Here is a 439,368-nt window from a genome sequence, read left to right as displayed (position 1 = left end):
TCACATTCCGAACCCGGAAGCTAAGCCCTCCAGCGCCGATGGTACTGCACTCGTGAGGGTGTGGGAGAGTAGGACACCGCCGGACAATCTTTCAGGAATGGCCACCCCTATCAGGGTGGCCATTCCTGCATTCCCCCCAAGAAGAACCCCACCCCTTGTCCCGCGCCCCCGGCCCCATTCGGCGCCGGTGATCATGAAGTTACTGCCAGGACACGCCGGTGACAGTGGCAACAACTTCATGATCAACACGCCGGGGAGGGGCGCCGGGGCACGTGGAGGGGTCGGCGGGGCTTCGGTGGGTGGCTACTGGACTTAGGGTCGGTCTGTGGGGGACGTGCTGATTCTTCTCGTCTTTGGCTGTTGCGTGGCTGTCGTGCTGGCCGGGCTGTGGTGGCTGGGCGTACGCGGTCGCCGCCGCGGTGTCGGTGGCGAGGTCATGGGGCCGTTCGAGGAGATGTGGCATCCGGCGGCGACGCGCTACCGCGCGGAGATCCGCGTACAGGAGCAGCGTTTGACGCCGAGGTCGGCTGCCGACGACACCGACGGGCGGGCTCAGGAGGGCTTGGGGCCGCAGACGTAGCGCGGCTCGGCGTCGTAGCGCCAGGTGAACTTCTCCCGCTTGACCACCACGCCGTCCTTCTTGATGACCCGGAAGGCGTCCTGGGTGAAGCCGTTGATGCCGTTGCTGGGAATGCACTTCGGGCCGGGCTCGAGGTGGATGAGCTTCGGCGTGGTGGTGTTGCGGCGCGGGCCGTACTCCGTCTTGACGCTGTCGTAGATCTTCGTGCTCCAGATGGAGACGGTCACCGAGCTCGACGTGTACGACGTGTCGATGAGCAGGCCGTACTCGGTGTTGTTGCGGAACTTGAAGTCCAGGTTCGGCCAGAAGATTGTCGACTCGATGACGGCCGGGTACCTGTCGAACCAGTACGAGTGGGGTTTGTGCTCCACGTCCTGGAGGCCGGCGTAGTAGGTGGCGTTGAAGAGGGTGGTCGTGAACTGCGACGTGCCACCCCCGACGCCGGGCACCAGCTTGCCGTCCAGGATGACCGGCGCGTCCTGGTAGCCCTGGGCGTAACCCCGCTCGCCGGTGTGCCCGTTGAGGGAGAACGTCTTGCCGGGTAGCACGACCGTGCCGTCCACCTTCTTGGCGATGGTGGCGATGTTCTGGCTGCGCGGCGACGACATTCCGCCGGTGAAGCGCGTGGTGAAGGTGGACACCCGTTCCTTGATGCCCAGAGCGGCCAGCTTCTCCGTGGTCACCTCCGGCGGCGTCTCCCTCAGCTCTCCGGTCACCTCGCGTCCGTCGGGCTTCGGTAGCACCGCCAACAGGTCGCGGCTCAGTGTGGCGGTGTCGAGCTGCTGCCCGGCGCGCCCGTCCACGACCGTGGGACGGCCGCCGGCGATGGTCATCGTGGCGTCCTTCGGCGGCACCTCGATCGCGTTCAGCTTGTCGCCGAGGGCCGTCCGCAGTCGCTTGACGTCCACCGCCGGAGTGAGCTTGCCGGTCTTGTCGGCGGTGAAGCGGAGGCTCTTCGCGATGACCGCCGGTGGCACCTGCACCGAGCCCCGGTCGGTGCGCAGGGTGACCGGTGCGGAGACGGCCGGCTTGGCCAGTTCGGCGACCAGCCGGTCCACCTCCTCGGCGGTGGTCGCCGGCTGGCTCTCCACCAGTGGCACGGTGACCGGCGTGCCGGCGAGCCAGCCGGCCCGGACGGCGTCGACCGAGCGCTGCGGGTCGAAGGCGAGACCGGGCTTGGGGCGTACGACCTTGGGTGTGGTCCCCTGGTAGGAGATGGCCGGCATCGTCATCGGACGGACCTGGTCGCCGAGCGCCGTGCGCAGGGCCGCGTCCAGGCGGGGCGCGTCGACGGTGACGACCGGTTCGACGGTACGGGAGCCGACCAGCCGACTGACCGGGTGCGCTTGGGCCTCGGCCGCTGCCGCAACCGTGGCCGCCACATCGACCGCCAGTCCCACGTCGGCCGGATTGATCTCGGCGGTGCGCTCCCCGACCGTGATCCGCAGGGGCGCGGCGAGGGCTGCGGCCCGCCGCTCCAGCTCTGCCCGCAACTCCCGGTCGGCCGCGCTGCGGCTCCGACCGCCCAGCTCGGTGCCGAGCACGCTGGTGCCCCGGGGCACGTCACCGGCGTACGCCCAGGCGCCGGCACCCGCGACGGCGGCGAGGACGCCGCCGGTGATGCCCGCGCCGAGCAGCATCCGTACGCGGCGTGGACGGCGGCCGCTGTTGTCCGGCTCGCCCGTGGCGGTGGCCGTCGCCGGTGTGACAACGTCCGGCTCGTCGTCCGGCCAGGTGACTGCCGTGACCTGCACGGTCGGCCGGTCGTCGACGGGTGGACGATTGTCGCCGTACAGCGTCACTGCAACCTCGATCGCCAGGTGCCGCGGGAGGTCCCCCCTCCCGGAGGACACCACGGTAACCAATGGCCGGCCGTCCGCGCGGGCTGTGCCCGTTCGGTGCTGCCACCGCGTGTCGCCCGGCGTGTCGCGGGGGCGTGGGGTCGGTGCCCGCGCCGGGGGACGGGCGTGGCACGGTGGCGGGGTGGACGCTGCGGAGCGGGTGTTGGCGTACGGCGGGGGTTGGTTGGACCGGGCGGGCGCGTTACGCACCGACCCGGCTCGGCTGGACGCGTTGCTCGACGACCTGGCGACGGTGGTGCTGCCGCTGTGGCGGGACCGTTGTCTCGTCGACGGAGACGGTCCGGTCCGGCTGACGGCCGACCGCGCGTCACTCGTCCGGTCGGCTGCCGCGGAGACCGTGTTCCTGGGGCTCGACGGGGACGTCGCGGTGTTCGCCGTGGACCTCTCCGGTCTCGGTGAGGCCGCCGCCGTCGAGATGGCGGGGGCGGCGCGGGCCGTCGACGTACGGGCGCTGGTCGGGCGACTCGACCCGGCGGGCGCGGCGACCCAGGCGTACGCGCGGGGGTTGCTGCACTGGCACCGGCAGCAGCGTCACTGCGGCACGTGCGGCGCGGTGGCCGTCGCCGGTGGTGGCGGCCACGTGCGGACCTGTTCCGGCGCGGAGTGCGGTCGGTTGCTGTTCCCCCGCATCGAACCGGCGATCATCGTGCTGGTCGAGGCGCCCGGCTCGGCCGGCCGTTGCCTGCTCGCCCGGCACGCGGGGGCGGCCGAGGACTCCTACTCGACGTTGGCGGGCTTCGTGGAGGTGGGTGAGAGCCTGGAGGACGCGGTCCGCCGGGAGATGGCCGAGGAGGCCGGGATCACCGTCACCGACGTGACCTACCAGGGGTCGCAGGCGTGGCCGTTCCCCGCCGGGCTGATGGTGGGCTTCCGGGCCACGGCGACGTCCGACGAGGTACGCGTGGACGGCGTGGAGTTGCTCCAAGCGCGCTGGTTCACCCGGGAGGAGCTACGGGAGCGGGTCGCGGCAGGTCGCCGGCTCGGCCGGGTGGACTCGATCGACCACCGGCTGCTGACGGACTGGCTCGCCGAGGCGCGCTGACCTTGCGGGCTCAGCCGTACGGATGAGTTCGGGGTCGTCTTCAGCGGCTTTTCAGCCCGGCGTTACGTAAATGTAACAATGCTGTGCAGCAACTACCGCTGGTGAAGATTCTGGAGTCATCCGCCCCAATTTCGATGGTTTGTCGCGGGAGCGGGTCGGCGTAGACCTGACTGACGGTGACGGTCAGAAATCTTGACGCCGAGCGCGGGTTACCGGCCAGTAGCAGCGCCCTTGTGAGGTACGTCGCTTCGCGAGAGCATCCAATCCGCACACTGCGCGATCCGCCGACCCATCCCCCGGAGCGGGACGCAGCGGCCACGTGCTTTCCCGTAGTCCCGAGTCGCGACTGCGATCGGTGACCCCCGGTTCGAGGAGGACCCGTGAAGGATTCGGAAACCCGTCAGGCGCAGGGTGGCACCCGCTGGCGTCGCTTCGCCGCCATGATGGTTCCCGCTGCGGTCGCCGTCGGCGGCATCGTCTTCGGTATGGCCAACGGCGCCATCGCCGCCAACATCACCGTCGCCGGCAAGCCGTTCAAGATCTCCGCCTCCGAGCTCGACGGGAAGGGCTTCAAGCAGTACGGCGGCATCGTGACCACCAAGGACGGCAAGATCGTCCCGGTGGCCATGTCGGAGATCGGCGAGGCCCACCTGACCAAGCTGTGCCAGTCGGTCGACGCCTCCATTCCTGGCCTGCCCAAGATCGTGCTGACCATCAACGCCGGCGACGCCCCCGGCAAGGAGGCCGTGGCCAAGAACCTGCTGATCGCGATGGAGTCGCTCGAGGGTGACGCCGAGTTCACCGACATCAACATCGGTAAGGACGCCAGTGACCTCGGCCCGGCTCCGGCCGGCTCGTTCGGCCAGGACGCCACGCACGTGAACATCAAGGACCTTGAGCAGGTTGCCCGCTATACCACCGCCGGCACCTTCACGCTGACCGGACTCAAGTTGAAGGTCAACGTCGGCGCTGAGGCCAAGGAATGCTTCTGAGCTGACGCCGCCGAGGCTCGCGAGGGGCGCCCCTCGCGAGCCTCGGTCCTGCCCACCCCTTTCACCCCAGGAGGACGTACGTGTCGACCGCCACTCATCGCGCGCAGCCCGGCCGTGTCGGTCAGGCCTGGCGCGGTTTCCGCCGCTGGCGGCGGTCCCGGCCATTCTGGGGCGGCCTCTTCACCATCCTGGCCGGAGTGGAGATCCTCGGCACCACCAAGGTCAGCCTGGCCGGGCTGACCCTGCAGATGGGCCCGACCGGCTTCCTGTCCTGGTTGATCCCCACCATCCTGGTCACCTGCGGCCTCCTGATGTGGCTCAGCCCCGCGCAGCGGATCTTCTATGCCATCGTCGGCGCGGTGACCGCGGTCTACTCGCTGATCGGAGTCAACCTCGGCGGGTTCTTCATCGGCATGCTGCTGGGCATGGTCGGTAGCGCGCTCGGCTTCGCCTGGGTGCCGGTGAAGAAGTCCGCGGCGGTGCCCCCGGCCGCCGAGGAGCCGGACGACGAGCGGGCCGAGGACGGCGCCACCGCCGACGAAGCGCCGCTCGTCGACGAGCTGCTGCCGGAGCGCGAGCGGGAGGACGAGGTCACCGGGCCGCTCACCGACATCCTCCCGCAGCCGCGTGCCGTGTTGCGCGAACCAGCACCGGCTGAGCGGGCGAGCGCGGGCGACACCACGGAGATGCCGCCCTTCGCCGCCGAGCCGGAGGCGTCCCAGACCAGGTCGACGGTGGCCCGCGACCCGAAGACGTACGTGGTGACGCTGCTCCTGATGAGCCTCGCCAGCGCGGGTCTGACGACGGTCGACTGGGCGTCGCCGGTGCGAGCGGCGGCGCCCTCCTGCCCAACCCCGACCTCGTCGGTCCGGCCCAGCACCCCCGCCACCTCTCCGGCCAGCCCGAGCCCGAGTGCGAGCCCCACCGCCACGTCGGATAAGTCGGACGGAAATCTGCTGACCGACATCGTCGACGGCATCGGTGACCTGTTCACCGGCGGCGACGACGACGAGGCGGAACCGACAGGTGGATCGGCCGAGCCCACCGGCAGCGCCGCGCGAGCCGGCGCGTCGGCCACTCCGAGCGCCACTCCCACCGTCAGCGTCAGCGCCACACCCAGCCCGACCCGGACGGCGACCCCCACCCGCGCCCCCGACGATTCGTGTGCCAGCCCGAAGCCGACCAAGCCCGCGCCCGTCGAGCCCGGCAAGCCGCTGCCCAAGCTGGCCGCGGACCCGGACATGCCCAAGGTCTCGGCCACCCCCGCGAAACTGACCGGGTCCAAGGTGGAGATGACGAACCTGCGGTTTCGCGGAGTCGAGCCGTTGCGCACCGCCAACGGCGAGATGCGGGCGCTGAAGTTCACCATGAGCAAGGCGGTGACAAGCGACTTCGCGTTGCTGGTCGCGGGGCCTTCGGGCGGCTCGCTGTTGAGCGAGACCGACCAACTGACGATCGACGGTGACGTGACCTTCTACGCGACCCGGTTCGTCGGCCGGTTCCTGGGCATCAAGGTCACCCTGACTCCGGACCTGCCCTTCCCCGACGGCATCCCGGTCACCTCGCCGCTGCCGCTCACGTTCACCGACCCGCAGATCGACCTGGCCTTCATCTCCTGCGACACGTTGACCGGCCGACCCACCCTCAAGCAGACGTTGCAGTGACCGCAGCGTGGGGCGGCGTCCGGACCGGACGCCGCCCCACGAGCTGAACACCGGTCAGAGTCGGGCCAGCGCCTTGCGCAGCGGGTCGAGGCCCAGCGCGCCCAGGTCCAACGCCTGCCGGTGGAACTCCCGCAGGTCGAAGTCGGCGCCCTTACGAGCCATCGCGTCCTCGCGTGCCTGCAACCAGATCCGCTCACCCACCTTGTACGACGGCGCCTGGCCCGGCCAACCCAGGTAGCGGTTCAGCTCGAAGCGCAGGTTCTCGTCCGGCACCCGGCAGTGCGCCCGCATGAACTCCCAACCCAGCTCGGGCGTCCACCGCTCGCCCGGGTGGAAGCCGAACGGGTTGTCCTTCGGGATCTCCAGCTCCAGGTGCATGCCGATGTCGACGATCACCCGTGCGGCGCGCATCGCCTGACCGTCGAGCATGCCCAGCTTGTCGCCCGGGTCCTGGAGGTAACCCAGCTCGTCCATCAGCCGCTCCGAGTACAGCGCCCAGCCCTCGCCGTGCCCGGAGACCCAGCAGAGCAGCCGCTGCCAGCGGTTGAGCAGGTCGGCCCGGACGGCCGTCTGGGCCACCTGAAGGTGGTGCCCCGGCACGCCCTCGTGGTAGACCGTCGTCACCTCGCGCCAGGTGGAGAAGTCGGTGATGCCCTGCGGCACCGCCCACCACATCCGACCAGGCCGCGAGAAGTCCTCGCTCGGCCCGGTGTAGTAGATGGCCCCGTCGCTGGTGGGCGCGAGGCAGCACTCGATCCGGCGGACCTGCTCCGGGATGTCGAAGTGGGTGCCGTGCAACTCGGCGATGGCCTTGTCGGCGAGCGCCTGCATCCAGTCGCGGAACGCCTCCTTGCCCTGGATCGTGCGCGCCGGGTCGGCGTCGAGCCGCGCCACCGCCTCGTCGACCGTCGCACCCGAACCGGCGATGCGCCCGGCGACGACCCGCATCTCCGCCTCCAGGCGGGCCAGCTCCGCGAAACCCCAGGCGTACGTCTCGTCGAGGTCGATCTTCGCGCCGAGGAAGTACTGCGAGGCGAGTTCGTAGCGCTCCCGGCCGGCGGCCTGCTTGTCGCGCCCGTGCGGGGCCAGCTCGGCCCGCAGGAACTGACCGAACTCGGCGGTGGCCGCGGTGGCCGCCGCCGCGCCCCTGCGCAGCTCGGCGCCGAGGGTGCCGTCCGCGCCCAGCCGCTCGACCAGACCGTGGAAGAAGTTGTCCCCGGTCGGGTCGGTCCAGATGTCGCACTGCTTGGCCACCTCGACGAGCTGCACCTTCGAGCTGACCTGCCCGTCGGCGAGCGCCTCACGCAGCGTGGTCTTGTAGCCCTCCAGCGCGCCGGCGAGGCCGTTGAGCCGGGTGGCGATGTTGGCCTGCTCGTCGGCCGTCGCAGTCGGCATCAGGTCGAACACCATGCGGATCTCGTGCAGCCCGCTGGTGATCACGCTGACCTCGCTGGTCGTCTCGCAGGCCTCGTAGCGGGCCAGGTCCAGACCGAGCCGTTCCTGCATGGCCTCCTTGGCGGTGCGCTCCGCCTCGGTGTCCGGCTCGGCCGTCTCCAGCTCGGTGAGCGTCTCGCGGGTCAGGTCGGCGCGCGCCCGGTATCCGTCCGGTGAGAGGTCGTCGAGCTTGTTGTCATGGCCGGCGATGCCGACGTAGGTCGCGCCGGTCGGGCTCAACGGCGCCCACTTGTCCACGTAGCGGTTGGCGATTTCATCAATTCGTCCCACGCTGCGACACTACGTGACCGCCCGGTCAGGATGTCGATGTCAATTGTCGTGTCCAAGCAGCGGAAAAGCGGACGACTCTGTCGCACCCCTCCGGCAGAGTGTCAGGGGTGACAACCGATATCGCTCCTGACAGGGTCCCGCTGCGGGCCTGGTTACCGGGCTTCTTCGCCCTCGCCGCCATCTGGGGCTCCAGCTTCCTGTTCATCAAGGTCGGCGTGGCCGAGCTGCACCCCGTGCAGCTGACCCTCTACCGCGTCGGCGCCGGCGCGCTGACCCTGTTGGTCGTCCTTGCGGTGCTGCGCGACCGGCTGCCCCGTGAGCCCCGGGTGTGGGCGCACCTGGCCGTCGTCGCCGCGTTCGGCGTGGCCGTGCCGTTCACCCTCTTCGGTTACGGCGAGCAACGGGTCGAGTCGATGCTCGCCGGCATCTGGAACGCGACGACGCCGTTGATCGTGCTGCCGCTCGCGGTGCTGGTGTTCCGGACCGAGCGGTTGACCGTACGCCGGGCGATCGGCCTCGGGCTGGGCTTCGTCGGCGTACTCGTCGTGCTCGGGGTCTGGGAGGGCATCGGAGGGGCGCACTTCGTCGGGCAGGTGATGTGCTTCGGGGCGGCCGCCTGCTACGGCGTCGCCATCCCGTACCAGAAGCGGTTCATCGCCGGCAGCACGCACTCCGGGCTGTCCCTGTCCACGGCGCAGCTGCTGCTCGCCACCGTGCAGCTCGCCATCGTCACCCCGTTCGTCGCGGGCGCGCCGCCGCTGCCCACCGAGCTGTCGGCGAAGGTCGTGGCGAGCGTCCTGGCCCTCGGCGCGCTCGGCACCGGGCTCGCCTTCGTCATCAACATGCGCAACATCCGGTTGGCCGGCGCGAGCACGGCGTCCACCGTCACGTACCTGATTCCGATCTTCGCGGTGCTGATCGGCGCCGTGGTGCTGGACGAGCGGCTCAACTGGCACCAGCCGGTCGGTGCGCTCATCGTGCTGCTGGGCGTCGCGGTCGCGCAGGGCGTGTTCGGCCGTCGGACGCCCCGACCGGTCGTCGGCGTGAGCGCGCCCGCCGCGCCGGCCGTCGAGCCCGCCGCGCCGGCCGTCGAGCCCGCCGCGCCGGCCGTCGAGCCCGCCGCGCCCGCCGTCGAGCCCGCCCGCCGCTGACCCGCCGCCATGCCTCGACCAGTCCGGACCGCCGGTCAGGCTCGGTTGCGGGTCCACTCCACGAGCTGCTCGGCCGACCAGGTGTTGACCACCCGGTCGGCCGGGACGCCGCAGCGCGCGGCCCGCTCGCAGCCGAACCGCTGCCAGTCGAGCTGGCCGGGCGCGTGCGCGTCCGTGTCGATCGCGAAGCGGCAGCCCGCCTCCAGGGCGCGTCGGATCAGTCGCTTCGGCGGGTCCTGCCGCTCCGGCCGGGAGTTGATCTCGACTGCGGTGTCGTGTTCCGCGCAGGCGGCGAAGACGGCGTCCGCGTCGAAGTCGCTCTCCGCGCGGGTCCGGGCCCGGTGCCCCTTGTCACCCGGGCCGGTCACCCCGGCCGGCCGGGACGACACCATCCGGCCGGTGACGTGACCGAGGATGTCCAGGTGCGGGTTGGCAACGGCCCGCACCATGCGCCGGGTCATCTTCGACCGCTCGTCCTTCAGGCCGCTGTGCACCGAGCCGACCACCACGTCGAGTCGGGCCAGCAACTCCTCGTCCTGGTCGAGCGACCCGTCGGCGAGGATGTCCACCTCGATGCCGGTGAGGATCCGGAAACCCTCCGGCAGCGCCGCGTTGACCTGCGCCACGTGGTCGAGCTGACGGCGCAGCCGCGCCGCGGTCAGCCCCCGGGCCACGGTCAGCCGCGGCGAGTGGTCGGTCAACACCAGGTACTCGTGACCCAACTCGACGGCGGCCAGCGCCATCTCCTCGATGGGCGAGCCGCCGTCGGACCAGTCCGAGTGGGTGTGGCAGTCGCCCCGCAGGGCGGCGCGCAGCGCCGCGGCCTCGGCATCGAGGTCGCTGCCCTCGGTCGCCACCAGCCGGCGCAGATAGACCGGTTCCTCACCGGCCAGGGACTCCGCCACGCAGCGAGCCGTCACGTCGCCGACACCGGCCAGCTCGGTGAGGGTGCCGTTGCCGGCCCGTTCGGCTACCTCGGCCGCCGGCAGGCCAGCCAGCGCCGTGGCCGCCGAACGGAACGCCCGCACCCGGTAGGTGGCCTCGTTCGCCCGCTCCAACAGGAACGCGATCCGGCGCAGGTCGGCGATGGGGTCCCGGGCGGCCATGTCAGGGAGCCTTCGGGCAGCCGTGTTGGCGCTGCCACGCGGTCACCTCGGCGGCCGGTTCCCGGTTGCCGTCGCGCCGCCACGAGTCCAGGTAGCGCGCCGGCCAGATCACGCCGCGCCGGATCCACCACCCGTCCTTACCGGCGCACGGCGGCGAGATCCCGAAGTGCACGTGACAGACGTTGTTGGCGTTGCCGGTCCGGCCCACCTTGCCGAGTTGCTGGCCGGCACGCACCCGGACCCCCGCCTCGACGCCGGACGAGACGACGCTCAGGTGCGAGCCGTAGTAACGCACCCCGTCGTCACCGAGCAGCGACACCGACAGGCCGCCGTTGTCCGGGCCCTGCGGCCCGCTCTTGGAGTACCTGTCGACGCGACTCACCTCCAGCACCTTGCCGTCGGTCACCGCCACGAACGGCTGACCGCAGTTCGCGAACACGTCCGTCGCAGGGTACGCCCCGTGCGTCGGGTGGTAGTCCACGTTGTCGGCGCGTACCGGAAAGACATGCCGGACCCCGGCGCGGGGCGCGCTCGGCGACGGCGTGGCCGACGACGGCGTCGGGCTGGCCGGGGCGTTCGTGGTCGGCGCGACCGGCGGGGCCGCCGGCTGCTCCCCGGTCGCCCAGACCGCCGACGGCGACGGCGCGGCGACGCCGTCCGGCGGCACCCCGGGCCGGGTGGTCGCGCAACCGGCGGCGAGCATCGGGGCGAGCAGCAACAGGATCGGGTACGCCGGACGCACGCGGCGACCGATCGTCGGCGAGGGCATTCGGCCATCCTGACAGACCGGTACCGTGGGGACGAGCGACGCGCGTGAGGGAGGGCAGCCGGTGAGCATCGCCCGAGAAGGCCCCATCCCGGACCCGGCCGCCGCGCGCCCGGCGTCGCGTACCCCGTCGGGGCTCTTCCCGGCCGGGCCACCGACCAGACCGACCTACCGCGAACCGCACCCGGTGACCGGCGCTGGGGTCGCCTCCGGCGGCGGTGCGGCGGCTGCCTGGCTGCTGCTGTTCGGGCTCCTCGGCACCGACGTGGTCGGTTACGCGTGGTGGACGGTGGTGGCCGGCCTGCTCGCCTGGGCCACCGCGCTGGTGCTGGTGCGGTACGGCGACCGTGGAGTGGCCACCGGAGTGGCCATCGTGACCGCCGGCGGCTGGAGCATCGCCGCCGCCGTGGTGGCCGTGCGCTGGGCGACGAGCGGTGACTGGCCGCTGTGGTGAGCGAGGCCGGACCGACCCGGATCAGGGCGTGGGCGACTGCGTCGCGTGCCCGGTTGGCTGCGGAGCGAACGCCGTCTTGACGTGGCCGCCGAGACTCGGCACTCTCGGCACTATGGCCTGGACCACCCCGCGGCAGGACCCGGATCGCAACCGCCGCCGCCTCCAGTTGCTCGCCGAGTTGGCGGGCGCACGGGCGGTACGCCAGCGCAGCCGGCCGCAGCGAGAGCGCACCGAGCGTCTACGCCAACTCATCGCCACCCGCCGTCGGGTAGCTGGCTGATCGGACTTTGTCAGGTTTGGCCGGCGTCTCGGGGCGTTGACCGGTCGCCTGCCGACCCGACCGGCTAACGTGCACCCTTGACGAGTCGGCGCTGTGCCGAGGGCTTTTGGGGGAACCGTGTCGTACTTCGCTGCGGCCGTGGTGCGTGATGACAGTGGCTGGACCGCGACCGAGGTCAACCTTCGGGGTGCCACGGACATCGACGAGGTCGCCGACCGGCTGCGCGACGTCGACCAGGAAGCCGACGTGTCGCTGCTCTTTGTCGAGGCCGACGACGCGTACCTGGTGATCCTGCGTCTCGACGAGGGCGAGGACCTGCGGGTCTTCGGATCGGACTCGGCGTACGCCGAGGAGTCCCGGCTGGGTCAACTGCTGGTCGGTGACCTGAAGACGTCGGTGACCGGGCTCGACGGCGACGACGAGCCGCGCCCCGCCGCCAGCGGCGACGAGGAGAGCGAGCAGCCCGCCGTCGACCCGGAGGCCGATCCGGTGGGCGACGCCGACCTGCTCGCCAACCTGGGCATCTCCGCGCAGAAGCTGCTGACGCTCTGCGGCACCGAGGGGATGCTGCCGGCGGACGTCACCGCCGAGATCTGCGAGGTGCTCGGCTGCGCCGACGAGGTCGAGGAGTTGCGTGAGGTCTGAGCCGGCCGACGCCACCGACCCGTCGTTGGAGATGATCCGGCCGGGCCAGCCGACGCCCGGCGCGGTGGGCCGAGCCGGGCCGGGCGCGCACGAGGGCCTGGCCGACCCCGGTGAGATCGGGCGACGGCAGCGGCACGAGCGGTGGATGCGCCGAGCCCTGGAGGTCGCCGTCACCGACCCGGCGATCCCCAGCGGTGGCGTCGACGACATACCCGTGGGCGCGGTGCTCTACGGCCCGGACGGCGGCGAGCTGGCGATCGGGCGCAACGAGCGGGAACTGACCGGCGACCCCACCGCCCACGCCGAGGTGCTGGCCCTGCGCCGGGGGGCCGAACGGACCGGCGAGTGGCGGCTGGACGGCTGCACGCTGGTGGTGACGTTGGAGCCGTGCACCATGTGCGCGGGCGCGCTGGTGCTCGCCCGGGTCTCCACGGTCGTCTTCGGCGCGTGGGAACCCAAGACCGGTGCGGCCGGCTCGCTCTGGGACGTGCTGCGCGACCGCCGGCTCAACCACCGTCCCGAGGTGTACGGCGGTGTGCTGGAAGCCGAGACCGCCGCCGTGCTGCGCGCCTTCTTCCGCTGAGGCCCCGCGCTCTCGCTGGCCCCGCGCGGGGGAGGCGGGTGGTCAGGTTGCGGGCAGGGTGACCGTGACGACCAGGCCGCCACCCGGGCGGGGGTGCGCCTCGGCGGTGCCGCCGTGGGCCCGGGCAACCGCACGGACGATCGACAAGCCCAGTCCGAAACCACGCGTACCGGCCACCCGCTCGCGCGACAGCCGGCGAAACGGCTGGAACATCGTCTCGACGTCGTAGCCGGCGATCAGCGGGCCGGTGTTGGTTACCGTCAGGGTGGGTCGTCCGTCCACCAGGGCGGTGCGCACCTCGACCCATCCGTCGGCGGCCAGGTTGTGCCGTAGCGCGTTCTCCACCAGGTTGAATGTCAGCCGTTCCAACAGCACCGGGTCGCCATTGGTCGGGGCCGGGGCGAGCGACCGGTGTACGGGCAGGTCGGGCGCCTGCCTGCCGGCCTGGTCGATCACGTGCGCGCAGACCTCCGCCAGGTCGACCGCCGTCCGCTCGGTCAGCTCGTTCTCCGAGTCGGCGAGGGTCAGCAGCCCGTCGATGAGCCGTTCGTGCCGCTCGTTGACCGCCAGCAGCGACTCGCCCAACCTGCGCGTCTCCTCCGGCGCGTCCGGCCGCGTCACGGCCAACTCCACCAGCGCGCGGTTCAGCGCCAACGGCGTCCGCAGCTCGTGCGAGGCGTTCGCCACGAACCGGCGCTGCCCGTCGAAGGAACGGTCCAACCGTTCCAGCATCTCGTCGAACGTGTCGGCGAGTTCGCGTACCTCGTCGCGGGGACCGGCGAGCGCGATCCGCTCGTGCAGCCCGCGACCGGCGGTGTCCGCCCCGGCGATCCGCCGCGCGGTGTCGGTGACCTGCTGCAACGGCTGCAACGCCCGCCCGGCGAGCAGCCAGCCGAACGCGATGGCCACCGCCGACACCACGATCAGCGCGATGCCGCCCTGGGTGAGCAGCGACTCCAACGCGTTGCGCCTCGCCTCGCTCTGCGCCTCCTCGACGAGGGCGCGCAGCGTCTCGATGTTCTGCCCGTTGCCCGGCTTGGGTGGCGTCGCGGTGGTCTTCGGCAGGTCGCTCAGTTTCACCCCGAACGGCTGGGGCGTCCGTTGGTCCACCAGCACGTACGTGACGGCGAGCAGGACCACGCCGGCCAGCAGGAAGAGCCCACCGTAGATCAGGGTGAGGCGACCGCGGATGGTGAGCCGCTTCATCGGATGCGGTACCCCGCTCCCGGCACCGTCTCGATCACCGGTGGGTCGCCGAGCTTACGGCGCAGCTTCACCATGGTGACCCGGACCACGTTGGTGAACGGGTCGATGTGCTCGTCCCAGGCGCGTTCCAGCAGCTCCTCGGCGGAGACCACGGCGCCGTCGGCGCGTAGCAACTCGGCGAGCACCGCGAACTCCTTGCGGGACAGCGCCACGTGCCGGTCGTCGCGGCGTACCTCGTGGCGGGCCGGGTCGAGCTGGATCCCGGCGCGGCGCAACGTCGGCGGTGCGGCCGGGCGGGCGCGACGGGTCAACGCGTGCACCCGCGCCGACAACTCCACCAGGGCGAACGGCTTGGTGAGGTAGTCGTCCGCGCCGATCGCCAGGCCCGCCACGCGCTCGCGTACCGCCGCGGCGGCGGTCAGCATCAACACCCGGGTCTCCCCGCCCGCGTCCACGATCGCCCGGCACACGTCGTCGCCGTGCACCACCGGCAGGTCCCGGTCCAGGACCACCACGGCGTACTCGTTGACGCCGAGCCGTTCCAGCGCGGCGTCCCCGTCGTACGCCACGTCGACCGCGAACGACTCACGGCGCAGCCACTCGGCGATGGCGTCCGCCAGCAGGTTCTCGTCCTCGACCACCAGCACTCTCACCCGTCCATGGTCCCCGTTGGCGGGTAACGGCGGCGTAACCGTGCACGGTTACGCCCCGGATACGTCCGCTGCCGTGAACTGGGCGGCAACGTCCGGCGATCCGCGCCGGAGGAGGAAACGGAGGCGGACACCATGCGGCGACAGATACTCGCGATCCCCGCCCTGCTCGTGCTGGCACTGGCCGGGTGCGGCCCAGCCGACGACGGCGGTGGAGTCGCGACCGCCGGCGGGGCGAAGGACGGCGTGACGGCGAGCGCCACCCCGGCGGACGACTCGGAACGGCAGCTCGCGTTCGCCCGGTGCATGCGGGAGAACGGGGTGGAGATGCCCGACCCGGAGGCGGGCGGGCGGCCGGCGTTCCGGTTCGGCGAGAACGTCGACCCGCAGAAGGTGCAGTCCGCCATGGAGAAGTGCCGCGACAAACTGCCCAACGGCGGGCAGGGTCCCCAGCTCAACCCGGAGCAGGCCGAGCAGATGCGCACCATGGCCAAGTGCATGCGGGAGAACGGCGTGCCGAACTTCCCGGACCCGGACGCCGACGGACGGATCCAGATCACCAAGGGCGACAGCGGGCTCGACCTCGGTGACCCGGCGCAGCGCGCCGCCATGGAGAAGTGCCGGCAGTACGCGCCGCAGTTCGGCGGTGGCCGGTGACCGGCACCACCCGACGCGTACCGCTGCGGGCTGCCCTCGTCGGTGGCGTCGTGCTGCTGGTCGCGGCCGTGGGCGTGATCGCCGCGGTCGGCTTCGGCGGCCGGAGCGGCGGCGACGCCGCCCAGGCCGGCGCTTCGGCGGCCACCGCCGCCATCACCCGGCAGACCCTCGCCGACTCCCAGACGGCCGACGGCGAGCTGGGGTACGGCACGACGCGTACCGCCACGGCGAGGCTGAGCGGCACGCTCACCGGACTGCCGGCGACGGGGTCGACGGTACGGCGGGGCAAGGCGCTCTACCTGGTCGACAACGCGGAGGTGGTGCTCCTGTACGGCGGACTGCCCGCGTACCGGACGCTCGCCCCCGGGGTGGAGGGCCCCGACGTCGCGCAGTTCGAGCGGAACCTCGTGGCGCTCGGCTACGACGGATTCACGGTCGATGACGAGTACACCGGGGCGACCGCCGACGCGGTCCGCGAGTGGCAGGACGACCTCGGCCTGGCCGAGACGGGCCGGGTCGAGCCCGCGCGCGTCGTGTACGCCGACGGGGAGGTGCGGGTGGAGAGCCACCAGCTCGACGTCGGCGCGGTCACCCAGCCCGGTCAGGCGGTGCTCACCTACACCGGCACCAGCCGGGTGGTCACCGTCGAGTTGGACGTGGACGACCAGCGGCTGGCCAAGCGCGACGCGAAGGTCGCGGTCAAGCTGCCGGACGGCCGGGCGGTGAACGGCACGATCAGCACGGTCGAGACGGTCATCCAGACCGGTTCCGCCGGCGCCAACGGCCAGGCGGCGGAGGCGGAGACGAAGATCGAGGTGACCGTAACGGTGACCGATCCGAAGGCCCTCGCCGGCTTCGACCAGGCCAGCGTCGACGTCACCTTCACCGCCTCGGAACGCGCGGACGTGCTCACTGTGCCGGTGGCGGCGCTGCTGGCCCTCGCCGAGGGCGGCTACGGCGTCGAGGTCGTCGACGGCGGCGCCCGCCGGATCGTGGCGGTGACCACGGGCCTGTTCGCCGACGGGCGGGTGGAGGTCACCGGCGAGGGAATCGCCGAGGGGACGACGGTGGTGGTGCCGGCGTGACGGGCGACGTGATCGTGCTGGACCGGGTCAGCAAGCGGTATTCCGGCGGCGTCGTCGCGTTGGACGACGTGTCGTTGCGGATCGGCTACGGCGAGCTGGTGGCCATCGTCGGCCCGTCCGGGTCGGGCAAGTCGACGATGCTGCACCTCATCGGCACCCTCGACCGGCCCTCGTCGGGCAGCGTCCTCATCGACGGGTACGACGCGGCGAAGCTCACCGACCGGGAGCTGTCGGCGCTGCGGGCCACCCGCATCGGCTTCGTGTTCCAGCAGTTCCACCTGGCCCCCGGCGTTCCGGTGGTGGACAACGTGGCCGACGGGTTGCTCTACTCCGGCGTACCCCTGCGGAGGCGGCGCGACCGCGCGGAGGCCGCGCTGGTCCGGGTCGGCCTGGGCCACCGGCTGGGGCACCGGCCGCACGAACTCTCCGGCGGGGAGCGGCAGCGGGTGGCCGTGGCCCGGGCGGTGGTGGGTGAGCCGGCCGTGCTGCTCGCCGACGAGCCGACCGGGAACCTCGACTCGACGTCCGGCGCCGGAGTGCTGGAACTGCTGCACGAGCTGCACCGGGCCGGCACCACCGTCGTGGTGATCACCCATGATCGGGAGATCGCCGACAGCCTGCCCCGACAGGTACGGATGCGGGACGGCGCGGTGCGGCACGATCCGGTCCTCGCGACGGGCGGGGTCGGCTGATGGCGGTGCTCACCCCGGCCCGGATGGGCCCCGGGGACGTCCTGCGCGTCGGTGGCGTGGGCCTGCGGACCCGACCCCTGCGGGCGTTCCTGTCCGCGCTGGGCATCGCGATCGGCATCGCCGCGATGATCGCGGTCGTCGGCATCTCCTCGTCGTCCCGGGCCGAGTTGGACCGGGCGCTCGACGCGCTCGGCACCAACCTGCTCACCGTGGAACCGGGCAACACCCTGTTCGGCGCGGACGCCCAGCTCCCCGAGGAGTCGGTGTCCATGATCGGCCGAATCGGTCCGGTGACCGAGGTGTCCGCGACCGGGCAGGTGTCCGACGCCAAGGTCTACCGCTCGGACCGGATTCCGGCCGCCGAGACGGGCGGGATCGCCACCCGGGCGGCCCGCCTGGACCTGCTCGGCACCGTCGGGGCCGAGGTGACCAGCGGAACGTGGCTCAACGAGGCCACCGCCCGCTACCCGGCGGTGGTCCTCGGCGCGACCGCCGCCGATCGGCTGGGGGTCGGCGAGGCGGATCCGCAGGTACAGGTGTGGCTGGGCGGGCGGTGGTTCAGCGTGGTCGGTGTCCTCGCTCCCGTGCCGCTCGCCCCGGAGCTGGACACGTCGGCGTTGGTCGGCTGGTCGGCGGCGACCGACTATCTGGGCTTCGACGGGCATCCGAGCACCGTCTACACCCGGGCCGAGGAGTCACAGGTCGAGGCCGTCCGGTCGGTGCTCGGCGCGACCGCCAACCCGGAGGCGCCCAACGAGGTGGAGGTGTCCCGCCCGTCCGACGCGCTGGCCGCCGCCGAGGCGACCGACGCCGCCTTCACCGGGCTGCTGCTCGGGCTGGGCGCGGTCGCCCTGCTCGTCGGTGGCGTCGGCGTCGCCAACACCATGGTCATCTCGGTGCTGGAACGCCGGGCCGAGATCGGCCTACGCCGGTCGCTCGGGGCCACCCGAGGTCAGGTACGCACCCAGTTCCTCGCCGAATCGCTGCTGCTCTCGGCGCTCGGCGGGGTCGGCGGGGTGCTGCTGGGAATCCTGGTCACCACCGGATACGCGCTGTCCCAGGACTGGCCGACCGTGGTGCCGGCGTGGGCGATGCTCGGCGGGGTGGGCGCGACCCTGGTCATCGGCGGCTTCGCCGGCCTCTACCCGGCGGTCCGCGCCGCCCGGCTCGCCCCGACGGAGGCGCTCACCGCTGTCTGAGCGGCGTGGCGTGGCCTGCCGTGCCGTGGCGTGGCCCGGCGTGGCGTGGCCTGGCCCGGCGTGGGCGAAAGAGCGTGATGACTGTGAGGCATCAAGATGCCTGTGAGTCATCACGCTCTCCGCGGTGCGCCGTCCCCGGAAGGTCAGGCGATGATCGTGTCGAGCGCGATCTCGACCATCTGGCTGAAGGTCTGCTCCCGCTCCTCCGACGTGGTCTTCTCGCCGGTCTTGATGTGGTCGCTGACGGTCAGCACGGTCAGCGCCCGAGCCTTGAACCGGGCCGCGATCGTGTAGAGCGCCGCCGACTCCATCTCCACCGCCAGCACGCCGTAGTCGGCGAGCGTGTCGTAGAGGTCCGGCCGGTCGGTGTAGAAGGCGTCCGCCGCCAGGATCGGTCCGACGTGCATCGCGATGCCGCGCCGCTCGGCCACCTCGACCGAGGTACGCAGCAGCCCGAAGTCGGCCACCGGGGCGTAGTCGATCAGACCGTCGAAGCGCATCCGGTTCATGTTCGAGTCGGTGGACGACCCGATCGCCGCCACCACGTCACGCAGTTGCAGGTCGGTGCTGAGAGCGCCGCAGGAGCCGACCCGGATCAGCGTCTTCACGCCGTACTCGTTGATCAGCTCGTGGGCGTAGATGGAGGCGGACGGCATGCCCATGCCGGAGCCCTGGACGGAGACGTCGACGCCGTTCCAGCGGCCGGTGAAGCCCAGCATGCCCCGGACCGTCGAGTAGCAGGTCGCGCCCTCGAGGTAGGTCTCCGCGATCCACTTGGCCCGCAGGGGGTCACCTGGCATCAGGACCCGCTCGGCGATCTCGCCCGGCTTCGCGCCGATGTGCGTACTCATGGCAAAGATCCTGCCAGGCCGGCTCGGGCGATACCGGTTCGGCGTCCGAACCCGCGGTCCTGTACCCTCGTCGGCGGTGGCGTGTCCGAGTGGCCTAAGGAGCACGCCTCGAAAGCGTGTGAGGGTTTACGCCCTCCGCGGGTTCAAATCCCGCCGCCACCGCTCGTGCGTAGCAGCGCGCCGGGGACCGTACGGTCCCCGGCGCGCTGCTTGTTCTCCGCCGTCAAGGTCTGCGTGAGACTTTGCAGAAGAGACGAAATTTCTACTGGTTGCGATCATCACATTAACTGTGGTAACTCTATGAGCTTCCGGTGTCCAGGCGGTTCCGCACACTTGAATTCCATCGACTCGGCCGTTTCGGGGAGTGGCGATGAAGAGGCTTCTGAGGTTCTTGGACGCGGCATTCATCACGCTTCAGGCGATATTCGCGCTGACTGCGGTGGTCGTCACCGAGGTCCTCAATCAACGAAATCTGCATCTCACATTCATTGAAGCACTCCTGGCGATGATCGTCATTGACTTCTTCATTCTCTTCAGCAGTCGCTGGAAAGTGCTGACCAGGAGTACCGAGGAAATTGCGAGGACGCTCGCCCATCGGGGAATAGGTGTCGAGTTCGTCGAACGCCACACCTTCGACTGGAGAACCGCTGTGGCGTCGGCGCGTCACGACGTCTTCATCAGTGGTACCACGTTGACCGGCTTCGTGGCCGCGAAGGATCTGTTCGCCGGGCTCAACAGACGTGTGCAGGTGCGCTTCCTGGTGCTCAACGTGGGCGACCTCGACGTCCTCGAGGGGTTTCGGCGGATGAGGTACTCGGACTCCGAGCGCCACAGTCAGCAGCGGTACCTGAATCAGGCGAACCTCTTCAAGGATCTCTACATCCGTTTGCGGGGCAGCGGAAATATTCAGTTCGCCGTGTCGGACCGCATCATGCCCATGGCCTTCATCGCGATCGACGTGAACCGGCTGTCGGAGAATTCCCTCATTCGCGTCCAGCACTACCTGCACGAGAACGAGGCCGACCAGGCGACGGTTTCCTACGTGGTGCGACCCGGCAATCCCACCTATACCCTGTACGCGTCGCAGATCAAGATCCTCTGGGATGCGGCTCTCAAGCAGAACACCTACCTCGACGCGCCATGACAGCGGCTACTTTTCGGCGATCCAGACCGTCCAGGTGTCGCGTTCGACCGCCGGCCAACGAGGAATCCGCTCGACGACGTAGTCGGCTAGTTGACGGATACGCCGGTCGTTGAGCGCGTGGAGCAGGGACCGGCCGCGCCGCAGGACGATCTCCTCGTACAACTCGCCCGGTTCGCGGAACACTTTGCGCAGCTCACAGACTTTGCTGCTGTTGACAAGCCGGAATCCTGCCTCCAGGAGAGCGGCCGTGACATCCGGCTCTCGTCGCCGGCGTTCGATCTCGGTTGCCCTCAGCCGTTCGTCGAAGGCGAGGTAGTAGCCACGGATGTGCTCCGCCGAAGGCGGTAGGAGGACGTCGTCCACCGTGCGGTCCTGGACCCAGAGCAGGCCGGCGGGTTTCAGGATGCGGCGGGCCTCCCGGAAATTGCGGTGCAACGTCGTGAAGTGGTGGATGAGAGCTCTCTCGACGACTCCGTCGAAGACGTCGTCCTCCGCGCCCACGGCCTCCGCGTCGGTCAGCAGAAATGACACGCGGTCGACTCCCTGGCAGTAGCTCCGGGCCGACTCCAATGACAGGTGCGACGAGTCCATCCCGACGACCAGCTGCGGTGCCATGCCCGCGATCGCCTTGGTGTAGATGCCACCGCCGCATCCCAGGTCGGCGACCAACCGACCCTCCGGGCGCATGAGTCGCGCGAAGAGCGTCGACCAGGCGGGGTCCGCGGACCGCCCGACGTAGGTGTCCCGATTGTGAGGATCGTGGAAGTCGATGTACTTGCTCATTTGATCATCGCCTGATCCAGGCTCGCAGCATCAGTCTCCCCGCGCCCTCGGACGCGTCGACGAAGGCATGACGCCCGTGCAGGTAACGCCGGTTGTCGCTGATCACGATCTGCCCCCGGAGCAGCCGCCCCTCGATGTGTAGAGCCTCGCTGGCCATCACGGCGTCGAGGAGATCCATGGCCCTCGTCTCGGCCGGAGTCAGCGGCCGCACCCCCGGCATCGCATGCCCGGACTCGATGTAGTCCCGCAGATATGTTAAGTGGTGCGCGCGGTCGTCGGCCCCCGAGCGCTCGACGACCCGCCGTGCGATCGTGGCACCGGGTGCGTCCTTGCGCCGCTGGTCGAAGTGGAACTGGTTACCCAGGACGTCGAGGATGTCCGGCATCTGTGCCGACGCCAGCCGCAGGATCTCCTGCGAGTCTATGAAGACGAGTTCACCGCCGGCCGCCGCCTGACGCAGGCAGAGAAGGGCGATGAGATCCGGCACCTCGCCGGGAACGGGTACGCCGTCGGTATGGAAGCTTCCGCCGTCCCGGCTGTCGGAGTAGCGGAGCGTGCGATCCGACAGGTCGTTCCCCCGGTACGTCACCTCTCTCAGCAACTGTGCCGAGGGGCCGACGCTTTGTGGGATCAACGTCCCGAGCGCCTCGCAGATCAGGGGGAAGACGACCCGCAACTGCGGGCCGGGGAGATCGTCGAGCCCGGACAACACCGCGATGCCGCGCGTGGCGAGCACCTCACCGATGCCGCAGGCGTCAACCATCCGGCTCACCTGCCGGCGCCATGTCCCGCGCGGCTGTCGCTCCAGGCGCGCCACGTCGGCGGGATCCATGAACACCTGGTACGGGGTGAAATCCACGACTCATACCTCCTCGGAGTCCTACCGGAACCGATGGGACGTCGTCCTCGTCCGCACGAACGGCGGCCGGGGCCGAGCAGGTGGGCCGACGCCTGCGGGGCGCGTCAGCATCTCGACCAGCACCGGGCCGGTCGCGTTCAGCAGTCGGCCCAGCGCGGTGAGGACATCAGGCGTGGTCGGGCCGCGGAACACTCCCGTGGGCCAGCCGAGGTCGTGCCCGAGGGCCGAGAAGCTGAAGCGGGATCCGAGCGTGTCGCCGCCACCGACCGACTCGTGGCTGCCGTTGTTGACGATCACGTGCCGGTAGTTCGGGACGGTGAGCGCGGTGGGCAGGAGCACCGCTCCCAGATGCATCAGGGCCGAGCCGTCGCCGTCGACGCAGATGACCGGCACGTCCGGGCGGGCCACCGCCAGACCCTGAGCGACGGAGCACGCGTGACCCATGGCTCCGACGCAGTACACGAACTCGTGGAACCGGCCGGGATGGTCCGTGCGGTACTCGTGCACGAGTCTGCTGTTGAAGCCGGTTGAGCCGACGACGATGCTTCCGGACGGGGCAGTGTCCAGGACCAGTCGTACGGCGTCGCGACTGGTCCAGTCCTCCAGTGCACGGCCTCCCGTCGCCGGAGGTGTGGGCGGACGCGCGGCGCCGGCCTCGACCAGGACCGCGGTCACCGTGTTGCTGGCAACCGCCTGCTGGTGGGCCAGGCCCAGCGTGGAGACGACGTCCGACAGGTCGGACGCGCAGGTGGTGCGGAACGGGATGTCCGCCGCGCGGAGCAGGCTCGTCGTGGCGCGGCCCACCGCCTCATGTTGAGGCTCGTCGCCGGCCCAGCCCCGCATTCCGATGAGGAGGACCAGGGGGACGGACTGGACGGAGGCGTGCGTCAGCGAGGTGAGGGGATTCAAGGCGTTCAGCAGTCCCGAGTTCTGCATGCAGACCAGCGCGCATCTGCCGCTGCCGAGCGCCCAGCCGGCGGCCAGCGCCACGGCGGAGCCCTCGTTGGTGCACACGGACGCGTCCTCGCCCGGCTGCTGCCAGATCGGACCCAGGAACGTCAGAGAGGAGTCCGGCACACCGACGACCAGGCCGAAGGTCTCTCTGATTCGTTTGGCTGCGCCTGCCGCCTCCACGCTCACCCGTCCCTTATCGAGTCAGCTTCCGTGCGTTCGGAATGAACTCCTCGTGGCGTCGGATGAATGGCCGTTCCTCGACCTCGCCTATCCATACGCCCTCGAGATTCTTGTACCCGCTGTCCGAGCCGCCGAGAACGCGGACCACCGCGCTCATGAAACCGCCGTGGGTCACGGCTACGAGCGGCGTCGCCGAACCGTCGTGGGTGACTGAGTCGCGCCATTCCAGGAAGCGGCGGAAGACGGATTCGTCATGTTCGTATCCGTCCGGCTTCCGGCCCGCTGCCCGCCAACCCGGCCACTTCTGGTCGACGTCCTCCGGCAGCATGCCTTCCCAGGCCCCCCAGCTTCGTTCGATCAGCCGTTCGTCGACCCGGCACGGGATGTCCTGCGATTCCGCGATCGCCTCGGCGGTCAGGCGGGCCCGTTGCAGCGGGCTGGTCCATACCTGCGAGAACGGGGGGAGGGAGGCGAGCGCCTGGTGAGCCTGGTCGATGCCGGCCCGGGTCAGACGGGTGTCGCTGAGTCCCTGCATCCGGCCCGTGAGATTCCACTCCGTCTCACCGTGGCGCAGGAGGAGAAGCTCCATCTCAATTCCACCCTGATTCCGACTGCAACTTCAGGACCTCCTCCATCGAGGCGAGCGCCAGATCCGCCGGTTGACGTCCGCCCGCTCCGAGGATGGACTGGTACGTGTCGTCCATGGCTCTGACCGCGGCACGCAGCCCCTGATTGGCGTAGATGGCCAGGGCGAAGCCGGCGCGTTGCATCTCCTCGAAGCCTGTCTGGCGGATGGAGGTGGCCAGCACCCCGAGGGGTGCCCTCCCGCGCCAGCCGTCGGCGAACGCCTCCAGCGCGTGCATGTCACTGGATCGGTGCTGGATGATGATCGCGTCGGCGCCGGCCTCGACGTAGGCGTTCGCTCGTTCGAGTGCGTGGTCCACGGAGAACCCCTGGGAGAGCGCTTCGGTGCGAGCCACCACCAGGCAGTCATCAGCGGTCCGGGATCCGGCGGCGGCCGTGATCTTCGAACAGAAGCGATGGACATCATCGAGCTGGTGTTCACCATCCAGGAACGTGTTCCTCTTGGGGAAGGCCTGATCCTCGAGGCATATCGCATCGATGCCCCGGTCCACCGCCTCTCGGGCCAGCCGCCGTACGTTGATCACGTCTCCGTAGCCGGTGTCGCAGTCCACGATGACCGGGTGGGAGGTGGAGCGCTTGATGCGCCAGGCGGCATCCAGCATCTCGTTCAGAGTGATGACACCCTCGTCGACGAGGCCAAGTGAATTCGTGACGCCGAAGCTGCTCACCCAGATGGCGTCGAAACCCCGGTGCTCGGCCAGCCGGGCTGAGAGGGCGTCGTGGGCGCCGGCGACCACCGCGATTCTGTCCCCTGTCAGCAGGTCGGAAAGACGTCTTGCGGGCCTCTCTCGACGTACCGTCACGCTGCGGCTCCTCCGACTAGGGATCCTTGGGCAGGTTGGCACCTCTTCCCGTGATACTGCCGACGATCTCAGTGCTTGTCGAGCGGGCCCGGAAGCGGCTCCGTCGGTATTAGAGGATGATGCCAATCGATGCGTCGGCCGACCTGTCAGTATCGGCAGGTCAGCCCCTCCATTGAATCCCCCAGGCCTCAACGGGGTCGGGGCGAAGAGGTTGCTGGTGCGGCCGCCACCGCTCGGGAAACACGAGAACGCCCGGTGCGACCCCCTGCGGATCGACCGGGCGTTCTCCCGTCAGAGCTGCGTTTCGCCGCCGTCGACGAACAGCTCGCTGCCGGTCATGAAGCTGCTCTGGTCGGAGGCGAGGAAGAGCACCGCGTTGGCGATCTCGTCCGGGTGGGCCAGGCGGCCCATGGGCACGGTGGACGCGATCGTCTTGAGCAGGGCGGGCGACTCCCCGGGGCTGGGAGCCAGGCCCGCGAGTCCGGGAGTCTCGGTGGAGCCGGGCACGAGTGTGTTGACCCGGATCTTCCGGTCCATCAGCTCGGCGGCCCAGGAGCGGCCGAACGAGCGGATGGCGGCCTTGGACGCGGCGTAGACGCTGAACGCCGGAATGCCGCTGACCGCCGACGTCGAGCCGGTCAGCACGACCGAGGCGCCCTCGTTGAGCAGGGGCAGGGCCTTCTGGACGGTGAAGATGGTGCCGTAGACGTTGGTGTCGAAGGTGGTGGCGACGTGCTCGACCGTGATCGAGTCGAGCGGCCGGAACTCGCCGCCGCCGGCGTTGGCGAACAGCACGTCGAGCCCCGCGCCGCGCTCCTCGATGGCCCGCATCACCCGGTCCAGGTCGTCGAGGTTGCCGACGTCGCTGACGATGCCCGTCGCGTTGACGCCGATGCTGCTCACCGCCTCGTCCAGCGGGCCCTTGCGCCGGCCCGTGACGAAGACGTACGCGCCTTCGGCGGCGAAGCGGCGGGCGGCGGCCAGGCCGATGCCGGTGGTGCCCCCGGTGACGAGGGCGGTCTTGCCGTCGAGCTGTCCCACGATCGGTCTCCTTCGAAAATTGTGTACCGAGCGGTACTGATCCGACCGTAGCAACCCCTGGGCCGTGCGACAAATTTCTGTACCGATCGGTTTCATCGCGGCTAGGATGGGTGCCGGAGGTGATGGACCGTGCCGGTACGAGGGCGTCCTCGGGGCTTCGACGTCGACGAGGCGTTGGAGCGCGCGCTTGAGGTGTTCTGGCGTCAGGGGTACGAAGGCGCCTCGATGACCGACCTCACCGCGGCCATGGGCATCAACAAGCCCAGCCTCTATGCCGCCTTCGGCGGCAAGGAGGAGCTGTTCCGCAAGGCCGTGGCCCGCTACGCCGAACAGGACATGGGGTACGCGCGGCACGCAATCACCCAGGCCACCACGTACGAGGTCGTCGCCACTCTCCTGCGCGAGAACGTGCTCGCCGTCACCCGACCCGACCGCCCGGCCGGCTGCCTGTCGATCCAGGGCGGCACCGCCTGTTCCAGCGAGAACGGGGGCGTCGCGGAATTCCTCGCCGCCAGCCGTCTGGCCGGTGAGCGGGCCCTCGCCGACCGGTTCGCCCGTGCCGTCTCCGAGGGTGACCTGCCGACCGACGCCGACCCGGCCGCGCTGGCCCGATTCGTCATGAGCGTCACCGAGGGGCAGGCGATCCACGCCGCCGCCGGGGTCCCTCGCGACGAGCTGCGGCAGACGGCGGAGATCGCGCTCGCCGGGTTCGCCGCCGTGTCCGGGGCGCGCCGCCCCGCGACTGCGGACAACCCGGCCTGAGCGCTCACGCTCGAACGAGCGCCGCCACCCCGTCGAGGAGCCGTTGCAGCCCGAACTCGAAGAGGCTGTCGGCGCTGAGGTCGATTGCCGACCGGGAGAGCCGGGCCAGGTGCGGGAACTCGCCAGCCGCGAGTAGCCGGCCCAACGCGTCGGCCTGGGCCACCATCCATTCGTCATCGGTCAGGCCGGTGTCCTGTTCCGCCTCGGCCCCCTGCTGGAGGTTCACCGCCGTCCCCCGCACGTGGTTGGCGAGGGCGACCACCAGGTGCAGCCGGGTGTGCCGGTCCAGCCCGCATCCGGCGAGGGCGCGCAGGGCGCATTCCGTGTGCGCGACGGCGTGCGGGGCCATCAGCGGACGGGTCAACGAGACGACCTGGGCCAGCCAGGGGTGTCGACAGTAGATCGACCACTGCAGCCGGCAGAGCAGCTCCAGTTGGGCCCGCCACCCGGGCGGGAGCGTGCCGGGCAGCCGATACGCGGCGAAGGCGGCGTCCGCCATCAGCAGCAGCAGGTGCTCCTTGCCGTGGACCTGCCGGTACAGCGACATGGTCGGCACGTCCAGCTCGGTCGCGATGCGCCGCATGCTGAGCCCGGCCAGCCCTTCGGCGTCGGCGATGCCGATGGCCGTACGCACCACCTGGTCGCGGGTCACCCCGTGCAGGGGTCCGCGCCGCACCTCGGCCCGTCCGCCCCGACCGGGCGTCGCGGGCTCCGAGCCGGCGACCACCATGCCCACGCCGGGCACCGCCCGGATCAGGTTCTCCTGCCGGAGCGCGGTGAGGGCGCGGCTCGCGGTCGCCATCGCGACGCCCCGTTCCCGGACGAGCTGGCGGGTGGACGGCACCCGATCGCCGGGGCCCAGCTCACCGGACGCGATGCGCCGCCGTAGCTCCGCGACGATGCGCAGGTACGGGGGTGTGGACTCGTCGATCTCCGGCACGGTCGCCCTTCCGCCGGCCGAAGCCTAGCGCACTAGAGCACCCGAACCCGTCCGTCAACATTTCCAGCCGGCCGCTCGTGGGCGCACTAGAGCTACCTGGTCGACCCGTCGCCGAATCGACATGCTCGCCGCAGACGGCCGGTACGCCGTACCGGGTTCGATGATCGGAGACTGTGATGACCAGCATCCCGTACCGTCGGTGGGTCGTCGCGATGGGCGCGACCGCGCTCCTCGCGACGGCAACGACGGCGGTCGGCCCGGCCGCCGAGGCTGCCGATCGCCAGGGCGCGGCCGTGGTGCGGACCGACCAGGGCGCCCTCCGGGGGACCGTCGCGCCGGACCACCTGACGTTCGAGGGCATCCCGTACGCGCGTCCGCCGCTGGGCGCGCTGCGCTGGGCCCCACCGCGACCCGGGCCACAGTGGACGGGCGTACGCGACGCGACCCGGCCCGGCCCCGCCTGCGCTCAACTGAAGGGGCTGCCGATGGACGACCCGTCGGCGTCCGAGGACTGCCTCTACCTCAACGTCACCACGCCCCGCACCCCCGCCCGGACGCCGCGACCGGTGCTGGTGTGGCTGCACGGCGGCGACTTCCGCTTCGGCCAGGGTGACGCCTACGGCGGGGAGCGGCTGGCCGCCGACGGCGACGTCATCGTCGTCACGGTGAACTACCGGCTCGGTGCGCTCGGCTTCCTGGCGCATCCGGCGCTGGCCGGGCCGGACGGGTCCACCGGCAACTACGGGTTGCAGGACCAGCAGGCGGCGCTGCGCTGGGTGCGCCGCAACGCGACGGCCTTCGGCGGGGACCCGGGCAGCGTCACCCTGGCCGGCCAGTCGGCCGGCGCGACAAGTGTCTGCGCCCACCTCGCCGCGCCCGGCTCCGCGGGCCTGTTCCACCGCGCGATCATGCAGAGCAATTCGTGCGCCAACCCCGTTCAGACCCGGGCGGAGGCGGTCGAGGCGGCGCGGGAGTTGGCCGGGCGGGTGGGTTGCACCGACCCCGGTGTGCTCGCCGCCTGCCTTCGGGGGCGGGACGCCGCAACGCTCGTCGACGCGGTCGGCTACCCGGGCGCGGGCGTCGACCTGGGCCCGGTGGTCGACGGCCGTACCCTGCCGGTGGATCCGGCGGACGCGCTGGTCAGCGGTCGGTTGCACCCGGTGCCGGTGTTGACCGGGACGAACCGCGACGAGTCCACGCTCCAGGTGTGGGGGATGGAACGCAGCGGGATGAACTGCCCCCAGCCGCCCGCCCCGGGGCAGCCGCCCGAGTCGTGCCCGCTCACCGACGACCAGTACCGCGAGCAGGTACGCGCCATGTTCGGCGACCGGGCGCAGGAGGTGCTGGCCCGCTATCCGAGCGACGACACGCGCTCCGCCAGCGAGGCGTTGGGGGCCGTGTGGACCGACCAGGCGTACGCGGAGCCGATCTACTCGGCCGCGCTGGCGTTCGCCCGGACCGTGCCGACGTACCTATACGAGTTCGCCGACGAGGATGCGCCGTTCTTCGCCGAAGGGCCGACGCCGACCTTCCCGACCGGCGCGTACCACTGCGCCGAACTGCCGTACCTGTTCGACGTCGACTACGCCGAGGCCTTCACGCCCACCCAGCGGCGGCTCTCCGGCGAGATGGTCCGCGCCTGGAGCAACTTCGCCCGGACGGGTCGGCCCGGGTGGCCCCGACTGCGCGACCGTTCCGGGTACGTGCGGGTGCTGGCCGGTGGCGGCGGGTCGGGCACGACGGACTTCACGGCAGAGCACTCGTACGACTTCTGGCGGTCGTTGCGCGGCTGACATCTGAGCCGGCGGTCGTTCCGAACGTGGACCGGCCGCCCGCCGTGCCGAGGCGGGTCAGCAGGGGCCGGCGCCCTCGTCGAAGAGGCGGCGCGCCCACTCGGCGTACCCGGCGATGGTTTTTCGGACCGTGCGCCCGTCGTGCAGGAACAGGTACGCGCGGTCGCCGCTGCGGGCGAGCAGCCCGTCGAGCCGGTGTGTCCCCTGTGGAGCGGGCAGCCGGGTGACCGACGGGTAGCGGTCCCAGACCTCCTCGACCGGTGAGCCGGCCGTGATGCCCTCCGGTGTCCGCATCGGGTCGCCGACCCACAGCAGCACCAGTTTGTCCTCGACGAAGACGGGACTGGCCGTGTCGTGGCCGGCGAGGACCGGTCCGCAGGCGTCCAGGTCGGTACGCAGGACGCCCCGGCGGGTCAGCTCGGCCTCGGTGTCACCGAACTCGATGTCGCGCAGGCCGTTCAGGTCGATGATCTCGACTACGCCGGCGGGCCGGTTCGCGGGCATCGGCCCAGCGGACGGCGCACCGCTGCCCGCGATCGAGGCGGCAGTCAGCAGCATGGCAATAAACGTGAATTGTCGCAATTTCATGGAATCCCCCAGTCCCCAACGGGGCTGGGCCGTTCAGGTTGCTGCCCGCCGACGGATTACTGGTTTTCCCACTGTTCGATCAGATCGTCCCAGTGGTCGGCGCTGAGTCGACGCCGCCCGTGCGCCAGCCACCCGGCGGTGTTGCGTTCCAGATGCAACCCCAGCTCGGCGAACGGATCGATCCATGCCCCACGCTCGACGCCGAGTCGGACGAGTGCCGCATTGATCGGCCACTCCTCCCGTGGGGCTTCCAGCACGTCGTCGAAGCGCGGGCCCCAGGACAGCGCCCCGCCGAGCCACACCACGGCCGACTGGCGGCCGACGCCGCCGCCGAACTCCGCCTCCAGGTACGCCACCGGCCCCGAACGTGACCACACGGCCAGCAACTCGACCAGCGGCGGCGACAACACGAGGTCGAACGGCTGCTCGGCGCTGCGGTCGTCCGCCACGTAGTCCGGTAGCGATCCGGTCAGCTCGGCCACCAACTGCGGGGTGACCGGCAGCAGCGCGAAATCCTGACGCAGCTCACCGAGGACGGCGTGGTCCAGCTCGGCGGTGTGCTCGCGGAGCAGGTCCGCGTCCGCGACCACCGCGCTGAGCTGGTACGCCATCACACCCCCGCCGTCGTCCACAACCTGTGGATAGAACATGTGTACGACGGTCGTCCTCGCCGCCGTCCGTGCCTGGCACGGTACGCGGCGCTGCGGAACCGGGCGGCCCGGCGGGTGCGTGGTCGGGGACTCAGGCGCGGTCGCCGAGATCGACCAGGAACGCGCGCCAGGCCGTCGGCGTGAAGGCGAGCGCCGGACCGGTCGGGTCCTTGGAATCCCGCACGCCGACCACGCCGGGCAGGTTGTCGGCGACTTCGACACAATTGCCGCCGTTGCCGCTGCTGCGGGTGCTCTTGCGCCACCGCGCGCCATTCAACTCCATGATTCCGCCACTTCCGTCATCAGCTCGACCGACTGTGAGTGCGACAGCGCCTCGCCGCGCACGTTCTCCCATGCCGCCATCATGGCCGCGATGTCGTCGGGGTCGCTAGCCACTTGTCCCTGAAGCTGGTTGTCCAGGTAGCCGGCGACCCGATGATCGTGGCTGTGCGCGATCACGAACGGCCCGTTCAGTCCGGCGTACGCGCCGACCGAGGCCGGCACGACGTGCACCCGGATGTGCGGCTCGGCGCAGGCCGCGACGAGGGCCAGCATCTGCTCGCGCATGGTCGACCGGCCGCCCACCGGCCGGCGCAGGATCGCCTCGTCGATGACCGCCGTGAGCTGCGGCGGGTCGTCCCGCTTGAGCACACCCTGCCGGTTGAGTCGAACGGCGAGGTGCCGCTCGACCTCGCTCCGGGGGATCAGGCCCGCGCCGGCGAGGACCGCGCGGGCGTACGCCTCGGTCTGCAGCAGCCCCGGCAGGACCGTCGATTCGTATGACCGCAGGGACACCGCCTCGCGCTCGATTTCCTGCCAGGGACGGAACCAAATGGGGTCACGACGTCTCGCAGTGTCCGGCCAGATGTCCGACACGTTCTTGTGGAGGGCTTCCGCTGCCGCCAGGCGGTGCCGAGGATGCGGGATGCGCCCCTCGGTCAACCAGCGCGCGACGGTCTTCGGGTCGACGCCGACGTTCTCGGCGAGGGATTCGGTGGTGTGCCCGGTGTCGTTCAGTGCTACCCGCAACGCGTCGTTCACGGCCCCTCCATCGGATGTCTCGAATATCTGAGAACCATATAGCTACGCCCTGTAGGTGCCCGGTGACGCGCCGCACTGTGGTCCACAGAAGACGGCGTGGCCGGTGGAGGCGCAGCAGCCCGGCGGTCGGCGTCAGTCCCGGGGTCGCCCCGACGCGGAGGCGGGGTGACCCCTTCCACCAGGGAAGGAGGTCCACCCATGCCGCGCCGTCGCCACCGGAACCACCTGCCGACCCGACCCACCTGGCGATGCCAGGCCTGCGGTATCGCCTGGCCCTGCTCAGCGGCGAAGCTCCGGCTACTCGGCGAGTACCGGGGCGATCGGGTCGCGCTGACGATCTACCTCGCGACACTGCTGAGCGAGGCCAGCGAACACCTCCGGGACGTCGATCCGGCCCGGCTCACCGACCGCTTCCTGGCCTGGACCCGCGCCCGAGGGTGAGCGTTCTGGGCTGCACTGCGGGTCTGGGACTGTGCGGGAGCTGACCGGCCGAGTGCGGCGGCGTCAGGGTCGCCAAATGGCGATGCTCACGTCGCGCCGGCGCTCGGCGAAGAAGCCGTCCCGCGCCGCCGTCGTCAACAGCTCGCGCAGGTCCGCCTCGAAGGCGGGCAGCCGATCGCCGAACAGGTGCGGCGTCGAACTGGACAGTGAGAACACCGCCGACGTCAGCTCGTCCACCGACCGCTGCACGACCATCCCCTGCTCGACGGTCAGTCGGGTGGGGCCGGAGAAGCCGGCGGCGAGCATGATCTCCGCCTCGCCACTGGGGGTGCCGGTGGGCAGCGAGCCCTGTCCGGCCCGGCGGACCGGCCCCAGGTAGCGCGCGACCAGTTCGTTGATCCGCGGCCAGGGCGGACGGGGGTACGGCAGTGGGTCGTCGTCGGCCATGCCCTGGTGGGTGGTGGCGCCGACGTGAACCCAGGCCCCGTCGGGCGCGAGCATGTCGCGGACCCGGCGGGCCACCAGCGGCCGATCCATCCAGTGGTACGACTGGGCGAACGTGGCGACCCGGAACGTACCCAGGTCGGCGGGCAGTTCCTCGGCCCGCAGGTGTCGCCATTCGACGTTGGTCACCTCGGCCTCGCTGGCCAGGCGTCGCGCCTCGGTGAGCATGTCCCGGTCGGCGTCCACCCCGACCGCCGCCTCGAACAGGGGCGCGAGCAGCAGCGTCAACGAACCGGGACCGCAGCCCACGTCCAGGAGCCGGCCGGTGCCGTCCAGGTCGAGCGCCGTGCCGATGGCCTCGGCGACTTCGGGCGGGTACGGCCACCGGCCGATGCTGTAGTGCCGGGCGCTGCCGGCGTACAACGTCTCGTCCCACTGCCAGGTCGAGTCAGCCATGGCATCGATGAGACCACAACGACAACGCCCGGCCGACCTGTTATCGGTCTGCCGGGCGTCGATCATGCTCCGCGAGCGGAGGATACGAGATTCGAACTCGTGAGGGTGTAAACCCAACACGCTTTCCAAGCGTGCGCCCTAGGCCTCTAGGCGAATCCTCCGCGAGCCAGGATACAGGCCGCCGTCGACCGGGACACCCCACCACCCCCCGAAGATCGACGAGCCGTCGGGTAGGGTTGGCGTCACCTCCCGTGCGGCGGTATCTCGTGAACCTCCCCAGGGCCGGAAGGCAGCAAGGATAAGCGAGCTCTGCCGGGTGCACGGGAGGCCTTTTCGTTCCCGGGGCCTTGATCCACACCGACGTGCATGATGTCGGGCTGTCAGAGGCGCGCGGACACCCCGGTTTCCAAGAAGCCGAGTCGATCAAGCGCGACGGTCCAGGCGACCCGGCGGGGTGGGTGGTCACCCGCGCCCGACCGGCGCAGAATGGCTCGGTCGAGAGGAGGCGGGACGAGTGACGCTGGCGCTGTACCGCAAGTACCGGCCACGTACCTTCGCCGAGGTCATCGGGCAGGAGCACGTCACCGAGCCGTTGTCGCAGGCGCTGCGTAGCGGCCGGCTCAACCACGCCTACCTCTTCTCCGGCCCGCGCGGCTGCGGCAAGACCACCAGCGCCCGGATCATGGCCCGCTCGCTCAACTGTGAGCAGGGCCCCACCCCCGAACCGTGCGGCAAGTGTGCGTCCTGCCGCTCGCTGGCCGCCGACGGCACCGGCTCCATCGACGTGATCGAGATCGACGCGGCCAGCCACGGTGGTGTCGACGACGCCCGCGAGCTGCGCGAACGCGCCTTCTTCGCGCCGGCCAGCAGCCGCTTCAAGATCTACATCATCGACGAGGCGCACATGGTCTCGACCCAGGGCTTCAACGCCCTGCTCAAGCTGGTCGAGGAGCCCCCGGAGTACGTCAAGTTCATCTTCGCCACCACCGAGCCGGAGAAGGTCCTCGGCACGATCCGGTCGCGCACCCACCACTACCCGTTCCGGCTGTTCCCGCCGAAGGTGGTCCGCCCGTACCTGGAGCAGCTCACCCAGGCCGAGGGCGTCACCGTCGAGCCGGCGGTCTTCCCGCTCGTGGTGCGCGCCGGTGGCGGCAGCATGCGGGACAGCCTCTCCGTGCTCGACCAGCTCATCGCCGGCGCCGGCCCGGAGGGCGTCAGCTACGCCCGGGCCGTCTCCCTGCTCGGGGTCACCGACTCCGCGCTGATCGACGAGATGTGCGACGCGCTGGCCGCCGGTGACGGTGCCGCCGCCTACGCCACCGTCGACCGGGTCGCCGAGGCCGGGCACGACATGCGCCGGTTCGCCTCCGACCTGCTGGAACGGCTCCGCGACCTGATCGTGATCCAGCAGGTGCCGGACGCCGCAGCGAAGGGTCTGATCGACGGCCCGGGCGACCAGATCGAGCGGATGGCCGCCCAGGCTTCGCAACTCGGCTCGGCCACGCTCTCCCGCTGCGCCGACATCGTGCATGACGGCCTGGTCGAGATGCGCGGCACCACCGCACCCCGCCTACTGCTTGAGTTGATCTGCGCCCGGATGCTGCTGCCCGGCGTGGACGACTCCACCGGCGGCCTGCTCCAGCGCCTCGAACGGATGGAACGCCGCCTCACCCTGGGTGGCGCCGACCCCGCCGGGTCCGCGCCGGCCACCACCCCAGGGGTACGCCCACAGCACGCCCCTCCGGTCCCGGCTGCCGCAGCCCCCACACCCGCCGCCGCCCCGACGTCCGCCCCGCCGTGGGATGTCGACCCGACGGCGTCCCCGGCTCCGCGAACCGCAGCTGCCTCGGCTTCCACCGCCCCGACCGCCGCCGGCTCGGCCGCCCCGACCGCTACCGCCGCCGGCTCGGCCGCCGGAATCGCTGGCTCGGCAGATGCCACCTCGGCGGCCGGTGGCGCTGCTGGCAGGCCGGATGCCGCCTCGGGTGCCGGTGGCGCTGCTGGCTCGGCCGATGTCGCCTCGGGCAGCCGAGGTGTGCACGCGCCCTCGGGAGCGGACTCCCCGATTCCGGTGTCGCCCGGCGCGTCGGCCGCCGCCCCGACGGCCGCGCCCGTGTCGCCCGCCGGACCGGGCACCGGCTCGACCCCGCGTCGCGCGGTACCGCCGTCGGCTGTACTGCCCGACCCGGCGACGCCCGCTCCGCCCCGCCCCGGTACGCCGGCCCCGCCACTGGACGCGGTAGCGGTGCGGCGGGTCTGGCCCGACGTGGTCGGCAAGGTCAACCGGACCAACAAGCGGATCGCCGCCCTGATGCGCGACGCGGTGGTCCGCGAACTCGACGGCGACATGCTGGTCCTGACCGTGAAGTCCTCCGTGCTGGCCAAGATGATGGCCGACCACGCGGCGGTGCTCACCGACGCGCTCTACGAGGAGTTGGGCGGGCGCTGGCAGATCCGCTGCGAGGTGGCCGGCGAGCGGGGTGCCGCGTCGCTGTCCGGCCCGCGTCCCCAGGCGGCCGCGCCGACCCGACCCGCCACACCGAACGCGGCCGCCGCCAGTCCGACGAGCGCGCCGCCCGTCGAGCCCGGCCAGAGCGCCGCGCCGACTGTGGCTGCCCTTTCCGGCCCGTCGAGTGCGCCGCCTGCGGCATCCCGTCCGAGTGCGGTGCCCGCTGCGGCTGCCGCTTCGGGCCCGACGAGCACCCCACCGGCCGTGCCGACCTCGACCGCCGCCGGCCTGGAGGACGACTGGCCGGAGGCAGCGCTCCCCGGCGGCGGAGCGCCGGCCGCCGAGGCGGCCGATGACGAGGCCTGGCCGGAGGCTGCCCGCCCCGGCGGCGCGTCAGCCGAAGGCACCGCACGCTCCGACGCCACGTCGGGCGACCCCGCATCGACCGGCACGAACGGTGCAAGGACGAACGGCAGTATCGCCAACGGCGGCGGACCCGGTGTTGCGGGTGGCCCAGGCGCGCTGGCCGGTGGCGGTAAGCCGGGCGGGCGGGACAACCCGACACCGGCGACCCGGCAGCCGGCGTCAGCCGGTGGCGCACCGGTGAGCAGCGCCATCGCCGCGGCTCGCGCGGCGGCGGCGGGGCGCGGTGCGCGTACCCCATCGGCGAGCCGGCCCACCGCGGACGCGGAATGGGCGGGCGAACCTCCCTACGACCCGGACTACGACGGACCGTTGCGCGGCGGACGGCCGGGCGGCGCGGCCCCGGCGGCGAAACCCACCTACGAGGGGTTCGACCCGGGCGACGAGCCGTTGGACGAGGTCATCGACGAGAAGACGGCCCGGGAGTCGAGCGAGGAGCAGGCGGTACGGCTGCTGCGGGAGACCTTCGGCGCTGAGAAGATCGACGAGGTGGATGCTCGGTAGCGGGCGCTTCGCCCAGCAGGACGCCGAGGCAGCAGGCCCACAGCGGGAAGGGCAGTACGGCGACGCGTTCCATGCCGCCCACCCCGATGCCGGTGCCCTGCTGGGCGACGAACAGGACGGTCCCGATCAACGCGGTGAGCCCGGCGGCGAGGGAGAGTCGTCGCCATCGGCCGAGCACCGTGGAGTCGGGCGCGAAACCGGCGAGCAGGAGGCCGACGTTGCCCACACCCATGATCAGGAACGCGCCCAGCACGTGTCGGTTCTCGTCGACGTCGGCCGGATAGCGCGCGGCGAGGGCGTACCCACCGGCGGCCAGCAGCAGGAGGATCTGCGCCGAGCGCACCACCGTGCCCCGGCCGAACAGTCGCCAGGTCAGCAGCAGTCCGGTGGCGAGCAGTACGGCGGTGGCCAGCATCGCCGCGTTCATCAGTGGATGCCAGGGCGAGCAGACCAGACGGGGACGGGTGGTGTCCCAGATCCCGCAGTGCACGTTGCCGAGGTCGCTGATGTTGTGGGTGGCCCAACTGTAGGTCGGCTCGCGCCACCGCAGGCCGGTGATCAGACTGGCCACGAGGAAGATCGGCGCGGCCACCGCCCAGCAGAGCGCGGCGACGCGGCCACTGCGGTTGAGATTCATACGTCGAGCAGACCAGTACGGCGGGTAGCGGCGCACTACCGGCAGACGGCCGGTTCGGGGTAGTGGTAGCCGTACCTGTGCTGTCAGGATGTGCGCCGTGAAGATCACCTCTGCCGGAGAGGGGGCGGCCGATACCGGCAGTCGTCGCGTCAAGTCCGCGGTGGCTACCGTCGTCGGTCTGTTCGTCCTGGTTCAGGCATGGACCGTGCCATGGGTCTCCGTGCGTCCGGGTCTGACCACGCTTGACCAACTGATCGGTAGTCCGCCCTCGACCGAGGTGCGGACCTTCGCGCTGACCGAGCTACCCGGCTACTGGCAACCGCTGTGCGTCGGATGGGTGGCCCTGCTGGCGCTGCCGGTGGTGGCCTGGGTGCGCCCGCCGTGGCGGTTCGGTCTGCGGCTGGCGGCCATGCTGCTCGGCATGGTGCTGGGAATCGGCACCCTCCTGCCCGCCACGGCAGCCATCGACGTCAGCGGCTTCCCATTGGAGGACCGCCCCAGCACGACCCTCCTCGGTGGCGTGTGGCTCGGCCTGGTGGGGGTGGTGCTGCTCGTGCGCGCCGTCACCACGCTGCCGGAGCTGCCGGCCCCCGCCGCGGTTCCGGCAGTGGACGCCGCGAGTCCGGCTGCGGACGCCACGCTTGACGACGAACGGGCCGCGACGATCCCGCCGGCGGTGCCGGAGTCGACACCCTTCGTCTGGCAGGGATCACGCCCGAACGTCCGAACGATGGCCCCGTGGTGGCGGCGTCCGGCACCGATCGTCGGGGTGGTGGCGGTTCTCGGTGTGGCCGGCCTCCTGGTCACCGTCACCTGGCACGCGATCGGATCGGCGCAGGAGCAGCAGCTCGATGCGCTCGACACCCTGGTGGTGGCGGCACCGGTCGGCTCGACGACCGTCGCGCCCGCCGCGGGCGACGACCAGGTCGACCTGGGCCGGGTGCTGCCGCTCTCCCGGGAGCGGACCTTCCTGCTCGCCGAGCAGGCGGACGCCGACGTCGTCCACGTGGCCGGATCGGCCTGGACACAACCGGACGGCACCTCGATCTCGATCACCCTGCTCGAGTTCAACTCGACCGAGTCGGCCAACCAGTTCCGGCGTTCCTATGCCGACCTCCAGCAGGTCACTCCCGGGGAGTTGGCCGAGTTGGCCAGCGTCCCGGGGTCGACGGTCTTCATCGGTGCCGAACGGCCCGGCGTGTGGGCGGTCGCCGGGCGCGACCAGCTCATCGTGATCGCCAGCGCGGCGGGCGGCTCGGCGGGGTCGGTGCCGATCGTCGAGTCGCTGGTCCGCGCGCAGCTCGATCGGTTCTGACCAGCCACCGCGTACCCGCCGGGTGGGGCACGCGATGTCGCTGATACCGGGTCGGTCCGCCGAGCCGGGTGGTGAGGTCGGCGGCTCGATCTCCCCAGCCCGGCTCATCGCCGACGACCGGATCTGCCAGCCGTGGCGCTCCCGGCGTGGGCGGACGCACCGGGCACGGCGACGTCGGTCCCAGCGGCTAGGCTGGTCGGCGGCCGAGCAGACGAGTGCGAGAAGGAGCCATCCGTGCGCCCAGGTGGACAGCCGAACATGCAGCAGATGCTGAAGCAGGCGCAGAAGATGCAGCAGCAGATCGCCGTCGCTCAGGCCGAGCTGGCCGAGGCCGAGCTGACCGGCACGGCCGGCGGCGGGCTGGTCACCGCGACCGTGTCCGGTGCCGGCGAGCTGAAGGCCGTCAAGATCGACCCTAAGGCCGTCGACCCGGACGATGTGGAGACGCTGGAAGACCTGGTGGTGGCGGCCGTGCACAACGCCGCCGAGGCGGCGCGTGAGCTGACCGAGCGCAAGATGGGCCCGGTCACCGGCGGCATGGGCGGCCTCGGCCTGCCCGGTTTCTGAGCCGGCAGATGTACGAAGGCGCCATCCAGGATCTGATCGACGAGCTGGGGCGACTGCCGGGCGTGGGCCCGAAGAGCGCCCAGCGGATCGCGTTCCACGTCCTCTCGGCCGATCCCGCCGACGTGAACCGGCTGGCCGGCGCGCTGCGCAAGGTCAAGGAGCTGGTGCGCTTCTGCACGACCTGTTACAACGTGGCCGAGTCCGAGCAGTGCCGGATCTGCCGCGACCCGCGCCGCACCGACGAGGTGCTGTGCGTGGTGGAGGAGCCGAAGGACGTGGTGGCCATCGAGCGGACCGGTGAGTTCCGGGGCCGCTACCACGTGCTGGGTGGAGCGATCAATCCGCTGGAAGGGATCGGCCCGGACAATCTGCGCATCCGGGAGCTGTTGACCCGGTTGAGCGGCGGCGCGGTGCGGGAGCTGATCCTCGCCACCGACCCCAACACCGAGGGCGAGGCGACCGCCACCTACCTGGCGCTGATGGTGAAGCCGATGGGGATCGCGGTGACCCGGCTGGCCAGCGGTCTGCCGGTCGGCGGCGACCTCGAGTACGCCGACGAGATCACCCTGGGTCGTGCCTTCGAGGGTCGCCGGGCTGTCTGACCCCCACAGATCGTCACCGGTGGGCTACAACTGACTGGGTCCGCGCGATGAGCGCGGGCCCATCGGCGTACCTGGGGAGGTGGCGTGTGGCGACGCGGCGTTCGGAAAAGCGGTCCTGGGCTCCGGCGGTGCTGACGGCCGTGCTGGCGTTGGCCTTCGCCGGCGTCCTTGTGACGATCGAGGTGGGGAGCCGGAGACTCGCGGCGAAGAGTCGCGCGAGTGAGGCCGCGGCCGACGCCACCGTGATCCGGAACGCCCGGTCGTTCGGCGACGCCGTGGTCGCCACCGACGACCCGACGCCAACCGACGAACGCCTGGCGGTGGTCGCGGAGAGCACCCAGGTCGAGGTGCGGGAAGTCCGCCGGGCACCTGACCTGGTGGTGACCGTGTACGGTTCCGCCCCCTACGGCACGATGTTCGGCAGGGTCAGCGTCGACGCGTGCCACCGTGTGACGTTCCACGACCTGGGCGCGGCCCGGGCCGGTGCGGACGTCGAGCGGTTGGAGGTCTGCCCACCGCCCGTTTCCTGATCGACCGCTCCGGATGCCGTCTGTGGCCCGCGTCATCCGGTGGCCGACGGTGGCCTCGTCGCGTCCCAGAGCAACGCGGTCGATGTGTCGCTCGATGCGTTCGTCCTGCCGATGACTGTTAGACGTCTGCGCAAGGTGTCGGGTTGGTAGCGATTGCCTGACGGCCGTTCCGCTTCCGGTGTTACATGTCATAGCCTCCCGCACACGGACCGAGCCACAGCTCGGCGTGGTCATGCGCATGACAGAGGTGAGAGATGCAGGCGAGAAGGCTTAAAACGGCCATGGCCATCGCGGCCGTTGCCGCTCTGGCGGTCGGCGCGGCCGGCTGCGCGGAGAGCGAGCGCGACGGCGACAGTGGCGAGGCCAAGACTGGCGGCACCTTCATCTTCGCGGGTGCCGGTGACCCGAAGAACTTCGATCCGATCTTCAACGACGACGGCGAGTCGTTCCGGCCGGTCCGGCAGATGTTCGACACCCTGGTGAGCCACAAGCCGGGCACGGCTGAGCTGACCGGTGGCCTGGCCGAGAGCTGGGAGCACGACCCGACGGGCAAGGTCTGGACCTTCAAGCTGCGGCAGGGCGTGAAGTTCCACGACGGCACCCCCTTCAACGCGGCGGCGGTCTGCTACAACTTCGACCGCTGGTACAACATGCAGGGCGCCGCGGCCCAGGCGAACATGATCTATTACATGGACGTCTTCGGCGGCTTCGCCAAGAACGAGGCCGAGGGCGCCGGCGAGTCGATCTACGACAAGTGCGAGGCCAAGGACGACGGAACCGCCGTCCTCTCGCTCAAGAAGTACAAGGGTGCCTTCCCGGGCGCCTTCGCGCTGACCTCGCTTTCGATCGCGAGCCCCGAGGCGCTGAAGAAGTACGACGCCAACACGGTGAAGCAGAACGGCGACTCGTTCGAGTACAGCGCCTTCGCCAACGAGCACCCGGTCGGTACCGGCCCGTTCACCTTCGGTGGCTGGGACAAGACCAAGGGCGAGATCACGCTCAACCGGAACCCGGACTACTTCGGTGACAAGGCCAAGGTCGACAAGATGATCATCAAGATCATCAAGGACGAGAACACCCGCAAGCAGGAGCTGCGTGCCGGTACCGTCCAGGGCATCGACTTCCCGGCCCCGGCCGACACCAAGGCGCTCGGCGACGAGGGCTTCCAGGTCATCGCCCGCCCTGCGTTCAACATCCTCTACCTGGGCATCAACCAGAAGAACCCGAAGCTCAAGGACCTGCGGGTGCGGCAGGCGATCGCCTACGCGCTCAACCGCCAGCAGCTCGCGCAGACCAAGGGCCCGACCGGCGCCAAGGTCGCCGACGAGTTCATGCCGGACACCGTGCTCGGCTACGCCCCGGACGTGCAGAAGTACGAGTACAACCCGGACAAGGCCAAGCAGCTCCTCAAGGAGGCCGGCGCCGAGGGTCTGACGCTGAACTTCTACTACCCGCCGGACGTCTCCCGGCCGTACATGCCGAACCCGCAGGAGATCTTCACGATCCTCGCCAACGACCTCCAGGCCGTGGGGATCAAGGTCAACGGCGTTCCTCGCCCGTGGAACGGCGGCTTCAAGGACGACGTGCAGACGTTCGGCAAGCAGGACCTGCACATCCTCGGCTGGACCGGTGACTACAACGACCCGGGCAACTTCGTCGGCACCTTCTTCGGCCGGGGCAAGGCCGAGTTCGGCGACCAGGGCATGACCGAGATGTTCGACGCCATCGCCAAGGCCGACGGCACCGTCGACGACGCCGGCAAGAAGGCCGCCTGGGAGCAGGTCAACCGGGACATCGCGGCCAAGTGGCTGCCGGCCGTGCCGGTCTGGCACGCGCCGCCGGCGATCGTCGTCACCAAGGACGTCGAGGGCCTGAAGGCCAGCCCGCTGACCGACGAGCGGTTCAACACCGTCAGCGTCAAGAAGTGACGTCAATCGGCTGATGCCGTAGGCGGAATCGGCCCGGGTTGGGGGTTTCCCCCGCCCGGGCCGATTCCGCGACCATCGAGAGTCTGGTGTGTGAGAGATGTTGCGAGTCATAGTCCGCCGCCTGCTACAGCTGGTGGTGACGCTGATAGCCCTGTCGGCGCTGATCTTCGTCTGGTTGCGGAACCTGCCCGGCGGCCCGGTCGACGCGCTGCTCGGTGAACGGGCGACCCCCGAGACCAGGGCTCTGCTGACCAAGGCGCTCGGTTACGACCAGCCGATCCTCGTGCAGTACGGCAAGTTCATGCAGCGGATCCTCACCGGTGACCTCGGCAACTCGATCCGTACCGGTGACCCGGTCACCGAGGTCATCGGCCGGGCCTTCCCGGCCACCGTGGAGCTCGCCCTCACGGCGATGCTCATCGCGGTCGGGCTGGGCGTCCCACTGGGTTATCTCGCCGCCCGCTGGCGCGGCCGGATCCTCGACCACCTGACGGTGGTGGGCACGCTGCTCGGCGTCTCGATCCCGATCTTCTTCCTGGGCTATCTGCTCAAGGACGTCTTCACCCAGAACATCCACTGGTTCCCGCCGTCCGGCCGGGTCAGCATCGGGTTGGACAACACCAACATCACCGGCTTCTTCGTCCTGGACAGCCTGCTCACCCGGGAGTTCGACGCCACCGCCGACGCGCTCTGGCACCTGATCCTCCCGGCGTTCACGCTCGCCACGATCCCGCTGGCGGTCATCGTCCGGATGACCCGGGCCAGCGTGCTGGACGTGCTCAACGAGGACTACGTACGCACGGCGGAAGCCAAGGGCCTGCGGAACCGCACCGTCCGTGGCCGGCACATCCTGCGAAACGCGCTCCTGCCGGTGGTCACCACCATCGGTCTCCAGACCGGCGCGCTGCTGTCCGGCGCGGTCCTCACCGAGAAGGTCTACAACTGGGGTGGTCTCGGCACGCTGATCACCGACTCGATCACCGGCAGCCGCGACTACCCGATCCTCCAGGCGCTGATCCTGCTGTCCGCGCTGGTCTTCGTGGTGGTCAATCTCCTGGTGGACCTCTCCTACGCCTTCATCGACCCCAGGGTGCGTGTGCGATGACCGAACCAAACACGCAGGCCGGCATCCCTGCTCCCCGTAGCGACAAGGAGCAGGCGTCCGACGCGGGCCGCACCCGTCTCAGTGACCGCAAGAAGGCCCGCCTCGACGAACTGGCCCAGTCCACCGCCGCCCCCGGCGGCGTGAGCCTGCTCCGCGACGCGTTTCGTCGGCTGCGCCGCAACCCGGCCGCCATCGTGGGCGCCACCATCATCGCGCTCTTCGTGTTGGTGGCGATCTTCGCGCCGTTGATCGCCCCGCACGACCCGGTGCAGCGCTTCGACGAGCTGACTGACGTCCTTACGCCCAACAACATCGCCGGGCCCATGGACGGCTTCCCCCTCGGTTCGGACGAGCTGGGCCGGGACCTGCTGTCCCGCCTGGTCTACGGCAGCCGGCAGACCCTCTTCGTCGGCGTCCTCGCCACCCTCATCGGGCTCGCCATCGGCGTGCTGTTCGGTGCGATCGCCGGCGCCGTCGGCGGTTGGGTGGACAACATCCTCATGCGGATCACCGACGTGATGCTGGCCCTGCCCGCCCTGCTGCTGGCGATCACCCTGGTCGCCCTGGCCAGCAAGTCGAGCCAGTGGACGGTCATCATGGCGGTGGCCATCGTCAACGTGCCGATCTTCGCCCGGCTGCTGCGCGGCTCGATGCTCGCCCAGCGGGAGAGCGACCACGTGCTGGCCGCGCGGGCGTTGGGCGTCAAGCAGCGCAGCATCGTGCTGCGGCACATGCTGCCCAACGCCATGACCGCGGTGATCGTGCAGGCGACGCTGACGCTCTCCGTCGCGATCATCGAGGCCGCGTCGCTTTCGTTCCTCGGCCTCGGCGACCCCGATCGGGACCGGGCCGAGTGGGGCGCGATGCTCGGCGACGCCGGTGTGCGCTACTTCGAGGTACGCCCGGAACTGGCCTACTACCCGGCGTTGGCGATCATCGTGGTCGCGCTCGGCTTCACCCTGTTCGGTGAGGCGATGCGCGAGGCCATCGACCCGAAGAACCGGCGGTGATCGCGGTGTGCCCGATCAGCAAGGACCACAGCAGTAAGGAAGTGACCCGATGAGCCTGCTCGACGTGCGTGACCTGAGCGTCGTGTTCCAGCGGCGCGGCGAGCGACCCTTCAACGCCGTCGACAAGGTCAGCTTCACGGTGGAGCCGGGGCAGACCGTCGGCCTGGTCGGCGAGTCCGGCTGCGGCAAGAGCGTGACCAGCCTCGCCATCATGGGTCTGCTGCCCAAGCGCGGCAACAGGGTCAGTGGAGAGGTGCTGTTCGACGGCGCGGACCTGCTGAAGCTGCGACCGGGCGACATGCGTGACCGGCGCGGCCGGGACATCGGCATGATCTTCCAGGACCCGCTGTCGTCGCTGAACCCGGTCATCCCGATCGGTGTGCAGGTGGCCGAGGTGCTGGAACGCCACCAGGGCCGGGACCGTAAGCAGGCGCTGCGGGAGGCACGGGACCTGCTCGACGCGGTCGGCATCCCCGACCCGCAGCGGCGGCTCAGCGAGTACCCGCACCAGATCTCCGGCGGCATGCGCCAGCGCGCCCTGATCGCCATCGCGTTGGCCTGCAAGCCCCGGTTGCTGATCGCCGACGAGCCCACCACCGCGCTCGACGTGACCATCCAGGCGCAGATCCTCACGCTGCTCAAGCAGTTGGTGGACGAGAGCGGCACCGCGCTGATCATGATCACGCACGACCTGGGCGTGGTGGCCGGGCTCTGCGACACGGTCAACGTGCTCTACGGGGGCAAGGTGATCGAGCGGGCGCGGCGGCACGAGCTGTTCGCGCACGCCCGGCACCCGTACACCCACGGGCTGCTCAACTCGGTGCCGCGGCTGGACTCCCCGCGCGGCGAGCGACTGCACGCGATCCGCGGGTCGGTCGCCGACAACATCCCGTGGACCGAGGGGTGTGCGTTCGCGCCGCGCTGCGACCACGTCGTGGACGCGTGCCTGGAAGGGCCCCCGCCGCTCGAACCCACCGCCACCGGCGGCGACCTGCGCTGCAACAACCCCGTCTCTGAGGAGGTGGCGGTCCGATGACCGACGAGACCCCTGCGCTGATCGAGCTGCGCGATGTCAAGGTCCACTTCCCGATCAAGAGCGGCCTGCTCTTCGACCGGACCGTCGGGTACGTCTACGCGGTCGACGGCGTGTCGCTGAGCATCCGCAAGGGCCAGACGTACGGGCTGGTGGGCGAGTCCGGCTGCGGCAAGTCGACCCTCGGCCGTGGCCTGCTGCGGCTCGTCGAGCCCACCGACGGCGAGATCGTGTTCGACGGCACCGACGTACGCGCCCTCGAGGGCGAGGCCATGCGGCGGGCCCGTCGCCGCATGCAGATGATCTTCCAGGACCCGCTGTCCAGCCTCGACCCCCGGCAGTCGGTGGAGTCGCTGCTGGTGGAGGGCCTGAAGGCGCACGGGTTGGCCGGCGACAAGGCCGAGACGAACCGGCGACTGCGCGAGACGCTGGAGGCGGTGGGCCTGCCCGCGTCCGCCCTCAGCAAGTACCCGCACGAGTTCTCCGGCGGTCAGCGCCAGCGCATCGGCATCGCTCGGGCCCTGGTGCTCAACCCGGACCTGATCGTCGCCGACGAGCCGGTCTCCGCACTCGACGTGTCGATCCAGGCGCAGGTGCTCAACCTGCTCGAGGATCTGCAGAACGAGCGCGGCCTGACGTACCTGATCATCGCGCACGACCTGGCGGTGGTCCGGCACATCGCCGACACCGTGGGCGTCATGTACCTCGGCGGTCTGGTCGAGGAGGCGTCCAGCGACGACCTGTACCGCGAGCCGATGCACCCTTACACCCGGGCGCTGATGTCCGCGGTGCCGGTGCCCGACCCGGTCGTCGAGGACCGCCGCGAGCGCATCCTGCTCGCCGGTGACCTGCCCTCGCCCAGCAACCCGCCGGCGGGCTGCCGGTTCCACACCCGGTGCCCGTGGGCGCAGCCGACCCGCTGCGCGAGCGAGCGACCGGAGCTGCGGGACGTGGTCGGCGGGCACCGGGTGGCCTGCCACTTCGCCGAGGACATCGCCGCCGGTCGGATCCGCCCGCACGAGGTCGAGGTGGAGTTGGTCCGCCCGACCGACGGCACCGGCCCGGTCGACCCGCCCGGCGAGCTGATCCCCACCCCGTGACGCGGTCAGGGGCCGTCCGTGACGGACGGCCCCTGACCGGCGTACGGGCTGTCAGCCCTCGGGGCGGTTCAGCAGGGCAACCGCCACGGCGTGCACCGCGTCCAGCCCTGCCGGATCGGGCAGCGCGACCAGCCCGCCGGTCACCACGTACCACTCGTCCGCGTCCTTGTACTGCACCCGCAGCGTGACCTTGCCGTCCGCGTACTCGGTGCGCAGGGTCAGCTCCCCGGTGACGACGCCGACCTCGTCGGTCATCACCCCACCCGGGCCGGGCACGATGTCGGCGGTCCGGCTCTGCGGGGCACTGGCGCCGGTCGAGTCCGCGACCATGCCGGCCCCCGGCACCGCGGCCGGGGTGTCGCCGGTGCCGTCCGCGGTCATCCCGGCCGCGGACGGGGCCGTGTCCGCGGTCGCCTTGGCCTCTGTCGCAGGTTCCTCGCTCATCAGCAGCCCTCCAGCATGTCGGTCAGCGCGGATTTCTCGGCACTGGTCACCGTCAGCTTCCAGTAGTGCTTCACCGTCACCCAGTCCTTGGCGTACTGGCACCAGTACGACCGGTTCGCCGGCTTCCACTGGGACGGATCCTGGTCACCCTTTGCCCGATTGGAGGACGCGGAAACCGCGATGAGCTGCGGACGTGTGGTGTCGTTGGCGAAGTCGCCACGCTTGGCGTTGTCCCACTCGTCGGCGCCGGAGCGCCACGCGTTGGCCAACGGCACCGTGTGGTCGATGTCCACCTGGGAGGGATCGGTCGCGCTGCGGCCGTCGTACACGCTCTCCCAGCGACCCCCGACCACGTTGCAGCCGGAGAGTTTCACGTCCTTGCCGTCGCGTTGCAGGATCGAGTCCCGCACGTCGCAGTTCTTGCCGGTGTCCCGCCAGTGTGGGAAGCGCTCCCGGCTGTAGCCCTTCATCGAGCCAGCGGTGGCGACGGTCAACTGGCCCAACTGTTCGACGGCGTTACCGCCGCCACCCGGCGTCGGCGTGGTCTCCGCCTCCTCGGGTGGGACGCAGCCGGCCATGACGAGCGCCAGCGCCGCGACGAGCGCGGCCATCGACGCACGCGGTCCTGATCTGGTACGCACAGACGACACCTCTCCAGCTTGCGGGCTCCCGGCGCTTGCGCACAGTACCCGGGGACGGTTTCGGCGTTTCGTGGCGTCTCCCACAATGTGCAAGCAAGATTGGTGGGATGACCTCCTCCGTACCGTCGCCCGCACTGCGGATGGGCACCGCCGCCGGCCGGGGAACCCTGCTCGCCGCGGTGCTCGCCTCCGGCATGGTCTTCCTGGACACCACGGTCGTCAACGTGGCGTTGCCGAAACTCGGCCAGGACCTCGGGGCCAACGTCGCCGATCTTCAGTGGACCATCAACGGGTATCTGTTGACGCTCGCGGCGTTCGTGCTGCTCGGCGGGTCGCTCGGGGACCGCTTCGGTCGGCGGCGGGTGTTCCTCATTGGCGTGTTCTGGTTCACCGCCGCGTCGGTGCTGTGCGGGCTCGCCCAGGGCACCGGCACCCTCATCGCGGCCCGGATCGTGCAGGGCGCGGGCGGAGCGCTCCTCACGCCCGGTTCGCTCTCGGTGCTCCAGGCCAGCTTCCACCCCGACGACCGGGGTCGGGCGATCGGCGCGTGGGCCGGACTGTCCGGAGTGTCCACGGCGTTGGGGCCGTTCATCGGCGGCTGGCTGATCGACACCCTCTCGTGGCGGTGGATCTTCTTCCTCAACCTGCCGATCGCCGTCCTGGTCGTGCTGGCCGCGCTGCGTTGGGTGCCGGAGAGTCGCGACGAGAACGCCTCCCGCACCCACGGGCCGGGCCGTACGCGCCGCCGCTTCGACGTGGCCGGGGCGGTGCTCGGCGCACTGGCGCTCGCCGGCGTCACGTACGCCCTGATCGACGCGCCCGCTCGCGGCTTCGCCTCGGCGCCGGTGGTGATCGCCGCGCTGGTCGGTGTGGTGGCCGCGGTGACCTTCGTGCTGCTGGAACGGCGGCGCGGGGACACCGCGATGCTGCCCACCGGGCTGTTCAGCAGCCGGCTCTTCGCCGTCCTGAACGTCTTCACCGTGGTGGTCTACGCCGCGCTCGGCGGGTTCACCTTCTTCTTCGCCGTCTACCTGCAGAACGTCGTCGAGTGGTCGGCGTTCCGGACCGGGATCGCGCTGCTGCCGATGACGGTGCTGCTGCTCGTCGGCTCGGCCCGGGCCGGTGCGATGTCGGCCCGGATCGGTCCCCGGCTGCCACTGGCCGTGGGCCCGGTGATCGCCGCCATCGGCCTGCTGCTGCTGCGCGGCGTCGGCCCAGGCGCGTCCTACTGGACCGACGTGCTGCCCGGGGTGCTGCTCTTCGGCCTCGGACTGACCCTGGTGGTGGCGCCGCTGACCGCGTCGGTGCTCGCGGCCGTGCAGGATCGGTTCTCCGGGGTTGCGAGCGGCTTCAACAACGCCGCGTCCCGGGCCGGTGGTCTGCTCGCCGTGGCCGCGCTGCCGCTGCTGGTGGGCCTGTCCGGTGGCGGCTACGAGCAGAAGGCCGAGCTGACCGACGCGTTCCGGGCGGCGCTGGCCTGGTGCGCGGGGCTACTGCTGGCCGGCGCGGTGCTGGCCCTCGTGCTGGTGCACCGGCCACCCCGGGAGGCCCCGCCGTCGCAGCCCTGCCACTCGATGCCCGCCGCCACGCCCCCGCGATGAGCAACGCCCCGATGTAAGGAAGGGCCCCTTGTTAGCGCCTAGGCGCTAACAAGGGGCCCTTCCTTACATCTCAGCGGCGGGCGCGGTTGACGGCGCTGGTGACCGCCTTGATCGAGGCCGTCACGATGTTGGCATCGGTGCCGACACCCCAGACCGTCCGACCGTCCACCTCGCACTCCACGTACGCGGCGGCCTGCGCGTCACCGCCGGAGGACAGCGCGTGCTCGTGGTAGTCGAGCACCCGGACGCCCACGCCGACCGCCTGGAGCGCGTTGACGTACGCGTCGATGGGGCCGTTGCCGATCGCGGTGAGCGACCGCCGCTCGCCACCGACACCGACCTGGGCCTCGATCTCGACCTTGCCGTCGGCGGTGCCGATCGTGTAGCCGGTGAACCGGACCGCCGGATCCGGCTGGTGGTCGAGCAGGTAGTGCGTCGCGAAGATCTCCCACATGGCGGCCGGGTCGACCTCGCCGCCGTCGTGGTCGGTGACCTGCTGCACGACGCCGGAGAACTCGATCTGGAGCCGGCGCGGCAGGTCGAGCTGGTGCTCGCTCTTCATGATGTACGCGACGCCGCCCTTGCCGGACTGCGAGTTGACCCGGATGACCGCCTCGTAGGTGCGGCCCAGGTCCTTCGGGTCGATGGGCAGGTACGGGACCGCCCAGGTGTGCTCGTCGACCGGTACACCGGCGGCCTTCGCGTCGGCGGCCAGGGCCTCGAAGCCCTTCTTGATGGCGTCCTGGTGGGAGCCGGAGAACGCCGTGTAGACCAGGTCACCCGCGTACGGGTGGCGCTCGTGCACCGGCAGTTGGTTGCAGTACTCGACCGCCCGGCGGATCTCGTCGATGTGCGAGAAGTCGATCATCGGGTCGATGCCCTGGGAGAAGAGGTTGAGCCCCAGCGTCACCAGGTCCACGTTGCCGGTGCGCTCGCCGTTGCCGAACAGGCAGCCCTCGATGCGGTCCGCGCCCGCCAGCAGGCCCAGCTCGGCGGCGGCCACACCGGTGCCCCGGTCGTTGTGCGGGTGCAGGCTCAGCACGACGCTGTCGCGGCGCGGCAGGTGCCGGTGCATCCACTCGATCGAGTCCGCGTACACGTTCGGGGTGGCCATCTCGACGGTGGCCGGCAGGTTGATGATCAGCGGGCGGTCGGGCGTCGGGTCGATCACGTCGATGACCTTGCTGCAGACCTCCAGCGCGTACTCCAGCTCGGTGCCCGTGTACGACTCCGGCGAGTACTCGTAGAAGATCTCGGTGTCCGGGGTGTGGATCTCCGCGTACTTCTGGCAGAGCCGCGCGCCAGTGGTGGCGATGTCGGCGATGCCGTCGCGGTCCAGACCGAAGACCACCCGCCGCTGGAGCGTCGAGGTCGAGTTGTAGAAGTGCACGATGGCCCGCTTCGCGCCGCGCAGCGACTCGAAGGTCCGTTCGATCAGGTGCTCCCGGCACTGCGTGAGCACCTGGATGGTGACGTCGTCCGGGATCATGTCCTGCTCGATGAGCTGCCGGACGAAGTCGAAGTCGGTCTGGCTGGCCGACGGGAAGCCGACCTCGATCTCCTTGTAGCCCATCTGCACCAGCAGCTGGAACATCCGCCGCTTGCGCTCGGGCGACATCGGGTCGATCAGCGCCTGGTTGCCGTCGCGCAGGTCCACCGCGCACCAGCGCGGCGCGGCGTCGACGGTGCGGGTGGGCCAGCTGCGGTCCGGCAGGTCGACCCGGAACTGCTCCCGGTACGGCTGGTAGCGGTGGTACGGCATCCGGCTGGGGCGTTGCCGGGCGATCGGATCGGTCTCGGCGTCGGTGACAGGTTGAGCCATCTCGGAGTGCTCCCTGGGAACATGTGGCGTCAGCAGATCGGAAGGTGTCGGCGGATTGCCGGGCGGCGGTGCGCGGCGGTGCCGAGAGGAAACTCAGATGTGCTGGACGGCGCGATGCGACTCCGCGACGAGGTGCCGGCCGGTCAGGCCTCGTCGCGGCGGCTAAGAAGAAGAAGCGCCCGCCACATGACCAGGTCACCCTACGTGATGGAACGGGGGGTGCAAAGGCTGGTCCGGACTATGGGATCGATGTCATGGTCGGCTCCGGGGCCTGGGAACCCAGCCTGGGCGTCCGTTCGGTCCAGGTCACGGCGGGCACGATCGCCACTGCGAGCAGCACGAAGATCGCTGCCGTCGGTAACCAACCCCACCCGCCGGTGCTGACCGCGAGCGCGGTCAACCCGGCCGGGGCGATCAGGTACTGCACCTGCTCGCCGAGCCGCAGCGCCCCCACGTACGCGCCGCGTTGGTCGGTTGGCGGCAGGGTGGCGGTGAACCCCCAGGCGCCCGCCGACTGGATCAGCTCGGCCAGGATCAGCAGGATCGCGGCGGCCACCAGCACCACGACGGTGAGCAGCCCCCGGGTGATCCCGGAGATCGGCAGGACCAGGCAGGAGACGGCGATCAGCAGACCCCCACGACGGGAGGCCCGCGCCGCGCCGCCAGCGGTGTCGGCGCCCCGGCTGACGCGTACCTGGAGCAGCACGATCAGGAGCGTGTTGAGCAGAACCAGGGCGGCGATCACCGTCTTCGGGGCGTCGGTGTGGGTGAGGATCCAGAGCGGCAGCACGGTCAGATAGAGCACCCCGTGCGCGGTGAGCAGCCCGGACAGCAGGGACACCGCCATGAACGGCCGGTCCCGCAGCACCGCCAGCCGACCCATCGGCTCGGTCGGGCGGGCCACCGGCGGCAGCTTGGGCAGTCGCCGCACGAACAGGGCCGTGACCAGGAAGACCGCCGAGATGAACCAGACCATCCCCCGGTACGCCTCGATCGTGTCCACCGCCAGCACCAGGCCGCTGATCACCGCGCCCAGCCCGAAACCCACGTTCAACGACGACCGCTGGTACGCCATCGCGGTGACCCGTTCGGCCGGCGGGAGCGCGTTGATTGAGTAGACCTGGCGGGCCACGCCGGTCGACGCGTCCACCATTGCCAGCGCCACCACCACGGCGAGAAAGCTCGCGAAGCCGCCCACGAACGGGTACGACGCGAAGAGCGCCGCGTCCAGCACCAGCCCGACCACCCAGACCCGCTGTGGCCCGAACCGGTCGGTGAGCCCGCCCAGCGGCACCGTGCCGAGTAGCGACACCCCCGCCGAGATGGACAGGCCCAGGCCGACCTGGGCGGCGCTGAGCCCCAGCGCGCGGGTGAAGAAGACGGCGCTGCCGGCGTGGAACAGGCCGCTGCCGACGGCGTAGACCATGGCCTGCACGGCCAGCGCCCGGGTCAACCCGGCCGGCGGTACGACGTTCACGACGGCGGTACGAATGCTCTCTCTGGCCCCCATGGGCGGGAAGTGAACCGGGTGCCCACAACGGCGGTCGAGCCTTTTAGGCTGAACCGAATCCTGCTCCCGGGGGAGGGCGTGTGTCCGAGCTGCGGTTCAGTCTGGCCGACGTGGCGGGCGTGCGGCTCGCCGTGTCGCCGGCCAACGAGACGGTCATGAGCATGTGGGCGCTGGCCAGCCCGGTCCGCTACGCGGTGCACCTGCCCTGGATCGACCGTGCTCGGGTGACCCTGCGTCGTCCCGAGGTCGCCGCCCGGGTCCGACCCCTGACGGAGCTGACCTGGCGTGGTTGCCCGTTGCCCGACTTCATCACCCCGGCCGCCCGGCCGAACGTGGAGGTGGCCGACCAGCTCGACCAGATCGCCGCGACGCCGCCGGCCGTGGTCGTCCAGGACCTGCTGTCGACCATCGGGCGACGACCGCTGAGCTCGTTCGGGCAGGCGCTGCTCGCCGACCCCCGCGGGCTGTTGCCGCAGCTCGTCGACGCGATGCGGGTCTGGTACGACGAGGCGATCGCCCCGGACTGGTCGCGGATGCGGGCGCTGCTCGACGCCGACGTGGCGTACCGCGCCGCCCAGCTCGCCGAGAGCGGCGCCGGTCGGTTCTTCGAGCAGCTCCACCCGAGCCTGCGCTGGCTCGGCGACCGGGTGGTCAGCGACGACCCGTTCGAGCGGGACTTCGACCTGCGGGACCGGGGGTTGGCGCTGAACCCGACGGTGTTCTCCGAGCGGCGGGTGCTGTGGAACCTGCTGGAGGACTCGCTGCCGGCGGCCGCGTACCCGGTCCGGGCGGTCGGGACGCTCTGGGAGACGGCCGCGCCGCCGCCCGGCGACCCGTTGGCCCGGGTGGTCGGCTCCGGCCGGGCCGCGCTGCTGTACCTGCTCGACACCGCGTCCACCACCACCGACCTGGCCCGACGTACCGGGATGTCCGCCGGGAACGTCTCGGCGCACCTGACCGCGCTGCACGCCGCCGGCCTGGTCGACCGCGCTCGACAGGGTCGGCACGTCCTCTACCGCAACACCGACGCGGCTGCGGTGCTGCTCCGCGCCAGTCGGGGCGGCTGACGTCAGGGTCGGCCCGCCTCGGCTCGGCCGCCCTCCGGGAACAGCGCTAGGCGAGCAACAGATCGACGACCGGGCGGCGGTGCCGCAGGCCGGTCTCGCTGGCGCGCAGCTCCGCCGGCAGGGCGAACGGGTCGCCGAGTCGCCCGACGGCGGCGACCACCAGCGGTCGGATGCCGCCGGGCAGGTCGAGTTCGGTGGCGAGGCCGGCCCGGTCGAACCGGGTGAGCTGGCGTACGTGCAGGCCCAGGGCGGTGGCCTGCAGAGTCAGGTGGGCGATCGCCTGACCGAGGTCGTACGCGGCCCGCTCGGTGTCGCCGCCGGTGTGCGCGCCGACGACCAGGGTCGCGGCGTGCCGGGCCCAGCACTGGTCGCCGTCCGGGAGGTTGATCAGGATGCGCTTGAAGTTGTCGTCGTCCCGGTGCCCGAGGGCGAACCGCCAGGGCTGCCCGTTGTCCGTCGACGGTGCCCACCGCGCGGCCTCCAGCAGCGATGCCGCCTCCTGCGGCGTCAGGGCGGCGCTCGGGTCGAAGGCCCTGGGGCTCCAGCGGAAGGCGAGGAGAGGGGTCAGGTCAGCCATGCCGGCAATCGTCCCGTATGGGCGTTTAGCGGCGGAAAGTGGGCTGCGGAGATGTGGGCAAGAGCACCCGTAACGGTACGAAGATCAGGACGTTCCCGCGCTCGGGCTGACTGACGGATCGGGAGTCGGCGGGGCCGCGGTGTCCAACGGTTCCGCGTCGACGACCGGCCCCGCCAACTGCACGGTGGCGGGTGCCGCGCCCGGCGGGGCGGCCAGTCGCAGCGTTCCGGCATCGGTCCGGGCACCGGTCGGCGTGCCGTCCGGGTCGTAGCAGTAGATGCCGACGTCCAGCGGCGCGTTCAGCGAGGCCGAGGTGGAGTCGACCGAGTAGCAGGCACCGGTCATGCCGTTCGGCGTGGTGGCAGCGGCCACCGCGAGCGGCGCGCGTCGGTCCGTCAACACGTCCAACCAGTCGGTGAGCGGATGCTGGATCCGGGGATCCAACCGGCGTGGGATGGCGTCGTCGCGGTCGCCGAGGCGTACGCAGCGCGCCGGCTCCGGGTGGCCCGTCGAGGGCAGGGCGCACTGGAACAGCCCGTCGGAGGTGGCGGCGAGCGAGACGTCGGCGGTGCCGCCGAGCGCCCCACCCGGCACGTCGACCCGCCAACTGCCGTCGTTCGCGCTGGTGAACACGATGGTGCGGTCGGGCTGACCACTCCGGCTGAACACGTACCGCGCCACCAGGTGGCGATCCTGGGCGGCGGCGGCCAGGGCGGCCAACTCGTCACGGGTGCCCTCCACCTGGACCGGGCCGGGATCGGCCGGCGGCGGAGGCGGGGGCTGGGCGCTGTCGCAGGCGACCAGGGCTACCGGCAGAGCGAGCACGAGCGGTCCGAGCACGCGGCCGGCCGGGCGGAGGAGGACGGGCACCGGCCCATTCTGGTGGGTGCGGGGCACCTGCGGGCAACGGCGCACAGTGGCCGCGTCCCGGCGTGTCGGAGCAGTTTGTCCGCGTACCCCTGGCCTCTCGCGGACCTGGCCAAGCGCGTCGGCCGGACGGCCGCGCGGGCCGGATGGTGGGATCACCCGACCCGCCGCCGTGACCCGCCGGATACGCTCAGGGGGTCTGACACGCGCCGCCGGCCCCGGTTCCGGCGGCGTCGGCACGCTCAGGGTCGCTGGGAGGGAGTGCACCGTCGTGGCACTCGTGGTGCAGAAGTACGGCGGGTCCTCCGTCGCCAACGCCGAGCGGATCAAGCGGGTGGCGGAGCGCATCGTCGCCGCCCGCAAGGCCGGCGACGACGTCGTGGTGGTGGTCTCCGCGATGGGGGACACCACCGACGAGCTGCTCGACCTGGCCAACCAGGTCAGCCCGCTGCCGCCGGGCCGCGAGCTGGACATGCTGCTCACCGCCGGGGAGCGGATCTCCATGGCCCTGCTGGCCATGGCCATCCACAACCTGGGGTACGAGGCCCGCTCGTTCACCGGCTCGCAGGCCGGCGTGATCACCACCTCGGTGCACGGCCGCGCCCGGATCATCGACGTCACGCCGGGGCGGCTCAAGGGCGCGCTCGACGAGGGCTCGGTGGTCATCGTGGCCGGCTTCCAGGGCGTCTCGCAGGACACCAAGGACGTCACCACGCTGGGCCGGGGCGGTTCGGACACCACCGCCGTGGCGCTCGCCGCCGCCCTGCACGCCGACGTCTGCGAGATCTACACCGACGTGGACGGCGTCTTCACCGCCGACCCGCGGATCGTGCCCAACGCCCGGCACATCCGGGACATCACCTACGAGGAGATGTTGGAGCTGGCCGCGTGCGGCGCGAAGGTGCTGCACCTGCGTAGCGTGGAATACGCCCGCCGGGCGGGGTTGCCGATCCACGTCCGTTCGTCATACTCGACCAACACCGGCACGATGGTCACCGGATCGATGGAGGACCTTTCCGTGGAGCAGGCACTGATCACCGGGGTCGCGCACGACCGCAGCGAGGCCAAGATCACGATCGTCGGCGTACCCGACGAGCCGGGTGCCGCCGCGCGGATCTTCGACACCGTCGCCGACGCCGAGATCAACATCGACATGATCGTGCAGAACGTCTCCACCGAGGGCACCGGCCGTACGGACATCTCGTTCACCCTGCCCAAGGCCGACGGCCCGACCGCGATGGCAGCGCTCAGCAAGATCCAGGAGCCGGTCAAGTTCAAGGGCCTGCTCTACGACGACCACGTCGGCAAGGTCTCGCTGATCGGCGCCGGCATGCGCTCGCACCCCGGCGTGGCCGCCGGTTTCTTCGCCGCGCTCGGCGCCGCCGGGGTCAACATCGAGATGATCTCCACTTCCGAGATCCGGGTCTCCGTGGTCTGCCGGGACACCGACCTCGACGCCGCCGTCCGCGCCATCCACGACCAGTTCGAGCTGGGTGGCGACACCGAAGCCGTGGTCTACGCCGGGACGGGTAGGTAGCGCCGATGACGGCGCTGCCCACCCTCGCCGTGGTCGGAGCGACAGGTGCCGTCGGCACCGTGATGTGCGAGCTGCTCACCGGGCGTCGCAACGTCTGGGGCGAGATCCGACTCCTCGCCTCCGAGCGGTCGGTCGGCAAGCGGGTGCGCTGCCGGGGCGAGGAGATGGTCGTCCAGGCGCTGACCCCGGAGGCGTTCGACGGGGTCCACGTGGCGATGTTCGACGTGCCCGACGAGGTCTCCGCCGAATGGGCCCCGATCGCGGTCGAGCGAGGCGCGATCGCGGTGGACAACTCCGGCGCGTTCCGGATGGACCGGGACGTCCCGCTGGTCGTCCCGGAGATCAACCCCGAACAGGTCCGCAACCGGCCCCGGGGCATCATCGCCAACGCCAACTGCACCACCCTCGCGATGATCATCGCGATCGCGCCGCTGCACCGCGAGTACGGCCTGCGGGAGCTGGTGCTCGCCTCCTACCAGGCGGTCTCCGGGGCCGGCCAGGCCGGTGTGGACATCCTGCACGACCAGCTCGCCAAGGTCGCCGGCGATCGGGCGCTCGGCTCACGCACCGGCGACGTCCGCCAGGCGGTCGGCGACGACCTCGGCCCGTTCCCGGCGCCGCTGGCGCTCAACGTGGTGCCCTGGACGGGCTCGTCGGCCGACGGCGGCTGGTCCTCGGAGGAGATGAAGATCCGCAACGAGTCGCGGAAGATCCTCGGCCTGCCCGATCTCAAGGTCAGCTCCACCTGCGTCCGGGTGCCGGTGGTCACCGCCCACTCGGTGGCCGTACACGCCGTCTTCGCCACCGAGGTCGACGCCGAGGGTGCCCGCGAGGCGCTGCGCAACGCGCCCGGCGTGATCGTGGTCGACGACCCCGCAGCGGGTGAGTTCCCGATGCCGATCGACGCGGTCGGCACCGACCCGAGCTGGGTCGGCCGGATCCGCCGTGCCCTGGACGACCCCCGCGCCCTCGACTTCTTCGTCACCGGCGACAACCTCCGCAAGGGCGCAGCCCTCAACACCGCCCAGATAGCCGAACTCCTAGCCAAAGAACTCCGCACCCCCTAACCCCCGCGCTCCGCGCTGCCCCGGCCCCGCGCTCCCCGCCGCGCCGGCCCCGGCCCCGCGCTCCCCGCCGCGTCGATCTTGCACTTTCTGTCGCCGCATAAGGCGTGAAGGTGACAGAACGGCAACCGAAAGTGCAAGATCGACGCACTCCAGCGGGGCCTGGGGGTGGGGGTTGGGGGTTAGGCCGCCGCTAGGTGGACTCCGTCTCGGCCTTGGCGTTTTACCGCGTAGAGGGCCTGGTCGGCTCTTTTCAGGGTGCGGTCGGGGGTTTCGCCGGGGCGGGGGAGCGCGACGCCCACACTGATCGTGCGGCCGGTACGGCGGGCCGCCTCGGCCAACCGCTCGGCGATCCGGACCGCCTCCTCCGGGCGACTCACCTCGATCACCGCGACGAACTCGTCACCGCCGATCCGGTACAGCTCGTCACCGTGCCGCAGCGCGCCCTCCAGCGCCCGCGCCAACCCGACCAGCACCTGGTCGCCGGCCTGGTGCCCGTACGTGTCGTTGACCGTCTTGAAGCCGTCCACGTCGATCGCCAGCAGGGCCGTACGCCCCGGGGTGGCCGCCGCGATCCGTTGCCCGAACGGGCCGGTGTGCCGCAGCCCGGTGAGCGGGTCGGAGCTGGCCTGCTCACGCAGTCGGACGAGCGTACGCAGACGGTCCAGGCTGGTCCAGGCCTGCCCGGCGAGCAGCTCCATGAGGCTGACCGTGGTGGGGTCCGGGTGCAGGGCGCGGCCGTCGGCGACCAGCAGCACTCCGTCGGCGTCCGCCGGCCCGACCGGCACGGCGACAAGCGTGCGTACCCCCGCCCGGGTCAGCGGTCGATAGTCCTCGGTCGGGGGATGCCCGGCCTCGCCCAGCGTGTATCCGGCGCCGTAGCGGTGTGCCCGTTCGACGATCCGGTCCAGGGCGGCCGGGCCCGCGCCGGCCAGCTCGGCGCGGATCCGGGTCTCCAGGTCACCCGGGGTCGCCGGGGACGGGCCGAGCTGACCGCCGATCACCAGCACCGCGGTGGAGAGGGTGGACACCTCCCGGGCGGCCTCGGTCGCCGCGCTGATCACGGCCGCCTCGGTGGGGGCGGCGGACAGGGCCGCGGCGTGCCGGAGCAGCTTCTCGCTGCGGCTCTCGGACGGCGGGCCGCCCAGCGCGGCGATCCGCGCGCCGAGCCGGGCCGCCAGCCGCTGCGCGGTCTCCCGCCAGGGCCGCAGGTCGACCGGGTCACTCCACTGCAGGTCCAGTACGCCGATCACCCGGCCGCCCGGGTCGCGTACCGGAACGCACAGCTCGGTCGTGACGTCGGGGCGTACCGGTAGGTAGTCCGGGTCGACGGTGACGTCCGGGACCGCGGCGGCGGTGCCGGTGGCGTACACCCGGCCGACGATCCCGGTGCGCGCCGGTACGGTCGCGAAGACCTGCCACGCGCCGGTCGCCGCCACGCACCGCAGCCGGTCGTGGGCCTCGAGCAGCACCGAGATGGTGGCCGGGGTGTGGTGGGACAGTGCGCTGACCGTCCACCGACAGGCTTCCGGCGCGCTGGACGCCATCGACAGGCGGACGCTGACGTCACGGATGACTCGCTGATGATCCACTCGCACGTCGTTCCAGGTAGGGGAGGGGCTGGAGCAAGCGTACTCACGTTTTCCGGAAGGGCTTCCGGCTTCGTACACATGTGCTATCCACAGGCTGTGGACGGGCCTGTGGGTAAAGGTGCCGGGCGATAGCGTGGGAGTCCCGACGTCCTGGAGGCGAGCCGATGCTCATCGCGCACATCAGCGACCCGCACCTGACCACCGGTCTGCTCGCCGCCGAGCCCGCCGCCGGGCTGCACCGGGCGCTCGGCCGCGTGCTCGCCCTGAACCCGCGACCGGACTGCGTGGTCATCACCGGCGACCTGGCCGACCACGGCCGACCCGACGAGTACGCGGCGCTGCGCGAGTTGATCGGGCGGTTCCCACTGCCGATCTACCTGACCACCGGCAACCACGACGACCGCGAGTCGCTGCTCGACGCGTTCGGCGGCACGCCCTGGCTCGGGAACGGGTTCTCCGCGTACTACCACGTCGACCACGAGGCGGCGACCATCGTGGTGCTCGACTCGCTCGTCCCCGGCAGCGACGCCGGCCAGCTCGGCGAGGAGCAGCTCGGCTGGCTCGACGGGGTTCTCGCGGGCCGTCCGGAGGTGCCCGCCATCCTCTGCCTGCACCACCCGCCGGTCGCGGTCGGCATCCCCGCGGCCGACGCCATCCGGCTCGCCGACGGGCCCGCGCTGGCCGAGGTGATCGGCCGGCACCGGCACGTCGTGCGGGTCGCCGCCGGGCACCTGCACCGCACGGTCACCACCGGGTACGCGGGCACCGTGCTCACCGTGGCGCCCAGCACCTGGAAGCAGAGCACCCTCACCATGGCCACGGACGAGGTGATCGGCTGGGTCGCCGAGCCGAGCGCCTTCCTGCTGCACCGGATCGAGCCGGACGGCTGCGTGACGCACACCGTCCAGGTCAGCCACTCGGCCGGGCAGACCTGCGGCTTCTGAGGTCGCCGCCATGCCCGTCTGGTACGTCGCGTACGGGTCGAACATGCACGCCGCCAGGCTGGCCTGGTACATCGGCGGCGGCTGTCCACCCGGCGGCCGACGGACGTACCCGGGTTGCCGCGACACCCGTCCTCCGAGCCGGTCGGCGCCGGTCTGGATGCCCGGCGGGATCTACTTCGCCGGTGAGTCCGGCGCGTGGACCGGCGGCATGGCGTTCTACGACCCGCGGCTGCCGGGCGAGGCTGCCGCGCGGGCCTACCTGGTGACCATCGACCAGTTCACCGACATCGCCGCGCAGGAGATGTACCGCCCGCCGGGCGACACCGCCGACCTGCTCCCGGCGACCGGCGCGGCCATCGACGCGGCCGTCGCCCACGGCCAGGCGACGCTCGGTCCGGGGCGCTACGAAACCCTCGTCTGCCCCGGTCGGCGTGCCGGCATCCCGATGCTCACCTTCACCGCGCCCGAACCGGCGTCCGCCGTGCCGCACCGGCCACCGGCACCCGCCTACCTGCGGATGATCGCCCAAGGGCTGCACGAGTCACACGGTTGGCCGGCTGAGCGGATCGTCGACTACCTGGCGCGGCGACCCGGGGTCGTCGACGGCTGGCGGCCCGAGGCGGTCGCCACAGTGGTCGCCGAAGCGCTCACCGCGGTCGGCTGATCCCGTCCCCTCTGGACCTTCGACCGACGTTGTTCCGCCACCGGTCATCGATTGTTCGACACGTGGGCCTGGTCCGACGATGGGCATTTCCGCAGCTCTCACGCTCAGCCCGACGCGTCGGTCGCGATCCGTCGCTCGACTCGACCGGCCGGCGTCCGGATGAGAGGCTGTCCGGGCGGGAGGCGATTCCCAACCGTGACCGACCCTCTCCGACGGTGTCGGTCGGCGGCCCGGTCGACCCACCGGCCGGGTACCGCACGCGTCGATTCTCACGAGGAGTTCCATGTCCGTACCCGGGATGCGTCGGGCCGCTGTCGGCCTGACCGCGCTCGCGGTGGCAGCGCTCGGCGCGGTCGCCACCACCCCCGAGCAGGCCGACGCGCGACCGAAGCCGGTCGACGTCACCCTGCTGGCCCTCAACGACTTCCACGGCAACCTCGAACCCCCGAGCGGCTCCAGCGGCACCATCGCCGGACAGACCGCGGGCGGCGTCGAATACCTCGCGACCCACCTGGCCGACCTGCGCGCCGCCGCGAAGAAGAAGAACACCATCACCGTCGCCGCCGGCGACCTGATCGGCGCGTCGCCGCTGCTCTCCGCCGCGTTCCACGACGAGCCGACCATCGAGGCGCTGAGCATGGCCGGTCTGGACTACGCCAGCGTCGGCAACCACGAGTTCGACGAGGGCGCCGCCGAGCTGCTGCGTATCCAGAACGGTGGCTGCCACCCGGTGGACGGCTGCGCCGACGGCACGCCGTACCGGGGTGCCGGCTTCACGTACCTCTCCGCCAACGCCTTCAAGACCGCCACCGGCAAGCCGCTCATGGCGCCGTACGCGATCCACAAGGTGCAGGGCGTCAAGGTCGGCTTCATCGGGATGACCCTGGAGGGCACCCCGCAGATCGTCAGCCAGCAGGGCGTCGCCGGCCTCACCTTCGCCGACGAGGCGGAGACCGCCAACCGGTACGCCCGTGAGCTGCGCCGTAAGGGCGTTCAGACCATCGTCGTGCTCCTGCACGAGGGGGGCGCCCAGGCGGCGACCGGTGGCATCAACGACTGCGTCGGCATGACCGGGCCCATCGTGGACATCGCCAACCGGATGGATCCGTCGATCGACGTGGTGGTCAGCGGTCACACCCACCAGGCGTACAACTGCAACATCAACGGCAAGCTGGTCACCAGCGCCAGCTCCTTCGGCCGCCTCGTCACCGACATCGACCTCAAGATCGACCGGCGCAGCGGTGACGTGATCTCCGCCGCCGCGAACAACGTGGTCGTCACCCGGGACGTCGCCAAGGACCCGAAGCAGACCGCCCTGATCGACCGCTACAAGACCGTGCTCGGCCCGGTCGCGGACCGCCAGGTCGGCGAGACCACCGAAGCCATCACCAAGACCCAGGAAACCCTCTTCGGTACGACCCTGGGCGAATCCCCGCTGGGTAACCTGGTCGCCGACGCGCAGCTCGCCGCCACCGACGACGAACAGAACGCGGTGGCCGCCTTCATGAACCCCGGTGGTGTCCGGGCCGACCTCAACGCCGGGCCGGTCACCTACGAGGAGGCGTTCACGGTGCAGCCGTTCGCCAACAACCTGGTGACCCTCGACCTGACCGGGGCGCAGCTCTACTGCGTACTGGAGCAGCAGTTCGTCACCGGTCGGACGCTGTACCCGTCGTCGACCGTCGGCTACGTGGTCGACCCGGCCGGCGCCACCGGCACCGCGGCCGACCCGTGCGCCGGCACCCGTGTGGTCCGGGGCAGCCTCACCATCGGCGGCACCGCCGTCGACCCGGCCGCCACCTACCGGGTGACGGTGAACAACTTCCTGGCCGGCGGCGGCGACGGCTTCAGCGCCCTCACCGGCGGCACCAACCAGGTCACCGGCCTGATTGACCTGGACGCGCTGGTGGCGTACCTGACCGCGCAGTCGCCGGTCTCCGCCCCGGCGCTCGACCGAATCCGCACCACCGCCGAGGTCCCCGCCGCCTGACGGCCGACCCCGCGACATCGGGCCCCGGAGCGGACGCTCCGGGGCCCGACCCGTCCCCGGCGGCCCCGCGCTGCCTGTGCGGCCCCGCGCTGCCTGTGCCGCAAGATCACGCTCGATCATGGAGGTAGTGGCCTGCGAGTGCCGGGATGCCACTACATCCAGGATCGAGCACGATCAAGCGCGGAGTGCGACCAAGATCCGCGCACTATCGGGGATGTTGCCGTCTCCGACGCGGCGGAGGCAGCAGCATCGGTGAAGCTGCGGGGGCGGCCGAAGGGGTCTCACCGGGCGCGGGGACTCCGGGTTGCTCGCCGGGTCGGGGGGTGCTTGCGGAGGCGAGCGGCGCGGCCCGCCGGGCGAGGAGGCCCGGGGCGCCCACGGGTGCGGGTCAGGCGGAGGCGGGTGCCGGGATGGGCGTGGGCGGAACGATCGTCACGCGGCCGTCCTGCTCGACGGTGAGCAGCCGGCGTAGCGAGAGCGCGATGAGTGAAGCGGCCAGGCAGCCGCCGACGACGACCGCCACCCAGACCATGCCGTTCGCCGCGCCGATGAGCGGGCCGGCGGTCACCGGACCGATCACCCCGCTGATGCCGAAGATCATCGAACTCATGGCGTTGTACCTGCCGCGCAGTTCGTCAGTTGCCAGGGCGTTGGTGAGCGCCGGCATCACCGGCGACAGCAGCGTCTCGCCGAAACCGAAGATCGCCGAACAGGCCACCACGCACAGGGCGGCCACCAGGGCGTTGCCGGTGCTGACGACGCCGGCGACACCGAGGACCAGCCAGGCGGCGGCGAACACCGCCCCGACCACGGCGAGCGCGCCGGTGCGGCTGCGGCCCTCGATCCGGCGGATGACCAGCAGTTGGGCGAGCACGATCGTCACCGTGTTGCCCGCGAGCGCCCAGGCGACGACGCGGGGGTTCACCTCGGCGACCCGTATGGCGTACGCGGCGAATCCGACCTCGACCTGGGCGTACCCGCAGGTGGTGAGGACCAGGCCGAAGATCACGAGCCGGCGGAACGGGCGGTCCCGCAGCACCGTCAGGTAGCCCCCGCTCGACGGCCCGGCGTCGGTCGAGCGTTGACCGAGTCGGTGGCCGACGCCCGGCAGGGTCAGCAGGATCAGGGCCGGCATCAGATAGCTGACCGCGTCCAGCAGATAGATCGTCTGGAAGGTGTCGGGTCGCGCCGTGTCGACGATCGCCCCGGAGGTCATCCCGCCGATGCCGATGCCGAGGTTGAGCAGCGCGAAGTTCAGCCCGAAGACGCGTTGCCGTTCGCCGTCGTCGGTGAGCGACGCGAGGATCGTGTTCCCGCCGGACCAGATCGCCGAGCTGCCGATGGCGATCACCGTCATCACGAGCAGCGCCGAGCCGGTCGAGTGGACCAGCGCCAGCGAACCGGTGCCGATCGCCTCGATCACCAGGCACGGCACCACCACCCGGCGCGCCCCGATCCGGTCGATCAGCGTCCCGCCCAGCGGTGACAGCGCCAGGGTGACGACGCCGTACCAGCCGATCACCAGTCCGGCGCGGGTGTCGGTGAGCCCCCGCACGTCGGTCAGGTAGATGAACAGGAACGGCAGGGTCAGGCCACGCCCGATCGCCGACAGCAGGGTGCCGAGGAGCATACGGCGGGCTTCTGGACGGCGAGGCAGGGCGCGGCGCAACATGTCCGGCATTCTGTTCGGTGGGTGTGACGCACGCGAACCGTTTTGGACCAACGTCGCGCTGCCCCGGCGCGGCGTGACCAATGCCACGACGTCCGCCGGTGTCGGCCCGGTCTGCGATGCTGGCCCGATGACCGGCACCTGGCGACACCTGCCCGCGTCCGCCCGCGCCATCGCGGTGACCGCCACGGCAGCCGTCGCCGCCGCCCAGGCCCGCGACGACCAGGCGTACGACGAGACGGTGGACGACCTGGCGGCCGACGAGCGGTCCGGGCTGGTGCTTGGCACGGTGGTCCGGCTCCTGCTGGAGGAGAGCCACCCGGACGGCTTGGACGGCGACGACATCCGCCAGGTTCTGGCACGCTGCGTGCAGGACGCGGCGCGCTGGCGTTCGGATGTGGACCCGCACGTGGTGCTCGTACTGTTGGCTGGCGCGTTGGGGGTGTACGACCCCGAGGGCGACGACTCGCCTCCCGGCGCGTCCGCCCTGGCGCGGCATGCTCCGCTGCTCGTGGCCGATCTGTTGGCGGTGACGGGTGCGCCGCTGGCCGACTACCTGGCCGCCGCGTTCAGCGAGATCGAGCGCACCGAGCGACACGACTGACGGTGTCCGTCTCCCGACTCGGGGTGCTGTCGGTCACGGTGCTGGCCGTACGCTCCGGCCGTCTGACGACCACAGTTTCCGTCAGGGGTGGGCGTGCGACCTCGACAGAACCGATCTCCGATCTCGTGGCGGGCGGCCAGCCCAACGGTCCGGTTGCTCGCGCTCGTGTCCTGGGCTGTCGGCGTGGTGGTGCTGGCCGCGGGATGGCTCGGGGATCGGGAGGGCTTCTGGTCCGACCGGCCGTTCCTGACGAACGTCGCCTCGTCGCTGGCGACCGCCGCACTCGGGTTGCCGATCGCGCTGGTCGTGATCCAACAGTTGGTCGCCGGTGAGGAGTCGTACCGGCAGGAGTGGTTGGCCAGCGAGGAGCTGATCGAGGCCGTACGGGAGGCCCGTGAGTACGCCGAGGCGCTCACCGCCACCGCACCGGCGGCGGGCCCTGCCGTGCAGGGCATGCACGACGTCAATCTCCAACACGTGATCCTCGGGGCTCAGATGCTGCCGCTCGTGCCCGATCACGCGACGGCGCTGGCCGGGCAGTTGCAACTGCTCGCCGCCACGTGGCCGCTCTACTCGGTGGTCCTCGGGCACCTGCCGGCAACCGTGTCCGGCCTGCGGGACGCCTGGGCGACGGCCGGGACCGCCCTGACCGCTCTGCCGGCCGCGCGGAGGCCAGGGCTGGCCGACCAGATGTTGACCGAGACACACGAACTGGTCGATCGGACGGCCGCCGCCTTCGACCAACTCACATTGGGCGACCTCGACATGGCCTTCCTGCACCGCCTTGTCCGGGAACTGGCGCGGGACCGGCCGATTCAGAAGTCCCGGGTGCTGCGGGACGTGCAAAAGCTCGCCCAACTCGGTCCGCCATTGGCGTCCGCGCAGTCGGCGGCAGCGGAACTGGCCGAACGACTGCGGGGTATCGAGGCGTTGATACGTCGATAGTCGCGGCCTGACGACATACGCAGAGGGCACATCCGATGGATCGGATGTGCCCTCTTACCTCTGGTCGGGGTGGCCGGATTCGAACCGACGACCTCTTCGTCCCGAACGAAGCGCGCTACCAAGCTGCGCCACACCCCGAGGCGTGCCGACAAATAGTAGCCCACCCGCTCCGACGGTCAAACTCGGTACCCCCGCCGCCCCAGCCCGGTCTCAGGGTGATCGACACGCCTTCTTTGAAAGCGCGGTGTCCGGTCCGGGCGGATGGGCCGGTTTGCGGGAAGTCGAGTCGATCAAGCCTAGCGGGGGATCAGGGTCAGGATGCTCGCCTCCGGTGGGCAGGCGAAGCGGACCGGGGCCGTCGGGTGGGTGCCGAGGCCGGCGGAGACGTGCAGCCACGAGTCCGAGCCCGGCCATCGGTGCAGACCGCGCGCCATCGAGCGGGGCAGGCCGCAGTTGGTGACCAGCGCCCCGTACCCCGGGACGCAGACCTGCCCGCCGTGGGTGTGCCCGGCCAACAGGAGGCCGAAGCCGTCGGCGGCCATCTGGTCGAGCACCCGCGGCTCGGGGGAGTGCGTCACGGCGATGGACAGGTCGGCGGAGGACGCCACCCGACCCGACACGGCCGGGTAGTCGTCCCGGTCGATGTGCGGGTCATCGACGCCGACGAGGTCCAGCTCGCGACCGCCGGCCTTGAGGCTCGTCCGGGCGTTGTTCAGGTCTGCCCAGCCGGCGCCGGTGAAGACCTGGCGTAGCTCCTCGTAGGGCAGCTCGACGCCCTCGGTGTACTCCCGCTCGGGCAGGAAGTAGCTGAAGGGGTTCTTCAGCACCGGGCCGGTGTAGTCGTTGGAGCCGAACACGAACGCTCCCGGATAGTCCAGCAGCGGTTGTAGCGCCCGCAGCACGCCCGGCACCGCCCCGGGGTGCGCCATGTTGTCGCCGGTCACCACCACCAGGTCGGGGTCCAGGGCGGCCAGCGACGCCACCCAGCGCTGTTTGCGGGCCTGGTTGGGCATCATGTGCAGATCCGACAGGTGCAGCACGCGCAGCGGCTCCGCGTCGGCCGGGAGCATCGGCACGTCGTACCGCCGCAGGGTGAACAGGTTGCGCTCGACGAGCGACGCGTACGCGAGGGTGGTCGCTCCAACCGCTGCGGTTCCGGCGGCGAGGCGGAATAGTGTGCGCTTTCGCATGGCGTTCAGGGTAGTTTGACCGTCCATGAGCACGCTGAAGGACCGCCTCACCGCCGACATGCGTTCCGCGCTCAAGGCGCGCGACGAGCTGACGACCTCCACGCTGCGGATGGCCCTGGCCGCCGTCGGCACCGCCGAGGTGGCCGGCAAGGCCAAGCGCGAGCTCACCGACGACGAGGTGCTCGCGGTGTTGACCAAGGAGGCCAAGAAGCGCCGGGAGGCGGCCACCGCCTTCGCCGACGCGGGCCGCACCGAGCAGGCCGCCAAGGAGACCGCCGAGGGCGAGGTGCTGGACCGCTACCTGCCCAAGCAGCTCTCGGATGCCGAGCTGACCGACCTGGTCGCGGGGGCGCTCGCCGCGGGCGGCTTCACCGGGAAGGCCCAGATGGGCCCGGCCATGAAGGCGGCCCAGGCCGCGGTGGCCGGCCAGGCCGAGGGGGGTCGGGTGGCCGCCGAGGTACGGCGACAGCTCGGCCTCTGATCCGCCACGCGGCTCCGGTTCGACCCAACGAAACGGGCGGGCACCCCCGAGAGAGAGTGCCCGCCCGTTCGCAGGTGTCGCCGGGCCTCAGCCGCCCGGACGGTTACCGGGGCGGCCGGGCGGGTTGCCGGGCTGCCCGGGCTTGTTGCTGTCCGGCGGAGTGCCGCCGGCGCCGGTGCTGATCTGGATGGTGACCACGCCGCCCTTGATGGTGCGCCCGTCCGGGCTGGTGCCGGCGGCGGTGCCCGCCGGGCAGGACGACGCCACCTTCGTTTCGGACACGACCGGCTCGAAGCCGGCGCCCTTGATCCGAGACTTCGCGGTGTCGACCGGCTGGCACTTCACGTCGGGGATGCTGCGCTGGTCACCCTCGGAGATCTTCTGGCCCGGGGGTTCGAAGTTGATGCGCGGCTTGCCCTTCATGGCGTCCCGCAGCGTCTCGTACACCGGCGGGTTGATGCCGTCCTTCTCGGAGTGCTTCATCTTGACGTTCGTCTGCGGCCAGTCCGGGTCGGCCATGATGCCGGCCACCGCGTACTGCTTGGTCATCGCGACCAGCGCGGCGGTCTTCTCCGAGTCGGTGGTGCCGGACTTGCCGGCCACCGGCGCATCGACGATGCCCTTCACCGCGGCGGCCGTACGGCTGCTGCCGCACTTGCTGGTCTTGGAGTTGTCGCCGACCGGGCAGCGGGCGGCGTCGACGGCGGCGCGGGCCACCTCGGTGCTGAACCGCTTCTCACAGCGCGGGTTGGCGATGTCCAGCTTCTTGCCCTCCGGGTCGCGGATCTCCTGCACCGGGATCGGCTCGCAGTACTTGCCGTCCGCCGCGAGGGTCGCGTACGCGTTGGCCAGGTCCAGCGGCGTGGTGGAGGAGACGCCCAGGGTGAAGGCGCCCCACTGGTGGGCCGCGTCCTTGGTGGCGGCGAACTTGGCGTCGTTGCTGGCCCGGAACTGGATGCCGGCCCGCTTGGCGACGTCGACCACGTTCTCCGCGCCGACCTGCTGCTGCAGCGGCACGAAGTACGTGTTGACCGACTGGGCGAACGCGGTCCACATGTTCTGCACGCCACCGGCCTTCTTGCCGGAGTTGGTCGGGCAGTAGAAGTGGGTGCCGGGGCAGGCCGCTTCGCTGCTGCTGTCGATGATGTATTCCGACTTGAACTGCTGCGGCGCGTTCATCGAGTAGCTCAGCGGGACGCCCTTCTCCAGGGCCGCCACGATCGTGAAGATCTTGAACGTCGAGCCGGCCTGGTAGCCGGCGATGCCGTCACCGCCGGTGAGCAGCGGGTTGACCGTCGCCGGGTAGTTGCCCTTGATGCCCCGCTTGCTCTTTGCCGGATCGCTGGAGATCTTGTTCTTCGGGTGCTTCGGGTCGTCCAGCTTGAACTGCCGGTTGACCGCGAGCGCCCGCACCCGGCCGGTGCCCGGCTCGACCACGGCGACCATGGCGGCTTCCTTGCTGTTCTCGCTCTTGGACTTGCGGACCGCCTTGTCCGCGCCCTTCTGCGCCTGCACGTCGATCGACGTCACGACGGTGTAGCCGCCGCTCTTGAGCCGGCGCTCACGGTCGTACGGCGTCGAGCCGAACGTCGGCTGCTGCATCCACCAGCGGTAGAAGTAGTCGCAGAAGAAGCCCCAGCTGTTGACGTTGGTGGCGACGCAGCCGTTCGGGGTGCGCTTGTCCTGCACCTTCAGCTTGACCGCCTTGGCGGCGTCGGCCTCCTGCTGGGTGATGGCCTTGGTGTCGACCATGTTCTGGATGACGTAGTTACGACGGTCCAGCGCCAGCGGGTAACCGCTCTTGGTGGTCGGGTCGTTCGTCGTCGGGGCCTTGACCATGCCGGCCAGCAGCGCCGCTTCCTCGATCTTCAGCTTGCTCGGCGGCTTGCCGAAGTAGACCTGGCTGGCCGCGTAGATGCCGTACGCGCCATTGCCGAACGAGGCGAGGTTGAGGTAGCGGGTCAGGATCTCGTCCTTGGAGAACTCCTTGTCGACCTGCAGGGCGAGGCGCATCTCGCGGAGCTTGCGGGCGCTGGTGTCCTCGGTCGCCGCGACCACGTCGGCCGGGTGGGTGGCCGAGTAGGCGATCGCCAGCCGGACGTACTGCATGGTCAGCGTCGAGGCGCCCTGGCGGCCGGCGCTCTCGTTCTGGTTGTTGACGAACGCGCGGGCGACACCGTTGATGTCGACGCCGTTGTGCTTGTAGAAGTCGTGGTCCTCGGCCGCGATGATGGCCTTGATCATGTACGGCGAGATGTCGGCGTGCTTCACGTCGCGGCGGTTCTCGTCGTACATCGTCGCAAGCGGTGTCTTGCCGTCCGAGGCCAACAGATAGCTGATCTGTGGCGCGCGGGCCACCGTCAGCTCCGTTGGCAGGTTGCCGAATGTCTCGGCGCCGGCCTTCGCGGCCAGTCCGGACATCGCCACCGCGGGGAAGGCCGCCGCAGCGACCACCACGCCGGCCAACAGGCCGCAGATGGCCAGCGATGCGGCGTTGGTCAGCACATTGTGGTCACGTTTCCGCATCCAGGTCACCTCGGCATGGTACGCGAGTAGGGAACGAGGGGCGCCTGGGCGTCTTTCCCCATTTCCTGCGCGCGCTGCCCTCGTTGTGCTAAACGCATGACCCCCGGTACGAGGTTGCGTGTGATCGGCGTGAGTCTCCTCCGTTTGGTGAAGGCGGCGCAGCGTTTTCGTGGACCTCGGCGGGGTAACCGGCGGTCGAGAGCCCGGGAAGCCGGGAGTGTCCGGAATGATGGATTTCGCCGACAACGTTGCGTAATCAGTCGACTACAGAGCATGATGATGGCGGCGACAGCGCCACATGTCGTCCGCGCCGCCTTGGGGAAGGTGAGCCGGGCGATCGGGGGGAAATTGCCGGCTGCCGTGCAACGAGGTCGGTAGGTACTGCAAGGGGGGACGAGTACACATGGGCATGATCACTGACTGGCCGTCGCTGGCGGCGTGTCAGAACGGGGACCCGGACGCGTTGTTCGTACAGGGCGCCGAACAGAACGTGGCCAAGCGGATCTGCCGAAGCTGCCCAGTTCGGTACGAGTGCCTGGCCGACGCGCTGGACAACCGGATCGAGTTCGGTGTGTGGGGCGGTATGACCGAACGGGAACGCCGAGCGTTGCTGCGTCGTCACCCGCAGGTGACGAGCTGGCGCAAGATGTTCGAGGCAGCGATGAAGAAGAACAGCAAGGACCAGGCCGGCAAGGACAAGATCCTGGTCACCGCGGCAACCTGACGCCGCTCACGACCGGCTGATCGCCGCGCCGATCGTCCGTAGCCCGTCGACGTCGTGCACGTCGGCGGGCTGCGCCGTCACCGACACCGCCGGCACCGCCGGGAACGCCTCGGTGAACCGCGCGGCGACCTGCTGCTCGCGTACCGCCTGACGCGCCAGCGCCGCGTGCGCCCGCAGCACGTCGGCGGTGCCCTCGTGTCCACCCAGCTCCGCCAGCCGCTCCGCGGCGGCGCGACTCCGCTCGGCGTCCAGCTTCGGAACCACCGGGCGGTGCACCCGGTTGAGCACCAGGCCGGCGAGCGGCATCTTCTCCTCGCGCAGGCGGCCCGCGAAGTAGGCGGCCTCCCGGACCGCGTCCGGCTCCGGCGTCGCGACCAGCAGGAAGGCCGTCTCCCCCGCTTGGAGGATCCGGTACGTCTGCTCGGCCCGCTGCCGGAAGCCCCCGAACATCGAGTCGAGTGCGGCCACGAAGCCGGACAGGTCGGTGAGCAGCTGCGCGCCGAGGACCTTCTGCACCACCTTCGAGAACATCCCGAACGACGCCGTGACCAGGCTGAACATGCTCCGCCCGCCGCTGCGCGCCGGTGCCAGCAGCAGGCGCAGCATCCGACCGTCGAGGAAGCGGGAGAGTCGGGCCGGCGCGTCCAGGAAGTCCAGCGCCGAGCGGGACGGCGGGGTGTCCACCACGATCAGGTCCCACTCGCCGCGCGCGTGCAACTGGCCCAGCTTCTCCATCGCCATGTATTCCTGGGTGCCGGCGAACGTCGAGCTCATGGCCTGGTAGAACGGGTTCGCGAAGATCTCCGCGGCCTTCGTCGGGTCGGTGTGCGCAAGGACCACGTCGTCGAAGGTGCGCTTCATGTCCAGCATCATGGCGTGCAACTCACCGCCGCTGGCCTCGACGTCGATGCCCTTGACCTGCCGGGGCGTGTTGTCCAGCTCGGTCAGGCCCAGCGACTGGGCGAGCCGGCGGGCCGGGTCGATGGTGAGCACCACCGTGCGGCGGCCGTGCTGCTCGGCGGCCCGCAGCGCCAGCGCGGCGGCCGTGGTCGTCTTTCCCACCCCGCCGGCACCGCAGCACACGACGATCCGCACGCCCGGGTCGGCGAGGATCTGGTCGACGTCCAGCTGCGGCGCCGCGTCTTCGGAAGGCACCAATCGAGCGTATCGGGCCGCGTCGGTCCATGCGCCCGTGCTGCGCTCAGGTGTGAGTCAATCGGCGTGGACGAGGGCCTGGGCCAGGGTCGCCAGGCCCGTCCGGTCCACCCCGTCCGGCAGCAACGGCAGCTCGACCATCGGCAGCCCCAGCTCCACCAGGTCGGCGCGGAGGGAATCCTCCAGTTCGCGCCGGATGAGCTGGTCCCGTGCCTCGTCGTGCAATCCGGCCACGATGTCCTGATCAGCCGGCAGTCCAGCGGCGACCAGACCCCGCCGCAGGTCCGCCGCGGTGACCGCCGGTCCGGCCGGCAACGAGGGCCGGGCGCCGTTGACGATCACCTTCCCGATGCCGAAGCCGAGGGAGGTCAGGTCGGCGATGGCGTCGACCGTCTCCTGCACCGGCATCTCCTCCAGGAGCGTGACCACGTGCACGGCCGTCATCGGGGAGCGCAGCAGGGCGGAGACCCCCTCGCTCTGGGTCTTGATCGGGCCGACCTTGGCGAGCCGGGCCGTCTCGGCCGTCACGTTGAGGAAACGACCGATCCGACCGGTGGGCGGGGCGTCCAGCACCACGGCGTCGTACGCGCGCCGCTGCCCCGAGGTACGGGTGGTGGCCTCCTTCACCTTGCCGGTGAGCAGCACGTCCCGCAGGCCCGGGGCGATGGTGGTGGCGAAGTCGATGGCCCCCAGCTTGCGCAGCGCCCGCCCCGCCGCGCCCAGCTTGTAGAACATGTCGAGGTATTCGAGCAGGGCCTCCTCGGCGTCCACCGCGAGCGCGCGCACCTCACCGCCGTCCGGCGCGTCGGCGAGGTGTCGCTCCTCGTACGGCATCGGGTCGAGGCCGAAGAGTTGGGCGATGCCCTGTCGGCCCTCGACCTCCACCAGCAGGGTGCGCCGGCCACCGGCGGCCAGCGCCAGGGCCAGCGCCGCCGCCACGCTGGTCTTGCCGGTGCCGCCCTTGCCGGTCACGACGTGGAGGCGGGCCGACCATCCGCTACCGGCCGGGTCGGACGGCCGCTCAGGTGCACGCACCTGTCGAGCCTATCCAGGGCGACGGGTCACGCGACCTCGCAGACCCACCAACCCGTCTTCTGCACCACCGTGAAGCGCAGGTCCTGGTCGGCAACCTTCTCGTCGGCCGTGGTCATGGTGACCCGGGTGGAGACGGTGGCCCGGTCGCCGGTCTGGTTGTCGACCTTCGGGGTGGTCCACTTGAATCGGGGGTTCTGGTACGTGGCGGCGTACTTCTCCACCTCGGCCACCTTGGCGGCGATCTTCTTGTCGTCGCGCGAGGCGGCGCAGACGTGCTCGGCGGCCTTGCCGGCGTCCCGATCCTTGTAGACGGCGGTGAGGAACTCGTCGACGGCGACCGCCGGCTCCTTCGCGCCCTCGCCGGACTCGGCGTTGCGCAGGGTCAGGAACGTCACGACGCCACCACCGACGCAGAGCACCATGATCACGGCCAGCGCGATGACGGCGATCAGCAGACCGCGCTTCTTCTTCGGCTCGGCGGTGCCGGCGTACGGCGGGTAGCCGGGCGGGGGCGGCGGAATCGCGCCCGGGGAGACGGGCAGCGCCGACGTGTCGGCCGGGCCCCCGTTCTGCGGGACGCCACCGGGCGGGGCGGGCGCGGCCGACGCTCCGGGCTGCGCGGGAAACGCCCCTGCCCCGAGCTGACCGGAAGAGACGGGCTGGCCGGAGACGGGCTGACCGGAGACGGGCTGACCGGAGACGGGCTGGCCGGGGAGGGCGAGCTGCCCGCCGGGGGCGGATGGGCCGGACCCGGCGCTCTGAGCGGGGAACGCCGGCGGGCTGGCCCCGGCGGGCTGGCCGGGCTGGGCCGACGGGCCGGGCTGGGCCGGGATGACGGGCTGGGCCGGTGTGGTCGGCGAGCCGGACTCACCGGTGGAGGTCGTCGGGTCGGACTGTCCGGGGCTGGTCGCCGCGTCGGGCTGGCCGGTGGGGTCCGGGTGGGCCGGCGGAAGAGCGCGCGGGCCGGCCTGGTCGCCGCTGGGCGGTTGGGTCATCTCGTTCCCCCGGGGGTGCGGCGCCCGGCTGCCACCCCGGGCGCCGAGCGAGATCGAGCGGGCGGCCGGGCGCTGCGCGACCGTCCGACCGAGAGGGTAGCGGCCGACCGCCGGTTCGGTGTCGCCCCTACCGCGCCGTACGTCACTTCTCGAGCCGGAGAAGCGGATGGTGACATCCGACGCAGTCGGGATTCCTGCGCCCAGTCTGTCACATATGTGACTCTGGGTGACTGATCGTGCGCGTCCTGTTGGCGAGACCGCCCCCGTGGACCTACCTTCGTCCCGGTGCGGGGGACCGGAACGGTTGGTTGAGCCCGACCGGAAGCGTGATCCGAGAGGTACGACCGGAGGCAGTTCATGCGCGACGCGGACAACATCCCTCGCACCCAGTTCCCGACGAACGATCGGCAACGGCGGCTCGGGTCCACGGGTGAGGTGGCCGGCGGGCTGGTCGGCAACCTGCCCATCAACGAGCGGTCGTACCGCCGGGTTTCGGAGCCGCCGGAGATCGCCCGAGCGTCGAACCGACCGGTCGAGCGGTCGCGGGACGACGACGAGCCGGGTTTCGTCATCCATCTGCCGATCCGGGTGCCCGATCTGGCGGCGGCGACACTGCTGGCCGGGCGGGTCGCGGTGTCGCTGGGCTTCCTGCCGGAACTGGACGCGGGCGAGACGACCGTGTCCAACGCGGACGACCAGAACAACCGGCACCGGGTCTTCTGCGACCTGTTGCTGCCCGACCGCTCGCGTTGCCCGCAGGGGTACGGGCACGAGGGGCCCTGTGGAGAGCTGCCGGCCACGCCGGAGCAACGTCCCGCGCCCCGCCCGGCCAGCGGACCGTAGGCTGTGCCTCGACGAAGTCCGCACCACGAGGGAGCCCTCCAGCGATGCAGAAGTGGGAATACTCCACGGTCCCTCTGCTGGTCCACGCGACCAAGCAGATCCTCGACAACTGGGGTGAGGACGGGTGGGAACTCGTCGCCGTGGTCCCCGGCCCGAACCCGGACCAGCTCGTGGCGTACCTGAAGCGGCCCAAGGCGTGAGCGCCGGGACTCCGGCGCGGCGACGCTCCGCGATCGCGAACGACGAGGTGACGCGATGAGCAACGGCCCCCACGCGAAGCTCGCCGAGTTGGGCCTCGAGCTGCCCGACGTGGTGCCGCCGGTGGCCAGCTACGTGCCGGCCGTGCAGTCCGGGCAGCACGTGTACGTCTCGGGCCAGCTGCCCATCGCCGAGGGCAAGCTCCTGGCGACCGGCAAGGTCGGCGCGGGGATCTCCGCCGAGCAGGCCAAGGATCTGGCCCAGCGGTGCGCGCTCAACGCGCTGGCGGCGGTCGACTCGCTGGTCGGCCTGGAGAACGTGGTCAAGGTGGTCAAGGTGACCGGTTTCGTGGCCTCGGCCCCCGGGTTCATCGGCCAGCCCGCCGTGATCAACGGTGCCTCCGACCTGTTCGGCACCGTTTTCGGCGAGGCCGGCCGGCACGCGAGAAGCGCGGTAGGCGTGGCCGAGCTCCCCCTGGACGCCCCGGTGGAGATCGAACTGATCGTCGAGGTCGCCTGACCCCACCGCGATCTTGCACTTCCTGTCCCGACGAATGCCGTGAACAGGCATGAAGTAGCAGCAGGAAGTGCAAGATCGCGGGGAGTGTCGGGCGGGGTCGTACGATCGCAGCCATGAGCGGGCACGTGACGGGGGCCGTGGCGGCATTGGCTGGCGAGCTGCCGGCGTGGGTTTCGCTGCTGCGCGCGCCGAACCCGGGGCCGATGACCCTCGACGGGACCAACACCTGGGTGCTGCGCGCGCCCGACGCCGACCACGCCATCGTGGTCGACCCCGGGCCGGCCGACGAGGGGCACCTGAAGCGGATCGCGGAGCACGGCCCGATCGGCCTGATCCTCATCACCCACGGCCACCCCGACCACACCGAGGGCGCCGCCCGCCTGCGCGAGCTGGTCGGTGCGCCGGTCCTCGCCGCCGACCCGGCGCACACCATCGGCGGTACCTCACTGAGCGCCGAGACCACGCTCGACGACACCCTCGGCATCCACCTGCTGAACACTCCCGGACACACCGCCGACTCGGTCTGCTTCCTCATCGAGTGCGGCGACGAGCGGGTGGTGCTCACCGGTGACACCATCCTGGGCCGGGGTACCACCGTGGTGGCCCACCCGGACGGGAACCTCGGCGACTACCTGGGCAGCCTCGAGCTGCTGTCCGCGTACACCGGGATCGCGGCGCTGCCGGGCCACGGCCCGGCGCTGGCCGACTGCGCCGCCGCCGCCGAGTTCTACCTCGCCCACCGGCGGGCCCGGCTCGACCAGGTCCGGTCGGCGGTCAACGCCGGCGCCCGGACGCCCGCCGACGTGGTGGCGGCGGTCTACGCGGACGTGGACCGCTCGCTCTGGTGGGCGGCGGAATGGTCGGTCCGTGCCCAGCTCGAATATCTGGGCGTCGACAGCGGGGAATCCGCGCCGGGGGTCAGTGGGTTGGAGCACACGTGACCTGCCCGGTGTGCGGAACTGTCGCCGTCCCCGGCGCACGGTTCTGCCACAACTGCGGCGCCGCGCTACCGGCGGCCGCCACGTTGCCGGCGGCCGAGCGCCGGGTCGTCACCGTTCTCTTCGGTGACCTCTCCGAATTCACCTCCTGGTCGGAGGACCTCGACCCGGAACGCGTCGGCGCGGTCACCGACCGCGTGCTCGCCGCCCTGGCCGGTGCCGTCAAGACCTTCGGCGGGCACGTCGACAAGCTGACCGGCGACGGGATCATGGCGGTCTTCGGGGCCCCGGTGGCGCACGAGGACGACGCCGAGCGGGCCGTCCGGGCCGCCCTGTCGATGCAGCGGGCGGTGCGCCGGGTGCTCGACGACGAGCGGGGCGGCGGCGCGCCGCTCGGTCTGCGGGTCGGCCTGAACACGGGCGACGTCATCGCGGGTATCCAGGCCGCCATCGAGTACACGGTCATCGGCGACACGGTGAACACCGCCGCCCGGCTGGCCGACGCCGCTGCCGTCGGCGCGGTCTACGCCGGCGGGCGCACCGCCGCCGCCACCCGGCACGTCGCCTCCTGGCGGGCGCTGCGCCCGCTGCGGCTCAAGGGCAAGCGGGAACCGGTCGAGGCGTACGAGCTGCTGGGCCTGTTGGACGCGCCGGGCACCCGCTCGGGTCTCGGCGACGAGGCGCCCTACGTGGGCCGGGAGACCGAGATCGGGCGGGTCGCCGGCCGACTCGCCGAGGTGATCGACCAGGGTGACCCGCGGGTGCTGCTGATGACCGCCGAGGCGGGCATCGGCAAGTCCCGGTTCGCCGCCGAGGTGGAGCGCCTCGCGGCCGGGTACGACGTGGGCGCCGGCCGGTACGCGGCGCACACCGGCGCGCGGGTGCTGTCGGTACGCTGCGCCGCCTTCGGCGAGCGGCGTCGGCTCGCGCCCCTGGCCGACCTGGTCCGTGCCGCCGTCGGTCTCCCCAGCGACGCCGCCACCGCGCTGACCCGGCCGGCCGTGGAGGAGCGGCTACGCCGACTCGGCCAGCGTCTCGCCCGCTCGGGTGAGACGGCTCCGATCGCCAACGACCAACTGCTCGCCCTGCTCGGCTACGCCGAACTGCCCGCGCACTCCGGCACCGACAACGGCGAGTGGGGCGCCGCGGGTGCGGCGGCCGCCGACGCCGAGGCGGTGCCGAACGCCGTGGCCGACCTGCTCAGCGGGCTCGCCTCGGAAGCGCCGCTGGTGATCGTGGTGGACGACCTGCACGACGCGACCGCCGAGACCATCAGCGCCCTCGGGTCGACCCTCTCCCGACTCACCGGCCCGGTGCTCGTCCTGCTGCTCGGCCGCCCCGAACTGGTCCGTACCGCCGGTGCGTTGACCCGTGTCGCGGACGCCGAGGTGCACTCCCTGCCGCCGCTGCGGGGCGCCGACGCGGCCCGCCTGCTGACCAGCTATCTCGGCGGCGGGAAGTTGCCGCCGGCCGACGCCGACCGGCTGCTCGCCACCGCCCAGGGCAACCCGTTCTACCTGGCCGAGTTGGTCACCCTGCTGATCGAGCGCGGTGCGCTGACCACCGCCGCCGGCACGCGGGACCAGGACTCGTCCGGCTGGCGGTTGGTGCCCGGCTCGCTGGGCAGCCGGCTGCTCTCGCGGGACCTCGCGGCCGTCCTCGCCGCCCGGATCGACGCGCTGCCTCCGGACGCCCGTTCCGTGCTGCGCGACGCCGCCGTCGTCGGCGACACCGTGGCGACGGGCGCGCTGGAAGCGCTCCGCGAGCAGCGCCGGGACGGGAGGCCGTCGGCGGTGGTCGCCGTCGAGTTCGACCGCGCCGTCGAGGAGCTGCTGCAACGCCGCATGCTGCACCGCACCCGCTCCGGGTACGCGTTCGCCACCCCGCTCATGCGGGAGGCCGCGTACGCCGGGGTGAGCAAGGCGGAGTTGGCCGAGCGGCACGCCGCGTTGGCCCGCTGGGCCGCGCCGGCCGAGGGTGTCACCGCGGGCGGCTTCTCGGAGGAGGCCCGCGACGACTTCGTCGCCGCACACGTGCAGCGGGCGGCCACGCTCGCCGACGCGGTGAAACTGCGACCGGACGCGCCGGCCCGCGCCGTGGTCCCGCTCGGGATCGCCGCACTCGGCCGGGCCGCCCGCCGCTCACTGTCCGCCGGGGAGCCCGCCCTCGCCGTCGAGTACGCCGAACGCGCCAGCGAACTGGCTCGCGACGGGGTGCCGGCGACCGACCGGGTGGTGCACGCCCGCGCGCTGCTGCAGATCGGTCGGGTGGTGGACGCGCTCGCCTTCGCCGAGAAGATCGCCGCGAACGCGGGGGACGACGCCACCCGGGCCAGCGCCCTGCTGCTCGCCGGGCAGGCCCAGCAGACCCTCGGTGAGCAGGGCCGGGCGGAGGCCGCCTGGCAGGAGGCGTTGCAGGTGGCCACCGCCGAAGGGCTGCCCACGCTGCGCGCGTCCGCCATGCGCCGGCTCGGCATGGGCGACTTCGTGGCCGGTCGGCTGAGCCAGGCGAGCAGCCGGCTGGCCGCCGCGTACCAGGTCAGCCTCGCCGCGCAGGATCGGCGCGGGCAGGCCTGGTCGCTGCAGAACCTGGCGTGGGTGACCACCACCCGGGGTGACTTCGCCGGCACCGACGCCGTGCTCGGTCGGGCCGCACGGCTCTTCGCCGAGCTGAAGGACCCGTACGGTCGGGCGTGGCTGCGGGGCACCACCGCGTTCGCCCGGCTGCTCGCCGGTCGGCTGCGGGAGGCGTGCCGCCTGGCGCAGGTCTTCCTGCCCTTCGGCGAGCGGGTGGGCGAGGCGTGGGCGGTGGGTACGCTGCGCGCGGTCGCGGCGTACGCCACCGCGGAGCTGGGCGACCTGGCCGAGGCGGACCGGGAGGCCCGCCGCGCGTACCGCGAGTTCGCGGCCGCCTCCGATGACTGGGGGCGCGGGTTCGCGCTGGTGGTCCGGGCCGTCGTGGCGCGTGGGCTGGGCGAGCCGGAACACGCGGCCGACCTGCTCACCGACGCCCTGGTGTACGCCGAGCAGACCTCCCACCCGCTGCTCACCGGAATGGCCGGCACGCTGCGCGGCTCCGTGGCGCTGGACATGGGCGACCACGAGACCGCAGAGCAGGCCGCACGGGCGGTGTTGACGGCCGTCGAGCCGCACAACCCGCAGGCGCCGGCGCAGGTCGCGCCCCGGGTGCTGCTGGCCACCGCCCGACTGGCGGCCGGCGATCCGGCGACTGCGGTCGGGCTGCTCGCCCCCGTGGCGACGGCCGCCGCCACCACGCCCTCCCTGCTCCTGTCCCGCCGCCAGACCATGGCCCGGTACGCGTCGGCGCTGCTCGCCCACGGTCAGCGGGAGCAGGCGCTGGACTGGGCCCGACGGGCGGTCGCCGCACCCGCCGAGGACGTACGCAGTCAGGTGATCGCGGCGAGCGTGCTCGCCGAGGCGTTGGCGGCCTGCGGCCACCCGGAGGAGGCCCGGTCCTGCGCCGACGAGGCGGTCCGCCTGGCGTACGCGACGGAACAGCGCAGCGAACGACGGGCCGCCAAAGCCCTCCAGGAACGCCTGACCCCCACGAATCCCCCGCCCGCTGATCATGAAGTTGTTGCCACCGACGCCGGCGTGTCGACGCAATAACGTCATGATCGTCGCCTGCGGGTGGGTGGGGGTTCGGTGGGTTTTGGCGGTTCTGGGGATGTGGTTGTCCCGGGGAGCGGCTAGCGTGTCACCACCGCGCGGTGCTCCACAGTGGTGACCGTCGCCGTGCCTGGGGGAGGCCCACCATGAAGCTGCCGCGTTCCGTCGCCGGCTGGACCATCGCGGTCTTCGGCGTCCTGGCGCTCGTGATGGGCGGCGTCGGTCTGCTCTGGCCGGAGGCGCAGTTGCGCATGCTCGGGTTCGAGGTGCCGGCGACGCGTTCCGCCGGCGACTACACCGGCACCTTCCTGCTGGCGTCCTCGATGGCGGCGTTCAACATGGGCGTCTACTACCTGCTCGCGACGGTCACCGAGTGGCGGTCGTTCTACCGGTTCACGGTGGTGTTCCGGTTGGTCACCTTCACCGTGTTCACCATCGCCGTGCTGGCCGACATCGCTCCCGACAGGTTCTTCGGCGTGGCCGCGTGGGAAGGGCTCGGTGCGGTGGCGACCGCGGTCGGCCTGCGGATGGACGCTCGCCGGGGCACGCCGCCCGCCTCTGCCGCTTCAGCGCCGGCCGCTTCGGCGGACGCGGTGCGCTGAGCCACCGGCAGGGTTGGGTATTTTCGAGCGGTGACCGACACCCCGACCGGCGGCCTGCCGGTGCCGATCGTGCCCGGTCTGACTGATTTGCGGGTCTTTGCCCGAGGTGGTTACGCCACCGTCTACCAGGCCACCCAGATCTCCGTCGACCGCGAGGTCGCCGTCAAGGTCGAAAATCGCACGCTGGACAGCGAACGCGACCAGGCCCGCTTCCTGCGCGAGGCGCGGGCGGCCGGACGGATGTCGTCGCACCCGCACGTCGTGGACCTCTTCGACGTCGGCGTGACCGTCGACCAGCACCCGTACCTGATCATGGAACTCTGCGACGGGTCGTACGCCGAGCGGATGCGCAACTCGCCGCTCGGGCCGGTGGAGGCCCGCGACCTCGGCATCAAGATCGCCGACGCGTTGGCCCATTCGCACGGCGCCGGGGTGCTGCACCGGGACGTCAAGCCCGCGAACATCCTCTACTCACACTTCAACTCGGCGGTGCTTGCCGACTTCGGGCTGGCCGTACTGGCCGAGGCCCGGGACGCCTCGGTCACCCTGGAGGTGCTCACCCCGGCGTACGCGCCACCGGAGATGTTCAGCCACAGCCCGCCATCGCCGGCCGTCGACGTGTACGCGCTCTGCGCCACCCTCTACGCGGTGATGCACGGCCGACCGCCGCGGTGGCAGTCCGAGCGCAACCCCAGTCTGGTGACCGTGCTGGAGATGTTCAACCAGCCGATCCCCGCCCTGCCCGGCGTGCCGGACGAGCTGATCGACGTGCTGCGGCTCGGCATGGCCAACGATCCGGGCGAGCGGCCGTCCGCGCTCGAACTGCACGACCTGCTCACCACCCTGCCGTTCGGCGGGCCGGCCGCCCCGGTGAGTGGCGCCCCCCTCAGCGGCGGCGCCTCGATCGGCGGTGGCTCGCCCCGATCCGGCCTGTACGGCACGGGCCAGCCCGGTCCCCGTCCACCGGTCGAGGACACCCGCCCCGGCGTGCCCGGCGGGCGGCGCTGGCGGCGACGCTGGTTCCTCGGCGGCGCCGGCGTGCTGGCGCTCGCCGCCTCCGCCACCACCGGCGCCTGGGTGGCCAGCAGTGACGGGCCGCCCAGCCCGTCCCCCTCGGTGACCCGGGTCGCGGCCCCGGCAACCGGGCCGCTGCCCGGTTGCGCCGGCGTGCCGACCGCACTGCCCAGTGGCGCCCGCTGTCTGCCCGAACTGGAGTGCTTCGGCCCGGTGCGCATCCGCGGCGAACGTGCGGAGGCGGCCCGGGTCCCCTGCGACGGCCGGCACACCTGGGAGGCGTACGCCGAGGGCATCCTGCCGGTGCCGCTGGTGGGCGCGGACCACGACGAGGTGGTCGCCGCCGAGCAGGTACGACAGGTGTGCAGCGCCACGACGTTCCGGCTGACCACCGAGATCACCGAGCCGGCCGGCTGGCACCTGGAGGTGTTGCCGCCCGTCGACGGCAACGTCGACCGGGTCTACCGCTGCCTGGCCGGCCGGGGCGTCGACGCGCTCACCGCCCCCACTCTCACCGGTCGCTGAACCCGCCGCGCGTCCGTCCCCGGTCACGCACCGCACGCAACGCGTCCCGGCTGTCCAGCGCGTCGAGGGTGTCCGCGTCGATGCCGTACGGCATCAGGTCCGGTGGGGCGGTGGGGTTCGGCTGCTCCGCCGGCTCCGGTTCGTCACGCTGGCGGGCGGCCGACACGGCGACGGTGGCGACCGTCGCCAGCAGCACGCACAACAGCGCGAGAACGACCCCGACAAGGTCCTGCCGGCGCAGGACGACCAGCAGGATCAGCAGCGCGAGGGCACCCGGGGCCGCGACCGCCGCCACCATCCGCGCATCGATCCTGGAGAGTCGATTCACCCTTCCAGCATGTCGTGGCCCGGCTCGCTGTCAACCGCAGAGGCGATCCGCCACGCCGAGCGGCGTCGATCAAACGGTTGGGTCGACCTGACCGATCGGATCGCGTACGCAGTGGACTCGCCTCGCTACTCTCGGTGTTCCGCAGGCTGCTCCGTCAGCGAGGTCGCCCATGAACGTACGCCCACCCCGGTCCCGGCTCCGCTCGGTCGCGACGACGCTGGCGGTCGCTTTGACCCTCACCCTGGCCGCTGCGGCCGGATGCGACAGCCGCAAGGAGCCGGATCTGCCGTCGGTCCAGCAGAAACTGCGGGAGTCGCACACCTTCGGTCAGTCGACGCTGCGCATCGGCGTCGCCACCAAGGAGCCGCTGATGGGCGACCTGCGTAACGGCCAGCACGTCGGCTTCGACGTCGAGATCGGCAAGTACATCGCGGCCTCGCTGGGCTACCAGGGCGAGCAGCGGCTGGAGTTCGTGTCGGTGGCCACCGAGAACCGCATCCCGGCGCTGCAGGGCGGCACGGTGGATCTTGTGGTGTCCAGCTTCTCGATGACCGAGGAGCGCGAGAAGCTGGTCAGCTTCGCCGGCCCGTACTTCGTCACCACCCAGGAGGTGATGGTGCCGGTCCGGCTCAAGGACAAGATCCGCACCATTGAGGACCTGCGTGACCCGGCCTACAAGGTCTGCACCAGCGGGGGGTCCACCACGGAGGCCGAGCTGGAGAAGCACCAGGTCAGAACGTTCGTGGTGAAGGACGTGGGGGACTGCGTCGACGGTATCCGGCGCGGCCGGTACGACGCGGTCAGCTCTGACGAGACGATCCTCGCCGGCTTCCTGTCCATCTACCCGAGGGAGTTCGAGGTCGTCGACATGCCGTTCGGCACCAGCGAACTGCTGGGCATCGGCGTGCCGATCGGCGACCCCGCGCTGCGTGACCTCGTCGCGTACTTCCTGCAGAAGAGCTACCAGATGGGCCGCAACGGGGAGGCGAGCCCCTGGCAGATCGCGTACAACAGCACCCTCGGGCCGTGGTTGCACGTCGAGAAGCGTCAGCCGCAGCCGCTGAACGTGCCGAAACTGGTGGACTTCGACGACAAGTCGCCCTCGTCGTGAGCACGACGCCGACCGCCACCGACGGCCCGGTTCCACCGCCCCGTGCGGCGGTGCCGGTCGAGCCGACGGCCCAGATCGAGCCCGTGCGCGTGCCCTGGGACCCGTCGGAACGGCGGGCGCGGGCCAGCCAGTCGTTCTGGACCGCGGTCGTGGGCGTGCCGGCGATCTTCTCGGTGCTCCGGCTCGGCGTGGAGGCGGGCGGCGAGCTACAGACCACCCTGTTGCTGGTCGCCAACGTCGGGACGGTCAACCTGCTCGCGGGTTTCCTCACCACCGCGGCCCGACTGCTCTCCACCGGGCTGGTCGCCGTCTTCGCGCTCGGCGCGGTGCTGGCCGTGAGCGTGGAGCGCCTGCCACCCGGCACCCGACGTCGTCCACTCTTCGCCCGCTGGGCGGACCTCACCCCGGCCTGGTTCGTGCTGGCCAGCTTTCTGCTCGCCCTGCTCACCTGGCCGCTGCTCTACCTGCCGCTGCTGCTGCCCGCGTTCGCGGCCGCGTTCCAGCTCCGGCCGGAGCGGTTGCACGAATGGGTCGTACCCCGGTTCCTGGCGATCATCGCGCTGTTCGCCGGGTACGGGTGGCTGATGGTGCCCACCCTGCGCGCCGCCGGCGCGGAGGGTGACCTGCTGGTGCTGGCGCTGCTGACGGTCCCGCCGGTGCTGGCGCTGTTCATCGCCGGGCCGCTGCCCGGCGTGGTCATCCGTCCGCTGGCGTCGGTGACCGAGGTGGCGGTGCTGGCCATGCTGCTCTGGGCCGCGCTGCCGGTGATCAGCACACCGGTCCTACCGCTCACCGTCACCACGGTGGGCGCCGAGAACGGCCCGACCGAGGACGTACGAGGGCACGTGGTGACCACCGACGATGTCAACATGGTGATCCTGCAGGAGCGGGGTGGGGTCCGGTACGTGCCCGTCGGCCTCGTCCGGGCGCAGGTGCTCTGCCCGAGCGAGGAGGAGTTGCCCCGGCACCGGCTGCGCATCCACGACTTCCACGTCGAGGACTCGCTGCTGGAAGGGCTGGGCCGCCGCGTCCGCCCGGTGTACCGCATCGACGCCGCCTGCCGCGCCCCCGGGCCGCCCGCCGCGCCTCAGTAGGACTTCTCCTGACCCAGGACGTGCTGGGCGACGAAGTTGAGGATCATCTCCCGGCTGACCGGGGCTATCCGACCCGCCCGCACCGCGCCCAACAGCGTCGCCACCCCGTACTCGGTGGTCATGCCGGCCCCGCCGAGGGCCTGCACGGCGGTGTCCACGGCGAGCGCGGCGGCCTCGCCGGCCGCGTACTTGGCCATGTTGCCGGCCACCCCGGCCTCCAGGTCACGGCCGGCGTCGTACAGCGTGGCCGCCTTCTGGATCATCAGGCGGGCCAGCTCCACCTGCACGGCCGCGTGCGCCAGCGGATGCGACACCCCCTGGTGCGAGCCGATGCTCCGGCCACCCCAGACCTTGCGGGTGGCGGTGTACTCGCTGGCGCGCTCGATGGCGTACCGGCCGGTGCCGGCACCCATCGCCGCCACCGTGATCCGCTCGGGGTTGAGCCCGCTGAACAGGGCCGGCAACCCGGCGTCGAGGGACTCGCCGACCAGCGCGTCGGCGGGCACCCGCACGTCGTCCAGGTAGAGCAGGAACTGGTTCTCCGGGGACACGATCTCCATGTCCAGCTTGGACCGGGTCAGCCCGGCCGCGTCGGTCGGCACGATGAAGAGCGCGGGCTTGAGCTTCCCGGTGGCGGAGTCCTCCGTCCTCGCGACGACGAGCACGTGACCCGCCTCGTCGACGCCGGAGATGTAGCACTTGCGGCCGTTGAGCACCCAGTCGTCGCCGTCGCGGCGGGCCACCGTGCCGAGGCGGTGGAAGTTGGATCCGGCCTCCGGCTCGGTGATCGCGAAGACGATCTTCGCTGAGCCGTCGGCGAGACCGGGCAGGTGCCGTTTGCGCTGTTCCTCGGTGCCATGTCGGGCGATCACGGTGGCCGCGATGGCGGGGGACACCACCAACAGCAGCAGCGGGCAGCCGGCCGCCGCCAACTCCTCGCAGACGATTGCCAGTTCGGTGATGCCGCCGCCCCCACCGCCGTACTCGGTGGGGATGTTGACCCCCAGGTAGCCGAGCCGCCCCGCCTCGGCCCACAGCTCGGTGGTGTGCTCACCGGCCTTCGCCTTCTCGACGAAGTAGCCGTGCCCGTACCGGCGGCCGAGCGCCCGTACCGCGTCGCGCAACTGGTCCTGTTCGGAAGTGAGGTCGAAGTTCATCAGTGGTCCTTTCCGATAACGGCCAGCACGTCGCCCGTCCGTACCTGACCACCGGCGGACACCGGCAGTTCGGCGACCACGCCGTCGGTCGGGGCGAGCACGGGATGTTCCAGCTTCATCGCTTCGAGGGTGAGCAGAAGGTCGCCGGCCGCGACACGCTGGCCGACCTCGACGTGCACCCGGGTCACCGCGCCGGGCAGTGGCGCGAGCAGCGACCCGGCGGCCAGCTCCGCGGTCGGCAGGGGCAGACGCGGCAGCTCGGCCAGGCTCGCCGCCCCGTCCGGACCGTCCACGAAGATCTCCGACCCCACCCGGTGTACGCGGTACGACCGCCGCACCCCGTCGACGTCGAGGACCACGCGGTCCGGGTTGGCCTCGATCAGCTCGACCACCTGCCGCTCGGCGCTCCCGTCAGGGGCGCCGGGTTGGCCGGCGGCGCGGCGTCCGTCGGGGTTGTCCGGGTCGGCGTGCTGCGCGACGGACCAATCGACCAGGCCGCCGGTGCGGTCGAGCCGGTAGTGGACCTCGATCTCGCCGTCCGGACCGGTGAAGCGGGTGACCTGTCCGACGGCCGGCACGTTGCGCCAGCCGGAGGGGAGGCCGGCGAGCACCGGTGCGGTCGATCGGCGGTGTGCGGCGCCGGCCAACGCGGCGGCGAGCGCGGTGACCGGGAGCTGGTCGGCGGGGAGCAGCGGCGCGAAGACCTCCGGGTGCCGGTCCAGAAAGCCGGTGTCGATCTCGCCGGCCGCGAACTCCGGGCTGCGCAGCACCCGGACCAGCAGATCCCGGTTGGTGGCGACGCCGTGAATCTCGGCCCGCGCCAGCGCGCCCGCGAGCGCGCGGATGGCCTCGGACCGGGTCGGGGCCACGGCGATCACCTTGGCCAGCAGCGAGTCGTAGTGCACGCTTACCACCGAGCCGGCCACCACCCCGGAGTCGAGTCGCAGGCCCGCCCGCTGGATCGAGCCGAACTCGCGGTCCACGCCCGGCACCTGGAAGCGGTGCAGGGTGCCGGTGGCGGGCCGCCAACCCTGCGCCGGCTCCTCGGCGCAGAGCCGCACCTCGATCGCGTGGCCACGGGTGTCGGGATCGTGGTGCTGCGCCGGCAGCGGCTCACCCTCGGCCACCAGCACCTGCATCCGGACCAGGTCCAGCCCGTCCGCAGTGGTCAGTTCGGTGACCGGATGCTCCACCTGGAGTCGGGTGTTCATCTCGAGGAAGTAGACCGCCCCGTCGGGCGTCAGCAGGAACTCGACAGTGCCCGCGCCCACGTAGTCGACAGCTCGTCCGGCGGCCTCGGCGGCCTCGTGCAGACGCTCCCGCACCTCGGCTGGCACCAGACCGGGCGCCTCTTCGATGATCTTCTGGTGCCGGCGCTGGATCGAGCACTCCCGGACGCCGAGCACGTGCACGGTCCCGTGGGTGTCGCCGAGGATCTGCACCTCGACGTGCCGGCCGCGCTCGACGTACCGCTCGATGAAGACCGTGCCGTCACCGAACGCCGAAGCCGCCTCGCGCCGCGCGGAGGCGACGGCCTCGGCGAGCTCGGCCGCGTCCCGGACGATCCGCATGCCCCGGCCACCGCCACCGGCGGACGCCTTAACCAGCACCGGGAAGCCGGTGGCCTGGTCGGCGTCGGTCCAGCTCGGCAGCATCGGCACGCCCGCCTCGGCGAGCAGCGCCTTCGCCGCCAGCTTGTCACCCATCGCGGCGATGACCTTGGCCGGCGGACCGACCCAGGTCAGACCCGCGTCGGTCACCGCCGCCGCGAACTCGGCGTTCTCGGCGAGGAACCCGTAACCCGGGTGGACGGCGTCCGCGCCGCTGCGCCGCGCCGCGTCCAGGAGGAGATCCACCCGCAGGTACGTCTCGGCCGGCGTGGCGCCCGGCAGCCGGACCGCCTGATCGGCCTCGGCGACGAAGGGCGCGTCGGCGTCCGCGTCCGAGTGCACGGCGACGGTCTGCACGCCCATCGCCCGGCAGGTGGCGAAGACCCGGCGGGCGATCTCGCCCCGGTTGGCCACGAGCAGTCTGGTGATCATTGGCGACTCCCTCTACATCCGGAAGACGCCGAAGCCGTCGGCGCCCCTGACCGGTCCGTTGTGGATCGCCGATAGACAGAGGCCGAGGACGGTACGCGTGTCCCGAGGGTCGATCACCCCGTCGTCGTAGAGCCGGCCGGAGAGGAACAGCGCGCCCGACTGCGACTCGATCTGCTGCTCGACCATCATCCGCATCGCCGCGTCGGACTCCTCGTCGTAGTCACGCCCACGGGCGGCGGCCGCCTGCCGGGCCACGATCGACAGCACGCCGGCGAGCTGTGCCGGACCCATCACCGCCGACTTGGCATTCGGCCAGGTGAACAGGAACCTCGGCTCGTACGCCCGACCGCACATGCCGTAGTTGCCGGCCCCGTACGAGGCCCCGAGGTTCACCGTGAGGTGCGGCACCGTCGAGTTGGACACGGCATTGATCATCAATGCGCCGTGCTTGATGATCCCGCGCTGCTCGTACTCGGTGCCGACCATGTAGCCGGTGGTGTTCTGCAGGAAGATCAACGGGGTGTCGGAGGCGTTGGCGAGCTGGATGAACTGGGCCGCCTTCTGCGCCTCCGCGCTGAACAGCACCCCCCGCGCGTTGGCCAGCACGCCAACCGGATAACCGTGCAGCTCGCCCCAGCCGGTGACCAGCGAGTCCCCGTACGCCGGCTTGAACTCGTCGAAGTCACTGCCGTCCAGGATGCGGGCCAGCACCTCACGCGGGTCGAACGGCACCTTCAGATCGGAGCTGACGATGCCCAGCAGCTCCTCCGGGTCGTACTTCGGCGGCCGGGGCACCGCCGTCCGCGGCGCGGGACCCCGCTTGCGCCAGTTCAGTCGGCGTACGCACTGACGGGCCAGGCGGATGCCGTCGCGCTCGTCCTCGGCCAGGTAGTCGGCCAACCCGGACGTGCCGGCGTGCATCGCCGCGCCGCCCAGCGACTCGTCGTCGGTGACCTCTCCGGTCGCCATCTTCACCAGCGGCGGCCCGGCCAGGTAGACCTGTGACCGGTCCCGAATCATGATCACGTGATCCGACATCCCCGGCACGTACGCGCCGCCGGCCGTCGCGTTGCCGAAGACCACGCTGACCGTGGGGATGCCCGCCGCCGAGAGGCGGGTCAGGTCACGGAACACCCGACCGCCGGGGATGAAGATCTCCGCCTGCGTGGGCAGGTCCGCCCCGGCCGACTCGACCAGGTTGACCATGGGCAGCCGGTTGGCCAGGGCGATCTCGCCGGCCCGCCGGGTCTTCGCCAGGGACCATGGATTGACCGCGCCGCCGCGTACCGTCGGATCGTTGGCGACGATCAGGCACTCCACGCCCTCGACGACACCGATGCCGGTGACCACGCTGGCCCCCACCGGGAAGTCCGTGCCGTACGCGGCGACCGGTGACAGCTCGAGGAACGGGCTGTCGGCGTCGACCAGCAACTCGATCCGCTCCCGGGGCAGCAGCTTGCCGCGTGCGTGGTGCCGCGACACGTACTTCGCACCGCCGCCCGCGCGTGCCTGGTCGAGCGCGGCGTCCAACTCGGCCAGTCGCTCCAGCAACGCCGCCCGGTTGGCCGCGTACGTCGGTGCGGACGGCTCGACCGTGCTGTCCAGGGTGGTCATAGGCCCATGCCCTTCGCGATGATCTCGTTCATGATCTCGGTGGTGCCGCCGCCGATGCCGAGGATCCGCGCGTCGCGGTAGTGCCGTTCCACCTCGGCGTCGCGCAGGTAGCCGAAGCCACCGTGCAGTTGCAGGGCCTGGTCGACGACGTGGTCGCAGGCGGCCACGGCCACGTTCTTCGCCATCGCCACCTCGGTCACCACCGGCTCGCCCGCAGCTACCCGGGCGGCCACCTCGTGCACGTACGACCGGGCTGCCTCGGCCCGCGTGTGCATCTCGACCAGCCGGTGCCGCACCACCTGCCGGCCGACCAGCGGACGCCCGAAGGTCTGCCGGTCCCGGCACCAGCGCACCGCCAGCTCCACACAGCGTTGCGCGGTCGCGTACGCCTGCGTGGCCAGCGAGAGCCGCTCGGCCGCGAAGTGTTGCATGATCGCCAGGAAGCCGGTGTTCTCCGCGCCGATCCGGTTGGTCACCGGCACCCGTACGTCCACGAACGACAGCTCGGCGGTGTCCGAGCAGTGCCAACCCAACTTCTCCAACCGGCGTCCCACGGTGAACCCGGGCGAACCCTTGTCGATCACGAGCAGGGTCAGGTTGCCGCTTCCCGGGAAATCCGTGCACACCGCCGTGGTTACGAAGTCGGCCCGGTGACCGCTGGTGATGTAGGTCTTCGACCCGTTCACCACGTAGTGGTCGCCGTCGCGGCGAGCGGTCGTGCGGATGCCGGCCACGTCCGAACCGCCGTCCGGCTCGGTGATGGCCAGGGCACCGATCGTCGTACCGGCCAGGGTGGGTCGGACGTACCGTTCGATCAGGCCGTCGTCACCCGGGGACGGGACGCCGGTGAGTCGACCGCCGAGCGATCCGCCGGTGCGGGCACCGGCGGCCGCGACCATGTGCGGCAGCGCGATGCCGTGCGTGAACAGGGCCGCGACCAGGCCGGACGACCCGCCGGAACGGATCAGCTCCTCGGTCACGATGATGGAGTCGAGCAGGTCGCCGCCGCTGCCGCCGACCGACTCGGGAAAGCCGATGCCGAGTAGGCCCAGCTTCGCGGCCGTGGCGTGCAGGGCCCGGGGGACCTCGCCGGCCCGTTCCCAGTCGTCCAGGTGCGGCAGCACCTCCCGGGTCACGAACGCCCGGGTCAACTCGCGGAGCTGTCGACGCTCCGGGGTGTCCACGATGCTCATCGGGCGACCTCCGCCGGCAGGTCGACGATCCGCGCGCGGAGCAACTCACCGAGCGCCTTGGCCTGCGGGTCGAATCGGGTGGACGCGGCCACCCCGGCCCCGAGCAGGCCCTCGATCACGAAGTTCACCGCCCGCAGGTTCGGCAGCTCGTAGCGCCGGACGGTGAGTGCCGCCGTCTCCGGCAGCAGCTCGGCCAGCCGCTCGACGGTCAACCAGGCGCGCAGCCACGCGTACCCGGCGTCGGAGCGCGCCCAGACGCCGAGGTTGGCGTCCCCGCCCTTGTCGCCCGAGCGCGCGCCGACCAGCTCACCGAGCGCTCCGCGCCGGGTCGGGCCGGTGACCGCCGCGTCGCCACCCGACGCGGCCTCGTCCGGGGCGATCGGGGCCGTGCGGGCCGGCGGGGCGATCGACACCCGCTCGCCGCCGGGCAGGACCGCCACCTGCGCGACCTCGTCCTGCGGCACGGTGTCGGCGGTGAAGACGCCGTACGGGGTGGCGTCGCCCGGCAGGGTGGTCAGCGTGCAACCCGGGTACGAGGCCAGTGCCAGCTCCACGGCGGCGGCCGAGAAGACCCGCCCGGCCCGCGTCCGGTCACTGTCGCGCAGGTGTACGTGCAGCAGGGCGCTGGCCGCCTCGGTGTCGGCGGCGTCGGGGTGGTCGGTGCGGGCGAGGGTGAACTCCAGCCCGGCGCTGCCGACCGCCTCGGCGATCTGCCCCCGTACCAGGGCCGCCTTCGCCTCGATGTCGAGGCCGCACAGGACGAACGTCATCGAGTTCCGGAAGCCGCCGAGGTTGTTGACGCCCACCTTGAGCGTGGGCGGCGGCGGGGTACCCCGTACGCCGGTGACGCGCACCCGGTCCGGTCCGTCGGGGTGCAGGGTCACCGTGTCCAGCCGGGTGACCACGTCCGGCCCCAGGTACGCCGGCCCGCCGACCTCGTACAACAGTTGGGCGGTGACGGTCTCCACGGTGACCGCGCCACCGGTGCCCGGATGCTTGGTGAGCACAGCGGAACCGTCGGGGCGCACCTCGGCGATCGGGAAGCCGGGCCGGTGCCCGCCGTCGGGCAGCTCGGTGAAGAAGCTGAAGTTGCCGCCGGTGACCTGTGCGCCGCATTCGAGGAGGTGCCCCGCGACGGTGGCCCCGGCCAGCTCGTCGAGATCGTCGCGACTCCACCCGTACCGCGCGATGGCCGGGCCCACCACCAGCGACGCGTCGGTGACCCGACCCGTCACGACCACGTCGGCCCCGGCGTCGAGGCAGGCGGCGATCCCGAACGCGCCCAGGTACGCGTTCGCGGTGAGCGCGTCGGCCCGTTGGAGGGCGTCGCCCTCGACGTACCCGACCCGCACCGCCAGGCCCAGGCGGCCGGCGAGCGCCTCGATGGCGGCGGCCAGTCCGGCCGGGTTCAACCCGCCCGCGTTGGTCACGACCCGCACCCCCCGGTCGAGGGCCGTGCCGAGGCACGTCTCCGCCTGGCGCAGGAACGTCTTCGCGTAGCCGAGGTCGGGGTCGCGGAGCCGGTCCCGACCGAGGATCAGCATGGTCAACTCGGCCAGGTAGTCGCCGGTCAGCACGTCCAGCTCGCCGCCGTCGAGCATCTCCCGCCAGGCGGTGAACCGGTCACCGTAGAAGCCGGAGGCGTTGCCGATACGGATCACGGGCGTACCCCGTCTCCGCTGGCTGGCGTCCGGCCGTCGCCCGGCGGTCCGGCGAAGGCCTGGGCCACGTCGAGCCATTCGTCGGCGACCGGGCCGGTGGGCCGTAGGGCGAGATCCGCCCGGTGCCGGCGCTGGGTGACCAGGAGACAGAAGTCCCGGGCCGGACCGCTCACCCGGTCGGCGGCGTCCGCCGGCCCCCAGACCCAGGTGTCGCCGCCGGGCGCGGCCAGCTCGACCCGGACCGGCGACGCTGGTACGGCACGGCCGTGGGCGGTGAACCCGTGCCCGAGGGTACGCACACCGAGGTGCGCCACGTGGCGGAGGCGGTCGGTGGCCGGCCGGACGACACCGAGGGCGTCGGCCACGTCCTCACCGTGCGCCCACGTCTCCATGATCCGCGCGGTCGCCATCGAGGTGGCCGACATCCGGGTGCCGTACCAGGGCAGTTTGTCGCCGGCCGGAACGGCGGCCAGTGCGTCGACGAGCGCGGCCCGGCCGGCCCGCCAGCGGGCCAGCAGGTCGGCGGGGGGTGCCAGGAACTCGTCGACCCCGGCGTCCACCAGCCGGGTCACGTCCGGCGCTCCGGTCACCGTCGCGTAGAACGCCTCGGCGTCGGTGGCGGCCAGCAGCGCCACGTGGTCGGTCCAGGCCAGGTGGGCGATCTGGTGCGAGATGGTCCAGCCTGCCGCCGGGGTCGGGCGGGCCCAGCCGGCCACGGACAGCGGCGCGACCAGCGCGTCCAGGTCGGCGCACTCGTCGGTCAGATCCGTGAGCAGGTCACTGAGGTCGACCATGGTGCCTCCGGTCGGTGCGGGCCCCGATGGCCGGGGTCAGGGCGTGAGCAGGGTGGCGAGCTGACGTTTCCAGGTGACGAGCAGGGCGGTACGACGCGCCGAGTCGTCGCTGAGCAGGTTGGCCACTCCGAGCCCGCGCATCAGGTCGAGGGTGGCCTGCACCGCCTCGCGGACGCCAGGTCGGCGCTCGTCGACCCCGAGCAGCGCGACGGTGAGCCGGTGCATCTCCCGGCCGACCGTCGCCTCCAGCGGCACGAGGGCGTCGCGAAGCTCGCGGTCGGTGCGGGCCGCCACCCACAGTTCGAGCGCGGCGACGAAGAGCGGCCCGGTGAAGGCCACCCCGAGCAGATCGATCACCCGGTCCAGTCGCTGCGGGCCGGCCGGCAACGCCTCGGCCTCGGTGCGCAGCTCGTCGGCGCGGCGTTCGGCCAGGTGCGCCACGGCGGCCGTGACCAGCGCGGCCTTCGTGGGGTAGTGGTGCAACTGGGCACCCCGCGAGACGCCGGCCCGGGCGGCCACGACGGTGGTCGTGGTGCCGGACCAGCCGTGCTCGATGAGGCAGTCGACTGTGGCCTCCAGCAGGCGGGCCCGGGTGGCGCGACTGCGCTCCTGCTGGGGAACACGTGTCGATGCGGGAGGCATGCGAACAGCCTGTGGCCTGGGAAACAAACAGTCAAGACTGACTTTTTGTGGCGCCAGGCGACGAGCGGTGGCCCGGGGCGGCTCCCACCGGGTGTCTGCGGGCTCTGTCGGGCGGCTCTCACCTGGTGTTCTTGCGGTCTGTCGAGTGGCCCCACCGCTCTCCTTGGGCCCTGTCGGGCGGCTCTCACCTGGTGTTCTCGCGGTCTGTCGGGCGGCCCCACCGCTCTCCTTGGGCCCTGTCGAGCTGCCCCAGGAATGGGGCAGGCGGGTCGCGTCGCCTCCCGAATCGCCTGCCCCAGATTCGGGGCAGCTCGACAGGGCCCAACCACCTACTCCGCGGTCCTGCTCGCCACCGATCACCCGGCCGTGCCGGGGCGAGGGCTGGCTGGTCGAACGTGTACGCGTCGGGCGGATCCGTGCGGTTCAGCGGCCGTCGCGGGGGCCGAAGACGGCGAGCGCGTCGGCGTCGCTGTGGCGGGAGCGCAGGTACTCGTCGGCCCACGCGGCGGCGTCCGGATAGCCCGACTCCGTCGTCACCCGGGCGCAGGCCGCGTCCACGTCGAACGCGGTACGGCGGAGCTGGACGCCCGGCCCGAGCAGGGCCCACCACGCGCCCGCGCCCCCGTACGGCATGCCGACGCTGCCCGCGTTGACGACCAGCCGTCGGTCGACCAGCCGGGTGAAGGGCATGTGGGTGTGACCGCAGACGACCGTGGAGACCTCGGCCGGCAGACCGGCGAACACCTCCGCCCAGCGCGCCATCCGGGAGTCGACGAGCACCATCTCCTCGTCGTCGCGGGGCGTCGCGTGGCAGAACAGCGTCGGGCCCAGGCCGTCGACCTCCAGCGTCACGGTCGCGGGCAGCGCGGCCAGCCGGGCTACCTGATCGTCCCGAAGCTGGCCGGCGGCCCAGTTCGACACCTCTATCGAGGCGGGGCGGCCCGCACGCGCCTCGACCAGCTCACGTTCGCAGTTGCCGCCCACCCAGCAGGCCCGGTCACCGAGCCCGGCGAGCACGTCCAGCACCTCGACCGGCTGCGGACCGGCCGCGATGTCGCCGGTCAGCACGATGAGGTCGGCGGCGGCGACGTCCGGCTCGGCCAGCACCGCCTCCAGCGCGGGCAGCACACCATGGATGTCGGAGAGCACGGCGACCCGGTTCAGCATGGCCCCACACTTCACCCCGCCAGCCGTCCCGACCCAGCGATTCTGCGCCGGGCAGACAAACGGGCAGACAGATACGTCCCCGCCTTGCCGTCGGGGACGGAAGGCGGGGACGTACCGATGTCTCAGACGCGGGCGCGGCGGGCCAGACGCTCCGGGTCCAGGATGATGATGCTCTTGCCGTCCAGCCGCAGCCAGCCGCGCGAGGCGAAGTCGGCCAGCGCCTTGTTGACCGTCTCCCGGGAGGCGCCGACGAGCTGGGCGATCTCCTCCTGGGTGAGGTCGTGGGTCACGCGCAGGACGCCGCCGTCGCGGGTGCCGAAGCGGCCGGCCATCTGGAGCAGGTTCTTCGCCACCCGGCCCGGCACGTCCGTAAAGATCAGGTCGGCGAGCGAGTCGTTGGTCCGGCGCAGCCGCCGGGCGAGCACCCGGAGCAGCTGCTCGGCGATCTCCGGGCGGTTGTTGAGCCACGGCCGCAGCGCCTGCTTGCGCAGCCGTACCAGCCGGGTGTCGGTCACCGCGGTGGCGGTCGCCGTACGCGGACCCGGGTCGAAGAGCGACAGCTCGCCGACCATGTCCGACGGGCCCATCACCGCGATCAGGTTCTGCCGGCCGTCCGCCGCCCGGCGGCCGACCTTGATCTTCCCGGACAGCAGGATGTAGAGGCTGTCACCGGGCTCGCCCTCATTGAAGACGATCTCGCCCTTGCGGACCTCGATCGTCTCCATCTCCTTGGCGAGCGCCTCGGCAGCTTCCGGGTCGACACCCTGGAAGATCCCGCTGCGGGCCAGTACCTCGTCCATTGCGCACCTCCGGTTGCGCGTGCCGTCCGTCGGCCGGGGCCGCCGTCCGCTGATCCCCTCGCGCGCCGCCAAGTCTAGGCGCACGTGAGCACGAATCAGAGGTCGCCCCTGGAATCTTGATCGGTGGGCGTAACCTGCCCGACGTGCTGAGGGACCCGATTCTGACCAGCCGCGTCGAGGGCGGGCGAAACGTACCGCTGCTCGTCTGGCGGGCCGACGGGCCCCTGCGGGCGGTCAGCAGCGGCCCGCTGGGTGGTGGCGTCGGCATCCGGCGGTGGGTGCTGAACGCGACCGTGCCCATGTCGTACGACCGGGAAGACCCCGCCGCCCACCTGGCCGCACTCGCCGCGGACCTGGCCCTGGACGGGCCCGGGGTGGGTCTGCTGACCGGCGTCGACGTGACCGAGGTGGTGACCCGGACGGACACCGGGGTGCGGGCGTGGGCGACCGTCGGGCTCGGCACACCGGTGCCCGCCGCCGCGCCGGCCACGGGAGCGCTCAGCCAGCGGGTGGGCACGGTCAACATCGTGGTGTACGTGCCGGCCCGGCTCGCCGACTCGGCGCTGGTCAACGCCGTCGCCACCGCCACCGAGGCGAAGACCCAGGCGATCGGGGAGCTGGGACTGCCCGGGACGGGTACCCCCACCGACGCGGTCACCGTGCTCTGCCCGGTGGACGGGCCGGAGGCCGCGTACGGGGGGCCACGTTCGATGTGGGGCGCCCCGTTGGCCCGAGCCGTCCACGCCGCCGTGCGCGCGGGCGGCGAACGGCCGGTCGTGCCCTGGTCAGACCGGCTGACCGGCTGAACTTCCGACCGATCGGCCCTCGTCGGCGCGTTCCGAGGTCGGTAGGGTCGCGGGCGATGTACGCTACCGCCCCTTTCGCGTCCCGCCCGTTCCGCCGCGTCACCGCCGGCCTCGCGGCGCTGCTGGCCGCCCTGCTCGTCGCCGGCTGCGCCGACAGCGGGGACGCCCCGGTGTGGCAGCCCGGCGCCGGTGGCGGTGGCACGGGCGCGCCGCTGAACACGGCCGGCCCGAAGGCCAGCGGCGGCGCGACGGCCGCCAACGGGGGCGGCGTCATCTCGCTCTCCGCGACCGGCGACATCATCATGGGCAACGCGCCCGGTCGGCTGCCCGCCGCCGGTGGCAAGGGATTCTTCGACTCGGTCACCGGGGCGCTCAAGGCCGACCTGGTCATGGGCAACCTGGAGGAGCCGCTGACGGTGGACACCGGCACCGGCAAGTGCGGGGCCAACTCCACCCGCTGCTTCCAGTTCCGTGCGCCGCCCGAGTACGCGGCGCACCTGCGTGACGCCGGGTTCCGGGTGCTCAACCAGGCCAACAACCACGGTTACGACTACGGGCCGAAGGGCTACCAGAACACGCAGCAGGCGCTGGAGAAGTACGACCTGGAGCACACCGGCGCGCCGGACGAGATCACCGTGGTCGACGTCAAGGGCGTCAAGGTCGCCGTGGCCGGCTTCTCCTCGTACGTCTGGTCCAACAGCCTGGTCGACATCGCCAAGGCCAAGACGGTGGTCGCGAAGGCGGCCACCCTCGCCGATCTGGTCGTGGTGCAGGTGCACATGGGTGGCGAGGGAGCGGACAAGACCCGGGTCAAGCCGGGCACCGAGCTGTTCCTGGGCGAGAACCGGGGCGATCCGGTCAAATTCTCCCACGCCATGATCGACGCGGGCGCGGACCTGATCGTCGGGCACGGGCCGCACGTGCTGCGGGGCATGGAGTTCTACCAGGGGCGGCTGATCGCGTACAGCCTGGGCAACTTCGCCGGCGGCGGCAACTCGCTGAGCAACGCCGGCCGGCTGGGCTGGGGCGGTGTGCTGAAGGTGTCGCTCAAACCCGACGGGAGCTGGAGCGGCGGCTCGTTCACCTCTACGTACATGAACTCGGCCGGCAAGCCGACGATGGACCCGGACGACCGGGGCCTGGGGCTCGTCACCGAGCTGAGCCGAACCGACTTCCCCAGGAGCGGGGCCCGGCTCGACGGGCAGGGCAGGATCACCGCGCCGACCGGCGGTTGACCCGGGAGGAACGTCCGGGGCGCGACGTAGGCTGACCGTCGTGACCAGTAGCCCTCCCGGCGCCAGCGAGACCGACCTCGGGCGCACCCGCCGCGCCCGCAAGATCGGCCGGGTGCTGACCGAGACGCACCCCGACGCGCACTGCGAGCTGGACCACTCCAACGCGCTGGAGCTGTCCGTCGCCACCATCCTGTCCGCCCAGTGCACCGACAAGAAGGTCAACGAGGTCACCCCGAAGCTCTTCGCCCGCTACCCGGACGCCGCCGCGTACGCCGGCGCCGACCGGGGCGAGATGGAGGAGCTGATCCGGCCCACCGGGTTCTACCGCAACAAGACGGACTCGCTGCTCAAACTCGGGCAGGCCCTCGTCGACAGGTACGACGGCCAGGTTCCCGGCCGGCTCGCCGACCTGGTGACGCTCCCCGGGATCGGCCGCAAGACCGCCAACGTCATCCTCGGCAACGCCTTCGACGTGCCCGGTATCACCGTCGACACGCACTTCCAGCGGCTGGTGCACCGGTGGCGACTGACCACCGAGACCGACCCGGTCAAGATCGAGCACGCGATCGGCGCGCTGTACCCCAAGCGCGACTGGACGATGCTGTCGCACCGGATCATCTTCCACGGGCGGCGGGTCTGCCACGCCCGCAAACCGGCCTGCGGGGCGTGCACGCTCGCGAAGCTCTGCCCCTCGTACGGCACCGGCCCGACCGAGCCGGCCGCCGCCGCCAAGCTGCTCAAGGGCCCCCGGGCGCGTGACCTGGCCGTGGCGGCCGGGGTCGACCCGGATCTGGTGCCGCCGCAGGCGGTCGCCGCGGAGGTGCCGTGAACCGCCTGCTCACGGGTGCGGCCACCCGGCGGCTCGCCCTGCTCGCCGTGCCGCTCGCGCTGTTCGTCGGCGGTTGCACCGCCAGCCCGGCCGACGACCCCGCACCCAAGTCGGCCGCCGCCGCCGAACGACCGTCGCCCTTCCGGGACTGCGGCACGTTGAATGCGGCACCGACACCCAGCCCCGGGGCTGTCTCCACCCCGCCGGCCGCGACCACTGCGGCTGTGGACGGGCAGGAGTTGCCGGCGCTGACCCTGGCCTGCTTCACCGGCGGCGCGCCGGTCGCGCTGCGGGACGTGGCCGGGCCAGCCGTGATCAACGTGTGGGCCTCCTGGTGCGGGCCGTGCCGCAAGGAACTGCCGGCCTTTCAGCGGCTCAGCGAGCGGACCGCCGGTCGGCTCCAGGTCGTCGGGGTCAACACCCGCGACAGCCGGAGCGGCGCCCAGTCCATCGGCGAGGACTTCGGCGTACGGTTTCCGATCCTCGTCGACCAGGGTGACGCGCTGCAACGGGAACTGAGGCGCAACGCCTTCCCGCTGACCCTCTTCGTCGACGCGGGGGGTCGGATCCGGCACATCGACGCCACCGGAGCCCTCGACGACGCCTCGCTCACCACGCTGGTACGCCAGCACCTGGGCGTGGCGGCGTGACCCGTCGACCGCCCGGCTGGATCGACCCGCTGCTGAGTCGACTGGGCACGGCCCGCGTCGAGGACTTCACCCGCCTCACCACCCCCGCCGAGGGTGGCCGGGAGAGCGCCGTGCTGGTGCTGCTCGGTGAGCAGCCCGACACCGGACCGGACGTGCTGATCCTGCAACGGGCCGCGACCCTGCGTAACCATGCCGGCCAGCCAGCCTTTCCCGGCGGGGCGGCCGACCCGGAGGACGCGGACGCCCGCGCCACCGCGCTTCGCGAGGCCAACGAGGAGGTCGGGCTCGACCCGGCCAGCGTGACCGTGCTGGCCGAGCTGCCGAAGCTGTGGATTCCGGTCAGCGACTTCGTGGTCACCCCGGTGCTGGCCTGGTGGCACGACCCGCATCCGGTGCACCCCCGGGAGCCCGCCGAGGTGGCCCACGTGGCACGACTGCCGATCCGCGAACTGGTCGACCCGGCCAACCGGCTGCGGGTCCGCCATCCCAGCGGCTGGGTGGGGCCGGCGTTCTCGTCGCGCGGCATGCTCGTCTGGGGCTTCACCGCCGGGGTGTTGGCGGCCCTGCTCGAAATGGGCGGCTGGGCCCGCCCGTGGTCGCCCGGCCGGCTCGTCGACCTGCCGCCCACGGGCGCCACTCCCGCGCCGTCGGCCGGCACCGACGAGGTCGACGAGACCGCCCTGCGCTGACCACCCGGTCACCTTCCGCAAGCGATGGTCATCAGGTGGGCGCGGTGCCCGTACGCTGGACCCCGTGTCCGTCGTGGATCTCGTCCTGCTGCTGCTCATGCTCGTGTTCGCGATCAGCGGATACCGTCAGGGTTTTGTCATCGGCATCACCTCGCTGTCCGGCTTCTTCCTGGGTCTCCTGCTCGGCCTGCAACTCGGGCCGCTGTTCGCCCGGCAGTTCGTCGACGCCGGCACCCGGGTGCTGATCTCACTGGTGGCGATCTTCGGATTGGCGGTGATCGGGCAGGCGCTCGCCGGCTGGCTCGGCTCGCACCTGCGCAAGACGATCACCAGCGACGTGGGTCGGCGCATCGACGACGTCGGTGGGGCCTTCGTCTCGCTGTTCGCGGTGCTCCTGCTGGCCTGGCTGGTCGCTGTACCGCTCGGATCGTCGTCGGTGCCCTGGCTCGCCGCCTCGGTACGCAACAGCGCGCTGATCAGCGTGGTGAACGGGATCCTGCCGGAGGAGGCACACCGGCTCTCGACCGCGTTGGAGGACACCGTCGACACCGACGGTTTCCCGGACGTCTTCGGTGGCCTCGCGCCCACCCGGGCCCGGCAGGTCGAGCCGCCCGACCCGGCGCTCGCGGGCTCCCAGGTGGTGGTCAACGGTCAGCGTTCGGTGGTCAAGGTGCTCGGCTCCGCGCCGAGCTGCTCGCGTCGGATCGAGGGCTCCGGCTTCGTGTACGCCGACGACCGGGTCATGACCAACGCGCACGTGGTCGCCGGCACCCGTTCGGTGGCCGTGGAGCTGGGCGGCGAGCGGTACGACGGCCAGGTGGTGGTGTACGACCCCAACCGGGACCTGGCCGTGCTGTTGGTGCCGGGGCTTCCCGGCCCGTCGCTGCGGTTCGCCGCCGGCAACGCGGGCAGCGGCTCGGACGCCATCGTGCTCGGCTTCCCGCTCGACGGGCCGTACAACGCGCAGTCCGCCCGGGTCCGTGACGTCGACCGGATCAAGGGCCCGGACATCTACTCCTCCGGGGACGTCACCCGGGAGATCTACACGATTCGGGCCCTGGTGCGCAGCGGCAACTCGGGCGGCCCGCTGCTGTCGGCCAACGGCCTGGTGCTCGGTGTCATCTTCGCGGCGGCGGCCGACGACCCCAACACCGGTTTCGCAGTGACCGCCGCCGAGGCCCGCCCGGTGGCGTTGGCCGGTGCCGAGCGCAACCGGGCCGTCGCCACCGGCGAGTGCACCTGAGCGCCGTACCGGATCAGGTGCGGGCCGGCTCGGCGAGCGGCAGCTTCGCGCGTCCCCAGCGCAGTCCCCGGTCCAGGATCGCCCGCGCCATGATCGCGACGCAGGCGCCGCCGTTGAGGAAGGACGCCGTCACGTCGCTCGGGTGGTGCATCCCCCGGTACATGCGGGTCAGCGCCACGCCCACCGGCACCATCAGCAGCAGCGTCCACCAGGCGACCTTCGCGCCGGTGCTGCGCGCCCGCAGGGCCATCAGCACCGCGATGCCGACGTAGAGGGCGACCGCCGCCGAGGTGTGCCCGGAGGGGAAGCTCGACGTGGGCGGTGAGGTGTCCATGTGCTCCACCGCGGGCCGCTGCCGGTCGATCACCATCGTGGTCAGCAGGAACACCAGTGCCTGGGCGGTCACGGCCGCGCACAGGAACAGCGGCTCCCGCCAGCGCTTCAGCCAGAGCCGCAGCGCCAGCGCCGCCAGCACGGTGACCACGACGATCATCTGAGTGCTGGCGAGGGTGCTGAACACCAGCGAGACGTCGTTCCAGCCGCCGGTGCGGTCACCGGCGAACTCCCGGTTGACCGCGTCCTCGACGGTGAACGGCCAGGTTCGGTTCAAGACACGGGTGACCAGCACCCCGAGCAGCACCATGACGCCGAACAGGAGGGACACCGGCAGCAGCACCCGCCGGACGATCTGGACCACGGTGTCGGACATGAGCCGGCCAATACCCGGTCGGCGTCCTCGTCACGCCTCAGGTCGCGTCGGGCTGCCGCTCGACCTCCGGCGCGACGCCGTCACGGGTCGGCCGCACCGGCCGGAGGCCCGTGTGCGCCCGCCAACTGGTGAACGCTGCGGTGGTCGCCGCGACCACCGCCACGCCGAGCAGGCAACCGCCGAGCACGTCGCTGGCGAAGTGCACGCCGAGCACCACCCTGCTCAGCCCGGTCACCAGCGTGACCAGCAACGCGGCGACCCAGAGCGCGACCTGCGCGGCCCCGCGCCGGACGTACGGCAGGAACACCAGCAGCAGCACGCCGGCGGCCAGGGTGGCGTTCAGCGCGTGCCCGGAGGGGAACGAGTAGCCGGCGGCCCGCGCCACCGGGTCGAGCAGTTCGGGCCGGTCCCGGCCGACGAGCAGCTTGAGCAGCGGGCCCATCAGTCCGCCGACGACCATGGTGGTGGTCGCCCAGAGGGCCAACCGGCGGGCCTGTCGGCGCACCAGCCAGATCACCACCAGCAGTACGACGACCCGCAGCGGCATCGGCGCGAACACCTCGCTCCACACCCGCATCAGCACGACCCAGGCCGGATGGTCCACCGCGTGCTCGTGCAGCGCGTCGGTGACCGTCGAGTCCAGCCGGTGCAGCGGCGCCCACGCTCCGAGCACCAGCAGCGCGAGCAGGGCGAACGGCACCAGCACCAGGAACGCCGCCGTCGCCGCCAGGGTCAGCCGCAGCCCCAGCGAGTGGTCCGGGTCGAGGCGACGCCGCCCCCAGGACGGGCGTCGGTCGGTGGCGAGGGTACGGGTGGCGGGCGTACTCATGCGGTCGGTTCTACCCCACCCGCCGGGCAATCAGGCCTGCCCGGTGCGTCGTTCAGCGAGCGCGCTGGCGGAACCGGCGCACCATCAGCGCCGCGCCGGTGACCAGAGCGGCGAAGAGCACGGCGCCGGTCCACAGTCGCTCCGGCGCGGATTCGGCCGGCACGCCCGCCGGTCGTGCCGTCCACCCCGTCTGCTGCCGGGGAGCGGTGAAGCCGAGCGGGTCGCTGCCGGCGCCGCTCACCGGGTCGTCGTCGCCCGAACCGGGCGCCGGCCCGAAGCCGACCACGCCGGGCGAGGTCTGATCGTCCAGCGGGTTGGCGGCGACGGGCGGGACATCCGCGGTCAGCGCGGCCACCGGGTCGACCACCCCGTACCCGAACCGGTCGTCCCGGCCGGTCGGGCCGATGTCCCGGGCGGTGACCACGAGCCGGTTGACCACCTGGCCGGCGGGCATGTCCGGGTAGCGGGACCGGACCAGCGCGGCGGTGGCGGCCACCAGCGGCGCGGCGAAGCTGGTGCCCTGCACCCGCCAGTACCCGTCGGTCGGACGGGCGCCGACCAGGCCGGTGGCCGGAGCGGTGAGCACCGTCGCCCGACCGGTGATCGACCCGGACCACAGGTTGTCGCTGTTGCGCTCCAACCCGGCGACCGCGATGACGCCCGGCTCGCGAGACGGATACCAGGGCTTGGAGTCGGTCGACGTGGCCAGGTTGCCGGTGCACGCCACCACCACCACGTCGCGGACGAACGCGTAGTCCAGAGCCGCGGCCAGGGCCGGGCTGTCGCCACTGCCGCCCAGCGACAAGTTGATCACCCGGGCGCCGTGGTCGACCGCCCACCGGACGCCCTTGGCGACGATCAGCGCGTCGTCGTACTTGTTGCGTTCGTCCAGCACGCGTACCGGCAGGATCCGGGCATCCGGTGCCAGGCCGACCACGCCCCGCTTGTCGTCGTTGCGCCCGGCGATCAGACCGGCGACCGTGGTGCCGTGGCCCACCGGATCGGGACCGGCTCCGCCGGCCGGTCCGACCAGGTCGAGCCCGGGCAGCACCTGACCGGCCAGGTCGGGATGGTTCGCGTCCACGCCGGAGTCGACCACGGCGACGGTCACGCCCCGACCGGTCGAGGTGCGCCAGGCCGTGTCGGCCCGCAGCTCGTCGAGCTGCCACTGCTCGTCACGAACCTGGTCGGTGCGCGAGACGCTGTCACCGGGGGCGAACGCGGCCGACGCGCCGGCGAGCTGCCCGCCGCTGCTCGGCGCGGCGACGGGTGCGGCGCTCGGAACCGCGACAGCGGCCAGCGCCGCCATGCCGAGCAGCGCCCGGCCGGCCCGCCGGGCCACCGCCGGAGCGCTGTGCCGAACCCCAGTCACATCCACTGCCATTCATCCCGACGGAACCATGACGATCGGAGATTACCGGTTTCCCCACGCGTCACGGGGGGAACCGCGGAGACAGGTCACGGTGGCGGCAAATGTGCGAGCTGAACGAGGCGTACGCCCTCTCGCCGGGTGACCAACCGACCACGGCCCGCTGGCAGCGGCCCGGGTCGTACCGGCCCGACGAGCGCGCCCTCCTCCGGACTGCCCGCCATCACCAGTCCGGCGGTGGAGAGTTCCCGCAGCCGCTGCACGATCGGCTCGTACTGGGCCCGACCCGCGCCGCCGGAACGGCGGGCCAGCACCAGGTGCAGGCCGACGTCGCGGGCGTGCGGCAGATGCTCCTCCAGCGCCCGCAACGGGTTCGCCGGCCCGGTCGCCACCAGGTCGTAGTCGTCGACCAGCACGAACAGTTCCGGCCCCGACCACCACGAGCGATCGCGCAACTGCTGCGGCGTGACCTCCGGCCCCGGCGCCCGCCGCTGCAGGTAACCGGCGGCCGACTCGACCAGGTCCGCGGTGTGCGCGGCCGCGGTGCCGTAGCCGATGAGGTGCGGTGTCTCGATCGCGCCGAGCAGGCTGCGCCGGTAGTCCACCAGGATGACCCGGGCCTCCTCCGGCGTGAACCGGGTGGTGATCGACGTGGCGAGCGCCCGCAGGAACGACGACTTGCCGCACTCGGCGTCCCCGAAGACCACGAAGTGCGGCTCGGCCGCGAAGTCGAGGTGCACCGGCCGGAGGTCGGCCTCGGCGACACCGATCGGCAGCCGCAGCCCGGTGGTGGCGGTGAGATCCAGATCGGCGTACGGCAGCACCGGCGGGAGGAGTCGGACCGGAGGCGCCACCGGCCCGGGCCAGCTGTCGGTGATCCGCTCGACGAGCTCGGCGGTGCCCCCGCTCGGCCCCGCCAGTCGCGGGAGCGCGGTCAGGAAGTGCAGGCTCTGGGCCGTCACCCCCCGGCCGGGACGCTCCGGCACGTTCGCCGCGGCCCGCCGGGCGACCAGGGAGTCGGCCGGGTCGCCGAGGCGTAACTCCAGCCGGGAGCCGAACAGGTCCCGGATCGCCGGGCGGAAGTCCAGCCAGCGCAGGGCCGTGGCGACCACGTGCAGCCCGTACGACAGACCACGGGTCGCCAGGTCGGTGACCAGCGGCTCCAGGTCGTCGTACTCGCTGCGCAGCGTGCTCCATCCGTCCACCACCAGGAAGACGTCGCCGTACGGGTCGGCATCCGGCTGATCGGTCGTCGCCGTCGCGGCCCGACGTCGCCGGTACGTGGCCATCGACTCCACGCCCAACTCGGCGAAGCGGCGCTCCCGGTCGGCCAGGAGTGTGGTCAGCTCGCCGACGGTGCGTCGTACGGCGGTCGGGTCGGCGCGACCGGTCACCCCGCCCACGTGCGGCAGGTCGCGTAGCGCCGCGAGGCCGCCACCGCCGAAGTCGAGGCAGTAGACCTGCGCCTCGGCCGGGGTGTGGGTGAGCGCCAACGCGCAGATCAGCGTCCGCAGCGCCGTGGACTTGCCGCTCTGCGGAGCGCCGACCACCGCCACGTGCCCGGCCGCACCGTCCAGGGCCAGCCAGAGCAGGTCCCGGCGCTGCTCCAACGGCCGGTCCACGACGGCCACCGGCACGCCCAGCGCTCCGTGCAGCTCGGGGTTTGCCACGGTGAGCCCGCGGGCCGGGTCCACCTCGACCGTGCCGACCAACTCGTCCAGGGGCGGCGGATCACCGAGCGGCGCGAGCCACACCTGGTGCGCGGGCGGGCCCTGCCCGACGAGCCGGTCGACCAGCAGGTCGAGCAGGGTTTCCCGGCCGGGCTCGTCCTCGGCCACCATGGGCAGGGCCGGTGTCGTCGGCGCGGGCAGCGGTACGGCGTGGGTGGTGAACGTGAGCAGGCGGGCTTCGTCGTCGGCCGGGACGCCGGCCGTGGCGGCCCGGCGGCGCACGGCGCCCGAGACGTACGCGGCCTTGAACCGGGCCAACGGATCGGTACCGGCGCGCAGGTAGCCGTGGCCCGGCGAGCGGGGCAGCTCGTGGGCGTCCGGCACGCCGAGCACCGTGCGGGACTCCAGCGCGGAGAAGGTGCGCAACCCGATCCGGTACGACAGGTGCGTGTCCAACCCGCGCAACCGGCCCTCCTCCAGGCGCTGGCTGGCGAGCAGCAGGTGCACGCCGAGCGACCGACCCAGCCGACCGATCTGCACGAACAGGTCGATGAAGTCGGGCTTGGCGGAGAGCAGTTCGGAGAACTCGTCGCAGATCAGCAGCAGCGACGGCAGTGGGGCGAGCGGGCTGCCGGCGGCTCGCGCCCGCTCGTAGTCGCGCACGCTGGCGAAGTTGCCGGCCCGGCGCAGCAGCTCCTGCCGGCGGACCAGCTCGCCGTTGATCGCGTCGACCATCCGGTCCACCAGGGGCAACGCGTCGGCCAGGTTGGTGATCACGGCGGCGGTGTGCGGCAGCCGGTCGAACGGCGCGAAGGTCGCCCCGCCCTTGAAGTCGACCAGGACGAAGTTGAGCTGCTCGGAGCTGTGCGTCGCGGCCAGCCCCAGCACGAGGGTGCGGAGCAGCTCGGACTTGCCCGACCCGGTGGCCCCGATGAGTAGACCGTGCGGGCCCATCCCGTCCTGGGCGGACTCCTTGAGGTCCAGTTCGATGGCGCCACCGTCGACGCCCACCCCGATCGGCACCCGCAGCCGGTCCCGGGGCGCGCGCGGCGTCCAACCCTGCTCGGCGGTGAAGCTCTCCGGGTCGCCGAGGCCGAGCAGCTCCGGCAGGCCCAACTCGATCTCCAGTGGGGCGTCCGGGCCGCGGGCCGTGCCGGCCAGCCGCAGTGGCGCGAGCCGTCGGGCGACGGCCTCGGCGTCGGCGAGGTCGAGGTGGTCGGCGCTGCCCACCTCGGCGTGCCCCTCGACCGACCACGAGTGCAGCCGCCGGCCGCGCAGCTCGAGCAGCAGCGCGTACCGGTCGAGCAGGCGCGGCGGTGGCGTCTCCAGGTCGAGCACGGTGACCGCGTCGATGCCACCGTCGCCGGTCAGGTCGGTGGCGCCGGTCAGGTCACCGCCGTCGAGGACCACCACCACGTGCGGGCCGTCGGTGGCCGGACCGGCCGGGCTGAACCGGGAGCGGCTGGCCACCACGTCGGCGAGCAGCCGCTCCAGCTCCGCGCCCGACGAGGTCACCAGCCGGGCGGGTCCGAGCGCGTCCGTGCGTCCGGGGTGGTGCGCGTGTGGAAGCCACTTCACCCACTCCCAGGCGGCACGGCGTTCGGGGCCGGCGCAGACCGCGATCAGCAGCTCGTCGGGCGCGTGGAAGACGGCCAGCTGGATCAGCACGGCCCGGGTCAGGGCCTGCGCCGCCGGGTCGCCGGTGGGCGTGGGTGGCCCGCCGGTGGTCGGGCCGCTGCCGGCGGCGCTGCGCACGTGCACCCGGGCGAAGCTGCGCAGGGACAGCGCCACCGGCAGCTCCGGCACCACCGAGTACGCGTCCAGGAAGCGGCGCAGCGCGCCGGCCGTCATCGGCTCCAGCTCCTCGAGCGGCCGGGTGACCGGCGGCACCAGCGGGGTGGCCAGCGTCTGCGGCCCGACGGCGACGCGAACCACGGCGAAGTCCGGGTCGCCGGGGCGGCGTTCCCAGACCCGGCGGCTGTCCACGGTCGACCACAGTCGGCCCGGGTCGGGGTGGCGGTAGTACAGACCCGCGCGCTGCTGTCCGGCGGTCTGCCGGACCCGACGGCGCAGCGTCGCCAGGTGGCGCAGGTACTCGCGGCGAGCCGCCATCATCTCGGACTTCTTCGGGGTGCCCGAGGCGCTGCCCCAGGTGGTCACCAGCATCGCGAGCGAGGAGAGCCCGAACATGCCGCCCACGACGTACGAGTACGCGCCGCCGCCCCGCCCGAACATCATCGCCATCGCCACCGTGCCGCCGAGCATGGGCAGCACCATCAGTGCCTGCTGCCACCGGCCGCCGGCCACCGCCGGGATCTCCGGCGGCGCGTCGACGGGCAGCTCGCCGACGGGGATCTCCGGCGCTGGCCGACGCGGTGGGCGCTTGATGACGACGGTGGACACTCGGCCTCCTGACTGCGCTGGGTAACCCGAGCCTGGCTCATGGTAGGTAAAGTCCTGTCGTCCCCGCAGCCTCCGATGCCGTTCGATATGGAGACCGGTCGATGACAACCGGACTGGCCCGCGTCACCATCAGCGCCCCCCAGCGGCGGGTGGACGTCGCCCTGCCGGAGCAGGTCCCCCTGGCCGAGCTGCTGCCCGACGTGCTCCGGCACGCCGGCGAGGGACTGGCCGACGACGGGGAACGGCACGGCGGCTGGGTGCTGCGCCGCACCGACGGGGCGCTGCTGGCGACCGCGCAGGCGCTGCTGCCGCAGGGCGTCCGCGACGGCGAGGTGCTGCACCTGGTGCCGGCCCGCGCCCACTGGCCCGAGCTGGAGTACGACGACGTCGTGGAGGCGATCGCCGACGGCGCCCGGCGACGTGGCGGAGCCTGGTCACCCGCCGCCACCCGGGTCGCCGGTCTGGCCGGCGCCGCCGTACCGCTCGCCGTCGGGCTGCTCGCCCTGCTCGCCAGCGGCCCGACGTCGAGCAGCGGCTGGGTCGCGGCGGCGGCGGTGGCGCTGCTGCTCACCGTGGCCGGTACGGTCGCCAGCCGTGCCAACGGCGACGGCGCGGCCGGCGCGACGCTCGGCGGGTACGCGCTTCCGTACGCCTTCGTAGCCGGTGCCCTCGCGGTCGGCTCGGGTGACCCGGTCGGCCCACTCGTACCGGTGCGCTGGGTCGGCGCGGCCGAACTGCTGGCCGGCTCGGTGGCGCTGCTGCTCGTGGCGCTGGTCGGGCTGCTCGGGGTGGCGAGCCGACAGCGGATCTTCGTGGCCGGCGTCACGGTCGGCCTGCTCGGTGCCGCCGCGGCGCTCGGCGCGCTGCCGCTGACCCCCGCCGGCACGGCGGCGGTGCTGCTCAGCGCACTGGTCTTCGCCATCGGGGCGATCCCGCTGCTGGCCATCCGGCTCGGCAAGCTGCCACTGCCGCCGATCACCCTGCCGGCCACCCCGTCCGCGGCCGAGCCGGAGCGGCCCGGGGACCTACCGGACCGGGGTCGGGTGCAGGCGGCGGTCACCCGCACCGAGGAGATGCTCACCGGGATGCTGCTCGGGCACGCGGTGCTGGCGGTCGGGGCCGCTGTCGTACTCGGGGTGGCTGGTGGGACGGCCGGCCCGGCGCTGGTGGCGGTGGTCTCGGCCGTGCTGCTGCTGCGCTCGCGGCTGTTCGTGGCGCTGCGGCACCGGGTGCCGACGGTGCTCGCCGGGCTCGTCGGCTACGCGGTGCTGGGCGCGGTGCTGGTCGACCGGGCCGACGACACCGGCCGCCTGGCGCTGGTCCTCGGCGGGGCGGCGCTGGGCCTGGTGACCGTGGCCGCCGGCACCGGGTACGCCCGGCGACCGGTCTCGCCGTACCTCGGGCGGGTCGCGGACCTCACCGACACGGCCCTGGTGGTCGCCGTGGTGCCGGTCGCCTGCGCGGTGCTCGACCTGTACGACAAGGCCCGGGGACTGCTCGGGTGAGCAGCTCCCGGGCCCGGCCGGTCGTCGTACGTCAGTGGGTGGACTCGCCGCGCGCCTCGGCGTCGCGCGCCCGCTGGTAGGAGGCGCGGATCTCGGCCTCGGCCTCGGTGCGGCCGACCCAGGTCGCGCCCTCGACCGACTTGCCGGGCTCCAGGTCCTTGTACACCTCGAAGAAGTGCTGGATCTCCAGGCGGTCGAACTCGCCCAGGTGGTGGATGTCGCGCAGGTGCTCCTGACGAGGGTCCTCGTAGGGGACGCAGAGGACCTTGTCGTCGCCGCCCTTCTCGTCGGTCATCCGGAACATGCCGATGGTCCGGCAGCGGATGAGGCAGCCCGGGAAGGTCGGCTCGGGGACCAGCACGAGCGCGTCCAGCGGGTCGCCGTCCTCGCCCAGCGTGTCCTCGATGAAGCCGTAGTCGGCCGGGTACTGGGTGGACGTGAACAGGGTGCGGTCCAGCCGGATCCGGCCGGTCTTGTGGTCCACCTCGTACTTGTTGCGGTGACCTTTCGGGATCTCAACCGTCACGTCGAAATCCATCTGCACGCTCCCTCGTCTGCCCACGCTGGCTAACGGAACCACTGGCGGCCCTCCGGACAGGTGAATGCCCACCCGCCGACTCCGGCCGCCGCATAGTCTTCGGACCGAAGTAGTGTCACCCAAGCCGATTTTCGTTGGGGGAGGAGGGGGTCGTGGGGAGGGAAGATTCACACTACCGTCCGGACGAGGGCGTCAGAGGCGGTACCGGACGATCCGGCTCCGGTGGCGCGACCGGAAGGGTCCCGTGCCGGACGCGCACTTCCCCCGAGTCCCCGAGGAGTCGGTTCCCGAGCGGCCACCGCCGCTGCCGTGGCGTCCGTCCGGCTCGGCCCCGGCGGGACCGAACAACGGTCGCTTCCCGGTCCTCGGCCCGGACCGCCCCGCGAGCGGCGCGCACCCCCCGGGTCGCGCGTCGGTCCGACCCGCCCCGAGCGGCCCCACCTGGGGCGGCCCGATGCCCGGCGAGCGTTCGGCCGGCGGCGATCCGTACGGCGTACCGCCGCTGGGTCCGCCGATCTCCGCGCTGCCCTCGACGGCCGACGTCGAACCGCCGGTGACGCCGCCGACCACGCCGCGCCGTCGCGGGCGACTGGTGACCGTGCTGGCCGTCGTGGTGCTGCTGGTGCTGGCCGGTGTGGGTGTCGTGGTGACCCGTCCCGGCCCGGTCGCGGGCTGGCTGGGCGACGACGGGGCGTCCGCGCCGACCGCCGCCGGCGCCAGCGCCGAACCGGACCCGTCGGACGTGTTGAACGGACCCGACCCGAACGCGCCGCTGCCCAGCGCCGACGCGGTACGGGCCGTGCTCGACCCGTTGGTCGACGTACCCGCCCTGGGTGACCGGGTGAACGTCTCGGTGGCCGACGTGACCACCGGTCAGACGCTGTACGGCAAGGGCGCGGACGACGGCACGGTGCCCGCCTCCGTCACCAAACTTGCGACGGCGGTGACCGTGCTGGCCGCCCGCGGCCCCGGATTCCGCATCCCGACCCGGGCGGTGGCCGGCACCAAGCCGGGCGAGGTGGTGATCGTCGGCGGCGGTGACCCCACGCTCGCGGTGAACAAGAAGGGCTACTACCCCGGCGCGGCACGCCTGGACGACCTGGCCGCGCAGGTGCGTACCGCCCTCGGCGGCACCGCCCCGACCAGCGTCACCGTCGACGGCACGGTCTACTCCGGCCCGCTGTACGGCCCCGGCTGGGACGACGACATCCCGACCGGCGGGTACGGCGGCGCGGTGACCGCGCTGATGACCGACGGGGCACGCAAGGACCCGGGCGCCGAGCCCGGCGGCGCCGAGCGGGTCCCCGAGCCCGACCTGGCCGCCGGCCGGTCGTTCGCCCGGCTGCTCGGTGTACCGACCAGCGCCGTCAAGCGGGGTACGGCCCCGGCTCTGGCGACCGCCGCCGGTGGCACCCCGCCGGCCGGTACGGAGCTGGGTGTGGTGCAGTCCCCACCGCTGATCCGGTTGGTCGACATCATGATCAGCGAGAGTGACAACCTGCTGGCCGAGGCGCTGGCCCGCCAGGTGGCCCTGGCACGAAACCAGAAGGCGTCCTTCGACGGCGGCGCTGCCGCGATGGACGCCGAGGTGGCGGAGCTGGGCCTGCCCGCCGAGGAGATCACCCTCTCCGACGGCAGTGGGCTGTCGCGTCGCAACCGGATCAGCCCGTCGCTGCTCACCGACCTGATCCGACTGGCCGCGAGTCCGGATCATCCGGAACTGGCCGGCGTCTTCGGAGGCCTGCCGGTGGGCGGCTGGTCCGGCACGCTGGGCGAGCGCTACCGGGGTGCCCCGGGGACCGCCGCCGGCGCCGGTGCCGTACGCGCGAAGACCGGCACCCTGACCGGGGTACACGCCATCGCGGGCCTGGTCACCACCGCCGACGGCCGACTGCTCACCTTCGCGGTGCTCACCGACAAGGTGCCCGGCGGGACGGACACCGCCCAACCGGCGCTGGACCGCATCGCCTCCGCACTGGCCGGCTGCGGCTGCCGCTGACCGTCCGCACGGGCGGGCTCCGGCTGCCGCTGACCAGCTCCGGGGCCCGGCCCGGGTCGGCACGCGGGGCCGCGACCGGCGTCGATCGCCGACGCGAGCCCGGCCCGGGGCGTCGCGACGCGGGTACGGTGGGTTCATGGCGCAGTTCGTGGACTGGGATCTGGCCGCCGCCACCGCGGGGGCGTTGAGCAAGTCGGGCCCCCGGGTGTCGTACACCGAGGCCACCGACGTGGTCGGCGACCTGCGTCGGCTGACCGACGAGGCCGCCGGGCACGTGGCCGACTACACCGGCCTGCGGGCGCAGGTGGCGCACCCGCCGGTGCGGGTGGTCGACCGGCGGGACTGGGCGGCCACCAACATCGCCGGGCTGCGTGAGGTGATCACCCCACTGGTCAGCCGGCTGTCCGGCGACAAGCAGCCCGGCGCGCTCACCGAGGCGATCGGGTCGCGGCTGACCGGGGTGCAGGCCGGCACCGTCCTGGCCTACCTGTCCGGCCGGGTCCTCGGCCAGTACGAGGTCTTCTCCGCCGACCCGGGGCAGTTGCTTCTGGTGGCGCCGAACATTGTCGAGGTGGAGCGCAAGCTCGAAGCCGACTCCCGGGACTTCCGGCTGTGGGTCTGCCTGCACGAGGTCACCCACCGCACCCAGTTCACCGCCGTGCCCTGGATGCGGGCCTACTTCCTCGGCGAGGTCCAGGCGTTCGTGGACGCGTCGTCCAGCGGCGGCGAACATCTCGTCGAGCGGCTGCGGCGCGGTGTCGCGACGCTGTCCGAGGCGGTCCGCGACCCGGAGAGCCGGACGAGCGTGCTGGACATCGTGCAGACCCCGGCGCAGCGGGCCGTCCTCGACCGCCTCACCGCGCTGATGACCCTGTTGGAGGGGCACGCCGAGTTCGTGATGGATGGCGTCGGCCCGCAGGTGATCCCGAGCGTGGAGCGGATCCGGGCCTCGTTCAACCGTCGCCGCGAGGCGGGCAACCCGTTGGAGAAGGCGATCCGTCGGCTGCTCGGGGTGGACGTCAAGATGCGCCAGTACGCCGAGGGTCGCAAGTTCGTGCACGGCGTGGTCGAGCGCGTCGGCATGGACGGCTTCAACCAGATCTTCAACTCACCGCTCACCCTGCCCCGGCTGTCGGAGCTGGGCGACCCGGACGCCTGGGTGGCACGCGTGCACGGCCCGGCCGGCACCGTTCCGTCCGCCGGCTGACCGTCCGCCGGTGGCCGCGCTCGCCCCGCCGGTGGCCGCGATCCGGGTGGCGGTCCGTCGCGCGCTGACCCACCTGCCGTCCGGCGGGCCGGTGCTGGTCGCCTGCTCCGGTGGGGCCGACTCGCTGGCCCTGGCGGCGGCGGCCGTGTTCGTGGCGCCCCGGCTGGGTCTTCCCGCCGGCCTGGTGACCGTGGACCACGGACTGCAGGACGGTTCGGCACGGCGCGCGGAGGCGGTGGCCGCCTGGGCCCGAGAGGCCGGGTTCGCGCCGGTCGTGGCGGTGCGGGTGGACGTGGCCGGCCGTCCGGGCGGGCCGGAGGCGGCGGCCCGCCAGGCCCGCTACGAGGCGTTGGCCGAGGCCGCGCGGCAGCACGAGGCGGTCGCGGTGCTCACCGGCCACACGCGCGACGACCAGGCGGAGACGGTGCTGCTCGCGCTCGCCCGGGGGGCCGGCCCGCGCGGGCTGGCCGGGATGCCCGATCGGCGGGAGCTGGCCGGGGTTCCGCTGCTGCGTCCGCTGCTCGAGATCGGCCGGGAGCAGACCCGCGCCGCCTGTGCCGTCCTCGGGCTCAGCCCCTGGCAGGACCCGCACAACACCGACCCCTCGTACGCCCGCTCCCGGGTGCGGGCCGACGTGCTGCCGGCGTTGGTACGGGCGCTCGGGCCGGGTGTGGTGGCCAACCTGGCGCGCACCGCCCGGCTGGTGGCGGCGGACAACACCGCCCTCGACGAGATCGCGGCGAGGGCGCTGCTGACATCCCGGCATCCCGCCGGTGGGCTTGCGGTGCCGGAGCTGGCCGGCCTCACCGCCGCCGTACGCGGTCGGGTGCTGCACGCCTGGGCCCTCGAGTTGGGCGCGGTCGGGGGCGCCCTGTCGCACCGGCACGTCGGGGCGCTGGACGCCCTGGTCACCGACTGGCACGGTCAGGGTCCGACCGACCTGCCCGGGGGTGTTCGCGTACTTCGTCGGGGCGACCGACTGGCGGTCCTCAGCTCGGGCTGAGGGCCGCCGCGCCGTCGCTCCGGTCCCGGAAGGTCGTCCGGTAGCTGTGCGGGGTGGCGCCGACCCGGCGGCTGAAGTGGTGGCGCAGCGCGGCGGCGTCACCGAAACCGGCCTGGTCGGCGACGGCCTCCACGCTCAGCGGCGTCTCCTCGAGCAGTCGTCGGGCGAGTAGCACCCGCTGGTTGGTGAGCCAGTCGTGCGGGGTGGTGCCGGTCTCGGCCCGGAACCGCCGGGCGAACGTCCGGGGGGCCATGCCGGCGCGGGCGGCCAGCTCCTCCACCGTGATCGTCCGGTCCAGGTGCCCCATCAGCCACTCCAGCACCGGTTCCAGGGTGGGCGCCTCGGGGGCCTTCGGGATGGGCGCCTCGACGTACTGCGACTGGCCGCCGTCGCGGTGCGGCGGGACCACCATCCGCCGGGCCAGCCGGGTCGCGGTGGCCGAGCCGTGCACCTGGCGGACGAGGTGCAGGCAGGCGTCGATACCGGCCGCGGTGCCGGCGCTGGTGAGCAGCCGACCGTCCTGGACGTACAGGGAGTTGCACCGCACCCGGGCGCGGGGATGCCGGCGTTGCAGCTCGTCCACGTACCGCCAGTGGGTGGTGCACTCCCGGTCGTCGAGCAGTCCGGCCTCGCCGAGCAGGAAGGCCCCGGAGCAGACGCTGATGAGGTGGGCCCCGCGCGCGTCGGCGCGGCGCAACGCGTCGAGCACACAGTCGGGTACGACGGTGCCCTGACCGTGCGCCGGAACGGCCACCAGGTCGGCCTCCTCAAGCGGGGCCAGGTCGGCGTTCGGCGTGAGGTGAAAGCCCGCCGAGGTGCGTACGGCAACCCCGTCGGGACTGCACACGTCGAAGCGGTACGCGGGGAAGCCGTCGGCCGTCCGGTCGGTGCCGAAGACCTCCGCGAGCACCCCGAGCTCGAAGGGAGCGACCTGGTCCAGGGCGAGGACGGCGACGGATCGGAGCATGTGACGAGGGTAACCCGAGAGATGGCAGTAAATCGATGCCCAATGGCATCTCTGCCACTGTCCGGGCGGTGCGCGTCGGCGCAGACTGGTCTCAGTCCGGTGCGCACCGGCGGCGAAACCGACAGCAATCATGCGAAAGTGAGCGCCGCCATGGAGTTCCTGTTCTTCCTCCTGTTCCTCGTCCTGCTCGTCGCCGCCTCGGCGGCGAACCTCACCGTGGACAGCCACGACTCGGCCGACTGGAAGCCCAGCGAGGACGGCCGCCGCTGGCGGTCCCGTACCAGCTGATGCCTTTTAGCACCCTTCGCGGTAAAAATCCTGGGCGGGACCGTGCCGAAAGGTGCGGCCCCGCCGACGGAGGCCATCCGACGTACGGCAGGCTAGGAGTCATGGCTGACGGCTCCTGGTACGACGCCGACATCGACCACGTGATCATCTCCGAGGCGCAGATCCGCGAGAAGACAGCGGAACTGGCCAAGCAGGTCTCCGCCGACTACGCCCACGTGGGCGACGGACTGCTGCTGGTCTGCGTGCTCAAGGGCGCGGTGATGTTCATGGCGGACTTCGCCCGGGCGCTGGGCCGAAGCGGCCCCCCGGCCGAACTCGACTTCATGGCCATCTCCTCCTACGGCCAGGGCACGACCTCCTCCGGGGTGGTCCGCATCCTCAAGGACCTCGACCGCGACATCGCCGGCCGGCACGTCGTGGTCGTCGAGGACATCGTCGACTCCGGGCTGACGCTCTCCTGGCTGCTGCGCTACCTGGAGTCGCGCTCGGCGGCGAGCGTCGAGGTGGTCGCGCTCTTCCGTAAGCCGGACGCGGTCAAGGTGCCGGTGCCGGTGAAGTACGTCGGCTTCGACATCCCCACCGAGTTCGTGGTCGGCTACGGCCTCGACTTCGGCGAGCGCTACCGGGAACTGCCCTACGTCGGGGTGCTCAAGCCCGAGGTCTACGCCCGCTCCTGAACCCGGTCGCCGGCCCGCCGCCGACCCGGGTGAAGGCGATTCGTATCGGCGTTCATCAAGCAGACGTTCAGCGGGCTCTCAGCTCTTGCGGTTACGGTGGACCCCGGTGGCGTGGAGGTAACTCCGCGTCCGGCCCCTCGACCGCGTGACCGAACGTTCGGGTGGCCGGGCCGGACTCCCCGCCACGCCGGTTACCACCCGGACCCGATTCGATGGTGCACGACCGCGGGGCTCACCAGCTCGCTCCTCGCGTACACCGCTGTGATTGTGTACGACTGCGGGGCTCGCAAGCTCACTCCTCGCGTACACGGTGTACCGTCGAATGACCGCGGCGCGGCAGTTTCGGTGCCTCGGGGTCGAGCCGGCCCGCACGGCGGCTCCGGCCGCCGCTCACCGCGGCGACACCATCAGACGGTCAGGACGTCGATCAGGAGGATGCGGGCGCTCCGGCGCTCGACAACAGTATGGAACGTACGCGTTTCTTCCGCCGACCGGTGGTCTGGATCATCCTGGTCATCCTCGGCGCCGTTGTGCTCAGTCAGCTGTTCACCGCTGGTCCCAGCTACCACCGCGTGGACACTTCCGTTGCGCTCGACCAGCTCCACACCGCACAGATCAACAAGGTCATCTTTCAGGACAAGGAGCAGACGCTCCAGCTCGACCTGAAGAACAAGACCAAGTTCGGTGAGACCACCACTGACCGGATCGAAGCCCAGTTCCCGTACCAGGTGGGCGACGAGGTCTGGAACGAGGTGCTCGCGGCCAAGGCGGCCAACCGGGTGACCGGCCCGGCCGACGCCAAGGTCTCCTCGGACAGCATCTGGGTGAGCCTGCTGGTCAACCTGCTGCCGATCGCGCTGCTCGTGCTCCTGCTGCTGTTCTTCATGTCGCAGATGCAGGGCGGCGGCTCCCGGGTGCTCAACTTCGGCAAGTCCAAGGCGAAGATGATCACCAAGGACACCCCCAAGACGACCTTCGCGGACGTCGCGGGTGCCGAGGAGGCCGTCGAAGAGCTGTACGAGATCAAGGACTTCCTGCAGAACCCGGCCAAGTACCAGGCCCTGGGCGCCAAGATCCCGAAGGGCGTGCTGCTGTTCGGCCCGCCCGGAACGGGTAAGACGCTGCTGGCCCGCGCGGTCGCCGGCGAGGCCGGGGTGCCCTTCTACTCGATCTCCGGCTCCGACTTCGTGGAGATGTTCGTCGGCGTCGGCGCCAGCCGGGTCCGTGACCTGTTCGAGCAGGCCAAGACGAACGCCCCGGCGATCGTCTTCGTCGACGAGATCGACGCCGTCGGCCGGCACCGTGGCGCCGGCATGGGCGGCGGCCACGACGAGCGGGAGCAGACGCTCAACCAACTGCTCGTCGAGATGGACGGCTTCGACACCAAGGGCGGGGTCATCCTGATCGCGGCCACCAACCGGCCGGACATCCTCGACCCGGCGCTGCTGCGCCCGGGCCGGTTCGACCGGCAGATCCCGGTGGACGCCCCCGACATGGAGGGCCGTAAGGCCATCCTGCGGGTGCACGCCAAGGGCAAGCCGTTCACGCCGGACGTCGACCTCGACGCGGTGGCCCGTCGCACGCCGGGCTTCAGCGGCGCCGACCTGGCCAATGTGATCAACGAGTCGGCCCTGCTCACCGCTCGCAAGGAGCAGCGCGCGATCTCCAACGACTCGCTCGAAGAGTCGATCGACCGGGTCGTCGCCGGTCCGCAGCGGCGGACCCGGGTGATGAGCGACCAGGAAAAGAAGATCACCGCGTACCACGAGGGTGGCCACGCGCTGGTCGCCTGGGCGCTGCCGCACGCCGCGCCGGTGCACAAGGTGACGATCCTGTCCCGTGGCCGCTCGCTGGGCCACACCCTGGTGCTGCCGACCGAGGACAAGTACACCCAGACCCGCGCCGAAATGATCGACACCCTGGCGTACGCGCTGGGCGGCCGGGCCGCCGAGGAACTGGTCTTCCACGAGCCGACCACCGGTGCCGGAAACGACATCGAGAAGGCCACCCAGCTGGCCCGCGCGATGATCACCCAGTACGGCATGAGCTCCAAGCTCGGCGCGATCAAGTACGGCACCAGCGGGGACGAGCCGTTCCTCGGCCGCAACATGGGCCACGAGCGGGACTACTCGGACTCGGTGGCCGCCGAGATCGACGGCGAGATGCGGGCCCTGATCGAGCTCGCGCACGACGAGGCGTGGGAGATCCTGGTCGAGTACCGGGACGTCCTGGACAACATCGTGCTCGAGCTGATGGAGAAGGAGACCCTCTCCACGGCCGACATGGCGCGGATCTGCTCCCGGGTGGTCAAGCGCCCGCCGCTCGCCCCGTACAACGGGTTCGGCAAGCGCCAGCCGTCCACCGAGCCGCCCGTGCTCACCCCCGCGGAGAAGGACAAGCTCAAGGCGCAGGCCGAGGCCGACGGCGCGCAGGCGTCCGTCGGCGGCGGATCGCCGTCCAGCAACAACTCGGACGGTACGCACTGAGCAACGACCCGACGGCCAGCTCCCCCCACGGGGAGCTGGCCGTGTCCGCGACCGAACCCGACGGGGACGACGAGCTGGACTACGTCGCCGCCCGGTTGATCAGCGGCAAGCTGACCGGTCGTCCCGTCGAGGACGCGGTCGACCTCGGCCGGATCGAGAGAGCCGTCCGCGAGATCCTGATCGCGGTCGGCGAGGACCCGGACCGGGACGGCCTCCAACAGACCCCGGCCCGGGTCGCCCGCGCGTACGCCGAACTCTTCGCTGGCCTGCGCGTCGACCCGGCGCAGGTGCTCAGCACCACCTTCGAGGCCAACCACGAAGAGCTGGTGATCGTCCGCGACATCGACGTGATGAGCCTCTGCGAGCACCACCTGCTGCCGTTCCGGGGTAGCGCGCACATCGGCTACATCCCCGGCCCGGACGGGCGGATCACCGGCCTGTCCAAGCTGGCCCGCCTCGTCGAGGTGTTCGCCCGCCGACCCCAGGTGCAGGAGCGGCTCACCTCGCAGGTGGCCGACCTGCTGATGAGCAGGCTGGCCCCGCGCGGCGTCGTCGTCGTGCTGGAATGCGAGCACATGTGCATGGCGATGCGCGGCATCCAGAAGTCCGGCGCCAAGACCATCACGTCGGCGGTGCGCGGCATCCTGCAGACGGACTCGAAGTCGCGGGCCGAGGCGATGGCCCTGATCCTTCCCCGTTGACCCACCCGCGCGACCGCCGGCTGGGTAGCCGGTGGGTCAGCCGGCCAGCAGAGCCAGCAGCAGGCCGGTCGTGACCAGGACCGCCGGCACCAGGCAGACCAGCACGCCGAAGCGCACCGTGCGGTCCACCTGGTCGTCGGGGGCGGCACGGAACACCCGGCCGACACACACCCAGCCGACGACGAAGGCGGCCGCCGGCATCGGCAGCCCGCCGACCAGGGCCAGCACGCTGGCCGGGCCCGACCCGGTCGTCGCGTACACGATGATCTGGATCAGCGGCACCAGCAGCGCCAGCGGCCCGTACACCAGGAGGTTTCGGGCCCGCGCGGGCCAGGAGGTCGGTCGGAGGCCGCGGCGCGCGGCCAACGCCGCGTCCGCCGCCTCGGCCCGACCCCGTGCGGTCCGCAGCGCCGCCAGGACGGCGGCCGGGCCGCCGGCCATCGACCGGGCGGCCTCCGTCAGCTCCGGTGGCGACGGCACCAGCGAGATCGCCGGTACGCCCCGCTCCCGCAACCGCTCCTGCTGGGTCGCCAACCCGGCGCGCACCACCGTCAGCTCCTCCCGGGCGGCTTCCGCCGAGCGGGCCTGCTCACCGGCGGCGGTCGCCGCGCCGCGCCGGACCGCATCGAGCTGACGGGCCGCCGCCAGGTACTCGGCCCAGGCGTCGACAGGCGCCGTGCCAGCGTCCGGACCGGCGGTCCGCTGCGGACCCGGACCGGTCGCCGTCGCCCTCACCTCGGCACCCTCCCTACGCATCGCCGGCTCAACCCGCATCGCCCGCGCGCCCCGTCTCGTCCGGTAGCCCTGCCTCGTCTGGTCGCCCCGTCTCGTCCGGTCTCCTCGTTTCGTCCGGTCTCCTCGTCTCCTCCGCGAACGGCACCAGGATCGTGCCCCGCTCGTCGGGACCATCCCACAGCGCCGCCCGGTCCGGACGCGCCCGCCACTGGACCGGCCTGCCGAACACGGCGGCGAGCTGCGCGGCCGGCACGTCCAGCGCCACGACGGCGGCCAGTTTGTCGACCTCGCCGTCCGGCTCCAGCAGCGCGGCGAACGGCGGCACCGCCCGCCACCAACCCAGCAGGTGCCGGCCCGCCGGTGGCCCGTCCCGCAGCAGCGCCCGCAACCGATCCGCCGGCAGATCCCGGGGACCGGGCCGATCCAACCCGAAGACCACCAGGTACGTCGGCAGCTCGTCGTCGGCGTCCGCCAACAGCGTTGGCAGGTCCACCAGTCGGGCCGGATGACGGGCGGCCAGCTCGGCCGTCAACGCCTCCGCCAGCGGGCGAGCCCCCTGGTCGGGTGCGGCCACCACGAACCGGGCGGTGCCCGCCGCATGGTGGCTCGCGGTGCTCCGGGCCGCCGTCGCCAGCAGGCCACCCGCCGCCGCGCCCGAGCCCAGCACCGCGAGGTTACGTCCAGGAGCAGGCCCCATCGGTACGGCGACCGTCGTGCGGGCCACGTCCACCGCACGGCCCAGCAAGGCCGCCGGGCCACCTGCCTGCCCCGCCAGGGCCGCCCGGTGACGCGGATCGTTGCCTAGCAGCGGACGGGCGTACCCGGCGAACACCACGGGCGGCACCGCCTCCGACGGTCGGGCCGCCCACAGCTCGTGTCGCAGCCGTTCGACCACCGCCGGATCGTCGAGCGGATCGGGGTGGCGGATCAGCCGCTCGTGACCACGGATCGCGCCACGTGGGCCGCCCAACCCTCCGGCGGTGTTCACCACCGCGCTGCCCACCGGCAGACCGGCGGCCGAATCGTTTGTCGGCTCCAACACCGGGCCGCCACCCGGCAACGCCACCCGTACCGGAAACTGCCCGAGCGCCGAATCCCGGTGCCCGGCGTCCGAGCGGGCACTCAACCCCAGCTCACCCGCGCCGGCCAGCACCAGGTGCACGCCGTACGCCCGACCGGACCGGGCCAACGCGTCCACCTGCGCGGCCAGCTCGGTGGCCAGCCGATCCCGCTCGGCGAAGAGCAACGGCACATTGTCCACCACACAGACGATGCGAGGCAGCGGGCGGTGCTGGCGCAGCTCCGCGAAGCGCTGCCCGCCGGCCCGCTCCGCCGCCTCCGCGCGGCGCCGCACCTCGGCCGTCAGCTGGTCGAACAGGTCCCGGACGTACTCCCGGTCGGCAGCCATGGCCGCCGCCCGCACGTGCGGAACCCAGGAGCGGTCCCGCTCGGTCTGCAGAAACTCCACGAACGACTCGCCGTCGCCCAGGTCGGCCAGGTAGAGCGTCAGATCGTCCGGACCGTACCGGGCGACCAGCCCCAGCAGGGCGGTGGTCAGGAACGCGGCACGACCCGCGTCGGACCGGCCACTCACCAACCAGTGCGGCGTCAGCTCCGTGAAGCCCAGCGGCACCGGCCGACCGCCCGCGTCACCCACCATCGTGGTGAGGCTGTCCGAGGCATCCGCCGTCCACCGGCTGTCACCCGTCTCCGGCAACAGATCCGCCAACGCCAACCGGGAGCCCGCCTCCACCTGGGCGGCGAGCCGCCGACAGACCGCGTCGGCGAGATCCGCCGGTGGGTCCGTCTCCACGAAGACCGGTGAGTTCATCCCACCCGGCGCCTCGGCCCCGGGGCTGGCGAACGATGCGCCCGGCGGGTCGCCGAGCAGCGCGTACGCGTTGCGCAACACCAGCGAGGTGGCCCGGGGCAACGGATCCCGGGACGCGTACGGGCCGGGCGGCGGCCACCCCGCCACCACCAGGTGCAGCCCCGCCGCCGGCCCCTGCTCGGCCAGCGTCTCGATCCGCGCCAGATCGGTCGGGCCGGTCAACTCCGGGAGCGCGGCGACCACCAGCAGCAGCGTACGGTCGTGACGACGCCGTCCGCTCGCCCCCGGCGTCACCCACTGCTCCGCCTCCGTCAACACCGCGCGCAGACCCGCCACGTCCACCGCCGGCGGGGGTAGCAGCCCGGCGTCGGCCAGCGCGCCGAACGGCGTCAGCACGGCACCCGTGGCGTCCACCGCGCGTACCAGCAGCGCGCCCGCGGGCGCGGCGCCCAGCAGCCGCAGCACCACGGCCCGCAGCAGGCCCGCCACCCGAGGCTCCCGCCCGTCGGCATCCACGCTCAGATGGCCCGTACCGACCAGCGGCACCAGAGCGGGAAACCGGGCGTCGTCCAAGGGCGCCGCCGTGCCGACCCGTACGAACGGTGGTGGGCCGTCACCCGCCGGAGAGCCCACGTCGAGTGAATCCAGAGCGGCTCCCGACCAGCCCGGGGCCAGCCGCGCGGCAACCAGCTGAAGCCGCTCGGCCAACTCGTACTGGCGGCGCTGATCAGCAGGGGCCGGGCGTACCTCGTCGAGGATCCCGGCGGCGGCGGTGACGACAGCGGCAGCCCGGCGGTGCAGCGCCGCGGCGCGGTTCGTGCGTGCCTTCGGACCGGCCACCGTGTCCACCCCCTCACCCGAGGTCGGCAACCCCTCCCCGAGCAGTGACGGTATCCCAGCCAGAGCCGCACCTCCGGGAGGTACCGCGGCGGTGCGCCGGTGTTGTCGCGGATGTCACCGGTGGGGAGTGGTCCGTCACGATCCGCTGGATCTGAGGCATTGGCTCCGCGCCGTCCAGCCGTTAACGTCAGGAGGTGGAATCAGTGCAGCCCCCCGCCGGTTCCCAGGTCTCCCGCGTACCGGCCCAGCGGACTCCGTCCGAACAGCTGCCGCCGGCCCCGCCAACGCCGGCACCACAGCCACGACGCCGCCGGCTGCGCACCGTGCTCATCGTTGTCGGTGGTGTGCTCGCGCTGCTCCTGCTCGGTGGGGTGGCGACAGGTTTCGTGCTCTACAACCGCGCCGCCGCCCCGGACCGCAGCGCCCCCGACGTGGTCGTCGTCAACTATCTGCAGGCAGCGCTTGTGTCTCGCGACCCCAACAGAGCCAAGCTATTTACTTGTGATGGGTCGGTCCCGGCTCTGGATCAGTTCAATGCGCAAGCAGTCCGACGTGAGCAAGAACTTGGCGTTTCATTCTCGATCAACATCGAAGGTGTTAGCGTCGCGAAGATTAATTCGAATAATGCCTCGGTCACCGCTGTAATCCGCCGTAGTGCATCGATCGATGGGATTCAACAGAGTCTGGCTGATACCTGGCGGTTCGATGTTCAGGACAGAGACGGTTGGCGTGTATGTACTGGCGCGAGGGTCGGTTAGGTGTCACTCGATCCACAGCAGATGGACGGGTACCTCGAGCGTGGTGGGTGACTGGCCACGCCAGGCCCAGCGGTACCACTCCACCTCGGGCGTGATCCGCACGCAGATGTCGCCCTCGGCGCCCGAGTAGGTTTCGGTCACCGCCCGCATGTCCCGGTGTTCGCGTCCGTCCTCAACGTGCACCACCCGGCGTCCGGTGACCGCGTCCGCTTCGAACACGGGGGTGGGAGCGCGGTGGGAGGGGCCGTCGAGCGAGACCAAGCGGATGCCGGTGTCCCGTACGCCCTCCGTTGCGGGCCGTTCACCGACCGTCTCCACCCACACCCGCTCCACCGGCACCAGCGGCGCGAACACCTCGACCTGGTCGGCCTCGGCCCGGTACCACTCGTGTTCGGGGATGACCGGCACGTAGGTTCGGGCACCCTGCACGACCCGGTCGTCCGCGCGCAGGTCTCCACGCCAGCCCAGCCCGGGCAGACCCACGAGCACCCGCTGCCCGCGCAGCTCCACGCGCCCGGTGGCGGGCACGATGGTCAGGGGGCGGGGTGGCCGGGGCGCCCAGTCGGGTTGGTCGGCGAACGGGTCCGGCAGCGGTCCGGTCATGCCAGTGACCGCCTCACTCCGCGGCGCGCAGCGGAGCGCCCCGCTGGCGCATGAAGGGGATCGGGTCGGTCGCGCCCCGGCTGGACCGGTCGCTGCGCAGGTGCACCTCGAAGTGCAGGTGCGGTCCGGACGAATTCCCGCTGCTGCCGACCTGTCCGATCACCTCGCCGGCGGGGACGATCTGGTCCGGCGAAACGCGCGGCTGGACCACCATGTGGCAGTAACGGGTGATGTAACCACCGGCGTGCAGGATGTCGACGAACCAACCACAGCCACCCTTGCCCGGATAACCGTCCACGTCGCAACTCCGGCGCCCCTTGTAGTCCGGGTCGCAGCGGGCAACGAGCACTCGGCCGGTGGCCGCGGCACGGATCTCGGTGCCCTTCGCCGCTCCGATGTCGACACCGTTGTGGCTGGGTCGATCGGCGGTCCGGAAACCGGAGCCGACGTCGCCGGAGATCGGCGCCGTCCAGCCGGAGGCGGCGATCTCGCCGCGCTCGGCCGCGTCGCACACCGCCTTGCCGTTGATCTGAACGGTGCGAGCCGCACCACCAGCGAGTGCGTCCACGATCTTGCCGGCCAGCTCCTCGTGCTTGGCATACGCGTCCGGATAGGCGCTGACCTGGACCTGCTGTGCCACGACGGTCAGCGGTCGACGTTGCCAGCTGCGCACCTTGACGAGTTTCTCGTAGAACTTCCGGGCGGTGTACGCGGGTGTCATCCGCTCGGCGATCGAGCCCCAACCCGGACGCTGCTGAAAGAGGCCCAACGAGTCGTGGTCAGCACCGACGCCCTCGTGTGGCAGGGACAGCGACTCGGGCACGCCACTGTTGGCCAGGTTGCGCAGGGCGGACTCCTGCATCGCCGTGGCGAGGGCGATCACCCAACCACGCGAGGGAACCCCCATGTCCTGACCGACCTTGATAATGATCGCCGCGTTGCGGACCTGCGCGTCGCCGTACTCGCTGAACCGGGGTAGCTCGCCGGTGATGTCGACGGGACGCACCGGCCCGCAGCCCCAGCCGGCCAGGGCGTCCCCATTCTCCTCGTCGCCGCCGAGACCACTGAGGAAGAATGCCGCCGTCCCCCCGGTGCAGCAGAGCAGGAGCAGTACGCCGGTGAGTACCGAGGCGATCACGCCGGCCCGGACCGGCCGACGAAGAGCGCGGCCTGCTCTGCCGGCGGTCACTGTCGCTCCCAGTCGATTACGTCGACCAGCCAACTCTTGTCCGCCATCACCAGCTCCAAACGGAGACGGCCGGTGTTGAGCGGTAGCAGCACCTCGACGAAGGTCTCGGTGCGTGACCGCACCGTCGGCGGGCCGGTCACCTCCTCGGCCGGCACCCCGCCGGGCTCGGCGCCGGCCAGCTTCTCGGTGAGCGCCGGCGTCGACATCGGCCGTAGCCCGGCCTGCCACTGGTCGGCAGTCATGCCGGGCCGGCCGATCCAGGCCGAGGCGAACCGGTCCGCGATCTGCTCGGGCGAACGAGCACCGGGTGGAGTGACCGGCGATGGAGGTGCCTCGGTGGCGATCAGACCATCGTCACCAGCCGTCGGGTCGACCGTGGTGATCGGCCGGTTCGGCCGGTTGCTCAACCCGTCCGTCGGGTCGGTCGGACCGGACACCAGGCGCGCCGCTCCGATCACCCCGAAGATGAGGACCGCGATCAGCGCGGCCATCCCCAGCCGGGATCGCAGTGCCCGGGTGAAGAGAAACTCCAGCGCCCGTCGCATCGCTGTCACCGAGCCTCGGAACGCACCCGCGGTCCGGTGCGATCCGGCGCACGTTCGGTGGAGCCCGGCCGATAGACCACGAACGACGGGTTCTCGGCCGGAACGTCGGGTTCGGTCCACGTCGCCGGTTGCCGCCGACGAGGCTGCGGCGGCACGGGACGGTCTCGACCGCCGGTCTCCCCGATCGGTGCCTCGTCGGCGCGTTCGTGACCATCGGGCCGAACGTCGTCGGTGCGTCGGCTGCCGGCCGGGGTGGGCGTCGGCGTCGGGCCCGCGTCTTCCCGGCGGGCCTCCGGGCGCAGCCGGGTCTGCTCGGCGTCTGGTGACCGGCGGCGCCCGCCCACCGGTTCCACCGTGCCGCCGGGCTCCACGACATCGAGTCGCGCCGCGACCCGCATGTCACGGAAGAAGCGGCGGTGCCAGGAGCCGGCCGAACTGACCGCCTCGCTGCTGTCCTTACCGCCAAGCTGGGTGATCCGCCGGTACGGCCGTAGCAGTAGCCAACCGACCACTCCGCACAACCACACCAGGACCACCTGGAGCCATCCGGGAAGGGTGGGCGTACTCATGATCAAATCGACCGCGAACAGGTAGATGGCGGCCCCGGTGCCGAAGATGGCGATGTTGAAGATCGCGGCGACGACGGCGTTCGCCAGCCGTCGCAGACCGGCGCTGGCCGGTCGGAGCAGCCCCACGGTGCCCAGGATGGGCGCCGCGATCACCGCCCACCTGAAGATGAGGAACCCCAGCAGGACCAGAAGCGACGCCGTCAGGTCGAACATGGCGAACAGCACCGAGGCCAGCACCGCGATGAACCCCGCCCCGACCCGGTCCATGTCCCGGACGCCCTGGAGGTATTCGTACGCCTCCGGGTCCTCGGTCTGGATCTGCTGGGCCACCCGCGCCCACTGCTGCTGCTTCGCCTTGATCGTCGCCTCCCGGGTGGCCGGGTTGGCGCGCATTGACTGGGCTTCGCCCCATGTCAGGGATCGCGCGTCGTACAGCGCCGGTCCGTACTTGCGAGCCGTCTCGCTGTCGGCCGACCCGAGGACACCTCGGACCCAGTTTCGGTAGAGCATCGTCTCGGTAGCGGTGTCGCTCGCGCGAACGGCCGGCGTGCGCAGGTCTTTACAGCGGTCTGGATCAATGCATCGCCCTGGGTCGGGCTCTTTTGCTTGCGGGCCTACCGCGTCGTGGACCACACCGAGGCTGGTGATCAGCGTGCCGTCCGCGATGTTCGCCGACTTCACCGGCCAGGCGGCCAGCGCGGTGACGGCGACCATCACGAGGAGAGCCCAACCCGCGGTGGTCATCGCGTTGCTCATGTCCGACTGGCGGGAGCGCCAGAGTAGGTAGAGGCCCACCACGCACAGCGTGACGATCCCGAAGACGCTGAACACCTTCTCGTAGACGGACTTCGTCGCCTTCTCGACCAGCGGGTCCGCCCAGCCCCACATGGAACGGGGATCCCAGGCACGCTCGCGCAACGCGTTCGATGCGCCGATGACCGCCGTGGCGACCATGAACTCCCCGTTGGCCACCGTCGTCGTGAACTTGTAATCCGGATGCAGGACGCTCGATGCGCAGCCACCGTCGATGTCGTAAGTGTTGTAGCTGTAACCCGCGTACCCATAGAGGCTGTAGCGACCGGCTATGCCGTTCGCCGCCTCAGCCGGTGGTGCTGCGGCGAACCAGCCGGCGAGGCCGGAGTCGGGTGTGCCCGGGGTCGGCGCGTTGCGGCACTTGACCTCGTCCTCGCTGACCGCCTGGAGCTTCCCCACGCAGGCCCGGAAGTCGGCCTGCCACTCGGCGGTGGTGCAGAGTTCGGCTCGGGCCTGGGTGACGGGTGGGGCGGCTGCGGCCGCTTCCGCGCCGAGCAGCGGCCAACTGAGGGTGGCCCCTGCCAGGACGCCGAGCGCGAGCAGGAACGACGTGATCCGAACCCGGGCCCCAGCCATGTCACGCCTCCAGATCGGGCAGGGAGATGCTCGGTAGGACTCCGGCCGCCGCGGCGATCGCGGCGGGTGTCGTGTCGAGGTGGTCCAGCAGGCCGTCGACGTACGAGACGTCGACCCGGACCTTCTGCACCCGGCCGTCGACGTCGCGCATCACGAACTCCCGGAAGCCGAGGCGGGAGGCCGAGTTGCTGTCGGCGGCGGAGAGCGAGGCCAGGGTGGCCTCGTACCCGTCGTTGACCGGTACCCGCAGCAGGCGCAGCGCCTCGGAGGCGATCTCGGCGTCTTCGGCGATCCGGCCGACGAAGACGGTGGAGACGAGGTTCTGCACGTCGAGGCCGAGGATGTCGCGGGGGTTCTGCGAGGCGACCAGCGCGGCGAGGTTCCACTTCCGGGAGTCTCGGGCGAGCCGGACCAGGAACGAACGCCCGGACCGCCAGCCCTCCATGAAGTGCGCCTCGTCGAGGCCGACCAGCTTGCGGGACGACATCGACCCGCCGTAGCAGCGGCGGACGGCGAGCCGGTGCGCGGTGTGCAGCATCGGCAGGGCGAGGGCCTCCTCGGCCGACCAGTACTCACGTTCGATCTTGAGGTCGGGCAGCCGGAGCCCGGCCATGGTGATCACGGTGAGCGCCGCGTCCGCGCCCAGCAGCCCTTCGGGCGGCCGGCCGAAGAACAGCATGGCGAGCGGCATCTCGGCGGTGTCCAGGAGGAGGTTCGCCAACTCCTTGCCGGCGTCGTCGTCGAGCCGCCCGAGGCAGCTCACCACGTCGTCCAGGGTGGACGTCTCCTCGGCGGGTACCTGCCGGACGGCGTGCCGGAACAGGGTGGCGGTCGACGCCTCCCGGGCCACCTGCGGCGGCACGAGCATCATGCAGATGTCCTGGACCAGCATGCGGCGTTCGGCCCGCGCGTTGGAGACGGCGATCTCGAACTCACGGTCGCCGGCGGCCCCGCTGGCGAACTCGCTGCGCAGGGGCGTGGGGATGAGCGAGTAGGGCGCCAGGGTGCCGTGCTCGGAGCCGGTCAGGTTCAACACCCGGGAGTACGGGCGCAGCTCGGGCATGGCACAGAGCCGGGCCAGCGGCCCGGACGGGTCGAGGAGGGTCACCTGCACACCCCGTCGGGCGGCGAGGTAGCCCAGCGCGCCGAGCAGGGTCGACTTGCCACCACCCGGCTCGGCGACGAACACCGCGAGCCCGGAGCGTTCGCGTACCTCCATGGGGAAGTGCAGGTCGAGGAAGACCGGACGACGACAGGTGCCGGCGGTACGCCCGATCAGGTCGCCCCGGCGGTCGCCGACGGTGGAGGCGGCCTGCGGGAGCGCGGCGGCGAGCAGCGGGACGGGCATCCGGCGGACGTAGCCGGTGTTGGCGATCGGTTCGCCGGGGATGAACTCGCGGGCCAGCCAGTCCTGGTTCTTCGGGTGCTGCAGCGAGATGCGCAGCTCGCGGGAGTAGAGCTGGATGAGCCGGCGGGCCCGCTCCAGGCACTCCTCCCTGGTCCGGCCGCCGACGGCGATGCGGTGCCAGCCGTGTGCGCGCGCCGAGTCGACGGGCAGGCCGGTGGTCATCTCGTCGCCGATCACCAGCGCCCGCTTGGCGAGGCGTTCCAGCTCCGGGGGAGCGTCGATGCCGTGCTCGGCGTAGTCGAGCTGCTGGGAGCGGATCATGCGGAGCCGGTGCTCGAGGTTACGGAACGAGTCACCGGAGCCGAGGATGTCGACCCGGGTGGAGATCTCCATCGGCCAGGGCAGTCGTTCGTGGAAGTGCAGCCACGGCTCGTGCCGTTCCGGGATCTCCAGCGGTTCCATCCGGCCGACGGCGAGCACGGCCACGTGCCGTTCCTCGCCGGTCATCCGGTTGACCAGCTTGACGGTCGAGCCGTACGGGGTGCGGTAGCGCTCGACCTGTTCGGTCAGGGCGAGCAGGTCACCGCGCTCCCACTGCCCGTCGGTCACCGGCGAGAGGCGACCCGGGGGCGCCATGCACAGCGCGACCGAGCGGTAGAGCAGCCATTCCAGCTCCTGCGCGGTGACCCGTCGGCCACGCATGCCGAACGCGCCGAGCACCTCGTCGAACTGCTCGACCGTGCGACCCAGCTTGCGACGCTCGCCCTCCGCCGTGCCCCGGCCGAAGGTGCGGAGCAGCCGTTCGGTCATGGAGTCGCCGAGGGAACGCCGGGCGAAGGTGACGCCCAGGTAGGTCTGCCCCTCGGCGTGGTTGACCGCCATCAGGTGCCGTTGGGCGGCGACCAGGTGGTCCGCCCAGCCCGTCGTTCCAGGCACGTCGGGCAGCGGCGCGGCCGTGTGGGTGTCGATGGTGCGTGCCCACTCGTCGGCCGGGAACGGCCGGGTGGTCCGGCGCAGGTGCAGCCGGAAGCCGGCGAGGCCCGCGTACTGCTCGGAGATCGCCGACAGCAGCGCCTCGCGTTCGGCGTCGGGGCGGAAGGCCCAGCGCACCTCGGGCAGCCAGTACCAGGCGGTCACCGTGTTCGGCGTGAAGGTCAGGTGGCCGGCGATCTCGGTGATGGCCAGCTCGACCGATGGGTCCCGGTCACCGAACTTGATTTTCGGAGCGCGGACCCGGACCGGCTTGATCGGCCGGTCCTGACGGTTCGCGGCCCGCTGGCGGGGCGTGGTGACCTCTCTGCCGGCGCCGGTGGGTCGCTCCGTCCGGGTGGTCCGGTGCGGCCCGCGTTCCAGGGCCGGCCGGTCGACCGGCGCGGTCGGCTGCTCTGCCGGGGCGCTCGGACGCTGCACCGGCGCCGCCGTCTGCCCGGCCGATGTGCTGCTGGACACCCGGCTCGCCGGGCCGCTGGACGGCGGCGCGGGCGCGGCTGGGGCGGTCTGCTCGACCTCGACCGTGGGCTGCGGCATCGGCCGTCGGTCGCCCGCCTGGTGTGGCAACCGGGGCTCGACGGACGGACGGGTGTCGATCCGGTGGCCACTGCTGGAGGGGTCGTCCGGTGTCCACGGTGGCTCCAGCTCGGGAGCCGGCCGGGTCGGCGTCGGCGGTTGCTGCGGGATCGCCGGCTGGGGCCGGCTGGCGGGAGCCGCCGTCACGGCCCGGGGCCGCGCGCCACCGAACAGGTCCAGGAAGGGCGAGTCGATGTCGGCGTTGTCGCCGGCCGAGACCGTGCTCGGCTCGGTGGGAGGCGTCCGGCGGGTGACCGGCCGGGGTGCCTGGAACACGCCGACCGCGCCGTGACCGGGCGAGGTCACCAGCGCGGGATCGAGTGCGACCTCATCCTCGGTCTCGGGGTAGTCGAACGACTGCGAACGGTGACTGGCCGGCACGGCCGGGCGGCCGGCCGGGGAGCCCGGCGTGGAAGAGCGACTCATGCGACCGCCTCACCCGCGTGAAACAGACCGATCGACGTGCCCCCGGTCATGCCAGCTCCTCCCGGATCCTGATCCGGCTGCCGACCAGGCGCGGGTCGCGCTGCTCGATCGCCGGCTCCCGGGTGCGTCGCCAGTCGGTCAGCGCGGTGCGGATGACCACCCGCGCCGGCCGGTCTGGATCAACGTGCCGGAAGATGAACGACGTGGTCACGATGGCGAGCGCGATCTCCCAGGCAGGGAAGAGGTCGACCGTCAACGTGAACAGCCAGTGGATGAACATGTAGAGGGGGACGAGCAGGATGAAGAGCCCGTACTGGGCGTAGGGCAGGTGGACCGGAAGGGTGTAGCCGGGCGGCCCGAGGTAGACCAGGCGGGCCCGGTAGATGTCGTCGTCGGTGCGCAGCCGCATCTGGTGACCGCGCCTATTCGAAGATCAGGTCGATCAGGTAATCGCCGACGAAGAAGAGTGTTGCCGCGCCGGCGATGAAGGCCAGCCCGACGATGGCGATCGCCGAGCTCGTCAGGACCTTGGAAATCTCGCCCCGACTGGCGCGACCGATGAAGATGACGCCCAGGACCGCGAGCAGGATCGGCGCGATCTTGCTGGCGAAGAAGGTGACCACACCGTTGGTGTCGATCCCCTTCGGTGCCGGCTCCGCGAGCGGAGCCGAGGCCAGGGTGGAGAGCGCGTGGGCGACGCCGGACGACGCCGTCTCCATGAGCTCGAAGGCGATCACTGGAACCTCCCCATATCGCGGCCGGCGGAGCCGCGGCGGTGCAGTAGGCAAGCCTGGCGGGAAATCTGCTCACAGGGCGGAGCGATTTCGACCCTGTGTTCGTTACTCACCACGGAGGGTGGCGAGCTTTGGGCGGTTTTTACCCGCTTCGGCCCTCCCTCCAGACTTCGCCATCTCCATGCTGGCCAATTCCAAAGCGTACGGGCCGCCCCGGATTGCGACAAGCCGCGAAGGGACTGCCTGTTGCTGCCCGGACGACCGATCGTACACCTGTTCCAATGCGCACGTCAGGGATGGTCGACCCGGGTGGCCGAGCTCCGTCGTCATGACCGGTACGGTCTAGTCGTGACCGATCTGGTACGGGCTCCGGGCCCGGTGGTGATGGGCGTCCTCAACGTCACGCCGGACTCCTTCTCCGACGGCGGACGGTACGCCGACCTCGACGCGGCCGTCGGACACGGCGTCCGTCTGCGCGAGGCCGGGGCGGACCTGGTCGACATCGGCGGCGAGTCGACCCGCCCGGGCGCCGACCGGGTCGACGCGGCGACCGAGGCCGAACGCGTACTGCCGGTCATCCGCGAGCTGAGCGCCGCCGGGGTGCCGGTCAGCATCGACACCAGCCGCGCGCGGGTGGCCGAGGCGGCGCTGGACGCCGGCGCCGTGGTGGTCAACGACGTCTCCGGCGGACTGGCCGACCCCGACATGGCCCGCGTCGTGCGGGACGCCGGCTGCCCCTGGGTCCTCATGCACTGGCGTGGCCACTCCCGGCAGATGCGTGACCTGGCCAGCTACACCGATGTGGTGACCGACGTACGCGTGGAGCTCGGGCAGCGCGTCGACGCTGCGCTGGCCGCCGGGGTGGCCGCCGACCGCATCGTCGTCGACCCCGGCCTCGGTTTCGCCAAGACGGCCGCCCACAACTGGGAACTCAGCGCGCGCCTACCGGAGCTGCTGGACCTCGGATACCCGCTGCTCTTCGGCGCCAGCCGCAAGTCCTACCTCGGTCGCCTGCTCGCCGCCGCCGACGGCACACCGCGGCCAACCGCCCAACGCGAGGCCGCCACCGTGGCCACCAGCGTGCTGGCCGTCGCGGCCGGTGCGTGGGGCGTACGCGTGCACGACGTGCGGGCCACCGCGGACGCGCTTGCCGTCTGGACCGCCACCGGCCGGCCGCGCCTCACGCCCGTCCGTCCCGACGGCCGGCCGGTCGGCCGTGCGGAGGCCATCCGATGAGTGACCGGATCCAGCTGACCGGCCTGCGGGCCCACGGCCGGCACGGGGTGTACGACTTCGAGCGGGAGCAGGGGCAGGATTTCGTGGTCGACGCCGTCCTCGAACTGGACCTCGGCCCGGCCGCCGCCAGCGACGACGTCAACGCCACGGTCCACTACGGCGAACTGGCCGAGCGGCTGGTGGCGGTGGTGACCGGAGAACCGGTCAACCTGATCGAGACCCTGGCCGACCGGCTGCTCACGGTCTGTCTGGCCGACGAGCGGGTCGTCACCGCGACGGTCACTGTGCACAAGCCGGAGGCGCCGGTGCCGCACACGTTCACCGACGTGGCCGTCACGATGACCCGGACGCGTACCCGATGACCCGGGCCGTGCTGTCGCTCGGCAGCAACCTCGGCGATCGCCTGGACCACCTCCGGACGGCCGTCGCGACGCTGGGTGACGCCGTGCTGGTGGTCTCCGGGGTGTACGAGACTCCACCGTGGGGAGACGCCAACCAGCCCGCGTACCTCAATGCGGTGGTGCTCGCCCAGGACGGGAGCGCGACCCCGCTCGACTGGCTGGCTCGGGCCCACGACGCGGAGCGCGCGGCCGGTCGGGTCCGTGACCCGGGGCGGCGGTTCGGGCCGCGCACCCTCGACGTGGACGTGATCGCGGTGTGGGGCGACGACGACGAGCCGGTGCTCAGCGACGAGGAGGAGCTGACCCTGCCGCATCCCCGCGCACACCTGCGCGCGTTCGTGCTGCGGCCGTGGATCGACATCCAACCGTACGGGCGGTTGCCCGGCCATGGCTGGCTGACCGACCTGCTCACCTCCGGCCCGGCCGCCGACGACGCGCTGGAACTGCGTCCCCGGCCGGAACTGACGTTAGAGTCGACGACATGACCCAGTGGAGCCGGCCGGCATGAGTCAGGCGAAGTCCCCACCGCCGGGCCCCGACGGGTCGCGGATGGGCCCCACCCGGATCTCGACGCTGGTCGTGGCGGCCCTGGCCGCGGCGGCGGTGGCCTGGCTGCTGATCAGCGCGCTCTACTACAGCGGCATCCCCCGCCTGCCGTGGCTGCCGGTGGTGACGCTGGCCGCGCTCGCGGTCCTGGAGGCGTACGCGGCCGTCAACACGCGCGGCCGCATCGACCGGAAGCCCGGTCGGGATCCGGTCAATCCGCTGCTGGTCGCCCGGTTCGTGGTGCTGGCCAAGGCGTCGGCGCTGGCGGGCTCCATCTTCGCCGGTTTCTACGCCGGGCTCAGCGGGTGGCTCTTCGTGGAGACAACCCGGGCGGCCACCGAGGACCGGCCGGCCGCCGGAGGCGGGTTGCTGGCGTCGCTGGCGCTGGTGGGCGCCGCGTTGTGGTTGGAACGTTCCTGCCGCGTCCCGGAGCGCCCGGACGACGAGCACGAGCAGGACCAGCGCGAGAGCCGCCCCGGCCAGCGCTGAGCAGGGGGTTACGTCCGGCTCCCACCGCGGGTACGGTGCCTCCGATCGGAGAGCAACGGCCGCCCCGGTCCATCCGGGTGCCGGGACGGAAGCGGCCGGCCACTGGGGAGGCGGTGCCATGGGGTACGAAGACACGGGCCGGGAGCGGTCGGTCGACCCCACGCCCGCGGTTCCCGCCGCCGTCCTGGAGAACGTCTTCGACGATCCCACCCACGGCGAGCCGGGCCGCGACCGCGTCGGCGTGCACGTGTTCTGGGAGTTCCTGCTGCTGGCCGGTCTGGCTGCCCTGGGCTGGCTGCTCTGGCGGGCCGACCCGGACGCGCTGCGCGGTGCCGACCTGCGCACGTTGCTGGTCGACGCGGTCGGCCTGGGGCTGCTCGCTCTCGCCGCCGGGCTGAGTCTGCGCACCGCCGCCCCCAACCTGGCCATCGGGCCGGTGGCGGTCGCCGCCGCGCTGCACTACGCGGAGCAGGGTGACCGGGGCCTGGCCGCGTCCGTGGGGTCGGCGGTCGTGGTCGCCGCGGTGGGTGGTCTCGTGCTGGCGCTCGCCGTGGTGGCACTGCAGGTGCCCGCGTGGGCGGCGAGCCTGGCCGGTGCCGCCGGCGTGGTGGTGTACATCGAACGCCGGTCTGCGCCGGTGCTGGTGCAGGGGGACTACGACCCGAGGCGGACGGCCGGCTACCTCTTCGCCGGGTTCGCCGCCGTCGCGGTCCTCGGCGGTCTGTTCGGCGCGATCCGCGCGATCCGCCGGTTGGTGGGCCGGTACCGGCCGGTTGCCGATCCGGCCCGGCGCCGGGGCGCGCTGGCCGCCGTGGTCACCGCGCTGGCGCTCGTCGGCTCCACCGTGCTGGCCGCGCTCGCCGGGGTCCTGCTCGCCGCCAACCCTCCCGGCGTCGTCACGCCCACTTCCGGGCTGGACTGGACCGTGCTGGCCATCGGTGTGTCCCTGCTCGGCGGCACCAGCGCGTACGGCCGGCGCGGCGGCGTGTTCGGCACGGTGCTGGCGGTCGGCCTGGTCACCGTCTTCGAGGCGTACGCGCCGGAGCGCGACTGGTCGGTGAGCCGCTGGGCGGTGGGCGGGGTGGCGCTCGGTGTCGGGCTGTTGGCGACCCGACTGGTCGAGACGTTCGGGCGGCCCCGGCCGGGTGTGGTGGAGAAGCCGGAGCCCGTCGGCGACGGCACGATCAGCTCGGGTTGGAGCGTGCCCCGGCCCCAGTCGGCCGACAACTGGCCGCCGACCCTGCCGACGCCGCCCGCGCCGGAACCGGCCGACCCGTGGCGGGATCCCCGCTGGGAGGACGGCCCGCGGCGCTGGGATGTCGGCGACCGGTGAGCCGTGTGGCGTCCGCCGAGCCGGCGGTGATCTCGACCGTTAGGCTCGCCGCATGACCGACACACCACCCGCCGCGCCCGGCGGAACCTCGTTCGAGGAACTCGACGCGCTGTCCACGGAGGAGTTGCGGGAGCGGGCGTTCGCCCTGGCCCGGGAGCGCCGCGACGTGGGCTTCTACTGGTCGGTGCTGCGCCATCTGCCGAACGCGGACGAGGCCACGGTGCTGGACGGCGCGCCGAACTCGATCGGCCCGACCATCGACGAGGCGAACGCGTTGTGGCGGGAGTTGACCGGGCACGGCTACGAGGAGTCGGCACCGCTGCTGCGGGCCGCCTTCATCGACTATCTGTTGAAGCACTGAGCCGCCCGACGCAGCCCAGGTCCGCCCGGTCGGCCGGCAGGGGCCCTGGGCGGATCATGGGATTGGTCCGTACGGGCCCGGTCAGCGGCTACGGGACGGCCGCCGGCACCGGCGCGCTCGCCGTACTGCTGCTGGTCGGCATCTGTGGCAGCCCGGCGTACACCGGTTGGGCCGCCGCGACGCTTACCGACCCGACCTCGGCGGGCGGCTTCTACCTGCGCCTGCTCGCCTGGCCGGCCTGGCGACTGGACGCGGACGGGCAGGCCGGCGGCCTGTTCGCCGCCGACCTGCGGGCCGTCGCGCTGGTGCTCCTGGCGGTGGCGCTGCTCTACCTGCTGCCCGCCGCGCAGGTGGCCCGGGTACCCGGGCCGGTCAGCCAGTTCTTCTCCGGCTGGGCCGCGTACGTGTTGGCCGGCGGGCTCGCCGCCGTGCTGGCGGCGCTCCTCGGCCCGGACCCGTCGCTGCTGAAGGCGCTGCAGGATGCGAGCAGCGGCGCCGGCTACGGCTTCCTCACCGGCTGGATCATCGGCACCGCGAGCCTCGGCGGCCGGGCCTAGCCGCCAGCCCAGCAGACCGGACCGGACCGCCAGCCGGCCAGCCCAGCGGACCGGGCCCAGCCGCCACGGCGAGCGGACTCAGCCAGGGGCCGCGTGGGCCGGCCGCTAGCGACCCGGGTCGAGCAGGCTCTGGCGGCTGAGCGCGCCCACCGGGCGGCCGTCGTCGGTCACCAGGAGGCGGTCCTGTCCCGACGTCAGCAGTGCCGCCAGGGCGTCGTACGCCGTGCCGTCGAGCCCCACGGTGGGCAGGTCGGCGGGGGCGTCGCCGGGCACGGGCTCCAGGGAATCCCGGTCGAGCGGGGTGACCGCCAACCGGCGGATGCCCCGGTCGGCGCCGACGAACTCCCGGACGAACGCGGTGGCGGGGGCGCCGAGCAGCGCGGCCGGCGTGTCGTACTGCTCGAGATGCCCGCCCTCGGACAGCACCGCGATCCGGTCGCCGAGCCGGACGGCCTCGTCGAGGTCGTGGGTGACCAGGACGATCGTCTTGCGGACCTCGGCCTGCAGGCGAAGGAACTCCTCCTGCAGGCGGGCCCGGACGATCGGGTCCACGGCCGAGAACGGCTCGTCCATCAGCAGCACCACCGGGTCGGCGGCGAGCGCGCGGGCCACGCCGACCCGCTGCCGCTGACCGCCCGACAGCTCGTGCGGATAGCGGCGGCCGAACTGGTTCGGGTCCAGTCCCACCAGGTCGAGCAGCTCGTCCACCCGGGCGCGGGTCCGCTGGCGGGACCAGCCGAGCAGGCCCGGGACGGTGGCCACGTTGGCCCGGACCGTCTGGTGGGGGAAGAGGCCGACGTTCTGGATCACGTAGCCGATCCGGCGGCGTAGCCGCACCGGGTCGGCGTCCGTGACGTCCTCGTCACCGAGCATGATCCGACCGGCCGTCGGCTCGATCAAGCGGTTGATCATGCGGAGCACGGTCGACTTGCCGCAGCCCGACGGGCCGATCAGCACCACCAACTCGCCGGCCCGGACGTCCAGGCTCAGCTCCTTAACGGCCTCGGTGCCGTTCGGGTAGCGCTTCTGGATGCCCTGCAGGGAGATCGACGCCGCGCGAGGGGATTCGGCCGCGCCGGGGGCCTCCGGGGTAACGTCCACGTATGTCCTTCCGCCTGAGCTACCGGGCCGACCCGGGTAACCCCTGGTTCTCCTGGCAGTACGTGCGGGACAACTCTGACACGATCCTTGCCGCCGTGCGCGAACACGCCTCCCTCACCGGGCGCGCGGTGCTGATCGCGGTGCTCATCGCCCTGCCGTTGTCCGTGCTCGCGTACTGGTTCCGTCCGTTGGCCGGCCCGATCCTCGGCGTCACCGGAGTGATCTACACCATTCCGTCGCTGGCGCTGTTCGCCTTCATCGCGCCGTACCTGGGTACCGGCGCCACCACCGTACTGGTCGGGCTGGTCCTGTACGCGCTGCTGCTGATCGTCCGCAACGTGGTGGCGGGGCTCAACCAGGTGCCGCCGGAGGTCGGCGAGGCCGCCGAGGGCATGGGCTACGGCCGGTGGCGGCGGCTGTTCCGGATCGACCTTCCGCTGGCCATCCCCGGCATCCTGACCGGGCTGCGGCTGGCCACCGTGTCGACCGTCGCGCTGGTCACGGTCGGGGTGCTGGTCGGGCACGGCGGCCTCGGGCAACTGATCTTCGCGGGCTTCCAGAACAACCTCTACAAGGCCGAGATCATGACCGGGACGGTGCTCTGCGTGGCGTTGGCGGTGCTGCTGGACCTGCTGCTGGTGCTCGTCGGCCGGCTGGTCACTCCCTGGGCCGCCCGGGGCGTCCGGTGAGCGCCGCCGCGAACCCCCTGCAGCAGGGGGTGCTCTGGCTCAACGACCCGCTGAACTGGACCAACCCCGGCGGCATCCTGGAGCGCCTCGGCGAGCACCTGACGATCTCTGCCCTGGCGGTGGCGCTCGGCTGCCTGGTGGCCTGGCCGGTCGGGCTCTGGCTCGGGCACGCCGGTCGGGGCGGCGGCCTGGTGGTGCTCGTGTCCAACGCCACGCTGGCCATCCCCACCCTGGCGCTGCTGACCATCCTGCCGCTGACGTTCCTCGGTTTCGGGCGTACGCCGGTGGTGGTGGCGCTCGCCGTCTTCGCCGTACCGCCGCTGCTGGCCAACGCCTACACCGGCGTACGCCAGGTGGACCCGGAGGCGCGCGACGCGGCCCGGGGGATGGGCCTGTCCGGCGGGCAGTTGCTGCGGCGGGTGGAGCTGCCGTTGGCGGTGCCGTACCTGGCCGCCGGCTTCCGGACGGCGGCCGTGCAGGTCATCGCCACGGCGGCGCTGGCCTCGTTCGTCAACGGCGGCGGGCTCGGCGAGATCATCCGTACCGGGTTCGGTCTGAGCATCGCCGTCGGCGGTGGGCAGATCGTGGCCGGCGGTGTGCTGGTGGCCGGGCTGGCGTTGCTGGCCGAGCTGCTGCTCGGGATCGTCGAACGCATGGTCACCCCGCGTCCGCTGCGCCAGGGCCGGCGGCGCGCGGGCCGTCCGCGACCCGCCGACGCCACCGGCCGCGCCTGACAGGTCACCGGGCGTGCTCCGTCCGGGTGAGTGGACGCCGAAGCGGCGACCAGCGGCGGGCCGGTCGGTGACGATGCGGTGACGAAGCCCATCCCGAGTTGTCGGTCGGCCGTGGACCATGTTGGGTGGGAATTGCGGGCGACCAACATCCAGGATCGCCCGTCGGACACGCGGCCGGCCCGGGACGGGTCGCGCCGGGACACGGAAGGCGGGCGGCACATATGCGCGCACGTACACGTCTCGCGATCGGCGCCGTCGGCGTCGTGGCCGGGGCAGCACTTCTCACCGGGTGTGGCGACGCCGGCTCGTCCGGCACCGACGCTCCCCAGACCAGCGCCTCGGGCGCCGGGTGCGCACCGGTCGCCGGCAAGCAGCTCATCGCGCTGACCGACGACAAGAAGCTCCAGAACTCCGACAACGTCCTCCCGGCGATCAACAGCAAGGTGGCCAACCCACAGCTGATCGCCGCGCTCGACAAGGTCTCCGCGACGCTCGACACGCCGAAGCTGGTCCAGCTCAACAAGGCGGTCGACGTCGACCGCAAGACCCCCAAGGTCGCGGCCGAGGAGTTCGCCAGCGCCAACAACCTCACCGCGGGCATCGCCAAGGGCCCGGGTGGCGAGATCGTGGTCGGCGCCGCGAACTTCAGCGAGAGCCAGATCCTGGGCGAGCTGTACCGCATCGCGCTCACCGGCGCCGGCTACCAGGTCAAGGTGCAGCAGATCGGCAACCGGGAGCTGTACGAGCCGGCGTTGGAGAAGGGCGAGGTCCAGGTCGTCCCGGAGTACGCGTCGACGATGGCCGAGTTCCTCAACACCAAGGCCAACGGCCAGAACCCCCCGCCCGTCTCCTCGCCCGACATCAACACCACGGTGACGGCGCTCAAGGCCGAGGGCGACAAGGTGGGCATCACCTTCGGTGCCCCGGCCGCCGCGCAGGACCAGAACGCCTTCGCGGTGACCCAGGAGTTCGCCGACAAGTACGGCGTACGGACCCTCTCCGAGCTGGCCGCGAAGTGCTCCGGCAGCGCCACCGTGCTGGGCGGCCCGCCGGAGTGCCAGCAGCGGCCGTTCTGCAAGCCGGGCCTGGAGAAGACCTACGGCCTCTCGGTGGGTTCGTTCTCCTCCCTGGACCAGGGTGGACCGCTGACCAAGAACGGTCTGCGTGAGGGCAAGATCAGTGTGGGCCTGGTCTTCTCCTCGGACAGTGCGTTCGCCACGAGCTGACGCTCTGCTACGGCGTGTGACGGACGCCCCCGCCCCGCAGGGGCGGGGGCGTCCGTCCGTCCGGGAACCGTTCCCTCCGGTGCGGATCGTCGGTAGGCTGCACTCCCATGCCAGCCCCGGTCACCTCCGACGCCCGGCGTCAACCGCTTCTGCTGACCGTGCTCTTCTGGGGCGGCGTGGCGCTGGCGCCCGTCGCGGCGTTGATTCTCCTGGTGGCTGACGGTAACGGTCCGCTGCGTCTCGCGGCGGTGCTCGCCATCGTGGCGGTGGTCCTGATCGGCCTCTCCATCGCGCTGCGCCCCGATGGGGACGGCACATCGGCGCGGGCCGACGAGCTGCTGGAGGAGATCGAGGAGTTGCGCCGGGAGTTGCGCGCCGAGATCGTGGCCGCCGCGCAGCGCGGTAACCAGGCGCTCGACCAGGCGCAGCGCGCCCAGGAGGGGATCGCCGCGGTCCGTCGCCGCCTCGACGCCACCGGTGCGGCCCTCGCTGGCGCCGCCCCGGCCGCCGAGCCGGCGGCGGCCAGCCGGGCCCGCGTGCCGTCCGTCGAGCCGGTGGACGACACCCCACCCGCCCGCAGCCGGGTACCGGTCCCCGGCGACACCCCACCCGCCCGCAGCCGGGTACCGGTCCCCGGCGACATCCCGGCCGCCCGGGTGCGGGTACCGGCTCCGGGCGAGGCCGCCGGTCGGATTCCGGCCCCGGCCACGGACGAGGACGCCCCTCGGGTGCGGGTGCCGGCACCGGACGAGGCGGCCGGTCGGTGGGGACGCGACGACCGTGCCGACGACGAACCGGCGTACCGCCACCGCGCCGCGGATGCTCCCGAGCCCACCGCCGGCAGCGTGTACGGCGCCACTGCGCGCCCGCCGGAGCACGACCGGGCGCGGGAGTACAACCCGCCGCGCGAGTACGACCGCCCGCGTGAGCGCGACCGCCCGGAGTCGACGCACCGGCCGGTCGGCGTGGTCCGGCACACCGAGACCGTGCACGTCACGACCCGGCACACCGTCGTCGACGGCGGTCCCGCCGAGTCGGGTGGGCGCTACGGCGCCGGGTACGGCGGCCAGTGGACCCCGCCGGCCCAGGAATGGACCCGGGGCGGCGGCGCCCAGGGGCGTGCCCGTTCCTGGGACGACGCGCAGGAGCCCCGGTCCGAGTACGCCGACGACGACCGCGAGCGCCGCGCCGACGACCGGTCCTGGGGTACGCAGCACGCCTCTCGGGGGGAGCCGGCCCCGGTTGGCCCCCGCGACGGTTCGGGATGGGGCGGGCCCGATCGTGGCGACGAGGTGCCCCGCAGGACGGCTCGCGCCGACGAGCCGGAGTGGACCGACCAGCGCGACGCCTACGCGCCGGCCGACGAGTCCGCGTGGGACGGTCGTTCGCAGCGCCGTGGCTGGTCGGAACAGGCCGAGCCGGAGCGCGCCGGCGCCCCGCAGCCCGGTCCCGCCCTGCGCGCGGACGACACCGGCGAGTACTGGTCCCAGCTTCGGGCCGGCGACCGGTGGGCGGCCGTCCGCGACGACGACAACGGCCGTGAGCTGCACGTCGGGGAACGCCGGGCCGAGGTGCACGCCGACGCCACGGGCACCGAGTACCGGATGGCGGACCGTTGGGCGTCCGTCCGCCACGAGGACGCCCGCCGCCACGAGGATCCGCGCCGGCAGGAGGACGCCCGCCGGCACGAGGATCCGCGCCGGCACGAGGATCCGCGCCGGCAGGAGGACGCCCGCCGCCACGAGGATCCGCGCCGGCAGGACGAACCTCGGCCGGCGTTGCCGGTCGGTGGCGTGGCCGTACCGGACGAGTGGCGTCCGCCGCGTCAGCGCGGCCACGAGCCGGAACCCGCCCCCGAGCGGGGTGGCCGCCGCCGGGTCGAGGAACGGTACGGCTACCCGCCGCAGGACGACGCGCCCCGTGCCGGCGGCGCCCCGATCACCGACCGCTGGCGCTGATCCCGGTCACTTGTCGATGTCGCCGACCACGAAGAACATCGAGCCGAGGATGGCGATCAGGTCCGGTACGAGGCAGCCGGGCAGCAGGGTGGCCAACGCCTGCACGTTCGCGTAAGACGCGGTGCGCAACTTCAACCGCCACGGCGTCTTCTCACCCCGCGACACCAGGTAGTAGCCGTTGATGCCGAGCGGGTTCTCCGTCCAGGCGTACGTGTGGCCCTCCGGCGCCTTGAGCACCTTCGGCAGGCGGGTGTTGATCGGCCCGGTGAGCCGGTCCACCCGGTCCAGGCACTGCTCGGCGAGGTCCAGCGACGCGTACACCTGGTCGAGCAGCACCTCGAAGCGGGCGTGGCAGTCCCCGGCGGTCTTGGTGACCACCGGGACGTCCAGCTCGTCGTACGCCAGGTAGGGGTCGTCGCGGCGCAGGTCCAGGTCGAGGCCGGAGGCGCGGGCGACGGGCCCGGACGCGCCGAACGCGGCGGCGTCGGCGGCGGACAGCACGCCCACTCCGACGGTACGGGCCAGGAAGATCTCGTTGCGCCGGATCAGGTGGTCCAGGTCGGGCAGCCGTCCGCGTACCTCGCCGATGGCCGCACGGGCTCGTCCCGTCCAGCCGTACGGAACCTCTTCCTTGAGGCCGCCCACCCGGTTGAACATGTAGTGGATCCGGCCCCCGGAGACCTCCTCCATCACCGCCTGGATGGTCTCCCGTTCCCGGAACGCGTAGAAGACCGGTGTGATCGCGCCGATCTCCAGCGGGTACGAGCCGAGGAACATCAGGTGGTTGAGCACCCGGTTCAGCTCGGCGAGGGCCATCCGCAGCCAGGTGGCCCGCTCGGGCACCTCCATGCCCATCAGGCGTTCCACGGCGAGCACCACGCCCAGCTCGTTGGAGAACGCCGACAGCCAGTCGTGCCGGTTGGCCAGCACGATGATCTGCCGGTAGTCGCGTACCTCGAAGAGCTTCTCCGCACCCCGGTGCATGTAGCCGACGATCGGTTCGCAGGCGACCACCCGTTCGCCGTCGAGCACGAGCTTCAGTCGCAGCACGCCGTGCGTCGACGGGTGCTGCGGGCCGATGTTGAGCACCATGTCGGTGCCGAGCTGCTGACCGCCGGTGCCGGCGACCAGCCCGGCCCCGGTGCCGACGGTCAGTTCACGGAGGTCCCCGGCGTCGGTGCTCATGCCCGTCATCGTGCCACGGCCGTCGGTAGCCCGATGCCGACCGGTTGGCGCAGCCACCAGTGCCCGCCGAGCCCGGCCGGGTCGGTCAGCTCGGCCACCGCCGACGCCGCGGCCAGCGCCCGCACGTAGCCGGCCGGGTCGGTGCCGGCCAGGCTGAGCGGCGGTCGACCGCCGTCGGCCCCGAGCGCCCGCAGCGCCTCGGTCTGCAAGCTCAGGGAGTACGCGCACCGGGCGACCGCTGCGCCGGCGGAGGCGACCGAGTCCATGGCCACGTGCGCGGTGACATCGCTCGACGCGTCCGGCACCGGAGGCACCTGCCGCCCACCCCGGTAACCCGTCAACGTCCCATCCACCGGCCGCCCCTCCCGCAGGTGCCCATAGTCGACCGCCACCGCCAACCCGCGCCTGATCCTGCCCACCGCGTACCCCCAGGCTTCGTCGCGTGGTCTGCCGATTTCTGCGCGGTGGTCGGTGTGTGGGGTTTCCGGGCAGCCCGGCCGGCTCCGGGCGGTCAGGCTTGATCCCTGCGCCGGCCGGGCTGCCCGGAAACCCGACCCGCTTCCGCTCGTCGCGTCCGTCGAGGCCGGACCACCGGTCACGTCACGGTCCGCACCGCGAGGGCTCGCCGGACTGGGCCACCAGGTGGTCAGCCAATCAAGATCAGCAGTGCTGACCGGCCCGCCGACCGTCTCCACCCCGGTTGACGGTTCGACCAGCACATACCGCCAGCCACCGTCGGCGTGCACCGCAACGTCGAGCGGCACGTTGTCCAGCCACTCGGTCGCCAGCAACAGTCCGGTGATGCCGTCGGGGATCTCGGTGGTCCAGTGGATCTCCTTGGGCAGGTTCTCCGGGCGGCTGGCGTACTCGACTGCGGTGAAGCGGATCCGTTCCGCGAGCGACCGACGACCGGCGACCCACGACGGCCCATCGGGTGACCGACGGACGGCGGCCGCAGGAGTCAGGGTTTCCGGGGAGCCCGCCCACGCAGGGATCAAGCCTGACCGCCCGGAGTGGGCGGGCTCCCCGGAAACCCCGACCGCGCCCCCGGCGGAGTGGGCGGGCTCCCCGGAAACCCCGACCGCAAGCTCGACGGAGTCGGCGGGCTTCCCGGAAGCCCCGGTGGCGTCTTCGGACGCGAGAAGGCGGCGCAGGGCTAGCAGCAGCTCCCCGCGCCCAGCCCCGACGTCGACCACGTCCAGCCGTGGTGGATGGCCGAGGGCGGAGTCGACCTGCGCGAGGAGGCGCAGCAGCGCGGTGGCGAAGGCGGGGGAGGCGTGCACGCTGGTCCGGAAGTGGTCGGCCGGTCCGGTGCCGGCCACGAAGAAGCCGTCCGGCCCGTAGAGGGCCTGGCTCATCGCGTCCCGCCACGGGATCGGCATCAGCGAGTGCGGAGTGCGGAGGGCGTCACCGTGCCGACCCTACGGCCACCGGTCCGGTGCCGGCTTGCGATCCCCGTCGCGCGGCCGTGCGGGTTCACGCCCGGAAGTAGTGCCCCTCGTCGAGGTCGGCGATCAGCCCGGGGTGGGTCGGGGTCCAGCCCAGCAGGTCGCGGGTGACGGTGGACGAGGTCGGGTTGTCCATCTGCGCGAATCGCTCCAGGAAGCCGAAGTACTCGCCCGCCTCGTCGGCGTCGATGCTCCGGACCGGGATGTCGAGGTTGCGGCCGATCGTCTCGGCGAGCTGCCGGAAGGGGACTCCTTCATCGGCGGTGCCGTGCAGGCGTGCGCCGGCCGGCGCCTTCTCCAGGGCGAGTCGGTACAGCACGGCCGCGTCCAGCGTGTGCACGGCCGGCCACCGGTTGGCCCCGTCGCCGACGTACGCGGCGTACCCGTGCTGTCGGGCGCTCGCGATGATGGCGGCGATGAAGCCGTACCGGTCGAGTGAGCTGTGCACCGTGGGCGCGAGGCGGACGACGCAGGAGCGCACTCCACGGGAGGCGAGGCCGACCACGAAGTTCTCCGCGTCGATCCGGTAGCCGCCGCCCGGGAAGGTGTCCCGCTCGGTGCCGGGGCGACCGACGATGCCGCCCATCACCAGCATGGCGGTGCCACTCGTGCCGACCAGGGGCTTGCCGGAGTCGGCCAGGCCGTCGGCGAGTGCCGTGAGGGCGTCCAGGTCGACCGAGGCCGCGCCGGCGAGGTCGCCGTTGAGCATGAGGTCGTGGCGGAACGCCAGGTGGATCACTCCGTCGGAGGCGGCCGCCTCGTCGCGGAGCACGTCGAGGTCGGACAGGTCGCCCCGGCGGGCCTCGCCGCCGAGCTTCTCGATGGCGGCGGCGGAGGTGTCCGAGCGGGCCAGGCCGACGACGTGGTGCCCGGCGGAGAGCAGTTCCGGTACGACCGCCGAGCCGAGGTGGCCGGAGGCGCCGGTGACGAATACGCGCATGGTGGGTCCTTCGTGAGTGCCGATGTCACATTGCGACATCACCGTACCGCGCCTGATGTCATCGTGCGACATCCCAAGCGAAGCAATGTCGCAATGTGACATCGGATACCATCGGGGGCATGGCTCGCTGGCAACCCGACGCGCGTGGCCGCCTGGAGGCGGCCGCCTTCGAGCTGTTCCGGGAGCGCGGCTTCGACCAGACCACCGTCGCCGACATCGCCGAGCGGGCCGGTCTCGACAAGCGCACCTTCTACCGACTCTTCGGCGACAAACGCGAAGCCCTGTTCAGCGGCAGCGGGCACCTGGAAGAGGTGCTGGTCAAGGCGGTGGCAGAGCTGGACGCCGGCCCCTTCGACGCGGTGGTGGCGGCCTTCGGTCGGGTGGCCGAGGAGGTCTTCGCCGACCGCCTGGAACTCGTCCGGGCCCGACAGGCCATCATCGAGAGCAGTCCGGAGCTACGGGAGCGCGAACTGCGCAAGACGGATTCGCTGGCTGCCGCGGTCACCGCCGCCCTCCGCGCCAAGGGCTTCGCCGAGACCACGGCCACCCTGGCCACCGTGTCGGGTGCCACGGTCTTCCGGGTCGCGTACGCCCGCTGGATCGCGCCCGGCAGCGACGCCTCGCTCAGCGACCTGATCGCCGAGGTGGCCGCCGAACTGCGTGCGATCACGTCACCCTCGGGCTCGGATCAACAGATCGTGGACGGTTTCCGTTAGCCGCTAACGGAACTGCCCACGATCTGCCCGCCGTGCCGGAGTGGTGAAGGTTTTCACACATGCTTGTCCCGGTTCGGCGAGCCGGGCGCATACTTGCGATCGACCGGTACCCCTTCTCGAGGACTGGATCGTCGTCATGAGCGCACCGTTGCGCCCGCGTCCGGCCGCCCCCCACGGGCCTGCCGGGTCGTGGGATCGCGCCGACACCGGCGCCCGCGCCACCTCCCGCCCACTCACCGTCGGTGTCGTCGGCGCGGGCCGCGTCGGGGCCGTGCTGGGCGCGGCGCTCGCCGCCGCCGGGCATCACGTGGCCGCCGTCGCCGGTGAATCCGGGGCCAGTCGCGCCCGCCTCGCGCTGCTGCTGCCCGACGTGCCCCGCCGCCCGGTCACCTCCGTCGCCCGCGCCGCCGCCGACCTGCTGCTGATCGCCGTGCCGGACGACGCGCTGGCCGAGGTGGTCGCCGATCTCGCCGAGCGTGGCGCCCTGCGCCCGGGTCAGGTGGTCGCGCACACCTCCGGCGCGCACGGTCTGGCCGTGCTGGCGCCGGCCGCCGCGCTCGGCGTCCGGCCGCTGGCCCTGCACCCCGCCATGACCTTCACCGGTACGCCGGACGACCTGGCCCGCCTCGACGGAATCTCGTACGGGGTCACGGCCCCGGCCGACCTGCGCCCGCTGGCCGCCCGGCTCGTCACCGACCTGGGCGGCGTCCCCGAGTGGGTGGCCGAGGCGGACCGCCCGCTGTACCACGCCGCGCTCGCGCACGGTGCGAACCACCTGGTGACCCTGGTGAACGAGGCGACCGACCGGCTGCGTGACGCCGGGGTGGCCCGTCCGGAGAAGGTGCTCGCTCCGCTGCTGCGGGCCGCTCTGGAGAACGCGCTACGCCTCGGCGACGACGCGCTGACCGGTCCGGTCTCCCGGGGCGACGCGGGCACGGTCGAGCGGCACCTGGCCCGGCTGACCGCCACCGCGCCGGAGTCGGTCCCCGCCTACCTGGCGCTGGCCCGGCGTACGGCCGACCGGGCGATCGCCGCCGGCCGGCTACGACCGGTGGACGCGCAGTCGCTGCTCGGGGTGCTCGCCGGGACGGATCGGGAGGTGGCGGCATGACGCAGGTGGTGCATACCCGTGCCGAGCTGAACGAGGCCCGGGGCGCCCTGAAGGGCACCGTCGGCGTGGTGATGACCATGGGTGCCCTGCACGAGGGGCACGAGACGCTGCTGCGCGCGGCCCGGGAACAGGCCGACCACGTCCTGGTGACGATCTTCGTGAACCCGTTGCAGTTCGGGCCGAACGAGGACTTCGACCGCTATCCGCGCACCCTCGACGCCGACCTGGAGGTGTGCCGGCGGGCCGGCGCCGACCTGGTCTTCGCTCCGTCGGTGGCCGACATGTATCCGGACGGTCAGCCTCGGGTACGGCTGGACCCGGGGCAGCTCGGCGCCGAGTTGGAGGGCGCGAGCCGTCCCGGCTTCTTCCACGGTGTCCTCACGGTGGTCCTGAAGCTGCTCCAGCTCACGCGCCCCCACCTGGCGTTCTTCGGCGAGAAGGACTACCAGCAGCTCACCCTGGTCCGGCGGATGACCAGGGACCTGGACGTCCCGGTCGAGGTGATCGGCGTACCGACGGTCCGGGAGCCGGACGGGTTGGCGCTGTCCAGCCGCAACCGCTACCTGAGCGAGCCCGAGCGCGCGGCGGCGCTGAGCCTGTCCGCCGCGCTGCGGGCGGGGGCCCGGGCCGCCGACGACGGCCTGGACGCGGGCGAGGTGCTGACCGCCGCGCACGCCGCGTTCGGCGCCGGTACGCCCGGGGCCCAGCTCGACTACCTGGTGCTCACCGATCCCGAGCTGGAGCCCGGGCCGGTGTCCGGGCCGGCCCGCCTGGTGATCGCCGCCTGGGTGGGCACCACCCGGTTGATCGACAACGCGGCAATCCGTCTCGCTCCTCGTCCCTGACCTCGTCCGTACCCCCACCACCCTTTGCGAAAGGCCAGTCCGATGCTGCGGACCATGCTCAAGTCGAAGATCCACCGCGCCACGGTGACCCAGGCCGACCTGCACTACGTCGGTTCGGTGACGGTGGACGAGGACCTGCTCGACGCCGCCGACCTGCTTCCCGGCGAGCAGGTCGCGATCGTGGACATCACTAACGGCGCCCGACTGGAGACGTACGTCATCCCAGGTGCGCGGGGCAGCGGCGTGATCGGCATCAACGGTGCTGCCGCGCACCTCGTACACCCCGGTGACCTGGTCATCCTGATCTCGTACGCGCAGATGGACGACGCCGAGGCCCGGTCGTACCGGCCGCGGGTGGTGCACGTGGACGCCGACAACCGGGTGGTCGAGCTGGGCACCGATCCGGCGACGGCAGCGCCGGGCACGGCCGGTGACCCGGTACCCAACCCGCTCGCGCTGTCCGGAGTCTGATCTCGCGCGCGGAGATTCCGGTCTGTCACCGGAAGGTCATTTCCGGTTACCCTGGGCACGCTGGCGGAAGCCGGTAGGTGGCTGGGGGAGGCCGCGATGCGCCGTGCCATGACGACCCTGTTCGCCACTGCCGTCACGGCAGTGTTGCTGGTGGGCTGTGCCACCTCCGGTGGGCTCGACGGCGACCTGACCGACGACTGGGCCGCGTTGCCGCCCGCCACGGCCTTCACGCCGGCCGCCGGGGTGTGCCAGGCCGCCGACTTCGTCGAGGTGGTCACGCTGGCCGCGTACCAGCCGATCGACTGCGCCGGCCCGCACCGGGTGGAGACCGTGCACGTGGGGGCGTTCCCCACCGAACGGCCCGCCGCGCCGGCCACCGGCTCGGTGGAGTTGCGCGGCGCGTTCGCCGAGTGCGACACCCGGGCCTCTGCGTACGTGGGCGACGACTGGCGGGCCGGGCGACTGCGGCTGTCGGTGGCGCTGCCCTCCGGGCCGGGTTGGACGGCCGGCGCCCGCTGGTACCGGTGCGACCTCACCGAGTTGACCACGGTCGAGACGGCGGCCACGGTGGTGGTTCGCTCGGGCAGCCTGCGGAACGCGTTGAAGGGGGCCAGCGGGCTGCGGTTGGGCTGTCAGCAGACCCGCGCCGGGGCGGGACGCGGTGTGCAGACGCTGGTCCCGGTGGAGTGCGCCGGCCGGCACGACGCCGAGTTCGTCGGGGTGTGGCGCGCGCCGGACAAGCCGTACCCGGCCAAGAACGCCGACTGGGCGCCCCTCTACGACGGCTGTCGCAGCGTGCTCGGCCGCTACGTGGGTGTGCCGGACGACTCCGACCTGCGGTTCCGCAGCGGGGTCGTGGTGCGCCCGCCCGGCGCGGGGCGCTGGCGTGTCGGTGACCGGGGGGTCCGCTGTTACCTGTGGTTGAGCGACCGTACGGTCACCGCGTCGTTGAAGGGCGCCGGCCCGGCCGGCCTGCCGGTGCGGACGAAGTGAGCGGCTCGGCGCGGTCCCGATCGGACGGGGTTGCCCAAACCACTCGTTGAGCCCCCGCCGCCCCGGGCGAGGATCGTTCGGGTTGACTGGTGGGATGGACCTTCCGACCGTCGACCTGCCGGCCCTGCCCAGACTGCTGGCCGCGCCCGAGCCCGGCTGGGTGGAGACCACCGACGTGATCGTGGTCGGGTCCGGGGTGGCGGGGCTGACCGCCGCGCTGCACCTGCGGGAGGCGGGCCTGCACGTCACCGTCGTCACCAAGGTCAACATCGATGACGGCTCGACCCGGTGGGCGCAGGGCGGCATCGCGGCGGTGCTCGACCCGGCGGACACGCCGGCGGCGCACGCGCGGGACACCGAGATCGCCGGTGTGGGGCTCTGCGACCCGGCGGCCGTCCGGGTCCTCGTCGAGGAGGGGCCGACCCGGCTGCGGGAGCTGATGCGGATCGGCGCCGAGTTCGACCGCCATCCGGACGGCTCGTTGATGTTGACCCGCGAGGGTGGGCACCGGGCGGACCGGATCGTGCACGCGGGCGGCGACGCGACGGGCGCGGAGGTGCAGCGGGCCCTGCACGCCGCGGTGCAACGCGATCCGTGGATCCGGCTGGTCGAGCACGCCCTCGTGCTGGATCTGCTGCGCGCGCCCGGTGACGGCCCGGACGGCCTCGGCCCGGCCTGCGGGATCACCCTGCACGTGCTCGGTGAGGGCAGCGAGGACGGCGTGGGCGCGTTGCTGGCCCGGGCGGTGGTGCTGGCCACCGGCGGGATGGGGCAGGTCTTCGCGGCCACCACCAACCCGGCGGTCTCCACGGGCGACGGGGTGGCGCTGGCGCTGCGGGCCGGCGCGGCGGTGACCGACGTCGAGTTCGTGCAGTTCCATCCGACCGCGCTGATCACCCCCTCCGGCGGCGGGGTGCCCGGCGCCGGGCACGCGCAGCAGCCGCTCGTCAGCGAGGCGCTGCGCGGCGAGGGCGCGTACCTGGTGGACGGCGACGGCAAGCGGTTCATGGTGGGCCAGCACGAGCTGGCCGAGCTGGCCCCCCGGGACGTGGTGGCCAAGGGCATCCACCGGGTGCTGCTGGCCAGCGGCGCGGACCACGTCTTCCTCGACGCCCGGCACCTGGGCGGCGACTTCCTGGCCGCGCGCTTCCCGACCATCGTGGCGTCCTGCCTGGCGATCGGCGTGGACCCGGCCGCCGACCTCATTCCGGTCGCTCCGGCCGCCCACTACGCCTCCGGCGGGGTCCGCACCGACCTGCGGGGCCGCACGTCGATCCCCGGTCTGTACGCCTGCGGCGAGGTCGCCTGCACGGGCGTGCACGGCGCGAACCGGTTGGCCAGCAACTCGCTGCTGGAGGGGCTGGTGTTCTCCCGGCGGATCGCCGACGACATCGCGGCCGGCCTGCCCGAGCAGGCCCAGCCGGCGGACGTCGGCGCGTGGCGCGGGGGTGCGGGCTGGGTGGTGCCGGCCGAGGCGACGCCGACCCTGCAGCGGGCGATGACGCGTGGCGCCGGGGTGCTGCGCTCGGCCGCGACACTGGCCGGGACGGCTGCGACGCTCACGGAGCTGGGCGCGGCGCGGGGTCGACCCCGGACCGCCGACTGGGAGGCGACGAACCTGCTCACGGTGGCGTCGACGCTCGTCACGGCGGCGTACGCGCGCGCCGAGACGCGAGGGTGCCACTGGCGGGAGGACTTCCCGACGGCCGACGAGCGGTGGCGGGGCCACCTCGTCGGGTCGGTCGGGGCGCAGGGCGCGGTGACGCAGCAGTGGGAGGAAAATTCATGATCGAGTCGACTCGGGTGGCGTTGCGGACGGCCGGACTGGACCCGGACCAGGTACGTCGGGTGGTCGAGACCGCACTGGTCGAGGATCTGGGGCCCGATTTCCTGGACGTGACCAGCGTGGCGACCATCCCGGCCGAGCAGACCGACACCGCCGACCTGGTGGCCCGCGCCGACGGTGTGGTGGCCGGGCTGGCGGTGGCCGCCGCCGTGTTCGAGCTGGTGGGCGAGGTGACGGGCTTCGGTCGTACCGTCGAGGTGTCGATGTCGGCCCGCGACGGCGAGCGGGTGGCCCGCGGCGACGTGCTGGCGACGGTGGCCGGCCCGACCCGGTTGCTGCTGACGGCCGAGCGGACGGCGCTGAACCTGCTCTGCCGGATGTCCGGGGTGGCCACCCACACCCGGGCCTGGGCGGACGCGCTGGCCGGCACGAAGGCGATGGTGCTGGACACCCGCAAGACGACGCCGGGCCTACGGGCGCTGGAGAAGTACGCGGTGCGGGCCGGCGGCGGCACCAACAAGCGGATGGGCCTCTACGACGTGGCCATGATCAAGGACAACCACAAGCTGGCGGCCGGCGGCATCACGGCGGCGTACCGGCGGGTCCGGGAGTCGTTCCCGGAGGTGCCGGTGCAGGTCGAGGTGACCACCGTCGCCGAGGCCGTGGAGGCGGTGGAGGCGGGGGCCGACTTCCTGCTCTGCGACAACATGACTCCGGAGTTGCTGGCCGAGGCGGTGGCCGCGGTGGGCGACCGGGCGGAGCTGGAGGCCACCGGCGGGCTGACCCTGGAGGTGGCGGCCCGCTACGCGGCCACCGGTGTCGACTTCCTCTCGGTGGGCGCGTTGACCCACTCGTCGCCGATCCTGGACATCGCGATGGACCTGCGCACCGAGTAGTTGTCTAGGCTGCGACAGTGCTGCTCTGCATCGACATCGGAAACACCAACACCGTGCTGGCGACCTTCGACGGCGACAAGCTGGTGCACTCCTGGCGGATCAAGACCGATGCCCGCTCGACGGCGGACGAACTGGGCCTGATGTTCCGGGGCCTGCTCGCCGGGGACAACGTCGAGATCACCGGCGTGGCCGCCTGCTCCACGGTGCCGGCGGCGCTGCGCTCGCTGCGGACCATGCTCGGCCGCTACTACGCCGACCTGCCGAGCGTGATCGTCGAGCCGGGCGTGCGGACCGGGGTGCAGTTGGCGATCGACAACCCGAAGGAGGTGGGCGCCGACCGGGTGGTGAACACGCTTGCGGCGTTCACCCTCTACGGCGGGCCGTCGATCGTTGTGGACTTCGGCACCACCACCAACTTCGACGTGATCAGCGGCCGGGGCGAGTTTCTGGGCGGGGCGTTCGCCCCGGGCATCGAGATCTCCTTCGACGCGCTGGCCGCCCGTGCTGCCCAGCTCCGCAAGGTCGAGGCCACCAAGCCCCGCTCGGTGATCGGCAAGAACACCGTGGAGTGCCTCCAGTCCGGCCTGTACTTCGGCTTCGCCGGGCAGGTGGACCGGATCGTCGAGCGGATGACCGAGGAGTTGGGCGAGGTGCGGGCGGTGATCGCCACCGGCGGCCTCGCCTCCCTGGTGATGAACGAATGTCGCAGCCTCACCCACCACGAGCCGATGATCACGCTGATCGGCCTGCGGATGGTCTACGAGCGCAACCTCTGACCGGTCAGCGGCGTCGGGCGCGCAGCACCAACGTCCGGTACGGCAGCTCGACGGTTTCCCGGCCGGCCAGGGCGGGGTGGCTGTCCAGCAGGTCGGCCAGCTCGCGCGCGACCCGCCGCTGATCGCCGGCCGAGGCGGTGAGCCAGTACGAACGGGTGCGGATCATGCCCAGCACCTCGTCCGGGGTGAGGACCGTGCGGTGCCCGAACTCGCGCGCCTCGATGGCCGTGAACCCGTTTCCGAAGTCGGTGTTGTGCTGGACCAGCTCGGCCGACTTGTCGTCGAGGTGGGCGATCCTGCCCAGCTCCGCCACCCATTCGACGCTGTCGTCCCGGATGTTCCAGATGGGGGCGAAGAGGCCGCCGGGGCGCAGCACCCGGGCGATCTCGGCGTGCGCGGGCTCCCGGTCGAACCAGTGGTACGCCGTCCCGACCAGCACCGCGTCCGCCACGCCGTCGGGCAGCGGCACGGCCTCCGCGCTGCCCGCCAGCGCCGTCGTGCCCGGCGTGGAGACCGCGAGTTGCGTCCGCATCCCCGGATCAGGCTCCACGGGTACGACGTGGAAGCCCAGAGCCTGCACGGCGCGCGTCAGGATGCCGGTGCCGGCCCCCAGGTCGACAACCTGCCCGCCCTCGCCCAGGCCGTCGAGGGCCCACCGGAGCGCCGCGGCGGGATAGGTGGGTCGGAACCGGTCGTAATCGCTCGCCGCGGCACCGAAGGAGAGGGCGTGAGTGGGATCGACCATGACGGGCAGTATCCGGTAACGGCCCCCGGAGCGCTTGAGTACGCTCGGGCCTGACCCCCTGTATCTCCCGTGACGAGGAAGCGTGCCGTGAGCGAGCAGAACGCCGTGCCAGTGGACCCCGCCGACGACCTTCCCGAGCAGATGAAGGTCCGCCGGGAGAAGCGGGACCGGATGCTCGCCGAGGGCGTCGAGCCCTACCCGGTCGGTTTCCCGCGGACCACCACGCTGGCCGAGATCCGTACCCGCTACGCCGAGCTGCCCACCGACACCGCCACCGGCGACGAGGTCTCGGTCACCGGCCGGGTGATCTTCGTACGCAACACGGGGAAGCTCTGCTTCGCGACCCTGCGGGACGGCGACGGCACGGAGTTGCAGGCGATGCTCTCCCTCGACCGGGTCGGCGCGGAGCGGCTGGAGGCCTGGAAGCGCCTCGTCGACCTGGGTGACCACGTCGGCGTGACCGGCGAGGTGATCACCAGCCGCCGGGGCGAGCTGTCGGTGCTGGCGCAGCGCTGGGAGATGACCGCCAAGGCGCTGCGGCCGTTGCCGGTGGCGCACAAGCCGCTCTCCGAGGAGGCGCGGGTCCGGCAGCGCTACGTGGACCTGATCGTCCGCCCGCAGGCCCGGCAGATGGTCCGTACCCGCGCGGCGGCGGTACGCAGCCTGCGCGATTCACTGCACGGTCAGGGTTTCATCGAGGTGGAAACTCCGATGCTGCAACTCCTGCATGGTGGTGCGGCGGCCCGACCGTTCGTGACCCACAGCAATGCGTTGAGCACCGATCTGTATCTGCGAATCGCGCCGGAACTGTTTTTGAAGCGCGCCGTCGTCGGTGGCGTGGATCGCGTCTTCGAGATCAACCGCAACTTCCGTAATGAGGGTGTCGACTCTTCGCACTCGCCGGAGTTCGCGATGCTGGAGACCTACCAGGCGTACGGGGACTACGACACGATCGGCGAGTTGACCCGCAATCTCGTGCAACAGGCGGCGATCGCGGTGAGCGGCTCGACGCTGGTGACCCACGCCGACGGGCGGGAGTTCGACCTGGGCGGCGAGTGGCGATCGGTGTCGCTGTTCGGGGTCCTTTCCGAGGCGCTCGGCGAGGAGGTCACGGTCCGTACCGAACGCGCTCGGCTGGTCGAGTACGCGGACAAGGTGGGATTGGCCGTGGACCCGAAGTGGGGCCCGGGCAAGCTGGCCGAGGAGTTGTTCGAGGAACTGGTCGTCCCCGGCCTGCAGGCGCCCACCTTCGTACGCGACTACCCGGAGGAGACCAGCCCGCTCACCCGGGCGCACCGCAGCGAGCCGGGGCTGGCCGAGAAGTGGGACCTCTACGTCCTCGGTTTCGAGCTGGGCACCGGGTACTCCGAGCTGGTCGACCCCGTGGTGCAGCGGGAACGGCTGGTCGCCCAGGCGCAGCTCGCGGCCCGGGGCGACGACGAGGCGATGCGTCTCGACGAGGACTTTCTCCGGGCCATGGAGTACGGAATGCCGCCCGCCGGGGGTATGGGAATGGGAATCGACCGCCTGTTGATGGCCCTGACCGGCCTCGGAATTCGGGAAACGATCCTCTTCCCGTTGGTCCGCCCGGAGTAGTCGTCCGCCGACTCCCAGCGAGTCGTAACGGCATCCTATTGACGGGGCGAGCAGCACGGGGGTTATTGTGCTCTCATTAGCAGGAGCGCCCTGCTCGAAAGGAATGTGGGACGTGGCCAAGCAGATCATTCACAAGCTGGTCGATGACCTGGACGGCGGGGACGCGGACGAGACCGTCAAGTTCGCGCTCGACGGCGTTCAGTACGAGATCGACCTGTCCGGCGCCAACGCCGCGAAATTGCGCGACGTATTCGCGCCGTACGTGGGTGCCGGCACCAAGGTTGGTCGGGGTGGCGTGGTGATCGGTGGGCGGGCCGCCCGCGGTCGCGGTGGCGCCACCGCCGACCGGGAGCAGAACAAGGCGATCCGGGACTGGGCCAAGAAGGCCGGCAAGGACATCTCGGACCGCGGTCGTATTCCGCAGGAGATCGTCGACGAGTTCCACGCCAAGCGCTGATCTCGTTCAGCGCAGCGGTGGCGGCGGCCACCGCGGGGCGACACCGACGCCGGGCCGGAGCTTCCTCCGGGCCGGCGTCGCCGTCTTTCCACCCCGTCGGGGCCGCGTGCGGTGGTCGGGTCGCGGGCGGGAATGTCGGGCGGACCGGGCGACGTTGTCCACAGGCGGTGGAGAAGTTTTCCACAACCTGTGGATGACCGCCGAGACGCCCCGCTGGGCCTCTCCGGGCCTCTCTGGGCCGCTCCGGAGGCGGCGGAGGGCTTCTCCGTGGCCCACCGGATTTCGCTCTACGCGTAGCGACAGGGGTACCGGAACACCTCCTGAGCGCGGACGGTTGTGCAAAACGACGTGGAACTGACCCGGACCGGAGAGACACGACCTCAGCCGAGTCGGTCAGCGACGATAGAGTAAGGAGGCACGGACGCCCGTCCCGGACGTTCGTGCACCGGCCCCGCCAAGATCTTGACCATCAAGGCGCACGGCATGTGAGGAGCACGAGGGCATGTTCGAGCGGTTCACCGACCGAGCGCGACGGGTTGTCGTCCTGGCCCAAGAAGAGGCCCGGATGCTCAACCACAACTACATCGGTACGGAACACATCCTGCTGGGCCTGATCCACGAAGGTGAAGGCGTCGCGGCAAAGGCCCTGGAGAGCCTCGGCATCTCCCTGGAGGGCGTCCGTCAGCAGGTCGAGGAGATCATCGGCCAGGGCCAGCAGGCGCCGAGCGGGCACATCCCGTTCACGCCGCGGGCCAAGAAGGTGCTGGAGCTGTCGCTGCGCGAGGCGCTGCAGCTCGGCCACAACTACATCGGCACCGAGCACATCCTGCTCGGGCTGATCCGTGAGGGCGAGGGCGTCGCCGCCCAGGTGCTGGTCAAGCTCGGCGCCGACCTCAACCGGGTCCGCCAGCAGGTGATCCAGCTCCTCTCCGGCTACCAGGGCAAGGAGCCCGCCGCGGCGGGTGCCGCGCCGGGTGAGGCCGCGCCGTCGACCAGCCTGGTGCTGGACCAGTTCGGCCGCAACCTGACCCAGGCCGCCCGCGAGGGCAAGCTCGACCCGGTCATCGGGCGCGAGAAGGAAATCGAGCGGGTCATGCAGGTGCTCTCCCGCCGTACCAAGAACAACCCGGTCCTGATCGGTGAGCCCGGCGTCGGTAAGACCGCCGTGGTGGAGGGGCTTTCCCAGAAGATCATCAAGGGCGAGGTGCCCGAGACTCTGAAGGACAAGCAGCTTTACACGCTCGACCTGGGTGCGCTGGTCGCGGGCTCCCGCTACCGCGGTGACTTCGAGGAGCGCCTCAAGAAGGTGCTCAAGGAGATCCGCACGCGGGGCGACATCATCCTGTTCATCGACGAGATCCACACCCTCGTGGGCGCGGGTGCCGCCGAGGGCGCGATCGACGCCGCCAGCATCCTCAAGCCGATGCTGGCCCGTGGTGAGCTGCAGACCATCGGCGCCACCACGCTCGACGAATACCGCAAGCACCTGGAGAAGGACGCCGCTCTCGAGCGCCGGTTCCAGCCGATCCAGGTGGGTGAGCCGTCGCTGGCGCACACCATCGAGATCCTCAAGGGCCTGCGGGACCGTTACGAGGCGCACCACCGGGTCTCGATCACGGATGCAGCCTTGGTGGCTGCCGCAACTCTGGCCGACAGATACATCTCGGACCGCTTCCTGCCGGACAAGGCGATCGACCTGATCGACGAGGCCGGCGCCCGGATGCGGATCCGTCGGATGACCGCGCCGCCAGACCTGCGTGACTTCGACGAGCGCATCGCCCAGGTGCGTCGCGACAAGGAGTCCGCGATCGACGCGCAGGACTTCGAGCGCGCCGCCCAGCTGCGCGACAAGGAGAAGCAGCTCCTCGGTCAGAAGGCGCAGCGGGAGAAGGAGTGGAAGGCCGGTGACCTGGACGTCGTCAGCGAGGTCGACGACGAGCAGATCGCCGAGGTACTCGGCAACTGGACCGGTATCCCGGTCTACAAGCTGACCGAGGAGGAGACCTCGCGCCTGCTGCGCATGGAGGACGAGCTGCACAAGCGCGTCATCGGCCAGGAGGACGCGGTCAAGGCGGTCTCGAAGGCGATCCGGCGTACCCGGGCCGGCCTGAAGGACCCGAAGCGCCCGTCCGGCTCGTTCATCTTCGCCGGCCCGTCCGGTGTCGGTAAGACCGAGCTGTCCAAGGCGCTCGCCGAGTTCCTCTTCGGCAGCGAGGACGCCCTCATCCAGCTGGACATGTCCGAGTTCCACGACCGGTACACGGTGTCCCGCCTCGTGGGTGCCCCTCCCGGCTACGTCGGTTACGACGAGGGCGGGCAGCTGACCGAGAAGGTGCGTCGTCGTCCGTTCTCGGTGGTCCTGTTCGACGAGATCGAGAAGGCCCACCCGGACGTGTTCAACACGCTCCTGCAGATCCTCGAAGACGGTCGGCTCACCGACGGTCAGGGCCGGATCGTGGACTTCAAGAACACGGTCATCATCCTGACCACCAACCTGGGCACCCGCGACGTCGCCAAGGCGGTGTCGCTGGGCTTCCAGGCCTCGGAGGACTCCGAGTCGAACTACGACCGGATGAAGCAGAAGGTCAACGACGAGCTCAAGCAGCACTTCCGGCCTGAGTTCCTCAACCGGATCGACGACACCATCGTCTTCCACCAGCTGCGCCAGAGCGAGATCCTCTCGATCGTGGACATCATGATCCAGCGGATCGAGGGCCAGCTGCGCAACAAGGACATGGGTCTGGAGCTGACCGACAACGCCAAGAAGTACCTGGCGGCGAAGGGCTTCGACCCGGTGCTCGGTGCCCGTCCGCTTCGTCGCACGATCCAGCGCGACATCGAGGACAACCTCTCCGAGCGGATTCTGTTCAACGAGCTGACCCCCGGTCAGATCGTGGTGGTGGACTGCGAGGGCGACCCGAACGACATCGACAAGTCCAAGCTCGTCTTCCGGGGTGCGGAGAAGCCGGTCGAGGTTCCGGACGCCGTTCCGGCCGACCTCGGTGGCACCGCCGCCGGCACCGCGGCAGCGGCGACGGACGAGGTGGCATAACCAGCAGCACAGGGGGCGGGGCTCCGGCGGCGTAAGCCACCGGGGCCCCGCCCCTTTCTGCGCGCTGCCCCACTCCGTCGGCGGCGTTCCCACACCCGCGTCGGGCCGGCCGGGAGCGCTGGATCGAGGGTGATCTGGCGTCCGAGCGTAGGGCCCGGCGGGTCAGGTGATCAGGTTGGCGGCGGGGGTCGACGGGCCGTCGCCGGCGAGCCGGAACGAGTCGGCCCCGACGGGCTCCACGAGTCCGTCCTGCACCAGGCCGGCCAGTGCGCGGGCGCGCTGCACGTCGTCGGTCCACACCTGGTCGAGGCGCTGGTGCGGGACCGGCCCGGTGGTCTCCCGGAGCACCCCGAGCAGCAGTCCACGTACCTGTCGGTCGGTGCCCGCGTACCGCTGGGGACGGCGGGTGGGGCCGGTCGGTGGCGCCTGCCCGGAGGCCCGCCAGGCGCAGACCGACTCGACCGGGCAGGCCGTGCAGCGCGGCGCGCGGGCGGTGCAGAGCACCGCGCCCAGCTCCATGAAGGCGGCGCTGGCCAGCGCGGCGGCGGCGGGCTCCGGGGGCAGCAGCTCCTCGGTGGCGACCAGGTCGGCCGGGCGGGTGACCGGGCCGGCGTCCGGCTCACCGGCCACGGCTCGACAGACCACCCGTCGGACGTTGGTGTCGACGACCGGGTGTCGCTGCCCGAACGCGAACGCGGCCACCGCGCGTGCCGTGTACGTGCCCACGCCGGGCAGCGCCAGTAGCTGTTCCAGTCGGTCGGGCACCTGGCCGCCGTGTCGGTCCACGATGGCCACCGCACACTCCCGCAGTCGGACGGCGCGGCGCGGATAGCCGAGCCGCCCCCACATGCGGATCGCCTCGGCCGGGGTGTCCGCCGCCAGCGCCGCCGGGTCGGGCCAGCGGGCCAGCCAGGCGTGCCAGGCCGGCACCACCCGGACCACCGGCGTCTGCTGGAGCATGACCTCGCTGACCAGGATGGCCCACGGGGTCACGTCGGGTTCCCGCCACGGCAGGTCACGGGCGTGCTGCTGGAACCATCGGCTGACCAGCGCGGCGAAATCGGGTTGAGTCATGGCGTCGTCGATGATGTCACGCGGTCCGGTCCCGCTGGTTGGGCGGCTCGGGCAGGGTGTCGCCGTGCTGGTGGACGGATCGGGCAGAATGCGCGGATGAACGAGCTCGCGATCACCGTCATCGGCCGGGACCGGCCGGGCATCGTGGCCGACGTCGCCGAGGTGCTGGCCCGGCTGGGGGCGAACCTCACCGACAGCACGATGACCCGCCTGCGGGGGCATTTCGCGATGACCCTCATCTGCACCGGCCCGGCCGCCGCCGAAGTGGAGGCGGCGTTGGCGCCGCTGGCGACCGAGGGGCAACTTCTGGCGACCGTACGCGCGGTGACGCCGGACGGTGAGGTGGCGCCGGCCGGCGAGCCGTACGTGCTGGCGGTGCACGGGTCGGACCGGATGGGCATCGTGGCGGCGATGACCCGGGTGCTGGTGGACGCCGGTGGCAACGTCACCGACCTGAGCACCCGGCTGGCCGGTTCGCTCTACGTGGTGTTGGCCGAGGTCGAGCTGCCGGCGGGGGTCGTCGAGGCGCTTACCGAACGGCTGCACCGGACGGCCGCCGAGGTGGGGGTCGAGGTCACCCTCCGGCCGGCAGACCCGGATCTGCTGTGAGCGACGGGCGGGGCGAGGCGTACGCCGGTCTGGGGGATTGGACGCCGGAGTCGCTGGCGGTGGCGGGTGAGGTGCGGGCCGTCGTGTCGGCCCCGCATCCGGTGCTGAGCCGGGCCGGAGGCGACGTCGATCCCACCGCCGAGGAGATCATCCGGTTGGCCGCCGACCTGGTGGCCACGATGCGGGTCTCGCCGGGCTGCGTGGGTCTGGCGGCGCCGCAGGTCGGCGTGGGCGCCCGGGTCTTCGCCGTCGACGTGACGGGCCACCCGAAGGCGGTCACCGTGCACGGCACCTTCGTGCTGTGTAACGCCCGGGTGGTCGAGGCGACCCGATGGAAGCCGGGTCGGGAGGGCTGCATGTCCGTGCCGGACCTGACCGGGGACGTGAAGCGGGCGAGTCGGCTCGTCGTGGAGGGTGACCTGCCGGGCACGGGGGCGGCGGTCCGACTGGTGACGGACGGCTTCGAGGCGCGGGCGTTGCAGCACGAGATCGACCACTGTGAAGGGCTGCTCTTTCTGGACCGGGTGGCCGGCGCGCACGCCGTCTACCAGCGCAAGGTCTATCTCTGACCGGGCGGCCGGACGCCGGCCCGTCCGTCCTCAGTGGATGTTCTTCGCGCTGCCCCGCTGACGCTCCGGCGCGTCGTGACCCGTCGGTGGGTGCGGCGCGACTACGGTGGGGGGCATCATGCGTCTGACGGTCGGCCCCCTGCCACCCGCCGTGTACTGGCGGCGTCGCGCCGTCGTATTCGGAGCGGTGCTGCTTTTCCTGATTGTCGTGCTCTACTCCTGCACCGGCTCGGGTCGCTCCGGCGGTCACCCACGGGCCGGCTCGACGCCGACTCCGACGTCAAGCCCGGGGGCGGTGGGGCCGGTGCTGACCCCGCAGTCGGGGGCTCCGTCGGCGTCCGGGTCGGCGGCGCCGAGTGCCACGGAGCAATCCGCCGGTCCGGATGCCACGAACGCCACGGACCCCGGCCGCGGAGCCACCACCAATGACCCACCGCCGGACTCGGCCGCCGGGTCGGTCGACGACGGCACCTGCACCGACGCGGAGATCAGCGTGACGTCGGCGGCGCGGCCCAGTTCGGCACAGCGCGGCGCGGTGGTCGACCTCCAACTGAAGATCAAGAACACCTCGCAGCGTACGTGCAGCCGTAACGTCGGCGCCGACCTCCAGGAGATCTTCATCAAGGCGGGCGCCGAGAAGGTGTGGTCGTCCGACACCTGCGGTAAGGTCCAGGGCTCGGATGTGCAGTCGTTCACGCCCGGGTTCGAGCGCTCCTACCAGGTGGGCTGGAACGGACGGGACACCAGCCGGTGCGACGGCGCGGGTCTGGCCGCGGGGCCGTTCGCGCCGGCGGGGACGTACCAGGTGTTCGCCCGGGTCGGCACCAAGTACAGCGAGCCCGCGAAGATCACGATCACCGGCTGAGTCGGCACTCCGGCCAGCCGGATCGGCGGCGGATCAGACGTACCGCTCAAGGATGGATGCCTCGGCGAGCCGGGACAGGCCCTCGCGGACGCCCCGGGCGCGGGCGTCGCCCACACCCTCGACGGCCTGCAGGTCCTCCACGGTCGCGCCCAGCAACCGCTGCAGGCTGCCGAAGTGCAGCACCAGACGGTCGACCACGGCCACCGGCAGGCGCGGAACCTTGGCCAGCAGCCGGAAGCCCCGCGGGCTGACGGCGGCATCCAGCGCGTCCGATGCGGCCGGGTAGCCGATCGCCTTGGCGACCGACACCAGGTCGATCAGCTCGGTGGCGCCCAGCAGATCCAGCTCCACCAGCGCCTCGTCCAGGGTGCGGGACTTACGGCCGACGGGCAGGTAGTCCCGGATGACAAGCGTGCGGTCGGCGTCGACACCGGCCATCAGCTCGTCGAGCTGGAGAGCGAGCAGTCGACCGTCGGTGCCCAGCTCGACGACGTAACCGGCGATCTCGTCGGCGATCCGGCGGACCATCTCCAGCCGCTGCACCACCGCCACCGCGTCCCGCACCGTGACCAGGTCTTCGATCTCGAGCGCGGAGAGCGTGCCGGAGACCTCGTCCAGCCGCAGCTTGTAGCGCTCAAGGGTGGCCAGCGCCTGGTTGGCCCGGGAGAGGATCGCGGCCGAGTCGTCGAGGACGTGCCGCTGACCGTTGACGTAGAGGCTGATGATCCGCATCGACTGGCTGACCGAGATCACCGGGTAGCCGGTCTGCCGGGCGACCCGTTCGGCGGTGCGGTGCCGGGTGCCCGATTCCTCCGTCGGGATGGACGGGTCGGGCATCAGGTGCACGGCCGCCCGGACGATGCGGGTGCCGTCACTGGACAGCACCACGGCGCCGTCCATCTTGCACAGCTCGCGGACCCGGGTCGCGGAGAACTCGACGTCCAGCGGGAAGCCGCCGGTGCAGAGGCCCTCGACGACCTTGTCGTAGCCGAGCACGATGAGCGCGCCGGTGCGACCCCGCAGGATGCGCTCCAACCCGTCGCGCAGCGCGGTGCCGGGTGCCATCAGGGCGAGATTCGCCCGCAGCGGATCGCCGGCACCCCCGGCAGCGGCGGTCACGCTCACGCTGATCGGGCGGGCCGGCGAGCCCACGGTGCCGGTGCGGGCCTGGGGCGGCGCTCCGGCAGGCTTGGTGGTATCGCGGTCGATCGGCACGGGCACAGTCTACGGACTGCCGTGCGGTGGGTGCTGTCGTGGTTACTGTGATGTGTCACGATGCCGCCCTTCGAACCGTTTCCACTTGCGGCGATGCTGTCCGTTATCGCCGTTGGCGTCGGCACGCTGAGTCACTCGGCGGACGCGCGGGCCGCATGGTGCAGGGCTGAGCGCACGTCAGTGACCTCGGTCACCCGCATCTGATCCGGCCCCGCACCGGTGCTCGCCGGGCCACAACCCGGCGGAACCAGCGCCACCTTGAACCCCAGGCGGGCGGCCTCCGCCAGCCGGCGCGGCACCGCACCGACCCGGCGCACCTCGCCGGTCAACCCCACCTCGCCGATCGCGACGAGATGCGGCGCGATCGCCAGGTTGAGCCCGCCGGAGGCGACCGCCAACGCGACGGCCAGGTCGGCTGCCGGCTCCACCACCCGGATGCCGCCGACGGTGGCCGCGAACACCTCCCGGTCGTGCAGGGTCAACCGCTCCGTACGCCGTTGCAGGACCGCGAGCACCATGGCCAGGCGGGCCGAGTCGAGGCCCGAGACGGTACGGCGGGGAGAGCCGGCCACCGTCGCGCCGATCAGGGCCTGTACCTCCGTGACCAGTGCCCGCCGCCCCTCCATCGCCACGGTCACGCAGGTGCCGGGCACCGGTTCGGAGTAGCGGGTGAGGAACAGCCCGGACGGGTCGGCCAGGCTGCTGATGCCGCCCTCGTGCATCTCGAAGCAGCCCACCTCGTCGGCCGCCCCGAACCGGTTCTTGACGCCGCGCACGAGCCGTAGCGAGGAGTGTTTGTCGCCCTCGAAGTGCAGCACCACGTCGACCAGGTGCTCCAGCACGCGCGGCCCGGCCACCTGACCGTCCTTGGTGACGTGCCCGACCAGCACGGTCGCGATGCCCCGCTCCTTGGCGACCGAGACCAGTGCGGCGGTGACCGCCCGGACCTGGGTCACGCCGCCCGGCACACCCTCGGTGCCGGTGGTCGAGATGGTCTGCACCGAGTCGAGCACCAGCAGGCCCGGCTTGACCGCGTCGAGGTGCCCGAGCACCGACGCCAGGTCGCTCTCGGCCGCCAGGTAGAGCTGCTCGTGCAGGGTGCCCATCCGCTCGGCGCGCAGCCGGACCTGACTGACCGATTCTTCCCCGCTGACCACCAGGGACGGGCTGCCGGCGCCCACCGCCCACTGCTGCGCCACGTCGAGCAGGAGGGTCGACTTGCCCACGCCGGGCTCGCCGGCGAGCAGCACGACCGCCCCGGGGACCAGGCCGCCACCGAGCACCCGGTCCAGCTCGCTCACCCCGGTCGGCCGGGCGCGGGCCGGAGCCGCGCTGATGGTGGCGATCGGCCGGGCCGGCTCGGCCGGCATCCGCGAACTGACCACCCGACCGGAGACGGTCGGCCCGGTCACCGTCGACTCGACCACCGAGCCCCACTCGCCGCACTCCGGGCAGCGACCCACCCACTTGGGCGGCTGGTGCCCGCAGGCGTCGCACTCGTACGCCGGGCGCGGTTCGCGGGTGGCGGACCGGGCGCGGGGCGCACCTGCCGCGCCGCCACGGCCGGAGGTCGATCGGGAGGTGGTCACATCAGGACGCTAGCCGCCTCGTACGACGAAAACACCCCGGCGTGGTGGTTCCCACGCCGGGGTGTTCCGTAGTTGAGGATCGGGCTCACTCGTGGGTGGTGCCACCCTCGTTGCCCTCGTAGCCGCCCTCGCGCTCGATGATCGGCGAGGCGGGGGCCGCCGGGGTGAGCGGCACCGCGATCGGCGCGGGGCCGGTGACCGTGTTGCCGTTGCCGAAGTCGAAGGTCACGACGACGTTCTGGCCGGAGCGCAGCGCCTCGGTCAGACCGACCAGCCGCAGCTGCGAGGTGGACTCCGAGTTGAGCTGGAGGTAGCTCAGCGGGGCCAGTTCGATGCGGGCGGGCTGGCCCGGCGCGGCAGCGCTGGCCGAACCCGACGCCCGCGCCGACTCCGGTGCGGACGGGGTCGCCGACGACGAACCGGTCTCGGACGGGGTCGCGGACGGGCTGGCCGAGCCGGACTCGGTGGTCGACGGGCTGGCCGAGCCCGACGGGGTGGCCGAGCCCGACGGGCTGGCCGAGGCCGACTCCGAGGCGGACGGCGTCGGGCTGGCCGAGCCACCCGAGATCAGCACCTCGCGGGCGCTCTGCGTGGTGACGGTGACCGTCACGGTGCTCTTCGAGTCGTTGTAGATCACCGCGTTGAGCGGGGCGTCCTGGCCGGCCCGGTAACCCTCGGTGCCGGGGTAGGTGACCAGCAGGCCACGCACCGAGTAGGCGCCGTTGGGGGTCGTGAGGTTGACGCCCTGGACGGACGGCTCCTTCAAAGCCGTCTCGGCGATCTGGCCAGCGCCGCATCCGGACGCGAGCAGGCTGGTGGCCGCCGCGACTCCGGACAGCAGCAGGGCCGCCCGCCGGGATCGGTTGATCGAGCGCGTCACGTCGGTCCTCCTCGTTACGATCCCCACCCGGGCGCACGCCGGGGGAGGTGGCCATACCCGCGCAGACCGCGCTCCAGGGTAGTTGGAGCTGATCGAGGCCCGCACGGGGACCCGGCAATGCCACCCCGCCGGGTGCCGTCACACCACCCGACCGCTCGCCACCAGCAGCGCGACGTCGATGAGGGCCACCAGCATCACCGCCCGGAAGGCAGCCACCGGCCGCCGGCCCGCGCGGGCCGCCGAGCGCCCGGCGTACCAACTCAGTGGCGGCACGACGGCGGCCGTGCCGACCGCCGCGAGCCCGAGGACCGACGGCGGTCCGGGTGGTCCCAGGACCAGGACGGCGGTCGCGGCGAGGAGCAGTCCGGCCGCGGCCGCCCGACTGCCCGCCGCGCCGAGGCGGTGCGGCAGGCCGCGTACACCCGTGCGGGCGTCGTCGGCGAGGTCGGGCAGCACGTTGGCGAAGTGCGCGCCGGCGCCGAGGCAGGCCGCCGCCGTCAGCAGCCAGAGCGGTGGGGTCGGTTCGCCGGGCAGCGCCAGCACCACGAAGCCGGGCAGCGCGCCGAAGGAGACGGCGTACGGCAGGACCGAGAAGACGGTGGCCTTGAGCGGCCAGTCGTAGAGCAGCGCGGAGACCAGGGCGACCGTGAGCCAGAGCGCCGCCCGGGGGTTCGTGGTCAGCGCCAGCAGCGGGCAGGCCACCGCGGCCACCGCGGCGGCCCAGGCCGTGACACGCCGGCCCACCGCGCCGGCGGCGACCGGCTTGTCGGTACGCCCCACCGTGGCATCCCGCTCGGCGTCCAACGCGTCGTTGGTCCAGCCAACCGCGAGTTGGCTGGCGAGTACGGCGAGCACCACGGAGGCGATTCCCCAGGGCCGGTGGCCCACTCCCCAGGCCAGCAGACCGGACACTGTGGTCACCGCGGCGGCCGGTTCCGGATGGCTCGCCCTGACCAGCCCTAACACCCTCGACGACATAAGGGAAGTCTGGTCGTTACCGAGCAGTCGTGCCACGCTCGGAGCCATGCGAGACGTGGCGTCGACCGCCCAGCGGGTGCTGCCGCGCAACGATCCGCGCCAGTACGACGACCTGGCCGGTGAGTGGTGGCGGCCGGATGGCGCGTTCGCGATGCTGCACTGGCTGGCCGAGGCCCGCGCGGCGCTCGTACCGCCGACGAGGAGTCCGGGCGCGGTCCTGGTCGATCTGGGCTGCGGCGCCGGTCTGCTCGCGCCGCACCTGGCCGGCAAGGGCTACCGGCACGTCGGGGTGGACCTGACCCGTTCGGCGCTGGTCCAGGCCGCCGGGCACGGCGTACGGGTGGTGCAGGGTGACGCCACGGCGGTGCCGCTGCCCGACGGGTGCGCCGACGTGGTCTCCGCCGGCGAGCTGCTGGAACACGTGCCGGACTGGCCGCGGGCGGTGGCCGAGGCGTGCCGCCTGCTGCGCCCGGGCGGCCTGCTCGTGCTGGACACGCTCAACGACACGGCGCTGGCCCGGCTGGTCGCGGTGCGGATCGCCGAGCGGCTGCCGACGGTGCCGCGTGGCATCCACGATCCACGGTTGTTCGTGGACGCGCGGGCGCTGGTGGCCGAGTGCGCCCGGCACGGCGTCGAGCTGCGCCTACGTGGGATCCGACCGCAGGTCGGGGGGCTGCTCGCCTGGCTGGTGCGGCGGGCCCGCGCGGCACGGACGCCGGGTGTGCCGTTGACCGGTCGTGCCCCGCGCATCGTGCCGACCCGGTCCACCGCCGTGCTCTACCAGGGCCAGGGGGTCCGCAGAGGATAGTCGGCTCGTGGCGGGGTATGGGACGCCGAGGAGGGAGCGATATGACGGTGCACGCGCTTGAGGCGGCCCGCCGATTGACGCCGCGGTTCGCCGCGCGGGCGGCGGAGCACGACCGGGACGGCTCCTTCCCGGCCGAGGACTTCCGTGACCTGCGGGAGGCCGGCCTCTTCGGGTTGATGGTGCCGCGCGCTCTCGGTGGCCTGGGCGCGAGCTTCGCGGATTACACCGCGGTCGCCACCGAGCTGGCCCGGGGCAACGGCGCGACGGCGCTGGTGTTCAACATGCACGCGTCGGTGACCGGCGCGCTGGGCGCGGTCACCGAGGAGTTGGCCGAGGCTCTGGGCGTGTCGGACGAGGCGCTGGCCGCCCGGGACCGGCTGCTCACCGCCGCTGCCCAGGGCGCCTGGTACGGCGTCGCGATGAGCGAGCGGGGCACCGGCGCGCGCCTCTCGCAGTTGAGCACGGTCTACGAGCCGACCGACGGCGGTTGGCACCTCAAGGGCAGCAAGACCTTCTGTTCCGGGGCCGGGCACGCCGACGGCTACCTGGTGGCCGCGCGCAGCGCCACCGACCAGTCGACGGTGTCGCAGTTCCTGGTGCCGGCCGGCGACGGTTTGAGCGTCGAGCCGACCTGGGACGCCCTCGGCATGCGGGCCACCTCGTCGCACGACCTGCATCTGGACGTCACCGTGCCGGGCGACCGGCTGCTCGGTGGGGTGGAGGGGTTGGCCCTCGTGATCGCCCAGCTCATGCCGCACTGGCTGGTGGCCAGCTACGCGGCCGTCTACGTGGGGGTGGCGCGGGCCGCCATCGACGCGGCGGCCGAGCACCTCAACGCCCGCAACCTGGCCGGTCTGCCGGCGGTGCGCTCGCGGCTGGGCCGGGCGGACGCGGCGACGGCTGCCGCCGAGCTGGCGGTGGCCGAGGCGGCCCGCCGGGTGGACGACGCGCCGGGTGACGCGGAGACCAACCGCTGGGTGTGGCGGGCGAAGCTGCTGGCCGGGACGACGGCCGCCGAGGTGGCGGCGTCGATGCTGGAGGCGGCCGGCACGTCGGCGACCCGACGTGGCCACCCGTTGGAGCGGCTCTACCGGGATGCCCGTTGCGGCTCACTGCACCCGGCCACGTCGGACGTCTGCGCCGACTGGCTGGGCATCGCCGCGCTGGGCGGGGACCCGGACCGCGACGGATCGGCACCGCGTTGGTGAGCGGGTGTCGCGGGAAACGTACGAGGGTGCGGCCGGCCGAGGTGGCCGGAGGGACGGCCAGGGGGAGGACAGCGTTTGACGAGAGGTGGGGATCGTGTCCGTACCAGTGATCGCGGGGCTCGGGACAGCGCAGCCGCCGTCCGCTTCGCAGGACGAGCTGTGGGAGGGCTTCTTCTCCCGGCACTTCTCCGGCAGCACCCGGGCGTTGGCCGAACGGATCTTCGCGAACTCGGGGGTGACCCGACGGCAGGCCGCGGTCAACCCGTTGCTCGAGGACGTCTCGGACTGGCCGACCGAGCGCCGGATGCGTCGCTACCAGGTGGAGGCGCTGCCGCTGGGCAAGGAGGCGGTGGGGCGCGCGTTGACCGCCGCCGGTCTGGACGCCGGCGACGTCGGGATGTTCATCGTCTGCTCCTGCACCGGGTACGCCACCCCGGGGCTGGACATCCTGCTCGCCCGTGACCTGGGCATGGCGGCGGACACCCAGCGCATGTTCGTCGGCCACATGGGCTGCTACGCGGCGCTTCCGGGGTTGGGCGCGGCGAGTGACTTCGTCACCGCCCGGGGCCGGCCGGCGTTGCTGCTCTGCGCGGAGCTGACCAGCCTGCACATTCAGCCGTCCACGGCCCGGGTCGACACCCAGCAGATCATCTCGCACGCGCTCTTCTCGGACGCCGCCGTCGCCGCCGTGGTGGTGCCCGGCGGCCGGGGGTACGCGTTGCGCGAGGTCGCCTCGGTCACCGACACCTCGACGGCCGACCACATGACCTGGGACGTCACGGACGCGGGCTTTCGGATGGGGCTGTCGTCGAAGGTGCCGCAGGTCCTCTCCCGGCACGTGCGCGGCCTGGTCGACGACCTGCTGGCCCGGCACGGCGGCACCATCTCCGACGTGGACGGTTGGGCCGTGCACCCGGGCGGGCCGCGGATCCTCAACGTGGTCGAGCGGGAGTTGGCCCTGCCGCCGGAGGCGTTGGCGGCGTCCCGGGCGACGCTGGACGAGCACGGCAACTGCTCCTCGCCGACGGTGCTGCTGATCCTGGACCGGTTGGGTCGGTCCACGCCGCCGCCTCGGCAGGTGGTCATGCTGGCGTTCGGTCCGGGCCTCACCCTGTACGCCGTCCTGCTCGATCGACAGGAGTGAACGCCAGCGACCCGACCGGTACGCTCGTTCCATGGATGCGGGGGCGGACGACCGGTTGCGGTCGGCGGTGCTGGTCGGTGCGGCCCTGGCCGCGCTCGCGGTGGGCGGCTGGTGGTGGCATGCCGCCGCGCCCGCCCCGGTGGCCGGGCCGGTGAGCTCACCGGTGGTCGCGCCCAGCGTCAGCACCGAACTGGAGCGCATCCTGACCCGCATCGAACCCGGGGAACGGGGCGTGACGGTTCGGATCGACCCGGAGACCGGCGAGGCCGTCCGGGTGGGCGGCAACTCGCGAATCGCGATCGACGCGGAGACGGGCGCGACCGCCGACGTCGACGGCGATGTGGGGATTCTCGTCCCCGGGAGTGACCTGCCCTCGTTCCGCAACACGATCTGGCGGGAGCAGCGGGAGTTGGCGCCCGGCGAGGAGCGGACCCGGCAGGCGTCCGACGACGGTTCCCGCTTCCTGCTCCAGTACCGGTGCACCCGACCGGGCACGCTGGCGGTGACGAGCACCGGGGCCGAGATCGCCGGCCCGCCGCGCATCGACTGCGACGGCACGCTCGCGTCCGCCCGGCTGCTGCCCGGCGGCGGGCCGTTCCGGGTGTCGCTGTCGGCCGTCGGCGACCAGCCCATCGACGTCGAGGCGCAGCTCGTCGCGCTGCCCCCGTCGTAGGCCGTTCAGCGGGCCAGGGCGGTCAGGTCGTCCTGGTACGCGTCGACGGGCCCGACGCCGGGCAGCACCCGGGTCACCACGCCGGTGCGGCCGACCAGCAGCGCGTTGGCGGCACGGGGGCCCAGGAACGAGCGCAGACCGCCGGCGGGGTCGGCCAGCGCGCGGACGCCGTCGACGGGTGGTGCGGTGGCGACAGCCCGGCCCTCGGTCACGGTGACCACCGTGACGCCGGTGGGCGCCGCCGCCACGGCCTCGGTGACGACGTCGGGGCAGCCACAGTCGTCCACGAGGATGATCATGGCGGGTAACAGGCCGCGGAGCGGAACGGGCGCCTGCCCGGCGTCGACCAGGTCCAGCGCGGGCAGCGCCTGACCGGTGAGCGAAACGGGTGGTGGGGAGGGCGCCGGAGTGGGCCGGTCGGTGCTCCGGCCGGCGCGGGGCCAGGTCACGGCGAGCAGGCCGGTCAGAGTGGTGAGCACCGCCACCACCAGGACGAGCAGCGGCAGGGCGAGTGCCCGGCGTCCGGCGTACCGGCCGGTGGCCCGGCGCAGCTCACGACGTACCTGGGCGGCCTCGCTGGCGAGGGCGGAGGCGTCGTCGGGGACGACGATGCGGCCCCACTCGGGTGGTAGGTCGGGCAGGCCGTCGGATGGCCCGTGGCCCTCTGCGTCCGGCTTGCCCATCGGACCCCCCAGGAAGCGTCTCGAGAGCGGAGTGTGGCTCGGACTCCAGGGTCCCGCACCGGGGGCACGTCCCGCTACATCTGGGCGCGGTCCCGCACGCCGGGATACCATGGGAGGAGCGCATAGCCCTTGATCTCGACGTTCTGTTCACTCGTATCGGGAAGTCATCCGATCGTCACGGAGCGTGTTTGAACCATCGGTTTGACCGCCTGTCAAGCTGAAGAAAGACCTCTCACAGGGCCCCTGAGCTGCGCCAACGGTCAGGACATCGGTGAGACATCGTTGCCTGAGCGTGTTACCCTAGACACAGCGAAAGGGGTTTCGAACCTATGGTTTTCAGTGTCGGCGAGACCGTTGTTTACCCCCACCACGGGGCCGCACTCATCGAGGCAATCGAGACTCGGGTCATCAAGGGCGAGCCCAAGCAATATCTCGTCCTGAGGGTCGCGCAGGGTGACCTGACGGTCCGGGTGCCGGCTGAGAACGCCGAGATCGTGGGCGTTCGCGAGGTGGTCGGCGAAGAGGGCCTCGGTAAGGTCTTCGACGTTCTCCGGGCTCCGCACACCGAGGAGCCGACCAACTGGTCGCGGCGTTACAAGGCCAACCTGGAAAAGCTGGCCTCCGGCAACCCGCTGAAGGTCGCCGAGGTCGTGCGTGACCTGTGGCGTCGGGAGCGGGAGCGGGGCCTCTCCGCAGGCGAGAAGCGGATGCTGGCCAAGGCCCGCGACATTCTCGTCGGCGAGGTCGCGCTGGCTGAGAAGAGCACCAAGGACGAGGCGGAGACGCTGCTCGACAAGGTCCTCACCGAGGCCTAGTCCGCACAGCATCGTCGTACCCACTTCGTAGCGAAGAAACCACCGAGGACCGCGACGTGACCGCGCAGCTCAACCCGCGCGGTGACGTCGCGGTCCTCGTGCCTGCGGCCGGTGCCGGCGTACGCCTCGGTCCCGGTCGACCCAAGGCGTTGCGCCTGCTCGCCGGAGAACCGCTGCTGGTGCACGCCGTGCGCCGGCTCGCCGCCGCACCGTCGGTCCACACGATCGTGGTGGCCGCACCGGCGGCCGAGGTGGCGGGTGTCCGTGAGTTGCTGGCCTCGGTGGCGCCGGTGACCGTGGTGGCCGGTGGCGCCGAACGACAGGCCTCCGTCGCCGCCGCGCTCGCGGCCGTGCCGGCCGGCCCGACAATCGTCCTGGTGCACGACGCTGCCCGCGCGTTGACCCCACCCGAGCTGGTCGAATCGGTCGCCGCCGCGGTCCGGGGCGGCCAGCCGGCGGTGATCCCGGTCCTGCCGGTCGTCGACACCATCAAGGAGGTCGGCCCCGACGAGGTGGTGCTGGGCACCGTCGACCGGTCCGCCCTGCGCGCGGTGCAGACCCCGCAGGGCTTCCGCCGGTCCGTGCTGGCCGCCGCGCACGCCGCCGCGGGTGATCCGCTCACCGACGACGCCGGCCTGGTCGAGAAGCAGGGCGTAACGGTGACCTGCGTGCCCGGCTCGGAGTACGCGCTGAAGATCACCCGTCCGTTCGACCTGGCACTGGCGGAGCACCTGCTCGCCGCCAGCGACTGACGCCTCGCGACCGCACGGCGGGACCGCACCTTCGTTCTACGCGTAGTCTCGGATCATGATCGTTCCTCGGGTGGCCATCGGCACCGATGTGCACGCGTTCGAGCCCGGCCGACCCTGCTGGGTGGCCGGCCTGCTCTGGCCCGACCAGGACGGTCTCGCCGGGCACTCGGACGCGGACGTCGCCGCCCACGCCGCCTGCAACGCGCTGCTCTCCGCCGCCGGGCTCGGTGATCTCGGCTCGGCCTTCGGGGTGGACCAGCCCGAGTGGGCCGGGGCGTCCGGGGTGGCGCTGCTGGCCGAGACGGCCCGCCGGGTGCGGTCCGTCGGCCTGGCGATCGGCAACGTGTCCGTGCAGGTCATCGGCAATCGGCCCAAGATCGGCCGCCGGCGGGATGAGGCTCAGCGGGTGCTCTCCGAGGCCGTCGGCGCACCCGTCACCGTCTCCGCCGCGACCACCGACGGGCTCGGCTTCGCCGGCCGTGAGGAAGGTCTGGCGGGCGTCGCCGTCGCGCTGGTGTACGACGCCCCGGCCGCCTAGGCTCGCCGCGATGTCCACCGATCCCGCCCCCGACCGGTTCGCCGCCGACGGCTACCTCGAACGCGCCCAGCTCCTCGCCGAGTTGGGCCGGCACGACGAGGCGGCCGGCGAGTTGACCGAGGGGCTCGCGCTGAAGCCCGCCGACCCGGACGCCCTCACCATGCTGGCCCGGGTGCATCTCGCCGCCGACCGGCCGGCCGACGCGCTCGCCGCCGCCGACTCGGCCGTTGCCGCCGCACCGGACGCCCCGCCGGCGCTCGTCGTGCGGGCGATGGCGCTGGCCGATCTGGGACGGTACGCCGACGCGGCCGCCACCGCCGACCGGCTGCTGGCGCTCGGGCCGGCTGACGCGTACGCCCAGCGCAGCGCCGCGGCGATCCTGGCCGACGCGCGCAACGGCCAGCCGGCGCTGAACGCGGCCTGGCGTGGGGTCGAGCTGGCCCCCCAGGAGCCGCCGGCGCACCTGGTGCTCAGCCTGGTCGCGGCCCGGCTGGAGCTGTTCGACCTGGCCGAGCGGGCCTACCGGGAGGCGCTGCGGCTCGACCCCCGCCTCGCCGAGGTCGGGCACGACGTCGGCGTCCTGCGCCTGGAGCAGCGCCGCTGGTCCGCGGCGCTGGAGCAGATGGCCGAGATGGTGACGTTCGGCCCGAGCCGGATCGACTCCCCACGGACCCTCGCGTACGGCCTGCACCGCCTGGTGTTCTACGGCGCGGGCTGGTCACTGGTCGCCGCGGTGGTGGTCGCGTTCGCGGCGTCGGCGAACGACGGGTTCTCCCGGGTCCTGGCGGTGCTCGCCGCCCTGACCGGCGGCGTCGTGGTGTGGCAGCTCGCGGCCCGGCTTCCGGGGTTCACCCGGACCGTCCTGCCGACCATGCTGCACGCCGACCGGACGATGGCCCTGGCGATCTACGCGGTGGCGGCCGCGCCGCTGCTGCTACTCGTGTACGCCATGGTCGGCTCGCCGTGGCCGCTGGTGCTCGCCATCGTCGCCACGGTGATAGCCGAGTTCGCCGCCTTCACCAGAACAACCGTCCGCTAGGGGCGGCGCGCCCACGTCCAGGCGTATCCCTCGTCTTCGCAGGCGCGTGCCGCGTCGCAGAGGTCGAGGGGGCGGAAGGTGTCGACCATGACGGCCAGCTCGTCGAAGTAGTCCGCGCCGATGGAGCGTTCGGCGGCGCCCGGCTGGGGCCCGTGGGTGAACCCGGAGGGGTGCAGCGAGATCGAGCCCTGCTCGATGCCGGAGCCGCGCCGGGCCTCGTAGTTGCCGCCGGTGTAGAAGAGCATCTCGTCGGAGTCGACGTTGTGGTGGTTGTACGGCACCGGGATCGACTGCGGGTGGTAGTCGACCTTGCGGGGCACGAAGGAGCAGATGACGAAGTTCGGGCCCTGGAAGGTCTGGTGCACCGGCGGGGGCTGGTGGATGCGGCCGGTGATCGGCTCGAAGTCGTGGATGGAGAACGCCCACGGGTAGAGGTGCCCGTCCCAGCCGACCACGTCGAACGGGTGGTTGGCGTAGACGTGGCGGGTCCAGCCGCGACGGTGCCGGACCAGAACCTCGACCTCCTCGCCGTCCACGAGTAGGGGCATGTCGGGGCCGCGGACGTCTCGTTCGCAGTACGGCGAGTGCTCCAGGAACTGCCCGCGTACGGAGAGGTAGCGCTTGGGCGGACCGATGTGCCCGGACGCCTCGACGGCGAGCAGCCGGACGGGCACGTCACCGGTGGGGACCAGCCGGTGGATGGTCGAGGTGGGGATGACGACGTAGTCGCCGGCGACCGCGTCCAGGGCCCCGAACGGCGACTCGACCCGCATCGTGCCGGCCTCGACGTACAGGCAGTGGTCGCCGGTGGCGTCGCGGAACAGCGGGGAGGGCCGGTCGGCGAGGACGTACCCGATGCGGACGTCGTCGTTGGCGAGCAGGTACTGCCGGCCGAGGATCGGGTCGGCATCGCCGGCGTCGAGCTTGTGGGTGCGCAGGTGGCGGGGCTTGAGCGGCAGGTTCGCCGTCCGGGTGAACGCGGGCGGGGTGAACACGTCGGCGGCCAGGATCGCGGTGGGCGCGTGCCGGTGGTAGAGCAGGGACGAGTCGGAGGAGAAGCCCTCCTGCCCCATCAGCTCTTCGGCGTAGAGGCTGCCGTCGGGCTGGCGGAACTGGGTGTGGCGCTTGCGCGGCACCTCGCCGACGCTGCGGTAGTACGGCATCTCGCCTCCCGATATATCCCGTTCACCGGCCGAAGGCGTCCGATAATCGGACGCTGTTGTCCGTTCCTTGTAGCGTCCCGTAGATTCTTGTTCCGTGTCAACGCAGGTGCCCGCGCTCCTCGACGGCCTGGTGGACGACGCCGCCGTCTTCCCTCCGGGCAGCGCCACGCTGCCCGACGCTCTGAAGGCGCACCGCCAGCACCGCGCCGCCTGGTACGCGGATCTGGTCGGCCCGCTGCTCGTTCCCGCCTCGACCGTCGTGACCGGCGACCTGAGCGGTCTCGTCGACCAGCGTGAGGGCCTGGTGATCGGGCTGATCGGTGACACCGGGATCGCCCGCCTGCCCTTCGCGCTCTCGTTCCTGCCACCCGACGGCGTCACGGCCCGCCAGGTGGAGGTGGCCGTCGCCAAGCGGGGCGAGGACCCGCTGCCCGGCGTCGCCGAACTGCTGCGGCTGACCGAGACCCTGCCGGGCGTCGAGGCCGTCTACGCCGAGCTGCCGCTGACCTTCGGCCTGATGGGCGCCCTGGACGCCCTCGCCACCGCCCGCGCCGACGGCGTGCCGATCGCCGCCAAGTTCCGCACCGGCGGCCTCGCCGCCGAACTGTTCCCCACCCCGGCCGAGCTGGCGGCGGTGCTCTGCGCCTGCCGCGACCGCGCGCTGCCGTTCAAGCTCACCGCCGGACTGCACCAGGCGGTGCGGCACCTCGACCCGGAGACCGGGTTCACCCACCACGGCTACGCCAACGTGCTGGCCGCGACGCTCGCCGCCGCCGACGGGGAGAGCGTGCGCGTGATCGCCGAGCTGCTGGCCGCCCTCGATCCACGTCCGCTGCTCGAACGCGTCAACGGACGGCTGGACGCGCCGCGCCCGCTCTGGGTCGGCTTCGGCTCGTGCAGCATCCTGGAACCACTTACCGATCTGATCCGGCTGGGGCTGGTGAACGGGGGCTACGACGCATGACCTGGGTGAGCGGCGTTGACGGTTCGCCGTACGGCGTGACGAACCTGCCGTACGGGGTGTTCTCCTCCGGCGGGGACGGGCCGCGGATCGGCGTACGCATCTCCTCGTGGGTGTTCGACCTGACCGGGGCGGAGGCCGCCGGGCTGGTGCTGGCCGCCGGCGCGCTGGGCCGGCCCACCCTCAACGACTTCATGGCGCTCGGGCGTCCGCAGTGGACGGCGGTCCGCCAGCGGATCGTGGGGCTGCTCACCGACCCTGCGCACCGGCCGGCGGTCGAGCCGCTGCTGGTGCCCCTGGCCGACGTGGAGATGCTGCTCCCCTTCGAGGTGGCCGACTACGTCGACTTCTACTCCTCGGAGCACCACGCGTCGAACGTCGGGCAGATCTTCCGCCCGGGTCAGCCGCCGCTGCTGCCCAACTGGAAGCACCTGCCGATCGGCTACCACGGCCGCGCCGGGACCGTCGTGGTCTCCGGCACGCCGGTGGTTCGGCCCACCGGGCAGCGGGCGTCCGCCGAGGGTCCGGTGACCGGCCCGTCGGTACGCCTCGACATCGAGGCCGAGGTCGGCTTCGTGGTGGGTGTGCCCAGCGCGTTGGGCGACCGGGTCCCGGTGGCGGACTTCGCCGATCACGTCTTCGGGGTGGTGCTGGTCAACGACTGGTCGGCCCGCGACATCCAGGCCTGGGAGTATCAGCCGCTCGGCCCGTTCCTCGGCAAGTCCTTCGCCACCTCGGTCTCGGCCTGGGTGACGCCGTTGGAAGCGTTGGCCGACGCCTTCGTGCCGGCTCCGGATCAGGACCCGCCGGTCGTCGACTACCTGCGCGACGTCCCGCACCTGGGGCTCGACCTGCGGCTGTCGGTCGAGTGGAACGGCGAACGGGTCAGCGAACCGCCGTTCGCCGGCATGTACTGGACGCCGGCCCAGCAGTTGGCGCACCTGACCGTCAACGGCGCGTCCCTGCGCACCGGCGACCTGTACGCCTCGGGCACCGTCTCCGGCCCCGAGCGCTCCCAGGTCGGCTCGTTCCTGGAACTGACCTGGGGCGGGGCCGAGCCGGCCAAGGTCGGCGCCGAGAGCCGTACCTTCCTCGCCGACGGCGACACCGTCACCATCACCGCCACCGCGCCCGGGTTGGACGGCACCACCATCGCCCTGGGCGAGGTCACCGGAACGGTCCAGCCGGCCCGCTGAGGCACCCGCCGCCGGGCCGTCTCATCGACGAGACTCATGGTCGCACCGTCTGTGCGATAACCACACCCCGGTTACCCCGTTGATCACGCGGATCAGTCGCCCCGCCACCCCCTGTCCAGTGGTGGGGCGTCCCGACGCACACGGAGGTAACAACGATGCACGATCTCACCGGAGCGCTCTGGCGCACCAGCAGCCGGTCCAACGACCAGGGACTCTGCGTGGAGGTGGCGGACAACCTGGTCGACGTGATCGGCCTGGTCGCGGTCCGCGACTCCAAGGACCAGAGCGGCCCCACACTGGCCGTCAGCCCGCCGGGATGGACAGCGTTCGTCGGGGCGATCAGGTCCGGTCGCTTCGAACGCTGAGCGGTGTCGCACCGGCGGAACGGACAACGTGGCCTCCGGGTGGTGGAAATTCCGTCCGGGGGCCTCGTCCGGCCCGCACCGCGCGTACCGTCGGTGGCACGGGAGGGTGGCATGTCGACGGTCGCGGTTACCGGTTTCATCGAGGCGGACGCCGTCGATGTCTGGTGCCTGCTGACCGACCTGTCCGACCGGGCCGCCCGACTGACCGGGGCCGGCCCGGTCGAGGTGCTGACCCCGGGCCCGTTCGGGCCGGGCACCGCCTGGCGTGCCGAGCGCGCCCAGCCGGGCGGCAGCACCCTCACCGAGGAGTTCCTGGTGGTGGAGGCGCTCGCACCCCAGCGGCTGGTGCTCTGCTCCTCCGGCGCCGGTGCGGACTACCGGATCACCTGGCGTCTGCGTCCGGCCCGGCGACGTCGCGGCCCGCGCACCGCGGTCACCGTCACCCAGGAGGCGGTGCCGACCGATCCGTACGGGCGGGTGGTGGCCCTGCTGCTCGGTGGCCTCGCCGCCCGTGCGGTCGAGGTGGCGCTCCGGCGTGACCTCGCCGACCTGGCCGTCGCTGCTCGCGCCGCCGGCTCCCTCGAAGCGGCCTGAGCGCACGTGCCCGGAGCTTGACCCGTACAACCTGACCGGGCTCCGACCCAGTGCGCTGGGTAGGGTGCCGGGCGGAGGTGCGGCATGGGGTTCCCGAGGGGCCGGCGACGGCTCGTGCTGGCGGTGGCGGTGCTACTCGCCGTGGCGGCCGTCGCGGTCGTCGTCCACCGGGTGCTCGCGCCGGCCGAGGTGAGTACGCCCGCCCGAGCGGACTATCCGGTGACGCCCCAACCCGCGGCCGGTGTGATCGGCCGTCTCCCGGTCGCCCCGTTGATCGTGGACGGGCGGCTGCGGGTGTACGCCGCCCACCGCCAGGTCTACGCCGACCGGCCGGTCGACTGGCGGCACCGCACCACCCCCTACTGGTCGTACCGGCGGTGGCCGGCGGAGCTGACCGGGGTGGTGGCGAGCGGCGCCATCGTGGTCAGCCGCTGGTCGGACGGCCGGCTGGTCGCGCTCGACGCGTCCACCGGGCGGGTCCGCTGGCGGGCCGACGGGCCGGTGCCCGTTGCGAGCACGGCGGTGGTCCGGCGCACCGGTGCCGCCATCGTCTGGAACCCCAGCGGGCTCCTTTTCACCGACCTCCCGGACGGCCGGACCGTGCTGACGGTCACCGGGAACGGGCGGGCGAGCGGGGTGGAGGTGTCCAGCGGTCGGGAGCTGTGGCGGACCGACCTGCCCGGCGACTGCCGCAGCGACGTCGGCACCACGGCGACCGGGCAGTTGATCGGACTGGACACCTGCTCCGGCCCGGCCACGATCGAGTTCCGGGACGCCGCGACGGGCCTGGTGGGCGAGCGCTGGCGACCCCCGGGCGACCCGGATCACCTGGTGGTCACCCCGCTCGGATGTCGTACCGGCCGGTCGGGGTGTCTGGCCCTACGCACGGCGGGTCCGGGTGACGCCGGTGGCCGGGGTTGGGCGTTGGGCGGTGGCGAGCCGGTGGCCGCGCCCGCGTTGGACCCGGCCGGCGTCGTCGTGGTCGGCGAACAGGCTGTCGGTGTCGTCGACGGGGTAGCGGTGGGTCGGTCGGCGCGTACGGGTGCCGAGCTGTGGCGTTCTGCGGGCCTGGGCCCGGCGCGGGTGCTCGCCGCCCAGCCCGGCCGGGTGCATCTGCTGACCGAGGGGAACGACCTGGTGACGCTCGACCCGGCGACCGGGCGTCTGCTGTCCCGCAGCACGCTCAACGTCGGCTCGGACGGCACGGGCTGGACGCCCGGGGCGGTCTGGGCCGAGGCCGGCTACGTCGCGATGGAGCGGCTGCGCGAGCCGGTCGATCCGGACGGCGACGACCAGCGCTACTACCTGACCTCGGAGGCGGTGATCCTGGCCGCCACCTGATCGGGGCACCGGGTTCCGAATCTTTCACCACATCTGTCCGGAAAAGGTACTTTTCTCACGGTTCAGGTTTCTGGGTGGGAGGGGTCGACATGGCCAGCAGGGCAACCAGGTGGTTGGTCGGTGGTGTGCTCGCCGCTGCCACCGGACTCGTGAGCACGGTGCCATCGGCGCTCCTGCCGGGCGGGCCGCCGGCAGGCGCGGTTGCCGCGGTGCGGGTGGCGCCGTCGGACGACACCGGTGTCACCTTCGAGGTGGTGCCGGCATCGCCGACCATCACCCCAACCACGCCCCCGCCGACCCGGCAGCCCACCCCGACGCCCAGCCACGGTGGGAACCTGCCGGTCACCGGCCCGAACGGGTCGATTCTGCTCCTCGTCGCCGTGGGGATGACGCTGGTGGTCATCGGTTGGCTGGCCGCCCGTCGCCGCCGACCGAGCTGACGTGGCCCGCCTGCCGGTCGGCCGGAACGTGTTCGCGGCGCGCGGCGGCAGGGGTCCGGCGGGAGCGGCGGCGCACGAGCACGGCGAGACCGGTCGTCAGCAGCAGCGCCGCGACGACAACTCCCACCGCCCAGGGAGAGCGCAGGCGGGACACGACGCTGCCCTTGCGGCCGGCCGCAGCGGGGTCGGTGAACTCGATCTGCGCGGTCAGGCTCCGCTTCACCAGCCCGCTCTCCAGGTTCACCTCGGCCTTCCAGCGGCCGTTGGGCAGCTCGGTGGGGAACTGGGCGACGACCAGTCCCGAGCCGCCCGGGGGCAGCGTGACGCCCTTCCCGACCGGGAACGGCCCGGCTCGACTGCCGGCCGGCCCGTCGCTCAGGCTGACCGTGCCGGTCAGGTCGATGGCCCGGCCGCCGGTGTTGGTGACCTGGACCGTCACCGTGGGCACGCCCTCAGGACCGCGGGCCGGGAGCACGTCGCCGATGGTGAAGTCCGAGGCCGGTTCGCCACCCGGGCCGATGTCGAGGTACATCCGAACACCGACCCGGTGGATCTGGGTGACTTGGCCGCTCGCCCGGGGCTTTGAGGTGGTGGACGCCCAGATGACGCCGTACCGCTCGCCCCGGGGGGCGGCCGTCGGCACGGTGACGGTCGCCCGGACCCGTGCCTCGCCCCACGGCTCCAACTCCACGGTGTCGCGGTCGACCGTGGTCCAGGACGTCAGCTCGCTGGCCGCCCTGCCCTCCCCGAATGTGAAGGCCGAACCCTCCAGGGTCGCTGCCGCGGGGTACACGTCGACGCGGCGCGGCTCGCCGGTCCGGTTCACGATCAGCAGTTGCCGGTTGATGGTGGTGCCCGGCGGTAGGTGGTCGACGATGTAGCGCAGTGCCCGCGGGTCGTCGCGGCGGTCGGTCGGGGCCTCCAGCAACCGGATCCCGATGCTGCCCTCGTCCGACCCCGCGTCCGGCTCGGCCGCGCCGGCCCGGGTCGACAGACCCGGACCGGCGAGGCAGAACAGGGCGAGCGCGACCGCGATGGTCGACCGCCCCCGGCGGTCACGCCACCGAATGTGTCACCGTGCCGGTGTAGACGCCCGCGATGCTGTCCAGCGGGACGTTGACCACCAGGGTGGGGTTCCAGGCCGCGGTGTTGCCGCCGGTGCCGCCGGAGTGGGTGAACGCGGTGAGCGGGGTGGTGCTGTCCAGTGGCGCCGCGTCGCCGGCCGTGGCCTGGCCCGGCGTGAAGGTGCCGTCGCCGGTGGTCGCGGTCGCCGGACCGGACCAGTAGTCGATCTCGGACGGCAGGACCGTCTCGGGCGGCGAGCCGCCGCCGGTCTGGAAGACCGTCGCCGTCACCGAGGCGACCCAGGAGGCGTCGGCGGAGCCCCGGGAGTCGGTGACGGTCACCGTGCCGAGCTGGCCGGTGATGGTGCCACCGGGTGCGCCGGTGCCCAGGTCGGCGGTGGCCGGCGCGTCGATGTCGAGGGTGCCGGCGAGCACCTCGAAGGTGGTGGTCGTGGTGTCGGTGGGTGCCGCGGCGGCGGGTGCCGCGAGGAAGCCGACCGCCGCCACCGCGGCTGCTCCGGCGAGGCAGATCTTGGCAGTACGCACTGTTCGTTACCCCGTTTTCTCGAAGTGAGCCGGCACGGGTCCGCGCCGCGCCGGCTACTTCGGAAGATAGGGCAAATACCGTGCAAAACCAGACAAACAGCTCTTATGTCACCGGTTGGTCATACCGCGTTCGCTCAGGTCAGCGCCGCCTCCGCGGCGGCCAGGAACGCGTCGTTCTCGGTCGGGGTGCCGATGGTGACCCGGACGCCGTCCCCGGCGAACGGCCGCACGATCACCCCGCGCGACTCGCACGCCTTGCCGAACGCCACGGCCCGGTCGCCCAGCGGCAGCCAGACGAAGTTCGCCTGGCTGGTCGGAACGTCGGGCACGAACTTGCGCAGCGCCTCGGTGACCCGGTCCCGCTCGGCGACGACCAGCGCGCACCGGCGCTCCATCTCGTCGGCCTGCGCCAGCGCCGCGAGCGCGCCGGCCTGGGCCGCAGTGCTCGTGGAGAACGGCGTCACCACCTTGCGGACCGCCGCCGCCACCGCCGGCTGCGCGACCAGCCAGCCGATCCGCAGCCCGGCGAGGCCCCACGCCTTGGACAGGGTGCGCAGCACCGCCACGTTCGGCCGACCGAGGTAGTCCAGGCCGTCCGGCACCTCGGGGTCCGTGACGAACTCCCGGTACGCCTCGTCGATGACCACCAGCACGTCGTCCGGCACCGAGTCGAGGAACCGGTCCAGCTCGGCCCGGCGGACGGCCGTGCCGGTCGGGTTGTTCGGGTTGCAGACCAGGATCATCCGGGTCCGGTCGGTCACGGCCGCCGCCATGGCCGCCAGGTCGTGCCCGTGCCCGGCGTCGTTGGCGACCCGCACGCTGGTCGCGCCGCTGGTCGCCGCGATGATCGGGTACGCCTCGAACGACCGCCACGCGTACAGCACCTCGTCACCCGGCAGGCAGGTGGCCCGCACCAGGTGCTCGGCGAGCGCCACCGACCCGCAGCCCGTGGCGATCCGGTCGGCGTCCACGCCGTACCGCTGGGCCAACGCGTCGCGCAGCGCGACAACGCCCATGTCCGGGTACCGGTGCGAGCCGCTGACCGCCTCGGTGACCGCCTCGACCACGCCCGGCAGCGGCCCGTACGGCACCTCGTTGCTGGCGAGCTTGATGGCCTCCGGCAGACCCAGTTCGCGGGCCAGGTCGGCGGGGCTGCGCCCGGGGACGTAGCTGGGCAGCGCGTCCAGGTCGGCGCGGGTCAGTCGCACCGCCGGCTGGTGACGTCCGGAGTCGGTCATGGGGTGTCTCCCGAGGGCTGAGGGTGATCGTCGGAGGCGGGGGGACCGGTGGTGGCGGGAACCTCGACGACCACCGTCAGCGCGCCCCGGTCGTGCAACGCGCGGCGCAGCGGGTGGTCGACGAGCGGCGACACGGAGTCGATGAGCTGGACCAGCAGACCGATCCCGAAGCAGGGCCAGAGCAGGGTGGACATGCCCAGCGTCGTCCATCGGCGCAGCGCCCGGCCGAAGCCCAACGGCTGGTCGGCCTCGATGGGGACGGCGCGGATACGCATCACCCGCTTGCCGATGGTCTGCCCGTTGCCGGCCATGGCGGGCACCTCGTACGCCAGCCACAGCGCGGTGGCGATCACCACGATCGCCACCTGGAGGAGCCCGGCCTGTTCGCTGATCGGCGGCAGTCCCTCGCGGGAGGTGTTGCCCTCCATCCCACGCCGGAACGCCTCCCGCCAGTACGGCGTCAGCTCTTCCAGCCACCGCCAGACGAACCAGCCGTTGACGAGCACGTTCAGCGCGAAGACGACAGCGAAGTCGATCAAACGGGCGACCAGCCGCCGGCCGTAACCGGCCAACCTGAGCCCGTGCGGGCGCGGCTCCGGTGGACGGCCGGGCCAGCCGGGACCCCAGCCGGGCGGCACGCTCTGCGGGCTCCAACCGGGCGGGGTGCTCTGCGGGCTCCAACCGGCGGGACCGTTCTGCGGGCCCCAGCCCGGAGGCGGACCGCCCTGCGGACCCCAGCCGGGAGGCGGGGTGCCCTGCGGACCCCAACCCGGAGGCGGGACGGACTGCGGGCCGGGCCCCGGGTGCGCTGGCTGGCCGGATTGCGGCGGCCAGCCCGGCGGGGTCTCCGCCGAGGGAGAGCCGGCCGGGGTGACCGGTACGGGCGGCGGCTCGGGTGGGGGCGGTCCGTCGGGCGGGGTCGCGTCGACAGGGATGGCCGCGCCGAGCCAACCCTCGCCGTCCCAGTAACGACGGGTCTCGCGGTCGGCGGGGTCGACGTACCAGCCGGGCTCCACACTCACGCCGACGCTCCGCTGCCGTACCTGCTGGTTCGCTCGCTCACGAGGCAACCTTAACGACGACCGTCGCGGCGAACTTGTCGTGGAGGCACTGCTGCCAGGGCTTGTCCCAGAGCTGCCAGAAGCCGTCGACGTAGCTCAGGCCGGGGACCAGCGAGCAGGCCAGGTACTGCACGAGCCACCGGCGGCCGGCCATCCGCCGGTCCAGCGTGCGGTTCGGATCGAGCGGCACCACGCGCAGCTTCATGATCTTCTTGCCGAGCGTCTGGCCGCCACGCTTGAGGTACTCCACGTGGTAGAGCCAGTAGAGCCCGAGCAGCACGACGAAGACGCCGAGCTCCGCCAGCAGGAGCGGCAGGAAGAAGTCGGTGAAGACGGTGGCCGGGTCGGGCTCCACGAGAGTGCCGTCCGGGTTGGTCCGGGTCATCTCGCTGAACATCTGCCACCAGAGGACCAGGAAGACCGGCAGGAACAGCACCATCGACACGACACTCGCCAGTGCCCCGTCGATGAGCCAGGCCAGCAGCCGGTCACCGAAGCTGGCCAGCGGCTGGCCGGCCGGGCTGAGCGCGGGCTGGGCGACCGGCCAGTGCGGCACGCCGTACCCGGGTGGGGCGTACTGCGGCGGCACGCCGTACCCGGGTGGGGGCTGGTGCGGCGGCACGCCGTACCCGGGTGGGGGCTGGTGCGGCGGCACGCCGTACCCCTGGGGGTGTGGGCCGGGCGATGGCGCGACGCCGCCAGCGGCGGGCGGAGGCCCACCGGCCGGCGGCGTCGGGTACGACGGAGGCTGCGTCACGTTCGACAGTGTTACAGGTTCCCGCGCGCTTCCTGCTCCCGCTCGATGGCCTGGAAGAGCGCCTTGAAGTTGCCCTTGCCGAAGCCCAGCGAGCCGTGCCGCTCGATCAGCTCGAAGAAGACGGTCGGGCGGTCCTGCACCGGCTTGGTGAAGATCTGGAGCAGGTAGCCGTCCTCGTCCCGGTCAACCAGGATCTTGCGCTCCTTGAGCTGCTCGATCGGCACCCGCACGTTGCCGATCCGCTCCCGCAGCTCCGGGTCGTCGTAGTACGAGTCGGGGGTGTCCAGGAACTCCACGCCGGCGGCGCGCATGGCGTCGACGCTGGCCACGATGTCGTTGGTGGCGACGGCGATGTGCTGGGCACCCGGGCCCTGGTAGAACTCCAGGTACTCGTCGATCTGCGACTTCTTGCGGGCGATGGCCGGCTCGTTGAGCGGGAACTTCACCTTGCGGGTGCCGTTCGCGACGACCTTGCTCATCAGCGCCGAGTAGTCGGTGGCGATGTCGTCGCCGACGAACTCCGCCATGTTGGAGAAGCCCATCACCCGCTTGTAGAACTCCACCCACTCGTCCATGCGGCCCAGCTCCACGTTGCCGACCACGTGGTCGACGGCCTGGAAGAACCGCTTCGGCTGGATGCCGGCGTCGATCATGGGCTGCCGGTCGACGATCGGGCCGCGGGCCACGAAGCCGGGCAGGAACGGGCCGCGGTAGCGGGACCGGTCGACGAGCGTGTGCCGGGTGTCGCCGTACGCGGCGATGGAGGCCATCCGGACGGTGCCGTTCTCGTCGGTCACGTCGTGCGGCTCGACGACGCCGGTGGCGCCCTGACCGATGGCGTGCGCGTACGCGGCGTCGACGTTCGGCACCTCGAGCGCGATGTCGCTGATGCCGTCGCTGTGCTTCGCCACGTGCTCCGCGCCGTCGGCGTCCGGGCGCACCGCGCCGGTCAGCACGAACCGGGCCGAGCCGCTGGTCAGCACGTACTGGGCGTGGTCGCGGTAACCCTGCTCCGGGCCCCGGTACGCCACGCAGGTCATCCCGAACGCGGTGGAGTAGTAGTGCGCGGCCTGCTTGGCGTTGCCGACCAGGAAGTGCACGTGGTCGAGCCCACGGACGGGGAACGGGTCGTGGCTGATGTCGTGGTCGACGGCGCCGACGAGCCGGTCGATGTCGACGTCCTCGGTCGACTGGGGTCGGTCGATCGCCTGGGTCATGGTGGCCTCCCTCGCGTACCGGCCGGCCTCGTGGGCCGGTTCTTGACCGAAGGATCGCGGGACGGGCATCGAGTGGGCAACTGTCAACGTAAAGGCTGGTCAGGTTGCGCATTCGGTATGGTCTGAACCCATGAATGGTGGGCAGGCTGTACAGCTCGACGCGCTCGATGTCCGGTTGGTCGAACTGCTCGCCGAGGAGCCGCGGATCGGGGTGCTGGAGTGCTCGCGGCGGCTCGGCGTGGCCCGGGGCACCGTGCAGGCCCGGCTGGACAAGCTCGTCGACCGGGGTGTCATCCGGGGCTTCGGTCCGGAGATCTCGCCGGCCGCGATCGGCTTCGGCGTGACCAGCTTCGTCACGTTGGAGATCAGCCAACGGCAGGGCCACGACCCGGTCACCGCCCACCTGGCGGCGATCCCCGAGGTGTTGGAGGCGCACACCATCACCGGCTCCAGCGACCTGCTCTGCCGGATCGTGGCCCGCTCCAACACGGACCTGCAACGAGTGATCGACCAGATCGTCTCGTTCGCCGGCATCACCCGCGCGTCGACGATCATCGCGTTGGCGGAGCAGATCCCCTACCGCACGCTGCCGTTGATCCGCAGCGCCGTCCGAGCTGAAGGAAGGGCACCTTCCTAACGCTTGCGGTAGAGGAAGGGCACCCCGTTAACACCTTCCGCCGCAGAAAGCGCGGCGACACGGCGGCGCGGGCGTACGGAAGATCCGTGATCGTGGCTACGGTGTGCGGGTGGCGAAGGGGAGCGTGCGCGTCGGGCTGCTGGCCGGCCTCGCCGTGGTCGTCGCCCTCGCCGCCACCGGCGTCTGGAACCCGTTCCCCGGTATCTGGGACTGGGTGGACCGCAGCGAGCCCATCTCCGAGCCGGACGTGGTCTGGCAGCAGCGGGTCGGCGGCACCCCGCGCAGCGTGACCATCGCCGGCGACACCGTCGTGGTCGAGCAGCGTACCCGGGTGGAGGCCCGCAGCCTGGCCACCGGCGCCCAGCTCTGGGAACGCAAAGCGGACTGGTCGGCGGTCGCGGGTGGCGACCGCGATCCGGTCGTCGCCGTGGGCAAGCTCCTGGTCAAGGGGTACGAACTGCTCGACCCGACCACCGGGGCGGTCCGACGGCGCGACGACGACGCGGTGGCCGTCTGGACGTACCGGAACCTGCTGCTGGACGCCCGCTGCACGGACGCCACCGACTGCACGCTGAGCGCGTGGGACCCGCGCGGTACCAAGCCACTGTGGACGGCCTTCCTGCCCGGGGTGCACAGCGGCCTGCTCGCCGACAACCCCGGCCTGCGCGGCACACGCCGGCTCGCCGCCACCCGCATCGACGACGGAGTGGCCGGGGCCGAGGCGGCACCTCCGCTGCTCGGCTTCCCGGTCGACGGCCGGGTGCACGTCGTCGACACCGCCACCGGTCGCGTGCTGCAGAACGTCGAGCCCGGCCGGGACGAGCGGCTGTCGGTGGTGGGCGGCCGGATGCTGCGGATCGCCGCCCGCTCCCAGGACGGCACCTGCTACTTCGCCATCTCCGCGCGGGACCCGGCGACCGGGCAGGAGGCGTGGCAGCGGGCCGGGGTCAACCTGCGCACCGCCGACACCGCCGGCTGCGTCCAGCGCGAGGACCCGCAGGGCGCGCGGAACGTGCTGATCGGCGTCGGCCCGGACGGCCGCGAGGCGGTCATCGACGGGTACGACGGACGGCTGCTCTGGGTCGGCGAGGCCAGCACCAAGCTCGTCGCCGTCGACGACCGCTACGCGGTGTTCCGCTCCGCCGACAAGCGCTCGGTGGTGTCCCGGGAACTCGGCGCCGACAAGGTGCGGTGGACCAGGCCGGCCAGCGCCAAGGCGGGCGCGGCGCTCACCCCGTACGCGGCGGTGCTCGCGGACGAGAAGCCGTCGCGGCTGGTCGCCCTCGACCCGCGCACCGGGCGGGAGCTGGCCGTCCTGCGTACCTCGGCGAACGCACTCGCCGTCGGCTCGCAGGGCATGATCATCGGCGAGGGTCGGGAGATCGGGTACGTCCGTTTCGGCGCCACGCCCGGCGCCCCCGTCCCGCAGCCCGGCGACGGCGGCAACCCCGGCCCGGGCGGCACCCGCCCGGGGTCGGGTGACGGCAACGGCGACTGCGGTCCCAAGGGTGAGTTGTGCACCGAACCGGACGGCGGCAAGGACGGCTGAGCGGGTGGGATTTCGGGGCGCTGAGCGCTGCCGACCTCGGCGGATGAGAGCGGCGTCCCAGACCCAGCCCGGCGGGTGGGAATGATCGACCGGTCTGCCCTAGGCTTGCCGCTCATGAGCAGTGCCGCCGCATTCTCGTACGCCCCCCTGCTGCCGACCGGCCCCGACCAGACGGAATATCGCCTGGTCACCGACGAGGGCGTGGACGTCGTGCACGGCCCGGGGGGTCGTCGTTTCCTCACCGTGGAGCCGGCCGCGCTGACCGCGCTGACCGCCGAGGCGATGCACGACATCGCGCACTTCCTGCGCCCCGGGCACCTGGCGCAGCTCCGGGCGATCATCGACGACCCGGCCGCGTCGTCGAACGACCGGTTCGTCGCGCTGGACCTGCTGCGCAACGCCAACATCGCCGCCGGCGGGGTGCTGCCGATGTGCCAGGACACCGGCACGGCGATCGTGATGGGCAAGCGTGGCCGGCACGTGCTGACCGATGGCGCGGACGCCGAGGCCATCTCCCGGGGCGTCTACCAGGCGTACACGAGGCTCAACCTGCGCTACTCCCAGCTTGCCCCGCTGACCATGTGGGACGAGCGGAACACCGGCAGCAACCTGCCGGCCCAGGTGGAGCTGTACGCCGAGGACCCGGACGGGCACCCGGACGCGTACAAGTTCCTCTTCATGGCCAAGGGCGGCGGCTCGGCCAACAAGTCGTACCTCTACCAGGAGACGAAGGCGCTGCTCAATCCGACGCGGATGATGCAGTTCCTGGAGGAGAAGCTGCGGCTGATCGGCACCGCCGCCTGCCCGCCGTACCACCTGGCCATCGTCATCGGCGGCACCTCCGCCGAGTACGCGTTGAAGACCGCGAAGTACGCCTCCGCGAAGTACCTGGACGCCCTGCCGACGCAGGGCTCGATGAGCGCCCACGGCTTCCGCGACCTGGAGCTGGAGGCCCAGGTGCTGGAGCTGACCCGCAACTTCGGCATCGGCGCGCAGTTCGGTGGGCGCTACTTCTGCCACGACGTACGGGTGGTGCGGCTGCCCCGGCACGGCGCGTCGTGCCCGGTGGCGATCGCGGTCTCCTGCTCGGCGGACCGACAGGCGGTCGCCAAGATCACCCCGTCGGGCGTGTGGCTGGAGCGCCTCGAAACCGACCCGGCGCGGTTCCTGCCCGAGGTCACCGACGATGCGCTCGACGCCGAGATGGTCGTCCGGGTCGACCTCAACCGGCCGATGGACGAGATCCGCGCCGAGCTGTCCAAGTACCCGGTGAAGACCCGCCTGTCGTTGTCCGGCCCGCTCGTCGTGGCCCGGGACATCGCCCACGCCAAGATCGCCGAGCGGCTGGACGCCGGTGAACCGATGCCGCAGTACCTGCGCGACCACGCCGTCTACTACGCCGGCCCGGCGAAGACGCCCGAGGGGTACGCGTCGGGCTCGTTCGGCCCGACCACGGCCGGCCGGATGGACGCGTACGTGGAGAAGTTCCAGGCCGCCGGCGGCTCGCAGGTGATGCTGGCCAAGGGCAACCGGTCGGGTCAGGTGACCCGCGCCTGCCAGCAGTACGGCGGCTTCTACCTCGGCTCGATCGGCGGTCCGGCGGCCCGCCTCGCCCAGGACTGCATCAAGCACGTCGAGGTGCTCGAATACCCCGAGCTGGGCATGGAGGCCGTCTGGAAGATCGAGGTGGAGGACTTCCCCGCCTTCATCGTGGTCGACGACAAGGGCAACGACTTCTTCGCCGAGGTCACCAAGCCGGTGCTCACCATCGGCCGCCGCTGACCGCTCCGTCCCGCGAGGAGGCGCCTCTCACGTCGGTGGTCGGCCTGCGTCGAGCTGTGATCGTCGGACTACTCTGCTGGTTGGTTGTGTGATCGACGCGGGGGAGTAGATGCGGTTCGGGATCCTGGGGTCTCTGCGTGTCGGTGGTGGATCCACCGTCACGGCAGGTCGGGACCGGGTCGTGCTCGCGATGCTGCTGCTGCGTGCGGGCCGGCTGGTGCCGGTCGACGAGTTGGTCGACGCGGTCTGGGAGGAAAATCCTCCAGCTACCGCCCGTGCCCAGTTGCAGACGTGTGTGTCGCGGCTGCGGCGTCGCCTCACCGAGCTGGGATTCACCCCGGGGACCATCGTCACCGATCCCGCCGGTTACGGCGTGCGTATCGAGCCCGCCGACCTGGACGCGAACCTGTTCACCCGGGGGGTGGAGGTGGCTCGGGCGGCGGGCGCGGCCGGTCGTCTGGTCGACGCCCGTACGCACTACCGGGCGGCGCTGGCGCTGTGGCGGGGCCCGGCGCTGGCTGGCATCGCCAGCCGTAGTGTCCGTCGCCGGGCGCAGACGCTGGACGAGCAGCGCCTCACGGTGCTGGAGGAGTGCGTCGACGTCGAGCTGCGCCTCGGGGGGGCCGCCGAGCTGATTGAGGAGTTGACCGAGAGCGTCGAGGTGTATCCGTCGCGGGATCGGCTGCGGGGGCAACTGATGCTCGCGCTCTCGTCGGTGGGTCGGCAGGCCGACGCGCTGGCGGTCTACCGGGAGGGCCGTCGGTTCTACGCCGACGAGTTGGGCCTCGAACCGGGTGTCGCTCTGCAGGAGTTGCACCAGCGGGTGCTGGCCGGTGACCTCGCGCTGGCCGGCCGGGAGGTCCGGTCGGTGGCGCCGGTGCGCTCGCTGCCCCGGGCGATCGGCGACTTCACCGGCCGGCAGCAGACGCTGGCGCGTCTGCTGAAGGATGTGGAGGCCGGTGCGCGGATCCAGCTCATCGACGGCATGGCGGGCAGCGGCAAGACCACGCTGGCGGTGCACGTCGCGACTGTCCTCGCGGAGAGCTATCCGGACGCTCAGCTCTACATCGACCTGCACGGGCACAGCGAGCGCACCCCGTTGACGCCGTCGGCGGCGGTGGCAACCCTGCTACGGCAGCTCGGTGTTCCCGCCGACCGGGTGCCGACGAGCCAGGACGACCGGTTGGCGCTGTGGCGCACCGAGCTGGCCGGTCGGCGGGCCCTGCTGGTGCTGGACAACGCCGCCACCGCTGGCCAGGTGACACCGCTGCTGCCCAACGGCTCGCACTGCCTGGTCCTGGTCACCAGCCGTCGCCGGCTGGTCGGCGTGGACGAGGGACGGCCCCTGTCGTTGCCGGTGCTCGACCGGGACGAGGCGGTCGAACTGCTCGGGCATGTGGTCGGCTCCGACCGGGTTGCCGCCGAGCCGGAGGCGGCAGCCGAGATGGTGCGGCGCTGCGGTCACCTGCCACTGGCGATCCGGCTGGCCGGCGCTCGCCTGGCGCATCGGCCCCGCTGGCGCATCGCCGACCTCGCGGAGCGGCTGTCGAGTCGACCCGACCCGCTGGCCGAGCTCGAGGCGGGCGAACGGTCCGTGGGCCGGGCCTTCGCTCTGTCGTACGCCCAGGTGTCGCCGTCGGCGCAGCGTGCGTTCCGGCTGCTGGGCCTGCACCCGGGGGTACGGTTCGACACCTCGGTCGCCGCCGTCCTCGCCGAGTTGTCCCTTCCCGGCGCGCAGGATCTGCTGGACGAGCTGGTCGACGCGCACCTGGTGGAGGAGGTGCAGCCGGGTCGGTACCGGTTGCACGACCTCGTCCGCGAGTACGCCCGGACCTTGATGGCCGATCCGGACCGGGCGGTGGAGCGCCGGGATGGCGTCGAGCGACTCCTCGATCACCATCTGCAGGTCGCCCTCGCGATCGCCCGCAAGCGGGAACTCTCCGCCTCTCGTCCGCAGCTCGTGGTGGCCGAGCCGCTCCGCGCCGACCTGGCCGCGATCGTCGCCGAGCAGGGCGGAGCCTGGGTCGATGAGAACGTGTCCCTGTGGCCGGCCCTGGTCCGCCTGGCCGAGACGGAGGGGTTCCCGCACTACTGCTGGCAGTTGACCAGGGCGTGCTGGTACGCCCAGTTCGAGAGCGGCCGTCTCGACGAGCTGATCGAGACGCACTCCGTCGGACTGCGCGCCGCGGAGGAGTTGGGGGACGAGCGGGCGGAGGCGACGCTGCTCAACTATCTCGCCTCGGCCCACTACCGGCTGGGTGACTTTCCCGAGTCGATCCGGGTGATGGAGATGTCGCTCGACATCTTCCGCCGGCTCGGCCTGCGTCGCGAAGTCCGCAACACCCTGGTCAATCTGGGCACCTCGTACGCCGCCAACTTCGAGTTCCAGCGGGCCCGGGATGCCTACGAGGCTTCCCGGGCGATGGCGACGCGGATGCCCGACAACGACGCGCTGGCGAACGAACTCAACAACCTGTCGATGAGCCTGCTGCTGTGGGGTCGGCTCGACGAGGCGGTGTTCACGGCCCGCAAGCACCTGATCGTCGCCCGTGAGATCGGCGAGCCGCGCCGCATCGCCAACGCCGTCGGGCACCTCGGGATGGCCCGGCACCGGATGGGCGACGTGGGGCCGGCCGGCCGGCTGCTGCGGGCGGCGCTGCGCCTGAAGCGGCAGGTGGGTGCCCGGTTCGGTGAGGGTGAGGTGTTGAACGAGATCGGGATGATGGAGCGCGAGGCCGGCCGTCCGGAGCGGGCCGCCGACCTGCACCGTTCGGCGCTCGTCGCGATGACCGAGGTGGGTGACCGCGTCGCCCAGTGCGGCTCGCGCAACCTGTTGGCCCGGGCCATCCTGGCTCAGGGGGACGTGACCAGTGCCCTCGATCTGTACCGCCGGGTGCTCGCCGACGCGACCGGGTTGGGCGCCCGCTACGAGCAGGGCCGGGCGCTGGAGGGCATCGGCCGGTGCCTGCTGACGACCGATCCGGCGGCGGCCCGCGCACACCTGACCCGGGCGCTGTCCCTGTACCAGCAGATCGACGTGCCGGACCGGCACGAGGTGGAGCGACTGCTCGCCATCGACCCACACTGATCGGTGGGTGACGCGACGAGGCGCCAGGCTTCCGCCTGGCGCCTCGCCCGTCGGTAGCACCTCCACCGACATCGGTACGCCCGCCCGCTGGGGGGTGGGACGGTCGCACCGCCCCCGTCGGATGTCGTCACCGCCAACCTGGAACAAGTCTGCGGTGCACCACACTCGATCCGCTCTCAGATCACTATCACCGGACCGCGTCGTGCTCCCGATGCTGCTGCTGCGTGCCGGTCGGCTGGTGCCGGTCGCCGAGTTGGGCTGACGGATCATCTGCGGTTCGGCCACGGGCGCGGCAGGATGGTACGCGTGACGACTCCAGAGGCGACCGGTTACCGGATCGAACGCGACTCGATGGGCGAGGTGGAGGTGCCCGCCGAGGCGCTGTGGCGGGCGCAGACCCAGCGCGCGGTGCAGAACTTTCCGATCTCCGGCCGGGGCATCGAACCCGCCCAGATCAAGGCCCTGGCCCAGATCAAGGGCGCGGCGGCCGAGGTCAACGGCGAGCTGGGCGTGATCGACGCCAACGTGGCCGCCGCGATCGCCGCCGCCGCCGCGCACGTGGCCGACGGTGGGTACGACGACCAGTTCCCGGTCGACGTCTTCCAGACCGGCTCCGGAACGTCGTCCAACATGAACGCCAACGAGGTGATCGCGACCCTGGCGAGCCGGGAGCTGGGCTCACCGGTGCACCCGAACGACCACGTCAACGCGTCCCAGTCCAGCAACGACGTGTTCCCGTCGTCGATCCACCTGGCGGCCACCCAGTTCATCGCGGAGGACCTGCTGCCGTCGCTGACCCACCTCGCCGAGGCGTTGGAGGGCAAGGCGGCGGAGTTCGAGACGGTGGTGAAGGCGGGGCGTACGCACCTGATGGACGCCACGCCGGTCACCCTCGGGCAGGAGTTCGGCGGTTACGCCGCCCAGGTCCGCTACGGCATCGAGCGGTTGCAGGGCTCGCTGCCCCGGCTGGCCGAACTGCCGTTGGGCGGTACCGCCGTGGGCACCGGGATCAACACGCCGCTCGGCTTCGCCGCCGCCGTGATCGGCAAGCTGCGCGAGTCGACCGGGCTGCCACTGTCGGAGGCCCGTAACCACTTCGAGGCGCAGGGCGCCCGCGACGCCCTGGTGGAGACCTCCGGGCAGCTCCGCACCATCGCGGTGGGCCTCTACAAGGTCGCGAACGACATCCGCTGGATGGGCTCCGGCCCCCGGGCCGGCCTGCGGGAGCTGCAAATCCCCGACCTTCAGCCCGGCTCGTCGATCATGCCGGGCAAGGTCAACCCGGTGGTCGCCGAGGCGATGCGGCAGGTCTGCGCCCAGGTCATCGGCAACGACGCGACAGTCGGGTTCGCCGGCTCGCAGGGCGACTTCGAGCTGAACGTCATGCTCCCGGTGATGGGCCGCAACCTGCTGGAGTCGATCCGGCTGCTGGCCGCCGTGAGTCGGCTGTTCGCCGACCGTCTGGTGGCCGGCCTGGTCGCGGACGCCGAGGTCTGTCTGGCGTACGCCGAGGGCTCGCCGTCGATCGTCACGCCGCTGAACCGCTACCTGGGGTACGACGAGGCCGCCTCGATCGCCAAGGAGGCGCTGGCCAAGCAGGCGTCCATCCGGGAGGTCGTGATCGCCCGAGGCCACGTCGACTCGGGCAAGCTCACCGAGACCCAGCTCGACGAGGTGCTCGACCTGCTCCGGATGACCCACCCCTGACCAGCGCCGCCCTCTGCTCACGCCCGGCGAAGCGCGGCGCGATCGCTCACGCCCGGAGCAGTGCGGCGCGGCCCGCGAAGCGCGCCGAGTCGCCCAGCTCCTCTTCGATCCGGATCAGCTGGTTGTACTTCGCCGTCCGGTCGGAGCGGGAGAGCGAGCCGGTCTTGAGCTGACCGCAGCCGGTGGCGACCGCCAGATCCGCGATCGTGGTGTCCTCCGTCTCGCCGGAGCGGTGCGACATGACGACGGTCCAGCCCGCCCGCTGGGCCGTGGCCACCGTGGCCAACGCCTCGGTCAGGGTGCCGATCTGGTTGACCTTGACCAGGACCGAGTTGCCGACGCCGGTGCGGATGCCCTCGCTCAGCAGCGTCTCGTTGGTGCAGAACACGTCGTCACCGGTGAGCTGGCAGCGGTCACCGACACGGGCGGTCAGCTCGCGCCAGCCGTCCAGGTCGTTCTCGGCCATCGGGTCCTCGATGGAGACGACCGGGTAGGCGTCGATGAGCCTGGCGAGGTAGTCGGCGTGCTCGGCGGGCGTGCGGCGTACTCCCTCGCCCGTGTAGTCGTACACGCCGTCGCGGAAGAACTCGGATGACGCCGGGTCCATGACGAGGCCGATGTCCGTGCCGGGGCGGTAGCCCGCGCCCTCGACGGCAGTCAGCACGAAGTCGAGCGCTTCCTCGGCGGTACGCAGCTCGGGCGCGAAGCCACCCTCGTCGCCCACACCCGTGGAGTGCCCGGCGGCCAGCAGATCGCGGCGCAGGGTGTGGAAGACCTCGCTGCCCATGCGGACGGCTTCGGCGAAGGTGTCCGCGCCCACGGGCACGATCATGAACTCCTGGAAATCGAGTGGGTTGTCGGCGTGGGCGCCGCCGTTGACGATGTTCATCATCGGCAGCGGCAGGAGGTGGGCGTCGGCGCCGCCCAGGTAGCGGTAGAGGGGCTGGCGGTGGGCCGCCGCGGCGGCCTTGGCGACGGCGAGGGAGACGCCGAGAATCGCGTTGGCGCCGAGCCGGGACTTCGTGGCGGTGCCGTCGAGGGCGATCAGTGCGGCGTCCAGACCCGCCTGGTCTGCCGCGTCGCTGCCGCGCACGGCCGCCGCGATCTCCCCGTTGACGTTGGCCACCGCGCGGTCGACGCCCTTGCCGTGCCAGCGCGTCGGGTCTCCGTCGCGCAGCTCCACGGCCTCCCGGGCCCCGGTGGAGGCGCCGGAGGGGACGGCGGCCCGGCCGAACGAGCCGTCCGCCAGCGTGACGTCGACCTCGACCGTGGGGTTGCCCCGGCTGTCGATGATGCGGCGGGCGGTGACGGTCTCGATGGTGGTGGTGACGGTTCCGGCTGCCGGTGCGGACATGGGAGGTCCCTTTCGTTGTCGCCTGCCGTGGCCCCAGCTGCGACAACGCTGGCGCTGGGCCCGACAGCGGCAAACCCTACAGCAATGCTGACCAGTTATGCTGAACAGCCCCGCTGAACAGTATTGCTGTGCAGGTCAGCTGCCCAACAGCGCTGACGAGCGGGGTAAAGTGCCCTGTGCCCACCTCGGAAGCCGCCGCCATCGCCGCCGAACTGCGTACCGCGATGGGCAAGCTCACCCGGCGCGTCAAGCACGAGGACCGCATTCCGCTGGGTCAGATCGCCGTGCTGGGCGCGTTGGACCGCGACGGTGCCATGACCACCAGCGACCTCGCCGCCGACCAGCGCGTACGCCCCCAGTCGATGGCGCGGGCGGTGGGGCTGCTCATGGAACAGAAGCTGATCACGCGACGGGCGCACCCCACGGACGGCCGCAAGTCGCTCGTCGAGCTGTCGGACGCGGGTCGGGCCGCCCTGGAGGCGGAGCGCAACCGCAGAGCCGGTTGGCTCGCCCAGGCCATCGAGGCGGAACTCACGGATGAGGAGCGGGCACTGCTGGCACGCAGCGCCGCCCTGCTGGAACGGCTCGCCATGCGTTAGACGCTCCCGTCGACGGCAGGGCCGCCGTCGACGAACGTCAGGGTTCGGGCAGTGCCGCCCAGCCGAGGAACCGGACGTAGAGCGCCGCCGGAGCCGGGCCGTCGTGCGGGTTGAGCCGGTACAGGTCGGCCGCCGCGTCGTGCAGGACCGTGCACAGGTAGATGCTCAGCGCGATCCGATCGTGCGCGTACTCCTGGCGGAGGGTGAGCCGGGCCAGCGCGCACGGCCACGGCGCGGCGCAGACCCGGCAGAGCCACAACGGCCGCAACGGCAGGTGCGGTCGACGGGGTACGGCCGCGCGGTCGTCCGAGACGGTCCGGGACATGGTGTGGGAGTCCTTTCGAGCTGAATCGCTGGCGACATCACCCCCGCACCCGATCAAGATCGTGCTCGATCCTGGATGTAGTGGCCTCGGCACGTGCGGAGGCCACTGTTTCCACGATCGAGCACGATCTTGCGGGGTGGGACCGCCCGGCACGGGGGTTCGGGCGGTCCCGGGCGATGCCGCTGGCCCGGGGGACGGGGAGCGGCGTCGCACTTCACAGTCTGGTGATCGGACGACTACGGTCGGAAGGGTTCGGCCGACCTGTCGTGGCTGCCCTGTTTCCGGGCGGTGCCGGCTCTGTTGGCCGGCTGGAATTGATCGCCGGCGGGTTGGAGAGTGGTCGGGCATGGCCGATGGGCAGATGACGGCGGCGGCGTTCCTGGTCGCGGAGCTGCGCCGGGCGCGGGCTCGCCGAGGCTGGAGCCAGGACGAGTTGGCCAAGGCGGTCAACTACTCGCCGTCGATGGTCAGCGCGGTCGAGTTGGGCCAGCAGCCGCCCACCGCGAAGTACCTGGAACTCCTCGACCGCGCCCTGGACACCGGCGGCCTCTTCAGCCGCATGTCCACCGAGTTGGTCAGCCTGGACCGGACCCAGCCCTGGCTACGCGGCTGGCAGGCAATCCTGGAGCAGGCGCGCACGGTCCGCTGGTACGAGCCGCGCTACGTGCCGGGGCTCTTCCAGACCGAGGCCTATGCCCGAGCGGTCTTCGAGGCGGGCAACCTGCTCGACTCCGACGAGGTCGACCGGCGCGTCACTGAGCGGATGGACCGCCAGGACGTGCTGCATAGCGAACGAACCCCGCAGATTGTGGCCGTGTTGGACGAAGCGGTGCTGCGGCGACGGGTCGGCGAGCGGAAGGTGATGCGCGATCAGGCGCTGCACCTGGCCAGCATCGCCACCGGGCACCCTCGGGTTCGGCTGCATGTCGTGCCGCGATCCGCCGAGGAGTACCCGGGACTCGGCGGGCCGTTCGCGCTTGCCGCCCTGCCAGATGGCACGAAATTGGCCTATCTGGACAGTCAGGTTCGTGGCCAGGAGTTGGACCAAGAGCATGATCTGGCGCGGCTCCAACGGGTCTGGGAGGCTACGTTGGGCGAAGCCCTGCCGCCGCAGGCTTCCATCGAGTTGGTGAGCGAGGTGGCCGAATCGTGGAGTTGACTGGCGCCCGATGGCGCAAGAGCAGCCGCAGCAACCAGGACGGCAACTGCGTCGAGGTGGCTACGGATCTGGGGGGCGTGGTCGGGGTGCGGGACAGTAAGGACCCGGACGGACCCGTGTTGGTGGTCGACGCGTACTCCTGGCGGCTCTTCGTGGTCGCGCCCCCGCGCTGACCCGACCGCCCGGTCCGCGACGGTGGTCGCGGGGTTTCCCGCGCAACTTCAGGGATACTGCTGCTTCCGCGCGGCGTGAGGCAGCAGTATCCCCGAAGTTGCGTGGATCTTGCGGCGGCCGGCGTCGGGCTGCGGGTAATCGGCTCGACGGTGTCCGCGAGTGGCGGGATGATGCGGGCATGTGGGACGGCGATGGCGAGAGCGTGTCGACCGAGCGGCTGCGGATGCGCCGGTTGACGATGGCCGACGTGGACGCGTTCGTCGAGCTTGACGGCGATCCCGAGGTGATGCGGTTCCTCACCGGCGGCGTCGCGACCCCGATGGAGACGATCCGGGACGAGGAGTTGCCGAGGCTGATCGCCCAGTACGAGCGGCATCCCGGCCTGGGGCGTTGGGCGGCGCTCGACCGGGCGTCCGGTGAGTTCCTGGGGTGGTTCGCGCTCGACCCGTCGGCGGACGGCACGGAGGCCGAGTTGGGCTACCGGCTGCGCCGCGCGGCGTGGGGGCGTGGCCTGGCGACGGAGGGGTCCCGGGCGCTGGTCCGGTACGCGCTCGACGTCGTGGGCGTGCGCCGGGTGTGGGCGCAGACGATGGCGGTGAACGAGCGGTCCCGCCGGGTGATGGAGAAGGCCGGGCTGCGTTACGTGCGGACGTTCCACCTGGACTTCGACGACCCGATCCCGGGGACCGAGCAGGGTGAGGTGGAGTACGAGCTGCTGGCCGCCGACATTGCTCAGGACCGGCCGGCGGCCTTGCGCGCCCGGTAGGCGGTTACGGCGGCGCGGTTGCCGCAGCCGGCCTCGCAGAACCGCCGCGACCGGTTGCGGGACAGGTCGACGACGACGTTGTCGCAGTCCGGGTGCTCGCAGATGCGCAGCCGGCTCAGCTCGCTCGACCGGACCAGGTCGGCGATCGCCATGGCCGCCTCCACCGCCATGCGGGTGGCCAGCGGCGCGTCGCGGGGCACGGCGTGCAGGTGGTACGGCTCGTCGTCGTGCTCGATGAGCTGCGGCAACGCCCGGTGTTCGCGGAGCAGGCCGTTGATGATGTCGACGACCTCGGGCGGTTCGGCGTCCCAGATGCGGCGCAGGCGGGGGCGCAACTGTCGTACGGCGCGTAGTTCCGCGTCGGTGTGCTCGTGCCGTCCGCTGTAGGTGTGCCGGACGAAGAAGGCGTCCAGCGCGGCGACGTCGGGTAGCAGCTCGCCGTCGCGGCCTCCGGTGTTGACCAGGGCGGTGGCGGCGATCAGCGAGCATTCGGTGTCATGAGCGAACAGCAACTTGACTCCTGTCACGATGGCCGCCTAGCGTCATGGGCACAAGGATAGTTTGCCCATGACACACGTGTCGCAGCGAGGAGCGCGAGATGCCGCAACGACCCGCCGTCGGCGCCGCCTTGGCGCTGCTCTCCGCCGTCACGTTCGCCACCTCGGGCACCTTCGCGCGCTCGCTCATCGAGGCCGGGTGGTCGGCCGAGGCCGCTGTCGTCGCCCGGGTCGGGGTGGCCGCCCTGGTGCTCGCGATCCCCGCCCTGCTGGCGCTGCGCGGCAGGTGGCACGTGCTGCGCGACAACAGCTCCGCAGTCGTGATGTTCGGGCTGCTCGGGGTCGCCCTGGCGCAGGTGTGCTTCTTCAACGCCGTGCGCTACCTGCCGGTTGGCATCGCGCTCCTGCTGGAATACCTGGGCATCATCCTCGTCGTGGGCTGGATGTGGCTGCGGCACGGCCAGCGCCCCCGGCGGCTCACCGTGGCCGGCTCCGCCGCCGCGCTGTGCGGGTTGGTGTTCGTCCTGGACCTCACCGGCAACGCCGCCTTCGACCCGGTCGGCGTGCTCTGGGGGCTGGGCGCCGCGTTCGGCCTGGCCGGCTACTTCGTACTCGCCGGCCGGGTCGACCCCCGACTGCCCTCGGTCGCCATGGCCAGCGGCGGGATGGCCGTCGGCGCGGCCGTGCTGCTGCTCATCGGGGTGACCGGGCTGCTGCCGCTGCGTGCCACGTTCGGTGAGGTCACCTTCGCCGGGCAGCGCACCACCTGGCTGCTGCCCATCGTCGGGCTCACCCTCGTCGCCGCGGTGATCGCGTACCTGGCCGGCATCGCCGGCAACCGGATCCTCGGCCCCCGGCTGTCGTCGTTCGTCGGGCTGACCGAGGTGCTGTTCGCCGTACTCATCGCCTGGCTGTTCCTTGACGAACTGCCCACCGCCTGGCAACTCCTCGGTGGCCTGCTGATCGTCGCCGGGGTCGCCCTGGTACGCCTCGACGAGCTGCGCGGCGTGCCCGCGCCCGCCGCGCCCGAGCCCGCGCTGGCGGCCGGCACCCGGTGAGGTCGCTGTCGCGGTGCGGTCGTCGTGCGGTGTGGTCGTCGTGCGGTGTGGTCGTCGTGCGGTGTGGTCGTCGTGCGGTGGGAGAGTGGGTGCCGTGCTGACCACTGTCGTGTTCGACGCTGACGAGACCCTGCTCGACCTGCGGCCCGCGGTGACCGGCGGGCTGGCGGCCGTCCTCGACGAGATGCGGCGTCGCGCACCCGACGCGGCCGGCGTGACGCTCGCCGAGCTGGAATCCGACTGGGGAGCGGTCTTTGGTGAGCTGAGCGCCGCCCCGGTCATGGAGATCCGCCGCGCCGCGCTGGCCCGGTCGCTGGCCCGCGCCGGCCTCGGCGACCACCTCGACGAGATCGCCGACCTCTTCTTTGCCCGCCGGTTCGCCCTCACCCGGCCGTTCCCGGACGTCCCACCGGCGCTGGTGGCGCTGCGCCGCCGGTACACCCTGGGCTTCGCCACGAACGGCAACAGCCGCGCCGAACGCTGCGGGCTCGCCGGCGAGTTCGCCTTCGAGCTGTACGCGCACGAGAACGGCCTGCCCAAGAAGCCCGCCCCGGAGTTCTACGCGGCGGTGGTCGAGGCTGCCGGGGTGCCCGCCGAGCAGATCGTGTACGTCGGCGACTCGTGGGAGCACGACGTGGTGGCGCCCCGACGGGCCGGCCTGCGGTCGGTGTGGCTGAACCGGCACGGGCTACCCCGCCCGGCGGGTCTCATCCCCGACACGGAGGTGTCCACCCTGGCCGAACTGCCCACGGTCCTGCCGAATCTGCCGGCGGCATCGTCCGACCGGGTGGATCTGGGCGTCGGCCAGGGCGGATGAAGAACAGATTCACCGGCATAACGGACGTTCATCTGGCGGGAACCCGCCAGGTGTTGTGTGATGACGCCACGTCCCTCAACGAGAGGATTCGATGTGGTGAGCAAGCGCTTCACCGTCGGTGCCGTCGCGACCGCGGCGGTACTGGCACTTACGGCAGCGGGCCTGGGTGTACCGGCCAGCGCCGCGCCGAGCACGTCCCGCACCTTCACGGTGGTCGCCGAGGACGGGGTCGCCGTCGACACGGCGGTCGCCGCCATCCGGGCCGCCGGCGGCACGGTGGTGTCCTCGTCCGACGAGGTCGGCATGTTCCAGGTCACCAGTGACCGGGCCGACTTCGCGTCCCGGGCCGCCGCCGCGCCGACCCTGGTCGGCGCCGCCGAGCAGAAGGCCATCGGCCGCAAGCCGAAGCTGGACCGGGTCGAGCAGGAGCACCTGACGGCCGCCACCAAGGCCGCCGCCGGCGCTGCCGCCCGGCGCGGGGCCAAAATGGACCCGCTCGACAACAAGCTCTGGGGCCTGGAGATGATCCAGGCCGACAAGGCCCGCAAGATCGAGCCCGGTGACCGTCGGGTGACCGTCGGCGTACTGGACACCGGCGTCGACGCCAGCAACCCGGACATCGCGCCCAACTTCAACTGGGCGTTGTCGCGCAACTTCGCACCCGACCGGATCGACGTGGACGGCCCCTGCGAGGTGCCGAGCTGCCTCGACGCGGTGGGCACCGACGACGGCGGGCACGGCACCCACGTGGCCGGCACCATCGGCGCCGCCGCCAACGGCTTCGGCCTCTCCGGTGTCGCCCCGAACGTGTCGCTGGTCGAGCTCAAGGGTGGCCAGGACTCCGGCTACTTCTTCCTCGACCCGGTCGTCAACGCCCTGGTCTACGCCGGCCGCAACGGGATCGACGTGGTCAACATGTCGTTCTACGTCGACCCGTGGCTCTACAACTGCACCGCCAACCCGGCCGACTCCCCCGAGGCGCAGGCCGAGCAGCGGGCCATCATCAAGGCCATGAAGCGGGCGCTGGAATTCGCCCACAACAAGGGCGTCACCCTGGTCGGCGCGCTCGGCAACAACAACGAGGACCTGGGCGCGCCGCGTACCGACACGTCCAGCCCGGACTACGGCGCCGACCCGTACCCGCGCCCGATCGACAACAACAGCTGCTGGGACCTGCCCACCGAGGGCCCGCACGTCATCGGTGTGTCGTCGGTCGGCCCGTCCGGCAAGAAGTCGGACTTCTCCAACTACGGCACCGAGCAGATCTCGGTCGCCGCGCCGGGCGGCTGGTTCCGCGACGGCTTCGGCACGGACACGTACCGCACCGACGCCAACATGATCCTGTCGTCCTACCCGAAGCACGTGCTCCAGGAGGAGGGCTCGGTCGACGCCGACGGCAACATCGTCGCCGGTTTCGAGGAGTCCGTCTTCAAGCAGTGCAAGGCCAACGGTGAGTGCGGCTACTACACCTACCTGCAGGGCACCTCGATGGCGTCCCCGCACGCCGCCGGGGTGGCCGCGCTGATCGTCAGCCGGTACGGCAAGCCGCAGGCCCGGGGTGGCTTCGGCATGTCCCCGGACCAGGTGGAGCAGCACCTCTACCGCACGGCGGCCGAGCACGCCTGCCCGGAGCCGCGCCTGCAGCAGTACCGCAACGAGGGCCGTGACGAGACCTACGACGCGTACTGCGCCGGTGGGCTCAACTTCAACGGCTTCTACGGGTACGGGATCGTCGACGCGTACGCGGCGGTGAAGACCCCGCTCAAGCTCAACGCCCGCCCGTAACGCACCGCCCGCGGGGCCCGGTCGACACTGGTCGGCCGGGCCCTGCCGCGTGCGGCGGTCGAGCGCGATGATCGACCCCGGTTTCTTGGAAGGCGGGGTGTCGCGGTGCCCCGGACAGCCCGGTCTCCAAGAAGCCGAGTGGATCACGGCCGCTCACCGCCGCGGCGCGGGCGTTCATCGCCGCCAGCCGCGGGCGTTCAGGGCGGCGCGCACTTCGCGCAGCACCGCCGGGAACTCGGACCCCATCCGTCGACTGGTCACATGGAGCACCAACCAACCCGCGCCGACGAGCAGATTGAGCCGTCGGCGATCACGGTGCAACTGGTCGATGTCGGAGTGCCACTGCCCGTCGTACTCCACCGCCACCCGGTAGGTGGGCCACGCCAGGTCGGGGTGCAGGACCACGCCGTTGGGCAGGCGCACCGGATGTTGGACGACGGGGCGTGGCAGGCCGCCCAACACCAACCGCGCCCGTAGCTGGGACTCCGGCGGGGACTGGGCCCGCCCGTCGGCCAGGTCGAAGAGCCAATCCGCCCGACGAGCCCCGGGTCGGTCCGTGTTGAGGGCGGCCTCCTTGGCCAGCGCGGCGCTGTCGGTCAGTCCCCGCCCGAGCAACGTGTCGATGATGGGGAGCGCGCGGACCGGGTCGAGCCAGACCGCCGTCTCCCAGGCGGACCGCGCCGGACCCGAGCAGGGGAGCGGGCTGCGCGCCAGGCGATCCGGTCCCGGTGGGCGGGTCGCGCCGGTTGGGCGTCTCGCTTTCGAGGGACCGCTCGCCGGTGGATAGGGGACCGCCCGTTCAGGCCTCGGACCGCTTACGCGCGGGCCGGTGGCGGCGTGTTCGGACGCGGTGTGGACATGCACCCGAAGGCCGCGTTGAGCGCCGACCCGCAACGGTCGGGGCGCGAGGATGTGCACGTCGTCGGTGAAGGCGGCGGCGTGCTCGACGCCGTGCAGGAAGGCGGCCGACGGACCACCCACGACCACCCCGGGCGGCAGCCGCAGGAGCGCGGCGCGGCAGGCCAGGGCGTGGTCCCGGTCCAGTCGGGCGTCGGCGTAGATGTCGTGGCGAAGTCGTACCCAGGCGCTGCTGCGTAGCTGGTGCTCGCTGAGCAGGCCATCCCGGACGACCTCGGAGCCGCGGAAAACCTGCCAGGTCAGGGCGTCGGGTCGGTACGGACGTGGTGGCATGCCGAGCAGCGTGCCGCCCGCCGTTCGCCGCCCGGTACCCCTGTGGACAACCCCGCGGAGGGCCCCGCCACCGCCTGTGGAAAACCACGAAGCGCCTTGGAGATCTTGCTATGGGTTGATCGACTCGGCTTTCCAGAAATCGGGGCGTCGCGGGCTCAAGGAGAGCCCGACTTCCAGGAAGCCGAGTCGACCAAGCGTCGCCGAGTGGATCAAGGGGTCAGCGGAGGGTTGCCGCCACGGCCGTCGCGGCGGCCTGCACCTGGGGGCCGACCAGGGCGACGTCCAGCGGGGCGAGCGCGACCACGCCGACGCTGGCCTCCAGGCCCGGTACGCCGAGCACCGGCGCGGCCACCCCGTACGCCCCGGACTCCAACTCGCCGCTGCTGCTCACCGGGTCGGCCGTGCCGCTGCGGCCGGCCAGGATGGCCCGACCCGCCGCGCCCCGGTCCAGGGGGTGTCGCGCCCCCGTCCGGTACGCGACGTGGAACGACGTCCAACTCGGCTCGACCACCGCCAGGGCGACACCCTCGCCGCCGTCCACCACGGTCAGGTGGGCGGTCGCGCCGGCCTGTTCGGCGAGTCGGCGCAGCGCCGGCAACGCGCCCTCGGCGAGCAGCGGCTGGGCGCGTCGGGCCAGGTGCAGCACGCCCGCGCCGATCCGGAGTCGGCCGTCGCTGCCCCGGCGCAGCATGCCGTGCCCGGTCAGCGGGCCGACCAGCCGGTAGACGGCCGCCCGGCCGACGCCGAGCCGGTTCGCCGCCTCGCTGACGGTCAGCCCGGTCGGCGTATCGGCCACCAGGTGCAGAAGCCGTAGACCCCGGTCGAGCGTCTGGGACGTCTCCCCGGTCCGGCTGGACCCTGCCGTCGCATCCACAGCACGCAGCGTACGACCCGGCACCGGCGGACCCGGACAGGCGCGGACGGCTACCCTTGTACGGTGACGCTACGCCTGTATGACACCGCCACCCGATCGGTGCGGGACTTCGTCCCGCGGGAAGCCGGCAAGGTGGGGGTCTACCTGTGTGGTCTCACCCTCCAGGCGCCGCCGCACATCGGTCACCTTCGCTCCGGCGTCAACTACGACGTGCTGCGCCGCTGGTTGCTCGCGGCCGGCTACGAGGTCACGTTCATCCGCAACCTGACCGACATCGACGACAAGATCCTCGTCAAGGCGGGTGAGCAGGGTCTGCCGTTCTGGTCGATCGCGTACGCCAACGAGTTGATCCTCGCCGAGTCGTACCGGGCGTTGAACGTGCTGTCGCCCACCTACGAGCCGCGCGCCACCGGGCACATCCCGGAGATGCACGAGCTGATCACCAAGCTGATCACGGACGGGCACGCGTACCCGGCCACCGACGGCTCCGGCGACGTCTACTTCGATGTGGCGTCCTGGCCGGCGTACGGGTCGCTGTCGGGTCAGTCGCCGGACGCGATGCAGTCGGCCGGCGACGCGCCGGACCGGGGTAAGCGGGACCCGCGCGACTTCGCCCTCTGGAAAGGCGCCAAGCCGAACGAGCCGGCGGACGCGTACTGGCCGTCCCCGTGGGGGCTGGGCCGTCCGGGCTGGCACATCGAGTGCTCGGCGATGTGCTGGCGCTACCTGGGCCCGGAGTTCGACATCCACGGCGGTGGTCTGGACCTGACGTTCCCGCACCACGAGAACGAGATCGCCCAGTCCCAGGCGGCCGGGCTGCCGTTCGCCCGCTACTGGGTGCACCACGGCCTGCTCAACATCGGCGGGGCGAAAATGGGCAAGTCGGCGGGTAACGCCCTGGGCCTCGCGTACGTCGACTCGCTCGGTGTGCGGCCGGTGGAGCTGCGTTACTACTACGCCGCCGCGCACTACCGCTCGGTGATCGACTACTCGGAGGACTCGCTTCGCGAGGCGGCCACCGCGTACCGCCGGATCGAGGGTTTCGTCCAGCGGGCCGTCGAGCGGGTGGGCGCCGGGCAGCTCGGCGAGCTGCCGGCCGGTTTCGTCGCGGCGATGGACGACGACCTCAACACGTCCGCCGCGCTGGCGGTGCTGCAACAGCACCTCCGGGACGGCAACACCGCGCTGAGCGCGGGCGACGATGTGACTGTCCGCACCACCCTGGCCGTGGTACGCGCGATGCTGGATATCCTCGGGATCGACCCCCTCGACGAGGCGTGGACCGGCGGCGGTCGTTCGGACGATCTGCGCGCCGTGGTGGACTCCCTGATCGCGCTGGCCCTGGAGCAGCGCGCGCAGGCCCGGGGCCGCAAGGACTGGGCTGCCGCCGACGCGGTACGTGACCAGCTCAAGCTGGCCGGCGTGGTGGTCGAGGACACCCCCCAGGGCCCCCGTTGGACTATTGGAGAGCAGGACTGATGGCCGGCAACTCGCAGCGCCGTGGCCGGCGACTGACGTCGAAGGCGGGTGCCCCCAAGGGCTCCGGCGGCAAGAACAAGGACTCCCTCGCCGGGCGGGGTCGCACCCTGCCCGCTGACGAGCGGCCGTGGCACAAGGGCTACTCGGGCACCGAGAAGCTGCCGCAGCGCACCGCCTGGAAGCAGGACAAGGAGCGCCGGGTGGCGGCCGAGGAGGGGCGCGCCCCGAAGATCGGTCAGCCGGGCAGCAAGGACACCACCTGGGGCAAGGGTGGCGGTCGGGGCGTACCGGTCGGTCGTGGCGCGACCGGCGGTCGGGGTGGCAAGCCCACCTCGCGCTCCGGTCCCCGGGTCTCCCCGGGGCGCAAGTCCAACCCGTCGAAGGACTCCCCGGAGCTGTTGGTCGGACGCAACCCGGTGCTGGAGGCGCTGCGCGCCCAGGTGCCCGCGACGGCGCTCTACACGGCCCAGGGCATCGACGTGGACGAGCGGACCAAGGAGATCATCCGGACCGCCGCCGACCGGGGCATCGCCAACCTGGAGATCAGCCGGGCCGAACTGGACCGGATGACCGGTGGGGTGCTGCACCAGGGCGTCGGCTTGCAGGTGCCGCCGTTCGCGTACGAGCCCTTCGAGGACCTGGTGGCCGCGTCGCTGGAGCAGCAGGCTCCGCTGCTGGTCGCGCTGGACGGGGTCACCGACCCGCGCAACCTGGGCGCCGTGATCCGGTCGGCCGCCGCATTCGGCGCGCAGGGTGTCTTCGTACCCGAGCGTCGTGCCGCCGGGATCACCGCGACCGCCTGGCGGACCAGTGCCGGCGCGGCGGCGCGGGTGCCGGTGGCCCAGGTCACCAACCTGACCCGGTCGCTGAAGGCGTGCCGGGACGCCGGCTTCATGGTGGTCGGCCTGGACGCCGACGGCGACACCGACCTGTACGACCTGGAGGCCGCCGTCGGCCCGCTGGTGGTGGTCGTCGGCTCCGAGGGGCGCGGGTTGTCCCGGCTGGTCGGGGAGACCTGCGACCTGACCGTCAGCATCCCGATGATCTCCGAGGTGGAGTCGCTCAACGCGAGCGTGGCCGCCGCGGTCACCCTGGCCGAGGTCGCCCGCCGCCGCTCGGTCGAGCTGTAACGACGTCGACGAGGCCCCCTACCGCCCGAAAGCGGTAGGGGGCCTCGCCGTCAGATCTGGTGGAGCCAGGCGACGAAGAAGATCGCACCGGCCACCGCCGTCAGCAGCGTGGCCGGCAGCAGCCAGGCCGGACCCCGCTCCCCGTCGAGGCGTCGGGTCAGTCGTTGGTGCACGGCGGCGATGCCGATCAGCGCGGCCAGCCCGCCGGCCGCCAGTGGCAGGCCGACGAGGAAGTGCGCCAGCCACGCGCCGGCCCGGCTCGGACCGCCCCAGGAGTGGTCGTACGGGCCGGGATCGACCACCCCGTACAGGACGCCGCGCAGCACCATCAACAGCTCGACGCCGATCGGCAACAGGGCCACGAGGCCGAGCAGCAGGCTGAGCAGCGCGTGACCGAGCACCGCGAGCGTTCCGGGTCGCCGGCCGGGCACGGCCGTCGGGGGTGCGCCGAGCAGGCCGGTCCGCAGGCCCCGCCACCGCGCGACGGCGGCGTCGGCCCCGCCCACCGGAGTGGTAGCCAAGGTGAACAGGGCGACCGGTACCAGCGTCGCGCAGTAGGCGAGGCTACGGCCGGCCCGGCGGATGATCTGGTTCCGGTGGGCGGTGGCGGTGGCGGTGGCGGACACGGCGTCTCCTCCGGCTCGGTGTGCCGCGAACGCTAGGGATACGGCACACCCCGCCGCGTCACCCCGGGGAGCCACGCTCGCGCTGGCTCCCGGGGATGACGACCCCTCCCGGGTACGACGAAAGGGGCGGCCCGCCGCAGCGGACCGCCCCTTTTCGGTACGGCGTTACGTCAGATCCGGCTGCCCGTGGTGGCGTGGAAGACGTGGCTGCGGCCGGCGCGCGGCTTGACGAACACGGTGTCGCCCATGTTCGGCATGCTGCGGCGGTCGGTACGGACGACGAAGCGCTCCGAGTTGCCACCCAGGGCGGCGTGGCCGTAGACGTTCGCGTCCGAGCCCAGGTCCTCGACCAGCTCGACGACGACCGGCATACCGCCCTCGGTCGGGCTGACCAGGTCGCAGTCCTCCGGACGGAAGCCGACGGTGACCTTGCCGTCGCCACCCTCGGCGCGGGCCGCCTCGACCTGCTCGCGGGTCAGCGGGATACGCAGCTCGGCGAACTCGGCGCCCTGCTCGTGCAGCGGGACGGTCTTGATGTTCATGGCGGGAGAGCCCATGAAACCGGCGACGAACACGTTCGCCGGGGTGTCGTAGAGCGCCCGCGGGGTGTCCACCTGCTGGAGCACACCGTCGAGCAGCACGGCCACCCGGTGACCCATGGTCATGGCCTCGACCTGGTCGTGCGTCACGTAGACGGTGGTGACGCCCAGCTTGGCCTGGAGCGACGCGATCTGCGTACGGGTCTGCACACGCAGCTTGGCGTCGAGGTTCGACAGCGGCTCGTCCATGAGGAAGACCTGCGGCTCGCGGACGATCGCCCGGCCCATGGCCACCCGCTGACGCTGACCACCGGAGAGCGCCTTCGGCTTGCGGCTCAGGTACTCCTCGAGCTGGAGCAGCCCGGCCGCCTCCTTGACCCGCCGGTCGATCTCCGACTTGGAGGTCTTGCGCAGCTTCAGGGCGAACGCCATGTTCTCGTACACCGTCATGTGCGGGTAGAGGGCGTAGTTCTGGAAGACCATCGCGATGTCGCGGGCCTTCGGGGGAAGGTGGGTGACGTCCCGCTGGTCGATGTAGATCGAGCCGGCGTCGACGTCCTCCAGACCGGCGAGCATCCGCAGGCTGGTGGACTTGCCGCAACCCGACGGGCCGACGAGAACGAGGAACTCGCCGTCGCCGATCTCGAGGTTCAGCTCGTTGACGGCGGGACGCTCGGTGCCCGGGTAGATCCGGGACGCCTTGGAATAGGTGACCGTAGCCATGGTGGTGCGCTTCCTTTCACCGGCAGGAACGTGCCGGACGATCCGAGTGAAGGAGCAACCGGCACGAGCCCGTGCCGGTCAGCGGACGGCGGTCGGTCGCGGGGGCGGCCGGGTCGTCGTCCGTGTCACTGCACCGTAATTGGCTTTGCCCGCGCTGCCAAGGCGAGGGACCCTCGGAAGTGACCCAATGCCTACGCATTCCGGGCAGTCGGGCACGGCAAGGCATCAATCGACGTCGCGGTGCGGCGTCGGGCGTCGGGTTGTTGACGTTTCCCGTGCTCGGGAGCACTCGCGAGCGGGATATCCGGACGTCAGTCGCTATGCTGGCGTCGACACATGCGCCCCTGTAGCTCAGCTGGCCAGAGCACTCGCCTTGTAAGCGAGATGTCGCCGGTTCGATCCCGGCCGGGGGCTCCATATCCACAAAGCTTTTCCCGACGGGCACTGCCCCGAGTCGACCGGTTGACAGCAACGGCACTCACGAGAGAGCTTCCCGTCGAGCGTGACCAGCGCCCGAGGCGTCGTGTCAGGGCTGGCATGGGCGGCGGGACACTCATCCCTCATCAAGCGGCGGGTCAGCTGCCGGCACCGGGGCTAGATCGGGTAGCACCTGAAGCCATGCCTGGACGTCAGCGACGAGGTGGGCGTCGGTCATGTGGTCGACGAGGGGTGCGAGGTCGGTCAAGATCCGCTCGATGTTGAGGAGTCGGTGGTAGTCCTGGTAGTCGTCGGTGACGGTGAGCGCCTGCCATCTCGCCAGCCAGTCTTCACCCGGCTGGACGAAATCATCCTCGGTGAGCGGGATGGCGCGCAGGCTCGCTGCTCGGGCGGCAGCTTGTTTCCGTGTCATGCCAAAGCTCTCGACAGCCCGCCGGGCGACCGTGTCCGGCCGAGCGCTGGCTGGTAGCTCCTGGACTCGCTGACCCGCATCGAGGGCGATCGTGATGAGCGCGCTGAGGTGTGCGACCGCCAGCTCCATCGGGAAATCGTGCTCGGATGCCAGGTCGATCAGAAAGAACGCTAGCGGCACGTCGCCAAGGGGCCGGTGGCCGGGCAATCCGCGGTGCTGGCGGCGCACATCCGAGGTCGCCATATCGATCAGTGCGAACCACCAGTGCACGGGACTTACCGAGTCAGGCTTGCGGTCGAGTAGCCACTGCCTGCGTAGGGGCAGCTCAATCAGGAGAAGCCCGCGGTAGGTGCCCTCAAGCTCTCTCACCCCACGCCTCCCCGGCATCAGGTATTGCTGCGCTGACGACGCTAGCTCGCGAGGAGTGGGAAGCGTCGGCCCCGGATCACCACGTGCGGTGGCGTCGAGCTCCCCGGCCGCGCCGATCGCACGGCCGGCGCGAACGATCGATGGTCGGCCGCTCCTATAGTTCGGGTATCACCCGACCGTCGAGGAGTCGCATGAGCCCGCTCGTCGCGATCGCCGGCAGCGCCCAGGTCAACCGCTCCTACTCGCCGGCCGTACGCGATCCGGAGGCTGCCCCCGCCGCGGCGGCCGAGTTGGGCGCGGAGCTCGCGAGGCAGGGTTGCGGCATCGTCGTGTACTCCAGCGATCCCGACTACCTGGAACGCGATGTCGTACGCGGTTACGTGGGCTCCGGCCGGGCGACGCCCGGGTCGATCCTGGTCCGTGGCCGGTATCAGCAGGACGTGGACTTCGAGGAGGCCCAGCGGTATCCGGAGTTGTTCGCCGTGGTGCCCGAGTCGACGGACGACTGGGAGGTCAGTTTCTACCGGTCGCTGCTGACGGCCGACGCGCTGCTGCTGGTGGGCGGCGGACGCTCCACGTTCATCGCCGGGCTCATCGGCCTGTCCCGTCGTATCCCGGTCGCTGCGGTCGCGGCGTTCGGCGGTGGCGCGGAGAAGACGTGGCAGCGGCTCAACAACGAGCGGGGCGTCGCCAGCGAGGAGGAGGTGGCGTTGCTGGCCCGACCCTGGCAGTTGGCGGCGGCCGGCCAGATCGTCACCGCGCTCCGCGCCCAGGTGCGGCGCCGCGCGGAGGAGGAACGCGCTGCGGGCGCCGCTGGTCGGCGTACGGTGGTGGGCCTGGTGACCGCGCTGGTCCTGCTGCTGCTCGCCCTGGCGACGATCCCGTTGGCGTACGCCGCGCCGGCCGGTGGGTGGCAGAACGTGGCGGTCCTGGTGGCCGCGCCGATGATCGCGTCGGTGTGGGGCGCGATCGTGCGCAACGCGTACGACGGCAACGGCAACTGGCTGCGGGCGGCGGCGTTGGGGTCGGCGGCCGGTGTCATCGCCTTCCTGCTGTTCGTGGCGGCGCAGCTCTCCACCAACCCGGGCCTGCTCGACGGTGACGCGGCGCGGAGGTTGGTCTTCTTCGTGCTGGCCATCGGGTTCATCGGCGGGTTCACCTCCGAGGTCGTCTACGCCAAGCTGCGCGATCAGGACGTGACGCAGACACCGGTCCTGCCGCCCGGCGGCCCGCGGTGAGTCGGGCGGTGGAGGAGTCCAACCGGGCGATGCTGCGCGCCCGCGACGCGATGGACCGGTCGTACGCGGAACCGCTGGACATCCCGGCGCTGGCCCGGATCGCGTACGTCTCCGAGGCGCACTTCATCCGGACGTTCCGGGCGACCTTCGGCGAGACGCCGCACCGCTACCTGCAACGTCGCCGGGTGGAGCGGGCCATGACGCTGTTGGTGGAGACCGACCGGGACGTGACGGACATCTGCTACGCGGTCGGCTTCGGCAGTCTGGGCACGTTCAGTCGGACGTTCCGGCAGATCGTCGGTGAGTCGCCCTCGGAGTTCCGGCGTCGCCGCGTCGCCGCCGGCAACGTGCCGTCCTGCTTCACGAAGGCCTGGACGCGTCCCAGCAGTTTTGGATAAGCAGCAGGTCAGGGGCATCCTCTACGGTCGTTGGTATGACGATGAACGCGATCAGCCGCTCTCAGATCTACGTCCTCGACCAGGACGAGGCGCTTGACTTTTACGTCAACAAGCTCGGCATGGAGGTCAACACCGACCAGGATCTCGGCTTCATGCGCTGGCTGACGGTGAACCTGCCCGGCGACCCGGAGCGCGAGATCCTGCTGGAGAAGCCGGGCCCGCCGGCGCTGGACCCGGCGACCGCCGAGCAGGTACGGGAGCTGCTCAGCAAGGGTGCCCTGGGTGGGTACCTCTTCATGACCACCGACGACGCCCACAAGACCCACGACGATCTCGTGGCGAAGGGCGTCGAGATCATCGACGAGCCGACCGAGCGCCCGTACGGGATCGACTTCGGCATCCGGGACCCGTTCGGCAACAAGATCCGTATCGGCCAGATGTTCCCCCGGGCCTAGTCAGAAGATCAAGAAACCGGAGGGCGCGGGCCGGCACCGCGCCTTCCGGTGTGTTGGGGTGTACGCATGCGAACGCGGCTGCTGTACCTGACCCGACACGGCGAGCAGGACCTCACCGGGCACGCCGACACGGGCTCGACCGAGCCGGACACCGGCCTGTCCGAGCGCGGCCGGCGGCAGGCGGCGCTGCTCGGCGAGCGCCTGCGGGGCCGGCCGTTCGCCGCCGTCCACCACGGGCCGCTGCGCCGGGCCGCGCAGACCGCCGAGGTGGTCGCCGCGGCACTGCCCGGGGTTCCGGTGTACGCCACCGAGTTGGCCGGTGACCACCTCCCGCACGACACGGACCCGACCGGCCTGCCGTCGGCGTACGCCGAGTTCCTGGCCGGATTCTCGGCGGCCGAGCGGGCCGACGGGCCGCGCGTGACGGCGGAGGCCGTGCGGCGCTTCACGGGGCCGGCCGAGGTCGACGAGGCGGCGGCCGTGGGAGAGCCGGTCCGCGAGCTGGTGGTGACGCACACCTTCCTGATCGCCTGGCTGGTCCGGCACGCCCTCGAGGCACCTGAGCGGCGGTGGCTGGGCTTGAACCACCACAACGCCGGGTTGACCGTCATCCGGTACGGCCCGGCCGGGCCACCGAACCTGATCGCCGTCAACGACGTGGCGCACCTGCCGGCCGAGCTGCGCGGCACCGGTCTTCCCCCGGACTACCTCGTGTGACCCGCCGTCAGGCGGTGACCCGCAGCAGCAACTCGACAAGTGCCCGGGTGGCGGGCGGCGGCGCGGGATCCGCGGGGCAGTCGACGTACCCGGTCTCGACGGTCCCGACGGTGACGCGGTAGCTGAACGCGTCGGCGCAGCTCGACGTGGTGGCCGTGCGACGGGCCTCGGCGCTCAGCCGTGGGTCGGCGGCCAGTCCGTGCAGCTGGCCCAGGTCGGCGGTGCCGAGCTTGCCGGTACGACGGCCGCCGGCCCGGTCGACCACGGTCCACCGCCCGTCCGGCTCGACGGTGATGTTGTCGCCGCGCCCGGCGAAACCACCGGAGCGGAACAGCGCGACCCGAGCCCGGTCGTCCGCTCTCGGGCCGCTCGGGGCGGGGCCGCTCGGGACGGCCCCGCTCGGGGCGGGGCCGCTCGGGACGGCCCCGCTCGGGACGGCCCCGCTCGGGACGAGGCCGCTCGGCGCGGGGATGTTCGTGAGGTCCGGGCCTGCGGTCGCGCCGGTCACCGGGGGCAGGTCGGTGGGGTCGGCGGCCCGGTCGGTGCCGGTGCAGCCGGCCAGCAGGGCGGCCAGGAGCGCGATCGTGACGCCGGTCGTGGAGGCGGGTCTCATGTCCGTCGGACGCGCCGATGCCCGCGTTGGTTCCCTTGTCAAGGCCCTCATCCGTTCGGCCAATCTCAATGTCTGGGAGCGGTCCAAGGCTTCTCTTTTCTTCTACACATAGCTATATCTACATGCGTGACTACCCCCGTCACACCCTTTCTCCTTCCAGGAGGGCACGTGAAACGACCCCTCGCGGCCGTCAGCGCAGCGCTGCTCACCAGCGGCCTGTTGACCTGCGTCGCCACCGCGGCGCACGCTGCCGCACCTCCCGCTCCCGCGCCGGACGCCTCCGCCGCGGCCCGAGCGGCGACCGTCCTGCAAACGAACCCCGGCGCGGTCCAGGGTTCCAGCGCCGAGTCCTACCAGGTGCAGAGCACCCGGGTGGACGCCTCCGGCGCGGCGCACACCCGCTACACCCGCACCTACCAGGGACTGCGGGTGTACGGCGGTGACTTCGTCATCCACACCGCGCCGAACGGCACCTACGCCGGCAGTTCGGTCGGACTCGCCGCACCGCTGACCCTCCTCACCACGGCCAAGGTCAGCGCCGACACGGCGAAGAAGACGGCCCGCGCCGGGTTCACCGGCAAGGCCGAGAACGTGGGCGCACCGGAACTGTTCGTCGACGCCAGCTCGGGCGTGGGCCGGCTGGCCTGGGAGACGGTGGTCAGTGGCTGGCAGCCGGACGGGCAGACGCCGTCGCGGCTGCACGTCGTCACCGACGCGACCTCCGGCGCGACCGTCGGATCGTACGACGAGATCGAATCGGTCACCGGCAGCGGCCAGGGCATCTACACCGGCACGGTCAGCATCGACACGACGCTCTCCGGCAGCACGTACCAGATGATCGACCCGGTGCGCGGCAACGGCCGTACCTGCGACATGAACAACGGCACGTCGTCCTGCACCACGTTCACCGACGCCGACAACGCGTGGGGCACCGGCGCCAACTCGAATCGGCAGTCGGCCGGAGTGGACGCGCACTTCGGCGCCGCCAAGACGTTCGACTACTTCAAGAACGTGCACGGCCGTAACGGCATCTTCGGCAACGGCAGTGGTGTGCCGAGCCGGGTCCACTACGGCAACAACTACGTCAACGCCTTCTGGGACGGCGCCCAGATGACCTACGGCGACGGCTCGGGCAACTCCCGCCCGCTGGTCGCGCTGGACGTGGCCGGGCACGAGATGAGCCACGGCGTCACCGAGGCGCTGGCCGGGCTGGTCTACTCCGGCGAGTCCGGTGGCCTGAACGAGTCCACCAGCGACATCTTCGGCAATATGGTGGAGTTCTACGCCGCCGCGCCGAGCGACCCGGGTGACTACCAGGTCGGTGAGAAGATCAACATCAACGGCAACAACACGCCGCTGCGCTACATGTACAACCCGTCGCTGGACGGCGCGTCCGACTCCTGCTGGTCCACCAGCACGAAGAACAAGGACGTGCACTACTCCTCCGGCGTCGGCAACCACTTCTACTTCAACCTCGCCGAGGGCACCGGCTCCACCTCGTACGGCACCTCGCCGGTCTGCGGCTCCGCCCCGGCGGTGACCGGCATCGGCCGTACCAAGGCGGAGAAGATCTGGTACCGGGCGCTGGACGTCTACTTCACCTCCAACACGTCGTACGTCAACACCAGCAACCCGGCGAACACCGCCCGCGCCTACAGCCTGCGGGCGGCCACCGACCTGTACGGCAGCTGCTCGACCGAGTACAAGGCCGTGCAGGCCGCCTGGACGGCGGTCAACGTCGCCGGCAACGACGCCACCTGCTCCACCGGCAACGACTTCTCCGTGTCGCTGTCGCCGACCGCCGGCTCGGTGAACCCGGGCAGCGCGGTCTCCACCACCGTCTCGACCGCCACCACGAGCGGCTCGGCGCAGACCGTGACGTTCTCCGCGTCCGGCCTGCCCAGTGGCGCGAGCGCCGCGTTCAGCCCCGCCTCGGTGACCTCGGGCGGCTCGTCCACCCTCACCATCAGCACCTCGTCCGGCACCTCGCCGGGCACCTACTCGGTCACCGTGAACGGGGCGGGGTCGGTCACCCGCAGCGCCACCTACACGTTGACCGTGAACGGCTCCGGCGGCGGCTGCACCTCGCCCGGCCAGAAGCTGGCCAACCCGGGCTTCGAGTCCGGCTCGACCGGCTGGACGGCCAGCTCCGGGGTGATCACCAGCTCCAGCGGCCAGGCGGCCCACGGTGGGTCGTACAAGGCCTGGCTGGACGGGTACGGCAGCACCCACACCGACACGCTCGCCCAGTCGGTGGCCCTCCCGGCGGGTTGCTCGTCGTACACGCTGAGCTTCTGGCTGCACATCGACTCGGCCGAGACCACCACCAGCACCGCGTACGACAAGCTCAACGTGCAGGTGCTCAACTCGGGCGGGACCGTGCTGGCCACGCTGGCGACCTACTCCAACCTGAACAAGGCCTCCGGCTACAGCCAGAAATCCTTCTCCCTGGCCGGGTACGCCGGCCAGACCGTCACCCTGAAGTTCACCGGCACCGAGGACTCCTCGCTCCAGACGTCCTTCGTGGTCGACGACACGGCGGTCAACGTCTCCTGACCTGACCGACACCCGGACCCGGCGGCCACCGCAACGGTGGTCGCCGGGTTCGCGTCCGGGCCGTTCTGGCAATCTTGGGTCGGCTCGGGTGGCGTGGGAAGAGGGGTTTGCGTGTCGGACGCGGAGTTGACTGTCGCGGTGGCCGGACCGGTGGCAACCGTCGTGATCCACAACCCGGCTCGCCGGAACGCGATGACGGCGGCCATGTGGCGGCAGCTCCCCGAACTGCTCGACCGGCTGGAACCCGACCCCGAGGTGCGGGCCCTGGTGCTCACCGGCGCGGGCGACGCCTTCTGCGCGGGCGCGGACCTCGGTGACCTGGCCGAGCTGCTGGACGCCGGTGACACCAGTATCGCGGTCGCCGCCGAGGAGCGGCTGGCTAGCTTCGCCAAGCCGACGATCGCGGCGATCCGGGGCGCCTGCGTCGGGGGCGGCGCGCAGCTCGCGGTCGCCTGTGACCTGCGGATCGCCTCGGACGACGCCCGATTCGGCGTACCTCCGGCCCGCCTCGGGCTGGTCTACCCGGCCCCGACGACACGCCGGCTGGCGCGGCTGGTCGGCCCGTCGGCGGCGAAGCACCTGCTCTTCACCGCCGAGTTGATCGACGCCGAGCGGGCCCTGCGGATCGGCCTGGTCGACGAGGTGCTGCCGGGCGACCGCCTCGCCGAGCGGCTGGACGACCTCACCACGACGATCGCCCAACGGTCACCGCTGAGCGTCACCGCCGCCAAGGAGATCGTCGACGACCGCGCCGGGCCGGCCCGGATCGCCTGGTGGCACCGGAAGGTCGCGGACAGCGGCGAGGCCCGCGAGGGCGTGGCGGCCATGGCCGAGCGCCGGGCTCCCCGCTTCGCCTGGCGAGCGCCGACCGAGCGCTGAAGCTCGCGGCCTGATCCACTCGGTTTCCAGGAAGGCGGGGTGTCCCGTGCGCTGGGACACGCCGATGTCATGCAACCCGAGTCGATCTCCCACCCATTGCGAAACCTCGATCCCGGGTGGTGCCGAACGTGAGTCGTACGGCAGTCTGTCGGTCGTGCAGCGTGATCAGTTGCTCGCGGGCCGCTACCGGCTCCTGGAGCGTCTCGGCAGCGGCGGCATGTCGGCGGTCTACCGGGCGTACGACGAGGTGCTCGAACGGGACGTGGCGGTGAAGGTGCTCGTCGCCGCGGATCCGAACGCCCGGCAGCGGATCCGGGCCGAGGCCAAGGCGGCGGCCCGGTTGTCGCACCCGCACGTCACCAACGTCTACGACTTCGGCGAGTCGCGTCTCGACGGGGTTCAGGTGCCGTTCGTGGTGCTGGAACTGCTCAACGGCGACACCCTCGAGAGGCGGCTGGTCGCCGGGCCGTTGCCACCCCGCGCCGCGCTGCGGGTCTGCGCGGAGGTGGCGTCGGCCATCTCGGCGGCGCACGGCCAGGGGTTGGTGCACCGGGACGTGAAGCCGGGCAACGTGATGCTCACCCCCACCGGCGCGAAGGTGCTCGACTTCGGTATCGCGGCGGCCGCCGGTGATTCCGAGATCGACTTCGACGGCCGGCTGCTCGGTACGCCCGCGTACCTCGCGCCGGAGCGGCTGGCGGCCGGCGAGGTCCTGCCGGCCTCCGACGTGTACGCGCTCGGCCTGCTCCTGCACCGGACGCTCACCGGCCGGCTGCCGTGGGCGGCCGAGACGCAGACCGGGATGCTCCGCGCCCACGTGCATGTCGATCCGGACCCGCTACCCGAGATCGACCGGGTGCCCGCCGAGATCCACCGGCTCTACCACTGGTGTCTCGCCCGCAACCCCGACGACCGGCCACCAGCAGCCGAGGTGGCCCGCATCCTGCTCACCGTCGTCTCCGGGCTGGCCGGCGGAAACGCCGCCTCCGGGCTGGCCGCCGCCTCCGGGTCGAGCGCCGCTTCCGGGCTGGCCGCCGCTTCCGGATCGGCCGCTGATTCCGGGTCGAGCGCCGCGAACAGGTCGGTCGCCGCGGACCGGTCGGTCGCCGCGGACCGGTCGAGTGCCGCGGACCGGTCGAGTGCCGCGGACCGGTCGAGCGCTGCGGACCGGTCGGCCGCCGCGGACCGGGCGGTCGCCGCTGGCTCGCCCGCTGCCCACCCGGCCAAGGATGGTGACGCCGGGCCGAACGAGGCGCGCAAGGCCGCAGCGGGTGGGGACGCGGAGGTGGCCGATGGCGTGAACCGGGCTGCTTCCGAGGCGCCCCGGCGACAGGCCTGGCGTCGCCGACGGGTGGCGCTGGTGGTCGGCGGCGCGGTGATCGCAGCGGTGGCGGTGGCCGGGTCGCTCGGCGACTACGGCGCGCGGCGGCACGACGGAACCACCCCACGAACCGGGATCGGCACGGGTGGCACCACCACGGTCGGCCTGCCGGAGACCGTCGCGCAGCCCGAACCGTCCACTGTGCGTGCGCCCGCCGAACCGTCGGCCGGTCCCACGTCGGCCGCTCCCCGCCCGGGCCCCGCAGTGGGGCCGGGCCGGCCGTCGGCCCCGGGTCAGCCGCCGCCGACGGTCGCGCCGACGGTCGCGCCCACGGGCGCGTCTCCGCCCGCCGAATCCCCGGGGCTCCCGGTGCGCGCCCAGGGCGGGACGGTCACCGTCCGCTGTGTCGGGGGATTGGCCGAACTGCTCACGGTCACCCCCGCGTCGGGTTACCAGGTGCCGCCGTACGACGCGGGGCCGGCGAAGCAGGTCACGGTCGAGCTGACCGCACCCGAGCACAGCAGCGAGATCCGGGTGCACTGCGCCGCCGGGCGGCCGAAGGCGAAGGTCACCGAGCGCGCCGCGTGACCGGGGCCGACGGGTGCCGCGCCGGAGGCGTACCCCCGGGCGCGGCCCCCCGTTCCCGCCGGCCGGTCGGTCACCGCCGGGCCAGCGATGCCCAGCCGGGGTTCACCGGCTCGCGGCGTAGCGGCATGCCCGCCTCCGCCGGGGTCCGGTCACCCTTGCGCTGGTTGCAGCCGTAGCAGGCGGCGGTGGTGTTTCGCCACGTGTTCCGGCCACCCCGGGAACGCGGCAGGATGTGGTCGATGGTCGACGCCGGGCCATCGCAGTACGCGCAGCAGTGGTCGTCGCGGCGTAGCACCCCGGCCCGGGACCAGGCCGGCCCGGAGTTGAACCGCCACCGGGTGACCACGTAACGGACCAGCCGCACCACCCGGGGCAGCGGGAAGACGCCGATCAGCCGATCGGGCTCCGCCTCGTGGATCTCGGCCACCCGTCGGCAGAGCATCCGGACGGCGTGCTGGACGGTGACCCGGTGCAACGGGCCGAGGTCGGCGTTGACGACGAGGACGGCATCCACCGGGACTCCTTTCTACAGTGGCGGCGGACAGCGAAGAGCCGCCCGGTCCGGCGTTCGGACGGGCGGCTCAGCACGTACGGGTACGCGTCAGTCGGGCCGGCCCGCCCGGGGGTGTTCCGCCGGCCAACCGCCGCAGGACAGCAGTGACGACAGCACGGTGGTGGCGTGCGACCTCGTCATGACCTGCTCCCGCTGTGGTGGCTGACCTTGCGCGATCACGGTAGGTCCGCACGGGAGAGGGGGGCAACGTATTTCGATCGGCCACCCGGCTCCTCGGGAGCGCGCTGGCGCCGGGTGCGAGGAGCGCTCCCCGCCGTGCGGCGGGCGTTCGTCAGCGGTTTGTCCAGCCGCAGTGCCATCCGCGCGGTGAGTTCGCTGTCCAGCAGCGGCCGGTTGACCTCGCCGGCGACCGCCAGCGCGGGTCCCGAGACGGAGCGCCAGATGGCGGCCAGCCCGGCGCCCAGACCGAGCAGGGCCACGGCGGCCCGGGTGGTCGGCGAGCCGGCCGCCGCTGCCGCGCTCACGCCGACCAGCGCGAAGAGCACCACCAGCAGCGGCACCAGCACCGGCCAGAAGATGCCCCGGGCGGCCTGGGCGACCAGCCGGCGGTCCCGGATGATCAGGTTCCGGGCGACCACCGCGTAGTCCTCCTCGTCGAGCAGGTCACGCGGGTGCAGGCCGCCGGTGAGCACGCCGCGCCACAGGTCGCCCTGGTTGCGCAGTTCGCGGCTCAGCTCGGCGGGCTCCGGTTCGGTCGGGTCACCCCGGCCGGCCCGTTCCACGGCCACCGCCCAGGCGGCCAGCGAGCGGCGCACCACCGCGGCCGAGTACGGCGGCAGCACGCTGGCCAACTCGTCCAACCACCGGCTGATCTGGACTTGTCGGCCGTCGAAGCGGCGCAGGAGTTGGGCGGCGTCGCCGGGCCGGACCGTGTCGGCCAGGGACCGGCCCAGCCGGTAGGCCAGTCCGACCCGGAGGTTGGTGGCCATCGCCCAGCGCAGCACGTCCACGTTGAGGTCGTCCAGGGCGAGCAGCAGCGGCTCGGTGTCGACCAGGTCCGGCCGCTCCAGATCGGGTAGGCGGTCCAGGTCGGGCAGCCGCGTGCGGGCGGCGGACGTGTCGGGCAGCGACCCGGTGTGCCGGGTGAGCGCCGAGATCTGGGCCAGCGCGACGTCGACGCCGTCGAGGTACATCCGCATCCGGCGGGGGAGTGACATCTCGGTCAGGTTGGAGAGCTTGGCCGGTGGGTGGATCGGCGTGGTCGGCCCCGGTTCGGCGTGTTGCCCGTGGTGGTAGGCGTCCGCCATCCACCAGCCCAGCCGCAGGGCGGTGACGACACAGGCGCGCTCGTCACGGATGAGTGGGTACGCATCGTCGCGGACGGCCTCCTCGGCCGGCCGGCCGTCCGCTGCGCCGGCGCGGTGCAGTGGTGACATCGCCGCTGCCCTCCCGCCCGGTCGATCGACGGATGATCAATCGAGCGTACGGCAGCGTACCGTCGCTTATGTCGCTTTTGATCGTTTTGGGGCTGCTCGCCCGGCCAGCAGGCCGCGCGGGCGGACCGAGCGCACCGGCTCGGTCGCGGCACCCTGTGCCCGCAGGATGTGGTTCGCCGCGATGATCCCGGTGGCCGCCGAACGTTCCATCAGCGCGCTCGGAAAGTTCGTCGCGATCCCGTCGCCGGCCAGGTAGACACCCGCGGCCTCGGTGCGGACCCCCGGACGCCAGGCGTGGCTGCCCGGCGTGAACGCCGGGGCCTGCGCCTCCACCCGGGCGCGCAGTTCCCGGACCCGCAGGTCAGCGGCCTCCGGCCAGAGCGTCACCAGCTCGCGGCGCATCCGTTCGGCCAACTCGTCGGCCGGCACGCCGGGCGCACAGGCGTACGCGTGCAGCTCCACGACCGAACCGCCGGTGCGGTGCGCCCAGCGCCGCGACTCGTTCTCCAACCGGTGGTACAGCGTCACCGAGTCCAGAGTGGGCTGCCGGGACACCCCGCTGAACACCGCCCGGTCGGCGGCGACGTCGCCGTCGCACCAGTACCGCGCCACCGCGTACGGCGGGCCGGGCCGGCCGAAGCGGGGCATCCGTGCCGCCAACTCCGGTGCCCGCGCGACCAGGTCGGGGGAGGCCGCCACCAGCGCGGCGAGCGCGGGCGGATCGACGGCCAGCACCACGTGCTCCGCCCGGTGGTCGCCGCCGTCGGTGGTCGTCACCCGCCAGCCGGCACCGTCACGGTGCACCCCCGTCGCGCCGGAGCGGGTGAGCACCCGACCGCCGTGCTTCTCCACGTGCCGGGTCAGCGGCTGCCAGATCGCCGTCGCATAGTCCTCGTCCGGGCAGTCGAAGGCCAGCCCCTCCGGATTGCCCAGCAGGTAGAAGTGGAACTGGGCGACCATCTCGGCCGCCGACATCTCCGCCTCGTGGTTGAAGAACGAGTGGGAGAAGACCTCGAACAGCATCGCCCGCGCCCGGTCCGGCAGCCGCAGCGACGCCAGCAACTCGTCGGCCGTGGTGTCGTCCAGTTCGGCGTAGGTGCGGACCGGATCGTAGGTGAGCAGCGGCAACGCCGCGTCCCGGTCCATCGACCGCAGGTCCGCCAGGCGCAGGCTGGGACTGCGCAGCAGCAGCGCGAGCAGGTTCGCCGGAGGCGCGGGGGGCAGCCGGCCGAACTCCTCGGTCGGCCACTGCGCGCTCAGGATCGGATAGCCCGGGATCGGTTTGAGAAAGCCCAGGCCGGGCTCGACGCGCCGGAGGATGGACCGCCAGTTGTAGTACTGCCGGAAGAACGCGTGGAAGCCGTGCTCGTTCTGCTGCTCCCCGTCGGGCAGGGCCTCCGGCCAGGCGCCGAGCCGTCCACCGATGGTCGGCGCGGCCTCCAGCACGGTCACGTCCACGCCGCGTTCGGCGAGCACCACGGCCGCCGACATGCCGGCGATGCCCGCGCCGACCACGACCGCCGCGACCGGTCGCGGCACGCGGGCGGCGCCACCGCCGCCGGGGTCCACCTCATGCTGGCGTACGCCGATGAGCCGACCCACCACACGCGACAGCGCCATGGGCACCTCCCTCGTCTGCCGCCAGTCTCCTATGGCAGGCAGCGCCGCGCCCGGTCGGACGCGGGCCAGACGTACTCCAGGTCGTCGGGCGTGTCGGTGCCGAAGATCGGGGCGTAGTGCGTCGGGTCCTTGCGCAGCAGCGAGGAGCGGTGGCTCAGGTGCAGGTCGTCGCGGCCGAGCCAGGGTGGCAGGTCACCGGCGCGGGCCAGCTCGTCCTGGGTGCGTACGACACCCGCCCCGCAGGCGGCGGCGAGGTCGACGGTCAGCGTGGAGGCGCAGGTGTCCGCCCGGCCCGGCTCGGTCCACACGGCGCACATGTCCAGCCCGTACCGGGTCAGCGCCTCCTCGTACCCGGCCCACATCTTCACGGCCGGGTGGTTGCGCCACCCGTACCCCGGCCAGGTGAGCCCGCGCAACACCTGGATGGCCTCCACCCGCTGCTTGCCCAGCCGCTTCTGGTCCAGCGCGCGGGCGCTGGCCAGAAAGTCCGGGTACGGGAGGAAGGTCTGCATGGCAGGTGCTCTACCCACGGCCCGGGTCGGCATGCCTGCCCGGGACGATCCGGGTGGGGTCGCCCAGGGTGATCGTGCTGGTTACGATCCGGGCATGGCGGAGCCGTGGCGGGACCGGGCGCGACGGGCGGTCGAGTGGAACTGGCGGCTCCGCTCCGCCGGTGACCCGCGTCCGCACTACGTGATCTGTGGCCGGGACGCCCTGGCCTACTACGTGGCCCGCGCGCTGCTCGAATCCGACCTGCCCGTGGGCGGCGCACGGGTCACCGTCGTGGTGCCGGAGCGCTACCGCAGCACCGGTCCCGACGTGGCGAGCCTGCGCGGCGTCCGCGTGATCCGCTCGGAACGCCTGGACGTGGCGACCTTCGAGGCCGCCGGCCTGGCCGGTGCGACCGGGTTGGCCCTGCTGCACCAGGACGACGTGGGCAACCTGCACGCCGCGCTCTGTGCCCAGGCCGTCGACCAGCGCGTCCGGCAGGTGCTGCGGATGTTCAACGGCACCCTGGCCGACGGCGTCCGCAAGCTGATCAGGGCGCCCGTCGAGGTGCTCTCCGACGCCGAGATGGCCGCCCCGGCGTTCGTGGCCGCCGCGCTCGGCGAGGTCGATCCCAGCTCCTTCCAACACCGGGACAAGACGTTGCGGGTGGCGCGGCGTGCCGACGTCCGGACGCAGGACGTGATGTGCGCGCTGGCCCGCCCCGACGGGCGGCAGGGGATGGAGTTGCTGCCGGCCGAGCAGGCCGGCGCGGACCTGGTGCTCGCCGAGGCGACCGGTCTGCCGCCGGGCACCGAGGTCGCCGCGCGCCGGCTGGTCCGGGCCCGGCGGCGACGCCGGCCGGTCACGATGCTGGTGCGGGCCGTACGCGGCTTCGCCACCCGCAAGATCGGCATCGCGGTGATGCTGGTGCTCGCCGTGATCGCGGTGCTGGGCGCGCTGATCTCCCGCACCGAGGGCGTTTCTCCGCTGGAGGCGCTGTACCTGACGCTGGTCACCACCCTCAGCGGCGCCGATCCGGACACCGGCAAGGCCGCCGATGCGCAGATCATGCAGGTGGTGCTCAACCTGGCCGGGCTCGCGCTGATCCCGTTGATCACCGCCGTCGTCGTGGACGGCATCGTCAACGCCCGTCTCGCCCTGCACACCGGTCTGCTGCAACCGGCCCGCGCCGGGCACGTCGTGGTGATCGGCCTCGGTAACGTCGGCACGCGGGTGATGGCCCAACTGCGCGAGTACGACGTCGAGGTCGTGGCGATCGACAAGGACCCGGCGCCACGTGGCGCGGCCCTGGCCCGCCAGTTGGAGGTGCCACTGGTCGTCGGCGACGCCGCGCTGCCCGAGACCCTGGCCGCCGCATCGGTGGCGGACTGTCAGGCGCTGGTGGTGGCGTCCACCGACGACGTCGCCAACCTGGAGGCGGCGCTGGCCGCCCGCGACCTCCGCGACGACCTGCGGGTGGTGCTGCGGCTCTTCGACGGTGACTTCGCCGAGCGGGTGGAGGAGACCTTCGCGCTCGGGGTGTCCCGATCGGTCTCCTACCTGGCCGCCCCGGCCTTCATCGGCGCGCTCACCGAACGCGCGGTCATCACCACCATCCCGGTCGACCGGCACGCGCTGCCGGTCGCCGAGGTGCCGGTCGCCGCCGGCTCCGAGCTGGACGGCCGGCCGCTGGACACCGTCAACCGGGACGGGCAGGTCCGGCTGATCGCCCGGACCCCGGCCGGCGCGGCGAAGACCATCTGGTGGAAGGACCTCGACCCCCGCCAGGTGATCTTCGCGGGCGACCGGCTCACCGTGGTCGCCCGCCGACGTGGCCTGGACTGGCTGACCCGGCAGTGCGCCCCGCCCGCGACGACCAGCCCGGTGCCGCGCGCGACGGACCTCTCAGCGATCCCGCTGCCGCAGGCCGTGCCACACCGCCCCGGCGGCGAGTACGCCGACGCCGGCGAGGACGCTGCCCAGCGGCAGGTTGAGCGCGAGCAGCAGGCAGCCGACCAGCCCGAGCCCGGCGAGCACCTGCACCGGTAGCCGTCGCCCCCGGTCCCGGCCCAACGTGAGCGCCGCCGCGTTGGTGATCGCGTAGTAGACCAGCACCGTGCAGCTGGAGAAGCCGATCGCCTGCCGTACGTCGCCGAGCAGCACCACCACGATCACCACGGCGGCCACCGCCACCTCGGCGCGGTGCGGTACCCGGCGCACGGGGTGCACGGCGGCCAGCGCGCCGGGCAGGTCGTGGCGGCGGGCCATCGCGAGCGTGGTCCGGCCCACCCCGGCGACCAGGGAGAGCAGCACCCCGACGACGGCGATGGTCGCCCCGGCCCGGACCACCCAGGCCAGGCCGGGCAGCCCGGCGGCGGTCACCACGTCGACCAGGGGCGCGGCGGACCCGGCCAGCCGGTCGGCGCCCAGCACGCCGAGCGTGATCACGGCCAGGAGCAGGTAGATCGCCAGCACCGCCCCCAGCGCCAGTGGCACCGCCCGGGGGATGGTCCGCTCCGGGTCGCGCACCTCCTCGCCGAGCGTGGCGATCCGCGCATACCCGGCGAAGGCGAAGAACAGCAGCCCGGCGGCGGTGAGCACACCGCGCGCGGAGCCGCCGGTATCGGTCAGCCGGTCCAGGTGCACCGGCCCGCCCACCAGGCCGACGGCCGCGACGAGGGTCAGCACGGCGAGCACCAGCGCGACGAGCGCCTTCGTGGCGGTGGCCGTCTTACCGATGCCGCGCAGGTTGACGGCGGTCACCGCGACGACCGCGCCGACGGCGACCAGCCGGGTCTGCCCCGGCCAGAGGTACGCCCCGATGGTCAGCGCCATCGCCGCGCAGCTCGCCGTCTTCCCGACCACGAACCCCCAACCCGCCACGAATCCCGCCAGCGGGCCGAGGCGTTCCCGGCCGTAGACGTAGGTGCCGCCGGACTCCGGGTAACGGGCCGCCAGCCGCGCGGAGCTGGTCGCGTTGCAGAAGGCGACGAAACCGGCGAGCAGCAGCGCGGGCAGCAGGCCGGCGCCGCCGGCCGCCGCCGCGGCCGGGGCGAAGACCACGAAGACGCCCGCGCCGAGCATCGAGCCCAACCCGATGACAACCGCATCGGGTACGCCCAGCCGCCGCGCCAGTCGATCCACGAGCGGAAATCCTAGGGGTACGACGTGAACGGGCGATCCCAGTCACGTAACCGGCCGGGGAGCGGCAGATCGTCCCACGGCACCCGGTGCAGCAGCCGGTCCAGGAAGAGGCCGAGCAGCAGTGCCGCGACGCCGTCGGTGAGCCAGTGGAAGTTCAGGTATGTCGTGGTGACCAGCAGGATCGCCGGGGGTGCGAAACGGATCAGGCGGTACCCGCTCGGGTGCAGTCGCCCGGCCGTCAGCGCGGTCAGCAGCACGGCGATCACCCCGTACCAGACGATCGCGTTGGCGACGTGCCCCGACGGATAGGAGAGGTCGTACTCGGTGGGCGGCAGGTCGTTGAAGATCCGGACGGACTCACCCGGCGGCAGATCCGAGCTGGGCGCTGCCCGATCGGTCAGGATCTTGAGCGGGCCGACCGTCAGGTACAGCAGCACGAACGCCGCCGCCAGCAGCAGCAGTGGCCGAACCGTGCGGGAACGCCACGCGACCGCCAGCCCGAGCGCCCCGGCGATCGGCATCAGCAGCCAGCCGCCCTGCCCGAGGAAGTTCAACACCCGCGCCGTCCAGTAGATCGGCGCCGGATGGTGGGCGTAGGCCCATTCGCGGACCGCGAGGTCCAGCCCGAGCAGCGCCCCGTTGGCCAGCGCCAGGGTCACCGCCCCGAAACCGGCCAGCAGCAGGGCGTCGAACCACCAGCCGGCCGGGCGGACGGGCCGAAGCCGCAGGTCACGTCGTACACCCGTGGGTTTGAGCACGCGACCACGCTACCGGCCCGGCGCGAGACCGGGAGGTGCGGCGCTGTGGGCCCAACCACGATGTGCGGCGGATGCGGGGGGTTACCCGTCATGCTTGTCCCCGTGCGGATCACGTCTGCCCTCGTCGACCCGGCGCTGCTCGACCTGCCCTGGTCGACACCGCTGGAAGAGTGGCCTGCCCAGCACCTGGTGGCCCTGCCGCAGGGCATCTCCCGACACATCGTCCGGTTCGTCCGGTTGGGCGACTACGTGTACGCCTTCAAGGAGACCCGCGAGCGGATCGCCGAGCGGGAGTACGACCTGCTGCGCGCGTTGGAGCGGATCGACTTTCCCTCGGTCGAGGCGGTGGCGGTCGTCGCCGACCGGCAGGCCGACGACGGGGAGCCCCTCGAATCGGTGCTGATCACCCGGCACCTCCAGTTCTCCCTGCCGTACCGGGCGCTCTTCTCGCACACCCTGCGGCCGGAGACGATGAGCCGGCTGCTCGACGCGCTCGCGGCGCTGATCGTGCGGATGCACCTGACCGGCTTTTTCTGGGGAGACTGCTCGCTGTCGAACACGCTGTTCCGCCGGGACGCGGGGGCCTTCGCCGCCTACCTGGTCGACGCGGAGACGGGTGCGCTGCACAATTCGCTCTCCAACGGGCAGCGTGGCGAGGACCTGGAGATCGCCCGGGTGAACATCTTCGGCGAGGCGTTGGACCTGCAGGCCGCCGGCCTGCTGCACGAGTCCATCGACCCGGAGCTGGTCTGCGAGGAGGTCGTGCAGCGGTACGAGCGGCTGTGGCACGAGATCACCTACGAGCAGGCGATCGAGCGACAGGCGCGGCACGACATCGAGGGACGGATCCGTCGCCTCAACGACCTGGGGTTCGACGTGGCCGAGGTGGCCATGTCGAGCGCCGCGGACGGGCGTTACCTGGTCCGGCCGAAGGTCGTCGACGCCGGCTACCACACGCGGCGGCTGCTGCGGCTCACCGGTCTGGACGCCGAGGAGAACCAGGCCCGCAAGCTGCTCAACGACCTGGACGCCTACCGCGCGGAGAGCGATCTGACCGACGAGCAGCAGGCGGCGCACCGCTGGCTCACCGAGGTCTTCGAGCCGGTGGTCCGGGCCGTGCCCGCGCACCTGCGGCGCAAGCTTGAGCCGCAGGAGCTGTTCGCGCAGATCATCGAGCACAAGTGGCTGCTCTCCGAGCAGGCCGGCCGGGACGTGGGGATGCGACACGCGGTCCAGTCGTACCTGGCCGACGTGCTGGTGCATCGCCCCGACGAACAGGCCATCCTCGGCGTCGACGTCCCCAGCCTGAGCTGATCGCCAGCGCGCGCGTCCATCGGGGCTGACGTCACGGCCGATGGGCTGACGTCACGGTCGGGCTGCGCCGCGAGAGGTACCAGGCCCCTTCCTCATGCCCTGTCGAGCTGCCCCGGATGTGGGGCGCGATGTGTCGGGTCGAGCTGCCCCGGATGTGGGGTGGGGCGTGTCGGGTCGAGTTGGCTGCTGCTGCCGGGTTCGGTTTCGGTGCCCGCCCGCCCCGTATCTGGGGCAGCTCGACAGGCTCTCCGACAGGCATGCGCAGGCGCTCGCCGGAGGGCACGATCCGCGTCACTCCACCCAGGAACCGCCGCGCAGCACCCGTACCACGTTGAGGTCGTCGTCGAGCACGACCAGGTCGGAGCGGAGACCCACCTGGAGGGCGCCGACGCGGTCACCCAGGCCGATCGCGCGGGCCGGGGTGGTCGCCGCCATCCGGGCGGCGTCGGCCATCGGGATGCCGGCGTGCACGGCGTGCCGCAGCGTCGCGTCCATGGTCAGCGTGCTGCCGGCGATCGCGCCGTCGCGGGCGAGCCGGGCCACCCCGTCGGCGACGGTCACCGCCTGCCCGCCCAGCTCGTACTCGCCGTCGGCCATTCCGGCGGCGGCCATCGCGTCGGTGATCAGCGCGGCCCGGTCGGGGCCGGCGGTCGTGGTGGTGAAGGCCAGCATGCCGTCGTGCAGGTGCACGCCGTCGGCGACCAGTTCACAGACCACGGTGGACGCGTCCAGCAGGGCCACCACCGGGCCCGGTTCGCGGTGGTGCACCGGACGCATGCCGTTGAACAGGTGCGTACCCACGCTCGCCCCGGCGGCGATCGCGGCCTGGGTCTGCTCGTAGGTGGCGTCGGTGTGACCCACGGCGGCCACCACGCGCTGCGCGGTGAGCAGCTTGATCGCCTCCAGCGCGCCGTCGCGCTCCGGGGCGAGGGTGACCATCCGGACCGCGCCGTGGCCCAGCTCGATCAGCTCGGACAGCTCCTCGGTGGAAGGGTCCCGGAGGTACTCGGGGTTCTGCGCGCCGCAGCGGGCGGCGGAGAGATAGGGACCCTCGAAGTGGACCCCCGCCAGCACACCCTCGTCGACCAGCGGCGCGAACGCCTCGGTGGCCGAGCGCATCACGGAGAAGGGCGCGCTGACCAGGCTGGCCAGCAGCGTGGTGGTGCCGTGTCCCAGGTGGAAGGCGGCCGCGGCGCGGGCCTGGTCGGCGTCCCCTGTGGTGAAGGTGTGGCCCCCGCCGCCGTGCGTGTGCATGTCGACGAAGCCCGGCAGGATCCAGTGCCCGTCGCGAACCGACGGGTACTCGGCCACCGCGGTGATCCGTTCACCGTCCCACTCGACGCAGCCCTGCCGGATGACACCGGTCGGGGTCACCACTCGGCCGTTCACCCGTTCGGTCATCGTTCCTCCTGTTGGTCAAGCACGGTCGGCGGCCAGGGTGTCGAGCGCGAGCAGGGCGGCCCCCAGGCAGCCGGCCTCGTCGCCGAGGGCGGCCGCGACGAGCTGCGGCTCACGGTGGAAGGTCATCCGCTCGTGCAGCGCCGCCCGGAGGGGGACGAGCAGCAGGTCGCCCGCCTGGGCGAGACCGCCGCCGAGCACGATCGTCGTCACGTCGAACAGTGCCTGCCCGGTGGCCAGGCCGTCGGCGAGCGCCTCGACGGCCGACCGCCAGACCTCGGCGGCGAGCGGTTCGCCGGCCGCCGCCCGTTCGGCCACGGCGGCAGCCGTCACCGGAGCGTCGGGCCGGCCGTCGGCCAGCTCCGCGTAGCGCCGGCCGATCGCGGACGCCGACGCGACCGCCTCCAGGCAGCCGGGCCGCCCGCATCCGCAACGTGGACCGTCGGGTCGGACCATGATGTGGCCGATCTCGCCGGCCGCGCCGTGCGCGCCGACGGCGGCCAGGCCGCCGACGACGTGCGCGGCGGCGATGCCGGTGCCGATCGCCACGAAGAGCACGTGGTCGGCGCCGCGTCCGGCCCCGAGCCGGGCCTCGGCGAGACCACCGACGCGCACGTCGTGGCCGAGCGCGGTGGGCAGCCCGAGCCGTCGCACCGCCAGGTCCCGCAGCGGTACGTCCCGGAAGCCCACGTTCGCCGACCACACCGCCACCCCGCGCGCCTCGTCCACCACCCCGGGGACCGCGATGCCGATGGCGACCGGGGTGAAGCCGTCGGCGCGGGCCTTGGCGGCCAGCCCTTCGGCCACGCCGAGGATGGTGTCGACCACGGCGGCCGGCCCGCGCGCGGCGTCGGTGGGGTGTCGTTCGGCGCGTACCGCCACGCCGTCCGGCCGGACCAGGGCGCACTTCATGCCGGTGCCGCCGACGTCCAACGCCACGACCACCCGGTCGTCGCGCCCGGCACCGCTCACGCCAGTACCACTGACCGGGACAGGTGTCGTGGCGCGTCCGGGTCGAGGCCACGGCTGGTCGCCAGGGCGACCGCGAACCGCTGCGCCAGGATCAGGTCGGCCATCGGGTCGACCGGGGTACGACCGGCCGACCAGCTCCCGAGCACCGTGCGCCAACCGTGCGTGCGGCTGTGCACGAAGGCGGCGCCGGTGGCGGCGACGTCCTCGGGCAGCCCGTCGGGCAACTCGCCGAACGCCCAGACCAGCCGGCCCGGCGCGGCGACCGAGATGGGACCGTGCCGGTAGTCCATCGCCGGGTACGCCTCGGCCCAGAAGGTGGCCGCCTCCCGGCACTTGAGCGCGGCCTCCTGGGCGAGGCCGACCGTCCAGCCGCGACCGAGGAAGGTGGCCTGCTCGATGGTGGCCGGGTCGATCGGCAGCGGGGAACGCACCGCCACCTCGGCGTCGGCGGCGAGCGCGGTCACCGGGTCGCCGAGGTTCGCCCGGAGCAGGGCCAGCGCGGTCGTCGCGAAACGGGTCTGCACCACCGAGCGCTCGTCGGCGAAGGCCATGGTCACCGCGGCGGCGGCCAGGTCGACGGCGGGCGCCGCCGGGTCACCGACGATGACGGTGGTGGGCGTACGCCCCCGCAGCGCGGCGAGCAGTTCCAGCACCTCGGTGGTCGTGCCGGAGCGGGTGATCGCGATGAGCCGGTCGTACTGGCGGCCGGCGGGGAACTCGGACGCCTGGAACGCGTCGGTCTCGCCCTGGCCGGCCTGCTCGCGGCGGGCCGCGTACGCCATCGCCATGAACCACGACGTGCCGCAACCGACGACGGCGACCCGCTCGCCGGGGCGCGGAAGGTCGTCACGTACGGCGTTGGACAGCGACGCGGCCTCCCGCCAACAGTCGGGTTGGCTCGCGATCTCCGCGTCCACGTACGCCATGAGTAACTCCTCGCAGGGCCGACCTGTCTGCGCAATACGGCTCGTAAGGGCCGTATTTCGCGCGTTATTCTGCGCGAACCGAGGTGGTCGTGGCAACCGGCCGGCCGATCGCGCAGGCCAGCCTTTTGCGCAAGCCTAGTTTCGCGCACTAGTGTGCACGCAATCAATCACCGACCGTGCAGTTACTGGGAGGGGCCCCCGAGGTGGACCGGTACGCCAGATGGAACGCCCTGCTGGAGATGCTGACCGACAACGGTCGGGTCAGCGTCGAGGCGGCCGCCGAGCGGCTGGACGTCTCCCAGGCGACCATCCGGCGTGACTTCGACCAGCTCGCCCAGCAGCAGATGATCACCAGAACCCGGGGTGGCGCGGTCGCCAACGGTGTCTCGTACGACCTGCCGCTGCGCTACAAGACGGCCAAGCACTCGGCCGAGAAGCAGCGGATCGGCGCTGCCGCCGCGGCGCTCGTCACGCCCGGAACCGTGGTCGGCCTCAACGGCGGCACCACCAGCACGGAGGTTGCTCGGGCGCTGGCCGTCCGGCCGGATCTCAACACCAGTGCCGAGGGCGCCCAGCTCACCGTGGTGACCAACGCGCTGAACATCGCCAACGAGCTTCTCGTGCGGTCCCGGATGAAGGTGGTCGTGGCCGGCGGGGTGGTGCGTCCGAAGTCGTTCGAGCTGGTCGGCCCGCTCGGCGGCGCGTTGCTGCGGGAGGTCACCCTGGACGTCGCCCTGCTCGGCGTGGACGCGATCGACCCGCAGCTCGGCGCCGCCGCCCACCACGAGGGCGAGGCGGCCATGAACAACCTGATGGTCGCGCGCGCCAAGCGCGTCGTGATCATCGCGGACTCGTCCAAGCTGGGCGGTCACGCCTTCGCCCGGATCTGCCCGGTCGAGCGGGTCGAGACGCTGGTGACCGACTCCGGGGCCGCGCCCGAGGTGGTGGACGCCTTCCGGGCGGCCGGCGTGCAGGTCGTCTGCGCCTGAACGGTCACGCTCCGTCGATGAAACGCATCGACCGGCGTGTCACTGCATACCGGGTATTGCGCACCGCTGCATACCCCGTATGGTGTCGGCTGTCACGCCCACCATCGGGGGAGGTGCAGCTTGCCAGCTGTCCTGGAGATCGAAGGTCTACGTAAGACGTACAAGAGTCGTCGACGCGGCACCCGCAACGCGCTCGACGGCTTTGACATGCAGGTCGACGCGGGGCAGGTGCATGGCTTCCTGGGTCCCAACGGGTCCGGCAAGACCACCACGCTGCGTACGCTTCTCGGCCTGATCCGGCCCGACGGCGGACGGATGGCGCTGCTCGGGCACGAGGTGCCCGCCGCGCTGCCCACCGTCGCCGGTCAGGTCGGCGCGATCGTCGAGAGCCCGCAGTTCTTCCCGCACTTCACCGCACGGGACACGCTGTCCCTGCTGGCCGGGGCGGGCGAGGTGCCCGCCACGCGGGTCGACGAGGTGCTGGAGTTGGTCGGGCTCCGCGACCGGTCCGGCGAGCGGGTCAAGACGTACTCGCTGGGCATGAAGCAGCGGCTCGCCGTCGCGTCCGCCCTACTCAAGAACCCGAGGCTGCTGATCCTCGACGAGCCGGCCAACGGCCTCGACCCGGGCGGCATCCGCGAGATGCGCACGCTGATGCGCAATCTCGCCGAGTCCGGGATGACCGTGGTGCTGTCCAGCCACATCCTCGGCGAGATCCAGCTCATCTGCGACTCGGTCACCATCATCTCGCTCGGTCGACGGGTCGCCTTCGGCCCGGTCGACGAGGTGCTCGCCCAGCACTCGTCCGGCGCGGTCCGGGTACGCCTGGAGGCGGTCAGTGACCTGCCGACGGCCACCGAGGCCCTGACCCGGGCCGGCATCCGGGTCACCGGGCACCCGGACCACCTGATGCTGACCGGCGTCGACAAGCCGGCGTCGGTGACCCGGCTGCTAGCCGAGCAGAACCTGTACGTCAGCGAGTTGGCCCCGATCGCGGTCGACCTGGAGAGTGTCTTCCTCGAACTGACCGCCACCGCGCCGGTCCCCGGCCAGCACCGGCAGGTCGACGAGTCCATGAAGGTCGGTGGGACGGGTCAGCCCGGCGCCACCGGAGGAGGGTGGGGCGCGTGAGCCTCTATCGGACGGAGCTGCGCCGGCTGGCCAAGCGGCGCTTCACCCGCTACATGACGCTGCTCGGCCTGCTGGTGCTGGCCGCCGTGGTGGTCGGCGTCTTCTTCACCAACCAGAAGATCGACGCCGGCCAGCTCGCCAAGGCCGAGCGGCAGGCCGACCAGCAGTACCAGGATCAGGTCCGCTGGAGCGAGCAGGAGCGGGTCAACTGCGAGCAGGCCAAGAAGGCCGGCACCTCGAGCGACGGCCGCTACCCCGACGACTGTTCGATGATCACTCCGCCGCCGCGCGAGGAGATCAAGGCGGAGTGGTTCCTGCCGTCGACGTTCAACTTCCGCAAGACGTTCGACGAGACACTGGTCCCGTTCGCGGCGATCCTCGCCCTGGTCGGGTTCGTGATCGGCGCGTCCTTCGTCGGAGCCGAGTGGAGCACCGGCGGCATGATGAACCTGCTGCTCTGGCGGCCGAAGCGGCTCACCGTACTGCTCACCAAGCTGGCCGCGCTGCTCACCGGCATCCTGGCGGTGACACTGCCCGCCGCGGTGCTGTGGTTCGCCGGCTTCTGGGCCGTCGCCAGCTTCCGGGGCAGCACCGAGAAGATGACCTCGGGGGCCTGGCAGTCGTTCGCCCTGACCGGGCTGCGCGGTGTGGCGCTGGTGCTGGTGATCACCACCATCGGCTTCGCGCTGGCCTCGCTGGGCCGGCACACCGCGATGGCCCTCGGCGGTGTCGTGGCGCTGATGGTTGTCGGCCAGTTCGGCCTCGGCATCCTGCTGTCGATGGCGAGCGTCAAGTTCGCCGAGGCGTGGCTGCTGCCCACGTACGCGCTGGCCTGGATGACGAAGACCGTCACCCTGGAGAACTGGCAGTCCTGCAACGCGACCTACTTCGGCGAGTGCAAGCCGGAGACGATGGACATCACCTGGCAGCAGTCCTCCGCCATCTTCTCGGTCGGGCTCGTGGTGATCCTCGGCGCGGCGATCTGGGCGATGCGGCGCCGCGACATCTCCTGATCGACACGTCAACGGCGTAACGTGGCCGGCTCCGACCGTCGGGGTGTCCCGACGTGCGGGGCCGGCCGCGCCGGCTACTGCGACCATGGCCGTCGCTGACTAGGCTGAACGTCATGTCCGCCGACGCCACCCCGGTCGCCCCCGAGCCGTCCACCGACGCTCGTCCGGCCGAGGCGGCCGGCGGCGTCGCGCCGAGCGTGCCGACTCCCCGGGCCGCGCCTTCCGTCGAGAGCACCGACGAGGGCGAGCCGGCCGGGACCGCGTCGTCGGACGAGGCGACGCCTGCCCCGCCCGTCCCCGCACAGGCGGGCCTGACCACCCGCGAACTGGCCATCCTCGCCTTCGAGCAGCAGTGGTGGCGGCACGCCGGCGCCAAGGAACAGGCCGTGCGGGACACCTTCGGCGTCTCCTCGACCCGGTACTACCAACTGCTCAACGGCCTCCTGGACAATCCGGCGGCGCTCGCCGCCGATCCCGTGCTGATCGGCCGGCTCCGCCGGCTGCGCTCGTCGCGGGCCCGCAACCGCCGCCGCTGACGGTGTCGCCGGCACCTGCGGGACGACGGAGCCGCCGCGACACCCGGCAGCGCAGGAATGGAGCGTCGGCCCGCGGGTACGCGACGCCGGTCTCGTCACCGTGGCGCGGGTCAACGGAGGGAGCGGGCTATGAGAGGTACGTCCCCGACAGGACCCGGTCGATGATGCGGGTGCGTTCCGCGTCCGCGCCGGCCCCTGGTCGGCCCGTCAACGAGGACGTGGTCTTCCAGTTCGGTCCGCTGGTCGGTGTCCTGGACGGCGCCACCGTCCCGGACGGCTTCGACACGGGCTGCGTCCACGGCCCGGAGTGGTACGTCCGACACCTGGCCGCCCGGCTCGCGGTGGCCGAGGCGGCCCGCCCGGCGGCCCGCCTGACCAGCAACCTGGCCGCGGCCATCCTCGCCGTCCGCGCCGACCACGGCGGGCAGTGCGACCTCGACCACCCGGGCACCCCGTCCAGCACCGTCTGCCTGCTGCGCGACTGCGGCGACCAGGTCGACTACCTGGTGCTCTGCGACAGTCCGCTGGTGCTCGACGTGGACGGCCAGGTCACCGTGGTGACCGACGACCGGCTGGACAGCGCGATGGCCGAGCTGCGGCAGACCCTCGCCACCGTGCCGGCGGGCGCGTCGGACCCGGTCACGCGCTTCCGGCACGCGGTAAGCATCCAGCGGGAGCGGATGAACCGTACGCACGGCTACTGGGTCGCGGCGGCCGACCCGGACGCGGCCTTCCACGCGGTGACCGGGACGCTGCCCCGGCACGGTTCGGCGGCCCTGCGCCGGGCGGCGCTGCTCAGCGACGGCGCGTCCAGCGCGGTCGAGCAGTTCGGGCTGACCGACTGGGCGGGACTGCTCGACCTGCTGAGCGCCGAAGGCCCGGCCGCGCTGCTCGGCCGGGTACGGGACGCCGAGCGCGATCATCCCGATCGGCTCCGCCGGCACAAGCCCACCGACGACGCCTCGGTGGTGTTCTGCGAGTTCGGGCCATAGGCCAAATAACGACGGAGCGTGAGGAGAAACACGCGAACCGCCCGACCGGCCGGTACCCGTGGCCGGACCGCCATCCGCTGCCCAATGGGGTGGACTTCGGCCGATGGGGCCGGCAGACTGCGGCACGTGGCGAGTGCGGTCCGGCTGGAGCCGGTGGACGAGCGGAATCTGGAGCCGTTGCTCTCCGTAGCGGCTGCCGAGGCCGAGCCGGGTGAGGTGATGCCTCCCGTGGAGGCGCCCGCCGGCTGGTCGCTCGCCCGCCGGGAGGCCTTCCGCGAGTTCCACCGGGCGAGCTTCGCCGGCCTGGACGGCCCGACCGGCTCGCAGATGTACGCGATCCTCGTCGGCGGCGAGGTGGTGGGCATGATCCGGATGACGCGCTGTGATGAACCGGGCACGGTGGAGACCGGCATGTGGCTCGGCCTCTCGGCGCGGGGCCAGGGCATCGGCGCGGCCGCCCTGCGTGAGTTGCTCAACGTCGCCGCCCGCGCCGGAATGCGTGCGGTCGTCGCGGAGACGACGCCGGACAATGTCGGCGCGCTCGCCATCCTCGAGAAATGCGGTGCGAAACTGCGCTCAGAGGGTGGAAAGGTGCACGCCGAAATCTGCCTGGATTCGACGCCGCCGGCTCGCTGAGCGGAACGGATCGGCGGCGACCCCGCCGGGGCCACCGCCGACCGTCCGATCAGGCGGGCAGTCGTACGACGTCGTAGTCGACGGTCGGGCCGGGCTCGACGTCGAACCGGCCGTTGACCACGTAGAGCGCCGAGCCGAGCAGGTCGCCGGTGGCCGGCGACCGCAGCGCCGGGCTGGTGATCTCCCGCCGGACCACCCCGGCGGTGCCGGCGGCGTTCAGCTCGACGACCGCGACGACGTTGCTCAGGTTCCGGATCACGTAGAGGGTGCGACCGCGCAGCACCAGCCCGTCCGCCCGGTCCACCGAGTAGCCGCCGAGGTCGACGACACGGCTGGCGCCGGTGCGCGCGTCGACGCGGACCAGCCGACCGGTCAACATCTGGTCGACCAGCAGGTCCCCGTCGGGAAGCGCCACGATCCCGTTGTTGAACGCGTCTGGCGTGGCGGCCGGGCCGGTGAGCGGCAGTACCCGGGCGGCGGTGGCGGCGGGCAGCCGACCACCCGCAAGCAGCGGTACGACGTACAGCACCGGCCGGGCCGAGTCGGTGAAGTAGACGGCGTGCCGGGTGACCACGAGGTCGTTGACGATGCTGCCCGGCTCGTCGGTGAACCGGTAGTTGGCCAGTTGCCCGCCGGTCGCACCGTCGTAGACGCTCGCCGTGCCGGCGGAGAAGTCGGCGGTCCACAGCCGGCCCTGCGGGTCGAGCTTGAGACCGGCCTTCTCCCGCCCCGGAGCGCCCGCGATGAACACCGAACCGTGTCCGGTACGGAGGTCGCCCCGCCAGACGGCCCCGTTGCCGACCGAGCCCACGTAGACGGTGGTGCCCCGGCCGATCGTCAGCCCTTCGGGGGAGTAGCCGTCGGGCAGGGCGATCCGGGACGGGAACGACGTCCTCGGTTGGGCGTTCGCGCCCGGACCGACCGTGGCGAGGGTTGTCGCCGCCATCAGCGGGACGACGATAAGAGAGAGCAGCCTGCGCAAGAGGGTCACCGCCAGTCGTCGAGTGGATTTCTCCACTGAGGAATGTGCTGCCCTGGTAACGCTCCGCGTACCCCAGAAGGTTGGAGCGATGCTCAGTCCCGCTCGGCGGCGTACGCGGCCAGCCAGGCGACCTGGGCCGGGTCCAGCGACGGGCGGACGCGGTCGCGGGCGGTAGCGACGTGCGCGGCGGTGACCGTGGCGGCGGCCAGCGACTCCCGCATCGCGGCGAGTGCCGCCTCCCGGATCACGGCGGCGCAGTCCGCGGCCGAGAAGCCGCCCAGGTCCGCGCCGAGGGCGGCCAGGTCGACGTCGGATGCCAGCGGCACGTTCCGGGACGCGGCCCGCAGGATCTCCGCGCGGGCCGCACCGTCCGGTGGTGGCACGTAGACGAGCCGCCCCAGCCGGCCGGGCCGCAGCAGCGCCGGGTCGACCAGGTCCGGCCGGTTCGTGGCGCCGACGACCACCACGTTGCGCAGCGCCTCCACCCCGTCCAGTTCGGTGAGCAGCGCCGCGACCACCCGATCCGTGGTGCCGCCGTCGGTGGCCTGCCCGCGTACCGGGGCCAACGCGTCGACCTCGTCCAGGAAGATCAGCGTCGGCGCGGCCTCCCGGGCCCGGCGGAACAGCTCGCGTACGGCGCGTTCGCTCTCGCCCACCCACTTGGAGAGCAGTTCCGCGCCCTTGACCGAGAGCACGTTCGCCCGGCCCGACCCGGCGAGCGCGGTGACCAGGTACGTCTTGCCGCAACCGGGCGGTCCGTAGAGCAGCACGCCGCGCGGTGGCTGCACGCCGAGGCGGGCGAAGGTGTCCGGGTAGGTCAACGGCCACAGCACCGACTCGGTCAACGTCTGCTTGACCTCGTCCAGTCCGCCGACGTCGTCAAGCGTCACCGACGCCAACTCCAACGTCGACGCGGCCATCGTCGTCGGCCGGACCACCTCCAGGGCGGCGGTGAAGTCGGCCATCGACACCGTGGGCGTCGACGCGGACTTCTGCCGCAGCGCCGCGCGTACCCCGGCCTCCCGGACCAGCGCGGCCAGGTCCGCCGCGACGAACCCGGGGGTACGGCCGGCCACCTCGTCCAGCCGCACGTCGTCGGCGAGCGGGACCTGCCGGGTCAGCACGGTGAGCTGTTCGCGGCGCAGGGGCGCGTCGGGCAGCGGCACGCTGATCCGCAGCGACAGCAGGTCCGGGGCGCGCAGCGCCACGTCGACGGCCTCCGGTCGGCTGGTGGTGCAGACCACGGCGACCCCCGCCCGGACGACCTCCGCGAGCACCTGCCGGAACACCGTGGCCAGCGGACCGGGCTCCTCCGGCGGGGCCACCGCCTCGACGTCGGTGATCAGCAGCACCGCGGGCCCGGCGGTACGGGCCGCCGTCGCGGCGGCGCGCAGCCGGTCGGCGGCGGCCTGGTCGGCCAGCGCGACCACCTCGGGCGCCCACAGCGGGTGTACGCGGGCACCCACCCGGGCCGCGACCGCCCGGACCAGCGCCGACTTCCCGGAGCCGGCCGGTCCGGAGAGCAGCACGCCCAGCGAGATGGTGGTGCCCAGCCGGCCCAGCACCTCCCGGTGGTGGAAGCCGAGGTCGAGGAGTTCGGTCAACTCGTCCGCCTGGGCGCGCAACCCCGGCAGCTCGTCCACGTCGGGCGCGTCCGTCTCGTCGACGGCGTCGACCGTCCCCGGCCGCCCGGCCGGTGGTGGCGCGCCGAGGGTGGCCGGACCGTGTTCCCAGGCGACCACCGTGTCCATGGTGACCAGCGACCCGGCGGACTCCTCGACGGTGACCACGGTGAGCAGGGTGCTCGTCCAGGCGAAGCCGACGCTGGTGGCGAGGCTGCGCCGGGCCGCCTCGACGAGACCGCGCGTCGACGCGTCCGGCAGCACGTCCTGCGGCAGCAGCGACACGTCGTCGCCGGCCGTGACCACCTTGCCGAGCAGGGCGAGCCGGAGCATCTCCGGGCTGACCGCCGCGATCACCTCCACCGGCCCGGCCAGGGTGACCCGGGCCGCCGGGGTCAGCGGCAGCGGCGAGACGCGCACCGACGCGCCGTCCCGTACGCCCAGGTTGCCGAGCGTGAGGTCGTCGGCGTAGAGCAGGGCGCTGCTCGCGCCCGCCCCGGCCGCCGCCACGATCCCGGCGGTCTCCCGGCGACCCGTCAGCCGCACCGGCGAGCCCGGTCGCAGACCCAGCGCGGTCAGCGCCTCCGGGTGCAGCCGCACGATGCCCCGTCGGGCGTCCAGCGCGGCCGGTCGAAGGCTCGCCGTCAGGGTCAGGTCGGGTGGGGCCACCGCCCGACCGTAGTACCCGTCAGCCGGTCACGCCGTTCAGCGCCGCGGATCCAACTCGTCCAGCAGCGACGGGTCGCTTCGGATCAACTCGGCCAGGCGGGCCGCCGGGTCCGGCGTCAACCCGTCCGGGCCGGACGCCCACGACGGGACCGTCCGCCCGGAGAGCGGCCAGGACGGCGGGGGTTCCACCGGGGCCGCCGGCGGCTCCGGGCCGACCGTCACGTCCGGGCCGTCCCAGGAGATCCGCAGCGGGTACGTCCGACCGTCGTGCTCCACCCGGACGGTCACCGCCAGCCCGGGGTACGCGCCGACGACCTGGCGTACCGCCTCGGTCACCTCCTCGACCGGCCCCCACCCGGCGTCGTCGGCGGGGTCGTGCCGTTCCGCGTGCCGGGCTGGCCCGGCGTTGCGGGCCGGCGCGGTGACGCCCGGCGCGGCGGTCGGGCCCGGTGGTGGCGTGGTGCCGTCACGGTCGTCGGCCCGCCGGCGCAGCGCCTCCTCGCGCCGGGCCAGCCGGGCCAGCGTCTCGTCCAGGTCGCCCCTCACCAGATCACCCCTTCCCGCCACGGCCGGAGCCGGTCGGCTCAGGCCTTCCTGTCCCGGGTGGCCCGGTCCAACGCGCGGTCCAGGACGACCAGCAGGGCGTCCCGCACGGAGAGTCGGTCCCGGGCGTCGAACTGCACCAGGGGTACATGGTCGCCGATGGCCAGCGCCCAGCGGATCTCGCCGAGTTCCAGGGCCAGTCGCCCGTCGAACGCGTTGACCCCCACCACGAACGGCAGACCGGCCCGCTCGAAGAAGTCGATCGCCGGGAAGCAGTCGTCCAGTCGGGCGCTGTCGACGACCACCAGCGCGCCGAGCGCGCCCCGGGCGAGGTCTTCCCACATGAAGCCGAAGCGGGACTGCCCCGGGGTGCCGAACAGGTAGAGCTTGAGGCTGCGGTCGATGGTCACACAACCGAAGTCCATCGCCACCGTGGTCGTGGTCTTGTTCGACCGTACGCCCGGGTCGTCCACGCCGATGCCGGCGCTGGTCATCTCGGCCTCGGTGGTCAGCGGCGCGATCTCGGAGATCGCGCCGACCGTGGTGGTCTTGCCCACCCCGAACCCACCGGCGACGAGGATCTTGACCGGTACGGGTGGCGCGGCCGACGGACGGCTGGTCGGTCCCGTGTCGGCCGGCGGCCGGTACGGAGGTGGCGGCCCGGTCGGCGGTGGCGCGCTGGCCCGTCCGGACGCCGGAGGAGTGCCGGAGGCCGCGCCGTAGCGGGCGGTGGCGCTGTTGCCGGCGAGACCCCCGATCGGGACGACCGGCCATTCAGGAGATCGCACGAAGTCCATCAATCACTCGCAGGATGAGGTCGGGGTCGTAGGCGTCGTTGGCGTCGGTGACGTGCACGTCCAGGTGCCCGGCGGCCCGCAGGTCGCCCACCAGCACCCGGGTCACGCCGAACTGCAGCCGGGCCCGGGCGGAGATCTCGGCTACCGAGATGGGTTCGGCGCAGAGCGCGATGATCGCCTGAAGCTCCGGCGCCAGCAGGCTGACCGGCGTGCCCGTCCAGCGGGCGACGTCGGAGCGGGTCACCTGCGTCTCGAGTCCGATCGCCGGATCGGCGCCGGCCACCCGCCCGGCGGTGAGCACGAACGGCCGCAGACCGGCCGGGCCACTGTCGTCCGGAGCCGGCCCCGGCGCCGGCTCCGGCGCCGCCGACGCGCCGCCCCCACCCGGGTGCGGCGTGCGCAGGTAGGGGCGGATCCGTGCCCCGGGCTCCGGGTCCGGATCCTCGCCGGCGACGTCGGGAGTCACTGCTGAACGGCGTTCTTCAGCTCGGCGATCAGGCGCGGGGTGAGCGCGCCGCCGGCCCGGCCGGCGAAGAGCGTCATCTCGTACGCGACGGTGCCCAGGTTCGCCGAGCGGTCGGCGACGACACCCAACACGGAACCGCTGCTGATAGCGCTGATCAACAGGTATCCGTCGGCCATGTCGACGATCACCCGGTTGAGGCCGCCGAGCGCGTACCAACTGGCCGCGCCCCCGGCGAGGCTGGTCATGCCGGAGACCACGGCGGCCAGACGCTCGGCGTTGGAGCGGTCCTTGATGGCCGACATGGCCATCAGCAGCCCGTCCGAGGAGACCGCGATCGCCTCCAACACCCCGGCGGTGCTGGAGGTGAAGGAGTCCAGCAGCCAGTTGAACGTGCGGGCCTCGGGGCTGAGGTCCCCGGCGGCGGCCGGCTGGGTCTGGTCGACGTTGTCGTGCAGGAAGGGGCTGGTCACCGTGATGATCCTTCTTCGTTCCGACGATCTGGGCTGACTTCGCGGAGAGCGCGGGCGACGCCCGCCTCGAAATCGGTGATGAGGCTGCGCACCTCGGCCGGGTCGCCGAGCTGCGGGCTGGCTGGTGGGTTGGGCGGTGAGACCGTCAGGTTCGCGCCGGGCACGCGCCGACTCAGCCGGGGACGGCCCCGGTTGGTGCCGCCGGTGTCCGCCACGGTCGGGCCGAAGCCGCCCGGGGTGGTGGGCAGGTCGACGGTAGCGCCGGAATCCGCCGCCGTGGGCCCCGCGCTGGTCGGCGGGTCGGTGACCGTCCGCATTGACCAGTTCCCGCCGGGACCATCGGCGGGCGGGGCGCTCGACTCGGCCCGGCGTACGCCGGACTGGAACGCCTCGACCAGCGCGCGGGCGGCGTCCGGGTCGGCGCTGGTGGCGTCGACCGGCCGGCTGGGTGCGGCGGCCGCGGAGAGGCTCGCGCCGGGCACCCGCTGCCGGATCCGGGGGCCGGCGGACGTTCCCGCCGTGGTGGCGCTCTGCGCGACGGCGGCGGGTTGCGGTGTCGTACGGGCGGTCGCGGCGGCGTCCGCCGACTCCCGAGCGCCGAAGGCGTCCCAGGACTCGCCGGACTCCAGGCTGCGGGTGGCCCGGCTGAGCAGGTCCGTGTCGAAGCCGGACGCTGGCCCAGCGGCGGCGGCCGGCGCGGCGACGGCCGGTGCGGCGGTGGCCGGCGCGGCAGCGGCCCCCCGGGCACGAGCGCCCCGGGCGGGGTCGAGAGCCAGCCGTCGTCCCCGGTCCGGTACGGCGGCCCGCGCGACCGTCGCCCCGGCCCGGTCGGCGCGGCGCAGCACCAGTGACGCCTGGGGAATCTCCACCTGGGCGGTCACGCCGCCGCCGACGGTGGCGGCGAGACGCACCTCCCAGCCGTGGCGGCGAGCCAGCCGGCCCACCACGAAGAGGCCGAGCACCTCGGTCGGCGCGAGGTCGAGACGTTCCCGCCGGGTGAGCCGGGCGTTCTCCTCGGCGAGCCGTTGCTCGCTCATGCCGATGCCGTGGTCCACCACGGTGATCCGGGCGCCCGGACCGGAGGTCTCGCCGGTCACCACGACCCGGGTGTGCGGCGGGGAGAAGACCGTCGCGTTCTCCATCAGCTCGGCCAGTGCCAGGACGAGGTCGCCGATGACGGCCGGCGCGGCGGCGACACCCGCCGGCACCTGCACGTCGACGCGGGTGTAGTCCTCGATCTCGCCGAGCGCCAACCGGACCACGTCGGCCAGCGGAACCGGCGCGGTGTGCGCGTCGGCGCCCGCCGAGCCGGAGAGCACCACGAGGCTGCCGGCGTTGCGGCGCAGCCGGCTGGAGATGTGGTCGAGCCGGTACAGGTGCTCCAACCGGCCCGCGTCGGCCTCCTGCTGCTCCAGCCGGTCGATCAGCGCGAGCTGCCGGCTCACCAGGTTCTGGGTACGCCGTCCGACGTGTCCGAACATCTGCGCCACGTTGCGCCGGCCGGCGATCTGCCGCTCGACCAACTGGGCGGCGGTGTTCTGCACCCGGTCGAACGCCCGGGCCAGGTCACCGATCTCGTCGCTGGAGGAGATGACCACCGGCTGCAACCGGACCGACTGGGCGCTCTCCGCCTCGTCGTCGGTGACCCGGACCAGCTCCGCCTCCGCGACCCGGGCGACCCGGTCGGCGGAGCGGGTGAGCTGGGTCAGCGGTCGGGCCACCGTACGCGCCACCGCCGCGCTGAGCAGCACCACCAGCGCCAGGATCAGCGCCGCCGCGCCGGCCACCAGGTAGGCGGCGGTGAGCGCGCGCCGCTGGTCGGCCTTCACCTCGGCGAGAACGTCGGCGACGATCTTCTTCTCGACGAACTGACCGAGCCGGATCATCGTGCGGACGGCGGGGAACAGCGCCTCCATCGGCACGTCGCGGACCGCCCCGGCCGGGTCCCGGGCGCTGGTGATCAGGAAGTCGGGGCTGGTACGCGCGGCCACGGCGGCGTCGTTGAGCTGGGCCACCTTGAGCTGCTCGGGCGTGATCAGGCTGCGGAAGCGCGCGTTGTCGACCTGGAGGGCCGCGATGCACGCCACGTAGCCGGCGGTGGTGTCCGGAGTGCCGATCGCCTTGACGAGGATGCTCAGCGTGGCGCAGGCGCCGATGCCCTCGTCGGCGCGGAGCAGCCCGTCCAGGGCGAGCACCTGGCGGCCGGGCAACGTCTCGGTGTCCACACTGAAGACCAGCCGGAGCGATCCGATCAACTCCCGGTTGACCGGGCCGAAGGCGTCCATCACCTGGCCGGGGTTCGCGCTCCGGGCCAGTACCGCCCTGCGCAGGTCGCCCAGCCGGGAAATCCCGTTGAGCGCGTGGTCGACCTGCTCGGTCAGCGCGTCTCCGCCGTCGGCCCGCAGGTCGGCCACCCGGTCGTCCACGTCGGCCGCCTTGCGGATCACCTCGGAGCGTTCGACCCGGCCGAGGAGGAAGCCGATCGACAGGATGCGCTCCTGCTGGAGGTCCTGGACGAGGCTGCCGACCCGGCTGGCGAGCCGTACCTGGTCGGTGATGTCGGCGGCGCGTTGGGCGGCGGCCACCCGGTCGAGCACCACGGGCACCGCGAGGCCGACCATGCTCAGCAGGGGAATTACCACGAGCAGCGCGAGCTTCCCGCGGATCCGGAGCCTAGCGAGCAGCATCGAACGGCCCCCACTGTTCGGCGACCGGCTCGTGGGCCGCGCCCACCGGTTGCAGCGGTCGGAGGTCGGTCGCGGCCGGTGGTTGCCAGGGGTCGCCGGTCGTCGCGGTGGCCGGGGTCGTGGCGTCCGGTGCGGCGGCCCGCCGGCGTGTCCGCCGGTCGGCGGCGATCAGTAGTACGGCGAGCCAGATCAGCACCAGCGCGGCCACCCCGGCCGCCCCGGCGGCCAGCCACCGGTCCCGGGCCAACCCGTCGATCCGTTCGGTGAGCAGGGTGTCCAGCTCGCCGAGGATGACGGGCTGAAGTTGCCGGGCGGCGTTGCGCGAGTTGAGCGCGGTGGCGGCCAGTTGGCCCTGGTCCACCGTTCCGGAGGCGCTGGGCGTCGAGTACAGGGCCATCGCCTCCACCGACCGCTGGTAGGCGTCGAGCGGGGTCAGCACGTTGGCGCCCAGGTCGGTGCTCTCCGAGTTGTCCACGGCGGAGCGCAGGTTGTCGACCGCGTCGGTCGCGGGCGCCAGGGCGGCCACCCGCAGGCCGGTCATCTCCATCAGGCTCCGGGGTCGTTCGGCGGCCGGTCGTCGAGCGGCGAGCACACCCAGGTCGGCGAGCCGGCCGGCGCCCACCACCGCCTCGGGCAGCTTCTGGCCGGCGCTGTCCTGCAGGAAGAAGGAGTCGGCGCCCGGGTCACGGCCCAGCCCCGAGCTCTCCCGGACCTTGCGGTGCAGGGCGAGCAGCAGGTCGGTGACCTCGCCGTACGCGGTGTAGGCGGCGTCCGGGTCGGCGGGGCTGCGGTCGCGCAGCGCCTCCAGTTTGGCGCGTAGCCCGGCCCACCGTTCCTGCGTGCGCAGTTCTCCGCCGATGCGGGCGTCCACCGCGGCGGCCTGCTCGACGGCACGGGTCAGGGGCTCGCCGGGGACGGGACGGCCGGCGACGGCGGTGGTCTGGGCCTCCACCAGTGTCTCGGTGACCGGGGCCAGCGCGCGGAGGTACTCCACGCCGAGTCGTTCCCGGTCGGCCAGGCTCCGATCGTCGCCGGTGTGTCGCCAGGTGGACGCGAAGAGCGTGCCGACCGGCGCGAGCAGCGCGACGATGAGCAGCAACGGCAGCGAACGGCCGAGCATGGACGTTCGTCGACGGGCCCGCGGCGCGGGGACTGTCATGGGGTGTCTCCTCCGGCGTCGGGCGGGGGATCGGCGCGGTGTCGGGTTCGCCGACAAGTCCCGTCCACCGGACCGGAAAACTAATCGAACCCCAGGCGAGCTGGCCGGTTGCGACGAGTCAGGTTTGCGTCAGTTCGAGCGATGTCACCGTTCGTCAGGGTTCCGGGCACGCTCTGTCCGGTTCGTTGGTGTGACATGAAGGCATCGAGGGTGATATCCGCGAAAGATCGGAATTCACAGGATCCGAAGTCAACTCACTGGCCCGCCACGCCTGATGCTCGGTCGCACCAGACCGGTTCACCGATCGGGGCAACCGGACGGACGTACGGCGGATCTCAGCCAATGCTCAGGCTGCGCGCCGTACCGTGTGCCGCATGAGATCGCCGTCGCCGGCCGCGTGGTTCCGGCGTGCCCTGCCCACCCGCCGCCGCACGATCGCCGCAGCGGCGGTCGTCGTGCTGCTGGCTGCCGCCGTGACCTGGGCGGTGTGGCCGCAGGGATCGGACGTCCGCACGCAGAGCGCGATGCTCACCGTCCGCTCCGGACCGTCCGGCGACGCCCCCGTGGACCTGGACACCACCCTGTACCTCCCGTCCGGCGCGTCGTCCGGCCGGAAGGTCCCCGCGGTCCTGCTGGCGCACGGCTTCGGCGGCACGAAGGAGTCGGTGCGCTCGGACGCCGAAGAGTTCGCCGGACGCGGCTACGCGGTGCTCACCTGGACCGCGCGGGGCTTCGGCCGCAGCGGCGGCGAGATCCACCTGGACAACCCGGACTACGAGGTGCGCGACGCCCAGCGGCTGCTGGACTGGCTGGCCGCCCGGCCCGAGGTGCGGACCGACGCCCCCGGCGACCCGAAGGTCGGCGTGGTCGGCGGCTCGTACGGCGGCGGCCTGGCGCTGCTGCTGGCCGCCCAGGACCGCCGGGTGGACGCGATCGTCCCCATGATCACCTGGAACGACCTGTCCCGCGCCTTCCTGCCGGAGAGCACCGGCGGGGCGCCGACCGAGGGCGTGTTCAAGAAGGGCTGGGCCGGCCTCTTCTTCGGCGGCGGCGGCAACGTGGGCAGCGGCCCGGCCGGGCTCGCCGGTACGACCGCCGCCCAGCCCGAAGGAGCGCCGGCGTCCGCCGGTCCACCGAGCCCGGGGCCGGGCGCGGGTCCCGGAACCGCGTCCGGTGGCCTACCGGCCGGTGCCGCCGACCCGTCCTGCGGGCGGTTCGCGGCCGACGTGTGCGCCGCGTACCTGCGGATCGCCACCGCGGGCCGGGCCGACCAGGCGGCCGTCGACCTGCTGCGCCGGTCCAGCCCGGCCGGTGTGCTGGACCGGATCAAGGCGCCCACCCTGCTGGTGCAGGGCGAGGCGGACACGCTCTTTCCGCTCGGCGAGGCGGACGCGAACGCCCGGGGGATCGCCGCCGCCGGCACCCCGGTGCGGGTCGCCTGGTTCACCGGTGGGCACGACGGCGGCAGTGGACCGCGCTCGGACTCCGACCGGGTGAAGTTCCTGACCATCCAGTGGCTCGACCACTACGTCAAGGGCGACGGCGACGCGCCCGGCGACGACTTCACCTGGTCCCGGATCGCCGGGTTCGACGCGCTCGACCGGGGTCTGGTCGCCACCGGCTTCCGCCGCGCCGACTACCCCGGCCTGGCCGGCAACGCCCGCCGGGAGGTGGCGGTCGCCGGTCCGGCGCAGCCGATCGCGAACCCGCCGAACGGCAACCCGGCCGCCATCTCCTCGATTCCGTTCGCTGGCGGCCTCGCCTCGCTGCTCGACGGGGTGGCCGGCGACGTGCCCGGCCAGCACGCGCGTTTCGAGTCGACGCCGCTCACCGAGGCGGTCGACGTGGCCGGCGCGCCCACCGTGACCGTGCGGGCCGCCTCGCCCACCGGCGAAGCGGTGCTCTTCGTCAAGCTCTACGACGTCGACAAGGACGGCGCGGCGACCCTGCCGAACGGCCTGGTCGCGCCGATCCGCCTCACCGGCCTGCCGCAGCGGGTGCAGGACGCCCGCCCGGTCACCGTGACGCTGCCCGGGATCGTCCGCCGGATCGAGGCGGGGCACCGGCTGCGCCTGGTGGTCGCCAGCTCCGACCAGGCGTACACCACCCCCGCCGCGCCCACCGTCTACACGGTTGCCGCGGACGGCGCGGTCAGCCTGCCCACGGTCGACGGCGAGCCGATCCCCACCGCGGCGACCGTCTGGCGCTGGGTGCTCGCCGGCCTGCTCGCCGCCATCGTGATCGGGCTCGTCGTGGTCGTCGCCGTCGTCCGCCGCCGGCATCGCCGCCAGGACCGCTCGGTGCATCCGGAGTACGCGGACACGCCGCTGGCCGTGCGCGCGCTGCGCAAGGAGTACGCGGACGGGTTCGTGGCGGTGTCGAACGTGGACTTCGAGGTGCACCCGGGTCAGGTGGTGGGCCTGCTGGGGCCCAACGGCGCGGGCAAGACCACCACCCTGCGGGTGCTGATGGGGCTGACCCAGCCGACCGCCGGGGAGATCTACGTGTTCGGTCGTCGGCTGGTGCCCGGCTCGCCGGTGCTGTCCCGCATCGGGGCGCTGGTGGAGGGGCCGGGATTCCTGCCGCACCTCTCCGGCCTGGCGAACCTGCGGGCGTACTGGCGGGCCACCGGGCGACCGGCCGAGGACGCGCACTTCGACGAGGCGTTGGAGATCGCCGGGCTGGGCGACTCGGTGCACCGGAAGATCAAGAACTACAGCCACGGCATGCGCCAGCGGCTCGCCATCGCCCAGGCCATGCTGGGCCTACCGGAGCTGTTGGTGCTGGACGAGCCGACCGACGGGCTCGACCCGCCGCAGATCGCCGAGATGCGCCGGGTCCTGCAGCGGTACGCCACCGACGGGCGGGCGGTGCTGGTCTCCAGTCACCTGCTGGCCGAGGTGGAGCAGACCTGCACGCACGCGGTGGTGGTCAACAAGGGCCGGATCGTGGCCTCCGGGCCGGTCCAGGAGATCGTGGGCGAGTCGCCGAGCGTGCTGTTCGACGTCACCGATCCGGAGGCGGCGCGGGCCGTGCTGGACCGGCTGCACGGCGTACGGGTGTTGCCGGAGAGCGACGGGCAGTTGGTGGTGGACACCAACGGCACGGCCCGCAGCGAGGTGGTGGCCGAGCTGGTGCGCGCCGGCATCGGGGTGGACCGGGTGGTGCCCCGGCGACGCCTGGAAGACGCGTTCCTCGCCCTGGTGGGCGAGAACTCTCGGGGAAGCGGTGACCGGTGATGGCTGTTGTCGACGCGGGTGAGGCCCGGGGCTACCGGCCGTCGGCCACCCTGCCCTTCGCGGCGGAGTTCCGCCGGCAGGCGTCCCGGCGGCGGACCCAGCTTGCGCTCGGGTTCATGGTGCTGCTGCCGCTGATCATCCTGATCGCCTTCCAGTTCAACTCCGGCGGCGACGACGACAACGGCAACAACGAGTTCGCCAGCCTTGTCGACCTGGCCACCTCCGGCGGGCTCAACTTCACCCTCTTCTCGATCTTCGTGTCGGCGTCGTTCCTGCTGGTGGTGGTCGTCGCGCTGTTCTGCGGCGACACGGTGGCCAGCGAGGCGAGCTGGGGGAGCCTGCGCTACCTGCTGGCGATCCCGGTACCCCGGGCCCGGCTGCTGACGGTGAAGCTGGTGGTCGCGCTCGCGTACTCGGGTCTGGCCCTGGTGTTGTTGGCCGGCACCGCCCTGCTCGCGGGGACCCTGCGCTACGGCTGGTCGCCGCTGCGCAGCACGGTGGCCGCCGAGCTGGAGCCGGGGGAGGGGCTGCTCCGGTTGCTGGCCGTACTCGGCTACCTGGCGGTCGTACTCCTGGTGGTGGCCGGCCTGGCGTTCCTGCTGTCGGTGACGACGGACGCCGCGCTGGGCGCGGTCGGCGGAGCGGTCCTGCTGTGGATCCTGTCCAGCATCCTGGACCAGATCACCGCCCTGGGCGGGCTGCGGGACTTTCTGCCCACCCACTTCAGCACCGCCTGGCTGGGGTTGCTCTCCACACCGGTGCAGACCGACGACGTGGTACGCGGCACCATCTCGGCGATCAGCTACGCGACGCTGTTCTGGGGGTTGGCGTTCTGGCGCTTCACCCGCAAGGACATCACGTCGTAGGCGTCCGCCAGGCGCTGACGCCGATCCGCCCGGTGTTGCCCACGTCGACCGGGCCGTCCGGGTCGACCTCCTCGGCCGGCTGACCGGCGGCGGGCGCCACCGTCAGGTACGCCCCGTCGGTGGCGACCACCGTCGAGTCGGTGACCAGGTTGCGCCAGAGGACGCTGGCGATGGCCCGTTCGCCGGGTGCCAGGGTGATCTCGCGGGGTGGCTGGTCGTAGCCGGACGTGATGTCCTTCGCCCCGTTCTGCACCGCCAGGATGATCGGCTTGCGCTGCTCGTCGAGGACCCACACCGTCGGGTACCCGTTGAGCCGGTACGGGCGGTCACCGCAGTTGACCAGCTCCAGGCCGAGGGCGCGCAGCCCCATCGCGGCGTCCCCGCCGGTCGAGCGGATCCGGACACCGGATGCCGGGCACTCGGCCACCGGGGCGACACTCGCCGACGGGGTCGGACTCGTCGTGGAGGTGGCCTTGGGCGGGGGACCGGTGGGGTCGCCGCCCTGCCCGGCGTGATCGCGCGGCACGCAGGCGCTGAGCGTGACCAGCAGAGCGGCCCCCGCGCCGATTCGTCGCCCCCAGGCGTTGCGGAAGATCATCTCCTGATCCTCGCGCACCGACGCCCCCGGCCGCTGCCCGGGCGGTCGTCGTTCGCGCTAGATCGCCGCTGTGGGCCTGCCGATGCCAAGATCCGCGCAACTTCCCTGTTGTTGCTGCTTGCGGCGCGCGGGAGGCAGCAACAACCCTGATGTTGTGCGGATCTTCGGGCGCTGAGGGGGTTGGGGTGTGGTTACCCGGTAGCCGATGCCACGTCGTCGTCCGGCTCGCATAGCCTGTCGGGGTGGTCGGTGGGCAGGGCGCAGCGGGCACCGCCGGGCAGTCGGTGGTCGCACCAGACGCGGGTACGCACGAACTGGCGGTCCTCCTCGCTCAACGTCGTCTCACCGAAGTCGATCGCGGTGACGTGCCCGAGCGAGTCACGCAGCGCCTCGGCCAGCGCCCGCGCGCCGTCGACGCTGGTCAGGGTGGTGGGTAGGTGAACGATCCAGCGTGGCGGTACCTCGTACTCCGTCATGGTTCTTCCCTTGGTTCGGGCGGCGCCGGTCCTGGGTCCGGCGTCAGGTGGTCGCTCCGGACAACCCTTCGGTGTACGACGTGAGCGCCTCCACGGCCGCTGTAAGGCTCTCGGCCATCAGGTCGAGCTGTTCGGCGGCCCGGGACCACTGCCCGCTCGCCGCCTCGGCGGCCAGGTCGGGCTGGCCGGCTTCGGCGAGTTGCTGCCGAGCCGTGGTGATCCGCGCCGGAAGCTGACCGACCCGCGCGGCGGCGGCACCAAACTGGTCGCGGGCGGTGTCCAACACCTCGACCAGGTCGCCGATGCTGGGCTGGCCGGCTGCGGTGCGTAGCCGGCTCGCACCGTCGCTGAGCTGCCGTTCCGCGTCAGCGGCCAGGTCGAGCGCATCGTCCCCGCGACGCCGCGCGTGCCGGGTCGCCGGGTGGGCACAGCCGGCGCTGGTCCGCTCCAACAGGACGGTCGCAGCGGCTACCGCGAGGTACGTCTCGCGCAGCTCGCCGGCCACCTGCTCGACTTCCCAGGCGGCGCTCGCCTCGGTCACGGTCACGGGGGCCTCCTCTCGCATTGATCGGTGCCGGAGCAGCGCGACAACCAGCTCAGATGGGGGACATCCGAGCCGCTTTGCGCGCTGCCCCGGCAGGGGGAACCGCCCAGTGCCTAGCTGGAAGTTCCTCTTCCCAGCTTTACCGGTAATGCCGGTAAAGTCAACGATGCGCTTGAGGTGACTCGCGTCGTCGTGATCAGATGGGCATGCCTAGCTGGGAGTACCTTGCATGCCCACACCACGGAAGTTCGAGCCGCACTACCGGCGGATCATCGCCGACATCAGAAGGCGTATCGCCGACGGTGAGTGGCCGCCTGGGCACAAGCTGCCGTCCACCAAAGAGTTGGCAGACCTGTACAACGTCGGTAGCCAGTCGACTGTCCGGCAAGCCATCACGATCTTGATTGAGACCGGTGAGTTGTACGGCCACCAAGGACTGGGCGTCTTCGTGGCTGAATAGTCCTCAGCTCGGGGACTGCGATACACGTCGATACTCGATACCGTCACCAGGTGTATTTCAACCAAGGGCGGATTGCCCGATGAGCATCGCCGAGCTGAAGGCGACCCTTGGTGCCGCCATCGAGTCGGCCCGCCAAGGCCGCCGAACCCTCGATCAGGCGATTGCTGAGGCCGAATCAGCGACCAGCGAAGCGGCCCGAGTCCTCCGAGGCAGTCGGCATGCTGAGGTGACGCGGGCGCACAGTGCACTCCGTTCCGCCCAAGCCGAGATAGAACCGACTCGCCGCCGTTTCGATGCCATTGCCGAGAAGGTGGGCGACTACCGCTCGCGGCTCGGATGACCAGCGTAGGCGAGGTGGTCGCGCAGCTCGTGGCGATACGAGCAAGCCTCGACAGCGCTGCGGTGACAGCGTCGCGCGCGCGGGCGGACGCCGAACAGGCGCTCGCTCACCTGACTGAAGCTCTCCGGAATGGCACCAATCAACGGCTGGCAGCCGCTGCCGCAGATGCGGAAGTCGCCAGGGACAAAGCAGGTCGCTACGCGCGGCTGCTGGCCGACGCTGCCCGGCACATCAGCGCCTACGTAAACGTCATCGCTCCCGGCGCCGCACCAGTAGACCCGTCCGTCGACGCCTCCACGCCCTCCGGCGAGCGTCTGGTCACCGAGGCCGAAGCCCGCGGCAGCAAAGCCGACGTCCTGTGGCGACGGCAGGTCCAGAAGGCGGACGACACCGAAGACGCTTTGAAGAAGAGCGAGAGTGGCGCGAAGGAGTTCTACAAGTTCCTGAGGCAGGACAATGGCGGCGGATCGAGTACTGGCACTGCCTCGCCGGGACCGGCTCAAGCTTCTCCCCAAATCGACAACCCCGTGACGGCGCTGGTGATGGCGGCCGGTGCGGTGGCGGTCATGGCCAAAGCGATGTGGAACTATGGCCACACTCGACGAGCGAGGAGACGGGACAGCGATGATCAAGTCCGACCTGATCGAGTACGTCCGGACGATGATCCGGAGTGACTACGCTGCCAACGAGTCCGTCGGTGCCCGGCTCGATGCCGAAGGCTGGGACGGTTTCCCACGGTTCCTTGCCGCTCTGTTCTTTGTGGCAGTCGACCGACGATTTGGCGAGACCGCAGACCGGGTCGGAGTGATCAAGTTTGTCGCAGAGTTGCGAGCCCAGTACGAGGGCGGCCCTGAGATCCGAGCCGACGACGCTGAGTCGTTGATCCTGGCAACCATCGACCCCTCGCTTGACTACACGGTCAGCCCCGAAATGATCGGGCGGATCCAGGCGGCGACGGTCCAGAAGATCTTCACGGAAGAAGGTCTCGTCGACTCTGCGCTGGACACCCTGCTCTCAGAGGCAGCCGACCTCGCATCGCGGGACTAGCGCCTGAGCCCGCGCCCGGTGTGTGATCGGCGCGCACAACCGGCTCGAGATGCTGTAGCCCTCGTCTACCCGAGGACGCTCATGTAGTTTCGGGCGGCCTGCGAGCTGCCCTGGAGCAGCGTCATCGCCTCCACGAGGCGTTGCTTGCCCTGCTCGGCGCGGGCAATCGCTTCGGCCAGCGTTGGGTGTCCGGTGCCGGCGGCCACAGCCCGAAGTCTTGCCATGGTCTGCTCGGTTGCCTCGACGGCGGCGCGAATCTGCTGCTGGGTGGCATTTCCTTGATCCGCAGCCTGTGCGAGCGCCGCCTTGACTTCCTCGATGCTCGCCATGCGCGCCTCCCGACCTTCGATGCGAAGCGATGTCGCGCCGCGTGTCGAAGCGGACACTATCCGACATCTGCGCGCTGCCGCAGTCCCGGCTGCCAGGTCGAGGCGCTGCCCCCGCGCCCCTCGGCGGCAGCGCTTGCCCCATTTTCAGGGCAGCTCGACAGGGTGTACGGACACCACGCCAGCCGGTACGTTGAGGGCTCGGGAGCGCTCCCAGCGTCGGTGACGGCCATCGTGGTGGGCGGTCAAAACAGGGCAAATCGCAGCTTCGGCCTCGCGCGCTTCAGGTTCTTCCGCCGGGGATTTTCCCACTAGCAAGGAATTTATTAACATCGATGGCTTGAGGCCCCACCATGGAAGAGATCTGTTCCCTTCGATGGAGGTCTCCATGAACGTCTCTCGGCTCGGCGGGCCGACCCTGTCCCTCTTCCGCATCGTGATCGGCCTGCTGTTCACCCTGCACGGCCTCGCGTCGGTCTTCGGGTTGTTCGGCGGCAACTCGACGACCGGCAAGGCCATACCGCTCGGCACCTGGCCGGGCTGGTGGGCCGCCCTGATCCAGCTCATCTGCGGCGCGCTGGTGCTGGTCGGACTCTTCGCCCGACCCGCCGCGCTGCTCGCGTCCGGCTCGATGGCGTACGCCTACTTCGTCGTGCACCAGCCGGACGACCTGCTGCCGCTGCGCAACGGCGGTGAGCTGGCAGCCCTCTTCTGCTGGTCGTTCCTGCTGGTCGCGACGCTCGGCGCGGGCCCGTGGGCGCTCGACTCGGTGCTCTTCAAGCGGCGTGCCGAGGTGCCGTCGATGGCCGAGCCCAGCCCGGTCAACGCCTGACCGACCCGTAACGCGCGTCGCCGGAGCCTCGGCGTGTCGGCTCCGGCGACGCGTGCGCGGACGGGTCAGCCAAAGGGCGTGGACAGGTCAGTCAAGGGCGTGGACGGGTCAGGCCGCAGGGCGGGGAGTGAGGACCGCGTCCAGGAGGCCGGGGTAGAGCTTGTCCACCTCGTCGCGGCGCAGCCGGACCAGGCGGCTCGTGCCGGCGGCCCGGGTACGCGTCAGGCCGGCCTCGCGCAGCACCTTCAGATGGTGGCTCCGGGTCGCCTTCGAGACGCCGAAGTCGAAGCTGCCGCAGGCCGCCTCGCCGCCCTCGGCGAGCGCCCGGACGATCTGCAACCGCACGTCATCGGCGAGCGCGGCCAGTACGGCGGTGACCGGTACGGCGGTCAGGTCGGGTTCGTGCAGCTCCATGTGACCAGCCTAACCCTTGTTCGACAACGATCGAACAACACCCTAAGGTCGGTGTTGTTGGTTCGAAGATACTCGAACATTGGAGCTGACGATGCGATCCCGCGCCGCCGCCTACCCGCTGCTCGCCGCGCTCGCCTGGGGTGCGATGTTCCCGATCCTGGCCACCGCGCTGGCGAGGGTCGACCCGCTCAACCTGACCACCGCCCGCTATCTGTTCGCCGCCGTCATCCTGGTCGGCATCCTGCTGCTCCGCGAGGGGTCTGCCGCGCTGCGCCTCGGCGGTCGGGGAGTCGAGGTGGTGGTGCTGGGTGTCGTCGGCTTCGCCGGCTTCAACCTGCTCACCAACCTGGCCCTCGAACACGCGGCCCCGCAGCAGATCTCCCTGTTCGTGGCGACCACCCCGATCATCACCCAACTGGTCCGGTGGGCCCGGGACGGCGTACGGCCGAAGCCTGCCCTGCTGACCCTCTCCCTGGTGGCGCTCCTCGGCGTCGGCCTGGTGATCACCCGCGGAAGCCTGGCCGGGCTCGGCCAGTTCGGTCTCGGCGGCCTCATGATGATCGGCGCGGTGCTCGGCTGGGCCATCTACACCCACGGCGCGACCCGGTTCGGCGCGTGGTCACCGCTGCGCTTCACCACGCTGACCGCGCTCGCCGGCACGGCCGCCATGGTGGTCGCGAGCATCGGCGCCGACGCCGTCGGGTGGCAGCACGCGCCGGCCGCCGCCGACCTGGTGGCGGTCACCCCCCAACTGGCGTACGCGGTGCTCGTCGCCGCCGTCGTCGCGGTGCTGGCGTGGAACACCGGCGTGCAGCGGCTGGGCGCGGCCAACGCCGCCCTGTTCATGAACCTCGTCCCGGTGACCACGTTCGTCGTGCAGATCGCCCGTGGCTACCGGCCGGAGGGGGTCGAACTGGTCGGCGCGGCGATCACCATCGCCGCGCTGGTCGCCGCGAACCTCGCGGCGCGCACCCGCACCCGGCCCTCGTCGTCGCCCCGGTCGACGGCGGTCACCGATCCCGTCGCGGTAGTCGACCCGGTGGCGGTGGCGGCCCGCTGACCCACTGGCTGGGATGCCCGGTGGAGGCGCCGGGCAACGTTGCCTAGACTTGACGGCACAACTGCATACCTCATCCAGAGGGGCTGAGGGATACGGCCCGACGACGCCCCGGCAACCACCCCGCGCGCTCACCGCTGAGCGACCCGCGGGGCAGGTGCCAATTCCGTCCCCGCCGCACCGTGCGATGCGGGGAAAGATGAGAGGACTCTCGACATGACGTCGACGCTCGCCGCCTCCGGCATCGACACCTCCGCCAGCCCCGCCCGCGCCCTCGTCTGCCGCGCCTGTTCGGCCCGCTACCCGCTCGCCGCCCAGCACGCCTGTTACGAGTGTTTCGGTCCGCTGGAAGTCGACTACGACACCGCGGCCCTCGCCACGGTCACCCGCGAGCAGATCGAGGCCGGCCCGAACAACATCTGGCGGTACGCCGCGCTGCTGCCCGCCGGGCAGGACCCGGCCACCCGGGTCACCCTCGACCCGGGGCTGACCCCGCTGGTGGCGGCCCCGCACCTCGCCGCCGAGCTGGGCATCACCGCGCCGCTCTGGGTCAAGGACGACAGCGCCAACCCGACCCACTCGTTCAAGGACCGGGTCGTCTCGGTGGCGCTGACCGCCGCGAAGGCGCTCGGGTTCACCCGGTTCGCCTGCGCCTCCACCGGCAACCTGGCCAACTCGGTGGCCGCGCACGCCGCCCGCGCCGGCGTGCCCTCGATCGTCTTCATCCCCAGCGACCTGGAGCAGGGCAAGGTCATCACCACCGCTGTGTACGGCGGCGAACTGGTCGCCATCGACGGCTCGTACGACGACGTCAACCGGCTCTGCGGCGAGCTGGTGGAGACCGACGAGTTCGAGGACACGGCGTTCGTCAACGTGAACGTCCGGCCGTACTACGCGGAAGGCTCCAAGACCCTCGGGTACGAGGTGGCCGAGCAGCTCGGCTGGCGGATCCCCGCCCAGGTGGTCATCCCGATGGCCAGCGGCGAACTGCTCACCAAGATTGACAAGGCGTTCTCCGAGCTGGTCGAGATCGGCCTGGTCGAGGCCCCGGCGGGCGGCTGGAAGGTGTTCGGGGCGCAGTCGGCCGGCTGCAACCCGATCGCGACGGCCCTGCACGCCGACACCGACACGATCATCCCGGTCAAGCCCACCGGCATCGCCAAGTCGCTCAACATCGGCGACCCGGCCGCCGGCCTCTACGCCCTGGAGGCGGTGCGCCGCACCGGCGGGTGGATGGAGTACGCCGACGACGACGAGATCCGCGCCGGCATCCGCGACCTGGCCCGTACCACCGGGGTGTTCGCCGAGACGGCGGGCGGCGTCACCGCGGCGGTGCTGCGCAAGCTGGTCGAGTCCGGCCGGCTCGACCCCACGGCGGAGACGGTCATCTTCAACACCGGCGAAGGACTGAAGACGATCGACGCGGTGGCCGCCCAGGTCGGCCCGACCCACCAGATCAAGCCGTCCCTGCGTGCCGCCCGCGACGCCGGCCTGCTCGGCTGAATCCACCGGGTGACTGGATTTTCGCTGTGAGTGTGGAAAACCCGCCGCGCAGGACTTGACGGCAGGAACCGGACGGCGCAAGATGCTCCGTGCGGGAGGGCATTTCGCCGAAGACTTTTGAAGTTCTTGCGACCCAACGCCGGAGGCGTTGTGCGAGTGTCCCTCCCGACCACGTCCGACAGGGCCAGCGAAAATTCGCTGGCCCTGTCGCTTTTGCACCTGCCAGGCTCGCCCACATGAGCATCACGATCGCGCCGTTCGACGGCACCGACCGGACCGCGGTCGACGAGGCGTACCGGATCGGAGCGGCGGCCACCGAGGCCGACCTGCCCGACTTCCCGCCGTCCTGCCGGCAACGCTTCGACGCCCAATTTCACACCCCGATGCCCGGCACCCGCTCCCTCTGGGCGCTGGCCCGGCTGGACGGGGTGCCCGCCGGTTACCTTCAGCTCGACCTGCCGCAGCTCGACAACACCGACAACGCCACCGCCGAGCTGACGGTCCGTCCGGACCTGCGTCGCCGGGGCGTCGGCCGGGCCCTGCACGAGTACGGGGTACGCCTGCTCCGCGAGCACGACCGCAAACGGGTCGTCGTGATGGCTGTCGCCGCGCTACCCGGCGGTCCGGCCCGACCGGCGGCGGGCGCGGCGTTCGCCACCGCGATGGGCGCGCACTCCGCGCTGGCCGAGGTGCGCCGCCGGCTGGCCATCGCCGACATCGACCGGGTCGCGCTGCGAGCGGCGCTGGCCGAGGCCCAGCCCCGCGCCGAGGGCTACCGGTCCGTCTCCTGGCAGGGCACCACCCCGCCGGAGTACCTGGCGGACATCGCCTACCTGGACGGCCGGCTCATGACGGACGCGCCCATGGGCGACGTGCAGTGGGAACCCGAGCAGGTCGACGCCGAGCGCATCCGGGGCAACGAACGCGCCCTGGACGCCCGGGGTCGGCGGCGCTACCACCTCGCGATGCGACACGAGGCGTCCGGCCGGCTGGTCGCCTGGACCCTGCTCGACGTGGGCGCCTCCGTCGACTGGCACGCGTACCAGCAGATCACCCTCGTCGACCCGGCCCACCGTGGTCACCGGCTGGGCCTCATCGCCAAGGCGGAGAACCTGCACCACCTGCTCACCCACGAGCCCGCCGTACGCGTCATCGACACCTGGAACGCGGCGAGCAACAGCTACATGGTGGCGATCAACGAGCAGCTCGGGTTCCGCCCGGTGGACGCCTGGGACAACTGGCAGCTCACTCTCTGACGGGTATCCGCCGCTACTGCTCGCGGACCTTGCTCAGGCATGATGGCGGCATGACGGAGACCCCGCATCCCCTGTACGACAGGCACGCCGACACCCTCAACCGTGCGCTGACCGCGATCACGGAGCGGGGCTACTGGTCCGCCTATCCCGAGTCCCCCAGCCCCCGGGTGTACGGCGAGACCGCCGCCGCCGACGGCAAGGCCGCCTTCGAGGCGTACCTCGGTGCTGACTTTCCCCTCGACCAGCCCGCCGCTGGCGAGCGGATCGCCACCGAGACGAGCCCGTTCGGCGTCGACCTGGCGGTGCGGTACCCGCACGCCGGCACCGACGAGTTGGTCGCCGCCGCGTCCGCCGCGTTGCCGGCCTGGCGCGACGCCGGCCCGCAGGCCCGGGTGGGCGTCTGCCTGGAGATCCTCGACCGGCTGCACAAGCACATCTTCGAGCTGGCCAACGCGGTGCAGTTCACCAGCGGGCAGGCGTTCGTGATGGCCTTCCAGGCCGGTGGCGCGCACGCGCTGGACCGGGCGCTGGAGGCGCTGGCGTACGCGTACGCCGAGATGACCCGGCACCCGGGCACGGCCGGCTGGGAGAAGGCCGCCGGCAAGGGCGACCCGCTGCGGATGATCAAGACGTTCCACGTGGTCCCGCGTGGCGTGGCGCTGGTGATCGGGTGCAACACCTTCCCGACCTGGAACTCGTACCCCGGGCTGTTCGCGTCGCTGGTCACCGGTAACCCGGTGATCGTGAAGCCGCACCCGCGCGCGGTGCTGCCGCTGGCGATCACCGTGAAGTACGCGCGGGAGGTGCTGGCCGAGGCCGGCTTCGACCCGAACCTGGTCCTGCTGGCGGCCGAGGCCCCCGGTGAGAAGCTCGCCAGCGACCTGGCCCTGCACCAGGCCGTGAAGATCGTCGACTTCACCGGTTCCACCGAGTACGGCGACTGGCTGGAGACGCACGCCCGGCAGGCGTCGGTCTACACCGAGAAGGCCGGCCTGAACACGGTCGTCATCGACTCCACCGACGACTTCGCCGGCATGTGCCGCAACCTCGGTTTCACGCTGACCCTCTACAGCGGGCAGATGTGCACCACGTCGCAGAACATCCTCATCCCGGCCGGCGGCATCGAGACCGACCAGGGGCACAAGAGCTTCGACGAGGTGGCCGGCGGGATCGCGGCGGCGATCGGCAAACTGACCGCCGACCCGGCCCGGGGGGTCGAGCTGACCGGCGCCATCGTCAACGACGGGGTGCTGGAGCGGCTGGCCGAGGTCACCAAGGTTGGCGAGCCGGTGCTGGAGTCGCGGACGGTGGCGCACCCGTCGTACGCCGACGCGGTGGTGCGTACCCCGACGGTCGTGAAGCTGACCGCGGACGACGCCCAGACGTACGGCCGGGAGTGGTTCGGGCCGATCTCCTTCGCCATCGCGACCGACTCCACCGCGCACAGCCTGGAGTTGATGCGCCGGACCATCGGCGAGAAGGGCGCGCTGACCGCCGGGGTCTACTCGACCGACGAGGCGGTGCTGGACGCCGCCGAGGCGGTCGCGGTCGAGGTCGGTGTGCACCTGTCCGCCAACCTCACCGGCGGTGTCTTCGTGAACCAGTCGGCGGCCTTCTCCGACTTCCACGGCAGCGGCGCCAACGCGGCGGCCAACTCCGCCCTGACCGACGGCGCCTACGTGGCCAACCGGTTCCGGATCGTGCAGTCCCGCCGCCACGCCTGACCTCTCGTGGTGATCAAGAGGTTCGCGTCAGAAATGACGCTGTTCTTGACGCGAACCTCTTGATCACCGGGGTCGGTGGGGGGAGGGGGGGTTAGGCTGTTCGGCGCATTTGTAGTTCGGTTAGGGCGGGGATGGTGGGGTGGGGGACCCGTACGCCGGTGTCCTTGAAGCCGAGGCGCTGGTAGGCCCGGTAGGCGCGGTCGTTGCCGACCACCACCTCCAACAGCAGCTCCGGCCGGCCGCAGTCCCGCGACCAGGCGGCCACCCCGTCGATCAGCTCGCCGAGCAGCCCGCTGCCCCGCCAGGCCGGCGTGACGTACACGGCGTAGATCACGGTGAGGCCCGGCTCGTTAGGGGCGACCGTTCCACCGGCGTGCCCGACGAGCCGGCCGCCCGGATCCGCGACGAACTGCGCGGTGTGCGGACCGGTCGACGTGAACGCCACCCGGGCGGCGAACTCGTTGTGCGGTCGGGCCGCGGCATCCGCCAACGTCTCCAGGAAGGCCAACGGCGCGTCGGCGAGCATCTCCAGTCGCAGCGCCCGCATCCGGGCGGCGTCCTGCGGTCGTACCCGGTGGATCCGCGCCTGCCGCAGGGGCGCGGAGCCCGTGTTGGTGCTCATGACCGCATGCCTACCACAGGGGCGGACGCGCACCGGTGACCCGTGCCGCCAGACCCCCTCCATCCGGTCCAAACGCAACCATCGTCATGAATCCGACGGAGCCTCGGATCGCTACGAACTATGCCCGATTTGTGGTCGTGCGCTCCCGTCACTCCTCGTGTAGCGTGCGATTTCGATCACCTCTTTCAACGGTCGCCGTCGATCGCTGAGGTGGTGGTTCGTGGGTGTCCGGCGGTGCCGGACGGCCGGGCAGGCAACGCCGCGCAGAGTGAGGGAAGTGCACCGTGGCACAGGGTTCTGTGAAGTGGTTCAACGCCGAGAAGGGTTACGGCTTCATCGCCGTCGACGGCGGTCAGGACGTGTTCGTCCACTTCTCCGCGATCGAGATGGACGGCTACAAGGCGCTCGACGACGGTCAGCGGGTCGAGTTCGAGATCGCCCAGGGTCAGAAGGGCCCGCAGGCGGAGCACGTCCGCGTCATCGGCTGACCGATCCCGATCTGCTCGCCGGCTGTTGCGCGACCGGCTGGCGAGTCGGGGCTGCGGCGCGGACGCCGGCCCGGGAAGATCGTGAACCGTTCCAGCCGATGCTGAGGAGGGTTCATGACCGACCAGTCGCCGCCACCCGCCACGCCCTCCGGGCCGGGTGAGCCGAGCCGGCCCGACCCGACGTCACCCGGCGACGGCTCCGGCGCGTCACCAGTTCCGGGCACCCCGCCCGTCCCGGACGCTGGCCTGCCGCACGCGGGCCCGCCGCCGCAGAGCGGGGACCCGGCGCAGGCGTGGGGTCAGCCCGCCGGTCCGCCGCCGGGCTGGGGTCCCGCCCAGGGAGCATGGGGTCAGCCCGGTGGTCCGCCGCCGCAGGGCTGGGCCTTTCCGCCCACCGGCGGCTACCCGCCGGGGGCCGGTCCCTACGGCGGTCAGCCGTGGTATCCGGGGGCACCGGTCGGCTGGTACCCGCCGGGTTACGGCCTCGACCCGAACGACGCCCTGGTCACTCCGCCCGGCGCCGGTATCGGGGGCTGGTTCGACCGGTTCTGGGGCGCGCTGCGCCGGGGCTGGCGGCAGTTGGTGCCGATCATGCTGCTCACTCAGGTCCTGCCGGCGGCGGTGCTGTCGGTCATCTCGTTCGGTCTGGACCCGTCGCCCACCTGGGCGGCGCAGGCCGAGACGGACCCGTCGGCCGGGCTGCCGGACAACTTCGCCACCAGCCTGTTGACCCTCGTCGTCGTGCTGGTCGGCGGCAGCCTGCTGATCGGCCTGGTGCAGGCGCTGGGCTGGGCCGCGGGCAGTTGGGTGATCACCCAGCAGGCGGCCGGCCGGCCCGCCCGGCTCGACGCGGCGCTGCGGTACGGGCTGCGCCGGGCCGTCGGCCTGTGGGGTTGGACGCTGCTGGTCAGCCTGCTCATCGGCATCGGAGTCTGCTTCTGCGTGCTGCCGGGGATCTACCTGGCGTTCGCGTTGAGCATGGCCGGCCCGGTCTACCTGTTCGAGCGGGACAACCCGATCGGCCGGTCGTTCCGGATGTTCCACGACCGGCTCGGAATGCTGCTCGGCCGGGTGGCCCTGGTGGGCGCGGCGGTGATCATCGGAACCGTGGTGCCCGGCATCCTGGAGTCCGCCGGCACCGGCGCGTTCGGCGAGGATCCGTTCGCGTCCCCGGGCCCCGCGGTCGGGGTGGTGGTGGTCATCGCCGTCACGGCGGTGCTGGCCCTGCCGGCCCACCTCGCCCAGTTGGTCGGTCTGCTGATCACGTACGCCGAGCAACGGGCTCATGAGGGGCCCGTGAACGGGGCCACACTGGCCGCGGAACTCGACTGACCGGGCTCATCGTGCTTGCACTCGGCAGGTGAGAGTGCTAAACAAGTCATTGGCACTCGCATACCGTGAGTGCCAATGGTCGGGACGGTGGGGCCTGGTTGCGCCGGTGTGGAGACACCGGGGCAGCACATGGCCGGTCGTCGCGGGCTATCCGGCCCGGCCGAAGGACGTCGTCGTCGCCAGGTGGCGACGTCCCAAGGTGCGTACACCAGGCGGCCCATCCGGGGCACACATCTCGGGTGGCCCGTGAGTGTCCAGGAGGACAACGCCGTATGGCCAAGATGATCGCGTTCGACGAAGAGGCGCGCCGCGGCCTCGAGCGGGGCATGAACCAGCTCGCCGACGCCGTAAAGGTGACCCTCGGCCCCAAGGGCCGCAACGTCGTGCTCGAGAAGAAGTGGGGTGCCCCCACCATCACCAACGATGGTGTGAGCATCGCCAAGGAGATCGAGCTCGAGGACCCGTACGAGAAGATCGGCGCTGAGCTGGTCAAGGAGGTCGCCAAGAAGACCGACGACGTTGCCGGTGACGGCACGACGACGGCGACCGTCCTGGCCCAGGCCCTGGTTCGCGAGGGCCTGCGCAACGTGGCCGCCGGCGCCAACCCGATGGCCCTGAAGCGGGGCATCGAGGCCGCGGTCGCGAGCGTCTCGGAGGAGCTGTCCAAGCTCGCCAAGGACGTCGAGACCAAGGAGCAGATCGCCTCCACCGCCTCCATCTCCGCTGGCGACAGCACTGTCGGCGAGATCATCGCCGAGGCGATGGACAAGGTCGGCAAGGAAGGCGTCATCACCGTCGAGGAGAGCAACACCTTCGGGCTGGAGCTGGAGCTCACCGAGGGTATGCGCTTCGACAAGGGCTACATCTCGGCCTACTTCATGACCGACCCGGAGCGTATGGAGGCCGTCTTCGACGACCCGTACATCCTGATCGTCAACAGCAAGATCTCGTCGGTGAAGGACCTGCTCCCGATCCTGGAGAAGGTCATGCAGGGCGGCAAGCCGCTGCTGATCATCGCCGAGGACATCGAGGGCGAGGCCCTGGCCACCCTGGTCGTCAACAAGGTCCGGGGCACCTTCAAGTCGGTCGCCGTCAAGGCGCCGGGCTTCGGTGACCGCCGCAAGGCCATGCTGGGCGACATCGCCATCCTCACCGGCGGCCAGGTCATCAGCGAGGAGGTCGGCCTCAAGCTCGACGCCGTCAGCGTCGACATGCTGGGCCACGCCCGCAAGGTCGTCGTCACCAAGGACGAGACCACCATCGTCGACGGTGCCGGTGACGCCGAGCAGATCCAGGGCCGGGTCAACCAGATCCGGGCCGAGATCGACAAGAGCGACTCCGACTACGACCGCGAGAAGCTGCAGGAGCGGCTGGCCAAGCTGGCCGGTGGCGTTGCGGTCATCAAGGTCGGCGCGGCCACCGAGGTCGAGCTGAAGGAGCGCAAGCACCGCATCGAGGACGCCGTTCGCAACGCGAAGGCGGCCGTCGAGGAGGGCATCGTCCCCGGTGGTGGCGTCGCGCTGGTGCAGGCCGGCAAGACCGCCTTCGACAAGCTGGACCTGGTCGGCGACGAGGCGACCGGTGCCAACATCGTCAAGGTCGCGCTGGACGCCCCGCTGCGGCAGATCGCCGTCAACGCCGGCCTCGAGGGCGGCGTCGTGGTGGAGAAGGTCCGTAACCTCGAAGCGGGTCACGGCCTCAACGCCGCCAACGGCGAGTACGTCGACCTGCTGGCCGCGGGCATCATCGACCCGGCCAAGGTGACGCGTTCGGCGCTGCAGAACGCGTCGTCGATCGCCGCGCTGTTCCTCACCACCGAGGCCGTCGTCGCGGACAAGCCGGAGAAGACCCCGGCTGCCCCGGCTGGCCCGGGTGGCGGGGACATGGACTTCTGAGTCCAGTTCCGACACACCGAACGGGGCGGGCCGCTGACGCGGTCCGCCCCGTTCGTCGTCAGGTGGGCAGTGGACGCTGGTTGCGGCGCTTCTGCGCCCGGTCGTACGGCGGCAGCGACCGGATCGGCGCGTCCACCATCTCCTGCGGTTCCTCGGTCGCCGGTCGGCCGTCGGTGCTCATCTCGGCCAGTTGTTCGGCGTCGCCGTAATCCAACCGGTCGAACGGCAGTTGGCCGGGCAGTTCGTCGGCCGGCTTCCAGGTGATCGGCGGGCCGTCCTCGGTCTGGTCGTCATCCGTGGTCATGGCTGCCTCCTCTACCGAAACGGTAGGGGGCGTCGATGCCCGACGCGGACGAATGGGTCAATGTCCCATTTGACCGCTATTCGGCCCCAAGCCGTCGCCGGTACAGGAAGAAGACCCGCTCGATCCGCGCACCCGCGCTGCCCGAGTAGAACGGCACCGGCCCCACCCAGCCGATCTCCGCCCGGTCCAGTCCCGCCGCACGCTGATCCCGCAGGCAGCGTCGCAGCAGCACTCCGCCGATGCCCGAGCCCTCGGCGGCCGGGGCGGTGCCCATCGGCCCGAACCAGCTCGGCCGGGACGATCCGTAGGCGGCGAAGCCCAGCACCTCGCCGGCCCGCTCCGCCAGGTGGCAGCCGGCCCCCTCGCGGCCCACCGATCCGGCCAGCTCACCGTCCCAGGCGCCGCCGAAGGTGGACCGGGCGAACGCGGTCAGCGCCGGCAGGTCAGCGGGCTCGGCCCGCCGTACCGTGATGCCCTGCCCGGCCAGCCGCCGCTCGGTTGCCTCCGTCGACCGCAGCGCCGGGGACTCGTCGTACGACAGGTCCGCCGTCATGTTCCAGGCGGTCCGGTCCTGCTGGTAGCCGAGCGCGAGGGCCGCGCACACCGCCGGCGTGTACCGCACGTCGATGCCCGGCCAGGCGTAGTACGGCGGGTTTCCGGCCAGCAGCACCTCGGTCACGCCGTGCTCGGCGAGCGCCCGCTCGGCCCGGGCGACCAGGCTGCGGCCCACGCCCCGGCGACGCTGCCCCGGCAGTACGGCGACCAGGTCCACGTGCCCGATGCCCGGCTCCGTCGGCGACACCGAGCAGAGCAGCACCCCGACCAGGTCGCCGGCCCGGTACGCCCCCAGCCCGATCACCGTCCGGTCGACGGCGGCCCGCGGCCAGAGGACGTCCACGACGGCGTCCGCCTCGGCGGCGTCCTCGGGCAGGTCGAGGGCCTGCGCGCAGAGCCGCGCCACGGTGGGCGCGAGATCGAGGGCCAGCTCGGTGACGGTGATCTCGGCGTCCATGGGTGCCGACCCTAGATCACCCGCCGCCTCCCGCCCTGCTCACCCCCGGGCGGCGCGGACGGCGGCGTACGCGTCGACCTGCCCGGCGCCGGTGACGTTCGCCGGGGTGCCGCAGGCGTCACTCGGATTGCGTGAGCGGTACGTCGGCTCGGCCGGCGTGGCGGTGTCCCGCAGGATCTGCCGGGTCCGGGTCAGATCGCCGATCAGCGCCGGGTTCGCCGACCACATGAGCGCGACCACTCCCGCCACCTGCGGGGTCGCCATCGACGTGCCGTCCAGCGCCGCGTACCCGCCGCCGGGCATGGCCGAGACGACCCCCACCCCGGGGGCCAGCACGTCCGGCTTGCCCGCGCCGCCCTCCACCGGCCCACGCGAGGAGAACTCCGCAACGCGTCGCTGCGCGTCCACCGCGCCCACGGTCAGCACGTTCGCGTACGGCGCGGGTGGTTCGTCGATCGACGCGCACCACGGGCCGCTGTTCCCGGCGGCGGCGACCACGAAGATCCCGGCCGCGTCCAGCGCCGTGGTGGCCGGCAGCAACGCGCCCCGGTCGCAACCCTCGATCGAGGGGCAGCTCCACGAGTTGGTCAGCACCTGCGGGGCGCGCTCCGGCCGGCCGTCGGTGAACGGGTCACCCCCCGCGGGGAACGGCGCCAGCATGAACTGGAGGCAGTCCAGGTAGTGCCCCGGGCTGCCCAGGTTGCGGTCCAGGTTGACGCAGCCCACCCACTGCGCGTCCGGGGCCACGCCGATGCCGTTGCGCCCGACCGCGCTGCCCACCGTGTGGGTGCCGTGCCCGCCCTGGTCGTTCGGTGCCCGGGTGCCGTCCCACGGGTCGTACCAGGAGTCGTCACCGCCCCGGAACCCGGGCCGCAGCGCTGGATGGCTGCCGTCCACGCCGGAATCGGAACTGCCGACCACGATCCCCGCGCCGGTCGCACCGAGCTGGGACCAGACCCGGTCCGCGCCGAGCTGACGGATGTTCCACTCCGGGCCGGTCGGTGCCGGCGCGGTGCCCCGGGTCTGCCCCGCCGGGGCGGGCAGGGGCCGTAGACGCTGGCTGATCAGCACCCGGGCCACCTCGGGCCGACGGGCGAGCCAGGCGCGCACGGCCGGACCACCGTCCACCTCGACCGCGTTGACCAGGTAGTACGGCACCGGGTCGAGCCGTAGCCGCCCCGCCGTGCGGCGCAGGTCGGCCTGCGTACGGTCGGCGGTCGCCACCAGCCGCCGGTAGACCTCCGTTGCCCGGGTATCCCGCCCGGCCTGTCCTGGGGCGCCGGCCGGGATGCCGCTCAGGTCGGCCTGCTCGCGCAGCACCACCAGCAGCCGCTCGCCGTACAGGCCGGGCTGACCGGGCCCGACGTCGACCACGCCCGCCGTCACCAGCAGGACCGCCGCCGCCAGCGCGGCCACCCGGCGACTCGGGGTACGTGCCGCCGGGCGGGCCAGCAGCACCGCGTACCCGATGGCGAGGACGACCGCGACGGCGAGGCCGACGCCGGCGGCGGCCGCAACCCAGAACGGCACGTCGCGGGTGCCGACCAGCAGCAGAGTGATCTCTTCCGGATCGGTGAAGGCCAGCGGCCCGAGGGCGGCCAGGCCCACCAGCCAGCCGGTCGCGACCCGGCCCACGCGGGCCGGATCGGTCGTGTCGACGCCGGGCTGCGAGGCCGCGACCAGTCTCCCGGTGGCCGGCCGCCAGGTCGCGGCCCAGAGCGCGGCGAGCACGAAACCGGTCGGCGGCAGCGTCAGCAGGGCGGGCAGCTGCGCGCCGGACTGGCCCGTCCCGGCCGCGAGCAGCAGCAGCGCCAACCCGGCGACGAGGCCACCGACCAGCACCAGGCGGGCCGGTCGGGGTGGCCGGCCGACCGCGAACCGGGACCAGAAGGTGGCGTCCAGCAGCATGGCGGCCAGCCCGCCCAGCGAGGCGGCTGCCAGGACCGCGAGGACGGTCTCCAGCAGGCCGCCGAGCGCGCCCAGCCAGGCCCACGGCAGCAACAGCGCCAACCCGGCGGCGACCGCCAGCAGCGGCACCGCGCCCGGCCGCCGCGAGCCGCGCCCCGCCAGCTCCGCGTCACCGGTGGCCCCCGTCCGCGCGGCGTCGGCCCGCCCCGGGTCGGATTCGGTCCGCGCGGCGTCGGTCGGGGCGGCGTCGGTCCGCGCGGCGTCGCCTTCGCCGCCGGGCGCCGGGCCGTCGACCAGGCCAGCCGGCCCGGGGTACGTCCGCCGACGTTCCGACCACCTGACGGCGAGCGCGCCGAGCAGCGCCGTCGCGGCCAGCGCGGCGAGGTAGGCCTCGTGGTGCACGGGCGGCACCACCCGCAGCAGGGTGAGCACACCGAGGGTCAGCGCACCGAGCAGCCACACCCGTCCGGTGGCCCGGACAGCGGCCGAGCGGGGCAGGACAGCCAGCAGCAGGGCGGGCGTGCCGGCCAGCACGACGGCGGCCAGGCCGAGCACCGGCCAGAGCCAGCCCACCCGGTCCCGTCCGAAGCCCAGCAGCACCTGATCGGTCAGCCAGCCACCGGTCTGGGTGGCCACCGTGACCGCGACGGTCCAGCAGCCGACGAAGACGGCCGCGACCACCGGCCACGGGGAGCTGCGGTCGTCGACTCCAGGATGACCATGCATCCAGGAACCCTACGGCCACCCGGAAAATCTTTGGACACTTCCCGGTGGCCGTCAACGGGAACTGTCCGAGATCTGCGGCCGGTCGAGGTGGAACGCGGGCGGGGCGGAGCTGGCGGCACGTGTCGACCGGCTGGTACGGCGGTTACGGTGGATGAGTGCGTGATCCCAATGTCTCCCGGTCCGTCGCCGGGCAGCTCTCGCCGATCCGTCGTGCGGCAGACCTGCGCCGACTCCGCGCCGAACGCTTCGACGTCCTGGTCATCGGGGGTGGGGTGACCGGTGCCGGTGCCGCCCTGGACGCGGCGTCCCGGGGCCTGAAGGTGGCCCTGGTCGAGGCGCGCGACCTCGCGTCGGGCACGTCGAGCCGATCCAGCAAGCTGATCCACGGCGGGCTGCGTTACCTGGAGCAGTTGGAGTTCCATCTGGTCCACGAGGCGCTGACCGAGCGCGGTCTGCTGGCGACCCGGCTCGCGCCGCACCTGGTCCGTCCGGTGCCGTTCCTCGTGCCGCTGCCCGCCGGCCGGGGTCTGCGGGACCTGCCGGCGCGCGTCTTCCGCCGTTCGTACTACGGCGCGGGCGTGGCCGCGTACGACGCCTTCGCCGGTCTCTTCGGCGGTGGCCGGGGCATGCCACTGCACCGGCACCTCACCCGGGAGGGCGCCCGGCGGATCTTCCCGAGCCTGCGTGCCGACGCCCTGGCCGGCGCGATCCGCTACTACGACGGGCAGGTCGACGACGCCCGGTTGGTCGTCACCCTGGCCCGCACCGCGGCCAGCCTCGGCGCCACGGTGGTGAGCAGCGCCCGTGCCGTCGGGTTGATCCGCCAGGCGCGGGAGGTCACCGGTGTCCGGGTCCGCGACCTGGAGGCCCCGCCCGGCTCGCCGGACGCGGAGTTCGAGGTGCAGGCCCGCACCGTCATCGCGGCCACCGGCGTGTGGAGCGACGACATGTCCCGGATGCTCAACGACGTGGGCCTGCGGCCCGGCATCCGGGTGCGTGCCTCGAAGGGCGTGCACCTGGTGGTGCCCCGCTCGGCGATCACCGGGGAGACGGGGCTGATCCTGCGTACGGCGACGTCGGTGCTCTTCGTCATCCCGTGGGGCGGGCACTGGATCATCGGTACGACGGACACCGACTGGCGGTTGGACCGGTCCCACCCGGCCGCTTCGGCACGCGACATCGACTACCTGTTGCAGCAGGTCAACACCGTCTTGGACCGGCCGCTGACGACCGCCGACATCGAGGGCGTCTACGCCGGGCTGCGCCCGCTGCTGGCCGGGGAGGCCGACTCCACCTCGAAGCTGTCCCGGGAACACGCGGTGTTCGAGCCGATGCTCGGGCTGCTGCTGGTGGCCGGTGGCAAGTACACGACGTACCGGGTGATGGCGTCCGACGTGGTCGACCGGGCCGTACGCCGGTTGGGGGGCGGCCGGGCGTCGCGGACGGCCGACCTGCCGCTGCTGGGCGCGGACGGGTACGCGGCGCTGTGGCGGGACCGGGCCGACCTGGCCCGGCGGCACGGTGTTCCGGTGGGGGTGGTGGAGCACCTGCTGGAGCGGTACGGCAGCCTCACCCTCGATCTGCTGGCGCTTGTCGACGCCGAGCCGCTGCTCGCGTCGCCGCTGGCCGGCGCTCCGGAGTACCTGGCGGCCGAGGTCGCCTACGCGGCGCGGGCCGAGGGGGCGCTGCACCTGGAGGACGTGCTGACCCGACGTACCCGGATCTCGTTCGAGACCAGTCACCGTGGCCTGGAGTCGGCGGAGCACGCGGCCGAGTTGATGGGCTCGGTGCTGGGGTGGGACGCGGCCACCCGGGCCGCCGAGGTCGAGCACTACCGCGCGCGGGTCGAGGCGGAGCGCCGGTCCCAGCTCATGCCGGACGACGCCGGGGCGGACGCCGCGCGACTCGGCGTGCCGGACGCCCGCGGGTACGCCGCGGACCGGGGTGGCGACGATCAGGCGGAGCTGCGACCCACGGCGAGATGACCGGTATGTAACGCTACCGATGGGTAACTAGCTATAGCGGCCCGGATGGTGGTTTCGAACGCTACCTACGGTGGGGTAGGTTTCCGCGCGTGCTGTACCGCGCGCGCCCCCTTCTGCTCGCCCCCGTTCTCGCCGTGGTGCTCGTCGGTGCCCTGGCCGGGTGTTCGCTGCTCGGTCGCGACGACGCCGAGACGCCGGCCGCCCCTCCGCCGGCCGGCTCGGCGGCCGGCCAATCGACCCCCGAGGTCCCCACGACGGTCGCCCAGGGGCAGGTCAGTCTGCTCCAACGCCTCGGAGCGGACGCTCCGCTGCGCACCCTGAGCGTCGAGCGGGACGGCTCGTGGCAGTGCCTCGACTGCGCCGGTGACGGGGTCACCTCCCGCGGCCGGCTGGCGCCGGAGCAGACCGAGCGGCTGCAGGTGCTGCTCGCCGACCCCCGGCTCGCCGAGGAGACCGACCAGGCCCGGCGGTACCGGACCACCTGCATCGACGCGCTCACGTCGAGCCTGCTCACCTCGTCCGGGCTGATCTCCTCGCAGGACTGCCCGGGTGAGGAGCGCCCGCCGGTGGCCGGCGAGATCCTGTTGCTGCTCACCCAGGCCACGCCCGCCGAGGTCAAGGGCTGAGCACAGCCCGTCAGAGCACCTTGCCGGGGTTGAGCAGACCGGCCGGGTCCAGCGCCGACTTGATCGCCTGGTGCACCCGGACGCCGACCGGGCCGATCTCCCGCGCCAACCACTCCCGCTTGAGCAGGCCCACGCCGTGCTCGCCGGTGCAGGTGCCGCCCAGGTCCAGACCGAGGCGCATGATCTCGTCGAACGCCCGCCGACCTCGCTGCACGCTCTCCGGGTCGGCCCGGTCGACGACGATGTTCGGATGCATGTTGCCGTCCCCGGCGTGCCCCACCACGCCGATCGGCACCTCGCACTCCGCCGCGATCCGGGCCACCCCGTCGAGCAGCGCGGCGAGCGCACCGCGCGGCACGGCCACGTCGTCGATCACCAGGCCGCCGCTGCCTCCGGGGTGGGTGTCGGCGGCGAACTTCTCCATCGCGGGATGGGCCAGTCGACGGGCCTGCAACAACGCCGCCGCCTCCAGCGCGTCGGTGGCCGCGTAGACCTCCTCGGCGCCGGCCGCCTCGCACACCTGCGCCACGGCGGCCAGGTCGTCGGCGGCCCGGTCACCGGTGTCGGCGGCGGCCAGCAGCAGGGCCTGCGCGTCGGTCCGCAGGCCCATCGGCCGGTACGCCTCGATCGCCCGCAGGTGGGTCTGGTCCAGCAACTCCAACAGGCTGGGGGTGAGGCCCCGCGCGGCGATCTGGGCCACCGCCGTGCCCGCCGCCGCGGTGGATCCGAAGACCGCCACCAGGGTCAACGAGTCGGCCGGGGCGGGCCGTAGCGCCACGGTCACCTCGGTGATCACGCCGAGGGTGCCCTCCGAGCCGACGAAGAGCCGCGTCAGGTCGTAGCCCGCCACCCCCTTGGCGGTACGCCGGCCGGTGCGCAGCACCTCCCCGGAGGCGAGCACCACCTCCAGGCCCAGCACGTACTCGGTGGTCACGCCGTACTTCACGCAGCACATGCCGCCCGCGTTGGTGGCCACGTTGCCGCCGATCGTGGACGACTCCCAGGAGCCGGGATCCGGCGGGTACCAGAGGCCCTGCTTCGCGACCGCCGCCGCGAGCGCGGCGTTGACGACGCCCGGCTGGACGACCGCGATGCGGCTCACCGGGTCGATCTCCCGGATCTCGTCCATCGCGACGGTGCTGAGCACCACCGAGCCGTCCACCGCGTTCGCCGCGCCGGCCAGCCCGGTTCGCGCGCCCTGCGGCACGACCGGTACGCCGTGGCGGGCCGCCGCGCGGACCACCGCGACCACCTGCTCGGTGGTCCGGGGACGGGTCACCACGAGGGGTACGCCGGCGGCGCAGAGGTCGGCCTCGTCGCGCTGGTGCCCGCGCAGCAGGTCCGGGTCGGTGAGCACGGCGTTCTCGCCCAGGGCGGCGCGCAGGTCGTCGAGGAGTCCGGTGGGGGCCATGCCGCCGAGGCTAAGCCGTGTGTCAGCGGTCATCAACGCGGGTTAGCTTTGGCGACATGCTCTACCTGGACCGGCCTGCCTGGCCGTGGCGCGGTCGGCTCTGGTCGCACCTGATCAGCGATGTCTCCTACGCCGAGTTGCACGCCTTCGCGGAGGCCTTGGGCGCACCCCGACGCGCTTTCGACCGGGACCACTACGACATTCCGGCCGATCGGTTCGCGGCGGCGGTGTGGCTCGGCGCCCGGGTGGTGCCGAGCCGGGAACTGGTCCGGCTGCTGCGCGACGCCGGGCTGCGCCGCCCGAAGCACCTCAGCGGTTCGCCGGCCCGGTGAGAGTTGCCAGCTCACGACGAAGATTGTCGCGGGCCGAAGCCTCCCACCGTTGCGCCAGCGACGGCAGCCGGAACAACGCGGGCAGTTCCAGCAGCCCGGTGAGGACGCGGGCCCGACCGGTGCGGAAGGCCGGGTCGGGCACGTGCGCGTACTCCCGTCGGATGGCCGCCGCGTAGCGGTCGTAGGCGGCCGGCGGGCCGGCCAGCACGGCGAGGTCGGCGTCGCAGAGCAGCGCGCCGTCGTCGTCGTCCGCCGTCACCCGGTGCCCGGCGGTGAGCAGGACCAGCCGACGGACCTCGGCCACCGCGGGTTCGGGTACCCCGAGCCCGGTGAGCAGGCTCCCGGCCAGTTCCGCGCTGTCCCGTTCGTTGGCGTCACCGGCGGCCCGGGGGTCGTAGACCGCGTCGTGGCACCACGCTGCCAACCGGACCAGGTTCGGCCGTTCGGCCAGCCCGGCATGGCGGTCCACCACATCGAGTACGGCGGCCAGGTGCGTGACGGTGTGGTACTGCCGGTGCGGCTCCCGCCAGCGGGCGAGCAGCCGCTCACCGGCCAGAGTCGCGTGCTCGTCGGTTTCCGCGCCGGCGGCGCGGACCGCCGCCCGCCACCGTTCCAGCAGATCGGCCACCGTCCGAGTCTGCCGCATTCGTCCGCACCGCGCGCCGGCGGGAGGATTCAGCGGGTCTGCCACGGGTAGTCGCGCCCATGGCGGTGGCCCGGGACAAGAGACCTCCGACGGTGCGGCGTGTGCCGCTGCGCGACGGACTGGTGGACGTCGACGGAGCGCGTATCGCCGAGGCCACCGAGCAACTCAAGCATCGCAGCCGGGCCACCCTGCACGACCGGCTGCACCGGGTGCGGATGGCCGGTGGGCTCGCCGTCCAGGCCGGGTTGGCGGCCGGCCTGGCGTACCTCGTCTCGCACAAGGTGCTCGGCAACCCGCAGCCGGTCTTCGCGCCGATCTCCGCGGTCGGCACCCTGGCCGCGTCGGTGGGTCAGCGGTTCCGCCGGACCGTGGAGCTGATCGTCGGGGTGGGCGTCGGGGTGGCCGTCGGCGATCTGCTGATCTACTTCCTCGGCACCGGCGCGTGGCAGCTCGGTCTGGTGGTCACCGTGGCGATCCTGCTCACCATCTTCGCCGGGGCGAGCGTGGCCATCGTCATCCAGGCGGCGGCCACGGCGGTGCTGATCGTGACGCTGAGCCCGTCCACCCAGAATCTGGAGATCCCCCGCTTCGTCGACGCGTTCCTCGGCGGCGGCGTCGCGTTGCTGGTGACGGCGGTGCTGCTGCCGCTGAACCCGCTCCGGGTGATCAACCGGGCCGCCCGGCCGGCGCTGGACCTGCTCGCGGCGCAGCTCGACGCCACCGCCGACGGCCTGCGCTCCGGGGACCGCGCCACCATCCAGCGGGCGCTGGAACGGTTGCGCAACAACAAGGACGAGCTGGCCACCCTGAGCGAGGCGATCGAGGGCGCCAAGGAGACCGCCACCCTGTCGCCGGCCCGCTGGCACCGCCGGGACGAACTCGTCCACTACGCGGAGGCGGCCGACCCGATCGACCGGGCGATGCGCAACTCCGGCACCCTGATCCGCCGGTCCGTCACCCTGATCGAGGACGACGAGCCGGTGCCCGACCCCATGCCGGACGCGATCGGCCACCTCGCCGAGTCGGTCCGGCTGCTCAAACACGAGTTCGCGGCGGGGGAGGAGCCGCAGAAGGCGCGGGAGCGGTCGCTGCGGGCCGTCAGCGAGGCCGGCCGCGCGTACGGGGAGGGGGTGGGCTTCTCCGGCAGCGTCGTGATCGCCCAGATCCGCACCACGGCCAGCGACCTGTTGGTGGCCTCCGGCATCGAGCAGGAGGAGGCGAACCGCTGCATCCGCACCTCCTTCGGGGACCAGGAGCGGCCGGTGGGTGAGCCCGCCGAGCCGGGCGACGCGCCGAAGCCACCCACCGCCCCGCCAGTCGGCTGAGAACGCGCCTCAGGCCAGCTCGGCGAGCGCCGCAAGGAGTCGGTCCACCTGGGCGGCGGTGCTGCCCAGGCCGATGCTGGCACGCAGCGCGGTCGGCGGCAGATCCCTCCGGCCGGTACGCGTGGCAGCCTCGTCGAGCAGCCGCCGGGCCAGCGGGTGGGCGCAGAACAACCCGTCCCGTACGCCGATGTGGTGCTCGGCGGCGAGCCGGGCGGCCACCGTGGCCGAGTCCTGGCCGGCGACCACGAACGACACGATGCCGACCCGGGGCGCGTCCGGGCCGAAGGTCCGCAACTCCACGACGTGCGGCAGGGCCGCGAGGCCGGCGCGGAGCCGGGCCAGCAACGCCTGCTCGCGGGCGGCGAGCGCGACCCGGTCGGCGTCGGTCAACGCCGCGCACACCGCCGCCAGCGCCACCGCGCCGAGCAGGTTGGGGGTGCCGCCCTCGTGCCGGGCCGGACCGGTCGTCCAGGTCACGTCGTGGGTGGCCGGCCCGACGTGGCTGGTGGCCCCTCCACCGGCGAGGTACGGCGGGGCCGCGTCCAGCCAGTCCGCCCGGCCGACGAGCACACCCGCGCCGAACGGGGCGTACAGCTTGTGGCCGGAGACGGCCAGGTAGTCCACGTCGAGCGTGCGCCTGTCGACTGGGACGTGCGGGGCGAGCTGCGCCGCGTCGAGGACGATCCGGGCGCCGTGCCGGTGGGCCACCCGGGCCAGTTCGGCGACCGGCCACAGCTCACCGGTCACGTTGCTCGCCCCGGTCACCGCGACCAGCACCGGCAGCGCGGGGTTGCTGTCGCGGCGCAGTTCGGTCAGCGCGGCGGCGAGATCGCGTACCGCCCCGGCCGGGTTGGCGGGTACCGGCAGGCGTACCGAGCCGCGCGGCCAGGGCAGCAGGTTCGCGTGGTGCTCACCGGCGAAGGTGACCACCGTCGTGCCGGCCGGCAACGACCGGGCCAGCAGGTTGAGCGCGTCCGTGGTGTTGCGGGTGAAGACCACGTGGTCATCGGCGCCCGCGCCGAGGAAGTCGCCGACGGTCTGCCGGGCCCGCTCGTAGGCCAGCGTGCAGCGCCGCGACAGCGCTCCCGCGCCCCGGTGCACGCTGGCGTACCAGGGCAGCAGTTCGGTGACCGCGTCGGCCGCGGCCCGCGCGCACGGCGCGGTGGCCGCGTAGTCGAGGTTGATCTCGCCGGGCACGCCCAGCACGTCGAGCGCCGCCGACGGCGGGGACGCGAGAGCGGGCAGGCTGGGCAGCGAGGGTACGAGGGTGACGGACACGCCGGAACCTCCGGGGTCAGGGACCCCGGGTATGGCATCGGGACGGGGTCCGCGCTTGCCCAGCACGCCGATCGGGCTGGGCCCGGTCATCACCCGGGGCACCCCACCGCGAACTCGACGAGGGTTGCCGGCCAGCAAGCCGGGGCTTGACGCTGGCGCTCGTGACCTGCCGGCAGCATAGCGGCTGTGGATGCGACCGGACCAGCCGGCGGGGGATGGCTACGCTGACCGCATGGCCGACACCCCGCCCGGTGCACCCCTGCCGTCGCCGCCGCACCCGCCCGCGGTTCCGCCCGCCGGCACGTCACCCGGGATGCCGCCGCGCCGCTTCGGCTGGCTGCGGTTCCTGGTGCTGGCCGGGGTGGTGCTGCTCATCGCCGCGTGCGCGGTCTTCATGGTCGTCCGCCTCGGTCAGTCGCTCGGCCTCGACGCGCTGCTCATCGGGGTGGGCGCCGCGATCCTGCCGGTTCCGGTGCTGGTCGCCTGCTTCCTCTGGCTCGACCGGTACGAACCGGAACCCCTGAAATACCTGGTCTTCTGCTTCGCCTGGGGGGCGTTCGTCTCCACCGCCGCCTCGCTGAACGTCAACGAGTTCGCCGCCGGACGATTCGCCGACTGGGGGCTGCCGGACGCGCTGACCGGCGTACTGGTGGCGCCGTTCATTGAGGAGTTGACCAAGGCGCTCGGCCCGATCCTGCTGCTGGTGTTCCGCCGCCGGGAGTGGTCCGGGATCACCGACGGCCTGGTCTACTGCGGGCTCTCCGCGGTCGGCTTCGCCATGGTGGAGAACATCCTCTACCTGGGCGGGTACGGCTACGCGGCCGGTGCCGACCGGTACGGCCCGGCGACCGGCACCCAACAGGTGATCGCCATCTTCATCGTGCGGATCCTCCTGTTCGGGTTCGCCCATCCCCTCTTCACCTCGATGACCGGCGTGGGGCTCGGCGTGGCCTCCCGGAGCGCCGACCGGCGGGTCCGGGTGCTGGCCCCGATCGCCGGCCTGCTGCTCGCGATGATGCTGCACGGCACGTGGAACCTGCTGCCGACGCTCACCCAGGCCACCGGCGAGGCCGTGATCATGCTGTACGGCTTCCTGGGCCTGATGGTGCCGGTGTTCTTCGGCGTGGTCGGGCTGGCCGTGTGGCTGCGCGCCTGGGAAGGGCGGCTCACCGAACGGACGCTGCCGGACTACGTACGCGCCGGCTGGTTGAGCCCACCGGAGGTGGCCGCCCTGAGCAGCCTGGGTCGTCGGCACGCCGCCCGGAGCTGGGCACGCCGCGTCGGCGGCGACGCCGGTGCGCGTGCCATGCGCGGGTACCAGCTCGCTGCGACGCGGCTGGCCCTGCTGCGGGACGGGACGCTGCGCGGTCTGGACCGTAAGCCGTCCGACCGGGAACGGACCGCCGTCGAGGAGCGGCAGCTCCTGGAGGCGATCACCGCGTACCGGTCGTACTTCGTGGGCCGCGACCCGCAGGCCCCGGTCGGTGTCTGGGACGGTAGCCAGTACCACCTGCGCTTTCCGGACGGCACGCAGCGATCGGTGTCCGCGCCCGACGAGCCGGTGGTGCCCATTCCGGTGGTGCTCGCCCCGCCGCCCCCGGTCGGCAACTATCCGCCGCCCGGTTGGCACGGCCTGCGCCCCGCCGCGCCGTGGCCGCCCGGTAACGCCTGAGCGCGGGCGGGCGGTCTCGCGGCGCGGCCGGCGGGGTCAGGTCATCAGGGTGGTGAGGAAGTCGCCGAGTCCCTGGGCCATGGCGATCAACGCCGCCCCGATCCCCTTGAACAACTGCGCCGCGCCGTCCGGCCGGAACGCCATGAAGTAGATCAGGAACGCGACGCTGCCCCAGGTCAGCAGTTTCTTCACGAATACCGGCATCGTCCCTCCCCAGGGCAACGGTCGCCGGCTGGCTTCCCGTCGTACGGTCCGACAAACGAAGCGGTCGGGCCCGGGGCGGGGCGGCTACAGGTAGAGGCCGGTGGGGTCGTTCTCGATCCGCTCGGCGGCCACGGCGTGCACGTCGCGCTCGCGCAGCAGCACGTACCCGCGGCCGTGCAGCTCGACCTCGGAGCGGTCGTCGGGGTCGAAGAGCACCCGGTCGCCGGAGACGATGGCGCGGACGTTCGGCCCCACACCCACGGCGGTGGCCCACGCGAGGCGCTTGCCGACCGCTGCGGTCGCCGGGATGACGATTCCTGCGGTGGAGCGACGCTCGCCCTCGCTGCCCTCCATCCGCACCAGCACGCGGTCGTGCAGCAGGCGGATCGGCAGGCCGGAGTCGAGATCCTGGTCGGCGGTCACGGGGCAGACGCTACCGTGTCGCAGCTGACCGGCCGCCGGTGGTTACGCCCATGGTCGTGCGGGCATTGTGTGGCGGAACTGCCCTACGGTGTCGGGAACGGACGTATGCTGTCCGACCTGTCGCCGTGGGCGGACGACTCTTCTGCCAGGAGGTGCGCTTGAGCCGCTTCGAGCGGGTACGCGGGCGGCTGCGCCGCGCCTACCAGTCAGAAAAGAAGTCGGTACGCGCCGCCCAGGAGACCCCGAGCGACGCGCCGGAGACGCCCGGCATCGCCTCGCCGGCCGTCCCCGGGCCGGCCGCCCCGGCGCAGGCCACGGTCGTCGGCGCGGAGCCCCCGGTGGACCTGCACAGCTCGACGTCCAGCCGGGACGACGCCGACGTGCCGCACGGCCTGCGGATCGCCGCCGCCTGGTGCTGGCGGCTGATCGTGATCGGTGTGGTGGCCTGGGCGCTGCTCCGGATCGTCGGCACCGTCCGGATCGTGATCATCCCGTTGGCCATCGCGTTGCTGCTCTCGGCCCTGCTCGCGCCCGCCGTGGGTTGGCTGCTGCGGGCCCGGCTGCCCCGTTCGCTGGCGACGGCCGTGGTGCTGGTCGGCGGTCTGGCGGCGGTCATCGGCACGCTCACCCTGGTGGTCAACGAGTTCATCCGGGGCGTTCCGGAGCTGAGCGAGAAGTCGTCGCAGGGCGTCCGGCAGATCCAGAACTGGCTCAAGACGGGCCCGTTGCACCTGTCCGACACCCAGCTCGACCGGTACATCGACGAGGCGCAGGGCTGGATCAACGACAACACCTCGAAGTTCACCAGCGGCGCGCTGAGCACCGCGGCGACGCTGGCGGAGGTGCTGACCGGCACGCTGCTGGTGCTGTTCGCGACGTTCTTCTTCCTGCGCGACGGCAACAAGATCTGGCGTTTCGTCGTCCGGCTGCTGCCGGTGGCCGCCCGCTGGAAGGTCGACGACGCCGGGCGGGCCGCCTGGCAGACCCTCGTCGCGTACGTCCGCGCGACCGTGCTGGTCGCCTTCATCGACGCCGTCGGCATCGGCATCTTCCTGGTCATCTTCGACGTGCCGTTCGCCTTCCCGCTGGCCGCCCTGGTGTTCCTCGGCGCGTTCATCCCGATCGTCGGTGCGGCGCTCTCCGGCGGTGTCGCCGTGCTGGTGGCGCTTGTCGACAGCGGCCCGGTCACCGCGCTGATCATCCTGGGCGCCGTGATCGGCGTGCAGCAGGTCGAGGGGCACGTGCTCCAGCCCATCATCATGGGCCGGGCGGTGGCCATCCACCCGCTCGCGGTGATCATCGGGATCGCGGCCGGCGTGGTGCTCGCGGGCATCACCGGCGCGCTGGTCTCCGTCCCACTGATCGCGGTGCTGAACACCGCGGTACGCCGCCTCGCCGCCCGGACGGTCCCCGACACCCCGCCCGACGCCGTGGTCGTCGCCTCGCAGGCCCCCTGACCGTCCGCCCCCACCCCCGGACTCCGCGATCTTGCACTTTCGGTGGTGACAATAGGGCCCAAAAGCACCATATCGGCAACCGAAACTGCAAGATCGGCGCGGAGTTCGGGGCCCGACTCCGGGGCGCGGGCTTTTACGTGGTGGCCAGGCGTTTCAGGGCGCCGCGGGCCACCTCGGGGCGGGTCGTGTACCAGAACGGGGGCAGGGAACGGCGCAGGAAGGGTCCGTAGCCTCGGGCGGTCTCCAGGCGTGAGTCGAGCACCGCGACGACCCCCTTGTCGCCGGTGGCTCGGATCAGCCGGCCCACGCCCTGCGCGAGGCGTACCGCGGCGATCGGCACGCTGACGGCGGCGAACCCGGAGCCGCCGCCCGCGTCCACGGCGGCGGCGCGGGCCGCCGCGAGCGGCTCGTCGGGCCGGGGGAAGGGCAGCCGGTCGATGACCACGAGCTGGCAGGCGTCGCCCGGCACGTCCACTCCCTGCCAGAGCGACATCACCCCGAACAGGCAGCTCGACCGCTCCTCGCGGAACCGGCGGACCAGCAGCGGCAGCGCCTCCTCGCCCTGCAACAACACCGGCAGGTCGGTCCGCGCGCGCAGCAGCTCCGCCGCCTGCGTCGCGGCCCGTCGGGAGGAGAAGAGCCCCAGAGTACGACCACCGAGCGCCTCGACGAGCCCGAGCAGCTCCTCACCGGCCGCGTCGGGCAGCCCGGAGACGCTGGGCCGGGGCAGGTGCGCGGCGACGTACAGGATGCCCTGCCGTGCGTAGTCGAACGGCGAGCCCACGTCCAGCGAGCGCCAGCCCGGTCCCTCGGTCGCCGGGATGGTGGTGGCGTCGGCCAGCCGGCGGCCCGGTGTCTCGGCGGCCGGGCGGCCCGCGCCGGTGCGGGCGGCCTGCGCGGCGGCGGCGGGCGACGCCGGAACCGGCGGCGCGTCCAGGCCGAGGGCGCGGGCCACCGTGTCGAACCGGCCGCCGAGCGCCAGGGTGGCCGAGGTGGCGACCACGGTGCGTTCGTCGTACAGGTGGGCGGCGAGGGTGCCGGCGACCGACAGCGGTGCGACCACCAGTGCCCGTCGGTTGCCGCTGTCGTTCTTCTCCACCCAGGCCACGTCGTGGTCGGCCTCTTCGAGGAGCCGTTGGGCGGTGGTGGAGAGGTCGTCCATCGCGGCCTTGGCCTGCTGTTTGCGCACCGGATCGGGGTCGTCGGACTTGATGTCGCCGATGGCGTCCAGGGCGGCGCGGGTGGCCGAGTCGAGCAGGGTGCACGCCTCGCGCAACGGGGTCGGCAGACCGGCGGTGAGGCGACCGGCCGGCGCCTCGGCCAGCCCGACGGCGAGGGCGTCACCGGCGGCGACGAGCGCGTCGGCCGTCTCCGGGCGCAGCAGCGGGCGGGCCCGCCGGGTGGACCGGTCGATCATCTCCGGCACCAGCTCGGCCTGGGCGGCGGAGGAGACGCGGTCGGCCAGCTCGTGCGCCTCGTCGACGATCAGCAGCTTGTGCGGCGGGACGATGTGCCGCTCGGCCAGCATGTCCACCGCGAGGAGGCTGTGGTTGGTCACCACGATGTCGGCCTCGCGGGCGCGGGCCCGGGACGCCTCGGCGAAGCACTCCGCGCCGAACGGGCAGCGGGTCGCGCCGACGCACTCCCGCGACGGCATGGAGACCAGCCGCCACGCCTGGTCGTCGACGCCCGGGTCCAGCTCGTCGCGGTCGCCGGTGTCGGTCTTCTCGGCCCAGTCACGCAGGCGCTCGATCTGCTTGCCCAGCCGGCCGGCCTCGCCGAGCCACTTGGTGCCGCCGCCGGGGCGGGCGGCCGGGGCGTCGAAGAGGGTGTCCTCCGGCTCGTCGGCGGTGGAGTTGTCCAGTCGGGCCAGGCAGAGATAGTGGTGGCGACCCTTGAGCACCGCGAACGTGGGCCGGCGGCCGAGCAGCGGCTCGACCGCGTCGGCCAGTCGGGGAAGGTCGTGGTCGACGAGTTGGGACTGCAACGCCAGCGTGGCCGTGGAGACCACCACCGGGCCGTCCACGGTGAGGGCCGGCGCGAGATAGGCCAGTGACTTGCCGGTGCCGGTGCCGGCCTGCACGAGCAGGTGCTCGCCGCTGGTCACGCAATCCTCGATGGCGGTGGTCATCTGCTGCTGGCCGGGCCGCGCGGTGCCGCCGGGGACCGCGCCGACCGCCGCCGCGAGCAGCTCCGTGCCGCTGGGCCGGGCGCCCCGCCGCCGGCCTGCGCCACGGGCCGAGGGGGTGGCGGAACCGGTGGCGGTGCGGGGCGGAGTCACCGTGCGACGGTACCCGTCGCCGCCGACACCGACCGCGCCCATCCGCCCGCGTGGCGTGGGCCGGCGGGCCGGCGTCGTCCGGTTACGGCGGCACTACGACGTGTGGGCGCTATCGGTTAGGGTGCGAATCATGCCGAGCGACGTGGTCCGAGTGATCTACCGCAAGTACGACGGCAGCGCCCACCGCGACTACCCGGCCCGCCGCCTCGCCGAGGACGACCTCGGCGTCTGGCTCGGCGTCCCGTTCGGCACCGAGTCGGTCTACCACGGCCGGCCGTCGGTGGAGAAGATCCCCTTCGTCCTGCTGGTGCCGCACCACGCCTGGTGGACGTGCATGTTCAACCCCCCGCCGCGCACCAGCGAGGTCTACTGCGACATCGCCACTCCGGCCCGTTGGGAGTCCGACGACACCGTCCACCTGATCGATCTCGACCTGGACGTGGTCCGCCGGCGGGCCACCGGCGTGGTGGAGCTGCTGGACGAGGACGAGTTCGCCGAGCACCGGGCCCGCTTCGGCTACCCGGACGACGTGGTGGTCGAGGCCGAGGCGGCGGCCCGGTGGTTGTACGGCGCTCTCGGCGACGGCACCGAACCGTTCGCCACCTCGTACCGCAAGTGGTTGGCCCTGGTGGTCTGAGCCGGCGCGTCGGGCTCGCCGGGCGGATGGCGCGCGGGTGGGCGATGATCCTCAGATGAGCGAATCCCGGCAGGAGCAGGGCGGTCGGATCGTGACGCCGCGCGGTGGGTCCGTGCGGGATCTGTTGCGGGTCACCGCTCCGGTGGATCTCGCCGCGATCGATCCCCGGTCCACGCCCGGCCTGCCGGCCGCCGAGGAGATGGGCGAACGCCGTAAGACCTGGGCCCGCGCGCAGGTGGAGCTGATCGGCGAGGAGTTGGGCCGCCAGCAGGAGATGCTGTTCGCGATGGCGAAGGCCGGGTCGACGCGTCCCGCGCACCGGGTGCTGCTGGTGCTCCAGGCGATGGACTGCGGTGGCAAGGACGGCACGATCAAGCGGGTGGCGGGCGCGATGAACCCGCTGGGCCTGCACATCCGCTCGTTCGGGCCGCCGACCGAGGAGGAGTTGCAACACGACTTCCTGTGGCGGATCCGCCGGGAGTTGCCGCCTGCGGGGTACGTGGGCATGTTCAACCGGTCGCACTACGAGGACGTGCTGATCGCCCGGGTCGGCGCGTTGGTGCCGGAGGCGATCTGGCGGGCCCGGTACGACGAGATCAACTCCTTCGAGCGGGAGTTGACCGAGGACGGCGTGACCGTGATCAAGGTGATGCTGCACATCTCGTACGCCGAGCAGGGCGAGCGGCTGCTGGAACGGCTCACGGACCCGCGTAAGCACTGGAAGTACAACCCGTCGGACGTCGACTCCCGGTCGCACTGGGACGACTACCAGGCCGCGTACGCCGAGGCCCTGAGCCGGTGTGGCACGGACGCCGCGCCGTGGTTCGTGGTGCCGGCGGACCGTAAGTGGTACCGGGACTGGGCGGTGGCCCATCTGCTGAAGGAGACGTTCGACACGCTCCGGCTGGGGTATCCGCCTGCCGATTTCGACGTGGCGCACGAGCGCGAGCGGTTGGCTGCTGGGGGAGCGGGGACGGCTGGGACGCCCGAGATGAACACTAGGTGAACGAGCGGTGAATGTGGTCCGACCAGGGGTGGGCCGGCGAATTTGCGGATCTGGCGTTTCCTAGCATTCACCGAGCGGACGCCCACGGACGCCGCCACCCTTCCACCGACGCGACGAGGTCTGTGCTGTGAAGTTTTCCTTCCGCCCCACCGAGGGCGCCTTCTACGAGCTCTTCACCAGGGCCGCGCAGAACCTGGTCCGGGGCACCACGCTGCTGAACGAACTGGCCCTGCCCGGTGTCGACGTGCAGTCGGTCAGCGAGCGACTGACCGAGGTCGAGCACGACAGCGACCAGATCACGCATGATCTTTACAAGAAGATCAACTCGACCTTCATCACGCCCTTCGACCGGGAGGACATCTACCGGCTCGGCTCGCTGCTCGACGACGTGATGGACCACCTGGAGGCGGTCGGCGACCTGCTCTACCTGTACGGGCTCACCGAGCTGCCGGCGCTGCCCCGCGAACTGCACGAGATGGTCAACGTGCTCGACCAGCAGGCCAAGCTGACGGCCGAGGCGATGCCCCGGCTGCAGTCGATGAAGGATCTCGAGGACTACTGGATCGAGTGCAACCGGCTGGAGAACGAGGGCGACCGGATCAACCGGCAGCTCCTCGTCCGGCTCTTCTCCGGCGAGTACGACGCGTTGACGGTGCTGAAGATGAAGGAGGTCGCCGACGAGTTGGAAGCCGCCTGCGACGCCTTCGAGCACGTGGCCAACACGGTCGAGACCATCGCGGTCAAGGAGTCCTGAACCGGTGTCTACCGAACTCATCGCCGTCCTGGCGGTGATCGCGGTGGCCCTGGCGTTCGACTACACCAACGGCTTCCACGACGCCGCCAACGCGATCGCGACAAGCGTCTCCACCCGCGCGCTGACACCCCGGATCGCCCTCGGCCTCGCCGCGGTCGGCAACTTCATCGGCGCCCACTTCGGCGCCGGCGTCGCGAAGACCGTCGGCGACGGCCTGGTCACCCTCCCCACGGGGGTGAGCAGCCTCGGGGTGGTCTTCGCCGGGGTGCTGGGCGCCATCGCCTGGAACCTGATCACCTGGTACTTCGGCCTGCCGTCGTCGTCCTCGCACGCGCTCTTCGGCGGCCTGGTCGGCGCGACCCTGCTGTCCAGCGGTGGCATCGTGCAGTGGGGCAACATCGGCGAGAAGGTCATCCTGCCGATGGTGCTCTCGCCGATCGTCGGCCTCACCCTCGGTTACCTGCTGATGCTGGCGATCCTCTGGCTGTTCCGTAAGGGTCAGCCGGGCAAGCTCAACCGGGGTTTCCGCCACGCGCAGACCGTCTCCGCCGCCGCCATGTCGGTCGGCCACGGCATGCAGGACGCCGCCAAGACGATGGGCATCGTGGTGCTGGCGCTCTACACCGGCGGCTTCCAGGAGAGCAAGACCCACATCCCGGGCTGGGTCTTCTGGACCTCGGCCACCATGCTGGCCCTCGGCACGTACGCCGGTGGTTGGCGGATCATCCGCACCCTGGGTCGTAAGATCATCGACCTCGGGCCGCCGGAGGGCTTCGCGGCCGAGACGGTGGCCAGCGCGGTGCTCTACTTCAACGCCCTGGTGCTCAAGGCCCCGATCTCCACGACCCACACGATCACCTCGGCGATCATGGGCGTGGGCGCGACCAAGCGACTCTCCGCGGTCCGCTGGAACGTCGCCGGCAACATCGTGATCGCCTGGATCATCACGTTCCCGGCGGCCGCGCTGATCGCCTGCGTCACCTACCTGCTGGTCCGGCCGCTCTTCGGCTGACCGGTCCGCGTGCCCGAAACGGCCCCCGGCTGTCCGGGGGCCGTTTCGCGTTCACTCGTAACGCACGCCGATCTGCTCCCGGACCGTGTCCAGCAGGGTCATCACCTCGAGGGTCGTGGTGTGCGGCACCAGCGGGCTCTCGGTCAGCCCGGCGGCCAGGCAGCGCCCCACCTCGATCGCCTCGTACTGGTAGCCGTTGCCGGCCTCCTCGGCGGTGATCGTCTCGGGCTCGGCGCCGTCCCGGTACAGGGTCAGCGAGGCCGGCCGGAAGAACGGCTCCGGCAGGTCGATACGGCCGGCGCTGCCGGTGATCGAGGCAGCCAACGAACTCGCGCCGACCATGCCGCAGCTCAGCGTGGCCACCGCCCCGCTGTCGTACCCGAGGAGGATGCCGGTGTTCTCGTCGGTCCCCTCCGGGCCCAGGTGCGCCCAGGAGCGGATGTGCTGCGGCACGCCCAGCAGCAGGTGCGCCAGGCTGATCGGGTAGATCCCCAGGTCGAGCAGCGCGCCCCCACCCAGCGCCGGGTTGCGCATCCGGTGCTCCGGCGGGAACGGCCCGGCCACCCCGAAGTCGGCCCGCACGTTGCGCACCGTGCCGATGGCGCCCTCGGCGATCAGCTCGACCGCGCGGAGGATGAGCGGGTTAGTCCGCATCCACATGGCCTCCATGAGGAAGACCCCGGCGGCGCGGGCGGTGTCCACCAGCTCGGTGCTGGTGGCCAGGTCGAGGGTGAACGGCTTCTCCAGCAGCACCGCGCGGCCGGCGGTCAGGCAGGTCAGCGCCGCCTCGTGGTGCGCGGCGTGCGGAGTGGCCACGTAGATCACGTCGACCTCAGGGTCGGCGGCCAGCCCCACCCAGGAGCCGTACGCCCGCTGCGCGCCGTACGTGTCCGCGAACCGCCGCGCGCTGTCGGCGGAGCGGGAGCCGACCGCGACCAGTTCGGCGTCCGGCACCAGCCGGAGGTCTTCGGCGAAACGGCTGGCGATGTGGCCGGTGGCCAGGATGCCCCAACGAGTCATGCGTCGAACGCTAGCCGAGCCAGCTGAACGGCCCGCTGCTGCCCAGCCCGTCTCTGCCCGGCCAGCGGTGCGGTGGTCCCGGGCCTGACGCCGCGATGAGCGTGATGACTGTGCGGCATATTGATGCCACACAGTCATCACGCTCGCGGCGGCGACCGGTCGCACCGAGCCGGCTGCCTCGTCGCCTGACGCTCGCCCGGCGACAGCGGGGCCGGACACTAGGCTCGCGGGCATGACGATCGACAGCGACGGCTTCGCCGCGCCGGCCGCCCTGGTCGAGCACGCCCGCCGGTTCCAGGCCGAGGGCGGCAGCCCGGCGACGCCGCGGGTCGCGGCCACCGTGCTGCTGCTGCGTCCGACCGACACCGACTTCGAGGTGTACGTCATCCGCCGGGTCGCCGCCATGACCTTCGGCGGGATGTACGCCTTCCCCGGCGGCGGGGTGGACCGCTCCGACTCCGACGCGCACCTGGACTGGGCTGGGCCGACGCCGACCGACTGGGCGGGGCGGCTCGGAGTGGGCGCGGACGCCGCCCAGGCGGTGGTCTGCGCTGCCGCCCGGGAGGTCTTCGAGGAGGCGGGTGTGCTGCTCGCCGGGCCCGGCCCGGCGACGGTGGTGGGTGACGTCAGCGGAGACGACTGGGAGACGGCCCGGCAGGACCTGGAGGGGCGTCGGCTGGGCTTCGCCGCACTGCTCGCCGACCGCCGACTCACCCTGCGGTCTGATCTGCTGTTGCCCTGGAGCCGGTGGATCACTCCGGAGTTCGAGCCGCGCCGCTTCGACACGTACTTCTTCGTGGCCCTGCTGCCGGCCGGACAGCGGACCCGCGACGTCTCCGGCGAGGCCGACCACACGCTGTGGATCCGGCCGGCGGACGCGCTGGCCCGGGCCCAGGCCGGCGAGCTGACCATGCTGCCACCGACCCTGGTAACGCTGGCCCAGATTGCGGCGGCCGGCGACCTGGCGGGAGTGGCAAGCGCGGCGGCGGATCGCGACGCCGCCACCCCCGTCACCCCACGCCTGGACCTGCCGCCGAACGGCGAGCCCCGCTTCGTCCTGAGCTGAGCCCGCCGCCAGCGTCGTCGAGTGCAGTCCGGCGGCTCAGCCGAAGCGGCCGGTGATGTAGTCCTCGGTCTTCTTCACGCTCGGGTTGCTGAAGATCTTCTGGGTGTTGTCGTACTCGATCAGCCGGCCCGGGTCGCCGGTCTTCTCGATCGAGAAGAAGGCGGTCCGGTCCGACACCCGGGCGGCCTGCTGCATGTTGTGGGTCACGATGATGATCGTGAACTTGTCCTTGAGCTGGAACATCAGGTCCTCGATGGCCAGCGTGGAGATCGGGTCCAGGGCCGAGCAGGGCTCGTCCATCAGCACGACCTGCGGCTCGACCGCGATGGTCCGGGCGATGCAGAGCCGCTGCTGCTGACCGCCGGAGAGGCCCGCGCCCGGCTTGCCGAGGCGGTCCTTGACCTCGTCCCACAGGTTCGCCGAACGCAGGGCCTTCTCGGCCGCGTCCTCCAGGATCGACTTCTTGCGGACCCCGTTGAGCTTCAGCCCGGCCACCACGTTCTCGAAGATGCTCATGGTCGGGAACGGGTTCGGCCGCTGGAAGACCATGCCGATCGTGCGCCGGACCGCGGTGACGTCCACGTCCCGGTCGTAGATGTCCTGGTCGTCGATGGTCAGGCTGCCCTCGACGCGGGCCCCCGGCAGCACCTCGTGCATCCGGTTGATCGACCGCAGGAACGTCGACTTGCCGCAACCGGACGGCCCGATGAGAGCGGTGACGGTCTTCGGCTCGACGGTCAGGTTGATGTTCTCGATCGCCTTGAAGCCGCCGTAGTACGCGGTGACGTTCGAGGCGGAGACGCGCTTGGCCATGGTGGTACCTCCGGGGTTCATCGGCTGAGCCTGTTGCGACGGGCCAGCAGCTTCGCCGCGATCGTCAGGATGAGCACGAGGGCGACCAGGGTGAGTGCCGCGGTCCACGCCCGTGCCGGCGAATACTTCGACGCCTCGCCGGCCTGCTGGTAGACGAAGAGGGCCAGCGACGACTGGTTGTTCTCGAAGGGGTTGAAGTTGATCGCGGCGCCGCCGCCGGCGACCAGGAGCACCGGCGCGGTCTCGCCGGCCGCGCGGGCGATGGCGAGCATGACGCCCGTGACGATGCCGGGCAGTGCCGTCGGCAGGACCACCCGCAGGATCGTCTTCCATTTGGGTACGCCGAGCGCGTATGCGCCCTCGCGCAGTGGGGCCGGCACGAGGCGGAGCATCTCCTCGGTGGACCGGACGATCGTGGGCAGCATCAGTACGGCAAGGGCCAGCGCGGCGGCGAAGCCGGAGAAGCTCGGCCGGCCGTCGTTGAACCAGGGCGACACGATCAGCACCCAGAACGCCAGCACGAAGAGGCCGGTGACGATCGACGGGATGCCCGTCATGACGTCCACGAAGAACCGGATCGCGAAGGCGAACCGACCCCGCCCGTACTCGACGATGTAGATGGCGCAGAGGATGCCGAGCGGGACGGTGATCAGGGTGGCGATGCCGACCTGCTCCAGCGTGCCGATGATCGCGTGGTACGCGCCGCCGTTGGCGTCCCGGGCCCCGATGTTGTTCATCGAGGTCTGGAAGAAGTTGCCGTCCAGCCGCTCGGTGCCCTTGCTGACCAGCGTCCAGACGACCGAGATGAGCGGCAGCACCGCCAGCACGAACGCGGAGTGGATCAGCGCGCTCCAGGTACGGTTGCGGGCCGATCGACGCCCCTCGACCACGTTGGCCGCAGCGAAGAGCCCGGCCAGGTAGAGGATCGCGCCGAGGACGACGACGAGGACCGGGCCGCCGATGTCTCCGCCGTAAACGATCACGGCGGAGAGTGCGAGGGCCGCCACGGCGATGACCGGTGCGGCGTACCAGGGCAGCCGCCGGGCCCGCAGTGAAGCCGGCTGGGCCGGCGGCCGGGTGCGGTGGGAGGTGACGGTTGTGGTCATGCGGCGGACTCCGTGAACTCCCGGCGGCGGTAGATGATCGCCCGCGCGATGATGTTGACGATCAAGGTGATCGCGAACAACACGAGGCCGGAGGCGATCAGGGCGCCCCGACCGGTCTCGTTCGCCTCGGCGAATCGGTTGGCGATGTTGGCCGCGATGGTGTTACCACCGGACTCGAGCAGGTTGAACGAGATGGCGTAGGTGGAGCCGAGGGTCAACGCCAGCGCGATGGTCTCGCCCAGCGCTCGGCCCAGGCCGAGCATGACCGCGGCGATGATGCCGGGACGGCCGTACGGCAGCACCGCAGTGCGGAGCATCTCCCAACGGGTGGCGCCCAGGGCGATGGCGGCTTCCTCGTTGGCCTTCGGCGTCTGGAGGAACACCTCGCGGGTGAGCGAGGTGACGATCGGCAGGATCATGATGGCCAGTACCAGAGAACCGAGCAGGATCGAGTTGCCGTAGGGGCCGTCGCCGCCGAAGATCGGGATCCAGCTGAAGTACTTGTTGAGCCAGACAGAGAGGTCCGACACCGGGCCGATGAGGTAGTCGCGACCCCAGAGGCCGAACACCACGCTGGGTACGGCAGCCAGCAGGTCGATCAGGAAGCCGAGGCTGTTGCCAAGCCTGCGCGGAGCGTAGTGGGAGAGGTAGAGCGCGATGCCCATTGCCACAGGTACGGCCATGAGCAGCGCCAGGGTGGCGGTGAGCACGGTGCCGAAGGCGAGAGCGCCGATGCCGAACGTGGGCGGGTTGTCGTTCGGAAACCAGCCTTCGAAGGTCCAGAAGTTCGCGGAGTTGGCGCGTAGGGCCGGGATCGCCTTCGCGATCAGGAAGACCGCGATGGCCACGATGATGACCAACACTGTCGTTCCGGCAGCCAGGGTGAGGCCACGGAAGGCCCGCTCGGCCCCGAACTTCCGGTTTCGGGGCAGCGTGTCGCCGCCGCCCAGCCCGGTGCCGCCCGGGAAACGGGTGCTGACTGGTGCCTCGGCCACACGCGCCGAGGCACCGGCGGGCCACTCGTGACTCTGGGTCACGCGCGTCCCACCGGTGCCGGCGTCGGCCGAGCGGTGAGGGGTTTCACCCATCTGCTCGCTCGATTCGGTTGCGGAGGTGTGGTGGTCTCGGATCAGGAGAGGTTCTTGACCGCGGTCTCGACCTTGGTGCGGACCGTCTCGGGCAGCGGGGCGTAGCCGAGGTCGGTCAGGGAGTTCTGGCCCTCAGCGCTGGCGGCGTGGCTCAGCAGACCCTTGACCAGCTTCAGCTTGTCGGCCGCGAGGCCCTTGCTGCAGACGACCTCGTACGTCGCCAGGACGATCGGGTAGGCCCCGGCCTCCTTGGTGTTGTAGTCGATCGACAGCTTGAGGTCGTCGCCCTGGCCCTCGATCTTCGCCCCGGCGATGGTCTTGCCGGCCGACTCAGCGGTCAGCGCGGCCCACTCGCCGGCACCGTTCTGCACCTTGGCCATGTTCAGGCTGGAGTTCTCGGCGTACGACCACTCGACGTAGCTGATCGTGCCGACCGTGCTCTTGACCTTGCTGGCCACACCGTCGGACTTGGCGGCACCAATACCACCCGGGGCCTTCCACGCCTTGGCATTGCTGAAGGTCCAGTCCGACTCGGCGGTCTTCGACAGGTACTTGGTGAAGTTGTCGGTGGTGCCCGACTCGTCCGAGCGGTGGACCGTCTGGATGGCGGCGGACGGAAGCTTTGCGTCCGGGTTGTCCGCCTTGATGGCCGGGTCGTCCCACTTGGTGACCTTGCCGGCGAAGATCTTCGCCAGGGTGGCCGGCTTGAACTGCAGGTTGTCCACGCCGCTGCCGGCGTTGTAAACGACCGCGACCGGGCCGATCACCATGGGCAGGTTGAGAGCCTTGCCGCCGGCGCACTTGGCGTCGGCCTGCGGCTGCTCCTCCGGCTTGAGCGCGGAGTCGGAGCCCGCGAAGTCGGCGGTCCCGGCGATGAACGCCTGGATGCCGGCGCCCGAACCGGAAGCCTCGTAGTTGATGGTGGTGCCGGCGCACTTCTGCTGGTACGCCTTGATCCACTCGGCCATGGCGTTCTTCTGGGCCGACGAGCCCTGTGCGTTCACCGTGCCGGTACCGCAGTCGACCGCGGCGGCGGAGCCCGAGGCGCTGGCGCCGGAAGTGGGCTCGTTGTTGTCCGAGCCGCATGCACTGAGGCCGAGCGTCGCGGCAAGAGCGAGGCAGGCAATAGTGCCGTACCGCTGGAGCTTCACCTGAGGGGTTTCCCTTCGCGTCTGACTTGGCGCCCCGATCCCGGGGCCCGAGGACCGGCACTGACCGGCTGACACGAAAGTTAGAAGTGCCAGGTAGCCGGTTCGCCGGTCGCAAGTGAACGCAGGGTGAACAGGTCCGGCCCCCGAGGTGACCGCTCGCTGAGGGTGAGTTGTCCGTTAAGTGAACCGGGGCACTTCAGTGCCCGTTGCCGCTCAGCCGAGGTGGTAGTTGATGTGCGCGGACCACCGGGCGAAGCCCAGCCGCTCGTACAGCGCGACCGCCCCGGTGTTCGAGTCGTCGACGTAGAGCATCACCCGGTCCAGGCCCCGCCTGTCCCGCAGGTACGCGAGCCCCGCCGTGGTCAGCGCCCGGCCCAGGCCGCCGCCGTGCGCGGTCGGCTCCACCCCGAGCACGTACACCTCGCCGATCCGGGCCGACCCGGGCCGTTCGTGCACCTTCGTCCAGTGAAAGCCGAGCAGTCGACCGGTCGAGGTCTCCTCGGCGAGCAGGAAGCCGGCCGGGTCGAACCACGGCTCGGCGAGCCGGAGCCGCAGGTCGTCCGGGGTCCACCGGCCCTGCTCGGGGTGCTCGGCGAAGGCCCGCGCGTTCAGGGCCAGCCACGCCGTGTCGTCCGCCCCCGGCCGGAACGCGCGCAGCGCCACCCCGTCAGGCAGGCGCGGCTCGCCCAGTGGAGCCGCCAACGGTCGGCGGAGCTGCCAGAGCACCCGCGCACGGGCGAACCCCAGGTCCACGGCGAGCGCCGCCGCCGACGGGTGGTCGCCGTGCGCCCACGCCCGCAGCGGTCCGGTCGCCGACGCGAGCACACCCCGGGCCAGCGCGCGGCCGGTGCCGCGCCGCCGGTACGCCGGGTGCACCACCAACTCGACACCGATCCCGTCCACCGGGTCGGTGGTGTCCAGGTGCGCGTACCCGGTCAGCGTGCCGTCGTCGGCGCGGGCGAGCAGGTGTACGGCCGGAGCGTCCGCGTCACGCAGGCGGAGCAGGACGTGCTCGTCCAGCGGGTCCGCGCCGTCGGTGTCGCCCGCCGTTCGGGCCAGGGCCAGTACGCCGGCGATCTCCGCGGGGGACAGTCGGTCGGTCCGGGTGACCTGGTCGCTGGTCGGTTCCGCGCTGCTCATCCCGTCACCGTAGCCGTTGCGTCAGGCGCGTCCCGGACTGTCGCCCGAGTAGCGTCCCGGACCCGTCGCCCGAGGAAGGTGGCCGCCTCACGTGGGGTCGGTGGGCAGCGCCTCCAGCTCGTACCGTGCGGTGAGTTCGGGCAGGATCCGGCGCAGCGCGTCGACCGTGCCCTGCCGGTCGCCGCCCGCGTCGTGCATGAGGACGACCGCCCCGGGTTGCGCCTGCGTGAGCACCGTGGTGGCGATCTTGTTGGCTCCGGGCGCCTGCCAGTCTGACGGGTCCACCGACCAGTGCAGCGGGGTCATGCCGAGTTGCCGGGACACCGACACCACCGGGTAGGTCCAGGCGCCGCCGGGTTGGCGGTACCAGACGACCGGGACGTCCGGCACGGCTGCCCGGATGGCCTCGTTGGTGCGGATCAGGTCGGTGCGGATCTGGTCGGCGGACCGGTTGCCCAGCGAGACGTCGTGGTGCCAGGAGTGGTTGCAGAGCGTGTGGCCGTCCGCCACGATCGCCTGGATCAGGTCGGGGTGGTCCTGGGCGTTCTCGCCCACCACGCAGAACGTGGCCTTGACGTCGTACTCGCGCAGCAGCGCGAGGACCTGGGGGGTGTAGCGCGGGTCCGGCCCGTCGTCGAAGGTCAGCGCGAGGCGGGCGGTGCCGGTGTCCGTGTGGGCGCCGAACAGCTTGTCGCCCCCGGCGTCCCGGCCCGTGCCGTCCTGGCTGGCCTCGGCGGGACCGGCGGCGCTCTGGCTGGTGCTCGGGTGTTCGGTCGACGGCTGCTCGGGAGGCTGGTCGGCGTAGTGGGGCCCGGTGGCGTCGGTGGTGACGCCCGTGGCGTGCTGCCGGGTCTGGTCCGGGACGAGGCTACGGCCCAGCACGTACGCGGAGCCGAGCAGCGCCGCCACCACCACTGTCACGATCCCTGCCACGCGCGCGGTCGAGCTGACCCGCGTCACGGCTTCCACCCGGTCGGCCGGAGCCCCCGGCCCGTCGCCCCCGTGTTACCTGCGCGCACCCTTGCCCCCTTTTGCGACAAACCCGGCAGTCAGAATAGGACTGCCAAGCTGCGCAAAAGGGGCATATGGGGAATCGGGCGAAGCTAGACGGGCAACGGCGCGTGCTCCGTCTCCGGCAGCGAACGCGACGGGGGTACGACGAACTTGTAGCCCACCTGGCGGACCGTGCCGATCATCGACTCGTACTCCGAGCCGAGCTTGGCGCGCAGCCGTCGGACGTGCACGTCCACCGTCCGGGTGCCGCCGAAGTAGTCGTATCCCCAGACCTCGCGCAGCAGCTGGTCGCGCGTGAACACCCGGCCCGGGTGCTGGGCCAGGAACTTCAGCAGCTCGAACTCCTTGTAGGTGAGGTCGAGCGGGCGGCCCTTGAGCTTCGCCGCGTACGTGTCCGGGTCGATGGTGAGTTCCCCGGCCCGGATCGAGCCGCCGGCGCCGGCCGTCGCGTTGCTCAGGCGGCCGACCGCGAGCCGCAGCCGGGCCTCCACCTCGGCGGGACCGGCCGAGGCGAGGATGACGTCATCGACGCCCCAGTCCGCGTTCAGCGCGATCAGGCCGGCCTCGGTGACGACCGCGACCAGCGGCACCCCGAGCCCGGTGGCGTGCAACATCCGGCAGGTCGCCCGAGCTTCGCTCAACTCCGACCGGGCGTCCACCAGCACCGCGTCGGGGCTGGGCCCGGCAACAAGGGTGCGGACGTCGCGCGGCGCGGTGCGCACCGAGTGTGGCAGCAGGTCGAGAGCCGGCAACACAGCCGACGGTTCGCCTGCGCGCGCAGTCACCAGCAGCAGGATTTCCACGATCACCTCCGTCCCGGCGGCGCATCGCCGCACGCGACCAGACACACTCGTGAGGGAGTGCGCTGAGAAATTGCGTGGTCCCGGCGTCGCTGACGGGCGGGTAACGCGTTGAGCGTAGCCGATCGCCTCGGCTGCACCGTCAGGCCATTTCCCGTTTGTCTAGCTTGCCCCTGATCGTGGCACAGGTTTTAACGTTACTGAAACCCGCGACCACTGCACCGGGCGGTCGATCTGGCACGATCGGGGCGTGTTTCCCTCCACCTCGCCGGACGCCGGCCGCGACTCGTGGACCGACGGACCCCGTCCGGGTCCGGCCGCTCCGACCCGTGGCCACCCACCCGCGCCGCGCACCGGGCCGGCTGTCGCCGACGGCGAGCGCCGTGGAGGTGGACCGCGCCGGGCCCGCCGCGCCGGTGAGCCGGCCCGTCGTACCGAGGAAGAGACCGACGAGCCGGAGGAGGAGGTCGTCCCTCCGGTCGAGGTGCACCGCCCGCTGGCGCTGACCATCGCCGGCTTCGCCGCGCTGCTCGGCGTGGGCTTGGTGCTCGGCGCGCAGACGTCGGGCCCGGGTCACCGCCTGCCGTTCGCCGTCATCGTCTTCGGCGTCCAACTGCTGTTCGTGCTCGCCTGGACGATGGCCATGCGCCCACCGGCGCTGCTGCTGGTGGGCGGGATCAGCGCCGCCGTCGCCGCGGCCGCCGACGTCGCCGCCGTCCGGAGCGACATCGCCGGCCTGGCGCCGCTGGGCTACCTGGCCGTCGGTGGCTTCCTCGCCGCCGTGCTCGGCCAACTGGTCCGCCGCGTCGACCGGGTCCGGGTCACCGACTCCCTCGGCGCCACCCTGCTCATCGTGGTCGGCGTCGTGGCCTTCGGCACCCTGATCGTGCTCAGCCGCATCCCCGCCGGCACCCAGGCGATCACCGTCTGCCTGACCGCGAGCGGGGTCGCGCTCACCGTCGCCCGGCTCACCGACGCGGTGCTGCCGTGGCCCCGGCTGGCCCCGCAGGTGCCCCGGGGCGCGGCCGGCGTCGTCGGCGGCGCGATGGTGGGCACGCTGGTCAGCGCGCTGCTCGGCGGCTATCTGGTAGCACCCTTCACCCCGACCAGGGCCGCGGTGATCGGCCTGGTCGCGGCCGTCACCGCCGTCCTCACCGACCTCGCGGTGGGGTACGCGGAGGCAGGTCGCCTCATGGCCGGAGAGCCGCCCACCATGTGGGTCGCCCGGCACATGCAGGGGCCGCTCGGCGGGTTCGCCCTGGCTGCGCCCGCCGCGTACGCCATGTGCATGCTCTTCCTCTGAGCCCACGGTTGAGGTCGGTGCCGCTCGGGTACCTACGGGTGCGCCGCGCAGCGGCACCGGTTCGGACGACCCGCCGTGTCGCGGCGGGCGGAGACAGGAGGCGGCGTGGCCCAGGAGTATCCGGTCGACGACCAGCAGCAGGCCCGGCCCCGACGGCGCGGACGCAAGCTGCTCATCGGCCTGGTCGTCCTGCTCCTCGTGGTGGCGGGCCTGCTGGTGGTCGCCGACCGGGTGGCGGTCGGGGTGGCCGAGCGGCTCATCGCCGAACGGGTCAGCCAGGAGATCAGCAACCAGGGCGCGCAGTCCGCGGCGCCCGACGTCGAGGTCGGTGGAATGCCGTTCCTCACGCAGGTGCTCGACGGGCGGTACGAGCGGATCTCCATCTCGCTGCGGGACGTGCAGGCCTCGGTCGACGGTGACGCCGTACGGCTGCCGGTGCTGGACGTCGACGCCCGCAACGTGCGGGCGTCGCTGGACACGCTGCGGACCGGGCAGGGCGACGTCGTGGCCGACACGGTCGACGGCACCGGCACGATCAGCTACGAGAGCCTCGCCGCGCTGCTGAAGCGACCCGGCCTCACCCTCGGCGAGCAGGGCGGCAAGCTGGCCGTCAGCGCCCCGGTCGACATCCTCGGCACGAAGTTCACCGTCGCCGGCACCGCCGACGTCACCGTCGCCAAGAACGGCGCGGTCGCCCTGCGCTTCAACAACCTGGACGCCGCCGGGCTCCCGAACCTGCCGCTGGCCCGCACGATCCTCAGCAACTACGCCAAGAGCATCTCCATCGACGTGCCGCTGCCCGACCTGCCGTTCCAACTCACGGTCCGCAAGGTCCAGCCGCTGCCCGAAGGGCTGGCCGTCACCGCCGACGCGAAGAACGTACCGATCAACTCGGTCAGCTGAGTCGTGCGTCGACAGCCCGGTCCGCTGGGACGCCACGGCGGCCCGGCAGCCGGACGATTCCCGGATGGTGGTCGGCACGGTGGCAGCCCTCCGGATCGCTGGTAGGCTGCCTGACCATGGGGACCCACCTCACCAAACGGCGCGCGGTCGACCTGTGCCGCGTGGCCACCTGCCTGTGTCGCCCTGTCATCTGACGGCGGGGCTGTTTTCGGCCGCCTGACGGCGGCCACCGGCACGCAGGGTCCTCGACCCTTTCCGGTGATCCCACCGAACGCCCGGCAGCGGCGCCGTCGCACGAACCCGTGATCCCGTCCTTCCGCTGGGTCCCGCGCGCGGTGCGACAGTTCAACCCATCGATATTCGCGCGTTGGCTCACCATCCATCCTCACCAGGGAGTGAATCGATGAGTCGCGACACCGCACTCGTCTCGGCCGAGTGGGCCGAGAAGAACCTCGACGCCCCGGGCGTCGTCTTCGTCGAGGTCGACGAAGACACCTCGGCCTACGAGACCGGCCACATCGCCGGCGCTATCAAGGTCGACTGGAAGACCGACCTCCAGGACCCGGTCCGCCGGGACTTCGTCAACAAGGCCCAGTTCGAGGCGCTGCTGTCCGAGCGGGGCATCAGCAACGACGACACCGTGATCCTCTACGGCGGCAACAACAACTGGTTCGCGGCGTACGCCTACTGGTACTTCAAGCTCTACGGCCACCGCGACGTCAAGCTGCTCGACGGTGGTCGCAAGAAGTGGGAGTTGGACGCCCGCCCGCTCGTCACCGAGACGACGCCCCGCCCGGCGACCCAGTACGTCGCGCAGGAGCCGGACACCTCCATCCGGGCCTTCCGCGACGAGGTCGTCGCCGCGATCGGCACCAAGAACCTGGTCGACGTGCGCAGCCCCGACGAGTTCGCCGGCCGGCTGCTGGCCCCCGCCCACCTGCCGCAGGAGCAGGCGCAGCGGGCCGGTCACATCCCGACGGCGATCAGCGTCCCGTGGTCCAAGGCGGCCAACGAGGACGGCACCTTCCGGTCCGACGACGAGCTGCGCAAGATCTACGGCGACGCGGGGCTGGACGACAGCAAGGAGACCATCGCGTACTGCCGGATCGGCGAGCGCTCCTCGCACACCTGGTTCGTGCTGCAGGAGCTGCTCGGTCACCGCAACGTGAAGAACTACGACGGCTCCTGGACCGAGTACGGCTCGCTGGTCGGCGTGCCGGTCGCGCTCGGCGACGAGCCAGGGGAGGCCTGACGATGACCGCTCCCACCGCTGCGGGCTGCGCCGCACCTGACCAGGCCGCGCCCCTGCCGGCCAGCCTGGACCTTGAGAAGGAGACCGTCATCACCGGCGTCGTCCGGTCGGCGGCGGACGAGGTCGTGCCGGGCGCGTACGTCCGGCTGCTCGACTCGACCGGCGAGTTCACCGCCGAGGTGGTCACCTCGGCCGCCGGCCAGTTCCGGTTCTTCGCCGCACCCGGCGCCTGGACGCTGCGGGCGCTGTCCCGGCACGGCAACGGCGACACCGCCGTCACCGCCGGCCGGGGCATCAACGAGGTGTCCGTCACCGTCGCCTGACCCACCGCTCTGATCGACCGGGGCCGGTCACCCTCCTGGGTGGCCGGCCCCGGTCGTCGTGGAGCGGTCAGTAGGCGCGCATCCTGCCCGGGTTGTCGGCTGGTACCGAGTCGGGCGGAGCGATCTTGTAGTCCAGCTCATCGAGTGCCTGCACCGCGACGCCGGGGGCGTCGCGGACCGCGGCGAGCAGTTGTAGCCGGCGCCACTCCTCGCGGCCCTCGTCCACTGCGTCCCGCCATCCGGGCACGGTGTCGACGCAGAACTCCTCCACGACGGCCTGGAGAACGTCCTCGACGCAGGGCCGGAAGCGGTGTCCGCCGAGCGGGAAGTGAAACTTCGCCAGCCGGGGCACTTCGTGCCGTCTTTTGCGCGCCTTGGGGCGTCCTCGTGCCCCGTCCTGCATCACGAAGGCGAACTCGTCGCGGTGGCCGTGTACGTGCAGGTGGGCGCAGGGCACCCCGCTCTGGGCCTCTCGGACGTACTCGTAGCGGAACAGCGGTGCCTTGTCGCCCTTCACGGTGACATGGAGCCAGGACGAATCCGTGGCCAGATGCTTGCCACTCGAATCCAGGCAGCAGTTGAACTTGACCAGCAAATCGAGGCGGTGCCGGTTGTCGATGTACAGGGGGAAGGTGCCGAAGTTGTCCCCCTCGACGATGCCCACCATGACCCGGCCGCCGTTTCGGCCGGGCATCAGCAGTGCCGACAGGCTCTTCTCCGTCCTGACCACCCGGTGCACTCGGGCGGTGATGTCGTCGGCGAAGGCGCTGGCTCTGGCGATGAGATCGGGAGGGACGGCAAGGCCGTCAGTCGTCATCGCCGAGCAGGTAGTCGATAGAGCGAACCATCTCGTAGATGCCGCGTTCGTCGGCTCGAAGCTCGAAGTTGCGCCCCAGGTCGTACAGCGTTTCCTTGGTCATGTGGACGCGTTCCAGGAGACGCTCTCGCCACTCGCGTAGCTCCTGCGGGGTCTTGACGATGGCGGTGCCCATTGCTGGTCCTCTCGCCGCCGACGACGTCGCTGTTGGCGTCACCCTACTGCCTCCCTCCGACGACGCGGACCACCTCGTGGATGCTCGCGTCACTAGTCCACTACCCACCATTCATCGATGGCATTGGCTTTGTGGATGTGTCGGTGTCGGTTAGATGACAGTGTGCCGGGGGAGAGTCCGACAGGACGACCGGTGCGGGGTGACCGGCGGCCTGGTAGCCGCCGGTCACCCGTAGGCACGGTCAGATGCCGGTGGCTCTCGTGCAGGACGAGACCGGGGCGAGGACGACGTCGACGGTCTCGACGAGGCCCGCCCTGATGCGAATGCGCCGCGTCTGCGGTATCCACCCGTCCTTGGCGACGATCACCTCGTAGCGGCCCTTGGGCAGCCACCAGACGTACCGGCCCTGCGGATTCGCGGTCAGGGTCCAGCCGGTCGTCCTGCCCACCCGGTTGACCCGTACCGTCGCCGCGACCCCGACGGTCGCGCCGGTGCAGGTGACCCCGGTGACGCTGCCCTGGATCCGGCCCCAGCTCGCCGGCGGCGAGACGGTCATCCGCGCCGGCACCGCCGGAACCCGGTACGGCGTGTCGGACGCGATACCCAGCTCGCCGGAGTAGGTGCCCGGCTGGGCCACATCGGCGGCGGCCGTGGCACGCATCTTGACGGTGACCGTCCGGGAGGCCCCCGGCGCGAGGGTGAACGTGCCCGGCTTGGTGGTCAGCCAGGGTAGGTCCGCCTCCCCGGCGCACAGCTCCAGGCCGCTGAGCCGTTCGGCGTCCGGGGAGCCGACGAAGGGGGACGGCGAACCGCCGATCCGGTACGCGCCGCAGGCGGCAGCGCCCCGGTACCGACCGGACTGGACGTTGGGCAGGTCGCGCCAACTCCCCGCCACCGGGTCGTACGCGATGGTCCGGTTGGTGACCGTGGTGGACGCCGCCGTGACTCCACCGGCCAGGACCAGGAGGTCACCGGCCGCCGCGTACTGGGCGCCCCAGAGGTCCACCGGCAGGTCGGGCAGGGGATGCCACGCGTCGGCCGCCGGGTCGTACCGGTAGGCGTCGGTGTAGTCGGCGTCGCCGGTGCCACCGGCGCAGTAGACCGCGCTGCCGATCCCGCCGCAGGAGAGCCAGGACACCGGGTGCGGGTACGCCGCGCCGGTGCGGAACGTGCCGGTGGTCGGGTCGAGGACGACGAGCCGGTCCGATTCGGCGCAGTCGTTGTCCTGGCAGCCACCGACCAGGTAGATCTTCCCGCCGGTGACCGCCCCGCCGGCCGCCGCCACGGGGAACGGGTTGCCCGGCCCGGCCAGCGTGCTCCACGTGTCGGTGGCCGGGTCGAACACGTCCACGGAGGCGACGGTGTCGTCGTCGACGCCCCAGCCACCGAGGACGTACAGCTTGCCGCCGACGGCCGCCGCGACCGGCTTCGCCCGGCCGCTCGGCAGGTCGGGCAGCGCCGCCCAGGTGTCCGTGTCGGGGTCGTAGCGCCAGGCCTTGCGCTCCAGCCCGCTGCCGCCACCGCCGCCGACGGAGTACACCTTGCCGTCGAGGGTGGCCGCCGCGTTGTCGTAGACCGCCGCCGGAAGGGTGGCGATACCGGTCCAGGCGTCCTGCGTCCCGGTCCCGGTCCCGGACGCGCCGTACGCGGTGCCCGTACGGGTCTTGCTGATCCCCTTGATCCGCTGCTCCCGCAGGGGCGCTCCGGCTCTGGACGGCGCATCGAACCGCCCGTTGCGCTCCACCAGGTTGACGGCGGCCGGCGCGCTGCCGGTGTTGCGTACCGTCAGCTTCGCGGTCCGGGTGCTGCCGTACGGCTGGGACGACCGGACGGTCGTCGGTGTGACGGTGAGGCGACCGGCCGCCAGCGCGACGTCCAGGCGGCGGACACCGTCGGCCGGCACGCTCGCCGTCTCGGCGGCCACCTGGTACGGCGTCCGGCTGGCGGTGAACCGGTGTGCCCCGGTCAGCCCGGAGAACAGCCAGTAGAAGCCGTCCGGCATCGTCGGGTCGTCCGGCGTCGGCGCCGACCTGCCCCGGTCCTGCGGGCGGTCGGCGCTGACCACGGTGACCCCGTCGAGCGGCGTGTCGGTGTTGCGGTCGGTGGTCACCCCGAGCACCAGCCCGCCCGGGGCGGGTACGCAGTCGCGGTTGACCACCTGCACGTCGTCCACCTGCCACCACCAGGCGAAGCTGCCGTGGAAGCGGAACCGGACCCGTACCGTGGCGGCCCCGGCCGCCGGGTCGAGTGGCACCTCCTCGACGACCGGCCCGCGCCGGCTGGTGGTCTGGTGCCAGACCGTGGTCCAGGTGGCGCCGCCGTCGGTGGAGACGTCCACGTCGGCGGTGTCGCTCACGCCGACCGCCCGCCAGTCGCTGTGGAAACGCAGCACCGGCGCCGGCGTGCCGCGCAGGTCGACGCTCGGGGTCACCAGGTCGGTGTCCTGGGTCCGGCCGGAGCCGAGACGGTCGCTGTCGGCGATGGCGAAGGCGCCGCTGCCGCCGGTGAGGTTGCCCCGCTCGCCCGCGTCGGTGAAGGTCCAGCCGCCGTCGTCGGTGCGGTCCCGTACCGACCAGCCGTCCGGCGTCGCGGCGCTGTCGAAGCTCTCCCGCAGCAGGGGGGTGCCGAAACTGCCGGTGTAGCCGGCCGCCGTGCATCCGGTCTCGACCGGTACGGCGAGGTCGGCCGTCACGGGGTCGCCGCCGGTGACCACGTCCCGGGTGACCGTGCGGTAGCCGGGATAGCGGGCGGTGACGGTGAGCCGGTACGTGGCGTTGCCGGGCACGGTGAACGAGTACCGGCCGGTGGCCGGGTCGGTGAACACCGGTCCACCGGGACGGCCGGTGACCTCGATCCGGGCGTAGAGCGGCCAGCCGTGCCCGGAGGCGTCGGTGACCTGGCCGGCCACGGTGACCGTCGGGTTGGCCGTCAGGGCGAAGTCCCGGGTGACCGCCCCGCCCTCGGTGACGGTGACGGTGGCGCTCTGTCCGGCGTACCCGTAGGCGCTGACGGTGACCGTCGCCTCGCCGGCCGGCACGGTCAGCGCGTACCGGCCGTCCGCGCCGGTGGTGACGCTGCGGGCGCCGTCGCCGACGGTCGCGCCGGCGATCGGGTCGCCGCCGCCGGCCGTGGTGACCGTGCCGGTGATCCGTCCGACGGCGCCGCGCGGCGCGGCCCGCGTCGCCGCGTACGCGTCCAGCCGACCTTCGCCGAACACGTTGTTGTCGGCGGCGGTGCCTCCGCAGGCGGTGGCGTCGACGTCGCGGGCGGTGCGGTCCAGCAGCTCCTCGGTTCCGGCGACGTCGCCCCGGAGGGTCGGCGCGGCCGACCAGAGCAGCGCCACCGTGCCGGAGACGTGCGGCGCGGCCATCGAGGTGCCGTCGTACGCGGCGTAGGAGTCGCCGGGAACACTGGAGCGCACGTTGCTGCCGGGCGCGGCCACGTTCGGCTTGTACGACCGTCCTTCGGTGCCGGCGCCCCGCCCGGAGAAGTCGGAGATGGTGTTCTGCACGTCGTACGAGCCGACGGCGTACGCGTTGGCGTTGTCTCCGGGTGAGCCGGCGCTGCCGCAGGCCGGGCCGTCGTTGCCGGCGGAGAAGACCCCGAAGATGCCGGCAGCGCGCCAGGCCGCGATGGTCTGCTCGAACCACGGGTCGCCGCCGGCGCCGCCCCACGAGTTGTTGACCACGTCGGGGCGCAGGTCGGGGCGGGGGTTCTGCCCGTTCAGGTCGGTCGGGGCCAGCACCCACTGGCCGGCGGCGAGCAGCGAGGCGTCGGTGCAGGAGTCGGTCTCGCAGCCCTTCGCGGCGATCCACTTCGCGCCGGGAGCGACGCCGATCTGGTTGCCCGCGCCGTCGTCGCCGACCATCGTGCCGGTGGTGTGTGTGCCGTGGCCGACGTTGTCGCAGGGCGCGGCGCTGGGGCACCCGCCGGCCGGGTCGTACCAGTTGTGGTCGTGGTTGAAGACGCCACCGCCGAGGTTGCCGCGGTACGCCCCGACCAGCGCCGGGTGGTCGTACTGGACGCCGCTGTCGATCGTGGCGACGACCACGCCGTCGCCCCGGTCGCCGAGTTCGCTCCACACCTGCGGGGCGTTGATGTTGGTGAGCCCCCACTCCGGGCCGTTCGCGTCCGCGTGGCTGCCGGTGGCCGGGGTGGGCCGCAGCAGGGGATAACTGCGGCTCGGCTCGATCCTCGCCACGTCCGGCCGCTTGGCGATCTCGTCGAGCAGCGCGCGATTCCCGGTGACACGGACCGCGTTGGCGATCCAGTACGGGGTGTATGCCGCCTTGCGGTTCCTGAGCAGCGTGCGTAGGCCCTTCTGGGTGCGCGTGGCGGTCGTGGTGAGCAGCCGGTGCACCTCGCGGGCCCGGTCGTCCGGGTCACGCAGCTTGGCGGTCCGCGCCACCGGTGCGGTGCTGCGCAGGTAGACGAGGAAGCTGCCGGTGCCCGTCGCGCCGAGCTGGCGGAGCAGCCGCTGGTCGACGCGGGCGGGCGTGGGCGCGGGTCGGGCGGCGACGGCGGGTTGGGCGGTGAGGGCCAGCAGGGCCGCGACGCATGCCACGGCCGTTCGCCAGCGGACGGATCTCGCATTCGGTGGTGGTTGGAGCACTGTTCCTCCCCACATCGGGTCCCGTTGGGTCCGGGACCTGCTCGGACGGTGCTCAATGCCTAACGATCGGCCGGTGACCTGGCGTTATGCCGGCCGAAAGGCGGGCTGTCGGGTCGTCGACCACTGCCTTTCGAGAGCGGAGGACGGCTCGTGACACCATGGCCGGGTGAGCGGTGCTGTCCAGACGGGTTGGCCCTCGTCGAGCGACCCCGCCCCGCCGGCGCCCGCCCGGCGCGGGCGGCGCTGGCTGCTGGTCGCGACCGTCCTCTGGGCCCTCCTGCTGGCCGGGCTCACCTGGATGTCGGTCCGCGACGACCCACCGACGGTGCGCGAGCAGCGCACCCTCGCCGAGGCCGCTCCGGTGGTCGACAGGGCGGTCGGCGAGCTGGCCCGGGCCGCCGGCACGACCGGGCTGCTGGAGCTGGGACCGGCGCGGGTCAGCGCGGGCTGCCGCGTCACCCCACTCGCCGACGGCGCGCGGCTGCGTCGCGAGATCGCCGTGTTGGCGCCCGCCGACACCGGGCGGGCCGTACTGACCGGCATCGCCGACCGGCTGCCCGCGAGCTGGCGGGCCGGCGTCGGCCCCGGCCTGGACGGTCCGGAACTACGCGCCGACGCCGGAGAGTTCGTCGCCGTCGCGGGGCGGCCGACCGGGGACGGCCGGCTGCGGTTGACCGTCGACACGGGGTGCCGGCCGCCGGGCGCCGGCTACGACCCGCCGCCGGCCACCGCCGTCGGCCCGGAGGCGGCGGCGCTCACGGCCGCCCTGACCGCGCTGGGACGGCCGACCGGCAGCGCGCCGGACCTGGTCACCGCGCCCTGCCCGGACGGCACCCTGGCCCGTACCGCACGGTCCGCCGCCGGTCCCGGCCCGGCCGAGACCAGCGCCCTCGCCGCGCTGGCCGGCGGCACCCCACTGCTGGACAACCCGCCGGTGTACGCGTACCGCGCGGGTGACGTGACCGTGCTGGCCGAACTCGGTCCGGCCGCCGCACGCGTGGCCGCCACCGTCGGCTGCCCCGACTGAGGAGGCGGGTCAGCCGCCCGTGCCTCGATCGTCCGGATCGCGGCTGCGCCCCAACGCGTCGATGTGGCCCCAGCGACCCGGGATGTCCAGCAGCTCCACCCGGCCCATGCCCGGCGGCACGGCCGGGTCGATGATCAGATGTTCACCCTGCGGTTCCAGGCCGAGCATCACGCGTAGCAACAGCAGCGGCGTGCCGCTCGACCAGGCCTGCGGGCTGCACGCGGTGGGGTACTCCACGGGGTAACCGGTGCGGCTGCGGGTGTAGCCCGCGAACGCCTCCGGCAGCCGCCCGCCGAAGTACTCCGACGCGGCCAGCATGGCGTCGCAGATTCGCCCGGCCTCCTCCCGGTAGCCGTACCGGGTCAACCCCCAGGCGATGATCGAGTTGTCGAACGGCCAGACGGTGCCCACGTGGTAACCGATGGGGTTGTACCGGCCCTCGCCCTCGGCCAGGGTCCGCACCCCCCAGCCGGAGAAGAGCCGCGGCCCGAGGAGGTGTTCGGCCACCTTGCCGGCCCGTGGCTCGTCCACGATCCCGCTCCACAGCAGGTGCCCGATGTTCGACGTCAGCGCGTCGACCTGCTGACCGTCGGCGTCCAGGGCGAGCGCGTAGTACCCGCGGTCGGCGATCCAGAAGTCGCGGTTGAACCGCTGCTTGAGCTCCGCCGCCTCCCGTTCCAGCCGGTCGGCGTACGCCGGGTCGTCCCAGACCTCGCGGGCGAGCCGGGCGGCGCGGACCTTCGCGTCGTACGCGTAGCCCTGCAACTCGCAGGTGGCCCGGGGGAAGCCGGGCAGCCGGCCGTCGGCGTACGAGATGCCGTCCCAGGAGTCCTTCCAGCACTGGTTCTGCAGGCCGGTCTCCGGGTTGCGGGTGCGGTACGACAGGTAACCGGTGCCGAGCAGGTCGCCGTAGGTGTCGATCCAGTCCAACGCGGCGCGGACCTGCGGCTCCAACTGCCGGACCAGCGCGGTGTCGCCGGTCCAGCGCTCGTACTCGTCGACCAGGATGACGAACAGCGGGGTGGAGTCGGCCGAGCCGTAGTACGGCGAGTGGGGCTGCTCCTCGAAGCCGGCGGTCTCGCCGTACCGCAGCTCGTGCAGGATCTTGCCCGGCTCCTCGTCCCGGAAGTCGTCCACCCGGTGCCCCTGAAGGCCGCCCAGCATCTGCGCGGTCGGCGGGATCAGCTCCGGCAGGAACGGCAGCACCTGCAACGAGGTGATGATGCTGTCCCGACCGAAGAGGGTCATGAACCACGGCAGCCCGGCGGCGATCAGCCGTACGCCCAGGGCGATCGACTCGTAGCGCAGCGCGGCCAGGTCGTTGAGACTGCGCCGGTACGCCCCGGCCAGCGGCTCGCAGTCGCAGCCGAGCTTCGGCGCCCGGTCGATCAGCTCCCGGTGCTCGGCGCGGATGGCGTCCCCGCCGCGGCCGCCCGCGTACGGCAGGGTCGTGCGGATGTCCTCGCCCCGCGCGCCGAAGACGGTGGTGGAGATGCGCAGCCGGGTCGTCCATTCGCCGTTGCTGTCGACCCGGACGCGGAAGGTCATCCCGGCGGGGTCGACCTGTGCCGGTGCCGTGGAGCGGATCCGGGTCTCCCGGTGGAAGGCCTCCCGCCGGTACGTCAGGCGCAGCTCGTTGTCGGTCACCGCGACCGTCGTCCGGCCCACCTTCTGTTGGGCGTGTTTGATCTCGAACAGGTCGGCGAAGTCGCTGCCCATCTCGACCCGGACGATGAAATCGGCCTCCTCGCCGGAGTGGTTGAGGACGGTCAGCTCCTCGTCGAAGCCACCCCCGATCTCGCGGCTGCGGATCACCGACGCCTTGGCGTCCAGGTAGTGGGTGGGTTCGCCGGGCGCGAGGAAGAACGTGGTCCGGTACGACTCACTGGTGTCCACGGAGAGAGCGTGCAACCGCTGCCCGTCGAGGGTGAGCACCCAGCTCGACAGGAAGCGGGTGTCGAACGAGAACAGTCCCGTCGGGAAGTCGAAGGACGGCTCGATGTCCCCACGGTGGTCGGTGACCAGGAAGGTGTTGCCGTCCAGGATGCTGACGAGATCCTTCACGAACGCCGCCCGACTGCCTCGCGGGCGACCTCGCGCGGGTCCCTCGTGCCCGGCGGGTCCGGAAAGAAGCGGCGGAAGGCCAGGAAGAGCACCACGTCGCCGCTGAAGGTGCTCTCGTTGCGCAGCACGGCGGCGAGCGCCTGGGCTTCACCGGCGATCAATCTGTCGAACAGGGCCGAGCTGCTGTACCAGATGGCGTCGGCCGGGCCTCGCTCGCGGGTGGCCCGCACCTCGCCCGGCCGCATCCGGACCAGCCAGTGCTCGGTCTGGTGGTTGATGCCGAGGTCGATCTGGAGGGTTCCGGCGGCCAGGCCGCGCAGGACCGTCGGTGCCCGCGCCGGCAGGGATTCGAAGAACCGCTGGGTCGCCTCGGTCACATCCGAATCGTAGGCAGCGCTTCGGGTTGCCGGGTCGGTATTCGCACTCCGCCATCCGGCTGAGTCAGGGGTCAGTACACGAGTGCCTGCGCGCCCTCGGCCAACGCCTCCTCGACGAAGACCGCGGCGCCCGCGATCCGCACACCGGGCAGTACGTCCTCCGGGCCGATCTCCCGCCGGGCCGCGCACTGGGTGCAGGCGGTCACCCGAGCGCTGGTCAGGATGACGTGCAGCAGCTCGGCCAGCGGCGCGGAGTGCGGCAGCTCGAATTCCTGGGCGCGGCCGGGCAGCGCGAACCAGGTCGACTCCCCGGTCAGCCAGAGCGAGACGTCCACGCCGGCCGCGACCGCCGTGGCGGCGACCGTGAACGCCTGCGCGCACCGCTCCGGGGCGTCCGCACCGGCGGTGACCTTGACGACGAGAGAGCGGGCCATGGGGCCCAGCATAGGATGGTCGGGATGGTTACCGAGATCGGGTTCGTCAGCCTGCTGGTCGCCGGCCTGGGCGCGCTCGCCGGTGGCCTGGTCTATCTGGCGGTAAGGATTTCAAGGGGACGTTGGTGAGCGCACAGTGAGCGACGAGAATCCGCTGCAACCGCCGTGGCTCAACGCGCCGCCGGTCGAGGAGTACCCGTACGAGGAGAGCCACGACCTGCGCGTCGGGCCGAAGCTGCACCCGGCGCTGGACGGCCTGCTGCCGTACATCGGTCTGTGGCGGGGCCGGGGCAAGGGCGGCTTCCCCACCATCGAGGACTTCGACTACGCGCAGGAGATCCGGATCAGCCACGACGGCCGGCCGTTCCTGCACTACGAGTCGCGGGCCTGGATCCTCGACGAGCAGAGCCGGCCCGTCCGCCCGGCCGGGCGTGAGGTCGGCTGGTGGCGGCCGGTGCTGGTGGACGGCCGGGCCACCGACGAGTTGGAGGCCCTGCTGACGACTCCGACCGGTGTCATGGAGCTGCATCTCGGCAAGCGCACCGGCACCCAGGTCGAGTTCGCCACCGACGCGGTGGTGCGGACGGCGACCGCCAAGGAGGTCACCGGGGGTCACCGGCTCTTCGGCATCGTCGAGGGCGCGCTGCTGTACGCACAGGAGATGGCCGCGATGGGTCACCCGCTCAGCCCGCACCTGTCGGCGCGGCTCGTCCGGGTCGGCGGCTGACGGCTCAGTCGACGGGGAAACCCAGCAGTTCGTGCAGGGCGGGGGTACGCGGGCAGGGGTCCCGGCGTACCCCGTCCAGCATCCGCACCTCGGCGAGTCCGCGTACCGAGGAGCTGAACCAGAGCCCGTCGGCGGCGTGCAGCTCCGCCGGCGTCACCATCCGTTCGGCACCGTCCAGGCCCAGCTCGTGCGCGTGGGCGAGCAGCCAGGCGACGGTCGTGCCGGGCAGGATGCCGGTGGTGGCGGCGGGCACCGTGCAGATCGTGTCACCGGTGAGCCACACCACGTTGGCGATCGGCCCCTCCAGGGCGTACCCGTCGGACGAGACCCAGAGCACGTCGTCCACCCCGGCCCGTCGGGCCCAGCGGCGGGCGGCGCTGTTGACCGCGTACGAGGTGGATTTGATGCCCGCCGGTAGCCAGTCCAGCCCGGTACGCGCGTCGGCGGGCACCCCCAGCGGCAGGACGGCCACGGTTATCCCGTTCCGTCGCGCCGCCAGCGACGACGCCGGCACGGCGGTCAGCGTGGCGTAGACGGTCGGCGGACCGCCGGCCTCCGAGCCCCGGGTGCAGACCAGCCGTAACGCGCCCTCCACCTCCGCCGGCCAGCCCACGAGCACGGAGTCGAGCAGATCGGTCAGCGCGTCGGTCGGCGGCAGGTCCAGCTCGACGGCTGCCGCCGCGGTGATCAGCCGGGCCAGGTGCTCGTCGCGGAGCCACGGTCGCCCGTGGCGCAGGTGCATCGACTCGAAGAGGCCGTCGCCGCGCAGGACGCCCAGGTCGTCGCCGCGGAGCACGGGTTCGTCCGCCGGGATCGGGCCCCGACCCAGCACGGCGATCCGCGCGCTCGGCGTGGCCGGGACATTGCCGACGGACGACGTCACCATGACCGTCGAGCGTAGCGGGGGACAACCGCGCGTAGGGAGTCGGCGCGTTCGTCGAACTATGATCGGACGGTGTCCGAATCCTCCCTCGCGGAAATGCTCCGGGCCCGTGGGCTGCGGCTGACGGCGCAACGGCAGCTCGTCCTGCAGGCGGTGCTCGATCTGGGCCACGCCACCCCGGAGCGGGTGCACGCCGCCGTGCGGGAGGTCGCCGCCGGGGTCAACATCACCACCATCTACCGCACGCTGGAGCTGCTGGAACGGCTCGGCCTGGTGACGCACACCCACCTGTCGCACGGTTCGCCCACGTACCACGCGGCGGGTGAGCACCAACACGTCCACCTGGTCTGCCGGGAGTGCGGCGCGATCGACGAGATCGATCCGGAGCTGCTCCGCCCGCTCGCCGACCAGTTGGTCGCGCAGCGGGGCTTCCGGGTGGACATCGGGCACGTGTCACTCTTCGGCGTCTGCGGCCGGTGCGAGAACGGGGACCACAAATGATCGACATCGCGGGCGCGGTGGCCGTCGAGAGCATCGACGAGGCCAGCCGCGATCAGCCGGACCCGGCGCACGTCGCCGCCGGGGTGCGGGGCGTGGCCGCGCACTACGGCGATCCGCTGCGCGAGCAGCGCGTACTTGACACCGAGGTCGGCCTGGTCGACAGGTCGCACCGGGGGATCGTCGCGGTGCCCGGCGAGGAGCGTGCCGGTTGGCTGCACACGATCACCTCGCAGCACCTGTCGACGCTCTCCGCCGGTGAGGGCACCGAACTGCTGGTGCTCTCCCCGCACGGGCACGTCGAGCAGCACGCCCTGGTCGCCGAGGACGGCGAGACCACCTGGCTGGACACCGAGCCGGGAGCGACCGACGGCCTGCTGGCGTACCTGGAGAAGATGCGGTTCTTCAGCAAGGTCGACCCCCGCGACGCCACCGCCGAACGGGCGCTGCTGTCGCTGGTCGGTCCGGCGGCGGCGGAGGCCGTCGGGACGCTCGGCGTGACCGGGCTGGCCGCACCGGACCTGATCCCGGTGCCGGGTCCGAAGTTCGCCGCCGGGGCCGTGCCGCCCCGGGCGGGCATCCGGTACGACGTCCGACCATTGTCGATCGGCGGTTGGGCGCGACGCGGCCTCCTCGGGGTGGACCTGCTGGTGCCCCGCTCGGCGATGGAGCAGGTCGTCGCGGAGCTACGCGGCGCGGGCGTGCCGGTCGCCGGCCTCTGGGCGTACGAGGCGATCCGGGTGGCCGCCCGGCAGCCCCGGGTGGGGGTGGACACCGACCACCGGACGATCCCGGCCGAGGTGGACCTGATCGGCCCGGCCGTGCACCTGGACAAGGGCTGCTACCGGGGTCAGGAGACGGTCGCCCGCGTGCACAACCTGGGCCGGCCACCCCGCCGCCTGGTGCTGCTGCACCTCGACGGGGTGACCACCGACCAGCCGCCGACCGCCGGTACGCCGGTGACCCTCGACGGACGGGCGGTGGGTTTCGTCGGCACCGCCGTGCTGCACCACGAACTGGGTCAGGTCGCGCTCGCCGTCCTGAAGCGGAACGTCCCGGACGACGCCGCTCTGATGATCGGTGAGACCGCGGCGGCGATCGACCCGTCCTGACCGGCACGTCTAGGATCGCCGGCATGACGACAGGGACGTTGATCACGGTGGCCCCGACGGGCGCGGAGTCGGCCAAGGCGGAGGTGCCGGCACTGCCGGTGACGCTGGACGAGCTGCTGCGCACCGCCAAGGAGTGCGAGGCGCTCGGCGCCGCCGTGATCCACGTCCACATCCGCGACGACGAGGCCCGGCCGACCCTAGACCCGGCCCGCCTGGCCGAGACGGTGGCGGCGCTGCGCGAGAACACCGACCTGATCGTGCAGCTCTCGTCCGGCGGCGCGGTGACCGACCCGGAGGCGTCCCGGCTCGCCGTGCTCGACGCCCGTCCCGACATGGCCTCCTGCACCATGGGCACGGTCAACTTCGGCGACGACGTCTTCCTCAACCGTTGGGAGTTCATCGTCGACCTGCACACCCGGATGCAGGAGCGCGGGATCGTGCCGGAGTACGAGATCTTCGACCTCGGTCACCTGTCCGCGTTGCAGCGGCTGCTCGGCAGGTACGGGCTGCCGGCGGGCGGGCACGTACACGTCGACTTCGTCATGGGGGTGCCGGGCGGCATGCCGGGCACCACCGAGACGCTCGTCGCCGCCCACCGGATGCTGCGGGACCTGCCCGAGGGCACCACGTTCTCGGCCACCGGCATCGGCCGCAGCACCATTGCGGTGCTGCTGGCCTCGCTCTCGACGGGCGGGCACCTGCGGGTCGGCATGGAGGACACGGTGACGTACGCCAAGGGTCGTCCGGTCGAGTCCAACATGCAGCTGGTCGCCCGCGCGGTCGGCTTCGCCCAGCTCGCCCAGCGGCCGCCGCTGAGCACCACCGAGGCTCGCGCGCTGCTCGGGCTGTAAGGCCACGGGCTTCCCCCGCCCCTGTCACCCGCGCGGTTGACGACCTGGTCACCCCGCCGACGGGCGGCCCGATCCCCTGGGTACCGTCCAGCACGTGGGAAAGACGTACGAGGGCGGCGTGCCGCTCGCCGAGGTGGTCCGGTCCGGGTTCGTGGAGGGTGGGCACCGCGGTTCGGTGGTGGTGCTGGACGCGACCGGGGCGACGCTGGCCGCCGCCGGGGACGTGACCGCGCCGATCTTTCCGCGCTCGGCCAGCAAGCCGATGCAGACGATCGGGATGCTCCGCGCCGGCCTTGCGCTCAGCGACCCGGCCGACCTGGCGCTGGTCTCGGCCAGCCACGCGGGGGAGGACTTCCACCTGGCCCGGGTCGGCGCGCTGCTCGACCGGGCCGGGTTGGACGCCTCGGCGCTGCACTGCCCGCCCGACCTGCCGGCGGGCGGGGCGGCCCGGGAGGCGGTGCTACGCGCCGGGGGTGGGCCGAGCCGGGTCCAGATGAACTGCTCCGGCAAGCACAGCGGGATGCTGCTGACCTGCGGGGCCGCCGGCTGGCCCCGGGACGGCTACTGGCGGCCGGAGCACCCGTTGCAGCAGCGGTTGCGGGCGACCGTCGAGGAGTTCACCGGCGAGCCGACCGCGGCGGTGGGCGTGGACGGCTGCGGCGCACCGGTACTCGCGGTGTCGCTGACCGGCCTGGCCGGGGCGTACCTCCGGCTCGTCGACGCCGAGCCCGGCTCGGCGCCGCGCCGGGTGGCCGACGCGATGCGGGCCCACCCGGAGATCGTGGGCGGTACCCAGGCCGACGACACCCGGCTGATGCGCGGTGTTCCGGGCCTCCTGGCCAAGATCGGCGCCGAGGGTGTGTTCGCGGTCGGACTGCCGGGCGTCGGCGCGGTGGCCCTCAAGATCGACGACGGCGCCGACCGGGCGCGCATGCCGGTCCTGGTCTCGGCGCTGCGGCGGCTCGGCGTGGACGCTCCCGTGCTGACCGAGTACGCCGAGGTGCCGCTCTTCGGCGGCGGCGTCCCGGTAGGCGCAATCCGCCCCCTCTGGTAACCCCCACCTCCCGGTCTCGCCCCCACCCCACCCCGTTGATCATGAAGTTATTGCCACTCGAGCCGCCCTGGGGTCAAAGGGTGAGTGCAATCGTTAGGTGGCGGTGTGGCTGGGGTGGAACGGTCGCCGGTGGTCGTGATGCCTCAGAGTCATCAAGATGACTCTGAGGCATCACGCTTGTCCGGGTGCCGGGTGCCGGGTGCCGGGTGCCGGGTGCCGGGTGCTGGAGGTCGGGTGCGGGGTGGCGGGTGCTGGAGTCGGGTGGGTGCTCAGGTTAGGAAGTTCAGGAGGGCGGCGTTGACGGCCTCGGGGCGCTCCAGGGGGAGCAGGTGCGCGGCGTCCGGGACGTCCGGCAGTCGTGTCGCGTTCGGGACCTCGGCGGCGATCCGGTCGGCGAGTTGGCGGATGTCCGGTACGTCTGCCGCGCCGGCGGTGACCAGGACGGGGATCTTCAGCTCGCCGAGACGGCCGATCGCCGGTGGCGTCAGCTCTCCCACCTCGACCGCGCCGAGCGCCAACTCGGCGGCCAGGGCGCGCTGGTCCATCTCCTGCGCGAACGCCAGCAGTTCGGGGTCGACGTCGGCGGGCTGACGCGCCGGACCGACCACCCAGAAGCGCACCTCGCCGGCCGCGCCCGCCACGAAGTCGTCCGGGTCGACCTCGCCGACCAGGTCGTCCCAGAGCTCGTTGGCCTCGTCGGACCACTCGTTGCCGGAGACCGCCGTGTCGAGCAGGGCGAGCGCGCTCACCCGGTCCGGATGGGCCAGGGCGGTGTCGACGGCGACCGACCCGCCGAAGGAGCAGCCGACCAGGGCGGCCTGTGGCAGGTCCAGAGCGTCCAGCAGGCCGGCCACGTCGTCGTGGTGTGCGAACGGCGTCGGCGGCAGTTCGGAGTCGCCGTACCCGCGCAGGTCCGGGACGATCACCCGGTGTCGGGCGGCGAGCGCGGGTACGACGCCCCGCCACATGCGCCGGTCCGCGATGCCGGCGTGCAGCAGGACGACGGGCGAACCGCTGCCGGCCTCGTCGTACGCGAGAACTGCTCCATTGACTGTGATCTTGTGCACCAACGGACCGTACGGACCGGTTGGGGTGGGGCGCAAACGGGACGCTGAGACCTTGCTAACTTTGGCTAGCATTTTGCTTGCAGGAGTTAGCGGATCCGGTTAGCGTCGGCACCATGGCGACCCCAAAGGACCTCCCCGACGTCGGCGGGTTCATCCGCGATCTGCGCCGTAACGCCAAGATCTCGCTGCGCCAGCTCGCCGAGCAGGCGGGGGTCAGCAACCCGTACCTGAGCCAGATCGAGCGCGGCCTACGCCGGCCGAGCGCCGAGGTGCTCCAGCAGCTGGCCAGCGCGCTGCGGGTGTCGACCCCGGCCATGTACCTGCGGGCCGGGCTGCTCGACGACAAGGAGGGCCACGGCGTGCTCGCCGCCATCGCGGTGGACCCCGACCTGACGATGGCCCAGAAGCAGTCGCTCAGCCAGATCTACGAGACCTTCCGCCGGGAGAACGCCCGGCTGTCCGAGGCCCAGGCCGCAGCCGGGGCGACCACCCCGACCGATGTCGCCGACGGGCCCGCCGACGTGGCCAACCTGGCCGCGACCGGCCCCACCACCGAGGGCGGCACCCCGACCGAGGCCGTGCTCGAGTCGGTCGCCGTGACCGAGGCGGGCCCCGCACCCGCCCCGAGCAGCACCCCCGGGACGAACGCCCCGAGCAGCACCCCCGAGAAGAAGAAGGCCGCCGAGACGGCCGAGGAGGAGACGTCATGACCGAGCCGAAGACCAATCGCATCCCCGCTCCCATCTACGCCGCCGCCGGGGCGGCCGAGCTGGCCATCGAGCAGCTCCGCAAGCTGCCCATGGCCGTCGGTCTGCACGGCACCCGGGTCGTCGCCGACCTGGGCGGCCGGGCGGTGCTGACGGGCTTCGAGCTGCGTCAGAAGGCCACCGAGACGCTCCGTACTGCCAACGAGACCGCCGGCACCCTGCGCGACCGCGCACAGGCCGAGCTGGACCTGGCCAAGCTGCGCGAGTCGGCCGACCTGGCCAAGCTGCGCGAGGTCGCCGACATCGAGAAGCTGCGCGCCGCCGCCACCCGCAACGCGGCCGTGGTGGTCACCGCGGCCCAGGCGGCCCAGGAGCGGGCGTTCGCCGCGTACGGCGCGCTGGTGGCTCGCGGCGAGCGGGTCGTCGGCGTCGGCGTGCTGGAGGCCGCCGAGACGGTCAACGCGGACATCGAGGCCACCGAGGCGACGACGGTCACGGCCGAGACCGCCACCACGGCCACGGCCACGGCTCAGACCGCCACCACGGCCACGGCTCAGACCGCTACGACGGCGCAGGCGACGCCCGCCCCGGCGGAGGCGCCGAGCCCGACCGAGGTCGCCGAGATCGCAGAGGCCAAGCCGGCCGCCGTCAAGAAGGCGACCCGGGCGAAGGCCGCGAAGCCGGCCGAGACCCCGTCGGCCAAGCTGCCTCGGGCCACCAAGCGGACCCGCCCGGCGGCCGAGTAGTTCACACCTGTCGGCGATCCCGACGGCGTCCTTGTCGGACGTAGTCGGGGTCGTCGACATAAACTTGCCGGCATGGCCACCGCCGCGCCGATCTTCGCGTTCGAAGTCCGTTACGTGATCGAGCTGATCCTGCTCGTCTTCGCGTTGATCATTCAGGGTGTCGCGCTGGTGCATGCCATCACGCAGCGGTCCGACGCCTTCGCCGCCATCGGGACGCTGCCCAAGGGCGGCTGGATCGCGATCCTCGCGGTCTGCCTCGTCCTGATCCTGCTCAGCCGCGGTCCGATCAGCCTCTTCGGACTGATCGGCATCGCCGCCGCGCTCATCTACCTGCTCGACGTGCGGGTCGGTCTCCGCGACCTCAGCGACGGCAACGGCAAAGGGTTCTGGTGAGAGGTTTCCGCTGGCCTCCTCCACCGGACAGCGGCCCCCGCACCTTCGGTCCGGGCCCGGGTGGGCCGCGCACCGGCCGTCCCGCGATCCCCGATCCGGAGACCGAGCTCGTCGACACGCCGCACGGCGTGCAGTTGGAACGCCTGGTCACCGGCGTCGGTGACCCGGTCACCGTCTTCGCGCACGGGCTGGGCAACGGGATCGCCACCACGCGACCGTTCGGCAGCGGGGTGGCCGGTCGTCGGCTGTTCTTCCAGTTCCGGGGGCACGGCCGCTCGGACGCGCCGCCCGGCTCGTGGACCTACCTCGACCTCGCCCGTGACCTGCGGGCCATCGCGGATCTCGGCGGCGCCAGCCGGGCGTTCGGGGCGAGCCTCGGCGCGGGGGCGCTCTGCCGCCTGCTCGCGGAGAGTCCGGAGCGCTTCGAGAAGCTGGTGTTCTTCCTGCCGGCGGCGCTCGACCAGCCGCGCGGTCCGGCCGCCTGGGACCGCGTCGGCGCCCTGGTGGATGCCGTGGCCAGCGGTGACGCGGGGGCCGTCGCGGACGTCGTCTCGCTGGAGCTGCCGGCGGCGGTGCGCAACACGCCGGCCGGCTGGGCGTACCTGCGGCAGCGGCTGGACCAGTTGCTCCGCGACGGCCTGGACGAGGGCCTGGCCACCCTGGCGGGGCAGGTGCCGCTCGACGACGCCGGCGTGCTGTCGGCGGTCACCGCGCCGGCCCTGGTGATCGGGTGCGCGGGCGACGACCTGCACCCGGTCGAGGTCGCCGAGCAGCTCGCCGCCGCGCTGCCCCGGGCCACTCTGCACGTGTACGACCGCCCCGGGTTCCTCTGGTCGGAACGCGCCGACCTGCGGGAGCGCATCTCCGGCTTCCTCAACGAGTAACGTGCCCTGTCATGGGCGTCACACAGCATGGCCGGACGCACCGGCTGGATCTCGCGGACCCGACCCTGCGCGAGTGGACCTGCACGGTCCTGCACGCCGACCCGGAGCAGGGCATCGTGCTCGACCGCTCGGCGTTCTACCCGGGTGGTGGCGGTCAACCGCCGGACCACGGCGTACTGCTCTGGCAGGGCGTGCAGACCCGGATCGTCGGTACCCGCAAGGGCGATGACCCGTACCTGATCCCCGCCGAGGGTGACCCGTTGCCGCCGGTCGGCACCGAGGTCGTCGGCGCGGTGGAGGACGAGCGCCGCACCCGTCTGATGCGTACCCATTCGGGGTTGCACGTGCTCTGCGGCGTGGTGTTCCGCGACTTCGGCGCGCTCGTGACGGGCAACTCGATGGAACCGGGCGAGGCTCGGATGGACTTCAACCTGCCCGAGGTGCCGCCGGACTTCAAGAGCCGCATCGAGGAGCTGGTCAACGCCGAGGTGGCCGCCGACCGCTCGGTCGCCACCCGGGTGCTGCCGCGTACCGAGGCGTTGGCTCTGCCGGACATCATCCGCACCCAGTCCAACCTCATCCCGCCGGACGAGCAGGAGGTGCGGATCGTCGACATCGTCGGTCTGGACGTCCAGGCGGACGGCGGCACCCACGTCGCGTCCACCGCCCAGATCGGCAAGGTGCAGGTCGTCAAGGTGGAGAGCAAGGGTCGGGCCAACCGGCGCGTCCGCGTCCGGCTGGTGGATTGACGAATTCGGACGTCGGCTGTCAGGTATCGCTGGCAGCCTCGCAGGCATGACACCACCGCTCGCAGGAAAGATCGCGCTCGTCGCCGGTGCCACCCGGGGCGCCGGCCGACAGATCGCGGTCCAGTTGGGCGCCGCCGGCGCCACCGTGTACGCCACCGGTCGCAGCAGCCGCGCCGGCCGTTCGGAGATGGACCGGCCGGAAACCATCGAGGAGACCGCCGAACTGGTCACCGCGGCCGGCGGCACCGGCATCGCCGTGCAGGTCGACCATCTGGTGCCGGAGCAGGTCCGCGACCTGGTCGCCCGGATCGACGCCGAGCAGGGCGGCCTCGACGTGCTGGTCAACGACATCTGGGGCGGCGACCCCCTGGTCACCTGGGACAAGCCGGTCTGGGAGCAGCCTCTCGACAAGGGGTTCCGCACCCTGCGGCTGGCCGTCGACACGCACATCATCACCAGCCACTTCGCCCTGCCGCTGCTGATCCGCAAGCCCGGTGGCCTGGTCGTCGAGATCGGTGACGGCACCAAGGCGTACAACGACGAGAACTACCGCCTCTCGGTCTTCTACGACCTGGCCAAGACCTCGGTCAACCGGCTCGCCTTCAGTCAGGCGCACGAGCTGAAACCGCACGGCGGCACAGCCGTCGCACTCACCCCCGGCTGGCTACGCTCCGAGGCGATGCTGGAGCACTTCGGGGTCACCGAGGAGAACTGGCGCGACGGGGCCGCCACCGACCCGCACTTCCTGATCTCCGAGACGCCCGCCTTCGTGGGCCGCGCGGTGGCCGCGCTCGCCGCCGACGAGGACAAGGCCCGCTGGACCGGCCAGTCCGTCGACGCGGGCACGCTGTCCAAGGTGTACGGCTTCACCGACGTCGACGGGAGCCAACCGGAGGCCATCCGGTACATCGTCGAGGTGGTCGAGGCGGGTAAGCCGGCCGACGTCACCGGCTACCGCTGACGTCGTCCGCCACCGCCGGGCCGTCGTAACGTGCGGCGGCCCGGCGTGCCGCGTCCGCCAGGCGTCCACGCAGCTCCGGCGGGTCGAGCGCCTCCACCTCCGGGCCCAGCGCCAGCAACTGGGCGTACGCGACGTCGACGGTCTCCACCGGCAGTCGCGCCACCACCCAGCCCTGCCCGTCCGGTTCGCTGATGGTGGTGACGACCTCGTCGTACACCTCGGGAGCGTCGACCACGTGCCGGAGCTGGCGCAGGCCGGCGGGGCTCAGCCGGACGGTGACCTCGGCCCGCAGTATGGTCCGCAGGAACGACCCGGCCTGCTCGCGCCAATGCCCGGCCAGGTCGAAGCCCTCGTTGCGCGCGAACCGCTCGTCGTCCACCTCGACGCCGGTCACCCGGTCCACCCGGTAGGTGCGCATGTCGTCGCCGACCCGACCGACCAGATACCAGGTCGCGTTCTTGAGCACGAGTCCGTACGGCTGAAGGTGCCGGGTCACCTCGTCGCCGCCCCGCCGGTAGCGCAGCCGTACCACCCGGTCACCCCAGACCGCCCGCGCCAGCTCGGTGAGCCAGGGCGGTGGCGGCGTCTCCTGGAACCATCCCGGCACGTCCAGGTGGAACCGCTGACCCGTGCGTACGGGCGCGTCGCGCAGGGCCGGTGGCAGTGCGGCGAGCACCTTCAACTCGGCGGCGGCGACCGCGTCGGCCAGACCCATGTCGCCGGCCGGGCCGGGCAGACCGGCCAGGAACAGGGCCTCCGCCTCGTCGCGGTTCAGCCCGGTCAGCCGGGTCCGGTAGCCACCGAGCAGCCGGTACCCGCCGGCCCGGCCCCGGTCCGCGTAGACCGGAACACCGGCGGCGGACAGCGCCAACACGTCCCGGTAGACGGTCCGCTCGGAGACCTCCAGCTCGTGTGCCAGCTCGCCGGCCGTCATCGACCCGCGCGCCTGCAACAGCAGCAGCAACGAGATCAGTCGGGAGGCACGCACCCGCCCATCCTGCCCCGTGCCGCTTCGATCAACTGTCGTTAGGCTGCTCGATCGTGGACGCCAGCAGAATCGCCAGCCCGGTCACCGGGGCCGTCGGACGCTTCCTCCTCGGGGTGCGGCTGCTCCTGCGCGGACTGGGCCTCTACGTGCGCAGCCCGAAGCTCATGCTGCTCGGTATCGTGCCGGCGCTGATCTCCGGCGTGCTCTTCGTGGCCGCGTACGCCACCCTCGTCTACTTCGTGGACGACCTCGCCGCCCTGGTCACCCCGTTCGCCGACGACTGGTCGAGCACCGGCCGGAGCCTGGTCCGGGTGATCGCCGGCCTGGCCTTCCTGGGGATCGGCGGTCTGCTCGCGGTGATCAGCTTCACGGCGGTCACCCTGGTCATCGGCGACCCGTTCTACGAGAAGATCTCCGAGAAGGTGGAGGGGCGGCTCGGCGGCACCTCGGACGCCGTGGACGTGCCGTTCTGGTCCTCGCTGCGCCGCAGCACCGCCGACTCCGTACGCCTGGTGGCCCTCACCGCGCTCGTCGGCATCCCGCTCTTCCTCGCCGGGTTCATCCCGGTGGTGGGCCAGACGGTGGTACCGGTGATCGGGGCGGCCGTGGGTGGCTGGTTCCTCGCCGTCGAGCTGGTCGGAGCGCCGTTCTACCGACGCGGCATGCGGCTGCCGCAGCGCCGGACCATCCTCAAGGCGGACCGGCCGACCGCGCTCGGCTTCGGAGTCGCGGTCTTCCTGTGTTTCCTCATCCCGCTCGGAGCGGTGCTGGTCATGCCGGCCGCCGTCGCCGGCGCGACCCTGCTGGCCCGCCGGTCGTTGGGCCAGTCGATCGAGGAGAGCTGACGTGGAGATCACCCTGATTCAGGGCGACATCACCGACCAGCGGGTCGACGCCATCGTGAACGCCGCGAACTCGTCCCTGCTCGGCGGCGGTGGAGTGGACGGCGCGATCCACCGACGCGGCGGCCCGGCCATCCTGGCCGACTGTCGGGCGCTGCGTGCGTCCAAGTACGGCAAAGGGCTCCGCACCGGGCAGGCGGTGGCGACCACCGCCGGAAACCTGCCGGCCCGCTGGGTCATCCACACGGTCGGCCCGGTCTTCTCGGCCGCCGAGGACCGGTCGGGGCTGCTGCGCGACTGCTACGCCAACAGCCTGCGGGTGGCCGACGAACTGGGCGCGGCCACGGTGGCGTTCCCGCTGATCTCCGCCGGCATCTACGGCTGGCCGGTCGACGACGCGGTCCGCCAGGCGCTGACGGTGCTCCGCTCAGCCACTCCGGCCACGGTCACGGAGGCCCGCCTGGTGCTCTTCGGCGCGGACACCCACGCGACAGCCCGCGACGTCTTCGAGGCGGCGTAGGCCACGTGGCTTGATCACTTGATGCTGACCAGTTGGAAATCGCTTCTGGCAACTGGTCACCATCAAGTGATCACCGTGCGCCAGTCGGAGCCGCGTCATTCCACAGCGACTCGAAGTGCTCCACGTAACGATCGAACGGGCCACCCGCCTCGCGGCGTCGGAGGTGCATGGTCACCGAATCCTGCCCTAGTCCTGCGCCGATGTGGGTAGCCACGATCGCCTCGTCGTCGAGGACCCAGACGGACATGGCAACGTGCCGGTCCGACAGTCGGACGGCGAGGGGTTCCGGAGACTTCGCGATCTCCGCCTGGGTCATGGCTATGCGGGTCGCAAGCGTGAGCGGAGTCGCCTCGATGCCTTCTCGTGCCACGGTGATCTCACTGCCGGGGTCACCGAGCAGGAAACTTACATCGCCGCCGCCCTGCGCCTTCGCTCCGAGCGTCGCGGAGGCATTGGGTGACTGATCAGGTGAGGTCGGCCAGGCAGGTCCACTGCGACGCCACCGGGCGGTAGCCCAGCCGGGCGTTGATCGCCAGCATCGGCGCGTTCGACTCGTCGTTCGAGGTGTACGCGATCCGTACGCCGGCAGCGGCGGCCCGGTGCAGCGCCGCCGTCTTGGCCAGCCGGGCCAGTCCCCGACCCCGGTACGCCGGGACTGAGCAGGTGTAATCCGACCACATCCGCTCGCCGTCGCGCTTGACCAGGCTGAACGCGGCCACCTCGCCGTCGACTTCGGCTGCGGTGCTGGCCGTCTTGTCCAGGCCAAGTTCGTCCCAGACGTCGTACCGCCAACTCTCGAAGGTGACCGTGTCGACGGGCACGTCACCGGGTTCGTCGACGGCCGAGGCGACGTCGGCTTCGTAGAGCAGGTGCGGGTCCATCTCGGCGATCGGCCGCAGCCGTACGCCCGGCGGCGGCTCGGGCAGCGCGGGCGGCGGGGTCAAATCCAGCGCCGAGTAGCGCACCTCGCGGCTCGGTTCGAACCCGTGGTGGCGGGCGAACGGCAGCGAGTCCGTCGCGGCCGTGGCGCGTACGCGGCGAATCCCGAGAGGGCGGAGGTGATCGGTCGCGGCGGTCAATAGCGCCGTCCCGATGCCGCGCCGTCGATGATCCGGGTGTACGTGCAGCGTGTTGACGTTGCCGAAGCCCTGCACCGAGGTCGAGGTGTTGGGCTCGGCGGACGTCCAGCCGACCACCTGGCCGTCGACCTCGGCCACGAACGCGATCCAACCCTCGTGCGGCGGCGGTTCGGCCAGCATCTTGCGGGTCGACTCGACCCCGCGTACCAGGTACGGGTGGACGATCGTCCGCAGCGCCACCACGGCTGCGGCGTCGTCCGGCCGGGCTTCGCGGATGCGCATGTCAGGCCCCCGTCCGTACGGCGGCGACGGCCTCGACCTCGACGAGCTGGTCGGTGTAGCCGAGCACGGCCACACCGAGCAGGGTGCTGGGCGGATCGTGGTCGCCGAAGAAGTCCCGGACCACCTCCCAGACGGTCACCAGGTCGGCCTGCCGCGACGATGCCACGTACACGGTGGTCTTGACGACGTCGGTGAGTCGCGCGCCGGCCGCGCCGAGCGCGGTCTCCAGGTTCGTCATCACCTGCCGGGCCTGTGCGGCATGGTCGCCCGGCGCGACGGTACGGCCCTCGGCGTCGAGCGGGCACGCGCCGGCCGTGAACACCAGCCGAGCGGGCGGTTCGACGGTCGCCGCGTAGGCGTACTCGGCGACGTCGGAGAGGGCGGGCACGTGCAGCAGCGCGACAGGATCCGGCATGCCGGCGAGGCTAACGACGATCGCCCGCCGTAGCGACGGATTAACCGCCCCCTGCACCTCGATGCCTGGTCACTACTTCCGGGAAATAGTGGCATCCCGGCGTCGTGAGGCCACTATTTCCCGGAAGTTGCGCGGATCTAGGAGCGCGGGAGCGGTCAGGCCGAGGCGCGGATGATCAGCTCGGTGTCGAGCATGATCGCCGGTTCGATCGCCTCGCCGGCCGCCAGCCTCAGCAGTTGGCGGGTCATGCGTCGGCCGAGTTCGACGATCGGCTGGCGGACGGTGGTCAGCGGCGGCTCGGTGTACGCGGCGGTCTCGATGTCGTCGAAGCCGACCACCGCCACGTCCTCGGGCACCCGCCGACCGGCCGCACGCAGCGTTCGCAGGGCGGCGTGCGCCATCAGGTCGGAGGCGGCGAACACCCCGTCCAGGTCGGGGTGGTCGTTGAGGAGCTGGTGCATCGCCGCCGCGCCGGACTCCCGGGTGAAGTCGCCGACGGCGACCATCTCGGGTAGCCCGGCGGCGGCGACCGCGTCCCGGTAGCCGTTCAGCCGCTCGATGCCGGCGACCATGTCCTGCGGGCCGGCGATGGTGGCGATCCGCCGCCGACCGCTGTCGATCATGTGTCGGACGGCGGCGGTGACGCCGCCGACGTGGTCGACGTCCACGTACGGCACGGGTACGTCGCCGAGCGGCCGGCCGCTGACCACCACCGGGATGCCGAGGCGGGCCAGCGTGCCGGGCAGCGGGTCGGCGCCGTGCAGCGAGGCGAAGAGCACCCCGTCGACGTGGCGGCCGGTCGTGTACCGCTCGACCCGCTGGTGCCCGGCCGGTGAGCCGGCCAGCATCAGCACCAACTGCTTGTCGGCGGCCTCCAACTCCTGACTGACGCCCCGGATGATGCCGGGGAAGACCTGGTCGTCGGAGAAGACCCGGGTGGCCGCCTCCGGCATGACCAGGGCGATCGAGTCGGTGCGCTGGGTGACGAGGCTGCGGGCGGCGAGGTTGGGCACGTACCCCAACTCGGCGACCGCCCGCTTGACGGCCTCCCGGATCGGCTCGGCGACGGTGGTGGAGCCGTTGACCACCCGGGACACGGTGGCCCTGGACACCCCGGCCCGTGCCGCCACCGCCTCCAACGTCGGCCGGTGCGCCGTCGTCATCGTGACTGTCCCCCGCTCGTCACAGCCCGTTCCGGGAGATCACCTCCTGGTACCACCGGGCGCTGGCCTTCGGTGTGCGCCGCTGGGTCAGGTAGTCGACGTGCACGATCCCGAACCGCTTGCGGTAACCCTCCGCCCACTCGAAGTTGTCCAACAATGACCATACGAGATACCCGCGCAGATCAACGCCCCGGGAGATCGCCTCGTGGGCGGCCCGCAGGTGCCCGTCGAGGTAGGCGATCCGGTCGTTGTCGATCACCTGCCCCAGCCCTTCGGGCGACTCGGTGCCCGCCTTGTCGGGGAACGCCGCGCCGTTCTCGGTGATCAGCAGTGGCACGCCGGGATAGTCGGCGGCGATCCGTTCCAGCAGCCGCGTCAACCCGGCCGGCTCGATCATCCAGCCCATGTCGGTGAGGGGTCCGCTCGGCGGGAGGAAGTGCACGGCGCCCTCGGTGCCCGGGTACGCGCCGTTGCCGTCGCCGTCGGGCCGCCCCGCCACGTAGGTGGGCGCGTAGTAGTTGAGCCCGAGCAGGTCGATCGGGGCGGCGATCACCTTCTCGTCGCCGTCGTGGATGAACGTCGGCTCGACGATGCGCGCCACGTGCTCGCGTACGTCGTCGGGGTAGCCGCCGGTCAGCAGCGGGTCCAGGAAGATCCGGTTGTGCAGGCCGTCGACCAGGCGGACGGCGGCGGCGTCGGCCGCGCTCTGCGGGTCGGCCGGTCGTACATCTGCCGGGTTGATGGTGATGCCGACGCTGCGCGCGCCGGCCGCGCGCAGCGCCCGCGCGGCCAGGCCGTGTGCCAACAGCAGATGGTGTACGGCGGTGAAGGCGGCCGCCCCGTCCTGTGCACCCGGGGCGTGCACCCCGTTGCCGTACCCGAGGTAGGCCGAGCACCACGGCTCGTTGAGGGTGGTCCAGGTGTCGATCCGGTCGCCGAGGCGGGCGTGGACGGCGGTGGCGTACGTGGCGAAGTGTTCGGCGGTCTCCCGGTTGGTCCAGCCGCCCCGGTCCTCGAGGCTCTGCGGCAGGTCCCAGTGGTAGAGGGTGACGATCGGGTCGATGCCCCGGGCGAGCAGGGTGTCGGTGAGGCGGTCGTAGAAGTCGAGCCCGCGCGGGTTGACCGGACCGCTGCCGTCCGGCTGGACCCGGGGCCAGGCGATCGAGAACCGATACGCCGCCAGGCCCAGCTCGGCCATCAGCGCCACGTCGTCGGCGTACCGGTGGTAGTGGTCGCAGGCGACGTCGCCGGTGTGGCCCTGGTAGACCTTTCCGGGCGTACGACAGAAGGTGTCCCAGATGGACGGACCGCGACCGTCGTCGCGGGCCGCGCCCTCGATCTGGTACGCGGCGGTGGCCGCTCCCCAGAGGAAGTGTTCGGGAAATCGGATCTCGTTCACGCCTTGACCGCACCTTCCATGATCCCGCCGATGATCTGGCGACCGAACAGCACGAAGACCAGCAACAGGGGCAGCGTCGCGATGGCCGTGCCGGTGAAGACCTGCGACATGTCCTGGTAGTACCCGTCGGACAGCGCCCGCAGGGAGAGCTGAACGGTCGGATTGGCCGGGTCGTTCAACACAGCGTACGGCCACAGGAAGTCGTTCCAGGTGGTCATGAACGTGAGCAGACCGAGCACGGCGGCGGCCGGGCGCAGCGCCGGCAGCACCACGTGCCACCAGATCCGCGCGGTGCCGCAGCCGTCCATCCGGGCGGCCTCGATCAGCTCGTCGCTGATGGCCTGGCCGGCGTACTGCCGCATCATGAACACCCCGAACCCGGTGACCAGCACCGGGACGATCACCGCGGGCAGCCGGTCGTTCCACTGCAACTTCGTCATGAGCAGGTAGAGCGGGATCACCCCGAGCTGGGTCGGCACCATCATGGTCGCGATGATGACCAACAGCAGCGCGTTGCGGCCCCGGAAGCGCAGCTTCGCGAAGGCGAACCCGGCCAGGCTGGAGAAGAAGACCACCGAGACGGTGACCGTGGTCGCCACGATCACCGAGTTGATCAGGCCGGTCAGGAAGTACGCGTCGGTGTTGTCGAACAGCCGGGCGATGTTCGCGCCCAGGTTGTTGCCCGGCGTGATCGGCGGCGGCAGTTGGCCCATCGCGTCGCTGGTACGACTGGCCACGACGAACATCCACCAGATCGGGAAGATCGACAGGACGGCGGCGCCGACCAGGGCGAAGTAGGTGAGCGGGCTGGCCCGCCAGAGCCGACTCATCGGGTTTCCTTCCCGCCGAGGCGGCGCAGGACCAGCACGTTGACGGCCGCGACGAGTGCGATGAGCGCGAAGAGCAGCCACGCCACCGCCGAGCCGTAGCCGAAGTTGTAGTGCGGCGCGAAGGCGTTCTCGAACATGTACATGGTCAGGGTCTGCGACTCGCGCAGCGGTCCGCCGCGGATCGGGTTGGTGCCGGAGTGGAACATCCGGGGCTCGGTGAAGAGCTGAAGGCCGCCGATGGTGGCGATGATGGTGCAGAAGATGATCGTCGGTTTGAGCAGCGGTACGGTGACCGACCAGAACTGTCGGGCCCGGCTCGCGCCGTCGATCGCCGCCGCCTCGTAGAGGTCCCGGGGGATGGCCTGCATCGCGGCCAGGAGGATCAACGCGTTGTAGCCGGTCCACCGCCAGTCGACCATCGCGGAGATCGCGACCCAGGAGGCGATCCGGTTGGACTTCCACTCGATCGCGTCCAGCCCGATGAGGTCGAGCAGCCAGTTGACCATGCCGAACTCGCGGCCGAAGAGCACCCCGAAGACGATCGCCACGGCGGCCGTGGAGGTCACGTTGGGGACGAGCACCGCCATCCGCCAGCCCGTACGCCCCCGCAGGCCCCGGTTCAGCAGGTTGGCCAACCAGAGCGCGGCGAGCAACTGCGGCACGGTCGAGATGACGAAGATGCCGAGCGTGTTGACCAGCGCGTGCCAGAAGTCCACGTCGGCGAGCAGCCGGGTGTAGTTCTCCGCGCCCACGAACGGATGGTCGGTGCCGAGCAGGTCCCAGTCGTGCAGCGAGACCCAGAAGGTGTACGCCAGCGGGTAGACCCCGAACACCGCGAAGAGCAGGAAGAACGGGGCGATGTAGAGGTACGGCGAGTAGCGGGTGTCGAGGTGGCTGAGCCGACCCGACAATCGGCGGTGGGGTCCGGCCGACGGTGCGACCGGTGGGCGGGCGTCGAGCTGAACGGTCATGCCCGGTGACTCCTTTCCGTCGTGCGGGCGGGAACCGGGGTCCGGCGCCCGCCCGCACGCTGGCTCGGGCTACTTGGCGGCGGCCTTCTTGGCGTTGGTCACCGCGTCCGTCCAGCCCTGCGCGGGGCTGCGCTGGCCCAGCTCCACGGTGCGTACGGCGTTCTCCACCTCGGTACGCACGGCCTGGTTCTTGGGGCCCATGTAGACCGGCTTCAGGCTCTTCGCGCCGGTGCCGAAGATGGACCCGACGGGCGCACCGGAGAAGTACGCGTTCGTCGACTGGGCGATCGCCGGGTCGTCGAGCGCCTGCGGCGACGATGGCAGCGGCCCCTTGGCCTTGAACGCGCCGATCTGGCCCTTGGCGCTGGTCAGGAACTTGGCCAGCTCGATGGCCTGGGCCTGGTGCTTGCTCTGCTTCGGTACGGCGAGGTGCGACCCACCCCAGTTGCCGCCGTTGCCGGGCACCCGGGCGATGTCCCACTTGCCCTTGGCGGCCGGGCCGGCGTTGCCCTCGATGACCCCGGTCATCCACGCGGGGCAGGCGATGGTGGCGAACTTCGTCTGCTTGAAGGCGGACACCCACTCCTCGGACCACGAGCCGTACTTACCGGAGAGGCCTGAGTCGATGATGTCCATCGTGGTGTCCCAGGCCTGTCGTACGGCCGGGTTGCTGTCGACCACGACGTTGCCGCTGGTGTCGTAGTAGCTGTAGCCGGTGCTGTTGCCGGCGGTCTGCAACAGGATCGTGTTGAAGGTGTTGGTGGCCGCGTCGAGGAAGGACGCCCCGGTCTTGGCGGCGACGAACTTCTCCCCGGTGGCGATGTAGTCCTGCCAGGTGGGCCAGAGCTTCGACACCTCGTCCCGCTCGGTGGGCAGGCCGGCCTTTTCGAAGAGGTCCTTGCGGTAGCACATGGCGATGCCGCCGACGTCGGTGCCGAGGCCGATGAGCTGCTTGCCGTCGGCGGTCAGGCCGGCGTTCCACTTCCACTCCAGGAAGTTGCCCTTGAGGTCGGCGGCGCCGTGGTCCAGCAGGTTGACGAAGTTGTTCGGATTCGCCTTGTACTCGACGAGCAGACCCTCCTCGATGGCCACGATGTCGCCGGCCCCCCGGCCGGCGGCGAGCCACTGGGTCAGCTTCGGTGAGTACTCGTCGAGGTTGCTGCCGGTGCCCCGCTCGACGATCTTCACGTCGGAGTGCGCGGCCATGTACTCCTGGTAGAGCTGGTCGTAGCCGAACTGGCCGAAGACGTCGACGGTCAGCGTGATCGGCCCGTCCGCCTCGGCGTCGTCACCGCCGCCGCAGCCGGCGGTGACGAGCAGGGCGGCTGTTGCGGCGAGGGCCACCGCGGCGAGGCGGCGGCGCGGAAGGACAGCCATCGTATGGACCTCTCTCAGGGTGATGAGGTGGTGGTAGAAGACCAAGAGAGCGCTCTCACGTCAGGGTGGTGGGTCGCTCGCACCCTGTCAAGAGAGCGCTCTCACGAATTCGGGCGGCAGGCGAACGAGGGCGTCACCCCACCAGGGGTGACGCCCTCGTCACGCGCGGCTGTCGCTGGGATCAGCCGGTACGCAGACCCTCCAGCAGCGCGCGGTCGCCCGTCACGTCGAGCGTCTCGAAGCTGACCCGGCCCCAGAGCGCCAGCAGCAGGTCGCTCGCGGTGCCGCTGACCTGCGCGCGGGCGTGGTGGTCGTCGTGGTCGAAGATGGTCGCCGTGTCGAGCAGCGCCACCCCCTCGCCGCGCAGCCGCAGATACCACTCCTGGTCCGCGTCGGTCGCCGCGAGCTGGACCACCCCGCGCCAGTCGCCCTTCACCTGTCGCCGGCCGGCCGGCAACCAGGTGTCCAGCACCTCGCTCACCCCGTCGGCGGCCAGCTTCGCCTCGACCGGCTCACCGGCCGCGATGGCGAGCTGGGCGTCCCAGCGGTGCACCGCCGTCTCGTGCGCCATCCGGCGGGGCCAGAAACCGGCCTTCTTCGGCTGCGGGGCCCAGTTCCACGCCGGCGCCTCCGGGTCGAGCCCGTCGAACAGGGTCATCAACTGGTCGTACCCGTGCTGCCAGAGCTGGAGCGCGCTCACGCCGGACGGCACTTCGGACGCGTCCCGGCGGGGCGGCGCCTCGGTGCTGCCCGACCCGGCGAACGAATAAACCCAGTGGTAGAGGCCCGCAAGGTGCAGAGTGAGATCATTGACCGTCCAGCCGGGACAGGACAGCACGGGTGTCTCCGGCGGTGCCTCGGCAACCGCCGCGGCGAACGCCGGACCCTCGGCCCGGAGTGCCCCAATCCAGAAATCCTTGCTGCCCTGCACTCTGCTCATCGCCATCCTCCCGGGGGTGCCGGGCCACCAGTAGGTGCCACGGCTGCCCATCAGCCTAAGGTGAAAGACGTGTCAGACGCCTACGCCCAGCCGACAACCGAAGCCGATCGTGCCATTCCGGGTCCACTGGCCGGCTACACCACGCTACGGATGGGCGGGCCCGCCGGGCGGATCGTGGCCGCGACCAGTGCCGACGAGATCATCCGGGCGGTCCAGGCCACGGACGAGCCGATCCTCGTCCTGGCCGGCGGCAGCAACGTGGTGATCGGCGACGATGGCTTCCCCGGGACGGTCGTGCTGGTGCGCTCGGGCGGCCTGCGGGTACTCGCCGAGGACGCCGAGTCCGTCACCGTCCGTGTCGAGGCCGGCGAGCCGTGGGACGACCTGGTGGCCGCCACTGTCCGTAACGGCTGGGCCGGCCTGGAGTGCCTCTCCGGCATTCCCGGCTCGACCGGCGCGACCCCGATCCAGAACGTCGGCGCGTACGGCCAGGAGGTCGCCGAGACGATTACCGCCGTCGAGGTGTACGACCGCCTCGACGGCACCCGCCAGCTCGTTCCCGCCGCCGAGTGCGGTTTTGCCTACCGGGGCAGCATCTTCAAGTACCAGGACCGCTGGATCGTGCTCTCGGTCGACTTCCGGCTCGCCCGCTCGCCGCTGTCCGGTCCGGTGCGCTACGCCGAACTGGCCCGGGCGCTCGGCGTCGAGGTCGGCGACCAGGTGCCGCTGGCCGAGGCTCGGGCGGCGGTGCTGCGCCTACGCGCCGGCAAGGGCATGGTGCTCGACGCCACCGATCCCGACACCAGCTCGGTCGGCTCCTTCTTCACCAACCCGGTCCTGGACCGGGCGACGTACGAACAACTCCTGGAACGCTCCGCCGAGGTGGGCGACCCGCCCTCCTGGCCCGGGGCGGACGGGCTGGTCAAGGTGAGCGCGGCCTGGCTGATCGACAAGGCGGGCTTCACCAAGGGCCACCCCGGTCCCGGCGGCGTCGCCATCTCCAGCAAGCACACCCTCGCCCTGACCAACCGCAGCGGCACCGCCAGCACCGGCGACCTGCTGATGCTGGCCAACACCATCCGCGACGAGGTCCACGCCCGCTTCGGCGTGACCCTGCACCCCGAACCAGTCCTGATCAACTGCACTCTCTAACCCTCCGGGGGCCAGGGGAGGGTCAGCTCGCCCTGACGCCAGCGTTGCGGAGTGGACAGCACGGGCCAGCCCTCAGCCTTGAGCTGGGACACCGCGCGCACCCAGCGTTGGCGGGGGCCGAACGTGGCATAGGGAGCCGCACTCCGCCAGGCGTCCTCCAGCGCCCGGATCAGATCGTGGATGGCCTCGCCCGGAACGTTGCGGTGGATCAGCGCCTTGGGTAGCCGCTCGGCCAGCTCGGCGGGGCTGCCCAGCGTGGTGAGCTTCGCGGCCAGGGTCAACGTCCGAGGGCCGTCCGCGTCGAGGAGCAGCCAGCTCGCCAGCCGGCCCAGCTCGTCACAGGTGCCCTCCACGAGCACCCCACCCGGGGCGAGCGCGGCGGTCATCGTGCGCCAGGCGTCCTGCACGTCACTCTCGTCGTACTGTCGCAGGACGTTGAACGCGCGGACCAGCACCGGCCGGAGCCCGGCCAGCTCGAAGCCACCCCGGGCGAAGGTCAGGCCCGGCGGGTCGGCGGCCGGCGTCGCGGCGGCCACCCGCGCCTGGTCGATCTCCAGCCCGACCAGTCGTACGTCCCGACGGACCCCCGCCGCCAGCCGCGCCCGCAGTTCCACGGCGGTGACCGGCGTCGCGCCGTAGCCCAGGTCCACCACCAGCGGATCGGCCGCGTCCCGCAGCCGGTCGGCGCAGGTCGCCACGATCCAGTTGTCCACCCGGCGGAGCCGGTTCGGGTTGGTGGTGCCCCGGGTGACCACCCCGAGGGGCCGGCGTCGTGGAGCCCCGCTCATGCGTCCGGTCCCGGGGTCAGGAGACCCGGTGCACCTTGTGCTGTGCGGCCTGCGCACGAGGCCGGACCACCAGCCGGTCGACGTTCACGTGCTCGGGGCGGGTGGCGCACCAGGCGATGCAGTCGGCCACGTCCTCGGCGACCAGCGGCCCGGGGACCCCGGCGTAGACGGCGGCGGCCCGCTCGGCGTCCCCGCCGAAGCGGACCAGCCCGAACTCCTCGGTCTGCACCATCCCCGGGTCGATCTCGATGACCCGCAGCGGCCGGCCGCACAGCTCCAGCCGGAGCGTGCCGGCGATGGCCGTCTGCGCGTGCTTCGCCGCCGTGTAGCCGCCGCCACCCTCGTACACGGTCAGCCCGGCCGTGGAGGAGACCACCACGATGGTCCCCGAGCCGGACGCCTCCAGCGCCGGCAGCAGCGCCTGGGTCACCCGCAGCGTGCCGAGCACGTTCACGTCGTACATCCACTGCCAGTCGTCGAGCGAGCCGGACTCCACCGGGTCCAGGCCGCGTGCGCCGCCGGCGTTGTTGACCAGCAGGGTGACCGGCCCGGACGCCTGGACGGCGGCCTCGGCGAGCCCGGCCACCGACTCGTCCGAGGTGACGTCGCAGGTCACCGCGGTTGCCTGCCCGCCAGCGGCGGTGATCTCGGCGACGAGATCGGTGAGACGGTCGGCGCGGCGGGCGGCGGCGAGTACGTGGAAGCCCTCGGCGGCGAGCCGGCGGGCGGTGGCCGCGCCGATCCCGCTGGACGCTCCGGTGACGATGGCGACAGAGGTCATCGGGTCATTGTCACCCGCGCCGCACCGCCGATCCCGACCGGGCGTCGGGCTGTGTCGGCGGCCGTTCGTGATGAGGTCCGTCACGCCGGGCGGCCGCGCCGACGCATTTCCGTTGCCCGATGGGGAAGATGACATCCGGCGTACAGGTTGACCGAGAAGCGCCGGTCGTGCGTGACGGCATTAACCGTGACAGAAGGAGCGGACGTGGCGGAACTGCACACCGGTGTCGGTCGTCAGCGAGGTGCGCGACCGTGGCCGCGACCCCGGCGCATCGCCACCCTCTCCGTCCACACATCCCCCCTGCACCAGCCCGGAACGGGCGATGCCGGGGGGATGAACGTGTACATCCTGGAAGTCGCCCGGCGGCTCGCCGAGGCCGACGTCGAGGTGGAGATCTTCACCCGGGCCACCTCGGGCGACCTTCCGCCGGTGGTCGAGATGGCCCCCGGCGTGCAGGTGCGGCACATCATGTCCGGCCCGCTCGAGGGGCTGACCAAGGAGGAGCTGCCCGGCCAGCTCTGCGCCTTCACGGCCGGGGTGCTGCGTGCCGAGGCGTCCCGCCCGCCCGGGCACTACGACCTCATCCACTCCCACTACTGGCTCTCCGGCCAGGTCGGCTGGCTGGCCAAGGAACGCTGGGGCGTGCCGCTCGTGCACACCGCGCACACCCTCGCGAAGGTCAAGAACGCCCAGCTCGCGGCCGACGACCGGCCCGAACCGAAGGCCCGGGTGATCGGCGAGGAGCAGGTGGTCGCCGAGGCGGACCAACTGGTCGCCAACACCCGCGTGGAGGCCCGCGACCTGGTCGAGCGGTACGACGCCGACCCCGCCCACGTCACGGTCGTGCAGCCGGGCGTCGACCTGGCCCGGTTCCGCCCCGCACCGGGCGACCGCCACCTGGCCGCCCGTGCCGCCCGCCGCCGGCTGGGGCTGCCGGTCGACGGGTACGTGGTGGCCTTCGTCGGTCGGATCCAACCACTCAAGGCGCCGGACGTGCTGATCCGCGCCGTCGCCGCGTTGCGCGAGCGTGACCCCGCCCTGGCCGACGAGGTGACCGTGGTGATCTGCGGCGGGCCCAGCGGCAGCGGCCTGGACCGGCCGACCGCCCTGATCGAGCTGGCCGCCACGCTCGGCGTCACCGACCGGGTCGTGTTCCTGCCGCCGCGCACCGGCGACGACCTGCCGGCTCTGTACCGGGCCGCCGATCTGGTCGCGGTGCCGTCGCACAACGAATCCTTCGGGCTCGTCGCCCTGGAGGCCCAGGCCTGCGGTACGCCGGTGCTGGCCGCTGCCGTCGGCGGCCTGGTGACCGCCGTGCGGGACCACGTCAGCGGGGTGCTGATCGACGGGCACGACCCGGTGGACTGGGCTCGCGCGCTGAGTCGCCTGCTGCCGGACAGCGCCCTGCGGGCCACGCTGTCCCGGGGCGCGGCGCAGCACGCGCAGCACTTCTCCTGGGACCGTACGGTGTCGGGGCTGCTCGACGTGTACGGCGAGGCGATCGCCGCCCGCCGGGCCCGGCTCGCCGCCGACCTGGCCTGCGACCCGGCGCTCTCCTGCTCCTGGTGACCACGGGCGCTCGCCACCCGAGTGCGTGCGCCGGGTCGGTCGTAGAGTGGGCCCGGTGAGCCCGAAAAGCGACCTCGCGACCCTCATCGAGTCGGTCTGCGCCGACCGTGACCTGGCCTGGGAGTCGACCGGTCCCGGCGCGTACGCGGTGACCCTGCCGGGCACCCACAAGCTCAAGACGGTCTGCAACCTGATCGTCGGCGAGCACGCGCTACGGATCGAGGCCTTCGTGATGCGCCAGCCCGACGAGCGCCGCGAGGAGCTGTGGGCGTGGCTGTTGCAGCGCAACGCCCGGATGTACGGCGTCTCCTTCTCCATCGACGCGGCCGGCGACGTCTACCTGACCGGCCGGGTCAACCCGGCCGGCGTGGACGCCGACGAGCTCGACCGGCTGCTCGGCTCGGTGCTCACCTACTCCGACGAGTCCTTCGACACGATGCTGGAGATCGGCTTCGGCAGTTCGATCCGGCGCGAGTACGAGTGGCGCGTCAAGCGCGGCGAGTCGACCGCGAACCTGGCCGCCTTCGCCCACCTCTTCGAGCCCGCCAACCCCACCCAGCCCTGACCCCACCCTCCGATTTCCGCGATCTTGCACTTTCGGTGGTCGTTTTGGGCTGCCATGCCCCTTGTGCCGCCACCGAAAGTGCAAGATCGACGCGGTTGGGTTCTCTCCGGCGGGGTATGCCGCGGCGCGCGGTGCGGCACAGGGACCCCCGCGCGCCGAGGACGGAGTGTCGAGGAGCGGAGCGTCCCATGGCTCAGCGGAACAGCTCAGGTCGCGGCGGGACTGCGACCCGGACCAAACGGCAGGCCGGCAACCAGACTCCGGGCACGCCCGGGGTCTCCGAGTCGGCGATCTCGCAGATGCGGGTGGACGACATCCGCGGGCAACTGCGCAAGCGCGGGGTTTCCGGTATCTCCGCCATGCGCAAGCCCGACCTGGTGAAACAGTTGGTGCGCTCGATGCGTTCGGATGCCGGTGGCGCAGGTCGGCGCAGCACCGGGCCGGCCGGCCGGGCGTCCGGCAGCAGGGCGTCGGCGGGTCGGGCCGCCGCGACGAAGAAGTCGGCGGCGCGGGCTGCGCCGAGTCGCGCGAAGGCCGTGCCCGCGAACAAGAGCGCCCCGGCGAAGCGAGCCGCCGCGAAGAAGACGGCCGCCACGAAGAGAGCCACCCCGGCGCGGAAGACGGCGGCGGCGAAGAAGACGACGACCGCACGGACGTCGACGGCGGCCCGTAAGTCGGCCACCGCGAAGAAGACGACGGCGGCGAAGTCGACGGCGGCGCGTCGGACCTCCGCGACCGCCCGTACCGCGCCGGCGCGCAAGGTGCCCGCGAAGAAGGCGCCGGCCCGACCGGCCGCCAAGCGCGCCGCTCCCGCGAAGCGGGCCACGGCGAAGAGCGCGGCTCCCGCGAAGCGGGCCACGGCGAGCCGGTCGACGGGCACGGCGGCCGGTGGGATCCGGACCGGGCGGGGCAGCGGACGGTCGGTCCGCAGCTCGCAGGTGATCGCGTCGATCGCCGACCGGCCGGAGCGACCGGGTCGGAGTCTGATCACCGCGAATCACGAGGTGATCCAGCGCTGGGCGCGAGCGCGAGGCGCGAAGCCGGCGACCATCGCGGGTACCGAACGGGAGGGCCGGGCGGGCGTTCTGACCTTCAACATTCCCGGATACCGGGAAAGCAGCCGGATTCGCGAGATCACCTGGGATGAGTGGTTCCACACCTTCGATCTGCGCCGGCTCAATCTGATCTACCAGGAGCAGATGCGCGACGGTCGGCAGAGCAACTTCTTCCGCACCGAGTCACCCGATCGTGAGGACGGATGAGGTGTTTGCGGGAATGCTCGACGGGTACCCGGCTGTTGCCAGAGACCGAGGCCGGAGCTGGGGATACTCGTCAGTTGTGACCGGCGAGACATCCCATTCGGGTTGAATTCAGAATCCGGCCGAACTAGCTTTATTGCGCCGCACCACGCTTGGAAACGTTCGGGGGAGCGGCGGATCGATCAGATCCGCGCACCAGGCGAGGTGCGAGGGGACGGGTGGACCAACCGTTGGGGGACGGTGCCCACCTGTTTGGACCGGCGGCGCGAGCGGGCGATGCTTACGGGGGTGAGTGTTGCCCGCCGCCGCCGGCCCCACACCGGCGAGCGCCCACCAATGACCTTCGGGCCATGGTGGGCGCTTTGCCGTCGTACGGTCAGCTTGTCGGGACCCGGTCTGCCGGCTCCCGGTCGGCGGCCCGGCGCAGCGCGTCGACGTGCCGCTCGCGGGGCGGCCCGGCCAGCAGGTGGCCGACGGCGGCCAGGACGCCCAACCCGGCGACGATCAGCCAGTGCCGGTCGCCGAGGTACTGCAGGCTCACCCCGCCCAGCATGGGCGCGACGAAGGCCGCGGCGGGGAACGTCAGATAGAAGACCGACTGATACCGCGCGCGTAGGTCCGGCGGCGCGAGATCCGCGTTGATCTGGGCGTTGGGCGGGGCGGCGAGCATCGAGCCGACCGTCCAGACCACCGCCGCGCCCAGGTAGACGGCCAGGTGGTCGGCGACCGCGAGCACTCCGAAGCCGACCGCCAGCAGGGCGGTGGAGGCGGCCAGGACGACGGCCTTGCGGCGTCGGTCGATCAGGCGGGGCACGAACAGTTGCCCCAGCACGATCAGCGCGCCGCCGAGGGCCACGACCAGGCCGTACGCCGACGGTCCCAGGCCGTCCGCGCGCATCGCCAGCGGCATGATCGTCGAGGTCTGCAGGGTGAGGACGGCCAGCACGAAGGTGAGCCCGACGAAGACCAGGAAGATCCGGTCGCTGAGGACGGTGAGCAGTCCCGGCCGGCGGGGCCGGGCGGGAGTCGGGTGGCTGGCCTGGGCGACAGGAGTGGCCCGCCGCAGGGTCTCCGGAACCTTCCAGCCGATGACGGCGGCGGCGGTCAGCGTGGCGCCCGCGTCGACCAGGAACAGCGCGGTGAAGCTCGCCTCGGCCACCAGCCCGGCGAGCAGCGAGGCGACCGCCATCCCGAGGTTCAACGCCCAGAACTCCAGGTTGAACGCGCGCGAGCGCCGGTCGGCGGGCACCACGTCGACGATCGCCGCCACGAGCGCCGGGCCGGGCATGGAGTGGGCGACGCCGACCAGCGCGGCGAGCGCCGCGATCAGCGGCAGCGGACGGCTGAAGGCCAGCGCCGCCATCAGGGTGGCGGTGACCAGGTGGGCGGCGAGCAGTGTCGATCGGCGCCCCCACCGGTCGGCCAGCACCCCACCGAACAGCACGCCGACCGCCCCACCGGCCCCGTACGCCCCGACGACGACGCCGGCCACCGCCGCGCTGGCGCCCCGGGCGTCGGTGAGGTAGAGCGACAGGAAGAGCATGGCGAACGCGCCCGCCCGGTTGATCAGCAGCCCTGCCCAGAGGTACCAGAATGCGCCGGGGAGCCCGCCTGCGGTGTCCTGCCACCAGCGCCGCAGGGCGTGCATGCGACCTCCCGACAGTTCAGTTTCTTAACCGTTTCTCCTGAACGGTAGTCGGGCCTGCGCGCGGTGGTCGTACCGGACTCAGGCCGCGGCCTCGGCGGGCTGCGGCGAACGGGTGCCCACCGGCGCCGCGACCTCGGCGGCGTGCCGCAGCGCGGTGGCCCGCCGCTCGCGGGCGGGGCCGGACGCCAGGTGGGCCACCGCCGTCAGCACGCCGATCGCGGCGCAGCCGAGCCACAGCGCCGCATTGCCGACGTGCTCACGCACCAGACCGCCCAGGATCGGCGCGCTCGCACCGGCGATCTGCCAGGAGAGGCCGAACACGCCCTGGTACCGACCGCGCAGTTCGGCCGGGGAGAGCTCGGCGATCAGCGTGGAGTTCGACGGCGAGTTCAGCATCTCGCCGACCGTCCAGATCAACACGGTCAGCCCGTAGAACCAGGCGCTACCCGCGAACGCGGTCAGCCCGAACCCGACGCCCATCACCACGGCGGCGACGGCGAGCACCTGCGAGCGGTTGCGCCCCCGGATCAGCCGGGGCACGAAAAGCTGGCCGACGACGATGAGGAGACCGTTGAGGGCGATCACCGAGCCGTACGTGGCCGGGCTCAGGCCGGAGTCGCCCATGGCGATCGGCAGCATCGAGATGTGCTGGAGGAACACCAGCGCAGCGAACAGGTTCAGCGTCACGAAGCCGAGAAAGACCCGGTCGGCGAGGATCGTGCGCAGGGCGCCGCGCGGGGCGGTGGTCGCGGCGACGGGAAATCCGCCGTGGCTCGTCTCCGGCACCCGGACGAAGATGATCAGCGCGGTGATCAGCATCGTGCCCGCGTCGACCACGAACAGCAGCAGGTAGTCGGCCTGCGCGGCGAGACCGGCGAGGATGGCGGCGCAGGCGAAGCCGAGGTTGATGGCCCAGTAGTTGAGCGAGAAGGCGCGCAGCCGGTCCTTCGCCGGTACCACGTCGATCATCATGGCCCCGAACGCCGGGCGGGCGGCCTCGGCGAACATGCCGAGCAGCAGGGCGCCCAGCGCGACCGCCCAGAGTTCCCGGGCCAGCCCGAGGGCGAGCATCATGGTCGCCGCGCCCACATGCGCGGTGAGCAGCGTCGGCCGGCGGCCCCACCGGTCCGCGAGGGCCCCGCCGGCGGTGGTGCCGACCGCGCCGCCGACGCCCCAGAGACCGAGCACCAGGCCAGCCTGAGACGGCGAGAAGCCACGTTCCTGGGTCAGGTAGATGGCGAGGAACACGAGGACGAACGAGCCGAGCCGGTTGATCAGGGTGCCGGACCACAGGTACCAGAAGGTCCTGGGTAGGCCCCCGGTGGTGTCCGTGAACCAGCTCCGCATCGTCCGCACGTGGTGCCCCCGCTTACAAGTAATGACCGATCTGACTGCCGTGCCTTACCAACCCTAGTGCCGGCCGGAATCGCAGGTCACCCGCTTTTTCACGTGGTGGTCGTCACGACGGGTGCCCGCGTGTCCGCAACCGGGTTGAGGCAGGATGATCCGCATGACTGCGAGCGAGGGGCCCACCGTCGGGACGCTGGTCCTGTTGCGGCACGGCGAGAGTGACTGGAACGCCAAGAACCTCTTCACCGGCTGGGTGGACGTCGACCTGACCGAGAAGGGCGAGGGCGAGGCACGGCGGGGCGGCGAGCTGCTGCGCGAGCACAGCCTGCTGCCGGACGTCGTGCACACCAGCGTTATGCGCCGGGCTATCCGCACCGCCGAGCTGGCGCTCAACGCCGCCGACCGGAACTGGATCGCCGTGCGCCGGTCCTGGCGGCTCAACGAGCGCCACTACGGCGCCCTACAGGGCAAGAACAAGAAGCAGACCCTTGACGAGTACGGCGAGGAGCAGTTCATGCTCTGGCGCCGGTCGTACGACACCCCGCCGCCGCCCATCGCGGACGACGACGAGTGGTCGCAGGTGGGTGACCCGCGGTACGCGCTGCTGCCGACCGAGCTGATGCCGCGTACCGAGTGCCTCAAGGACGTCGTCGAGCGGATGCTTCCGTACTGGTACGACTCGATCGTGCCCGACATCCTGGCCGGCCGTACGGTGCTGGTGGCCGCGCACGGCAACTCGCTGCGCGCCCTGGTGAAGCACCTCGACCAGATCTCCGACGAGGCGATCGCCAAGCTCAACATCCCGACCGGTATCCCGCTGCGCTACGACCTCGACCCGCAGCTGCGCCCGCTCACCCTGGGCGGCACCTACCTCGACCCGACGGCAGCGAAGGAAGCCGCCGCCGCGGTCGCCAACCAGGGCCGCTAAGTGCAAGGAAGGGCCCCTTGTTATGCAAAAAGCGATAACAAGGGGCCCTTCCTTGCACTTCAGCTGGCGGTGGTTGTGTTCTCGCCGGTGATCAGGTAGATCACGTGCTCGCCGGCGTTCACCGCGTGGTCGGCGAAGCGCTCGTAGAACCGGCCCAGCAGGGTGGCGTCGATCGCGGTCTCCACCCCGTACGGCCAGTCGTCGCCGAGCAGCACCGCGAACAGGCTCTTGTGCAGCTCGTCCATGGCGTCGTCGTCGCGGTCCAACTCGGCGGCGAGGTCGACGTCGGGCTTAGCCAGCACGGAACCGATCTTGGCGGCCATCCGGTCGGCGATGTCGGACATCTCGGTGAAGACCGTCCGCAGCTCGGCCGGAACAGCCGGGGAGGGGTGCCGGCGCAGCGCGGTCTTCGCCACGTGCTCGGCGAGGTCACCCATTCGCTCCAGATCGGCCGCCACGTGCAGCGCGGTGATCATTGCCCGGAGGTCGGAGGCGACCGGCGCCTGCCGGGCGAGCAGGTCACACACCCGCTCCTCGACGTGCCGGTAGAGGTCGTCGATCTCGGCGTCCCGCTCGATGACCGTCTCGGCGGCCTGCCGGTCGGCCGTGAGCAGGGCCCGGGTGGCCTGGCGCATGGCGGCGCGGATGCCCTCCGCCATGTCCACCAGCAGTTGGCTGACGATCTGAAGGTCGGCCCGGAACTCGTCGCGCATCATCACGTCCTGTGGTCGGTCGCCGCCGACGGGTGTCGGCGCAGGGGTTGAGCAGGTGCGACGCCAACGGTAGGGGGCGTTGACGGACCCCGGATGAACCAGGGTGAACGACGCCAGACGTGGGGGTGAACACTTTCGGAAGTGAGGGTGATTCGTCCCGTTCTGTGTGGTAGCCAGGTTAACAATGACCCTACGATCGCCGGGTGGAGTGGGCAGTGGCGGTCGTGGTGGCCGTGGCGTTGGCGGCCGGAGTGGTCGTCGGTGTCCTGCTGCCCCGGTTCCTGCCGGCGCGCGGCGGCTCCACGTCGACGGGTAGCGCGAGCTCCCGCTGGAGCACAGGGAGGCCCGCGATAGCCGACTCGCAGCAGGCCGGGCTCGGCCGTCGGACGATCGACTCGCTCCGCGCCGGTGTCGTGGTACTGGACGACGACGACGTCCCCGTCCTGATCAACCCGGCCGCCCGCGCCATGGGGCTCCTACGGACCGGCAGCACACCGGGTTCGATCGCCGCGCACCCGTTGATCCGTACCCTCGCGGGTCAGGTGCGGCGCACCGGCGTGCGGCGCGAGATCGAGCTGGATCTGCCCCGAGGCCGCGACAGCGCGGGGGAGAACCCGCTGGGCGTGCACCTGCGGGCCATGGGTCTCGGAAACGGCTTCATCGCCGTCGAGGCTGTCGACGTGACCGAGTCACACCGGCTGACCCGGGTCCGGCGGGACTTCGTGGCGAACGTCAGTCACGAGCTGAAGACCCCGATCGGGGCGCTGCAACTGCTCGCCGAGGCGCTGCTGGACGCCACCGAGCCGGCCGACGCCACGGCGCCGGACCTCTCCGAGGACCTGGTCGCCGCCCGCCGGTTCGCCGAACGGATCCAGCACGAGTCGACCCGGCTGGGCCGGCTGGTGCAGGAGCTGCTGGAGCTGACCCGGCTCCAGGGCGCCGAGCCGCAGCCGCCGCCGGAGCCGGTCGCGCTCGACTGGGTGATCGCCGAGGTGGTCGACCGCACCCGGACCACGGCTGCCGCCCGGGGGGTCGAGGTCACTGTCGACGGCGAGCGCGGTCTCACCGCGTACGGCAGCGACAGCCAGCTCGCCACGGCGGTGGCGAACCTGGTGGAGAACGCCATCAACTACTCGGGCGAGGACACCACGGTGCGGGTCACCCTCCGCGGTGACGGCGAACATGTCGAGGTCGCGGTCGCCGACCAGGGCATCGGCATCGCCCCGACGGACGTGGACCGGATCTTCGAGCGGTTCTACCGGGCCGACCAGGCCCGCTCACGTGCCACCGGTGGCACCGGGCTCGGCCTGGCCATCGTGAAACACATCGCGAGCAACCATGGCGGTCGGGTGGAGGTGTCGAGCACTCTTGGCGGTGGGTCGACGTTCACCCTCCGGTTGCCCGCCAGCCCACCGGACGATCTCCTGGCGACACTGCCGCCGGCTGGGATCGAGGCCGGTCCGGCCGAGCTACGGCAGGTCTGACAGCAATGGAAAGGAAATCCCCCTTGAGCCGCGTTCTGGTGGTCGAGGACGAGGAGTCGTTCTCCGACGCCCTGTCGTACATGCTCCGTAAGGAGGGCTTTGAGGTTTCGGTCGCCGCGACCGGAACCGACGCCCTCACCGAGTTCGACCGAACCGGCGCCGACATCGTGCTGCTCGACCTGATGTTGCCCGAGATGTCGGGGACCGAGGTGTGCCGGCAGCTTCGGCAGCGCTCGGCCGTGCCGATCATCATGGTCACCGCGCGGGACAGCGAGATCGACAAGGTGGTCGGCCTGGAGATCGGCGCCGACGACTACGTCACCAAGCCGTACTCCCCTCGGGAGTTGGTCGCCCGCATCCGGGCGGTGCTGCGGCGGCAGAGCCCGGAGGTCGCCGAGGCGGGCGCTCCGACGCTGGCCGCCGGCCCGGTGCGGATGGACATCGAGCGGCACGTCGTGACGGTCGAGGGCGGTGCCGTGCAGCTGCCGCTCAAGGAGTTCGAGTTGCTGGAACTGCTGCTCCGCAACGCGGGCCGGGTGTTGACCCGGGGCCAGCTCATCGACCGGGTGTGGGGCGCCGACTACGTCGGTGACACCAAGACGCTGGACGTGCACGTGAAGCGGCTGCGCTCCAAGATCGAGCCAGAGCCGTCGGCGCCGCGTTTCATCGTCACCGTGCGGGGTCTGGGCTACAAGTTCGAGCCGTGATCGGCCGATCCGAAGGGGGTCCGCGCCCGGCGTGGACCCCCTTCGGGCTGTCGGCGTCCGCTCAGCGGACGACCTTGACGTTGAAGATGGCGGTGTCGAGCCGGCCGTAGAGCCGCAGCCAGAGTGGCATCAGCATCTCGGTGCCCCGGGCCGTGGAGAGGTCACCGAGGTCGATGACGTCGGTGTGCCCGAAGCTGACGAGCAGGTCGGTGACGATGCGCTTCGCCTCCGCGTCGTCGCCGGAGACGAAGACGCTGTGGTCGCCGTCGGCGAGCTGGCGCGGACGCACCATCAGCTCCGCGGTGAGCGTGTTGAGCGACTTGACGACCTTGGCCTGCGGGAACTCCCGCTGGATCCGTTCGGCCAGGGAGTCGGTGTCATTGACCGTCAGAACGGGCGGGAAACCCGCGCTGAAGTCGAGCGGGTTGGCGATGTCGAGCAGGACCTTGCCGGCCAGGTTCGCCGCGCCGGCCGCGGTTAGTGCCGGCAGGGATCCGGTGCCACTGGTGGCGTTGACGACCAGTTCGGCGTCGGCCGCCGCCACGGCCATGGTCTCCAGGCCGACCTCGGGGTGCTCGGCGGCCCAGGCGGCGTAGGCGCCGGCCCGCGTGGCCGCGACGTCCCGGGTGCCGATGGTGACCTGGTGGCCCAGCTCCGCCGTGCGGGCCGCGATGGTCTGTCCCACCGAGCCGGTGCCGAGAACTGCGATGCGCATGTCGATCGATCCTCCACTCGGGCGCGGTGGCCTCGCGCCGACTGTCCGTAGGCTAACAGACAGGTCTGTCTACCGCTGTCCCTCATGGACGCTGGAATCGCGCCTGTCCCTCACTCCGTGTCGAGTTGCCCCGGATATGGGGATGCGGGGTCCGGGCTGCCGTGCGGCGCGGCGCCTATCCCTCGCCCCGTGACGAGTTGCCCTGAAGATGGGGCGGCGGGGGGTTGGGCTGCGGTGCGGCGGGGGAGGGGGCAGTTATCCCTCGTGCCGTGTCGAGCTGCCCGAAAAATGGGGCGGCGCGGGTTCGGCGCGGTAGGGCGCTTATCCCTTGTGCCGTGTCGAGCTGCCCCGGATATGGGGCGGCGGTCGAGCGCGCTGCGGCTGAAAAGGTTTCAGCCTCGACGGCTTGGCCTCGACGGCTTGGCCTCGACGGCTCAGCCCCATATCTGGGGCAGCTCGACAGGAGTCGAGGACACCGTCAGCCCCGGCGGCGGACCGACGAGCGGCAGCAGACCGAGCGGCAGCAGACCGAGCGGCAGCAGACCGAGCGGCAGCAGACCGAGCGGCAGCAGACCGAGCGGCAGCAGACGGAGCTGTCTGTAGACCGAGCTGTCTGTAAAATCGTGCCCGTCACCAGCAACGATGAGGGAGTGCCGATGCCCGTGCACCGCACGCCGGCCGGCTCGGCCCGGGAGCGGATCCTGGACACCGCGTTCCGGCTGTTCTATGCGCACGGGCCACGCGGCGTCGGGGTCGACACGGTCATCGCCGAGTCGGGCGTGGCCAAGGCGACGCTCTACAAGCACTTCCCGCGCAAGGACGACCTCGTGCTGGCGTACCTGGACCGGGTCGACCAGGCGTGGTTCGGCGCGCTGCGGGCGGCGGCCCGCGAGGCCGGCGACGAGCCGCGCGACCAGCTCGTCGGGATGTTCGACGCCCTCGTCAGTGCCTGTCGTCGGGACGGCTACCACGGTTGCGCCTTCATCAACACGGCCGCCGAGTCGCCCGCCGGCGGTCCGGTGCACGCCCGGACGGTGGAGCACAAGACGGTCGTCCGGGCCTGGGTGACCGAGCTGGCCCGCAAGGCCGGGGCGGCCGACCCGGAACTGCTCGCCCGGCAGCTCACCCTGCTGCTCGACGGTGGGCTCGCCGGCGGCGTGCTGGACGGCGATCCGGCGATCGCCGAGGCCGCGAAGCAGACCGCCCGCACACTCGTCGATGCCGCCCTCGACTGACTTCGTGCGCTCAGAACAGTTTGCGCAGGGCGGCGGCGATTTCGGAGACTTCCGTCAGGCGACTCTCCGCCACGCCGATGACGAGGTCGTACGCGACGTCCTGATCGGTCTCGTCGAGCTGGTCGATGCTGACGGTGCGGTTCTGCAACAGGAAGGCGACAGTCACGATCCAGCTAATCCGTTTGTTGCCGTCCACGAACGGGTGGTTGTTCGCCAGTGAGTGCAGCAGCGCTGCCGCTTTGGTCCAGAGATCGGGGTAGGCGTCTTCGCCGAAGACGCTCGTTCTCGGCCGAGCCACCGCCGACTCCACGAGGCCGGCGTCCCTGATCCCCACGCCGAGCTTGCGGGCGATGCCGGCCACATCGGCGAGCGTGGGGTATCGAACCTCTGCCATCACTCGGCCAGGCGCGCGAGCAGGGTGGCGTGTCGTTCGATGATCTCGTCGGCGAGGTCGCCGAACTCCTTGGCGTTCCGTCGCGCCAAGTAGTCGTCGATGGCGGTGACCACGACGGCGTGCATGGATCGGTCCTCCTCGTCCGCGACGAGACGGAGTCGCCGTTCGCGTTCGTCATCCAGCCGGAGGGTCATTGCCATCCGAATATGGTAGCAACAGTGCTACCAAGATCGGCTAGAGATCGTCGGCGGGGTGGGGGGCGACCAGGCCCTGTCGTACCCGGGCCGCGCACAGTTCGGCCAGCCGCTCGTACGCCGCCGCGCCGATCAGCGCGGTCAGCTCCGGGCCGTACGACAGGTACATCGGCTCGGCCCCGACGTGCGCGTCGGTCGACGAGGTGCACCACCAGTCGAGGTCGTGCCCACCGGCGCCCCAGCCCCGCCGGTCGAACTCGGACAGGGTGGAGACCAACACCTTGGTGTTGTCCGGACGCTTCACCCAGTCCTGGTCACGCCGGATGGGGAGCTGCCAGCAGACGTCCGGCTTGTATTCGAGCGGGTGCACCCCGTCGCGCAGCGCCTGGGCGTGCAGCGCGCAACCACCCCCGCCGACGAAGTCGGCGTCGTTGAGGAAGACGCACGGCCCGTCGGCGCCCTGGGTGGCGGTGCGGCGAGCGGGGTTCTTGCCGTCGATCGTGTCCTCGTCGGTCCAGTTCTTGAACCCGCGCTGGAAGTGCTGCCAGGTCGACGGGGTGAGCAGCTTGACGGCGCGGCGGACCCGCTTCTCGTCGTCCGGGTCGGTGAAGAACGCCCCGTGCGAGCAGCAGCCATCGGCGGCCCGGCCGGCGATGATGCCGTGGCAGCCCTGGCCGAAGATGCAGGTCCAGCGGGAGAGCAGCCAGGTCAGGTCGGCCCGGATCAGGTGGGTCTCGTCCGCCGGGTCGGCGAACTCGATCCACTCCCGGGGAAAGTCCAGCGGCACCTCACGGCTGCGCGGGTCCCCCGGGTCGTCCACCAGCACGCGGAGCTCCATCGTCACCCGGACCAGCGTACGCGTGGTGCCGTCCGCGGGCCGACGAGCCGCACGAACGTGTTGCACCTAGGGTCTTCACCATGCGACTGGGTGTCCTCGACGTCGGATCCAACACGGTGCACCTGCTGGTGGTCGACGCGCATCACGGCGCGCACCCCTGGCCGGCCCACTCGGAGAAGGTCGTCCTGCGTCTCGCCGAACAGATCGGTCCGGACGGGGCGTTGACCGAGGTGGGTGCGGACAGCCTGGTCAAGGCGGTCGGCATGGCCAGGGCGGCGGCGACCGGGCTGGAGGCCGACGACCTGATCGCGTTCGCCACCTCCGCGGTCCGCGACGCCACCAACGCGGCCGACGTGCTCGCCCGGGTCCGTGACGAGACCGGCGTACGCCTGGAGGTGCTCTCCGGCGCGGACGAGGCACGGATGACGTTCCTGGCGGTACGGCGCTGGTTCGGCTGGTCGGCGGGGCGTCTGCTGGTGCTCGACATCGGTGGCGGCTCCCTGGAGATCGCTGCCGGAATCGACGAGGACCCGGACGTGGCGGTCTCGCTGCCGCTGGGCGCCGGGCGTCTCACCCGCGAGCAACTGCGGGTCGACCCGGCCAGCACCACGCCGTCGTCCGCCGAGGCCGTCGCCAAGCTACGGGAGTACGTCGACAGCCGGCTGGACAAGGTGGTCGACCAGATGACCGAGGTGGGCTGGGACCGGGTGGCCGCCACCTCGAAGACGTTCCGCACCCTGGCGCGACTGGCCGGCGCGGCACCGTCCGGCGCCGGCCTCTGGGTGCACCGCAGGCTGACCCGTGCCGGCCTGCGGCAGATCATCGGCTTCATCCGGCACATGACGCCCGCGCAGTTGATGGAGTTGGAGGGCGTCGGCGCGGGCCGGGCCCACCAACTGTTGGCGGGCGCGGTGGTCGCCGAGGCGGTGATGCGCCGGCTCGACCTGGATGCCATGGACATCTGCCCGTGGGCCCTGCGCGAGGGGGTCATCCTCCGTCGGCTCGATCAACTCGAACCGATGTGACCGCCGCTGGGCCGCCGACGGGTTTGCCGATGCTCGTCCTGATGACCCCGTGACAGCCGGGCTAGGCTGGCTGGTGTGACGTCCCGAGTCCCCGTGCTCCTGTCCAGCTCGTCGGTCTTCCCCGAGCCGACCGCTGCGGCGTTTCAGCTGGCCGCGGCGCTCGGCTACGACGGCGTCGAGGTAATGGTGTGGACCGACGTCGTCAGCCAGGACGCGGGCGCGTTGCGCGGCCTGTCGGCGCACTACGGCGTTCCGGTGCTCTCGGTGCACGCGCCCTGTCTCCTGGTGACGCAGCGGGTGTGGAGCCCGGACCCGTGGCAGCGGTTGCGCAAGGCCGCCGAGCTGGCCGAGACGCTCGGTGCGCCGACGGTGGTGGTGCACCCGCCGTTCACCTGGCAGCGCGACTACGCGCGCGGGTTCGCCGAGGGGCTGGCCAGAGTCGAGGAGCGGTTCTCCGGGCTCCGCTTCGCCGTGGAGAACATGTACCCGGTGCGCATGGCGGGCCGGCAGTTCGTCCCGTACGTCCCCGGATGGGATCCCACCGACACCGGCTACCCGTCGTACACCCTGGATCTTTCCCACTGCGCGGCCTCGCACAGTGACCCCCTCGCGATGGCCGACCGGATGGGCGCGGGGCTCGCCCACGTGCACCTGGGCGACGGCACCGGCGAGGGCCGTGACGAGCACCTGGTGCCCGGGCGCGGCACCCAGCCCTGCGGGGAGCTGCTCTCCTCGCTGGCCGGCCGGGGCTTCACCGGCGCGGTGGCCGTCGAGGTGGCGACCCGGGGCGCGAAGAGCCGCGCGGTGCGCGAGGCGGACCTGCGGACTTCGCTCGAGTTCGCCCGCGAGCACCTCACCGCGCCGTCACCGGTCGACGTCTGACCGGTGGCCCCGGTCAGCTGACCGGGGTCAGCGACTCGGCGGTCGAGGTCGGCTGCGGGGCGACCGGCGCCTGCTCGCCGACCGCGGCCCGCTTGCGGGCCCGGTGCGCCGCCACGTGCGAGCGGGTGGCGCAGCGCTCAGAGCAGAACCGCCGGCAGCAGTTGGACGACGTGTCCAGGTAGACGTTGCCGCACCGCTCGTCGGCGCAGACCCCGAAGCGGGCGCTGCCGTACTCGCAGAGCCACACCGAGAGCCCCCAGACCGCGCCGGCCAGGTATTCGGCGCTGACCGAGGCACCCCGGCTGGTCACGTGCATGTGCCAGTCACTGGAGTCGTGCCCGGAGATGCGCGGCTGGACCGGGAACGCCTCCAACAGCGCGTTCAGCTCGGTCACCGCCTGGGCGTCGCGCCCCGAGGTGCCGTACTCGAAGACATCGCGCAACCGCTTCTGAGCCCGTCGGAAGATGGCGACGTCCCGGTCGGCGACCTCGTCGCGCATCCAGGCGTTGTCGTCGGGGAACAGGGCCCGCAGGTCGTCGAGGTCGTCCAGGCGGGCGTTGACCAGGTCAACGCCGGTCCGGGCGTACGCGTCGAAGTTCACACCCCCAACGGTAGACGACTCACGGGGCGCGTGGCGCGTCGATGTAGTGCGGTAGGAACCGCGCGTAGCCGTCGGTGATCAGACTCGCGCTCTCGCGGACTCCCAACCCGGCCGACTCGCCGTCGACGATCCAGCTACCCAACACCGTCCGGTTGCCGTCGAACTGCGGCAGCGCCCGAAACTCCTGGTAGCACCAGCCCTCGTCGCCGTAGATCCCCGGGTTGGTGATCTCCTCGGCGGCGGTGACGATGCGTACCGAGCCGCCCTCGCGGCCGAGCAGGGGCTTGGCCACGTACTCGGGCATGCCGCGCGGCGAGTCGAGGTACGCCGGAAGCAGGAACTCGTGACCCGGGTACAGCTCCCAGAGGATCGCGAGCAGCGCCTTGTTGGACAGCAGCAGCTTCCAGGCCGGCTCGATCCAGGTGGTCGGGGTGCCCGGGGCCAGCGCCGGCGGCCCGTACGGCTCGGCGAGCATCCACTCCCACGGGTAGAGCTTGAAGCAGGTGGTCACCGGGCGGTCGGCGGCGTCGACGAAGCGCCGGCCTTCCCAGCCGATCTCCTGAATGGGTTGCAGCGCGACGTCCAGGCCGGCCTGCCGGGCGGTCTCGGCGAGGTAGCCGGCGGTCATGTGGTCCTCGCCCGACTCCTCCTCGTTCGACCAGAGCACGTGCACCCGGGGGTCGTGCAGCCCGGCGCCGATCTTGGCCCAGGCGCCGACCAGCCGCTCGTGCAGGCTGTTCCACTGGTCCAGGTCGGGGCGGGTCTGCTCCAGCCAGTACCACTGGACGATGCTCGCCTCGACGAGCGCCGTCGGGGTGTCCGCGTTGTACTCCAGCATCTTCGGCGGCCAGGTGCCGTCGTACGCCAGGTCGAATCGCCCGTAGAGGGTGGGCGGCGCCTCGCGCAGGGACCGGGCCACCGCCTCCGCGGCCCACTCCGGGATGCCGAACTCGGCGTACCGGCGCTGGGCCACCACGTACTCAGCGGCGGCCACCGACATCCGGTGCAGCTCCTCGGTGGCCTCTTCCAGCCGCAGCACCTCGTCCAGGTCGAAGGCGTACGCGGCGGTCTCGTCCCAGTACGACATGATCCCGCCGTCGGGCAGTTCGGTGTCGACGTACACCAGGCCCTGGGCCCGGATGGTGGCGTCCCAGTCGGGCCGGGGCGTCACGGCCTCGCGCCGCACGTCAGCCGCCGCAGGAGGCGAGGTGGGTGCCGAACCCGCCGCGCTCGGGCAGGGCGGCGGTCGTCGGCTCGCCGCCGGTCCGCCCCGCGGTGGGGGCGGACACCCGCATCCCCAGCGCGACCGTGCCACCGCCACCGACCGGCCCGAGGGCGCAGTCGTCATCGTCGTCGTCGGAGGTCATGTTGCAGCCGGAGAGGGCGAGCGCGAGAGCGGTGAGCGCGCCGAGCTGCACGGAGGCCGACCGGAGCCGGCGGTGGGGGCTTTGGTTCACGGCATCGTTGTAGCCGATCGACGCCAGCGCCGCAGCCCCAGGCAAGGAAGGGCACCTTGTTAACGGAATCTGTTGTACAAGGGGCCCTTCCTTACACAAGCGCCGCAGGCGCAGCCGCCGCCGGGCGGGGCTCCTGGCAGGGGCGATACGCTCGGCTCATGCTCCGTTCCGTCATCCTCGCCGCCTCCCGGTCATCCCAGGTCGAGCGGCTCGTCGCGACCGCCCCGTACACCCGGGACGTCGTCCGCCGGTTCGTCGCCGGCGCCGCCACCGACGACGCGTTGCGCGCGACCCGCGGGCTCGTCGACGACGGGCTGGCCGTCACCCTCGACCACCTGGGCGAGGACACCGTCACCCCCGAGCAGGCCACGGCCACCCGGGACGAGTACCTGAAGCTGCTGTCGATGCTCTCCGGGGCCGGGCTCACGCCGGCCGCCGAGGTGAGCGTGAAGCTTTCCGCGCTGGGCCAGATGTTCGACGAACAGTTGGCGTACGACAACGTGCGGGCGATCTGCGCTGCCGCCGACAAGGCGGGCACCACCGTCACGCTGGACATGGAGGACCACACCACCACCGACTCGACGTTGGAGGTGCTGGCGAAGCTGCGCAAGGACTTCCCGTCGACGGGGGCGGTGCTCCAGGCGTACCTGCGGCGGACCGAGTCGGACTGCCGGGAGCTGTCCTCGGCCGGGTCGCGGGTGCGCCTGTGCAAGGGCGCCTACAAGGAGCCGGAGTCGGTGGCCTACCAGTCGGCCCGCGAGGTGGACAAGTCCTACGTCCGCTGCATGAACATCCTGATGTCCGGCGACGGGTACCCGATGCTGGCGACGCACGACCCGCGGATGATCTCGATCGGCGAGGACCGGGCGCGCTGGTTCGACCGGGGGCCGGAGCGCTTCGAGTTCCAGATGCTCTACGGCATCCGTCCCGAGGAGCAGGCCCGGCTGGCCGGCGAGGGCTACACGGTGCGCACGTACGTCCCGTACGGCGACGAGTGGTACGGCTACCTGATGCGTCGGCTCGCCGAGCGCCCGGCGAACCTGGTCTTCTTCGGCCGCGCCCTGATCTCCAAGAAGTAACCGTCGCTTGACGCGCCCGGCTAGCGGAGTTAGCTTTCAGGCTATGACAGCTAGCCGGGTGTGTGTCGGTGCCTAGGGCCGGGCTCAACCAGCAGGCCGTGGTGCGCGAGGCCGCCCGGCTCGCCGACGAGGTCGGCTACGAACAGCTCACCCTCGCCGCGCTCGCCAGCCGACTCGGCGTCGCGCTGCCCAGCCTCTACAAGCACATCCGTGGGGCCGACGCGCTCAACCAGAAGCTCGCCGCGCTCGCCACCGCCGAGCTGGCGACCGAGCTGACCACTGCCGCCGCCGGCCGGGCCGGGGGGGACGCCCTGCGCGCGATGGCCGACGCCTACCGCGCGTACGCCCGCCGGCACCCCGGGCGCTACCCAACCACCCAGCGGGTGCCCGACCCGTCCGACCCGGAGCACGTCGAGGCCGGCGAACGCGCGGTGGGCGCCATCTTCGCGGTGCTGCGCGGCTACGGGCTCACCGGCGACGACGCGGTGGACGCGACCCGCGCCCTGCGCAGCGCCCTGCACGGCTTCATCGCCCTGGAGGCCGCCGGCGGCTTCGGTCTGCCCCGCGAGGTCGACCGGTCGTACCACCAGTTGGTCGCCGGGCTGGACACCGCGTTCCGCTCGTGGCCGGCTCGCGGGGCCTGACCCGACCGATCGGACCGGGTCGGCCTCGCCCGATTCGCCGATTGGTCGTACCCTTCGGCGGGTGACTGACGGGGTGCAGCAGCCAGCACCGCGGCGGCTCTGGCCGCTGTGGACCGTACTCGTCGTTGTCGTCCTGCTGCTGGGCTGCGGTCTTCCGGCGGTGCTGGTGGTTGGGGCCATCCGGGAGGCTGCCGGCCGGGCCACGCTCAGCCGGGCCGGGGCCACCGCCACCGACGACCCGGCCACCGCCGTCGCACGGGGGTTGTCCGACCGGATGACCGCACAGCTCCGGCAGCAGTCCACGGCGTTGCTCGGCGGCGACCGCACCGCCTTCCTCGCCATCGCCGATCCGGCCGCGCACGCCGACCTGCGCCGCCGATTCGCCGCCCTGCGCGCCCTCAAGGTGACCGTCTGGCGGGCCGAGCCGAGTGGTCTGCCCACGCCGGTCGTCGGCAGGCCGGGGGAGTGGCGGCTACTGGTGCGCTTCCAGTACTGCTTCGTCGTGGCGGACTGCCGACCGAGTCCGGTGCTGATCGGCACCCGCTGGCGGGAGAACGGCGACACGCCCCGACTGGTCGCCGTCGAGGAGTCCAAGTCCGTCGAGACCGGCACCCGGCCGTGGGAGATCAGCGACCTGGTCGTGGCGGTCGGCGCGCGGACCATCGTCGCCACCACACCCGCGCTGCGCGGCAAGCTGCCCGCCCTGCTCACCCAGGCCGAGGCGGCGGCGAAGGTCGCCGACACGTACGTCGTGACGGGCTCGCCCCCGGACCGCTACCGGATCTTCTACGCCGGCCGCAACGAGTGGCAGCGCTGGTACGGCGGCGGGCGGCCACAGTGGACCGGCGGTTACGCGGTGACGGTCGGTGGCGGCCACCACGAGGTGGTGCTCAACGCCGACGGGCTGCCCGGCAGCGGCGCCGATGACCTGCTCCGGCACGAGCTGACCCACGCCGCGTCGCTGCCCGAGCGCGGATACCCGGGCAAGACGACGTGGTGGCTCGTCGAAGGGCTGGCCGAGTTCTCGGGTTCCGGCGGTCGGCCGGTCGACCGGTACGAAGGGCTCGCTGAGGTGCGCAAACTGGTCCAGGGCGGTTGGGACGGCCGGTTGGAGGGCGTCACGCCGACCGACGACGCGCCCGCCGACCGGGTCGGCGGCAGCTACGGCGTTGGTTACCTCGCCGTCCGCCACCTCGTCGACCGGTTCGGGCCGGAGCGGCTGTTGACGTTCTTCAAGGCCGTGGTGCACGACCGTGCGACGCTCGCGGCCGCCGCCGACGAGGCGTTCGGCGAGGACTGGTCGACGTTGCACGACGAGTGCGTGGCGTACGTCCGCGCGACCGCCGGCTAGCTGCTCGATCCACGGTGCGGCGGGGCATCCGACCCGCCGCTGTTGTTCACCAGTCGGTGGCGAGCGAGACCCGAGGAGCGAGGGAACCATTGGAGGCTCCCGGGTGCATCCAGAGGATCCCGGTCGAGTTCGTCGTCCGGCGGACGTGGGTACGTCCGGGTGGGCGGCAGCAGTGAACCAGCCTGGCCGCCTGCGCGGAACGACGTGTGTCACGCAGAGATGCCCCTTTGGAACTCACTGCGTTGGATTTGCCGGTCCGACCTCGGTCATTCGTTATCTTCCTGTGACCATTGGTGCGGAGCCGACGTGAAACATTGATCGCGCCACGGGGGTGCGCGACGTAACACCCTGCGTGTTTTTCCGGATCTCGCAGAGGTGAGGGTGCAATGGTCGGGCACGGGGGATTACGTTTGGTCACAGGGCCCAGACGTCTGGTGGCGCTTACTGCGGCGACGTCGCTGATGGCCAGCCTGCTGACCGGGACGCCAGCGGTCGCGAAGCCCGATGACGGCGGCCTGTCCAAGCTGCCGCCCATGTCGCCCGGGCGATCCGTGACCGGCGTCAAGCCGTTGCCCACGCACTTCGTTACCCCACCTGACCAGGCGAAGTCGACCCATCGACCGTCGCGGACGGCATGGCCGAAGGCCGCGTCGGCCACGGTGGAGCTGGTCGGCTCGGCTTCGGCGACCCGCACCGCGGCACCGGGGAGCACCCGTGCCGCGGGCACCCCGGTCTGGGTGGCGCCGGTCGCGAAGGGTGGTCGTTACGCCGGACCCCGGCAGATGCGGGTCCAGATCGCGGACCGGGCGACCACCGAGGCCGCCGGCGTGGACGGCGTATTGCTGTCGCTGACTCCGACGGACAGTGAACGCGCCAGCGGTTCCGTGCATGTCGGCGTCGACTATGCCGAGTTCACCGAGGCGTACGGCGGCAACTACGGGTCCCGTCTTCGGCTCGTGCAACTGCCGGCATGTGCGCTCACCACGCCCTCGCTCGCCGCCTGCCGGACGCCGATCCGGGTGCCTTCCACGAACGATCAGGCGGCCAAGTCGGTGTCGGCCGAGGTGCCGCTGACGACTGTCGGCGGCGACAGTCGCTCGGCCGCCCCGGCGATGGTCCTCGCCGCCGTCGCCGGTGTTGGCGAGCAGGGCGGCACGGGCGGCAACTACGCGGCGACCGACCTGAAGCCGTCCGGCTCGTGGAGCGCGGGTGGCAGTACCGGCTCCTTCACCTACTCGTACCCGTTGACCGTGCCGCCGACCCGGTCGAAGCTCGTGCCGCAACTGGCTCTCTCCTACGACTCCGCAAGTGTCGACGGCCAGACCGTGGCCACCAACGCGCAGGCGTCGTGGGTCGGCGACGGTTGGACCACCCCGAAGTCGTACGTCGAGCAGACCTTCGTCTCCTGCTCGGACGACCCGGGTGGCAGCCCGTCGCCGGTCAAGACGAACGACCGGTGCTACGCCGGCCCGATCCTCACCATCGCGTTGAACGGATCGTCGAGTTCGCTCATCTGGGACTCCGCCAAGGACACCTGGAAGGTGCAGAACGACACCGGTGCCGTGGTCACCCGGGTAATGAACTCGGGCAACGGCAGCGGTACCGAGGACACCGACTACTGGCGGGTGACCGAACGGGACGGCACGGTCTACGAGTTCGGTCGCAACCGCCTGCCCGGGTGGACCACCAACAAGCCCGAGACCAAGTCGGTCGACTACGTCCCGGTCTACTCGGCGCACTCGGGCGACCCCTGTTACGACTCGGCAGGCTTCAGCTCGTCGGTCTGCACGATGGCGTACCGGTGGAACCTCGACTACGTCAAGGACGTCCACGGCAATGCGATGGCCTACTACTACAACCAGGCCACCAACTACTACGGGCGCAACGAGGGCGCCACGGACGTGATGTACATCCGGGACAGCAACCTGGCCCGGATCGACTACGGCTTCCGTGACAACGGCGCGTACGGCATCGTCCCCAACCAGGTGGTGTTCAACACCGACGACCGTTGCCTGTCGGGCACCTGCAAGCCGTTGAACGAGGCGAACAAGGCGAACTGGCCGGACGTTCCGTTCGACCTCGTCTGCAACTCCGGCACCGACTGCAAGGCGTGGAGCCCGTCCTTCTTCTCCACCGTGCGGTTGGCCTCGATCGAGACCCAGCAGTACGACACCAGCACCACTCCGTACAAGAAGGTCGATTCCTACGCCCTCGCGCACACGATGCCGGCGACAGGTGACGGCACCGCGCCGACGCTGTGGCTGACGTCGATCACCCGTACCGGGCGTGACACCACCTCCGGCGGCTCGACCAGCGCCATCACCCTGCCCTCGGTGTCGTTCACCGGCATTAAGCTCCCCAACCGCGTGGAGGTCAGGAGCGGCTACCCCTCGTTCTACCGGCAGCGCATCGCGACGATCACCACCGAGACCGGCTCGGTCGTCTCGCCCAGCTACGAGCTGCCCGAACCCTGCACGACGCCGGTTACGATCAGTCCCGCCACCAACACCAAGTCCTGCTACCCGGTCTACTGGACCCCGGAGGGGTTGCCGGACCAGATCCGCGACTGGTTCAACAAGTACGCCGTCACCCGGGTCACCTCGACCGACCCGACCGGCGGTGCGCCAGCCACCTCCACCAGTTACCAATACCTCGACGGCGCTGCCTGGCACTACGACGACAACGAGGTGGTCAAGGCCAAGTACCGCACCTACGGCCAGTTCCGTGGGTACGGCAAGGTCCGGGTACGCAACGGTGACGGCGTGAACGACCCCCGCACGTTGGCCGAGACCACCTACTACCGGGGCATGAGCAAGAACAACAGCACCGCGGTCGCCACCGTCACCGACAGCGCGGGAGGGGTCCACGAGGACGTCGACCAGCTCGCTGGTCGTGCTCTGGAGACCACCTCGTACCTGGGCGACGGCGGCCCGGTCGACAGCTCGACGGTCACCTCGTACTGGGTTTCGGACGCGACCGCGACCCGGAGCCGCACCGGACTCCCGGACCTGACCGCGACGTTCACCGCGCCGGTGCAGACGTGGCGGCGGCAGGCCGTCACCTCCGGCGCCAGCACCACCTGGCGGTACAGCCAGTCCGACATGTCGTACGACTCGTCGATCAGCTCGCCGACCTTCGGGCTGTTGCAACACTCGTACGACCACACTGTGCCGGCGAATCCCACCTACGACCGGTGTACGAGCACGACGTACGCCGCGGCCAACACCGGTCTCAACCTGGTCGGCCTGACCAGCCAGATCGAGACGGTGTCGGTGGCCTGCGCCGGCTTCCGCGCCGGCTCGCCGGCCTCGGTGCCGGGCAGCACCAACACGCTGGCCGCCCCGACCACGGTCAGCCGGCCGGCGCAGGTCGTCTCGCACGTTCGGACCTACTACGACGACACGCAGTTCGCGGAGGCGTTTCCGCAGGCCGCCCCGACGCGGGGCAACGTCACGATGGTTCGCAAGGCGTCCGACTGGGTCTCCGGTGCGTACGTCTACCAGACCACCGACAAGGCCGAGTTCGACGCGTACGGGCGGGTGACCGGAAGCTGGGACGGTAACGGCAACAAGACCATCACCACCTACACCGACAATACGGCCGGTCTGACCACCGGCATGAAGTTGGAGAACGCGGAGGGTCACGCCACCTCCACGACCATCACCACGCTGCGCAATCTGCCCACGAGCAGCACCGACGCCAACGGGGTGGTCACCAGCACCCAGTACGACGCGCTCGGTCGGTTGACGGCGGTCTGGCTGGCGTCCCGGCCCACGAGCGCGCTGGCGAACGTGAAGCACAGCTACGCGGTGTCGAACACCGGGGTGACCGCCACGACGACCGAAACCCTCAACAAGAACAACTCGTACCGGACCTCGACCACCATCTACGACGCCCTCTACCGGGTGCGGCAGACCCAGTCGGACACGAACCCGGGTGGTCGGATGATCTCCGACTCGTTCTACGACAGTCGGGGTTGGGTGCGGGCGACCTACAACGGCTGGTGGGACGCCTCCACCGGGCCGAACACCACGCCGTCGTACACGGACTCGTTGGTCAAGAAGGCCCTGAACCAGACCTACAACACCTACGACGGGCTCGGCCGGGTCATCCTGGCCGAGAGCGCACGCGACGGCGTGGTGAAATCGTCGACCAGGACCGTGTACAACGGGGACCGCACGACGGTCATCCCGCCGACCGGCGGCACCGTCACCGCGACCGTCAACGACCCGATGGGCCGGCTGGAGAAGCAACTCCAGTACACGGCCGCGCCGGCGCTGGTGTCGCCGAGTAACTCCTTCACCGGCCTGTACCGCTTGACCGGCGGTACCACGGTAGACAGCAGCTACGGGTACGACGGCCACGGCAACCAGTCGACCCTGACCGACAGTGCCGGCAACGTGTGGACCACCACGTACAACCTGCTGGGTCGGGTGACCGGCAAGGACGACCCGGACGCCGGCACCAGCAGCATGCGCTATGACGGCGCCGGCAACGTCATCGAGTCGACGGACGGCCGTGGCAAGACCACCTCGGCCACCTTCGACAAGATCAACCGTCGCACGGCGAGCTTCGCCGCGCCGACGTCGGCGCAGTCGGCCAGCAACAAGCTGGCCGCCTGGGTGTACGACAACGACAACAACGCGGCGTCGATCACGAACGCGATCGGCAAGCTGACCACCGCGACCGCCTTCCGCAACGGCGCCGAGTACAGCACCCAGTGGATCAACTTCGACTCCTTCGGCAACTCGAAGGGCGAGACGATCACCATTCCCGCCGTCGAGGGGGCGCTCGGCAACACGTACGCGTTCGGGCACACCTACTCGGCAACGATCGGAATCCCCCTCACCGACACCTATCCGGCGCGCGGCAACCTGCCTGCCGAAACCGTTATCCGTAGCTACAGCGGAATCCTGGACCTGCCGACCGTCACCGCGGGGCTGGCCGGCTACAGCGCGTCCGCGGACTACGACGCCTGGGGTCGGATCACCCGCAACGTGGTCGGCCTCCCGCCGAGCGTGGCCTCCATCGTCAACATCTACGACGATCACAACGGGCGGCTGAATCAGCAACTGGTGACCAAGACGACGACCACGACCACGGACGTCGACAAGCAGAGCTACGAGTACGACACGTACGGCAACATCACGAAGACGGTCAACACCCGTTACGAGCCGACGACGGTCTCCGAGACGGAGTGCTACCGGTACGACGCACTGCGGCGGCTCACCAAGGCGTGGACGGCGACCGACGGTTGCGCCGTCGCGCCGACCGTCGGTAACCGGGCCATGGTCGGCAGCGGCATCGGCGCCACCAGCGCCTACTGGACCGAGTGGAGCGTCGACCCGCTCGGCAACCGGAGCAGCCAGACCCAGTACTCACTGACCGGGGGTAACGACACCACCACCGGCTACACCTACGACGGCAACGCCAAGGGCCAGCCGCACACGTTGACGAGCACCACCACCACCGGTGGGCTCACCGGCAGCACGTCGTACGGCTACGACGACGCGGGCAACATGACCACCCGCAAGGCCGGACAGGGCACCCAGACCCTGAACTGGGACGACGCGGGTGAGTTGGCGTCGGTGACCGGCGGCACGGACGGCAACAGCTCTTTCCTGTACGACGCCGACGGCAACCTGCTGATCCAGAAGGACCCGGGGGTCACCACCCTCTACCTGCCCGGTCAGCAGATCACCCTCAACACCAATACCCAGGCGCTCAGCGGCACCCGCTACTACCCGCTGCCGAGCGGCGCGATGGCCTACCGCACGGGTAGTGGCAACGCGTACGGGTTCACCATCCCCGACCACCAGGGCACGCCCAGCCTCTACCTGAACAACACGGCCCAGGTGCCGACCTGGCGGCAGTACACCCCGTACGGCGCGCCGCGCGGCTCCACCGTCACGGCACCGGACAACCGCGGCTTCCTCAACCAGCCACTCAACACGAACACCGGCCTGACCCAGGTCAGCGCCCGCAACTACGACCCGAGCATCGGTCGGTTCGTCTCGGTGGACCCGTTGCAGGACCCGGCCGATCCGCAGCAGTGGAATGGTTACTCCTACGCCAACAACTCCCCGGTCACGATGAGCGACCCGGACGGTCTGATCCCCGCCGACTGCCGGGAGTACGACTGCCGCGGTTACGACCCGCGTCCGCTGAAGGAGGGCGACGGTCGGGGTGCCGGCGGCTGCCCGGGTGGCTGCGGCACCGATGCGAACATCGCGTGGGGCGACGCGAACGGCAAGACGAGCACCAGGGACCGGAAGCGGGAGCATCCCCGAGTCCTCGGAAAAGTGATCGTGGTGCCCGAAACGGTGCCGCTGGAGGAGTTCGCCCGCCGGTGGAACGATCAGCGTGCCGAGTGGCTTTCGGCGTCGGCCTTCAGCAACGACCTACTCGAGGCGCAGGACGAGCGCGCGCTCGCCATGAACATCTGCCACGACATGGGACGGCCGGGCGGCTGCCAGGAGTGGATCGAGCAGCTCTACAGCCCGTACGTCGACATCTTGGCAGCGACCTTGCCAGCAGACGAGATGTTCCAGAGCGGTGCGATCGGCGCGGCCAACGCGGCGGCCCGTACGGGACTACAGGGTGGGCGTCCTGGTCGCGGCGGTGGCTGTAACTGCGGCTGCATGAGCTTCAGCGGTGAAACCGAAGTCCTGATGGCCGATGGCGCCACCAAGCGACTGGATGAGTTGGAGGCCGGAGACGAGGTGATGGCGGCGGACCCGGAGACCGGTGAGCAGGGTCCCCGAGTCATCACTCATGTCTGGGTCCACCAGGACGATCTCATCGAGCTCCAGCTGGTTGGCGCGGTGATCACCACGACCGAGGATCATCCGTTCTGGAACCAGACAGACCGGGAGTGGCAGCGGGCTGACGAGCTCGACGCGGGCGACCTCGTGTTGTCATCGGACGGCCGAACCCGATTGGCGGTGGGCCTCCGCCCCGACACTGTCCACGCCGCCCTCGCTTACAACCTAACCGTTGATGGCATCCACACGTACTATGTGCTCGCCGGCAAAACCCCGGTCCTCGTGCACAACACAGGACCATGCACTCCGGACCTGACTGCGCTGTCGCAAAGCGGGCAGCGGGCCGCTAAGGGTGGTAGGACGGCGGCAGGTCGGGCGTATCAAAAGCACATGGATCGTGGTGAATTGGATGCCGTTCCTGGTGCGCAGTTGGATGAGGCAGGCCAGAATCTCTTGGACGACATTCTGACAAACCCGGCGACGACAAGCTCTCCAGTCACTAGCGGAGGTTTTCGGGGCGGGACGAGGTACACAATGCCGGGGCCAACAGGCCAGCGAGGTTTTGGTGCTACCTTTGATCAGAATGGCGCATTCCAATACTTTGGGCGGTATTAATGGACAAGATCATCCTCCCGTGGGATCTTGCTGCTGGGCAGCCAAGAGCTTTCGATGTGCTCGCTGCAAAGGTGGTCGGCCAAAATGTTTCGGCCGTCGGCTATCAGCCTGTATCTGGTGGCGAGTGGCCGAATGGGCATCGTCACGACACTGTTCATGAGATTGACATGGCGCTCAAGTTCTCCCTGGAGGGGGGAGGGTCACTCGTGGTGCGCTGGGAAATGCAAGGGCTAAACGAAGGGCTGGGTGTTGGTCTCTTGACGGATTCTCTTGCCGGGGAGTTTGGCAGCGTCGACTTCCTCGACGTAAGCGCAACGCCGGAGTGGCGGCCGTTGCTTGGAGAGACAATCGCGAATATAGTGGGCGCTTTTCACGTTCCTAACGAAGGATGCCCGGAAGCGCTTTGGTCAATGCGCTTCGACTTTTCCCATGGCCGGTCGGCTGTCGTCGCGCTCGGCGAAATGAGTGGTGATGACCTCGGGTATCTGCCAGATGGCCTGGTGGCAATATTTGACGAAACGGAAGCCAGGGCATTCACAGTTGGATCTAGCGCTCAATCGGCGTGGGGTGAGTTTTAAGGAGGGGATTTCACAAAGTCTGGTCCTCCATCTGACGCCATTTCCAAGATCAAGTGCAGGCTTCTCCAGCGTTGTTGATGCACCCGCTCGTAACATGATCTGGTAGTCAGCGCGAAGGTGGCCGGGCTGGCGTTCGCCGCGAACGTGTGCCGATGGTTGACGGCGTCTGCGTCGGTTGCTGTCGACGTTGATGTCAACGGATCATTGATATACATGGACATTGCTATAGTGACGGACTGTAACGTCTGAGCGCCTGTTGAACATGGCTGGCGCTGCCCCTTCATTTCGATCGGTACGGCGGTCGATTTCGAAGCCAGAGCCTCAGTCAGTTGAGTCGGCTGCACCTGCTGCTCGGCCGCTAAGGTTGCCACGGCCAGCCCCATAGGATGAGTGGATGCGCAGCCCCGACCTGCCGAGGCCCGCAAGCGCCACGCGGCCCCGCCTGCTCATCGCCCTGACCGCCGTCGCCGTCCTCACCGCCACCACCGCCGCGTCCTGCGGTGACGACCAACCGCCGGTCGCGCTCGCCTCGGCCGCCCGTAACCCGGTCAGCGAGGTGATCGACGCTCCGGCGACGGTGACGGCCCGCGCCGCCGCCAGCCTCACCTCGCCCGCCGACGGCACCCTGGCCAGCCTGCGGGTCCAGCCTGGACAGCGGGTGAAGCGCGGTCAGGTGCTCGCGGTGGTCGCGTCCCCGTCGGCCCAGGCCCGGCTGCGCCAGGCGAAGGAGGCGCTGGACGCCGCGAAGCGCGCCGGCCGGGGCGTCTCCACCGGCAACCTGACCAGCAGCCGGCGGGGCACCGACAAGGCCGCCGACGAGGCGTTCGACGCCGCTCGCAAGGCCGCCGAGAAGATTGCCGACCAGCAGTTGCGGGACGCGCTGCTGGCCCAGGTGACGTCCGCCCAGCGGCAGTACGCCGCCGCCGCGCAGAGCGCCGACGAGGCCGTCCGCGCGGTGCAGCGGGGGATCAGCGGGTTGAACTCCGCCGTCGGCTCGCTGTCCGCGGCGCAACGGCTACAGGCCCAGCAGGCGTACGACCTGGCCAAGGCGACCGTCGACGCGTTGACCCTGCGCGCCCCCATCGGCGGGGTGGTGCAGCCGGGCGGCACCCGGGCCGGCGGTGGCCCGAGCGGCGGCCTGGCCGGGCTGTTGGAACAGGCCGGTGGGGCCGGGATCGACCCGTCGGCCCTGTCACCGGCGCAGGGCGGCCCGCCGGCCGGCGTCGACGACGCCGTCGTGGTCGGCGGTCAGGTCACCGCCGGCACGCCCGTGCTGACCATCGTGGACACCGGGCAGCTCGGACTGCTCGCCGACGTCGACGAGACCGACGTGCTGCTGGTCAAGCCCGGCGTGACCGCCACCGTCGAGCTGGACGCCGTGACCGGAGCCAGCTACGACGCCACGGTCCGCTCGGTCGACGTGCTCCCCACCAGCTCCGCGCAGGGCGGGGTCACCTATCGGGTACGCCTCGCGCTGGGCGCGGGAAGGCTGGCCGAGGACGAGCCCGCCCCCACGCCCCGTCCCGGCATGAACGCGATCGTGCACCTGCGCGTACGGGAGGCGGCCGACGCGGTGACCGTCCCCGCCTCGGCCGTCTTCTCCGCCGACGGTCGGGACGCCGTGTGGGTGGTCCGCGACGGAAAGGCCGACCGCGCGCCGGTGACCGTGGGCGTCCAGGGGTCCGACCTGGTGCAGATCCTCAACGGCGTCCAGGCCGGCGACCGCATCGTGGTGCGCGGCACCGACCAGGTGCGCGACGGTCAGGAGGTGCGGTGAGCGACACCCCGCCGGCAATCGAGGCGGTGGACGTGTCGCGCACGTACCAGCTCGACGGGGTGTCGGTCGAGGCGCTGCGCGGGGTCTCGCTGACCGTGCAGCCGGGGGACTACGTGGCGCTGGTGGGGCCGTCCGGCTCCGGCAAGTCCACGCTCATGCACCTGCTGGGCGGTCTCGACCGGCCGACCGGTGGACGGTTGGTGATCGGCGGGCGGGACGTCAACACCCTCTCGCCGCCGGAGATGGCCGCCCTGCGCAACGAGACGATCGGCTTCGTGTTCCAGGCGTTCCACCTGCTGCCGCGTACGTCGGCGGTGGAGAACGTGGCGTTGCCGCTGGTCTATCGGGGGGTGTCGGCCCGGCAGCGCCGGGAGCGGGCGGCGGCGATGCTGGGCCGGGTCGGTCTCGGGCACCGGCTGGACCACCGGCCCAACCAGATGTCCGGTGGCGAGCAGCAGCGGGTCGCCATCGCCCGCGCGCTGGTCACCGAGCCGACGGTGCTGCTGGCCGACGAGCCGACCGGCAACCTGGACAGTGTGACCGGCGCGGCCGTCCTGGAACTGTTGGAGCGGTTGAACGCGGAGTCCGGGGTGGCGCTGGTGATGGTCACCCACGACCAGGAGGTGGCGGCGCGGGCCGCCCGCCGGATCACCATGCGCGACGGTGTGGTGGTGGCGGACAGCGCCGACGTCCTTCATGATCGACCGCCGTCCGTCGATCACGGTCGACCTGAGACACTGGTGCCCGCTCCCAGCGCGGAGCCCCGGTCCGTGTCCGGAAACGGCCCGGGGCACCCGTCCGGTGGCTCCGGTGGCGCCGCCGGAGCCACCGGACGCCTTCCGCTCGACCCCGGCCCAAACCGCGACGAGCCCGAGGACGGTGCGGCGTGAGGGTCGCCGAGGCGTGGCGGGTCGCGCTGGACGCGTTGCGCGCCAATCGGCTGCGCAGCTCGCTCACCATGCTCGGCGTGATCATCGGGGTCGCGTCGGTGGTGTTGCTGGTCGCCATCGGCACCGGCACGAAGCAGAAGGTGGAGCAGCAGGTCGAGGGGCTCGGCTCCAACCTGCTGCTGGTGGTCCCCGGCAAGATCGAGGTGGGCACCGCGCCGGTGGTCTCGCCGTTGACGCTCAAGGACGCCGAGGCGGTCTCCCGCGTCGTCGGCGATCCCCAGCGGGTCGCGGTCACCGTCGCCTCGGGGGCGACCGCGCGGGCCGGCGCGCGCTCGGACTTCACCACCGTCCAGGGCGTGCTGGAGACCACGCCGACGGTGTTCACCCGCTCGTTGGCCCGGGGCCGCTATCTCACCGGCACGGACGTGGACACCAGCCGGCGGGTCGCGGTGCTCGGCGACTCGGTGGCCCGCGCGTTGTTCCCCGACCGCGATCCGCTGGGCCAGCAGGTGACCCTCGCCGGCGTACGGTTCCGGGTCATCGGCGTGTTCGCGCCCCTCGGGCAGAGTCTCGGCGTCGACCGGGACGACGAGGTGCACGTACCGGTGACCGCCGCGCAGCGCCTCTGGGGCACCCAGCGGGTGGACGGCATCGCCGTCAAGGCGCCCGACCGGGAACGGATCGACGAGCTGGGCGAACGCATCGTCGCGGAGCTGAACCGCCGGCACCCGGACACCGAGTTCAGCGCGGTCACGCAGCAGCAGATCCTCGGTGTGCTCGGCGACATCCTCGGCGTACTCACCGGTGTGCTCGCCGCCATCGCCGGCATCTCGCTGCTCGTCGGCGGCGTCGGCGTCTCCAACATCATGCTGGTCAGCGTCCGCGAGCGGACCCGGGAGATCGGGCTGCGCAAGGCCGTCGGCGCCCGACCCCGCGACATCGGCGTGCAGTTCCTGCTGGAGGCGGTGCTGCTCACCACCATCGGCGGGCTGACCGGGATGGCGCTGGGCGTGGGTACCGCCCTGCTGGTGGACGCGTTGTCACCGATCCCCGCCGCGATCACGTGGTGGTCGCTGGCGCTGGCCTTCGGTGTGTCGGCGGCGGTGGGGATCGTCTTCGGCGTGGTTCCCGCGCAGCGCGCCGGCCGGCTCGACCCGGTGGTGGCGCTGCGCGCCGAGTGAGCAACCGTGGTGGCGCTGCGCGCCGAGTGAGCAACCGTGGTGGCGCTGCGTGCCGAGTGAGCAACCGGACGACGGACGCAGCCGGGGAGATAACGGCCGGTCGGATCGGGTGAACCGACCACCGAAACATGATCAGTTGTACGAAGGGATCGCGCCGGTCACAGCGGCCCCGCTACCGTACTGGTAACACGCGCGTCGCCGCCCGGCCCGGAGCATCCGTCGGGTTGGCCCGCGCCGGGCATGGGATGGGTCGGTGAGCCATGGCCGGGTCGCAGTCCGACGGACGGCTGTCGGAGGTCAAGTTCCTGACCGTCGCGGAGGTGGCGACGGTCATGCGGGTGTCGAAGATGACGGTCTATCGTCTCGTGCACAGCGGTGAGCTGACCGCGGTCCGGGTGGGCCGGTCGTTCCGGGTGCCCGAGCACGCGGTGCACGAATACCTGCGAGGCGCCTTTCAGGAAACCGCCTGAGCCACCGGACGGCCGATTGAGCGCCCCCTAGGCGTCATGGACGGGGGCGCGTTGGTCCTGCTGAGGCTCTGCGGCTACCCTGGAGCGCGACCGAGACCCTGCCGGTGCGCCCCGCCGCCCAGACTGGTCCGGTCCGTTGTCCGCATGCGGTCTCCGTCGTCACCTGCGTGGTGTCATCCGGTCCGCCCCGCACGTTGTATCGAAAGGCTGTCGTATGGGCTCGGTGGTCAAGAAGCGCCGTAAGCGCATGGCTAAGAAGAAGCACCGCAAGCTGCTGCGTAAGACCCGCGTCCAGCGTCGCCGTCTCGGCAAGTGACCGGCGCCGGGCTCTGCCCGGCAGCGTCGCTTGCCAAACTGTCGACCTCCGGAGGCTCAGGTGATCAGGCCGTGGTCGTCCCGGCTCGATCCCGCCTGTCGGGGTAGGTGCGTCAGATGACCCCCGGTAGCACCCCAGGTGCTCCGGGGGTCGTCGTCGTGACCGGGGTCGGTCGTTACCTGGGCGCCCACGTGGCGGCCCGACTGGCCGCCGATCCGCGTATCGAGCGGGTCATCGGTGTGGACGCGCCGGAGTCGGCCGCCGAGTTCACCGATCTGCTGGACCGGGTCGAGCGGATCCGTGTCGACCCGGCTTCGCTCGGTGGGCTCCTCGCCGATCTGGACGTCGACGCGGTGGTCCACCTCGCGTTGGTCAGCTCTCCCGACCGGCAGCACGGTGGCCGGTCGGCCATGAAGGACCAGAACGTCATCGGGACCATGCAGCTCCTCGCCGCCTGCCAGCGGGCGCCCCGCCTCCGCAAGCTCGTGGTCCGGTCGTCGACCGCCGCGTACGGGGTGTCGTTCCGCGACCCGGCGGTGTTCACCGAGGAGACCGAGCCGCGCGAGGTGCCGCGCGGCGGTTTCGGCCGCGACATCCTCGACGTCGAGGGGTACGTCCGAGGTTTCCGTCGCCGTCGGGCCGACGTGACCGCGACGGTGCTGCGTTTCGCCCCGTTCATCGGTTCGACCGCCGACACGACCCTGACGCGCTACTTCGCGCAGCCGTTCGTGCCGACCGTGTTCGGCCGCGATCCCCGGCTGCAGTTCCTGCACTTCGACGACGCGTTGGAGGTGCTGCACCGGTCGATCGTGGAAGACCATCCGGGCACCTACAACGTCGCCGGTCCGGGCGTGCTGTCGCTGTCCCAGGCGATCCGGCGGGCCGGGCGGGTGGCCGTGCCGGTGCTCGAGCCGGGGCTGTCCGGCGCGGCGGCGCTGGCCCGCACCATGGGGGTCGGCCGCTACGGCCTCGACCAGGTCGATCTCTTCGTGCACGGCCGGGTCGTCGACACCACGCGCCTTGAGCAGGAGTACGGCTTCACGCCGCGCTCCACGGCCGAGGCGTTCGAGGACTTCATCCGCGCCCACCACGGTAGGGCGGTGCTCAGCCGGGGGCAGTTGGCCGCCGCCGAACAGTTGGTTCTGGACGGCATCCGGCAGGTCCGTGCCGCGGTTCGGGAGCGCACATCGTGACCGGGCAGGGGCAGGACCCGCAGGGGATCGGGCGGTTCGACGTACCGCTGGTTCCGCCCGTGCCGGATGCGGAGCCGGCGCGGCGCAACGGCCACCGCCCGGCGGCCCGGCTCGCGCCCACCGCGACACCCGCTGACGAGGTCGACACGCCGACCGACGGCCCGGCGGGTACGTCCGCCGACGAGGTCGACACCGGCGCCACCGACGAGCCGGCCAGCGGAAACCCGCCCGCCTCCGGTGGCACCGCGCCGACGCCCGGCGGCACAAGCCTGCCGGCTTCCGGCGGTGGCACAAGCGCGCCGGCTTCCGGCGGTGGCACCGCGCCAGCGGTGGCGGATCGGCCCGGGGACCAGTGGGACCGCCGGGTCGCCAACGGCCTGGCGTTCCTGCGTCGACGGTTGGCCGGGGACTACGAGGTCGACGAGTTCGGTTTCGACCCGGAGTTGACCGACGCGGTCTTTCACCCGTTGCTGCGGCTGCTCTACCGGGACTGGTTCCGTACCGAGGTCAGCGGGGTGGAGCACGTACCCGGCGACGGGCCCGCCCTGGTGGTCGGCAACCACTCCGGCACCGTGGCGTTGGACGCGTTGATCCTGTCGGCGGCCCTGCACGACAAGCATCCGGCCCGCCGCTACCTGCGCCTGCTCGGCGCCGACCTGGTGTTTCGGATGCCGGTGGTGTCGGAGATCGCCCGCAAGACCGGCGGCACGGTGGCCTGCAACCCGGACGCCGAGCGGCTACTCGGCGGTGGCGAGCTGGTCGGCGTGTTCCCCGAGGGGTTCAAGGGCATCGGCAAGCTCTACGCGGACCGGTACAAGCTGCAACGGTTCGGTCGGGGCGGCTTCGTCTCGGCCGCGCTGCGCACCGGCACCCCGATCGTTCCGGTCGCCATCGTCGGCGGCGAGGAGATCTATCCGATGCTCGCCGACATCAAACCCCTCGCGCGACTGCTCAAGCTCCCGTACTTCCCGGTCACGCCGACCTTTCCGTGGCTCGGGCCGCTGGGGATGGTGCCGCTGCCCAGCAAGTGGCTGATCGAGTTCTGCCCACCGATCCCCACCGCCCACCTGACCGATTCGGCGGACGATCCGCTGGTCGTCTTCAACCTCGCCGACCAGGTGCGGGAGACCATCCAGCAGACCCTGCACACGCTGCTGGAACGGCGACCCGATCCGTTCGGCCCCTGACGCTCAGCCGGCGCGACGGCGACGCTGGAGGGCCAGGCCGGCGGTGACCGCGCCAGCGACCAGCCCGGCCGCCGCCGTCGACGGTACGGCGATCTTGACGGCTCGGCGGCCGGTACGGAAGTCCCGTACCTCCCAGCCGCGCTGGCGGGCCTGCCGCAGCAGCGCGCCGTCCGGGTTGACCGCGACCGCCCGGCCCACCGCGGAGAGCATCGGCAGGTCGTTGGCCGAGTCGCTGTACGCCGCGCAGCGGCTCAGGTCCAGCCCTTCCACGGCGGCGAGCTGGGTGACCGCCTCGGCCTTCGCCGGCCCGTGCATGAGATCGCCCACCAACCGCCCGGTGTACGCCCCGGCCCGCACCTCGGCCACCGTGCCGATCGCACCGGTCAGGCCGAGTCGGGCGGCGATCACCCGGCCGATCTCGACCGGGGCGGCGCTGACCAGCCACACGCGCTGGCCGGCGTCCAGGTGGCGTTGGGCGAGCTGGCGGGTACCGGCCCAGATCCGGGGGGCCATCAGCTCGTCGAAGATCTCCTCCGAGAGGCGTTCCACGTCGTCGACCCGCCACCCCTCGACGAAGGCCAGCGCGGCCTCCTTCGCCTGGGACATGTCGCCCGCGTGCTCGCGGGCGAGCAACCGGAACCGGAGCTGCTGCCAGGCGAAGCGGGCCAGGTCGGCGGTCGTGAAGTAGTTCCGGGCGGCGAGCCCCCGGGCGAACCAGTAGATCGACGCGCCCTGCATCATCGTGTTGTCGACGTCGAAGAAGGCGGCGGCGGTCGGGTCCGGTGCGGGCGGGGTGACCGACGCCAGGTCGGTCTCCGCCCAACCGGCGGTGTGTCCCTGAACGTCGGTGCTGACCGTCATCCTGCGGCTGCGCGCCACGCGACTTCCCCTCCTTCCGCAGCTACGACGATGCCTCCAGCGAGGGTATCCGGAACGCACGACCGACCGGCCGGGCACAGAAAACCGTGCCGCGACCGGTCGGTCGTGCGCTCTCGCGCAGCGGGTCCGTGGGCCTGGTTTCGCCGTACGGGTCAGTGGGCCCGGTCTCGTCGTGGGCTCAGCGCGTGCCGGGGCAGGTGCTCGGGGTGGGCCCGAGGGTGTCGCTGCCGGTCGGCGCGGGCAGGCCGCAGGCGATGGCGGCGCGGACCGCGTCCGACCGCTCCCGGATGCTGTCCAGCAGGGCCAGCGACCGCCGGGTCCGTTCCCGGTCGGCCCGGCCGGCCCCGTCGAGCAGGTTGTTCACCGCCCGCCGCTGGCTGGCGACGAACGTGTTGACGGCGTCCAGGCTGGCCGGCTCGGCGCGCTGCACAGCGGCGGCGGTGAGCAGGCGGATGCCCTGCCGGGTGTCGGCGTCCATGTCGTCGAGGACAGCGCTGTAGCCGATGCGGTCGCCGCGCAGCTCGGCCGCCTCGCCGAGCCGGGTCCGGGCGAAGTCCAGGAAGAGCTGGCCACGGCTGATGTCCGAGCTGGCCAGGGCGAGTTGCGCTCGCTCGGTGGACCGCTTCATTCCGTAGAGCGCGTCGCCGGGAACGGCGTTCTCGCTGGCGGCGGAGATGCCGGAGACGGCGATGGCGCCGGCGGCGATGCCGACCAGGATCGCTCCCCGGGCACGGGCCCGCCGGGCGGTGACCGCCGGCAGCAACGAGCCACGGCTCGTGGTAGCGGCACGCGGGGCGGCCGGCTCGGCGGTCGCCGGGGTCGTGCCGATCCCCTCACGCTCGGCGGTGGCGAGCAGCATCGCCCGCAGGCCGGTGCGGAAGTCGGGATCCACCTCGACGGTCGGAGGATCGGCGCTGATCCGATGGCCCACCGCGACGAGCGGCGCCAGCTGGCTGTCCACCCGGGACCGCACGTGGTGCCGCCGGCCGCCGTTGGCCTCGTCGAGAAGTTGCGCGAAGCGCTCGGCACGCCGGCGGGAGAAGAGGTCGTTATCCACCGCAGGCACCTCCTCTCGCTGGTCACGGCCGGTCGGCCGCCGTGTTTACGGCGACCGGGCGGCGTTTGTGACACCACGGAGGTGAGGCGCCGTCCGGCCTGCCGGGCGGACCTCGGTGCCCCGGCCCTGCCGGGACATCCACCGGTCGCACCCGGAGAAACGCGGCGGACCGGGCACGGGTTACGGGCCGGGCGGGGCGGAAATCACAGAAAGTGATCGGCGTCACCGAGTGAGACCCGCCCTGAGCTGCGCAGACAGTGATCGACGCTCGTCGGTGCGGCTAGCGAATCACGGTTGGAAACCGTCGGGCAGCAGTCGGGCCAGCGCACGGACGGCCCGGTACTGCAGAGCCTTGATGGCACCCTCGTTCTTGCCCATGGCGCGGGCCGTCTCGGCCACCGAGAAGCCCTGTAGGAACCGGAGCACGATGCACTCCTGCTGCTCCGGGTTGAGCTGTTTGACGGCGGTGAGCAGGGCGACATTGGTGATGTGTTCGACCACCGCCGCTTCCGGGCTGCCCTCGGGGCCGCGATCCTCGCGGTCGGCGTCGAGCACGTCGCCCGTGGTGACCTCCAGCCGGTACCGGCCGGACTTGAAGTGGTCCGCGACCAGGTTGCGGGCGATGGTCACCAGCCAGGCGCCGAGATCGCGGCCCTGCCAGGTGAAGCTCCCGATCCGCTTGAGGGCACGCAGGAACGTGTCCGACGTCAGATCCTCGGCGAGCTGACGGTTGCCCACCCGGAAGTAGACGAACCGGAAGACGGTGTCCACGTACCTGTCGTAGATGAGACCGAACGCCGCTGACTCGCCGGCCTGTGCGCGCTCGACCAGCGTCCAGACCTCGGTGGCCGGGTCGGACGGGTCCGGACGGCTCGGGAAACCGGTCGGCGTGGTCGGCGTGGCGGCCGGAACCGCCGGGATCACCGCCGTCTCGCCCGCCGCCGGGTCGGTGGCCGGCGCCGGGGCGTCGCCGGCCCGGCGGCCCTGCGACGGCATGGTCGGTCGGGTCGGCGCGGCGACCCGACCGCCGGTCGGCATCGCGTTGCCACCGGGGACCGCCGGTCTCGGTGGAGGCTCGTTGGTGTGGGGGCGGTTGCGGGTCCGCTGCGCGGGGCTCTCGCCCCGCAGCGCGGCGTGCGGGTCGCCCAGCGGCGCGCGGGTTGCCGGCCGTTCGTTGACCTGCGAGCGGGGCGTCTGGCCGGTCAGGCCGACGGGACGTTCCGCGTATCCGAAGGTGGTCATCGCGCCGCCCCCGTCCCCTTGGTGGCCGGACGGGCCGGTTTGCGGGTCGTCGGTGCGGACCGACCGGGTAGCCGGTCGGGCAGGACTGTTCCGGGGTGTGCCGACGGGCGGCAGTTCCCCTTGAGGTGCTGGTCCAATGCGCTCACAGGCACGGGGGCCTCCTCGGGCTGAGGGGTGTCGACTCACGGCAAATGGGGTGAGCCGACCCGAGTGATAATAGGGCCAACGTCACCCGCGCGTGGCAAGTCCGTTACACAAGGCGGAAGTATTTCCCGCTGTGTCGCACCGGCGGCGGACCGGTTGTCCGTCGTGTGCGTTTGACTTTCGACCGACCGGTTGTTCCAGCATGGATCCCCAGGTCGGACGGCACATTGGCCGATCAGCTGAGCGGTACCCGCCACCCGCCGTACCGGCTGGGCCGAACCGTTGACCGGGTGCGTCGCCCGTCCCATCAGCCGGACTCGATCGGTGCGTCGGTGGCACGGTGGGCGTCCCGTTGACGGGACGATCTGCGGCCGTCGCCGCGCGGCCGTCGAGGCATGGCCCGTCGACCCGTCGAGGCGTGGCCCGTCGACCGCGGCTGTGCCAGACTCGATGACCGTGCAGGACTTCCCGCCGAACCTCGCCGACCGCGTCCGCCGGGCGGCTCTCGACCACGGCGACCGGCCCGCCCTGCACTGGCGGGATCAGCAGGTGAGCTGGTCCGAACTGGACGCCGCGGTGACCGCCGCCGCGTACGGCCTGGCTTCCGCCGTTCCGGCCACCGAGCCGGGCGACACACCGCCCCGGGTGGCGATCGCGCTGACCAACACCCCCGACTTCGTTCTCGGGTGGCTCGGCGCGCTGCGGGCCGGACTGGTCGCGGTGCCGGTCAACCCCGGCTTCACCGCCCCGGAGCTGCGACACGTGCTGTCCGACTCCGGCGCGTCGCTGCTGATCGGCACCGAGCGGGTCCGCGGCCTGGTCGCCGAGGTGGCCGCCGATCTGCCGGCGCTCACCGCCGTGCACGACACCCCGCCGACCGCCGGGCAGCCCGGGCCGCGTCCCCGGGCCCGCCGCGGCGGGGACGACCTCGCCGTACTGCTCTATACGTCGGGCACCGCCGGCCGTCCGAAGGGCGCGATGCTCTCCCACCGCGCGCTGCTGGCCAACCTCGACCAGGTCGACGCCATCGAGCCGCCGGTGGTCGGCCCGGACGACACGGTGCTGCTGGCCCTGCCGCTGTTCCACGCGTACGGCCTCAATGCGGGGCTCGGCGCCGTCGTCCACCATGGTGCCGCCGGCGTGCTGCTCGACGAGCCGGACCCGACGGCGGGACTCGCCGAGATCGCCCGGCACCGGGTCAGCGTGCTGGTCGGCGTACCGTCGACGTTCCTGGCCTGGGCCGACGCCGACACGGTCCGCGCGGCGACCGCGTCGGTACGGGTGGCGGTGTGCGGCGCGGCGCCCCTGGAACCCGCGGTCGCGGCGCGCTTCACCGCGGCGACCGGCCACCCGGTGCACATCGGCTACGGCCTCACCGAGACCGCGCCGGTGCTCACCTCCACCCTGGTCGGCAAGGTGGCGAAGGCCGGCTCGATCGGGCGGCCGCTGCCCGGCGTCCAGCTACGCCTGGTCGGGCCGGACTCGGTGGACCTGTGGCGCGACGGCCAGGCCGTCCCGGACGACGACACGGACGAGCTGGACATCTCCGACGTCGCCCCCGGCGCCGACCCGGGGCAGATCGTCGTACGCGGCCCCAACCTCTTCGACGGCTACTGGCCGGACGGCCGCGACGGTCCGGACGCCGACGGCTGGTGGGGCACCGGCGACATCGCGTACGCCGACTCCGACGGCGACCTGCACCTGGTGGACCGACTCGGCGACCTGATCCTGGTCAACGGCTTCAACGTCTATCCGCACGAGGTCGAGTTGGTGCTCGCCGGGCACCCCGGGGTGGCCGAGTCGGCGGTACTGGGTGTGCCGCACCCGCGAACCGGCGAGACTGTGCGGGCGTACGTGGTGCCGGCGTCGGGGCGGCCGGTCAGCGGCGAGGAGTTGCTCGCACACTGCGCACGGAACCTGGCCCGGTTCAAGTGCCCGACCGCCGTCGAGTTCGTCGACGCACTGCCCCACTCGGCGATCGGCAAGGTACGAAAGACCCAGCTCCGGTCGGCGGCCCGGCCGGATCGCCCGCATCCGCCGACGACGCCCGCACGGAGGTACCCGATGGCCACTGACGCCCGGCTCGCCCTGATCACCCGACCCGGCTGCCACCTGTGCGACGACGCCAAGGCCGCGCTCGACCGGGTGGTGGCGGTCACCGGCGACAAGTGGGTCGAGTGGGACGTCACCGGCGACGAGGAGCTGGAACGGGAGTACGGGGACCGGCTGCCGGTGGTGATGCTCGACGGCAAGGAGCACGGCTACTGGCGGGTGGAGGAGGATCGGCTGCTGCGGGACCTGACCACGCCGCAGCTCTGAGGGCCTAGGGTGCTCGGATGACCCCTGCGCACCCCCACCTGGTCTGGGACTGGAACGGCACCCTGCTCAACGACCTCAGCCTGGTGGTGGCCGCCACCAACGCCGCGTTCGCCAGCGTGGGCGGGCCGACCGTCACCTCCGACGAGCACCGGACGCGCTTCCGTCGGCCGATCGCCGACTACTACGCCGAGGTGCTCGGGCAGGCCGTGGACGACGAGGCGTTCGGTCGGCTGGACCGGATCTTCCACGACGCGTACCGCGACGGGCTGACCACCTGCGAGCTGGCCGCCGACGCGCGGACCGCGATGGCCGCCTGGGACGGCAGCCAGAGCCTGCTCTCCATGTGGTTCCACGAGGAGCTGGTGCCCACGGTGCACACGTACGGGCTGACCGGCCACTTCACCCGGGTCGACGGTCTGCGGGCGACGGTCGGCGGCGACCGCAAGGCCGAGTCGCTGCGGCGGCACCTGGCCGAGCTGGAGGTGGACGGCAGCGCGGTCGTCCTCATCGGCGACTCCATCGACGACGCGGACGCGGCCCTCGCGGTCGGCGGTCGCGCGGTGCTCTACACCGGCGGGTTCACCGACCCGGCCCGGCTGCGCGACTCCGGTCACCCGGTGGCCGACACCCTCACCGACGCGGTGGCTCTGGCCGCCCGGGTGGTCAGTTCCGCAGGTAGGTGAGGACGGCCAGCACCCGCCGATGCTGCTCGGTGTCCGGCGGGAGGGTGAGCTTGGTGAAGATGTTGCGGACGTGCTTCTCCACCGCGCCGTCGCTGACCACCAGGGCGCGGGCGATGGCCGTGTTCGACCGACCCTCGGCCATCAGCGCGAGCACCTCCCGCTCGCGCGGGGTCAACTCGCGCAGCGGGTCGTCGCGGCGGCGTCGGGCGAAGAGCTGGCCGACCACCTCCGGGTCGAGCACCGTGCCGCCGGCCGCCACCCGGCGCAGCGCGTCCAGGAACTCGTCGATCGCCGCCACCCGGTCCTTGAGCAGGTAGCCGATCCCGCCGCCGCCGGCGCCGCCGGTGGTGGCGAGCAGATCATCGGCGTACGACACCTCGACGTACTGGGAGAGCACCAGGATCGGCGTACGCGGCACCAGTTGGCGTGCCCGCACCGCCGCCCGCAGCCCCTCGTCGGTGTGGGTCGGCGGCATCCGGACGTCGACGATCGACACGTCGGGCCGGTGCTCGACCACCGCCTCGACGAGCGCGTCGCCGTCCCCGACGGCGGCCACCACCTGGTGCCCGCTCTCGGTCAGCAGTCGTACCAGCCCCTCCCGGAGCAGGACGGCGTCGTCGGCGATCACAATGCGCATGGGTGTGGTGTCTACCACGTCGGGACCGCCGTCGCGTTGGTTCACAGCGGCAGTTCGGCGCGGATCTCGGTGGGGCCGCCGTTCGGGCTGACCACGGCCAGCTCACCGCCGGCCGCCCGCACCCGGTCGGCGATACCGGCCAGCCCGTGCCCCTTCGCCAGGTGCGCGCCGCCCTGCCCGTCGTCGCCCACCCGTACCTGGAGGTGGGTGCCCTGGCGGGCCACGGCGACCGTGGCCTCGGTGGCCCGACTGTGCTTGGCGATGTTGGTCAGCGCCTCGGCCACCACGAAGTACGCGGTGTTCTCCACCGCCGGGTCGAGTCGGCCGTCCCGCGTGCCCAACTGCTGGTCGACCTGGAGCTCGATGGGGATGAGCCCGCGACCGGCGAGCGCGGCGAGCGCGCTGGGCAGACCCCGGTCGACCAAAATCGGTGGAGCGATGCCGCGCGACAGCGCCCGCAACTCGGCAAGGGTTTCCCGGGTCTGGGTCACCGCCTCGTCGATGGTCCGGCCGGCCTCCTCCGGGTCGGAGGCGAGCTGCATCCGGGCCCGGCTCAGGTCCATCGCGAGTCGGACCAGGCGCTGCTGCGGGCCGTCGTGGATGTCACGTTCCAGCCGGCGCAGCGCGGACGCCTCGGCGGACACCGCCGCCCGCTTCTGCTCCTCCAGCACGGTGATCCGGTCCCGCATCTCGGCCACCCCGGTCAACAGGGCCCGAGCGAAGCTGGCCTGGAGCAGCGCGCAGCCCCGCACCACGATCGGCAGGGTGATCAGGAAGAACACGCCGACCGCGGTGTTCAGCCCGATCCGGGCGGTGGTCGAGTCACCCAGGCCGAGGAGTTGCGCCAGATCCTGGTCGTCTCCGGACGGCCGGGGCAGGGCCCAGTCGTACGCCCAGTAGAAGGAGTTGGCGATCGCGACGACCCACCAGGAGACGGTGACCACGAAGGTGGCCAGGGCCACGATCAACCGCAGGATTCCGTGCGCCAGGTCGAGCCAGGATTGCGCGTCGCGCATCGGCAGGAAGATCCGCCGCCAGGCGCTCGCGCCCGCCTCCGGCAGTCGGTAGCGCGGTCGGATCCGGGGCTGCCGGAGTACGGCGGGCAGCCGCAGCCGCTCGATGTCGGCCAGCCCGCGTGCGGCGTACAGCGTGCCGCTGAGGATCGGCAGGCCGATCACGGTGACCATCAGGCCGAGGCCCGCCGAGAGGCCGACGATGAGGACGACGAAGCTGGCCACTGCCAGTGGCAGGCCGAGAAGCACGTACCCGGAGTCGACGAAGAGTTGGCGGGGGATGCTCCGTGCCAGCGGCTGCCGGTCGCTGGTGGCGGCAAGGGCGGTCATGGCTCAAAGGCTAGGCAGCCGCGGCCCCGCCCCCCATCCCGAAGCCTGGTCTCTCCCCGGTAGTGCTGCCCCCACCCCGCGGTCCTCCGAACCCACGCTCCCGCCCATTCCCGCGCCGATCTTGCAGTTGCTGTCGATGATTTGCGTAGCTGCGGACGTTATGGAACGACCGAAAGTGCAAGATCGCGAGGTCGGGGGTGGGGGCGGGGGCGGGGACGGGGGTGGGGCGCGGGATTGGTCAGAGAAGTCGGGATTGAGTAATAATCGCGCGGGTGGTGAGCGCTCAATCGATCTTGTGGAATGGAGGGGCGGGTGGGGTCGCGGGCTGGAGCGGCAAGATCGCGATTTGTGCACGTCTTCACAAGCGCCTACTCTGTAGTTCCGACGCGCCCTGCTAGCACAGCCGGAAACCACGGTCGCCAGCGGGAGTCCATAAGCGGCCGACCAGCAGAGTTGGCCGAGGATCGCACCGCACGGAGTCTCATGAGTCAGCACCGTCAGCCAGGTGCGCCCGGCCGCGCCGGTGCCGTACCGGCGCTTCCGGACCTTCCCGAGGCGACCGTCGCTCGGCTCCCGGAATACCTGCGCGCGCTGCACAACCTCGCCGACGTCGGCCACGAAACGATCTCCAGTGAGGGTCTCTCGGCGGCCGCCGGAGTCAACTCCGCGAAGCTCCGCAAGGACCTCTCCCACCTCGGCTCGTACGGCACCCGGGGCGTCGGCTACGACGTCGCGTTGCTGATCGAGCAGATCGAGTACGTGCTCGGGCTCACACAGCGTCGCGCTGTCGCCCTGGTCGGCGTGGGTAATCTCGGTCACGCCCTGGCCGGCTACGACGGGTTCGCCAGCCGGGGCTTCCGGATCGCCGCACTGTTCGACGCCGATCCCTCGCGGGTCGGCGAGGAGATCAACGGGCTGGTGGTCCGGCATGTCGACGACCTGCCCGCGGTCGCCGCCCAGGAGTCCATCGCGATCGGCGTGATCGCCACCCCCGCCCCGGCCGCCCAGCGGGTCGCCGATCAGCTGGTCGCGGTCGGCGTGACGAGCATCCTCAACTTCGCGCCGTGCGTACTCTCTGTTCCGGAGGGGGTCGACGTGCGCAAGGTCGACCTCGCCATCGAGCTGCAGATTCTGTCCTTCCACGAGCACCGTAAGGCGTCGCTGACCGCGCTGCCCGCCACCGGCGGGTCCGCTCTCACCGCCCTGCCCGGCGGTCTCGCGGCCACCGACACCCAGGAGGCGATCGGCACGTGAAACTGCTCGTCGTCGGCGCGTCCTACCGGACCGCCCCGGTCGCCACGCTGGAGCAGCTGGCCGTGCCCCCCGCCGACCTCACCCGCACCCTGGACCGCCTGGTCGCTCAGCCGTACGTGAGCGAGGCGGTGCTCGTCTCCACCTGCAACCGGGTGGAGGTGTACGCCGCCGTGTCCGGTTTCCACGGCGGGCTCGGCGACATCTGCGCCGTCCTGGGCGAGCAGGCCGGCAGCACCCCGGCGGCGCTCGCCAACCACCTGTACGTCCACTACGACACCGCCGCCGTGGACCACGTCTTCCGCGTCGCCACGGGGCTGGACTCCATGGTCGTGGGCGAGGCGCAGATCCTCGGCCAGTTGCGCGACGCGTACCACTGGGCCACCGGCGCCGACTCGGCCGGCCGGCTGCTGCACGAGCTGATGCAGCAGGCGCTGCGCGTCGGCAAGCGGGCCCACGCCGAGACCGGCATCGACCGGGCCGGCCAGAGCGTCGTCACCGCCGCGCTGGAGTTGGCGGCCGGGCACCTCGACGGTGATCTCGCCGGCCACCCGGCTCTGGTGATCGGGGCCGGTGCGATGGGCTCGCTCGGGGTGGCCACGCTGTCCCGGCTGGGCGCCGGGCCACTCACGGTCACCAACCGGGGCATCGACCGGGCCGTCCGGCTCGCCGAGTCGTACGGTGCGGGCGCCGCGCCGATGACCGAACTGGCCGCCACGCTCTCCACAGTGGACATCGTAGTGGCCGCCACCGCGTCCACCGAACCGGTCCTCACCCGGACGGTCGTCGGGGCCGCGCTCGCCGAGCGCGACCCGGCCCGGGGCCCGCTGGTCCTGCTCGACCTGGCCGTTCCGCGCGACGTCGAGGAGGGCGTCGCCGACCTGGCCGGCGTCGAGGTGATCGACATCGACCGGATGGCGGCGCTGCTCGCCGACGGTCCGGCCGCGGCGGACGCCGCCGCCGTCGAAGGAATCGTGACGGGCGAGGTGGAGGGCTTCCTCACCTGGCTGCGCGGCGCCGACGTGGCGCCCACCGTGGCGGCGCTGCGGGGTCGCGCCGACGACGTCGTCGCCACCGAGCTGCGTCGGCTGGCCCAGCGCCGTCCCGACCTCGGCGACGACCTGCGCGCCGAGGTGGCCCGTACGGTGCACCGCGTGGTGCAGCGGCTGCTGCACCAGCCCACCGTCAAGGTCCGCCAGCTCGCCGCCGAGCCCGGTGGCGACCAGTACGCCGCCCTGCTGCGTGAGCTGTTCGACCTGCAGGTGCCACAGACCTCACCGGTGGACACCGTCCCCGACGTGCTGAGCCCCGAGATCGGCAGGCCGGCCGCCGAAGACGACCCGGCGCCCGGCTCGGACGCCACCGACCCCGTCCCGCCCACCGGAGGTGCGCGATGACCGCCCCCCTGCGCCTCGGTACCCGGGGCAGCACCCTGGCGATGGCCCAGTCCGGCCAGGTCGCCGAGGCCGTGACCGCCGCCACCGGCCGCCCGGTCGAGCTGGTCGAGGTGGTCACCGCGGGCGACCGCTCCAGCGCGCCGGTGCACCGGCTCGGCGTCGGAGTGTTCGTCTCCGCGCTGCGCGACGCGCTGACCGCCGGGACGATCGACTTCGCGGTGCACTCGTACAAGGACCTGCCCACGGCCGCCGCCGGCGGGCTGCACATCGCGGCGGTGCCGCCCCGGCAGGATCCGCGCGACGCACTGATCGCCCGCGGTGGCCAGACGCTCGCCGAACTGCCGCCCGGCGCCACGGTGGGCACCGGCGCGCTGCGCCGGATCGCCCAGTTGCACGCGCTCGGCCTGCAACTGGAGGTCACCCCGATCCGCGGCAACATCGACACCCGCCTGGCGCGGGTGCTCGGCCCCGATGCCGACCTCGACGCGGTCGTCCTGGCCCGGGCCGGCCTGGCCCGGATCGGTCGGGCCGACGTGATCACCGAGACGCTGGACCCGATGCTGATGCTGCCCGCGCCCGCCCAGGGCGCGCTGGCAGTGGAGTGCCGGGTCGACGACCAGGATCTGGTCGAGCTGCTCGGAACGCTCGACCACGCACCGTCGCACGCCGCGGTCATCGCGGAACGCGCGTTGCTGGCCACCCTGGAGGCCGGGTGCAGCGCACCCGTCGCCGCCTACGCCGAACTCGCCGAAGGCGAGAACGGTGACGAGATCTACCTGCGCGGGGCGGTGATCAGCCCGGACGGCACTCGTGACATCCGGCTGTCCCGCACCGGAACGCCCGCCGACGCTGCGGAGATCGGTAAGGCACTCGCCGCCGAACTCCTCGACCTCGGCGCCGACTCGATCCTCGGCCACGAAGGACACACCGGCCCGGGGACCCAGCAATTTGGGAGCACAGAATGACCCGCACCCGTAAGCCCGTCGGCCGTATCGCGTTCGTCGGGGCGGGCCCCGGCGACCCAGGTCTGCTGACCCGCCGGGCGCACGACGCCCTGGTCGACGCCGACCAGGTGATCTACGACCGGGGAGTACCGGAGTCGCTGCTCGCCGCCGTGCGCGCCGAGGCCCGGGACGACGCCGAGTTCACCCCGGCCGAAGGCGCCCCGGGGGACGTGGCGAAGGTGCTGATCTCCGCCGCCCGGTCCGGGCTGAACGCGGTGCACCTGGTCGCCGGTGACCCGTTCGGCCACGACTCGGTGGTCAAGGAGGTGCAGGCCGTCGCCCGTACCGCCGCCCACTTCGAGGTGGTGCCCGGCGTCGGTCAGGCCGAGGGTGTGGCCACCTACGCGGGTGTTCCGCTGCCGGGTGTGCGTACCGCCGCCGACGTCGAGGACGTCAGCGCGCTGGACTTCGAGGCGCTGGCCGCCGCCGTCGGCCGGGGCTCGCTCGCGCTCGCGGTGGACGCCGGTGACCTCGCGGCCGTCCGGGACGGGCTGCTGGCCGCCGGGGTCGACGGCACCACCGGTGTCGGGGTGACCGGTGACGGCACCGGCGAGACCCAGTACACGACCACGTCGACCGTGGACAGCTTCGTGGCCGCCGCGCTCGGCTTCACCGGCCGGGTGGTGCTCACCGTCGGTGTCGGGGTGGGGCAGCGCGACAAGCTGAGCTGGTGGGAGAACCGCCCGCTGTACGGCTGGAAGGTGCTGGTTCCCCGGACCAAGGAGCAGGCCGGCGTGATGAGCGCACGGCTGCGCGCGTACGGGGCGATCCCGTGCGAGGTGCCGACCATCGCGGTCGAGCCGCCGCGTACCCCGGCGCAGATGGAGCGGGCGGTCAAGGGCCTGGTCGACGGCCGGTACGCCTGGGTGATCTTCACTTCGGTGAACGCGGTTCGCGCGGTCTGGGAGAAGTTCGCCGAGCACGGCCTGGACGCCCGGCACTTCGGTGGCGTCAAGATCGCCTGTATCGGCGAGGCGACCGCCGACGCGGTGCGCGCGTTCGGTATCCAGCCGGAGCTGATCCCCGCCGGGGAGCAGTCCTCCGAAGGGCTGCTGGCCGAGTTCTCGCCGCACGACGAGATCCTCGACCCGGTCGGTCGGGTGCTGCTGCCGCGCGCCGACATCGCCACCGAGACGCTCGCCGCCGGGCTCACCGAGCGCGGCTGGGAGGTCGACGACGTGACCGCGTACCGGACGGTGCGGGCTGCGCCGCCGCCGGCCGAGATCCGGGACGCGATCAAGTCGGGCGGGTTCGACGCGGTGCTCTTCACGTCTTCTTCGACCGTGCGGAACCTCGTCGGCATCGCCGGGAAGCCGCACGCGCGCACGGTTGTTGCCGTGATCGGGCCCAAGACGGCGGAGACCGCGACGGAGTTCGGCCTTCGGGTCGACGTCCAGCCGCCGCACGCCTCGGTGCCCGACCTGGTGGAGGCGCTCGCCGCCTACGCCGTCGAGTTGCGCGAGAAGCTGGCCGCCATGCCGGCCAAGCAGCGCCGCGGCTCGAAGGTGCAGGGGCCGACCGCCCTGCGCTTCCGGTAGTCGTCGTTCAGGAGGACCCTTCCATGTCGTATCCCGAGATCCGGCCCCGCCGTCTGCGCCGCACCCCCGCGATCCGCCGGCTGGTGTCCGAGACCCGGGTCGACCCGGCCGAGTTGGTCGTGCCGATGTTCGTCAAGGAAGGGTTGACCGAGCCACGGGCGATCGCGTCGCTCCCGGGGGTGCTTCAGCACTCCCGGGACTCGCTGCGCAAGGCGGCGGCCGAGGCCGTGCAGGCCGGCGTCGGCGGGATCATGCTCTTCGGGGTCCCCGAGCAGCGGGACCCCACCGGGTCCGGCGGCATCGACCCGAACGGCATCCTGAACGTCGCCATCCGCGACGTGGTGGCCGAGGTCGGTGACGCCACCGTCGTGATGAGTGACCTGTGCCTGGACGAGTTCACCTCGCACGGGCACTGCGGGGTGCTCGCCCCGGACGGCGACGTCGACAACGACGCCACCCTGGCCGCCTACGCCGAGATGGCGGTGGCCCAGGCCGCCGCCGGGGTCGACGTGGTCGGGCCGTCCGGGATGATGGACGGCCAGGTCGGGGTGGTACGCCGGGCGCTCGACGCCGCCGGGCACCAGGACGTGGCGGTGCTGGCGTACGCCGTGAAGTACGCCTCGGCGTTCTTCGGCCCGTTCCGCGACGCCGTGGAGTCGGCGCTGGAGGGTGACCGGCGCAGCTACCAGCAGGACCCGGCGAACGTGCGTGAGTCGCTGCGCGAGGTGGCTCTCGACATCGCCGAGGGCGCCGACATGGTGATGGTCAAGCCGGCGCTGCCCTACCTCGACGTGGTGTCGGCGGTCCGGGCCGCGGTGGACGTCCCGGTCGCCGCCTACCAGGTCTCCGGCGAGTACGCGACTGTCGAGGCCGCCGCCGCGAACGGCTGGATCGACCGGGAGCGGGTGATGATGGAGACCCTCACCTCGATCAAGCGGGCCGGCGCGCAGATCATCCTCACCTACTGGGCGGTCGAGGCCGCCGGTCTGCTCCGCCAGCGTTACTGAGCGGCTCCCCGGCTCCGCCCGGGCCAACCGCCTCGTCGGCGCCCGCGACGGTGGTCGGAAGTCGCCGGCTGGTCAGCCAGGCGAGCGCCAACAGCACGGCCGAGACCGCCAGCGCGAGCCGGGTGGCCAGCGCCAGTTCCGGCGCGAGGTCGAGCCGTCCGGCCGGGTCGAGCCGGCCGGCCGCCGTGATGCCCCCGCCGCCCAGGCTCGGGGCCACCCGGTCGGTGAGGAAGGACAGGACGGCGGCGATCAGCGCGGTGCCGGCCGCGACCGAGGTGTGTGACACCGTGGTGAGCAGGGTGGAGCCGGACGGCACGTCGTCGGGCGGAAGCGACCGGCTGGCCGCCGTCATCGTCGGCATCAGCGTGGCACCCATGCCCAGGCCGATGACCGCGCCCAGCGCGGCCAGCAATGGGTACGACGTGTCGGCGTCGAGCACCAGCACCCGGACCACCGTGCCGGCCACGGCGGTGCAGATGCCCAGCCCGACCACCCGCCGCGCCGAGACGCGATCGACGAGCCGGGTCGCGACCTGGAGCGTCAGCCCGGTGGTCAGCGCCTGCGGGATGCCGATCACCCCGGCCAGGGTGGCCGAGTCACCGCGTACCACCTGCACGTAGGCCGGGAGGATCAGGAACGAGCCGAAGTATCCGGCGGCGAAGAGGGCCACCGTCGCGGCGCCGGGGGTCATCCCCGGCGCGCGCAGCACCGCCAGGCGCAGCAGTGGCTGCCGGACCCGGCCGGCCCGCACGGCGAAGGCGACCACCAGCAGGACGCCGAACGCGAACGGCAGCAGCACGGAGGCGGTGCCGACCCCACCCCGCTCGCCGGTGACGCTGAGGCCGTACACCGCCAGCGCCAGCCCGGGGCAGAGCAGCAGCAGCCCGACGACGTCCAGCCGGACCGGTGCTCGTCCCGCATCGGCGACCGGCAGCACCGACCGGCCGAGCACCATCGCCACCAGCCCCACCGGCAGGTTGATCCAGAAGATCCACCGCCAGGACGCGTGATCGAGCAGCAGCCCACCCAGCACCGGCCCGATGAGCGGCCCGACCAGTACCGGAAGACCGAGCAGGCTCATCATCCGCCCGCGCCGTCCCGGCGGAACCGCGGCGAGCGCGACGGCCATCCCGACCGGGTTGAGCAGTCCGCCCCCCAGCCCCTGCAGCACCCGGAACGCGATCAGCGACCCGACGCTCCAGGCGGCCCCGGCCAACACGGAACCGGCGGTGAACAGCAGCAGCGCGGTCAGGTAGGTGCGGCGGGCGCCGAAGCGACTGATCGCCCAGGCCGCGGTGGGCATCACCGCGACCAGGGCGAGCGCGTAGCCGCTGGTGACCCAGCCGATCGTGGTGAGGTTGGTGTCGAGGTCGTCGACCAGCCTCGGCAGGGCCACCACGGTGACCGTGGTGTCGATCACCGCGAGCAGGCCACCCAGGGTCAGGTACCAGCCGAGCCGTCGCGCAGACGTGTCCATGTCGTCTGTTCAGGGCCGGACCCGGCGGGCGGTGCGCAGCGCCTCGGCCCACCAGGCCAGCTCGCTGAGCGTGGCGTCGGCCGCCTGCCGCAGCGGCTCGTCGTCGACCAGCCGCCCGTCGGCGTCGAGTCGTTCCCAGGGCGCCCGGAGCACCACCCCGGAGCGGGTCGTGGCGGCCTGCACCTCGGCGAAGACCAGCCGGAGCTGCTCCACCGCGCGGATGCCGCCGGAGCTGGCGCCGTACGACACGAAGGCCACCGGCTTGCGGGCCCACTCCCGGTAGTGCCAGTCGATGGCGTTCTTCAGGGCGGCCGGGAAGCTGTGGTTGTACTCGGGCGTCACCACCACGAACGCGTCGGCGGCGGCCAGGCGGGCACTGATGGGGCTGGTCGAATTGCCGCCGGGAGGGGTGTCGGCGAACGGTAGCGCCACCTCGGCGAGGTCGACGAGGTCCAGGTCCAGGTCCGCGCGGCGGCTCCCGTGCGCGACGAACCAGTCGGCGATCGAGCGGCCCACCCGAGGTTGCCGGACGCTCCCGACGAGCACGGCGACGGTCGGTGCGGTGTTCTCTTGCGTAGTCATGCCTCGGACGCTAGGACTTGAAGTAATGATGAAGTCAATGGCGGCGGGGGAATGACGATGGGCGCGTTGACGGTCGGCGAGGTGGCCCGGGAGAGCGGCGTCAGCGGCTCCGCCGTGCGGTTCTACGAGCGGCAGGGACTCATCACGGCTGCCCGTACGGGCGGCAACCAGCGGCGCTTCGACGTCGACGCGGCCTGCCGGATCAGGGTGGCCCGGGTGGCCCAGCGCATCGGTCTGACCGTCAACGAGATCCGCGAACTGCTCGCGGCCCTGCCCCCCGACCCCCAGCCGGCCGACTGGCAGGGCCTGCACGATCGGCTGACCGCCGAGGCCGAGCGGCGCATCCGCGACCTGCACGCGGCGCTCGACGACATCGGCTCCGGTCGCCGCCTCTGCGACCTCTGACTCCGCCCGGTCCGCAGTCCGCTGGTCGCCCGCGCGCCATGACGATCAGGGCAGGCGTCCCGGCCGCTCGACCACCGCGATCCGGGTGACGGCGGTGCTCGTGTAGGGCATCTCCCGGCCGTCGCGCACCAGAAGACGGCGGCTGCCGAGGTAGGCGTGGGTTTCCCGGTCGAAGATCAGGTCGAGGTGCGCGCCGATCACGCCCGGCGTCCGCAACGCCACCCCCCGCCGGCCGGCCGCGTCCCGAACCTCGCCGGACAGCACGGTGGCCCCGGGCACCTGGGCCATCGCCTCGAACAGCGCGCCGCGTGATTGGGGCGGCACGTAGCCCTCCAGCATCCAGGTGCCGTCGCCGAAGATCGCGGTGGGGTTGTTCCTGATGGCCTCCAGGTCCGCCCCGGCGGGCAGGTCCACGGGGACCGGATGGTCCCGCAGGTAGCGGACCATCTGCTCCGGCTCCGTGGGCAGGCCCTGGAAGTAGCCGGGCGGCGGTGACATGTCCGAGACGTCGTCGGTACGCCACTCGTCGGGGCGGCTCTCCAGCCGCCGTCGCTGCTGCCAGGTCGTGCCGTCACCGACCGGCACCCAGCGTTGGAGCCGCTCGACGACGTACGGGCCGGCGGTCGGCCGCTCCCGGTAGGTGAGTCGCAGTTCGACGAAGAGGTACTGGCCGGGGCGGGCCACCAGGTCGGGCTGCTGACGGGCCGAACCCGCCGCTGCGGTCAGGACCTCCGCCGCGCTCGCCGTCGGCGGGGCGTCGCCGAGCGTCTGGGTCAGCAGCCCGCCGGCGGTCAGCAGGGCGACCAGCCCGCCGATGCCCGCCAGCCGCCAGCCCGGTGCGCGCCACCGGAGGTTCCGGCGGGGCGTACGGACCGCAGGCGCGATCGAGGCCGTGTCGGGGGACCGGGTGGCGATGTGCTCCCGCAGTTCGGTGAGGAGTCGTTCCTCGAAGGTGCCCAGTGGCTTCTCGGTGTGGGTCATGGCGCTCATTCCTCCGGGTCAGACCAGCGCGGATTCGGACGTGGCGAGCGCGAGGCGGATCGCCCGACGGGCCCGGTGCACGCGGACCCGGGCGGCGACCGGGGAGATCCCGAGCGCACCGGCCGCGTCGGTAAGGGACAGACCATCCACGGCGACGAGTTCCAGCAGGGCGCGGGTGTGCTCCGGCAGCCCTCCGAGAGCCCGGTAGGTGCGCCGGGCCAGCGATTCCGCGTCGATGCGCTCCTCGATCCGGGCGATGTCGTCCGCGTCCAACAGCCGTCGTCCCGCCAGCCGACCGCCGGCCCGCATAAGTCGGGTCGCCCGGCGGTGCTCGGCAGCGATGACGTTCCGGGCTACACCGAAGAGCCAGGCCAGTTCGTTGCCGCGCTCGGGCCGGTAACCGGCTGCGGAGTCGATCACCGCCAGGAACACCTCAGCGGTGAGGTCTGCGGCGGTGTGTGGGTCGTCGACGCGGCGGGCCACGAACCGGCCGATCGTCTCGACGTGCCGACGGTAGAAGCGTTCGAAAGCGGCCGGATCCGTACCGATGATGGTCAGGTCGTCCCCGCCGGGGCTCGGGCTGTTCACAGGCCGTCCTCTCGTTGGCCGTCCTTACACCCCTTCATTGGCTCGGCGACGACGTGGCGTTACATCCGACCGCCCCTCGTCCCGTCGCCACCGCGTCCGCGCGGCAACTCCTGCGAAAACAAGGATGTAGTGGCCTCCTTGATCGGCGGAGGCCACTACATCCTGGATCGAGCGCGCTGGCGCGTGGGTCGTCAGTCGTCGTTGGTGATGGTTCCGGTCGCCAGCGGGTCGGCCAGTCGCAGGCCGGGCACGCCGGCCACCAGCAGCGTCAGCTTCTCGTCCGACTCGCGTCGCCGGTCACCCCGCACGCTGACCGGGAAGGTCACCGAGGTGTCCCCGGCGGCCAACACGTTGCAGCCGGCGTACGCGTCGAAGTCCGAGCCCGCCTGCGCCGTGAGACCGAGGGTCGCGGCGCACAGCAGCACGGGCTGCGACAGCGGCCGTGAGACGGTGGCGGTGAACACCAGCTGCCGGGTGCCCTGGTCGCCCTCGACCACCGTGGTGTCGGCGACGGTCAACGCCGCCCGCGAGCGGAACCTCGCCACCTGCGGATCGTGGTCGCTGGAACCCCGTGAGCCGTCACCGGTGAACTCCGTCGGCCAGTCGGCGTTGACGTGCGCCGCCCGCACCTGCACCAGGTCGCCGTAGAGCGCGTCGTTGACGAACAGGTGGTCGAGCGTCTGCGCCTGCCCCTCGAAGCTGTACGAGTACGCCGAGGCCGGCACGTCCGCCACCAGGTTGTCCCACAGGTTGTGCAGGCCCGCCTCGTACAGCGGAGCGAGCTGGTCCGACGGGGTGGGCTGGGCGGCGGTGGCGATGGGATCGTCCGGGCGGGGGAAGACGTTCAGGTCACCGCCGTACACGACCCGCGCGTCCTGGTCGGCCGCCTCGATGGCGGTGACGATCGCCGCTCCGTACGCCGCCTGCTCCCGCCGCTGCCCGATCCGGCTGTCCGGACCGGAGGAGTAGTGGTTGCTGAGCGCCCACAGGGTGAACCGCTCGGTCGAGCCCGGCGCCGCGGCCACGTTGAACCTGCCCAGCTGGGGTGCCCTGGTGAAGACGTTGTTCCCGTCCTTGCCCGTCGACGTGTCCACGTCGGACGGCAGCACCGCGTTGAGCGCCTTGGGGTTCTGCACGTCGGCGTTGCCCGGCAGGCCGGCGGCGCGGTACTGGACGGTCGGCGTCGCGCCCAACAGCGGATCGCCCGCCGTCGCCGCCGCCAGCGACAGCCGGTCGGTGCGGTACAGGAACGCGGCGGTGATCCCGCGGGCGTCCGCCCCGGTCCGGTCGTAGGCAGCGGCGTACGCCGGCCCGCCGGCCGCCGCCACCGCGAGCGCCAACTCCTGGATGCTGTCCGGAGCGCCGTCGGCGTTGTTGGTGTCGCCGCAGGCCAGCGCCGTCCCGGAGACCGTGCAGATGTCCTGGTCCTCGGCCTCCTGCACCAGGATCAGATCCGGTGCGTGCAGATCCTTGACGATCTGGTCGGCAAGCGACGTCAGGTGCTGGCGGTAGTCGGCTTCGCTGCTCGGCACGTAGTCGAACGGCGGGCTGACACCGGTACAGCCGGCGTTGCCGGTGAAGTCGCAGCCGTCGAACGGATCGTCGCGGTAGTCGTACAGGTTCTCCACGTTGTAGGTCGCGACCGCGACCTCCTGGGAGCGGTCGGCGGGCTTCGGCGGGTTGTTCTTCGACGGGTCGGCCCCGGCGTCGAACTCGGCCCGCTCGACCTGCACGCCGTACTTCTCGAACGAGTAGTAGACGCCGCCCACCGCGTCGGCGCGCAGCGTGTCGAAGGTGTGCGCCGGCGGGAGCAGCGCGGTGCTGTCACCGGCGGTGGCCTTCACGCCCATGCTGCCGAGCAGCACCCGCTGCCCGTTGCCGTCGTCGAAGCGCCGGGTCGGGTCATTGTCCAGCGGGTGCGAGTCCCGGAAGACCCGCCGGGCGTACGGGTCGGCGCGGTCCAGCAGCGGATCGTCCCGGTCGACGACCCACAGCTCCGCGTCGGCGGTGGACGAGAAGACGTCGCGGCCGCTCGCCGCGCCGCTGCCCGCGCGGACCCGCAGCCGGGCACCCTCGTGCCGCTCCCACCAGCGCTGCGCCTCGGTCAACTCGACCGGAGGCACCGCGTCGGCCACCGAGACCGCCGTGTCCACGTCCAGGCCGGTGGCGATCCGACGGACCAGCGACGCCCCGGAGAGCTGGGTGAAGTTGTAGTACTCCGACACCCGTGCCCGCAGCACCACCTCGTCGCCGACCGTCGGCACGTAGCCGCCGACCAGCGAGGTGAACGTGCCCATGAAGACGAAGATGCCGTCGGAGCTGGTCGGGTCGCCGTCGGTGTCGCCGCTGCGGCTCTGCAGGAAGAACCCGTTCTGCTCCGCCCCGGCCGACGTACGGGCCAGCGTCCGCTGGGTGATCACGCCACGGACGTCGTACATCGTGCTGCTCGTGCCGTTGCCGCTCGCCGGTGCGAGCGGTGACCGGTCGGCGGCGGACTCGGCGTCGGTGGTCGGACCCTGCACCTCCCCGACGGTCAGCTCCCGGGTCACCTGCACGGCCAGCGCGCAGCTCGCGGTGCCACCGCCCGCATCGGTCGCGGTCACGGTCACGGTGTACGCCCCGGCCGTGAGGTCGGCGCTCGCGCCGACCGTGGCGCGGGCCGTGCCGCCCACCGCGTCGGCGGGGGTGAACGCGGTACGGGTGATCGAGCCGCTGGCCGGCGTCGGGCTGACAGCGGTCACCGCCAGGTCGACGATCTCATCGTCCGGGTCGGTGGCGGTGACCTCCCGGCTCGCCGCCGTCCCCGATGCGGTGACCAGTGGGCCGCCGCAGGTCACCGTCGCCGGGACGTCGACCGGCCCACCGCCGTCCACGCTGTGCGAGCCGAGCCCGTCGAAGGTGTCGACCGGGAAGCCGGCCCACTGGGCGGCGGGATCGAACGCGTCCGACGGGTCGGTGTCGCCCGCGGTCACCGACGGCAGCCGGCGCAGCGTGTTGTCCGCCGTGCTGGTCGTGCCGCTGCCCCACTCGGTGCCCGGGTCGACGCCCACCTGCCCGATCGAGTCGAGCACGGTCGTGCCCCGGCGCAGCACGATCGCGTCGTCGCCGTTGAACAGGCTCGCCCCGGTGCTCTGGTCCGCCTGGGCGAGGATGGCCGCCCCGGCCGAGGCGCTGGCGAACACGAAGGCGTCCCCGGCGGCGACCGTCCCGGTCAGCGCGATCGTGGTCGCCGTCGTGGAGCCGTTGAAGTAGAGCTGGAGCTGGTAGCCGCCAGCGGTGAGGTCGACGGGAGCGCCGGTGCCGTTGAACAGCTCGATCGCCTTGTTGTTCGACGAGCCTTCGACGTACTCGGAGATGAACAGGTCGGTGGGCGCGGCGCTGGCCGCGCCGGGGGTGACGCCGAGGGCCGTGACGGTCACTGCGGCGGTGGCGATCGCGAGCGCGGCTGTTGTGCGGCGCGGGCGCATAGGGCCTCCACGATGGGTGGACGGGGTCACCGCACGTTAAGGTGCCCCACTGTCCACCGTCCATCCCCTAGTGGACACTTTCGTGAATTCCTCAGCGTGGCTGATCGAGGCGGTGCACCAGCTCGGCGACGTCGACGCTGTACTCGCACCAGTCCCGGTCGGGCCGGTAGCCCAGCTCGGCGTTGACCTTGAGCATCGCCTCGTTGGCCTGCGCGTTCCAGGTCTGTACCTCGGCCAGCTCCGGCTCGGCGGAGCGTAGCTCCAGCAGCATCCGCGCCTTGATCGCCCGGTCGATGCCGTAACCCCGGTGGTCCTGCCCGACGATGGTGTCGTACTGGTCGGCGCGGGTCGGGTGCTGCGCGGGCACCACGACCTCGGTCAGGCCGGCCACCTCATCGCTCTGCTCGTGCCGGGCCAGCACGATGTACGGCTTCATGCCGCGCCGGTGCAGGGTGTCGAGGCTGTCCCGCAGGCGCTCCGGGTCGTAGGAGCTGGGACGTAGCTCGCCGTCCTCGACGTCGCGCACCTCGGCCTTGGCCCGCGCGTACGACTCGATCAGGTCGTCCGGTGGACCGCCCGGATAGAACTCCAGGTGGTAGCCCGCGCCAATCCCGGTGGCCATCTCGGTCAACTCGGCCCAGTCCACCGACGTCAGGTCGAGCACGCTGCGCGTCTCCACGTACTCACGGGTGAAACCGAGCGACTCGTAGAAGGCCACGGCCGGCGTGTCGCCGACCACCTCGACGCCGATCGACTGGAAGCCCTCCTGGTAGACCCGCCGGGCCGCGCGCAGAACCAGGTCACGACCGAGGCCGCCGCGTCGTACAGAGGGGTGGACCAGCACCTCGAGCACACCGATGTCACCGAGCAGCAGCACGTGGACCTGGCCGAGGACGGCACCGACCTCGCCGGGAGCGCTCGGTTCGGCCTGGGCGAGCCAGGAGATCCGCCGCTCACCCGGCATCACCTCGCCGAGATACTCCCGTAGGGAGGTCTCCCGCCACGGCGGGTCCTGCGGCAGATCGGCCGCGAGCACCGCGTTCAACGTGGTCAACAGCGACGCGATCTCGGCGGACGAGGCGGTCCTGGGGTCCCACTCGCGCACCATCACCCGTCTAGCTTGCCGCTAACGGCTGCCCGGGGGAAGTGTCCGGTCCTCCAATGTGCGTGGACGATCACATCACAGGCGGCTGGCCCGTCCGTACCGGTCAGCGGTGTCGTAGACGGCCTGGGCGTACCGCCGTACGTCGTTGTACGACAGGATCGCGTTCCACCAGTCTCCCGGGATGCTGAGGTTGCGGCCACCCTTGCAGAGGTAGTTGCCGGCCGCCAGCGCCGCGTCGTCCAGGTCGTGCGGGTCCTTGACCCCGTCCCCGTCGGCGTCGGCCCCGATCTCCTGCCAGGTCGTCGGGATGAACTGCATCGGCCCGATCGCCCGGTCGTAGATCTTGTCCTTGTCGAGCGCGCCGCGGTCGGTGTCGATGATCCGCATCCGGCCGCCCGTGCCGTCCAGCCGCAATCCGATGATCTCCGGAAGCGCCTTGCCGTCGGCGCCCAACTGCGCGCGGTTGGCCGAGCCGTGCCCGGACTCGACCTGACCGATCGCGGCCAACGTCGTCCAGCTCAACGCGCAGCTACGGTTGGTCTGGGCAAGCATCTGCTCCGCGTACCCGTACGCCCGCATGGCGGTCGGCGGGATGCCGACCTTGGGCCCGACCTGCTGCGCCCAAGCGGCCAGGGCGTCCGACGGGCGACCGCCGATCGTCGGGGCGACGGCCGGCCCGGTCGGCACCACGCCGGTGGGGAACGCCCCGGTCGGCACCGCCCCGGTGGGCAGCGGGCCGGTCGGCCGTGGGTCGAGTGGCAGTGCCGGCGGCACGGCCACGGTCGGTGCGGCCGAGGCGTCGACGGCCACCGGCTTGGACCCGCCGATGGTCGCCGGGACGAGCAGCGCTCCCGCTGCGGCGGTCGCCGCGACCAGGGCCAGCAGGAACACCCCCGGAACGGTGAGTCGACCGCTGGGCCGGCGCGACCACTCCCGGGTCGCCCGAGCGGCGGTCACCGCGGCCTGGCGCGGCGGTGGCAGCCGGACGGCGTGCGCGAACGGCACGCGCCGCCGCCGACCAGGCGTGACCGCCGGTACGACGGCGACGCCCTCCACCTTGGTCGCCGTCAGGTCGGTCGCGCCCGCCGCGACCGTCCCGTCGCCGGTCGTGGCGGTATCGGCGTTGGCGTCGCCCGCCTTCGCCTTCGCCGGGTCGGCGGCCGTGGCACCGGTCTTCACCAGGTCGGCGTCGGTGGTGCCGGTCTTCGCCGGGTCGGCGGTCGTGGTGTTGGCGGTCGCCGGGTCGGTCTTCGCCGGGTCGTCGCCGTCGGTGTTGTCGCGCGCCGGGATGTCGGTGCCTCCGTCGGCCCGATCCGCGGCGGCAGTGTCCGTACCGGCGGTGTCCGCGTCGGCGGCGGGGGCGGCATCGGCGGCGGGGGCCGCCGTCGCGGCAGTGTCATCGTCGGCGGCGTGCTCGCCCCGGTCGTCGGCGGGGGCGTCGACTGTCGAGGCAGGAGCAGCGTCGGTCGTGCCGCTGCCCAGCCAGGGGCGGCGCGGGCGAGGCACGGCCGGAGGCGCCGGATCCGGCGCGGCGCCCGACTCCGCCAGAGGCCCGTCCAGCGGCGCGGCCGGTCGAAGCGGTTGCACACGCGTCTTGTCCTCGCCGTCCACCACCCGTCGAGTATCACTCATGTCCCGACGGGCGTCAGGTCCACGTACCCTTGGTGGCATGCCCCGGTACGAGTTCCGATGCCGCGCCTGCGGCGACAACTTCGAGGTCAACCGTCCGATGGCGGCGGCCGGAGCGCCGGCCACCTGCCCGCAGGGCCATGCCGACACGGTCAAGTTGCTCTCGGCGGTGTCGGTCACCGGTCGCGGCACCGGCGCCGCGCCGGCGGCCGGTGGTGGCGGCTGCTGCGGTGGCGCCTGCGGCTGCTGACCCGGCGGTTTCGGCGGCAGACTCGTGAACCGCCCTTGCCGGGACCGGGTTCGAGTGGCACCTTGAGGCGGCACCTGCCCGGCCGTTCTCACGATGCGTGACCGCTCGGACTCAGGCAGCATGAACCCGACGTCACGGGCGGAGGTTCCACGCATGTCGCCACGGATCCAGCTCCCGAGCGGTTGGGTGACCTTCGTGTTCACCGACATCGAGGGCTCGACCCGGCTGGCCCAGTTGCTCGGCGCGGACTACCGCCCGGTGCTCGCCGAGCATCGACGGTTGCTGCGGCGCACTCTTGCCGCCACCGGTGGTGCCGAACTGTTGACCGAAGGCGACTCGTTCTTCCTGGCCTTCGACGACGCGGCGGCGGCGTTGACGGCCTGCCTGACCGCCCAGCGGGCCCTGGCGAACCACGACTGGCCGACCGCGGAGGCCGCGCCCCGGGTACGGATGGGTCTGCACACCGGCTACGCCGAGCCCCGCGACGGGGAGTACGCCAGCCCCGAGGTGCACCGGGCGGCCCGGGTGGCCGCGGCGGCCCACGGCGGTCAGGTGCTCTGCTCGGCGTCCACGGCCCGCCGGGCCGACCCGCTGCCACCCGGCGCCACCCTGCTGGACCTGGGCCTGCACCGGCTACGTGGCTTCGACGACCGGGAGCGGCTGTTCCAACTGGTCGCTCCCGGGCTGGAACGGCAGTTCCCCCGCCCGCGTACCGCCGAGGCGGTGGCGCACAACCTACCGACCCAGGTGACGTCGTTCGTCGGGCGGCAGGTCGAGCGCGCCGAGCTGAGCGGGCTGGTGGAGCGGCACCGGTTGGTCACGGTGCTGGGCGCGGGCGGCGCGGGGAAGACCCGACTCGCCGTGGAGCTGGCCGGTGGCGTGGTCGAGGCGTACCCCGACGGGGTCTGGTTCGTCGACATCGCCGCGGTGACCGACCCGGGGTTGGTGGCGTTCGCGATCGCCGCGGTGCTCGGGCTGCGGCCCGAGCCGGGCCGCCCGATGCTGGACACGCTCGTCGAGTACGCGGCGGCCCGCCGGATGCTTGTCGTGCTCGACACCTGCGACACGCAACCGGCCGCCTGCGGCGAGGTCATCTCACGGCTGCTCTCCGGCGGGGGCGGCGTGCGGGTGCTGGCGACCAGCCGCGAGTCGTTCAGCCTGCCCGGCGAGGTGGTCTGGCGGATCCCGCCGCTCTCGGTCGACCCACGTGCCGACGGCACGGAGAGCGACGCGGTCGCGCTGCTGTTGGACCGTACCGCTGCGGCCCGTGGCGGCCGGCAGCCGGAGCAGGCCGAGTCGGCCGATCTTCGCCGGGTGGTGCAGCGGTTGGACGGGCTGCCGCTCGCCATCGAGCTGGCCGCCGCCCGGCTGCGGGTGCTCTCCGTCGGTCAGCTCGCCGAGCGGCTGGACGACGTCCTCGGCACCCTGGACGCCGGCCGGGAGGACCCGGAGCCACCGCCGGTGGAGCGGGGCTGGTCCGGCAACCAACAGGACACCGTGGACCTGGTGGCCGCGGCGATCGGTACGCCGCCGCCCACCGCGGCGAGCCGGGCCGTGCAGCGGTCAGCCACCGAACGGCACCTGACCATGCAGGCCACCGTGACCTGGTCGTACCGGACGTTGGGGCCGCGGGCCGCGCGGCTGTTGCGCTGGATGGCCGTCTTCGCCGGGCCGGTGGACCTGCCGACGGTGGAGTGGCTGCTCGGCGACGACCCGCTGGATCCGCTGTCGGTGCTGGTGGACAAGTCGATGGTGTTGGCCGAGCCGCGGGCCGCCGGCAGCTCCTACCGGATGCTCGACCCGATCCGGGCGTACGCGGCGCGGCGGCTGGCCGAGGCGGGCGAGGAGCAGGCCGCCCGCGACCGGCACGTGGCCTGGTCGGCGCACGCTCTGGATCGGGCCCACCTCGGCCCGGACGGGCGACCCGTGACGCTGTCCCTCTACACCCTCGACCCGCTGGCCGACGAGCTGCGGGCCGCGCTGCGCTGGTGTGCCACCGGTGGCAGCGCCCGCGCCGGTCTGCGCCTCACGGGCGGGCTGGACCAGTGGTGGCGCGAGCGCGGGCTGGCGCGGGAGGGTCGACTCTGGCTGTTCCGGCTGTACGGACGGATCGCCGAGACGGGCGAGCGGATCCCGGACGCGGAGCTGGCGGCGGCGTACCACATGCACTCGCTGCACGCCGGCGCCGACGGGGAGTTCGCGGAGGAGCTGCGCTACTCGCAGCGGGCGGAGGCCGCCGCCCGGCAGGCCGGTGACGCCGGTCTGCTCGCCCGGGTGCTCGCCGGCCGGGCCGCGCCGCTCGTGGACATGGGCCAGTTCTTCGAGGCCGAGCGGGTCTGCCGGGAGGTCATCGACTGGGCGCACGGGCAGGACGTGGTGGGCGAGGCGCTGTTCGCGGTGTTCAGCCTGGCCGAGCTGCTCTGGCGGCGGGGGGCGCTGGCGGAGGCGGCGGACCTGCTGGGCGCGGCGCGTCCGGTCGAGGCCGCCCGCCCGGTCGAGCGCGGCCGGCGTTCGGTGGACATGCTGCTCGGGATGGTCGCGCTGGCCCGGGGCGACGTGATCGCCGCGCACGAGCACCTGCTGGTGGCACTGCGCTCACGGATGGGGCACGGCTACCACGGCCGGGCCTGCGACACCCTGCACGCGATCGCGGTTCGGTGCGCGCTCGGCGGGGACCCGACGACCGCCGCGCGGCTGTTCGGCGCGGCGCAGGCCACCCGGGCGAGCATGCGGGCGACACCGGGCATCTACGGCGGCTACTGGGCCGACCAGCAGTCGGAGCTGCGGGCGATGATGGGCGACGTCGCGTTCGACGACGCGTACTCGGAGGGCGTCGAGTTGAGCCTCGACGAGGCGGTAGCGCTCGCCCTCGACGTGGAACACCCGGACCTGGCGGCGGACTCGACCCGCTTCAGCACCGAACTCTCCCACCCCGCCCCACCCCAACACCCCGCCACTAAAACCGAACACGCCTAACCCCCCACCCCAACCCCACCCCCCTCCACCCCCTCTTGAACCTTGTTGATCAAGAGGTTTGCGTCAGAAATCGTGCCTCCGCTGACGCAAACCTCTTGATCACCGGGGCGAGGGGAGGGGGTGGGGAGGGGGGTGGGGGTGGGGGGTGGGGTGGGGTGGGGTGGGGGTTAGGGGCGGGTGTGGGCGTTGGATTCGGCTTGGGCCTTTAGCTGGGCGGCTCGGTCGAGGTCGGCCTGTTGGACTGCGGCTACCGAGCCGAAGATGTGGACCGCCTGGTAGTAGGTCCAGGCCAGGCTGTAGCAGGCCGGGCGGACGATTGTGTTGTACGTGGCGCAGACCCGCTTCAGGTCGGCGTAGAAGGCGCTGTCGAGGCGGGCCTTGTTGGCGGAGAACTGACCGACCGCCTTGTAGTTGCGGTAGCCGAAGTCGTGCCGGTAGCAGCCCAGGTTGAAGGTGAAGCCGAGCGGGTTGTCCGGGCTGGACGAGCAGTAGTCGGTGGACCAGACGAAGTTGTACTCGGCCCAGGGGGCCCGGTTGAGGCGGGCGCTGTTCCAGGAGTTGTAGCTGGACGCGCTGGTCTGGGTCCAGCTCGACAGCACGGACAGCTTCTCGGCGGGGGTGACGGCGGCGGCGGGGGAGGCGATGGCGAGGGTGGCGAGCAGCGCGAGCGCGCCCGAGGCGAACAGGGTGGCGAGACGTCGGGGCACGGTTTACCTCCGCGGGGTGTGCGGTGGGACGGAAGTTACCGGCTGGTCACCGGATGTCGACAAGTTTCGATCAACTGATCAGCCTGCCGGTATGCGCCTCGCCAACTATCTGTGACATGCGTTGAAACAGACGAATGCCCCGGACGCGGGTGCGTCCGGGGCACTCATCGGACCTGGTCAGCGCAGCAGGAACGCCGGTGGGCTGACGTGGCTCTCGTTGGCCGTCCGGTCCAGCGCGGTCACCAGGTAGGTGTAGCGCCGGCCCGGCTCGGCCGACGTGTCCACCCAGGACTGGACGCCGCCCGGGGTGGCCCGGACGGTGTCGACCAGTCCGGTGGCGTCGGCGGTGGCGCACTGTCCGGGCAGCGTGGTCCCGTCGAACCGGTAGATCGCGTACGAGGTGGCCGTGCCCAGGGGGCCCCTGCCGTCGGCCGGCTGACGCCAGGTCAGCCGTACCCCGTCGGTGTCCCGCGCGACCCGGGTGACCACCGGCGGGAGCAGCGGCTTCGCCGGCAGGTGCGGCATGGCCGGTACGAGGGCCGGGCGCGAGTAGTGCTCGGCCGCGTAGATGTCGGTGGCGTCGAGCCGGTTGGCCCGTACCTGGACGGCGGAGAAGTGCACGTTGCCCTGCACCTCGGGGTACGACCGGTTGAGCGTCAGGTGGTCGGACAGCTCACGCGGGTTCTGCCAGTACGGCCCGTACGCGGGGTCGCCGCTCTTGTAGTCGGCCTGGCCGATGTAGAGCTGCACCCGGGTCCCACGTACCGTCTCGGCCCACCACGGCACGAGTCGCGCGTAGTCGGCCGCCGGGTACTGGCCGATGTACCAGTAGAGCTGCGGCACGACGTAGTCGATCCACTCCTGCTTGATCCACTTTCGGGTGTCGGCGGAGATGATGTCGTACGACTGGCTGCCGGTGGTGTCCGAGCCGAGCGGGTCGACGCTGGCGTTGCGCCAGATGCCGAACGGGCTGACCCCGAACTTCACCCACGGCTTTGCCGCCTTGATCTTGCCGTTCATCTCCTGGATCAGCAGGTTGATGTTGTCCCGCCGCCAGTCGGCCCGATCGGTGAAGCCCCGGTTGTGCGCCGCGAAGGTGGCATCGTCGGGCACCTGGTAGGTGCCGCTGGGGTAGGGGTAGAAGTAGTCGTCGAAGTGAACGCCGTCGATGTCGTACCGCTGGACCGCGTCCATCATCGCGGTCTGGACGAACTCGCGGACCTCGGGGATCCCGGGGTTGTAGTAGAGCCGGCTGCCGGCGACGCCGGCCGGCGGATAGGCGAAGGTCCAGTCGGGGTGCTGCCGGGCCGGGTGGCCGGGCGCGAGCTGGCCGGGGTCGGCGCCGGCGCCGCCGGGGGCCGGCATGGAGACCCGGTACGGGTTGAACCAGGCGTGGAATTCGAGGTTGCGCTTGTGCGACTCCTCGACGAGGAAGGCCAGCGGGTCCCAGCCGGGGTCCTGGCCGCGCACCCCGGTCAGGTACTCCGACCACGGCTCGTACGGCGAGGGCCAGAGCGCGTCGGCGGTGGGCCGGACCTGTACGACCACGGCGTTGTGGTGCAGTCGTTCGGCGAGGTCCAGCAGGCCGCGGTACTCGGCCTGCTGGGCGGCGATCCGGTCCGGGCTGGTCTGGGAGGCCTTGCTGGGCCAGTCGATGTTGACCACCGACGAGATCCACATGGCCCGGAACTGGCGCTTGGGGGTGGCCGGGTTGGTGACACAGGCGGCGGTGGTGGGGGTGGTGGCGCTGGCGGGGGTCGCGGCCGCGAGTGAGCCGAGCAGAATCGCGGTCAGGCCGGCGGCGGTGACGCGGAGTGCTTTCATGCGGTATGTCCCTTCGTTGGGGCTCCCGGCGCAGTCGGTATGCGGCAAGATTCGCCGCTGCCTATCTGCGTACAGAAGGAAATTTTCACAATCGCGTCGCCGCCGCAAGTGTTCGTGGTTGACCATTCGCCCCGCTGGGTAGCAACGCCGGTCACCGGCCGCCACGGTGGTGGTCGCGCGGTGTGAAGGGGTGAGCGCATGTCCGTGCTGCGAACCAAACCGATCAAGGACGTCATAGCCCAGGGCGAGGCCGACGGCAGCGACGGCGGAGTCGGACTCAAGCGGCGACTCGGCGCCCTCGACCTCACCGGCTTCGGCATCGGCATCGTGATCGGCACCGGCATCTTCACGCTCACCGGCATCGAGGCCCGCGACAGCGCCGGCCCCGGCGTGGTGATCTCCTTCGGGATCGCCGGCGTGGTGGCCCTGCTCGCCGCCCTCTGCTACGCCGAGCTGGCGTCCAGCGTGCCGACCGCCGGCAGCGCCTACACCTACGCGTACGCCACGATGGGCGAGATCGTCGCCTGGATCATCGGCTGGGACCTGCTCCTGGAGTTCGCGCTCGGCGCGGCGGTGGTGGCCCGCGGCTGGTCCGGCTACCTGGCCGAACTGCTCGACCTGCCGACCCGGTGGTTCGGCGAGGAGGGCAGCGTCGTCAACGTGGGCGCCATCGCCATCGTGCTGATCCTCGGCATCGTCGCGATCGTCGGCATCCGGGAATCCGCCCGGATCACCAACCTGCTGGTGCTGGTCAAGGTGGCGATCTGCGTCTTCGTGGTGGTCGCCGGCCTGTTCTTCGTCAAGGCCGCCAACCTCACCCCGTTCATCCCGCCGGCCGAGCCCGCCGGCAGTGGCGACGACGGCATCAAGCAGCCGGTGACGCAGGCGCTGTTCGGGTTGGAGCCGTCGGTCTTCGGCTTCGTCGGGGTGCTCAGCGCCGCCGCGGTGGTCTTCTTCGCGTACACCGGCTTCGAGGCCGTCGCGAACCTGGGCGAGGAGACCCGCAAGCCCAAGCGGGACCTCACCCTGGGTCTGCTCGGTACGCTGCTGATCTCCACCGTGCTCTACATCGGCGTCTCGCTGGTGGTCGTCGGCATGGTGCCGTACACCGAGATCGACCGGGGCGCCCCGATCGCGTCGGCGTTCGAGTCGGTGGGCGCCGGCTGGGCGGCGACGCTCGTCTCCATCGCGGCGGTCGCCGGTCTGACCAGCGTCATCCTGGTCGACCTGGTGGCGATGGGTCGGATCGGCTTCGCCATCGCCCGGGACGGGCTCATCCCGCCCTCGATCGCGGCCGTGCACCCGCGCTGGGGCACCCCGTACCGGATCTCGGCGATCATGACGGTGGCGGTCGCGCTGCTGGCCGGTTTCCTGCCGCTCTCCGCCCTGGCCGACCTGGTCAGCATCGGCGCGCTCTGCGCGTTCGTACTGGTCTCGCTCGCCGTACCGATCCTGCGCCGCAAGCGTCCGGACCTGGACCGGCCGTTCCGGGTGCCGTTCTCGCCGGTGCTGCCGATCGTCTCGGCGGTCGCCTGCCTCTACCTGATGCTCAACCTGTCCGTGGAGACCTGGCTGCGGTTCCTGGCCTGGATGCTGCTCGGCGCGGTGATCTACTTCGGCTACGGCTACCGCCGCAACCGCCTCGCCCGCCACGAACCGGCCGTCGCGCCGGAGCAGCGCGAGCCGAGCGCCTGAACCCTCCGGCACACCACAAGGGCCCCCGCCACGCGGGGGTCCTTCGTGCGTGCCGGACCCCTTCTACAACGTTGTAGAGCGGGTATCGTGCGCGGGGCTACATCGGGGAGGTTGCGGGGTGCGACACAGGCTCAAGGACGTGGCCGAGCGGGCCGGCGTCTCGGTGAAGACCGTCTCCAACGTGGTGAACGGCTACCTGCACGTACGTCCGGACACCCGGGCCCGGGTTGAGGAGGCCATCGCCGAGCTGAACTACCGGCCCAACCTCTCCGCCCGTCACCTGCGCAAGGGGCGGACCGGGGTGATCGCCCTGGCGGTGCCGGAACTGGACATCCCGTACTTCGCCGAACTCGCCCGGCACGTCGTCACCGCCGCCGCCGAGTACGGCTGGACCGTGCTCGTCGACCAGCAGGCCGGCGGCCGGCGTGAGCAGGAGCGGGTCGTCGCCGCCGGCATCACCGACCACCTGATCGACGGGCTCATCTTCAGCCCGCTGGCGCTCACGGCGGAGGATCTGGCCAGCCTCGACGGCACCCCGATGGTGCTGCTCGGCGAGCGCGTCGACCACGGCCCCGCCGATCGCGTGGTGATCGACAACGTCACCGCCGCCCGGGAGATCACCGACCACCTGATCCGGCTCGGCCGCCGCCGGATCGCGGCGATCGGCGCGCAGCGCACCGACGAGGGCGCCAGCGCCCGCCTCCGCCTGGCCGGCTACACCGAGGCGCTGCGCGCTGCCGGCCTGGCCTACGACGAAACCCTCGTGGCGTCCGCGGCGGCCTGGCACCGCGCCGACGGCGCGGCCGCGATGCGCGGCCTGCTCACCACGGGAGTACGCCCCGACGCCGTGTTCTGCTTCAACGACACGCTCGCCCTGGGCGCCCTGCGCGCCCTGCACGAGGCCGGCCTGCGCGTGCCCGAGGACGTGGCGGTGGTCGGCTTCGACGACATCGAGGACGGGCGTTTCTCGGTCCCCACCTTGAGCACCGTCGCTCCCGACAAGGAGCAGATCGCCCGGCTGGCCGTCGAACTCCTCGCCAATCGCCTCGACGGCGACCGCGCTGCCCCCGCCCGCGCGCTCAAGGCCCCGTACCGGCTGGAACTGCGCGAATCCACCAGGTCCTAGTCGAAGAAGCGGGCCAGGTGGAAGTTCGGAGCGGGCTCGGCGTCGGCGGGCAGGGGCGTCAGGTCGGCGAAGATCGACGCGCCGTCGCACCCGGCGTGCAGCGGATACCAACGCGGCGTGCCCGGCGGTCGGAGCTGGCAGATCCCCTTGAAGGTCTGCACGTCCATCAGCCGGACGTGGGTGGGGTCGGCCACCGCGTTGACGTGCCCCCACCACGGGCTCATCACGTGCAGGACGCCACCCGGGCGCAGCACCCGGTGGCACTCGTCCACCAGGGGCAGGAAGTCGATCAGGTGCTCCAGGATGTGCACCGCGAACAGGACGTCCACCGAGTTGTCGGCCAGCGGCAGCGAGCCGGAGAGGTCCGCCACCGCGTCCACCCCCGGCGCGGGATAGATGTCCAGCCCGAGGTTGCCCGACCACTGCTTGGTCGGGCCGCAGCCGAGATCCACCACCACCGGCGCGCGTCCGCCGACCCCGACCCTGCACCAGACGCCGTAGACGCCGGCCAACCGTCCCACCAGGTCCCGCACCAGCCGTAGGTCGGCCGGCTCGGCCACCTCTCCGCTGAGGTGGGCGACCCCGCGGTCGAACCGCACCTCGACGGCCAGGCCCCGGAGCCGGTCGTCGTTCCGGACCTGGTCCGCCCACGCCTGCGCGAGGAATTCGTCGATCAACCGCAGCCGGTCGGCCGAGGGCGGAGTCTGTGCCAAAGCGACCATTCGGGCCACCTCCCGCCGCGCGTTACCCGCCTACGCGCCCGGTATTCCCGTTTCGCCGTCGCGCGACCGCCGACGGGCGTGTCGGGGCGTCCCGAGCACCTACCTGTCGAGCCTGATGACTGTGCGGCATCAAGATGCCCCACAGTCATCACACCCGTCGGAGTGCCCGCGCTCCGGGCGCAAGGCCCGCGCTCCGGGCGCAAGGCCCGCGCTCCGGGCGCAAGGCCCGCGCTCCGGGCGCAAGGCCCGCGCTCCGGGCGCAAGGCCCGCGCTCCGGGTCCAGGGCCCGCGCTCCGGGTCCAGGGCCTGCGCTCCGGGCCCAAGGCCCGCCCCGGCCCGGCACCGTCGAAGGTCAGCCCGACAGCGTCCGGCGACCCCCGCGCATCCGCTGGCGGGGTGGGGGAGTGGCGGGCTTCGGCCGCTTGAGGTGGTAGCGGTGCAGTTCGTGGTTGCCGGGCAGCGACGGGTCCTCACTCATCGCGACCAGCTCCCAGCCCTGGTCGCCGGCCCGGTTGAGGTGGGCCAGCGACGTGTCGCCGTACGGCGTGACGTCGACCATCGAGCCGTCCGGGCCGTACCAGACGAAGACGACCTCCCAGCCGAGGTCGTTGGTCGCGGCCTGGCGGCGGCGGACCAGCAGGGCGTACTCCCACTTGAGCATGGCGTCATTCTCACCCCGCGCCGGCCCGTGGACCGGCATCAATCCTCGGCGATCCGCCCACCGTCGACCCGCAGCCGCCGGTTGGTCTCGACGGCCGCCAGCATCCGCCGGTCGTGGGTGACCAGCAGCAGCGTTCCGGGGTAGCTGGCCAGCGCCGATTCGAGCTGTTCGATGGCGGGCAGGTCCAGATGGTTGGTGGGCTCGTCCAACACGAGCAGGTTGACCCCACGGCCCTGGAGCAGGGCCAGTGCCGCCCGGGTCCGCTCGCCGGGGGAGAGAGTCGCCGCCGGTCGGGGGACGTGCGCCGCGCGCAGCCCGAACTTCGCCAGCAGGGTCCGCGCGTCCGCGGGCGACATGTGGGGTACGGCCGCCTGGAACGCGTCGATCAGCGGCGCGTCGCCGAGGAACAACCCCCGGGCCTGGTCCACCTCACCGACCACCACGCCCGGCCCGAGCGAGGCGGTGCCCTCGTCCACCGGCAGCCGCCCCAGCAGCGCGGCCAGCAGGGTGGACTTGCCGGAGCCGTTCGCCCCGGTAACCGCGACCCGGTCCGCCCAGTCGATCTGGAGGTTGACCGGCCCGAGGGTGAAAGCTCCCCGGCGTACCACCGCGTTGCGCAGCGTGGCCACGACCGCGCCGGCGCGGGGCGCGGCGGCGATCTCCATCCGCAGCTCCCACTCCTTGCGGGGCTCCTCGACCACGTCGAGCCGTTCGATCAGCCGCTCGGTCTGCTTGACCTTGCCGGCCTGCTTCTCGGTGGCCTCGCTCCGGAACTTGCGGCCGATCTTGTCGTTGTCGGTGGCCTTGCGGCGGGCGTTCTTCACGCCCTTCTCCATCCAGCCGCGCTGGGTACGCGCCCGCGCCTCCAGACCGGCCTTCGTGTCGGCGTACTCCTCGAAGTCGGCGCGGGCGTGCCGCCGCGCCACCTCGCGCTCCTCCAGATAGGCCCCGTAGCCGCCGCCGTAGTGGTTGACCTGCTGCTGCGGCAGGTCCAGCTCCAGCACCCGGGTCACCGTGCGGGTCAGGAACTCCCGATCGTGGCTGACCAGCACCGTGCCGGCCCGCAGCCCGGTGACGAACTCCTCCAGCCGCTCCAACCCGGCCAGGTCCAGGTCGTTGGTCGGCTCGTCGAGCAGGAACACGTCGTACCGGCTGAGCAGCAGCGACGCCAACCCCGCCCGGGCCGCCTGACCGCCGGAGAGCCCGGTCATCAGGTGGTCCAGGTCGACCGTGAGCCCCAGATCGGCGCTCACCTGGTCGGCGCGTTCGTCGAGGTCCGCGCCGCCGAGGGCCAGCCAGCGCTCCAGCGCGTCGCCGTACGCGTCGTCGGCGCCCGCCGACCCGGCCGTCAACGCCTCGGTCGCGGCGTCCAGCGCCGCCTGCGCGCCGGTCACCCCGGTCCGGCGGGCCAGGAACTCCCGTACCGTCTCGCCCGGCCGCCGCTCCGGCTCCTGCGGCAGGTGCCCGACGCTCGCGGTGGGCGGGCTGAGTCGCACGGTGCCGGCCTCGACCGGCAACAACCCGGCGAGGGTACGCAGCAGCGTCGACTTCCCGGCCCCGTTCGGCCCGACCAGGCCGACCACGTCGCCCGGGGCGACCACCAGGTCCAACCCGGCGAAGAGGGGGCGGTCGCCGTGCCCGGCGGCCAGGTCCTTGACGATCATCGTGGCGCTCATCAGGACGGCAGCCTATCGGGCCGCCCGCATGAGACCGGCCGCGAGCGGGCAGACTCCATGACGTGGTGACCACACTGGCGATCGACTGCGGTGGTGGCGGCATCAAGGCGTCGGTGCTCGACGAGGCCGGCACGATGCGCGCCCGACCGCTGCGGGTGCCGACCCCGTACCCGCTGCCGCCCGATCTGTTCGTGCGGACCCTGCTGGACCTCGGTGGGCGACTGCCCACGGCCGACCGGCTGACCGTCGGCGTCCCCGGGATGATCCGGCACGGCGTCGTGGTGGCCACCCCCCACTACGTCACCCGCAGCGGACCCCGGTCCCGGGTCGACCCGGAGCTGCTGGCCGAGTGGTCCGGCTGGGACGCGCGCGGTGCGCTCGCCGACGCGTTCGGGGTGCCGGCGCTGGTGCTCAACGACGCCGAGGTGCACGGGGCCGGTGTGGTGGCCGGTACCGGCTGTGAACTGGTGTTGACGTTGGGAACGGGGTTGGGCAGCGCCCTCTTCGACGGCGGCGTCCTCGCGCCGCACCTGGAGCTGTCGCACGCGCCCGTGCGGTGGGGCACCACCTACGACACGTACGTGGGCGAGCCGGAGCGGCGGCGACTCGGGGACGCCTTCTGGTCCCGCCGGATCCGGCAGGTCGTGGACGGGCTGCGACCGGTGTTCCGGTGGGACCGGCTCTACCTGGGCGGGGGCAACTCGCGGCTGATCCGACCGGAGCAACTCGCCCGGATGGGCGACGACGTGGTGGTGGTGCCGAACACGGCGGGGATCGTCGGCGGCGTACGGGCCTGGGAGCTGTCCGCCGGCCGCCGGGACGCCCGAACCTGACCCTATTTCGACCCGGGGAACAGTCGCCAAACGCCGAGTGTTGTGCCAGCGTCGGAACAGGTGACGGCGCGACCCGAGGAGGTGGGCAGATGGATCTCCTGGCGGACTACCGACGGGCGACCATGTTCTTCGAGACCGGTGACCCGAGCGGAGCGGCCCGACTGCTGGAGCCGATCGTGGACGCCGAGCCCGGCAACGCGGCCGTCCGGCAGTTGCTGGCCCGGGCGTACTTCCAGTCGGCCCAGCTCAACCGGGCCGAGGAGCAGTTGCGGGAACTTGTCGACCGGGACCCGAGCGACCACTACGCGCACCACGTGCTGGGTCGGACGCTGGAGCGGCTGAACCGACACACCGACGCGCTGCGGCACCTGCGGATCGCCGCCGCGATGTACGCGGCCAACGACGACTACCGGATCGCGCTCCAGCGGGTGGAGACCCGCGTGGGCGGCACCCGCTGAGCGGAGACCTGGTGACGAGGAAGGGGCGGTCCCACGGGCCGCCCCTTCGTTCGTCTGGTGGGTGGGCCGACGGGCGTGCCCAGGGCCCGTTTCATGAGGGCGGTCGAGTCGAGGCGGAGTCCGGGCGGCGGTCCGGCAAGGCGCGGTTTCGTCCGGATACCGGTGTTGTATCCGGACGAAACCGCAACGCGGCCGGTCGTCGTCCGGGCCCGCCGCAGGCCGGCCAGTCCTCATGAAACGGGCCCTAGGATGGCGGACATGGGACCTGACCGGCCGGGGGCTGCGGCATGAAGCTCAAGCTGGACCTGCACGACATCTTCAACAAGGGCCAGGACATCGACCGCGCGCTGCGCGGGATCATGGACGAGGCGGTCGCGAAGAAGGCCACCCTCGTCGAGATCATCCCGGGTAAGGGGTCGGGGCAGCTCAAAAAGCGGGTGCTGCGGTTCCTCGACCAGAAGGACGTCAAGCAGCTCTACCACCGGGTCGAGAAGGACTCGAAGAACTTCGGCCGCCTCTTCGTCCACTTCCGTTGGAAGTAGCAGCGTGATGGCCTCTGACCGACGCTTCCGTACGCCCCGGACCGTCGAACCGTGACACCTTAACCACGGTCACGACTCTCAGGGCTGAGCTTCCCTCAGTGGGCCGAGCAACCAGCGATTGGCGGCTGCGTGACTGCGGAGGTGAACCACGGGAAGGTCCGGACGCCGGGCCGACAGGGCCTCGATACGTGTGGCCGTCTGAGGATGCGTGTTCCACGCCCAGCGAACGATGTGCTCGGAGTCGGTGAACAGGGTCCAGAGCGGCGGTTCCACGTTGCCGTTCCAGAGCTGTTGGCGTCGAAGGCGGCGTACGACGGTCCGCCGGACGACCTGGCGCATCATGGTGATCTTCGGCAGATCCAGCCACACCACCAGGTCGGCGAGGTCGGCGAGATGGGTGCGTACCGCCCTGTACTGCCACTCGGTCACCCAGGAGGGACCTGCGCTGAAGCGGCGTACGTCGTCTTCGAAGGACGGCCGTCTGGTCCACGACGGTCCGTGGAACAGGCCGTCGATCTCAATGTGCGGCGCTTGCAACGACGTGGCGATGCGGGAGGCGAGGGTCGTCTTTCCGGCGCCCGAGGTGCCGGCGACCAGCACGCGGCGGGGACGCCACGGCAGGGGATCGGCGGCGTGCAGGTGCGGCATGGCAATGAGGGTAGTTCGACCGGATCGGCTTGGTACCTACCGCGACTCTAGAGTGCCCGCATGCTCGTATCCCAGTACGCGTACCTCGCGCTGTCCTCCGTCCGGGTGTCAGCGGCCGAGATCACGAGCAGGTTGGGCATCAAGCCCGACGAGGTGCTCGTTCGTGGCAGTCGCCAGGGCGATCCGGTTCGGCCCACCGCTCATCGGTGGAAGATCGTCTGTCGCAAGCCCGGACTTACCGTGGACGAACAGCTTGCGGAGATCGTGGATCGCCTGTTCGACCACGCCGAGCGGATCGGGGAACTTGCCGCTGAGCTGGACCGCGTCGATGACGTGCCCGGTGCGAGTGTCCTGCAAGTCGTCCGGGTGTTCGAGCACCCGGACGGCGAGGAGGAAAACCTGACCAGTCCCGTCGACGGCATGCAGAAACTCGCGGGGCAACACCAGTTGCTGGGCTGGCACCTGAATGCCCAGGTGCTGGAATTCCTCCGGCTCACGCGGGCGGAACTGGACGTGGACGAGTACCTGTACGGATGAAGAGCCCAGGCCGGCGATAGGGCGGAGATGACGTCAGCGCTTGCGGATGTGGCTACCGAATGGCGTTCAGCGCGTCTCGGAAGTCGGCGGTGGCCTGCTCGTGGGGGTAGCGACGGTGAAGTTCGACGTCAACTTCACCGGCGACGAGCAGCAGCGAGGGCAGGGACCGCCGAGTAGCGGCGAACGCCGTCACCCCCTCCTCGACGGCCCGGTCCAGCTCGCCAGCGCGCAGGGCTGTGGCGGCGAGCGTGAGTCGGGCTTCGGCCATCCGCATGGGTGACCGCTCGGTGCCGTCCGATCCGGTGCCGAGACGCAGAACCTCGTTGGCGTAGTGCTTGGCGAGAGTGTCGTGTTCGGCGAGGCGGTAGGCGTCCATCGCGTAGAACAGCCATTTGCCGGGATCGACCTCGAAGTGGTTGTCGGGTCGGTCGGGCGCACCGAGGTCGTCGAGGAGCCGCCGACCTCGATCGAGCGCCGTCCGCGCGCCCTCAAGGTCGCCTAGTCGTGCCAGCGATTTGGCTTCCTGTGCGATCAGTTGCACCCCCACCCGCTGTCGACCGGCGGCTTCCTGCCCAGCTCGGGCGGCGGTCAACGCTGCCTCGTGCCGGGACTGGGTGAGTGCGAACCACGCCGTCATCTCCCACGCCCAGCCGGTGATGCCGGCGTGCCCGGCTTCCTCGCCGAGCTGACGGGCGGCAGTGCGGGTGGCCTCGGCACTGGCGCGTTTGCCGAGGTCGTATTCGACACAGCCGATCAGCAGCGCCAGCCAGCCTGCGCACACCAGCAGTTCGCGGTGCTGCCGCAGCCCGGTGGGTCGCTGTAGCAGTCGGGCGACCTCGCGCAGCCAACCCTGACCTTCGGCGCGGAGTTCCCCGGCGTCGCGCCACCCGTACTGGCAGCACAGCTCGGTCACGGTCGCCTGCAACGTCTCGATGGTGGCGGGGGCGGTGTCGCTGGCGTGCATTCGATGTAGCAGCTCGACGGTCTCCGACGGCCGGATGTCGGAGGCAGCGGCGATGTCCAGGGCGGCGCAGGCGATCAGCTCCCCACGAGCGGCCAGGACGTCGTCGATCCGGCGGGCCAGATCCTCACCCGGTCGACGACGGCCGTTCTCAAGCCGTGAGAGGTGACCCTTGTCGGCGGGCAGCAGCTCGGCGAGAGCGGCCAGGCTGAGCCCGCGCGCTTCCCGCGCTGTCCGCATTCGGGCGCCGAATGTTGGCATGTCTCGCGCCTCCCACCGGAGTTGCCAGGTTGCCGGTGCGCATTGGCAACGCGCAACCCGTCGACCGATGTGAGCGTACCGCCGCACGGTGTATCGGACGAGCACACGCAGTGATCGGCGGGAGGCGTGGTGGCGATTCGGGAGCGGTTCAAGCGCTGGTGGAGCAGGCGGAGGCAGGTCCAACTGGACGTGACCGGAGCAGCGACCTGTTACCCACAGCGGTTCGGCGCGTGCGGGACCACGGTGCGGGACGGCAACCGCGACCGTGGGCGGGCGGCTCGGTGACGGCTGGAGAACGGCAGACTGTGCGGGCCAATCGGGCTGAACGGTCGGTGTCAGCGCTCGATCGCCGGATGGACGGTGAGCACCTGCCGCGCCGGCCGCAGTGGCACTGCCAGACGTGTGTGGCAGACACGCCCTGGCCGTGCCATCCCGCGTGGGTGCGCCTGGCCGAGGCGTACGGGCGGGACCGCATCGGCCTTTCCATCTACGTCAGTGGGCTGCTCTTCGTCGTCGTCGTGGAGCTGCCCGAGGTGGCGCCGGCCGAGTTGTACGAGCGGTTCGTGGCCTGGACGCGCTGATGGGCAGCGTCCACCCAGGCGACGGGGTCATGTCCTACTCCGACTGGGCGCACGGTCACAGGCTGGCCGTGAGGAGGCCGCGCACCGCCAGCGGTAGCACCGCGCTCAAGTTGCCCACCAGGGCTTGTCCCATTCGGACTACTCGCGTCAGCCGCCGGGCTTACCGGTCGGGAGCGGGGGACCCGCGGTGACGAACCGGATCGTCGGTTTCAGCTTGGCGCAGAGCTTGCGGGGAAAGGCCGGCGCCGCCTTGATGATCGCACCGCACCCGCCCGACGTGGTGCGGGTGACGGTCGACCAACCGGCCGGCTCGTTACGCAGGAAGTAGCGCCGTACGGCGGTGTCCACCTCGCACCCGGGGCGCGGCTCGACGCCGCACGACGTCGGGTCGTCCGGCACCGTCATGATCAGCCAGTTCCCGTCGCAGGCTTCGACGTGGCCCTGCGAGTGGCGGGACACGTCCATCCCCCGTACGGCCGCACGCGTCCAGGTCGGGTCGCAGCGGTCCTCCGGTGGCTTGCAGCCAAGGTGCTCGTCACACCGGCTGTACGCGCCGTTCTTCAGCGCCCACGTCTTCTGGTTGAGCGACAGCGGGCGGTCGCCGATGGGCTCCGCCGACGTGAGGGTCACCTGGGCAGGCTCGGAGGTCGGGCAGGCGCCCACGGTGGCGGACCCGGCCGATTCCTCCACGATGTCGGCGAAGATGACGCCGTTCTCCTCGGTCTGGTTGTCGACCCGGACGTTGCGGGAGCAACCATCGCCACCAGCGAGCGCCTTGACCTGCACGATCACCGCCCGGACACCCGGACCGGGCGTCACGCCGCTCACCTCGGCCTGGTAGGTGTCCCACGCGGCGGACGCGCTCGGTGCGGCGTCTTCGGGCCGGGTCTGCGGCGCCGCGCAGGCAGCCACTCCCGGCACGACGACAGTCAGCAGGCAGAGAACGGTTGCGAGCCGGCGCATGGATGACATCCTGCCCGTCCGCGCCGGGTTTCGTGGTCCCGGTCGGGTGATCCACTCCAGTTTGGCGAACTGGGGCTATCCCCGCAGCAAGACGCCCCCAGTTCGCCGATCTGGAGTCGATCATCCGCGCGGAGGACGGCGCGGCCAGCGGCCGAGGTGCGGGCCGGCGTGGGGGTCAGGCGTCGGTGCGGGAGGTGTGCGCGACCGGTCGTCGGGACCAGCACTGCGGGCGCTGGCGAACGGCCAGCTCCAGCGCGAGGTGGTCGGACTCGATCATTTCCCGGGCTATTCGACGCGCCATCTCGAGGCGGTCGACGTACGCGTCAAGATCGGTCGGGCCGGCGCCAGCCATAATCGAACTCCTCGTCCCATTCGAACTAGTCGCATCATGCACCGTGCCGGCGAGCCGCCACCATTCTCCGATCGGTGGAATCGATCCGCCGTACGGCTCTGGGTGTCGTACCCCCGGCTGGGCCGATGGTAACGGCGCGTCCACCACCTCGCCCGCGAACTGCCAAAAGTGTCCACCAGATACGTCGCGATCAATGGTGACGGGTGGATTTGCCGGTGCTCGCTACATTGCACGGTGCACGGTGCGCGGATCCGCAGGGCGCGACGTGTCCGGTGAGGGATCTTCGATACGAGAGGACCGCCGTGCGACAACCGAGCAGAACCGACCCGTTGTTCGTGGCCGTCGAGTCCGAAGCGATCACCCGCGCGGACGTCGCCGGTCTGGTCGCCGGGCGGATCGCCGCCGTCCGGGTGCCGGGGCTGCTGCCGGCGGCCTGCTGCCACGCCATCACCACCGCGCTCGCCGGCGCGGAGATGGACCGCTACGACGAGAGTCGCGTGTTTCCCGTCGTCGCGAAGTTCGGCCCGGCCATCAACGACCACCGCGATGGTGGGGAGCTGCGCGAGGACTACTGGGCGGCGGCCGACGCCGCGGAGAAGGGCTGGTCCACGTTGGGCCTGCCGGACTCGCCCCGCGAGCTGTGCCTGGCCGCGTTCCGGGCGGCCTGGCCGGACGTGTCGTCGGGGCGGCGGCAGGACCGGCAGATGCATGTCGGCATCGTCCGTGAGATCAACGCCGGCCTTCAGGTGCACTTCGATGACGCGGTCCGGGAGTACGCCGGCCGGCTGCTCGACAGCGAGGTGGTGGCCCAGTTGGCGTTCAACATCTACGTCCAGGTGCCGCCCAGGGGCGGGGAGACGGTGCTGTGGCGTCGCCGGTGGCAGCCGGACGACGAGGACCTGCGGATCCCCGGCGGGTACGGCTACCGGGAGTCGGTGGCCGACGGTACGCAGTCGTTGACGTTGCGGCCGACGTTGGGAGAGGGATTCCTCTTCGACCCGCGCCACTATCACACGGTGCGTCCGGCGACGGATGGCCGGCGAATCTCCATAGGATGTTTCGTCGGGCTCACCGACGACGGTCGACTGGCTCTCTGGTCGTAGTGAAGGGCGTTTCCCCATGGTGGACAGAAGCGACGTCGAGGCGGCTGCGGCGCGGGTCGAGGGGCGGGTCCGGGAGACGCCGGTCATCACGGTCGACGGCGCCGACCTGGGCGTCCCCGGGTTGCTCAGCCTCAAGCTGGAGCTGCACCAGCACACCGGTTCGTTCAAGCCGCGGGGAGCGTTCAACCGGATGCTCCAGGGGCCGCTGCCGTCGGCCGGGGTGATCGCCGCCTCGGGGGGCAACCACGGCCTCGCCGTCGCGTACGCGGCCCGTTCGCTGGGCGTGCCGGCGGAGGTCTTCGTGCCGGTCACCGCCTCGCCGGTCAAGGTGCAGCGGCTGGCCGGCCTGGGCGCGCAGGTACGGCAGGTGGGTCAGCACTACGCCGAGGCGTTGGCGGCCAGCACCGAGCGGGCCGCCGAGACCGGCGCGCTCGTGGTGCACGCCTACGACCAGCCGGAGGTGGTGGCCGGGCAGGGGACCGTGGGCCGGGAGTTGGAACGCCAGCTCGGCGGGGTCGACACCGTGCTGGTCGCGGTCGGTGGCGGTGGGCTGGTGTCCGGCATCGCCACCTGGTTCGACGGGTCGGTGCGTGTCGTCGCCGTCGAGCCGGAGCAGATCCCCACCCTGAACGCCGCCCTGAAGGCGGGCCGGCCCGTCGACATCGAGGTGGGCGGTATCGCCACGGACTCGCTGGGCGCCCGCCGGATCGGCGAGATCGCCTTCGACACGGCCCGTCGTACCGGTGTGGTCTCGGTGCTGGTACGCGACGACGACCTGACCCGCGCGCGTCGTCTGCTCTGGTCGGAGCTGCGGGTCGCCGCCGAGTTGGGCGGCTCCGCCGCGTTGGCCGCGCTGGTCGGCGGGGCGTACGTGCCCAGGGCGGGGGAGCGGGTCGCGGTGATCGTCTGCGGTGGCAACACCGACCCGAGTGACCTGGGCCCGTCAGCGCCCCACTGACTCCTCACCCGCCGTTGCGCAGGCGGCGCAGCGCATGTTCCACCTGGAGGGTGTCCAGGTGGAAGTCCCCGAGCAGCCGCCGTCGGTCGGCCAACAGGCGCTCGTACACGTCGATCGCCTCGTCGACCCTCCCGTCGAGCAGGAGCACCACGGCGAGGGTGGCCCGGATGGCGAGCACCTCGCTGCGGTCGGCGTGTCGGGGATCCACGGTGGCCAGGGTCGCCCGCAGCTCGGCCTCCGCCTCGGCGAGGCGGCCCTGCTCCTGCAGGCATCGGGCCAGCGTGTGCCGGGCCTGCCACGTTTCCGGCTGGTTCGACGGCCACCGCCGGTACCGAACCTCCAGGACCGCGTGCAGCATCTCCTCCGCCTCGGGGGCGCGGTGCTGGGCGAGGACGGCCAGCGCGAGGCTGTGCCGCACGACCATGGTCTCCCAGTGCTCGGGGCCGCGTACCTGTTGCTCCGCGGCGACGATCTGTCGTAGTTCCGACTCGGCCTCCGGCCACTGACGCTGCGCCATGATCGCCTTGGCGAGTTTGTGCCGGCTGGCGAGGGTGTCGGGGTCGCCGCTGCCCAGCACCCGGGTGCGGTCGGCGATCACGTCGCGCAGCACCCGGTCGGCCATCTCCGGCTGGTTACGCTCCAGCCAGGTGCGGCCCAGCTCGTGGCGCAGCGCCAGCACCTCGGGCCGGTCCAGCTCATGGTCGTACGAGGCGCAGCCGCGCACGATCGGGTCGAGGATGTCGAAGGCCGAACCGGGCAGGCCGACGGCGATGAGGTAGCGGGCGGTGAGCCGGGTCAGTTCCAGCGCCCGGCGTACCGTCTCGGGGTCGTGCTTGTGTTTCGGCGCCAGATATTCACGCACAGCCTCGACCAGGTGCGGCACGAGTACGTCCCAGTTCGACCAGACGGTCGGATCGTCCGGATTCTGGCCCTCGGTGGCGGCGAGCAGCAGCTTCATCACCACGCCGTGGTACTCGGCGATCTGCTCGCGGACCTCGTCGCGGTCGCGGAACATCGCGTGCACCAGCGGGTGCAACGACAGCACGTGCGCGAACGCCGGGTCGGTGACGTCCTCCTGGACGTCGAAGTCGACCAGGGCGAGGTCGCCGATGCCCTCCAGCACCTTCACCCGCTGCCGGGCGGTCAGCCCTTCGAACAGGGGCGATCCGGCCAGGATGGCCGGCTTGAGGACCACCTCGTAGGGCACCGGGGAGATGCTCAGGCAGGCCAGCACGTTGAGCAGCGGCCGGCTCTGCTCGAGCCCGCGGCGGGCCAGCAGGTCCAGGGAGATGTCGTCGACCTCGCGGACGATCTCCAGGCCGAGTGATTCGTCGAGGTCGACGTCGGGGGCGTCGAGCGGCGCGCGGAAACGGCGTTCCACCGCCCGGCGGTAGTCGGCGAAGGCGGTGATGGTGGAGGAGCCGCGCCAGACCGGGCTGGCGTTGACCGACCGCAGGTAGTTGCCGGCGGCCCGCAGGGCCAGTGGCAACCCGCCCAGGTCGCGCGCCAGTTCACGGGCGTCGTCGAGGCCGCCGGCCTGCGCGCCGGCGCGGTCGATGAGCACCTGCGCTCCGGCATCGGCGTCGAGTGGACGCACCTGGTGCAGGGTCGACCAGGTGCCCCAGGTGGCCCGGTTGCCGTCCCGGGTGGTCACCAGGACCATGCCGTCCTCGGCTTCCGGCCTGCGCAGCCAACCGGTGCCGTCGGCGAGCACGCCGTCGGTGGGGCCGAGCGTGGCGGGCTCGTCCGCGCTGTCGAAGATCAGCAGCCACGGCTGTCGGGCGTGGTTGAGGTAGCGCCAGACCAGGTCGGTGGCGCTGATCATGCCGGACCAGGCCTGGTCGACCTGGCTCTCGGACGCGCCGAGCTGGCTGACCACCTCGCGCATCCCGGAGTTCAGCCGGCCGGCCTGCACCCACCAGACGGTACGGCCGTCCGCGCGGGCCCGACGCGCTATCTCCAGGGCCACGTGACTCTTGCCGGAGCCGCCCATGCCGCACAGGATGTGCACCGACGGCTCTTCCCCGTCGGTGTCCGCCGGATGCATGATCTCGTCGATCAGGTCGTCGCGGCCGTGCAGTGGGCTGTCCAGGCGCCCGAGTGGCGGGTCGACGGAGACGCGGCTCGGTCGGTCGTAGGCCGGCCGGCGCACGCCCGCATCCTCGGGTGGAACGTCCGCAGTCAATGCGGTCCCCCTTCGGTGGCGAAATTGCGGCGCGGCGGGTGGCAGAAGAGATCATGTCCACTGGATGGACATTCGGAGGGGTCGTCACCCGCCCTACGTCAACCGCAAGGGTATCCACCGCCGTACTGGGTTGCACACTCTCCGTTTAGGTCACCCGACCGACCGGAATCGACACCGCCATTTACAATTCGTCGGCCATTCGAACCGATCCGCCGTCCTCGGCGTTCGCGCGGGGCATCCACGATGGACGCATGAACTGGTTGCCGTACGACGATGTGGCCGACTGGGGTTCGGTGCCGGACTGGTTCGGCGCGCTCGGCTCGATCGCGAGTGTGCTCTTCGTGTACCTCGGTCTGCGCCGGGAGATCCGCGCCCGTCGCGTCGACGAGATGCGGGTCCGGGCCACCCAGGCCCGGCTGGTCTCCACGGTCACCGAGATCCGGGGCAACGCGGTGCTGCGGGTGACCGTGACCAACGAGAGTGACGCGCCGGTGCTCGATGTGACGGTACTGCCGCGACTGGTGCCGTCCGAGGATCCGGACGGCCCGCCCGTCGACCTCGCCGGCGCGAAACAGGTCGGACGCATTCACGGCCGGAAAAGCGCGGAACTGTTCGTCACGGTCGCTGCCGCGCGTCGGCTGCACGCGGCGACCGACAGCGTTCTGGTGGAGCTGACCTTCACCGATCACGACGGAAACCGGTGGCGGCGTATCGGCTCCGGTCAACCCGAACCGGTGAACTGACGGAAACACGATTCACAAACCGGTGGTTCGGCGACACGCATCGGCCGCCGAACCACCGGTTTGTCTTTCTCAGATCGGATATGTGCGGGCGACGGCCAGCATCTCGGAGCTGTGCGACCCCACGACACCGACGGCCGGCGGCCGGGGCCGGAAGCCGGGCAGCGCGTCCAGCCCGTCGCTGGCGTCCATCGCCCGCAGCGCCACCTGCGCGGCGATCGGTCGCAGCGTCAGCGTGACCTCGACGCCCTCCGGTGGCGGGGCGTGGAAGACCAGACCGAACCCCCACCTGCCCGCGCGCGGCTCCACCGGCGCCGCGCGCCCGGCGACCTCGGCGCGCAGCACGGTGGCGGTCGTCGTGTCGACGTGCAGGGTGGCGAGGCGGACCGCCCGCTGCGGAGTGAGGCGCAGCCGCAGCGTGCGTTCACCGCCGGCACTGGTGTCGGCCAGCACGTCGAGCTTCGGCGCCGGCAGGCTGGCCGCCTGGGCCGGGCCGACCCGCAGCTCACCGTCGCCGAGGCCGGGGAAGTCGTCCGCCACGCTGGCCACCCCGTCGACGTAGCCGTCCGTCCACGGCTGCGGGTCGGTCTCGTGGCTCAGCCAGCGGGCCTGCCCGGTGCCGGCGTCCATGGCGTACATCAGGTGGGTGGGCGCGGGATGGGCGGCGTCGAAGCGGTCCACGACCAGCCCGACCCCGGCGAGCACCAACGCCGCCACGGCGGCGGCGCCGGCCGGCAGCGCGGCGCGTCGCCGGGCCCGCAGCGCCAGCAGGCCGCGCTGCCCGCCGGCCTGCGGATGCAGCAGGTCGACCACCGGTAGCGCGGTCAGGCCGAGCAGCACCGCGACAAGCGCGGCCACCCCGCCCATCGCCATCCCCAGCGCGGGGAAGAGCAGTACCACCGTCGGCAGGAGGATCACGACGCCGACCGCGGCGGCGGCGGTCACCGCCACCACCGGCCACGGCCCGGTCTGCCGGGTACGCAGCGCGACCAGGCCGCCGAGGGCGCCGGCCAGGGCCGGCAGGGTGGTCAGGTACGCCCCGCCGGGTACCGCCACGGCGAGCAGCACCCCGAGCAGGGCCAGCCAGGCCAGACCGCCCACGGCCAGCGCGGCCGGGCCGATCCGGCGGCGGGTCAGCGCGTACCAGGTGAAGACGATCGCGGTGGCGAGCGCCAGCACGGCCATCCGGTACCAGATCGGGCGGTACGGGTCGAGCAGCTCCGCGTAGCCCGGCCGGATCGTGGTGATCGCCAACCAGAGCAGTTGGGCGGCGACCGGCGCGGCCACGATCGGTACGAGGGCGAGGCCGAAACCGGCGACCAGTCGGCCGGTGCTGGCCCGTCCGCTGCGGCGGGTCAACCAACCCAGCGCCGCTACCGCGAGCACCGCGAGCAGGGCCAGCGGCAGGACGAGCCAGCCCGGGTAGCGGGCCAACCCGCCCGGCAGTGGGAAGTAGGTGGCGTCGTGCCCGGAGCGCAGGTCGGTCAGGTCGACCGCGCCGAACTCCCGGGCCAGGCCCAGCGCGTTGTCCCCGTGCTGCTGGAGGCTGCCCCGGTCCAGGGCGGCCGGCGTGTCCAGCGGCGTGTGGTAGATCGCGCCGCCGTCGATGTAGGCCGAGTTCAACCCGACGAACTTCTGATCGAGGAAGGCGGTGAAGTCGGTGTCGTTGGGCAGCGCCCGATAGATCTCCACCGCGAACGAGGTGCCCACCGGGTGGGGTGCGGCCCGACCGAAGACGTCCACCAGCTTCGCGTTGTTCTTCGAGGTCTCGAACATGATCACCGGACCGGTGGAACCGCGCGCCTCAAGGTTGAGCACCACGCCGCCGTCGGCGGCGAGCGGGTTGCTCGCGGCGAACGCCGCCGCGCCGCAGAGGCACGCCTCCTCGGCGTCCGTCAGCACGAAGACGACGTCGTTGCGGGGCCGTGGGCCGGTGGACAGCGCGCGGGCCACCTCGAGGATGGCCGAGGTGCCGGCCGCGTCGTCGTTGCCGCCCGGTCCGGTCTGCACCGAGTCGTAGTGGGCGACCAGGAACACCCGGCCCGTCGGATCCGTCCCGGGCAGCCGGGCCACCACGTTGCGGACCCGGGCGAAGGTCGCGCCGCCGGCCGCCCCACTGAGCTGGCCGGCCTCCGGCGCGACGGTGTCCTGCACCTGCGTCTCCAGGCCCAGGCCGCGCAGCTTCTGCTCGACGTGCGCGCGAACCTGCTCGTTGGCGGGGCTGCCGGCGACGTGCGACCGGGCCGCGATCACCTGGACGTCCGCGTACGCCCGGGCGGCGCTGAACTCGCCCGTCGGCGCGTCCGCCGGCCGTGGCGCCGGGGTCCGCAGGTCGAGCAGGCTGCCGGCGCCGACGGCCGCCAGCGCGACCAGCGCCGCCGCGGCGGCCGCAAGGCGCCGTCGCGGTCGGGTCAGCGCGCGGTCGGCAGGGGGTACGCGCGGAGGCGCCTTGAGCGGTACGTCCGCCGTGACGGGGGTGGGGGGTGCGCCCATCCGAACTCCTCGAAGGTGGTGGGGCCTGGGGGTGGCACCATCCTGCCGGTCGGCGGGTGGGAGGGGGATGGCCGGGCGTACCCGGATCGTCGCGTCCGCTCGGTCCCCGATTCCCCCCGACGGCAGTGATCCTGCCCATCCCCGCCCGTGCCGCGGCCATCGTGTTGTGTGCGACCGTTGTCTAATACAGGATCAGCAGGGCACTCGGAAGGAGCCCGACATCACCAGCGAACTCCCGCGTCTCGCGGCGGTGACCCGGCCCCACCGGGGAGGCGGCCTGGCCGGCTCCCCTGTCGTGCCGTACCCGCACGGCGGGCTGGCGCGGCACGGCAACCTGCCGCCCGGCGAGCGGCTGCGGGTGCTGCTGGTGGAGGACGACGAGGGCGACGCCTTCCTGGTCGGTGAGCTGCTCGCCGAGACGAACTCGATGATCGACCTGCTGGTCGCCACCAGCCTCCGGGAGGCACGGCAGCGGATCGGCGACGTGGACTGCGTCCTGCTCGACCTGGGCCTGCCGGACGCCCAGGGGCTGGACGGGCTGCGTCAGGTGCTGGAGATGTCCAGCGGCGCGGCGGTCTGCGTCCTGACCGGCCGTTCGGACGAGCACCTGGGCGTCGTGGCGGTCGCCGAGGGCGCACAGGACTACCTGGTCAAGGGCCAGGTGGACGGGGTGCTGCTGACCCGGGCGCTGCGCTACGCGGTCGAGCGTAAGCGCGCCGACGAGAACGCCCGCCGGCTGCGCGAGGTCGAGCTGCGCCAGGCCGAGTCGGCCCGCCTCGAACGCGGCCTGCTGCCGCAGCCGCTGATGACGACCGACCAGGTGGCGGTACACACCTTCTACCGGCCGGGCCGGCACGCCGCGCTGATCGGCGGGGACTTCTTCGACGTGGTGCAGACCCGTCCGGACCGGCTCGACCTGATCGTCGGGGACGTCTGCGGGCACGGGGTGGACGAGGCCGCGCTCGGTGTGGAACTGCGGGTGGCCTGGCGGGCCCTCGTGCTCGCCGGGGTGCCGGACGACGAGGTGCTGCCCGCCCTGGAACAGGTGCTGATGAGTGAGCGCCGCCTTCAGGAGATCTTCGCGACGGTGGCCACCACCCGACTCGACCTGGACGCCAACCGGGCCACCGTCCGACTCGCCGGGCACCCGCCGCCGCTGCTGCTCTCCGGCGGCCGGGTCGTCCCGGTGCCCGCCCCCGGCGGCCTGCTGCTGGGCGTACGACCCCGCCGGCCGATCGCCTTCGACCTGGAGTTCGACACCGATGACTGGTCCCTGCTGATGTACACGGACGGCCTGATCGAGGGACGGGTGGGCACGGGCAACGAACGGCTCGACGTGCCGGGCCTGAGTGGGCTGCTCGACGAGCCCGCCAACCGGGAGGTGTCGCTGCCCGAGCTGCCCGCCTGGCTGGTGGGCCGGGCCGAGCAGATCAACGGTGGTCCGCTCGCCGACGACGTGGCGATGCTGCTGGTCAGCCGCGGTGGTGGCCGGTGACGCCGATGGTCGGCGGCTGGAGTCTGCGCCGCCGGGTCATCACGCTGCTCACCGTTGTGGGTGTGCTGCTGATCGGTCTGGCCGTCGCGGAGGCGGCCATGGCCGCCCGCAACCGCACCCAGATCGACGCGATCCTGAACCAGACCGGGCCGCTGCGGGTGCAGTCGCAGGAACTGCTCAACGCGGTGCTCGACCAGGAGACGGCGGTGCGCGGGTACGCGGTCAGCGGTGACCCGGCCGACCTGGGTCCGTACGACGCGGGCCTCGAACAGGAGAAGGTCACCGTCGCCGGGATGCGGGCCCTGCTGCACGACTACCCGCAGATCGGTCAGGAGCTGCGGACCGTTGAGGAGCGTTCGGCGCAGTGGCGGGAGACCGTCGCCGAGCCGGTGATCACCACGACGGAGCGCGAGGGCACCCGGGCCGGTCAGGCGCTCGTCACCGAGCAGGCCCGGCAGCGGTTCGACCAGGTCAGGTCGGCCGTCGACGACCTGCAGAAGGAGATCCTGGACGCTCGGGAGCAGTCCGCCGCGGACGTCCGCAACAGCAGCAACGTGCTCGTCGTACTGCTGATCATTGCGGCCCTGGTGGTCGTCGTGGCCGGCGCGGTGCTGCTGCTCTCGCTGGACCGGATGGTGGTCCGGCCCCTGACCGGCCTCGCCGACCAGGTTCGCGAGGTCGCCGCGGGCGACTACCAGCACCGCGTCGCCACCGTCGGCCCACCAGAGTTCATCCAGCTCGGCGACGACGTGGACGCGATGCGCCAGAAGATCGCCTCCGACCTGGCCGAGGTGCGGGAGGCCCGCGAACGCATCGAGTGGGTCAACAGCCAGCTCCAGAAGCAGGCCGAGGAGCTGACCCGGTCCAACCGTGACCTGGAGCAGTTCGCGTACGTGGCGTCCCACGACCTGCAGGAGCCGCTGCGCAAGGTGGCCAGCTTCTGCCAGTTGCTCCAGCGCCGCTACGCCGGGCAGCTCGACGAGCGGGCCGACCAGTACATCGCCTTCGCGGTGGACGGCGCGCAGCGGATGCAGCGACTGATCAACGACCTGCTCGCGTTCTCCCGGATCGGCCGGCTCACCACCGGCTTCGTGGACGTCGACCTGAACAAGGTGATGGGCGACGTGGCCGGCCAGACCGAGGCTGCCCGGCAGTACGCGGACGCGGAGCTGACCTGGACCGGGTTGCCGGTGATCCGTGGCGAGGAGCCGCTGCTCACGAACCTGCTGGCCAACCTGGTCAGCAACTCGATCAAGTTCCGCCGTCCGGACCTGCCGCCGAAGGTGCACATCTCGGCTCGGTTGGTCGACGCCGAGTGGGAGATCAGCTGCCAGGACAACGGCATCGGTATCGAGCCGGAGTTCGCCGACAAGATCTTCGTGATCTTCCAGCGGCTGCACTCGAAGGACGCGTACCCGGGCACCGGCATCGGGTTGGCGATCGTCAAGAAGATCGTGGAATATCACGGCGGGCGGGTGTGGGTGGACACCGACGTGCCGGAGGGCACCGCCATCCGGTTCACGCTCCCGGCGCGTCCGGAGGACGTGGAGGCGGCTGCCGCCGGCGAACCGGTCGAGGAACCGCAGGAGGGCTCGGCGGGCGACGTGACGCCCGCGGACGGGGCTTCTCCCGCGCTGTCGGAGCACTCCGCCGGGGCGGACCAGCCGGACCGGGCCGACGGGCCGCCGGAAGGCGGTAGAACGGGTGACATGAGGGAGACGGTGGGATGACCGCGCCGGCGGACGGCAAGAGCCCGATCGAGGTCCTGCTGGTCGAGGACGACCCGGGTGACGTGTTGATGACCCAGGAGGCGTTCGAGGAGCACAAGCTGCGCAACCGGCTGACCGTCGTCTCCGACGGTGCCGAGGCGCTGGCCTACCTGCGGCGCGAGGGTCAGTACGCGGACGCCGTGGCGCCCGACCTGATCCTGCTCGACCTCAACCTGCCGCGCCGGGACGGGCGGGAGGTGCTGGAAGAGATCAAGAAGGACGAGGAACTGCGCCGGATCCCGGTGGTCGTCCTCACCACCTCCCAGGCCGACGAGGACATCCTGCGCAGCTACCAGCTGCACGCCAACGCCTACGTGACCAAGCCGGTCGACTTCGAGCGCTTCATCTCGGTGGTCCGGCAGATCGACGAGTTCTTCGTCAGCGTGGTCAAGTTGCCGCCGCGTGGCTGACACCCTGCTCGACGACGTCGGCGACCTCCTCTCGGAGGCCGCCGACCAGGTCGTGCTGCCGCTGTTCCGCAAGCTCGACGACGACGACGTGTCGGAGAAGGCGCCCGGCGAGGTGGTCACCGTCGCCGACCGTCGCGCCGAGGAGCTGATCTCCGCCGGGCTGCGTCGGCTTCGGCCGGGCTCGGTGGTGGTGGGTGAGGAGGGCGTCGCCGACGACCCGGAGCTGCTGGGCCACCTGCGCGACACCGGGGACGTGTGGCTGGTCGACCCGGTCGACGGCACGGCCAACTTCGCCGCCGGCCGCCGACCGTTCGCCCTGATGGTCGCCCTGCTGACCGACGGGCGGCCGAAGGCGGGCTGGATCCTCGACCCGATGGCGGGGACGCTTGCCGCCGGCCTTGCCGACGAGGGCACCCTGCTCAACGGCCAGCCGGTCGGCACCGCCGACGTCGTGCCGTCCCTGGGCGACATTCGCGGCGTGGCGATGACGCATTTCCTGCCGCCGGAGGCCCGCGACCGGGTCCGTGCCGGTGGTCGACGGCTCGGCGAGCTGCTGCCCGGCCAGCACTGCGCCGGCCGGGAGTACCTGGACATCCTCACCGGCGAGCAGCAGTTCGCCCTCTTCTGGCGCACCCTGCCCTGGGACCATGCCCCGGGCAGCCTGCTGGTGCGCGCGGCCGGTGGCGTGGCGCGCCGGTTCGACGGCGTGGACTACCACCCGGCCGACGAGGGTCGCGGGTTGCTCGTCGCGGCCAACGAACAGGTCTGGGCCCAGGTCCACGAGGCGTTGCTCAGCTCCTGAACCGGAGCCCTCGCGTGCGGCGCGCTACGACGCCGGCACGCTGCGTCGACACCGGGGCCGGTGGGCGGTCGCGGGACTGGTCACCGGCGCGCGTTCCGGTATCGTGACCGGCGGTCTCCGCCAGCAGGCCGCCGCCCGGCGCCGGCGGGGACGCCGCCGCGCAGAGTTCACCGGGGGCCGGCGGTCGACGGAAGGACGCTTTCGTGCCCACCACCAGGCTCAGTCAGCCGCGCGTTCGCCGCGTACTGCTCCCTCTGCTCGCCGCCCTGGCACTGGTGCTCGCTCCAGGTGTGCCCGCATCGGCGGAGCCGGACGAGGGCGGCACCAAGAAGTTGCGGGACGCGCTGGAACTGACCGCCAAGGGCCACATCGAGGCCAAGGCCAAGCTGGACAACTCCAAGCGGCGGCAGACGGCGTTGAACGGCGAGCTGAAGGCCGTCGAGGTTCGCCTGGTCGGGTTGACCGCCCAGGTCGGCGAGGTGGCCGCGCAGTCGTACCGGGCGGGTCGGCTCACCCCGACGGCGATGCTGCTCAACACGGCGACTCCGCAGGCGTTCCTGCAACGGGCGGCCGACCTGGACCTGATGGCCCAGCGGGACAGCAAGCGGTTGCGTGATCTCACCGAGGCCCGGCAGCAGGCCCAACAGGCCAAGATCGCTATCGACACCGAGGTCCGTGAGCAGCAGAAGCAGCTCGCCGTCATGGCCAAGAAGAAGAAGGAGGCCGAGGCGGCGCTGGCCGAGGTCAGCTCGGGCGGCAGCAGCGGGTTCAGCGGCGGCAGCTCGTCCTCGGCAAAGCCGGCGCCACGGAACTCCGACGGCTCGTGGCCGTCGGAGTCCTGCTCGGTGAAGGACCCGACGACCTCGGGATGCATCACCCCGCGCACCCTGCACGCGCTCAAGGAGACCCAGGCGGCCGGCTACAAGCGGCACGTCTCCTGCAAGCGCAGCGGTGGCGGTGGCGAGCATCCGAAGGGTCGGGCCTGCGACTTCTCGGCCGCCACGAACGGCTTCGAGGACAAGAACGCGACCGGCGGCGACAAGGCGTACGGGGACAGCCTGGCCGCCTGGCACGTCCGCAACGCCGAGCGTCTGGGTGTGCTCTACGTGATCTGGTACCGGCAGATCTGGCATCCCGGCACCGGGTGGCGTGCCTACAGTGGCAGCGGCAGTCCCGCCGCATCGCACACGAACCATGTTCATCTCTCGATGTACTGACCCGGAGCGGCAGCTTCGCTGCGTACCATCGCGACGATGAGTTTCCCATCGTCCGACGTAGCGGCTCCCGAAGCTCCGCCCGTGCCGGTCACCGGCGGGGCGCTGCCCAACGGCCTGGCCGCCTTCCTGGTCTTCTTCGCCAGCGGTGCTGTGCTGGTGCTGGAGACGGTCGCGCTGCGCCTGGTCGGCCCGTACGTCGGAGTGACCCTCCAGGTGACCAGTTCGGTCATCGGCATCGCGCTCGCCGCGATCGCCTACGGCGCGTGGTCCGGCGGCTGGTTGGCCGACCGGCGCGACCCGCGCGGCCTGCTGGCACCCGCCCTGGTGCTGGCCGGGATCGCCACCGCGATCACCCTGCCCGTGGTGCGCTACGCCGGCGAGGTGCTCCGTGGCGGGGCGGCCAGCGCCATCCTGCTGCTCGTGGCACTCGCCGTGTTCGTGCCGGCGGCGCTGCTGGCGGCGGTCACCCCGCTGGTGGTGAAGCTCCAGCTCGCCGACCTGCGCCGGACCGGCCAGGTGGTCGGCCGGCTGTCCGGCATCGGCACCCTGGGCGGCATCACCGCCACCCTGCTCACCGGCTTCGTGCTGGTCGCCGCGCTGCCCAGCACGGTCATCCTGCTGGCGCTGGCGATCTCCCTCGGCCTGGTCGGTATCGGTCTCGGCTGGTACCTGCGCCGTCAGACGCGTACCGACCTGCCGGGTCGGGCCCGGGCCCGCGCAGCGCTGGCCGTCCTCGGCCTGCTCGGGGCGGGACTGAGCACCATCGCGCCGAACCCGTGCGACATCGAGACGGCGTACCACTGCGCCCGTGTCACCACCGACCCGAACCGGCCCAGCGGCCGGATGCTGCTGCTCAACTCCGCCCAGCACTCGTACGTCGATCTGGCCGACCCGAGGCACCTGGAGTACGCGTACACGAAGTGGATCGGCGCGGTCGCCGACGTGGCCGCGCCGGCCGGGCAGCGGTTGGACGCCCTGCACCTGGGCGGCGGCGGCTTCACCGTGCCGACGTACCTGACCGCCACCCGGCCGGGCACCGACAACGTGGTGTTCGAGATCGACGGTGGCCTGGTCGAGCTGGGCGAACGGGAACTCGGCGTACGCCCGGGCCCAGGGCTGCGGACGGTCGTGGGCGACGCCCGGATGCTGGTCGCCGACGAGCCGGCGGACAGCCGCGACCTCGTCGTCGGCGACGCGTTCGGCCACCTGGTGGTGCCCTGGCACCTGGCGACCCGGGAGATGGCCGCCGAGATCCGGCGGGTGACCCGCCCCGGCGGGGTGTACGTGCAGAACGTCATCGACTACCCGCCGCTGCGGTTCATCCGCGCCGAGCTGGCGACGGTCGCCGCCGAGTTCACGAACATCGCGCTGATCGCCCCGCCGGAGGCGCTCGCCGAACAGCGGGGCAGCAACTTCCTCATCGTCGCCTCCGACGCGCCGCTGCCGCTGGCCGCCGTCCGCGCCCGCCTCGACGTGGTCGACGCGAGCGTCAGCCTGCTCTCCGGCGCGGACCTCACGGATTTCGTCGGCACGGCGATGGTGCTGACCGACGACTACGCGCCGGTGGACCAACTGCTGGCGACCGCCTGATCGGGTGATATTCCTGACCGATTCCGATCCTTCAGGTGTAGAGCGGTCCGTGGTGGGCAACAACGGCCACCATGGGCGGTGGGGACCGTAACGGCGCGCAACTCCTCGACGAGCGGTATCGGCTCGTCGAGCAGCTCGGCGCGGGTGGCATGTCGGTGGTCTGGCGCGGTTACGACGAGGTGCTGGGTCGCCAGGTCGCGGTGAAGGTGTTGGCGTCACGGCTGGCCACCGACCGGGCCTTCCGGCACCGCATCCGCGTCGAGGCGCAGGCCGCCGCGCGGCTCTGCCATCCCAACATCACCAACGTGTACGACTACGGCGAGTCCCACCAGGTCGGCCTGACCGTGCCGTACGTCGTGATGGAACTGGTCGACGGCGGTTCGCTGGCGACCCGGCTCGGCCGCGAACTGCGGCTGCCGTGGCGTGAGGCGGTGACGATCGGCGCGGAGGTCAGCTCCGCGCTGGCCACCGCGCACAGCCGTGGGGTCGTGCACCGCGACGTCACCCCGGGCAACGTCATGCTCACCCCGACCGGGGTGAAGGTGGTCGACTTCGGGATCTCCGCGCTGGTGGGCGAGAGCGAGAAGGGGCCGGACGGCGCGTTGCTGGGCACGCCCGCGTACCTCGCGCCGGAGCGGCTGGACAACGGCCAGGTGTCCCCGGCCACCGACGTGTACGCCGTGGGGCTGCTGCTCTACCGGATGCTCACCGGTCGGTTGCCGTGGGAGGCGACCACGACCACCCAGATGCTGCGGGCACACATGTACAACGACCCGGAGCCGATGCCGCCGGTGCCCGGGCTGCCCGACGAGGTGACCGACCTGGTCCGGCGCTGCCTCGCCAAGCGTCCCGCCGACCGGCCGGCCACCGCCGAGCTGGCCCGGACCCTCGCCGAGGCGGCCGGAATGCTGGCGGCGGTACCGGTCTCACCGGCGGGCGGTCCGCTGGACCCCGCCGCGCTGGCCAACGCGGGCACCACGATCCTGCCCTGGTCGGCGGAGACGGACGCTCTTCCGCTGTCGCGGACCCGGCGAGGCCGCATCCGGCAGGCGAACCGGCGTCGGCGGGTGGAGGCCGGGGTAGCAGCCGTCGGGTTGATCGCGGTCACCGGGGCGATGTGGGGGCTCACCTCCCGCAGCCCGGCCAGCGGCCAGGACCGGCCCACCACCGAGGCGCGGATGGGTCTGCCGGAGAAGGCGCCCTGCGAGGTGGCGTACGCGCTGCGCACCGACTCCGGCAAGGACTTCACCGCGGAACTGACCCTGACCAACACCGGCGACCGGGCGCTGAGCGACTGGACGATGAGCTTCACGTTCCCCGGCCAGCAGAAGGTGACCAAGGCCGAGCCCGCCCCGGCGCAGCAGCAGGGCGGCGCGGTGCAGATTCGCCCCGCGGCGCAGGGCAAGACGCTGGCGCCCGGCGCGGCCGAGAAGCTGACCCTGGCCGGTACGTACACCGGGGCGAACCCGCTGCCGGTGGAGTTCCGGCTCGGCGACGCGACCTGCGGGGTACGCGTCTCCGGGGTGGCCGGGTCGGTCCCGTCCACCGCCCCGGCCGTCAAGGTCGCCCCGACCAAGGCCGCACCGAAGAAGACGACGAAGACCACCACCAAGGTCGCTCCGAAGGCACCCGCGCCACCGAAGGCACCCGAGCAGCCGAAGGCGCCGAAGGCGAACAAGGGCAAGGGGCCGGGTGGTCCGGGAAAAGGGTGACAGCGCCTGAGGGGCACGCGCGCCACCCGAAGTGAGGTGTCAGCGCCGCCCCGCGAACCGCTGCACCTGGTCTATCCCGCCCTCCACGACAAGTACTCCGCCGTCCACGAGCGCCGTGTCGTCCGAGGCGTACCGGAAACGCTCGCCCGGCACCTTCGCGCCGATCACCCGGACCCCGTCGCGCTCGTGCGGACGCAGGTCGTGCAGTGTCCGACCGACCAGGGACGGCGGAACCCGGACGGTGGCGATCGCGAAGTCGTCGTCGAACTCGATGAAATCGAGCAGCCGACTGACGATCAGGTGCGCCACCCGGTCACCGGTCTCCGCCTCCGGGAAGATCACATGGTGCGCGCCGACGGACGACAGGATCTTGGCGTGCTTCTGCGACGTGGCGCGGGCCCAGATCTGCGGCAGACCCAGCTCGACAAGCGCCAGCACGGTGAGCACGCTCGCCTCCACCGACGCCCCGATGGCCACCACGGCCCGACCGAAACTCGCGACGCCGAGCTGCCGCAACGCCCCCTCCTCCGTCGCGTCCGCCTGCACCACCCGGTCGAGCTGGGCCGAGAAGCGCTGCACCTGGTCCGGATTGCGGTCGACGGCCAACACCTCGCGTTCCATCCGGGCGAGGGACCCGGCCAGGTGACAGCCGAACCGGCCCAGCCCGATCACGACGACGCCACCGCCGTCCGCTCGTCTCGTCGACACCTCGACCTCCTCGTCGCTAGCCGACAATCGGCTGTTCCTGGGGATAGCGGTAGAGCCGGCGTCGGGTGTTCAAGGCGATCGCCGACCCGAGGGTGAGCGGCCCGACCCGACCGATGAACATCAACACCGTCAGCACCACCTGACCACTGCTCGGCAGTTCGCCGGCCAGGCCGATGGTCAGCCCGGTGGTGCTGAACGCGGACGTGACCTCGAACAGCACCGCGACGAACCGCACGCCCTCGGTGAGCAGCAGCAGGAGCATCGTCCCGGCGGTGACCAGCGCGACGCTCAGCAGAGCGACGGTGACGGCCTGCCGTTGGCTGGCGGTGGCCACCCGGCGGTGCCCGACCGTCACATCGGGCTCCCCGCGCAGCTCCGCCCAGATGGTGAACGCCAGCAGGAAGAACGTGGACACCTTGATGCCGCCGGCCGTGCTGGCGCTCCCGCCACCGATGAACATCAGGACGATGAGCAGCGGGTAGCTCTCCTCCTGCAGGTCGGCGATGTGCAGGACACTGAACCCGCCCGTCCGGCTCAACGCGATCTGCGTGAACGACGCGAGCGTCTTCCCGGCGGCGTCGTACGGGCCGATGGTGCTGGCGTTGGTCCACTCGGCGGCGAGCAGACCGACGAAGCCGAGCAGCAGCAGCGCCACGCTGCCCCAGATCGTCAGCTTGGTCGCGACCGCCCAGCCCGCCGGCCTGCGCCACTCGCGCACCGCCTCGAACAGGGCGGGGAACCCGAGACCGCCGACGATGGCGCCGAACGCCAACGGCAGCGACACCCACGGATCACGGTCGAAGGCCAGCAGGCCGTCCGAGTAGAGCGCGAACCCACCGTTGTTGAACGCCTGGACGGAGTGGAACACCCCCGACCAGAGGGCCCGGCCGGGCGGGTAGTCGTACGCCCACCAGAGGCGGCCGGCGACCAGCGCCGTCATCACCGCCTCGCAGGCGAAGACGGTCGCCGCGATCCGGCTCAGCAGCCGGGTCACGTCTCCAACGCCGAACTCCGCCGTCTCGGCCTGCACCAGCAGCCGGTTGCGCAGGCCGAGCTGACGGGAGACCACCAGGATGACAAGCGCCGCGACGGTGAGGATGCCGAGACCGCCGAGCTGCGTGAGCAGGGTGATCACCAACAGGCCGCCGCCGGACCAGTAGTTCGGGGTGTCGGTGACCACCATGCCGGTGACGGACACCGCCGAGGTGGCGGTGAACAGCGCGGTGACCAGGGGCGGTCGCTGGTGCTGGACGGTCGACCAGCGCGTCATCAGCAGCCCGGTGCCGAGCAGGATCGGCACCAGGAACCCCAACGGCACGAGCCGCACGGGGTTGCGGAGTAACCGACGCACCAGACAATCTTCCTTTTCCGTACGACCGCCGGAGTCGGAACGCCCATTCCGGAGGTTCACCTGCCGGCCAGACATCGACCAACTCCCGGCCAATCGCACCGGGTCTGCTGTCTGCGACACCCTCGATGACAGGAGACGGCGTTGCGACGTACCCTCTCGACCCTCGGTGTGGCCGGCGCGCTGCTCGCCGCCGCCGTGGCCGTGCCCACCATGGCCGCCGCCGGCCCCTCGTCCGACGCGGACCGCGCCCGGCCCACCGACCGGCCGATCGTCATCGGTCACCGTGGGGCCAGCGGTTACCGGCCGGAGCACACCCTTGAGGCGTACCGGCTGGCGATCCGGATGGGGGCCGACTACATCGAGCCGGACCTGGTGTCCACCTCCGACGGCGTGCTGGTCGCCCGGCACGAGAACGAAATCTCCGGCACCACCGACGTCGCGGCCCACCCGGAGTTCGCGGCCCGCAAGGCGACGAAGACCATCGACGGCGTCGCCGTGACCGGCTGGTTCACCGAGGACTTCACCCTCGCCGAGCTGAAGACGCTGCGAGCCAAGGAGCGGCTGCCGCAGGTACGCGTGGCGAACACCGCCTTCGACGGCCGATTCGAGGTGCCCACCCTCCAGGAGGTCATCGACCTCGCCCGGACCGAGGGGCGGGCACGGGGCCGCACCATCGGCATCTACCCGGAGACCAAGCACCCGAGCTACTTCACGTCCATCGGCAAGCCGCTGGAGGAGCCGCTGCTGGCGGTGCTGCGGCAGAACAAGCTGGACCGGAAGAACTCGCCGGTCTTCATCCAGTCGTTCGAGACGGCCAACCTGCGCCGCCTGAGCCGGCTGACCGAGGTGAAGCTGATCCAGCTCCTCGACGCGACCGGCCGCCCGTACGACTTCACCGCCGCCGGTGACACCCGCACCTACCAGGACCTCGCCACAGCCGCCGGCCTGAAGTGGATCGCCGGGTACGCCGACGGCATCGGCGCGAACAAGAACCTGATCGTGCCCCGCGACGCCGCCGGCAACCTGCTCGCCCCGACGAACATGGTCCGGGACGCGCACCGCGAACGGCTGCTCGTGCACTCGTGGACGTTCCGCGCGGAGAACCAGTTCCTCCCCGTCGACTTCCGCATCGGCACCGACCCGAACGCGCGCGGCGACATCACGGCCGAGTACGAACTGTTCTTCGGCCTCGGGTTGGACGGCGTCTTCAGCGACCACCCGGACACGGCGGTCGCCGCCCGCGCCGGCCGCTGACCCCGCCGACACCGCCCCGGGCCGCTGATCCACCGCTGGTCCTCGGCCCGCCCGTTGGCCCGCCGCTGGTCCTCGGCCCGCCCGTTGGCCCGCCGCTGGTCCTCGGCCCGGAGCTGGCCCACCGCTGGTCCTCGGCCCGCCCGCTGGCCCGCCGCTGGTCCTCGGCCCGCCCGCTGACCCGCCGCTGGTCCTCGGCCCGGAGCTGACCCGCTCCGAGTCGACCACCGGGCCGATCACGCCCGGCCCACACGCTGGCCCGTCGTCCGTCACCTCGGACGCCGGGCCAGCGGCGTCCCGGGCGCGGGCGCAAGATCGTGCTCGATCCAGGAAGTAGTGGCATCGCCGCGCCCCCGAAGCCACTACTTCAACGATCGAGCACGATCTTGATGGGGTGAGGCGGCATGGGGGCAGCAACTTCCCTGTTGTTGCTGCTTCCGCCGGCCCTGAAGCAGCAACAACAGGGAAGTTGCGCGGATCTTCGCCGCTCGACCTCGCCAGCCGCAGCGCCGGCCTCGGCGACGGCGGCCGGGGCGGGAGGGGCGACGCGGGAGGAGTGCGGAGGGTGGGCGGGGCGACGCCGGGGGAGTGCGGAGGGCGGGAGAGGCGGAGGGTGGAGCGTCAGCGGTCGGGGTGCTCGGCGACGTAGGTGCCGCGCCCAGGCTGGCCGGTGATCAGCTCGCGGTCGTGCAGCAGGGAGAGCGCCCGCGACGCCGTGTTCATGTGCACGGCGTAGCTCTCGGCGAGTTCCCGAGTGGAGGGCAGCTTCTCGCCCGGCTTCAAGTCGCCGCTCTTGATCTTCGCGGCGATCGCCGCTGACCTACCGGCGGCGTTGCGGTTCGCGCGGGCGATCACGCCGCGCTGGGTTTCCTCGCCGACGTGGACCGGGCGGAGACGACGGTGTCGGAGGAGGATGCTCAGTGCGTACGACATCGGGTGTTCTGTGACCACCTGCTCGGCGGCCGGCGGCGGTGCCCGCGCCCGGCGGACCACGCCGGGCCGTGCGGTTGACGGCGGATGGCTCGGGGCGACACACCTGTCGATCCGTCCGTGGCGCTGCGGGCCATCGGGGGATCCGGGTCGGGGGTGGTAGTGCGGCCGGTTGTAACCCCGGGCCACCCCCCTGGCGTTACTTGTGTGTTTCCGCCACATAGCCCGTGGGTGACGTCACTTCTAGCGTGAGCCGACAACCAAGCATCCTGTCCTCACCTGGAGTCGCGATGACGGTCCGGCACACGCGGCGGGCGTTCCTCTCCGCCGCCACGATGATGGCCGCGGCGCTGGCCGCCACGGCCTGCGGTAGCCCGCAGGACACCGCCACCGGCGGCGGCGACAGTGCCGCCCCGGTCAAGGTCGGCCTGGTGTACTCCCAATCGGGAGCCCTGGCCAGCTACGGCAAGCAGTACATCGAGGGTTTCAAGGCGGGGCTCGACTTCGCCACCAAGGGCACCGGCAAGGTCGGTGACCGGAAGATCGAGTTGACCGAGGTCGACGACGCCGGTGACCCGGCCAAGGCGGTCTCCGCCGCGAAGGACCTGATCGGCAAGGGCACGAAGATCATTGCCGGCTCGACCGCGTCCGGGGTGGCGTTGCAGGTCGCGCCGATCGCGGCGCAGAACAAGGTTCTCTTCATCTCCGGCCCGGCCGCGACCGACGCGGTGACCGGGGCGAACAAGTACACGTTCCGGTCCGGTCGGCAGTCCTACCAGGACGTGGTGACGGCCAAGTCCTTCATCGGCGACCCGACCGGCAAGAAGGTCGTGGTCTTCGCCCAGGACGGCGCGTTCGGCGACGCCAACGAGGCGGCCGTCAAGACCGTCATCGGCGGCGCGGGCGCCACCGTGAGCAGTGTGCGGGCACCGGCCAGCGCCACCGAGTTCACGCCGTTCGCCAGCCAGATCAAGGCCGCCAAGCCGGACCTGCTCTTCGTCGCCTGGGCCGGCACGACCGCCCCGGCCATGTGGCAGACCCTCGACCAGCAGGGCGTGCTGTCGTCCACCACGGTCGTCACCGGCCTGGACATCCGCGCCTCCTGGCCCACCTTCGGGGCGGCCGGCGCGAAGATCTCCTTCCTGTCGCACTACTTCGACGGCGCGTCCGACACCGAGGCCAGCAAGGCGCTCAAGGCCAAGGTGAACACCATCGACCTGTTCCACCCGGACGGCTTCGCCGCCGCCCAGATGGTGGTGCGGGCCGTGCAGGAGGGTGGCGACGACGTCGAAAAGATGGTCAAGGCTCTCGAGGACTGGAGCTTCGACGGGGTCAAGGGCAAGATGACCATCCGCGCCGCCGACCACGCGCTGCTGCAGCCGATGTTCCAGGCCAAGCTCACCGGCAGCGGCACCGACTTCACGGCCACCGCGCAGAAGAGCCTCACCGGCGACGAGACCGCGCCACCGGCCGTGGCCATGAAGGGCTGAGAAATGCTCGCCACCCGCGGTCTGACCTGGCGGATCGGTGAGGTCGCCATCGTCGACAGCGTCTACCTCGACCTGGCGCCGGGAGAGTTCCTGGGCGTGATCGGGCCGAACGGCGCCGGCAAGACCTCACTGTTCAACCTGATCACCGGCCTGCGCCGGGCCACGGAGGGCCGGATCACCCTGGACGGGCAGGACATCGGAGGGCTCCCGCCGCACCGGCGGGCCCGCCTCGGTCTGGGCCGTACCTTCCAGGCGTCCTCGGTCTTCGGCTCGCTCAGCGTGCGGGAGAACGTCCGGCTCGCCGTGCAGGCGCACCGCGGGGGCTCGATGGCGTTGTGGCGGCGGGCGGCGGCCGACCGGGAGGTCGCCGCCGCCGCCGACGCGGCGCTCGACCGGGTCGGCCTCGCCCACCGGGGTACGGCGCTCGCCGGCACCCTGGCCCACGGCGAGAAGCGCAAGTTGGAGATCGCCCTGCTGCTCGCCGGTGAGCCACGGGTGATGCTGCTCGACGAGCCGATGGCCGGGGTCAGCGCCGAGGACGTGCCCGAGCTGGTGACGGTCATCAAGTCGTTGACCGGCGACAGCGGCCGGTCGGTGCTGATGGTCGAGCACCACATGGACGTCATCCTGGAGCTGGCCGACCGGATCGCCGTCATGCACCACGGCGCTCTGCTGGCCTGCGACACCCCGGAGACGGTGATGGCCAACCCCACCGTGCAAGAGGCCTACCTGGGGGAGTCGCTCTAGTGGAACCGATCCTCACTGTGGAGGACCTGTCGGTCCGGATCTCCGGGCTGCACATCCTTCAGGGCGTGTCCTTCACGGTCGCCCCGACCGGCGTGACCGTCCTGCTTGGCCGCAACGGCGTCGGCAAGACCACCACGCTGCGCGCGATCGTCGGCCTCACCCCACCCGCCGGGGAGGTGCGCGGCACCATCCGGATGGGCGCGCAGAGCCTGCTGGCCCGGCCCACCCACCGGCTGGTCCGCGGTGGGCTCGGCTACGTACCGGAGGACCGGTGCGTGTTCGCCGGCCTCACCGTCGCCGAGAACCTGCGGCTCGCCGAACGGCGCGGCACCACCCCGGCGTACGACAAGGTCTTCGCTCTCTTCCCGGAGCTGGACCGGCGCGGACGCCAACGGGCGGGCTCGCTCTCCGGCGGGCAGCAGCAGATGCTCGCGATCGGGCGGGTGCTGCTCAACGACAACCGGCTGCTGCTGGTCGACGAGCCGACCAAGGGGTTGGCGCCGAAGGTGGTGACCGAGGTGGCCGAGGTGTTGGAGCGGGTCGCGGAGTCGGTGCCGGTGCTGCTGGTCGAGCAGAACCTGGCCGTCGTACGCCGACTGGCCCGCGACGCCGTGGTGCTCTCCGCCGGCCGGGTCGCCTGGACGGGCGACGCCCAGGACCTGCTGCTGGAGACCGCGCTGACCAAGTCGCTGCTGGGTGTGGGTGCGGAGGTCAAGGCATGAGCACGGTAATCCTCCTGGCGCTGACCGGGCTGGGCCTGGCGGCGCTGTACTTCCTGGTCGCGTCGGGCCTGTCGCTGGTCTTCGGCCTCGCTGACGTGCTCAACTTCGCGCACGGGCTGTTCCTCGGCGTCGGCGCGTACGGCACCTGGTGGGCGGCGGGCAACCTGCCGGGCGCTGGCCCGGACGGGTTCGGCTTCGTGCTCGCGGTCGCCTTCGGGGTGGCCGCCGGCACGCTCGTCGCGGTCCTGGTCGAGCTGGTGCTGATCCGGCCGCTCTACTCCCGCACCATCGAGCAGGTGCTGGTCACCGTCGGACTGTCGCTGGCCGGGGTGGCGCTGCTCCAGGCCACCTGGGGTGCCGACGCCCGGCCGTTCCCGCGCCCCGACTGGACCCGACAGGTGACCGGGATCCTCGGCGCGCAGGTGCCGAACGGCGGCCTGCTGCTGATCATCGCGGCGGTGCTGGTGCTCGGCGCGATCCTGGCCTTCCTGCGCTGGACCCGGTACGGCCTGGTGATCCGGGCCGGGGTGGAGAACCGGGAGATGGTGACCGCGCTCGGCATCGACGTCCGCAAGGCGTTCACGCTGGTCTTCGCGATCGGTGGGGCGGCTGCCGCGCTCGCCGGAGCACTGGGCGGGGTCTACTTCGGCACCGTCTCACCCGGGCAGGGCGGCTCGTTGCTGATCTTCGCGTTCATCGTGGTGGTGATCGGCGGGATGGGCTCGGTGGTCGGCTCCGCGTACGCGGCGGTCGTGGTCGGGCTGGTACAGCAGTTCGTCAACTACTACGGCACGTCCGGGCTGGGCGACATCTGCGTGGTCGGGCTGCTGGCCGTGGTGCTGCTGCTGCGCCCGCAGGGCATCGCCGGAAAGGTGGCAACGGCATGACGCTCCTCGAGGCAACACCGGCACCGGCGCCCACCTCGCCGCGACCGGGCCGCGCGCACCGGGTCCGCCCGTTCCTGCCGCTGGTCGCGCTGGCGGTGATGGCGATCCTGCCGTACTCGACGATCTCGCTGCCGGGGATCTTCGAGGGACCGGTCAACTCACCGGGCACCTTGCAGATCCTCGCCATCTGCCTGATCTTCGGCGGGCTGGCGGCCGGCTACGACCTGCTCTTCGGCCGGACCGGGATGCTCTCGTTCGGGCACGCGCTCTACTTCGCGGCCGGCGTGTACGGCACCGACATCCTCGTCACCCGCGCCGGTCTGCCGCTGTGGCAGGCGGCGCTGCTGACCATCACCGGTGGCACGATCCTCGCGGCGCTGCTCGGCGCGGTGGCCCTGCGGACCGTGGGCATCGCGTTCGCCATGGTCACGTTGGCGTTCGCCCAGGTCGGGGCGATCCTGGTGGCCCGGGACTTCGGCGGGCTCACCGGCGGCGAGGAGGGTCTACCGCTGGACGTGTCCGGGCTGCCGGCCGGACTGGTCGGGGTGACCAACACGGTCAACCTGTACTGGCTGGCGCTCGCCTACCTGACCCTCGTGGTCTTCGTGGTGCACCGGGTCAGTGGGTCACCGACCGGTCGGGTGCTCGCCGGGCTGCGGGACGACGAGCGGCGGATCGGCGTGCTCGGGCTGGACCCGTACCGCTACAAGCTGGTGGCGTTCACCCTGGCCGGTGGGCTGGCGTCGGCCGGCGGGGTGGTCTACGTCCTGATCGTCGGCGGCGCGTCGCCGCACATCACGTCCTCCGAGCTGACCCTCTCGCTGCTGGTCATGGTGGTGCTCGGCGGACCGGGCACCCGGTGGGGACCGGTGCTCGGCGGCGTCCTCTACATGTACCTGGACCACCGGCTCACCGCGTTCGGCACGAGCGACGCGGTCGACAACCTGCCGGCCGTCCTCAGTCACCCGCTGAGCCAGCCCCTGTTCGTCCTCGGCACGGTCTTCATCCTGGCGGTGTACTTCTTCCCCGGCGGCCTGACCAGCCTGGCCCCCCGCCTGACCGCCCTGACCAAATCCCTCCGCCGCCCCCGCTAAGCCCTCCCCGGTCTCACCGTCCCCCGGGTCTCACCGTCGCGGGGTCTCACCGCCCCCGGGTCTCGCCGTCCCCGGTGATCATGAAGTTATTGTCACGACACGCCGTGCCGGATGGCGATAACTTCATGATCGACGGGGTTCGGCGACGGGGTTCTCCGATGGGTTCGGGGATGGGGAGGTAGGTCGAGATGGGATCGCGGCTTGCGGTGGTTAGCGGGGGTGGGACCGGGATCGGGGCGGCCATCGCGGGGTCGCTCGCTCGGGACGGGTACGACGTTCTTGTCGCCGGGCGGCGGGCGGACGTGTTGGCGGCGGCCGCCGAGCGCATCGGCGTCGACTGTGGACGGCCGGACGCGGTCACCCCGGTGACCGCGGACCTGACCGACCCGGAGCAGCTCGACCGGGTCCTGGCTGCGGTCGACGGTCGGGCGGTCGACGCGGTGGTCAACAACGCGGGCGGCTACCTGGGCGGGGAGACCGACACGCTGGCCGGGACCGCCGCACACTGGCGGGCCAACCTGGACGCCAACGTGCTCACCGCGGTGCTGTTGACCGAGGCGTTGCGGCCGGCGCTGCGTCGACCCGGTGGGCGGGTGATCCTGGTCAGCTCGATCTCCGCCCAGCGGGGTGGCGGTGGCCCCTACTCAGCGGGCAAGGCGGCCCTGCACGGTTGGGCGTACGACCTGGCGGCGCAGCTCGGTCCGGAGCAGATCACGGTCAACGTGGTGAGCCCGGGCTACGTGGCCGAGACCGAGTTCTTCGGCGACCGAATGACCCCCGAGGGGCACGCCACGCGGGTCGCGGCGACGCTCGTAAGGCGGGCCGGGCTGCCGGACGACATCGCCGAGGCGGTCCGCTACCTCGCCAGCCCCGCCGCCGGCTACGTAACCGGCCAGGTCCTCGGCGTCAACGGCGGCTCAGTCCTAGGCCGCTAACCCCACCCCCCCAACCCCCACCCCACCCCCCACCACCAACCGCGTTGATCAAGAGGTTCGCGTCAGAATCCGGCCGGATCCTGACGCGCACCTCTT

410 protein-coding genes, 4 tRNA genes, 1 rRNA gene, 1 other RNA gene, 3 pseudogenes and 2 riboswitches are annotated in these 439,368 nt (G+C 72.0%); of the genes and pseudogenes, 235 read left to right on the top strand and 184 right to left on the bottom strand.

Annotation, left to right across the window (positions count from 1 at the left end):
- Positions 1 to 85 (top strand): 5S ribosomal RNA (gene rrf, locus AB0B55_RS19985); the annotation flags it as partial.
- Between the two features lie 240 nt (positions 86 to 325).
- On the top strand, positions 326 to 580 hold the full coding sequence (locus AB0B55_RS19980; RefSeq protein WP_357172758.1) for a hypothetical protein: 255 nt from the start codon (positions 326 to 328) through the stop codon (positions 578 to 580).
- On the opposite strand, the gene AB0B55_RS19975 is transcribed toward AB0B55_RS19980, so the two are convergent.
- Positions 553 to 2,382, bottom strand: coding sequence for a VanW family protein (locus tag AB0B55_RS19975; protein WP_357172755.1), 1,830 nt, complete (start codon positions 2,380 to 2,382; stop codon positions 553 to 555). The genes AB0B55_RS19980 and AB0B55_RS19975 overlap by 28 nt on opposite strands.
- Before the next feature lie 181 nt (positions 2,383 to 2,563).
- Between AB0B55_RS19975 and nudC the strand changes: the two genes are divergently transcribed.
- The 3 genes from nudC to AB0B55_RS19960 all read left to right on the top strand — a co-directional run bounded on the left by nudC (position 2,564) and on the right by AB0B55_RS19960 (position 6,140).
- Positions 2,564 to 3,484, top strand: a complete 921-nt coding sequence (nudC, locus tag AB0B55_RS19970; RefSeq protein ID WP_357172752.1) for an NAD(+) diphosphatase — start codon at positions 2,564 to 2,566, stop codon at positions 3,482 to 3,484.
- A gap of 440 nt (positions 3,485 to 3,924) precedes the next feature.
- On the top strand, positions 3,925 to 4,476 hold the full coding sequence (locus AB0B55_RS19965; RefSeq protein ID WP_357134900.1) for a DUF6230 family protein: 552 nt from the start codon (positions 3,925 to 3,927) through the stop codon (positions 4,474 to 4,476).
- 80 nt (positions 4,477 to 4,556) lie between these two features.
- A complete protein-coding gene (locus tag AB0B55_RS19960) occupies positions 4,557 to 6,140 on the top strand; it encodes a DUF6114 domain-containing protein (protein ID WP_357172749.1) in 1,584 nt (527 codons plus the stop codon).
- A 54-nt stretch (positions 6,141 to 6,194) separates the two neighbouring features.
- On the opposite strand, the gene AB0B55_RS19955 is transcribed toward AB0B55_RS19960, so the two are convergent.
- On the bottom strand, positions 6,195 to 7,865 hold the full coding sequence (locus AB0B55_RS19955; RefSeq protein WP_357172746.1) for a DUF885 domain-containing protein: 1,671 nt from the start codon (positions 7,863 to 7,865) through the stop codon (positions 6,195 to 6,197).
- Positions 7,866 to 7,972: 107 nt separating this feature from the next.
- Between AB0B55_RS19955 and AB0B55_RS19950 the strand changes: the two are divergent.
- Positions 7,973 to 9,169: pseudogene (locus AB0B55_RS19950) on the top strand (DMT family transporter); the annotation flags it as partial.
- Here AB0B55_RS19950 and AB0B55_RS19945 read toward each other — a convergent pair.
- On the bottom strand, positions 9,052 to 10,122 hold the full coding sequence (locus AB0B55_RS19945) for a PHP domain-containing protein (protein WP_357132957.1): 1,071 nt from the start codon (positions 10,120 to 10,122) through the stop codon (positions 9,052 to 9,054). The pseudogene AB0B55_RS19950 and the gene AB0B55_RS19945 overlap by 118 nt on opposite strands.
- Position 10,123: 1 nt before the next feature.
- Positions 10,124 to 10,891: a peptidoglycan DD-metalloendopeptidase family protein gene (locus AB0B55_RS19940; protein WP_357172743.1), complete on the bottom strand. Its 768-nt coding sequence runs from the start codon at positions 10,889 to 10,891 to the stop codon at positions 10,124 to 10,126.
- An 85-nt stretch (positions 10,892 to 10,976) separates the two neighbouring features.
- On the opposite strand from AB0B55_RS19940, the gene AB0B55_RS19935 reads away from it, so the two are divergent.
- The 4 genes from AB0B55_RS19935 (at position 10,977) to AB0B55_RS19920 (ending at position 12,850) form a co-directional block, all read left to right on the top strand.
- A complete protein-coding gene (locus tag AB0B55_RS19935) occupies positions 10,977 to 11,342 on the top strand; it encodes a hypothetical protein (RefSeq protein WP_357132983.1) in 366 nt (121 codons plus the stop codon).
- Positions 11,343 to 11,454: 112 nt separating this feature from the next.
- Positions 11,455 to 11,622: a hypothetical protein gene (locus AB0B55_RS19930; RefSeq protein ID WP_266247104.1), complete on the top strand. Its 168-nt coding sequence runs from the start codon at positions 11,455 to 11,457 to the stop codon at positions 11,620 to 11,622.
- A gap of 117 nt (positions 11,623 to 11,739) precedes the next feature.
- Positions 11,740 to 12,267, top strand: coding sequence for a tRNA adenosine deaminase-associated protein (locus tag AB0B55_RS19925; protein WP_357172739.1), 528 nt, complete (start codon positions 11,740 to 11,742; stop codon positions 12,265 to 12,267).
- Between the two features lie 31 nt (positions 12,268 to 12,298).
- Complete coding sequence (locus AB0B55_RS19920) at positions 12,299 to 12,850, top strand: nucleoside deaminase (RefSeq protein WP_357132981.1); 552 nt, start codon at positions 12,299 to 12,301, stop codon at positions 12,848 to 12,850.
- Positions 12,851 to 12,892: 42 nt separating this feature from the next.
- On the opposite strand, the gene AB0B55_RS19915 is transcribed toward AB0B55_RS19920, so the two are convergent.
- Positions 12,893 to 14,056, bottom strand: coding sequence for a HAMP domain-containing sensor histidine kinase (locus tag AB0B55_RS19915; protein WP_357172736.1), 1,164 nt, complete (start codon positions 14,054 to 14,056; stop codon positions 12,893 to 12,895).
- Positions 14,053 to 14,709 carry a response regulator transcription factor gene (locus AB0B55_RS19910; protein WP_357132947.1) on the bottom strand — a complete coding sequence of 219 codons (657 nt, stop codon included), beginning with the start codon at positions 14,707 to 14,709 and terminating at the stop codon, positions 14,053 to 14,055. The genes AB0B55_RS19915 and AB0B55_RS19910 overlap by 4 nt, the downstream gene beginning before the upstream one ends.
- Positions 14,710 to 14,841: 132 nt before the next feature.
- Here AB0B55_RS19910 and AB0B55_RS19905 point away from each other — a divergent pair, with 132 nt between their 5' ends.
- From AB0B55_RS19905 to AB0B55_RS19890, 4 genes are read left to right on the top strand one after another with little or no spacing between them, the layout of a single operon-like run.
- The gene (locus AB0B55_RS19905) at positions 14,842 to 15,363 is read left to right on the top strand and encodes a hypothetical protein (RefSeq protein WP_357172734.1); all 522 of its coding nucleotides are present in this window, start codon (positions 14,842 to 14,844) and stop codon (positions 15,361 to 15,363) included.
- Positions 15,360 to 16,448 (top strand): peptidoglycan-binding protein, encoded by a 1,089-nt coding sequence (locus tag AB0B55_RS19900; RefSeq protein ID WP_357172731.1) that lies wholly within the window; start codon positions 15,360 to 15,362, stop codon positions 16,446 to 16,448. The genes AB0B55_RS19905 and AB0B55_RS19900 overlap by 4 nt, the downstream gene beginning before the upstream one ends.
- Positions 16,449 to 16,456: 8 nt before the next feature.
- Positions 16,457 to 17,140, top strand: a complete 684-nt coding sequence (locus AB0B55_RS19895; protein WP_357172788.1) for an ABC transporter ATP-binding protein — start codon at positions 16,457 to 16,459, stop codon at positions 17,138 to 17,140.
- A complete protein-coding gene (locus tag AB0B55_RS19890; RefSeq protein WP_357172728.1) occupies positions 17,140 to 18,339 on the top strand; it encodes an ABC transporter permease in 1,200 nt (399 codons plus the stop codon). The genes AB0B55_RS19895 and AB0B55_RS19890 overlap by 1 nt, the downstream gene beginning before the upstream one ends.
- 143 nt (positions 18,340 to 18,482) lie before the next feature.
- On the opposite strand, the gene deoD is transcribed toward AB0B55_RS19890, so the two are convergent.
- The gene (deoD, locus tag AB0B55_RS19885) at positions 18,483 to 19,190 is read right to left on the bottom strand and encodes a purine-nucleoside phosphorylase (RefSeq protein WP_334627940.1); all 708 of its coding nucleotides are present in this window, start codon (positions 19,188 to 19,190) and stop codon (positions 18,483 to 18,485) included.
- A 75-nt stretch (positions 19,191 to 19,265) separates the two neighbouring features.
- Here deoD and AB0B55_RS19880 point away from each other — a divergent pair.
- Together AB0B55_RS19880 and AB0B55_RS19875 are read left to right on the top strand one after the other, a co-directional pair.
- Positions 19,266 to 19,352: transfer RNA gene (locus AB0B55_RS19880), tRNA-Ser, on the top strand.
- A gap of 208 nt (positions 19,353 to 19,560) precedes the next feature.
- The gene (locus tag AB0B55_RS19875) at positions 19,561 to 20,334 is read left to right on the top strand and encodes a hypothetical protein (RefSeq protein WP_357132938.1); all 774 of its coding nucleotides are present in this window, start codon (positions 19,561 to 19,563) and stop codon (positions 20,332 to 20,334) included.
- 6 nt (positions 20,335 to 20,340) lie between these two features.
- Here the strand turns inward: AB0B55_RS19875 and AB0B55_RS19870 are convergent, their stop codons facing one another.
- The 6 genes from AB0B55_RS19870 to AB0B55_RS19845 form a co-directional block, all read right to left on the bottom strand.
- Complete coding sequence (locus AB0B55_RS19870) at positions 20,341 to 21,117, bottom strand: class I SAM-dependent methyltransferase (RefSeq protein WP_357132936.1); 777 nt, start codon at positions 21,115 to 21,117, stop codon at positions 20,341 to 20,343.
- A gap of 4 nt (positions 21,118 to 21,121) precedes the next feature.
- On the bottom strand, positions 21,122 to 21,976 hold the full coding sequence (locus tag AB0B55_RS19865; protein ID WP_357172725.1) for a TauD/TfdA family dioxygenase: 855 nt from the start codon (positions 21,974 to 21,976) through the stop codon (positions 21,122 to 21,124).
- A gap of 21 nt (positions 21,977 to 21,997) precedes the next feature.
- Positions 21,998 to 23,053 (bottom strand): thiamine pyrophosphate-dependent enzyme, encoded by a 1,056-nt coding sequence (locus AB0B55_RS19860; RefSeq protein ID WP_357172722.1) that lies wholly within the window; start codon positions 23,051 to 23,053, stop codon positions 21,998 to 22,000.
- Between the two features lie 70 nt (positions 23,054 to 23,123).
- Positions 23,124 to 23,699 carry a histidine phosphatase family protein gene (locus AB0B55_RS19855; RefSeq protein ID WP_357132930.1) on the bottom strand — a complete coding sequence of 192 codons (576 nt, stop codon included), beginning with the start codon at positions 23,697 to 23,699 and terminating at the stop codon, positions 23,124 to 23,126.
- A 1-nt stretch (position 23,700) separates the two neighbouring features.
- A complete protein-coding gene (locus tag AB0B55_RS19850; protein WP_357132928.1) occupies positions 23,701 to 24,558 on the bottom strand; it encodes an isocitrate lyase/PEP mutase family protein in 858 nt (285 codons plus the stop codon).
- A 291-nt stretch (positions 24,559 to 24,849) separates the two neighbouring features.
- Positions 24,850 to 25,599: an SDR family oxidoreductase gene (locus AB0B55_RS19845; RefSeq protein ID WP_357132926.1), complete on the bottom strand. Its 750-nt coding sequence runs from the start codon at positions 25,597 to 25,599 to the stop codon at positions 24,850 to 24,852.
- Positions 25,600 to 25,728: 129 nt separating this feature from the next.
- Here AB0B55_RS19845 and AB0B55_RS19840 point away from each other — a divergent pair, with 129 nt between their 5' ends.
- Positions 25,729 to 26,361 (top strand): TetR/AcrR family transcriptional regulator, encoded by a 633-nt coding sequence (locus AB0B55_RS19840; RefSeq protein ID WP_357172719.1) that lies wholly within the window; start codon positions 25,729 to 25,731, stop codon positions 26,359 to 26,361.
- 4 nt (positions 26,362 to 26,365) lie between these two features.
- On the opposite strand, the gene AB0B55_RS19835 is transcribed toward AB0B55_RS19840, so the two are convergent.
- Positions 26,366 to 27,301: a TetR/AcrR family transcriptional regulator C-terminal domain-containing protein gene (locus AB0B55_RS19835; RefSeq protein WP_357132922.1), complete on the bottom strand. Its 936-nt coding sequence runs from the start codon at positions 27,299 to 27,301 to the stop codon at positions 26,366 to 26,368.
- A 176-nt stretch (positions 27,302 to 27,477) separates the two neighbouring features.
- On the opposite strand from AB0B55_RS19835, the gene AB0B55_RS19830 reads away from it, so the two are divergent.
- Positions 27,478 to 29,094 carry a carboxylesterase/lipase family protein gene (locus AB0B55_RS19830; RefSeq protein WP_357172716.1) on the top strand — a complete coding sequence of 539 codons (1,617 nt, stop codon included), beginning with the start codon at positions 27,478 to 27,480 and terminating at the stop codon, positions 29,092 to 29,094.
- A gap of 57 nt (positions 29,095 to 29,151) precedes the next feature.
- Here AB0B55_RS19830 and AB0B55_RS19825 read toward each other — a convergent pair whose 3' ends face one another.
- The 4 genes from AB0B55_RS19825 to AB0B55_RS19810 form a co-directional block, all read right to left on the bottom strand.
- The gene (locus tag AB0B55_RS19825; protein WP_357132977.1) at positions 29,152 to 29,646 is read right to left on the bottom strand and encodes a hypothetical protein; all 495 of its coding nucleotides are present in this window, start codon (positions 29,644 to 29,646) and stop codon (positions 29,152 to 29,154) included.
- Positions 29,647 to 29,738: 92 nt separating this feature from the next.
- Complete coding sequence (locus AB0B55_RS19820; RefSeq protein WP_357172786.1) at positions 29,739 to 30,293, bottom strand: hypothetical protein; 555 nt, start codon at positions 30,291 to 30,293, stop codon at positions 29,739 to 29,741.
- A gap of 130 nt (positions 30,294 to 30,423) precedes the next feature.
- Complete coding sequence (locus AB0B55_RS19815) at positions 30,424 to 30,615, bottom strand: DUF397 domain-containing protein (RefSeq protein ID WP_357172713.1); 192 nt, start codon at positions 30,613 to 30,615, stop codon at positions 30,424 to 30,426.
- Positions 30,606 to 31,373 (bottom strand): helix-turn-helix transcriptional regulator, encoded by a 768-nt coding sequence (locus AB0B55_RS19810; RefSeq protein WP_357172710.1) that lies wholly within the window; start codon positions 31,371 to 31,373, stop codon positions 30,606 to 30,608. The genes AB0B55_RS19815 and AB0B55_RS19810 overlap by 10 nt, the downstream gene beginning before the upstream one ends.
- Before the next feature lie 198 nt (positions 31,374 to 31,571).
- On the opposite strand from AB0B55_RS19810, the gene AB0B55_RS19805 reads away from it, so the two are divergent.
- Positions 31,572 to 31,814 (top strand): flavin reductase, encoded by a 243-nt coding sequence (locus tag AB0B55_RS19805; protein WP_357132914.1) that lies wholly within the window; start codon positions 31,572 to 31,574, stop codon positions 31,812 to 31,814.
- Between the two features lie 63 nt (positions 31,815 to 31,877).
- On the opposite strand, the gene AB0B55_RS19800 is transcribed toward AB0B55_RS19805, so the two are convergent.
- Together AB0B55_RS19800 and AB0B55_RS19795 are read right to left on the bottom strand one after the other, a co-directional pair.
- Positions 31,878 to 32,714, bottom strand: coding sequence for a class I SAM-dependent methyltransferase (locus AB0B55_RS19800; protein WP_357172707.1), 837 nt, complete (start codon positions 32,712 to 32,714; stop codon positions 31,878 to 31,880).
- A gap of 76 nt (positions 32,715 to 32,790) precedes the next feature.
- Positions 32,791 to 32,875, bottom strand: a tRNA-Ser gene (locus AB0B55_RS19795).
- A gap of 82 nt (positions 32,876 to 32,957) precedes the next feature.
- On the opposite strand from AB0B55_RS19795, the gene ffs reads away from it, so the two are divergent.
- An RNA gene (gene ffs, locus AB0B55_RS19790) (signal recognition particle sRNA small type) lies at positions 32,958 to 33,047 on the top strand.
- A gap of 181 nt (positions 33,048 to 33,228) precedes the next feature.
- Entirely contained in the window at positions 33,229 to 36,090 is a 2,862-nt protein-coding gene (locus AB0B55_RS19785; protein WP_357172705.1) for a DNA polymerase III subunit gamma and tau, read from the top strand.
- Here the strand turns inward: AB0B55_RS19785 and AB0B55_RS19780 are convergent.
- The gene (locus AB0B55_RS19780) at positions 35,987 to 36,727 is read right to left on the bottom strand and encodes a DUF998 domain-containing protein (protein ID WP_357132909.1); all 741 of its coding nucleotides are present in this window, start codon (positions 36,725 to 36,727) and stop codon (positions 35,987 to 35,989) included. The genes AB0B55_RS19785 and AB0B55_RS19780 overlap by 104 nt on opposite strands.
- Positions 36,728 to 36,824: 97 nt before the next feature.
- Here AB0B55_RS19780 and AB0B55_RS19775 point away from each other — a divergent pair, with 97 nt between their 5' ends.
- The 9 genes from AB0B55_RS19775 to AB0B55_RS19735 all read left to right on the top strand — a co-directional run bounded on the left by AB0B55_RS19775 (position 36,825) and on the right by AB0B55_RS19735 (position 45,917).
- The gene (locus AB0B55_RS19775) at positions 36,825 to 38,042 is read left to right on the top strand and encodes a hypothetical protein (RefSeq protein ID WP_357172702.1); all 1,218 of its coding nucleotides are present in this window, start codon (positions 36,825 to 36,827) and stop codon (positions 38,040 to 38,042) included.
- Between the two features lie 258 nt (positions 38,043 to 38,300).
- A complete protein-coding gene (locus tag AB0B55_RS19770) occupies positions 38,301 to 38,609 on the top strand; it encodes a YbaB/EbfC family nucleoid-associated protein (protein ID WP_357132973.1) in 309 nt (102 codons plus the stop codon).
- Positions 38,610 to 38,617: 8 nt separating this feature from the next.
- On the top strand, positions 38,618 to 39,211 hold the full coding sequence (recR, locus tag AB0B55_RS19765; protein ID WP_355052561.1) for a recombination mediator RecR: 594 nt from the start codon (positions 38,618 to 38,620) through the stop codon (positions 39,209 to 39,211).
- Positions 39,212 to 39,297: 86 nt separating this feature from the next.
- Positions 39,298 to 39,741, top strand: coding sequence for a hypothetical protein (locus tag AB0B55_RS19760; RefSeq protein ID WP_357172699.1), 444 nt, complete (start codon positions 39,298 to 39,300; stop codon positions 39,739 to 39,741).
- A 254-nt stretch (positions 39,742 to 39,995) separates the two neighbouring features.
- Entirely contained in the window at positions 39,996 to 41,669 is a 1,674-nt protein-coding gene (locus AB0B55_RS19755) for an ABC transporter substrate-binding protein (RefSeq protein WP_357132903.1), read from the top strand.
- Positions 41,670 to 41,766: 97 nt separating this feature from the next.
- The gene (locus AB0B55_RS19750; protein WP_357132901.1) at positions 41,767 to 42,774 is read left to right on the top strand and encodes an ABC transporter permease; all 1,008 of its coding nucleotides are present in this window, start codon (positions 41,767 to 41,769) and stop codon (positions 42,772 to 42,774) included.
- Positions 42,771 to 43,784, top strand: coding sequence for an ABC transporter permease (locus AB0B55_RS19745; RefSeq protein WP_357132899.1), 1,014 nt, complete (start codon positions 42,771 to 42,773; stop codon positions 43,782 to 43,784). Before AB0B55_RS19750 ends, AB0B55_RS19745 begins: the two co-directional genes overlap by 4 nt.
- A gap of 49 nt (positions 43,785 to 43,833) precedes the next feature.
- Positions 43,834 to 44,820: an ABC transporter ATP-binding protein gene (locus tag AB0B55_RS19740; protein WP_357132897.1), complete on the top strand. Its 987-nt coding sequence runs from the start codon at positions 43,834 to 43,836 to the stop codon at positions 44,818 to 44,820.
- Entirely contained in the window at positions 44,817 to 45,917 is a 1,101-nt protein-coding gene (locus tag AB0B55_RS19735; protein ID WP_357172696.1) for an ABC transporter ATP-binding protein, read from the top strand. The genes AB0B55_RS19740 and AB0B55_RS19735 overlap by 4 nt, the downstream gene beginning before the upstream one ends.
- 51 nt (positions 45,918 to 45,968) lie before the next feature.
- Here the strand turns inward: AB0B55_RS19735 and AB0B55_RS19730 are convergent, their stop codons facing one another.
- Complete coding sequence (locus AB0B55_RS19730; RefSeq protein WP_357172694.1) at positions 45,969 to 46,361, bottom strand: hypothetical protein; 393 nt, start codon at positions 46,359 to 46,361, stop codon at positions 45,969 to 45,971.
- Entirely contained in the window at positions 46,361 to 46,972 is a 612-nt protein-coding gene (locus AB0B55_RS19725) for an HNH endonuclease family protein (RefSeq protein ID WP_357132971.1), read from the bottom strand. Before AB0B55_RS19725 ends, AB0B55_RS19730 begins: the two co-directional genes overlap by 1 nt.
- Before the next feature lie 137 nt (positions 46,973 to 47,109).
- Here AB0B55_RS19725 and AB0B55_RS19720 point away from each other — a divergent pair, with 137 nt between their 5' ends.
- Complete coding sequence (locus AB0B55_RS19720; RefSeq protein WP_357132891.1) at positions 47,110 to 48,603, top strand: MFS transporter; 1,494 nt, start codon at positions 47,110 to 47,112, stop codon at positions 48,601 to 48,603.
- A 70-nt stretch (positions 48,604 to 48,673) separates the two neighbouring features.
- On the opposite strand, the gene leuA is transcribed toward AB0B55_RS19720, so the two are convergent.
- Positions 48,674 to 50,425: a 2-isopropylmalate synthase gene (leuA, locus tag AB0B55_RS19715; RefSeq protein WP_357132889.1), complete on the bottom strand. Its 1,752-nt coding sequence runs from the start codon at positions 50,423 to 50,425 to the stop codon at positions 48,674 to 48,676.
- 238 nt (positions 50,426 to 50,663) lie between these two features.
- Entirely contained in the window at positions 50,664 to 51,935 is a 1,272-nt protein-coding gene (locus tag AB0B55_RS19710; protein WP_357132887.1) for an MFS transporter, read from the bottom strand.
- Between the two features lie 80 nt (positions 51,936 to 52,015).
- On the opposite strand from AB0B55_RS19710, the gene AB0B55_RS19705 reads away from it, so the two are divergent.
- The gene (locus tag AB0B55_RS19705) at positions 52,016 to 53,002 is read left to right on the top strand and encodes a MarR family transcriptional regulator (protein ID WP_357132885.1); all 987 of its coding nucleotides are present in this window, start codon (positions 52,016 to 52,018) and stop codon (positions 53,000 to 53,002) included.
- A gap of 46 nt (positions 53,003 to 53,048) precedes the next feature.
- Here AB0B55_RS19705 and AB0B55_RS19700 read toward each other — a convergent pair whose 3' ends face one another.
- Together AB0B55_RS19700 and AB0B55_RS19695 are read right to left on the bottom strand one after the other, a co-directional pair.
- Positions 53,049 to 53,579, bottom strand: coding sequence for a nitroreductase family protein (locus tag AB0B55_RS19700; RefSeq protein WP_357172690.1), 531 nt, complete (start codon positions 53,577 to 53,579; stop codon positions 53,049 to 53,051).
- A gap of 84 nt (positions 53,580 to 53,663) precedes the next feature.
- On the bottom strand, positions 53,664 to 54,449 hold the full coding sequence (locus AB0B55_RS19695) for a hypothetical protein (RefSeq protein WP_357172688.1): 786 nt from the start codon (positions 54,447 to 54,449) through the stop codon (positions 53,664 to 53,666).
- Positions 54,450 to 54,717: 268 nt separating this feature from the next.
- Between AB0B55_RS19695 and AB0B55_RS19690 the strand changes: the two genes are divergently transcribed.
- Together AB0B55_RS19690 and AB0B55_RS19685 are read left to right on the top strand one after the other, a co-directional pair.
- Complete coding sequence (locus AB0B55_RS19690; RefSeq protein ID WP_357132879.1) at positions 54,718 to 55,983, top strand: aspartate kinase; 1,266 nt, start codon at positions 54,718 to 54,720, stop codon at positions 55,981 to 55,983.
- A 5-nt stretch (positions 55,984 to 55,988) separates the two neighbouring features.
- Positions 55,989 to 57,050: an aspartate-semialdehyde dehydrogenase gene (locus AB0B55_RS19685; RefSeq protein ID WP_357172685.1), complete on the top strand. Its 1,062-nt coding sequence runs from the start codon at positions 55,989 to 55,991 to the stop codon at positions 57,048 to 57,050.
- Positions 57,051 to 57,229: 179 nt separating this feature from the next.
- Here the strand turns inward: AB0B55_RS19685 and AB0B55_RS19680 are convergent, their stop codons facing one another.
- Entirely contained in the window at positions 57,230 to 58,639 is a 1,410-nt protein-coding gene (locus AB0B55_RS19680; protein ID WP_357132875.1) for a sensor domain-containing diguanylate cyclase, read from the bottom strand.
- A gap of 164 nt (positions 58,640 to 58,803) precedes the next feature.
- Between AB0B55_RS19680 and AB0B55_RS19675 the strand changes: the two genes are divergently transcribed.
- The 3 genes from AB0B55_RS19675 (at position 58,804) to AB0B55_RS19665 (ending at position 62,237) form a co-directional block, all read left to right on the top strand.
- Complete coding sequence (locus AB0B55_RS19675; protein WP_357172682.1) at positions 58,804 to 59,583, top strand: phosphodiesterase; 780 nt, start codon at positions 58,804 to 58,806, stop codon at positions 59,581 to 59,583.
- 10 nt (positions 59,584 to 59,593) lie between these two features.
- Positions 59,594 to 60,247, top strand: coding sequence for a histone deacetylase (locus tag AB0B55_RS19670; protein WP_357172679.1), 654 nt, complete (start codon positions 59,594 to 59,596; stop codon positions 60,245 to 60,247).
- Between the two features lie 283 nt (positions 60,248 to 60,530).
- Positions 60,531 to 62,237: a bifunctional metallophosphatase/5'-nucleotidase gene (locus AB0B55_RS19665; RefSeq protein ID WP_357132869.1), complete on the top strand. Its 1,707-nt coding sequence runs from the start codon at positions 60,531 to 60,533 to the stop codon at positions 62,235 to 62,237.
- 388 nt (positions 62,238 to 62,625) lie between these two features.
- On the opposite strand, the gene AB0B55_RS19660 is transcribed toward AB0B55_RS19665, so the two are convergent.
- Complete coding sequence (locus AB0B55_RS19660) at positions 62,626 to 63,909, bottom strand: MFS transporter (RefSeq protein WP_357132867.1); 1,284 nt, start codon at positions 63,907 to 63,909, stop codon at positions 62,626 to 62,628.
- A 127-nt stretch (positions 63,910 to 64,036) separates the two neighbouring features.
- On the opposite strand from AB0B55_RS19660, the gene AB0B55_RS19655 reads away from it, so the two are divergent.
- Positions 64,037 to 64,510 (top strand): hypothetical protein, encoded by a 474-nt coding sequence (locus AB0B55_RS19655; RefSeq protein ID WP_357132865.1) that lies wholly within the window; start codon positions 64,037 to 64,039, stop codon positions 64,508 to 64,510.
- A gap of 93 nt (positions 64,511 to 64,603) precedes the next feature.
- Complete coding sequence (locus AB0B55_RS19650) at positions 64,604 to 65,455, top strand: hypothetical protein (protein WP_357172675.1); 852 nt, start codon at positions 64,604 to 64,606, stop codon at positions 65,453 to 65,455.
- Positions 65,456 to 65,516: 61 nt separating this feature from the next.
- Here the strand turns inward: AB0B55_RS19650 and AB0B55_RS19645 are convergent.
- Positions 65,517 to 65,593: transfer RNA gene (locus AB0B55_RS19645), tRNA-Pro, on the bottom strand.
- A 158-nt stretch (positions 65,594 to 65,751) separates the two neighbouring features.
- The gene (locus AB0B55_RS19640) at positions 65,752 to 66,645 is read right to left on the bottom strand and encodes a metallophosphoesterase (RefSeq protein ID WP_357132861.1); all 894 of its coding nucleotides are present in this window, start codon (positions 66,643 to 66,645) and stop codon (positions 65,752 to 65,754) included.
- Between the two features lie 25 nt (positions 66,646 to 66,670).
- Here AB0B55_RS19640 and AB0B55_RS19635 point away from each other — a divergent pair, with 25 nt between their 5' ends.
- The gene (locus AB0B55_RS19635) at positions 66,671 to 67,126 is read left to right on the top strand and encodes a GatB/YqeY domain-containing protein (protein WP_355052539.1); all 456 of its coding nucleotides are present in this window, start codon (positions 66,671 to 66,673) and stop codon (positions 67,124 to 67,126) included.
- 87 nt (positions 67,127 to 67,213) lie between these two features.
- On the opposite strand, the gene AB0B55_RS19630 is transcribed toward AB0B55_RS19635, so the two are convergent.
- On the bottom strand, positions 67,214 to 69,652 hold the full coding sequence (locus AB0B55_RS19630; protein ID WP_357132859.1) for a penicillin-binding protein: 2,439 nt from the start codon (positions 69,650 to 69,652) through the stop codon (positions 67,214 to 67,216).
- A 403-nt stretch (positions 69,653 to 70,055) separates the two neighbouring features.
- Here AB0B55_RS19630 and AB0B55_RS19625 point away from each other — a divergent pair, with 403 nt between their 5' ends.
- Positions 70,056 to 70,376, top strand: coding sequence for a WhiB family transcriptional regulator (locus AB0B55_RS19625; RefSeq protein ID WP_355052537.1), 321 nt, complete (start codon positions 70,056 to 70,058; stop codon positions 70,374 to 70,376).
- 6 nt (positions 70,377 to 70,382) lie between these two features.
- Here AB0B55_RS19625 and AB0B55_RS19620 read toward each other — a convergent pair whose 3' ends face one another.
- The 3 genes and pseudogenes from AB0B55_RS19620 to AB0B55_RS19610 all read right to left on the bottom strand — a co-directional run.
- Positions 70,383 to 71,531 (bottom strand): ArsA-related P-loop ATPase, encoded by a 1,149-nt coding sequence (locus tag AB0B55_RS19620; RefSeq protein ID WP_357132857.1) that lies wholly within the window; start codon positions 71,529 to 71,531, stop codon positions 70,383 to 70,385.
- Positions 71,532 to 71,588: 57 nt separating this feature from the next.
- Positions 71,589 to 72,566, bottom strand: coding sequence for an ArsA-related P-loop ATPase (locus tag AB0B55_RS19615; protein WP_357132855.1), 978 nt, complete (start codon positions 72,564 to 72,566; stop codon positions 71,589 to 71,591).
- Positions 72,567 to 72,592: 26 nt separating this feature from the next.
- A pseudogene (locus tag AB0B55_RS19610) lies at positions 72,593 to 73,126 on the bottom strand (hypothetical protein); the annotation flags it as partial.
- A gap of 792 nt (positions 73,127 to 73,918) precedes the next feature.
- Here AB0B55_RS19610 and AB0B55_RS19605 point away from each other — a divergent pair.
- The 7 genes from AB0B55_RS19605 (at position 73,919) to AB0B55_RS19575 (ending at position 81,829) form a co-directional block, all read left to right on the top strand.
- On the top strand, positions 73,919 to 74,404 hold the full coding sequence (locus AB0B55_RS19605) for a hypothetical protein (protein WP_357132853.1): 486 nt from the start codon (positions 73,919 to 73,921) through the stop codon (positions 74,402 to 74,404).
- A gap of 44 nt (positions 74,405 to 74,448) precedes the next feature.
- A complete protein-coding gene (locus AB0B55_RS19600) occupies positions 74,449 to 74,604 on the top strand; it encodes a DUF4177 domain-containing protein (RefSeq protein ID WP_007466198.1) in 156 nt (51 codons plus the stop codon).
- Positions 74,605 to 74,659: 55 nt separating this feature from the next.
- Positions 74,660 to 75,121 (top strand): RidA family protein, encoded by a 462-nt coding sequence (locus AB0B55_RS19595; protein WP_355052533.1) that lies wholly within the window; start codon positions 74,660 to 74,662, stop codon positions 75,119 to 75,121.
- 113 nt (positions 75,122 to 75,234) lie between these two features.
- Complete coding sequence (locus AB0B55_RS19590) at positions 75,235 to 76,062, top strand: MBL fold metallo-hydrolase (RefSeq protein ID WP_357172672.1); 828 nt, start codon at positions 75,235 to 75,237, stop codon at positions 76,060 to 76,062.
- Positions 76,059 to 79,688, top strand: a complete 3,630-nt coding sequence (locus AB0B55_RS19585; protein WP_357172669.1) for an adenylate/guanylate cyclase domain-containing protein — start codon at positions 76,059 to 76,061, stop codon at positions 79,686 to 79,688. Before AB0B55_RS19590 ends, AB0B55_RS19585 begins: the two co-directional genes overlap by 4 nt.
- Positions 79,689 to 79,834: 146 nt before the next feature.
- Positions 79,835 to 80,290, top strand: a complete 456-nt coding sequence (locus tag AB0B55_RS19580; protein WP_357132847.1) for a hypothetical protein — start codon at positions 79,835 to 79,837, stop codon at positions 80,288 to 80,290.
- Between the two features lie 30 nt (positions 80,291 to 80,320).
- Positions 80,321 to 81,829, top strand: a complete 1,509-nt coding sequence (locus tag AB0B55_RS19575; protein ID WP_357132845.1) for a serine/threonine-protein kinase — start codon at positions 80,321 to 80,323, stop codon at positions 81,827 to 81,829.
- On the opposite strand, the gene AB0B55_RS19570 is transcribed toward AB0B55_RS19575, so the two are convergent.
- Positions 81,816 to 82,157 (bottom strand): hypothetical protein, encoded by a 342-nt coding sequence (locus AB0B55_RS19570; RefSeq protein WP_357132843.1) that lies wholly within the window; start codon positions 82,155 to 82,157, stop codon positions 81,816 to 81,818. The genes AB0B55_RS19575 and AB0B55_RS19570 overlap by 14 nt on opposite strands.
- Positions 82,158 to 82,326: 169 nt before the next feature.
- Here AB0B55_RS19570 and AB0B55_RS19565 point away from each other — a divergent pair, with 169 nt between their 5' ends.
- Together AB0B55_RS19565 and AB0B55_RS19560 are read left to right on the top strand one after the other, a co-directional pair.
- Positions 82,327 to 83,268 carry a transporter substrate-binding domain-containing protein gene (locus tag AB0B55_RS19565; protein WP_357132841.1) on the top strand — a complete coding sequence of 314 codons (942 nt, stop codon included), beginning with the start codon at positions 82,327 to 82,329 and terminating at the stop codon, positions 83,266 to 83,268.
- Positions 83,265 to 84,362 carry a hypothetical protein gene (locus tag AB0B55_RS19560; RefSeq protein ID WP_357172666.1) on the top strand — a complete coding sequence of 366 codons (1,098 nt, stop codon included), beginning with the start codon at positions 83,265 to 83,267 and terminating at the stop codon, positions 84,360 to 84,362. Before AB0B55_RS19565 ends, AB0B55_RS19560 begins: the two co-directional genes overlap by 4 nt.
- Here the strand turns inward: AB0B55_RS19560 and AB0B55_RS19555 are convergent.
- From AB0B55_RS19555 to AB0B55_RS19515, 9 genes are all read right to left on the bottom strand, one after another.
- Positions 84,356 to 85,519 carry an acyl-CoA dehydrogenase gene (locus AB0B55_RS19555; protein ID WP_357132837.1) on the bottom strand — a complete coding sequence of 388 codons (1,164 nt, stop codon included), beginning with the start codon at positions 85,517 to 85,519 and terminating at the stop codon, positions 84,356 to 84,358. The two genes, AB0B55_RS19560 and AB0B55_RS19555, sit on opposite strands and share 7 nt — an antisense overlap.
- A complete protein-coding gene (locus AB0B55_RS19550; protein ID WP_357172663.1) occupies positions 85,519 to 87,561 on the bottom strand; it encodes a biotin carboxylase N-terminal domain-containing protein in 2,043 nt (680 codons plus the stop codon). Before AB0B55_RS19550 ends, AB0B55_RS19555 begins: the two co-directional genes overlap by 1 nt.
- Positions 87,562 to 87,573: 12 nt before the next feature.
- Positions 87,574 to 89,175: a carboxyl transferase domain-containing protein gene (locus AB0B55_RS19545; RefSeq protein ID WP_357172660.1), complete on the bottom strand. Its 1,602-nt coding sequence runs from the start codon at positions 89,173 to 89,175 to the stop codon at positions 87,574 to 87,576.
- Entirely contained in the window at positions 89,172 to 90,368 is a 1,197-nt protein-coding gene (locus tag AB0B55_RS19540; protein ID WP_357172657.1) for an acyl-CoA dehydrogenase family protein, read from the bottom strand. Before AB0B55_RS19540 ends, AB0B55_RS19545 begins: the two co-directional genes overlap by 4 nt.
- A complete protein-coding gene (locus tag AB0B55_RS19535) occupies positions 90,365 to 92,029 on the bottom strand; it encodes an acyclic terpene utilization AtuA family protein (protein WP_357172654.1) in 1,665 nt (554 codons plus the stop codon). Before AB0B55_RS19535 ends, AB0B55_RS19540 begins: the two co-directional genes overlap by 4 nt.
- The gene (locus AB0B55_RS19530; RefSeq protein ID WP_357172651.1) at positions 92,026 to 92,823 is read right to left on the bottom strand and encodes a TIGR03084 family metal-binding protein; all 798 of its coding nucleotides are present in this window, start codon (positions 92,821 to 92,823) and stop codon (positions 92,026 to 92,028) included. Before AB0B55_RS19530 ends, AB0B55_RS19535 begins: the two co-directional genes overlap by 4 nt.
- A gap of 36 nt (positions 92,824 to 92,859) precedes the next feature.
- A complete protein-coding gene (locus AB0B55_RS19525) occupies positions 92,860 to 93,465 on the bottom strand; it encodes a TetR/AcrR family transcriptional regulator (RefSeq protein WP_357172648.1) in 606 nt (201 codons plus the stop codon).
- Between the two features lie 423 nt (positions 93,466 to 93,888).
- Positions 93,889 to 94,632, bottom strand: coding sequence for a metallophosphoesterase family protein (locus tag AB0B55_RS19520; protein ID WP_357172645.1), 744 nt, complete (start codon positions 94,630 to 94,632; stop codon positions 93,889 to 93,891).
- Between the two features lie 122 nt (positions 94,633 to 94,754).
- The gene (locus AB0B55_RS19515) at positions 94,755 to 95,432 is read right to left on the bottom strand and encodes a Crp/Fnr family transcriptional regulator (RefSeq protein WP_007466162.1); all 678 of its coding nucleotides are present in this window, start codon (positions 95,430 to 95,432) and stop codon (positions 94,755 to 94,757) included.
- A 143-nt stretch (positions 95,433 to 95,575) separates the two neighbouring features.
- Between AB0B55_RS19515 and AB0B55_RS19510 the strand changes: the two genes are divergently transcribed.
- From AB0B55_RS19510 to AB0B55_RS19485, 6 genes are all read left to right on the top strand, one after another.
- Complete coding sequence (locus AB0B55_RS19510; protein ID WP_357132820.1) at positions 95,576 to 96,238, top strand: adenosylcobinamide amidohydrolase; 663 nt, start codon at positions 95,576 to 95,578, stop codon at positions 96,236 to 96,238.
- Positions 96,239 to 96,294: 56 nt separating this feature from the next.
- Positions 96,295 to 97,473 (top strand): CapA family protein, encoded by a 1,179-nt coding sequence (locus AB0B55_RS19505; RefSeq protein ID WP_357172642.1) that lies wholly within the window; start codon positions 96,295 to 96,297, stop codon positions 97,471 to 97,473.
- 40 nt (positions 97,474 to 97,513) lie between these two features.
- Positions 97,514 to 98,302 (top strand): endonuclease III, encoded by a 789-nt coding sequence (gene nth, locus AB0B55_RS19500; protein ID WP_357132816.1) that lies wholly within the window; start codon positions 97,514 to 97,516, stop codon positions 98,300 to 98,302.
- A gap of 5 nt (positions 98,303 to 98,307) precedes the next feature.
- Entirely contained in the window at positions 98,308 to 98,952 is a 645-nt protein-coding gene (locus tag AB0B55_RS19495) for a TlpA disulfide reductase family protein (RefSeq protein WP_357132969.1), read from the top strand.
- Positions 98,949 to 99,641: a CoA pyrophosphatase gene (locus AB0B55_RS19490; RefSeq protein ID WP_355052513.1), complete on the top strand. Its 693-nt coding sequence runs from the start codon at positions 98,949 to 98,951 to the stop codon at positions 99,639 to 99,641. The genes AB0B55_RS19495 and AB0B55_RS19490 overlap by 4 nt, the downstream gene beginning before the upstream one ends.
- A gap of 64 nt (positions 99,642 to 99,705) precedes the next feature.
- Entirely contained in the window at positions 99,706 to 100,884 is a 1,179-nt protein-coding gene (locus AB0B55_RS19485) for a MarP family serine protease (protein WP_357132813.1), read from the top strand.
- Positions 100,885 to 100,897: 13 nt separating this feature from the next.
- On the opposite strand, the gene AB0B55_RS19480 is transcribed toward AB0B55_RS19485, so the two are convergent.
- The 4 genes from AB0B55_RS19480 to eccCa form a co-directional block, all read right to left on the bottom strand.
- Positions 100,898 to 101,593 carry a phosphatase PAP2 family protein gene (locus AB0B55_RS19480; protein ID WP_357132811.1) on the bottom strand — a complete coding sequence of 232 codons (696 nt, stop codon included), beginning with the start codon at positions 101,591 to 101,593 and terminating at the stop codon, positions 100,898 to 100,900.
- Between the two features lie 37 nt (positions 101,594 to 101,630).
- Positions 101,631 to 102,422, bottom strand: coding sequence for a phosphatase PAP2 family protein (locus tag AB0B55_RS19475; RefSeq protein WP_357132809.1), 792 nt, complete (start codon positions 102,420 to 102,422; stop codon positions 101,631 to 101,633).
- Positions 102,423 to 102,474: 52 nt separating this feature from the next.
- Positions 102,475 to 103,806 (bottom strand): type VII secretion-associated serine protease mycosin, encoded by a 1,332-nt coding sequence (gene mycP, locus AB0B55_RS19470; RefSeq protein WP_357132807.1) that lies wholly within the window; start codon positions 103,804 to 103,806, stop codon positions 102,475 to 102,477.
- Between the two features lie 74 nt (positions 103,807 to 103,880).
- Positions 103,881 to 107,864 (bottom strand): type VII secretion protein EccCa, encoded by a 3,984-nt coding sequence (eccCa, locus tag AB0B55_RS19465; protein ID WP_357132805.1) that lies wholly within the window; start codon positions 107,862 to 107,864, stop codon positions 103,881 to 103,883.
- Positions 107,865 to 107,965: 101 nt separating this feature from the next.
- Here eccCa and eccD point away from each other — a divergent pair, with 101 nt between their 5' ends.
- On the top strand, positions 107,966 to 109,369 hold the full coding sequence (gene eccD, locus AB0B55_RS19460) for a type VII secretion integral membrane protein EccD (protein WP_357172640.1): 1,404 nt from the start codon (positions 107,966 to 107,968) through the stop codon (positions 109,367 to 109,369).
- A gap of 31 nt (positions 109,370 to 109,400) precedes the next feature.
- Here the strand turns inward: eccD and AB0B55_RS19455 are convergent, their stop codons facing one another.
- Positions 109,401 to 109,907, bottom strand: a complete 507-nt coding sequence (locus tag AB0B55_RS19455; protein WP_355052506.1) for an inorganic diphosphatase — start codon at positions 109,905 to 109,907, stop codon at positions 109,401 to 109,403.
- A gap of 454 nt (positions 109,908 to 110,361) precedes the next feature.
- Here AB0B55_RS19455 and dacB point away from each other — a divergent pair, with 454 nt between their 5' ends.
- The 3 genes from dacB (at position 110,362) to tilS (ending at position 114,116) form a co-directional block, all read left to right on the top strand.
- A complete protein-coding gene (gene dacB, locus AB0B55_RS19450; protein WP_357172783.1) occupies positions 110,362 to 111,906 on the top strand; it encodes a D-alanyl-D-alanine carboxypeptidase/D-alanyl-D-alanine-endopeptidase in 1,545 nt (514 codons plus the stop codon).
- Between the two features lie 136 nt (positions 111,907 to 112,042).
- Positions 112,043 to 113,113, top strand: coding sequence for a zinc-dependent metalloprotease (locus AB0B55_RS19445; RefSeq protein WP_357132801.1), 1,071 nt, complete (start codon positions 112,043 to 112,045; stop codon positions 113,111 to 113,113).
- Between the two features lie 10 nt (positions 113,114 to 113,123).
- Positions 113,124 to 114,116 carry a tRNA lysidine(34) synthetase TilS gene (gene tilS, locus AB0B55_RS19440; protein WP_357172637.1) on the top strand — a complete coding sequence of 331 codons (993 nt, stop codon included), beginning with the start codon at positions 113,124 to 113,126 and terminating at the stop codon, positions 114,114 to 114,116.
- On the opposite strand, the gene AB0B55_RS19435 is transcribed toward tilS, so the two are convergent.
- Positions 114,103 to 115,083 (bottom strand): helix-turn-helix domain-containing protein, encoded by a 981-nt coding sequence (locus AB0B55_RS19435; RefSeq protein WP_357132797.1) that lies wholly within the window; start codon positions 115,081 to 115,083, stop codon positions 114,103 to 114,105. The two genes, tilS and AB0B55_RS19435, sit on opposite strands and share 14 nt — an antisense overlap.
- Positions 115,084 to 115,221: 138 nt before the next feature.
- On the opposite strand from AB0B55_RS19435, the gene AB0B55_RS19430 reads away from it, so the two are divergent.
- The 4 genes from AB0B55_RS19430 to folE all read left to right on the top strand — a co-directional run bounded on the left by AB0B55_RS19430 (position 115,222) and on the right by folE (position 119,235).
- Positions 115,222 to 115,371 carry a hypothetical protein gene (locus AB0B55_RS19430; protein WP_355052605.1) on the top strand — a complete coding sequence of 50 codons (150 nt, stop codon included), beginning with the start codon at positions 115,222 to 115,224 and terminating at the stop codon, positions 115,369 to 115,371.
- A gap of 101 nt (positions 115,372 to 115,472) precedes the next feature.
- Positions 115,473 to 116,048: a hypoxanthine phosphoribosyltransferase gene (gene hpt / locus AB0B55_RS19425; protein ID WP_357132795.1), complete on the top strand. Its 576-nt coding sequence runs from the start codon at positions 115,473 to 115,475 to the stop codon at positions 116,046 to 116,048.
- A 464-nt stretch (positions 116,049 to 116,512) separates the two neighbouring features.
- Positions 116,513 to 118,534, top strand: a complete 2,022-nt coding sequence (ftsH, locus tag AB0B55_RS19420; RefSeq protein WP_357132793.1) for an ATP-dependent zinc metalloprotease FtsH — start codon at positions 116,513 to 116,515, stop codon at positions 118,532 to 118,534.
- 35 nt (positions 118,535 to 118,569) lie between these two features.
- On the top strand, positions 118,570 to 119,235 hold the full coding sequence (gene folE, locus AB0B55_RS19415) for a GTP cyclohydrolase I FolE (protein ID WP_357132965.1): 666 nt from the start codon (positions 118,570 to 118,572) through the stop codon (positions 119,233 to 119,235).
- A 36-nt stretch (positions 119,236 to 119,271) separates the two neighbouring features.
- Here folE and AB0B55_RS19410 read toward each other — a convergent pair whose 3' ends face one another.
- Positions 119,272 to 119,970 carry a hypothetical protein gene (locus AB0B55_RS19410; protein ID WP_357172634.1) on the bottom strand — a complete coding sequence of 233 codons (699 nt, stop codon included), beginning with the start codon at positions 119,968 to 119,970 and terminating at the stop codon, positions 119,272 to 119,274.
- A gap of 28 nt (positions 119,971 to 119,998) precedes the next feature.
- Complete coding sequence (locus AB0B55_RS19405; protein ID WP_357172631.1) at positions 119,999 to 122,650, bottom strand: FtsK/SpoIIIE domain-containing protein; 2,652 nt, start codon at positions 122,648 to 122,650, stop codon at positions 119,999 to 120,001.
- Between the two features lie 314 nt (positions 122,651 to 122,964).
- On the opposite strand from AB0B55_RS19405, the gene AB0B55_RS19400 reads away from it, so the two are divergent.
- Positions 122,965 to 123,399 (top strand): hypothetical protein, encoded by a 435-nt coding sequence (locus AB0B55_RS19400; RefSeq protein WP_357172628.1) that lies wholly within the window; start codon positions 122,965 to 122,967, stop codon positions 123,397 to 123,399.
- 3 nt (positions 123,400 to 123,402) lie between these two features.
- Here the strand turns inward: AB0B55_RS19400 and AB0B55_RS19395 are convergent, their stop codons facing one another.
- From AB0B55_RS19395 to AB0B55_RS19365, 7 genes are read right to left on the bottom strand one after another with little or no spacing between them, the layout of a single operon-like run.
- Entirely contained in the window at positions 123,403 to 124,002 is a 600-nt protein-coding gene (locus tag AB0B55_RS19395) for a hypothetical protein (RefSeq protein WP_357132785.1), read from the bottom strand.
- A 13-nt stretch (positions 124,003 to 124,015) separates the two neighbouring features.
- Complete coding sequence (locus AB0B55_RS19390; RefSeq protein ID WP_357172625.1) at positions 124,016 to 125,191, bottom strand: M23 family metallopeptidase; 1,176 nt, start codon at positions 125,189 to 125,191, stop codon at positions 124,016 to 124,018.
- Positions 125,188 to 125,745: a hypothetical protein gene (locus tag AB0B55_RS19385; protein ID WP_357132781.1), complete on the bottom strand. Its 558-nt coding sequence runs from the start codon at positions 125,743 to 125,745 to the stop codon at positions 125,188 to 125,190. The genes AB0B55_RS19390 and AB0B55_RS19385 overlap by 4 nt, the downstream gene beginning before the upstream one ends.
- The gene (locus AB0B55_RS19380; protein WP_357172622.1) at positions 125,742 to 127,694 is read right to left on the bottom strand and encodes an MFS transporter; all 1,953 of its coding nucleotides are present in this window, start codon (positions 127,692 to 127,694) and stop codon (positions 125,742 to 125,744) included. Before AB0B55_RS19380 ends, AB0B55_RS19385 begins: the two co-directional genes overlap by 4 nt.
- Position 127,695: 1 nt before the next feature.
- Entirely contained in the window at positions 127,696 to 131,034 is a 3,339-nt protein-coding gene (locus tag AB0B55_RS19375; RefSeq protein WP_357172619.1) for an ATP-binding protein, read from the bottom strand.
- A 46-nt stretch (positions 131,035 to 131,080) separates the two neighbouring features.
- On the bottom strand, positions 131,081 to 131,443 hold the full coding sequence (locus AB0B55_RS19370; RefSeq protein ID WP_204942430.1) for a hypothetical protein: 363 nt from the start codon (positions 131,441 to 131,443) through the stop codon (positions 131,081 to 131,083).
- A 13-nt stretch (positions 131,444 to 131,456) separates the two neighbouring features.
- The gene (locus AB0B55_RS19365; protein ID WP_053654780.1) at positions 131,457 to 131,771 is read right to left on the bottom strand and encodes a hypothetical protein; all 315 of its coding nucleotides are present in this window, start codon (positions 131,769 to 131,771) and stop codon (positions 131,457 to 131,459) included.
- Positions 131,772 to 132,116: 345 nt separating this feature from the next.
- On the opposite strand from AB0B55_RS19365, the gene folP reads away from it, so the two are divergent.
- The 7 genes from folP (at position 132,117) to AB0B55_RS19330 (ending at position 136,691) form a co-directional block, all read left to right on the top strand.
- Positions 132,117 to 133,004 carry a dihydropteroate synthase gene (folP, locus tag AB0B55_RS19360; protein WP_357132774.1) on the top strand — a complete coding sequence of 296 codons (888 nt, stop codon included), beginning with the start codon at positions 132,117 to 132,119 and terminating at the stop codon, positions 133,002 to 133,004.
- Complete coding sequence (folB, locus tag AB0B55_RS19355; RefSeq protein WP_357172616.1) at positions 133,001 to 133,366, top strand: dihydroneopterin aldolase; 366 nt, start codon at positions 133,001 to 133,003, stop codon at positions 133,364 to 133,366. Before folP ends, folB begins: the two co-directional genes overlap by 4 nt.
- Positions 133,363 to 133,890, top strand: a complete 528-nt coding sequence (gene folK / locus AB0B55_RS19350) for a 2-amino-4-hydroxy-6-hydroxymethyldihydropteridine diphosphokinase (RefSeq protein WP_357172613.1) — start codon at positions 133,363 to 133,365, stop codon at positions 133,888 to 133,890. The genes folB and folK overlap by 4 nt, the downstream gene beginning before the upstream one ends.
- Before the next feature lie 19 nt (positions 133,891 to 133,909).
- On the top strand, positions 133,910 to 134,440 hold the full coding sequence (locus AB0B55_RS19345; protein ID WP_357172610.1) for a DUF3180 domain-containing protein: 531 nt from the start codon (positions 133,910 to 133,912) through the stop codon (positions 134,438 to 134,440).
- 118 nt (positions 134,441 to 134,558) lie between these two features.
- Positions 134,559 to 135,773, top strand: coding sequence for an ABC transporter permease (locus AB0B55_RS19340; protein WP_357172607.1), 1,215 nt, complete (start codon positions 134,559 to 134,561; stop codon positions 135,771 to 135,773).
- 52 nt (positions 135,774 to 135,825) lie between these two features.
- A complete protein-coding gene (locus AB0B55_RS19335) occupies positions 135,826 to 136,134 on the top strand; it encodes a hypothetical protein (RefSeq protein ID WP_357132764.1) in 309 nt (102 codons plus the stop codon).
- Between the two features lie 56 nt (positions 136,135 to 136,190).
- Entirely contained in the window at positions 136,191 to 136,691 is a 501-nt protein-coding gene (locus AB0B55_RS19330; RefSeq protein ID WP_357132762.1) for a hypothetical protein, read from the top strand.
- A 105-nt stretch (positions 136,692 to 136,796) separates the two neighbouring features.
- Here AB0B55_RS19330 and AB0B55_RS19325 read toward each other — a convergent pair whose 3' ends face one another.
- Entirely contained in the window at positions 136,797 to 137,792 is a 996-nt protein-coding gene (locus AB0B55_RS19325; RefSeq protein ID WP_357132760.1) for an ABC transporter ATP-binding protein, read from the bottom strand.
- A 2-nt stretch (positions 137,793 to 137,794) separates the two neighbouring features.
- Here AB0B55_RS19325 and AB0B55_RS19320 point away from each other — a divergent pair, with 2 nt between their 5' ends.
- The 4 genes from AB0B55_RS19320 (at position 137,795) to AB0B55_RS19305 (ending at position 142,399) form a co-directional block, all read left to right on the top strand.
- Entirely contained in the window at positions 137,795 to 138,481 is a 687-nt protein-coding gene (locus AB0B55_RS19320) for an ABC transporter permease (RefSeq protein ID WP_357132758.1), read from the top strand.
- A complete protein-coding gene (locus AB0B55_RS19315) occupies positions 138,478 to 139,215 on the top strand; it encodes an ABC transporter permease (protein WP_357172605.1) in 738 nt (245 codons plus the stop codon). Before AB0B55_RS19320 ends, AB0B55_RS19315 begins: the two co-directional genes overlap by 4 nt.
- Positions 139,216 to 139,436: 221 nt before the next feature.
- Positions 139,437 to 140,441, top strand: a complete 1,005-nt coding sequence (locus tag AB0B55_RS19310) for a glycine betaine ABC transporter substrate-binding protein (protein WP_357132754.1) — start codon at positions 139,437 to 139,439, stop codon at positions 140,439 to 140,441.
- A 107-nt stretch (positions 140,442 to 140,548) separates the two neighbouring features.
- Positions 140,549 to 142,399 carry a hypothetical protein gene (locus AB0B55_RS19305; protein ID WP_357172602.1) on the top strand — a complete coding sequence of 617 codons (1,851 nt, stop codon included), beginning with the start codon at positions 140,549 to 140,551 and terminating at the stop codon, positions 142,397 to 142,399.
- Positions 142,400 to 142,405: 6 nt separating this feature from the next.
- On the opposite strand, the gene AB0B55_RS19300 is transcribed toward AB0B55_RS19305, so the two are convergent.
- From AB0B55_RS19300 to AB0B55_RS19290, 3 genes are all read right to left on the bottom strand, one after another.
- Positions 142,406 to 143,593 (bottom strand): NADH-quinone oxidoreductase subunit D, encoded by a 1,188-nt coding sequence (locus AB0B55_RS19300; RefSeq protein WP_357172599.1) that lies wholly within the window; start codon positions 143,591 to 143,593, stop codon positions 142,406 to 142,408.
- Positions 143,590 to 144,966 (bottom strand): SAM-dependent methyltransferase, encoded by a 1,377-nt coding sequence (locus tag AB0B55_RS19295; RefSeq protein ID WP_357172597.1) that lies wholly within the window; start codon positions 144,964 to 144,966, stop codon positions 143,590 to 143,592. Before AB0B55_RS19295 ends, AB0B55_RS19300 begins: the two co-directional genes overlap by 4 nt.
- 94 nt (positions 144,967 to 145,060) lie before the next feature.
- A complete protein-coding gene (locus tag AB0B55_RS19290) occupies positions 145,061 to 145,972 on the bottom strand; it encodes an SDR family oxidoreductase (protein ID WP_357172594.1) in 912 nt (303 codons plus the stop codon).
- Positions 145,973 to 146,091: 119 nt separating this feature from the next.
- On the opposite strand from AB0B55_RS19290, the gene AB0B55_RS19285 reads away from it, so the two are divergent.
- From AB0B55_RS19285 to AB0B55_RS19250, 8 genes are all read left to right on the top strand, one after another.
- Positions 146,092 to 146,688 (top strand): TetR family transcriptional regulator, encoded by a 597-nt coding sequence (locus AB0B55_RS19285; protein WP_357172591.1) that lies wholly within the window; start codon positions 146,092 to 146,094, stop codon positions 146,686 to 146,688.
- Between the two features lie 136 nt (positions 146,689 to 146,824).
- Positions 146,825 to 147,799, top strand: a complete 975-nt coding sequence (locus AB0B55_RS19280) for a Rossmann-like and DUF2520 domain-containing protein (RefSeq protein ID WP_357172588.1) — start codon at positions 146,825 to 146,827, stop codon at positions 147,797 to 147,799.
- Complete coding sequence (panC, locus tag AB0B55_RS19275; RefSeq protein WP_357172585.1) at positions 147,796 to 148,644, top strand: pantoate--beta-alanine ligase; 849 nt, start codon at positions 147,796 to 147,798, stop codon at positions 148,642 to 148,644. The genes AB0B55_RS19280 and panC overlap by 4 nt, the downstream gene beginning before the upstream one ends.
- 42 nt (positions 148,645 to 148,686) lie before the next feature.
- Positions 148,687 to 149,115, top strand: a complete 429-nt coding sequence (panD, locus tag AB0B55_RS19270; RefSeq protein ID WP_357172582.1) for an aspartate 1-decarboxylase — start codon at positions 148,687 to 148,689, stop codon at positions 149,113 to 149,115.
- Between the two features lie 96 nt (positions 149,116 to 149,211).
- Positions 149,212 to 150,108, top strand: coding sequence for a septum formation family protein (locus AB0B55_RS19265; protein ID WP_357128633.1), 897 nt, complete (start codon positions 149,212 to 149,214; stop codon positions 150,106 to 150,108).
- A 94-nt stretch (positions 150,109 to 150,202) separates the two neighbouring features.
- Positions 150,203 to 151,897: an L-aspartate oxidase gene (locus AB0B55_RS19260; protein ID WP_357128636.1), complete on the top strand. Its 1,695-nt coding sequence runs from the start codon at positions 150,203 to 150,205 to the stop codon at positions 151,895 to 151,897.
- A complete protein-coding gene (nadC, locus tag AB0B55_RS19255; protein WP_357128639.1) occupies positions 151,894 to 152,790 on the top strand; it encodes a carboxylating nicotinate-nucleotide diphosphorylase in 897 nt (298 codons plus the stop codon). The genes AB0B55_RS19260 and nadC overlap by 4 nt, the downstream gene beginning before the upstream one ends.
- A gap of 17 nt (positions 152,791 to 152,807) precedes the next feature.
- On the top strand, positions 152,808 to 153,566 hold the full coding sequence (locus tag AB0B55_RS19250) for a type III pantothenate kinase (RefSeq protein ID WP_357128642.1): 759 nt from the start codon (positions 152,808 to 152,810) through the stop codon (positions 153,564 to 153,566).
- A gap of 4 nt (positions 153,567 to 153,570) precedes the next feature.
- On the opposite strand, the gene AB0B55_RS19245 is transcribed toward AB0B55_RS19250, so the two are convergent.
- Positions 153,571 to 154,311, bottom strand: a complete 741-nt coding sequence (locus tag AB0B55_RS19245) for a class I SAM-dependent methyltransferase (RefSeq protein ID WP_357172579.1) — start codon at positions 154,309 to 154,311, stop codon at positions 153,571 to 153,573.
- 87 nt (positions 154,312 to 154,398) lie between these two features.
- Between AB0B55_RS19245 and lysS the strand changes: the two genes are divergently transcribed.
- From lysS to AB0B55_RS19230, 3 genes are all read left to right on the top strand, one after another.
- The gene (gene lysS / locus AB0B55_RS19240) at positions 154,399 to 155,907 is read left to right on the top strand and encodes a lysine--tRNA ligase (RefSeq protein WP_357172576.1); all 1,509 of its coding nucleotides are present in this window, start codon (positions 154,399 to 154,401) and stop codon (positions 155,905 to 155,907) included.
- A gap of 112 nt (positions 155,908 to 156,019) precedes the next feature.
- Positions 156,020 to 156,364: an Lsr2 family protein gene (locus tag AB0B55_RS19235; protein ID WP_355051005.1), complete on the top strand. Its 345-nt coding sequence runs from the start codon at positions 156,020 to 156,022 to the stop codon at positions 156,362 to 156,364.
- Positions 156,365 to 156,866: 502 nt separating this feature from the next.
- On the top strand, positions 156,867 to 159,416 hold the full coding sequence (locus tag AB0B55_RS19230) for an ATP-dependent Clp protease ATP-binding subunit (protein WP_357128651.1): 2,550 nt from the start codon (positions 156,867 to 156,869) through the stop codon (positions 159,414 to 159,416).
- 162 nt (positions 159,417 to 159,578) lie between these two features.
- Here the strand turns inward: AB0B55_RS19230 and AB0B55_RS19225 are convergent, their stop codons facing one another.
- Positions 159,579 to 160,490 carry an A/G-specific adenine glycosylase gene (locus tag AB0B55_RS19225; protein WP_357172573.1) on the bottom strand — a complete coding sequence of 304 codons (912 nt, stop codon included), beginning with the start codon at positions 160,488 to 160,490 and terminating at the stop codon, positions 159,579 to 159,581.
- Between the two features lie 96 nt (positions 160,491 to 160,586).
- Here AB0B55_RS19225 and AB0B55_RS19220 point away from each other — a divergent pair, with 96 nt between their 5' ends.
- From AB0B55_RS19220 to AB0B55_RS19210, 3 genes are all read left to right on the top strand, one after another.
- Positions 160,587 to 161,099 (top strand): ACT domain-containing protein, encoded by a 513-nt coding sequence (locus AB0B55_RS19220; protein WP_357128657.1) that lies wholly within the window; start codon positions 160,587 to 160,589, stop codon positions 161,097 to 161,099.
- Positions 161,096 to 161,668 (top strand): peptide deformylase, encoded by a 573-nt coding sequence (locus AB0B55_RS19215; RefSeq protein WP_357172571.1) that lies wholly within the window; start codon positions 161,096 to 161,098, stop codon positions 161,666 to 161,668. Before AB0B55_RS19220 ends, AB0B55_RS19215 begins: the two co-directional genes overlap by 4 nt.
- Positions 161,669 to 161,786: 118 nt before the next feature.
- Positions 161,787 to 162,533: a hypothetical protein gene (locus AB0B55_RS19210; RefSeq protein WP_357172568.1), complete on the top strand. Its 747-nt coding sequence runs from the start codon at positions 161,787 to 161,789 to the stop codon at positions 162,531 to 162,533.
- A 33-nt stretch (positions 162,534 to 162,566) separates the two neighbouring features.
- On the opposite strand, the gene disA is transcribed toward AB0B55_RS19210, so the two are convergent.
- The 4 genes from disA to AB0B55_RS19190 all read right to left on the bottom strand — a co-directional run bounded on the left by disA (position 162,567) and on the right by AB0B55_RS19190 (position 167,195).
- Positions 162,567 to 163,748, bottom strand: a complete 1,182-nt coding sequence (gene disA, locus AB0B55_RS19205) for a DNA integrity scanning diadenylate cyclase DisA (protein WP_355051000.1) — start codon at positions 163,746 to 163,748, stop codon at positions 162,567 to 162,569.
- Positions 163,749 to 163,879: 131 nt separating this feature from the next.
- The gene (gene radA, locus AB0B55_RS19200) at positions 163,880 to 165,337 is read right to left on the bottom strand and encodes a DNA repair protein RadA (protein WP_357128667.1); all 1,458 of its coding nucleotides are present in this window, start codon (positions 165,335 to 165,337) and stop codon (positions 163,880 to 163,882) included.
- An 85-nt stretch (positions 165,338 to 165,422) separates the two neighbouring features.
- Positions 165,423 to 166,217 carry a hypothetical protein gene (locus AB0B55_RS19195; RefSeq protein WP_357172565.1) on the bottom strand — a complete coding sequence of 265 codons (795 nt, stop codon included), beginning with the start codon at positions 166,215 to 166,217 and terminating at the stop codon, positions 165,423 to 165,425.
- Positions 166,218 to 166,355: 138 nt separating this feature from the next.
- The gene (locus AB0B55_RS19190) at positions 166,356 to 167,195 is read right to left on the bottom strand and encodes a UbiA family prenyltransferase (RefSeq protein ID WP_357128673.1); all 840 of its coding nucleotides are present in this window, start codon (positions 167,193 to 167,195) and stop codon (positions 166,356 to 166,358) included.
- A gap of 46 nt (positions 167,196 to 167,241) precedes the next feature.
- Here AB0B55_RS19190 and AB0B55_RS19185 point away from each other — a divergent pair, with 46 nt between their 5' ends.
- The 4 genes from AB0B55_RS19185 (at position 167,242) to AB0B55_RS19170 (ending at position 171,028) form a co-directional block, all read left to right on the top strand.
- Positions 167,242 to 168,003 carry a methyltransferase domain-containing protein gene (locus AB0B55_RS19185; RefSeq protein ID WP_357128676.1) on the top strand — a complete coding sequence of 254 codons (762 nt, stop codon included), beginning with the start codon at positions 167,242 to 167,244 and terminating at the stop codon, positions 168,001 to 168,003.
- Between the two features lie 41 nt (positions 168,004 to 168,044).
- Complete coding sequence (locus AB0B55_RS19180) at positions 168,045 to 169,211, top strand: acyl-CoA dehydrogenase family protein (RefSeq protein WP_357128679.1); 1,167 nt, start codon at positions 168,045 to 168,047, stop codon at positions 169,209 to 169,211.
- 85 nt (positions 169,212 to 169,296) lie between these two features.
- On the top strand, positions 169,297 to 170,355 hold the full coding sequence (locus AB0B55_RS19175; RefSeq protein WP_357128682.1) for a type III polyketide synthase: 1,059 nt from the start codon (positions 169,297 to 169,299) through the stop codon (positions 170,353 to 170,355).
- Positions 170,356 to 170,386: 31 nt separating this feature from the next.
- Entirely contained in the window at positions 170,387 to 171,028 is a 642-nt protein-coding gene (locus AB0B55_RS19170) for a hypothetical protein (RefSeq protein ID WP_357172562.1), read from the top strand.
- Between the two features lie 5 nt (positions 171,029 to 171,033).
- Here AB0B55_RS19170 and AB0B55_RS19165 read toward each other — a convergent pair whose 3' ends face one another.
- Positions 171,034 to 171,711, bottom strand: coding sequence for a hypothetical protein (locus AB0B55_RS19165; RefSeq protein WP_357172559.1), 678 nt, complete (start codon positions 171,709 to 171,711; stop codon positions 171,034 to 171,036).
- 329 nt (positions 171,712 to 172,040) lie between these two features.
- Here AB0B55_RS19165 and AB0B55_RS19160 point away from each other — a divergent pair, with 329 nt between their 5' ends.
- The 4 genes from AB0B55_RS19160 to AB0B55_RS19145 are packed head-to-tail and all read left to right on the top strand — an operon-like array spanning position 172,041 to position 174,855.
- Positions 172,041 to 172,526 carry a CarD family transcriptional regulator gene (locus AB0B55_RS19160; protein ID WP_007073334.1) on the top strand — a complete coding sequence of 162 codons (486 nt, stop codon included), beginning with the start codon at positions 172,041 to 172,043 and terminating at the stop codon, positions 172,524 to 172,526.
- Positions 172,527 to 172,582: 56 nt separating this feature from the next.
- Positions 172,583 to 173,278 carry a 2-C-methyl-D-erythritol 4-phosphate cytidylyltransferase gene (gene ispD / locus AB0B55_RS19155; RefSeq protein WP_357172556.1) on the top strand — a complete coding sequence of 232 codons (696 nt, stop codon included), beginning with the start codon at positions 172,583 to 172,585 and terminating at the stop codon, positions 173,276 to 173,278.
- Positions 173,279 to 173,330: 52 nt separating this feature from the next.
- Complete coding sequence (gene ispF, locus AB0B55_RS19150; RefSeq protein WP_357172780.1) at positions 173,331 to 173,816, top strand: 2-C-methyl-D-erythritol 2,4-cyclodiphosphate synthase; 486 nt, start codon at positions 173,331 to 173,333, stop codon at positions 173,814 to 173,816.
- A 10-nt stretch (positions 173,817 to 173,826) separates the two neighbouring features.
- Complete coding sequence (locus AB0B55_RS19145) at positions 173,827 to 174,855, top strand: tetratricopeptide repeat protein (protein WP_357172553.1); 1,029 nt, start codon at positions 173,827 to 173,829, stop codon at positions 174,853 to 174,855.
- Here the strand turns inward: AB0B55_RS19145 and AB0B55_RS19140 are convergent.
- A complete protein-coding gene (locus AB0B55_RS19140) occupies positions 174,852 to 176,018 on the bottom strand; it encodes a homogentisate 1,2-dioxygenase domain-containing protein (protein ID WP_357172550.1) in 1,167 nt (388 codons plus the stop codon). The two genes, AB0B55_RS19145 and AB0B55_RS19140, sit on opposite strands and share 4 nt — an antisense overlap.
- Before the next feature lie 94 nt (positions 176,019 to 176,112).
- Between AB0B55_RS19140 and AB0B55_RS19135 the strand changes: the two genes are divergently transcribed.
- The 6 genes from AB0B55_RS19135 to AB0B55_RS19110 all read left to right on the top strand — a co-directional run bounded on the left by AB0B55_RS19135 (position 176,113) and on the right by AB0B55_RS19110 (position 180,915).
- Positions 176,113 to 176,982, top strand: a complete 870-nt coding sequence (locus AB0B55_RS19135; RefSeq protein WP_357172547.1) for a hypothetical protein — start codon at positions 176,113 to 176,115, stop codon at positions 176,980 to 176,982.
- Positions 176,979 to 178,175 (top strand): fumarylacetoacetase, encoded by a 1,197-nt coding sequence (fahA, locus tag AB0B55_RS19130; RefSeq protein ID WP_357128704.1) that lies wholly within the window; start codon positions 176,979 to 176,981, stop codon positions 178,173 to 178,175. Before AB0B55_RS19135 ends, fahA begins: the two co-directional genes overlap by 4 nt.
- A gap of 155 nt (positions 178,176 to 178,330) precedes the next feature.
- A complete protein-coding gene (locus tag AB0B55_RS19125) occupies positions 178,331 to 178,540 on the top strand; it encodes a DUF397 domain-containing protein (protein ID WP_355050986.1) in 210 nt (69 codons plus the stop codon).
- 111 nt (positions 178,541 to 178,651) lie between these two features.
- Positions 178,652 to 179,134 carry an SRPBCC family protein gene (locus AB0B55_RS19120; RefSeq protein WP_357128707.1) on the top strand — a complete coding sequence of 161 codons (483 nt, stop codon included), beginning with the start codon at positions 178,652 to 178,654 and terminating at the stop codon, positions 179,132 to 179,134.
- A gap of 84 nt (positions 179,135 to 179,218) precedes the next feature.
- Positions 179,219 to 180,475, top strand: coding sequence for a PQQ-binding-like beta-propeller repeat protein (locus AB0B55_RS19115; RefSeq protein WP_357128710.1), 1,257 nt, complete (start codon positions 179,219 to 179,221; stop codon positions 180,473 to 180,475).
- Positions 180,476 to 180,564: 89 nt separating this feature from the next.
- On the top strand, positions 180,565 to 180,915 hold the full coding sequence (locus AB0B55_RS19110; protein WP_357128713.1) for an LPXTG cell wall anchor domain-containing protein: 351 nt from the start codon (positions 180,565 to 180,567) through the stop codon (positions 180,913 to 180,915).
- Here AB0B55_RS19110 and AB0B55_RS19105 read toward each other — a convergent pair.
- The 6 genes from AB0B55_RS19105 to hppD all read right to left on the bottom strand — a co-directional run bounded on the left by AB0B55_RS19105 (position 180,875) and on the right by hppD (position 186,798).
- Entirely contained in the window at positions 180,875 to 181,843 is a 969-nt protein-coding gene (locus AB0B55_RS19105; protein ID WP_357128717.1) for a hypothetical protein, read from the bottom strand. The genes AB0B55_RS19110 and AB0B55_RS19105 overlap by 41 nt on opposite strands.
- Positions 181,844 to 181,970: 127 nt before the next feature.
- Positions 181,971 to 182,525, bottom strand: a complete 555-nt coding sequence (locus AB0B55_RS19100) for a hypothetical protein (protein WP_357128720.1) — start codon at positions 182,523 to 182,525, stop codon at positions 181,971 to 181,973.
- A 134-nt stretch (positions 182,526 to 182,659) separates the two neighbouring features.
- On the bottom strand, positions 182,660 to 183,763 hold the full coding sequence (gene hisC / locus AB0B55_RS19095; RefSeq protein WP_357128723.1) for a histidinol-phosphate transaminase: 1,104 nt from the start codon (positions 183,761 to 183,763) through the stop codon (positions 182,660 to 182,662).
- Positions 183,760 to 184,785, bottom strand: a complete 1,026-nt coding sequence (locus tag AB0B55_RS19090) for an RDD family protein (protein WP_357128726.1) — start codon at positions 184,783 to 184,785, stop codon at positions 183,760 to 183,762. Before AB0B55_RS19090 ends, hisC begins: the two co-directional genes overlap by 4 nt.
- Positions 184,786 to 184,822: 37 nt before the next feature.
- A complete protein-coding gene (locus AB0B55_RS19085; RefSeq protein ID WP_357128728.1) occupies positions 184,823 to 185,581 on the bottom strand; it encodes an RDD family protein in 759 nt (252 codons plus the stop codon).
- Positions 185,582 to 185,592: 11 nt separating this feature from the next.
- A complete protein-coding gene (gene hppD / locus AB0B55_RS19080; RefSeq protein WP_357172543.1) occupies positions 185,593 to 186,798 on the bottom strand; it encodes a 4-hydroxyphenylpyruvate dioxygenase in 1,206 nt (401 codons plus the stop codon).
- A gap of 130 nt (positions 186,799 to 186,928) precedes the next feature.
- On the opposite strand from hppD, the gene AB0B55_RS19075 reads away from it, so the two are divergent.
- The 5 genes from AB0B55_RS19075 to AB0B55_RS19055 all read left to right on the top strand — a co-directional run bounded on the left by AB0B55_RS19075 (position 186,929) and on the right by AB0B55_RS19055 (position 195,561).
- Complete coding sequence (locus AB0B55_RS19075) at positions 186,929 to 187,435, top strand: Lrp/AsnC family transcriptional regulator (RefSeq protein ID WP_357172540.1); 507 nt, start codon at positions 186,929 to 186,931, stop codon at positions 187,433 to 187,435.
- Between the two features lie 136 nt (positions 187,436 to 187,571).
- Positions 187,572 to 188,984, top strand: coding sequence for a PQQ-binding-like beta-propeller repeat protein (locus AB0B55_RS19070; protein ID WP_357129239.1), 1,413 nt, complete (start codon positions 187,572 to 187,574; stop codon positions 188,982 to 188,984).
- Between the two features lie 114 nt (positions 188,985 to 189,098).
- The gene (locus AB0B55_RS19065; protein WP_357128735.1) at positions 189,099 to 190,766 is read left to right on the top strand and encodes a fumarate hydratase; all 1,668 of its coding nucleotides are present in this window, start codon (positions 189,099 to 189,101) and stop codon (positions 190,764 to 190,766) included.
- A 109-nt stretch (positions 190,767 to 190,875) separates the two neighbouring features.
- The gene (locus AB0B55_RS19060; RefSeq protein WP_357128738.1) at positions 190,876 to 193,854 is read left to right on the top strand and encodes a BTAD domain-containing putative transcriptional regulator; all 2,979 of its coding nucleotides are present in this window, start codon (positions 190,876 to 190,878) and stop codon (positions 193,852 to 193,854) included.
- 297 nt (positions 193,855 to 194,151) lie between these two features.
- Entirely contained in the window at positions 194,152 to 195,561 is a 1,410-nt protein-coding gene (locus AB0B55_RS19055; RefSeq protein WP_357172537.1) for a class II fumarate hydratase, read from the top strand.
- 46 nt (positions 195,562 to 195,607) lie between these two features.
- Here AB0B55_RS19055 and eno read toward each other — a convergent pair whose 3' ends face one another.
- On the bottom strand, positions 195,608 to 196,915 hold the full coding sequence (eno, locus tag AB0B55_RS19050; RefSeq protein WP_357128744.1) for a phosphopyruvate hydratase: 1,308 nt from the start codon (positions 196,913 to 196,915) through the stop codon (positions 195,608 to 195,610).
- A gap of 176 nt (positions 196,916 to 197,091) precedes the next feature.
- Between eno and AB0B55_RS19045 the strand changes: the two genes are divergently transcribed.
- The gene (locus tag AB0B55_RS19045; protein ID WP_357172534.1) at positions 197,092 to 197,514 is read left to right on the top strand and encodes a MarR family transcriptional regulator; all 423 of its coding nucleotides are present in this window, start codon (positions 197,092 to 197,094) and stop codon (positions 197,512 to 197,514) included.
- A gap of 37 nt (positions 197,515 to 197,551) precedes the next feature.
- On the opposite strand, the gene AB0B55_RS19040 is transcribed toward AB0B55_RS19045, so the two are convergent.
- Positions 197,552 to 197,839, bottom strand: a complete 288-nt coding sequence (locus AB0B55_RS19040; protein ID WP_357128747.1) for a hypothetical protein — start codon at positions 197,837 to 197,839, stop codon at positions 197,552 to 197,554.
- A 346-nt stretch (positions 197,840 to 198,185) separates the two neighbouring features.
- On the opposite strand from AB0B55_RS19040, the gene AB0B55_RS19035 reads away from it, so the two are divergent.
- The 3 genes from AB0B55_RS19035 (at position 198,186) to AB0B55_RS19025 (ending at position 199,938) form a co-directional block, all read left to right on the top strand.
- Complete coding sequence (locus tag AB0B55_RS19035; protein WP_357172531.1) at positions 198,186 to 198,998, top strand: helix-turn-helix transcriptional regulator; 813 nt, start codon at positions 198,186 to 198,188, stop codon at positions 198,996 to 198,998.
- On the top strand, positions 198,989 to 199,171 hold the full coding sequence (locus tag AB0B55_RS19030) for a DUF397 domain-containing protein (protein WP_278142938.1): 183 nt from the start codon (positions 198,989 to 198,991) through the stop codon (positions 199,169 to 199,171). The genes AB0B55_RS19035 and AB0B55_RS19030 overlap by 10 nt, the downstream gene beginning before the upstream one ends.
- A gap of 179 nt (positions 199,172 to 199,350) precedes the next feature.
- Complete coding sequence (locus AB0B55_RS19025) at positions 199,351 to 199,938, top strand: GNAT family N-acetyltransferase (protein WP_357172528.1); 588 nt, start codon at positions 199,351 to 199,353, stop codon at positions 199,936 to 199,938.
- Here the strand turns inward: AB0B55_RS19025 and AB0B55_RS19020 are convergent.
- On the bottom strand, positions 199,905 to 200,450 hold the full coding sequence (locus AB0B55_RS19020; RefSeq protein ID WP_357172777.1) for a CGNR zinc finger domain-containing protein: 546 nt from the start codon (positions 200,448 to 200,450) through the stop codon (positions 199,905 to 199,907). The two genes, AB0B55_RS19025 and AB0B55_RS19020, sit on opposite strands and share 34 nt — an antisense overlap.
- Before the next feature lie 86 nt (positions 200,451 to 200,536).
- On the opposite strand from AB0B55_RS19020, the gene AB0B55_RS19015 reads away from it, so the two are divergent.
- From AB0B55_RS19015 to AB0B55_RS19005, 3 genes are all read left to right on the top strand, one after another.
- Positions 200,537 to 201,493 carry a DMT family transporter gene (locus AB0B55_RS19015; protein WP_357128758.1) on the top strand — a complete coding sequence of 319 codons (957 nt, stop codon included), beginning with the start codon at positions 200,537 to 200,539 and terminating at the stop codon, positions 201,491 to 201,493.
- A gap of 94 nt (positions 201,494 to 201,587) precedes the next feature.
- Positions 201,588 to 202,310, top strand: a complete 723-nt coding sequence (locus tag AB0B55_RS19010) for an HAD family hydrolase (RefSeq protein WP_357172525.1) — start codon at positions 201,588 to 201,590, stop codon at positions 202,308 to 202,310.
- Between the two features lie 96 nt (positions 202,311 to 202,406).
- Entirely contained in the window at positions 202,407 to 204,095 is a 1,689-nt protein-coding gene (locus AB0B55_RS19005) for a S8 family serine peptidase (protein ID WP_357172522.1), read from the top strand.
- Between the two features lie 174 nt (positions 204,096 to 204,269).
- On the opposite strand, the gene AB0B55_RS19000 is transcribed toward AB0B55_RS19005, so the two are convergent.
- Positions 204,270 to 205,286 (bottom strand): hypothetical protein, encoded by a 1,017-nt coding sequence (locus AB0B55_RS19000; protein ID WP_357172520.1) that lies wholly within the window; start codon positions 205,284 to 205,286, stop codon positions 204,270 to 204,272.
- Between the two features lie 217 nt (positions 205,287 to 205,503).
- A complete protein-coding gene (locus AB0B55_RS18995; protein ID WP_357128770.1) occupies positions 205,504 to 206,160 on the bottom strand; it encodes a helix-turn-helix domain-containing protein in 657 nt (218 codons plus the stop codon).
- Between the two features lie 63 nt (positions 206,161 to 206,223).
- On the opposite strand from AB0B55_RS18995, the gene cysS reads away from it, so the two are divergent.
- The gene (gene cysS, locus AB0B55_RS18990; RefSeq protein ID WP_357128773.1) at positions 206,224 to 207,639 is read left to right on the top strand and encodes a cysteine--tRNA ligase; all 1,416 of its coding nucleotides are present in this window, start codon (positions 206,224 to 206,226) and stop codon (positions 207,637 to 207,639) included.
- Positions 207,639 to 208,769, top strand: coding sequence for a 23S rRNA (guanosine(2251)-2'-O)-methyltransferase RlmB (rlmB, locus tag AB0B55_RS18985; RefSeq protein WP_357128776.1), 1,131 nt, complete (start codon positions 207,639 to 207,641; stop codon positions 208,767 to 208,769). Before cysS ends, rlmB begins: the two co-directional genes overlap by 1 nt.
- Positions 208,770 to 208,819: 50 nt before the next feature.
- Here the strand turns inward: rlmB and AB0B55_RS18980 are convergent, their stop codons facing one another.
- Both AB0B55_RS18980 and ugpC read right to left on the bottom strand, forming a co-directional pair.
- Positions 208,820 to 209,395 carry a hypothetical protein gene (locus tag AB0B55_RS18980; protein WP_357172517.1) on the bottom strand — a complete coding sequence of 192 codons (576 nt, stop codon included), beginning with the start codon at positions 209,393 to 209,395 and terminating at the stop codon, positions 208,820 to 208,822.
- 170 nt (positions 209,396 to 209,565) lie between these two features.
- Positions 209,566 to 210,657, bottom strand: a complete 1,092-nt coding sequence (gene ugpC / locus AB0B55_RS18975; protein ID WP_357128782.1) for a sn-glycerol-3-phosphate ABC transporter ATP-binding protein UgpC — start codon at positions 210,655 to 210,657, stop codon at positions 209,566 to 209,568.
- A 340-nt stretch (positions 210,658 to 210,997) separates the two neighbouring features.
- Between ugpC and AB0B55_RS18970 the strand changes: the two genes are divergently transcribed.
- Positions 210,998 to 211,074 (top strand) — tRNA-Thr (locus tag AB0B55_RS18970).
- A gap of 136 nt (positions 211,075 to 211,210) precedes the next feature.
- On the opposite strand, the gene AB0B55_RS18965 is transcribed toward AB0B55_RS18970, so the two are convergent.
- Entirely contained in the window at positions 211,211 to 211,876 is a 666-nt protein-coding gene (locus AB0B55_RS18965) for a hypothetical protein (RefSeq protein ID WP_357172514.1), read from the bottom strand.
- A gap of 191 nt (positions 211,877 to 212,067) precedes the next feature.
- Between AB0B55_RS18965 and AB0B55_RS18960 the strand changes: the two genes are divergently transcribed.
- The 4 genes from AB0B55_RS18960 to AB0B55_RS18945 all read left to right on the top strand — a co-directional run bounded on the left by AB0B55_RS18960 (position 212,068) and on the right by AB0B55_RS18945 (position 214,684).
- Positions 212,068 to 213,114: a hypothetical protein gene (locus AB0B55_RS18960; protein ID WP_357172511.1), complete on the top strand. Its 1,047-nt coding sequence runs from the start codon at positions 212,068 to 212,070 to the stop codon at positions 213,112 to 213,114.
- Complete coding sequence (locus AB0B55_RS18955; protein WP_357128791.1) at positions 213,111 to 213,512, top strand: AraC family transcriptional regulator; 402 nt, start codon at positions 213,111 to 213,113, stop codon at positions 213,510 to 213,512. The genes AB0B55_RS18960 and AB0B55_RS18955 overlap by 4 nt, the downstream gene beginning before the upstream one ends.
- A gap of 35 nt (positions 213,513 to 213,547) precedes the next feature.
- Positions 213,548 to 213,967, top strand: coding sequence for a VOC family protein (locus tag AB0B55_RS18950; protein WP_357128794.1), 420 nt, complete (start codon positions 213,548 to 213,550; stop codon positions 213,965 to 213,967).
- A gap of 66 nt (positions 213,968 to 214,033) precedes the next feature.
- The gene (locus AB0B55_RS18945; protein WP_357128797.1) at positions 214,034 to 214,684 is read left to right on the top strand and encodes a histidine phosphatase family protein; all 651 of its coding nucleotides are present in this window, start codon (positions 214,034 to 214,036) and stop codon (positions 214,682 to 214,684) included.
- Between the two features lie 7 nt (positions 214,685 to 214,691).
- Here the strand turns inward: AB0B55_RS18945 and AB0B55_RS18940 are convergent, their stop codons facing one another.
- On the bottom strand, positions 214,692 to 215,297 hold the full coding sequence (locus tag AB0B55_RS18940) for a hypothetical protein (protein WP_357172508.1): 606 nt from the start codon (positions 215,295 to 215,297) through the stop codon (positions 214,692 to 214,694).
- 168 nt (positions 215,298 to 215,465) lie between these two features.
- On the opposite strand from AB0B55_RS18940, the gene AB0B55_RS18935 reads away from it, so the two are divergent.
- From AB0B55_RS18935 to AB0B55_RS18925, 3 genes are all read left to right on the top strand, one after another.
- Positions 215,466 to 217,853 carry a M4 family metallopeptidase gene (locus tag AB0B55_RS18935; protein WP_357172506.1) on the top strand — a complete coding sequence of 796 codons (2,388 nt, stop codon included), beginning with the start codon at positions 215,466 to 215,468 and terminating at the stop codon, positions 217,851 to 217,853.
- Positions 217,854 to 217,964: 111 nt separating this feature from the next.
- Positions 217,965 to 218,732 carry an enoyl-CoA hydratase/isomerase family protein gene (locus AB0B55_RS18930; protein WP_357172503.1) on the top strand — a complete coding sequence of 256 codons (768 nt, stop codon included), beginning with the start codon at positions 217,965 to 217,967 and terminating at the stop codon, positions 218,730 to 218,732.
- 154 nt (positions 218,733 to 218,886) lie between these two features.
- Positions 218,887 to 220,641 (top strand): protein kinase, encoded by a 1,755-nt coding sequence (locus tag AB0B55_RS18925; protein ID WP_357172500.1) that lies wholly within the window; start codon positions 218,887 to 218,889, stop codon positions 220,639 to 220,641.
- A 70-nt stretch (positions 220,642 to 220,711) separates the two neighbouring features.
- On the opposite strand, the gene AB0B55_RS18920 is transcribed toward AB0B55_RS18925, so the two are convergent.
- The 4 genes from AB0B55_RS18920 to AB0B55_RS18905 form a co-directional block, all read right to left on the bottom strand.
- On the bottom strand, positions 220,712 to 221,155 hold the full coding sequence (locus AB0B55_RS18920) for an HNH endonuclease (protein ID WP_357128812.1): 444 nt from the start codon (positions 221,153 to 221,155) through the stop codon (positions 220,712 to 220,714).
- A 215-nt stretch (positions 221,156 to 221,370) separates the two neighbouring features.
- Entirely contained in the window at positions 221,371 to 222,591 is a 1,221-nt protein-coding gene (locus AB0B55_RS18915) for a hypothetical protein (RefSeq protein WP_357172497.1), read from the bottom strand.
- A 66-nt stretch (positions 222,592 to 222,657) separates the two neighbouring features.
- On the bottom strand, positions 222,658 to 224,211 hold the full coding sequence (locus AB0B55_RS18910) for an FAD-dependent oxidoreductase (protein ID WP_357128818.1): 1,554 nt from the start codon (positions 224,209 to 224,211) through the stop codon (positions 222,658 to 222,660).
- A gap of 29 nt (positions 224,212 to 224,240) precedes the next feature.
- The gene (locus AB0B55_RS18905; protein WP_357172494.1) at positions 224,241 to 224,723 is read right to left on the bottom strand and encodes an MSMEG_6728 family protein; all 483 of its coding nucleotides are present in this window, start codon (positions 224,721 to 224,723) and stop codon (positions 224,241 to 224,243) included.
- A 94-nt stretch (positions 224,724 to 224,817) separates the two neighbouring features.
- Here AB0B55_RS18905 and AB0B55_RS18900 point away from each other — a divergent pair.
- Positions 224,818 to 226,557: pseudogene (locus AB0B55_RS18900) on the top strand (NAD-binding protein); the annotation flags it as partial.
- A 48-nt stretch (positions 226,558 to 226,605) separates the two neighbouring features.
- On the opposite strand, the gene AB0B55_RS18895 reads toward AB0B55_RS18900, so the two are convergent.
- Together AB0B55_RS18895 and AB0B55_RS18890 are read right to left on the bottom strand one after the other, a co-directional pair.
- On the bottom strand, positions 226,606 to 227,844 hold the full coding sequence (locus tag AB0B55_RS18895; protein WP_357172492.1) for an APC family permease: 1,239 nt from the start codon (positions 227,842 to 227,844) through the stop codon (positions 226,606 to 226,608).
- A gap of 11 nt (positions 227,845 to 227,855) precedes the next feature.
- Positions 227,856 to 228,602, bottom strand: coding sequence for a phosphatase PAP2 family protein (locus AB0B55_RS18890; RefSeq protein ID WP_357172489.1), 747 nt, complete (start codon positions 228,600 to 228,602; stop codon positions 227,856 to 227,858).
- A 90-nt stretch (positions 228,603 to 228,692) separates the two neighbouring features.
- Between AB0B55_RS18890 and AB0B55_RS18885 the strand changes: the two genes are divergently transcribed.
- Positions 228,693 to 229,916 carry a DUF4032 domain-containing protein gene (locus tag AB0B55_RS18885; RefSeq protein WP_357128830.1) on the top strand — a complete coding sequence of 408 codons (1,224 nt, stop codon included), beginning with the start codon at positions 228,693 to 228,695 and terminating at the stop codon, positions 229,914 to 229,916.
- A gap of 291 nt (positions 229,917 to 230,207) precedes the next feature.
- Here AB0B55_RS18885 and nagA read toward each other — a convergent pair whose 3' ends face one another.
- Genes nagA through AB0B55_RS18870 form a run of 3 tightly spaced genes read right to left on the bottom strand, consistent with a single transcriptional unit; the run spans position 230,208 to position 233,212 of the window.
- Positions 230,208 to 231,317, bottom strand: a complete 1,110-nt coding sequence (gene nagA, locus AB0B55_RS18880) for an N-acetylglucosamine-6-phosphate deacetylase (protein WP_357172485.1) — start codon at positions 231,315 to 231,317, stop codon at positions 230,208 to 230,210.
- 15 nt (positions 231,318 to 231,332) lie between these two features.
- Positions 231,333 to 232,286 carry an ROK family protein gene (locus AB0B55_RS18875; protein ID WP_357128836.1) on the bottom strand — a complete coding sequence of 318 codons (954 nt, stop codon included), beginning with the start codon at positions 232,284 to 232,286 and terminating at the stop codon, positions 231,333 to 231,335.
- Positions 232,283 to 233,212 (bottom strand): sugar isomerase, encoded by a 930-nt coding sequence (locus tag AB0B55_RS18870; RefSeq protein WP_357172482.1) that lies wholly within the window; start codon positions 233,210 to 233,212, stop codon positions 232,283 to 232,285. The genes AB0B55_RS18875 and AB0B55_RS18870 overlap by 4 nt, the downstream gene beginning before the upstream one ends.
- 203 nt (positions 233,213 to 233,415) lie before the next feature.
- Here AB0B55_RS18870 and AB0B55_RS18865 point away from each other — a divergent pair, with 203 nt between their 5' ends.
- The 6 genes from AB0B55_RS18865 (at position 233,416) to AB0B55_RS18840 (ending at position 238,509) form a co-directional block, all read left to right on the top strand.
- Positions 233,416 to 234,201 carry a DeoR/GlpR family DNA-binding transcription regulator gene (locus AB0B55_RS18865; RefSeq protein WP_053654382.1) on the top strand — a complete coding sequence of 262 codons (786 nt, stop codon included), beginning with the start codon at positions 233,416 to 233,418 and terminating at the stop codon, positions 234,199 to 234,201.
- A gap of 120 nt (positions 234,202 to 234,321) precedes the next feature.
- Positions 234,322 to 235,332, top strand: a complete 1,011-nt coding sequence (locus tag AB0B55_RS18860) for an ATP-binding cassette domain-containing protein (protein ID WP_357128843.1) — start codon at positions 234,322 to 234,324, stop codon at positions 235,330 to 235,332.
- The gene (locus tag AB0B55_RS18855) at positions 235,329 to 236,345 is read left to right on the top strand and encodes an ABC transporter permease subunit (RefSeq protein WP_357172479.1); all 1,017 of its coding nucleotides are present in this window, start codon (positions 235,329 to 235,331) and stop codon (positions 236,343 to 236,345) included. Before AB0B55_RS18860 ends, AB0B55_RS18855 begins: the two co-directional genes overlap by 4 nt.
- Before the next feature lie 113 nt (positions 236,346 to 236,458).
- On the top strand, positions 236,459 to 236,881 hold the full coding sequence (locus tag AB0B55_RS18850; protein WP_357172476.1) for a DUF3263 domain-containing protein: 423 nt from the start codon (positions 236,459 to 236,461) through the stop codon (positions 236,879 to 236,881).
- Between the two features lie 161 nt (positions 236,882 to 237,042).
- Positions 237,043 to 237,873, top strand: a complete 831-nt coding sequence (locus AB0B55_RS18845) for a hypothetical protein (RefSeq protein ID WP_357172474.1) — start codon at positions 237,043 to 237,045, stop codon at positions 237,871 to 237,873.
- Positions 237,874 to 237,999: 126 nt separating this feature from the next.
- Entirely contained in the window at positions 238,000 to 238,509 is a 510-nt protein-coding gene (locus AB0B55_RS18840) for a GNAT family N-acetyltransferase (protein WP_357172471.1), read from the top strand.
- 49 nt (positions 238,510 to 238,558) lie between these two features.
- Here the strand turns inward: AB0B55_RS18840 and AB0B55_RS18835 are convergent, their stop codons facing one another.
- The 8 genes from AB0B55_RS18835 to AB0B55_RS18800 form a co-directional block, all read right to left on the bottom strand.
- Positions 238,559 to 239,455, bottom strand: a complete 897-nt coding sequence (locus AB0B55_RS18835) for a superoxide dismutase (RefSeq protein WP_357128858.1) — start codon at positions 239,453 to 239,455, stop codon at positions 238,559 to 238,561.
- Positions 239,456 to 239,583: 128 nt separating this feature from the next.
- The gene (locus AB0B55_RS18830) at positions 239,584 to 241,782 is read right to left on the bottom strand and encodes an AAA family ATPase (protein ID WP_357128861.1); all 2,199 of its coding nucleotides are present in this window, start codon (positions 241,780 to 241,782) and stop codon (positions 239,584 to 239,586) included.
- Positions 241,783 to 241,818: 36 nt separating this feature from the next.
- Positions 241,819 to 242,328, bottom strand: a complete 510-nt coding sequence (locus AB0B55_RS18825; protein ID WP_357128864.1) for a hypothetical protein — start codon at positions 242,326 to 242,328, stop codon at positions 241,819 to 241,821.
- 38 nt (positions 242,329 to 242,366) lie between these two features.
- Positions 242,367 to 243,122 (bottom strand): ATP/GTP-binding protein, encoded by a 756-nt coding sequence (locus tag AB0B55_RS18820; RefSeq protein WP_357128867.1) that lies wholly within the window; start codon positions 243,120 to 243,122, stop codon positions 242,367 to 242,369.
- Complete coding sequence (locus AB0B55_RS18815) at positions 243,100 to 243,588, bottom strand: DUF742 domain-containing protein (RefSeq protein WP_357128870.1); 489 nt, start codon at positions 243,586 to 243,588, stop codon at positions 243,100 to 243,102. The genes AB0B55_RS18820 and AB0B55_RS18815 overlap by 23 nt, the downstream gene beginning before the upstream one ends.
- Positions 243,585 to 244,058, bottom strand: coding sequence for a roadblock/LC7 domain-containing protein (locus AB0B55_RS18810; protein WP_355050923.1), 474 nt, complete (start codon positions 244,056 to 244,058; stop codon positions 243,585 to 243,587). The genes AB0B55_RS18815 and AB0B55_RS18810 overlap by 4 nt, the downstream gene beginning before the upstream one ends.
- Complete coding sequence (locus AB0B55_RS18805; RefSeq protein ID WP_357172468.1) at positions 244,055 to 246,745, bottom strand: nitrate- and nitrite sensing domain-containing protein; 2,691 nt, start codon at positions 246,743 to 246,745, stop codon at positions 244,055 to 244,057. The genes AB0B55_RS18810 and AB0B55_RS18805 overlap by 4 nt, the downstream gene beginning before the upstream one ends.
- On the bottom strand, positions 246,732 to 247,904 hold the full coding sequence (locus AB0B55_RS18800) for a hypothetical protein (protein ID WP_357128876.1): 1,173 nt from the start codon (positions 247,902 to 247,904) through the stop codon (positions 246,732 to 246,734). The genes AB0B55_RS18805 and AB0B55_RS18800 overlap by 14 nt, the downstream gene beginning before the upstream one ends.
- Before the next feature lie 374 nt (positions 247,905 to 248,278).
- Here AB0B55_RS18800 and AB0B55_RS18795 point away from each other — a divergent pair, with 374 nt between their 5' ends.
- Positions 248,279 to 251,143, top strand: coding sequence for an alpha/beta fold hydrolase (locus AB0B55_RS18795; RefSeq protein ID WP_357172466.1), 2,865 nt, complete (start codon positions 248,279 to 248,281; stop codon positions 251,141 to 251,143).
- Entirely contained in the window at positions 251,143 to 252,009 is an 867-nt protein-coding gene (locus AB0B55_RS18790; protein ID WP_355050919.1) for an ABC transporter permease subunit, read from the top strand. The genes AB0B55_RS18795 and AB0B55_RS18790 overlap by 1 nt, the downstream gene beginning before the upstream one ends.
- Here AB0B55_RS18790 and AB0B55_RS18785 read toward each other — a convergent pair.
- The 3 genes from AB0B55_RS18785 to AB0B55_RS18775 form a co-directional block, all read right to left on the bottom strand.
- The gene (locus AB0B55_RS18785; RefSeq protein ID WP_357172461.1) at positions 251,999 to 252,625 is read right to left on the bottom strand and encodes a DUF4232 domain-containing protein; all 627 of its coding nucleotides are present in this window, start codon (positions 252,623 to 252,625) and stop codon (positions 251,999 to 252,001) included. The genes AB0B55_RS18790 and AB0B55_RS18785 overlap by 11 nt on opposite strands.
- Before the next feature lie 173 nt (positions 252,626 to 252,798).
- Entirely contained in the window at positions 252,799 to 253,083 is a 285-nt protein-coding gene (locus AB0B55_RS18780) for a hypothetical protein (RefSeq protein WP_357128888.1), read from the bottom strand.
- Between the two features lie 43 nt (positions 253,084 to 253,126).
- A complete protein-coding gene (locus AB0B55_RS18775) occupies positions 253,127 to 253,630 on the bottom strand; it encodes a hypothetical protein (RefSeq protein ID WP_357172458.1) in 504 nt (167 codons plus the stop codon).
- Positions 253,631 to 253,856: 226 nt separating this feature from the next.
- Between AB0B55_RS18775 and AB0B55_RS18770 the strand changes: the two genes are divergently transcribed.
- The 4 genes from AB0B55_RS18770 to AB0B55_RS18755 all read left to right on the top strand — a co-directional run bounded on the left by AB0B55_RS18770 (position 253,857) and on the right by AB0B55_RS18755 (position 255,474).
- Positions 253,857 to 254,087, top strand: coding sequence for a winged helix-turn-helix domain-containing protein (locus AB0B55_RS18770; RefSeq protein WP_357128894.1), 231 nt, complete (start codon positions 253,857 to 253,859; stop codon positions 254,085 to 254,087).
- Between the two features lie 79 nt (positions 254,088 to 254,166).
- Entirely contained in the window at positions 254,167 to 254,427 is a 261-nt protein-coding gene (locus AB0B55_RS18765) for a hypothetical protein (protein WP_357128897.1), read from the top strand.
- Positions 254,428 to 254,441: 14 nt separating this feature from the next.
- The gene (locus AB0B55_RS18760; RefSeq protein WP_357128900.1) at positions 254,442 to 255,101 is read left to right on the top strand and encodes a hypothetical protein; all 660 of its coding nucleotides are present in this window, start codon (positions 254,442 to 254,444) and stop codon (positions 255,099 to 255,101) included.
- On the top strand, positions 255,052 to 255,474 hold the full coding sequence (locus AB0B55_RS18755) for a hypothetical protein (protein WP_357128903.1): 423 nt from the start codon (positions 255,052 to 255,054) through the stop codon (positions 255,472 to 255,474). Before AB0B55_RS18760 ends, AB0B55_RS18755 begins: the two co-directional genes overlap by 50 nt.
- A gap of 65 nt (positions 255,475 to 255,539) precedes the next feature.
- On the opposite strand, the gene AB0B55_RS18750 is transcribed toward AB0B55_RS18755, so the two are convergent.
- Positions 255,540 to 255,803, bottom strand: a complete 264-nt coding sequence (locus AB0B55_RS18750; protein WP_357128906.1) for a hypothetical protein — start codon at positions 255,801 to 255,803, stop codon at positions 255,540 to 255,542.
- Between the two features lie 385 nt (positions 255,804 to 256,188).
- Here AB0B55_RS18750 and AB0B55_RS18745 point away from each other — a divergent pair, with 385 nt between their 5' ends.
- Entirely contained in the window at positions 256,189 to 256,632 is a 444-nt protein-coding gene (locus AB0B55_RS18745; protein ID WP_357128909.1) for a DoxX family protein, read from the top strand.
- A 108-nt stretch (positions 256,633 to 256,740) separates the two neighbouring features.
- On the opposite strand, the gene AB0B55_RS18740 is transcribed toward AB0B55_RS18745, so the two are convergent.
- The gene (locus AB0B55_RS18740) at positions 256,741 to 257,046 is read right to left on the bottom strand and encodes a metalloregulator ArsR/SmtB family transcription factor (protein WP_357128912.1); all 306 of its coding nucleotides are present in this window, start codon (positions 257,044 to 257,046) and stop codon (positions 256,741 to 256,743) included.
- Between the two features lie 91 nt (positions 257,047 to 257,137).
- Here AB0B55_RS18740 and AB0B55_RS18735 point away from each other — a divergent pair, with 91 nt between their 5' ends.
- From AB0B55_RS18735 to paaN, 4 genes are all read left to right on the top strand, one after another.
- A complete protein-coding gene (locus tag AB0B55_RS18735; protein WP_357128915.1) occupies positions 257,138 to 258,106 on the top strand; it encodes a DMT family transporter in 969 nt (322 codons plus the stop codon).
- 67 nt (positions 258,107 to 258,173) lie between these two features.
- A riboswitch (SAM riboswitch) is annotated at positions 258,174 to 258,309 on the top strand.
- Between the two features lie 10 nt (positions 258,310 to 258,319).
- On the top strand, positions 258,320 to 259,606 hold the full coding sequence (thrC, locus tag AB0B55_RS18730; RefSeq protein ID WP_357172454.1) for a threonine synthase: 1,287 nt from the start codon (positions 258,320 to 258,322) through the stop codon (positions 259,604 to 259,606).
- Positions 259,607 to 259,842: 236 nt separating this feature from the next.
- Entirely contained in the window at positions 259,843 to 260,862 is a 1,020-nt protein-coding gene (locus AB0B55_RS18725) for a GNAT family N-acetyltransferase (protein ID WP_357172451.1), read from the top strand.
- A gap of 50 nt (positions 260,863 to 260,912) precedes the next feature.
- Entirely contained in the window at positions 260,913 to 262,586 is a 1,674-nt protein-coding gene (paaN, locus tag AB0B55_RS18720) for a phenylacetic acid degradation protein PaaN (protein ID WP_357128924.1), read from the top strand.
- A 91-nt stretch (positions 262,587 to 262,677) separates the two neighbouring features.
- On the opposite strand, the gene AB0B55_RS18715 is transcribed toward paaN, so the two are convergent.
- Positions 262,678 to 263,208, bottom strand: a complete 531-nt coding sequence (locus AB0B55_RS18715) for a GNAT family N-acetyltransferase (protein WP_357172448.1) — start codon at positions 263,206 to 263,208, stop codon at positions 262,678 to 262,680.
- Positions 263,209 to 263,492: 284 nt separating this feature from the next.
- On the opposite strand from AB0B55_RS18715, the gene AB0B55_RS18710 reads away from it, so the two are divergent.
- The 3 genes from AB0B55_RS18710 (at position 263,493) to groL (ending at position 266,923) form a co-directional block, all read left to right on the top strand.
- Positions 263,493 to 263,696: a cold-shock protein gene (locus AB0B55_RS18710; RefSeq protein ID WP_124815530.1), complete on the top strand. Its 204-nt coding sequence runs from the start codon at positions 263,493 to 263,495 to the stop codon at positions 263,694 to 263,696.
- A gap of 114 nt (positions 263,697 to 263,810) precedes the next feature.
- Positions 263,811 to 265,028, top strand: a complete 1,218-nt coding sequence (locus AB0B55_RS18705) for a hypothetical protein (RefSeq protein ID WP_357172445.1) — start codon at positions 263,811 to 263,813, stop codon at positions 265,026 to 265,028.
- Positions 265,029 to 265,300: 272 nt separating this feature from the next.
- Positions 265,301 to 266,923, top strand: a complete 1,623-nt coding sequence (gene groL / locus AB0B55_RS18700; protein ID WP_357128934.1) for a chaperonin GroEL — start codon at positions 265,301 to 265,303, stop codon at positions 266,921 to 266,923.
- 58 nt (positions 266,924 to 266,981) lie between these two features.
- Here groL and AB0B55_RS18695 read toward each other — a convergent pair whose 3' ends face one another.
- The 3 genes from AB0B55_RS18695 to AB0B55_RS18685 form a co-directional block, all read right to left on the bottom strand.
- Positions 266,982 to 267,227, bottom strand: a complete 246-nt coding sequence (locus tag AB0B55_RS18695) for a hypothetical protein (protein WP_357128937.1) — start codon at positions 267,225 to 267,227, stop codon at positions 266,982 to 266,984.
- A gap of 76 nt (positions 267,228 to 267,303) precedes the next feature.
- Positions 267,304 to 268,239, bottom strand: a complete 936-nt coding sequence (locus tag AB0B55_RS18690) for a GNAT family N-acetyltransferase (RefSeq protein WP_357172442.1) — start codon at positions 268,237 to 268,239, stop codon at positions 267,304 to 267,306.
- Positions 268,240 to 268,278: 39 nt separating this feature from the next.
- Positions 268,279 to 270,873: a S8 family serine peptidase gene (locus AB0B55_RS18685; RefSeq protein ID WP_357172439.1), complete on the bottom strand. Its 2,595-nt coding sequence runs from the start codon at positions 270,871 to 270,873 to the stop codon at positions 268,279 to 268,281.
- A gap of 155 nt (positions 270,874 to 271,028) precedes the next feature.
- On the opposite strand from AB0B55_RS18685, the gene AB0B55_RS18680 reads away from it, so the two are divergent.
- Positions 271,029 to 272,858, top strand: a complete 1,830-nt coding sequence (locus tag AB0B55_RS18680) for a glycerol-3-phosphate dehydrogenase/oxidase (protein WP_357172436.1) — start codon at positions 271,029 to 271,031, stop codon at positions 272,856 to 272,858.
- A gap of 89 nt (positions 272,859 to 272,947) precedes the next feature.
- On the top strand, positions 272,948 to 273,484 hold the full coding sequence (locus AB0B55_RS18675; RefSeq protein ID WP_357128949.1) for a hypothetical protein: 537 nt from the start codon (positions 272,948 to 272,950) through the stop codon (positions 273,482 to 273,484).
- Positions 273,485 to 273,494: 10 nt separating this feature from the next.
- Here AB0B55_RS18675 and AB0B55_RS18670 read toward each other — a convergent pair whose 3' ends face one another.
- Positions 273,495 to 274,895: an FAD-linked oxidase C-terminal domain-containing protein gene (locus tag AB0B55_RS18670; RefSeq protein ID WP_357172433.1), complete on the bottom strand. Its 1,401-nt coding sequence runs from the start codon at positions 274,893 to 274,895 to the stop codon at positions 273,495 to 273,497.
- Between the two features lie 56 nt (positions 274,896 to 274,951).
- On the opposite strand from AB0B55_RS18670, the gene AB0B55_RS18665 reads away from it, so the two are divergent.
- Positions 274,952 to 275,227 carry a DUF4031 domain-containing protein gene (locus AB0B55_RS18665; protein WP_357128955.1) on the top strand — a complete coding sequence of 92 codons (276 nt, stop codon included), beginning with the start codon at positions 274,952 to 274,954 and terminating at the stop codon, positions 275,225 to 275,227.
- Here AB0B55_RS18665 and AB0B55_RS18660 read toward each other — a convergent pair.
- Positions 275,205 to 275,855, bottom strand: a complete 651-nt coding sequence (locus AB0B55_RS18660; RefSeq protein WP_357172429.1) for a metal-dependent phosphohydrolase — start codon at positions 275,853 to 275,855, stop codon at positions 275,205 to 275,207. The genes AB0B55_RS18665 and AB0B55_RS18660 overlap by 23 nt on opposite strands.
- 140 nt (positions 275,856 to 275,995) lie before the next feature.
- Between AB0B55_RS18660 and AB0B55_RS18655 the strand changes: the two genes are divergently transcribed.
- Entirely contained in the window at positions 275,996 to 277,198 is a 1,203-nt protein-coding gene (locus AB0B55_RS18655; RefSeq protein ID WP_357129244.1) for an FUSC family protein, read from the top strand.
- A 9-nt stretch (positions 277,199 to 277,207) separates the two neighbouring features.
- Here the strand turns inward: AB0B55_RS18655 and AB0B55_RS18650 are convergent, their stop codons facing one another.
- A complete protein-coding gene (locus AB0B55_RS18650; protein ID WP_357172774.1) occupies positions 277,208 to 278,452 on the bottom strand; it encodes an aminotransferase class V-fold PLP-dependent enzyme in 1,245 nt (414 codons plus the stop codon).
- A 70-nt stretch (positions 278,453 to 278,522) separates the two neighbouring features.
- Positions 278,523 to 278,643, bottom strand: a riboswitch (SAM riboswitch).
- A 23-nt stretch (positions 278,644 to 278,666) separates the two neighbouring features.
- Here AB0B55_RS18650 and AB0B55_RS18645 point away from each other — a divergent pair.
- Entirely contained in the window at positions 278,667 to 280,148 is a 1,482-nt protein-coding gene (locus AB0B55_RS18645; RefSeq protein WP_357128960.1) for a PrsW family intramembrane metalloprotease, read from the top strand.
- Positions 280,149 to 280,184: 36 nt separating this feature from the next.
- On the opposite strand, the gene AB0B55_RS18640 is transcribed toward AB0B55_RS18645, so the two are convergent.
- Positions 280,185 to 280,352 (bottom strand): hypothetical protein, encoded by a 168-nt coding sequence (locus AB0B55_RS18640; protein ID WP_355050889.1) that lies wholly within the window; start codon positions 280,350 to 280,352, stop codon positions 280,185 to 280,187.
- An 84-nt stretch (positions 280,353 to 280,436) separates the two neighbouring features.
- Complete coding sequence (locus AB0B55_RS18635; protein WP_357128963.1) at positions 280,437 to 280,775, bottom strand: co-chaperone GroES; 339 nt, start codon at positions 280,773 to 280,775, stop codon at positions 280,437 to 280,439.
- 158 nt (positions 280,776 to 280,933) lie between these two features.
- Here AB0B55_RS18635 and AB0B55_RS18630 point away from each other — a divergent pair, with 158 nt between their 5' ends.
- Positions 280,934 to 282,232, top strand: coding sequence for an AI-2E family transporter (locus AB0B55_RS18630; RefSeq protein ID WP_357172425.1), 1,299 nt, complete (start codon positions 280,934 to 280,936; stop codon positions 282,230 to 282,232).
- A 133-nt stretch (positions 282,233 to 282,365) separates the two neighbouring features.
- On the opposite strand, the gene AB0B55_RS18625 is transcribed toward AB0B55_RS18630, so the two are convergent.
- Positions 282,366 to 284,555 carry an ATP-dependent DNA helicase gene (locus AB0B55_RS18625; protein ID WP_357172422.1) on the bottom strand — a complete coding sequence of 730 codons (2,190 nt, stop codon included), beginning with the start codon at positions 284,553 to 284,555 and terminating at the stop codon, positions 282,366 to 282,368.
- An 88-nt stretch (positions 284,556 to 284,643) separates the two neighbouring features.
- Here AB0B55_RS18625 and AB0B55_RS18620 point away from each other — a divergent pair, with 88 nt between their 5' ends.
- The 4 genes from AB0B55_RS18620 to AB0B55_RS18605 all read left to right on the top strand — a co-directional run bounded on the left by AB0B55_RS18620 (position 284,644) and on the right by AB0B55_RS18605 (position 287,922).
- Positions 284,644 to 285,150, top strand: a complete 507-nt coding sequence (locus AB0B55_RS18620; protein WP_357128972.1) for a DUF402 domain-containing protein — start codon at positions 284,644 to 284,646, stop codon at positions 285,148 to 285,150.
- Positions 285,151 to 285,205: 55 nt separating this feature from the next.
- Complete coding sequence (locus tag AB0B55_RS18615) at positions 285,206 to 286,156, top strand: PPK2 family polyphosphate kinase (RefSeq protein WP_357128975.1); 951 nt, start codon at positions 285,206 to 285,208, stop codon at positions 286,154 to 286,156.
- A 127-nt stretch (positions 286,157 to 286,283) separates the two neighbouring features.
- The gene (locus AB0B55_RS18610) at positions 286,284 to 286,910 is read left to right on the top strand and encodes a DUF47 family protein (protein ID WP_355050883.1); all 627 of its coding nucleotides are present in this window, start codon (positions 286,284 to 286,286) and stop codon (positions 286,908 to 286,910) included.
- Between the two features lie 4 nt (positions 286,911 to 286,914).
- Positions 286,915 to 287,922 (top strand): inorganic phosphate transporter, encoded by a 1,008-nt coding sequence (locus AB0B55_RS18605; protein WP_357128979.1) that lies wholly within the window; start codon positions 286,915 to 286,917, stop codon positions 287,920 to 287,922.
- A 51-nt stretch (positions 287,923 to 287,973) separates the two neighbouring features.
- Here AB0B55_RS18605 and AB0B55_RS18600 read toward each other — a convergent pair whose 3' ends face one another.
- Positions 287,974 to 288,942, bottom strand: coding sequence for a Gfo/Idh/MocA family oxidoreductase (locus tag AB0B55_RS18600; RefSeq protein WP_357172419.1), 969 nt, complete (start codon positions 288,940 to 288,942; stop codon positions 287,974 to 287,976).
- Between the two features lie 232 nt (positions 288,943 to 289,174).
- Between AB0B55_RS18600 and AB0B55_RS18595 the strand changes: the two genes are divergently transcribed.
- A complete protein-coding gene (locus AB0B55_RS18595) occupies positions 289,175 to 290,008 on the top strand; it encodes an NUDIX hydrolase (RefSeq protein WP_357128985.1) in 834 nt (277 codons plus the stop codon).
- Between the two features lie 36 nt (positions 290,009 to 290,044).
- Here AB0B55_RS18595 and pstB read toward each other — a convergent pair whose 3' ends face one another.
- The 7 genes from pstB to AB0B55_RS18560 form a co-directional block, all read right to left on the bottom strand.
- Positions 290,045 to 290,821, bottom strand: coding sequence for a phosphate ABC transporter ATP-binding protein PstB (pstB, locus tag AB0B55_RS18590; protein WP_099848932.1), 777 nt, complete (start codon positions 290,819 to 290,821; stop codon positions 290,045 to 290,047).
- 17 nt (positions 290,822 to 290,838) lie between these two features.
- Positions 290,839 to 291,927, bottom strand: coding sequence for a phosphate ABC transporter permease PstA (pstA, locus tag AB0B55_RS18585; protein ID WP_357128988.1), 1,089 nt, complete (start codon positions 291,925 to 291,927; stop codon positions 290,839 to 290,841).
- Complete coding sequence (gene pstC / locus AB0B55_RS18580) at positions 291,924 to 293,015, bottom strand: phosphate ABC transporter permease subunit PstC (protein WP_357172416.1); 1,092 nt, start codon at positions 293,013 to 293,015, stop codon at positions 291,924 to 291,926. Before pstC ends, pstA begins: the two co-directional genes overlap by 4 nt.
- 41 nt (positions 293,016 to 293,056) lie before the next feature.
- A complete protein-coding gene (gene pstS, locus AB0B55_RS18575; protein WP_357128994.1) occupies positions 293,057 to 294,166 on the bottom strand; it encodes a phosphate ABC transporter substrate-binding protein PstS in 1,110 nt (369 codons plus the stop codon).
- 213 nt (positions 294,167 to 294,379) lie between these two features.
- Positions 294,380 to 295,306 carry a mycothiol synthase gene (gene mshD / locus AB0B55_RS18570; RefSeq protein ID WP_357128997.1) on the bottom strand — a complete coding sequence of 309 codons (927 nt, stop codon included), beginning with the start codon at positions 295,304 to 295,306 and terminating at the stop codon, positions 294,380 to 294,382.
- An 87-nt stretch (positions 295,307 to 295,393) separates the two neighbouring features.
- Positions 295,394 to 296,227 (bottom strand): polysaccharide deacetylase family protein, encoded by an 834-nt coding sequence (locus tag AB0B55_RS18565; protein ID WP_357172413.1) that lies wholly within the window; start codon positions 296,225 to 296,227, stop codon positions 295,394 to 295,396.
- A 182-nt stretch (positions 296,228 to 296,409) separates the two neighbouring features.
- The gene (locus AB0B55_RS18560) at positions 296,410 to 297,129 is read right to left on the bottom strand and encodes a response regulator transcription factor (protein WP_357129003.1); all 720 of its coding nucleotides are present in this window, start codon (positions 297,127 to 297,129) and stop codon (positions 296,410 to 296,412) included.
- 241 nt (positions 297,130 to 297,370) lie between these two features.
- Here AB0B55_RS18560 and AB0B55_RS18555 point away from each other — a divergent pair, with 241 nt between their 5' ends.
- From AB0B55_RS18555 to AB0B55_RS18535, 5 genes are all read left to right on the top strand, one after another.
- Positions 297,371 to 298,423, top strand: coding sequence for a hypothetical protein (locus AB0B55_RS18555; RefSeq protein WP_357129006.1), 1,053 nt, complete (start codon positions 297,371 to 297,373; stop codon positions 298,421 to 298,423).
- Positions 298,424 to 298,528: 105 nt separating this feature from the next.
- Positions 298,529 to 299,326: a DUF2993 domain-containing protein gene (locus AB0B55_RS18550; RefSeq protein ID WP_357129009.1), complete on the top strand. Its 798-nt coding sequence runs from the start codon at positions 298,529 to 298,531 to the stop codon at positions 299,324 to 299,326.
- Positions 299,327 to 299,442: 116 nt separating this feature from the next.
- Positions 299,443 to 299,520 (top strand): Ms5788A family Cys-rich leader peptide, encoded by a 78-nt coding sequence (locus AB0B55_RS18545; RefSeq protein WP_310503780.1) that lies wholly within the window; start codon positions 299,443 to 299,445, stop codon positions 299,518 to 299,520.
- Between the two features lie 209 nt (positions 299,521 to 299,729).
- A complete protein-coding gene (locus tag AB0B55_RS18540) occupies positions 299,730 to 300,578 on the top strand; it encodes a sulfurtransferase (protein ID WP_357129012.1) in 849 nt (282 codons plus the stop codon).
- 2 nt (positions 300,579 to 300,580) lie between these two features.
- Positions 300,581 to 300,901: a DUF1416 domain-containing protein gene (locus tag AB0B55_RS18535; RefSeq protein ID WP_357129015.1), complete on the top strand. Its 321-nt coding sequence runs from the start codon at positions 300,581 to 300,583 to the stop codon at positions 300,899 to 300,901.
- 67 nt (positions 300,902 to 300,968) lie between these two features.
- On the opposite strand, the gene AB0B55_RS18530 is transcribed toward AB0B55_RS18535, so the two are convergent.
- The 3 genes from AB0B55_RS18530 to AB0B55_RS18520 form a co-directional block, all read right to left on the bottom strand.
- A complete protein-coding gene (locus AB0B55_RS18530) occupies positions 300,969 to 301,718 on the bottom strand; it encodes a hypothetical protein (RefSeq protein ID WP_357172410.1) in 750 nt (249 codons plus the stop codon).
- Positions 301,708 to 301,893 carry a hypothetical protein gene (locus tag AB0B55_RS18525; RefSeq protein WP_357129021.1) on the bottom strand — a complete coding sequence of 62 codons (186 nt, stop codon included), beginning with the start codon at positions 301,891 to 301,893 and terminating at the stop codon, positions 301,708 to 301,710. Before AB0B55_RS18525 ends, AB0B55_RS18530 begins: the two co-directional genes overlap by 11 nt.
- Before the next feature lie 241 nt (positions 301,894 to 302,134).
- On the bottom strand, positions 302,135 to 306,520 hold the full coding sequence (locus AB0B55_RS18520; RefSeq protein ID WP_357172407.1) for a S8 family serine peptidase: 4,386 nt from the start codon (positions 306,518 to 306,520) through the stop codon (positions 302,135 to 302,137).
- A 151-nt stretch (positions 306,521 to 306,671) separates the two neighbouring features.
- Here AB0B55_RS18520 and AB0B55_RS18515 point away from each other — a divergent pair, with 151 nt between their 5' ends.
- Complete coding sequence (locus tag AB0B55_RS18515; RefSeq protein WP_357172404.1) at positions 306,672 to 307,532, top strand: hypothetical protein; 861 nt, start codon at positions 306,672 to 306,674, stop codon at positions 307,530 to 307,532.
- Between the two features lie 9 nt (positions 307,533 to 307,541).
- Here AB0B55_RS18515 and AB0B55_RS18510 read toward each other — a convergent pair whose 3' ends face one another.
- The 3 genes from AB0B55_RS18510 to AB0B55_RS18500 all read right to left on the bottom strand — a co-directional run bounded on the left by AB0B55_RS18510 (position 307,542) and on the right by AB0B55_RS18500 (position 310,419).
- A complete protein-coding gene (locus tag AB0B55_RS18510) occupies positions 307,542 to 309,596 on the bottom strand; it encodes a glycogen debranching N-terminal domain-containing protein (protein WP_357172401.1) in 2,055 nt (684 codons plus the stop codon).
- Positions 309,593 to 309,973 carry an SCP2 sterol-binding domain-containing protein gene (locus tag AB0B55_RS18505; protein WP_357129032.1) on the bottom strand — a complete coding sequence of 127 codons (381 nt, stop codon included), beginning with the start codon at positions 309,971 to 309,973 and terminating at the stop codon, positions 309,593 to 309,595. The genes AB0B55_RS18510 and AB0B55_RS18505 overlap by 4 nt, the downstream gene beginning before the upstream one ends.
- 71 nt (positions 309,974 to 310,044) lie before the next feature.
- Positions 310,045 to 310,419: a DsrE family protein gene (locus AB0B55_RS18500; RefSeq protein WP_357129035.1), complete on the bottom strand. Its 375-nt coding sequence runs from the start codon at positions 310,417 to 310,419 to the stop codon at positions 310,045 to 310,047.
- Positions 310,420 to 310,431: 12 nt separating this feature from the next.
- Here AB0B55_RS18500 and mtfM point away from each other — a divergent pair, with 12 nt between their 5' ends.
- Together mtfM and AB0B55_RS18490 are read left to right on the top strand one after the other, a co-directional pair.
- Entirely contained in the window at positions 310,432 to 310,536 is a 105-nt protein-coding gene (gene mtfM, locus AB0B55_RS18495) for a small membrane protein MtfM (RefSeq protein WP_267897534.1), read from the top strand.
- A 7-nt stretch (positions 310,537 to 310,543) separates the two neighbouring features.
- Entirely contained in the window at positions 310,544 to 311,134 is a 591-nt protein-coding gene (locus AB0B55_RS18490; protein ID WP_355050865.1) for an FABP family protein, read from the top strand.
- A 4-nt stretch (positions 311,135 to 311,138) separates the two neighbouring features.
- Here the strand turns inward: AB0B55_RS18490 and AB0B55_RS18485 are convergent, their stop codons facing one another.
- Entirely contained in the window at positions 311,139 to 312,020 is an 882-nt protein-coding gene (locus tag AB0B55_RS18485) for an aminotransferase class IV (protein WP_357172398.1), read from the bottom strand.
- Positions 312,021 to 312,089: 69 nt separating this feature from the next.
- Here AB0B55_RS18485 and AB0B55_RS18480 point away from each other — a divergent pair, with 69 nt between their 5' ends.
- The 4 genes from AB0B55_RS18480 to AB0B55_RS18465 all read left to right on the top strand — a co-directional run bounded on the left by AB0B55_RS18480 (position 312,090) and on the right by AB0B55_RS18465 (position 315,532).
- Entirely contained in the window at positions 312,090 to 312,518 is a 429-nt protein-coding gene (locus AB0B55_RS18480) for a Fur family transcriptional regulator (RefSeq protein WP_357129042.1), read from the top strand.
- The gene (locus AB0B55_RS18475) at positions 312,515 to 313,627 is read left to right on the top strand and encodes a folate-binding protein (protein WP_357129046.1); all 1,113 of its coding nucleotides are present in this window, start codon (positions 312,515 to 312,517) and stop codon (positions 313,625 to 313,627) included. The genes AB0B55_RS18480 and AB0B55_RS18475 overlap by 4 nt, the downstream gene beginning before the upstream one ends.
- A 23-nt stretch (positions 313,628 to 313,650) precedes the next feature.
- Positions 313,651 to 314,478 (top strand): 3-keto-5-aminohexanoate cleavage protein, encoded by an 828-nt coding sequence (locus AB0B55_RS18470; protein WP_357172396.1) that lies wholly within the window; start codon positions 313,651 to 313,653, stop codon positions 314,476 to 314,478.
- A gap of 94 nt (positions 314,479 to 314,572) precedes the next feature.
- Positions 314,573 to 315,532 carry an asparaginase gene (locus tag AB0B55_RS18465; protein ID WP_357172393.1) on the top strand — a complete coding sequence of 320 codons (960 nt, stop codon included), beginning with the start codon at positions 314,573 to 314,575 and terminating at the stop codon, positions 315,530 to 315,532.
- 269 nt (positions 315,533 to 315,801) lie between these two features.
- Here AB0B55_RS18465 and AB0B55_RS18460 read toward each other — a convergent pair whose 3' ends face one another.
- The gene (locus AB0B55_RS18460) at positions 315,802 to 316,599 is read right to left on the bottom strand and encodes an alpha/beta hydrolase (protein ID WP_357129055.1); all 798 of its coding nucleotides are present in this window, start codon (positions 316,597 to 316,599) and stop codon (positions 315,802 to 315,804) included.
- Positions 316,600 to 316,712: 113 nt separating this feature from the next.
- On the opposite strand from AB0B55_RS18460, the gene AB0B55_RS18455 reads away from it, so the two are divergent.
- From AB0B55_RS18455 to AB0B55_RS18430, 6 genes are all read left to right on the top strand, one after another.
- Positions 316,713 to 317,309, top strand: a complete 597-nt coding sequence (locus AB0B55_RS18455; RefSeq protein ID WP_357129058.1) for a helix-turn-helix domain-containing protein — start codon at positions 316,713 to 316,715, stop codon at positions 317,307 to 317,309.
- Positions 317,306 to 318,052 (top strand): hypothetical protein, encoded by a 747-nt coding sequence (locus AB0B55_RS18450; RefSeq protein WP_357172390.1) that lies wholly within the window; start codon positions 317,306 to 317,308, stop codon positions 318,050 to 318,052. Before AB0B55_RS18455 ends, AB0B55_RS18450 begins: the two co-directional genes overlap by 4 nt.
- A gap of 72 nt (positions 318,053 to 318,124) precedes the next feature.
- Positions 318,125 to 318,445 carry a DUF2516 family protein gene (locus tag AB0B55_RS18445; protein WP_355050857.1) on the top strand — a complete coding sequence of 107 codons (321 nt, stop codon included), beginning with the start codon at positions 318,125 to 318,127 and terminating at the stop codon, positions 318,443 to 318,445.
- The gene (locus AB0B55_RS18440; RefSeq protein WP_357129064.1) at positions 318,442 to 319,329 is read left to right on the top strand and encodes an alpha/beta hydrolase; all 888 of its coding nucleotides are present in this window, start codon (positions 318,442 to 318,444) and stop codon (positions 319,327 to 319,329) included. The genes AB0B55_RS18445 and AB0B55_RS18440 overlap by 4 nt, the downstream gene beginning before the upstream one ends.
- Before the next feature lie 11 nt (positions 319,330 to 319,340).
- A complete protein-coding gene (locus AB0B55_RS18435) occupies positions 319,341 to 320,078 on the top strand; it encodes an alanyl-tRNA editing protein (protein WP_151488505.1) in 738 nt (245 codons plus the stop codon).
- 46 nt (positions 320,079 to 320,124) lie between these two features.
- Positions 320,125 to 321,039, top strand: coding sequence for an SDR family oxidoreductase (locus tag AB0B55_RS18430; RefSeq protein ID WP_357129068.1), 915 nt, complete (start codon positions 320,125 to 320,127; stop codon positions 321,037 to 321,039).
- On the opposite strand, the gene AB0B55_RS18425 is transcribed toward AB0B55_RS18430, so the two are convergent.
- On the bottom strand, positions 321,023 to 322,027 hold the full coding sequence (locus tag AB0B55_RS18425; RefSeq protein WP_357129071.1) for a WYL domain-containing protein: 1,005 nt from the start codon (positions 322,025 to 322,027) through the stop codon (positions 321,023 to 321,025). The two genes, AB0B55_RS18430 and AB0B55_RS18425, sit on opposite strands and share 17 nt — an antisense overlap.
- A 53-nt stretch (positions 322,028 to 322,080) precedes the next feature.
- Here AB0B55_RS18425 and AB0B55_RS18420 point away from each other — a divergent pair, with 53 nt between their 5' ends.
- Together AB0B55_RS18420 and AB0B55_RS18415 are read left to right on the top strand one after the other, a co-directional pair.
- On the top strand, positions 322,081 to 322,872 hold the full coding sequence (locus AB0B55_RS18420; RefSeq protein WP_357172387.1) for an EI24 domain-containing protein: 792 nt from the start codon (positions 322,081 to 322,083) through the stop codon (positions 322,870 to 322,872).
- Position 322,873: 1 nt separating this feature from the next.
- A complete protein-coding gene (locus AB0B55_RS18415; RefSeq protein WP_357129077.1) occupies positions 322,874 to 323,389 on the top strand; it encodes an O-acetyl-ADP-ribose deacetylase in 516 nt (171 codons plus the stop codon).
- Between the two features lie 70 nt (positions 323,390 to 323,459).
- Here the strand turns inward: AB0B55_RS18415 and AB0B55_RS18410 are convergent, their stop codons facing one another.
- The 9 genes from AB0B55_RS18410 to AB0B55_RS18370 form a co-directional block, all read right to left on the bottom strand.
- A complete protein-coding gene (locus AB0B55_RS18410) occupies positions 323,460 to 323,705 on the bottom strand; it encodes a hypothetical protein (protein WP_357172384.1) in 246 nt (81 codons plus the stop codon).
- A gap of 148 nt (positions 323,706 to 323,853) precedes the next feature.
- Positions 323,854 to 324,750, bottom strand: a complete 897-nt coding sequence (locus tag AB0B55_RS18405; RefSeq protein ID WP_357129083.1) for a GNAT family N-acetyltransferase — start codon at positions 324,748 to 324,750, stop codon at positions 323,854 to 323,856.
- A gap of 1 nt (position 324,751) precedes the next feature.
- Complete coding sequence (locus AB0B55_RS18400) at positions 324,752 to 325,165, bottom strand: RidA family protein (protein ID WP_355050847.1); 414 nt, start codon at positions 325,163 to 325,165, stop codon at positions 324,752 to 324,754.
- A 155-nt stretch (positions 325,166 to 325,320) separates the two neighbouring features.
- Positions 325,321 to 326,328 carry a LacI family DNA-binding transcriptional regulator gene (locus AB0B55_RS18395; protein ID WP_357129089.1) on the bottom strand — a complete coding sequence of 336 codons (1,008 nt, stop codon included), beginning with the start codon at positions 326,326 to 326,328 and terminating at the stop codon, positions 325,321 to 325,323.
- 19 nt (positions 326,329 to 326,347) lie between these two features.
- Positions 326,348 to 327,727 (bottom strand): GH1 family beta-glucosidase, encoded by a 1,380-nt coding sequence (locus tag AB0B55_RS18390; protein ID WP_357172381.1) that lies wholly within the window; start codon positions 327,725 to 327,727, stop codon positions 326,348 to 326,350.
- Entirely contained in the window at positions 327,724 to 328,557 is an 834-nt protein-coding gene (locus tag AB0B55_RS18385) for a carbohydrate ABC transporter permease (protein WP_355050844.1), read from the bottom strand. The genes AB0B55_RS18390 and AB0B55_RS18385 overlap by 4 nt, the downstream gene beginning before the upstream one ends.
- Complete coding sequence (locus AB0B55_RS18380; protein ID WP_357129096.1) at positions 328,554 to 329,528, bottom strand: sugar ABC transporter permease; 975 nt, start codon at positions 329,526 to 329,528, stop codon at positions 328,554 to 328,556. Before AB0B55_RS18380 ends, AB0B55_RS18385 begins: the two co-directional genes overlap by 4 nt.
- 69 nt (positions 329,529 to 329,597) lie before the next feature.
- Positions 329,598 to 330,905 (bottom strand): extracellular solute-binding protein, encoded by a 1,308-nt coding sequence (locus tag AB0B55_RS18375; RefSeq protein ID WP_357172378.1) that lies wholly within the window; start codon positions 330,903 to 330,905, stop codon positions 329,598 to 329,600.
- A gap of 181 nt (positions 330,906 to 331,086) precedes the next feature.
- Positions 331,087 to 331,845 (bottom strand): maleylpyruvate isomerase family mycothiol-dependent enzyme, encoded by a 759-nt coding sequence (locus AB0B55_RS18370; RefSeq protein ID WP_357129102.1) that lies wholly within the window; start codon positions 331,843 to 331,845, stop codon positions 331,087 to 331,089.
- A gap of 69 nt (positions 331,846 to 331,914) precedes the next feature.
- Here AB0B55_RS18370 and AB0B55_RS18365 point away from each other — a divergent pair, with 69 nt between their 5' ends.
- The gene (locus AB0B55_RS18365) at positions 331,915 to 332,997 is read left to right on the top strand and encodes a UDP-N-acetylmuramate dehydrogenase (RefSeq protein ID WP_357172375.1); all 1,083 of its coding nucleotides are present in this window, start codon (positions 331,915 to 331,917) and stop codon (positions 332,995 to 332,997) included.
- Here AB0B55_RS18365 and AB0B55_RS18360 read toward each other — a convergent pair.
- Positions 332,994 to 333,785, bottom strand: a complete 792-nt coding sequence (locus AB0B55_RS18360) for a class I SAM-dependent methyltransferase (RefSeq protein ID WP_357172373.1) — start codon at positions 333,783 to 333,785, stop codon at positions 332,994 to 332,996. The two genes, AB0B55_RS18365 and AB0B55_RS18360, sit on opposite strands and share 4 nt — an antisense overlap.
- 16 nt (positions 333,786 to 333,801) lie before the next feature.
- Positions 333,802 to 334,566: an SDR family oxidoreductase gene (locus AB0B55_RS18355; RefSeq protein WP_357172370.1), complete on the bottom strand. Its 765-nt coding sequence runs from the start codon at positions 334,564 to 334,566 to the stop codon at positions 333,802 to 333,804.
- A 204-nt stretch (positions 334,567 to 334,770) separates the two neighbouring features.
- On the opposite strand from AB0B55_RS18355, the gene mshA reads away from it, so the two are divergent.
- The 3 genes from mshA to AB0B55_RS18340 all read left to right on the top strand — a co-directional run bounded on the left by mshA (position 334,771) and on the right by AB0B55_RS18340 (position 337,962).
- On the top strand, positions 334,771 to 336,135 hold the full coding sequence (gene mshA, locus AB0B55_RS18350; protein WP_357129114.1) for a D-inositol-3-phosphate glycosyltransferase: 1,365 nt from the start codon (positions 334,771 to 334,773) through the stop codon (positions 336,133 to 336,135).
- A 55-nt stretch (positions 336,136 to 336,190) separates the two neighbouring features.
- Entirely contained in the window at positions 336,191 to 336,700 is a 510-nt protein-coding gene (locus AB0B55_RS18345) for a YbjN domain-containing protein (protein WP_357129116.1), read from the top strand.
- A 398-nt stretch (positions 336,701 to 337,098) separates the two neighbouring features.
- Positions 337,099 to 337,962 carry a hypothetical protein gene (locus AB0B55_RS18340; RefSeq protein ID WP_357172771.1) on the top strand — a complete coding sequence of 288 codons (864 nt, stop codon included), beginning with the start codon at positions 337,099 to 337,101 and terminating at the stop codon, positions 337,960 to 337,962.
- 373 nt (positions 337,963 to 338,335) lie between these two features.
- On the opposite strand, the gene AB0B55_RS18335 is transcribed toward AB0B55_RS18340, so the two are convergent.
- Positions 338,336 to 339,607, bottom strand: a complete 1,272-nt coding sequence (locus AB0B55_RS18335; RefSeq protein WP_357172368.1) for an MFS transporter — start codon at positions 339,605 to 339,607, stop codon at positions 338,336 to 338,338.
- A 78-nt stretch (positions 339,608 to 339,685) separates the two neighbouring features.
- The gene (locus AB0B55_RS18330; protein WP_357172365.1) at positions 339,686 to 340,963 is read right to left on the bottom strand and encodes an MFS transporter; all 1,278 of its coding nucleotides are present in this window, start codon (positions 340,961 to 340,963) and stop codon (positions 339,686 to 339,688) included.
- A gap of 154 nt (positions 340,964 to 341,117) precedes the next feature.
- Here AB0B55_RS18330 and AB0B55_RS18325 point away from each other — a divergent pair, with 154 nt between their 5' ends.
- Complete coding sequence (locus tag AB0B55_RS18325) at positions 341,118 to 341,885, top strand: phosphoglyceromutase (RefSeq protein WP_355050833.1); 768 nt, start codon at positions 341,118 to 341,120, stop codon at positions 341,883 to 341,885.
- A gap of 59 nt (positions 341,886 to 341,944) precedes the next feature.
- Here the strand turns inward: AB0B55_RS18325 and phoU are convergent, their stop codons facing one another.
- On the bottom strand, positions 341,945 to 342,598 hold the full coding sequence (phoU, locus tag AB0B55_RS18320) for a phosphate signaling complex protein PhoU (protein WP_355050832.1): 654 nt from the start codon (positions 342,596 to 342,598) through the stop codon (positions 341,945 to 341,947).
- Positions 342,599 to 342,801: 203 nt separating this feature from the next.
- Here phoU and AB0B55_RS18315 point away from each other — a divergent pair, with 203 nt between their 5' ends.
- Complete coding sequence (locus AB0B55_RS18315; RefSeq protein WP_357129126.1) at positions 342,802 to 344,082, top strand: ATP-binding protein; 1,281 nt, start codon at positions 342,802 to 342,804, stop codon at positions 344,080 to 344,082.
- A 23-nt stretch (positions 344,083 to 344,105) separates the two neighbouring features.
- Complete coding sequence (locus AB0B55_RS18310) at positions 344,106 to 344,789, top strand: response regulator transcription factor (protein WP_039906992.1); 684 nt, start codon at positions 344,106 to 344,108, stop codon at positions 344,787 to 344,789.
- A 61-nt stretch (positions 344,790 to 344,850) separates the two neighbouring features.
- Here AB0B55_RS18310 and AB0B55_RS18305 read toward each other — a convergent pair whose 3' ends face one another.
- On the bottom strand, positions 344,851 to 345,504 hold the full coding sequence (locus tag AB0B55_RS18305) for an NAD(P)-binding domain-containing protein (RefSeq protein ID WP_357129129.1): 654 nt from the start codon (positions 345,502 to 345,504) through the stop codon (positions 344,851 to 344,853).
- 434 nt (positions 345,505 to 345,938) lie between these two features.
- On the bottom strand, positions 345,939 to 346,172 hold the full coding sequence (locus tag AB0B55_RS18300) for a hypothetical protein (RefSeq protein WP_357172362.1): 234 nt from the start codon (positions 346,170 to 346,172) through the stop codon (positions 345,939 to 345,941).
- Between AB0B55_RS18300 and AB0B55_RS18295 the strand changes: the two genes are divergently transcribed.
- Positions 346,161 to 346,739 (top strand): TetR/AcrR family transcriptional regulator, encoded by a 579-nt coding sequence (locus tag AB0B55_RS18295; protein WP_357172359.1) that lies wholly within the window; start codon positions 346,161 to 346,163, stop codon positions 346,737 to 346,739. The two genes, AB0B55_RS18300 and AB0B55_RS18295, sit on opposite strands and share 12 nt — an antisense overlap.
- 10 nt (positions 346,740 to 346,749) lie before the next feature.
- Here the strand turns inward: AB0B55_RS18295 and AB0B55_RS18290 are convergent, their stop codons facing one another.
- From AB0B55_RS18290 to AB0B55_RS18280, 3 genes are read right to left on the bottom strand one after another with little or no spacing between them, the layout of a single operon-like run.
- Entirely contained in the window at positions 346,750 to 347,100 is a 351-nt protein-coding gene (locus AB0B55_RS18290; protein WP_357129134.1) for a type II toxin-antitoxin system death-on-curing family toxin, read from the bottom strand.
- A 32-nt stretch (positions 347,101 to 347,132) separates the two neighbouring features.
- Entirely contained in the window at positions 347,133 to 347,333 is a 201-nt protein-coding gene (locus AB0B55_RS18285) for a hypothetical protein (protein ID WP_355050827.1), read from the bottom strand.
- Between the two features lie 34 nt (positions 347,334 to 347,367).
- Entirely contained in the window at positions 347,368 to 348,165 is a 798-nt protein-coding gene (locus AB0B55_RS18280) for a hypothetical protein (RefSeq protein WP_357129255.1), read from the bottom strand.
- Between the two features lie 80 nt (positions 348,166 to 348,245).
- On the opposite strand from AB0B55_RS18280, the gene AB0B55_RS18275 reads away from it, so the two are divergent.
- Together AB0B55_RS18275 and AB0B55_RS18270 are read left to right on the top strand one after the other, a co-directional pair.
- Positions 348,246 to 349,190 carry a Ppx/GppA phosphatase family protein gene (locus AB0B55_RS18275; RefSeq protein ID WP_357129137.1) on the top strand — a complete coding sequence of 315 codons (945 nt, stop codon included), beginning with the start codon at positions 348,246 to 348,248 and terminating at the stop codon, positions 349,188 to 349,190.
- A gap of 75 nt (positions 349,191 to 349,265) precedes the next feature.
- Positions 349,266 to 350,072: a sugar phosphate isomerase/epimerase gene (locus tag AB0B55_RS18270; RefSeq protein WP_357129140.1), complete on the top strand. Its 807-nt coding sequence runs from the start codon at positions 349,266 to 349,268 to the stop codon at positions 350,070 to 350,072.
- 13 nt (positions 350,073 to 350,085) lie between these two features.
- Here AB0B55_RS18270 and AB0B55_RS18265 read toward each other — a convergent pair whose 3' ends face one another.
- The 3 genes from AB0B55_RS18265 to AB0B55_RS18255 are packed head-to-tail and all read right to left on the bottom strand — an operon-like array spanning position 350,086 to position 352,130.
- A complete protein-coding gene (locus AB0B55_RS18265; protein WP_357129143.1) occupies positions 350,086 to 350,673 on the bottom strand; it encodes a CGNR zinc finger domain-containing protein in 588 nt (195 codons plus the stop codon).
- 19 nt (positions 350,674 to 350,692) lie between these two features.
- The gene (locus AB0B55_RS18260; protein ID WP_357172356.1) at positions 350,693 to 351,859 is read right to left on the bottom strand and encodes a glutathionylspermidine synthase family protein; all 1,167 of its coding nucleotides are present in this window, start codon (positions 351,857 to 351,859) and stop codon (positions 350,693 to 350,695) included.
- Position 351,860: 1 nt separating this feature from the next.
- Positions 351,861 to 352,130, bottom strand: a complete 270-nt coding sequence (locus tag AB0B55_RS18255; protein WP_357172353.1) for a hypothetical protein — start codon at positions 352,128 to 352,130, stop codon at positions 351,861 to 351,863.
- A gap of 158 nt (positions 352,131 to 352,288) precedes the next feature.
- Between AB0B55_RS18255 and AB0B55_RS18250 the strand changes: the two genes are divergently transcribed.
- The 12 genes from AB0B55_RS18250 (at position 352,289) to AB0B55_RS18195 (ending at position 370,175) form a co-directional block, all read left to right on the top strand.
- Positions 352,289 to 353,209: a proline dehydrogenase family protein gene (locus AB0B55_RS18250; RefSeq protein WP_355050821.1), complete on the top strand. Its 921-nt coding sequence runs from the start codon at positions 352,289 to 352,291 to the stop codon at positions 353,207 to 353,209.
- Between the two features lie 68 nt (positions 353,210 to 353,277).
- The gene (locus AB0B55_RS18245; protein WP_357129152.1) at positions 353,278 to 353,853 is read left to right on the top strand and encodes a WHG domain-containing protein; all 576 of its coding nucleotides are present in this window, start codon (positions 353,278 to 353,280) and stop codon (positions 353,851 to 353,853) included.
- A gap of 61 nt (positions 353,854 to 353,914) precedes the next feature.
- Positions 353,915 to 355,204, top strand: a complete 1,290-nt coding sequence (locus AB0B55_RS18240) for a hypothetical protein (protein ID WP_357172351.1) — start codon at positions 353,915 to 353,917, stop codon at positions 355,202 to 355,204.
- A 434-nt stretch (positions 355,205 to 355,638) separates the two neighbouring features.
- Complete coding sequence (locus tag AB0B55_RS18235) at positions 355,639 to 362,583, top strand: RHS repeat-associated core domain-containing protein (RefSeq protein ID WP_357172348.1); 6,945 nt, start codon at positions 355,639 to 355,641, stop codon at positions 362,581 to 362,583.
- Positions 362,583 to 363,161, top strand: a complete 579-nt coding sequence (locus tag AB0B55_RS18230; protein ID WP_357172345.1) for a hypothetical protein — start codon at positions 362,583 to 362,585, stop codon at positions 363,159 to 363,161. Before AB0B55_RS18235 ends, AB0B55_RS18230 begins: the two co-directional genes overlap by 1 nt.
- 394 nt (positions 363,162 to 363,555) lie before the next feature.
- Positions 363,556 to 364,938, top strand: coding sequence for an efflux RND transporter periplasmic adaptor subunit (locus AB0B55_RS18225; protein WP_357172342.1), 1,383 nt, complete (start codon positions 363,556 to 363,558; stop codon positions 364,936 to 364,938).
- Complete coding sequence (locus tag AB0B55_RS18220) at positions 364,935 to 365,828, top strand: ABC transporter ATP-binding protein (RefSeq protein WP_357129167.1); 894 nt, start codon at positions 364,935 to 364,937, stop codon at positions 365,826 to 365,828. The genes AB0B55_RS18225 and AB0B55_RS18220 overlap by 4 nt, the downstream gene beginning before the upstream one ends.
- Complete coding sequence (locus tag AB0B55_RS18215) at positions 365,825 to 367,009, top strand: ABC transporter permease (RefSeq protein WP_357129170.1); 1,185 nt, start codon at positions 365,825 to 365,827, stop codon at positions 367,007 to 367,009. Before AB0B55_RS18220 ends, AB0B55_RS18215 begins: the two co-directional genes overlap by 4 nt.
- A gap of 260 nt (positions 367,010 to 367,269) precedes the next feature.
- A complete protein-coding gene (locus AB0B55_RS18210; protein ID WP_007465625.1) occupies positions 367,270 to 367,479 on the top strand; it encodes a helix-turn-helix domain-containing protein in 210 nt (69 codons plus the stop codon).
- A gap of 214 nt (positions 367,480 to 367,693) precedes the next feature.
- On the top strand, positions 367,694 to 367,795 hold the full coding sequence (locus AB0B55_RS18205; protein WP_007465623.1) for an AURKAIP1/COX24 domain-containing protein: 102 nt from the start codon (positions 367,694 to 367,696) through the stop codon (positions 367,793 to 367,795).
- A 116-nt stretch (positions 367,796 to 367,911) separates the two neighbouring features.
- The gene (locus AB0B55_RS18200) at positions 367,912 to 368,988 is read left to right on the top strand and encodes an NAD-dependent epimerase/dehydratase family protein (protein ID WP_357172339.1); all 1,077 of its coding nucleotides are present in this window, start codon (positions 367,912 to 367,914) and stop codon (positions 368,986 to 368,988) included.
- A 329-nt stretch (positions 368,989 to 369,317) separates the two neighbouring features.
- Complete coding sequence (locus AB0B55_RS18195) at positions 369,318 to 370,175, top strand: lysophospholipid acyltransferase family protein (RefSeq protein ID WP_357172768.1); 858 nt, start codon at positions 369,318 to 369,320, stop codon at positions 370,173 to 370,175.
- Between the two features lie 3 nt (positions 370,176 to 370,178).
- On the opposite strand, the gene AB0B55_RS18190 is transcribed toward AB0B55_RS18195, so the two are convergent.
- The 3 genes from AB0B55_RS18190 to AB0B55_RS18180 all read right to left on the bottom strand — a co-directional run bounded on the left by AB0B55_RS18190 (position 370,179) and on the right by AB0B55_RS18180 (position 373,353).
- Positions 370,179 to 371,036 (bottom strand): HAD-IB family hydrolase, encoded by an 858-nt coding sequence (locus AB0B55_RS18190; RefSeq protein WP_357172764.1) that lies wholly within the window; start codon positions 371,034 to 371,036, stop codon positions 370,179 to 370,181.
- Between the two features lie 196 nt (positions 371,037 to 371,232).
- On the bottom strand, positions 371,233 to 372,111 hold the full coding sequence (locus tag AB0B55_RS18185; RefSeq protein WP_357172337.1) for a DUF5667 domain-containing protein: 879 nt from the start codon (positions 372,109 to 372,111) through the stop codon (positions 371,233 to 371,235).
- A 288-nt stretch (positions 372,112 to 372,399) separates the two neighbouring features.
- A complete protein-coding gene (locus AB0B55_RS18180; RefSeq protein ID WP_357129178.1) occupies positions 372,400 to 373,353 on the bottom strand; it encodes an ECF subfamily RNA polymerase sigma factor, BldN family in 954 nt (317 codons plus the stop codon).
- Between the two features lie 594 nt (positions 373,354 to 373,947).
- Between AB0B55_RS18180 and AB0B55_RS18175 the strand changes: the two genes are divergently transcribed.
- On the top strand, positions 373,948 to 375,816 hold the full coding sequence (locus AB0B55_RS18175) for an AMP-binding protein (RefSeq protein WP_357172334.1): 1,869 nt from the start codon (positions 373,948 to 373,950) through the stop codon (positions 375,814 to 375,816).
- A 17-nt stretch (positions 375,817 to 375,833) separates the two neighbouring features.
- Positions 375,834 to 376,499, top strand: a complete 666-nt coding sequence (locus AB0B55_RS18170; protein ID WP_357172331.1) for an HAD hydrolase-like protein — start codon at positions 375,834 to 375,836, stop codon at positions 376,497 to 376,499.
- Here the strand turns inward: AB0B55_RS18170 and AB0B55_RS18165 are convergent.
- Together AB0B55_RS18165 and AB0B55_RS18160 are read right to left on the bottom strand one after the other, a co-directional pair.
- On the bottom strand, positions 376,480 to 377,136 hold the full coding sequence (locus AB0B55_RS18165; protein ID WP_357129188.1) for a response regulator transcription factor: 657 nt from the start codon (positions 377,134 to 377,136) through the stop codon (positions 376,480 to 376,482). The genes AB0B55_RS18170 and AB0B55_RS18165 overlap by 20 nt on opposite strands.
- A 41-nt stretch (positions 377,137 to 377,177) precedes the next feature.
- The gene (locus AB0B55_RS18160; RefSeq protein WP_357129191.1) at positions 377,178 to 378,479 is read right to left on the bottom strand and encodes a sensor histidine kinase; all 1,302 of its coding nucleotides are present in this window, start codon (positions 378,477 to 378,479) and stop codon (positions 377,178 to 377,180) included.
- Positions 378,480 to 378,962: 483 nt separating this feature from the next.
- Between AB0B55_RS18160 and AB0B55_RS18155 the strand changes: the two genes are divergently transcribed.
- From AB0B55_RS18155 to hemB, 5 genes are read left to right on the top strand one after another with little or no spacing between them, the layout of a single operon-like run.
- A complete protein-coding gene (locus AB0B55_RS18155; RefSeq protein ID WP_357129194.1) occupies positions 378,963 to 379,733 on the top strand; it encodes a redox-sensing transcriptional repressor Rex in 771 nt (256 codons plus the stop codon).
- Complete coding sequence (locus AB0B55_RS18150; RefSeq protein WP_357172328.1) at positions 379,730 to 381,127, top strand: glutamyl-tRNA reductase; 1,398 nt, start codon at positions 379,730 to 379,732, stop codon at positions 381,125 to 381,127. The genes AB0B55_RS18155 and AB0B55_RS18150 overlap by 4 nt, the downstream gene beginning before the upstream one ends.
- The gene (gene hemC / locus AB0B55_RS18145) at positions 381,124 to 382,092 is read left to right on the top strand and encodes a hydroxymethylbilane synthase (protein ID WP_357129200.1); all 969 of its coding nucleotides are present in this window, start codon (positions 381,124 to 381,126) and stop codon (positions 382,090 to 382,092) included. Before AB0B55_RS18150 ends, hemC begins: the two co-directional genes overlap by 4 nt.
- A complete protein-coding gene (locus tag AB0B55_RS18140; protein ID WP_357129203.1) occupies positions 382,089 to 383,669 on the top strand; it encodes a uroporphyrinogen-III synthase in 1,581 nt (526 codons plus the stop codon). Before hemC ends, AB0B55_RS18140 begins: the two co-directional genes overlap by 4 nt.
- A gap of 23 nt (positions 383,670 to 383,692) precedes the next feature.
- Positions 383,693 to 384,676, top strand: a complete 984-nt coding sequence (hemB, locus tag AB0B55_RS18135; protein WP_357129206.1) for a porphobilinogen synthase — start codon at positions 383,693 to 383,695, stop codon at positions 384,674 to 384,676.
- Here the strand turns inward: hemB and AB0B55_RS18130 are convergent.
- A complete protein-coding gene (locus AB0B55_RS18130) occupies positions 384,627 to 386,153 on the bottom strand; it encodes a DHA2 family efflux MFS transporter permease subunit (RefSeq protein WP_357129209.1) in 1,527 nt (508 codons plus the stop codon). The genes hemB and AB0B55_RS18130 overlap by 50 nt on opposite strands.
- Positions 386,154 to 386,162: 9 nt before the next feature.
- Entirely contained in the window at positions 386,163 to 386,735 is a 573-nt protein-coding gene (locus AB0B55_RS18125) for an NAD(P)H-dependent oxidoreductase (RefSeq protein ID WP_357129212.1), read from the bottom strand.
- Between the two features lie 57 nt (positions 386,736 to 386,792).
- Here AB0B55_RS18125 and AB0B55_RS18120 point away from each other — a divergent pair, with 57 nt between their 5' ends.
- Positions 386,793 to 387,140, top strand: coding sequence for a MerR family transcriptional regulator (locus AB0B55_RS18120; RefSeq protein ID WP_357129215.1), 348 nt, complete (start codon positions 386,793 to 386,795; stop codon positions 387,138 to 387,140).
- Positions 387,141 to 387,185: 45 nt separating this feature from the next.
- Here the strand turns inward: AB0B55_RS18120 and AB0B55_RS18115 are convergent, their stop codons facing one another.
- The 5 genes from AB0B55_RS18115 to AB0B55_RS18095 form a co-directional block, all read right to left on the bottom strand.
- The gene (locus AB0B55_RS18115) at positions 387,186 to 388,121 is read right to left on the bottom strand and encodes a CU044_5270 family protein (protein ID WP_357129218.1); all 936 of its coding nucleotides are present in this window, start codon (positions 388,119 to 388,121) and stop codon (positions 387,186 to 387,188) included.
- 18 nt (positions 388,122 to 388,139) lie between these two features.
- Positions 388,140 to 388,709, bottom strand: coding sequence for an RNA polymerase sigma factor (locus AB0B55_RS18110; RefSeq protein WP_357129221.1), 570 nt, complete (start codon positions 388,707 to 388,709; stop codon positions 388,140 to 388,142).
- A 191-nt stretch (positions 388,710 to 388,900) separates the two neighbouring features.
- On the bottom strand, positions 388,901 to 392,176 hold the full coding sequence (locus AB0B55_RS18105; RefSeq protein WP_357172325.1) for a lamin tail domain-containing protein: 3,276 nt from the start codon (positions 392,174 to 392,176) through the stop codon (positions 388,901 to 388,903).
- A 91-nt stretch (positions 392,177 to 392,267) separates the two neighbouring features.
- Complete coding sequence (locus tag AB0B55_RS18100) at positions 392,268 to 393,284, bottom strand: GNAT family N-acetyltransferase (protein WP_357129264.1); 1,017 nt, start codon at positions 393,282 to 393,284, stop codon at positions 392,268 to 392,270.
- 72 nt (positions 393,285 to 393,356) lie between these two features.
- A complete protein-coding gene (locus AB0B55_RS18095) occupies positions 393,357 to 394,913 on the bottom strand; it encodes a lytic murein transglycosylase (protein ID WP_357172322.1) in 1,557 nt (518 codons plus the stop codon).
- Between the two features lie 37 nt (positions 394,914 to 394,950).
- Here AB0B55_RS18095 and AB0B55_RS18090 point away from each other — a divergent pair, with 37 nt between their 5' ends.
- Both AB0B55_RS18090 and AB0B55_RS18085 read left to right on the top strand, forming a co-directional pair.
- Positions 394,951 to 395,160 (top strand): zinc ribbon domain-containing protein, encoded by a 210-nt coding sequence (locus AB0B55_RS18090; RefSeq protein ID WP_357172319.1) that lies wholly within the window; start codon positions 394,951 to 394,953, stop codon positions 395,158 to 395,160.
- A gap of 153 nt (positions 395,161 to 395,313) precedes the next feature.
- Complete coding sequence (locus AB0B55_RS18085) at positions 395,314 to 398,136, top strand: adenylate/guanylate cyclase domain-containing protein (RefSeq protein ID WP_357172316.1); 2,823 nt, start codon at positions 395,314 to 395,316, stop codon at positions 398,134 to 398,136.
- A 167-nt stretch (positions 398,137 to 398,303) separates the two neighbouring features.
- On the opposite strand, the gene AB0B55_RS18080 is transcribed toward AB0B55_RS18085, so the two are convergent.
- Positions 398,304 to 398,843 carry a phospholipase gene (locus AB0B55_RS18080; RefSeq protein WP_357172313.1) on the bottom strand — a complete coding sequence of 180 codons (540 nt, stop codon included), beginning with the start codon at positions 398,841 to 398,843 and terminating at the stop codon, positions 398,304 to 398,306.
- A gap of 177 nt (positions 398,844 to 399,020) precedes the next feature.
- Positions 399,021 to 400,667, bottom strand: coding sequence for a family 10 glycosylhydrolase (locus AB0B55_RS18075; RefSeq protein WP_357134459.1), 1,647 nt, complete (start codon positions 400,665 to 400,667; stop codon positions 399,021 to 399,023).
- A gap of 198 nt (positions 400,668 to 400,865) precedes the next feature.
- Here AB0B55_RS18075 and AB0B55_RS18070 point away from each other — a divergent pair, with 198 nt between their 5' ends.
- Both AB0B55_RS18070 and AB0B55_RS18065 read left to right on the top strand, forming a co-directional pair.
- Positions 400,866 to 402,362, top strand: coding sequence for an amino acid permease (locus AB0B55_RS18070; RefSeq protein WP_357134457.1), 1,497 nt, complete (start codon positions 400,866 to 400,868; stop codon positions 402,360 to 402,362).
- 118 nt (positions 402,363 to 402,480) lie between these two features.
- Positions 402,481 to 403,488, top strand: a complete 1,008-nt coding sequence (locus AB0B55_RS18065) for a LacI family DNA-binding transcriptional regulator (protein ID WP_357172310.1) — start codon at positions 402,481 to 402,483, stop codon at positions 403,486 to 403,488.
- Here the strand turns inward: AB0B55_RS18065 and AB0B55_RS18060 are convergent.
- The 3 genes from AB0B55_RS18060 to AB0B55_RS18050 form a co-directional block, all read right to left on the bottom strand.
- Complete coding sequence (locus AB0B55_RS18060; protein ID WP_357172308.1) at positions 403,485 to 404,210, bottom strand: methyltransferase domain-containing protein; 726 nt, start codon at positions 404,208 to 404,210, stop codon at positions 403,485 to 403,487. The two genes, AB0B55_RS18065 and AB0B55_RS18060, sit on opposite strands and share 4 nt — an antisense overlap.
- Positions 404,211 to 404,562: 352 nt before the next feature.
- On the bottom strand, positions 404,563 to 404,910 hold the full coding sequence (locus AB0B55_RS18055; protein WP_357134453.1) for a hypothetical protein: 348 nt from the start codon (positions 404,908 to 404,910) through the stop codon (positions 404,563 to 404,565).
- Entirely contained in the window at positions 404,910 to 406,547 is a 1,638-nt protein-coding gene (locus AB0B55_RS18050) for an ABC-F family ATP-binding cassette domain-containing protein (RefSeq protein ID WP_357172305.1), read from the bottom strand. The genes AB0B55_RS18055 and AB0B55_RS18050 overlap by 1 nt, the downstream gene beginning before the upstream one ends.
- Positions 406,548 to 406,609: 62 nt before the next feature.
- Between AB0B55_RS18050 and AB0B55_RS18045 the strand changes: the two genes are divergently transcribed.
- The 3 genes from AB0B55_RS18045 to AB0B55_RS18035 all read left to right on the top strand — a co-directional run bounded on the left by AB0B55_RS18045 (position 406,610) and on the right by AB0B55_RS18035 (position 408,380).
- Positions 406,610 to 407,380 (top strand): ROK family protein, encoded by a 771-nt coding sequence (locus AB0B55_RS18045; RefSeq protein ID WP_357134451.1) that lies wholly within the window; start codon positions 406,610 to 406,612, stop codon positions 407,378 to 407,380.
- Positions 407,381 to 407,469: 89 nt separating this feature from the next.
- Entirely contained in the window at positions 407,470 to 407,838 is a 369-nt protein-coding gene (locus AB0B55_RS18040) for a tetratricopeptide repeat protein (protein WP_234582401.1), read from the top strand.
- A gap of 287 nt (positions 407,839 to 408,125) precedes the next feature.
- On the top strand, positions 408,126 to 408,380 hold the full coding sequence (locus AB0B55_RS18035; RefSeq protein WP_088987488.1) for a Smr/MutS family protein: 255 nt from the start codon (positions 408,126 to 408,128) through the stop codon (positions 408,378 to 408,380).
- A 78-nt stretch (positions 408,381 to 408,458) separates the two neighbouring features.
- Here AB0B55_RS18035 and AB0B55_RS18030 read toward each other — a convergent pair whose 3' ends face one another.
- Positions 408,459 to 409,028, bottom strand: coding sequence for an AAA family ATPase (locus AB0B55_RS18030; RefSeq protein WP_357172302.1), 570 nt, complete (start codon positions 409,026 to 409,028; stop codon positions 408,459 to 408,461).
- Between the two features lie 60 nt (positions 409,029 to 409,088).
- Here AB0B55_RS18030 and AB0B55_RS18025 point away from each other — a divergent pair, with 60 nt between their 5' ends.
- Positions 409,089 to 409,565: a DUF4279 domain-containing protein gene (locus AB0B55_RS18025; protein WP_357172300.1), complete on the top strand. Its 477-nt coding sequence runs from the start codon at positions 409,089 to 409,091 to the stop codon at positions 409,563 to 409,565.
- A 52-nt stretch (positions 409,566 to 409,617) separates the two neighbouring features.
- Here the strand turns inward: AB0B55_RS18025 and AB0B55_RS18020 are convergent, their stop codons facing one another.
- The gene (locus AB0B55_RS18020) at positions 409,618 to 410,787 is read right to left on the bottom strand and encodes a helix-turn-helix domain-containing protein (protein ID WP_357172297.1); all 1,170 of its coding nucleotides are present in this window, start codon (positions 410,785 to 410,787) and stop codon (positions 409,618 to 409,620) included.
- 353 nt (positions 410,788 to 411,140) lie between these two features.
- Here AB0B55_RS18020 and AB0B55_RS18015 point away from each other — a divergent pair, with 353 nt between their 5' ends.
- On the top strand, positions 411,141 to 411,368 hold the full coding sequence (locus AB0B55_RS18015; protein ID WP_357172294.1) for a hypothetical protein: 228 nt from the start codon (positions 411,141 to 411,143) through the stop codon (positions 411,366 to 411,368).
- A 147-nt stretch (positions 411,369 to 411,515) separates the two neighbouring features.
- On the opposite strand, the gene AB0B55_RS18010 is transcribed toward AB0B55_RS18015, so the two are convergent.
- Positions 411,516 to 412,331 carry a hypothetical protein gene (locus AB0B55_RS18010; RefSeq protein WP_357172291.1) on the bottom strand — a complete coding sequence of 272 codons (816 nt, stop codon included), beginning with the start codon at positions 412,329 to 412,331 and terminating at the stop codon, positions 411,516 to 411,518.
- A gap of 175 nt (positions 412,332 to 412,506) precedes the next feature.
- Positions 412,507 to 412,683, bottom strand: a complete 177-nt coding sequence (locus AB0B55_RS18005) for a hypothetical protein (RefSeq protein ID WP_355053517.1) — start codon at positions 412,681 to 412,683, stop codon at positions 412,507 to 412,509.
- Positions 412,684 to 412,985: 302 nt separating this feature from the next.
- On the opposite strand from AB0B55_RS18005, the gene AB0B55_RS18000 reads away from it, so the two are divergent.
- Positions 412,986 to 413,786: a hypothetical protein gene (locus AB0B55_RS18000; protein ID WP_357134406.1), complete on the top strand. Its 801-nt coding sequence runs from the start codon at positions 412,986 to 412,988 to the stop codon at positions 413,784 to 413,786.
- Positions 413,787 to 413,802: 16 nt separating this feature from the next.
- Positions 413,803 to 414,744 carry a threonine/serine dehydratase gene (locus tag AB0B55_RS17995; protein WP_357172288.1) on the top strand — a complete coding sequence of 314 codons (942 nt, stop codon included), beginning with the start codon at positions 413,803 to 413,805 and terminating at the stop codon, positions 414,742 to 414,744.
- Positions 414,745 to 414,748: 4 nt separating this feature from the next.
- On the opposite strand, the gene AB0B55_RS17990 is transcribed toward AB0B55_RS17995, so the two are convergent.
- Positions 414,749 to 416,896 (bottom strand): tetratricopeptide repeat protein, encoded by a 2,148-nt coding sequence (locus AB0B55_RS17990; RefSeq protein ID WP_357172287.1) that lies wholly within the window; start codon positions 416,894 to 416,896, stop codon positions 414,749 to 414,751.
- A gap of 284 nt (positions 416,897 to 417,180) precedes the next feature.
- On the opposite strand from AB0B55_RS17990, the gene AB0B55_RS17985 reads away from it, so the two are divergent.
- Positions 417,181 to 417,672 carry a hypothetical protein gene (locus AB0B55_RS17985; RefSeq protein WP_357134400.1) on the top strand — a complete coding sequence of 164 codons (492 nt, stop codon included), beginning with the start codon at positions 417,181 to 417,183 and terminating at the stop codon, positions 417,670 to 417,672.
- Between the two features lie 69 nt (positions 417,673 to 417,741).
- On the opposite strand, the gene AB0B55_RS17980 is transcribed toward AB0B55_RS17985, so the two are convergent.
- Positions 417,742 to 420,162: a M28 family peptidase gene (locus AB0B55_RS17980; RefSeq protein ID WP_357172285.1), complete on the bottom strand. Its 2,421-nt coding sequence runs from the start codon at positions 420,160 to 420,162 to the stop codon at positions 417,742 to 417,744.
- Positions 420,163 to 420,412: 250 nt separating this feature from the next.
- Between AB0B55_RS17980 and AB0B55_RS17975 the strand changes: the two genes are divergently transcribed.
- From AB0B55_RS17975 to AB0B55_RS17945, 7 genes are all read left to right on the top strand, one after another.
- Positions 420,413 to 421,657: a fused response regulator/phosphatase gene (locus AB0B55_RS17975; RefSeq protein WP_357172283.1), complete on the top strand. Its 1,245-nt coding sequence runs from the start codon at positions 420,413 to 420,415 to the stop codon at positions 421,655 to 421,657.
- A gap of 5 nt (positions 421,658 to 421,662) precedes the next feature.
- A complete protein-coding gene (locus AB0B55_RS17970; RefSeq protein WP_357172761.1) occupies positions 421,663 to 423,387 on the top strand; it encodes an ATP-binding protein in 1,725 nt (574 codons plus the stop codon).
- A complete protein-coding gene (locus AB0B55_RS17965) occupies positions 423,384 to 423,836 on the top strand; it encodes a response regulator (RefSeq protein WP_088950306.1) in 453 nt (150 codons plus the stop codon). The genes AB0B55_RS17970 and AB0B55_RS17965 overlap by 4 nt, the downstream gene beginning before the upstream one ends.
- Positions 423,829 to 424,638 (top strand): inositol monophosphatase family protein, encoded by an 810-nt coding sequence (locus AB0B55_RS17960; protein ID WP_357134394.1) that lies wholly within the window; start codon positions 423,829 to 423,831, stop codon positions 424,636 to 424,638. The genes AB0B55_RS17965 and AB0B55_RS17960 overlap by 8 nt, the downstream gene beginning before the upstream one ends.
- A 254-nt stretch (positions 424,639 to 424,892) precedes the next feature.
- On the top strand, positions 424,893 to 425,855 hold the full coding sequence (locus AB0B55_RS17955; RefSeq protein ID WP_357134464.1) for a hypothetical protein: 963 nt from the start codon (positions 424,893 to 424,895) through the stop codon (positions 425,853 to 425,855).
- Positions 425,856 to 425,891: 36 nt separating this feature from the next.
- The gene (locus AB0B55_RS17950; RefSeq protein ID WP_357134392.1) at positions 425,892 to 427,445 is read left to right on the top strand and encodes a fused MFS/spermidine synthase; all 1,554 of its coding nucleotides are present in this window, start codon (positions 425,892 to 425,894) and stop codon (positions 427,443 to 427,445) included.
- Positions 427,446 to 427,516: 71 nt separating this feature from the next.
- Positions 427,517 to 429,157 (top strand): serine/threonine-protein kinase, encoded by a 1,641-nt coding sequence (locus AB0B55_RS17945; protein WP_357134390.1) that lies wholly within the window; start codon positions 427,517 to 427,519, stop codon positions 429,155 to 429,157.
- A 39-nt stretch (positions 429,158 to 429,196) separates the two neighbouring features.
- Here AB0B55_RS17945 and AB0B55_RS17940 read toward each other — a convergent pair whose 3' ends face one another.
- Positions 429,197 to 429,829 carry a TrkA family potassium uptake protein gene (locus tag AB0B55_RS17940; protein WP_355053530.1) on the bottom strand — a complete coding sequence of 211 codons (633 nt, stop codon included), beginning with the start codon at positions 429,827 to 429,829 and terminating at the stop codon, positions 429,197 to 429,199.
- Between the two features lie 52 nt (positions 429,830 to 429,881).
- Complete coding sequence (locus AB0B55_RS17935; protein ID WP_357134389.1) at positions 429,882 to 431,216, bottom strand: potassium transporter TrkG; 1,335 nt, start codon at positions 431,214 to 431,216, stop codon at positions 429,882 to 429,884.
- A gap of 141 nt (positions 431,217 to 431,357) precedes the next feature.
- Here AB0B55_RS17935 and AB0B55_RS17930 point away from each other — a divergent pair, with 141 nt between their 5' ends.
- The gene (locus AB0B55_RS17930) at positions 431,358 to 432,470 is read left to right on the top strand and encodes a glycerophosphodiester phosphodiesterase (protein WP_357172281.1); all 1,113 of its coding nucleotides are present in this window, start codon (positions 431,358 to 431,360) and stop codon (positions 432,468 to 432,470) included.
- A 618-nt stretch (positions 432,471 to 433,088) separates the two neighbouring features.
- Here AB0B55_RS17930 and AB0B55_RS17925 read toward each other — a convergent pair.
- Positions 433,089 to 433,400, bottom strand: a complete 312-nt coding sequence (locus tag AB0B55_RS17925; protein ID WP_357134386.1) for a winged helix-turn-helix domain-containing protein — start codon at positions 433,398 to 433,400, stop codon at positions 433,089 to 433,091.
- A gap of 287 nt (positions 433,401 to 433,687) precedes the next feature.
- Between AB0B55_RS17925 and AB0B55_RS17920 the strand changes: the two genes are divergently transcribed.
- The 6 genes from AB0B55_RS17920 (at position 433,688) to AB0B55_RS17895 (ending at position 439,272) form a co-directional block, all read left to right on the top strand.
- Positions 433,688 to 434,887, top strand: coding sequence for a substrate-binding domain-containing protein (locus AB0B55_RS17920; RefSeq protein WP_357134384.1), 1,200 nt, complete (start codon positions 433,688 to 433,690; stop codon positions 434,885 to 434,887).
- Positions 434,888 to 434,890: 3 nt separating this feature from the next.
- Positions 434,891 to 435,634: an ABC transporter ATP-binding protein gene (locus tag AB0B55_RS17915; protein WP_357134383.1), complete on the top strand. Its 744-nt coding sequence runs from the start codon at positions 434,891 to 434,893 to the stop codon at positions 435,632 to 435,634.
- Complete coding sequence (locus tag AB0B55_RS17910; RefSeq protein WP_357134381.1) at positions 435,634 to 436,356, top strand: ABC transporter ATP-binding protein; 723 nt, start codon at positions 435,634 to 435,636, stop codon at positions 436,354 to 436,356. Before AB0B55_RS17915 ends, AB0B55_RS17910 begins: the two co-directional genes overlap by 1 nt.
- Positions 436,353 to 437,243, top strand: a complete 891-nt coding sequence (locus AB0B55_RS17905) for a branched-chain amino acid ABC transporter permease (protein WP_357134380.1) — start codon at positions 436,353 to 436,355, stop codon at positions 437,241 to 437,243. Before AB0B55_RS17910 ends, AB0B55_RS17905 begins: the two co-directional genes overlap by 4 nt.
- Positions 437,240 to 438,337, top strand: a complete 1,098-nt coding sequence (locus AB0B55_RS17900) for a branched-chain amino acid ABC transporter permease (protein ID WP_357172280.1) — start codon at positions 437,240 to 437,242, stop codon at positions 438,335 to 438,337. Before AB0B55_RS17905 ends, AB0B55_RS17900 begins: the two co-directional genes overlap by 4 nt.
- A gap of 188 nt (positions 438,338 to 438,525) precedes the next feature.
- Positions 438,526 to 439,272, top strand: coding sequence for an SDR family oxidoreductase (locus tag AB0B55_RS17895; RefSeq protein WP_357172278.1), 747 nt, complete (start codon positions 438,526 to 438,528; stop codon positions 439,270 to 439,272).
- Positions 439,273 to 439,368 lie beyond the last annotated feature (96 nt).

The sequence above is a fragment of the Micromonospora sp. NPDC049107 genome (assembly GCF_040648595.1).
Lineage (GTDB): Bacteria > Actinomycetota > Actinomycetes > Mycobacteriales > Micromonosporaceae > Micromonospora.
This window is presented reverse-complemented; position numbering and strand designations above follow the sequence as displayed.

What these genes read in the sequence shown, in the direction of transcription:
- AB0B55_RS18115 (WP_357129218.1), bottom strand. Translation starts at nt 388,121, where the DNA reads ATGACCCACACCGAGAAGCCACTGGGCACCTTCGAGGAACGACTCCTC.
- AB0B55_RS18130 (WP_357129209.1), bottom strand. Translation starts at nt 386,153, where the DNA reads ATGGACACGTCTGCGCGACGGCTCGGCTGGTACCTGACCCTGGGTGGC.
- AB0B55_RS18540 (WP_357129012.1), top strand. Translation starts at nt 299,730, where the DNA reads ATGAGTCGCGACACCGCACTCGTCTCGGCCGAGTGGGCCGAGAAGAAC.
- AB0B55_RS19225 (WP_357172573.1), bottom strand. Translation starts at nt 160,490, where the DNA reads ATGACTCAACCCGATTTCGCCGCGCTGGTCAGCCGATGGTTCCAGCAG.
- AB0B55_RS18380 (WP_357129096.1), bottom strand. Translation starts at nt 329,528, where the DNA reads ATGACCGTTCAGCTCGACGCCCGCCCACCGGTCGCACCGTCGGCCGGA.
- AB0B55_RS18600 (WP_357172419.1), bottom strand. Translation starts at nt 288,942, where the DNA reads ATGACTCGTTGGGGCATCCTGGCCACCGGCCACATCGCCAGCCGTTTC.
- mtfM (WP_267897534.1), top strand. Translation starts at nt 310,432, where the DNA reads ATGGTTACCGAGATCGGGTTCGTCAGCCTGCTGGTCGCCGGCCTGGGC.
- AB0B55_RS19340 (WP_357172607.1), top strand. Translation starts at nt 134,559, where the DNA reads ATGGGGTACGAAGACACGGGCCGGGAGCGGTCGGTCGACCCCACGCCC.
- panC (WP_357172585.1), top strand. Translation starts at nt 147,796, where the DNA reads ATGACGCAGGTGGTGCATACCCGTGCCGAGCTGAACGAGGCCCGGGGC.
- AB0B55_RS18615 (WP_357128975.1), top strand. Translation starts at nt 285,206, where the DNA reads ATGAGCGAATCCCGGCAGGAGCAGGGCGGTCGGATCGTGACGCCGCGC.
- AB0B55_RS19655 (WP_357132865.1), top strand. Translation starts at nt 64,037, where the DNA reads ATGACCGGCACCTGGCGACACCTGCCCGCGTCCGCCCGCGCCATCGCG.
- folK (WP_357172613.1), top strand. Translation starts at nt 133,363, where the DNA reads ATGACCCGGGCCGTGCTGTCGCTCGGCAGCAACCTCGGCGATCGCCTG.
- AB0B55_RS19540 (WP_357172657.1), bottom strand. Translation starts at nt 90,368, where the DNA reads ATGAGCATCGTGGACACCCCGGAGCGTCGACAGCTCCGCGAGTTGACC.
- AB0B55_RS19480 (WP_357132811.1), bottom strand. Translation starts at nt 101,593, where the DNA reads ATGTCCGACACCGTGGTCCAGATCGTCCGGCGGGTGCTGCTGCCGGTG.
- AB0B55_RS19165 (WP_357172559.1), bottom strand. Translation starts at nt 171,711, where the DNA reads ATGGGCAAGCCGGACGCAGAGGGCCACGGGCCATCCGACGGCCTGCCC.
- AB0B55_RS19060 (WP_357128738.1), top strand. Translation starts at nt 190,876, where the DNA reads ATGCGGTTCGGGATCCTGGGGTCTCTGCGTGTCGGTGGTGGATCCACC.
- AB0B55_RS19780 (WP_357132909.1), bottom strand. Translation starts at nt 36,727, where the DNA reads ATGAATCTCAACCGCAGTGGCCGCGTCGCCGCGCTCTGCTGGGCGGTG.
- recR (WP_355052561.1), top strand. Translation starts at nt 38,618, where the DNA reads ATGTACGAAGGCGCCATCCAGGATCTGATCGACGAGCTGGGGCGACTG.
- AB0B55_RS19965 (WP_357134900.1), top strand. Translation starts at nt 3,925, where the DNA reads ATGATGGTTCCCGCTGCGGTCGCCGTCGGCGGCATCGTCTTCGGTATG.
- nagA (WP_357172485.1), bottom strand. Translation starts at nt 231,317, where the DNA reads ATGACCGAACGGGTGAACGGCCGAGTGGTGACCCCGACCGGTGTCATC.
- eno (WP_357128744.1), bottom strand. Translation starts at nt 196,915, where the DNA reads ATGTCCGCACCGGCAGCCGGAACCGTCACCACCACCATCGAGACCGTC.
- AB0B55_RS19180 (WP_357128679.1), top strand. Translation starts at nt 168,045, where the DNA reads ATGACGGTGCACGCGCTTGAGGCGGCCCGCCGATTGACGCCGCGGTTC.
- AB0B55_RS19870 (WP_357132936.1), bottom strand. Translation starts at nt 21,117, where the DNA reads ATGAGCAAGTACATCGACTTCCACGATCCTCACAATCGGGACACCTAC.
- AB0B55_RS19815 (WP_357172713.1), bottom strand. Translation starts at nt 30,615, where the DNA reads ATGGAGTTGAATGGCGCGCGGTGGCGCAAGAGCACCCGCAGCAGCGGC.
- groL (WP_357128934.1), top strand. Translation starts at nt 265,301, where the DNA reads ATGGCCAAGATGATCGCGTTCGACGAAGAGGCGCGCCGCGGCCTCGAG.
- AB0B55_RS18945 (WP_357128797.1), top strand. Translation starts at nt 214,034, where the DNA reads ATGCGAACGCGGCTGCTGTACCTGACCCGACACGGCGAGCAGGACCTC.
- AB0B55_RS17980 (WP_357172285.1), bottom strand. Translation starts at nt 420,162, where the DNA reads ATGGGCGCACCCCCCACCCCCGTCACGGCGGACGTACCGCTCAAGGCG.
- AB0B55_RS19740 (WP_357132897.1), top strand. Translation starts at nt 43,834, where the DNA reads ATGAGCCTGCTCGACGTGCGTGACCTGAGCGTCGTGTTCCAGCGGCGC.
- AB0B55_RS18105 (WP_357172325.1), bottom strand. Translation starts at nt 392,176, where the DNA reads ATGCGCCCGCGCCGCACAACAGCCGCGCTCGCGATCGCCACCGCCGCA.
- AB0B55_RS18250 (WP_355050821.1), top strand. Translation starts at nt 352,289, where the DNA reads ATGCTCCGTTCCGTCATCCTCGCCGCCTCCCGGTCATCCCAGGTCGAG.
- AB0B55_RS18405 (WP_357129083.1), bottom strand. Translation starts at nt 324,750, where the DNA reads ATGCGCATCCGCGAAGCCCGGCCGGACGACGCCGCAGCCGTGGTGGCG.
- AB0B55_RS18125 (WP_357129212.1), bottom strand. Translation starts at nt 386,735, where the DNA reads ATGACTACGCAAGAGAACACCGCACCGACCGTCGCCGTGCTCGTCGGG.
- AB0B55_RS19220 (WP_357128657.1), top strand. Translation starts at nt 160,587, where the DNA reads ATGAACGAGCTCGCGATCACCGTCATCGGCCGGGACCGGCCGGGCATC.
- AB0B55_RS19260 (WP_357128636.1), top strand. Translation starts at nt 150,203, where the DNA reads ATGGACCTTCCGACCGTCGACCTGCCGGCCCTGCCCAGACTGCTGGCC.
- AB0B55_RS19625 (WP_355052537.1), top strand. Translation starts at nt 70,056, where the DNA reads ATGGGCATGATCACTGACTGGCCGTCGCTGGCGGCGTGTCAGAACGGG.
- hpt (WP_357132795.1), top strand. Translation starts at nt 115,473, where the DNA reads ATGGCTGACGGCTCCTGGTACGACGCCGACATCGACCACGTGATCATC.
- AB0B55_RS19670 (WP_357172679.1), top strand. Translation starts at nt 59,594, where the DNA reads ATGCCCGTCTGGTACGTCGCGTACGGGTCGAACATGCACGCCGCCAGG.
- AB0B55_RS19565 (WP_357132841.1), top strand. Translation starts at nt 82,327, where the DNA reads ATGAACGTACGCCCACCCCGGTCCCGGCTCCGCTCGGTCGCGACGACG.
- AB0B55_RS17950 (WP_357134392.1), top strand. Translation starts at nt 425,892, where the DNA reads ATGAGTTTCCCATCGTCCGACGTAGCGGCTCCCGAAGCTCCGCCCGTG.
- AB0B55_RS17915 (WP_357134383.1), top strand. Translation starts at nt 434,891, where the DNA reads ATGCTCGCCACCCGCGGTCTGACCTGGCGGATCGGTGAGGTCGCCATC.
- AB0B55_RS18325 (WP_355050833.1), top strand. Translation starts at nt 341,118, where the DNA reads ATGACTGCGAGCGAGGGGCCCACCGTCGGGACGCTGGTCCTGTTGCGG.
- AB0B55_RS19335 (WP_357132764.1), top strand. Translation starts at nt 135,826, where the DNA reads ATGACCGACACACCACCCGCCGCGCCCGGCGGAACCTCGTTCGAGGAA.
- AB0B55_RS19145 (WP_357172553.1), top strand. Translation starts at nt 173,827, where the DNA reads ATGTCCACCGATCCCGCCCCCGACCGGTTCGCCGCCGACGGCTACCTC.
- AB0B55_RS18845 (WP_357172474.1), top strand. Translation starts at nt 237,043, where the DNA reads ATGATGCGGGTGCGTTCCGCGTCCGCGCCGGCCCCTGGTCGGCCCGTC.
- AB0B55_RS19435 (WP_357132797.1), bottom strand. Translation starts at nt 115,083, where the DNA reads ATGCTCCGATCCGTCGCCGTCCTCGCCCTGGACCAGGTCGCTCCCTTC.
- AB0B55_RS19710 (WP_357132887.1), bottom strand. Translation starts at nt 51,935, where the DNA reads ATGGGGGCCAGAGAGAGCATTCGTACCGCCGTCGTGAACGTCGTACCG.
- AB0B55_RS19940 (WP_357172743.1), bottom strand. Translation starts at nt 10,891, where the DNA reads ATGCCCTCGCCGACGATCGGTCGCCGCGTGCGTCCGGCGTACCCGATC.
- AB0B55_RS19505 (WP_357172642.1), top strand. Translation starts at nt 96,295, where the DNA reads ATGTACGCTACCGCCCCTTTCGCGTCCCGCCCGTTCCGCCGCGTCACC.
- thrC (WP_357172454.1), top strand. Translation starts at nt 258,320, where the DNA reads ATGACGTCGACGCTCGCCGCCTCCGGCATCGACACCTCCGCCAGCCCC.
- AB0B55_RS19530 (WP_357172651.1), bottom strand. Translation starts at nt 92,823, where the DNA reads ATGGTCGACCTCAGTGACCTGCTCACGGATCTGACCGACGAGTGCGCC.
- AB0B55_RS18430 (WP_357129068.1), top strand. Translation starts at nt 320,125, where the DNA reads ATGACACCACCGCTCGCAGGAAAGATCGCGCTCGTCGCCGGTGCCACC.
- AB0B55_RS19770 (WP_357132973.1), top strand. Translation starts at nt 38,301, where the DNA reads ATGCAGCAGATGCTGAAGCAGGCGCAGAAGATGCAGCAGCAGATCGCC.
- AB0B55_RS18005 (WP_355053517.1), bottom strand. Translation starts at nt 412,683, where the DNA reads ATGGCTGGCGCCGGCCCGACCGATCTTGACGCGTACGTCGACCGCCTC.
- AB0B55_RS19735 (WP_357172696.1), top strand. Translation starts at nt 44,817, where the DNA reads ATGACCGACGAGACCCCTGCGCTGATCGAGCTGCGCGATGTCAAGGTC.
- AB0B55_RS18435 (WP_151488505.1), top strand. Translation starts at nt 319,341, where the DNA reads ATGGGCGTCACACAGCATGGCCGGACGCACCGGCTGGATCTCGCGGAC.
- AB0B55_RS18075 (WP_357134459.1), bottom strand. Translation starts at nt 400,667, where the DNA reads ATGAAAGCACTCCGCGTCACCGCCGCCGGCCTGACCGCGATTCTGCTC.
- AB0B55_RS18170 (WP_357172331.1), top strand. Translation starts at nt 375,834, where the DNA reads ATGACCCCTGCGCACCCCCACCTGGTCTGGGACTGGAACGGCACCCTG.
- AB0B55_RS19455 (WP_355052506.1), bottom strand. Translation starts at nt 109,907, where the DNA reads ATGGATTTCGACGTGACGGTTGAGATCCCGAAAGGTCACCGCAACAAG.
- AB0B55_RS18445 (WP_355050857.1), top strand. Translation starts at nt 318,125, where the DNA reads ATGGCCACCGCCGCGCCGATCTTCGCGTTCGAAGTCCGTTACGTGATC.
- AB0B55_RS19685 (WP_357172685.1), top strand. Translation starts at nt 55,989, where the DNA reads ATGACGGCGCTGCCCACCCTCGCCGTGGTCGGAGCGACAGGTGCCGTC.
- pstB (WP_099848932.1), bottom strand. Translation starts at nt 290,821, where the DNA reads ATGGCCAAGCGCGTCTCCGCCTCGAACGTCACCGCGTACTACGGCGGC.
- AB0B55_RS19140 (WP_357172550.1), bottom strand. Translation starts at nt 176,018, where the DNA reads ATGCCGTACTACCGCAGCGTCGGCGAGGTGCCGCGCAAGCGCCACACC.
- AB0B55_RS18910 (WP_357128818.1), bottom strand. Translation starts at nt 224,211, where the DNA reads ATGGCGCTGTCGCGTGTGGTGGGTCGGCTCATCGGCGTACGCCAGCAT.
- AB0B55_RS19830 (WP_357172716.1), top strand. Translation starts at nt 27,478, where the DNA reads ATGACCAGCATCCCGTACCGTCGGTGGGTCGTCGCGATGGGCGCGACC.
- AB0B55_RS18665 (WP_357128955.1), top strand. Translation starts at nt 274,952, where the DNA reads ATGCTCTACCTGGACCGGCCTGCCTGGCCGTGGCGCGGTCGGCTCTGG.
- AB0B55_RS19755 (WP_357132903.1), top strand. Translation starts at nt 39,996, where the DNA reads ATGCAGGCGAGAAGGCTTAAAACGGCCATGGCCATCGCGGCCGTTGCC.
- AB0B55_RS18475 (WP_357129046.1), top strand. Translation starts at nt 312,515, where the DNA reads ATGATCGACATCGCGGGCGCGGTGGCCGTCGAGAGCATCGACGAGGCC.
- AB0B55_RS18870 (WP_357172482.1), bottom strand. Translation starts at nt 233,212, where the DNA reads ATGGCGTACGTGGACGCGGAGATCGCGAGCCAACCCGACTGTTGGCGG.
- AB0B55_RS19110 (WP_357128713.1), top strand. Translation starts at nt 180,565, where the DNA reads ATGGCCAGCAGGGCAACCAGGTGGTTGGTCGGTGGTGTGCTCGCCGCT.
- mshD (WP_357128997.1), bottom strand. Translation starts at nt 295,306, where the DNA reads ATGAGCAGCGCGGAACCGACCAGCGACCAGGTCACCCGGACCGACCGA.
- AB0B55_RS18885 (WP_357128830.1), top strand. Translation starts at nt 228,693, where the DNA reads ATGCTTGTCCCCGTGCGGATCACGTCTGCCCTCGTCGACCCGGCGCTG.
- AB0B55_RS18335 (WP_357172368.1), bottom strand. Translation starts at nt 339,607, where the DNA reads ATGCACGCCCTGCGGCGCTGGTGGCAGGACACCGCAGGCGGGCTCCCC.
- AB0B55_RS19750 (WP_357132901.1), top strand. Translation starts at nt 41,767, where the DNA reads ATGTTGCGAGTCATAGTCCGCCGCCTGCTACAGCTGGTGGTGACGCTG.
- AB0B55_RS18400 (WP_355050847.1), bottom strand. Translation starts at nt 325,165, where the DNA reads ATGCCGGATCCTGTCGCGCTGCTGCACGTGCCCGCCCTCTCCGACGTC.
- AB0B55_RS18470 (WP_357172396.1), top strand. Translation starts at nt 313,651, where the DNA reads ATGACGACAGGGACGTTGATCACGGTGGCCCCGACGGGCGCGGAGTCG.
- AB0B55_RS19395 (WP_357132785.1), bottom strand. Translation starts at nt 124,002, where the DNA reads ATGACCGGACCGCTGCCGGACCCGTTCGCCGACCAACCCGACTGGGCG.
- hemB (WP_357129206.1), top strand. Translation starts at nt 383,693, where the DNA reads ATGTCGTATCCCGAGATCCGGCCCCGCCGTCTGCGCCGCACCCCCGCG.
- AB0B55_RS18765 (WP_357128897.1), top strand. Translation starts at nt 254,167, where the DNA reads ATGAGCATCGCCGAGCTGAAGGCGACCCTTGGTGCCGCCATCGAGTCG.
- AB0B55_RS18530 (WP_357172410.1), bottom strand. Translation starts at nt 301,718, where the DNA reads ATGACGACTGACGGCCTTGCCGTCCCTCCCGATCTCATCGCCAGAGCC.
- AB0B55_RS19120 (WP_357128707.1), top strand. Translation starts at nt 178,652, where the DNA reads ATGTCGACGGTCGCGGTTACCGGTTTCATCGAGGCGGACGCCGTCGAT.
- mycP (WP_357132807.1), bottom strand. Translation starts at nt 103,806, where the DNA reads ATGGCAGTGGATGTGACTGGGGTTCGGCACAGCGCTCCGGCGGTGGCC.
- AB0B55_RS19875 (WP_357132938.1), top strand. Translation starts at nt 19,561, where the DNA reads ATGAAGAGGCTTCTGAGGTTCTTGGACGCGGCATTCATCACGCTTCAG.
- AB0B55_RS19300 (WP_357172599.1), bottom strand. Translation starts at nt 143,593, where the DNA reads ATGACGGGCATGAGCACCGACGCCGGGGACCTCCGTGAACTGACCGTC.
- AB0B55_RS18755 (WP_357128903.1), top strand. Translation starts at nt 255,052, where the DNA reads ATGATCAAGTCCGACCTGATCGAGTACGTCCGGACGATGATCCGGAGT.
- AB0B55_RS18375 (WP_357172378.1), bottom strand. Translation starts at nt 330,905, where the DNA reads ATGGCTGTCCTTCCGCGCCGCCGCCTCGCCGCGGTGGCCCTCGCCGCA.
- phoU (WP_355050832.1), bottom strand. Translation starts at nt 342,598, where the DNA reads ATGCGCGACGAGTTCCGGGCCGACCTTCAGATCGTCAGCCAACTGCTG.
- AB0B55_RS19230 (WP_357128651.1), top strand. Translation starts at nt 156,867, where the DNA reads ATGTTCGAGCGGTTCACCGACCGAGCGCGACGGGTTGTCGTCCTGGCC.
- AB0B55_RS18450 (WP_357172390.1), top strand. Translation starts at nt 317,306, where the DNA reads ATGACCGAGCCGAAGACCAATCGCATCCCCGCTCCCATCTACGCCGCC.
- AB0B55_RS18805 (WP_357172468.1), bottom strand. Translation starts at nt 246,745, where the DNA reads ATGCTGCTCGCTAGGCTCCGGATCCGCGGGAAGCTCGCGCTGCTCGTG.
- eccD (WP_357172640.1), top strand. Translation starts at nt 107,966, where the DNA reads ATGACAACCGGACTGGCCCGCGTCACCATCAGCGCCCCCCAGCGGCGG.
- AB0B55_RS19015 (WP_357128758.1), top strand. Translation starts at nt 200,537, where the DNA reads ATGCCGCAACGACCCGCCGTCGGCGCCGCCTTGGCGCTGCTCTCCGCC.
- AB0B55_RS18940 (WP_357172508.1), bottom strand. Translation starts at nt 215,297, where the DNA reads ATGAGACCCGCCTCCACGACCGGCGTCACGATCGCGCTCCTGGCCGCC.
- AB0B55_RS19170 (WP_357172562.1), top strand. Translation starts at nt 170,387, where the DNA reads ATGGATGCGGGGGCGGACGACCGGTTGCGGTCGGCGGTGCTGGTCGGT.
- AB0B55_RS18485 (WP_357172398.1), bottom strand. Translation starts at nt 312,020, where the DNA reads ATGGTGACGTCGTCCGTCGGCAATGTCCCGGCCACGCCGAGCGCGCGG.
- AB0B55_RS19515 (WP_007466162.1), bottom strand. Translation starts at nt 95,432, where the DNA reads ATGGACGAGGTACTGGCCCGCAGCGGGATCTTCCAGGGTGTCGACCCG.
- AB0B55_RS18040 (WP_234582401.1), top strand. Translation starts at nt 407,470, where the DNA reads ATGGATCTCCTGGCGGACTACCGACGGGCGACCATGTTCTTCGAGACC.
- AB0B55_RS18140 (WP_357129203.1), top strand. Translation starts at nt 382,089, where the DNA reads ATGACCCGCACCCGTAAGCCCGTCGGCCGTATCGCGTTCGTCGGGGCG.
- deoD (WP_334627940.1), bottom strand. Translation starts at nt 19,190, where the DNA reads ATGAGTACGCACATCGGCGCGAAGCCGGGCGAGATCGCCGAGCGGGTC.
- AB0B55_RS18735 (WP_357128915.1), top strand. Translation starts at nt 257,138, where the DNA reads ATGCGATCCCGCGCCGCCGCCTACCCGCTGCTCGCCGCGCTCGCCTGG.
- AB0B55_RS19000 (WP_357172520.1), bottom strand. Translation starts at nt 205,286, where the DNA reads ATGCCACCACGTCCGTACCGACCCGACGCCCTGACCTGGCAGGTTTTC.
- AB0B55_RS18545 (WP_310503780.1), top strand. Translation starts at nt 299,443, where the DNA reads ATGGGGACCCACCTCACCAAACGGCGCGCGGTCGACCTGTGCCGCGTG.
- AB0B55_RS18800 (WP_357128876.1), bottom strand. Translation starts at nt 247,904, where the DNA reads ATGACAGTCCCCGCGCCGCGGGCCCGTCGACGAACGTCCATGCTCGGC.
- leuA (WP_357132889.1), bottom strand. Translation starts at nt 50,425, where the DNA reads ATGGCTCAACCTGTCACCGACGCCGAGACCGATCCGATCGCCCGGCAA.
- AB0B55_RS17905 (WP_357134380.1), top strand. Translation starts at nt 436,353, where the DNA reads ATGAGCACGGTAATCCTCCTGGCGCTGACCGGGCTGGGCCTGGCGGCG.
- AB0B55_RS18715 (WP_357172448.1), bottom strand. Translation starts at nt 263,208, where the DNA reads ATGAGCACCAACACGGGCTCCGCGCCCCTGCGGCAGGCGCGGATCCAC.
- AB0B55_RS19905 (WP_357172734.1), top strand. Translation starts at nt 14,842, where the DNA reads ATGCGGCGACAGATACTCGCGATCCCCGCCCTGCTCGTGCTGGCACTG.
- AB0B55_RS19930 (WP_266247104.1), top strand. Translation starts at nt 11,455, where the DNA reads ATGGCCTGGACCACCCCGCGGCAGGACCCGGATCGCAACCGCCGCCGC.
- AB0B55_RS19545 (WP_357172660.1), bottom strand. Translation starts at nt 89,175, where the DNA reads ATGACCACCCTGGACAGCACGGTCGAGCCGTCCGCACCGACGTACGCG.
- AB0B55_RS18750 (WP_357128906.1), bottom strand. Translation starts at nt 255,803, where the DNA reads ATGGCGAGCATCGAGGAAGTCAAGGCGGCGCTCGCACAGGCTGCGGAT.
- AB0B55_RS17920 (WP_357134384.1), top strand. Translation starts at nt 433,688, where the DNA reads ATGACGGTCCGGCACACGCGGCGGGCGTTCCTCTCCGCCGCCACGATG.
- AB0B55_RS19745 (WP_357132899.1), top strand. Translation starts at nt 42,771, where the DNA reads ATGACCGAACCAAACACGCAGGCCGGCATCCCTGCTCCCCGTAGCGAC.
- AB0B55_RS19945 (WP_357132957.1), bottom strand. Translation starts at nt 10,122, where the DNA reads ATGGCCGCCCGGGACCCCATCGCCGACCTGCGCCGGATCGCGTTCCTG.
- AB0B55_RS18030 (WP_357172302.1), bottom strand. Translation starts at nt 409,028, where the DNA reads ATGCCGCACCTGCACGCCGCCGATCCCCTGCCGTGGCGTCCCCGCCGC.
- AB0B55_RS19035 (WP_357172531.1), top strand. Translation starts at nt 198,186, where the DNA reads ATGGCCGATGGGCAGATGACGGCGGCGGCGTTCCTGGTCGCGGAGCTG.
- AB0B55_RS18740 (WP_357128912.1), bottom strand. Translation starts at nt 257,046, where the DNA reads ATGGAGCTGCACGAACCCGACCTGACCGCCGTACCGGTCACCGCCGTA.
- AB0B55_RS18385 (WP_355050844.1), bottom strand. Translation starts at nt 328,557, where the DNA reads ATGAGTCGGCTCTGGCGGGCCAGCCCGCTCACCTACTTCGCCCTGGTC.
- AB0B55_RS18160 (WP_357129191.1), bottom strand. Translation starts at nt 378,479, where the DNA reads ATGACCGCCCTTGCCGCCACCAGCGACCGGCAGCCGCTGGCACGGAGC.
- AB0B55_RS18015 (WP_357172294.1), top strand. Translation starts at nt 411,141, where the DNA reads ATGGACGGTGAGCACCTGCCGCGCCGGCCGCAGTGGCACTGCCAGACG.
- AB0B55_RS18725 (WP_357172451.1), top strand. Translation starts at nt 259,843, where the DNA reads ATGAGCATCACGATCGCGCCGTTCGACGGCACCGACCGGACCGCGGTC.
- AB0B55_RS18340 (WP_357172771.1), top strand. Translation starts at nt 337,099, where the DNA reads ATGCGTTCGGATGCCGGTGGCGCAGGTCGGCGCAGCACCGGGCCGGCC.
- AB0B55_RS18175 (WP_357172334.1), top strand. Translation starts at nt 373,948, where the DNA reads ATGACCGTGCAGGACTTCCCGCCGAACCTCGCCGACCGCGTCCGCCGG.
- AB0B55_RS19605 (WP_357132853.1), top strand. Translation starts at nt 73,919, where the DNA reads ATGCGCGACGCGGACAACATCCCTCGCACCCAGTTCCCGACGAACGAT.
- AB0B55_RS18275 (WP_357129137.1), top strand. Translation starts at nt 348,246, where the DNA reads ATGCGACTGGGTGTCCTCGACGTCGGATCCAACACGGTGCACCTGCTG.
- AB0B55_RS19665 (WP_357132869.1), top strand. Translation starts at nt 60,531, where the DNA reads ATGTCCGTACCCGGGATGCGTCGGGCCGCTGTCGGCCTGACCGCGCTC.
- AB0B55_RS19820 (WP_357172786.1), bottom strand. Translation starts at nt 30,293, where the DNA reads ATGGCGTACCAGCTCAGCGCGGTGGTCGCGGACGCGGACCTGCTCCGC.
- ftsH (WP_357132793.1), top strand. Translation starts at nt 116,513, where the DNA reads ATGGAACGTACGCGTTTCTTCCGCCGACCGGTGGTCTGGATCATCCTG.
- AB0B55_RS19640 (WP_357132861.1), bottom strand. Translation starts at nt 66,645, where the DNA reads ATGCGAAAGCGCACACTATTCCGCCTCGCCGCCGGAACCGCAGCGGTT.
- AB0B55_RS18285 (WP_355050827.1), bottom strand. Translation starts at nt 347,333, where the DNA reads ATGGCAATGACCCTCCGGCTGGATGACGAACGCGAACGGCGACTCCGT.
- AB0B55_RS19330 (WP_357132762.1), top strand. Translation starts at nt 136,191, where the DNA reads ATGGGATTGGTCCGTACGGGCCCGGTCAGCGGCTACGGGACGGCCGCC.
- AB0B55_RS18205 (WP_007465623.1), top strand. Translation starts at nt 367,694, where the DNA reads ATGGGCTCGGTGGTCAAGAAGCGCCGTAAGCGCATGGCTAAGAAGAAG.
- AB0B55_RS18355 (WP_357172370.1), bottom strand. Translation starts at nt 334,566, where the DNA reads ATGACCTCTGTCGCCATCGTCACCGGAGCGTCCAGCGGGATCGGCGCG.
- AB0B55_RS18050 (WP_357172305.1), bottom strand. Translation starts at nt 406,547, where the DNA reads ATGAGCGCCACGATGATCGTCAAGGACCTGGCCGCCGGGCACGGCGAC.
- AB0B55_RS18165 (WP_357129188.1), bottom strand. Translation starts at nt 377,136, where the DNA reads ATGCGCATTGTGATCGCCGACGACGCCGTCCTGCTCCGGGAGGGGCTG.
- AB0B55_RS19720 (WP_357132891.1), top strand. Translation starts at nt 47,110, where the DNA reads ATGACCTCCTCCGTACCGTCGCCCGCACTGCGGATGGGCACCGCCGCC.
- AB0B55_RS19040 (WP_357128747.1), bottom strand. Translation starts at nt 197,839, where the DNA reads ATGTCCCGGACCGTCTCGGACGACCGCGCGGCCGTACCCCGTCGACCG.
- AB0B55_RS18010 (WP_357172291.1), bottom strand. Translation starts at nt 412,331, where the DNA reads ATGCGCCGGCTCGCAACCGTTCTCTGCCTGCTGACTGTCGTCGTGCCG.
- AB0B55_RS19675 (WP_357172682.1), top strand. Translation starts at nt 58,804, where the DNA reads ATGCTCATCGCGCACATCAGCGACCCGCACCTGACCACCGGTCTGCTC.
- AB0B55_RS19245 (WP_357172579.1), bottom strand. Translation starts at nt 154,311, where the DNA reads ATGGTCGATCCCACTCACGCCCTCTCCTTCGGTGCCGCGGCGAGCGAT.
- AB0B55_RS18360 (WP_357172373.1), bottom strand. Translation starts at nt 333,785, where the DNA reads ATGAGCGGGGCTCCACGACGCCGGCCCCTCGGGGTGGTCACCCGGGGC.
- AB0B55_RS18455 (WP_357129058.1), top strand. Translation starts at nt 316,713, where the DNA reads ATGGCGACCCCAAAGGACCTCCCCGACGTCGGCGGGTTCATCCGCGAT.
- ugpC (WP_357128782.1), bottom strand. Translation starts at nt 210,657, where the DNA reads ATGGCTACGGTCACCTATTCCAAGGCGTCCCGGATCTACCCGGGCACC.
- AB0B55_RS19370 (WP_204942430.1), bottom strand. Translation starts at nt 131,443, where the DNA reads ATGCGGCTGCGCACCGACGACGACATCTACCGGGCCCGCCTGGTCTAC.
- AB0B55_RS18770 (WP_357128894.1), top strand. Translation starts at nt 253,857, where the DNA reads ATGCCCACACCACGGAAGTTCGAGCCGCACTACCGGCGGATCATCGCC.
- AB0B55_RS19635 (WP_355052539.1), top strand. Translation starts at nt 66,671, where the DNA reads ATGAGCACGCTGAAGGACCGCCTCACCGCCGACATGCGTTCCGCGCTC.
- AB0B55_RS18535 (WP_357129015.1), top strand. Translation starts at nt 300,581, where the DNA reads ATGACCGCTCCCACCGCTGCGGGCTGCGCCGCACCTGACCAGGCCGCG.
- AB0B55_RS19125 (WP_355050986.1), top strand. Translation starts at nt 178,331, where the DNA reads ATGCACGATCTCACCGGAGCGCTCTGGCGCACCAGCAGCCGGTCCAAC.
- AB0B55_RS19075 (WP_357172540.1), top strand. Translation starts at nt 186,929, where the DNA reads ATGAATGGTGGGCAGGCTGTACAGCTCGACGCGCTCGATGTCCGGTTG.
- AB0B55_RS18305 (WP_357129129.1), bottom strand. Translation starts at nt 345,504, where the DNA reads ATGCGCATCGCAGTTCTCGGCACCGGCTCGGTGGGACAGACCATCGCG.
- dacB (WP_357172783.1), top strand. Translation starts at nt 110,362, where the DNA reads ATGCCCGGCGAGCGTTCGGCCGGCGGCGATCCGTACGGCGTACCGCCG.
- AB0B55_RS19660 (WP_357132867.1), bottom strand. Translation starts at nt 63,909, where the DNA reads ATGTTGCGCCGCGCCCTGCCTCGCCGTCCAGAAGCCCGCCGTATGCTC.
- AB0B55_RS18060 (WP_357172308.1), bottom strand. Translation starts at nt 404,210, where the DNA reads ATGGTCGCTTTGGCACAGACTCCGCCCTCGGCCGACCGGCTGCGGTTG.
- AB0B55_RS19185 (WP_357128676.1), top strand. Translation starts at nt 167,242, where the DNA reads ATGCGAGACGTGGCGTCGACCGCCCAGCGGGTGCTGCCGCGCAACGAT.
- AB0B55_RS18225 (WP_357172342.1), top strand. Translation starts at nt 363,556, where the DNA reads ATGCGCAGCCCCGACCTGCCGAGGCCCGCAAGCGCCACGCGGCCCCGC.
- AB0B55_RS18210 (WP_007465625.1), top strand. Translation starts at nt 367,270, where the DNA reads ATGGCCGGGTCGCAGTCCGACGGACGGCTGTCGGAGGTCAAGTTCCTG.
- AB0B55_RS18620 (WP_357128972.1), top strand. Translation starts at nt 284,644, where the DNA reads ATGCCGAGCGACGTGGTCCGAGTGATCTACCGCAAGTACGACGGCAGC.
- AB0B55_RS19345 (WP_357172610.1), top strand. Translation starts at nt 133,910, where the DNA reads ATGAGTCAGGCGAAGTCCCCACCGCCGGGCCCCGACGGGTCGCGGATG.
- AB0B55_RS18370 (WP_357129102.1), bottom strand. Translation starts at nt 331,845, where the DNA reads ATGAGCAGAGTGCAGGGCAGCAAGGATTTCTGGATTGGGGCACTCCGG.
- AB0B55_RS19065 (WP_357128735.1), top strand. Translation starts at nt 189,099, where the DNA reads ATGAGCAGTGCCGCCGCATTCTCGTACGCCCCCCTGCTGCCGACCGGC.
- AB0B55_RS18200 (WP_357172339.1), top strand. Translation starts at nt 367,912, where the DNA reads ATGACCCCCGGTAGCACCCCAGGTGCTCCGGGGGTCGTCGTCGTGACC.
- AB0B55_RS19725 (WP_357132971.1), bottom strand. Translation starts at nt 46,972, where the DNA reads ATGGCCGCGCTCGTCGCGGCGCTGGCGCTCGTCATGGCCGGCTGCGTC.
- AB0B55_RS19630 (WP_357132859.1), bottom strand. Translation starts at nt 69,652, where the DNA reads ATGCGGAAACGTGACCACAATGTGCTGACCAACGCCGCATCGCTGGCC.
- AB0B55_RS17985 (WP_357134400.1), top strand. Translation starts at nt 417,181, where the DNA reads ATGAACTGGTTGCCGTACGACGATGTGGCCGACTGGGGTTCGGTGCCG.
- AB0B55_RS18780 (WP_357128888.1), bottom strand. Translation starts at nt 253,083, where the DNA reads ATGACGGAGTACGAGGTACCGCCACGCTGGATCGTTCACCTACCCACC.
- pstC (WP_357172416.1), bottom strand. Translation starts at nt 293,015, where the DNA reads ATGGGTGAAACCCCTCACCGCTCGGCCGACGCCGGCACCGGTGGGACG.
- AB0B55_RS18850 (WP_357172476.1), top strand. Translation starts at nt 236,459, where the DNA reads ATGTCCGCCGACGCCACCCCGGTCGCCCCCGAGCCGTCCACCGACGCT.
- AB0B55_RS19445 (WP_357132801.1), top strand. Translation starts at nt 112,043, where the DNA reads ATGGCGCAGTTCGTGGACTGGGATCTGGCCGCCGCCACCGCGGGGGCG.
- folB (WP_357172616.1), top strand. Translation starts at nt 133,001, where the DNA reads ATGAGTGACCGGATCCAGCTGACCGGCCTGCGGGCCCACGGCCGGCAC.
- AB0B55_RS18520 (WP_357172407.1), bottom strand. Translation starts at nt 306,520, where the DNA reads ATGTGGGGAGGAACAGTGCTCCAACCACCACCGAATGCGAGATCCGTC.
- AB0B55_RS19800 (WP_357172707.1), bottom strand. Translation starts at nt 32,714, where the DNA reads ATGGCTGACTCGACCTGGCAGTGGGACGAGACGTTGTACGCCGGCAGC.
- AB0B55_RS18795 (WP_357172466.1), top strand. Translation starts at nt 248,279, where the DNA reads ATGAGATCGCCGTCGCCGGCCGCGTGGTTCCGGCGTGCCCTGCCCACC.
- AB0B55_RS19600 (WP_007466198.1), top strand. Translation starts at nt 74,449, where the DNA reads ATGCAGAAGTGGGAATACTCCACGGTCCCTCTGCTGGTCCACGCGACC.
- AB0B55_RS18180 (WP_357129178.1), bottom strand. Translation starts at nt 373,353, where the DNA reads ATGACCACCTTCGGATACGCGGAACGTCCCGTCGGCCTGACCGGCCAG.
- AB0B55_RS18100 (WP_357129264.1), bottom strand. Translation starts at nt 393,284, where the DNA reads ATGGTGCGCGAGTGGGACCCCAGGACCGCCTCGTCCGCCGAGATCGCG.
- AB0B55_RS19310 (WP_357132754.1), top strand. Translation starts at nt 139,437, where the DNA reads ATGCGCGCACGTACACGTCTCGCGATCGGCGCCGTCGGCGTCGTGGCC.
- AB0B55_RS17995 (WP_357172288.1), top strand. Translation starts at nt 413,803, where the DNA reads ATGGTGGACAGAAGCGACGTCGAGGCGGCTGCGGCGCGGGTCGAGGGG.
- AB0B55_RS18950 (WP_357128794.1), top strand. Translation starts at nt 213,548, where the DNA reads ATGACGATGAACGCGATCAGCCGCTCTCAGATCTACGTCCTCGACCAG.
- AB0B55_RS19855 (WP_357132930.1), bottom strand. Translation starts at nt 23,699, where the DNA reads ATGGAGCTTCTCCTCCTGCGCCACGGTGAGACGGAGTGGAATCTCACG.
- AB0B55_RS19055 (WP_357172537.1), top strand. Translation starts at nt 194,152, where the DNA reads ATGGTACGCGTGACGACTCCAGAGGCGACCGGTTACCGGATCGAACGC.
- AB0B55_RS18905 (WP_357172494.1), bottom strand. Translation starts at nt 224,723, where the DNA reads ATGCAGACCTTCCTCCCGTACCCGGACTTTCTGGCCAGCGCCCGCGCG.
- AB0B55_RS19915 (WP_357172736.1), bottom strand. Translation starts at nt 14,056, where the DNA reads ATGAAGCGGCTCACCATCCGCGGTCGCCTCACCCTGATCTACGGTGGG.
- AB0B55_RS18280 (WP_357129255.1), bottom strand. Translation starts at nt 348,165, where the DNA reads ATGGAGCTCCGCGTGCTGGTGGACGACCCGGGGGACCCGCGCAGCCGT.
- AB0B55_RS19590 (WP_357172672.1), top strand. Translation starts at nt 75,235, where the DNA reads ATGAGCGGGCACGTGACGGGGGCCGTGGCGGCATTGGCTGGCGAGCTG.
- AB0B55_RS18120 (WP_357129215.1), top strand. Translation starts at nt 386,793, where the DNA reads ATGGGCGCGTTGACGGTCGGCGAGGTGGCCCGGGAGAGCGGCGTCAGC.
- AB0B55_RS19520 (WP_357172645.1), bottom strand. Translation starts at nt 94,632, where the DNA reads ATGCTGAACCGGGTCGCCGTGCTCTCCGACATCCATGGTGTGCTGCCC.
- AB0B55_RS19265 (WP_357128633.1), top strand. Translation starts at nt 149,212, where the DNA reads ATGCGCCGTGCCATGACGACCCTGTTCGCCACTGCCGTCACGGCAGTG.
- AB0B55_RS18095 (WP_357172322.1), bottom strand. Translation starts at nt 394,913, where the DNA reads ATGAGTGATACTCGACGGGTGGTGGACGGCGAGGACAAGACGCGTGTG.
- hisC (WP_357128723.1), bottom strand. Translation starts at nt 183,763, where the DNA reads ATGACCGACTCCGGACGTCACCAGCCGGCGGTGCGACTGACCCGCGCC.
- AB0B55_RS18500 (WP_357129035.1), bottom strand. Translation starts at nt 310,419, where the DNA reads ATGCTGGGCCCCATGGCCCGCTCTCTCGTCGTCAAGGTCACCGCCGGT.
- AB0B55_RS18595 (WP_357128985.1), top strand. Translation starts at nt 289,175, where the DNA reads ATGACGATCGACAGCGACGGCTTCGCCGCGCCGGCCGCCCTGGTCGAG.
- AB0B55_RS17945 (WP_357134390.1), top strand. Translation starts at nt 427,517, where the DNA reads ATGGGCGGTGGGGACCGTAACGGCGCGCAACTCCTCGACGAGCGGTAT.
- panD (WP_357172582.1), top strand. Translation starts at nt 148,687, where the DNA reads ATGCTGCGGACCATGCTCAAGTCGAAGATCCACCGCGCCACGGTGACC.
- AB0B55_RS17965 (WP_088950306.1), top strand. Translation starts at nt 423,384, where the DNA reads ATGACCGCGCCGGCGGACGGCAAGAGCCCGATCGAGGTCCTGCTGGTC.
- AB0B55_RS19805 (WP_357132914.1), top strand. Translation starts at nt 31,572, where the DNA reads ATGCCGCGCCGTCGCCACCGGAACCACCTGCCGACCCGACCCACCTGG.
- AB0B55_RS18070 (WP_357134457.1), top strand. Translation starts at nt 400,866, where the DNA reads ATGTCCGTGCTGCGAACCAAACCGATCAAGGACGTCATAGCCCAGGGC.
- AB0B55_RS18295 (WP_357172359.1), top strand. Translation starts at nt 346,161, where the DNA reads ATGCCCGTGCACCGCACGCCGGCCGGCTCGGCCCGGGAGCGGATCCTG.
- AB0B55_RS19375 (WP_357172619.1), bottom strand. Translation starts at nt 131,034, where the DNA reads ATGAGTCGCTCTTCCACGCCGGGCTCCCCGGCCGGCCGCCCGGCCGTG.
- AB0B55_RS19320 (WP_357132758.1), top strand. Translation starts at nt 137,795, where the DNA reads ATGTCCTTCCGCCTGAGCTACCGGGCCGACCCGGGTAACCCCTGGTTC.
- AB0B55_RS19190 (WP_357128673.1), bottom strand. Translation starts at nt 167,195, where the DNA reads ATGTCGTCGAGGGTGTTAGGGCTGGTCAGGGCGAGCCATCCGGAACCG.
- AB0B55_RS19730 (WP_357172694.1), bottom strand. Translation starts at nt 46,361, where the DNA reads ATGAGCGAGGAACCTGCGACAGAGGCCAAGGCGACCGCGGACACGGCC.
- AB0B55_RS19525 (WP_357172648.1), bottom strand. Translation starts at nt 93,465, where the DNA reads ATGCCTCCCGCATCGACACGTGTTCCCCAGCAGGAGCGCAGTCGCGCC.
- AB0B55_RS19580 (WP_357132847.1), top strand. Translation starts at nt 79,835, where the DNA reads ATGAAGCTGCCGCGTTCCGTCGCCGGCTGGACCATCGCGGTCTTCGGC.
- AB0B55_RS18230 (WP_357172345.1), top strand. Translation starts at nt 362,583, where the DNA reads ATGGACAAGATCATCCTCCCGTGGGATCTTGCTGCTGGGCAGCCAAGA.
- AB0B55_RS18155 (WP_357129194.1), top strand. Translation starts at nt 378,963, where the DNA reads ATGAGTCAGCACCGTCAGCCAGGTGCGCCCGGCCGCGCCGGTGCCGTA.
- fahA (WP_357128704.1), top strand. Translation starts at nt 176,979, where the DNA reads ATGACCTGGGTGAGCGGCGTTGACGGTTCGCCGTACGGCGTGACGAAC.
- AB0B55_RS19290 (WP_357172594.1), bottom strand. Translation starts at nt 145,972, where the DNA reads ATGCGCGTATTCGTCACCGGCGCCTCCGGCCACCTCGGCTCGGCGGTC.
- AB0B55_RS19475 (WP_357132809.1), bottom strand. Translation starts at nt 102,422, where the DNA reads ATGAGTACGCCCGCCACCCGTACCCTCGCCACCGACCGACGCCCGTCC.
- AB0B55_RS18025 (WP_357172300.1), top strand. Translation starts at nt 409,089, where the DNA reads ATGCTCGTATCCCAGTACGCGTACCTCGCGCTGTCCTCCGTCCGGGTG.
- AB0B55_RS19550 (WP_357172663.1), bottom strand. Translation starts at nt 87,561, where the DNA reads ATGATCACCAGACTGCTCGTGGCCAACCGGGGCGAGATCGCCCGCCGG.
- AB0B55_RS19700 (WP_357172690.1), bottom strand. Translation starts at nt 53,579, where the DNA reads ATGGCTGACCTGACCCCTCTCCTCGCCTTCCGCTGGAGCCCCAGGGCC.
- AB0B55_RS18190 (WP_357172764.1), bottom strand. Translation starts at nt 371,036, where the DNA reads ATGACGGTCAGCACCGACGTTCAGGGACACACCGCCGGTTGGGCGGAG.
- AB0B55_RS18835 (WP_357128858.1), bottom strand. Translation starts at nt 239,455, where the DNA reads ATGGCGGCGACAACCCTCGCCACGGTCGGTCCGGGCGCGAACGCCCAA.
- AB0B55_RS18625 (WP_357172422.1), bottom strand. Translation starts at nt 284,555, where the DNA reads ATGGGCGCGGTCGGTGTCGGCGGCGACGGGTACCGTCGCACGGTGACT.
- AB0B55_RS18410 (WP_357172384.1), bottom strand. Translation starts at nt 323,705, where the DNA reads ATGACCCAGGCGGAGATCGCGAAGTCTCCGGAACCCCTCGCCGTCCGA.
- AB0B55_RS19305 (WP_357172602.1), top strand. Translation starts at nt 140,549, where the DNA reads ATGCCAGCCCCGGTCACCTCCGACGCCCGGCGTCAACCGCTTCTGCTG.
- AB0B55_RS18090 (WP_357172319.1), top strand. Translation starts at nt 394,951, where the DNA reads ATGCCCCGGTACGAGTTCCGATGCCGCGCCTGCGGCGACAACTTCGAG.
- AB0B55_RS18395 (WP_357129089.1), bottom strand. Translation starts at nt 326,328, where the DNA reads ATGACGACGGCGCACCGGCCGACGTTGGAGGCGGTGGCGGCACGGGCC.
- nadC (WP_357128639.1), top strand. Translation starts at nt 151,894, where the DNA reads ATGATCGAGTCGACTCGGGTGGCGTTGCGGACGGCCGGACTGGACCCG.
- AB0B55_RS19920 (WP_357132981.1), top strand. Translation starts at nt 12,299, where the DNA reads ATGATCCGGCCGGGCCAGCCGACGCCCGGCGCGGTGGGCCGAGCCGGG.
- AB0B55_RS18670 (WP_357172433.1), bottom strand. Translation starts at nt 274,895, where the DNA reads ATGGCCCCCACCGGACTCCTCGACGACCTGCGCGCCGCCCTGGGCGAG.
- pstA (WP_357128988.1), bottom strand. Translation starts at nt 291,927, where the DNA reads ATGACCACAACCGTCACCTCCCACCGCACCCGGCCGCCGGCCCAGCCG.
- AB0B55_RS18035 (WP_088987488.1), top strand. Translation starts at nt 408,126, where the DNA reads ATGAAGCTCAAGCTGGACCTGCACGACATCTTCAACAAGGGCCAGGAC.
- AB0B55_RS18915 (WP_357172497.1), bottom strand. Translation starts at nt 222,591, where the DNA reads ATGTCACCACTGCACCGCGCCGGCGCAGCGGACGGCCGGCCGGCCGAG.
- AB0B55_RS18705 (WP_357172445.1), top strand. Translation starts at nt 263,811, where the DNA reads ATGACCGACCAGTCGCCGCCACCCGCCACGCCCTCCGGGCCGGGTGAG.
- AB0B55_RS17970 (WP_357172761.1), top strand. Translation starts at nt 421,663, where the DNA reads ATGGTCGGCGGCTGGAGTCTGCGCCGCCGGGTCATCACGCTGCTCACC.
- AB0B55_RS18690 (WP_357172442.1), bottom strand. Translation starts at nt 268,239, where the DNA reads ATGGACGCCGAGATCACCGTCACCGAGCTGGCCCTCGATCTCGCGCCC.
- AB0B55_RS17895 (WP_357172278.1), top strand. Translation starts at nt 438,526, where the DNA reads ATGGGATCGCGGCTTGCGGTGGTTAGCGGGGGTGGGACCGGGATCGGG.
- AB0B55_RS18645 (WP_357128960.1), top strand. Translation starts at nt 278,667, where the DNA reads ATGCGACCGGACCAGCCGGCGGGGGATGGCTACGCTGACCGCATGGCC.
- AB0B55_RS19595 (WP_355052533.1), top strand. Translation starts at nt 74,660, where the DNA reads ATGAGCAACGGCCCCCACGCGAAGCTCGCCGAGTTGGGCCTCGAGCTG.
- AB0B55_RS18745 (WP_357128909.1), top strand. Translation starts at nt 256,189, where the DNA reads ATGAACGTCTCTCGGCTCGGCGGGCCGACCCTGTCCCTCTTCCGCATC.
- AB0B55_RS18085 (WP_357172316.1), top strand. Translation starts at nt 395,314, where the DNA reads ATGTCGCCACGGATCCAGCTCCCGAGCGGTTGGGTGACCTTCGTGTTC.
- AB0B55_RS19210 (WP_357172568.1), top strand. Translation starts at nt 161,787, where the DNA reads ATGCGTCTGACGGTCGGCCCCCTGCCACCCGCCGTGTACTGGCGGCGT.
- AB0B55_RS19295 (WP_357172597.1), bottom strand. Translation starts at nt 144,966, where the DNA reads ATGCCGATCCCGTGGCGGGACGCGATGAGCCAGGCCCTCTACGGGCCG.
- paaN (WP_357128924.1), top strand. Translation starts at nt 260,913, where the DNA reads ATGACGGAGACCCCGCATCCCCTGTACGACAGGCACGCCGACACCCTC.
- AB0B55_RS19380 (WP_357172622.1), bottom strand. Translation starts at nt 127,694, where the DNA reads ATGGCTGGGGCCCGGGTTCGGATCACGTCGTTCCTGCTCGCGCTCGGC.
- AB0B55_RS19160 (WP_007073334.1), top strand. Translation starts at nt 172,041, where the DNA reads ATGGTTTTCAGTGTCGGCGAGACCGTTGTTTACCCCCACCACGGGGCC.
- AB0B55_RS17900 (WP_357172280.1), top strand. Translation starts at nt 437,240, where the DNA reads ATGACGCTCCTCGAGGCAACACCGGCACCGGCGCCCACCTCGCCGCGA.
- hppD (WP_357172543.1), bottom strand. Translation starts at nt 186,798, where the DNA reads ATGACCCAGGCGATCGACCGACCCCAGTCGACCGAGGACGTCGACATC.
- AB0B55_RS18525 (WP_357129021.1), bottom strand. Translation starts at nt 301,893, where the DNA reads ATGGGCACCGCCATCGTCAAGACCCCGCAGGAGCTACGCGAGTGGCGA.
- AB0B55_RS18685 (WP_357172439.1), bottom strand. Translation starts at nt 270,873, where the DNA reads ATGCATGGTCATCCTGGAGTCGACGACCGCAGCTCCCCGTGGCCGGTG.
- AB0B55_RS18055 (WP_357134453.1), bottom strand. Translation starts at nt 404,910, where the DNA reads ATGCCGGTCCACGGGCCGGCGCGGGGTGAGAATGACGCCATGCTCAAG.
- AB0B55_RS19025 (WP_357172528.1), top strand. Translation starts at nt 199,351, where the DNA reads ATGTGGGACGGCGATGGCGAGAGCGTGTCGACCGAGCGGCTGCGGATG.
- AB0B55_RS18960 (WP_357172511.1), top strand. Translation starts at nt 212,068, where the DNA reads ATGAGCCCGCTCGTCGCGATCGCCGGCAGCGCCCAGGTCAACCGCTCC.
- AB0B55_RS18820 (WP_357128867.1), bottom strand. Translation starts at nt 243,122, where the DNA reads ATGGACTTCGTGCGATCTCCTGAATGGCCGGTCGTCCCGATCGGGGGT.
- rlmB (WP_357128776.1), top strand. Translation starts at nt 207,639, where the DNA reads ATGGCCGGCAACTCGCAGCGCCGTGGCCGGCGACTGACGTCGAAGGCG.
- hemC (WP_357129200.1), top strand. Translation starts at nt 381,124, where the DNA reads ATGACCGCCCCCCTGCGCCTCGGTACCCGGGGCAGCACCCTGGCGATG.
- AB0B55_RS19890 (WP_357172728.1), top strand. Translation starts at nt 17,140, where the DNA reads ATGGCGGTGCTCACCCCGGCCCGGATGGGCCCCGGGGACGTCCTGCGC.
- AB0B55_RS18020 (WP_357172297.1), bottom strand. Translation starts at nt 410,787, where the DNA reads ATGCCAACATTCGGCGCCCGAATGCGGACAGCGCGGGAAGCGCGCGGG.
- AB0B55_RS19280 (WP_357172588.1), top strand. Translation starts at nt 146,825, where the DNA reads ATGAGCGCACCGTTGCGCCCGCGTCCGGCCGCCCCCCACGGGCCTGCC.
- AB0B55_RS18695 (WP_357128937.1), bottom strand. Translation starts at nt 267,227, where the DNA reads ATGACCACGGATGACGACCAGACCGAGGACGGCCCGCCGATCACCTGG.
- AB0B55_RS18640 (WP_355050889.1), bottom strand. Translation starts at nt 280,352, where the DNA reads ATGCCGGTATTCGTGAAGAAACTGCTGACCTGGGGCAGCGTCGCGTTC.
- AB0B55_RS17925 (WP_357134386.1), bottom strand. Translation starts at nt 433,400, where the DNA reads ATGTCGTACGCACTGAGCATCCTCCTCCGACACCGTCGTCTCCGCCCG.
- AB0B55_RS18790 (WP_355050919.1), top strand. Translation starts at nt 251,143, where the DNA reads ATGGCTGTTGTCGACGCGGGTGAGGCCCGGGGCTACCGGCCGTCGGCC.
- AB0B55_RS19285 (WP_357172591.1), top strand. Translation starts at nt 146,092, where the DNA reads ATGGCTCGCTGGCAACCCGACGCGCGTGGCCGCCTGGAGGCGGCCGCC.
- AB0B55_RS19555 (WP_357132837.1), bottom strand. Translation starts at nt 85,519, where the DNA reads ATGAACTTCGACCTCACTTCCGAACAGGACCAGTTGCGCGACGCGGTA.
- AB0B55_RS19115 (WP_357128710.1), top strand. Translation starts at nt 179,219, where the DNA reads ATGGGGTTCCCGAGGGGCCGGCGACGGCTCGTGCTGGCGGTGGCGGTG.